This window comes from Micromonospora sp. WMMD737 (genome assembly GCF_049179055.1).
GTDB classification, from domain to species: Bacteria; Actinomycetota; Actinomycetes; order Mycobacteriales; family Micromonosporaceae; genus Micromonospora; species Micromonospora reichwaldensis.
Genome location: NZ_JBMHMH010000001.1, coordinates 6,470,071 through 6,931,443, shown reverse-complemented (window position 1 = coordinate 6,931,443; position 461,373 = coordinate 6,470,071). Strand labels below are relative to the sequence as shown.

General features: G+C 74.2%; 393 protein-coding genes, 8 tRNA genes, 7 pseudogenes and 1 riboswitch (2 of these 409 cut by a window edge). Of the genes and pseudogenes, 153 read left to right on the top strand and 255 right to left on the bottom strand.

Annotated elements, in window-relative coordinates; all coding sequences use genetic code 11:
* Nucleotides 1–942, top strand: partial view of an Acg family FMN-binding oxidoreductase gene (locus tag ACN27A_RS30735; RefSeq protein WP_421457970.1) — the 3' portion only. 69 nt of this gene lie to the left of the window's left edge; 942 of the gene's 1,011 nt are visible here — the last part of the coding sequence; the start codon falls outside the window, past its left edge; it ends in the stop codon at nt 940–942.
* A 143-nt stretch (nt 943–1,085) separates the two neighbouring features.
* Nucleotides 1,086–2,717, top strand: coding sequence for a GAF domain-containing protein (locus tag ACN27A_RS30730; protein ID WP_421458683.1), 1,632 nt, complete (start codon nt 1,086–1,088; stop codon nt 2,715–2,717).
* Nucleotides 2,718–2,846: 129 nt separating this feature from the next.
* On the opposite strand, the gene ACN27A_RS30725 is transcribed toward ACN27A_RS30730, so the two are convergent.
* Nucleotides 2,847–3,485, bottom strand: a complete 639-nt coding sequence (locus ACN27A_RS30725; protein WP_132233210.1) for a response regulator — start codon at nt 3,483–3,485, stop codon at nt 2,847–2,849.
* 280 nt (nt 3,486–3,765) lie between these two features.
* On the opposite strand from ACN27A_RS30725, the gene ACN27A_RS30720 reads away from it, so the two are divergent.
* Nucleotides 3,766–4,740: an Acg family FMN-binding oxidoreductase gene (locus ACN27A_RS30720; RefSeq protein ID WP_421457969.1), complete on the top strand. Its 975-nt coding sequence runs from the start codon at nt 3,766–3,768 to the stop codon at nt 4,738–4,740.
* Between the two features lie 36 nt (nt 4,741–4,776).
* On the opposite strand, the gene ACN27A_RS30715 is transcribed toward ACN27A_RS30720, so the two are convergent.
* The gene (locus ACN27A_RS30715) at nt 4,777–5,787 is read right to left on the bottom strand and encodes an NAD-dependent epimerase/dehydratase family protein (RefSeq protein WP_421457968.1); all 1,011 of its coding nucleotides are present in this window, start codon (nt 5,785–5,787) and stop codon (nt 4,777–4,779) included.
* 281 nt (nt 5,788–6,068) lie between these two features.
* On the opposite strand from ACN27A_RS30715, the gene ACN27A_RS30710 reads away from it, so the two are divergent.
* Genes ACN27A_RS30710 through ACN27A_RS30700 form a run of 3 tightly spaced genes read left to right on the top strand, consistent with a single transcriptional unit; the run spans nt 6,069 to nt 9,819 of the window.
* Nucleotides 6,069–6,443, top strand: a complete 375-nt coding sequence (locus tag ACN27A_RS30710) for a hypothetical protein (RefSeq protein ID WP_421457967.1) — start codon at nt 6,069–6,071, stop codon at nt 6,441–6,443.
* Nucleotides 6,443–9,526: an AAA domain-containing protein gene (locus ACN27A_RS30705; RefSeq protein WP_421457966.1), complete on the top strand. Its 3,084-nt coding sequence runs from the start codon at nt 6,443–6,445 to the stop codon at nt 9,524–9,526. Before ACN27A_RS30710 ends, ACN27A_RS30705 begins: the two co-directional genes overlap by 1 nt.
* Complete coding sequence (locus ACN27A_RS30700) at nt 9,442–9,819, top strand: hypothetical protein (protein WP_421457965.1); 378 nt, start codon at nt 9,442–9,444, stop codon at nt 9,817–9,819. The genes ACN27A_RS30705 and ACN27A_RS30700 overlap by 85 nt, the downstream gene beginning before the upstream one ends.
* Nucleotides 9,820–9,843: 24 nt before the next feature.
* Here the strand turns inward: ACN27A_RS30700 and ACN27A_RS30695 are convergent.
* Nucleotides 9,844–9,918, bottom strand: a tRNA-Val gene (locus ACN27A_RS30695).
* Between the two features lie 48 nt (nt 9,919–9,966).
* Nucleotides 9,967–10,039 (bottom strand) — tRNA-Gly (locus ACN27A_RS30690).
* A 163-nt stretch (nt 10,040–10,202) separates the two neighbouring features.
* Here ACN27A_RS30690 and ACN27A_RS30685 point away from each other — a divergent pair.
* A complete protein-coding gene (locus ACN27A_RS30685) occupies nt 10,203–10,442 on the top strand; it encodes a DUF6458 family protein (RefSeq protein WP_091620076.1) in 240 nt (79 codons plus the stop codon).
* 163 nt (nt 10,443–10,605) lie between these two features.
* On the opposite strand, the gene ACN27A_RS30680 is transcribed toward ACN27A_RS30685, so the two are convergent.
* From ACN27A_RS30680 to ACN27A_RS30670, 3 genes are all read right to left on the bottom strand, one after another.
* A tRNA-Val gene (locus tag ACN27A_RS30680) sits at nt 10,606–10,680 on the bottom strand.
* Between the two features lie 13 nt (nt 10,681–10,693).
* Nucleotides 10,694–10,764 (bottom strand) — tRNA-Cys (locus ACN27A_RS30675).
* 34 nt (nt 10,765–10,798) lie between these two features.
* A tRNA-Gly gene (locus ACN27A_RS30670) sits at nt 10,799–10,871 on the bottom strand.
* Between the two features lie 305 nt (nt 10,872–11,176).
* Between ACN27A_RS30670 and ACN27A_RS30665 the strand changes: the two genes are divergently transcribed.
* Nucleotides 11,177–11,779 (top strand): TetR/AcrR family transcriptional regulator, encoded by a 603-nt coding sequence (locus ACN27A_RS30665; protein ID WP_421457964.1) that lies wholly within the window; start codon nt 11,177–11,179, stop codon nt 11,777–11,779.
* Nucleotides 11,780–11,870: 91 nt separating this feature from the next.
* Nucleotides 11,871–12,446 (top strand): TIGR03086 family metal-binding protein, encoded by a 576-nt coding sequence (locus ACN27A_RS30660; protein ID WP_393172213.1) that lies wholly within the window; start codon nt 11,871–11,873, stop codon nt 12,444–12,446.
* Nucleotides 12,447–12,502: 56 nt separating this feature from the next.
* Here ACN27A_RS30660 and ACN27A_RS30655 read toward each other — a convergent pair whose 3' ends face one another.
* Complete coding sequence (locus ACN27A_RS30655; protein WP_421457963.1) at nt 12,503–13,681, bottom strand: alkane 1-monooxygenase; 1,179 nt, start codon at nt 13,679–13,681, stop codon at nt 12,503–12,505.
* Nucleotides 13,682–13,969: 288 nt separating this feature from the next.
* Between ACN27A_RS30655 and ACN27A_RS30650 the strand changes: the two genes are divergently transcribed.
* Nucleotides 13,970–16,873, top strand: a complete 2,904-nt coding sequence (locus ACN27A_RS30650) for a M36 family metallopeptidase (RefSeq protein WP_421457962.1) — start codon at nt 13,970–13,972, stop codon at nt 16,871–16,873.
* Nucleotides 16,874–17,002: 129 nt separating this feature from the next.
* Here ACN27A_RS30650 and ACN27A_RS30645 read toward each other — a convergent pair whose 3' ends face one another.
* On the bottom strand, nt 17,003–17,884 hold the full coding sequence (locus tag ACN27A_RS30645) for a hypothetical protein (protein ID WP_421457961.1): 882 nt from the start codon (nt 17,882–17,884) through the stop codon (nt 17,003–17,005).
* Nucleotides 17,885–18,194: 310 nt separating this feature from the next.
* On the opposite strand from ACN27A_RS30645, the gene ACN27A_RS30640 reads away from it, so the two are divergent.
* The 3 genes and pseudogenes from ACN27A_RS30640 to ACN27A_RS30630 all read left to right on the top strand — a co-directional run.
* Entirely contained in the window at nt 18,195–18,863 is a 669-nt protein-coding gene (locus ACN27A_RS30640) for a class I SAM-dependent methyltransferase (RefSeq protein WP_357580450.1), read from the top strand.
* A 9-nt stretch (nt 18,864–18,872) separates the two neighbouring features.
* The gene (locus ACN27A_RS30635; protein WP_421457960.1) at nt 18,873–20,036 is read left to right on the top strand and encodes a cytochrome P450; all 1,164 of its coding nucleotides are present in this window, start codon (nt 18,873–18,875) and stop codon (nt 20,034–20,036) included.
* 532 nt (nt 20,037–20,568) lie between these two features.
* Nucleotides 20,569–20,988, top strand: a pseudogene (locus ACN27A_RS30630) (ATP-binding cassette domain-containing protein); the annotation flags it as partial.
* Between the two features lie 457 nt (nt 20,989–21,445).
* Here the strand turns inward: ACN27A_RS30630 and bioD are convergent.
* Nucleotides 21,446–22,174 carry a dethiobiotin synthase gene (gene bioD, locus ACN27A_RS30625; RefSeq protein WP_421457959.1) on the bottom strand — a complete coding sequence of 243 codons (729 nt, stop codon included), beginning with the start codon at nt 22,172–22,174 and terminating at the stop codon, nt 21,446–21,448.
* A 14-nt stretch (nt 22,175–22,188) separates the two neighbouring features.
* Nucleotides 22,189–23,325, bottom strand: coding sequence for an 8-amino-7-oxononanoate synthase (locus tag ACN27A_RS30620; RefSeq protein WP_421457958.1), 1,137 nt, complete (start codon nt 23,323–23,325; stop codon nt 22,189–22,191).
* Nucleotides 23,326–23,479: 154 nt separating this feature from the next.
* Here ACN27A_RS30620 and bioB point away from each other — a divergent pair, with 154 nt between their 5' ends.
* The 3 genes from bioB to ACN27A_RS30605 are packed head-to-tail and all read left to right on the top strand — an operon-like array spanning nt 23,480 to nt 25,253.
* On the top strand, nt 23,480–24,475 hold the full coding sequence (bioB, locus tag ACN27A_RS30615) for a biotin synthase BioB (protein ID WP_421457957.1): 996 nt from the start codon (nt 23,480–23,482) through the stop codon (nt 24,473–24,475).
* 26 nt (nt 24,476–24,501) lie between these two features.
* The gene (locus tag ACN27A_RS30610; RefSeq protein ID WP_421458681.1) at nt 24,502–24,741 is read left to right on the top strand and encodes a hypothetical protein; all 240 of its coding nucleotides are present in this window, start codon (nt 24,502–24,504) and stop codon (nt 24,739–24,741) included.
* A gap of 5 nt (nt 24,742–24,746) precedes the next feature.
* Entirely contained in the window at nt 24,747–25,253 is a 507-nt protein-coding gene (locus ACN27A_RS30605) for a GNAT family N-acetyltransferase (protein WP_421457956.1), read from the top strand.
* 30 nt (nt 25,254–25,283) lie between these two features.
* Here ACN27A_RS30605 and ACN27A_RS30600 read toward each other — a convergent pair whose 3' ends face one another.
* Complete coding sequence (locus tag ACN27A_RS30600; protein ID WP_421457955.1) at nt 25,284–25,808, bottom strand: DUF488 family protein; 525 nt, start codon at nt 25,806–25,808, stop codon at nt 25,284–25,286.
* Nucleotides 25,809–25,899: 91 nt separating this feature from the next.
* Between ACN27A_RS30600 and ACN27A_RS30595 the strand changes: the two genes are divergently transcribed.
* Entirely contained in the window at nt 25,900–26,490 is a 591-nt protein-coding gene (locus ACN27A_RS30595; RefSeq protein WP_421457954.1) for a hypothetical protein, read from the top strand.
* Entirely contained in the window at nt 26,442–26,855 is a 414-nt protein-coding gene (locus tag ACN27A_RS30590) for a hypothetical protein (RefSeq protein ID WP_421457953.1), read from the top strand. Before ACN27A_RS30595 ends, ACN27A_RS30590 begins: the two co-directional genes overlap by 49 nt.
* 157 nt (nt 26,856–27,012) lie before the next feature.
* On the opposite strand, the gene ACN27A_RS30585 is transcribed toward ACN27A_RS30590, so the two are convergent.
* The gene (locus ACN27A_RS30585) at nt 27,013–29,940 is read right to left on the bottom strand and encodes a glycoside hydrolase family 9 protein (RefSeq protein WP_421457952.1); all 2,928 of its coding nucleotides are present in this window, start codon (nt 29,938–29,940) and stop codon (nt 27,013–27,015) included.
* A 452-nt stretch (nt 29,941–30,392) separates the two neighbouring features.
* Here ACN27A_RS30585 and ACN27A_RS30580 point away from each other — a divergent pair, with 452 nt between their 5' ends.
* A complete protein-coding gene (locus tag ACN27A_RS30580; RefSeq protein WP_421457951.1) occupies nt 30,393–31,958 on the top strand; it encodes an aldehyde dehydrogenase family protein in 1,566 nt (521 codons plus the stop codon).
* 75 nt (nt 31,959–32,033) lie between these two features.
* Here ACN27A_RS30580 and ACN27A_RS30575 read toward each other — a convergent pair whose 3' ends face one another.
* Both ACN27A_RS30575 and ACN27A_RS30570 read right to left on the bottom strand, forming a co-directional pair.
* A complete protein-coding gene (locus ACN27A_RS30575; protein WP_421457950.1) occupies nt 32,034–33,086 on the bottom strand; it encodes a GNAT family N-acetyltransferase in 1,053 nt (350 codons plus the stop codon).
* A 186-nt stretch (nt 33,087–33,272) separates the two neighbouring features.
* Nucleotides 33,273–33,977 carry an amino acid-binding protein gene (locus tag ACN27A_RS30570; protein ID WP_421457949.1) on the bottom strand — a complete coding sequence of 235 codons (705 nt, stop codon included), beginning with the start codon at nt 33,975–33,977 and terminating at the stop codon, nt 33,273–33,275.
* Between the two features lie 152 nt (nt 33,978–34,129).
* Here ACN27A_RS30570 and ACN27A_RS30565 point away from each other — a divergent pair, with 152 nt between their 5' ends.
* The gene (locus ACN27A_RS30565; RefSeq protein WP_421457948.1) at nt 34,130–35,215 is read left to right on the top strand and encodes a phosphotransferase family protein; all 1,086 of its coding nucleotides are present in this window, start codon (nt 34,130–34,132) and stop codon (nt 35,213–35,215) included.
* Entirely contained in the window at nt 35,215–36,429 is a 1,215-nt protein-coding gene (locus tag ACN27A_RS30560; RefSeq protein WP_421457947.1) for an acyl-CoA dehydrogenase family protein, read from the top strand. Before ACN27A_RS30565 ends, ACN27A_RS30560 begins: the two co-directional genes overlap by 1 nt.
* A 305-nt stretch (nt 36,430–36,734) precedes the next feature.
* Here ACN27A_RS30560 and ACN27A_RS30555 read toward each other — a convergent pair whose 3' ends face one another.
* The 6 genes from ACN27A_RS30555 to ACN27A_RS30530 form a co-directional block, all read right to left on the bottom strand.
* The gene (locus tag ACN27A_RS30555) at nt 36,735–37,781 is read right to left on the bottom strand and encodes a LacI family DNA-binding transcriptional regulator (RefSeq protein ID WP_151457313.1); all 1,047 of its coding nucleotides are present in this window, start codon (nt 37,779–37,781) and stop codon (nt 36,735–36,737) included.
* An 85-nt stretch (nt 37,782–37,866) separates the two neighbouring features.
* On the bottom strand, nt 37,867–39,300 hold the full coding sequence (locus ACN27A_RS30550; RefSeq protein ID WP_421457946.1) for a GH1 family beta-glucosidase: 1,434 nt from the start codon (nt 39,298–39,300) through the stop codon (nt 37,867–37,869).
* Complete coding sequence (locus tag ACN27A_RS30545; protein ID WP_132233155.1) at nt 39,297–40,139, bottom strand: carbohydrate ABC transporter permease; 843 nt, start codon at nt 40,137–40,139, stop codon at nt 39,297–39,299. Before ACN27A_RS30545 ends, ACN27A_RS30550 begins: the two co-directional genes overlap by 4 nt.
* Before the next feature lie 11 nt (nt 40,140–40,150).
* A complete protein-coding gene (locus tag ACN27A_RS30540) occupies nt 40,151–41,122 on the bottom strand; it encodes a carbohydrate ABC transporter permease (protein WP_421457945.1) in 972 nt (323 codons plus the stop codon).
* Between the two features lie 156 nt (nt 41,123–41,278).
* Nucleotides 41,279–42,571 (bottom strand): extracellular solute-binding protein, encoded by a 1,293-nt coding sequence (locus ACN27A_RS30535; RefSeq protein ID WP_132233151.1) that lies wholly within the window; start codon nt 42,569–42,571, stop codon nt 41,279–41,281.
* Between the two features lie 438 nt (nt 42,572–43,009).
* Nucleotides 43,010–43,555, bottom strand: a complete 546-nt coding sequence (locus ACN27A_RS30530; RefSeq protein ID WP_421457944.1) for a plasmid pRiA4b ORF-3 family protein — start codon at nt 43,553–43,555, stop codon at nt 43,010–43,012.
* A 150-nt stretch (nt 43,556–43,705) separates the two neighbouring features.
* On the opposite strand from ACN27A_RS30530, the gene ACN27A_RS30525 reads away from it, so the two are divergent.
* The 10 genes from ACN27A_RS30525 (at nt 43,706) to ACN27A_RS30480 (ending at nt 55,502) form a co-directional block, all read left to right on the top strand.
* The gene (locus ACN27A_RS30525; RefSeq protein ID WP_421457943.1) at nt 43,706–44,458 is read left to right on the top strand and encodes a pyrimidine reductase family protein; all 753 of its coding nucleotides are present in this window, start codon (nt 43,706–43,708) and stop codon (nt 44,456–44,458) included.
* 138 nt (nt 44,459–44,596) lie between these two features.
* Nucleotides 44,597–46,351 carry an ATP-binding protein gene (locus ACN27A_RS30520; protein ID WP_311411508.1) on the top strand — a complete coding sequence of 585 codons (1,755 nt, stop codon included), beginning with the start codon at nt 44,597–44,599 and terminating at the stop codon, nt 46,349–46,351.
* Nucleotides 46,352–46,475: 124 nt separating this feature from the next.
* Nucleotides 46,476–47,624: an exonuclease SbcCD subunit D gene (locus ACN27A_RS30515; protein WP_421457942.1), complete on the top strand. Its 1,149-nt coding sequence runs from the start codon at nt 46,476–46,478 to the stop codon at nt 47,622–47,624.
* Complete coding sequence (locus ACN27A_RS30510) at nt 47,624–50,098, top strand: AAA family ATPase (RefSeq protein WP_421457941.1); 2,475 nt, start codon at nt 47,624–47,626, stop codon at nt 50,096–50,098. The genes ACN27A_RS30515 and ACN27A_RS30510 overlap by 1 nt, the downstream gene beginning before the upstream one ends.
* A 37-nt stretch (nt 50,099–50,135) precedes the next feature.
* Entirely contained in the window at nt 50,136–51,098 is a 963-nt protein-coding gene (locus ACN27A_RS30505; RefSeq protein ID WP_421457940.1) for a hypothetical protein, read from the top strand.
* Entirely contained in the window at nt 51,098–51,955 is an 858-nt protein-coding gene (locus ACN27A_RS30500; protein ID WP_421457939.1) for a spermidine synthase, read from the top strand. Before ACN27A_RS30505 ends, ACN27A_RS30500 begins: the two co-directional genes overlap by 1 nt.
* Before the next feature lie 175 nt (nt 51,956–52,130).
* A complete protein-coding gene (locus tag ACN27A_RS30495; RefSeq protein ID WP_421457938.1) occupies nt 52,131–52,826 on the top strand; it encodes a sigma-70 family RNA polymerase sigma factor in 696 nt (231 codons plus the stop codon).
* Entirely contained in the window at nt 52,823–53,602 is a 780-nt protein-coding gene (locus ACN27A_RS30490; RefSeq protein ID WP_421457937.1) for an anti-sigma factor family protein, read from the top strand. Before ACN27A_RS30495 ends, ACN27A_RS30490 begins: the two co-directional genes overlap by 4 nt.
* Before the next feature lie 220 nt (nt 53,603–53,822).
* Nucleotides 53,823–54,458: a hypothetical protein gene (locus ACN27A_RS30485; RefSeq protein WP_421457936.1), complete on the top strand. Its 636-nt coding sequence runs from the start codon at nt 53,823–53,825 to the stop codon at nt 54,456–54,458.
* A 123-nt stretch (nt 54,459–54,581) separates the two neighbouring features.
* Nucleotides 54,582–55,502 (top strand): DNA-3-methyladenine glycosylase family protein, encoded by a 921-nt coding sequence (locus tag ACN27A_RS30480; protein ID WP_421457935.1) that lies wholly within the window; start codon nt 54,582–54,584, stop codon nt 55,500–55,502.
* Nucleotides 55,503–55,536: 34 nt separating this feature from the next.
* On the opposite strand, the gene ACN27A_RS30475 is transcribed toward ACN27A_RS30480, so the two are convergent.
* On the bottom strand, nt 55,537–56,040 hold the full coding sequence (locus ACN27A_RS30475) for a DUF1990 family protein (RefSeq protein WP_421457934.1): 504 nt from the start codon (nt 56,038–56,040) through the stop codon (nt 55,537–55,539).
* Nucleotides 56,041–56,128: 88 nt separating this feature from the next.
* On the opposite strand from ACN27A_RS30475, the gene ACN27A_RS30470 reads away from it, so the two are divergent.
* Complete coding sequence (locus ACN27A_RS30470; RefSeq protein ID WP_421458679.1) at nt 56,129–56,617, top strand: GNAT family N-acetyltransferase; 489 nt, start codon at nt 56,129–56,131, stop codon at nt 56,615–56,617.
* Here the strand turns inward: ACN27A_RS30470 and ACN27A_RS30465 are convergent.
* Together ACN27A_RS30465 and ACN27A_RS30460 are read right to left on the bottom strand one after the other, a co-directional pair.
* A complete protein-coding gene (locus ACN27A_RS30465; protein WP_421457933.1) occupies nt 56,592–57,014 on the bottom strand; it encodes an SRPBCC family protein in 423 nt (140 codons plus the stop codon). The genes ACN27A_RS30470 and ACN27A_RS30465 overlap by 26 nt on opposite strands.
* A 165-nt stretch (nt 57,015–57,179) precedes the next feature.
* Nucleotides 57,180–57,392, bottom strand: a complete 213-nt coding sequence (locus ACN27A_RS30460) for a hypothetical protein (RefSeq protein ID WP_132233121.1) — start codon at nt 57,390–57,392, stop codon at nt 57,180–57,182.
* 136 nt (nt 57,393–57,528) lie between these two features.
* On the opposite strand from ACN27A_RS30460, the gene ACN27A_RS30455 reads away from it, so the two are divergent.
* Complete coding sequence (locus ACN27A_RS30455; protein ID WP_421457932.1) at nt 57,529–58,641, top strand: ATP-dependent DNA ligase; 1,113 nt, start codon at nt 57,529–57,531, stop codon at nt 58,639–58,641.
* 42 nt (nt 58,642–58,683) lie between these two features.
* Nucleotides 58,684–60,264 carry an alpha/beta hydrolase gene (locus ACN27A_RS30450; protein ID WP_421458677.1) on the top strand — a complete coding sequence of 527 codons (1,581 nt, stop codon included), beginning with the start codon at nt 58,684–58,686 and terminating at the stop codon, nt 60,262–60,264.
* On the opposite strand, the gene ACN27A_RS30445 is transcribed toward ACN27A_RS30450, so the two are convergent.
* Complete coding sequence (locus ACN27A_RS30445; RefSeq protein WP_421457931.1) at nt 60,191–60,703, bottom strand: potassium channel family protein; 513 nt, start codon at nt 60,701–60,703, stop codon at nt 60,191–60,193. The two genes, ACN27A_RS30450 and ACN27A_RS30445, sit on opposite strands and share 74 nt — an antisense overlap.
* A gap of 74 nt (nt 60,704–60,777) precedes the next feature.
* Here ACN27A_RS30445 and ACN27A_RS30440 point away from each other — a divergent pair, with 74 nt between their 5' ends.
* Nucleotides 60,778–61,230, top strand: a complete 453-nt coding sequence (locus ACN27A_RS30440; protein WP_421457930.1) for a GNAT family N-acetyltransferase — start codon at nt 60,778–60,780, stop codon at nt 61,228–61,230.
* A gap of 268 nt (nt 61,231–61,498) precedes the next feature.
* Here ACN27A_RS30440 and ACN27A_RS30435 read toward each other — a convergent pair whose 3' ends face one another.
* The 4 genes from ACN27A_RS30435 to ACN27A_RS30420 all read right to left on the bottom strand — a co-directional run bounded on the left by ACN27A_RS30435 (nt 61,499) and on the right by ACN27A_RS30420 (nt 69,422).
* On the bottom strand, nt 61,499–62,239 hold the full coding sequence (locus tag ACN27A_RS30435) for an ABC transporter ATP-binding protein (protein ID WP_421457929.1): 741 nt from the start codon (nt 62,237–62,239) through the stop codon (nt 61,499–61,501).
* Between the two features lie 238 nt (nt 62,240–62,477).
* Nucleotides 62,478–63,476, bottom strand: a complete 999-nt coding sequence (locus tag ACN27A_RS30430; protein WP_421457928.1) for an ABC transporter ATP-binding protein — start codon at nt 63,474–63,476, stop codon at nt 62,478–62,480.
* Between the two features lie 2 nt (nt 63,477–63,478).
* Nucleotides 63,479–66,226, bottom strand: a complete 2,748-nt coding sequence (locus ACN27A_RS30425) for an FtsX-like permease family protein (protein ID WP_421457927.1) — start codon at nt 66,224–66,226, stop codon at nt 63,479–63,481.
* 4 nt (nt 66,227–66,230) lie between these two features.
* Nucleotides 66,231–69,422, bottom strand: coding sequence for an FtsX-like permease family protein (locus tag ACN27A_RS30420; RefSeq protein WP_421457926.1), 3,192 nt, complete (start codon nt 69,420–69,422; stop codon nt 66,231–66,233).
* Nucleotides 69,423–69,591: 169 nt separating this feature from the next.
* Between ACN27A_RS30420 and ACN27A_RS30415 the strand changes: the two genes are divergently transcribed.
* A complete protein-coding gene (locus tag ACN27A_RS30415) occupies nt 69,592–69,885 on the top strand; it encodes a hypothetical protein (protein WP_421457925.1) in 294 nt (97 codons plus the stop codon).
* Nucleotides 69,886–69,933: 48 nt separating this feature from the next.
* Here the strand turns inward: ACN27A_RS30415 and ligD are convergent, their stop codons facing one another.
* Entirely contained in the window at nt 69,934–70,959 is a 1,026-nt protein-coding gene (gene ligD / locus ACN27A_RS30410) for a non-homologous end-joining DNA ligase (RefSeq protein WP_421457924.1), read from the bottom strand.
* Nucleotides 70,960–71,006: 47 nt separating this feature from the next.
* On the opposite strand from ligD, the gene msrB reads away from it, so the two are divergent.
* Entirely contained in the window at nt 71,007–71,420 is a 414-nt protein-coding gene (gene msrB, locus ACN27A_RS30405) for a peptide-methionine (R)-S-oxide reductase MsrB (protein ID WP_421457923.1), read from the top strand.
* 14 nt (nt 71,421–71,434) lie between these two features.
* On the opposite strand, the gene ACN27A_RS30400 is transcribed toward msrB, so the two are convergent.
* From ACN27A_RS30400 to ACN27A_RS30390, 3 genes are all read right to left on the bottom strand, one after another.
* On the bottom strand, nt 71,435–72,019 hold the full coding sequence (locus ACN27A_RS30400; protein WP_421457922.1) for a DUF305 domain-containing protein: 585 nt from the start codon (nt 72,017–72,019) through the stop codon (nt 71,435–71,437).
* Between the two features lie 66 nt (nt 72,020–72,085).
* A complete protein-coding gene (locus ACN27A_RS30395) occupies nt 72,086–72,832 on the bottom strand; it encodes a lytic polysaccharide monooxygenase (protein WP_421457921.1) in 747 nt (248 codons plus the stop codon).
* A gap of 121 nt (nt 72,833–72,953) precedes the next feature.
* The gene (locus ACN27A_RS30390; protein WP_132233095.1) at nt 72,954–73,229 is read right to left on the bottom strand and encodes an isoamylase early set domain-containing protein; all 276 of its coding nucleotides are present in this window, start codon (nt 73,227–73,229) and stop codon (nt 72,954–72,956) included.
* 161 nt (nt 73,230–73,390) lie between these two features.
* On the opposite strand from ACN27A_RS30390, the gene ACN27A_RS30385 reads away from it, so the two are divergent.
* The 3 genes from ACN27A_RS30385 to ACN27A_RS30375 all read left to right on the top strand — a co-directional run bounded on the left by ACN27A_RS30385 (nt 73,391) and on the right by ACN27A_RS30375 (nt 75,419).
* Nucleotides 73,391–73,651 (top strand): Prokaryotic metallothionein, encoded by a 261-nt coding sequence (locus ACN27A_RS30385; RefSeq protein WP_421457920.1) that lies wholly within the window; start codon nt 73,391–73,393, stop codon nt 73,649–73,651.
* A 108-nt stretch (nt 73,652–73,759) separates the two neighbouring features.
* The gene (locus tag ACN27A_RS30380; protein ID WP_327030901.1) at nt 73,760–74,218 is read left to right on the top strand and encodes a GNAT family N-acetyltransferase; all 459 of its coding nucleotides are present in this window, start codon (nt 73,760–73,762) and stop codon (nt 74,216–74,218) included.
* Between the two features lie 112 nt (nt 74,219–74,330).
* Nucleotides 74,331–75,419 (top strand): lytic polysaccharide monooxygenase auxiliary activity family 9 protein, encoded by a 1,089-nt coding sequence (locus ACN27A_RS30375; RefSeq protein WP_421457919.1) that lies wholly within the window; start codon nt 74,331–74,333, stop codon nt 75,417–75,419.
* Nucleotides 75,420–75,511: 92 nt separating this feature from the next.
* Here ACN27A_RS30375 and hemQ read toward each other — a convergent pair whose 3' ends face one another.
* From hemQ to hemE, 3 genes are read right to left on the bottom strand one after another with little or no spacing between them, the layout of a single operon-like run.
* Nucleotides 75,512–76,213, bottom strand: coding sequence for a hydrogen peroxide-dependent heme synthase (gene hemQ, locus ACN27A_RS30370; RefSeq protein WP_421457918.1), 702 nt, complete (start codon nt 76,211–76,213; stop codon nt 75,512–75,514).
* Nucleotides 76,210–77,619 (bottom strand): protoporphyrinogen oxidase, encoded by a 1,410-nt coding sequence (gene hemG, locus ACN27A_RS30365; RefSeq protein ID WP_421457917.1) that lies wholly within the window; start codon nt 77,617–77,619, stop codon nt 76,210–76,212. Before hemG ends, hemQ begins: the two co-directional genes overlap by 4 nt.
* A 5-nt stretch (nt 77,620–77,624) precedes the next feature.
* Entirely contained in the window at nt 77,625–78,722 is a 1,098-nt protein-coding gene (gene hemE, locus ACN27A_RS30360) for a uroporphyrinogen decarboxylase (protein WP_357578769.1), read from the bottom strand.
* A gap of 208 nt (nt 78,723–78,930) precedes the next feature.
* Between hemE and ACN27A_RS30355 the strand changes: the two genes are divergently transcribed.
* Nucleotides 78,931–79,503, top strand: a complete 573-nt coding sequence (locus tag ACN27A_RS30355; RefSeq protein WP_357578768.1) for a DUF3000 domain-containing protein — start codon at nt 78,931–78,933, stop codon at nt 79,501–79,503.
* 17 nt (nt 79,504–79,520) lie between these two features.
* On the opposite strand, the gene ACN27A_RS30350 is transcribed toward ACN27A_RS30355, so the two are convergent.
* Nucleotides 79,521–80,372 (bottom strand): hypothetical protein, encoded by an 852-nt coding sequence (locus ACN27A_RS30350; RefSeq protein WP_421457916.1) that lies wholly within the window; start codon nt 80,370–80,372, stop codon nt 79,521–79,523.
* A 74-nt stretch (nt 80,373–80,446) separates the two neighbouring features.
* Entirely contained in the window at nt 80,447–81,673 is a 1,227-nt protein-coding gene (locus ACN27A_RS30345) for a trypsin-like peptidase domain-containing protein (RefSeq protein ID WP_421458675.1), read from the bottom strand.
* Between the two features lie 208 nt (nt 81,674–81,881).
* Here ACN27A_RS30345 and ACN27A_RS30340 point away from each other — a divergent pair, with 208 nt between their 5' ends.
* The 6 genes from ACN27A_RS30340 (at nt 81,882) to ACN27A_RS30315 (ending at nt 90,225) form a co-directional block, all read left to right on the top strand.
* On the top strand, nt 81,882–83,210 hold the full coding sequence (locus tag ACN27A_RS30340) for a ribonuclease D (protein WP_421457915.1): 1,329 nt from the start codon (nt 81,882–81,884) through the stop codon (nt 83,208–83,210).
* A 155-nt stretch (nt 83,211–83,365) separates the two neighbouring features.
* On the top strand, nt 83,366–84,562 hold the full coding sequence (locus ACN27A_RS30335; protein WP_151457454.1) for a thiolase family protein: 1,197 nt from the start codon (nt 83,366–83,368) through the stop codon (nt 84,560–84,562).
* Nucleotides 84,559–86,628 carry a 3-hydroxyacyl-CoA dehydrogenase NAD-binding domain-containing protein gene (locus ACN27A_RS30330; protein WP_132233071.1) on the top strand — a complete coding sequence of 690 codons (2,070 nt, stop codon included), beginning with the start codon at nt 84,559–84,561 and terminating at the stop codon, nt 86,626–86,628. The genes ACN27A_RS30335 and ACN27A_RS30330 overlap by 4 nt, the downstream gene beginning before the upstream one ends.
* Nucleotides 86,629–86,775: 147 nt before the next feature.
* Nucleotides 86,776–87,924, top strand: a complete 1,149-nt coding sequence (locus tag ACN27A_RS30325; RefSeq protein ID WP_421458673.1) for an IS30 family transposase — start codon at nt 86,776–86,778, stop codon at nt 87,922–87,924.
* A 220-nt stretch (nt 87,925–88,144) separates the two neighbouring features.
* On the top strand, nt 88,145–89,275 hold the full coding sequence (locus ACN27A_RS30320; RefSeq protein WP_421457914.1) for a hypothetical protein: 1,131 nt from the start codon (nt 88,145–88,147) through the stop codon (nt 89,273–89,275).
* Between the two features lie 107 nt (nt 89,276–89,382).
* Complete coding sequence (locus ACN27A_RS30315; protein WP_421457913.1) at nt 89,383–90,225, top strand: hypothetical protein; 843 nt, start codon at nt 89,383–89,385, stop codon at nt 90,223–90,225.
* A 52-nt stretch (nt 90,226–90,277) separates the two neighbouring features.
* On the opposite strand, the gene ACN27A_RS30310 is transcribed toward ACN27A_RS30315, so the two are convergent.
* The 4 genes from ACN27A_RS30310 to ACN27A_RS30295 all read right to left on the bottom strand — a co-directional run bounded on the left by ACN27A_RS30310 (nt 90,278) and on the right by ACN27A_RS30295 (nt 93,129).
* Complete coding sequence (locus ACN27A_RS30310) at nt 90,278–90,664, bottom strand: VOC family protein (RefSeq protein WP_421457912.1); 387 nt, start codon at nt 90,662–90,664, stop codon at nt 90,278–90,280.
* Nucleotides 90,661–90,975: a VOC family protein gene (locus ACN27A_RS30305; RefSeq protein ID WP_421457911.1), complete on the bottom strand. Its 315-nt coding sequence runs from the start codon at nt 90,973–90,975 to the stop codon at nt 90,661–90,663. The genes ACN27A_RS30310 and ACN27A_RS30305 overlap by 4 nt, the downstream gene beginning before the upstream one ends.
* 167 nt (nt 90,976–91,142) lie before the next feature.
* Nucleotides 91,143–92,312: a sensor histidine kinase gene (locus ACN27A_RS30300; RefSeq protein WP_151452474.1), complete on the bottom strand. Its 1,170-nt coding sequence runs from the start codon at nt 92,310–92,312 to the stop codon at nt 91,143–91,145.
* A 133-nt stretch (nt 92,313–92,445) separates the two neighbouring features.
* Nucleotides 92,446–93,129, bottom strand: coding sequence for a response regulator transcription factor (locus tag ACN27A_RS30295; RefSeq protein ID WP_421457910.1), 684 nt, complete (start codon nt 93,127–93,129; stop codon nt 92,446–92,448).
* A gap of 148 nt (nt 93,130–93,277) precedes the next feature.
* Here ACN27A_RS30295 and ACN27A_RS30290 point away from each other — a divergent pair, with 148 nt between their 5' ends.
* Nucleotides 93,278–94,573 (top strand): C39 family peptidase, encoded by a 1,296-nt coding sequence (locus ACN27A_RS30290; protein ID WP_421457909.1) that lies wholly within the window; start codon nt 93,278–93,280, stop codon nt 94,571–94,573.
* 36 nt (nt 94,574–94,609) lie between these two features.
* Here the strand turns inward: ACN27A_RS30290 and ACN27A_RS30285 are convergent, their stop codons facing one another.
* Together ACN27A_RS30285 and ACN27A_RS30280 are read right to left on the bottom strand one after the other, a co-directional pair.
* Nucleotides 94,610–95,896 carry a PQQ-binding-like beta-propeller repeat protein gene (locus ACN27A_RS30285; protein ID WP_421457908.1) on the bottom strand — a complete coding sequence of 429 codons (1,287 nt, stop codon included), beginning with the start codon at nt 95,894–95,896 and terminating at the stop codon, nt 94,610–94,612.
* On the bottom strand, nt 95,893–97,194 hold the full coding sequence (locus tag ACN27A_RS30280) for a PQQ-binding-like beta-propeller repeat protein (protein WP_421457907.1): 1,302 nt from the start codon (nt 97,192–97,194) through the stop codon (nt 95,893–95,895). The genes ACN27A_RS30285 and ACN27A_RS30280 overlap by 4 nt, the downstream gene beginning before the upstream one ends.
* Nucleotides 97,195–97,300: 106 nt before the next feature.
* Here ACN27A_RS30280 and ACN27A_RS30275 point away from each other — a divergent pair, with 106 nt between their 5' ends.
* A complete protein-coding gene (locus ACN27A_RS30275) occupies nt 97,301–99,172 on the top strand; it encodes a hypothetical protein (protein ID WP_421457906.1) in 1,872 nt (623 codons plus the stop codon).
* 4 nt (nt 99,173–99,176) lie between these two features.
* Here the strand turns inward: ACN27A_RS30275 and ACN27A_RS30270 are convergent, their stop codons facing one another.
* Both ACN27A_RS30270 and ACN27A_RS30265 read right to left on the bottom strand, forming a co-directional pair.
* Nucleotides 99,177–100,988: a hypothetical protein gene (locus ACN27A_RS30270; RefSeq protein ID WP_421457905.1), complete on the bottom strand. Its 1,812-nt coding sequence runs from the start codon at nt 100,986–100,988 to the stop codon at nt 99,177–99,179.
* Nucleotides 100,988–102,955 (bottom strand): hypothetical protein, encoded by a 1,968-nt coding sequence (locus tag ACN27A_RS30265; protein ID WP_421457904.1) that lies wholly within the window; start codon nt 102,953–102,955, stop codon nt 100,988–100,990. The genes ACN27A_RS30270 and ACN27A_RS30265 overlap by 1 nt, the downstream gene beginning before the upstream one ends.
* A gap of 189 nt (nt 102,956–103,144) precedes the next feature.
* On the opposite strand from ACN27A_RS30265, the gene ACN27A_RS30260 reads away from it, so the two are divergent.
* Nucleotides 103,145–104,338 carry a hypothetical protein gene (locus tag ACN27A_RS30260; RefSeq protein WP_421457903.1) on the top strand — a complete coding sequence of 398 codons (1,194 nt, stop codon included), beginning with the start codon at nt 103,145–103,147 and terminating at the stop codon, nt 104,336–104,338.
* A gap of 115 nt (nt 104,339–104,453) precedes the next feature.
* On the opposite strand, the gene dxs is transcribed toward ACN27A_RS30260, so the two are convergent.
* From dxs to ACN27A_RS30240, 4 genes and pseudogenes are all read right to left on the bottom strand, one after another.
* Complete coding sequence (dxs, locus tag ACN27A_RS30255; protein WP_357578754.1) at nt 104,454–106,403, bottom strand: 1-deoxy-D-xylulose-5-phosphate synthase; 1,950 nt, start codon at nt 106,401–106,403, stop codon at nt 104,454–104,456.
* A gap of 128 nt (nt 106,404–106,531) precedes the next feature.
* Complete coding sequence (locus ACN27A_RS30250; RefSeq protein ID WP_421457902.1) at nt 106,532–107,701, bottom strand: anhydro-N-acetylmuramic acid kinase; 1,170 nt, start codon at nt 107,699–107,701, stop codon at nt 106,532–106,534.
* A 21-nt stretch (nt 107,702–107,722) separates the two neighbouring features.
* A pseudogene (locus tag ACN27A_RS30245) lies at nt 107,723–108,963 on the bottom strand (class I SAM-dependent RNA methyltransferase).
* The gene (locus ACN27A_RS30240) at nt 108,960–111,035 is read right to left on the bottom strand and encodes an APC family permease (protein WP_421457901.1); all 2,076 of its coding nucleotides are present in this window, start codon (nt 111,033–111,035) and stop codon (nt 108,960–108,962) included. The pseudogene ACN27A_RS30245 and the gene ACN27A_RS30240 overlap by 4 nt, the downstream one beginning before the upstream one ends.
* A gap of 162 nt (nt 111,036–111,197) precedes the next feature.
* On the opposite strand from ACN27A_RS30240, the gene ACN27A_RS30235 reads away from it, so the two are divergent.
* Complete coding sequence (locus ACN27A_RS30235; protein ID WP_132233041.1) at nt 111,198–111,863, top strand: potassium channel family protein; 666 nt, start codon at nt 111,198–111,200, stop codon at nt 111,861–111,863.
* Nucleotides 111,864–111,865: 2 nt separating this feature from the next.
* Entirely contained in the window at nt 111,866–112,555 is a 690-nt protein-coding gene (locus ACN27A_RS30230) for a potassium channel family protein (protein ID WP_132233250.1), read from the top strand.
* A 39-nt stretch (nt 112,556–112,594) separates the two neighbouring features.
* Here the strand turns inward: ACN27A_RS30230 and ACN27A_RS30225 are convergent, their stop codons facing one another.
* The 4 genes from ACN27A_RS30225 to dut all read right to left on the bottom strand — a co-directional run bounded on the left by ACN27A_RS30225 (nt 112,595) and on the right by dut (nt 115,090).
* The gene (locus ACN27A_RS30225) at nt 112,595–113,278 is read right to left on the bottom strand and encodes a DUF3159 domain-containing protein (RefSeq protein ID WP_421457900.1); all 684 of its coding nucleotides are present in this window, start codon (nt 113,276–113,278) and stop codon (nt 112,595–112,597) included.
* Nucleotides 113,279–113,309: 31 nt separating this feature from the next.
* Nucleotides 113,310–113,690, bottom strand: coding sequence for an OB-fold nucleic acid binding domain-containing protein (locus tag ACN27A_RS30220; protein ID WP_132233037.1), 381 nt, complete (start codon nt 113,688–113,690; stop codon nt 113,310–113,312).
* Between the two features lie 127 nt (nt 113,691–113,817).
* On the bottom strand, nt 113,818–114,486 hold the full coding sequence (locus ACN27A_RS30215) for a DUF3710 domain-containing protein (protein ID WP_421457899.1): 669 nt from the start codon (nt 114,484–114,486) through the stop codon (nt 113,818–113,820).
* A 25-nt stretch (nt 114,487–114,511) separates the two neighbouring features.
* A complete protein-coding gene (gene dut / locus ACN27A_RS30210) occupies nt 114,512–115,090 on the bottom strand; it encodes a dUTP diphosphatase (RefSeq protein WP_421457898.1) in 579 nt (192 codons plus the stop codon).
* 90 nt (nt 115,091–115,180) lie between these two features.
* Here dut and ACN27A_RS30205 point away from each other — a divergent pair, with 90 nt between their 5' ends.
* Entirely contained in the window at nt 115,181–115,681 is a 501-nt protein-coding gene (locus ACN27A_RS30205) for a DUF3093 domain-containing protein (protein ID WP_421458670.1), read from the top strand.
* 199 nt (nt 115,682–115,880) lie between these two features.
* Here ACN27A_RS30205 and ACN27A_RS30200 read toward each other — a convergent pair whose 3' ends face one another.
* On the bottom strand, nt 115,881–116,750 hold the full coding sequence (locus ACN27A_RS30200) for a hypothetical protein (RefSeq protein WP_421457897.1): 870 nt from the start codon (nt 116,748–116,750) through the stop codon (nt 115,881–115,883).
* 139 nt (nt 116,751–116,889) lie between these two features.
* Nucleotides 116,890–117,186 carry a DUF4193 domain-containing protein gene (locus ACN27A_RS30195; protein ID WP_013284790.1) on the bottom strand — a complete coding sequence of 99 codons (297 nt, stop codon included), beginning with the start codon at nt 117,184–117,186 and terminating at the stop codon, nt 116,890–116,892.
* A gap of 435 nt (nt 117,187–117,621) precedes the next feature.
* Between ACN27A_RS30195 and ACN27A_RS30190 the strand changes: the two genes are divergently transcribed.
* A complete protein-coding gene (locus ACN27A_RS30190) occupies nt 117,622–118,137 on the top strand; it encodes a LytR C-terminal domain-containing protein (RefSeq protein WP_421458669.1) in 516 nt (171 codons plus the stop codon).
* Nucleotides 118,138–118,181: 44 nt separating this feature from the next.
* Here the strand turns inward: ACN27A_RS30190 and ACN27A_RS30185 are convergent, their stop codons facing one another.
* Complete coding sequence (locus ACN27A_RS30185) at nt 118,182–118,997, bottom strand: inositol monophosphatase family protein (protein WP_421457896.1); 816 nt, start codon at nt 118,995–118,997, stop codon at nt 118,182–118,184.
* Nucleotides 118,998–119,285: 288 nt separating this feature from the next.
* Between ACN27A_RS30185 and ACN27A_RS30180 the strand changes: the two genes are divergently transcribed.
* Nucleotides 119,286–120,896: an RNA polymerase sigma factor gene (locus ACN27A_RS30180; RefSeq protein WP_421457895.1), complete on the top strand. Its 1,611-nt coding sequence runs from the start codon at nt 119,286–119,288 to the stop codon at nt 120,894–120,896.
* 244 nt (nt 120,897–121,140) lie between these two features.
* Nucleotides 121,141–121,374, top strand: a complete 234-nt coding sequence (locus ACN27A_RS30175; RefSeq protein ID WP_074474066.1) for a DUF7455 domain-containing protein — start codon at nt 121,141–121,143, stop codon at nt 121,372–121,374.
* Nucleotides 121,375–121,514: 140 nt separating this feature from the next.
* On the opposite strand, the gene ACN27A_RS30170 is transcribed toward ACN27A_RS30175, so the two are convergent.
* The 4 genes from ACN27A_RS30170 to ACN27A_RS30155 all read right to left on the bottom strand — a co-directional run bounded on the left by ACN27A_RS30170 (nt 121,515) and on the right by ACN27A_RS30155 (nt 125,039).
* Complete coding sequence (locus ACN27A_RS30170; RefSeq protein WP_421457894.1) at nt 121,515–123,245, bottom strand: DEAD/DEAH box helicase; 1,731 nt, start codon at nt 123,243–123,245, stop codon at nt 121,515–121,517.
* A 220-nt stretch (nt 123,246–123,465) separates the two neighbouring features.
* Entirely contained in the window at nt 123,466–124,041 is a 576-nt protein-coding gene (locus ACN27A_RS30165; RefSeq protein WP_421457893.1) for a hypothetical protein, read from the bottom strand.
* Between the two features lie 88 nt (nt 124,042–124,129).
* Nucleotides 124,130–124,780: a trimeric intracellular cation channel family protein gene (locus tag ACN27A_RS30160; protein ID WP_421457892.1), complete on the bottom strand. Its 651-nt coding sequence runs from the start codon at nt 124,778–124,780 to the stop codon at nt 124,130–124,132.
* A 40-nt stretch (nt 124,781–124,820) separates the two neighbouring features.
* On the bottom strand, nt 124,821–125,039 hold the full coding sequence (locus ACN27A_RS30155; protein ID WP_089001394.1) for a DUF3039 domain-containing protein: 219 nt from the start codon (nt 125,037–125,039) through the stop codon (nt 124,821–124,823).
* Between the two features lie 87 nt (nt 125,040–125,126).
* On the opposite strand from ACN27A_RS30155, the gene ACN27A_RS30150 reads away from it, so the two are divergent.
* Both ACN27A_RS30150 and ACN27A_RS30145 read left to right on the top strand, forming a co-directional pair.
* Nucleotides 125,127–126,056: a pseudouridine-5'-phosphate glycosidase gene (locus ACN27A_RS30150; RefSeq protein ID WP_421457891.1), complete on the top strand. Its 930-nt coding sequence runs from the start codon at nt 125,127–125,129 to the stop codon at nt 126,054–126,056.
* Nucleotides 126,053–126,949: a carbohydrate kinase family protein gene (locus ACN27A_RS30145; protein WP_421457890.1), complete on the top strand. Its 897-nt coding sequence runs from the start codon at nt 126,053–126,055 to the stop codon at nt 126,947–126,949. The genes ACN27A_RS30150 and ACN27A_RS30145 overlap by 4 nt, the downstream gene beginning before the upstream one ends.
* Nucleotides 126,950–126,975: 26 nt before the next feature.
* On the opposite strand, the gene ACN27A_RS30140 is transcribed toward ACN27A_RS30145, so the two are convergent.
* Complete coding sequence (locus ACN27A_RS30140; RefSeq protein WP_132233017.1) at nt 126,976–127,332, bottom strand: DUF3099 domain-containing protein; 357 nt, start codon at nt 127,330–127,332, stop codon at nt 126,976–126,978.
* Between the two features lie 106 nt (nt 127,333–127,438).
* Here ACN27A_RS30140 and ACN27A_RS30135 point away from each other — a divergent pair, with 106 nt between their 5' ends.
* Entirely contained in the window at nt 127,439–127,726 is a 288-nt protein-coding gene (locus ACN27A_RS30135) for a hypothetical protein (RefSeq protein ID WP_225851882.1), read from the top strand.
* A gap of 13 nt (nt 127,727–127,739) precedes the next feature.
* Nucleotides 127,740–128,051, top strand: a complete 312-nt coding sequence (locus ACN27A_RS30130) for a hypothetical protein (RefSeq protein WP_311413457.1) — start codon at nt 127,740–127,742, stop codon at nt 128,049–128,051.
* A 9-nt stretch (nt 128,052–128,060) separates the two neighbouring features.
* Here ACN27A_RS30130 and ACN27A_RS30125 read toward each other — a convergent pair whose 3' ends face one another.
* Together ACN27A_RS30125 and ACN27A_RS30120 are read right to left on the bottom strand one after the other, a co-directional pair.
* Entirely contained in the window at nt 128,061–129,299 is a 1,239-nt protein-coding gene (locus tag ACN27A_RS30125; protein ID WP_421457889.1) for a low temperature requirement protein A, read from the bottom strand.
* A gap of 56 nt (nt 129,300–129,355) precedes the next feature.
* The gene (locus ACN27A_RS30120; RefSeq protein WP_421457888.1) at nt 129,356–129,937 is read right to left on the bottom strand and encodes an HhH-GPD-type base excision DNA repair protein; all 582 of its coding nucleotides are present in this window, start codon (nt 129,935–129,937) and stop codon (nt 129,356–129,358) included.
* A gap of 165 nt (nt 129,938–130,102) precedes the next feature.
* On the opposite strand from ACN27A_RS30120, the gene ACN27A_RS30115 reads away from it, so the two are divergent.
* The 4 genes from ACN27A_RS30115 (at nt 130,103) to ACN27A_RS30100 (ending at nt 136,982) form a co-directional block, all read left to right on the top strand.
* Entirely contained in the window at nt 130,103–131,587 is a 1,485-nt protein-coding gene (locus tag ACN27A_RS30115) for a DUF7059 domain-containing protein (RefSeq protein WP_421457887.1), read from the top strand.
* Nucleotides 131,587–132,009 (top strand): D-aminoacyl-tRNA deacylase, encoded by a 423-nt coding sequence (dtd, locus tag ACN27A_RS30110; RefSeq protein WP_421457886.1) that lies wholly within the window; start codon nt 131,587–131,589, stop codon nt 132,007–132,009. Before ACN27A_RS30115 ends, dtd begins: the two co-directional genes overlap by 1 nt.
* Before the next feature lie 141 nt (nt 132,010–132,150).
* Nucleotides 132,151–135,858, top strand: coding sequence for a S8 family serine peptidase (locus tag ACN27A_RS30105; RefSeq protein ID WP_421457885.1), 3,708 nt, complete (start codon nt 132,151–132,153; stop codon nt 135,856–135,858).
* A gap of 137 nt (nt 135,859–135,995) precedes the next feature.
* Nucleotides 135,996–136,982: a TrmB family transcriptional regulator gene (locus ACN27A_RS30100; protein ID WP_421457884.1), complete on the top strand. Its 987-nt coding sequence runs from the start codon at nt 135,996–135,998 to the stop codon at nt 136,980–136,982.
* Between the two features lie 51 nt (nt 136,983–137,033).
* Here ACN27A_RS30100 and ACN27A_RS30095 read toward each other — a convergent pair whose 3' ends face one another.
* A complete protein-coding gene (locus ACN27A_RS30095; protein WP_421458668.1) occupies nt 137,034–137,822 on the bottom strand; it encodes a sporulation protein in 789 nt (262 codons plus the stop codon).
* Nucleotides 137,823–138,080: 258 nt separating this feature from the next.
* Here ACN27A_RS30095 and sigB point away from each other — a divergent pair, with 258 nt between their 5' ends.
* Nucleotides 138,081–139,097: an RNA polymerase sigma factor SigB gene (gene sigB, locus ACN27A_RS30090; protein WP_421457883.1), complete on the top strand. Its 1,017-nt coding sequence runs from the start codon at nt 138,081–138,083 to the stop codon at nt 139,095–139,097.
* Nucleotides 139,098–139,196: 99 nt separating this feature from the next.
* Complete coding sequence (locus ACN27A_RS30085) at nt 139,197–139,604, top strand: VOC family protein (protein WP_421457882.1); 408 nt, start codon at nt 139,197–139,199, stop codon at nt 139,602–139,604.
* Nucleotides 139,605–139,646: 42 nt separating this feature from the next.
* Here the strand turns inward: ACN27A_RS30085 and ACN27A_RS30080 are convergent, their stop codons facing one another.
* From ACN27A_RS30080 to ACN27A_RS30070, 3 genes are all read right to left on the bottom strand, one after another.
* A complete protein-coding gene (locus ACN27A_RS30080) occupies nt 139,647–142,202 on the bottom strand; it encodes a GNAT family N-acetyltransferase (protein ID WP_421457881.1) in 2,556 nt (851 codons plus the stop codon).
* Between the two features lie 26 nt (nt 142,203–142,228).
* Nucleotides 142,229–143,410 carry an acetoin utilization protein AcuC gene (locus ACN27A_RS30075; protein WP_421457880.1) on the bottom strand — a complete coding sequence of 394 codons (1,182 nt, stop codon included), beginning with the start codon at nt 143,408–143,410 and terminating at the stop codon, nt 142,229–142,231.
* A 163-nt stretch (nt 143,411–143,573) separates the two neighbouring features.
* Entirely contained in the window at nt 143,574–144,431 is an 858-nt protein-coding gene (locus ACN27A_RS30070; protein ID WP_421457879.1) for a sulfurtransferase, read from the bottom strand.
* 97 nt (nt 144,432–144,528) lie between these two features.
* On the opposite strand from ACN27A_RS30070, the gene ACN27A_RS30065 reads away from it, so the two are divergent.
* A complete protein-coding gene (locus ACN27A_RS30065) occupies nt 144,529–145,215 on the top strand; it encodes a metal-dependent transcriptional regulator (protein WP_327030871.1) in 687 nt (228 codons plus the stop codon).
* 94 nt (nt 145,216–145,309) lie between these two features.
* Here the strand turns inward: ACN27A_RS30065 and ACN27A_RS30060 are convergent, their stop codons facing one another.
* From ACN27A_RS30060 to ACN27A_RS30040, 5 genes are all read right to left on the bottom strand, one after another.
* A complete protein-coding gene (locus ACN27A_RS30060; RefSeq protein WP_421457878.1) occupies nt 145,310–145,858 on the bottom strand; it encodes a hypothetical protein in 549 nt (182 codons plus the stop codon).
* 376 nt (nt 145,859–146,234) lie between these two features.
* Complete coding sequence (locus ACN27A_RS30055) at nt 146,235–146,777, bottom strand: hypothetical protein (protein ID WP_421457877.1); 543 nt, start codon at nt 146,775–146,777, stop codon at nt 146,235–146,237.
* Entirely contained in the window at nt 146,774–153,637 is a 6,864-nt protein-coding gene (locus ACN27A_RS30050; protein ID WP_421457876.1) for an RHS repeat-associated core domain-containing protein, read from the bottom strand. Before ACN27A_RS30050 ends, ACN27A_RS30055 begins: the two co-directional genes overlap by 4 nt.
* An 87-nt stretch (nt 153,638–153,724) precedes the next feature.
* Nucleotides 153,725–157,315: a LamG-like jellyroll fold domain-containing protein gene (locus ACN27A_RS30045; RefSeq protein WP_421457875.1), complete on the bottom strand. Its 3,591-nt coding sequence runs from the start codon at nt 157,313–157,315 to the stop codon at nt 153,725–153,727.
* A 175-nt stretch (nt 157,316–157,490) separates the two neighbouring features.
* Nucleotides 157,491–157,733, bottom strand: coding sequence for a DUF5522 domain-containing protein (locus ACN27A_RS30040; protein ID WP_421457874.1), 243 nt, complete (start codon nt 157,731–157,733; stop codon nt 157,491–157,493).
* A gap of 284 nt (nt 157,734–158,017) precedes the next feature.
* Here ACN27A_RS30040 and ACN27A_RS30035 point away from each other — a divergent pair, with 284 nt between their 5' ends.
* Both ACN27A_RS30035 and ACN27A_RS30030 read left to right on the top strand, forming a co-directional pair.
* Nucleotides 158,018–159,289, top strand: coding sequence for an MFS transporter (locus ACN27A_RS30035; RefSeq protein WP_421457873.1), 1,272 nt, complete (start codon nt 158,018–158,020; stop codon nt 159,287–159,289).
* Between the two features lie 412 nt (nt 159,290–159,701).
* The gene (locus ACN27A_RS30030) at nt 159,702–160,019 is read left to right on the top strand and encodes a TraR/DksA family transcriptional regulator (RefSeq protein WP_151452426.1); all 318 of its coding nucleotides are present in this window, start codon (nt 159,702–159,704) and stop codon (nt 160,017–160,019) included.
* 47 nt (nt 160,020–160,066) lie between these two features.
* Here the strand turns inward: ACN27A_RS30030 and ACN27A_RS30025 are convergent, their stop codons facing one another.
* The 3 genes from ACN27A_RS30025 to nrdR form a co-directional block, all read right to left on the bottom strand.
* Nucleotides 160,067–161,002 carry a DUF2332 domain-containing protein gene (locus ACN27A_RS30025; protein WP_421457872.1) on the bottom strand — a complete coding sequence of 312 codons (936 nt, stop codon included), beginning with the start codon at nt 161,000–161,002 and terminating at the stop codon, nt 160,067–160,069.
* 81 nt (nt 161,003–161,083) lie between these two features.
* Nucleotides 161,084–163,966, bottom strand: coding sequence for a vitamin B12-dependent ribonucleotide reductase (locus ACN27A_RS30020; protein ID WP_421457871.1), 2,883 nt, complete (start codon nt 163,964–163,966; stop codon nt 161,084–161,086).
* Nucleotides 163,967–164,033: 67 nt separating this feature from the next.
* On the bottom strand, nt 164,034–164,534 hold the full coding sequence (gene nrdR / locus ACN27A_RS30015; RefSeq protein ID WP_132232964.1) for a transcriptional regulator NrdR: 501 nt from the start codon (nt 164,532–164,534) through the stop codon (nt 164,034–164,036).
* Nucleotides 164,535–165,118: 584 nt separating this feature from the next.
* On the opposite strand from nrdR, the gene lexA reads away from it, so the two are divergent.
* A complete protein-coding gene (gene lexA / locus ACN27A_RS30010; RefSeq protein ID WP_132232962.1) occupies nt 165,119–165,901 on the top strand; it encodes a transcriptional repressor LexA in 783 nt (260 codons plus the stop codon).
* A gap of 101 nt (nt 165,902–166,002) precedes the next feature.
* On the opposite strand, the gene ACN27A_RS30005 is transcribed toward lexA, so the two are convergent.
* Nucleotides 166,003–167,799 carry a hypothetical protein gene (locus tag ACN27A_RS30005; protein ID WP_421457870.1) on the bottom strand — a complete coding sequence of 599 codons (1,797 nt, stop codon included), beginning with the start codon at nt 167,797–167,799 and terminating at the stop codon, nt 166,003–166,005.
* Nucleotides 167,800–167,850: 51 nt separating this feature from the next.
* Nucleotides 167,851–169,302 (bottom strand): GTPase HflX, encoded by a 1,452-nt coding sequence (gene hflX / locus ACN27A_RS30000; protein WP_421457869.1) that lies wholly within the window; start codon nt 169,300–169,302, stop codon nt 167,851–167,853.
* A 174-nt stretch (nt 169,303–169,476) separates the two neighbouring features.
* On the opposite strand from hflX, the gene ACN27A_RS29995 reads away from it, so the two are divergent.
* The gene (locus ACN27A_RS29995; RefSeq protein ID WP_421457868.1) at nt 169,477–170,943 is read left to right on the top strand and encodes an NAD-dependent malic enzyme; all 1,467 of its coding nucleotides are present in this window, start codon (nt 169,477–169,479) and stop codon (nt 170,941–170,943) included.
* A gap of 191 nt (nt 170,944–171,134) precedes the next feature.
* Here ACN27A_RS29995 and dapF read toward each other — a convergent pair whose 3' ends face one another.
* Genes dapF through ACN27A_RS29980 form a run of 3 tightly spaced genes read right to left on the bottom strand, consistent with a single transcriptional unit; the run spans nt 171,135 to nt 173,634 of the window.
* Nucleotides 171,135–171,983, bottom strand: coding sequence for a diaminopimelate epimerase (dapF, locus tag ACN27A_RS29990; RefSeq protein ID WP_421457867.1), 849 nt, complete (start codon nt 171,981–171,983; stop codon nt 171,135–171,137).
* 8 nt (nt 171,984–171,991) lie between these two features.
* Nucleotides 171,992–172,930 carry a tRNA (adenosine(37)-N6)-dimethylallyltransferase MiaA gene (gene miaA / locus ACN27A_RS29985; RefSeq protein ID WP_421458666.1) on the bottom strand — a complete coding sequence of 313 codons (939 nt, stop codon included), beginning with the start codon at nt 172,928–172,930 and terminating at the stop codon, nt 171,992–171,994.
* The gene (locus tag ACN27A_RS29980; RefSeq protein WP_421457866.1) at nt 172,915–173,634 is read right to left on the bottom strand and encodes a hypothetical protein; all 720 of its coding nucleotides are present in this window, start codon (nt 173,632–173,634) and stop codon (nt 172,915–172,917) included. Before ACN27A_RS29980 ends, miaA begins: the two co-directional genes overlap by 16 nt.
* A gap of 332 nt (nt 173,635–173,966) precedes the next feature.
* Here ACN27A_RS29980 and ACN27A_RS29975 point away from each other — a divergent pair, with 332 nt between their 5' ends.
* Together ACN27A_RS29975 and ACN27A_RS29970 are read left to right on the top strand one after the other, a co-directional pair.
* The gene (locus ACN27A_RS29975; protein ID WP_421457865.1) at nt 173,967–175,175 is read left to right on the top strand and encodes a DUF349 domain-containing protein; all 1,209 of its coding nucleotides are present in this window, start codon (nt 173,967–173,969) and stop codon (nt 175,173–175,175) included.
* Nucleotides 175,176–175,547: 372 nt separating this feature from the next.
* Nucleotides 175,548–177,152 (top strand): cellulase family glycosylhydrolase, encoded by a 1,605-nt coding sequence (locus ACN27A_RS29970; protein ID WP_421457864.1) that lies wholly within the window; start codon nt 175,548–175,550, stop codon nt 177,150–177,152.
* Nucleotides 177,153–177,239: 87 nt separating this feature from the next.
* On the opposite strand, the gene miaB is transcribed toward ACN27A_RS29970, so the two are convergent.
* Complete coding sequence (miaB, locus tag ACN27A_RS29965) at nt 177,240–178,766, bottom strand: tRNA (N6-isopentenyl adenosine(37)-C2)-methylthiotransferase MiaB (protein WP_421457863.1); 1,527 nt, start codon at nt 178,764–178,766, stop codon at nt 177,240–177,242.
* A gap of 51 nt (nt 178,767–178,817) precedes the next feature.
* On the opposite strand from miaB, the gene ACN27A_RS29960 reads away from it, so the two are divergent.
* On the top strand, nt 178,818–179,048 hold the full coding sequence (locus ACN27A_RS29960; protein WP_151453952.1) for a DUF2277 family protein: 231 nt from the start codon (nt 178,818–178,820) through the stop codon (nt 179,046–179,048).
* 124 nt (nt 179,049–179,172) lie between these two features.
* Here the strand turns inward: ACN27A_RS29960 and ACN27A_RS29955 are convergent, their stop codons facing one another.
* A complete protein-coding gene (locus ACN27A_RS29955) occupies nt 179,173–179,652 on the bottom strand; it encodes a hypothetical protein (RefSeq protein ID WP_421457862.1) in 480 nt (159 codons plus the stop codon).
* 212 nt (nt 179,653–179,864) lie between these two features.
* On the bottom strand, nt 179,865–180,860 hold the full coding sequence (gene selD, locus ACN27A_RS29950; RefSeq protein ID WP_421458664.1) for a selenide, water dikinase SelD: 996 nt from the start codon (nt 180,858–180,860) through the stop codon (nt 179,865–179,867).
* 184 nt (nt 180,861–181,044) lie between these two features.
* On the opposite strand from selD, the gene ACN27A_RS29945 reads away from it, so the two are divergent.
* Genes ACN27A_RS29945 through ACN27A_RS29930 form a run of 4 tightly spaced genes read left to right on the top strand, consistent with a single transcriptional unit; the run spans nt 181,045 to nt 184,448 of the window.
* Nucleotides 181,045–181,800 (top strand): amino acid ABC transporter ATP-binding protein, encoded by a 756-nt coding sequence (locus ACN27A_RS29945; protein ID WP_089001428.1) that lies wholly within the window; start codon nt 181,045–181,047, stop codon nt 181,798–181,800.
* Nucleotides 181,801–181,858: 58 nt separating this feature from the next.
* Nucleotides 181,859–182,737 carry a glutamate ABC transporter substrate-binding protein gene (locus ACN27A_RS29940; protein ID WP_421457861.1) on the top strand — a complete coding sequence of 293 codons (879 nt, stop codon included), beginning with the start codon at nt 181,859–181,861 and terminating at the stop codon, nt 182,735–182,737.
* 41 nt (nt 182,738–182,778) lie between these two features.
* Entirely contained in the window at nt 182,779–183,486 is a 708-nt protein-coding gene (locus tag ACN27A_RS29935; RefSeq protein WP_421457860.1) for an amino acid ABC transporter permease, read from the top strand.
* Entirely contained in the window at nt 183,483–184,448 is a 966-nt protein-coding gene (locus tag ACN27A_RS29930) for an amino acid ABC transporter permease (protein WP_421457859.1), read from the top strand. The genes ACN27A_RS29935 and ACN27A_RS29930 overlap by 4 nt, the downstream gene beginning before the upstream one ends.
* 61 nt (nt 184,449–184,509) lie before the next feature.
* Here the strand turns inward: ACN27A_RS29930 and rny are convergent, their stop codons facing one another.
* The 9 genes from rny to ACN27A_RS29885 form a co-directional block, all read right to left on the bottom strand.
* Complete coding sequence (gene rny, locus ACN27A_RS29925) at nt 184,510–186,276, bottom strand: ribonuclease Y (RefSeq protein WP_421457858.1); 1,767 nt, start codon at nt 186,274–186,276, stop codon at nt 184,510–184,512.
* Nucleotides 186,277–186,957: 681 nt separating this feature from the next.
* Complete coding sequence (locus ACN27A_RS29920; protein ID WP_421457857.1) at nt 186,958–187,671, bottom strand: 3-keto-5-aminohexanoate cleavage protein; 714 nt, start codon at nt 187,669–187,671, stop codon at nt 186,958–186,960.
* A gap of 181 nt (nt 187,672–187,852) precedes the next feature.
* Nucleotides 187,853–188,548 (bottom strand): regulatory protein RecX, encoded by a 696-nt coding sequence (locus tag ACN27A_RS29915; RefSeq protein ID WP_421457856.1) that lies wholly within the window; start codon nt 188,546–188,548, stop codon nt 187,853–187,855.
* A gap of 14 nt (nt 188,549–188,562) precedes the next feature.
* Nucleotides 188,563–189,609: a recombinase RecA gene (recA, locus tag ACN27A_RS29910; protein WP_089001435.1), complete on the bottom strand. Its 1,047-nt coding sequence runs from the start codon at nt 189,607–189,609 to the stop codon at nt 188,563–188,565.
* 184 nt (nt 189,610–189,793) lie between these two features.
* A complete protein-coding gene (locus tag ACN27A_RS29905) occupies nt 189,794–189,994 on the bottom strand; it encodes a DUF3046 domain-containing protein (RefSeq protein WP_421457855.1) in 201 nt (66 codons plus the stop codon).
* A 4-nt stretch (nt 189,995–189,998) separates the two neighbouring features.
* Nucleotides 189,999–191,306 carry an MFS transporter gene (locus tag ACN27A_RS29900; RefSeq protein WP_421457854.1) on the bottom strand — a complete coding sequence of 436 codons (1,308 nt, stop codon included), beginning with the start codon at nt 191,304–191,306 and terminating at the stop codon, nt 189,999–190,001.
* A gap of 79 nt (nt 191,307–191,385) precedes the next feature.
* Nucleotides 191,386–192,528, bottom strand: a complete 1,143-nt coding sequence (locus tag ACN27A_RS29895) for an acyl-CoA dehydrogenase family protein (RefSeq protein WP_421457853.1) — start codon at nt 192,526–192,528, stop codon at nt 191,386–191,388.
* Nucleotides 192,529–192,675: 147 nt separating this feature from the next.
* On the bottom strand, nt 192,676–193,380 hold the full coding sequence (locus ACN27A_RS29890) for a UdgX family uracil-DNA binding protein (protein WP_421457852.1): 705 nt from the start codon (nt 193,378–193,380) through the stop codon (nt 192,676–192,678).
* 44 nt (nt 193,381–193,424) lie between these two features.
* Nucleotides 193,425–194,765 (bottom strand): aminotransferase class I/II-fold pyridoxal phosphate-dependent enzyme, encoded by a 1,341-nt coding sequence (locus tag ACN27A_RS29885; protein ID WP_421457851.1) that lies wholly within the window; start codon nt 194,763–194,765, stop codon nt 193,425–193,427.
* Between the two features lie 34 nt (nt 194,766–194,799).
* Here ACN27A_RS29885 and ACN27A_RS29880 point away from each other — a divergent pair, with 34 nt between their 5' ends.
* Both ACN27A_RS29880 and leuE read left to right on the top strand, forming a co-directional pair.
* Nucleotides 194,800–196,044 (top strand): bifunctional pyridoxamine 5'-phosphate oxidase family protein/GNAT family N-acetyltransferase, encoded by a 1,245-nt coding sequence (locus ACN27A_RS29880; RefSeq protein ID WP_421457850.1) that lies wholly within the window; start codon nt 194,800–194,802, stop codon nt 196,042–196,044.
* Entirely contained in the window at nt 196,041–196,709 is a 669-nt protein-coding gene (gene leuE / locus ACN27A_RS29875) for a leucine efflux protein LeuE (RefSeq protein ID WP_311414232.1), read from the top strand. Before ACN27A_RS29880 ends, leuE begins: the two co-directional genes overlap by 4 nt.
* 10 nt (nt 196,710–196,719) lie before the next feature.
* Here leuE and ACN27A_RS29870 read toward each other — a convergent pair whose 3' ends face one another.
* The 10 genes from ACN27A_RS29870 to ACN27A_RS29825 form a co-directional block, all read right to left on the bottom strand.
* On the bottom strand, nt 196,720–197,646 hold the full coding sequence (locus ACN27A_RS29870) for a sporulation protein (RefSeq protein WP_421457849.1): 927 nt from the start codon (nt 197,644–197,646) through the stop codon (nt 196,720–196,722).
* A gap of 164 nt (nt 197,647–197,810) precedes the next feature.
* Nucleotides 197,811–198,875 carry a hemolysin family protein gene (locus tag ACN27A_RS29865; protein ID WP_421457848.1) on the bottom strand — a complete coding sequence of 355 codons (1,065 nt, stop codon included), beginning with the start codon at nt 198,873–198,875 and terminating at the stop codon, nt 197,811–197,813.
* The gene (locus ACN27A_RS29860; protein ID WP_132232908.1) at nt 198,872–200,221 is read right to left on the bottom strand and encodes a hemolysin family protein; all 1,350 of its coding nucleotides are present in this window, start codon (nt 200,219–200,221) and stop codon (nt 198,872–198,874) included. Before ACN27A_RS29860 ends, ACN27A_RS29865 begins: the two co-directional genes overlap by 4 nt.
* Nucleotides 200,222–200,408: 187 nt before the next feature.
* Complete coding sequence (gene mnhG / locus ACN27A_RS29855; RefSeq protein WP_421457847.1) at nt 200,409–200,774, bottom strand: monovalent cation/H(+) antiporter subunit G; 366 nt, start codon at nt 200,772–200,774, stop codon at nt 200,409–200,411.
* Complete coding sequence (locus ACN27A_RS29850) at nt 200,774–201,043, bottom strand: monovalent cation/H+ antiporter complex subunit F (protein ID WP_357577358.1); 270 nt, start codon at nt 201,041–201,043, stop codon at nt 200,774–200,776. The genes mnhG and ACN27A_RS29850 overlap by 1 nt, the downstream gene beginning before the upstream one ends.
* A complete protein-coding gene (locus ACN27A_RS29845; RefSeq protein WP_421457846.1) occupies nt 201,040–201,621 on the bottom strand; it encodes a Na+/H+ antiporter subunit E in 582 nt (193 codons plus the stop codon). The genes ACN27A_RS29850 and ACN27A_RS29845 overlap by 4 nt, the downstream gene beginning before the upstream one ends.
* Nucleotides 201,618–203,123 (bottom strand): Na+/H+ antiporter subunit D, encoded by a 1,506-nt coding sequence (locus ACN27A_RS29840; protein ID WP_421457845.1) that lies wholly within the window; start codon nt 203,121–203,123, stop codon nt 201,618–201,620. The genes ACN27A_RS29845 and ACN27A_RS29840 overlap by 4 nt, the downstream gene beginning before the upstream one ends.
* 25 nt (nt 203,124–203,148) lie before the next feature.
* Nucleotides 203,149–203,628: a Na(+)/H(+) antiporter subunit C gene (locus ACN27A_RS29835; protein ID WP_421457844.1), complete on the bottom strand. Its 480-nt coding sequence runs from the start codon at nt 203,626–203,628 to the stop codon at nt 203,149–203,151.
* Nucleotides 203,625–206,459, bottom strand: a complete 2,835-nt coding sequence (locus ACN27A_RS29830; protein WP_421457843.1) for a Na+/H+ antiporter subunit A — start codon at nt 206,457–206,459, stop codon at nt 203,625–203,627. Before ACN27A_RS29830 ends, ACN27A_RS29835 begins: the two co-directional genes overlap by 4 nt.
* A gap of 207 nt (nt 206,460–206,666) precedes the next feature.
* Entirely contained in the window at nt 206,667–207,062 is a 396-nt protein-coding gene (locus ACN27A_RS29825; protein WP_421457842.1) for a hypothetical protein, read from the bottom strand.
* 172 nt (nt 207,063–207,234) lie between these two features.
* On the opposite strand from ACN27A_RS29825, the gene ACN27A_RS29820 reads away from it, so the two are divergent.
* Nucleotides 207,235–211,830 carry an ATP-dependent helicase gene (locus ACN27A_RS29820; protein WP_421457841.1) on the top strand — a complete coding sequence of 1,532 codons (4,596 nt, stop codon included), beginning with the start codon at nt 207,235–207,237 and terminating at the stop codon, nt 211,828–211,830.
* Between the two features lie 9 nt (nt 211,831–211,839).
* Here ACN27A_RS29820 and ACN27A_RS29815 read toward each other — a convergent pair whose 3' ends face one another.
* Nucleotides 211,840–212,436: a hypothetical protein gene (locus ACN27A_RS29815; protein WP_421457840.1), complete on the bottom strand. Its 597-nt coding sequence runs from the start codon at nt 212,434–212,436 to the stop codon at nt 211,840–211,842.
* 146 nt (nt 212,437–212,582) lie between these two features.
* Between ACN27A_RS29815 and ACN27A_RS29810 the strand changes: the two are divergent.
* Together ACN27A_RS29810 and ACN27A_RS29805 are read left to right on the top strand one after the other, a co-directional pair.
* A pseudogene (locus ACN27A_RS29810) lies at nt 212,583–212,948 on the top strand (GNAT family N-acetyltransferase); the annotation flags it as partial.
* Nucleotides 212,949–213,116: 168 nt separating this feature from the next.
* The gene (locus ACN27A_RS29805) at nt 213,117–213,962 is read left to right on the top strand and encodes an SAM hydrolase/SAM-dependent halogenase family protein (RefSeq protein WP_421458661.1); all 846 of its coding nucleotides are present in this window, start codon (nt 213,117–213,119) and stop codon (nt 213,960–213,962) included.
* A gap of 93 nt (nt 213,963–214,055) precedes the next feature.
* On the opposite strand, the gene ACN27A_RS29800 is transcribed toward ACN27A_RS29805, so the two are convergent.
* Nucleotides 214,056–215,258: a hypothetical protein gene (locus ACN27A_RS29800; protein ID WP_421457839.1), complete on the bottom strand. Its 1,203-nt coding sequence runs from the start codon at nt 215,256–215,258 to the stop codon at nt 214,056–214,058.
* Between the two features lie 110 nt (nt 215,259–215,368).
* Between ACN27A_RS29800 and ACN27A_RS29795 the strand changes: the two genes are divergently transcribed.
* Together ACN27A_RS29795 and ACN27A_RS29790 are read left to right on the top strand one after the other, a co-directional pair.
* Complete coding sequence (locus ACN27A_RS29795) at nt 215,369–216,358, top strand: zinc finger domain-containing protein (RefSeq protein WP_421457838.1); 990 nt, start codon at nt 215,369–215,371, stop codon at nt 216,356–216,358.
* A 267-nt stretch (nt 216,359–216,625) separates the two neighbouring features.
* Nucleotides 216,626–220,270: a hypothetical protein gene (locus ACN27A_RS29790; protein ID WP_421457837.1), complete on the top strand. Its 3,645-nt coding sequence runs from the start codon at nt 216,626–216,628 to the stop codon at nt 220,268–220,270.
* A gap of 161 nt (nt 220,271–220,431) precedes the next feature.
* Here the strand turns inward: ACN27A_RS29790 and pspM are convergent, their stop codons facing one another.
* From pspM to ACN27A_RS29755, 7 genes are all read right to left on the bottom strand, one after another.
* On the bottom strand, nt 220,432–221,211 hold the full coding sequence (pspM, locus tag ACN27A_RS29785) for a phage shock envelope stress response protein PspM (protein ID WP_421457836.1): 780 nt from the start codon (nt 221,209–221,211) through the stop codon (nt 220,432–220,434).
* Between the two features lie 23 nt (nt 221,212–221,234).
* Nucleotides 221,235–222,107, bottom strand: a complete 873-nt coding sequence (locus ACN27A_RS29780) for a PspA/IM30 family protein (protein WP_421457835.1) — start codon at nt 222,105–222,107, stop codon at nt 221,235–221,237.
* 206 nt (nt 222,108–222,313) lie between these two features.
* On the bottom strand, nt 222,314–222,748 hold the full coding sequence (locus ACN27A_RS29775; RefSeq protein WP_151457765.1) for a helix-turn-helix domain-containing protein: 435 nt from the start codon (nt 222,746–222,748) through the stop codon (nt 222,314–222,316).
* Between the two features lie 145 nt (nt 222,749–222,893).
* Entirely contained in the window at nt 222,894–223,481 is a 588-nt protein-coding gene (locus tag ACN27A_RS29770; RefSeq protein WP_421457834.1) for a CinA family protein, read from the bottom strand.
* Between the two features lie 114 nt (nt 223,482–223,595).
* A complete protein-coding gene (gene pgsA, locus ACN27A_RS29765) occupies nt 223,596–224,189 on the bottom strand; it encodes a CDP-diacylglycerol--glycerol-3-phosphate 3-phosphatidyltransferase (RefSeq protein ID WP_421457833.1) in 594 nt (197 codons plus the stop codon).
* Nucleotides 224,190–224,266: 77 nt separating this feature from the next.
* Nucleotides 224,267–225,766, bottom strand: coding sequence for a 30S ribosomal protein S12 methylthiotransferase RimO (gene rimO / locus ACN27A_RS29760; protein ID WP_421457832.1), 1,500 nt, complete (start codon nt 225,764–225,766; stop codon nt 224,267–224,269).
* A 74-nt stretch (nt 225,767–225,840) separates the two neighbouring features.
* Nucleotides 225,841–226,764, bottom strand: a complete 924-nt coding sequence (locus ACN27A_RS29755; RefSeq protein WP_421457831.1) for an ornithine cyclodeaminase family protein — start codon at nt 226,762–226,764, stop codon at nt 225,841–225,843.
* An 88-nt stretch (nt 226,765–226,852) separates the two neighbouring features.
* Nucleotides 226,853–226,918: riboswitch (guanidine-III (ykkC-III) riboswitch) on the top strand.
* 64 nt (nt 226,919–226,982) lie between these two features.
* Between ACN27A_RS29755 and ACN27A_RS29750 the strand changes: the two genes are divergently transcribed.
* Both ACN27A_RS29750 and ACN27A_RS29745 read left to right on the top strand, forming a co-directional pair.
* Nucleotides 226,983–227,297, top strand: a complete 315-nt coding sequence (locus tag ACN27A_RS29750) for a DMT family transporter (RefSeq protein WP_121396023.1) — start codon at nt 226,983–226,985, stop codon at nt 227,295–227,297.
* A 90-nt stretch (nt 227,298–227,387) separates the two neighbouring features.
* Nucleotides 227,388–227,633, top strand: a complete 246-nt coding sequence (locus ACN27A_RS29745; RefSeq protein WP_357577375.1) for a hypothetical protein — start codon at nt 227,388–227,390, stop codon at nt 227,631–227,633.
* A 120-nt stretch (nt 227,634–227,753) separates the two neighbouring features.
* Here the strand turns inward: ACN27A_RS29745 and ACN27A_RS29740 are convergent, their stop codons facing one another.
* Nucleotides 227,754–230,204, bottom strand: a complete 2,451-nt coding sequence (locus tag ACN27A_RS29740; protein WP_421457830.1) for a DNA translocase FtsK 4TM domain-containing protein — start codon at nt 230,202–230,204, stop codon at nt 227,754–227,756.
* A gap of 114 nt (nt 230,205–230,318) precedes the next feature.
* Between ACN27A_RS29740 and ACN27A_RS29735 the strand changes: the two genes are divergently transcribed.
* The 4 genes from ACN27A_RS29735 (at nt 230,319) to ACN27A_RS29720 (ending at nt 234,584) form a co-directional block, all read left to right on the top strand.
* Nucleotides 230,319–230,798: a YbjN domain-containing protein gene (locus ACN27A_RS29735; protein ID WP_421457829.1), complete on the top strand. Its 480-nt coding sequence runs from the start codon at nt 230,319–230,321 to the stop codon at nt 230,796–230,798.
* Nucleotides 230,795–232,444, top strand: a complete 1,650-nt coding sequence (locus tag ACN27A_RS29730; RefSeq protein ID WP_421457828.1) for a YbjN domain-containing protein — start codon at nt 230,795–230,797, stop codon at nt 232,442–232,444. The genes ACN27A_RS29735 and ACN27A_RS29730 overlap by 4 nt, the downstream gene beginning before the upstream one ends.
* Before the next feature lie 82 nt (nt 232,445–232,526).
* Entirely contained in the window at nt 232,527–233,360 is an 834-nt protein-coding gene (locus ACN27A_RS29725) for an isocitrate lyase/PEP mutase family protein (RefSeq protein ID WP_421457827.1), read from the top strand.
* 156 nt (nt 233,361–233,516) lie between these two features.
* A complete protein-coding gene (locus tag ACN27A_RS29720) occupies nt 233,517–234,584 on the top strand; it encodes a hypothetical protein (RefSeq protein WP_421457826.1) in 1,068 nt (355 codons plus the stop codon).
* Nucleotides 234,585–234,758: 174 nt separating this feature from the next.
* Here the strand turns inward: ACN27A_RS29720 and ACN27A_RS29715 are convergent, their stop codons facing one another.
* The 5 genes from ACN27A_RS29715 to ACN27A_RS29695 all read right to left on the bottom strand — a co-directional run bounded on the left by ACN27A_RS29715 (nt 234,759) and on the right by ACN27A_RS29695 (nt 240,725).
* Complete coding sequence (locus ACN27A_RS29715) at nt 234,759–236,447, bottom strand: ribonuclease J (protein WP_132232860.1); 1,689 nt, start codon at nt 236,445–236,447, stop codon at nt 234,759–234,761.
* Nucleotides 236,448–236,499: 52 nt separating this feature from the next.
* Nucleotides 236,500–237,426 carry a 4-hydroxy-tetrahydrodipicolinate synthase gene (gene dapA / locus ACN27A_RS29710; RefSeq protein ID WP_421457825.1) on the bottom strand — a complete coding sequence of 309 codons (927 nt, stop codon included), beginning with the start codon at nt 237,424–237,426 and terminating at the stop codon, nt 236,500–236,502.
* A gap of 53 nt (nt 237,427–237,479) precedes the next feature.
* Nucleotides 237,480–238,217, bottom strand: a complete 738-nt coding sequence (gene thyX, locus ACN27A_RS29705) for an FAD-dependent thymidylate synthase (RefSeq protein ID WP_421458659.1) — start codon at nt 238,215–238,217, stop codon at nt 237,480–237,482.
* A gap of 649 nt (nt 238,218–238,866) precedes the next feature.
* Nucleotides 238,867–239,499: a DUF2752 domain-containing protein gene (locus ACN27A_RS29700; RefSeq protein WP_421457824.1), complete on the bottom strand. Its 633-nt coding sequence runs from the start codon at nt 239,497–239,499 to the stop codon at nt 238,867–238,869.
* On the bottom strand, nt 239,496–240,725 hold the full coding sequence (locus ACN27A_RS29695; RefSeq protein WP_421457823.1) for a winged helix-turn-helix domain-containing protein: 1,230 nt from the start codon (nt 240,723–240,725) through the stop codon (nt 239,496–239,498). Before ACN27A_RS29695 ends, ACN27A_RS29700 begins: the two co-directional genes overlap by 4 nt.
* Nucleotides 240,726–240,803: 78 nt before the next feature.
* Here ACN27A_RS29695 and ACN27A_RS29690 point away from each other — a divergent pair, with 78 nt between their 5' ends.
* A complete protein-coding gene (locus ACN27A_RS29690; protein WP_421457822.1) occupies nt 240,804–241,355 on the top strand; it encodes a GNAT family N-acetyltransferase in 552 nt (183 codons plus the stop codon).
* Here the strand turns inward: ACN27A_RS29690 and ACN27A_RS29685 are convergent.
* Nucleotides 241,254–242,561 (bottom strand): glycosyltransferase 87 family protein, encoded by a 1,308-nt coding sequence (locus ACN27A_RS29685; protein WP_421457821.1) that lies wholly within the window; start codon nt 242,559–242,561, stop codon nt 241,254–241,256. The two genes, ACN27A_RS29690 and ACN27A_RS29685, sit on opposite strands and share 102 nt — an antisense overlap.
* 35 nt (nt 242,562–242,596) lie before the next feature.
* Here ACN27A_RS29685 and ACN27A_RS29680 point away from each other — a divergent pair, with 35 nt between their 5' ends.
* Together ACN27A_RS29680 and ACN27A_RS29675 are read left to right on the top strand one after the other, a co-directional pair.
* The gene (locus ACN27A_RS29680) at nt 242,597–243,208 is read left to right on the top strand and encodes a GNAT family N-acetyltransferase (protein WP_421457820.1); all 612 of its coding nucleotides are present in this window, start codon (nt 242,597–242,599) and stop codon (nt 243,206–243,208) included.
* Nucleotides 243,209–243,430: 222 nt separating this feature from the next.
* Nucleotides 243,431–243,811 (top strand): VOC family protein, encoded by a 381-nt coding sequence (locus ACN27A_RS29675; RefSeq protein WP_421457819.1) that lies wholly within the window; start codon nt 243,431–243,433, stop codon nt 243,809–243,811.
* Between the two features lie 4 nt (nt 243,812–243,815).
* Here the strand turns inward: ACN27A_RS29675 and ACN27A_RS29670 are convergent, their stop codons facing one another.
* The 7 genes from ACN27A_RS29670 to truB all read right to left on the bottom strand — a co-directional run bounded on the left by ACN27A_RS29670 (nt 243,816) and on the right by truB (nt 251,663).
* A complete protein-coding gene (locus ACN27A_RS29670) occupies nt 243,816–244,310 on the bottom strand; it encodes a GNAT family N-acetyltransferase (RefSeq protein ID WP_421457818.1) in 495 nt (164 codons plus the stop codon).
* 47 nt (nt 244,311–244,357) lie between these two features.
* Nucleotides 244,358–245,131: a 4-hydroxy-tetrahydrodipicolinate reductase gene (gene dapB / locus ACN27A_RS29665; protein WP_421457817.1), complete on the bottom strand. Its 774-nt coding sequence runs from the start codon at nt 245,129–245,131 to the stop codon at nt 244,358–244,360.
* A gap of 123 nt (nt 245,132–245,254) precedes the next feature.
* Complete coding sequence (locus tag ACN27A_RS29660; RefSeq protein ID WP_421457816.1) at nt 245,255–246,679, bottom strand: M16 family metallopeptidase; 1,425 nt, start codon at nt 246,677–246,679, stop codon at nt 245,255–245,257.
* Between the two features lie 50 nt (nt 246,680–246,729).
* Nucleotides 246,730–249,114 (bottom strand): polyribonucleotide nucleotidyltransferase, encoded by a 2,385-nt coding sequence (locus ACN27A_RS29655; protein ID WP_421457815.1) that lies wholly within the window; start codon nt 249,112–249,114, stop codon nt 246,730–246,732.
* Nucleotides 249,115–249,340: 226 nt separating this feature from the next.
* Nucleotides 249,341–249,610 (bottom strand): 30S ribosomal protein S15, encoded by a 270-nt coding sequence (gene rpsO, locus ACN27A_RS29650; protein WP_121396038.1) that lies wholly within the window; start codon nt 249,608–249,610, stop codon nt 249,341–249,343.
* Between the two features lie 181 nt (nt 249,611–249,791).
* Entirely contained in the window at nt 249,792–250,721 is a 930-nt protein-coding gene (locus ACN27A_RS29645; RefSeq protein ID WP_421457814.1) for a bifunctional riboflavin kinase/FAD synthetase, read from the bottom strand.
* A 57-nt stretch (nt 250,722–250,778) separates the two neighbouring features.
* Nucleotides 250,779–251,663 carry a tRNA pseudouridine(55) synthase TruB gene (gene truB, locus ACN27A_RS29640; protein WP_421457813.1) on the bottom strand — a complete coding sequence of 295 codons (885 nt, stop codon included), beginning with the start codon at nt 251,661–251,663 and terminating at the stop codon, nt 250,779–250,781.
* A gap of 232 nt (nt 251,664–251,895) precedes the next feature.
* Between truB and ACN27A_RS29635 the strand changes: the two genes are divergently transcribed.
* Complete coding sequence (locus tag ACN27A_RS29635; RefSeq protein WP_421457812.1) at nt 251,896–252,909, top strand: hypothetical protein; 1,014 nt, start codon at nt 251,896–251,898, stop codon at nt 252,907–252,909.
* An 83-nt stretch (nt 252,910–252,992) separates the two neighbouring features.
* Here the strand turns inward: ACN27A_RS29635 and ACN27A_RS29630 are convergent, their stop codons facing one another.
* From ACN27A_RS29630 to rimP, 12 genes are all read right to left on the bottom strand, one after another.
* Entirely contained in the window at nt 252,993–254,318 is a 1,326-nt protein-coding gene (locus tag ACN27A_RS29630) for an MATE family efflux transporter (protein WP_421457811.1), read from the bottom strand.
* A 46-nt stretch (nt 254,319–254,364) separates the two neighbouring features.
* Nucleotides 254,365–254,997, bottom strand: coding sequence for a DMT family transporter (locus tag ACN27A_RS29625; RefSeq protein WP_421457810.1), 633 nt, complete (start codon nt 254,995–254,997; stop codon nt 254,365–254,367).
* Between the two features lie 554 nt (nt 254,998–255,551).
* A complete protein-coding gene (locus ACN27A_RS29620; RefSeq protein ID WP_421457809.1) occupies nt 255,552–255,887 on the bottom strand; it encodes a TrmO family methyltransferase domain-containing protein in 336 nt (111 codons plus the stop codon).
* Between the two features lie 712 nt (nt 255,888–256,599).
* Nucleotides 256,600–256,809: a DUF6186 family protein gene (locus ACN27A_RS29615; RefSeq protein ID WP_421458657.1), complete on the bottom strand. Its 210-nt coding sequence runs from the start codon at nt 256,807–256,809 to the stop codon at nt 256,600–256,602.
* Nucleotides 256,809–257,216 carry a hypothetical protein gene (locus ACN27A_RS29610; protein WP_132232822.1) on the bottom strand — a complete coding sequence of 136 codons (408 nt, stop codon included), beginning with the start codon at nt 257,214–257,216 and terminating at the stop codon, nt 256,809–256,811. The genes ACN27A_RS29615 and ACN27A_RS29610 overlap by 1 nt, the downstream gene beginning before the upstream one ends.
* Nucleotides 257,217–257,302: 86 nt before the next feature.
* Nucleotides 257,303–258,280, bottom strand: coding sequence for a DHH family phosphoesterase (locus tag ACN27A_RS29605; protein WP_421458655.1), 978 nt, complete (start codon nt 258,278–258,280; stop codon nt 257,303–257,305).
* 101 nt (nt 258,281–258,381) lie between these two features.
* Nucleotides 258,382–258,870, bottom strand: a complete 489-nt coding sequence (gene rbfA / locus ACN27A_RS29600) for a 30S ribosome-binding factor RbfA (protein WP_421457808.1) — start codon at nt 258,868–258,870, stop codon at nt 258,382–258,384.
* 156 nt (nt 258,871–259,026) lie between these two features.
* On the bottom strand, nt 259,027–259,320 hold the full coding sequence (locus ACN27A_RS29595; RefSeq protein WP_101414636.1) for a DUF503 domain-containing protein: 294 nt from the start codon (nt 259,318–259,320) through the stop codon (nt 259,027–259,029).
* An 87-nt stretch (nt 259,321–259,407) separates the two neighbouring features.
* Nucleotides 259,408–262,416 carry a translation initiation factor IF-2 gene (gene infB, locus ACN27A_RS29590; RefSeq protein WP_421457807.1) on the bottom strand — a complete coding sequence of 1,003 codons (3,009 nt, stop codon included), beginning with the start codon at nt 262,414–262,416 and terminating at the stop codon, nt 259,408–259,410.
* A gap of 93 nt (nt 262,417–262,509) precedes the next feature.
* Nucleotides 262,510–262,842, bottom strand: a complete 333-nt coding sequence (locus ACN27A_RS29585) for a YlxR family protein (protein WP_132232814.1) — start codon at nt 262,840–262,842, stop codon at nt 262,510–262,512.
* A gap of 16 nt (nt 262,843–262,858) precedes the next feature.
* A complete protein-coding gene (nusA, locus tag ACN27A_RS29580; RefSeq protein ID WP_421457806.1) occupies nt 262,859–263,902 on the bottom strand; it encodes a transcription termination factor NusA in 1,044 nt (347 codons plus the stop codon).
* A complete protein-coding gene (gene rimP, locus ACN27A_RS29575) occupies nt 263,899–264,600 on the bottom strand; it encodes a ribosome maturation factor RimP (RefSeq protein ID WP_421457805.1) in 702 nt (233 codons plus the stop codon). The genes nusA and rimP overlap by 4 nt, the downstream gene beginning before the upstream one ends.
* A 229-nt stretch (nt 264,601–264,829) precedes the next feature.
* On the opposite strand from rimP, the gene ACN27A_RS29570 reads away from it, so the two are divergent.
* The 7 genes from ACN27A_RS29570 to ACN27A_RS29540 all read left to right on the top strand — a co-directional run bounded on the left by ACN27A_RS29570 (nt 264,830) and on the right by ACN27A_RS29540 (nt 271,092).
* The gene (locus ACN27A_RS29570) at nt 264,830–265,279 is read left to right on the top strand and encodes a hypothetical protein (protein WP_421458653.1); all 450 of its coding nucleotides are present in this window, start codon (nt 264,830–264,832) and stop codon (nt 265,277–265,279) included.
* The gene (locus ACN27A_RS29565; RefSeq protein WP_421457804.1) at nt 265,276–265,722 is read left to right on the top strand and encodes a ferritin-like domain-containing protein; all 447 of its coding nucleotides are present in this window, start codon (nt 265,276–265,278) and stop codon (nt 265,720–265,722) included. Before ACN27A_RS29570 ends, ACN27A_RS29565 begins: the two co-directional genes overlap by 4 nt.
* Nucleotides 265,723–265,786: 64 nt before the next feature.
* Nucleotides 265,787–266,374 carry a PadR family transcriptional regulator gene (locus tag ACN27A_RS29560; RefSeq protein ID WP_421457803.1) on the top strand — a complete coding sequence of 196 codons (588 nt, stop codon included), beginning with the start codon at nt 265,787–265,789 and terminating at the stop codon, nt 266,372–266,374.
* The gene (locus ACN27A_RS29555) at nt 266,371–267,129 is read left to right on the top strand and encodes an ABC transporter ATP-binding protein (RefSeq protein ID WP_421457802.1); all 759 of its coding nucleotides are present in this window, start codon (nt 266,371–266,373) and stop codon (nt 267,127–267,129) included. The genes ACN27A_RS29560 and ACN27A_RS29555 overlap by 4 nt, the downstream gene beginning before the upstream one ends.
* The gene (locus tag ACN27A_RS29550; protein WP_421457801.1) at nt 267,126–269,828 is read left to right on the top strand and encodes an FtsX-like permease family protein; all 2,703 of its coding nucleotides are present in this window, start codon (nt 267,126–267,128) and stop codon (nt 269,826–269,828) included. Before ACN27A_RS29555 ends, ACN27A_RS29550 begins: the two co-directional genes overlap by 4 nt.
* A gap of 28 nt (nt 269,829–269,856) precedes the next feature.
* Nucleotides 269,857–270,357, top strand: coding sequence for a nitroreductase/quinone reductase family protein (locus ACN27A_RS29545; protein WP_151455952.1), 501 nt, complete (start codon nt 269,857–269,859; stop codon nt 270,355–270,357).
* Between the two features lie 9 nt (nt 270,358–270,366).
* Complete coding sequence (locus tag ACN27A_RS29540; RefSeq protein WP_421457800.1) at nt 270,367–271,092, top strand: nucleotidyltransferase domain-containing protein; 726 nt, start codon at nt 270,367–270,369, stop codon at nt 271,090–271,092.
* Nucleotides 271,093–271,149: 57 nt separating this feature from the next.
* Here the strand turns inward: ACN27A_RS29540 and ACN27A_RS29535 are convergent, their stop codons facing one another.
* Nucleotides 271,150–271,866 carry a VIT1/CCC1 transporter family protein gene (locus tag ACN27A_RS29535; protein ID WP_132232798.1) on the bottom strand — a complete coding sequence of 239 codons (717 nt, stop codon included), beginning with the start codon at nt 271,864–271,866 and terminating at the stop codon, nt 271,150–271,152.
* Nucleotides 271,863–272,720, bottom strand: a complete 858-nt coding sequence (gene map / locus ACN27A_RS29530; RefSeq protein ID WP_132232796.1) for a type I methionyl aminopeptidase — start codon at nt 272,718–272,720, stop codon at nt 271,863–271,865. The genes ACN27A_RS29535 and map overlap by 4 nt, the downstream gene beginning before the upstream one ends.
* Nucleotides 272,721–272,815: 95 nt before the next feature.
* On the opposite strand from map, the gene ACN27A_RS29525 reads away from it, so the two are divergent.
* Nucleotides 272,816–273,133: an STAS domain-containing protein gene (locus ACN27A_RS29525; protein WP_421457799.1), complete on the top strand. Its 318-nt coding sequence runs from the start codon at nt 272,816–272,818 to the stop codon at nt 273,131–273,133.
* A gap of 57 nt (nt 273,134–273,190) precedes the next feature.
* Here the strand turns inward: ACN27A_RS29525 and ACN27A_RS29520 are convergent, their stop codons facing one another.
* From ACN27A_RS29520 to pcaF, 9 genes are all read right to left on the bottom strand, one after another.
* Nucleotides 273,191–276,859 carry a SpoIIE family protein phosphatase gene (locus ACN27A_RS29520; protein ID WP_421457798.1) on the bottom strand — a complete coding sequence of 1,223 codons (3,669 nt, stop codon included), beginning with the start codon at nt 276,857–276,859 and terminating at the stop codon, nt 273,191–273,193.
* A gap of 318 nt (nt 276,860–277,177) precedes the next feature.
* Nucleotides 277,178–277,891 carry a gamma-glutamyl-gamma-aminobutyrate hydrolase family protein gene (locus ACN27A_RS29515; protein ID WP_421457797.1) on the bottom strand — a complete coding sequence of 238 codons (714 nt, stop codon included), beginning with the start codon at nt 277,889–277,891 and terminating at the stop codon, nt 277,178–277,180.
* Nucleotides 277,888–278,655: a 3-oxoacyl-ACP reductase gene (locus tag ACN27A_RS29510; RefSeq protein WP_327030800.1), complete on the bottom strand. Its 768-nt coding sequence runs from the start codon at nt 278,653–278,655 to the stop codon at nt 277,888–277,890. Before ACN27A_RS29510 ends, ACN27A_RS29515 begins: the two co-directional genes overlap by 4 nt.
* A gap of 4 nt (nt 278,656–278,659) precedes the next feature.
* A complete protein-coding gene (locus ACN27A_RS29505) occupies nt 278,660–280,015 on the bottom strand; it encodes an aldehyde dehydrogenase family protein (RefSeq protein ID WP_421457796.1) in 1,356 nt (451 codons plus the stop codon).
* A gap of 132 nt (nt 280,016–280,147) precedes the next feature.
* On the bottom strand, nt 280,148–281,509 hold the full coding sequence (locus ACN27A_RS29500) for a glutamine synthetase family protein (protein WP_421457795.1): 1,362 nt from the start codon (nt 281,507–281,509) through the stop codon (nt 280,148–280,150).
* A 780-nt stretch (nt 281,510–282,289) separates the two neighbouring features.
* Nucleotides 282,290–282,790: a DUF456 domain-containing protein gene (locus ACN27A_RS29495; RefSeq protein WP_151456927.1), complete on the bottom strand. Its 501-nt coding sequence runs from the start codon at nt 282,788–282,790 to the stop codon at nt 282,290–282,292.
* Complete coding sequence (locus tag ACN27A_RS29490; protein WP_421457794.1) at nt 282,787–284,961, bottom strand: putative bifunctional diguanylate cyclase/phosphodiesterase; 2,175 nt, start codon at nt 284,959–284,961, stop codon at nt 282,787–282,789. Before ACN27A_RS29490 ends, ACN27A_RS29495 begins: the two co-directional genes overlap by 4 nt.
* 4 nt (nt 284,962–284,965) lie before the next feature.
* Entirely contained in the window at nt 284,966–285,784 is an 819-nt protein-coding gene (locus ACN27A_RS29485) for an SAM-dependent methyltransferase (RefSeq protein WP_132232778.1), read from the bottom strand.
* Nucleotides 285,785–286,072: 288 nt separating this feature from the next.
* Nucleotides 286,073–287,278 carry a 3-oxoadipyl-CoA thiolase gene (gene pcaF, locus ACN27A_RS29480; RefSeq protein WP_421457793.1) on the bottom strand — a complete coding sequence of 402 codons (1,206 nt, stop codon included), beginning with the start codon at nt 287,276–287,278 and terminating at the stop codon, nt 286,073–286,075.
* A gap of 107 nt (nt 287,279–287,385) precedes the next feature.
* Between pcaF and ACN27A_RS29475 the strand changes: the two genes are divergently transcribed.
* The 4 genes from ACN27A_RS29475 (at nt 287,386) to ACN27A_RS29460 (ending at nt 291,689) form a co-directional block, all read left to right on the top strand.
* Nucleotides 287,386–288,351 carry a glutathione S-transferase family protein gene (locus tag ACN27A_RS29475; RefSeq protein WP_421457792.1) on the top strand — a complete coding sequence of 322 codons (966 nt, stop codon included), beginning with the start codon at nt 287,386–287,388 and terminating at the stop codon, nt 288,349–288,351.
* On the top strand, nt 288,344–288,979 hold the full coding sequence (locus tag ACN27A_RS29470; RefSeq protein WP_421457791.1) for a DUF998 domain-containing protein: 636 nt from the start codon (nt 288,344–288,346) through the stop codon (nt 288,977–288,979). The genes ACN27A_RS29475 and ACN27A_RS29470 overlap by 8 nt, the downstream gene beginning before the upstream one ends.
* Nucleotides 288,980–289,241: 262 nt before the next feature.
* Nucleotides 289,242–290,546, top strand: a complete 1,305-nt coding sequence (locus ACN27A_RS29465; RefSeq protein WP_421458651.1) for a dicarboxylate/amino acid:cation symporter — start codon at nt 289,242–289,244, stop codon at nt 290,544–290,546.
* Between the two features lie 75 nt (nt 290,547–290,621).
* The gene (locus ACN27A_RS29460) at nt 290,622–291,689 is read left to right on the top strand and encodes an NADH:flavin oxidoreductase/NADH oxidase (protein ID WP_421457790.1); all 1,068 of its coding nucleotides are present in this window, start codon (nt 290,622–290,624) and stop codon (nt 291,687–291,689) included.
* A 144-nt stretch (nt 291,690–291,833) separates the two neighbouring features.
* Here ACN27A_RS29460 and ACN27A_RS29455 read toward each other — a convergent pair whose 3' ends face one another.
* The 6 genes from ACN27A_RS29455 to ACN27A_RS29430 all read right to left on the bottom strand — a co-directional run bounded on the left by ACN27A_RS29455 (nt 291,834) and on the right by ACN27A_RS29430 (nt 301,050).
* A complete protein-coding gene (locus ACN27A_RS29455; protein ID WP_421457789.1) occupies nt 291,834–295,472 on the bottom strand; it encodes an ATP-binding cassette domain-containing protein in 3,639 nt (1,212 codons plus the stop codon).
* A gap of 183 nt (nt 295,473–295,655) precedes the next feature.
* The gene (locus ACN27A_RS29450) at nt 295,656–296,495 is read right to left on the bottom strand and encodes a GNAT family N-acetyltransferase (protein ID WP_421457788.1); all 840 of its coding nucleotides are present in this window, start codon (nt 296,493–296,495) and stop codon (nt 295,656–295,658) included.
* Between the two features lie 157 nt (nt 296,496–296,652).
* Nucleotides 296,653–297,825: a flavodoxin-dependent (E)-4-hydroxy-3-methylbut-2-enyl-diphosphate synthase gene (gene ispG, locus ACN27A_RS29445; RefSeq protein ID WP_089001519.1), complete on the bottom strand. Its 1,173-nt coding sequence runs from the start codon at nt 297,823–297,825 to the stop codon at nt 296,653–296,655.
* A 9-nt stretch (nt 297,826–297,834) separates the two neighbouring features.
* Entirely contained in the window at nt 297,835–299,085 is a 1,251-nt protein-coding gene (locus tag ACN27A_RS29440; RefSeq protein ID WP_357719670.1) for a M50 family metallopeptidase, read from the bottom strand.
* Nucleotides 299,085–300,299: a 1-deoxy-D-xylulose-5-phosphate reductoisomerase gene (dxr, locus tag ACN27A_RS29435; RefSeq protein WP_421457787.1), complete on the bottom strand. Its 1,215-nt coding sequence runs from the start codon at nt 300,297–300,299 to the stop codon at nt 299,085–299,087. The genes ACN27A_RS29440 and dxr overlap by 1 nt, the downstream gene beginning before the upstream one ends.
* Nucleotides 300,300–300,342: 43 nt before the next feature.
* Nucleotides 300,343–301,050, bottom strand: a complete 708-nt coding sequence (locus ACN27A_RS29430; protein WP_421457786.1) for a Uma2 family endonuclease — start codon at nt 301,048–301,050, stop codon at nt 300,343–300,345.
* 156 nt (nt 301,051–301,206) lie between these two features.
* Here ACN27A_RS29430 and ACN27A_RS29425 point away from each other — a divergent pair, with 156 nt between their 5' ends.
* A complete protein-coding gene (locus tag ACN27A_RS29425) occupies nt 301,207–302,523 on the top strand; it encodes a family 43 glycosylhydrolase (protein WP_421457785.1) in 1,317 nt (438 codons plus the stop codon).
* A gap of 113 nt (nt 302,524–302,636) precedes the next feature.
* Here ACN27A_RS29425 and ACN27A_RS29420 read toward each other — a convergent pair whose 3' ends face one another.
* Entirely contained in the window at nt 302,637–303,200 is a 564-nt protein-coding gene (locus ACN27A_RS29420) for a GNAT family N-acetyltransferase (RefSeq protein ID WP_421457784.1), read from the bottom strand.
* Nucleotides 303,201–303,251: 51 nt separating this feature from the next.
* Here ACN27A_RS29420 and ACN27A_RS29415 point away from each other — a divergent pair, with 51 nt between their 5' ends.
* On the top strand, nt 303,252–304,136 hold the full coding sequence (locus ACN27A_RS29415) for a YhjD/YihY/BrkB family envelope integrity protein (RefSeq protein WP_421457783.1): 885 nt from the start codon (nt 303,252–303,254) through the stop codon (nt 304,134–304,136).
* Here the strand turns inward: ACN27A_RS29415 and ACN27A_RS29410 are convergent.
* On the bottom strand, nt 304,106–305,269 hold the full coding sequence (locus ACN27A_RS29410; protein WP_421457782.1) for an alkaline phosphatase PhoX: 1,164 nt from the start codon (nt 305,267–305,269) through the stop codon (nt 304,106–304,108). The two genes, ACN27A_RS29415 and ACN27A_RS29410, sit on opposite strands and share 31 nt — an antisense overlap.
* Before the next feature lie 71 nt (nt 305,270–305,340).
* Complete coding sequence (locus ACN27A_RS29405; RefSeq protein ID WP_421457781.1) at nt 305,341–307,524, bottom strand: MMPL family transporter; 2,184 nt, start codon at nt 307,522–307,524, stop codon at nt 305,341–305,343.
* A 101-nt stretch (nt 307,525–307,625) separates the two neighbouring features.
* Between ACN27A_RS29405 and ACN27A_RS29400 the strand changes: the two genes are divergently transcribed.
* Together ACN27A_RS29400 and ACN27A_RS29395 are read left to right on the top strand one after the other, a co-directional pair.
* The gene (locus tag ACN27A_RS29400; protein WP_421457780.1) at nt 307,626–308,411 is read left to right on the top strand and encodes a TetR/AcrR family transcriptional regulator; all 786 of its coding nucleotides are present in this window, start codon (nt 307,626–307,628) and stop codon (nt 308,409–308,411) included.
* Nucleotides 308,412–308,422: 11 nt separating this feature from the next.
* The gene (locus ACN27A_RS29395) at nt 308,423–310,015 is read left to right on the top strand and encodes a phytoene desaturase family protein (protein ID WP_421457779.1); all 1,593 of its coding nucleotides are present in this window, start codon (nt 308,423–308,425) and stop codon (nt 310,013–310,015) included.
* A 132-nt stretch (nt 310,016–310,147) separates the two neighbouring features.
* Here the strand turns inward: ACN27A_RS29395 and ACN27A_RS29390 are convergent, their stop codons facing one another.
* The gene (locus tag ACN27A_RS29390) at nt 310,148–311,710 is read right to left on the bottom strand and encodes a Rieske 2Fe-2S domain-containing protein (protein WP_421457778.1); all 1,563 of its coding nucleotides are present in this window, start codon (nt 311,708–311,710) and stop codon (nt 310,148–310,150) included.
* A gap of 318 nt (nt 311,711–312,028) precedes the next feature.
* On the opposite strand from ACN27A_RS29390, the gene ACN27A_RS29385 reads away from it, so the two are divergent.
* On the top strand, nt 312,029–312,250 hold the full coding sequence (locus ACN27A_RS29385) for a DUF2631 domain-containing protein (protein ID WP_121396083.1): 222 nt from the start codon (nt 312,029–312,031) through the stop codon (nt 312,248–312,250).
* A 100-nt stretch (nt 312,251–312,350) separates the two neighbouring features.
* Here the strand turns inward: ACN27A_RS29385 and ACN27A_RS29380 are convergent, their stop codons facing one another.
* From ACN27A_RS29380 to ACN27A_RS29345, 8 genes are all read right to left on the bottom strand, one after another.
* Nucleotides 312,351–313,733, bottom strand: coding sequence for a DivIVA domain-containing protein (locus ACN27A_RS29380; RefSeq protein ID WP_421457777.1), 1,383 nt, complete (start codon nt 313,731–313,733; stop codon nt 312,351–312,353).
* A gap of 31 nt (nt 313,734–313,764) precedes the next feature.
* Complete coding sequence (gene rlmN / locus ACN27A_RS29375) at nt 313,765–314,916, bottom strand: 23S rRNA (adenine(2503)-C(2))-methyltransferase RlmN (RefSeq protein ID WP_421457776.1); 1,152 nt, start codon at nt 314,914–314,916, stop codon at nt 313,765–313,767.
* A 104-nt stretch (nt 314,917–315,020) separates the two neighbouring features.
* Complete coding sequence (locus ACN27A_RS29370) at nt 315,021–316,223, bottom strand: phosphatidate cytidylyltransferase (RefSeq protein ID WP_421457775.1); 1,203 nt, start codon at nt 316,221–316,223, stop codon at nt 315,021–315,023.
* A 294-nt stretch (nt 316,224–316,517) separates the two neighbouring features.
* Nucleotides 316,518–317,075, bottom strand: a complete 558-nt coding sequence (gene frr, locus ACN27A_RS29365; protein WP_089001534.1) for a ribosome recycling factor — start codon at nt 317,073–317,075, stop codon at nt 316,518–316,520.
* 75 nt (nt 317,076–317,150) lie between these two features.
* Complete coding sequence (gene pyrH / locus ACN27A_RS29360) at nt 317,151–317,918, bottom strand: UMP kinase (protein ID WP_357579658.1); 768 nt, start codon at nt 317,916–317,918, stop codon at nt 317,151–317,153.
* 160 nt (nt 317,919–318,078) lie between these two features.
* Nucleotides 318,079–318,909, bottom strand: a complete 831-nt coding sequence (gene tsf, locus ACN27A_RS29355; RefSeq protein WP_311410935.1) for a translation elongation factor Ts — start codon at nt 318,907–318,909, stop codon at nt 318,079–318,081.
* A 135-nt stretch (nt 318,910–319,044) separates the two neighbouring features.
* Nucleotides 319,045–319,914, bottom strand: a complete 870-nt coding sequence (rpsB, locus tag ACN27A_RS29350) for a 30S ribosomal protein S2 (protein ID WP_421457774.1) — start codon at nt 319,912–319,914, stop codon at nt 319,045–319,047.
* Nucleotides 319,915–320,223: 309 nt separating this feature from the next.
* A complete protein-coding gene (locus ACN27A_RS29345; RefSeq protein ID WP_421457773.1) occupies nt 320,224–321,510 on the bottom strand; it encodes a hypothetical protein in 1,287 nt (428 codons plus the stop codon).
* A gap of 294 nt (nt 321,511–321,804) precedes the next feature.
* Here ACN27A_RS29345 and ACN27A_RS29340 point away from each other — a divergent pair, with 294 nt between their 5' ends.
* From ACN27A_RS29340 to ACN27A_RS29330, 3 genes are read left to right on the top strand one after another with little or no spacing between them, the layout of a single operon-like run.
* Complete coding sequence (locus ACN27A_RS29340; protein WP_121396090.1) at nt 321,805–322,164, top strand: YraN family protein; 360 nt, start codon at nt 321,805–321,807, stop codon at nt 322,162–322,164.
* A 52-nt stretch (nt 322,165–322,216) separates the two neighbouring features.
* Nucleotides 322,217–323,737, top strand: coding sequence for a YifB family Mg chelatase-like AAA ATPase (locus tag ACN27A_RS29335; protein WP_421457772.1), 1,521 nt, complete (start codon nt 322,217–322,219; stop codon nt 323,735–323,737).
* Nucleotides 323,734–324,942 (top strand): DNA-processing protein DprA, encoded by a 1,209-nt coding sequence (locus ACN27A_RS29330; RefSeq protein WP_421457771.1) that lies wholly within the window; start codon nt 323,734–323,736, stop codon nt 324,940–324,942. Before ACN27A_RS29335 ends, ACN27A_RS29330 begins: the two co-directional genes overlap by 4 nt.
* A 26-nt stretch (nt 324,943–324,968) precedes the next feature.
* Here ACN27A_RS29330 and ACN27A_RS29325 read toward each other — a convergent pair whose 3' ends face one another.
* Complete coding sequence (locus ACN27A_RS29325; RefSeq protein WP_421457770.1) at nt 324,969–325,304, bottom strand: hypothetical protein; 336 nt, start codon at nt 325,302–325,304, stop codon at nt 324,969–324,971.
* 618 nt (nt 325,305–325,922) lie between these two features.
* Between ACN27A_RS29325 and ACN27A_RS29320 the strand changes: the two are divergent.
* Both ACN27A_RS29320 and ACN27A_RS29315 read left to right on the top strand, forming a co-directional pair.
* Nucleotides 325,923–326,288, top strand: a pseudogene (locus ACN27A_RS29320) (site-specific integrase); the annotation flags it as partial.
* 222 nt (nt 326,289–326,510) lie between these two features.
* Nucleotides 326,511–327,011 (top strand): annotated as a pseudogene (locus tag ACN27A_RS29315) (tyrosine-type recombinase/integrase); the annotation flags it as partial.
* A gap of 208 nt (nt 327,012–327,219) precedes the next feature.
* Here the strand turns inward: ACN27A_RS29315 and ACN27A_RS29310 are convergent.
* Nucleotides 327,220–327,804 carry a GNAT family N-acetyltransferase gene (locus ACN27A_RS29310; protein ID WP_421457769.1) on the bottom strand — a complete coding sequence of 195 codons (585 nt, stop codon included), beginning with the start codon at nt 327,802–327,804 and terminating at the stop codon, nt 327,220–327,222.
* A 131-nt stretch (nt 327,805–327,935) separates the two neighbouring features.
* Here ACN27A_RS29310 and ACN27A_RS29305 point away from each other — a divergent pair, with 131 nt between their 5' ends.
* Nucleotides 327,936–329,117, top strand: a complete 1,182-nt coding sequence (locus tag ACN27A_RS29305) for an aminotransferase class V-fold PLP-dependent enzyme (RefSeq protein ID WP_421457768.1) — start codon at nt 327,936–327,938, stop codon at nt 329,115–329,117.
* On the opposite strand, the gene ACN27A_RS29300 is transcribed toward ACN27A_RS29305, so the two are convergent.
* A complete protein-coding gene (locus ACN27A_RS29300) occupies nt 329,005–329,745 on the bottom strand; it encodes a murein hydrolase activator EnvC family protein (protein ID WP_421457767.1) in 741 nt (246 codons plus the stop codon). The genes ACN27A_RS29305 and ACN27A_RS29300 overlap by 113 nt on opposite strands.
* A 206-nt stretch (nt 329,746–329,951) precedes the next feature.
* On the opposite strand from ACN27A_RS29300, the gene ACN27A_RS29295 reads away from it, so the two are divergent.
* Nucleotides 329,952–331,058, top strand: coding sequence for a sulfite oxidase (locus ACN27A_RS29295; protein WP_421457766.1), 1,107 nt, complete (start codon nt 329,952–329,954; stop codon nt 331,056–331,058).
* Nucleotides 331,059–331,164: 106 nt separating this feature from the next.
* On the opposite strand, the gene ACN27A_RS29290 is transcribed toward ACN27A_RS29295, so the two are convergent.
* The 12 genes and pseudogenes from ACN27A_RS29290 to proS form a co-directional block, all read right to left on the bottom strand.
* Nucleotides 331,165–331,488 carry a DUF2469 domain-containing protein gene (locus ACN27A_RS29290; RefSeq protein WP_007075222.1) on the bottom strand — a complete coding sequence of 108 codons (324 nt, stop codon included), beginning with the start codon at nt 331,486–331,488 and terminating at the stop codon, nt 331,165–331,167.
* On the bottom strand, nt 331,485–332,297 hold the full coding sequence (locus ACN27A_RS29285) for a ribonuclease HII (protein ID WP_421457765.1): 813 nt from the start codon (nt 332,295–332,297) through the stop codon (nt 331,485–331,487). Before ACN27A_RS29285 ends, ACN27A_RS29290 begins: the two co-directional genes overlap by 4 nt.
* A complete protein-coding gene (locus ACN27A_RS29280) occupies nt 332,291–332,785 on the bottom strand; it encodes an NUDIX hydrolase (RefSeq protein ID WP_421457764.1) in 495 nt (164 codons plus the stop codon). Before ACN27A_RS29280 ends, ACN27A_RS29285 begins: the two co-directional genes overlap by 7 nt.
* 48 nt (nt 332,786–332,833) lie before the next feature.
* Entirely contained in the window at nt 332,834–333,454 is a 621-nt protein-coding gene (gene lepB, locus ACN27A_RS29275) for a signal peptidase I (RefSeq protein WP_421457763.1), read from the bottom strand.
* A gap of 9 nt (nt 333,455–333,463) precedes the next feature.
* A pseudogene (gene lepB / locus ACN27A_RS29270) lies at nt 333,464–334,338 on the bottom strand (signal peptidase I).
* A gap of 184 nt (nt 334,339–334,522) precedes the next feature.
* The gene (rplS, locus tag ACN27A_RS29265) at nt 334,523–334,879 is read right to left on the bottom strand and encodes a 50S ribosomal protein L19 (protein WP_089001547.1); all 357 of its coding nucleotides are present in this window, start codon (nt 334,877–334,879) and stop codon (nt 334,523–334,525) included.
* A 141-nt stretch (nt 334,880–335,020) separates the two neighbouring features.
* Nucleotides 335,021–335,794, bottom strand: a complete 774-nt coding sequence (trmD, locus tag ACN27A_RS29260; RefSeq protein ID WP_327030771.1) for a tRNA (guanosine(37)-N1)-methyltransferase TrmD — start codon at nt 335,792–335,794, stop codon at nt 335,021–335,023.
* Nucleotides 335,795–335,814: 20 nt separating this feature from the next.
* On the bottom strand, nt 335,815–336,402 hold the full coding sequence (gene rimM / locus ACN27A_RS29255; protein ID WP_421458649.1) for a ribosome maturation factor RimM: 588 nt from the start codon (nt 336,400–336,402) through the stop codon (nt 335,815–335,817).
* Between the two features lie 2 nt (nt 336,403–336,404).
* On the bottom strand, nt 336,405–336,665 hold the full coding sequence (locus ACN27A_RS29250; protein ID WP_172862164.1) for an RNA-binding protein: 261 nt from the start codon (nt 336,663–336,665) through the stop codon (nt 336,405–336,407).
* Complete coding sequence (rpsP, locus tag ACN27A_RS29245) at nt 336,640–337,107, bottom strand: 30S ribosomal protein S16 (RefSeq protein WP_311410948.1); 468 nt, start codon at nt 337,105–337,107, stop codon at nt 336,640–336,642. Before rpsP ends, ACN27A_RS29250 begins: the two co-directional genes overlap by 26 nt.
* A 297-nt stretch (nt 337,108–337,404) precedes the next feature.
* Nucleotides 337,405–338,052: a DUF402 domain-containing protein gene (locus ACN27A_RS29240; protein ID WP_327030769.1), complete on the bottom strand. Its 648-nt coding sequence runs from the start codon at nt 338,050–338,052 to the stop codon at nt 337,405–337,407.
* Between the two features lie 144 nt (nt 338,053–338,196).
* The gene (gene proS / locus ACN27A_RS29235) at nt 338,197–339,603 is read right to left on the bottom strand and encodes a proline--tRNA ligase (protein ID WP_421457762.1); all 1,407 of its coding nucleotides are present in this window, start codon (nt 339,601–339,603) and stop codon (nt 338,197–338,199) included.
* Between the two features lie 103 nt (nt 339,604–339,706).
* Between proS and ACN27A_RS29230 the strand changes: the two genes are divergently transcribed.
* On the top strand, nt 339,707–340,309 hold the full coding sequence (locus ACN27A_RS29230; protein WP_421457761.1) for a TetR family transcriptional regulator: 603 nt from the start codon (nt 339,707–339,709) through the stop codon (nt 340,307–340,309).
* Nucleotides 340,310–340,401: 92 nt separating this feature from the next.
* Here ACN27A_RS29230 and ACN27A_RS29225 read toward each other — a convergent pair whose 3' ends face one another.
* The 9 genes from ACN27A_RS29225 to ftsY all read right to left on the bottom strand — a co-directional run bounded on the left by ACN27A_RS29225 (nt 340,402) and on the right by ftsY (nt 351,617).
* Nucleotides 340,402–341,481: an amidohydrolase family protein gene (locus ACN27A_RS29225; RefSeq protein WP_421457760.1), complete on the bottom strand. Its 1,080-nt coding sequence runs from the start codon at nt 341,479–341,481 to the stop codon at nt 340,402–340,404.
* Between the two features lie 69 nt (nt 341,482–341,550).
* Nucleotides 341,551–342,123: a Uma2 family endonuclease gene (locus ACN27A_RS29220; RefSeq protein WP_421457759.1), complete on the bottom strand. Its 573-nt coding sequence runs from the start codon at nt 342,121–342,123 to the stop codon at nt 341,551–341,553.
* A gap of 4 nt (nt 342,124–342,127) precedes the next feature.
* On the bottom strand, nt 342,128–343,384 hold the full coding sequence (locus tag ACN27A_RS29215) for an RNA-guided endonuclease InsQ/TnpB family protein (RefSeq protein WP_421457758.1): 1,257 nt from the start codon (nt 343,382–343,384) through the stop codon (nt 342,128–342,130).
* A 48-nt stretch (nt 343,385–343,432) separates the two neighbouring features.
* Nucleotides 343,433–344,992, bottom strand: coding sequence for a signal recognition particle protein (gene ffh, locus ACN27A_RS29210; protein ID WP_421457757.1), 1,560 nt, complete (start codon nt 344,990–344,992; stop codon nt 343,433–343,435).
* A gap of 222 nt (nt 344,993–345,214) precedes the next feature.
* A complete protein-coding gene (locus ACN27A_RS29205; RefSeq protein ID WP_421457756.1) occupies nt 345,215–347,524 on the bottom strand; it encodes a [protein-PII] uridylyltransferase in 2,310 nt (769 codons plus the stop codon).
* A 16-nt stretch (nt 347,525–347,540) separates the two neighbouring features.
* Nucleotides 347,541–347,879, bottom strand: a complete 339-nt coding sequence (locus ACN27A_RS29200; protein ID WP_176733926.1) for a P-II family nitrogen regulator — start codon at nt 347,877–347,879, stop codon at nt 347,541–347,543.
* Between the two features lie 25 nt (nt 347,880–347,904).
* Nucleotides 347,905–349,365: an ammonium transporter gene (locus tag ACN27A_RS29195; RefSeq protein ID WP_421457755.1), complete on the bottom strand. Its 1,461-nt coding sequence runs from the start codon at nt 349,363–349,365 to the stop codon at nt 347,905–347,907.
* Between the two features lie 193 nt (nt 349,366–349,558).
* The gene (locus ACN27A_RS29190; protein WP_192581443.1) at nt 349,559–350,422 is read right to left on the bottom strand and encodes an aminoglycoside phosphotransferase family protein; all 864 of its coding nucleotides are present in this window, start codon (nt 350,420–350,422) and stop codon (nt 349,559–349,561) included.
* Between the two features lie 7 nt (nt 350,423–350,429).
* Entirely contained in the window at nt 350,430–351,617 is a 1,188-nt protein-coding gene (gene ftsY, locus ACN27A_RS29185; protein WP_151455318.1) for a signal recognition particle-docking protein FtsY, read from the bottom strand.
* 150 nt (nt 351,618–351,767) lie between these two features.
* Between ftsY and ACN27A_RS29180 the strand changes: the two genes are divergently transcribed.
* Both ACN27A_RS29180 and ACN27A_RS29175 read left to right on the top strand, forming a co-directional pair.
* Entirely contained in the window at nt 351,768–353,480 is a 1,713-nt protein-coding gene (locus tag ACN27A_RS29180; protein WP_421457754.1) for an alkaline phosphatase D family protein, read from the top strand.
* Nucleotides 353,481–353,592: 112 nt separating this feature from the next.
* Complete coding sequence (locus tag ACN27A_RS29175) at nt 353,593–354,114, top strand: DinB family protein (RefSeq protein ID WP_421457753.1); 522 nt, start codon at nt 353,593–353,595, stop codon at nt 354,112–354,114.
* Here ACN27A_RS29175 and ACN27A_RS29170 read toward each other — a convergent pair.
* Complete coding sequence (locus ACN27A_RS29170; protein ID WP_421457752.1) at nt 354,101–354,763, bottom strand: RNA-guided endonuclease InsQ/TnpB family protein; 663 nt, start codon at nt 354,761–354,763, stop codon at nt 354,101–354,103. The genes ACN27A_RS29175 and ACN27A_RS29170 overlap by 14 nt on opposite strands.
* A 529-nt stretch (nt 354,764–355,292) precedes the next feature.
* A pseudogene (locus tag ACN27A_RS29165) lies at nt 355,293–355,391 on the bottom strand (helix-turn-helix domain-containing protein); the annotation flags it as partial.
* A gap of 7 nt (nt 355,392–355,398) precedes the next feature.
* On the opposite strand from ACN27A_RS29165, the gene ACN27A_RS29160 reads away from it, so the two are divergent.
* Entirely contained in the window at nt 355,399–355,575 is a 177-nt protein-coding gene (locus ACN27A_RS29160; protein WP_421457751.1) for a hypothetical protein, read from the top strand.
* Nucleotides 355,576–355,687: 112 nt separating this feature from the next.
* Here ACN27A_RS29160 and ACN27A_RS29155 read toward each other — a convergent pair whose 3' ends face one another.
* The 3 genes from ACN27A_RS29155 to ACN27A_RS29145 form a co-directional block, all read right to left on the bottom strand.
* Complete coding sequence (locus tag ACN27A_RS29155) at nt 355,688–356,308, bottom strand: HAD-IA family hydrolase (RefSeq protein WP_132232656.1); 621 nt, start codon at nt 356,306–356,308, stop codon at nt 355,688–355,690.
* Nucleotides 356,308–359,919 carry a chromosome segregation protein SMC gene (smc, locus tag ACN27A_RS29150; RefSeq protein ID WP_421457750.1) on the bottom strand — a complete coding sequence of 1,204 codons (3,612 nt, stop codon included), beginning with the start codon at nt 359,917–359,919 and terminating at the stop codon, nt 356,308–356,310. Before smc ends, ACN27A_RS29155 begins: the two co-directional genes overlap by 1 nt.
* Nucleotides 359,920–360,238: 319 nt before the next feature.
* Nucleotides 360,239–360,433: a hypothetical protein gene (locus ACN27A_RS29145; RefSeq protein WP_091621030.1), complete on the bottom strand. Its 195-nt coding sequence runs from the start codon at nt 360,431–360,433 to the stop codon at nt 360,239–360,241.
* Nucleotides 360,434–360,807: 374 nt separating this feature from the next.
* On the opposite strand from ACN27A_RS29145, the gene ACN27A_RS29140 reads away from it, so the two are divergent.
* Entirely contained in the window at nt 360,808–362,094 is a 1,287-nt protein-coding gene (locus tag ACN27A_RS29140) for a CAP domain-containing protein (RefSeq protein ID WP_421457749.1), read from the top strand.
* 105 nt (nt 362,095–362,199) lie between these two features.
* A complete protein-coding gene (locus tag ACN27A_RS29135) occupies nt 362,200–363,030 on the top strand; it encodes an endo alpha-1,4 polygalactosaminidase (protein WP_421457748.1) in 831 nt (276 codons plus the stop codon).
* A gap of 66 nt (nt 363,031–363,096) precedes the next feature.
* Here ACN27A_RS29135 and mutM read toward each other — a convergent pair whose 3' ends face one another.
* The 11 genes from mutM to ACN27A_RS29080 form a co-directional block, all read right to left on the bottom strand.
* Entirely contained in the window at nt 363,097–363,954 is an 858-nt protein-coding gene (mutM, locus tag ACN27A_RS29130; protein WP_421457747.1) for a bifunctional DNA-formamidopyrimidine glycosylase/DNA-(apurinic or apyrimidinic site) lyase, read from the bottom strand.
* Nucleotides 363,947–364,741, bottom strand: a complete 795-nt coding sequence (gene rnc / locus ACN27A_RS29125) for a ribonuclease III (protein ID WP_421457746.1) — start codon at nt 364,739–364,741, stop codon at nt 363,947–363,949. Before rnc ends, mutM begins: the two co-directional genes overlap by 8 nt.
* Nucleotides 364,738–365,733: a phosphate acyltransferase PlsX gene (locus ACN27A_RS29120; protein WP_421457745.1), complete on the bottom strand. Its 996-nt coding sequence runs from the start codon at nt 365,731–365,733 to the stop codon at nt 364,738–364,740. Before ACN27A_RS29120 ends, rnc begins: the two co-directional genes overlap by 4 nt.
* A gap of 114 nt (nt 365,734–365,847) precedes the next feature.
* Nucleotides 365,848–366,021, bottom strand: coding sequence for a 50S ribosomal protein L32 (gene rpmF / locus ACN27A_RS29115; RefSeq protein WP_018786309.1), 174 nt, complete (start codon nt 366,019–366,021; stop codon nt 365,848–365,850).
* 5 nt (nt 366,022–366,026) lie between these two features.
* On the bottom strand, nt 366,027–366,590 hold the full coding sequence (locus ACN27A_RS29110) for a DUF177 domain-containing protein (RefSeq protein ID WP_132232642.1): 564 nt from the start codon (nt 366,588–366,590) through the stop codon (nt 366,027–366,029).
* 109 nt (nt 366,591–366,699) lie between these two features.
* Complete coding sequence (locus ACN27A_RS29105; RefSeq protein WP_132232640.1) at nt 366,700–367,197, bottom strand: hypothetical protein; 498 nt, start codon at nt 367,195–367,197, stop codon at nt 366,700–366,702.
* A 187-nt stretch (nt 367,198–367,384) separates the two neighbouring features.
* Nucleotides 367,385–367,873, bottom strand: a complete 489-nt coding sequence (gene coaD, locus ACN27A_RS29100) for a pantetheine-phosphate adenylyltransferase (protein WP_132232638.1) — start codon at nt 367,871–367,873, stop codon at nt 367,385–367,387.
* Nucleotides 367,870–368,433, bottom strand: a complete 564-nt coding sequence (rsmD, locus tag ACN27A_RS29095) for a 16S rRNA (guanine(966)-N(2))-methyltransferase RsmD (protein ID WP_421457744.1) — start codon at nt 368,431–368,433, stop codon at nt 367,870–367,872. Before rsmD ends, coaD begins: the two co-directional genes overlap by 4 nt.
* Nucleotides 368,434–368,581: 148 nt before the next feature.
* Nucleotides 368,582–369,523 (bottom strand): serine hydrolase domain-containing protein, encoded by a 942-nt coding sequence (locus tag ACN27A_RS29090; protein WP_421457743.1) that lies wholly within the window; start codon nt 369,521–369,523, stop codon nt 368,582–368,584.
* Nucleotides 369,524–369,538: 15 nt separating this feature from the next.
* The gene (gene recG, locus ACN27A_RS29085; protein ID WP_421457742.1) at nt 369,539–371,740 is read right to left on the bottom strand and encodes an ATP-dependent DNA helicase RecG; all 2,202 of its coding nucleotides are present in this window, start codon (nt 371,738–371,740) and stop codon (nt 369,539–369,541) included.
* Nucleotides 371,737–373,356, bottom strand: coding sequence for a DAK2 domain-containing protein (locus ACN27A_RS29080; RefSeq protein WP_421457741.1), 1,620 nt, complete (start codon nt 373,354–373,356; stop codon nt 371,737–371,739). Before ACN27A_RS29080 ends, recG begins: the two co-directional genes overlap by 4 nt.
* Nucleotides 373,357–373,650: 294 nt before the next feature.
* On the opposite strand from ACN27A_RS29080, the gene rpmB reads away from it, so the two are divergent.
* Complete coding sequence (gene rpmB, locus ACN27A_RS29075) at nt 373,651–373,842, top strand: 50S ribosomal protein L28 (RefSeq protein WP_011905179.1); 192 nt, start codon at nt 373,651–373,653, stop codon at nt 373,840–373,842.
* Nucleotides 373,843–374,033: 191 nt separating this feature from the next.
* On the opposite strand, the gene ACN27A_RS29070 is transcribed toward rpmB, so the two are convergent.
* Nucleotides 374,034–374,501, bottom strand: a complete 468-nt coding sequence (locus ACN27A_RS29070; RefSeq protein ID WP_357579398.1) for a GNAT family N-acetyltransferase — start codon at nt 374,499–374,501, stop codon at nt 374,034–374,036.
* 29 nt (nt 374,502–374,530) lie between these two features.
* A complete protein-coding gene (locus tag ACN27A_RS29065; RefSeq protein ID WP_357579399.1) occupies nt 374,531–375,469 on the bottom strand; it encodes a thiamine-phosphate kinase in 939 nt (312 codons plus the stop codon).
* Nucleotides 375,470–375,594: 125 nt separating this feature from the next.
* Between ACN27A_RS29065 and ACN27A_RS29060 the strand changes: the two genes are divergently transcribed.
* Together ACN27A_RS29060 and ACN27A_RS29055 are read left to right on the top strand one after the other, a co-directional pair.
* The gene (locus ACN27A_RS29060) at nt 375,595–375,828 is read left to right on the top strand and encodes an Lrp/AsnC ligand binding domain-containing protein (RefSeq protein WP_089001579.1); all 234 of its coding nucleotides are present in this window, start codon (nt 375,595–375,597) and stop codon (nt 375,826–375,828) included.
* On the top strand, nt 375,829–376,473 hold the full coding sequence (locus ACN27A_RS29055) for a DUF3515 family protein (protein WP_421457740.1): 645 nt from the start codon (nt 375,829–375,831) through the stop codon (nt 376,471–376,473).
* A 93-nt stretch (nt 376,474–376,566) separates the two neighbouring features.
* Here the strand turns inward: ACN27A_RS29055 and ACN27A_RS29050 are convergent, their stop codons facing one another.
* Nucleotides 376,567–377,673: a D-alanine--D-alanine ligase family protein gene (locus tag ACN27A_RS29050; protein WP_421457739.1), complete on the bottom strand. Its 1,107-nt coding sequence runs from the start codon at nt 377,671–377,673 to the stop codon at nt 376,567–376,569.
* Between the two features lie 196 nt (nt 377,674–377,869).
* Here ACN27A_RS29050 and ACN27A_RS29045 point away from each other — a divergent pair, with 196 nt between their 5' ends.
* Nucleotides 377,870–379,153, top strand: a complete 1,284-nt coding sequence (locus ACN27A_RS29045) for an ATP-binding protein (RefSeq protein WP_421457738.1) — start codon at nt 377,870–377,872, stop codon at nt 379,151–379,153.
* Nucleotides 379,154–379,268: 115 nt separating this feature from the next.
* Here ACN27A_RS29045 and ACN27A_RS29040 read toward each other — a convergent pair whose 3' ends face one another.
* Nucleotides 379,269–379,487, bottom strand: coding sequence for a hypothetical protein (locus ACN27A_RS29040; RefSeq protein ID WP_121396133.1), 219 nt, complete (start codon nt 379,485–379,487; stop codon nt 379,269–379,271).
* 279 nt (nt 379,488–379,766) lie between these two features.
* On the opposite strand from ACN27A_RS29040, the gene ACN27A_RS29035 reads away from it, so the two are divergent.
* Both ACN27A_RS29035 and ACN27A_RS29030 read left to right on the top strand, forming a co-directional pair.
* A complete protein-coding gene (locus ACN27A_RS29035; protein ID WP_121396134.1) occupies nt 379,767–380,612 on the top strand; it encodes a helix-turn-helix domain-containing protein in 846 nt (281 codons plus the stop codon).
* A gap of 4 nt (nt 380,613–380,616) precedes the next feature.
* Nucleotides 380,617–380,817: a DUF397 domain-containing protein gene (locus ACN27A_RS29030; RefSeq protein ID WP_121396135.1), complete on the top strand. Its 201-nt coding sequence runs from the start codon at nt 380,617–380,619 to the stop codon at nt 380,815–380,817.
* A gap of 235 nt (nt 380,818–381,052) precedes the next feature.
* On the opposite strand, the gene ACN27A_RS29025 is transcribed toward ACN27A_RS29030, so the two are convergent.
* The 5 genes from ACN27A_RS29025 to ACN27A_RS29005 all read right to left on the bottom strand — a co-directional run bounded on the left by ACN27A_RS29025 (nt 381,053) and on the right by ACN27A_RS29005 (nt 385,855).
* Nucleotides 381,053–382,105, bottom strand: coding sequence for an ROK family protein (locus tag ACN27A_RS29025; protein WP_421457737.1), 1,053 nt, complete (start codon nt 382,103–382,105; stop codon nt 381,053–381,055).
* An 82-nt stretch (nt 382,106–382,187) separates the two neighbouring features.
* Entirely contained in the window at nt 382,188–382,979 is a 792-nt protein-coding gene (locus ACN27A_RS29020; protein ID WP_421457736.1) for a putative protein N(5)-glutamine methyltransferase, read from the bottom strand.
* 28 nt (nt 382,980–383,007) lie between these two features.
* Complete coding sequence (locus tag ACN27A_RS29015) at nt 383,008–384,129, bottom strand: cystathionine gamma-lyase (RefSeq protein WP_358117262.1); 1,122 nt, start codon at nt 384,127–384,129, stop codon at nt 383,008–383,010.
* Nucleotides 384,126–385,124 carry an NAD(P)H-dependent glycerol-3-phosphate dehydrogenase gene (locus tag ACN27A_RS29010; RefSeq protein ID WP_421457735.1) on the bottom strand — a complete coding sequence of 333 codons (999 nt, stop codon included), beginning with the start codon at nt 385,122–385,124 and terminating at the stop codon, nt 384,126–384,128. Before ACN27A_RS29010 ends, ACN27A_RS29015 begins: the two co-directional genes overlap by 4 nt.
* On the bottom strand, nt 385,121–385,855 hold the full coding sequence (locus tag ACN27A_RS29005; protein ID WP_421457734.1) for a lysophospholipid acyltransferase family protein: 735 nt from the start codon (nt 385,853–385,855) through the stop codon (nt 385,121–385,123). The genes ACN27A_RS29010 and ACN27A_RS29005 overlap by 4 nt, the downstream gene beginning before the upstream one ends.
* Nucleotides 385,856–385,982: 127 nt before the next feature.
* On the opposite strand from ACN27A_RS29005, the gene cofC reads away from it, so the two are divergent.
* From cofC to ACN27A_RS28985, 4 genes are all read left to right on the top strand, one after another.
* Nucleotides 385,983–386,618: a 2-phospho-L-lactate guanylyltransferase gene (gene cofC, locus ACN27A_RS29000; protein ID WP_421457733.1), complete on the top strand. Its 636-nt coding sequence runs from the start codon at nt 385,983–385,985 to the stop codon at nt 386,616–386,618.
* Nucleotides 386,619–386,638: 20 nt separating this feature from the next.
* Nucleotides 386,639–386,836: a cold-shock protein gene (locus tag ACN27A_RS28995; RefSeq protein ID WP_192581542.1), complete on the top strand. Its 198-nt coding sequence runs from the start codon at nt 386,639–386,641 to the stop codon at nt 386,834–386,836.
* 317 nt (nt 386,837–387,153) lie between these two features.
* On the top strand, nt 387,154–389,295 hold the full coding sequence (locus ACN27A_RS28990; RefSeq protein ID WP_421458647.1) for an RNA degradosome polyphosphate kinase: 2,142 nt from the start codon (nt 387,154–387,156) through the stop codon (nt 389,293–389,295).
* A gap of 24 nt (nt 389,296–389,319) precedes the next feature.
* Nucleotides 389,320–390,303, top strand: a complete 984-nt coding sequence (locus tag ACN27A_RS28985; protein ID WP_421457732.1) for an NUDIX hydrolase — start codon at nt 389,320–389,322, stop codon at nt 390,301–390,303.
* A gap of 130 nt (nt 390,304–390,433) precedes the next feature.
* On the opposite strand, the gene ACN27A_RS28980 is transcribed toward ACN27A_RS28985, so the two are convergent.
* The 4 genes from ACN27A_RS28980 to leuC all read right to left on the bottom strand — a co-directional run bounded on the left by ACN27A_RS28980 (nt 390,434) and on the right by leuC (nt 395,484).
* Nucleotides 390,434–392,431, bottom strand: a complete 1,998-nt coding sequence (locus ACN27A_RS28980; RefSeq protein WP_421457731.1) for an endonuclease/exonuclease/phosphatase family protein — start codon at nt 392,429–392,431, stop codon at nt 390,434–390,436.
* Between the two features lie 130 nt (nt 392,432–392,561).
* The gene (locus ACN27A_RS28975) at nt 392,562–393,263 is read right to left on the bottom strand and encodes an HU family DNA-binding protein (protein WP_311410983.1); all 702 of its coding nucleotides are present in this window, start codon (nt 393,261–393,263) and stop codon (nt 392,562–392,564) included.
* Between the two features lie 172 nt (nt 393,264–393,435).
* Nucleotides 393,436–394,023 carry a 3-isopropylmalate dehydratase small subunit gene (leuD, locus tag ACN27A_RS28970; protein WP_421457730.1) on the bottom strand — a complete coding sequence of 196 codons (588 nt, stop codon included), beginning with the start codon at nt 394,021–394,023 and terminating at the stop codon, nt 393,436–393,438.
* A gap of 12 nt (nt 394,024–394,035) precedes the next feature.
* Nucleotides 394,036–395,484, bottom strand: coding sequence for a 3-isopropylmalate dehydratase large subunit (gene leuC, locus ACN27A_RS28965; RefSeq protein ID WP_132232594.1), 1,449 nt, complete (start codon nt 395,482–395,484; stop codon nt 394,036–394,038).
* 49 nt (nt 395,485–395,533) lie between these two features.
* On the opposite strand from leuC, the gene ACN27A_RS28960 reads away from it, so the two are divergent.
* The gene (locus ACN27A_RS28960) at nt 395,534–396,220 is read left to right on the top strand and encodes an IclR family transcriptional regulator (protein ID WP_013284529.1); all 687 of its coding nucleotides are present in this window, start codon (nt 395,534–395,536) and stop codon (nt 396,218–396,220) included.
* A 90-nt stretch (nt 396,221–396,310) separates the two neighbouring features.
* Here ACN27A_RS28960 and ACN27A_RS28955 read toward each other — a convergent pair.
* The 4 genes from ACN27A_RS28955 to ACN27A_RS28940 all read right to left on the bottom strand — a co-directional run bounded on the left by ACN27A_RS28955 (nt 396,311) and on the right by ACN27A_RS28940 (nt 397,832).
* Nucleotides 396,311–396,383 (bottom strand) — tRNA-Glu (locus ACN27A_RS28955).
* Between the two features lie 257 nt (nt 396,384–396,640).
* Nucleotides 396,641–396,713: transfer RNA gene (locus ACN27A_RS28950), tRNA-Glu, on the bottom strand.
* A 136-nt stretch (nt 396,714–396,849) separates the two neighbouring features.
* Nucleotides 396,850–396,921 (bottom strand) — tRNA-Gln (locus tag ACN27A_RS28945).
* 107 nt (nt 396,922–397,028) lie between these two features.
* The gene (locus tag ACN27A_RS28940) at nt 397,029–397,832 is read right to left on the bottom strand and encodes a fumarylacetoacetate hydrolase family protein (RefSeq protein ID WP_421457729.1); all 804 of its coding nucleotides are present in this window, start codon (nt 397,830–397,832) and stop codon (nt 397,029–397,031) included.
* A gap of 174 nt (nt 397,833–398,006) precedes the next feature.
* Here ACN27A_RS28940 and ACN27A_RS28935 point away from each other — a divergent pair, with 174 nt between their 5' ends.
* Together ACN27A_RS28935 and ACN27A_RS28930 are read left to right on the top strand one after the other, a co-directional pair.
* The gene (locus ACN27A_RS28935) at nt 398,007–399,287 is read left to right on the top strand and encodes a hypothetical protein (protein ID WP_421457728.1); all 1,281 of its coding nucleotides are present in this window, start codon (nt 398,007–398,009) and stop codon (nt 399,285–399,287) included.
* Between the two features lie 34 nt (nt 399,288–399,321).
* Nucleotides 399,322–400,191 carry a 3-methyladenine DNA glycosylase gene (locus ACN27A_RS28930; protein ID WP_421457727.1) on the top strand — a complete coding sequence of 290 codons (870 nt, stop codon included), beginning with the start codon at nt 399,322–399,324 and terminating at the stop codon, nt 400,189–400,191.
* Here the strand turns inward: ACN27A_RS28930 and arfB are convergent.
* The 7 genes from arfB to ACN27A_RS28895 all read right to left on the bottom strand — a co-directional run bounded on the left by arfB (nt 400,188) and on the right by ACN27A_RS28895 (nt 405,818).
* Nucleotides 400,188–400,613 (bottom strand): alternative ribosome rescue aminoacyl-tRNA hydrolase ArfB, encoded by a 426-nt coding sequence (arfB, locus tag ACN27A_RS28925; RefSeq protein ID WP_132232586.1) that lies wholly within the window; start codon nt 400,611–400,613, stop codon nt 400,188–400,190. The two genes, ACN27A_RS28930 and arfB, sit on opposite strands and share 4 nt — an antisense overlap.
* A 10-nt stretch (nt 400,614–400,623) precedes the next feature.
* A complete protein-coding gene (locus ACN27A_RS28920; protein ID WP_357578939.1) occupies nt 400,624–400,926 on the bottom strand; it encodes a hypothetical protein in 303 nt (100 codons plus the stop codon).
* Between the two features lie 111 nt (nt 400,927–401,037).
* Entirely contained in the window at nt 401,038–401,901 is an 864-nt protein-coding gene (locus tag ACN27A_RS28915; RefSeq protein ID WP_421457726.1) for a S1C family serine protease, read from the bottom strand.
* A 43-nt stretch (nt 401,902–401,944) separates the two neighbouring features.
* Complete coding sequence (locus ACN27A_RS28910; RefSeq protein WP_421457725.1) at nt 401,945–402,904, bottom strand: VWA domain-containing protein; 960 nt, start codon at nt 402,902–402,904, stop codon at nt 401,945–401,947.
* Complete coding sequence (locus ACN27A_RS28905; RefSeq protein WP_421457724.1) at nt 402,901–403,920, bottom strand: DUF58 domain-containing protein; 1,020 nt, start codon at nt 403,918–403,920, stop codon at nt 402,901–402,903. The genes ACN27A_RS28910 and ACN27A_RS28905 overlap by 4 nt, the downstream gene beginning before the upstream one ends.
* Nucleotides 403,917–404,966 carry an AAA family ATPase gene (locus ACN27A_RS28900; protein ID WP_421457723.1) on the bottom strand — a complete coding sequence of 350 codons (1,050 nt, stop codon included), beginning with the start codon at nt 404,964–404,966 and terminating at the stop codon, nt 403,917–403,919. The genes ACN27A_RS28905 and ACN27A_RS28900 overlap by 4 nt, the downstream gene beginning before the upstream one ends.
* A gap of 324 nt (nt 404,967–405,290) precedes the next feature.
* Nucleotides 405,291–405,818: a hypothetical protein gene (locus ACN27A_RS28895; protein ID WP_421457722.1), complete on the bottom strand. Its 528-nt coding sequence runs from the start codon at nt 405,816–405,818 to the stop codon at nt 405,291–405,293.
* 431 nt (nt 405,819–406,249) lie between these two features.
* On the opposite strand from ACN27A_RS28895, the gene ACN27A_RS28890 reads away from it, so the two are divergent.
* Nucleotides 406,250–407,197 (top strand): endonuclease/exonuclease/phosphatase family protein, encoded by a 948-nt coding sequence (locus tag ACN27A_RS28890; RefSeq protein ID WP_421458645.1) that lies wholly within the window; start codon nt 406,250–406,252, stop codon nt 407,195–407,197.
* Nucleotides 407,198–407,232: 35 nt separating this feature from the next.
* Here ACN27A_RS28890 and cimA read toward each other — a convergent pair whose 3' ends face one another.
* Nucleotides 407,233–408,813 carry a citramalate synthase gene (cimA, locus tag ACN27A_RS28885; protein ID WP_421457721.1) on the bottom strand — a complete coding sequence of 527 codons (1,581 nt, stop codon included), beginning with the start codon at nt 408,811–408,813 and terminating at the stop codon, nt 407,233–407,235.
* A 340-nt stretch (nt 408,814–409,153) separates the two neighbouring features.
* Here cimA and ACN27A_RS28880 point away from each other — a divergent pair, with 340 nt between their 5' ends.
* From ACN27A_RS28880 to ACN27A_RS28865, 4 genes are all read left to right on the top strand, one after another.
* Nucleotides 409,154–409,714 (top strand): peroxiredoxin, encoded by a 561-nt coding sequence (locus ACN27A_RS28880; protein WP_089001610.1) that lies wholly within the window; start codon nt 409,154–409,156, stop codon nt 409,712–409,714.
* Nucleotides 409,715–409,716: 2 nt separating this feature from the next.
* Nucleotides 409,717–410,247: a carboxymuconolactone decarboxylase family protein gene (locus ACN27A_RS28875; protein WP_421457720.1), complete on the top strand. Its 531-nt coding sequence runs from the start codon at nt 409,717–409,719 to the stop codon at nt 410,245–410,247.
* Between the two features lie 236 nt (nt 410,248–410,483).
* Nucleotides 410,484–410,942 carry a PRC-barrel domain-containing protein gene (locus tag ACN27A_RS28870; RefSeq protein ID WP_132232568.1) on the top strand — a complete coding sequence of 153 codons (459 nt, stop codon included), beginning with the start codon at nt 410,484–410,486 and terminating at the stop codon, nt 410,940–410,942.
* A 29-nt stretch (nt 410,943–410,971) separates the two neighbouring features.
* On the top strand, nt 410,972–411,736 hold the full coding sequence (locus tag ACN27A_RS28865; RefSeq protein WP_421458643.1) for a tyrosine-protein phosphatase: 765 nt from the start codon (nt 410,972–410,974) through the stop codon (nt 411,734–411,736).
* A gap of 72 nt (nt 411,737–411,808) precedes the next feature.
* Here ACN27A_RS28865 and ACN27A_RS28860 read toward each other — a convergent pair whose 3' ends face one another.
* Both ACN27A_RS28860 and ACN27A_RS28855 read right to left on the bottom strand, forming a co-directional pair.
* On the bottom strand, nt 411,809–412,906 hold the full coding sequence (locus ACN27A_RS28860; protein WP_421457719.1) for a branched-chain amino acid aminotransferase: 1,098 nt from the start codon (nt 412,904–412,906) through the stop codon (nt 411,809–411,811).
* A 193-nt stretch (nt 412,907–413,099) separates the two neighbouring features.
* Nucleotides 413,100–414,131, bottom strand: a complete 1,032-nt coding sequence (locus tag ACN27A_RS28855; RefSeq protein WP_311410998.1) for a 3-isopropylmalate dehydrogenase — start codon at nt 414,129–414,131, stop codon at nt 413,100–413,102.
* Between the two features lie 223 nt (nt 414,132–414,354).
* On the opposite strand from ACN27A_RS28855, the gene ACN27A_RS28850 reads away from it, so the two are divergent.
* A complete protein-coding gene (locus tag ACN27A_RS28850) occupies nt 414,355–415,200 on the top strand; it encodes an FAD:protein FMN transferase (RefSeq protein ID WP_421457718.1) in 846 nt (281 codons plus the stop codon).
* Between the two features lie 321 nt (nt 415,201–415,521).
* Complete coding sequence (locus ACN27A_RS28845) at nt 415,522–415,878, top strand: hypothetical protein (RefSeq protein ID WP_121396167.1); 357 nt, start codon at nt 415,522–415,524, stop codon at nt 415,876–415,878.
* A gap of 64 nt (nt 415,879–415,942) precedes the next feature.
* On the opposite strand, the gene serA is transcribed toward ACN27A_RS28845, so the two are convergent.
* From serA to ACN27A_RS28820, 5 genes are all read right to left on the bottom strand, one after another.
* On the bottom strand, nt 415,943–417,541 hold the full coding sequence (serA, locus tag ACN27A_RS28840; RefSeq protein ID WP_421457717.1) for a phosphoglycerate dehydrogenase: 1,599 nt from the start codon (nt 417,539–417,541) through the stop codon (nt 415,943–415,945).
* A 274-nt stretch (nt 417,542–417,815) separates the two neighbouring features.
* Nucleotides 417,816–418,829, bottom strand: coding sequence for a ketol-acid reductoisomerase (ilvC, locus tag ACN27A_RS28835; protein WP_421457716.1), 1,014 nt, complete (start codon nt 418,827–418,829; stop codon nt 417,816–417,818).
* Nucleotides 418,830–418,956: 127 nt separating this feature from the next.
* Complete coding sequence (ilvN, locus tag ACN27A_RS28830) at nt 418,957–419,472, bottom strand: acetolactate synthase small subunit (protein ID WP_089001623.1); 516 nt, start codon at nt 419,470–419,472, stop codon at nt 418,957–418,959.
* A complete protein-coding gene (locus ACN27A_RS28825) occupies nt 419,472–421,358 on the bottom strand; it encodes an acetolactate synthase large subunit (RefSeq protein WP_132232554.1) in 1,887 nt (628 codons plus the stop codon). The genes ilvN and ACN27A_RS28825 overlap by 1 nt, the downstream gene beginning before the upstream one ends.
* Nucleotides 421,359–421,626: 268 nt before the next feature.
* A complete protein-coding gene (locus ACN27A_RS28820; RefSeq protein WP_421458641.1) occupies nt 421,627–423,951 on the bottom strand; it encodes a putative bifunctional diguanylate cyclase/phosphodiesterase in 2,325 nt (774 codons plus the stop codon).
* 128 nt (nt 423,952–424,079) lie between these two features.
* On the opposite strand from ACN27A_RS28820, the gene ilvD reads away from it, so the two are divergent.
* Nucleotides 424,080–425,927, top strand: a complete 1,848-nt coding sequence (ilvD, locus tag ACN27A_RS28815; RefSeq protein WP_421457715.1) for a dihydroxy-acid dehydratase — start codon at nt 424,080–424,082, stop codon at nt 425,925–425,927.
* Between the two features lie 103 nt (nt 425,928–426,030).
* Here the strand turns inward: ilvD and ACN27A_RS28810 are convergent, their stop codons facing one another.
* The 4 genes from ACN27A_RS28810 to ACN27A_RS28795 form a co-directional block, all read right to left on the bottom strand.
* Nucleotides 426,031–428,478 (bottom strand): glycoside hydrolase family 2 protein, encoded by a 2,448-nt coding sequence (locus ACN27A_RS28810; protein WP_421457714.1) that lies wholly within the window; start codon nt 428,476–428,478, stop codon nt 426,031–426,033.
* Nucleotides 428,475–429,362: a carbohydrate ABC transporter permease gene (locus ACN27A_RS28805; RefSeq protein ID WP_421457713.1), complete on the bottom strand. Its 888-nt coding sequence runs from the start codon at nt 429,360–429,362 to the stop codon at nt 428,475–428,477. Before ACN27A_RS28805 ends, ACN27A_RS28810 begins: the two co-directional genes overlap by 4 nt.
* Nucleotides 429,359–430,375 carry a carbohydrate ABC transporter permease gene (locus tag ACN27A_RS28800; RefSeq protein WP_421457712.1) on the bottom strand — a complete coding sequence of 339 codons (1,017 nt, stop codon included), beginning with the start codon at nt 430,373–430,375 and terminating at the stop codon, nt 429,359–429,361. Before ACN27A_RS28800 ends, ACN27A_RS28805 begins: the two co-directional genes overlap by 4 nt.
* A gap of 71 nt (nt 430,376–430,446) precedes the next feature.
* Nucleotides 430,447–431,736, bottom strand: a complete 1,290-nt coding sequence (locus ACN27A_RS28795) for an extracellular solute-binding protein (protein WP_421457711.1) — start codon at nt 431,734–431,736, stop codon at nt 430,447–430,449.
* Between the two features lie 385 nt (nt 431,737–432,121).
* Here ACN27A_RS28795 and ACN27A_RS28790 point away from each other — a divergent pair, with 385 nt between their 5' ends.
* Both ACN27A_RS28790 and ACN27A_RS28785 read left to right on the top strand, forming a co-directional pair.
* Nucleotides 432,122–433,141 carry a LacI family DNA-binding transcriptional regulator gene (locus tag ACN27A_RS28790; RefSeq protein WP_421457710.1) on the top strand — a complete coding sequence of 340 codons (1,020 nt, stop codon included), beginning with the start codon at nt 432,122–432,124 and terminating at the stop codon, nt 433,139–433,141.
* A 374-nt stretch (nt 433,142–433,515) separates the two neighbouring features.
* The gene (locus tag ACN27A_RS28785; RefSeq protein ID WP_421457709.1) at nt 433,516–436,527 is read left to right on the top strand and encodes a carbohydrate binding domain-containing protein; all 3,012 of its coding nucleotides are present in this window, start codon (nt 433,516–433,518) and stop codon (nt 436,525–436,527) included.
* A 78-nt stretch (nt 436,528–436,605) separates the two neighbouring features.
* Here ACN27A_RS28785 and ACN27A_RS28780 read toward each other — a convergent pair whose 3' ends face one another.
* Both ACN27A_RS28780 and ACN27A_RS28775 read right to left on the bottom strand, forming a co-directional pair.
* Nucleotides 436,606–437,430 (bottom strand): MerR family transcriptional regulator, encoded by an 825-nt coding sequence (locus ACN27A_RS28780; protein ID WP_421457708.1) that lies wholly within the window; start codon nt 437,428–437,430, stop codon nt 436,606–436,608.
* A 70-nt stretch (nt 437,431–437,500) separates the two neighbouring features.
* Nucleotides 437,501–439,771, bottom strand: coding sequence for an EAL domain-containing protein (locus tag ACN27A_RS28775; protein ID WP_421457707.1), 2,271 nt, complete (start codon nt 439,769–439,771; stop codon nt 437,501–437,503).
* 196 nt (nt 439,772–439,967) lie between these two features.
* On the opposite strand from ACN27A_RS28775, the gene ACN27A_RS28770 reads away from it, so the two are divergent.
* Entirely contained in the window at nt 439,968–440,345 is a 378-nt protein-coding gene (locus ACN27A_RS28770) for a PH domain-containing protein (RefSeq protein WP_132232524.1), read from the top strand.
* 21 nt (nt 440,346–440,366) lie between these two features.
* Here the strand turns inward: ACN27A_RS28770 and ACN27A_RS28765 are convergent, their stop codons facing one another.
* A complete protein-coding gene (locus ACN27A_RS28765) occupies nt 440,367–441,293 on the bottom strand; it encodes a 2-hydroxyacid dehydrogenase (protein ID WP_421457706.1) in 927 nt (308 codons plus the stop codon).
* 189 nt (nt 441,294–441,482) lie between these two features.
* Here ACN27A_RS28765 and ACN27A_RS28760 point away from each other — a divergent pair, with 189 nt between their 5' ends.
* From ACN27A_RS28760 to ACN27A_RS28750, 3 genes are all read left to right on the top strand, one after another.
* Complete coding sequence (locus tag ACN27A_RS28760) at nt 441,483–443,297, top strand: SpoIIE family protein phosphatase (protein WP_421457705.1); 1,815 nt, start codon at nt 441,483–441,485, stop codon at nt 443,295–443,297.
* 67 nt (nt 443,298–443,364) lie between these two features.
* The gene (locus ACN27A_RS28755; protein WP_421457704.1) at nt 443,365–444,540 is read left to right on the top strand and encodes a PQQ-dependent sugar dehydrogenase; all 1,176 of its coding nucleotides are present in this window, start codon (nt 443,365–443,367) and stop codon (nt 444,538–444,540) included.
* Nucleotides 444,541–444,597: 57 nt separating this feature from the next.
* Nucleotides 444,598–446,172: a metallophosphoesterase gene (locus tag ACN27A_RS28750; protein WP_421457703.1), complete on the top strand. Its 1,575-nt coding sequence runs from the start codon at nt 444,598–444,600 to the stop codon at nt 446,170–446,172.
* Between the two features lie 1,144 nt (nt 446,173–447,316).
* Here ACN27A_RS28750 and ACN27A_RS28745 read toward each other — a convergent pair.
* The 6 genes from ACN27A_RS28745 to ligA all read right to left on the bottom strand — a co-directional run bounded on the left by ACN27A_RS28745 (nt 447,317) and on the right by ligA (nt 458,463).
* Entirely contained in the window at nt 447,317–449,674 is a 2,358-nt protein-coding gene (locus ACN27A_RS28745) for a transketolase-like TK C-terminal-containing protein (RefSeq protein ID WP_421457702.1), read from the bottom strand.
* 169 nt (nt 449,675–449,843) lie between these two features.
* On the bottom strand, nt 449,844–451,343 hold the full coding sequence (gene gatB / locus ACN27A_RS28740; RefSeq protein WP_421457701.1) for an Asp-tRNA(Asn)/Glu-tRNA(Gln) amidotransferase subunit GatB: 1,500 nt from the start codon (nt 451,341–451,343) through the stop codon (nt 449,844–449,846).
* Nucleotides 451,344–451,356: 13 nt separating this feature from the next.
* Nucleotides 451,357–452,832 carry an Asp-tRNA(Asn)/Glu-tRNA(Gln) amidotransferase subunit GatA gene (gatA, locus tag ACN27A_RS28735; RefSeq protein WP_421457700.1) on the bottom strand — a complete coding sequence of 492 codons (1,476 nt, stop codon included), beginning with the start codon at nt 452,830–452,832 and terminating at the stop codon, nt 451,357–451,359.
* Nucleotides 452,833–452,908: 76 nt separating this feature from the next.
* Nucleotides 452,909–453,214, bottom strand: a complete 306-nt coding sequence (gene gatC, locus ACN27A_RS28730) for an Asp-tRNA(Asn)/Glu-tRNA(Gln) amidotransferase subunit GatC (protein WP_121396190.1) — start codon at nt 453,212–453,214, stop codon at nt 452,909–452,911.
* A 252-nt stretch (nt 453,215–453,466) separates the two neighbouring features.
* Nucleotides 453,467–456,109 carry a putative bifunctional diguanylate cyclase/phosphodiesterase gene (locus ACN27A_RS28725; RefSeq protein ID WP_421457699.1) on the bottom strand — a complete coding sequence of 881 codons (2,643 nt, stop codon included), beginning with the start codon at nt 456,107–456,109 and terminating at the stop codon, nt 453,467–453,469.
* A 218-nt stretch (nt 456,110–456,327) separates the two neighbouring features.
* The gene (gene ligA / locus ACN27A_RS28720; RefSeq protein WP_421457698.1) at nt 456,328–458,463 is read right to left on the bottom strand and encodes an NAD-dependent DNA ligase LigA; all 2,136 of its coding nucleotides are present in this window, start codon (nt 458,461–458,463) and stop codon (nt 456,328–456,330) included.
* Nucleotides 458,464–458,662: 199 nt separating this feature from the next.
* Between ligA and ACN27A_RS28715 the strand changes: the two genes are divergently transcribed.
* Nucleotides 458,663–459,193, top strand: coding sequence for a type II toxin-antitoxin system PemK/MazF family toxin (locus ACN27A_RS28715; RefSeq protein ID WP_421457697.1), 531 nt, complete (start codon nt 458,663–458,665; stop codon nt 459,191–459,193).
* 160 nt (nt 459,194–459,353) lie between these two features.
* On the opposite strand, the gene ACN27A_RS28710 is transcribed toward ACN27A_RS28715, so the two are convergent.
* The 3 genes from ACN27A_RS28710 to ACN27A_RS28700 all read right to left on the bottom strand — a co-directional run.
* Nucleotides 459,354–460,355, bottom strand: a complete 1,002-nt coding sequence (locus ACN27A_RS28710; protein ID WP_421457696.1) for an ADP-ribosylglycohydrolase family protein — start codon at nt 460,353–460,355, stop codon at nt 459,354–459,356.
* Nucleotides 460,356–460,484: 129 nt separating this feature from the next.
* Nucleotides 460,485–460,844 (bottom strand): VOC family protein, encoded by a 360-nt coding sequence (locus ACN27A_RS28705; protein ID WP_421457695.1) that lies wholly within the window; start codon nt 460,842–460,844, stop codon nt 460,485–460,487.
* A 36-nt stretch (nt 460,845–460,880) separates the two neighbouring features.
* Nucleotides 460,881–461,373, bottom strand: partial view of a methionine synthase gene (locus ACN27A_RS28700; protein ID WP_421457694.1) — the end only. 512 nt of this gene lie beyond the right edge of the window; the window shows 493 of its 1,005 coding nt (coding positions 513–1,005); its start codon lies off the right edge, out of view — the gene reads right to left on this strand; the stop codon is at nt 460,881–460,883.

The window sequence follows — 461,373 nt, the reverse complement described above, 5'->3', positions numbered from 1 at the left end:
GGGCACGCCCCGTCGGTGCACAACAGCCAACCGTGGCGGTGGCGGGTGCTGCCGGACGCGCTGGAGCTGCGGGTGGTCCGCGACCCGAAGCTGACGGCGACCGACCCGGAGGGCCGCCTGCTGGCGTACAGCTGCGGGGCGGCGCTGCACCACGCGCGGGTCGCGCTGACCGCGGAGGGCTGGACCGCCGTCGTGGAGCGGATGCCCGACCCGACCGACCAGGACCTGCTGGCCCGGCTGACCGGGATGGCCCGCGCGGAGACCGACCCGGAGGCCATGCGCCTGGTGCAGTGCATGCAGGTGCGGCACACCGACCGGCGCCCGGTCAGCGAGGAGCCGGTGCCGACCGCCGCTCTCGGGGAGATCGCCTCGGCGGTCGCCGCCGAAGGCTGCCAGCTCCAGTTCCTCGACCGCGACAACGTCCTGGAGCTGGCCGCGGTCGCCAGCCGCGCCGCCTCGGTCGAGGCGGAGGACTCGCAGCTGCGCGAGGAGTTGGAGTACTGGACCAGCCGGGCCGGCACCGGCACCGGCCTGCCGCCGGAGGTGCTGCCCGCGGAGGCGCCGCAGACCACCGTGCCGGCGCGCGACTTCGGCCGCCCCGGCACCCTGCCGGTCGGTCCCGGCCACGACCGGGCCGCCGTGTACGGGCTGCTCTACGGCGACGAGGACGAGCCGGACAGCTGGCTGCGCGCCGGCGAGGCGCTCTCGGCCGCGTGGCTGACCGCGACCCGGCTCGGGATCTCCGTGGTGCCGCTGAGCGGGGTCGTGGAGGTCGCGGGCACCCGGCAGACGCTGCGCGGGCTGCTGGCGGGCCTCGGCTACCCGTACCTCGTGATCCGGCTGGGGCTCGCGGACCCGGCGCACGCGGGCCCGCCGCACACCCCGCGCCTGGAGGCCGCGCAGGTCGTCGACACCTCGGCGGTGCGCTCCCCCGACGCGTGACGCGGGCAGGACCACGGCCACCGGGCGGTTACCATCGCCCGGTGGCCGCCAGCGAACCGAGTCCCCGCCCCGAACCGCACGTGACCCCTTCCCTGGGGCTCAGCCCGCTGTCCCGGGTACGGCTCGACGAGCTGCTCCAGGAGATGCTGGACCGCGTCGGCGAGGTGGTGACCAGCCGGGAGCGGCTGCGTGCCCTGCTCGACGCGGTGGTCGGCATCGGCACGGACCTGGACCTGCGCAGCACCCTGCAACGGATCGTGGAGTCGGCCTGCGAGCTGGTCGGCGCCCGCTACGGCGCGCTGGGCGTGATCGGCCACGACCGCCTGCTGCACGACTTCATCACCTACGGCATCGACGCGGAGCTGCACGCCAGGATCGGTGACCTGCCCCACGGGCGGGGCGTGCTCGGCCTGCTCATCGACGACCCCCGCCCGCTGCGGATGCCCGACATCACCCGGCACCCGCAGTCCTTCGGGTTCCCGCCGCACCACCCGCCGATGCACAGCTTCCTCGGCGTTCCCGTGCGCATCCGCGACCATGTCTTCGGCAACCTCTACCTCGCCGAGAAGCAGGGCGGCGCGGAGTTCACCGAGGACGACGAGGAGATCGTCGTCGCGCTCGCCGCCGCGGCCGGCGTGGCGATCGAGAACGCCCGCCTCTACGCGCTGGCCCACCGCCGGGAACGCTGGCTCGCGGCGACCGCCGAGATCACCACCGTGCTGCTGGGCGAGGTGCGCCGCACCGACGCGTTGACGCTGGTGGCGCGGCGCGCCCGCGAGGTCGCCGAGGCGGAGGTCGCCCTCGTGCTGCTCTACGACCCCGACGGCGAGAAGTTCACCGTCGAGGTGGTCGACGGGGCCGACGAGCAGGCCGGCGCCCTGGTCGGCACCGCGTTGCCGGCGGCCGAGACGAGCTTCGCCGCCGCCGTCATCGAGGGCCGGCACGACCAGGTGGCGGACCTGGCCCACGCCGCGCCCTGGCCGGCGCTGCTGCGTACCGGCCCGGCGATGATCGCGCCGCTAGCCACTGCCGACACCCTGCACGGGGTGCTGGTGATCGCGCACCGGGCCGACCGGGCGCCCGTCGCCAACGACGACGACATGGCCCTGCTGGGCAGCTTCGCCGGGCAGGCCGCGCTGGCCCTGGAGCGGGCCCGCGGGCAGGAGGAGCGGGAGCTGCTGGTGGTCCTGGAGGACCGCGAGCGCATCGCCCGGGACCTGCACGACGTGGTCATCCAGCGGCTCTTCGCCACCGGCCTGCAGTTGCAGAGCGCCGCCCCGATGACGACGAAGCCGGAGGTCGCCCGGCGGATCAACGCGGCGGTCGACGACCTGGACGCCACGATCAAGGACATCCGCCGCACCATCTTCGAGCTGCGCACCCCGATGAGCGCGGCGCTGCGCACCGAGATCCGGGAGGCGATCGAGGTGGCCGCCGAGTCGCTGGGCCACCGGCCCCGCCTGGAGCTGACCGGGCCGATTGACAGCGCCGTCCCCGACGCGGTCCGCCCGGACCTCACCGCCGTGCTGCGGGAGGCGCTCTCCAACGCCGTACGGCACGCGCAGGCCGACCGCGTGGCGGTGGCGGTGCGGGTCGAGGCGGGCCGGGTGACCGTGACCGTCACCGACGACGGGGTGGGCTGCGACCCGGCCGCCGCGCGGGGCGGCCTGGTCAACCTGCGCGAGCGCGCCGAGCGCCACGACGGCGAGTTCGTGGTACGCCGGGCGGTGCCCCGGGGCACCGAGGTGTGCTGGTCGGTGCCGCTGCGCGACTGAGCCCGCAGGCGGTGCTGCCGGGCGACTGGGCCCGCAGACGGTGCCGCCGCGCGGCTGGGCCCGCAGGCGGTTTCGTTACGCGGCTGGGCCCGCAGGCGGTGCCGCCGGTGCGACTGGGGCCCGCAGGCGTCAGTGGGACTTGCCGAGGAGGCGGGTGGCGAGGACGGCCGCCTGGGTGCGGCGCTCCAGGCCCAGCTTGGCCAGCACGCTGGAGACGTAGTTCTTCACGGTCTTCTCGGCCAGGAACATCTTCCCGGCGATCTCCCGGTTGGTGAGGCCCTCGGCCACGTACTCCAGGATCCGCCGCTCCTGCTCGGTGAGGGACTTCAGCTCGCGGGGCTGCTCGACGCCGCTGCGGATGCGCTCCAGCACCCGGGTGGTGATCGCCGGGTCGAGCAGCGACTGCCCGGCCGCCACCCGCCGCACCGCGTCGACGAGGTCGGTGCCGCGGATCTGCTTCAGCACGTAGCCGGAGGCGCCGGCCATGATCGCCGCGAAGAGCGCCTCGTCGTCCTCGTACGAGGTGAGGATCAGGCCCTTGATCGAGGAGTCCACGGCCCGGACGTCCCGGCACACGTCGATGCCGTTGCCGTCGGGCAGCCGCGCGTCGAGGATCGCCACGTCCGGCCGCAGCGCCGGGATGCGCCGGGCCGCCTCCTGGGCGAGGCCGGACTCGCCGACCACCTCGATGTCCCCGCTGCTTTCCAGCAGGTCGGCCAGGCCACGGCGGACGACCTCGTGGTCGTCGAGCAGGAACACGCGGATCATCCCTCGTTTCTACCCGCTGTCGACCCCTTCCCGCACGGGTCGAAGGTCCCGAACCGGCAACGCCCGCGCCACCGGCGGCCCGAACGGGCCCGCCGACCAGTGACAGGGCGGTCGAGCCGAGGTCACCGGCCCGCGACACGGCCGAAGTCCCGCACGTGCGACGGGGCCGGTCGGGCCCGGCGGGACGGGACGTCCGGCCCTGCCCGGGCGACGCCCCGGCGACGCACCGTGGAGACGTACCACCCGCCGGCGCACGATCTGCCACGGAAGGAGCACGACCATGGACATCCGCTTCACCGTCGAGCAGCTACGGGCCGCCGCCACCGACGCCGTACGCGCGCCGTCGCTGCACAACACCCAGCCGTGGCGGTTCCGGCTGCGCGACGGCGGCATCGAGGTGCTGGTCGACCCGGACCGGCGGCTGCCGGCCACCGACCCCACCGGCTGGGGCGTGCGGATCGCCTGCGGGGCGGCGCTGTTCAACCTGCGGCTCGCCCTGGCCGTTGCCGGCACCCCGGCGACGGTGCGGCTGCGCCCCTACCCGGCCCAGCCGGACGTGGTGGCCCGGCTGGTGCCGGACGTGCCGCGCCGCCCCACCCCCGCCGAGCAGGCCCTGCACGCCGCCATCCCCCGCCGGTTCAGCAACCGCGCGCCGTTCTGGCCCGACCCGGTTCCCGCCGACGCCCGCTGGCGCCTCACCGAGGCGGCCCGCACCGAGCAGTGCTGGCTGGAGCTGGTGGTCGGCGTCAGCGCGGTGAACGCGTTCGGCGAACTCGCCCGCAGCTCCCACCGGGTGCTGGAGCGCAGCCCGCAGTACCGGGCCGAACGCCAGGAGTGGGTGCGCTCCGCGCCCGCCCCGGACGGCATTCCGGCCGCGTCCGGCGGCCCGCAGGGCGAACCGCAGGACCTGCTGCCGTCGCGGGGCTTCGGCGGCCTCGACCGGGCGCCCGGGCGGGACTTCGAACCCGAGCCGCTGGTGGCGGTGCTCGGCTCGCCCGGCAACACGGCCGTCGACCAGGTCGTCGCCGGGCAGGCGTTGCAGCGGGTGCTGCTGACCGCGACGGACTCGGGGCTGGCGGCGTCGATGCTGTCCCAGCCGATCGAGGTGCCGTCGGCGCGCGAGCAGCTGCGGCTGTCGCTGGGGCGCTTCGGCACCCCGCAGATGGTGCTGCGCGTCGGCTACGGCCAGCCGGGCTGGCCGACCCCCCGCCGCGACGTGGACGAGGTGCTCGACCTGCCGGTCACCCGGTCCTGACCGGCAGGTCGAGCCGGCACCTTCCGTCCGACCGGATCAGGCGTCACCCGCGCCCGTCGCGGCGAGCAGCGCCGCCTCGCGGTCGGGGTCGAGCCCGACGGGGGCGCGCTGCGGTCGGCCCGCCCGGGGCGGGACGGTGCCCACCTTCCGCAGCCACGCCCAGGTGTCGGCGACCGTCTCGGCCGCCGGGCGGCAGGTCAGCCCGGCCGCGTACGCGCGCTCGACGCCGCGCTCCTGCAACCAGCGGTACGCGTGCCCGGCCGGGACCCAGATCGGCAGGTCGTTCCACGGCTCCACGCCGGCGGCCAGGATCGGCTCCGGGTCGGTCCAGCGCAGCCGGGCGTCGGCGTCGGTGGCCGCGACGCAGGCGTCGAGCAGCTCCCCCATCGTCGCGTGCCCGGGGCGGCTCACCGCGTTGAACGTCCCGCCCGGGCCCGCCGCGCCCAGGTCCAGCATCCAGCCCGCCAGGTCCCGCACGTCGACGTACTGCACCGGCAGGTCGACCGGGCCGGGCGCCAGCACGTCTCCGCCCCGCGCGATGCGCGTCAGCCACCAGGGCAGCCGGCCGATGTCCTCCCCCGGCCCGAGGATCAGCCCGGCCCGGGCGATCAGCGCCCGCTCGCCGAACGTCTCCCGCACGGCCCGCTCGGCGCCGGCCTTGTTGGTTGGATAGCCGCCCTCGTCGGCGTCCGGCTCCGCGTCCACCACCGGAGCGTCCTCGCCCACCCCGGCCGCGACGGGCGGCGCGTAGACGGAGCCGCTGGAGACGTAGACGTACCGGCCGACGCGGTCGACCAGCGCGCGGGCGGCGTCGCGCGCCGCGCGGGGCGCGCCGTCCCAGGTGTCGACCACCAGGTCCCACTCGCCGTCCGCGAGCGCCGCCAGGCCGCCGGGCGCGGTCCGGTCACCCCGCAACCGGTGTACGCCCTCCGGCGTCGCGCCGTGCAGCCCCCGGTTGAACACGGTCACCGCCCAACCCCGCCGTACGCCCTCGGCGACCGTCGCGCCGCCCACGAATCCCGTTCCGCCCAGCACCAGCAGCCTCATGCGCTCCACTGTGCCCGCTCCGGGCGGCGCGCCGGTTCCGTGTTCACGGTCAGCGGATCTGCCCACGGCAGAACCCCCGGCCGGACGGAAACGATCCGAAGTGGACGGCGGATGCCTCCGGCCGGTGAAGGAAGAGCTGTTTGACAGCGCGCGCGTCCGGTTCGCCCCCGACGGGCAGGACCGCGCTCGGCGCCCCGTCGGGAACCCGACACGTCCTCCCCCGCCGCGCCGTCGTTCCGTAGCGTTCCGGGTGCTTTCGGATCGGTCTGGGGGAGGCACGGGTGTCCGAGGTCGTCGTTGAGGTCAGTTTCACGCCGCTGCCGGAGGACGACGACTTCGTCCTCGACCAGCTGACTGACGAGCTCGTGGAGGACCTCGGCGACATCGGCGAGGTGCGGCGGCTCGAGGCGCCCACCGGCCCCGACAGCAAGGGCGTCGGCGAGCTGGTGCTGGCCACCGTGGCCGCGGTCGCCGGCGCCGACCCGGGCTACGCGCAGGCACTCGTGGACCTGGTGGTGGGCTTCCTCAACCGCAACCAGGGCCGCCGGGCACACCTGAAGATCGGTGCCGTCGAGCTGACCATCGACCAGGCGACCAAGGCGGAGACCGCCCAGCTGATCGACCTCGTCCGTGATGCGATCGCGCATTCCCGCTGATGGGTCGGCACGCCCTGGTGCTCGGCACGGCGACCTACCACGCCGCCCCGAAGCTCACCGCGCTGCCCGGCGTCCGGCAGGACGTCGAACAGGTGCGGACCGTGCTGGACAGCGACGGCGACTTCGACAGCGTCGACGCCCACGTCGACCTGCCCGCGGCGCGCATGAAGCAGGTCGTCGAGGAGTTCTACGGCGCCCGGCGCACCGGTGATCTCGCGCTCTTCTACTACTCCGGCCACGGCGTCCAGCACGACGACCGGCAGTCCCTCTTCTTCGGCACCATCGACACCGACACGACTCTCCTGCACACCACGGCGTTCGATGTCGAGGGCGTCCTGCGGCACATGCTCAACCACACCAAGGCCAGCCAGAAGGTGGTCCTGCTGGACTGCTGCTTCTCGGGCTCGTTCACCGCCCGTCACCGGTTCAGCGGCGGCGTACGGCAGGAGCCCCGGCGTCTCAAGCGCGAGCGTGGCACGTTCATGCTCCAGTCGAGCAGCCATCTGAAGGCGTCGAAGGCGCAGGGCCCGGACCGGCCCTCGGTCTTCACCGAGGTCCTGCTCACCGGCCTCCGCGGTGCGGCCCGGGCGACCGCGGAGGACGGCTGGCTCACCGCGAGCGACCTTTCCCGGTACGCGATGACCGAGATGTCACGTCGCCGGGAGGAGAAGCCGGTCGAGTCGAGCGAAGGCGTCACCGACCCGATCCCGCTGGTCGCGGGGTCGGACGAACGGCCACCGCGGAGCCCAGGCGTACGGAGCGACGAGCCGGAGGACGCACCCTTCGACACCGAGCGGTGGCGTCGTCTGCTCAACTACCACGTCGCCTGCCTGCAACGCTCCGCCGTCCTGCAGTTCTTCGTGAACCCGGCGAACAAGGACTCGTACCTCGCTGCGCCCGCGGGCCGGGAGATCATGCTCTCGGCCACCGAGCCGGTCGCACTGAAGGAGCGCGGCCAGCGGCTGGCCGGGCTGGCCGAGGCGGGTGGCCGCTGTCTGCAGTACGGCTACCCGGTCGTGGCGCTGCCGCAGAAGGGCACCCAGCAGGTACGACTGGCGCCCCTGCTCGTCTCGGACCTGACCGTGGGAGACGACGGGTTGGCGCACCCGGCGCCGCCACAGCCCAGTCCGGCCCTGATCGACCATTTCCAGCTGGCTGCGGTCGAGGCGGACGAACTGCGGCAGGCAGTGGCCGAACGACTCGTCCCCGGCGAGCACAAGTCCCTCGCCGAGGTGGCCGAGCTGGTGGCGAACACGTTCGGACTGAAGCCGGTGTCCGCCCTCGACCCGGAGAATCTGGTCGGGATGGTCAACCGCGGGCCCGTCAACCGGGTGCAGAACGCCGGGATGCTGTTCGCCGCGGGCAGCGCGGAGTCCCCTGAGCGACAGCTCATCGAGGACCTGCAGGACATCATCAAGAACGCGGGGAAGAGCGCATCGACCGCACTCGGCACGTTGTCGAGCGGTGTCGAGGCCGGGGCGGATGAGCAGGATGCCGACGTCCTGACGGTGGCGTTGAGTTCGGTCAACGAGACTCAGGAGGACGTCATCCGGGCGGCGATGAGCCGACCCCTCACTGTCGCGCAGGGACCGCCCGGCACCGGCAAGAGCCAACTGGTGACCGCATTGCTGGCGACCGCCACGGCTGCCGGGCAGAGCGTGCTGATCGGCTCGACCAACAACCGGGCCGTCGACGAGGTCGTCGAGCGGGTCACCGGCATGGTGGGCCCGGGCCTGGTGCTGCGTACCGGGAACAAGGAGTACCGGCAGCAGGAGCCGCAGTACCTCGCCGAGGTGATGCAGGCATGGCCACCGCCTGTGCCGGAGGCCGGCGGACCGGCCAACGAGCTACGACTCGTGGCGCAGGAGATCAAGCGGTTACGCGAGGATCTCGACGAGCGTCGCCGCCTCGAACGGGATCTCGCCGACCTCGCCTTCGAACGGGACCGCTCACTCGCCGACACCGACGACGCCGTCCTGGCCAAGCTGGTCGACCTCACCGACCGGGCACTGACGAGCCGGTGGTTCGGGTGGTGGTATCGCAGGCGACTGCGGTCGCGAGGCGTGTGCGACCGGGATGCGACCACCGCCCTCGGCGAACAGGCGGTCATCGAGCAGTGCTGGCGCGAGCGACGCCAGCGACTCCAGTCCCGGCCGGGCACCGCCGAAGAAGTCTGGAAGCGGCTACGGACGCTGCAACACGACACCAGACCCGCGCACAGCGACCAACTGGTGCGGGCACAGATCGCCGCCCGGGTGGCCGGCAACACGACCCTGCTCCGCAACCGCGCCGACGAGATGGCCAAGCCGGAAGCACGAAGCTGGGCCTACATGAGCGAGCTTCTCGCCGCGCTACCGGGCTGGGCCGTCACCGCGATGTCCGCCCGCCGGCTGCTGCCCAGGGCAGGGCTGTTCGACCTGGTGATCATCGACGAAGCCGCGCAGTGCACCGTCGCTGCCATCCTGCCGATGCTCTACCGGGCGAAACGTGCCCTGATCATCGGCGACCCGCGCCAGCTCACACCGGTCGTCGAGCTCTCCGACACCGACGACCGGGGCGAGCAGGCCCGCGCCGGGCTCGGACACGAGTGGCTGACCAGCCGGCGGCTCACCCACCGGAACCACTCGGCGTACGAGGCGTTCGCGACCGCGGCGGGCAGCACCATCCTGCTCGACGAGCACTACCGCTGCCACCCGGAGATCATCGACGCCCCGAACCGGGTCGTCTACCAGAACCGGCTGACGGTTCTCACCGACCCGGCCCGGCTGGCCGCACCGGCCGAGTCCGCCACCCGCTGGGTGGACGTGTCCGGCCGCTTCACCCGGGGCGCCACAGGCTCCGGCCGCAACGCTGACGAGGTTCACGCCGTGGTGGACGAGGTCCAGCGGCTGCGCAAGGAGTACCCGGGCGTCACGATCGGCGTGGTGACGCCACTGGCCGAGCAGCAGCGGATCCTGGACCGCGCGCTCCAGGACGCCGGCCTCGCCGACGACCTGCGGTGCGCGTGCTGGCCGATCTCGCCAGCCCGCCCGCGCCGACGGCCACGGACGCCGGCGTCGACGCGCGGCCCGTCGACCAACTGATCGCCGGTCTACGCGAGGCCGGGCTGACAGTGCGTTGGGGCACGCCACTTCCGGGTTATCCGGTCGACCTCACGCTCCGCCTTCGCGACAAAAGCCTGGCGGTGCTTGTCGACGATCCCGAGGGTGACCCGGATGGAAGGCCGCTACGACGGATCCTGAGCAGGCTCGACATCGTCGCCGCGGCCACGGAGGTCAGGCGGGTACCGGCCTGGCGCTGTCTCGCCGAACCGGAGCAGGTGGTGAAGGAACTGCGCGACGCAGTCGAGGGAGGCATTCGCAAGGGCGACGCCTGATCACCGTTCATCAAGGAAGACAGCTGGTGGGCGATACTGGGTTTGAACCAGTGACCTCTTCCGTGTCAAGGAAGCGCGCTCCCACTGCGCCAATCGCCCGGGGTGACCGCCCGACCCGGCAGGCCGGATCACGAGGGGCGGATCGCGAGCGGACGACGGGATTCGAACCCGCGACCCTCACCTTGGCAAGGTGATGCGCTACCAGCTGCGCTACGTCCGCGTGCCGCCGGTGTTCGTCGGCGACGGGGGAAACTCTACCCGACGGCAAGATCGCCTGGCACGCCGCCCCGCCGACGACCGGACCGGGCGATGATTGCGCTGGTAGACCACGGGGTACTGGGGCCATCGACAGCACACCACATCCCCTGACCAAGGAGGCTGTCGTGGGTATCGGCACCAGCATCTTCCTGATCGCGCTCGGCGCGATCCTCACCTTCGCGCTCGACGCGAGCCTCGGCGGCATCAACCTCGACGTCGTCGGGTGGATCCTGATGGCCGCCGGCGTGCTCGGCCTCATCATGACCACGCTCATCTGGGGACGCCGCCGCCAGGTGGTCAGCACGACCGAGCCGGTCGAGTACCGGCGGGTCGAGGAGCGCCGGGACGTCGCACCGCCGCTCTGACGCTCATCCACGCGGCCGCCGGAGCTGAACGGTCGCGCAACGCACTGCCGACGTGCCGGTCACCCGGAGCAGGGTGGCCGGCACATCGCGTCCGCCAGCCGAAAGCTCCGCCTGGGTGGGGAACGACGAAGGCCCGTCACCATTCGGTGACGGGCCTTCGTGTTGGTGGGCGATACTGGGTTTGAACCAGTGACCTCTTCCGTGTCAAGGAAGCGCGCTCCCACTGCGCCAATCGCCCTCGCTTGTTACCGAGGTGGGGACGGGATTTGAACCCGCGTACACGGCTTTGCAGGCCGTTGCCTCGCCTCTCGGCCACCCCACCGAGGTTGCCCCCGTCATGCGTGGCGGCAGCTCCGAGCGGACGACGGGATTCGAACCCGCGACCCTCACCTTGGCAAGGTGATGCGCTACCAGCTGCGCTACGTCCGCACGTCTCCGGCGTTAACCGGTGACGGGTGAGAACTTTAGCCGAGCGGGCGAGCGGTTGCCAAATCGGGGTGGCTGCCGGCGAGTCGGGTGGGACCGGCCCGCCGCACACCTGCGGCGGAAGGGTGACGTACCGCCCGCCACCTAGGCTTCCTAGGAGGATGGGCCGGGCTCGTCCCGCCGCCCGCAGCCGCGGCGGGCTGCGGACAGGATCCGCTCCGGGAACTGTCCGGATTCCGACTCTGGCGGGCAGGACGGACCGTGATCCGTAACTGCCCGTGTTCGATCGGATGGGCTACGGTAACGGCGTGACGAGACGTGCGGCGGAGATCCGCCTGGATGCCCTGCTGCGCACGGCCTGTGACGTGATCGTGGAACGCGGCCTGGCCAACACCCGCACGGCCGACGTGGCCCAGGCCGCCGGGGTGAGCCAGGCGCTGGTCTTCTACCACTTCGCCACGAAGGACCGGCTGCTCGCGCAGGCGTTCGCGTACGCGGTGGAGCAGGATCTGGCCCGCCTGGACGCGGTGATGCGCTCCAGCGCCCCGCCCCTGACCAAGCTCCGCCGGATCGTCCGGCTCTACACGCCGGCGGGCCGGGCGACCTCCTGGGCGATGTGGATCGACGGCTGGGCGGAGTCGCTGCGTACCCCGGAATTGGAGAAGCTCTCCCGCCGGCTCGACCTGCGCTGGCGCGAGGACCTGGCCACGGTCATCTCGGACGGGGTCCGCGACGGCACCTTCGAGTGCGCCGACCCGTCCGGGGCGGCGTGGCGGATCAGCGCGGTGATGGACGGGCTGGCGGTGCAGCTCGCGGTGCACGACCGGGTGATCTCCCGCCGGCAGTTCGCCGAGTGGGTGCGCCTGCTCACCGCCCGCGAGCTGGGGCTCGACCCGACGCAGCTGGACTGAGCCGGGCCCGGCCGGCGCGACCGGCGCTCCGGCCGCCCGCGAAGCCGGCAAAACGGCTCGGCTCCCCGGGGCAGCCGGAACAATCGTCGGCATGGACCCGCTGGAGACGTACCGCCGCAGCCTGGCCGAGTTCACCGACCGGGTGGCGCAGGTCGGCCCCGACCAGTGGTCGGACCCGACCCCGTGCCCCGACTGGGACGTCCGGACGCTGGTCAACCACGTGGTGGGCGAGGACCGGTGGAGCGTCGCGCTGCTCGCGGGGCGGACGATCGAGCAGGTCGGCGACCGCTACGACGGCGACGTGCTCGGCCCGGACCCCGCCGGCGCGGCCCGGGAGGCGGCGGGGCAGGCCGAGCTGGCCTTCACCCACCCGGGGGCGCTGGAGCGCACCGTCGGGCTCTCCTCCGGCGAGACCCCCGCCGACGAGTACCTGCACCAACTGACCGCGGAGCACCTGATCCACGGCTGGGACCTCGCCGTGGCGATCGGCGCGGACCCCCGGCTGGACGCCGACGCGGTCGCCGCGTGCGCGCAGTGGTTCGCTCAGCGGATCGGCGACTACCAGCGGGGCCGGCTGGTCCGGCCGGAGGTCGACGTGCCGGCGCGGGCGGACGAGCAGGACCGCCTCGTCGCCGCCTTCGGCCGCGACCCCGACTGGGCGCCGTGAGGGACCGACCGGCCGCGGCGGGGGTCGCGCGGCGGGCCGGGACGCGGACCCGGTCGTCAGGCGGCCGCCGGGCCACGTCGACGGCGCTCCCGCAGCCGGCGCAGGGCCGGCGGGTGGACGTTGGCCAGCGTCAGGTCCCCGCCGTAGTGGGCGAGCACCCGGTGGTCCATCAGCCGGCGCCACACCGGCGGCACCAGCGCGGCCAGCACCATCGTGGCGTAGCCGGCGGGCAGCTGCGGGGAGGACTCGAAGGTGCGCAGCGTCTGGTAGCGGCGCAGCGGGTTCGCGTGGTGGTCGCTGTGCCGCTGGAGCTGGAAGAGGAAGATGTTGGTCACGCTGCGGTCGCTGTTCCAGCTGTGCCGGGGGTCGACCTTCTCGTAGCGCCCGGCGGGGGTGCGCTGCCGCGCCAACCCGTAGTGCTCCAGGTAGTTGACCACCTCGAGCAGGGAGAACCCGACCACCGCCTGGAGCGCAAGGTACGGCAGTACGCCCGGGCCGAGGGCGACGGCCAGCGCCGCGTAGAGCGCGAGGGTCATCGCGAACGCGTTGAGCACGTCGTTGCGCCACGTCCACGGGCTGCGGCCCCGCAGGCGGAACCGGGCGGCCTCCAGCCGCCACGCCGAGCGCAGGCTGCCTGAGACCGTACGCGGCCAGAACGCCCAGAAGCTCTCCCCCAGCCGGGCGCTGGCCGGGTCCTCCGGTGTGGCGACGCGGGTGTGGTGGCCCCGGTTGTGCTCGACGTGGAAGTGCCCGTACGCGGCCGGCGCGAGGGCCACCTTGGACAGCCAGCGCTCCACCGTCTCGCGCTTGTGGCCCAGCTCGTGGGCGGTGTTGATGGCGATGCCGTCGACCACACCCATCGTGGCGACCAGGCCCGCCGCCCCGGCCACCGTCAGGTCGCCCCGGGCCCAGACCGCGCAGCAGAGCACCAGCCCGGCGTACTGGGCGGGCAGATAGAGATAGGTCAGCCAGCGGTAGTAGCCGTCGGCGGCCAGCCGAGGCACCGCCTCGTCGGGCGGGTTGCGCCGGTCCTCGCCGACCAGCAGGTCGACCACCGGGATCAGGACGAACACGGCGGCGGGGGTGAGCCACCAGGCCCAGGCGTCGCCGGTGGCCCGCCAGGTCGCCCAGCCGACGAACGGCAGCGTCGGGACGAGCAGTGCCAGCGGCCACCAGGGCCGGCGGGTGTCCCGCCAGCCGGCGGCGGTGGCGGGCGCTGTGGGGTCGAGGGCCATGGCCGGCCTCCGCTCTGTCGCGGTCCTCCCTCGACTGTGACAGCCGTCACGTCTGTGTACAAGGGACTGTTTTTGTCGAAACCAGCGCGGGAAGGGGCGCCGCTCCGGCATCCGCGAGGGCTCCCGCGACGCGCCGGGCCGCCTTGAGTAGGCGCGACCCTTGTCCCCACCCAGGCAGGCTGATATCCACAGATGCGCATGCGTAACCACGCTGCGCGGGCCGGCGGAGGGCCGGCCACCCCGCTCCCACGAGGAGGTCCCGTGGCACAACCGGAGTGGACACCCTGGATGAGTCGGCGTCGACGCCGGCTCATCCCCGTCCTGGCGGCGACCGCGGTGGCGGCCGCGCTGCTGCCCACCGGACCCACCGCAGCCGCCCCCACCGGCGGTGCCTCCGCCGAGCGGCGCTCCGGCCCGTTCGCCGAGGGGCAGCACCAGCACGCCGACGTCGACAACCGCCCGGGTACCGCCGCCCCCGACGCGCGGCAGCGGGGCCTGGCGCGCAGCGCCGACCCGGACGCCCGCTGGAACCGGCTCGGCACCCCGCACGCGCTCGGCCCCGGCAGCGCGCCCCTCGCCACCGGCCTGCCCGCCGAGCCGGAGGCGGCCGCCCGCGCGTACCTCACCGGGCACCAGGACCTCTTCGGGCTGGACGCCGCGGCGGTCGACGCGATGGACCGGGTGCTGGTCCGCCCGGTCGGCGCCGGCGCCGTCGTCACCCTCCGGCAGCGCTTCGGCGACCTGCCGGCCGGGCACGACGGCCTGGTCACCGTCGCGGTCGCCGGCGGCAAGGTCCTCGCGGTCAGCTCCTCGCTGTCCCGGGACACCGACGCGCCGGCGCCGGCCACCCTCACCGACGAGCAGGCGTACGCCGCGGCGCGCGCCGACGCCGGCCTGACCGCCGAGGCGGTACGCAGCCACAGCGTCCGCGCCGTCGCCGTGCCCACCCCGCTCGACGGGCCCCGGGCCGCGTACGAGGTGACCCTGATCGGCGCCGACACCGACCACCCGGCGGCGTTCACCACGTACGTCGACGGGATCACCGGGCAGGTGCTGGTCCGCGAGGACCTCGTCGACTTCGACTCGGACAACCCGAGCTGGGCGGTCTTCCCGGCCACCCCGCCGCGCGACCTCGGCCCCGGGCAGGACCCCCGGGTGCGCTGGTGCGGCGACCCCGCGCCGGGCTGCCAGGCGGCCTTCCGCGACCCGGCCACCGGGCAACCGTGGGACGTCGACGCGGCCACCGGCACGCCGACGGGCACCGCCCGGGGCAACTCCGCCAACACCGTGCTGTCCTGGGGCGGCGGCACGCCGGCCGTACCGGCCACGCCCAGCCTCCAGCGCCGCTACGAGTACCCGTTCACCGACCAGTGGCACCAGGCCCGCTGCAACCCGGAGGTGTTCACCTCGGCGCAGCGCAACGACGGCGACGCCGCGATCGCCAACCTGTTCGCCATGCACAACCGGATGCACGACTGGGCCTGGCACCTCGGCTTCACCGAGGCGACCTGGAACCTCCAGGCGGTGAACCTGACCCCGCACGGCCTGGGCGGCGACGCCGAGCAGGGCCGCGCCCAGCAGGGTGCGCTCAGCGGCAACCGGAACAACGCCAACCAGGGCACGCCGCGCGACGGCCTGCCGCCGACCACCAACATGTACCTGTGGCAGCCGCAGGCCGGCGGGCCGTACCCGCCCTGCGTGGACGGCGACTACGACATGACGGTGATCGGGCACGAGTACACCCACGCCATCACCAACCGGATGATCGCCGGCCCGGACAGCGGCATCAGCGGGCACCAGGGCGGCTCGATGGGCGAGTCGTGGAGCGACCTGCTCGCCGCCGAGTACCTGTTCCAGCACGGGCTGCGCGCCCCCGGCGAGACGCCCTACGTCACCGGCGGCTACGTCACCGGCAACCTGGTCAGCGGCATCCGCAACCACGACTTCAGCCGCAGCCCGCTGAACTACTCCGACGTCGGCTACAACACCGGCGGGCCCGCCGTGCACGCCGATGGCGAGATCTGGAGCGCCACCAACTTCCGGGTGCGCGCCGCGATGATGAAGCGCTACGGGGTCGGCACCCCGCAGCGGCAGCTCGACTGCGCGCAGGGCAGGGTGGCGGTGGAGCAGTGCCCGGGCAACCGGCGCTGGTCGCAGCTGGTCTTCGACTCGTTCCTGCTCCAGGCCGCCAGCCAGGTGAGCATGCTCGACATGCGGGACAACATGCTCACCGCCGACCTGCTGCGCTTCGGCGGCGCCAACCAGGACCTGCTCTGGGCGGAGTTCGCCCGCTCCGGGATGGGCCGCGACGCCGCCACCAACGGCGCCGCCGACACGGACCCGACGCCGAGCTTCGCCGCTCCGGGCGCCGACAACGCCGTGCTCACCCTGCGCCCGAAGGGCGACAGCGCCGACGCGCCGATCCGGGTGTACGTCGGGGCGTACGAGGCGCGGGCGGTGCCGGTGGCCGACACCGACCCGGCCACCGCCCTGCTGGACACCGTCGAGCTGGTGCCCGGCACGTACCAGCTGCTCGCCGTCGCGCCCGGCTTCGGCCACCAGCGGCTGACCGTGGTCGCCAAGGCCGGCAAGGAGGGGTACGTCGACCTGCGGATGAGCCGGAACCTGGCGTCCACGGCGTCCGGCGCGACGGTCACCGGCGACGGGGTCAACCTGGACCGCATCGCCGACGACACCGAGGCCACCAACTGGGCCTCCCTGGACGGGGTGGCCGGTCGGCAGGTGACCGTGGCGCTGCCCGGGGACGCGCCGCAGGTCGTGAAGCGGGTGAACGTCAGCGCCATGCTGCGCCCGGCGATCGCCGGCGACGCCGACGCGGGCGGCCAGAACGCGCTCAGCGCGCTGCGCTCGTTCGCGGTGTCGGCGTGCAACGCGAAGACGACCGACTGCGCGGATCCGGCGAACTGGCGGCGGATCCACACCAGCGCGCCCGACGCGTTCCCGGGCGGGGCGTACCGGGCGTACGTGCCGGACATCAACCTGCGCGAGTTCGCGGTGCCGACCACGCTGGCCACGCACCTGCGGTTGGAGGTGCTCGCCAGCCAGTGCACCGGCGGCCCCGCCTACGCCGGTGAGCAGGACGACGACCCGGCGACCACCACCGACTGCGCGACGGCCAGCCCGGCGCGTACGCAGGTGCGCATCGCCGAGTTCCAGGCGTTCTCGAAGTGACCGCCCGTCGGGGCCGGTCGGCGCGCCGGCCGGCCCCGACGGACCACCTCCGGCCGTCGACCCGGGCGGACCGCCGCCGGGCATGCGTCCCCCGTGACTGCGCCGGACAGTCGTACCTGTGGCCCTCGGTCAGCGGCGTGCCGCCCGCCACCGCGCGGGCACGGCGGCCCGTTCCCGGCGCCGGTCCGGCCCGACGTCGTCGTCCGCGCCGGCCGCCCGCGTCAGGTGACGCAGCCGCAGCAGCAGGCCGAGGCCGAGCGAGAGCAGCAGCCCACCGAGCAGGAACGCTGCCTGCACGGCCCCGAAACCGCCCGCCCCCGCCACCGGCCGCCCCGCGCCGGCCGCTGGCGGCGCCCCGGCGGCCACCGGCTGGTCGGTCGCCGAGTCGTCGGTCGTCGGCTCGTCGGTGGTGGGCGCCGCCCCCGGCTCCGCCGCTCCCCCCGTCTCCCCTGCCGGTCCGGTCGTGTCCGCCGGGGCGGGGCGAGGCTCCGGCTCCCCGGGCGCGGCCGTCCGGGCGGTCGACCCGACCACCGACCGCGTGGCCGTCTGTCGGGACAGCAGCCGCAGGTTCGCGTCGTACGCCTCCGCCGCGAGGGTGATCCGCCCCCGGGTGACGTCCCCGGCGAAGGCCAACCGGTAGCGGGCGGTGACCGTCCGCCCGGGGCAGAGCGTGCCCGGGTCGAGCCGACGGTCGGTCAGCCGGGCCACCTCCCCGTCGGCGCGGACGTCCAGCGGGAACGAGCCGGTCTCCTCGATCCGGTCCACCCTGACCTGGTCGAGCCGCATCCCGCGCACCCGCAGCACCATCGACCAGCGGACCTTGACGCAGCCGCCGTCGTCGCGGGAGACCACGGCGGAGACGGTCTCCACCCGCCCCCCGGCGGTGAACTCGTCCGGCAGGCCGCTCAGCTCGGTGGCGAAGGCCGCCTGCGCGGGCGCGGGCAGACCCGCCCCGGTCAGGCAGCCGAGCACCACCCCGGCCCGTAGCGCGTACCGCCACACGGTCGCCACCGTTCCCACCTCCCGTCGGTCGTCGCCAACCCGCAACGCTGCCAGCGCCGCCGGCCGGCCGGTAGACGGGCGTGTTCGCACCGGTCGCCAAGCGCGGCGGCCGATTTCACCGCGAGTGGTGAACCGGTCACCCCCTCCCCGCGACACGCCGGGCCCGACGACCGCGCGGCGGCGACCGGCCGAGGGGTGACCGCGCGGCGGCGACCGGCTCGCGGCGGCCGGCCGGGGCGGCCCTCGACCGGCCGCCGGTCGGGGGCGATCCGGGGTGGCGCCGGTCGGTGGGTTCGGGCGGCGGGGGACAATCGCCGGCGTGTCCGACCTTTCCGCCGCCTTCGTCCGCCTGCACGCCAGTCTCTCCCCGGTCGCCTTCGTTCCCGAGGTGCGGCTGCACCAGGCGGACGACGCCATCGGCCTGTGGGAGCTGACGGAGGGCGAGTTCCGCAGCGCGCAGCCGCCGCCGTTCTGGGCCTTCGCCTGGGCCGGCGGGCAGGCGCTGGCCCGGTACGTCACCGACCACCCGGAGCTGGTCGCCGGCCGCCGGGTGCTGGACCTCGCCGCGGGCTCCGGCCTGGTCGCCATCGCCGCCGCGCGGGCCGGCGCCGCCGCCGTGCGCGCCGTGGAGATCGACGAGCTGGCCGTCGCCGCCGTCGCGGTCAACGCCGAGGCCAACGGGGTACGCGTCGACGCCGAGCTCGGCGACGTCCTCGACGGCGACGCCGGTGGGGCCGAGGTGGTGCTCGCCGGGGACGTGTTCTACAGCCAGGCGATGGCCAACCGGGTGCTGCGCTTCCTGCTCCGGGCCGCCCGCGCCGGGGCCCAGGTGCTGGTCGGCGACCCCGGCCGGGCCTTCCTGCCGCACGACCGCTTCGACGAGCTGGCCGTCTACGACGTGCCGGTGCCCGAGACGCTGGAGAGCGTACGGGTGAAGCGCACCACGGTGTGGCAGTTGCGGGCGGGGCTGCCGGGGGCGGGCCGCTAGCGTGTCGGCGTGCTGTTCCGGAGCTGGGCGCATACCGCCGACGCGCACTGGCCGGACGTGGCCCGGGTACGCGACCACGTGGGGGTCGCGCACCTGGTCGTGACCCGGCACGCCCTGGTCCGTGAGGTGCTCACCGATCCGGCGACGTACCGGCCGGACAACGCGCTGGACGCGGTGACCCCGATCCCGGTGGCCGCGCTGCGGGTGCTGGCCGGGCACCGGTTCCGGCTGCCGCCGACCCTGGCGAACAACGGTGGCGCCAGCCACCCGGCGATCCGGGCGATCGTCGCCGACGCCCTGCACCCGACGCGGGTCGCCGCGCAGCGGCCCTGGCTGACCGATCTGGTCCGGGAGCGCGTCGGCGGCATCGCCGCCACCCTGGCCGCCGGCGGGTCGGTGGACCTGTACGCCCGGCTCGCCGCCGACCTGCCGCTGCTGGTGCTGGCCCGGCTGGTCGAGCTGCCGGACGCGCCGGTCGGCGCGGTGAAGGAGTTCGCCCGCGCCGCGCTGGAACTGTTCTGGGCGCCCCTGGACGCCGACCGGCAGCAGGCCCTCGCCGTCGAGGTGGGCCGCTTCCACCGGGTGCTGCGGGAGTTCGCCGCGACCGGGGGCGGGCTGGCCGGGTCGCTGCGGGCCGCCGGGCACCCGCCCGACGTGGTGGTGGGTGCGCTGTTCTTCCTGCTGGTGGCCGGCCAGGAGACCACCTCGCAGTTCCTCACCCTGCTGTTGCACCGGCTGACCGGCGAGCCGGCCGTGCTCGCCGGCCTGCGCGACGGCACCGTCGGGGCCGCCGACGTCGTCGAGGAGGGGCTGCGGCTGGAGCCGCCGATCGTGACCTGGCGACGGGTGGCGGCGGTGGACGCGATGCTGGGCGGGACGGCGGTGCCGGCGGGCACCAGCATCGTGCTCTGGCTGGCTCGCGCCGGCCGCGACCCGGCCACCGTCGACGCGCCGGACGAGTTCCGGCCCGGGCAGCGCGGTTCACGCCGGCACCTGGCCTTCGGGGCCGGAGCGCACCGCTGCGTAGGCGACCAGTTGGCCCGGATGGAGGCGGCCGTGGTGGTCGCGGAGACCGCCCCGCTGCTGGACGGCGTCAGCGTGCTCCGCGAGCCGTGGTGCCCGGACAACCTGACCTTCCGGATGCCCGACGCGTTCGTCGTCCGCCAGCGCTGAGCGCCTCCCGACCACGTCGCGTCCCCCAGTGGCCGGCCGGGCGCCGTCCGGGGCGACCGGCACCGTCCCGGGCACCCTCCGGGACGACGGGCTACGGGCACGCCGACTCTCGCCGGACGTGGCCACCGGACCGCACAGCCGACGGCGACGGGCGACAGGCACGCTGTCGAGCTGCCCCATCTGTGAGACCAGCCCGATGCCCTGGAACGCCCCCCACGCCGAGGCGTCCCCGCGTCGACGCTCCCGATCGCCAGGCCGAGGCGTCCCCCGCGTCGACGCTTCCGTTCGCCGGTAAGGGGAACCGGTCTGAGCCCGCTGCCCAGTCAGCGGGGTCGCCAGGACCGCAGGCGGCCCTGATCCGGACAGCGGAGCGCCTGCCCCGTCGATGCGGGCAGCTCGACAGTGTCGGGCGACCGCCATCGCCGCCCGCAGACCGCGGGGCGCGGGGCGCGGGGCGAGCTGACGAAAGTCAGTGCCGGAGGGTGTCGTTCGGGCGCGGCGACGGCACGGGGCCTGGACCTAGCGTCGGCGCATGATCACATTACGTGGGTTGACGAAGCGGTTCGGGGGCACGACCGCCGTCGACGCCCTGACCGTCGACATCGGGCCGGGGCGGGTCACCGGATTCCTCGGTCCGAACGGCGCGGGCAAGTCCACCACCATGCGGATGATCCTCGGGTTGGACCGGCCCACCGCCGGGCAGGCGCTCGTGCGCGGGCGGGCGTACCGGCAGCTGCGGCGCCCGCTGCACGAGGTCGGCGCGCTGCTCGACGCCCGGGCCGTCCATCCCGCCCGCTCGGGTCGGGCGCACCTGCTCGCGATGGCCCGCAGCAACGGGATACCGGACCGCCGGGTGGACGAGGTGCTCGCCACGGTGGGGCTGGACGCCCGTACCGCCCGACGAGCCACGGGAACACCCCGGCGAAGAGCAGCACGGAGGCGAGCAGGAACCAGGTGCCCGCGCCGGTGCCGAGCAGCCCCAGGTTGAGCGCGGTGCCGCCGGCCGCGAGCGCGGCGAAGGCGACGGCGGCCGTACGGGCGGTGGCGCTGCGGCGACCGGTCAGGTAACTGAACACCGGGATCGCGAAGAGGAAGTTGCCGTCCAGGAGCGACCCGAGCACCACGACGACCAGGGCGACCACCGGCCAGCGCCGGCTCACCGCGACCGCCACCGTGAGCAGCAGGAGCGTGCCGGCGAGCCGGGCGGTGGCCGGCCCCGCGTGCGGCGGGGTGACAAGCGCGTACGCGATCGGGGCAGCGGTCGTCGCCCACAGGAGCAGGTCGCCGAGCCGCCGCCGGACGACCTCCCGGCACCGCACCGCGCCGCCCACCCGGACGGACCACCAGTTCCCCACGGCGGTCAGGCTACCCACGCCCGACCTGCGCCGGCACCGACGAAAGTCAGGTGCTCAGCTGATCTCCTCGGCCCACGCGCGCCAGTCGTCGAGCACCCCGTACAAGGCGGGGGTGAGCCAGCCGGACGCGGACCGGCGGAAGACCCCCGGATCCATCGCCCCGGTCCCGGCCGGCAGGGCGCCCAGCAGGTTCGGGACCAGGTCGGTCAGGTTGGCCCAGTGCACCAGCTCCGGCGCGGCCGGCCACGCGCCGACCACCACGCCGGCCGGCACCGCGCGGCGCTCCAGCGCCTCCAGCGTCAGCGCCGTGTGGTTCAGGGTGCCCAGACCGGCCCGGGTCACCACCACCGCCGGGCAGCCCAGCGCCACCGCCAGGTCCGCCACCGTCCAGGAGCGGCCCTCCGGCCGCAGCCCCATCGGTACGAGCAGGCCGCCCGCGCCCTCGACGAGCACCAGGTCGTGCTTGTCGGCCTCCTCGCGGACCGCGTCGACGGCGGTGTCCAGCGCCAGCGGCTCCAGCTGGGCGACCCGGGCCGCCGCCAGCGGGGCGAGCGGGTCGGGGAAGCTGGCCAGGGTCCTGCCGGTCAGCGGGGCGGCCAGCCGGTTGACCGCGTCGACGTCGCCCGGCTCGCCGCCGGCCGTACCCGTCTGGGCGGGCTTGACCACCGCGACCCGCAGGCCGGCCGCCTGCGCGGCGGCCGCGATCGCCGCGGTGACCACCGTCTTGCCGACGTCGGTGTCGGTGCCGGTCACCAGCACCGGCCCGCGCCACGGCCCGGTCATGTCCCCACCCCGACTCAAGGAGCACACTCCACGATGGTCTCCAGGGCCCGCTCGAAGTCCGCCCGGGGGACGCCGGCGCCGATGGTCAGCCGCAGCCGGGACCGGCCGTCCGGGGTCGACGGGGGCCGGAAACAGCCGACGGCGACTCCCCGGTCGCGGCAGTCGGCCGCCCAGGCGCTCGCCGCCTCGGGGCCGGGGGCGGTGACCGAGACGACCGCGCCGTCGGGGGCGGAGACCGCCAGCCCGGCGGCGCCCAGCCGGCGGACGACCAGGGCGGCCCGCTCGGCCAGTTCCGCGCGCAGGTCGTCGCCGGCGCGGGCCAGCCCGACGGCGGCGTGCACGCCCGCGGCCACGGCCGGGGGCAGCGCGGTGTCGAAGATGAAGGTCCGGCCGGTCTCGATCACGTGCCGGACGAACTCCGCCGGCCCGGCGACCACCCCGCCCGCGCCGCCGAGGGCCTTGGAGAGGGTGGCGGTGACGACCACGTCGGGCTGGCCGGCGAGGCCGGCGGCGGCGACACCCCCGGCGCCGGCCGGGCCGGTCACCCCGAGGGCGTGCGCGTCGTCGACCAGCAGCAGCGCGCCGTGTTCCCGGGCGACGGCGTGCAGCCGGGCCAGCGGGGCGAGGTCGCCGTCGACGGAGAAGACCGACTCGGTGACGACCACCGCCGGCCGGCCGGGCGCGGCGGCGAGGGCGGCGGCCACCGCCGCGATGTCCGCGTGTGGGGTCACCACGGTCTCCGCGCCCGAGATCCGGCAGCCGTCGATCAGGGAGGCGTGGTTGTGGGCGTCGGAGACGAGCAGCGTACGAGGCCGCACCAGCGCCCGGACCGCCCCGAGGTTGGCCAGGTAGCCGGAGGAGAAGACGAGTGCCCGTTCGGCGCCGAGCCAGTCGGCGAGGGCGTCCTCGAGCGCGTGGTGGGCGTCGGTGGAGCCGCGCACCAGCCGCGACCCGGTGGCCCCCAGCCCGTACGCCGACAGCGCCCGCGCCGCCGCGGCGGTGACCTCGGGGTGGGTGGCCAGGCCGAGGTAGTCGTTGCCGGCCAGGTCGACCACGGCGTCGCCGGCGGCCCTCGGTCGCAGCCGGCGGGTCAGCCCCGCCTTCGCGCGCAGTTCGGCGCGGCGGTCGAGCGCCGCCAGCCAGTCCGCCACCGTCACCCCCACGCCGCCCGGCCGGCCGCCGTCGGCCGCTTCCGCCGGGCGAAATTACCACCCGCCGGCCAGCGCCCGGCGTGTCCACCCCTGCGTCCGGGTGCCGACACGCGGGCCGTTCATCCCGGCCAGCTGGCCTTGTAGGGTACGAGCCATGCCAGAGATCCTCGACCAGGCCCGAACCCAGGTGCTGGAGAACGGCGTCGGTCTCGACGAGGCCGGCGTCCTCGCCGTGCTGAACCTGCCCGACGAGCAGCTGCCCGCCGCCCTCCAGCTCGCCCACGAGGTGCGGATGCGGTGGTGCGGGCCCGAGGTGGAGGTCGAGGGGATCGTCTCCCTGAAGACCGGCGGGTGCCCGGAGGACTGCCACTTCTGCTCGCAGTCGGGCCTCTTCACCTCCCCGGTCCGGTCGGTCTGGCTGGACATCCCCTCGCTGGTCGAGGCGGCGAAGCAGACCGCGGCGACCGGGGCGACGGAGTTCTGCATCGTGGCGGCCGTGCGCGGCCCGGACGCCCGGCTGATGAAGCAGATGCGCGAGGGCGTCGCCGCGATCAAGGCCGAGGTCGACATCCAGGTCGCCGCGTCGCTGGGCATGCTCAGCCAGGAGCAGGTCGACGAGCTGGTCGACATGGGCGTGCACCGCTACAACCACAACCTGGAGACCTGCCGCTCCTACTTCCCCAACGTGGTCACCACGCACTCCTGGGAGGAGCGCTGGGAGACCCTGCGGATGGTCCGCGAGTCCGGCATGGAGGTCTGCTGCGGCGGCATCCTCGGCCTCGGCGAGACGGTGGAGCAGCGGGCCGAGTTCGCCGCGCAGCTCGCCGAGCTGGACCCGCACGAGGTGCCGCTGAACTTCCTCAACCCCCGCCCCGGCACCCCGCTGGGCGACCGGCCGGTGGTGGAGGGCAAGGACGCGCTGCGCGCCATCGCCGCCTTCCGGCTGGCCATGCCGCGCACCATCCTGCGGTACGCGGGTGGCCGGGAGCTCACCCTCGGTGACCTGGGCACCCGCGACGGCCTGCTGGGCGGCATCAACGCGGTCATCGTCGGCAACTACCTGACCACGCTGGGCCGGCCGGCGACGGCCGACCTGGAGCTGCTCGACGACCTGAAGATGCCGGTCAAGGCGCTCTCCGCGACGCTGTGAGCGCCCCGGTGACGACGAGTGACGCGATGCCGGCGACCGACACGGTGCCGGCGGGTGACGCGGCGACGGTGGCCGGCGGGGCGTCGGGCGTCTGGTGCGACCGCTGCGGCGAGACCGTGGCGGCCGGGTCGCACGACGGGTGCGCGGCGGCCCGGGTGCTGGAGCCGCCGCGCTTCTGCGCGCACTGCCGCCGCCGGATGAAGGTGCAGGTGCTGCCGGTGGGCTGGGCGGCGGTCTGCGTCGAGCACGGCGAGATCCGGGGCTGAGGGGGATGCTGCGCGGCCGGGCGGTGACCCTGCGGCCGGCGGGCGCCGGGGACGTGCCGGCGCTCGCCGCGATCCGGGCCACCCCGGAGGTCCGGCGCTGGTGGCGCGGCGGCGACGACCTCGCCGCCGCCGTCCGGGCCGACCTCGCCGACGAGGCCCTGACGGTGTACGCGATCGAGCACGACGGCCGGGTGGTCGGCGCGATCCAGTGGTACGCCGAGGAAGACCCCGACTACCGGCACGCCAGCATGGACGTCTTCCTCGACCCGGCGGTACGCGGCGCGGGGCTGGGCGGGGACGCGATCCGCACCCTGGTCCGGCACCTGATCGACGAGCACGGCCACCACCGGTTCACCATCGACCCGGCGGCGGCGAACACGGCGGCCGTCCGGGCGTACGCGAAGGTCGGCTTCCGCCCCGTCGGGGTGCTGCGCCGCTACGAGCGCGGCGAGGACGGGCGGTGGCACGACGGGCTGCTGATGGACCTGCTCGCCGACGACCTGGCCGACTGAGCCGGAAGGCCGCCCGGCCGCGCCTGTCGGTCAGCCGTCCCAGACGAGGTCGCCGTCGGGCAGCCGGCGGGCGCCCTCGGCGGGGCGGTGCGGGTTGAGCCGGCCGTCGGGCATCAGGTGGGACACCGGCACGCCGCGCCCCAGCACGGCGACGTCGGCGATCAGCCGCCGGTGGCAGCGCCACCAGACGCTCTCGCTGCACATCACCGCCGTGGTCCGGCCCGCCGCGTCGGCCAGCACCGCGTCCAGCGCCGCCCGGAAGTCGGCGGTACGGGTGTACGCCGCGTACGCCCGGAAGGCGGCCACGGTCCACCAGGTGTCCGGCTCGTCGGTGCCGGCCGGGGTGTGCCGCCGGCCGCCGAGGCGCTGTTCCCAGCGGTAGTCCACGCCGGCCGCCGGCAGCCAGCGGGCCAGTTCCTCCCGGCGTACGTCGGGGTTGGTCCGGCTCGCCGGGAACCGCCGCACGTCCACGACGAGCGCGACCCCGGCGCCGGCCAGCAGCTCGCCCAGCCGCTCCCGATCGGCCGCCCCGTGCCCCACCGTCAGCAACTCCACGAGGAGGGGATGCCCCGAATCGCGGGCGGCTACCGCCCGGGATCCCCGCGCGGGGCGGCGGGCGGCATGGCCGGCGGCGAGGCTGCGACGGGTGCACCCCGACCTTCCGGCCGACGAGGCCGACGCGCTCGACTGGCTGACGTTCGAGCAGGCCGGCGTCGTCACCACCGCCCAGGCGACCCGTTCGCTGACCGAGGGCACCGTACGCGGACGCGTGCGCTCCGGGCGGTGGCGCGCGATCTGCCGGGGCGTCGTGCTGATGGGCAACGGCCGGCTGACCCGGGACCAGCAGCTGTGGGTGGCGGTGCTCGCCGCGGGCCCCGGTGCGGTCCTGGCCGGCCCGACGGCTGCCGCCGAGGCGGGCGTACGCAGACTGCGGCGCGAGCCGCTGCACGTGCTCGTGCCGGCGCACCGGCGGGCGGGGCGCACCGTGCTGGGGCGGCTGCCGATCGACATGCCGGCGGTCGTCGTGCACCGCGCGTCGGTGCTGCCAGCGGCACACCTCCAGCTCGCCCGACCGCCGCGCACCACCACCGGGCACTGGTGGACGCGGCCGGCTGGGCCCGCACCGTCGACGAGGCGCAGGCGGCGCTGGCGGCCGGCTGTCAGCAGCGACGGGTCACGCCGGCGGAGTTGTCGGCGGCGCTGGACGCGCTGCCCCGGGCCCGTCGGCGGGCGCTGATCCGGCAGACAGTGGCCGACATCGCGGGTGGCGCGGAGGCGCTCTCGGAGATCGACTTCGTCCGGCTCTGCCGCCGCCACGGCCTGCCCGCGCCCCACCTCCAGCAGCGGCGCGCCGACGCCGCCGGGCGGACGCGGTGGCTCGACGCGTACTGGCGGGAGTGCGGGTTGCACGTCGAGATCGACGGCGCGCACCACATGGACGTCCGGCACTGGGCGGCCGACATGAGACGCCAGAACGACGTCTGGACCTCGGGGGACCGCATCCTCCGCTTCCCGGCGTGGCTGGTCCGCGCCCGCCCCGACGAGGTGGCCGACTCGCTCCGCCGCGCCCTGACCGCGGCGGGCTGGCGCCCCGAGGCGTGAATCTTGGACAGTTGCCGTTCCCAGCGAACGGCAACTGTCCAAGATTGCGCCGGTGGCGCGGACGGTGACGTCCGCGCCAGGCCGCCGGTGGCACGGACGGTGACGTCCACGCCAGCCCCGCCGGTGGCGCGGACAGCGCCATCGGCGGGGTGGTGCGTCAGGAGATGGTGCAGGGGGTGCCGTTGAGGGTGAACGCGGTGGGCTTCGGGTTCGATCCGGTGTGGGTGCCGTTGAAGCCGAAGCTGGTCGACGCGCCCGGGGCGAGCCGGCCGTTGTAGGAGAGGCTGGTGGCGGTGACCGCGGCGCCGGTCTGGGTCCACGTCGCCGACCAGCCCTGGCCGACCTTCTGCCCGGCGTGGGGGAAGGTGAAGGCGAGCGTCCAGCCGTCGATCGCGGTGGTTCCCGTGTTGGTGAGGGTGACGTTCGCGGTGAAGCCGCTGTCCCAGCCGCTGGTCGTCCAGGTCACGGCGCAACCGCCGGACGCGGGCGGGTCGGCGGTGGTGACGGCGACCGGCGCGGACGCCGCCGAGGCGTTGCCGGCCGCGTCCACCGCCACCACGTGGAACTGGTACGCGGTCGCGGCGGTCAGCCCGGTCACCGCCACGGTGGTGCCGGTGGGCGAGCCGACCAGCGCGTCGGTCGCGCCGGCCTCGCGGTAGACCCGGTAACCGGTGACGCCGACGTTGTCGGTCGACGCGGCCCAGTTCAGGGTGAGCCCGGTGGCGGTGACCGCCGAGGCGGTCGGGGTGCCGGGGCGGGTCGGCGCGACGGTGTCGGGTGCCGGGGCGGCGGGCGTGGTCACCTCGGCCACGGGCGAGGCGGCCGAGCGGTTGCCGGCGCCGTCGCGGGCCCGCACCGTGAACCGGTACGTCCGCTCGGGCAGCAGCCGGGTCACCGCCAGGGTGTTGGTGGTCGAGTTGAGCAGAACGAGCGCGTCGCTGCCGACCTGCGCCTGGGTGACCTCGTAGCCGGCCAGTCCGCTGCCGCCGGCGTCGGTGGACGCGGGCCAGGTCAGGGTCAGCCCGGTCGCGGTGACGGCCGAGGCGACGGGGGTGCCGGGGGTGGTCGGCGCGGTGGTGTCCGGGGTGGCCGGGCCGGGCTCCTCGCCCCAGATCCGGGTGCCGCCGGAGTAGAGGGTGACCTTCCGGTTCGGCCCGGCCGTCGCCTGGTACGACGGGTCGTTCGTCGGGTCCCAGGTGCCGCCCTCGGGCACGCCGATCTTGAACTGCACCTCCATCCGGTGCTGCGACTGCCCGGCGGGCGCGATGGTGTGCCCGGTGCAGTCCACCTCGACGTACCAGATGTCGCCGGAGAACTGCCTGGCCGTGGCCGGCGACGGGCAGCCCTGGGTGTAGCCGGGGGTGACCGTGACGGGGCCGGTGCCGTCGGGGCGGAAGTAGTAGCGGAACTTGCCGTCGGTCAGGGCGCGGGCCGGGAAGGCCGACTTGTTGTAGATCATGGTCTTGAGGCCGGTGGCGCGCGGCTCGGCCTGCATCACCGTGGTCTCCACGGTCAGCTCGTCGATGTCCGGCGTCTCGGCGCGGGGGAAGCCGGCGAGCGGGGTGCCGCCGTACTCCTGGGCGAGCCGGGCCAGCGCGGAGCTGAAGCCGGCGTTGTAGTCGGTGGCGACCTCGTTCATCACGTAGTCCGACCGGTTGTCGGTGTACGCGTCGTTGGCCGCCGACGGGCCGCCGACCAGCGCGCCGTAGAGGGTGTGCCGGGTCTCGACGGGCACGGTCTGGCTGTCCCACCAGGAGCCGTGCGCGGTGCGGTGGTGCGGGTTCTTCGGCGAGTTGGCGCCGAAGCCGATGACGTAGCTGGAGGCGCGAGGGTTGTCGCCGAGCGCGTAGTTGATCTGCCGGACGGCGAAGTCCTTGTAGCGGGCCTTGCGGGTGGCGTCGGTGGTCTTGTCGCTGTAGACGAGTGCCGCGAAGGAGGTGTTCGCCGCGTAGCGCAGCGCGCCCCACGAGTCGAGCACGGCCATCCCGCCGGGCGAGTACGGCACCCGCTGCCCGTTGACGCCGACGGTCCAGTAGTCGAGCCAGCGATTGGCGTCGTCGACGTACTTCTGCTTGCCGGTCAGGTTGGCCAACAGCACGTACGCCCCGAACTGCTTGTTGTCCCAGGCGATGGTCCACTTGTAGGAGCGGGTGGTGCTCTGGTTCTCGGTGCCGAGCTTGTCGTACTCGCTCTCGGCCTTGGCGAGGTAGGCGGCCTCGCCGGTGGCCCGGTGCAGCCAGATCGCGGACCAGACCAGCTCGTCCTGCCAGCCGCTCCAGGAGCGGTAGAAGCTGGTCGCGTCGGTGATGCACTCGTGGTAGCTCTTGCGCACCGTGTCGGCGAACGTGTGCAGCTGCCTGGCGTGCCCGAGCAGCTTGTCGGCGTAGGCGGCGTCGGTGGGCCGGAAGACCATCGACGACGCGGCCATCGCCGCCGCCGTCTCGCCGGCCAGGTCCGCGCCGCCGCAGCTCGCGTCGATCTTGTACGCGGGCCGCGCCATCGGCATCACCTCGGCCGGGCCCCACCACTTGTGGTCGTCGTCGCCCTTGCCGACCTGTCCGTAGAGGACGTTGGGCGCCGGGTGCGCCTTGATGAAGTAGTCGTTGACGAAGCGCAGGTTGTTGAGCAGGTGCGGCAGCTGGCCGGAGGCGACGTAGCCGGCGCGGTACTCGACGGCGCCCCAGGCGAGCATGGTGGCGCTGAACGCCATCGGGAAGCCGAACTTGACGTGGTCCCCTGCGTCGTACCAGCCGCCGGTGAGGTCGAGCCCGACGTCGGCGCCGTCGGTGAGCGCGGAGTCGCCGCGCCAGGAGACCCGGTTCCAGTCGGGCAGCGGGCCGGACTGCTGCGCCTCGTAGAAGTAGAGCGACTTCTGCAACGCCTCGGCGTAGTTGAAGGTGGCGGCGGGTGCCGCGGCGGCGGGCGCGGTCCGCGTGGCGGCCCCGGCGGCGGGCGTCGCGGCGGAGGCGGGCGCCGGGGCGGTGACGGCGAGGGCGAGGCCGGCGGCGAGGGCGCTGCCGGCGGCCAGCAGGCGGGGCAGCCAGGGCTGCTCGCCCGGCCGGCGCGGACGTCTCGGGTGACGCATGACGGGGCTCCTGTCGGTGGCGTCGCCGGCGGCACCGGGGACGGCGTGCGGGGTGGTGGTCGGGGCGTGCCGGCGAGGGTGGTGGGGGTACGGCCACGGGTCCGGGAGCGCTCCCATGGATGAACGACAATGTAATGCGGCGGTCGCCGGTTTGTGAAGACGCGCGCGGTGCGCCTGCGATGCGCCCGCGCGGGGGCGCTGACAGGAAAGCCCTTACCTGCGCACCTGACGTACGTCACACCATCGACATCGATGGATTAAATTTCGGCGTACGGGCAGGTCATCGTCAGGAAGGGTGGGCGCCGACACGCGTCGCGACCGGGCGGGCGACAGGCCGGGCGTTCCGGCATACGAACGTACTGTTGCCCGCCCCTTTCCGGCGCGCGACAGTACGCCCACACCAGCGGTGCCATCGACGTTGCCGCTCCCCCGGCCAACCTGAGGAGATCGCGATGGCTCTACGACTCGCCGACGGCACCGCCTGGTCCGACACCCTCGCCCGCGCGGTGGCCGCCGCGCCCGAGGCGTTCGGCTCCCCGGTCGACGGTGTCACCACCCTGCACAACCTCGTCCGCGGCGACTGGCACGCGGTGGGCACCCCCAGCCCCGTACGCACGCCGGTCGACAACACCGTGCTGGTCAACCTGGCCCGCCTCGACGCGGAGTCCGCCCGCGCCGCGGTCGCGCACGCCGCCGCCGCGCACCGGGCCTGGGCCGACACCCCGCTCGCCGACCGCAAGGCCCGGGTCACCGACGCCCTGGACGCGCTCACCGCCCACCGCGACCTGCTCGCGCTGCTGCTGGTCTGGGAGATCGGCAAGCCGTGGCGGCTGGCCTGCGCCGACGTGGACCGGGCGCTCGACGGCGTCCGGTGGTACGTCGAGGAGATCGACCGGATGCTCGCCGACGGCCGGGAGCCGCTGCCGGGACCGGTCAGCAACATCGCGTCGTGGAACTACCCGATGAGCGTGCTCGTGCACGCCGAGCTGGTGCAGCTGCTCGCCGGCAACGCGGTCATCGCCAAGACCCCGTCACAGGGCGGGGCGGTCTGCCTCACCGTCGCGCACGCGCTGATGCGCCGGGCCGGGCTGCCCGCCACCCTGGTCTCCGGCGGCGGCGAGGAGCTGTCCGAGGTGCTCGTCCGGGCGCCGGAGATCGGCGCGGTGGCGTTCGTCGGCGGGCGCTCGAACGGCGGCAAGGTCGCCGCCGCGCTGCTCGACTCCGACAAGCGGCACTTCATCGAGCAGGAGGGCCTCAACGCCTGGGGCATCTGGAACTTCTCCCAGTGGGACCTGCTCGCCGGGCACCTCAAGAAGGGCTTCGAGTACGGCAAGCAGCGCTGCACCGCGTACCCGCGTTTCGTGGTCCAGCGGGACCTCGTCGACGAGTTCCTCGACATGTACCTGCCGGTCGTCCGCTCCGTCCGGTTCGGGCACCCGCTCGCCGTCGGCGACGACTGGGCCGCCGGCGACCCGCTGCCCGAGCTGGACTTCGGCCCGCTGATCAGCGCCGCCAAGGCCGACGAGCTGCGCCGCAAGGTCGACGAGGCGGTACGCGGCGGCGCGGTGCCGCTGCACCGGGGCAAGCTCACCGGCGCGCCGTTCCTCGACGGGCAGGACACCTCCGCGTACGTGGCCCCGTCGGTGCTGCTGGCCCCGCCCGGCCGGTCCCGGCTCATGCACGCCGAGCCGTTCGGCCCGGTCGACACCATCGTCGTGGTGGACACCACCGACGAGCTGCTGGCCGCGATGAACGCCTCGAACGGCGCGCTGGTCGCCTCGCTGGCCTGCGACGACGAGGAGCTGGCCGGCAAGCTCGCGGTCGACCTCCAGGCATTCAAGGTGGGCATCAACAAGCCGCGCTCCCGGGGCGACCGGGACGAGCCGTTCGGCGGCCGGGGCGCGTCCTGGAAGGGCGCCTTCGTCGGCGGCGACCTGCTGGTGCACGCGGTGACCCAGGGCGGCGACGGCCGCCTCTACGGCAACTTCCCCGACTACAACAGCTACCCGACGACCTGAGGTGCAAGGAAGGGCACCCTGCTGACGGATGGCGATTGCAGGGTGCCCTTCCTGACAGCCCGGCGGCGCGACGGCTCAGCCGTGCCGCGCGGACGCGCCCTCGGCCAGCGGAACGGTGAGGGTCACCAGGCCGCCGTCCCGCTCGGCCGGCGTGGGCCGGCCGAGCCGCCGCACGGTACGCAGCATCGGGGTGTTCTCCGCCTGGACGTGCAGCACCAGGGCCACGTAGCCGGCCTGTTCCGCGTGCCGGACCACCCGGCGCAGCAGGGCCGAGCCGAGGCCCCGTCGCTGCCAGTCGTCGCGGACCAGCAGCGCCACCTCGGCCTCGTCGCCCTCGGCGAGCAGGTTCGCCATCGCCACCACCGACTCCGCCTCCCCGGCGTCGCCGCCCGCCGTGGCGAGCAGGGTCACGCCCCGGGCCGGCTCCAGCAGCCGACGCAGCCGGGCCGTGGCCGGCGTCCCCGCGCCGCCGAGGTAACGCCGGTGCCGGCTCCCCGGCGAGCACTCCTCGTGCAGCTCGACCACGCCGGGCAGGTCGTCGGCGACGGCCGGCCGTACGGACACCTCGGCGCCGTCGGGCAGCACCAGGGTGACCTGTTCCGCGGCCCGGCGCGCGACGGCGGCCGACAGCTCGACCAGGGCCTGCGCGCGGGCGTACTCGGCCGGGGTGAAGCCCGGCGCGGCGCGGCGCAGCGCGAACGACCCGCCGGCGGGATCCTCCAGCAGCATGGTCGTGTCGGCGATCCCGCAGCCCGCGCCGGCGGGCGACGGTCGCCAGGTGACCGTGTCCGCGCCGAGCAGGGCGCGCAGCGCCTCCCCGGCCGCGTCGGGGTCCCGCACCAGCCGGGTGGCCAGGCCGAGGGCCCGGGTCGGCTGGTCGGCGAGCCCGCGCGCCTCGCTGCGCGCCACCCAGCAGTCCCGGCCCCGCCCCCGGTGCACGGCGGCGACGAGGCCGGCCTCGTCGAGCGTGTCCGGCGCGTCGACCAGGAAGTCGTCGACGGCACCTCGCTCGGTGGTGTGCACCTGCACGGCGAGGATGTTGACCCCCCGCAACGCCAGGCTGGCCGTGAGCACCGACAGGTAGCCCGGCCGGTCGTCCACGGTCGCTCGGATCCGCCACAGCGTCATGGTTCGCTCCCTTCCGCCCACGACCCTCGTCGGTGGCTGTTGCGGGCCGGTTGCCCGGGGGTGACGGCTCCGGTTCCGTCACGCGACCTGCGCCACAGTGGCCGCCACCGCCGGGCCGGCGCAGAGGTTCACGCCGGGCCGGCGCAGAGGTCCAAATCGGGCGGGCGTTGGGACGCGCGGGCCGACTCAGGGCTTCGCGGCCACCGGCGGCGCCCCGACCAGGTCGAGCCGGTCGCCGAGGATCACCGCGGCGGCCCGGACGAGCTGTGCCAGCCGGTCCACCTCCGTGGCGTGGAACGCCGCCGCGGCCGGCGTCCCGGCGCACTCCCGGGCCACCACCAGCACCAGGCCGGCCCGGCCGAACGGCGCGACCGCGACGTGCGCGCCGCCGGGCGTGCTGATCGCCCGGGCGCGCAGCGGGGTCACCTCCGGCAACCGCATCGGTACGGGCGCGCGCCAGCTCGCGTACCCGACGGTCGCCTCCCCGGCGGCGCCGGTCCGGGCGGCCCAGTCCACCGGCACCACGGCGGCGACCGCCCAGTCGGCGGCGAGCAGCCCGGGAACGGCGTCGACAAGCGTGGCGACGCCGTCGACCGGGTTGGCCGCGACCTGGGCCAGCAGCTCGGCGTCCTGCCCGGAGGTGGTGGGCGCGCCGATCGCCCGCCACACCCCGTCCACCCGGACGCCGGGGATCGCCGCCAGCCCCGCGAGCAGCCGCTCGACCCGCGCCGCGCCCGGCCAGACCACGGTGAAGTCGTCCACCGCCCGCCCACCGAGCCGCTCCAGGACGACCACCTGGACGATGTCGGCGCCGGACACGCCCATGGTGCGCGCCACCTGACCGAGCGTGCCCGGACGGTCCGGCAGGGTGACCCGAACTCGCAGCAACATGTCTGAACCCCTCCGCTCGGCGGGCCGGCACCGCTGGCCGGCAGGCTGGGCCCCAGCCTGGCCGGTGGCCGTTTCGCCCCTGTTGCCGCGGCATGTCCCGAGGGTCAACTCCCGACCTTGACAACATGGCGGACCTGCCATCAACTAATCGGATGACCGAGCCGGCCGTCGACGCGCACGGGCCGGGCAGCAGCCCCGCCGCCGCCTCCCCCCGCGGGCTGGATCTCGACCGGCTCGCCGCCCACCTGGCCCGGCACCGGCCCGAGCTGGCCGACGGCCCGCTGCGGGCCCGGCTGATCGCCGGCGGCAAGTCCAACCTGACCTACCTGCTGCACGCCGGCGGGCACGAGGTCGTGCTGCGCCGCCCGCCGCTCGGGCACGTGCTGGCCACCGCGCACGACATGGCCCGGGAGTACCGGGTGATCTCCGCGCTGGCGCCGACCGACGTGCCGGTGCCCGCCGCGCTGCTGCTCTGCGAGGACGCCGAGGTGATCGGCGCGCCCTTCTACCTGATGGAGCGGGTGCACGGCGAGGTGTTGCGTACCCGCGCCCAGACCGACCCGCTCACGGACGACCAGCGGCGGGAGCTGGCGCTGGCGATGATGGACACCCTCGCCGCGCTGCACGCGGTCGAGCCCGCCTCGGTGGGGCTGGGCGACTTCGGCCGCCCGGAGGGCTACCTCGCGCGGCAGGTCCGCCGGTGGGCCGGCCAGCTCGACCGGTCCCGCAGCCGGCCGCTGCCCGGCATCGATCAGCTGCGGGACCTGCTCGCCGGCACCGTGCCGGAGGGCGCCAACGCCGGCCGGATCGTGCACGGCGACTACCGGCTGGACAACCTGCTCGCCACCGTCGACCCGGTGGCCGTACGGGCCGTGCTCGACTGGGAGATGGCCACCCTCGGCGACCCGCTGGCCGACCTCGGGCTGCTGCTGACCTACTGGGACGTGCTCGGCGGCAGCGAATCGGCCGCCGGCAACCCGGTCGCCGACGGGCTCGGCCCGCGCGCCGGGTTCCCCACCGGGACGGAGCTGATCGAGCGGTACGCCGGGCGCGGCGACGTCGACGTCGGGCCGCTGCACTGGCACGTCGCGCTCGGCTGCTTCAAGCTCGCGGTGATCTGCGAGGGCATCCACTACCGGCACACGCTCGGGCAGACGCTCGGCGAGGGCTTCGACCGGATCGGCGACATGGTGGCACCGCTGGTCGAACACGGGCTGACCGCCGCCAGGGAGCGTTGATGGACTTCGCCTACGACACCCGCACCGAGCAGCTGCGGGCCGAGCTGACCGCGTTCCTGGACGAGCACGTGTACCCGGCCGAGCCGGTGCACGCCGCACAGGTGGCCGCCGCCGGCGACCCGTGGGCCCGGCCCCCGGTGATGGCCGAGCTGAAGGCCGAGGCACGCAAGCGCGGCCTGTGGAACCTCTTCCTTCCCGACCCGCGCCACGGCGCCGGCCTGACCAACCTCCAGTACGCCCCGTTGGCCGAGCTGACCGGGCGCAGCCCGCACCTGGCCCCGGAGGCGCTCAACTGCGCCGCGCCCGACACGGGCAACATGGAGCTGCTCGCCGAGTTCGGCTCGCCGGAGCAGCAGGAGCGCTGGCTGCGCCCGCTGCTGGAGGGCGAGATCCGCTCCGCGTTCTGCATGACCGAGCCGGAGGTGGCGTCCTCGGACGCGACGAACATCGCCACCCGGATCACCCGCGACGGCGACCACTACGTCATCGACGGGCGCAAGTGGTGGTCGTCGGGGGCGATGGACCCGCGCTGCGAGATCTTCATCGTGATGGGCAAGACCGACCCGGAGGCCGACCGGCACCGCCAGCAGAGCATGATCCTGGTGCCCCGGGACACCCCGGGCGTCGTCGTGCGGCGGGGCATGACGGTGTTCGGCTACAGCGACGCCTCACACGGCGGCCACGCCGAGGTCGACTTCACCGACGTCCGCGTACCGGTGGAGAACCTGGTCGGGGCGGAGGGCGCCGGCTTCGCGATCGCCCAGGCCCGGCTCGGTCCCGGCCGGATCCACCACTGCATGCGGCTGGTCGGCATGGCGGAGCGGGCCCTGGAGCTGCTCTGCCGGCGGGCGCTCGAGCGGGTCGCGTTCGGCCGGCCGCTCGCCGAGCAGGGCGTGGTGCGCGAGTGGATCGCCGAGTCCCGGGTGCGCATCGAACAGGCCCGGCTGCTGGTGCTCAAGACCGCCTGGCTGATGGACACGGTCGGCAACAAGGGCGCGCACACCGAGATCCAGGCCATCAAGATCGCCACTCCCGCCATGGCCGAGTGGGTGATCGACAAGGCCATCCAGGCGTACGGCGGGGCCGGCGTCAGCCAGGACACTCCGCTCGCCGCCCTCTGGGCCCAGTCGCGGACGCTGCGCCTCGCGGACGGCCCCGACGAGGTCCACCGCTCCTCGCTGGCCAAGCGCGAACTGCGCCGCTGGTCGGACTGACGAGCGGCGGGACGGGCCGACAGACGGCGGGCAGCGGGCAGCGGGCAGCGGGCAGCGACATACTGCCGCGTCGGCGCTGTCGAGCTGCTGTCGCAGACGACTCAGTGACAGCGGACGACCCTCGCGCAGCCACCGCCCTCACGTCCGGACCGCAGCGGCGGTCGCGGGCGTTGGCGGTGCTGTCGTAGACGACTCAGCTCGACAGGCACAGCGGCGGGTGCCGCCCGGGGCGGAGAGAGCGGCGCGGGACCGGTCGCCACCGGCGACGGCGGGGTCCGGGGTCGGGCAGGCGCGGCGAACCGGGGTCAGGCGGAGGCGCGTTCGATCAGCTGGGTGTCCAGGAGGATGTGGGGTGACGGGAGCTCGTCGCCGCGGATGCGGCTGACCAGCAGGCGGGCCATCTGCCGGCCCATCTCCTCCACCGGCTGGAAGACCGTGGTCAGCGGCGGCTCGGCCTGCCGGGCGATCGGGGCGTCGTCGAAGCCGATCACCGCGACGTCCTCCGGCACCCGCCGTCCCGCCTCGCGCAGCGCGCGCAGCGCCCCGAACGCCATCAGGTCGGAGGCGACGAAGACGGCGTCGAGGTCGGGGCAGTCCTCCAGCAGCCGACGCATCCCGGCCGCTCCGCTGCCCTCGCTGAAGTCGCCGTACGCGATCATGGCGGGATCGACCCCGCCCCCGGCGGCCCTGACCGCCTCCTTGTAGCCGGTCAGCCGGCCCAGGCCGGCGCCCATGTCCTGCGGGCCGGCGATGGTGGCGATGCGCCGCCGCCCCCGACCGGCCAGGTGTTCCACCGCCCGCCGGGCGCCGCCCACGTTGTCCACGTCGACGTAGTACGCCGGCTGCGCGCCGGGTTGCAGCATCCGGGCCGGACGGCCGCCGAGCACGGTGGGCAGGCCACGCTCCTCCAGCAGGGTGGGCAGCGGGTCGGAGTCGTGCAGCGACAGCAGCAGGACCCCGTCGACGTGCTGGTTCGTCAGGTGGTGCTCGACCCGCTCCCGCTCGATCGGCGACTGCACCATGGCCAGCCAGAGCTGCAACGGGGTCTCCAGCAGCCCCGAGCTGACGCCCCGGACGATGCCGGCGAAGAACGGCTCGGTGAAGACCCGGTCACCGGATTCCGACACCACCAGGGCGATCGAGTCGGTGCGCTGGGTCACCAGGGCACGGGCGGCCCGGTTCGGCACGTACCCCAGCTCGGCGATGGCCTGCTGCACCGCGGCGCGCGCCTCGGGGCTCACCTGGGGTGAGCCGTTGACCACCCGGGAGACCGTCCCGCGACCGACGCCGGCGCGGGCGGCGACGGCGTCGAGGGTCGGGCGCCCGAGCGACCGGGTGCGCTGCGTTGTCATTGTCTGCTCCTCCGACGGCGGACCGGCCCCGGCGCCACCCCGTGCGGGGTGGCGCCGGGGCCGCCCGTTGATGGCTGGCCCTGGCCTATTGTGCGGCCAGACCGTTGCGTCGGATCACCTCGGCGTACCACCTGGCGCTGGACTTGGGGATGCGGACCTGGGTGTCGTAGTCGACGTGGACCATCCCGAACCGCTTGGTGTAGCCCCAGGCCCACTCGAAATTATCCATCAGCGACCAGGCGAAGTACCCGCGCAGGGGCACCCCGGCCTCGATCGCCTCGTGCGCGGCGCGCAGGTGGGCGTCGAAGTACGCCAGCCGGTCGGCGTCGTCGACCCGCCCGTCGACCACCTCGTCCACGAAGGCCGAGCCGTTCTCGGTGACGTAGAGCGGCAGGTCGGTGTACTCCTCGTGTACCCGGCGCAGCGTCTCCACCAGGCCGGGGGCGTCGATCTCCCAGTTCATGTCGGTCACCGGGACGCCCCGGGTGACGAACCGGACGTCCTCGCTGCCCGGCCAGCACGACGGCGCCCGCCAGTACGGCTCCGGCTCGGCGTCGGGGTCCGGCGCGGCGACGACGTGGCGGCTGTAGTAGTTGACGCCGACCACGTCCAGCGGGGTGGAGATGGTCGCCAGGTCCCCGTCGCGCACGTGCCCGAAGTCGGTGACCTTGGCGAGGTCGGCCATCAGGTCCGCCGGGTAGGACCCGCGCAGCAGCGGGTCCAGGAAGAAGCGGTTGGCCAGCCCGTCGATGCGCCGCGCGGCGTCGACGTCGGCGGGCGCCTCGCTGGCCGGGGTGACCGGGTAGAGGTTGACCGTCACCCCGACCTCGGCGGTCGGCCGGGCCGCGCGCAGCGCCTGCACCGCGAGGCCGTGGCCGAGCATCAAGTGGTGTCCGGCCCGTACGGCGTCCGCGCCGTCCGAGCGGCCCGGCGCGTGCACCCCGGAGCCGTAGCCGAGGAACGCCGAGCACCACGGCTCGTTCAGCGTGGTCCAGTAGCGCACCCGGTCGCCGAGCGCGTCGGCGACCAGCGTGGCGTAGTCGGCGAACCGCGCGGCGGTGTCCCGGGCCGGCCAGCCGCCGACGTCCTCCAGCGGCTGCGGCAGGTCCCAGTGGTAGAGGGTCAGCCACGGCTCGATCCCGTGCCCCAGCAGTTCGTCGACGAGCCGCCGGTAGAAGTCGAGCCCCTCGGCGTTGGCCGGGCCGGTGCCGCCCGGCTGCACCCGCGGCCAGGAGACCGAGAACCGGTACGACTTCAGCCCCAGCTCGGCCATCAGCGCGACGTCGGAACCCAGCCGGTGGTAGTGGTCGCAGGCCACGTCACCGGTGTGCCCCTCGACGACCCGCCCCGGGGTATGGCTGAAGGTGTCCCAGATCGACGGGGTCCGGCCGCCCTCGGCCGCCGCGCCCTCGATCTGGTACGCGGCGGTGGCCGCGCCCCAGAGGAAGCCGGGCGGGAAGGTCAGCGGCGGACGGTCGTCGACGACGCCGACGGCGGGTGGGCTGGCGGGGTTGCTCACGACTTGACGGCACCTTCCATGATGCCGCCCACGATCTGGCGGCCGAACACGATGAACACGATCACCAACGGTAGAGTGCCGACCGCCGTGGCGGCGAACACCTGCGAGTAGTCGGTGTAGTAGGCGTACGACAGGAAGGCCAGCGAGACCTGGAGCGTCGGGTTCTCGGAGGTGAGCACCGCGTACGGCCACAGGAACGAGTTCCAGGTCTCCATGAACGTCAGCAGGCCGAGCACGGCGGCGGCCGGCCGCAGCGCGGGCAGCACGATGCTCCAGTAGATGCGGAAGGTGCTCGCCCCGTCCACCCGGCCCGCCTCGATCAGCTCGTCGGAGATGGCCTGGGTGGCGTACTGCCGCATCATGAACACGCCGAACGCGCTGACCAGGAACGGCACGGTCACCGCGTAGAGGGTGTCGAACCAGTTGAGGTCCTGGATCATGCCCCAGAGCGGGATGAGGCCGAGCTGCGTCGGGATCATCATGGTGACGATGATCGTCAGCAGCAGGGCGTTGCGGCCCCGGAAGCGCAGCTTGGCGAAGGCGAAGCCGGCCAGCGAGCCGGTGATCACCACGGAGACCGTCACGATGCCGGAGACGATCACCGAGTTGAGCAGGCCGGTGAGGAAGTTGGCCGCCTCGTTGTCGAGCACGCGGCCGAAGTTGTCGCCGAACGACCCGGCCGGCGTGACCGGCGGCGGGACGTCGTTGATCGAGTCGAGGCTGCGGGTGGCGATGACCACCATGTAGTAGAACGGGTAGATCGAGAAGAGCGTCGCCAGGACGAGCGCGACGTAGGTCAGCGGGCTGGTGCGCCACAGGCGCCGGGATGCCGAGTTCATCTGGGCGTTCCTCACTTCACCGTGCGGCGGACGAGCAGGAAGTTGATCCCCGAGACGAGGGCGATCATCAGGAACATCGCCCAGGCGACCGCGGCGCCGTAGCCGGCGGTGTTGAGGTTCTCGATGCCCAGCTCGTACATGTACATGGCCAGGGTCTGGAACTCGCGCTGGTCGCCGCCGATGATGTTGCCGTTGGCGAAGACGAGCGGCTCGGTGAAGAGCTGGAGCCCGCCGATCGTGGAGAGGATCACCACGAAGACGAAGGTCGGCGTGAGCATCGGCAGGGTGATCCGCCAGAACTGCTTCCACTGGCTCGCGCCGTCGAGCGCCGCCGCCTCGTACAGGTCACGCGGGATGGCCTGCATGCCCGCGAGCAGGATCAGGGTGTTGTAGCCGGTCCACCGCCAGTTGACCATGGAGGCGATGGCGCTCCAGGAACTCCAGCGCTCGGCGTCCCAGTCGACCGCGTCGATCCCGACGAAGCTCAGCAGCCAGTTGATGACGCCGAAGTCGCGCTGGAAGAGCATGCCGAAGACGATCGCGACGGCGGCCACCGAGACCACGTTCGGCATGAAGATCGCCAGCCGGAAGAACGTGCGCGCGCGCAGGAACGTGCGGTTGAGCAGGTTCGCCAGGAACAGGGCGAGCAGCAGCTGCGGGATGGTCGACAGCAGGAAGATGCCGAAGGTGTTGAGGGTGGCGTTCCAGAAGTACTCGTCCTTGACCAGGGCGACGTAGTTGTCGAACCCGATGAAGGTGTGGTCCCCGATCAGGTTCCAGTCGTGCAGGGACATCCAGGCGGTCCGCAGCATCGGGTAGAGCCCGAAGATGCCGAAGACCACGAAGAACGGCGCGATGTAGAGGTACGGCGAGTACTTGAGGTCCAGCCGGGTCAGCGAGTGCGACCGGGACCGGCGCCGCGCGGGCGGGCGGGGTGGCGGTGCGGCGGGAGACGGCGGCGCCGTCGTGGCCGAGAGGCTCATGCGGGGTCCTTTCCCGGCGTCGGCACGGGCGCGCGCCGACGCCCAGGCGCTCTTACGCGAAAACGGGACGGCGCCGATGGCGTCCGGGGCGGAACGGGGACGGCGCCGGTGGCGTCCGGGTGTGTGGACCCGGACGCCACCTGGCGACGAGGTGGGTCAGAAGGCGCCCTGCGTCTTGGCGTCCTTCGCGAACTGCTCCCAGGCCTTGTCCTTCGTGGCCTGTCCCTGTTCGTACGAGCGCAGCGCCGGCTCGAACGCGTTCTCCTTCACCGCCTGGTGCTTCGGGCCGAGGTGCAGCGGCTGGATCTTGGCGACGCTGTCACCGAAGATCTTGCCGGTCGGCGCGTTGTTGAAGTACTCGTTGGTGTAGCCGAGGAACTCCTGGTTCTTCAGCGCCTCGAGGTTGGTCGGCAGCGGGCCCTTGAGCTTGAACGCCGCCACCTGGCTCTGCGCGTTGGTCAGGTACTCGGCGAGCTTCGCCGCCTCCTTCGGGTACTTGCTCTGGGTCGGCACGCCGAGCCAGGAGCCACCCCAGTTGCCGGCCCCGCCGGGCACCGGTGCGACGTCCCACTTGCCCTTGTTCTCGGGGCCGGAGTTGTCCGCGACGATGCCGAGCATCCAGGACGGGCAGAAGGTCGCCGCGAAGGTGCCCTGCTTGAAGCCGGCCGACCACTCCGGCGACCAGGTCGCCGTCTCGGCGGTGATGTTGGCGTCGGCCATCGCGACCGCGGTGTCCCAGGAGGTCTTCACCGCCGCGCTCTTGTCCGCGATGACGTTGTCGTCCTTGTCGTAGAACAGGTCGCCACCCTGCTGGAACATCACCGCGCTGGCGGCGGTGGTGACCGAGTCGAGCAGGCCCTTGCCGGTCGCGGTGCGGTACTTCTTGCCGGTCTCGATGAAGGCGTTCCAGTCCGGCCAGAGGGCCGCGACCTGGTCCCGCTCGGTCGGCAGCTTGGCCGCCTGGAAGAGGTCGCGGCGGTAGCAGACGGCGAGGCTGCCGACGTCGGTCGGCAGGCCGATCAGCCGACCGTCCGGCGCCTTGCCCAGCTCCCACTTCCAGGGCAGGTAGTCCTTGCTGTGGTCGGCGACCAGCGGAGCGAGGTCGGCCCAGTTGGCCGGGTTGGCCTTGAACTCGTTGAGGATGCCCTCTTCCAGGGCGACCACGTCGGCCGCGCCCTTGCCGGTGGCCAGCGCCCGGACGATCTTCGGCCGGTACTCGCCGAGCTGCGCGGTCTTGCGCAGCTCGACCTTGATGCCGGTGTCCTTCTCGTACTGCTTGATGATCTCGTCGTAACCGAACTCGCCGAACGTGTCGACGACCAGCTTGGCGGGCTTCTCGCCGGCCGCCGGCGCGTCGTCGTCCTTGCCGCAGGCCGCGAGACCGCCGATGGCGGTTATCGCGGCCAGGGCGGCAGCCGCCATGCGGGTACGCCGCGTGGTGAGGCTCATCGGAGACCCCTCTTTCGGTGGTGAGGCTGACTGGGTGTGGTGGGGGGTGCCGTGCGCGCCGTCGGTGCCGGTCGGGGCCGGCGGTCGACGTCCGGAGCGGGGCGCGGGTGAGTCGTGCCACGTTCGCGGGAGCGCTCCCATGAGATTGCCGGCGGGTGTCGGAGGTGTCAATAGGCCTATGGGAGCGTTCCCAGATCGTTACCGCGTGTGCGTACGCCCCGACTGCCGCACGTCGCGGGCCGAGCCGCCGGGCGGCGCCACCTGGACACCCGCCCCGTTGAAGCGGTTCAGCACGTCCGGGCGCGGGCGGAGGACACGCTGAGCGGCCCGTCGCGCACCCTGCGTGCGGCCGGCACGCGCCGCAGCCGAGGCAGCCGGAACGCGTTTCAGCCGAAGCGGTTCAGCGGCGGGACCGCGCGGCGAGGGCGGCGCAGCGGTTCAGCAGAAGCGGCGCAGCAGGGTGCCGGCCCGGCCCGCGTCGAAGTCGGCCGGGTCGAACCGGTCGCCCACCCGGTCCCGCGCCTCCCGGTGCCCGGGGTGAGCCGGATCCGCCAGCGCGGCCAGCAGCGCCTGGTAGCCGGCCGGGCCGCCGACGTCCTCGGGCGGGCACGCCCGCTCGCCGTCCAGGCAGGACGGGTACCGCCCGTCCGGATCGGCCGTGCAGGCGTCCTCCACCACCAGGTCGTGCTCCCACCAGTCGCCGAAGTCGTACGTGTAGTGGAAGCGGCTGCCCTTGCCGAGCACCGCGTCGAGGCGGACGTCCAACTCGTCGCGCAGGGCCAACTCGCCGTCCGGATCGGGCTCGCCGTACTGGCGGCCCTCGATCTCGAACGAGTGCAGGTGGCAGTCCCGCCAGCCCATGGCGTGCTGCACCACCCGGTGCAGCCGGTCGAGGGTGTAGCCGCCCGGGACGAGCACCCTGCGCCAGACGGGCGGCCGGACCCCGGCCAGGGAAATCTTCAGCTGGAAGATCTGACGCGGCATGCTGTCCCATCCTTCCTCGGCATAGGCTGCGGGCATGATCTGCCGAGCGTGCCGGGCCAGGCGGCACGACGACTGTCCGGGGCGGAACTGGTGCGACTGCCAGCACCGTACCCCCCGACCCACCCCTCCGGTCACCGGTCCGGCCGGCGAATGAACGCCGGAATCCCGATTTCGGCGCTCTGGCCGCAGGCGTCGGCGCGACCGCTGGACGACGCCGCTCTCACCGCGCTCTACGGCCGCTCCGACCGCCCCCACCTGCGGATGAACTTCGTGACCAGCGTGGACGGCGGCGTCTCCGTCGACGGCTACTCCGCCGGGCTATCGAGCGAGGCGGACAAGCGCGTCTTCGGGCTGCTGCGCATGCTCTGCGACGCCCTGCTCGTGGCCGCCGGCACGCTGCGGCACGAGGGCTACCGGGCGGTACGCCTCAACGAGCGGCGCCGGGCGTGGCGCCGCGAGCACGGGCTCGCCGAGTACCCGACGCTGGTCGTCGTCTCCGGCTCGCTCGACCTCGACCCGGCGCAGGCCGCGTTCGCCGACGCGCCGGTGCGGCCCGTGGTGCTCACCCGGGCCGACGCCGTGGCACCGCCCGGCCTGACCGGGGTCGCCGACGTGGTGCGCTGCGGCGACGACCGGGTCGACCTCGCAGCGGGCCTGGCCGAGCTGCGCCGCCGCGGCCTCGGCCAGGTGCTCTGCGAGGGCGGCCCGCAGCTGTTCGGCGCGCTCACCGCCGCAGACCTCGTGGACGAGGTCTGCCTCACCGTCGCCCCGCTGCTGGCCGGGGCGGGCCCGGGGCGGATCACCGCCGGCGACCCCAGCGACGTACGCCACCTACCGCTGCGGCACGTGCTCGCCGCCGCCGACGGGGTGCTCATGCTCCGCTACGCCCGCGACCGACCGTGACCGGGCGGGCACCCTGCGGTTGACGGGCGCCGATGGCGGGGTGGCGTCCGCCGCGTCGCGTGGCAACGTGTCGTACTCCTCGGGCAGGATGCAGGGCGTGTGCCCCGACCGCGACGACCAGCCGACCGGAGTTGCCCGATGACTGACGACGGGTTCGACGGCCCGGGCGAGGTGGTCGGCCGGGTGCTGGGCACCGCCGACGCCACCCCCCTGCAGTTCTGGACCGCGGTCTCCCCCGGCAGCTACCTCCAGCTCGACGACGTCGTGGTGACCCGGCGGGAGCTGCCCGACCGCGAGCCGGTGACGATCGCCGGGGTGGTCACACAGGTCCGCGCCCGGCACGAGGGCGCCCAGTTCGACTCCGACGTCTTCGCCATCGCCGACGGCACGCTGCCCGCGCAGGTGCAGGAAGCCGCCGAGATCACCACGACCCGCGTCGACCCGGAGCTCTACGTGCCACCGTCGCCCGGTGCGGTGGTGCACCGCGCCGAGGGCGACGCCCGGGCCCGGGCGCTGCACTTCGACCGGATGGAGCGGCGCATCCCGATGGGCATGGGCCGCGACGGGGTGCCGGTCTACCTCAACGCCGACTTCCTCGACGGCAGCCGGGGCGCGCACGTGTCGATCTCCGGCATCTCCGGGGTCGCCACGAAGACGAGCTTCGCCACCTTCCTGCTCTACTCGGTCTTCCGCTCCGGGGTGCTGGGCGGCGACGCCGTCAACGCCAAGGCGCTCATCTTCAACGTCAAGGGCGAGGACCTGCTCTTCCTCGACCATCCCAACACCCGGCTGGACGACCCCACCCGCGCCGCGTACGCGAAGCTCGGCCTGGCCGCCGGGGCGTTCCCGGACGTGCGGGTCTACGCCCCGCCCCGGGTGGGCGACTCCTCCGGCACGCCCGACGTGAGCAGCCGCCTCACCGGGGTGGACAGCTTCTACTGGACGCTGAGCGAGTTCTGCGCCGACCGCCTGCTGCCCTACGTGTTCGCCGACGCCGACGACGAACGCCAGCAGTACACGATGGTGGTGCACTCGGTCACCGCCCACCTGGCCCGGCACGCGCAGCCCGCCGACGGCGGCATCAGCATCGACGGGGTGCGGCTCGGCTCGTACGCCGACCTGGTCGACCACGTCGTCGAGCAGCTCAACGACGACGAGACCCGCTCCGACTGGGCGGGCAGCGCCGTCGGGCTGGGCACGGTCAACGCGTTCGCCCGGCGGTTGATCGGCAGCAAGAAGGACCTGTCCCGGCTGATCCGGGGCGACCTGGCCACCCGCCGCCCGCACTCGATCAACACCGCCGAGAGCGCCCAGGTCACCGTGGTCGACCTGCACAACCTCCCGGACCGCGCGCAGCGTTTCGTGGTCGGCGTGACGCTCAAGAGCGAGTTCGAGCGCAAGGAGAAGGCCGGCACCGCCAAGCCGCTGCTCTTCGTGGTGCTCGACGAGCTCAACAAGTACGCCCCCCGCGAGGGCTCCTCCCCCATCAAGGAGGTGCTGCTCGACATCGCCGAGCGGGGCCGCTCGCTCGGGGTGATCCTGGTCGGCGCCCAGCAGACGGCGAGCGAGGTGGAGCGGCGGATCGTCACCAACTCGGCGATCCGGGTGGTGGGCCGGCTCGACCCGGCCGAGGCGTCCCGTCCGGAGTACGGCTTCCTGCCGCCCGCCCAGCGCCAGCGCGCGCTGCTGGCCAAGCCGGGCACGATGTTCGTCAACCAGCCCGACATCCCGGTGCCGCTCTGCCTGGAGTTCCCGTTCCCGGCCTGGGCCACCCGGGTCTCCGAGGCCGGCCGCGCTCCGTCCGAGACGCTCCGGTCGATCACCCAGTCCGTCGACCCGTTCGCCGTCGTCGGCTCCGGTGGCGGCACCTCCGACGACGACATCCCCTTCTAGGGGAGACACCGGTGAGCGCGAGGAGTGAGCTTGCGAGCCCCGCAGTCGCGAACGAAAGGCTGGCACCGGTGAGCGCGAGGAGTGAGCTTGCGAGCCCCGCAGTCGCGAACGAAAGGTCGGCACCGTGAAGATCCTGCACACCTCCGACTGGCACGTCGGCAAGGTCCTCAAGGGGCAGTCGCGGGCCGAGGAGCACAAGCGGGTCCTGGCCGGCGTGATCGACGTCGCCCGCGCCGAGTCGCCCGACCTGGTCATCGTCGCCGGTGACCTCTACGACACCGCCGCCCCGACGCCCGAGGCCACCCGGCTGGTCACCCGGGCCCTGACCGCGCTGCGCCGCACCGGCGCCGACGTGGTCGCCATCGGCGGCAACCACGACAACGGCCAGGCCCTCGACGCACTGCGGCCCTGGGCCGAGGCCGCCGGGATCACCCTGCGCGGCGGCGTCCGGGACAACCCCGACGAGCACGTCATCGACGGCACCACCGCCGGCGGGGAGCGCTGGCGCCTGGCCGCGCTGCCGTTCCTCTCCCAGCGCTACGCCATCCGCGCCGTGGAGATGTACGAGCTGACCGCCGCCGAGACCACCCAGACGTACGCCGACCACCTGGGCCGGGTGCTGGGCCGGCTGACCGAGAGCTTCACCGAGCCGGACCGGGTGCACCTGGTCACCGCCCACCTGACCGTGGTGGGCGCGACCACGGGCGGCGGTGAGCGCGACGCGCACACGGTGCTGGGCTACGCGGTGCCGGCGACCGTCTTCCCGGGGACGGCGCACTACGTGGCGCTGGGCCACCTGCACCGCTCGCAGCGGGTGCAGGGCCCCTGCCCGATCCGCTACAGCGGCAGCCCGCTGGCGGTCGACTTCGGCGAGCAGGAGAACGTGCCGTCGGTGACCGTCGTCGAGGTCACGGCGACCACGGCGGCGCAGGTCCGCGAGGTGCCGGTGACCGCCGCCACCACGCTGCGGACGGTCCGGGGCACCCTGGCCCAGCTCGCCGAGATGCAGGTGCCGGACGCCTGGCTGCGCGTGTACGTCCGGGAGCAGCCGCGCGCCGGGCTGCGCGAGGAGGTCCAGGAGCTGCTCCCGCAGGCCCTGGAGATCCGGATCGATCCGGAGCTGGTGCCCGCCCCGGGCAGCGGCACGCGGGTGGCGCAGCGGGCGGGCCGCTCGCCCCGGCAGCTCTTCGCCGACTACCTCGACAGCCGGGGGCACACCGACGACGGGGTGCGGGAGCTCTTCGACGAGCTCTTCGAGGAGGTCGAGCACTGATGCGGCCGATGCGGCTGGACATGGCGGGCTTCACCGTCTTCCGCGACGAGACCACGATCGACTTCACCGACGCCGACTTCTTCGCGCTGGTGGGGCCGACCGGCTCCGGCAAGTCGACGGTGCTGGACGCCATCTGCTTCGCCCTCTACGGCACGGTGCCCCGCTGGGGTGGGACGCGCGGGCTGGGCAACGCCCTGGCGCCGTCGGCGACCGAGGCGCGGGTGCGGCTGGTCTTCGAGTCGGCCGGTTCCCGCTACGTGGCGACCCGGGTGGTCCGCCGGGACGGCCGGGGCAACGTCAAGACGGCCAACGCCGGGTTGCAGCTGATGCCGGCCGGTTTCGACGTGACCAAGCTCGACACCGGGCTGAGCCCCGACGACCTCGGCGAGGTGGTGGCCGGCACCCCCGCCGAGATGGAGCAGGCGGTGCTGGAGGCGGTCGGGCTGCCGTACGAGCAGTTCACCAGCTGCGTGGTGCTGCCGCAGGGGCAGTTCGCGGACTTCCTGCACGCCAAGCCGGCCACCCGGCAGCAGATCCTGGTCAACCTGCTCGGCCTCGGGGTCTACGAGGACGTGCAGAAGCGGGCGACTGCGCGGGCCGCGCAGGCCGAGGCGAAGCTGGAGGCGGTCGACCAGGCGCTCGCCGGGCTCACCGGCGTCGACGACGCCGCGCTGGAGGCGGCGACCGGGCAGGTCGACCGGATGCGGGAGCTGGCCGGGTCGGTGGCGGGCGCCGTACCGGAGCTGGAGGCCGCCCGGGCGACGGCGCGGGAGGCGGGCACGGCCCTGGCGGCGCTCGACGCCGACCTGACGGTGCTGGCCGCCGTGCGCGCGCCGGACGGGGTGGCGGAGGTGGCCCGGGCGGTCGCGGCGGCGCGGGCCGGCGCGGACGAGGCGGCGACGGCGGTGTCGCTGGCCGAGGAGCGGGAGGAGAAGCTGCGGGGCGAGCTGGCCGCCGCCGGTGACGAGAGCGCGCTGCGGCTGTTGCTGCGGGCGTACACCGATCGGGAGAAGCTGGCCGGCGAGGCGGAGGCGGTCCGCGCGGCGGTGACCGGGGCGCAGGCCGAGCACGGCGCGGCGGTGGCGGCGCTGGCCGAGGCGCGGGCGGCGGCCGAGCGGGCCGAGGCGGAGCTGGAGGCGGCCTTCCGCGCCCATGAGGAGGCGAAGGCGACCGACCAGGCGGTGGCGCTGCGCGCGCACCTGCGTGCCGGGGCCGCCTGCCCGGTCTGCGAGCAGACCGTCGCGTCGGTGCCGGCGGTGCCGGCCGACTCGGCGGTGGCCGCCGCGACGGCGGCGGGACGGGAGGCGCGGGCCGCCAGCAAGGCCGCCCAGTCCGTGGTGCAGGACCGCGACGGCGCGGCCCGGGAGCTGGAGCGGGTGCTGCTGCGCGCGCGGGCCCGCCAGGACCAGGTGCAGGCCCGGCTGGCCGAGCTGGACGACCAGCTGGCCGGGGCGGCCGAGCCGGCGGTGCTGCGCCGCGAGCTGGACGACCACGCGCGGCTGCGCCGGGCGCTGGAGGAGTCGGCGGCGGCGGTGCGGGGTGGCCGGGACGCCGCCCGGCGGGCCCGGGCGGCGGTGGACGCCGCCGAGGAGCGGCTGCGGGCGACCTGGCGGGCGTTCGACGCGACCCGCGACGGGCTGGCCCGGTTCGGGCCGCCGACGGCGGACCGGGAGGACCTGGGCGCCGCGTGGGCCGCCCTGACCGAGTGGGCCGGCGAGGAGTCGGCGCGCCGCCGCGCGGAGCGGGCCGGGCGGGCCGCGGCGGTGACGCAGGCCGAGGCGGTGGCCGCCGGCGTCGGCGAGCGCATCGCGGGTTTCCTCGCCGCCGCCGGGCTGCCGCCCACCGACGATCCGCTACGCGCCACCGACCGCGCCCTGGAACGGGCCGAAGCCGACCTGCGCGAGCTGGAGCGGCGCCGGGAACAGGCGGGTGACCTGCGCGAGCAGCGGGCCGGCTACGAGCGCGAGGCGCAGGTGGCGCGGGCCCTCGCGGGGCACCTGCGGGCCAACAACTTCGAGCGGTGGCTGCTCGCCGAGGCGTTGGACCTGCTTGTCGACGGCGCCTCGGGCATCCTGCGGGAGCTGTCCGGCGGGCAGTACGACCTGGTGCACGACAAGGGCGAGTTCTTCGTGGTCGACCACCACGACGCGGGGCTCCGCCGGGGCGTGCGCACCCTGTCGGGCGGCGAGACCTTCCAGGCGTCGCTGGCGCTGGCGCTGGCCTTGTCGGAGCAGCTCGCCGGGTTGTCCACGACGGCGGCGAGCCTGGAGTCGATCGTGCTGGACGAGGGCTTCGGCACGCTCGACGTGGCCACCCTCGACACGGTGGCCGCCACGCTGGAGAGCCTGGCCGCCCGGGGCGACCGGATGGTCGGGGTGGTCACCCACGTGCCCGCCCTGGCCGAACGCATCCCGGTCCGCTTCGAGGTCAGCAAGGACGCCCGGTCGGCGCGGGTCGAGCGGACCGGCCGGTGAGCGGGGCCCCGGCGCGCGCGACGGGAGGTCCGCTGCGGTGACCGATCCCCGGTTCTTCGTCGACGCGTGGGATCCCGCCTACGGCGCCTCGTTCGAGGCGGCGGGCGGCGGCGGTCCGGCGGCGCCGAGCAGCGCCCAGGTCGACGCGGACGCCGAGCTGCCGGCGGTGGACTGGCGGGCGATCGGGCCGCGTCCCGGCGTACGGGCCCCCGACGTGGTGCTGCTCGTCGACGGGGTACGCCGGATCGACGCGAGCGTGTGGACCGCGGAGGACGACGGGGCGTCCTTCCCCGGCCTGGCCGCGTCGTACGCCGCCGGGGTGGTCCGGTGCGACCTGGAGCGCGGCGCGGCGCAGCTGGCCGGCGCGCGGGTCGGTCGGGGGCTGTTCACGGCCAGCCCCTCGGCGGTGGACGTGGTGGCCGGCAGCGTCCGCTACCCGGTGCACCGGGTCAGCGGCACGGGCGAGCTGAACAAGCTCCCGGCCGCCGTGCAGGGGCCGCTGACCGCGCTCGAGGTGGAGGTCTCGGGGGCGGCGCGCACCGACGGCGACCTGCTGGTGGTCGACGGCCCGCTGCGCAACCGGCGGCAGCTGCCGCGCACGGTCGGCTACATCAAGACCCAGCACAGCCAGTACCTGGACGCCCGGCTGACCGCCGTGGTCACCGGGTTGGCGGCCGGTGAGCGCTCCCCGGTGTTCAAGCTCGGCACGGCCTGGGGCGGCTGGTCGTGGTATCTGCGGCTGCCGGTGGCCCTCGGCGCGCCGTGGGCGGGCATCGTCCGGATGGAGTGCTCCGCCGAGCTGGACATCGACGAGGCGGTGGGGCTGGCCGACCTGTCGCTGGTCACGCTGCCCCGTTTCGCCTCCACCCCCTACAAGGACCCGCGGGCGCCGCAGAACCTGATCCCGATCGCCGGCCTGGAGCGCCGGCTGCGGGCGCTGCTCGGCGACGCGCGGCTGCTGCACCGGGTGCTCACCGCCGCCGCCCGGGGACGGCGCTGATGGGTCGCAAGCGGGCGGCCGACACGGTGGCCGCGCGGGTGGACACCGGCCAGGCCGAGCTGGTGCCCGATCCGGACCGGACGGGATCGTGGACGCTGCTGCTGGACGGCGCCCCGCAGTCGCACGTGGACCTCGCCGACCCCACGCACCTGGAGTTCGAGTACGTCCGGCGGCTCGCCGCCGCGATCGACCTGGTGGCGCCGGCCGGCGCGCCGCTGCGGGTGCTGCACCTCGGCGGCGGCGCGCTGACCCTGCCCCGCTACGTGTCGGCCACCCGGCCCGGCTCCACCCAGCGGGTGGTCGAGGTGGACGGCGCGCTGGTGGAACTGGTCCGTCAGTCCCTGCCGTGGCAGCCGGATCCCCGGCTCAAGGTGCGGGTGGCCGACGCTCGGGCGGTGCTCGCCGCCAGCCGGGACGCCAGCTACGACGTCGTGGTGGCCGACGTCTTCGCCGGTGCCCGCACCCCGGCCCACCTGACCTCGGTGGAGTACGCCGCCGAGGTGGCCCGGGTGCTGCGGCCCAGCGGCTTCCACCTGGCGAACGTCGCCGACGGCCCGCCGCTGCGCCACGCCCGGGCGCAGGTCGCCACCCTCCGGTCGGTGCTGCCCCGGGCCTGCCTCGTCGGCGACGCGGCGGTGCTGCGCGGGCGACGCTACGGCAACCTGGTGCTGGTGGCCGGCCGGGTCGAGCCGCCGGTGCCGGAGCTGACCCGGCGCGCCGCCGGGGACTGGTTCCCCGGTCGGGTGCTGGCGGGCGGGGAACTCGACCGCTTCGCGGGCGGGGCGCCGGTCGTCCGCGATGCCGACGCCACCGACTCGACCCCGCCGCCGCCCGGGATCTTCTCCGTGCGCCGCTGAGCGGAGCCCGCTCCGTGGATCGTCGGGCGAGGTGCCCACGCCGGGCGCGGGTCCGGCGGATGCCGAAGCGGAATCTTTTCCGGGTGCCGTTGATCCGTTCGCGTGGGCGCTGCGTACCAACGGGCGGCCGTGCCCGTGGGAGGCGGCCGATGTCATCGGACACCCGGAGGTCTGCATGCACGCGGTGGCGGCCGGTTGGCACGGCGACAGGGCGCGACCGGACTGGATGTCCGCGCGGTCCCAGTCCCGGCCGGACGCGGCGGCACGCGGGGTCGACGCCCACCAGGCGCCTCGCCAGAATGGGCCGGTGACGCCGAAATCCGCCCCGGGGCGCCACCAGGCGGCACCGTCCACCGAGGCGGGTCACTCGGATCGCCTGATCCGGCTGCTCTACGCCGAGCACGCCGGGCCGCTGCTGGCGTTCGTCATGCGGCTCACCGGTGGCGACCGGCAGCGGGCGGAGGACATCGTCCAGGAGACGCTGCTGCGGGCGTGGCGCAACGCGCACCGGCTGGGCGTGCAGGGGCAGGGCTCGCTGCGGCCGTGGCTGGTCACGGTGGCCCGGCGGATCGCCATCGACGAGCACCGCAGCGTGCAGGCCCGGCCCGCCGAGACGTACGACCGGGACCTGACGGCGTTCGCCGAGGCGGACAGCACCGACCGGGTGCTGCGCACGATGACGGTGGCGGACGCGCTGCGTACGCTGAGCCAGTCGCACCGGGAGATCCTGGTGGCCACGTACTTCCGGGGTCGGACGGTGCCGGAGGCGGCCGAGGAGCTGGGCCTTCCGCTCGGCACCGCCAAGTCGCGGGTCTACTACGCGCTGCGCGCGCTGCGCACGGCTCTGCAGGAACGGGGGGTGACGGAATGAGCCGGGCGGACCACATGGACGTCGCGGCGTACGCGCTCGGCGTGCTGGACGAGCGCGACACGGAACGGTTCGAGGAGCACCTCGCCACCTGCTGGGCGTGCGCCGCCGAGCTGGAGACGATGGTGCCGGTCGTGGGCCTGCTCTCCGACATCGACGGCGAGACGATGGCCGCGCTGGAGCAGACCCGCACCGACCCGGCCCTGCTGGACCGTACGCTGGTCGCGGTCCGCGCCCACCGGCGGCGCAACCGGTTCCGGCAGCTGCTCGCCACGGCGGCGGCGGTGCTGGTCCTCGGTGGGGCGACCGGGCTCGGCTTCGCCCGCATCGCCGGCGACAGTGCCCCCGAGGTGGTGGCCGAGCCGACCGCCACCGCGCAGGTCGCCCCGCCGACGGTCAGCCGTTCCAGCGATCCGAACGACCCGGACATCGGCGGGACGCTGCCGGAGGGCGACCCGGTCAACGTCGTCGACCCGACCACCGGCGTCGAGGCGACCTTCTTCGTCGTGTCGAAGGACTTCGGCACGGGCGTGGACTTCATCCTCGCCAAGCTGCCCGGGCCCCGGACGTGCCGGCTCGTCGTGGTGCGGAGGAACAACAGCACCGAGGTGGTCTCCACCTGGTCGGTGCCCGGCACCGGGTACGGCACCAACGCGCGCCCCGAAAAGCTGAGCCTGTCGGCGTCGACGTCGACGCGGCTCGACGACATCAAGCAGTTCCAGGTGCAGTCGGTGGACGCCGGCGGGGTGGCGAGCCCGCTGGTCACGGTGCAGATGTAGCACCCGTCGCGGAATCGGCGCCGGTCGGCCCTCACGACCGGCGTCGATTCCGCGTGCCGTTTCCACGAATGCTGTCGGCGGAAACCGCACTCGTCGCGGGAAACGGATCTCCGGCCCGTTCGGTTCAACGAATTCCCGTGACATCGACCACGCTTTCGCATTCAACCTTGACAACGTTCGATCCGTATTGACCGGTGAACCGCATCAACGAGGAGGGCACGTGGCACAGATGAAGCGAACCGTCATCGTGGCGAGCGCGATGGTCGCGTTGACGGCCTGCGCTCCCGCCGGTTACGAGGGGGCGAACCCGGGCGCGGCCAACCCGGTCGCCGTGACCGCCGCCGAACCCACCGCGGCGGCCGAGCCCTCGGTCCCGCCGTCCCCGGCCGCCGACGCGCCGCCCGCCGACGCGGACCTGACCGAGGAGCTCAACGGCCGGAAGGTCGCCCGGATGGGCAGCGTGGTCACCGACCAGGACGGGTGGATCCTCTACCGCTTCGACAAGGACACCAACGACCCGCCCTCGTCGAACTGCGTCGACAAGTGCGCCCAGTTGTGGCCCCCGGCGCTGACCGACGGCGACCCGGAGCTCACCGCCGTCTCCGACGACAAGGTCGGCACCGTCACCCGCCAGGACGGCACCCGGCAGATCACCCTCGGCGGCTGGCCGCTCTACCGCTACGTCGGGGACAAGAAGCCCGGCCAGTGGAAGGGCCAGGGCGTCGGGGGCACCTGGTTCGTGGTCGCGCCGGACGGGAAGAAGAACCTCAGTTGCCTGCCGCCGGGCACCCCGAAGCCGGTCGCCCCGCCGTCCGACGACAAGGCCGGGCAGGGCGACTCGGACTACTCGTACTGACGGCGCGGTCCCGGTGGCCGGTCCCGGCGCGGCCGGTCGCCGCCTCGGGACCGGCGACGGCACCGGCCGCGTGCGCCCGGCGGTGTCGCCGGTCACGGGGCGGGGACGTGACAGCATGTGCGGGTGACCGGGACCGAACCCACCGCGCGTCGGGAGCTGCGCCCGCCCGCCGGGTACCGGCTGGCCGCGTCGGTCCGGGCGCTGACCTTCAGCCCGTACGACCCCTGCGCGCGCGTCGCGGCCGGCACCTTCTGGTGGGCCGCCCGCACCCCGGACGGTCCGGCCACCCTCGCCCTGCGGCCGGCCGGCGGCACCCTGCTCGCCGAGGGCTACGGCCCGGGAGCCGACCTGGTGGTGCAGCGGGCCGACGCGGTCGCCGGGCTCCGCGACGACGTGAGCGGGTTCGGGGCGCTCGCCGCCGCCCACCCCGTGGTGGCGCGGCTCGCGGCCCAGCACCGGGGGCTGCGCATGCCCGCCACCGGGCAGGTCTTCCGCCAACTGCTGCGGGCGGTCTTCGAGCAGAAGGTGACCGGCAAGGAGGCCTACCGGGCGTACGCGGCGACGGTGCGGCACTTCGGCGAGGCGGCGCCCGGGCCGATGCAGCCGCTGCTGCTGCCGCCGGAGCCGGCGGCGGTGGCCGCCACCCCGTACTGGGTGTTCCACCCGTTCGGCGTGGAGCAGCGCCGGGCCGAGACGCTGCGCCGCGTGGCGGCCGTCGCCGACCGGCTGGAGCGCTGCGCGGACTCCGCCGAGGCCACCCGCCGGCTCACCGCCGTCGCCGGCATCGGCCCGTGGACCGCCGCCGAGGTGGTGCGCATCGCGTACGGGGACCCGGACGCCGTCAGCGTCGGCGACTTCCACGTGCCGAACACGGTGGCCTGGGCCCTGGCGGGCGAGCCGCGCGGCGACGACGCCCGGATGCTGGCCCTGCTGGAGCCGTTCCGGGGGCACCGGGGGCGGGTCTGCGTGCTGCTGGCGGCCGGTGGCGTCCAGGCGCCGAAGTACGGTCCGCGGATGCCGATCCGCTCCTTCGCCCGGTTCTGACGGGGGTCCCGCCGACGGGTGACGACGGTGCGGGTCAGGGTCGGGCGCAGAGGCGGCGCAGGGTGCGGCCGAGCCACCAGGCGTACGCCCGCTGGAAGGCCCGACCGGCCGGCCCCGCCGCGCGCATGACCCAGCGGTCCGGCCGGCTGAACGCGACCACCTCGAACCAGACGCGGCCGGCGGCGTCGCGGCTGACCACGAACGCCTCCTCGCCGCGCGCCGGGTGCCCGGGCAGCGTGCCGTACCCGAAGCCGGCCCGCCGCCCGTCGTCGACGGCCCAGACCACCTCGCAGGGCGCGGCCAGCCGCAGCGGGCCGACGCCCAGCCGGGAGACCACCCGGACCCCGGGCGCGGCGCGCTCGGCGGCGGCGTCGATCCGGATGCCGGCAGCCCGGTGCAGGCGCCAGCCGAGCACGGCGTCCCCGGCCGCCGGGAAGCAGGAGTCGGGCAGCCGGACCCGGTGCCGCACGTGCCGCCAGCCGGCCGGCAGCTCGCCGGTCTCGGTGGCGCCGACGTGCGGATAGGTCAGTGCCGGCACGGCGCACCCCCACGGCTCGACGGGACACCGCCAGCGTACGGGCGGCGCGGGCGACCCGCCCGACGGCCTGTGGTTGGCTGTCGGAGTGATCATCGAGCCGCGCATCGCCCCCGCCGACGTCACGGACGCCGGCGAGATCCTCACCGTGCAGCGCGCCGCGTACGTCACCGAGGCGCAGCGCTACGCCGACCCGTTCCTGCCCCCGCTGACCGAGACCCTGGACGAGGTGCGGGCCGCGCTGGCGGGCCCGGCGACGGTGCTCACCGCCCGGCTCGGCGACCGGCTGGTCGGCTCCGTGCGGGCGCACGTCGACGGCGACACCGCCCACATCGGCCGGCTCTCCGTGGCCCCGGACCAGCACGGCCGGGGCGTCGGCGGGCGGCTGTTGCGCGCGGTGGAGACGGCCTGCGCCGCCCGGGTGCGCCGCTTCGCGCTCTTCACGGGCGCGGACACCGAGCAGAACCTGCGGTTCTACCACCGGCACGGCTACCGGGTGGTGGGGCACTCCACGGACGCGAACGGCATCCGGCTCGCCCAGCTGGAGAAGGCGGTCAGTCCCGCTCGCAGCGGCGCCTGAGCCCGTCGGCCTCCATCCGCAGGTAGCGGCGCATCAGGTCGCCGTAGAGCCAGCCGACGGGCCCGGCGAGCGGCCCGGACTGCGTGAGGGTCAGCTCGACGCGGCTGCGCCCGTCGGGCAGCGGCAGCACCCGGTGCTCGCCGAGCGTGCGCACCCCCGGGCTGCCCGAGACCCAGGAGAACGACCGGCCCTCGGTCAGCTCGGTGACCCGCCACACCGCCGGTCGCAGCTTCGGCTGGGCGAGCCGGGCGGTGGCGCCCACCGCGAGCGGTCCCGCCTCCCCCCGCAGCGCCCGACGCACCGAGGGCGTCCACTCCGGCCACCGCTCGACGTCGACCAGCACCGCCCAGACCCGTCCCGCCTCGGCGGCCACCTCCGTACCGGCCTCGAACCGCATCGCGTCCCCTCCCCGTGTCGACGCCCGGCGGCGCCGCTGCCAGTCTCGACGACGCCGCGCGCGGGATCGTGACGAGGCGCCCGCCGGCCGGTCCGTGTCCGCCGGCGCGGGGGGGGTGCCGGATCGGCGGGTCGGCGGCGTCCGCCGGGCTCGGCCGCCGCCGGCTCAGGCGGCCTCGCGCAGGTCGGCCAGCCCGAGGGGGGTACGCCGGCGCAGCAGTTCCTCCAGCTCCGCCACCGAGCCGGCCTCGCCGAGCACGTCCTTGCCCCCGCCGAACTGGCGGGGATAGCGGCGCACCAGCCGGTACCGGTAGCGGCCCCGGATCAGCTCGACGCTCACCCGCCACCGCCCGCAGCACCCGCAAACCCACTCCGACACCCCGCGAAGGTAGCTCTGACCTGCGCTTTTGTGATTCGCCCGGTGCGGTACGAGCCGCGCGCGGCCGGACACGCCACCCGCCGCGCGGACGTGATCTGCCTCACGATTGTCGGTGCGGTCTGGTTGACTGGTCGCCGTGAAGCTGCCGATCAGTCCGCCGGTCGAGCCGATGCTGGCCAAGAGCGTCCCGCGGGTCCCCACCGCGCCGGGGATGACCTACGAGCCGAAGTGGGACGGCTTCCGGTGCATCGTGTTCCGCGACGGCGACGAGGTGGAGCTGTCCAGCCGGGGCGGCAAGTCGATGACGCGCTACTTCCCCGAGGTGGTCGAGCAGGCCCGCCGCCAGTTGCCCGAGCGGTGCGCGGTCGACGGCGAGCTGATCGTGATCCGGCGCGACGGGCCGGACGGGCAGCCCCGGCTGGACTTCGAGCTGCTGGCCCAGCGCGTCCACCCGGCCGCGTCCCGGGTGCGGATGCTGGCCGAGACGACGCCGGCCGACTTCGTCGCCTTCGACCTGCTCGCCCTCGACGACGAGACGCTGCTCGACGAGCCCTATCCGCGGCGCCGGGCCCGGCTGGAGTCGGCGCTGGCCGGGGTCCGGCCGCCGGTGCACGTCACGCAGGTCACCACCGACGTCGACACCGCCCACCGCTGGTTCGACGTCTTCGAGGGCGCCGGCCTGGACGGCCTGATCGCCAAGCCCGCCGACCTGCCCTACGAGCCGGGCAAGCGGCTCATGTTCAAGGTCAAGCACGCCCGCACGGCCGACGTGGTGGTGGCCGGCTTCCGCTGGCACAAGTCCGGCCCGGTGGTCGGCTCGCTCCTGCTCGGCCTCTACGACGACGACGGGGTCCTGCACCACGTCGGGGTGAGCGCGTCGTTCACGATGGCCCGCCGCGCGGAGCTGCTGGAGGAGCTGGAGCCCTACCGTGACGTCGGCGCCGACCACCCGTGGGTGCACGGCGACCACGAACGCGGCCAGCGCCTCCCCGGCGGGGTGAGCCGCTGGACGGGCGCCCGCAACCTCGAGTGGGAGCCGCTGCGCCCCGAGCTGGTGGTCGAGGTCGGCTACGACGCCATGGAGGGCGACCGGTTCCGGCACACCGCCCGGTTCGTCCGCTGGCGGCCCGACCGGGAACCGCAATCCTGCCGCTACGACCAGCTCGACCGGCCCGTACGGTTCGATGTGGACCAGGTGCTGCGCGGCGATCCCACGGTGACCGTGAGGTCCGCCGCCGGTGCGGCGTAGCCTGGCCGTCGACCCGATCACGGAGGCTCGCTCGTGACCCGCATCCTCGACCGGATCCGCCGGTTCCGGCTCACCCTCGCCGGGCTGGCCGCCGCCGCGCTGGTCGCCGCCGGCTGCACCCTTCCGGCGATCGCGCCCCGGACGGAGGCCGGCGGCGAGGCCGCCGCCCCCGGCACGGCGCCCACCTGGCGGGCCTGCCCGGAGGTGGCCGAGGAGCTGGTCGGGCGCGGCGCGTCGGGCATGCGCTACGAGTGCGCGCGGATCAAGGTGCCGCGCGACTGGGGCACGGGCGCGGGTGGCGGGGCGACCGCCGGCCCGGGCGCCGGGCAGACCTTCGAGATCGCGCTGCTGCGGGCCCGGTCGACGAAGCAGCGCGACCGGATCGGCTCGCTGGTGATCAACCCGGGCGGGCCCGGCGGGTCCGGCGTGGACACCGCCGTCTACCTCTCCTTCGGCCCGGGCTTCGGCGGCCTGCCCGCCTCGATCACCGACCGGTTCGACATCGTCGGCTTCGACCCGCGCGGGGTGTCCCGCTCCAGCCCGGTCAAGTGCATCCCCGACGCCGAGCTGGACGCCAGCTTCGGCTACGACCCCGACCCGGAGAGCCAGGAGTCGTTCGACGGCTTCGTCGCGCTCAGCCGGAAGATCGGGCGCGGCTGCGGCGACCGCTACGGCGACCAGCTGCCGCTCTACGGCACCGAGCAGGCCGCCCGGGACATGGACGCGGTCCGCGCCGCCGTCGGCGACGACAAGCTGACCTACCTCGGCTATTCCTACGGCACCCTGCTCGGGGCCACCTACGCCCAGCTCTACCCGCAGCGGGTGCGGGCGCTGGTCCTCGACGGCGCGGTCGACCCGCGACAGGGCCTGATCGCCGGCTCCGAGGGCCAGGCCAAGGGCTTCGAGCGGGCCTTCGGCAACTTCACCACGTGGTGCGCGGCCAACGCCGGGCGCTGCCCGATCGCCCCGAACGCCCGGGCCGCGGTCACCTCGGCGATCGACAAGGCGCGGGTGTCCCCGGTACGCGGTGACGACGGCCGGGAGGCCACCGCGGGCTGGGTCTTCTACGCGATCATCTCGTCGCTCTACACCGAGTCGGGGTGGCAGGAGCTGGCCGTCGCCATCGACAAGCTGGAGGGCGGCGACCCGGGCGACGTGTTCCGCCTCGCCGACGCGTACGCCGACCGGGACGCCGACGGGCACTACTCGAACATGTTCGACGCCAACCTGGCGGTCAACTGCGCCGACGAGGAGGAGAAGCCGAGCCGGGAGCGGATCCGGCAGCTCCAGTCGCAGTGGCGGGCGAAGTACCCGCTGTTCGGGCCGGCCCTGGCCGTCGGCCTGCTCTCCTGCGCCGAGTGGCCCGGCGGTCGCGACCCGTACCCGACGGGCCGGGCCGACGGGGCGCCGCCGATCCTGGTGGTGGGCACCACCGGCGACCCCGCGACGCCCTACGAGCAGACCCCGGCGCTGGCCGGGATGCTCGGCGTGGGCCGGGTGCTCACCTGGGAGGGCGAGGGGCACACCGCGTACCCGCAGACCTCCTGCGTCACCGAGGCGGTCGACGCCTACCTGATCGACCTGACCGTGCCCCGGGAGGGGCTGCGCTGCCCGGCCCGCTGACCGGCCGCTCCGGCGGCAGGTCGGGCAGGTCGATGCCCTGCCGGGCGGCCATCTCCTCCAGCAGCGCCCGCATCCGGCGCACGTCGGCCTTGAGCTGCTCCTGCTCCTCGTGCTCGAAGGCGTCGTCGTCGACGATGAGCTGGCTGGCGAAGTGCGCCGTGATCAACGGGATGACCAGCAGCACCATGGTGGAGATGAGCAGCGCGGCGAGGGTGCGGCCCTGCCAGCTCACCGGCGAGATGTCGCCGTAGCCGACGGTGGACGCGGTCACCACCGCCCACCAGACGGCGTCCGCCGGGCTGCGGTTCTCCACGTGGCCGTAGATCACGCCGGCCACCACGATCATCAACAGGTACGAGATGATCAACGTACGGGGCGAGTTGGCGAACCAGACCAGCCCCCGGTAGATCAGCCGGAACGGCAGCAGCAGGGCGTCCATGGACAGTCATGTTGCCCGGCCCGGGCAAGCGCCGCCCGCCCATCGGTCCCGCTCGCTGTGCCACGCTGGGCGGCATGAGTGACGTGATCTTCCGCGAGGCCGTCCGCGCCGACCTGCCAGCCGTGGTCGCCCTGCTCGCCGACGACGTGCTCGGCAGGACCCGCGACTTCACGGCTGTCGACGCCGCGTACGAGAAGGCGTTCGCCGACATCGACGCCGACCCGCGCAACCAGCTGATCGTGGCCGACGCGGACGGGGAGCTGCTCGGCTGCATGCAGCTCACGTACATCCCCGGCCTGGGCCGGCACGGCGCGGAGCGGCAGCTGATCGAGGCGGTCCGGGTCCGCTCCGACCTACGCGGGCGGGGCCTCGGCCGGCAGATGATCACCTGGGCGGTCGACCAGGCGAAGCAGCGTGGCTGCGCCCTGGTCCAGCTCACCACCGACAAGACCCGCCAGGACGCCCACCGCTTCTACGTCAACCTGGGCTTCCTCCCCACCCACGAGGGCATGAAACTCCCCCTCTAACCCACCCGCCCCACGCCCCACGCCCCACGCCCCACGCCCCACGCCCCGGCGATCATGCAGTTGTGGCGCCCCGCAAAAAGGGCAAAGTGGTGAACAAATCCCACCACAACTGCATGATCGACGCGAGCGGGCGCGACGCGAGCGGGCGCGACGCGAGCGGGCGCGACGCGAGCGGGCGCGACGCGAGCGGGCGCGACGCGAGCGGGCGCGACGCGAGCGGGCGCGACGCGAGCGGGCGCGACGCAGCGGGGGGCGGGAGGAGAGGGGGTCAGGTGGGGAGGAGGTGGCCGTCGCGGAGGGTGAGGACGCGGTCGGCGAGGTCGATCAGGGCCGGATCGTGGGTGGCGACCAGCGCGGTCATGCCCCGGGCGTGCACGACCGCCCGGAGCAGGTCCATGATCGACCGGCCGGTCTCGGAGTCGAGTTGGCCGGTGGGCTCGTCGGCGATCAGCAGGTCCGGCTCGTTGGCCAGGGCCCGCGCCACCGCCACCCGCTGCTGCTGCCCGCCCGAGAGTTCGTACGGGCGCTGGCCCGCGTGCCCGCCGAGGCCCACCAGCTCCAGCAGCACCGCCACCCGCTCCTCCCGCTCGGCCGCCGGGACCCGCGCCAGGCGCAGCGGTACGCCGACGTTCTCGGCGGCGGACAGGATCGGCACCAGCCCGAAGGTCTGGAACACGAAGCCGACCGTGCCGCGGCGCAGCTCCAGCAGCTCCTTCTCACCGGCGCCGGTGACGTCGTGCCCGGCGACCACCACCCGGCCCGAGTCGGGCCGGTCCAGCCCGCCAACCAGGTTCAGCAGGGTCGTCTTGCCCGCCCCGGAGCGACCCCGCACGGCCACCAGCTCGCCCCGCCCGGCCGAGAACGACACGTCCCGTACGGCGTGCACCGCGTGCTCGCCGCGGCCGAACGTGCGGCTGACCCCCTCCACCCGGACCACCTCGTCGGTGACCGTGGCGCCCGCCACCGCCCCGGCCGTCCGGCCGTCCGACGTCACGTCGTGCTCGCTCATGATCCCGCCCCGCTGTGCTCGGCGCGGTCGACCGGATCGACCACGCGGTACCGACTGATGCCCCGTCCGCCCACGGCGACGGCCTTCCGCCCGCCCACCGCGCCGGCTTCCCGACCGCGGTCCGCGGCAATGCCCCGCCCGCCCACCGCGACAGCTTCCCGCCCGCTCACCGTGGCGATGCCACGCCCGCTGGCCGCGCAGGCCTCCCGACCGCTGACCGTGGCGATGCCCCGACCGCTCACCGCGGCGTCTCCCGCTCGTCCTGCGGCCGGTCGCCCGGGCGTACCTCCACGTGGTCCGGCTCCAGGTTGAGCCGCACCCGGTCGCGCAGCGACAACGCGTCCACGAACGGCGCCGGCAGCTGCATCCGGCCGCTGCGGTCGAGCACTGCGTACTCCTCGCTGACCAGTTCGGTGCTGCCGTCGGCGCCGATCCGCGCGGTCCGGCGTACCTCGGAGGCGGTCCGGCCGTCGCGGATCGCGACGGTCCGGCGGACCTGGGTGGCCACGGCGTGGTCGTGGGTGACCACCACGATGGTGACGCCCAGCTCGGCGTTGATGGTGCGCAGCGCCCCGAAGACGTCGGCCCCGGTCGCCTCGTCCAGCTCACCGGTCGGCTCGTCGGCGAAGAGCACCTCGGGGTCGTTGGCCACCGCCACCGCCACCGCGCAGCGCTGCTGCTCGCCGCCGCTGAGCTGCCCGGGCCGCCGGTCGGCGCAGTGACCGACCCCGACCAGGTCGAGCAGCTCCCGGGCCCGCTCGCGGTGGGCGCGCCGGCCGCCGCGCCGCCCGGCGAGCCGCATCGGCAGCTCGACGTTCTCCAGCGCGGTCAGGTACGGCAGCAGGTTGCGGCCGGTCTGCTGCCAGACGAAGCCGACCATGCTCCGCCGGTAGCTCAGTCGCCGCCGGGTGGAGAGGTTGAGCAGGTCGTAGTCGCCCACCCGGGCGATGCCGGCGGTGGGCGTGTCCAGCCCGGAGAGGATGTTCAACAGCGTCGACTTGCCGGACCCGGAGGCGCCCACGATCGCCACCAGCTCGCCCCGGTCGATGACCAGGTCGAGCCCCTGCAACGCGACGACCTCCACCCCCTCGGTCTTGAAGATCCGGACCAGCCCGTCGCAGACGATGTGCCCGCGCAACCGGTCCCGGCCACCCGCCCGCTCGGCCGCACGCTGGGCGGCCCGCTGTTGCAGGGCGGCCAGGTCCGGCACGGCGGTGGTCTCCGCGGTAGCGGTCATTGTCAGTTCTCCTCTCCGAGCCGGAGCACCTCACCGAGGCGCATCCGGCGGTTGTTCAGGGCCTCGACGGCGACCGCGAAGCCGAGGGCGAGTGCACCGAGCGCGACGACGGCGGCCGCCAGGCCGGGCTCGAACGCCACCCGGACCTCGACCCCGTCGGTGAAGGCGGACAGGCCGAGCACCGGGGTGAGCAACAGCGGCAGGACCGTGCCGACCAGCGCACCGGTCACCACCGAGACGCCCACCAGCGGGACCAGCTCCACCAGCAGCAGCCCGCGCCACTGGCGTCGGGACAGGCCGAGGGTGCGCAGCCGGGAGAGCACCTGGCCGCGCTCGCGGGCACCGGCGAGCACCGTGAAGGCGATCGCGAGCAGGCCGAGCGCCGTCCCACCGGCGGCGCCGGCGGTGAAGCCGAAGGCGAGCACCCCGTTGGCGCCGCCCTCACCCACCTGCCGGCGGGTGTCCGCGAAGGTCAGCAACTCCACGCCGCGCGGGCGCTCCCGGCCGGTGACGGCCCCGCCGGTCTGGAAGCGGGACTGTCCCGCGTCGCCGGCCCGGCGCAGCGCCTCGCCGTCCAGGTCGTCGCCGGCCACCAGGAAGCCGGTCGGCACGGCGGCGTAGTCCCGCCGGGGCAGGGACTGCCAGGGCAGGACGACGAACCGGCTGCTCTCCGCGCGCAGCAGCGGGAAGCTCTCCGCCTGCCCGGCGACCCGGAACTCGTACCGCTGGCCCTGGGCGCTGACGAAGGCGGAGCCGTCGAGGCCCGCGTCGGCCAGCTCGGCGGCGACCGTCGGGGAGACCACCGCGGGCAGCGGACCGCCTCCCCCGGCGGGGGCGAGCAGGGCCGCCGGCACGGTCACGTCGACGCCGGACTCGCGGACGATCCGGGCCAGGGCCGGACCGTCGACCATGAGCACGGTCACCCCGCCGAGCCGGGTCTCGGTGCCGACGGCGTCCTTCGCCAGGCGTTGACCCGTCTCGTACAGCACCGGACTCGCGGCGCGGACCCCCGGCAGCCGCTCCAGCTCGGCGCCCGTGTCCGGGGCGATCCGGTCGCCCAGGATCAGGGCGTCGGCGGGGACCACCCGGCTGGCTGCCCGGTCCCGGCTCGCCTCGATCCCGGCGGCCGTCACCGCGCAGAACGCCGCCGTCGCGATGGCCAGCACGACGACCACCAGCGGTACGGCGACGACCGACCGGCCGGCCCGGGCGGTGCCCAGGAAGGCGACGCTGCCCCGGGCCCGGGCCGCGAGCCGGCTGACCAGCCGCAGCGGCCACGGGTACAACCGCATCGCGACCACCGCCGCGGCGACGGCCAGCAGCACCGGCACGGAGACCAGCAGCGGGTCGACCTCGCCGGGGGTGAGGCCGCGGCGGCGCAGCAGTACGACGGCGAGACCCGCGAGGACCAGCAGCCCCGCCTCCACCGTGAGGCGACGCGCGGAGGGGCGCGACCGGATCAGGTCGCGCCGACCGGCACCGCCCCTGGACGCGGCGAGGGTGGCCACCGGCAGCGCGAGGGCCACCAGGACGGTCGCGGCGACGGCGAACCACAGGGTCCCACCCGGCGCCCCCGGGGCCAGGCCACCGATCATCCAGCCGAGCGCGCCGGCGGGCGGCACCACCAGCAGCGCCTCGGTCAGACTGCGGCCCGCGCTCGTGGTGGCCGCCCCGCCCCGGGCCCGCAGCAGGGTGAACTCGGACCGGCGGCGGCGCACCAGCAGCCCGGCGGCCAGCACGACGAGGCCGGCCAGGGTGGCCAGTACGCCCGCGGCGATGACCCCGAGCACCGTCCGGGCGCTGTCCACCTCGGCCGCGAACTCCCCCAGCGGGAGGTCCAGCCCCTGCACGACGTTGCGGCCTTCCGCCTCCCGGGTCAGCTGCTGGAGTCCGCCGATCACCTGGTCCAGCTCGCGTGCGTCGATCCCGTCGGCGCCCATCCGGTAGCGCCAGCTGAACGCCAGCGGCCAGCCGGCGACGGCCTGACGGTTCAACGCGGCGGCGTCGACGACCCCCACGGCGATGAAGGGATCACCGTCCCCGGGCGGCTCGCCGACCCGCAGCAACGGCGGCAGGCCGTCCCAGAACCCGTCGGTGTCGTCGCGGGGCGCGAAGAGACCGACCACGTCGACCGTGGCGCGGGGCGGGGCAGCGGGCGAGACGGGTCCCGGCGCGGCGAGGGTGAGCCGGCTGCCGACCCGCAGGTTCAGCTGGCGGGCCGCGTCGGCGGCCAGCGCCACCTGCACCGGCTCGCCCTCCGGCGCGTCGGCCGGCCAGCGCCCGTCGACAAGCGTGCCGGCCTCCGCCGTCCCGGACACGGCCCGCAGGCCCAGGTCGACCAGGAGGTTCTTCGCCGCCAGGTCCGGACCGACCACCCGGCTGGGCCTGGTCTCCGCGGTGAACCACCGCCGCTCGACCATCCGGCGTACGACCGGCGGCATCCCGGCCTCCAGCGTCGCCAGGTCGCCCTGGCGGGTGGCCACCGGGGAGCCGCCCTCGTTCGTCGGGACGAGCGGACCGGTCGAGTACGTCACGTCCCGCTGCTGCGCCGGCACGGTGCCCAGGTGCGCCCGCAGGCCCTGCTCGGCGTGCGCGTTGACCATCCTGGGCACGCCGCTGATGACCAGCGTGGCGACCAGCGTCAACGCCGCGAGGAGCAGGAACTGCCCGCCGTACGCCCGAATCCGGCGGGCCACCGCCCCGATGCTCACCACGCCCCGTCTCCGCTCCTTCTCGTCCCTACGCTCCACCCGGTCACCGGTCTCCCCCGATCCGCAGCTGCGCCACGGCCACCCGCTGCCGGATGCCGAGGGCGATGAACGCGCTGAAGGCGAGTGCCGCCAGCAGCAGGCCGAGCGCGGTCAGGCCGATGGGCAGCCAGGGCAGCACGAAGGCGGCCTCCGGCACCGGCCGGCCGGCGGACGGCGTGAGGATGACCAGCGGGGCCATGGTCGCGCCGACCGCGGCGCCCAGCAGCAGGCCGACGCCGACGCCGATCCCGGCCAGGAAGGTCTGCTCGGCCAGCAGCGCCCGGGCCAGCAGCCGGGGGCTCGCGCCGAGCGTGTGCAGCACGGCGAACTCCCCGAGCCGGTGCCGGGCGGTGGCCCAGACGTCGACGATCAGGCCGACCAGGGCCAGCAGCACCGAGCCGAGCGCCGCGGCGAGCAGCCCCGTGCGGGCCCCCTGCCAGTACGGGTCGCCGGCGGCCCGCTCGGCCACCTCCCGCCGGTCGAGCAGCGTCGTGCCGGTCAGGTCGGCCGCCGCGCGGGCCGCCTCGGCGTGGCCGGCGCCCTCGGTGCCCAGCCACCACTCCGGCACCGGCCGGACCCCGCCCCGGTCCCGGATCAGCCAGTCCGCCGCCGCCGGCAGGTCCAGCAGCACGCCCTCGCCGGTCGCGGACGGCACCGCGTCCAGCTCGCCCACCAGCGTGACCGGCAGCGTCGCGCCGGACAGCACGAGATCGACCGTGTCGCCGACGCGCAGGCTCAACGCGTCGCGTACGGCCGGGGTCATCAGTGCGGGGACCGGCCGGTTCTCGCCGGCCGGCACCACGGCGAAGCGGCTCGGCGGCTGGAACGCGAATCGGCCGCCCTCGCGGTACTCGACCTCCCAGTCGGCCTTCAGCCCGGCGGCCGTGGCCGACGCACCGACCGGTTTGCCCTGGCCGTCGACGGCCACCCACCCGCCGTCCAGCGACGCCGGCCGGGCCGCGCCGTCGGCGCCGACCAGCCGCAGGTCCGACACCTCGAGGCGGTACGCCCGCCCGCGCGCGCTCCCGCCGTCGGCCTCGAAACCGGACAGTCGTAGGGCGCCCTCCCCGGCGGGGACGGCGACGGTGAACGGCGCCGGCCGGCCGTCGCTGCCGCTGCTGCCCGCCGGAAGCCGGAAGGCCAGCCCGTCCGCCCGGGTCAGCAGCACCCAGAGGCCGATCTGGTGCGGCGTGACGGCGTCGCGCACGGGGGTGCGTACCGTGCCGGTGAGCGACCGGGTGCCGGCGGGCAGTTCCAGCCCGCTCGGCGCGCCGCGCGCCCGGGTCAGCCGGTCGAGCAGTGCCGGCGCGGGCTCGTCGGTCAGCCTCTCGTTGAGTCGCAGCACGCCGGCCGCGGCCGCGGCGTCGAGGCTCACCACCGTCGTCGGCAGGTCGGCGCGGCCGAGGCGGATCTCGTCCCGCCAGGCCGGCAGCGCCTCGCGGACGCCGGGCAGTGCGGCGAGCTGACCGGCCCGGCCGTCGGGAGCCGAGCCGGTGCGCTCGACGACCCGCAGGTCGGCGCCGACGGTGTGGTCGGCCTGGTCGGCCTGCGACAGCTCGCCCGTGGTCACCAGCGACCACGCCAGGGTGCTGCCGCCGACGGCGAGGGCGAGCAGCAGCACGGGGCCGGCGTGCGGGCGCCGCCCCGCCTGCCACATACCGAACATGGTCGCGGTCCAGGGTCTGCGGTCGACGAAGCGCTCGGCGAAGCGGGTCGCGGGCGGCAGCAGCCGCAACGCCACGACCGCGCCGGCCAGCACGCCCAGCGTCGGTGCCGCGACCAGCAGCGGGTCCACCCCGAGCCGGCCGGCCGCCCCGGCGACCGGCGACGAGTACTGGCGCAGCTGGGTCCAGGCCAGCACCGCGAAGCCGACCAGCACCAGGTCGAGGCTGGCCCGCTGGACGCTCGCGGCGCGGGTGGGCCGGGACCGGGCCGCCATGTCGGCGACGTAGGTGCCGGCCCCCCGCAACGTCGGGACGACCATCGCGACCAGGCAGCCGGCGGCGGTGGCGGCCGCGGCGGCCCACGTCAGCGTGGTGTTGCCGGCGGCGAGCGTCAGCGGGGTGGCGCCGCCGGTACCCACGTGCCGCAGCGCCTCGCCGGCGATCAGGGGCCCCAGCACGCCGGCGGGCAGGACGACCAGGGCCGCCTCCCGGGCCGCCAGGCCGGCCAGTTGCCGCCGCGCGGCGCCCCGGGCCCTCAGCAGGGCGGTCTGGCCGCGCCGGTCCTCGTGCAGCAGGGCGGCGACGAGCACCAGCGCGTACCCGCCGAGGACGACGATCAGCAGCAGCGGGGTGGCCAGCGAGGAACGGCCCACCAGGTCGGCCCGGGTGACGCGGTCGAGGAGCCGGTCGATCGCCGTGACGGTCTGGCCGGAGGAGCCCAGCCCGGCCGCCTCGGGCACCTCGGCGAGGGCCGCGGTGAGCGCCTGCCGCACGTCGGACAGCCGGCCCGCGCCGGCCGCCGCCGCGAGGTCCGGCTCGACGACCCAGGACGCCGACACCGAGCCCGGGTACGTGGCGACGAAGTCCGCCGGGTCCAGCACGAACGGCCCGTACGAGGTGCCGGCGTCCGCGGCGCTGCCCGCCCCGACCCCGGGTGCCAGCCGCCAGTACGGGTCGGCCGCGTCGCGGGGCCGCCAGGTCCCGACGAGCACCACCGTGCTGGCCTCGTCGGACCGGCGGTCCAGCATCGGCACCCGGTCACCGACGCTCATTCCGAGCACGCCGGCGACCTTCTCCGGCAGGGTGACCTGTAGCGGCGAGGCTCCCGGGGCGGGCCAGGCACCGCCGGTCAGCTCGGCGTGGCGGGGCAGGTCGTCGAGGGCCGCCAGGGTGGCGAAGACGGGGTCGTCGTCGCGGGCCACGGGGCCGAGGTCGCCGGTCAGCTCGCGGCCACCGCCGTAGCGGGCGGCGTCGACGGTGACCGGCGCGCCGCCGAGGCCGGCGGCGAACCCGTCCCGGACGGCCCGGTCCCGGGCGGCGAACTCGGCCGCGTCCCGGCCGGCCGTGCCACTGACCAGGAGGCTGCGCTCCTCGAACGACGCCCCGCTGAGCAGGGCACGCTGGCCCGCCTCGACGGCCCGCCGGTTGTAGTCGGAAAGCCCGGTGACCAACGCGACCGCCACCAGGGCCGCGACCACCGCGGCGAGCAGCAGCCCACGCGCCTCGCGGGCCCGCCTCCACACCAGCTTCATCCGATGCCCTCCCCTGGCCCGCTGTCGGGCCGACGACCAGGGAGAGCGGTGACGTGCCGGGAAAGGTTCGCGCCCGTTACTTGATCGTTATCCGGAGGCGCCCGACCGGTGGGCGGGGCCGGCGACCCGGCGAGGGTGGCGCGGTGCGCGGGTGTGCTTCGATCACCGGATGGAGATCGCCCTCACCGCCCTCATGGTGGCCGTCGTCGCGCTACTCGCCGCCCAGTTGCCGGGCAGGACCGAGCAGGCGCGGACCGCGTACCGGATCGCCGAGATCGAGCGCCGGCTCCGGCTGGTGATGGACCACCTGGGCGTCGTGGACGCCTCGCCCGTGCCGCCGGAGGTGGGGCAGCACCTGGCCCGGGGCGACAAGATCAAGGCGATCGCCGCGTACCGGAAGGCGACCGGCGCGGACCTGCGCTCGGCCAAGGAGGCGGTGGAGGCGTACGGCGACCGCCGGTGACGGCGGACACGCGTCCCGGCGGCGGGCCGGCGGCGTCGGGCGGGCCGGTCAGCGGGGGCGGTCGCGGTCCTTGGAGGGCTGCACGCGCTTCGGCTCGCCGGGCATCTTCGGGTGGTCCGGCGGGTAGGGCATGTCGCCCTGGCCGGCGGTGTCGTCCCGGTCGGCCCACTCCAGCAGCGGGCTGATGTCCCACGCGGTGTCGTCGATGCCGGCGTGCGGATCGCCGCGCTCGGCCAGCCGGGCCGGGACGGTGCGCAGGTCGAAGTCGTCGGGGTCGACGTCGGGCAGCTCGTCCCAGGTGACCGGGGTGGACACGGTGGCCCGGGCGTTGGCCCGCAGCGAGTATGCGCAGGCGATCGTGCGGTCGCGGGCCATCTGGTTGTAGTCGACGAAGACGCGCTCGCCCCGCTGCTCCTTCCACCAGGCGGTGGTCACCAGCTCCGGCCGGCGCCGCTCCAGCTCGCGGGCCAGCGCGATGGTGGCCCGGCGCACCTCGGTGAACGTCCAGCGTGGCGCGATCCGCAGGTAGACGTGCACGCCACGGCCGCCGGAGGTCTTCGGCCAGCCGGTGGCGCCCAGCTCGTCGAGGAGCCCGCGCAGCTCCCCGGCGGCGGAGACCGCGTCGGCGAAGTCGGTGCCGGGCTGCGGGTCGAAGTCGATGCGCAACTCGTCGGGGCGGTCGACGTCGGCGGCACGCACCGGCCACGGGTGGAACACGATGGTGCCCATCTGGGCGGCCCAGGCCACGTGGGCCAGGTCGGCGGGGCAGAGCTCGGCCGCGCTGCGACCGCTCGGGAAGCTGATCGTGGTCGTGCGCACCCAGGGCGGCACGCCCCGGGCGGGCACCCGCTTCTGGAAGAACGCCTCCCCCTCGACGCCCTCCGGGAAGCGCTGCAACGTGGTGGGACGCTCGCGCAGGGCGCGCATGATGCCGTCGCCCACCGCGAGGTAGTAGTGGAAGACGTCGGCCTTGGTGAAGCCGCGCTGCGGGAACATCACCCGGTCGGGGCTGGTCAGCCGGACGTCGTGCCCGGCCACCTCGATCAGTTCGGCCGCAGCCTTCGTGCCACCCATTGCGCGACCATATGCCACACCTCCGACGTCCGACGTACCGTTGGCGGGTGAGTCTTGACGAGAGTGAACTGCCCCGTACCGAGGAAGAGTGGCGGGTCCGGCTCAGCCCGGAGGAGTTCCGGGTGCTGCGGGAGGCCGGCACCGAGCGCCCGTGGACCGGCGAGTACGTCGACACGAAGACGCCCGGGATGTACCACTGCCGGGCCTGCGGCGCGCAGCTCTACCCCAGCGACACGAAGTTCGACTCGCACTGCGGGTGGCCCAGCTTCGACGACGCCATCCCCGGCGCGGTCAAGGAGATCGATGACCGCAGCCTGGGGATGAGCCGCACCGAGATCCGCTGCGCCCGGTGCGACAGCCACCTGGGTCACGTCTTCCGGGGCGAGGGTTTCACCCCGAAGGACACCCGGCACTGCGTCAACTCCGTCTCCATCCGGCTGGAGCCGCGCGCCGGGGCCTGATCCGGCGCCCGGGTTCAGGCCTTCCGGGTTGGGGTCAGCCCGGCCATCAGCGAGACCTGGGCCGTACGCGACCGCTCGACGCGGCCGGCGAAGTCGCCCACGCGCGGGTCGGCGCCGACCTTCTGGTGCGCCCGGGCCAGGTCGGCCGCCGCCTCCTGGTGCGGGACGAGCAGGCCGAGCAGGACGCGGTCGACCTCGCCGTCCGGGGCGGCCCGCAGGCGTGCCATGTCCTCGGCGGCGGTCCCGTGCTGTCCGTGGTCGTGCCGGCGGGCGGCGTCGGCGGCGGCCGGTCCGGCGTCGCGCAGCCAGCCGCGCATCGTGGCGAGTTCGTCGGTCTCGGTGACCTCGATGGCGGCGACGAGGGTGTGCAGCTTCCGGTCGGTCACCCGGTCGCGGCTGAGCCGCACCATCTCCAGCGTCTGCTCGGTGTGTGCCGCCAACATGGCCAGGAAGACCACGTCCAGGCCGTTCATCTCGGTCGCGCTGGCCGCGGCCGGCCCCGGCGGCGCGTGGGCGGGCGACGCCGGGGCGGTCCGTGCGACGCAGCCGGGGACGGTCAGCAGGACGGCGAGCAGGGCGACCGTGGGCAGCCGTCGCATGGCGTACTCCGATCCGGGAGGGGATGACGGGTGCGGGCGCCGGAGGGACGGGCCGCACCCGTCCGGTCAGACCTGCGTCCAGAGCGCCGGCACGTGCGGCGGTTCCCAACCGGGGATCGCGGTGTGCGCCTGCCGGCAGCGGTACGTCAGCCCGCCGTAGGTGACCTGGTCGCCGGCCTGGTAGGCCCGGCCCGCCGTCCAGCTGCCGCCCGGCGCGGGCGGGGTGGTCGGGGCGGCGGTGGGGGTCGGGGTGGGCGACGGGGCCGGCGGGGTCGGGCTCGGGGTGGGCGACGGGTTGCCGCCCCCGCCGACCTGGAGGTCGACGCAGGAGTAGAACGCGTTGGCGGTGTCCGCGATGTTCCACACGGCGAGGACCTTCTGCCGTCCCGGGTAGCCACCCAGGTTGACGGTGTGCGAGACGGTGGCGCCGGGCTGCTGCCCGCTGCCGTTGAAGACGGCCACCCGGGTGCCGCCGATGAAGTACTCCCAGTTGCTGGTGGCGTGCCGGGCGGTGTTGGTCCAGGTGAAGGTGACGGAGCTGCCGACCGAGGTGGCGGGCCAGCCCCGGCTGTCGTCGTTGAGGACGGCGAACTGGGCGATCCCCGCGTGGCAGCTGCGCAGCCCCTTCGGCCCCTCGACGCTCTGCGGCTCGTACTTGATCTGCCCGCAGTCGGGGACCCGCCCCTGGGCGCAGAGCGCCTGGCGGCTCGGCGGGCCGGACACGTAGCCGTGGGCCTGGGCGGGCGCCGCGACGGCGAGTGCGGAGACGACGGCACCCGTCGCCACGAGCGGGATGGTGATTCTTCGACGCATTGGTGGCAGCTCCTTCGGACTTCAGCCTGGTGAGGTGCCATTCAACATAAATTAAAGCTTGTTAACAGTAAAGACTCCTGTCAATAGAAACATCGCGCCTTCTGCACACGCAGGGTGACCGTCAGAGCAGCAACAGGCTGCCCCGCTCGTCCACCCGGTCCGCGGACTCGTCGTCCAGCCAGACGCCACCGGTGGCGAGGTAGCGGAAGCGGTACTCCCCCGGGCCGAGTCGTACGGTGACCGTCCGGGTGCCGTCCCGACGCGGAAGGAGTTCGTGCCGTCCCGGCTCCCAGCCGTTGAAGGAGCCGACCACGCTGACCGGGCCGGGCGGGGTGTCGCGGGGCAGGCTGAAGGTCACCCGCACCTGGTTGCCGAAGAGCTTGTTCCGCTTGATCATGTCGTGTTCCTCCGGGGTCGCGCGCGGTCACCCGGTACAACGCCCGACACGCCGGAGGCGACACGCCGCCACCCCGGAGTGACCTGGGCCGATCCGCCCGCCCGGCCCCGTCCGGTTGCGGCACGCTCGGAGAAACGTGTCGGTTTTCGGGGGGTTCTGTCGTGGCGACGTGCGAGGTCTGCGGTAACGACTACTGGATGGCGTTCGAGGTGCGGACCGTCAGCGGCGACGTGCACACCTTCGACTGCTTCGAGTGCGCCGCGCACAAGCTGGCGCCGATCTGCGAGCACTGCGAGGTCAAGATCGTCGGGCACGGGGTGGAGGTGTCCGGCCGGTTCTTCTGCTGCGCGCACTGCGCCCGCGCGGAGGAGGGCGCCCGGGGCGCCGAGATCCGCGACGCGGTCGGCGCCCGCCCCGCCTGAGGCCGGCGGTCGGCCGGCCGCCGCCATGGCCGCCCGGCCGGCCGGGGCCACCGGCGGCACGCGGGGCAGCGGGGCGGCCGACCCACGGGCCCGGCCTACCATCGGGGAGTGCCACAGCCCCCCGTGCCGAGGACCGCCTCGTTCGCCGAACTCGACGCCCGCACCTTCCACGACCTGCTCCGGCTCCGGATCGACGTGTTCGTGGTGGAGCAGGCGTGCCCGTACCCGGAACTCGACGGGCGCGACGTCGAACCGGGCACCCGCCACCTCTGGCTCGACGACGGCGGCGCGCCCCTGGCGTACCTGCGGATCCTCGCCGACCCGGGCGGCGTGGCGCGGATCGGGCGGGTGGTGGTGGCGCCGAAGGCGCGCGGCGGCGGGCACGCGGGCCGGCTGATGGCCGCGGCGCTGGAGTTGGTCGGCGACCGCCCCTGCGTGCTGGAGGCCCAGTCCCACCTGGTCGGCCTCTACGCCCGTCACGGCTTCGCCGTCGCCGGCCCCGAGTACGTCGAGGACGGCATCCCGCACACCCCGATGCGCCGGGAAGGAATTGACCGAAGCCGATAAATATGACAGCCTCCGGGCAGAGCCGTCGCGGAAGCCACGCAGCGTGCACGGGAGGGGCAACTCCCGGGCCGTCCGGGCGTCGTCGTCCGACCTCTCCTCCCGGGGGCTCCCCATGTCCACTCAACTTCGCACCTCCCGCCTGGCATGGCTGCTCGCCGTCGCGGCGATCGCCGTGCTGCTGCTGACCACGGCCCTGGCCAACCCCGTGTCGGCGCACGGCTCCGTGGTGGACCCGGCGTCACGCAACTACGGCTGCTGGCAGCGCTGGGGCAGCGACTTCCAGAATCCGCGGATGGCCACCGAGGACCCGATGTGCTGGCAGGCCTGGCAGGCCAACCCGAACGCCATGTGGAACTGGAACGGCCTGTTCCGCGAGGGCGTCGCCGGCAACCACCAGGCCGCCATCCCCGACGGCCAGCTCTGCTCCGGCGGCCGGACCGAGGGCGGTCGCTACAACGCCCTCGACACGGTTGGCGCCTGGAAGACCGCCCCGGTCTCCAGCAACTTCCGGGTCCGCCTCTACGACCAGGCCAGTCACGGCGCGGACTACATCCGGGTGTACGTGACCAGGCAGGGCTTCAACGCGCTCACCGAGCCACTGGGCTGGGACGACCTGGAACTGGTCGGCCAGATCGGCAACACCCCGGCGTCGGGGTGGAAGCCGGAGCCCACAGGCGTGTCCATCGAGATCCCGGCGAACGCGCCGGGGCGGACCGGGCGGCACGTCGTCTACACCATCTGGCAGGCCAGCCACCTCGACCAGTCGTACTACCTGTGCAGCGACGTCGACTTCTCCGGCGGGCCGACCAACCCACCGCCGACGACGCCGCCGCCCACCACTCCCCCGCCCACCACTCCCCCGCCGACCACCCCGCCGCCCACGACCCCGCCCCCGGCCGGGGCCTGCACGGCGACCTACCGGATCACCGGGCAGTGGACCGGCGGGTTCCAGGGCGAGGTGACGGTGACCGCCGGTGGCGGGGCCGTCAGGGGCTGGTCCGTGACCTGGACCTACGCCAACGGCCAGCAGGTCACGTCGGCGTGGAACGCGACCGTGACCACCAGCGGCACGCGGGTCGTCGCCCGCAACGCGGAGCACAACGGGTCCCTGGCCCCCGGGGCGAGCACCACGTTCGGCTTCCTCGGCTCGTGGTCCGGCACCAACAGCGTGCCGACACCCACCTGCACGACCGTGGTCTGAGCCGCACCGGAACCCCGGCCGGGGTCGCAGCCCACTCCCTCCGGGCGCGACCCCGGCCGGCCCGACGGCGTGAAGCGGCGGGCAGGCGGGCGTCAGACGAGGCCGTTGACGATGTCGGCGACCGAGCGGCGACGACCGGTGTAGAACGGGATCTCCTCCCGGACGTGCCGGCGGGCGCCGGAGGCCCGCAGGTCACGCATCAGGTCGACGATCCGGTGCAGCTCGTCGGCCTCGAACGCGAGCATCCACTCGTAGTCGCCGAGCGCGAACGAGGCGACCGTGTTGGCCCGTACGTCCGGGTAGCCGCGGGCCATCTTGCCGTGCTCGGCGAGCAGCTCGCGCCGCTCGGCGTCCGGCAGCAGGTACCACTCGTAGGAGCGGACGAACGGGTAGACGCACACGTAGGAGCGCGCCTCCTCGCCGGCCAGGAACGCCGGGATGTGGCTCTTGTTGAACTCCGCCGGCCGGTGCAGCGCCATCTGCGACCAGACCGGCGTGAGCGCCCGACCCAGCGTGGTACGGCGGAACCGCAGGTACGCGTCCTGGAGGTCGTCGCTGGAGGCGGAGTGCCACCAGATCATCAGGTCGGCGTCGGCGCGCAGACCCGAGACGTCGTACGTGCCGCGGACGACCACGTCCTTGCCGGCCAGCTCCGCGAAGAGCGCCTCGACCTCGCCGGTGACGTTGTCGCGCAGCGACGGCAGCGGGCTGCTGGCCCGGTACACCGACCACATCGTGTAGCGGATGCTGTCGTTGAGATCCCGCAGCCGGGCCGCGTTGGTCTGCTCGGTCATGTCCCCGGTCCTCCCAGTGCTGTGATGATCTCCTCGGCCGCCGTCTCGCCGGAGCGGACGCAGATCGGGATGCCCACCCCGTCGTACCCGGCGCCGGCCAGGACCAGGGTCGGATGGCTCGCCCGCAGGGCCGCCCGCGCGGCGGCCACCCGGTCGGCGTGCCCCGGGGTGTACTGCGGCAGCGACCCGCCCCAGCGCTGCACGTGGCCGGCGACCGGTGCGGGCAGCGGCACGCCGAGCACCGCCGACAGCTCCCGGTGCACGGTGGCGGCCAGGTCCTCGTCGGTGCGCTGCACCTGCCGTTCCTCGCCGTAGCGGCCCACGGAGGCGCGGACGAGCGCCAGTCCGTCGGCGCGGCGCAGGTGGCCCCACTTGGTGGTGAAGAAGGTCGACGCCTTGATCAGCAGACCCTCGGTGCCCGGCACCAGGAAGCCGGACAGCTCCGGCAGCTCCGGCTCGGGCAGCGCCAGGGTGACCAGCGCGACGCTGGCGTAGTCCAGCCCGCCGACGCCCTCGGCCACCTGTGGGGCCGGGCCGCCGAGCAGCCGGGCCGCCGGGCGGGCCGGCACGGCCAGCACCACGGCGTCGACGTCGACCGACTCCGCCTCGCGGGTGGGGCCTACGGTCAGCCGCCACCCGGCCCCGGCCGGGGTCAGCTCGCGTACCGCCGCGCCCCGCCGGATCGTCGCCCCGCTGGCCGCCGCCGCGGCCTCGACCAGCGTGCTGAGCCCGCCGGCCAGGGTGCCGAAGACCGGTGCCCCCGGCGCGCGGGGGGCCGCGGCCTGCGCGGCGCGCACCGCGCCCACCAGGGTGTGCTCCACCCGGGCGGAGCGGGCCAGCGCGGGCATCGTGGTGGTCAGGGAGAGGTCGTCGGCCCGGCCGGCGTAGACGCCGCCGAGCATCGGGTCGACCAGCCGGTCGACCACCTCGTCGCCGAACCGGGCCCGGACCAGCGCGCCGACGGAGACGTCCTCGTCCGCGCCGAGCAGCGGACGGCCGGCGTCGACGTCGGCGTCCGCCGCCGGCCGCGCGACCGTGGCCACCCGCTCCAGATCCCCGGGTACGCCGACCAGCGTGCCGCCCGGGATCGGGCGCAGCCCCCCGTCGACGACGAGCGCGGCCTGCCCGACGGTGGGGTGCACGATCCGCTCCCCCAGGCCGAGCCGGCGGACCAGGGCCACGGCGGCGGACTCGCCCCCGGCCGGGTCGCGCATCAGGAACGACTCGGCGCCGAACTCCACAGGTGAGCCGGCCAGCTCCCCGGTGCGCAGCTTGCCGCCGAGCGCGCCGGACTGCTCGTACACCGTGATCTCGGTGCCGGCGGGAGCGCGGTCGCGCAACCGGACCGCGGCGGCCAGCCCGGCGATCCCGCCGCCGACCACCGCCACCCGCCACGGCGCCCGCATGCCGCTCAGCCCCGGTCGCCCGACTCGGCGGACAGCTCGTGCACCAGGGCGACCACCCGGGTCAGCACGTCGGGGTCGGTCTCCGGCAGCACCCCGTGCCCCAGGTTGAACACGTGCCCGGGGGCGGCCCGGCCCTGCTCCAGGATCCGCCGCACCTCGGCCTCGACCACCGGCCACGGCGCGAACAGCACGCACGGGTCGAGGTTGCCCTGCACCGCCCGCTCCGGCCCGATCCGCCGGGTCGCCGCGTCCAGCGGCGTACGCCAGTCGACGCCCACCACGTCGGCGCCGGCCTCGCCCATCGCGCCGAGCAGCTCGCCGGTGCCCACCCCGAAGTGGATCCGGGGCACGCCCGCGTCGGCCAGCCCGGCCAGCACGCCCGCCGAGTGCGGCAGCACGAAGCGGCGGTAGTCGGCCTCCGACAGCGCGCCGGCCCACGAGTCGAAGAGCTGCACCGCGGACACGCCGGCGGCCACCTGCACCCGCAGGAACTCCAACGTCACCTCGGCAAGCCGGCCGCAGAGGGCGTGCCACAGCTCCGGCTGGCCGTACATCATCGCCTTGGTCTTCGCGTGGGTCCGCGACGGGCCGCCCTCGACCAGGTAGCTGGCCAGGGTGAACGGCGCGCCGGCGAAGCCGATCAACGGGGTGTCGCCCAGCTCGGCGACGAGCATCCGGACCGCCTCGTCCACGTACGACACGTCGTCGCGGGTGATCGGCCGGATCCGCTCCACGTCGGTCAGCGTGCGCACGGGCTCGGCGACCACCGGGCCGGTGCCGGGCACGATGTCCAGGTCCACCCCGGCGGCGGCGACCGGCACCACGATGTCGCTGAACAGGATCGCGGCGTCCACGCCGTGCCGGCGTACCGGCTGGAGGGTGATCTCGGTGACCAGGTCGGGGCGGCGGCAGGACTCCAGCATCGCCACGTTGGCCCTGATCGCGCGGTACTCCGGCAGCGACCGGCCGGCCTGGCGCATAAACCAGACGGGGGTGTGCGGGCCGGGCTGACGCCGGCAGGCCCGGACGAAGGGCGAGTCGGCCGGTCCGCCGGGGCGGGGGTCTTCGTCTCGGGCGTCGGCGCCCGTCGTCGTGGTGCTCATCGCGGCCATCGTGCCACGGGGGACGCGACCGGCAGCGGGCAGCGCCGCCTTTTGTGACCCCGGTCAGCCCGCTGGCGGCGGGCACCCACGACATGCCCGCTCCGGGCGGTGGCGGCGGGGCCCGGCCGGCGGTGGCGGCGGCCCCGGCGTGGGACGGCATCGGCGCGCCTCTCGGGCGGGCGGGCGGCCGGCGGCATAGGCTGCCGGCATGGCCCCCCCGATCGCGCTCCCGGAGACCTTCGCCCGCGCGGTCACCGGGCTGCGGTCCGCGGCGCCCCGGTCGGAGATCGTGCTGGAGGAGGTCGGCGCGCCACAGCGCCTCGCCCCGTACGCCTTCGCGCTCTCCGCCACCGTCCTGCGCGACGGCGAGGAGGTGGCCTCCGGGCGGCTGATCCTGCTGCACGACCCGGCCGGTCACGAGGCGTGGCAGGGCACCCTGCGGCTGGTCACCTACGTGACGGCGGAGCTGGAGGTCGACCTGGCCGCCGACCCGCTGCTGCCGGGGGTGGGCTGGACGTGGCTGACCGACGCGCTGGAGGCGCAGGACGCGGAGCACCGGGCGATCGGCGGCACCATCACCCAGACCATGTCGACGCGCTTCGGTGACCTGGCCGGGCCACCCGCCGCCGGCGACATCGAGATCCGCGCCTCCTGGACGCCTGTCGACGACGACCTCGCCCCGCACCTGCTGGCCTGGTGCGCGCTGCTGGCCTCGACCGCCGGGCTTCCCCCGCCCGGGGTGACCGCGCTGCCGGAGCGTCGCCCCGCCGGCGCGGCCTGACCCCGCGACGGGTCACCTCACAGATACTTCTCGGCCTCGTTGCAGACCTTGTCCATGCCCTGGATGGCCCTGTCGTAGGCCGCCTTGTTGCCGTTCGCCGCCGCGGCGAGCGCGGTGGTGAGCTTGTCGAGGCAGTTGGCGATGACCTTCTTCTGCCGGGCCTGCTCGTCCCGGTCGTTGCGGGTGCCGGTGAGGTCCTGCTCGGTGTCGCCGAGCTTGTCCCGGACCGCCTGGAGGTCGGTCTTGAGCTTCTCGATCTCCTTGCCGTTCGCCGTGATGGTGCCGTCGCGCTGGCTGACCTCGCTGGCCATCTTCTTCTCGGTCCGGTCCAGCTCGTTGGTGGTCGACACGAACAGGCCGGTCATCACCCCGCCGAGGACGAAGAGCAGCCCGGCCACGACCGCCAGGACGAGCACCTTGTGGCTCTTGCGGGGGCCGCCGGGGGCGGGGGCACCGAAGGGCGGGGCGGAGCCGGGCGGGGCGGAGCCGGGCGGGGCGGACAACGGCTGCCCGAAGGCCGGCCCGGAGGCCGGGGGGACCGACATCGGCTGCCCGAAGGCCGGCCCGGAGGCCTGACCGGCGTGGGGCGACGCGCTGCCGGGGCCGTAGCCGGGCGACGCCGGCGGCGCGGACTGCGGGTAGCCGGAGGGCCCGGCCGGCGGCGCCGACTGGGGGTAGCCGGCGGACGGGGCCGGGTTGTACTGCTGCGGCGCCGGGGCGTACTGCTGGCCGGCGTCCTGCTGTTCGGGCGTGTACGGGCGCGGGCTGCCGTAGGTGGTGCCGTGCGGGGCGCCGCCCGACGGTGGCTGACCGGGCGCGGCCGGCGGGTACGGCGGGTAGCCCTCCGGCCCGGTCGGTGGTTGGGACATGTCGTTCTTCCTCCACGGGTGCTGGTCCGGCGCGTGAGCCGCCGGGCCGAGGGGGCGGTTGGGCGCTGACGGGGTCAGCAGATCTTGAAACCGTCGCAGGCGACCTTGATCGGTACGGCGAGACCGATCCCCTCGGCGTTGCGGGCCTTGGCGGTGGCGATGCCGACGACCTGCTTGCTGCCGTTGATGACCGGGCCGCCCGAGTTGCCGGGGTTGATCGGGGCGTCGAACTGGATGACCGGGCCCTCGCCGCCGCCGGCCTCGCGGAAGGCGCTCACCACGCCGGTGGTGACGCTGTCCTCCAGGCCGAGCGGCGCGCCGACGACCACGATCTGCTGGCCGGACTTCACGGCGGCGGGCGCCGCGACCAGGCCGGTGAACTTGCCGTTGGTCCGCAGGTGGGCGACGTCGTTGGCCTCGTCGACGCGCACGATGGTCGCCGGGAAGCGCTGATCGGTGCGCTCCAGGAAGACCTCCCGCTCGCCGGTCTGCCAGAGCGCGTCCACCACGTGGTAGTTGGTGAACAGGTTGGTGCCCCCGCCCGCGGCCGGCTTGCCGATCGCGAACGCGGTGCCGGTGGAGTTGCCAGCCCGTACCCGGAACACGCTGGGCAGCACGGCGCTGGCCACGGCCTCCGGGTTGAACGCGGCGCCGGCCTGCTTCTCCAGCGCCCCCGCCCGGGACTCCAGGCCGTCGAGCCGGGTGCCGTCGGCCGCCTGCGCCGCCGCCACCCTGCTGTCGGTGTCGCCCAGCCGGTTCGAGAGCCGGTTGATCTGGTACGCCTGCACGCCCGTCACCACGGCCAGCAGGCCGGCGAGCACGAGCGCGGTGACGGTGAGCCCGCGCCCCTTCGTCGCCGGCACCGGCGTGGCGGGGTACGGCTGGCCCGGCCCGGGGCCCTGGGGGTGGCCGTGGGCGGGCGGCTGGCCGGGGACACCGGGCGGCGTGGACCCGGACGCGGGGGGCCAGCCGGGCCCCGGGGTGGCCCCGGGCGGCGTCGACGGGCCCGGGGCGGTGGACGGCGCGCCGCCGTGTCCCCAGCCGCCGGCGGCGGGGGCCGGGGCGGGCGCGGCGGCGGGGGCGGGCGCGTTGGCCGGGGCCGCGCCCCACTGGCCTGGCTGCGCCGGCGGCGACCAGGCAGGGCGGGAGGCCGGGGGCTGCCCGGGGGCGCCCGGCGGCAGGTACGCGGAGCCGACCGGCTCGATCCGGGGCGGCAGTGGCCCGGGGCGGGCCGTCCCTGGCGGGAACCCGCCGTCGCCCGGTCCCGCCGGGCCCTTGTCCGCCGACCCGTAGCCAGTCATGATCGCCTTGCCCTCCCCGTAGACGCCCCGCTCCGCGCGCGGGACCCTGATGATGCCGTACCCGCGCAACGGCCCGATGGACCGTACCTGCGTCAACGGGCTTTGTCTTCCCCTATGTCCGGCCCCTGAGGGACATCCGGCGGTCGCCCGGCGACACACACCGGACCGGCTTCACCCACCGCGTCGTGTCGCGCACTAGGGTTGTCAGGTGACCGACGAACCACCCCTGCGCCGTCGGCCCGCCGAAAGCCGTACGGGAAACGATGCGCACCACCCGCCGTCGGCCCGACCGGAGCCGGAGGCCGCGGGGACCGAAGCGACCACCGACGGGCCCGTTCCGCTGACCGCCCCGCGCGAGGGCACACCTCAGCCGGCGGCCACGCCTGGCGAGCTGGACGACGTCGTGGCCCGCTTCGCCGCAGGCACCGGCCCCGTCGCCCTCGACGCCGAACGCGCCTCCGGCTACCGCTACAGCCAGCGGGCCTACCTGGTGCAGCTGCGCCGGGCCGGTTCCGGCACGGCGCTGATCGACCCGCTGCCGCTGCCCGACCTGAGCACCCTCGACACGGTGATCGGTGAGGCGGAGTGGGTGCTGCACGCCGCCAGCCAGGATCTGCCCTGCCTGGCCGAGCTGGGGCTGCGGCCCCGCCGGCTGTTCGACACCGAACTGGCCGCCCGGCTGGCCGGATTCGAGCGGGTCGGCCTGGCCGCGCTGACCGAGCAGCTGCTCGGCTACAGCCTGGAGAAGCACCACTCGGCGGCCGACTGGTCGAGCCGCCCGCTGCCGGAGTCCTGGCTGACCTACGCCGCGCTCGACGTGGAGATGCTTGTCGACCTGCGCGACGCGCTCGACGAGGAGCTGGCCCGGCAGGGCAAGTCCGCGTGGGCGGCGGAAGAGTTCGCCGCGCTGGTGCGCACCGGTGCCCGGCCGCCGAGGGTGCGGGCCGAGCCGTGGCGCCGCACGTCCGGCATCCACCGGGTGCGCGGCGCGCGGGCCCAGGCCCGGGTCCGTTCCCTCTGGTACGCGCGGGACCAGATCGCCGCGCGGCGCGACGCCGCCCCGGGGCGGGTGCTGCCGGACTCGGCCATCGTCGCGGCGGCGGAGCTGGATCCGAGGGACGAGAAGACCCTGCTCACCCTGCCCGGCTTCGGTGGCCGCTCGGTACGCCGGCTGGCCCGCACCTGGCTCGCCGCGCTCGACGACGCGCGGCAGCTGCCCGAGGACGCGCTGCCGGTCGCCCCGACGGTCGAGGGTCCCCCGCCGCCGCACCGCTGGGCGGAACGGGACCCGGTGGCGGCGGCCCGGCTGGCCCGCTGCCGGGAGGTGGTGGTCCGGATCGCCAGCGCGCACCAGCTGCCGCCGGAGAACCTGATCGCCCCCGACTCGGTCCGCCGGCTGGCGTGGGTACCCCCGGAGGAGGTCACGGAGGCGGCCGTCGCGGAGACCCTCCGGGGCTTCAACGCCCGCGAGTGGCAGATCACCCTGCTCCTTCCCGCCCTCACGGAGGCCCTCACCGATCCGCCCCCCGCCCCTTGACCCGGCGGTGTGGGGTGGGCCACACGGGGGCGGGTGCCAGTGTTGGTTACTGGCGAGTAGCATCCGGAGGAACACGCCCGTGCCGGCGACCTTCGTCCGGTCCGTAGTGCCGCCTGCCGGCACGCAGGCCGGATCAGGTCGAAGAGGAGGCTCAAGTGCCCCGTGAAGTCCGGGATGTCGTCTTCGTCGACGGCGTCCGTACCCCGTTCGGCAAGGCGGGTGGCATGTACGCCAACACCCGCGCCGACGACCTGGTGATCCGCTGCATCCGCGAGCTGCTGCGCCGTAACCCGCAGCTGCCGCCGGAGCGGGTCGAGGAGGTCGCGATCGCCGCCACCACCCAGATCGGCGACCAGGGCCTCACCATCGGCCGGACCGCCGCCCTGCTGGCGGGCCTGCCCAAGACCGTCCCCGGCTTCGCGATCGACCGGATGTGCGCCGGCGCCATGACCGCGGTGACCACCGTCGCCAGCGGCATCGCCATGGGCGCCTACGACGTCGCCATCGCCGGCGGCGTCGAGCACATGGGCCGCCACCCGATGGGCGAGGGCGTCGACCCCAACCCGCGGATCGTCGCCGAGAAGCTCGTCGACCCGTCCGCGCTGGTCATGGGCGCGACCGCGGAGAACCTGCACGACCGGGTCCCGCACATCACCAAGGCGCGCACCGACGCGTTCGCGCTCGCCTCGCAGCAGAAGACCGCCAAGGCGTACGCCAACGGCAAGCTCCAGGACGACCTGGTGTCCGTGGCGGTCCGCGACGAGGAGAACGCCTGGGGCATGGCCACGGTCGACGAGGCCCCCCGCGACACCTCGCTGGAGAAGCTCGCCACCCTGAAGACCCCGTTCCGCCCGCACGGCAAGGTCACCGCGGGCAACGCGGCCGGCCTGAACGACGGCGCCACCGCCAGCCTGCTCGCCTCCGAGGACGTCGCCCGCGAGCTGGGCCTGCCGGTCGCCATGCGGCTGGTGTCGTTCGGCTTCGTCGGCGTCGAGCCCGAGGTGATGGGCGTCGGCCCGATCCCGTCGACCGAGAAGGCGCTGCGCCTCGCCGGCCTGACCATCGACGACATCGGCCTGTTCGAGCTGAACGAGGCGTTCGCCGTGCAGGTGCTCGCCTTCCTCGACCACTTCGGCATCGCCGACGACGACCCGCGGGTCAACCCGTGGGGCGGCGCGATCGCCATCGGCCACCCACTCGCCTCCTCGGGCGTGCGGCTGATGACCCAGCTCGCCCGGCAGTTCGCCGAGCACCCCGAGGTCCGCTACGGCGTCACCGCCATGTGCATCGGCATCGGCATGGGCGGCACGGTCATCTGGGAGAACCCGCACTGGGAGGGTGGAGACAAGTGAGCGCGCTCGCCGCACCGAACGAGGTCGTCACCCGGGCGCTGCTGCGCCAGGTGAACGTACCGGGGCTGGACCGGCCGGCCGCCCTGATCACCCTGGACAACGGCTTCGACCACACCAAGCCCAACAGCTTCGGCCCGGGCGGCCTGACCAGCCTGGACGAGGCGATCACCGCCGCCCTGGCCGCGAACCCGGCGTTCGTCGCGGTCACCGGCAAGCCGTACGTCTTCTGCGTGGGCGCGGACATCACCAGCCTCCCGCAGCTCGCCGACCGCGAGCAGGCGCTGGAGATCGGGCGGCTCGGCCACCGGGTCTTCGCCCGGCTGAAGGACAGCGAGGTCCCGACCTTCGCCTTCGTCAACGGCGCGGCGATGGGCGGCGGCCTGGAGCTGGCCCTGCACTGCCACTACCGGACGCTCTCCGGCGGGGTGGCGGCGCTGGCGCTGCCCGAGGTCTTCCTCGGCCTGGTCCCCGGTTGGGGCGGCACGCAGCTGCTGCCGAACCTGATCGGCATCCCGGCCGCGACCCAGGTGATCATCCAGAACCCGCTGATGCAGAACAAGATGCTCAAGCCGAAGCAGGCCGCCGAGATGGGCATCGCGGACGTGCTGCTGGAGCCGGCGGACTTCCTGGAGCGGTCCCTGGAGTGGGCGGCCGGCGTCGTCCGGGGCGAGGTCACCGTGACCCGGCCCGAGGTCGACAAGGACATGTGGGCGGGCGTGCTCTACTTCGCCCGGCAGACCCTCGATGCGCGGCTGCACGGCGCGGTCCCGGCCGCGTACAAGGCGCTGGACCTGCTGGAGACGGCGAAGGACGCCGACTTCGCCACCGGCACCGCCGCCGAGGACGAGGCCCTCGCGGACCTGGTCTTCTCCGAGGAGCTGCGCAGCGGCCTCTACGCGTTCGACCTGGCGCAGCGACGGGCCAAGCGGCCGGCCGGCGCGCCGGACAAGGGGCTGGCCCGCCCGGTCACCAAGGTGGGCATCGTCGGCGCCGGCCTGATGGCCAGCCAGCTCGCCCTGCTCTTCGCCCGCCGCCTCCAGGTGCCTGTCGTCATGACCGACCTGGACCAGGCCCGGGTGGACAAGGGCGTCGGCTACGTGCACACCCAGATCGAGAAGGCCGTCAGCAAGGGCCGGATGGACAAGGGTACGGCCGCCAAGCTGTACGGCCTGGTCAGCGGCTCCGTCGACAAGGGCGTCTTCGCGGATGCCGACTTCGTCATCGAGGCGGTCTTCGAGGACCTGGCCGTCAAGAAGCAGGTCTGGGCCGAGCTGGAGAAGATCGTCAAGCCGGAGGCGGTGCTGGCCACCAACACCTCCAGCCTGTCGATCACGGCGATGGCGGAGGAGCTGGAGCACCCCGAGCGGGTGGTCGGCTTCCACTTCTTCAACCCCGTGGCGGTGCTGCCGCTGCTGGAGATCGTCCGGGGCGAGCGCACCGACGACGCCACGCTCGCCACCGCGTTCGCGGTCGGCAAGCAGCTGAAGAAGTCCTCCGTGCTGGTCTCCGACGCCCCGGCGTTCGTGGTCAACCGGCTGCTCACCCGCTTCCTCGGCACCGTCTTCGCCGCCGTGGACGCGGGCACCCCGCTGGACGTGGCCAACAGCGCGCTGGACCCGCTGGGCCTGCCGATGCGCCCGCTCGCCCTGCTCCAGCTCGTCGGGCCGGCCGTCGCGTACCACGTGGGCGGCACCCTGCACGCCGCGTTCCCGGACCGCTTCGGCGTCAGCGAGAACCTCAAGCGGATCGCCGACTCCGGCCAGCCGATCGTCGTCGACGACCAGATCAACGACGAGGTGGCCAAGCTGCTCGTGGTGGGCGACCAGCCGCTCACCGCCGAGCAGGTGCGCCAGAACGCGCTCGACGCGCTGGCGCAGGAGATCCGGCTCATGCTCGACGAGGGCGTCGTCGCCGAGGCGCAGGACATCGACCTGTGCATGATCCTCGGCGCGGGTTGGCCGTTCCACCTGGGCGGCATCACGCCGTACCTGGACCGGACCGGCACCTCGGAGCGGGTGACCGGCCAGCGGTTCCTGCCCCCCGGTGCGGCCAGCCTCCCCGCCTGACAGGTGTAGGGAAGGGCCCCTTCCTGACGCCTTGGGTTCTAGGGATCGTTGCAACGCCTGACCTGATCAGGGGTTGCAGTGTTCGAGATCCGTGGGGATCGCCGGCCGCAGGGAGCGAAGAAGCTTCGCGCGGAGCGTCAGGCATATTTGGATCTTGTGGCGCGGGGTGTAAGTACGAGTGAAGCGTGCCGGCTGGTCGGGATCAATCGCAAGACTGGTCACCGCTGGCGGTACGGCCGCACGATCCAGACGAAGGCCGGGCAGCAGGGAGTACCTCCCGCTGCCCGGTCTTTGGCCGTGGCAGACCGGTTTCTGTCTCAGGCCGAGCGGATCGTGATCGCTGATCGGCTGCGGGAGGGTGCCTCGCAGGCGGCGATCGCCGCTGAGCTGCGGCGTTCGCCAGGCACGATCAGCCGGGAGATCCGCCGCAATCGGCACCCGGACAGCGGTGACTACCGGCCCTACGCAGCCCAGCAACGCGCCGACAGCAGGCGGCCTCGTCCGAAGATCGGCAAAATCACCGCGTGCCCGGCGCTGCGGGAACACGTCCAGGCCATGCTGGATTGCAAGCACAGCCCGGAACAGATCAGCCGTCGGCTGCGCCGTGACTTTCCCGAGCGGAACGAGCTGCACGTGTCACACGAGACGATCTACCAGGCGCTCTACGTCCAGGGCCGTGGCGAACTGCGCCGAGAACTGACCGCCGCGCTGCGCACCGGCCGTGCGGTGCGACGTCCCCGCCGTCAGCCTGGCCAGCGCCAGCCCCGCTTCACCCATCCGATGGTGATGATCAGCGAACGGCCCGCCGAGGCCGACGACCGTGCCGTGCCCGGACATTGGGAAGGCGACCTAATCATCGGCAAGGACAACGGCTCCGCCATCGGCACACTTGTCGAACGCTCCGCCCGCTACGTCCTGCTCGTGCACCTGGGCGCCGGCCGCAGCGCCGACCGGGTCCGCGACGGCCTGCTCACCGCCATGGCCACCCTGCCGCACCATCTGAAACGGTCTCTGACCTGGGACCAAGGCATCGAGATGGCGATGCACCATCAGTTCAGCATCACCGCGCAGATGCCGGTCTACTTCTGCGACCCGCACTCACCCTGGCAACGCGGCTCCAACGAGAACACCAACGGACTGCTGCGCCAGTACTTCCCCAAAGGCACCGACCTGGCCGTCCACAGCCCCGACCACCTCGCCACCGTCGCCGCCGAACTCAACGGCCGCCCACGCAAAACGCTCGGCTGGGACACCCCAGCCGAGCGCCTCGCTAAGCTCCTAGCCGTCACCGACTAGCCAACGCGTTGCAACGACCCCTTGAAACCGCCCGCTATGCGTCAGGAAGGGGCCCTTCCCTACCCCAACGCCCCCCGCGTTCGCGGTGGTTGCCCCGTCCAGCTTGGATGGAGGTGGCCACCGCGTTCGTCGTTGCGGCCGATACGGTCGGGGTCGGGACAGCGGTAGCGTGCCGTGGCTGGCTACGATCACCCGTTCGCACCCTCGCCTGGAGCTGATCATGTCCTCACCGCCGGTCGATCCCTGGTCCGGGCAGCCGGAGCACGACACCCACTACGACTTCCATCCGCCGCGACCGGACGGCTACCCGGCACCGCCCGCCGATGGTTGGGCGTCCCCGCCGGGCGGGCAGCCGCCGGCGGGTGGCGGCTGGCCCACCACGCCGCACCCCCACCCCCCGCAGGCCCAGCCGCATCCCGGACCCACCTCCGCCCAGCCGTACTCCGGACCCACCTCGGGCCAGCCATATCCGGGGCCTGCGTCCGCCCAGCCGTACCCGGGACCCACGTCCGCCCAGCCGCACCCCGGGCCCACCTCGGGCCAGCCGTACCCCGGGCCCACGTCGGCCCAGCCGCATCCCACGCAGCCGTACGGTGGCTATCCCGCGACGCCGCAGGGCGGGTTCCCAGCCAGCCCGTACGCCGGCTACCCGCCCCCTCCCGGCGCGGGCCGGCCGGCCAGGCCCCACCAGCTGGTGCTGTCCCTCGGCATCGTCGGGCTGCTGGTGCTCTGCCTCGGCGGAGGTGGCATCGCCTACCTCGCCTACGAGGGCGACCAGGGCACCGACCCCAGGCCCACGCCGACCGCGTCCCCCACCGCGGCGGCGCCGAGCGCCACGCCGAGCGCCGACACCTCGTCCGAAGCCACCCCGTCGCCGGAGTCCAGCGACGCCCCGCAGATCAGGGTCGTCACGCCGGAGACGCTCGGGGGCCGCCCGAAGAGCACCGAGCCGACCCTGCGGAAGGCCGCCGACGACATGGTCCGCGAGCTGCGGACCTCGGTGCGCGGCGAGACCGGCGTCGCGGGCGCCTTCTACGGCAGCGCCGACGAGCGAAACATGGTCATGGTGATCGCCGCCAGCACCTTCGTGCTCAACCCGGAACGGGAGCTCGACGACGCGGTCAAGGGCATCTCGAAGGACCTGGCCGTCAAGCGGTTGACCACCATCGCCCCCGGGCCGCTCGGCGGCCTGGCCAAGTGCGGCGACGGCGAGTCGGCCGGCGTGCCGCTGGGCGTCTGCGCGTGGGCCGACCACGGCAGCGTCGGGCTCATCGTCATGTTCTTCTCCTCGTCGGCAGCCACGGCGGCGGAGTTCGTCGGCTTCCGCAGCCAGATCGAGCAGAAGTACTGACCACCACCCGCCCGGTGCGCGCCGCCGCCCACGACCGACGCGGGGCGTCGGGCGTGGCCGGGGCCGCACGAATCACCATCTCCCTCGCGCAGACCCGGAGCTGACCGATGTCCTACCCACCCGCCAACTCCTACCCGCCGCCGGACGGCGGGGGCGGCCCGTACGGCTCGTACCCGCCGCCACAGCCCGGCGGATACGGACCGCCACCGGCACAACCCGGCGGGTACGGACCGCCGCCGTCGCAGGCCGGCGGGTACGGACCACCGCCCCAGGCCGGCGGGTACGGGCCACCGCCCCAGGCCGGCGGGTACGGGCCGCCGCCATACGGGGGCCTGTCGGGGGCGTACGGCGGCCCGCCGGCACCGCGGAAGTCGAACGCCGGCAAGATCGTGCTGATCTCGCTCGCCGTGGTGCTGGTGCTCTGCCTGGGCGGCGCGGCGATCGTCGCCTTCGCCGTCAAGGACGACGTCAAGGAGACCGTCGACGCCACCCGGACCCGGGTCGTCGCGCCGGCCACCCTCGCCGGGCGGCCCAGGGCGACGGACCCGACCCTCCAGGCCGGCGCCCGGGAGCTCGAGGCGGAACTCAACAAGACGATCCCCGGCGCCAGCAGCACCGTCGGCGAGTTCTACGGCACCCTCACCGGCAAAGACCTCGTGATGATCGCCGCCGCGTCCGGCTTGAACCCGGACCCGGTCAAGACGCTCGAGGACACCATCAGGGGCGCGCGCACCAGCGACGTACGGCTGGGCGAGATGAAGACCGTGGATCCGGGACCGCTCGGCGGCGAGGCCAAGTGCGGCGACGCCAAGGCGCAGGACGTGCCGCTCGGCGTCTGCGTGTGGAGCGACAAGGGCAGCGTCGGCATGGTCATCATCTACTTCAAGACGGGCCAGCAGGCCCACGCCGAGTTCGCCACCATCCGGGGACAGGTCGAGCAGAAGTCCTGACCCGTACGGCAGCGCGGGGCCCGCCCACGACGGTGGACGGGCCCCTTTCGCGTCAGCCCGCCGTGGCGGCCCGCTCGGCGGCGCTGCGCAGCACGCAGAACTCGTTGCCCTCCGGGTCGGCGAGCACCACCCAGCCCGAACCGTCGGGGCGGCGCTGGTCGGCGACCTGGGTGGCACCGATGCCCACCAGGCGCGCGACCTCCTCGTCCCGGGTCCGGTCCGTGGGCTCCAGGTCGAGGTGGAGGCGGTTCTTCACCTCCTTGCCGTCCGGCACCGCCACGAAGAGCACCTCCGGTCCTCCCGGGGGCAGCAGCATGGCCTCCGGGTCGCCGGGGAAGTCGTCCGGCTGGCGGGAGCAGTCGAAGACCTGCGCCCAGAAGCCGGACAGCGCGTACGTGTCGCGGCAGTCGATGCAGACGTTGTGGATCCGTGCGCTCACGGGTGTTCCTCCTCGATGGTCGTACCCGCCCGCTCCGTCGCGCCTACGCCGAGCGCCCGCTCGGCCTCCCGCGCCCGGGTCCGGCCGGCCGGTTCGAGACGGACGCGCGCCCGACTCTGCACCGACCCGGCCCCGGGGACCTGTGGGAGGAAGACGTGCGGAGTGGTGCCGCCCGGCGCTGGCAGCGCCGCCTCCGGGCCGCCGGAGGCGGCGTCGGCGTGCCGGGCGTACCCGGGCACGGCCGGCCAGGAGCCGGAGAGGGCGTAGGTGTCGTGACAGTCGAAACTGCTGTTGTGGATCCGTGGATACACGGAGTTCCTCCGCTGGGGATGAGGCGCCCCGCGTGCGTGAGGGTCAGCCGGCGAGACGGGGCGCGGAGATCATGACGGTGAACATCGACGCACCCCCCTCCGGTTCTCGAGCTGACGCCGTGATCCTTCCATCGGGCCCGCACTCCCCGCAACCCCGGGGTGGCCCGTCACCGCCGGGCGGCCGGCTCCTGGGCGGTGACCGCCGGGGCCGCCTCCGCCGCCGGCAGGGTCACCGTGACCTCCAGCCCGCCACCGGTCTGGGCGACCACCTTCACGGTGCCGCCGTGCGCGTCGCAGACCGCCCGGACGATCGAGAGCCCGAGGCCCGAGCCGCGCGCGCCGGTACGCTCCCGGCCGCCGCGCCGGAACGGCTCGAACAGGCCGGGCACGTCGGCCTGGTCCACCTCGAAACCGGTGTTGCCCACCACCAGCCACGACCGGCACCCGTCCGACCCGGTACGCACCCAGACCCGGCCGTGCAGGTGGTTGTAGCGGATCGCGTTCTCGATCAGGTTGCCGGCCAGCCGGTCCAGCAGCCCGGGATCGCCGACGACCGGCGCTGACTCCAGCGAGGTCTGCACCCGCAGCTTGATCCGCTCGACCTCCCGGCGTACCGCCGACAGGGCGTTGGCGGTGCCGGCGGCGAGGTCGCACTCGGTGCGGCGGCCCAGCCGGCGGCCCGCCTGGGCCTCGCTGCGGGCGAGCACCAGCAGGGCGTCGACCAGCCCGTTGGCCCGCTCGGAGGCGTCCCGGACCACGGTGGCCATCCGGCGGTACTCGGCGGCGTCCGCCTCGTCGTCGCTGAGCGTCACGTCGATCTCGGTACGCATCACCGCGAGGGGGGTCCGCAGCTCGTGCGAGGCGTTGGCCACGAAGCGCTTCTGCGCCTCGAACGCGGCGGCGATGCGGTCCAGCATCTCGTCGAAGGTCTCCGCCAGCTCGGCCACCTCGTCGTCGGCGCCCGAATAGCCGATCCGCTGGTCCAGGGTGGTCTCGCCCAACCGGCGGGCGGTGGCGGTGACCTGGTGCAGCGGTCGCAGCGCCCGGCCGGCGACCGCGTACGCGCCGGCCACCCCGACGACGCTGATCGCCAGCAGCGCCACCAGGCCCTTGACCAGCAGCTCCGCGCTGGCCGCGTCGACCAGTTGGCGCTGCCACTGCGCGGCGTCCAGCGACCGGCCGTCCGCCAGCACCACCACGGTGCCGGGCAGCAGCTCGTCGGTCGGGCGCAGCGCGTCGCGGACCAGCAGCCAGGCCAGCAGCACCAGGATCGCGCCCGCGCCGACCAGCAGCACCCCGTTGAGCAGGGTCAGCCGCAGCCGCAGCGTCGGCCGCAGCAGGGCCCGCCGGGTCGCGCCACCAGCCTTCGTCCGCGACTGCGGGGCTCGCAAAACCGGCTCACTCCTCGCGCTCACAGCGCCACCTTCATTCGCGACTGCGGGGCTCGCAAAACCGGCTCACTCCTCGCGCTCACAGGGCCCCCGCCCCCGTCCCCGTCCCCGCCGTGCGGTAGCCCGCACCGACCACCGTCTCGATCAGCGGCGGGTCGCCGAGCTTCTTGCGCAGCGTCATCACGGTGACCCGGACGATCGTGGTGAACGGATCGGTGTTGGCGTCCCAGACCCGTTCCAGCAGTTCCTCGCTGGAGACCACGGCGCCGCGCGCCTTGAGCAGCTCGCAGAGCACGCCGAACTCCTTGTTGGTCAGGTCGACCGGCTGGCCGCCCCGGGTGGCCACCCGGCGGGCCGGGTCGAGAACCAGATCGGCGAGTTCGAGCACCGGCGGCGCGGCCGGGGTGGCCCGCCGGCCGAGCGCCTGCACCCGGGCGACCAGCTCGTCGAAGGCGAACGGCTTCGGCAGGTAGTCGTCCGCGCCGAGCTGCAGCCCCTCCACCCGGTCGGCGACGGTGCCGCTGGCCGTCAGCATCAGCACCCGGGTGAGCGTGCCGGAGGCGGCCAGCTCGGCGCAGATCTGGTCACCGTGCATGCCGGGCAGGTCCCGGTCGAGCACCACCACGTCGTACCGCGTGACGAACGCCATCTCGTGGCCGCTGTCGCCGTCGTAGGCGACGTCCACCGCCATCCCCCGCTTGCGCAGCCCCCGCGCGATCGCGTCGGCGAGGTTGCGCTCGTCCTCGACCACCAGTACCCGCATCCCGGCCTCCTCGCGCCCCTGACCACCCACAACCTAGTGCCGGCAGCCAAACCGCCCCGCACCCGCCGTCCCGGCCCGCCCCGTTGCAGAAAACCTTCGTCGTACGCAATGCTCTTGGCGGCAACCTTCACGACGGACGGGAAGACACATGACCGACGCGGCGCCGACGATCCGACGGGACGTCACCTACCGGGGCTTCCGCCTTCCCGGCGACGCCGGGCTGGGCAGCCTGTCCGGGCTGCGCGCGGGCGGACGGGGCCTCGAACTGGCCGATCCGGCCGACCGGCTCGACCACACCGACGCCGACGGCCGCACCCGGCGGTACGCGGCCGGCAGCTGGACGTCCCCGCCCGTGCCGGTCGGCTTCGCCGTGCGCGACGTCGTGCCCTCGTGGACCGGGGACACCCCCGGCGACTGCTGGCTGCGGGTGGAGCTGCGGGGCTGGCACGACGACGCGCCGGCCACCGGGTGGTACGTCCTCGCCGACTGGGCGGCCGACGACCACGCGATCCGCCGGACGTCCGTGCCCGGGCAGCGCGACGCCGACGCCCGGGTGGACACGGACACGCTGGTGGTGACGGGCGCGACCGTCACCGGCTGGCAGGTCCGGGTGACCCTGCTCCGGCCCGAGGACACCGACGCGACCCCGGTGCTGCGCGCGGTCGGGGCGGTCGCCGCGGGCCCGCGCCCGACGGCTGCGGCCGGGGCGTCCCGACCCACCGCAGCGGGCTCCCCGCCGGTGGCGGCCGGGCCCGCCCCGGTCACCGGGCCCGGGTCCCTCGCCCCGGGTCCCACCCCTGCGGGTGGGTCCGCCGCGACGGCGCCGGCCGCCTGGGGCACGGTCCTGGACGTGCCGCGCTACTCGCAGCGGCTGCACGCCGGCGCCCACCCGCAGTGGGGTGGCGGCGGGGACGCCTGGTGCAGCCCCACCTGCACCTCGATGGTGCTGGCCTTCTGGGACGCCGCCCCGGCCCCGACCCGGTACGCCTGGGTGGCTCCGGCCGGCCCCCGCCCGGTGGTGGTGCACGCTGCGCGACACTGCTACGACCACGCCTTCGCCGGGGCCGGCAACTGGGCGTTCAACACCGCGTACGCGGGCCTGCACGGGGTGGACGCCTTCGTCACCCGGCTGCGGTCGCTGGCCGAGGCGGAGGCGTTCGTGGCCACCGGCATCCCGCTGATCGTCTCCGCCGCGTTCACGTCGGGCGAGGTGCCCGGGCTGGACTACGACACCGCCGGGCACCTGATGGTGCTGGTGGGCTTCACCGCCACGGGCGCGCCGGTGCTCAACGACCCGTACGCCCCGGACGACGACGGGGTGCGCCGGACCGTCGACCGGGACCGGTTCGAGGCCGCCTGGCAGGGTGGCAGCGGCGGGGTGGCGTACGTGCTCCGCCCGCCCGGTGTGCCGCTCCCCCCGGCGCCGGAGCAGCCCAACTGGTGACCCCGGCGGCGTCCGTGGCACCGGACGCGCGGCGGCTCAACCGGGATAGCGCCAGACGCCGAGCTCGCCCGTCTGCAGCCGGCACACCACCGTGTCGGCCCGGCTGCGGCAGTCCCCGGACGCGCCGCGGAGCACGTCCAGCACCCGGGCCCGGCCGGCGGCGACGTCCAGCTCGGCGACCACCACCCCGCCACCGGCGGCGGCCGGCCGCACGGCGAGGATCCGTTCGTCGGCGTGCCAGGTCATCAGCTGCCAGGTGCCCAGGTCGGCCACTTCCCGACCGGTGGCCGCGTCGAGCACGCCCAGCCGGTCGCCGAGGGGCCCGGGCGCGACCGCCAGGAGCCGGCCGCCCTGTGCCGACAGCACCCCGAACCACCGCTCGCCGACCCACCGGAGCGCGCCGGTCGCCGGGTCGAGCGCGACGAACCTGTTCCCCCCTGGCACGCACACCAGCTCGCCGCACTCGGTGACGTGCTCCACCATGGGGACGCGCGCCTCCCACCGCCGCCGCAGCCCGTCCAGCCCGTAGGCGGTCACCACGCCCGCGGTCGACCGGACGACCAGCAGCAGGTCGAACGCCACCACCACGTGCCCGGAGGTCTCGTCGAGGCCCAGGTCCGCCGAGTGCACCAGGGCGCCGGAGCGGGGGTCGCGCACCTCGACCCGCCCCTCGGCGGGGAGCAGGACGATCCGCTCGACCCGCCCGTCGCGGAGACTGTACGTCGCGCCCCCACGCGTCGTCGGCACCGACCAGAGGGCCCGCCCGGAGGCCGGATCCACCGACCGCACGGCGCCGCCCTCCTCCCCGCCGGTCTGCATCAGCAGGATCCCGGCCGGGTCCCACCAGGGGTAGCCGGGCTGCCGCCAGAGCCCGCGGCCGGTCGCGGCGTCCAGGGCGATCGTCTGCCCGTCGTCCTGGTCCCCGGTGACCGAGAAGAGCACCGACCCCGGCCCGGTCTGGACCTGCCAGAACCGGCCCGCCCCCGCGACCCGGGAGCGCCACACCGGGGTGGGCGGGGCGGCGTCGGCCGGCGCCCGCTCGGGCAGGGCGTACGCGCGCACCTCGACGGTCCCCTCGGGCTCCCCCTCGGCCGGCTCGACGACGTAGAGCCGGTCGCCGTGCAGGAACGCCTCCGACCCGAGCCGGGCCGGCACGACGAGCCCGACCCGGGCCGGCACCGGAGCGGCCGCCGCCACGGTGGCCACGAGGAACGCGAGCGCCAACGCGACCCGCACCGGGCGACCGACGGCGCGCGGCGGGCGCGGCGGCGGCGCCTCGCGGCCCGGCTCGTCGCGCACCTCGCCGAGGTCGATGAGCGTCACGCCCGCCCCTTCCGGTCGCGGTCACCGGGCAGTTCCCACACGCCCAACCCACCGTCCTCGCGCCGGCACGCGACGAACGACCCGCGAGCGCCGCACTCCCCCACCACGCCGCGCAGCGCCGCCAGCACCCGCACGCCCTCCCCACGCTCGTCGATCCGGCCGACCAGGTACCGCCCGTCGCGCTGCCGGCGGTGCACGGTCGTCGCGTCGGCCGAGAGCATCCCCGGGGGGCCGGCACGCCAGCGGCCCAGTTGCCGCACCGGCCGGCCGGTCGCCGCGTCGAGCAGCACATGCTCCGTGGCGCCACCGGAGAAGCGCCGGACGGCCAGCAGCCGGCCCTCGACGGCGACCGGCCCCAGCGCCGCGTTCTCGCTCCGCCAGCGCAGGGCGCCGGTGGCGGGATCGAGCAGCCGGATGGCGGGCGACCCGTCGTCCACACAGATCAGGACGCCGCAGTCGTAGGCCTCCGGCCGGTCGGCCGGGCCACGGGGCACGCTCCACCGTTGGCGCAGGCCGGGGATCTCGTAGCCGCTGAGGGCGCCGCTGGCGTCGGTGAGCAGCACCAGCTCCTCCGTGACCGTCAGCACGCGGGATCGGTCGGGCACGGCGGTCGCGGCGCGCGCCGCGCCCGTGTCGGGGTCGCGCAGCTCCAGCCGCCCGTCGGCGAGCACCGTCAGCAGGCTTATCCGCTGGTCCCGCCGCGACAGGTGGGCGTCCTCGAAGGCCAGCGGCTGCGACCACCGGACGGCACCGGTGGCGGGGTCCACCGAGCGCAGCACCGACGCGCCCGATCCGGCGAAGCTCGACAGCAGCAGGTGCCCGGCCGACGTGGCGCCGCGCAACTGCCCCTCGCCCCGCCAGCGCACCCCGCCGTCGGCGAGGGAGAGCCCGACCACCTCGGACGCCGTCCGGTCCCCGGCCAGGCCGACCGCCAGCAGGTCGCCGGCCCGGACGGCGTGGAACACCCGCCCCGGCGCGGGCAACGGCACCCGCCACAGGGGACGGCCGGAGGGCAGCCGGTGGGCGGCCAGCCGCGACACCGGGTCCCCGTCGGCCACCGTGGCGGGGCCCGACGGCTCCGCCACCAGCAGGACCCCGTCGACGAACACGAGACTCGCGTCCGGGCCGGCCGGCACCGTGACGCCCGGCGGTTGCGCGGGCCACGGCGCGGCGGCCGCCGACGTCACCAGGCAGAGCAGGGCGACCAGGGCCGGCGCCCAGCGGCGGAGGAACCGGCCCGGGCCGGGCCCGGCGGCCCCGTCGACGTCCCGTCGCTCGCCCAGGTCGATGACCGTCACGTGGCGTCCTCCCCGTCACACCGTGGCCTCCGGCGGACCGGCAAATCGGCCGTGGGGACACCGGCCCGGCAAAAGCGACGCCGGAGCGCCTGTACGATGGCGCGTCGTGGCTGTGCCGGTGGTAGACCCCTCGCTGAACTCCGTCTCCGAGCCCGTCGCGGCCGAGCCGACGCGCCGGCCCCGGCGCAGGCCCTCCCGCGCCGACGTACTGGCCATCGGAGCCTATGTCCTGCTCGGCGTTTTCGTGTGCCTGAACTACTGGGTCGACGTGCAGAACCGGGTGTCGTCGCACCTGCCCACCGACCACAGCTGGTTCGAGTGGCTCTTCTCGCACGGCGCGTACTCGGTGCGGCACCTGGAGAACCCGCTGTTCACCGAGCGGCAGAACGCCCCGGACGGGGTGAACATGATGGCGAACACCTCGCTGCTCGGGGTGACGCTGCCGCTGGCGCCGCTGACCATGCTCCTCGGCCCGCAGGTCATGTACGCCCTCTACCTGGGCGGTGCGCTGGCCGCGACCGCCGGCACGTCGTACTGGATGCTGTCGCGGCACCTGGTGCGCTCGCGCGCGGCGGCCTTCGTCGGCGGCGCGTTCCTCGGCTTCGCGCCGGGCATCGTGCACCACGCCAACGGCCAGCCCAACTTCGTCTCGAACTTCCTGCTGCCGCTGATCGTGGTGCGGGTGCTCCGGCTCGGCGAGCCCGGCCGGTGGCGGCGCAACGGGATCGTGCTCGGCCTGCTGGTGGCGTACCAGATCTTCATCAACGAGGAGATGCTGCTGCTCACCGCGCTGGCCTGCCTGGTCGTCGTGGTCGCGTACGCGATCATGCGGCCGGCGCGGACGCGGGCGGTGGCCGGCACCTTCGCCGCCGCGCTCGGCGTGGGCGGCGCTCTGGCGCTGCTGCTGACGGCCTACCCGATCTGGTTCCAGTTCAACGGCCCGCAGTCCTACCGGGGGTTGCAGGGCGGGGTGTTCCACAGCTGGGGCGAGGACCTGGCCGCCTTCGTCACCTTCGCCCGCGACACGGTGGCCGGCGACGAGGCGGTGGAGAAGACCATCGGGCTGACCGAGCAGAACACCTGGTTCGGCTGGCCGCTGGTGCTGCTGTCGCTGGTGGCGCTGGTGCTGCTGGTCCGCCGCTCGCTCGCCGCCCGCATCCTCGCGGTGCTGGTGGTGGTCTTCACGGTGGCCTCGATCGGCCCGAAGGTACGGATCAACGGGGTGGAGACGGAGACGGACGGCCCGTGGGCCTACATCTCCGACGACCTGCCGCTGGTCGAGATGATGATGCCGACCCGGCTGGCCCTGGTGGTGGCGGCGGCGCTCGGCGTGCTGCTCGCCCTGGCCTGGGACACCGTCGCCGGCGGCGGTCGCCCGCCGGTGCCGGCCCCCCGCGCCGGGTCCGACGGCGACGACCGCGCGGCCGGTGCCGAGGCCGCCGGGCCGCGCCGCCGCTGGCTCCGGCCGGTCGGGTACGCGGCCGTCGCGCTCGCCGTGCTGCCGCTGTTCCCGCGTCCGCTGCCCGCGGAGCCCGTCGACCCGCCGCCGCACTTCATCACCGCCGGCGGCTGGCGCCCGTACGTGCCGGAGGGCCGGACCCTGGTGCCGGTGCCGATCCCGAGCAACGTGCACGGCCTGCCCACGCTGCGCTGGAGCGCGCTGACGCAGCACGCGTTCCCGATCCCGGGCGGCTACTTCATCGGGCCGAACGAGCTGGGCGAGGGCGTCTTCGGCGCGCCCAACCGTCCGACCAGCACCCTGATCTACTCCACGATGGACTCCAACGCGGTCCCCGCGCTGACCGACGAGAACCGCCGCCAGGCCGTCGAGGACCTGCGCTTCTGGCGCGCGTCCGTGGTGGTCCTCGGCGCGCATCCCCGCGAGGCGGTCCTGCGCGAGCTGATGACCGCGCTGATCGGCCCGCCCCAGCGCGTCGACGACGTGTGGCTCTGGGACGTCCGGCCGCTCGTCGGCTGAGCCGTCAGCCCACCAGCGGGCGGACGTCCCAGACGTGGGCACCGGCCACCTCCCGGCCGGGCCCGAGCAGCGCGTCGAGCGTACGGCGCACCGGCTCGCCGTGGTGCAGTCCACCCTGCACCACCAGGGCGGCGCGCCAGTGCCGCAGGTCCTCGACCGCCTGCCGGCGGTGCTCGTCGGTGACCACCGGCACCTCGCCGGTCTCGGCCACCCGGCGCAGCAGCTCGGCGGTGGGACGGTCCGGGGCGCCCCACCGGGCGGCCGGGTCGTCGGCGCTCCGGGGGCCGATGAAGTAGCCGCCCGGGGCCGGGAAGGCCAGCCCCGTGCGGGCCGACCAGAGCATCGCCGGGCTGAGCCCCGCGCCGGTCACCGGCGGCACCGGGACCAGGGTCCGGCCCGGCGGTACGTGGGGCCGCCAGCCGCCCTCGGCCACGAACGCCGGCACCGGCCAGGCCGGCACGGTCCGGATCGGGGTGGGGATCAGTGGCAGCAGCGCGGCGGCCACCGCCCCGCCCCAGAGCAGCCGCACGGGCACGGCACCTACCCGGGCCTCGGCCTCGGGGCGCAGCCGATCGGCCTCGGCCACGGGGCGCAGCCGGTCCAGGGAGAGGGCGAGCAGGATGCCCAGCACCGGGACGCAGACCAGCGGGAAGCGCGCCGGCACCGCGTGGTCGAGCAGCGGCAGCGCGGCGACCAGCCGGTACGGCCCGGGGATCCCGGTCGACGTGCCGTCCAGGCGGACCTGCTCGCCCAGCGAGAGCAGCGCGAAGAGCAGCCCGCAGGCGGCCAGCGCGCGCACCAGCGGCCGGCGCCACAGCCAGATCACGATCACCACGGCGAGCACCAGCAGCCCCGGGCCGAAGAAGGAGTTCTCCTCGGTGGGGTTCGGCGCGAGCAGGCCGGGCAGGTGGTCGTCGCCGAGCACCGTCTGCCGCGCCGAGGCGGTGAAGGAAGCGGCGTCGAGCTGGTAGCCGTACGCGTGGAAGGGCATCCCCCGGTAGTGGCCCGGGCCGAAGAACTGGAACCACAGCGGGTACGCCAGCAGCGGCAGCGCCACCGCCACCCCGACCGCGAGGCGGCCGAGCAGCGCCGGTGCCCGCCGACGCGCGCTCTGCCGGTCGGCCGCCGCGTACGCCAGCGCGAACGTCCCGGCGGCGAGGACCAGGAAGGCCAGCACCTCCTCGCCGAGGAAGAGCTGGTACGCCACCAGCAGCCCGAGCAGCGTCCCGTGCCGCCACACCCGGCGCGGGTCCGGGTGGAACACCAGCGCCAGGATCACCGGCACCAGGAACTGCGCCGCCATGTGCAGGTGCGCCCCGGCCTGCGCGACCATGCCGGGGGCGAAGCCGCAGAAGAGCCCGCCGACGGCCGCCGCCGCCCGGGAGCCGACGAGCCGGCGGCGCAGCACCGCGTACCAGGCGGTCGCCGTGCCGGCGAGGCAGCAGACCACGGCCACCAGGAACGCGACCTGCGAGCCGAAGAGCAGGGTGACCGGGGTCAGCGGCACGCCCAGGCCCAGCACCGAGGTGTTGGCCATCAGGTTCACCCCGTCCGGGGCGTTCAGCTCCCCGCTGTACAGCGGGTTCTCCAGGCCCGTCACCGCCCGGGCCGCGCGGGCCAGCATCCACTCGAAGAGGACCTGGTCCCCCGCCTGGTGGAACAGCCGCCCCGGGCGACCCCACTGGCCGAGGGTCAGCAGCACGGCCAGGGCGAGGTAGCCGGCGACGACCAGCGCGTCCGGCGCGCGCACCGGCAGCCGGCGGGACCGCCGGGCGGGTGCCGCCCCGGCGGTGCCGGTCGCCGCCGGGGCGGTCATCAGGTCGGCTGGTCGGTCAGCGCCCGGACGTCCCAGACCCAGACGTCCAGCTCCCGGCGGCCGGGACCGACCAGCTGCTCGACGGTGCGCCGCAGCTGCTCGGAGTGGTGCTGGCCGACCGGGAGCACCAGGATGGCCGCCCGCCAGTACCGCAGCTCGTCGAGCGAGCGGCGGCGCTGCCGGTCGTCCAGCTTCGGGATGCGGCCGGTCGAGGCGACCTCCTCCAGCAGCCGCCCGACGCCGCTGGGCCGGCCGCCGAAGCGGCCGGGGTCGCCGGTGTTGCCGTTGCGCGGCGCCAGGAAGTAGCCGCCGGGGATCTTGAAGTCGAGGTTGGTGGAGGCGGCCCAGCGCATCCCGTGGGTGTGTCCCATGTTCGGCACCGGGATCGGCACCAGCGTCTGGTCCGGACCGACGTAGCCGCGCCACCGGTCGGCGGTGATGAAGTCCGGTACGGGCGGACGGGAGGTCACCTTCAGCGGCATCGGCGCGATCGGCAGCAGCGCGAGGACGAGCCCGGCCACGGTGAGCGTACGCAGCGTGCGCCGCTCGACCGGCAGCGTCCGGGAGCGCTCGACGGCGAGCGCCAGCAGGATGCCCACCACCACGCTGGTGATCAGGCCGAAGCGGGTGGGCACCACCGCGTCGAGCAGGGGCAGCCGGACCAGCCACTCCCAGGGCCCGGTGAACAGCTCCCGGTGCCACCAGGACACCCGCTCGCCGAGGGAGAGCACCGCGAAGAACGCCCCGGTCGCGGCGAGCGCCCGGACCAGCATCTCCCGGCGCAGCCAGGCCACGATGCCGACGGCCATCAGGGCGAGGCTCCAACCGAAGAAGGCGTTCTCCTCCGAGTAGTTCGGCGCGAGGTTGGCGTTGGCGCGCTCGTCGCCGCCGATCGTCGGCGAGCCGGGCGCGAAGAAGGCCGCGATGTCGTTGCCGTAGTCGCGGACCGCGTCGCTCAGGCCGTGGTACGCCATCGGCCCGGCGAACTGGACATAGAGCGGGTACGCCAGCAGCGACCCGGCGAGCACGGTGCAGATCGCGAGGGCCTTGGCCAGCGGTCGCCACGCCGCCGACCAGAGCCCGGGCCGCTGGGCGAGCACGGCGAGCAGGAACACCCCGCAGGCGAGCGCCGTGAAGAGCAGGATCTCCTCGTTGATGAACGCCTGGGCGGTGACCATCAGGGCGAGCAGCACGCCGTCGCGCCACGGCCGCCGGGACCGGGTGATGACCAGCACCCGCCAGACGATGAACGGCAGCAGGAACTGCGAGATGATGTTGGGGTGCCAGTTGGCGTGCGACAGCATCGCCGGCGAGAACCCGCAGAACCAGCCGCCGACGGCCGCCGCCAGCGGGCTGCGCACGACGTGCCGGGAGAGCACGAAGTACCAGGCCGAGGCCGTGCCGGCGAGCGCGAGCGTGACCAGCACCACGAAGGTCACGGCCGGCCCGAAGAGCAGCGTCACCGGGACCATCGGGATGCCCAGCGCGAGGATGGCCGTGTTGGCCATCAGGTTGACCCCGTCGGGGTAGTTGAACTGCTCGGTGAAGAACGGGAACTCGCCGTGCAGGACCACGCGTACCGAGTGGGCGAGGAAGAACTGCACCTGGGCCGGGTCGCTGCTGTAGAGCGAGGCCACCCGGCCGGCCGGGTCCACCCAGATCTGGCTGGTGACCCACACCGCGGCGAGCAGGAACAGGCCGAAGACCGTGAGGTCCTGCCGTCGCCGGGTCCACCGCCGGGGCCGGGCCGCGCCGTCCGCCCCGCCGGCCCCGCCGGAGGGGGCGGTGGCGTCGGTCGCTTCGGTGGTGGTCACGGCCGCGCCGGGGGCGTCGGCCTCTTCGGCGCGGGCGGCCCCGCCCGGCGTACGGTCACCGGCGCCCACGGGCGGCGCCACGGGTTCGGACGCGGGGGCCGCGGCGGCGTCGGATTCCGACCAGGATTCGGCGCGGGTCTCGGCAGGCGTCACAGTCGGCGGAGTCTACCCGAGCGGGACATTCACCCTGAAACCACGGCAGTGTCCTCTGTGGTCGGCGTCGCCCACCGCCCGCGACCTGCGCACGGACGGTGGGCGAGGTGGCGCGTCCCGGTGATCCGACATCTCGTACTATGGCGCTTTCCGTTGAACGACGGCTGAGGCGATCGAGGGGGCGTACAGGTGGCTCCAGTCCGCCGGCGCGGCATCATGGCCACCGCACTGCTGACCCTGCTGCTCACCGCGACCGCCTGCGGGCCGGTGGCCGACCGGCAGCCGGGCGACCTGCGGGTCGGCTACGACAGCCTGGACGGCGACCTGACGGTCTGGCCGCCACGCGGCACCCTGGCGGGCGACGCCGCCGTCAGGTCGGCGGTGACCGAGGCGGTACGCGACTGGCGGTCACCGGCCGACGACCGGGTGCACCTGCCCACGTCCGGGATCCTCTGGTCCGGCGAGGTCGGCGGCGCGCCGCTGGCCCTGGTCGCCGCGGACGTGCCCGGCGAGAGCGCCTCCTGGCTGCTCCAGGTCACCACCGAGGACGGCCGGTACGCGGTCACCCGCGCCGCCGAGTACACCGACCCCGGCTACCTCGTCTACTCCGACGTGCTCCCCGTGCACACCTCCGACGGGCGGCGCTACCTCACGTCGGGCCGGGTGCAGCGGCTGCTCGGGCCGGACGGCCGCGCCCTGCGGCACACCGACGGCCTCACCGAGCCGGTGACCGTGCCGGCCTGCCGGGCGGTGCCGGTGACCGCCACGCTCAGGGCCACCGAGGCGCTGCCCCGGGGCCGTGCCGCCGACCGGCTGCTGGACCTCGGCACCGGCACCACCGACCCGCGCTACCCCCTCGTACGCGACGAGAGCGGCTCCGGCAAGCGGGCCCTCACGGGCCTGGACACCTGCGCGCTCGCCGGCGAGGAGGGCCCGTTCGGCAGCGTCCCCCGGCGCATCGGCGACCGGGACGCGCCGCGCTCGGTGCCGTCGTCGTGGCCGATGACCAAGCTGACCGTACGCACCCTCGGCGAGGTGGCCCTCGGCGGCGGCGAGCCGGCGGAGCTGGAGCAGCTGAGCTGGGAGACGGCCGACGGCACGATGACCGCCGTGGTCTACCGCCCCGCCGACGGGGGCACGCCGGTGGTCTCCCCCGCCGACCGCGCCAACCCGTTGCAGACGTACACGCTGCCGGTGCCGGGGCAGCCGCTGGCCGTGCTGAGCTGGCGGCCGACCGCCGACAGTTCGCTGTCCACGCCGCCGGACACGCCCCGGCTGGTGGACCGGCCGGGGCTGGTCGTGGTGCCGGCGCCGACCCGGTCGGAGACGTTCAGCCTCGCCGAGGCGGAGAAGACGCACTACCGCTCCCTCGGCGGTCGCTGACCCGGCGTCGGCGTCCGTCGACCCGGCGTTCCCTCGGCGTCCGCTGACCGGCGCCTGAGACGCCGACGGCGGGTGGCCCGGTCTCCCGGGGCACCCGCCGTCGGCGGTCTGGAACTCAGTTCTGCGCGGTCGCGTCGTCGGCGGCGATCACCGGCTCGACCTGCTCCACGTCCAGCCGGGAGATCCAGCCGGTGACGTCGCGGGCCACGTCCTGCGCGGTCAGGCCGAGGTCGGCGAGGATCTGCGCGCGGCTGCCGTGCGGGTGCCAGTCGGCCGGCACGCCCAGGTCCTTCAGCGGCACCCGGACGTCGGCGTCCCGCATCGCCTGGGCGAGGGCGTCCCCGACGCCACCGACCCGGACGCCGTCCTCGACGGTGACCACGAGGCGGTGCCCGGCGGCCAGCTCGACGAGCTCGGCCGGGACCGGCCGGACCCAGCGCGGGTCGACCACGGTGACGCCGTAGCCCTGCTCGGCGACCCGGGTGGCCACCTCCATGCCCAGGTGGCCGAAGGAGCCGACCGCCACCAGCAGCACGTCCTTGCGCGCCGCCTCGGCCAGCACGTCGACGGTGCCGACCCGGCGCACGGCCGGCAGGTCGGCGGCCACGGTGCCGGTCGGGAAGCGGACGATGGTGGGGCCGTCGTCGACGCCCACCGCCTCGCGCAGCTCCTCGCGCAGGGTGGCGGCGTCGCGGGGCGCGGCGATCCGCAGGCCCGGCACGACACCGAAGATCGACATGTCCCACATGCCGTAGTGGCTGGGCCCGTCGGGGCCGGTGATGCCGGCCCGGTCCAGCACGAAGGTCACCGGCAGCTTGTGCATCGCCACGTCCAGCAGGACCTGGTCGAAGGCGCGGTTGAGGAAGGTCGCGTAGACCGCCACCACGGGGTGCAGCCCGCCGAGGGCCAGGCCGGCGGCCGAGGTGGCCGCGTGCTGCTCGGCGATGCCCACGTCGTAGACCCGGTTCGGGTGCTTGCGGGCCAGCTTGGCGAGGCCGGTGGGCTCGGCCATCGCGGCGGTGATGCCCACCACGTCGGGCCGCTCGTCGGCGATCGCGACCAGCTCGTCGGCGAAGACGCCGGTCCACTTCACCGACGGGGCGGCGACCGACTTGCCGGTCGCGACGTCGAAGGCGCCGGGGCCGTGGAAGCAGTCGGCCTCGTCCTCCTCGGCCGGGCGGTAGCCGTAGCCCTTGCGGGTGACGGCGTGCACGATGACCGGGCCGCCGAAGTTCTTCGCCGCCCGCAGCGCCGACTCGACCGCGGCCACGTCGTGCCCGTCGACCGGGCCGACGTACTTGATGCCGAGGTCCTCGAACATCGCCTGCGGGGCGACCGCGTCCTTGATGCCCCGCTTGACGGCGTGCAGCACCTCGTACATCGGCCGGCCGACCAGCGGCGTCGAGCCGAGCGCCTCCTTGACGGTGTCGAGCACCTTCTCGTAGCCGGGGTTGAGCCGCAGCGAGGAGAGGTGGTCGGCGAGGCCGCCGATGGTCGGCGCGTAGGAGCGGCCGTTGTCGTTGACCACGATCACCAGCGGGTTGCCGGCGGTGGCGATGTTGTTCAGCGCCTCCCAGCACATGCCGCCGGTGAGCGCGCCGTCGCCGACCACGGCGACCACGCTGCGCTGCTCGCCCCGCAGCTTGTACGCCTTGGCCAGGCCGTCGGCGTAGGACAGGGCGGTGGAGGCGTGCGAGTTCTCGATGAGGTCGTGCTCGCTCTCGGCCTGGCTCGGGTAACCCGAGAGGCCGCCGCGCTGCTTCAACTTGTCGAAGCCGACCTGCCGGCCCGTGACGATCTTGTGCACGTACGCCTGGTGGCCGGTGTCGAACAGCAGCCGGTCGCGCGGGGAGTCGAAGACCCGGTGCATGGCCAGCGTCAGCTCGACCACGCCCAGGTTGGGGCCGATGTGCCCGCCGGTACGTGAGACCTTGGCGACCAGGAAGTCACGGATCTCGGCGGCGAGGACGTCCAACTCCTCGGCGGACATCCGCTTGACGTCCTGCGGACCCCGGACGGTGGCCAGCAGCCCGGTGTGGTGGACCGTGCCCTCTTCAACGCTCATGACGCAAGAGTCTATCGGCCGCCCGACACTCCGCAGGCCGGCCCGGACGCCCGCCCACCGACGGGGGGCGCTGAGCGCCTGGTCAGCCCCCGGATGGATCGCGCACGCCCGGGTCCCGCCTCCGGTGCTCAGGCCGCGATCCGCAGCCGCCGGGGCGCCGGGACGGCCGGGGCGCCCCGGTACGCCGGCCCGGACGGGGTCCAGGAGCCCAGCACGGCGGCCCGGTCGGCGCCGGTCACCGAGGGCAGCGCGCCGGGCAGCCCGTGCCAGGAGAGCCAGCCCAGCAGGGCGAACGCGTACGCCTCCTTGGCCTGCGCGGGCACCCCCAGCTCGTCGGTGGTGCGCAGCCGCCAGCGCCCCGCCCCGAGGGCGGCCAGCCGGGCGGTCAGGGTGGGGTTGCGCACCCCGCCGCCGGCCGCCACCACCTCCGCCACGCCGTGCCGGTCGCACTCGGCGGCCACCACCCGGGCGGTCAGCTCGGTCAGGGTGGCGAGCACGTCGTCGGCCGGCACCGCCTCGCCGAGGGCGGCCAACCGGGCGTCCAGGTAGCCGGCGTGGAACAGCTCCTTGCCTGTCGACTTGGGCGGCGCCGCCGCGTAGTACGGCTCGGCGAGCAGCGCGTCGAGCAGGCCGGGGTGCACCCGACCGGCCGCCGCGCGGGCGCCGTCAAGGTCGCAGGGCCGCCCGAGGAGGCGGCGGGCCGCCGCGTCGAGCAGCGCGTTGGCGGGCCCGACGTCGTACCCGAGCACCGGCGCGCCCGGCGCGAGCACCGTGAGGTTGGCGATGCCGCCCAGGTTGAGCGCGGCGCGCGGGGCCGCGCCGTCGGCCGGGTCGAGCAGCAGCGCGTCGAACGCCGGGACCAGGGGCGCGCCCTGCCCGCCGGCCGCGACGTCCGCCGAGCGCAGGTCGCTGAGCACGGGTACGCCCACCCGGGCGGCCACCCGGGCCACCGAGCCCAGTTGCAGGGTCCCCCGGGCGCGCCCGTCGGCGACCCAGTGGAAGACCGTCTGCCCGGGCGAGACCACCGCGTCGACCGCCCCGCCGGCCAGCTCGACACCGATCGCCGCCGCCTCGGCGAAGACCTCGCCGAGGCGGTTGTCCAGCCGGCAGACGGCCTCGATCGTGGTGCTTTCGGGCGGCAGCAGCGCGCCGATCGCCTCGCGCAGCCCGTCGTCGTAGTCGAGGGCGCGGTGCCCCAGCGGGCGCAGCCGCAGCGTGTCCCCGTCGAGGGTGAACTCGGCGGCGGCCACGTCCACCCCGTCGTAGGAGGTCCCCGACATCAGCCCGACGATCTTCATGACGTCAGGCTAACGGTGGACTCAGTCGGGCGGCAGGAGCAGACCGACCAGTTCGACGTGCTGGGTCATCGGGAACAGGTCGAACCCGCGCAGCACGGTCAACCGCCACCCCAGCCCGGCGAAGGTGCGCACGTCGCGGGCGAAGGCGGCCGGGTCGCAGGCCACGTACGCCACCGCGCGGGGACCGGCGGCCACGATGTCGCGCACCACCCGGGCGCCCGCCCCGGAGCGCGGCGGGTCGAGCACCACCACGTCCACCGGCCCGGTGATCCGGCGGCGGGCCAGCGCGGTCTCCACCCGGCCGGCACGACCTCCACCCGGGGCAGGTCGCGCAGGTTCTCCCGGGCGGCGGCGACGCCCTGGGCCGCCGACTCGACCACTGTGACGCGGCCCGCGTCGCCGACCCGGTCGGCGAGCGCGGCGGCGAAGAGCCCCGCCCCGCCGTAGAGGTCCCAGGCCCGCTCCCCCGGGCGCGGGTCGACCAACGTGAGCACGGCGTCGACAAGGGTGTCGGCGGCGGCCGGGTGGACCTGCCAGAACGACGACGCCGGCAGCGTCCACTCCCGGCCGGCGGCCACCTCGCGGACCCGGTCCGGGCCGCTCACCGTGCGGGGCACCCCGTCGGCGACGGCGGTCACGGCCACGTCCCCGCCGGTGGAGGCGACGGTCTCGACCGCGTCCGCGTCCGGCCAGCGCGCCCCGGTCGGGGCCAGCACGGGCAGCTCGCGGATCGCCGGGTGGGCGATCAGGCAGCGGTCGATCGGGACCACCTCGTGCGAGCGGTGCTTGAGCAGGCCGGCCCGGCCCGCCCCGTCGACGGCGTAGCGGACCCGGGAGCGCCAGCCGAGGGGCCCGCCGGGCAGCGCCTCGACCCGGACGCCGAGGGCGTCCAGCTCGGCATCGGTGAGCCCGCCGAGGCGGGTGAGCTGCTCGCGCACCACCGCCGCCTTCCAGTCGAGCTGGGCGGCCGGGGCGACGTGTTGCAGGTCGCACCCGCCACACCGGCCCGGCTTCGCGTACGGGCAGGGCTGCTCGACCCGGTCCGGGGCGGCCTCGAGCACGCTCACCGCGTCGGCCCGGACGAACCCCTTGTGCACCTCGGTGACCTCGGCGACCACCCGCTCTCCGGGCAGCGCGTGCCGGACGAAGACCACCTGGCCGTCCACCCGTGCGACGCAGTGCCCGCCGGGCGCGACCGCCCCCACGGTCAGCTCGACCCGCTCGGCCTCCTCCAGCCCGCGGCCGTTCCCGTGCGCGCTCACCGTTCACCTCCACCACTCGGGCCGCTCTCGCCGGGCGGTGCGGACACGACGGGCGGGACGCTCGGCGGCAGGGTGCCGCGCGGCGCGACCCGGGGACCGCGTGCGGGCCCCCGGCTCAGTGTGGCGTCCAGCCGGTCCAGGTCCTTGCCGGCGGTCGAGGCGAGCTGCCACGGCACGCTGGTCACCATCACCCCCGGTTCGAAGAGCAGCCGGCCCTTCAGGCGCAGTGCGCTCTGGTTGTGCAGCAGGTGCTCCCACCAGCGCCCCACCACGTACTCCGGGATGAAGACCGTGACCACGTCGCGCGGCGACTCCCGGCGGACGCCGGCCACGTAGTTCAGGATCGGGCGGGTGATCTCCCGGTACGGCGAGTCGACCACGGTCAGCGGGACGGGCAGGTCCCGCCGCTCCCACTCCGCCTGCAACTCCCGGGTGTCCTTCTCGTCGACGTTGACGGTCACCGCGGTCAGCGTGTCCGGCCGGGTGGCCCGGGCGTACGCGATCGCCCGCAGCGTCGGCTTGTGCAGCTTGCTGACCAGCACGACGGCGTGGTTGCGGGCGGGCAGCACGGCGCGGCCCTCGTCCGGCGGGGTCAGCTCCGCGGCGATCCGGTCGTAGTGCCGGCGGATGCCCAGCATCAGCACGTAGATCATCGCCATCGCGGCGATGGCGATCCACGCGCCGAGCAGGAACTTGGTGACGAGCACGACGACCAGCACCGCGCCGGTCATCGCCATGCCGAAGGTGTTGATCGCCCGGGAGCGGAGCATCCGCCGGCGCGCCTGCGGGTCCCGCGCGGTCCTCAGGTGCCGGTTCCAGTGCCGGATCATGCCGGCCTGGGAGAGCGTGAAGGAGACGAAGACGCCCACGATGTAGAGCTGGATGAGCTTGGTCACCTCGGCCTGGAAGCCGACGATCAGCACGATCGCGGCGACGGCCAGGAAGACGATGCCGTTGGAGAAGGCCAGCCGGTCGCCGCGGGTGTGCAGCTGCCGGGGCAGGTAGCGGTCCTGGGCGAGGATCGAGCCGAGCACCGGGAAGCCGTTGAAGGCGGTGTTCGCGGCCAGGAAGAGGATCAGCGCGGTGACCCCGGCGACCACGAAGAGCAGCACCGAGCCGGAGCCGAAGACCGTCTCCCCGAGCTGGGTGGTGACGGTCTTCTGCACGTACCCCTCGGGGCCGGAGATGATCTGTAGCCTCGGGTCCTCGACGAACTGCAGGCCGGTGAGGCGGGACAGCCAGATGATGCCGACCAGCATCGCCACCGAGATGGTGCCGAGCAGCAGCAGCGTGGTGGCCGCGTTGCGGCTCTTCGGCGCCTTGAACGCCGGCACCCCGTTGGAGATCGCCTCCACGCCGGTCAGCGCCGCGCAGCCCGACGAGAAGGTGCGCAGCAGCAGGAAGACCAGGGCGAAGCCGGTGACGCTGTGCTCGGCCTGGATCTCCAGGCTGGCGCTGGGCGCGCGCAGGTCGTGGCCGAGCACGAAGACCCGGACCAGGCCGGTGAGCAGCATCCCGACCATCACGATGATGAAGCCGTAGGTGGGGATGGCGAAGGCCGTGCCGGACTCCCGCAGGCCGCGCAGGTTCACCGCGGTGAGCAGCACCACCGCGGTGACCGCGATCAGCACCTTGTGGGTGGCCACGAACGGCACCACCGAGCCCAGGTTGGCCACCCCGGAGGAGACCGAGACCGCGACCGTGAGCACGTAGTCCACCAGCAGCGCGCTGGCCACCGCGACCCCCGCCCGGGGCCCGAGGTTGACCGTGGCCACCTCGTAGTCGCCGCCGCCCGAGGGGTAGGCGTGCACGTTCTGCCGGTAGCTGGCGACGACGGTGAGCATCACCACCACGACGGCCAGGGCGATCCACGGCGAGAAGAAGTACGCCGAGGCGCCGGCGATGGAGAGGGTCAGCAGGATCTCGTCGGGCGCGTACGCGACGCTGGAGAGCGCGTCGGACGCGAACACGGGCAGCGCGATGCGCTTGGGCAGAAGCGTGTGCTTGAGCCGGTCGGACCGGAACGGTCGACCGAGGAGCAGCCGCTTCAGCAGCGAGGTGGGTCTGGCCACAACGGCCAAGCGTACGACCCCCCGGATGTGCCTCGTGGGGTGGCCGATCGCAACGTGGCGCGGCGGCGGAGTACCGTCGGTCCGCACTCGCGTCGGGAACGTGGCAGGCTCGCAGACGGCACGCTCACCGGCCGGGTGTGGCGCACCTTGAGGAGGGACGCGGTGCATGTCGTGATCATGGGTTGTGGCCGGGTCGGCTCGACCCTCGCCTACAGCCTGGAGTCCCGGGGGCACTCGGTCGCGGTCATCGACCACGACGCCGACGCCTTCCGCCGGCTCGGCCCGGACTTCGCCGGGATCACCGTCACCGGCGCCGGCTTCGACGGGGAGGTGCTGCGGCAGGCCGGCATCGAGCGGGCGGATGCCTTCGCGGCCGTCTCCAGCGGCGACAACTCCAACATCATCTCGGCCCGGCTCGCCCGGGAGACGTTCGGCGTGTCCCGGGTGGCGGCGCGGATCTACGACCAGCGCCGCGCGCAGGTCTACGAGCGGCTCGGCATCCCCACCGTGGCCACCGTCCGGTGGACCGCCGAACGGATGCTGCGGCACCTGGTGCCGGAGGGGAACGTGGAGATCTTCCGCGACCCGACGAGCACGGTGTCGATCATCGAGGTGCCGGTGCACAAGGACTGGGTCAGCCGGCCGGTACGCGCCCTGGAGGGGGCGACCGGGGCCCGGGTGGCGTACCTGATCCGCTTCGGCATCGGCACGCTGCCGACCAGCTCCAGCGTGGTCCAGGAGGGCGACCAGCTCTTCATGCTGGTCACCGACGACATCGCGGAGACGGTCACGTCGGTGGCGGCGGCGCCGCCGGAAGGAGGGCTGTGAGCATGCGCATCGCCATCGCCGGCGCGGGCAACGTGGGCCGCTCGATCGCCCAGGAGCTGATCGACAACGGCCACCAGGTGATGCTCATCGAGCGCCAGCCCAGGATGCTCCGCCCCGACCGGGTGCCGGCCGCCGACTGGGTGCTGGCCGACGCCTGCGAGCTGGCCAGCCTGGAGGAGGCCGACATCGCCGGCTGCGACGTGGTGGTCGCGGCCACCGGGGACGACAAGGTCAACCTGGTGGTCTCGCTGCTGGCCAAGACCGAGTTCGCGGTGCCCCGGGTGGTGGCCCGCGTCAACCGGGCCGAGAACGAGTGGCTCTTCACCGAGCAGTGGGGCGTCGACGTCGCGGTGAGCAAGCCGCGGGTGATGGCGGCCCTGGTCGAGGAGGCGGTCACCGTCGGCGACCTGGTCCGGCTGATGACGTTCCGGCAGGGCGAGGCGAACCTGGTGGAGATCACCCTGCCGCCGACCGCCCCGTACGTCGGGGAGCCGTTGCGCGCGGTCCCACTGCCCCGCGACTCGGCGCTGGTGGCGATCCTGCGCGGCAAGCGGGTGCTGGTGCCCACGCCGGACGACCCGTTGGAGGCCGGCGACGAGCTGATCTTCGTGTGCACCGCGGAGGTCGAGGACGCGGTCCGCGCGGTGGTGCTCGGAGCGGACAGCGTCGAGCGCACCCGCGAGCAGCGCTGAGGCGGCGGCCTCAGCCGCCGGGCAGTGCGGTGGGCCGGCTCAGCCGCCGGGCAGCGCCTCGGACTCCGCCTCCCGGGTGACCCGGCGGACCGTCCAGACCGTGATCAGCAGCAGCAGCACGTACGGCGGGTAGCCCAGCACCAGCCGCGCCACGCCGAGCGCCGTGTCCTGGTGGGCGAGGTAGAGCCCCGCCTGCACGCCCACCTTGGCCAGCCACACCACGCCCCACAGCACGGTGAGCCCGGTGAACGTGCGCACCAGGCGCGGGTCGGAGCGCCACTCGGAGCGGCCCTTGGCCACCAGCACCGACCAGATCCACCCCACCAGGGGCTGCCGGATGGCGGCCGAGAGCAGCAGGGCCAGGCCGTAGCCGATGCCGTAGAGGATGCCGGGGAGGTAGAAGTCGCGCTCGTCGCCGGTGCGCCAGGCGATCGCGGCGCCGACGGCCACGCCGAAGAGCCCGTTGACCGCGTGCCGGATTGGCCGGCGCTGCGCCAGCCGGAGCCCGGCGATCGCGAGGGCCACCACCACCGAGGCGATCACGGCGGGCCGCAGCTCGCCGATGATGTTGGCCAGCACGAAGACGACCACCGGGATGCTGGACTCGACCAGGCCCCGCCAGCCGCCGAGCTGGTCGGCCATCTGCTCGGCGAGGGTGGGCAGCGGCTCCTCGCCCTGCGGATCGCTCGCCGGCTGTGCCGCCCGGTGCTGTCCCGTCGTCATCGCACGCCTTCCGTCCGCCGCGGCCACCGGGTCACTTCGGCGGTTCCAGCTCGTAGTACGGGTTGTAGATGACCTTGCGGTCGTCGCGCACCGCCACCCGGCCGCGCGCGGTCAGGTGCCGGCCGGGCTCGATCCCGGCGATGTGCCGCCGGCCCAGCCAGACCAGGGTCACCACGTCGCTGCCGTCGTAGAGGTCCGCCTCCAGCGTGGGCAGGTTGGTCCGCGGGGTGTAGACGACCGTACGCAGCCGACCGGCCACCGAGACCACCTGACCCCGCGTGCACTGCCCGGCCGGAACACCGCCGTGCTCGGCGCTCTCCCGGCGCAGCTCCTGCGCCTCGATCTCCGCCTCGCTCGCCGTGAGCCGGCGCAGCATGCGGCGCAGCGGACCCCGGCCCTCGTCGGTCGACATGACCTCCGCGTCACCCTCTCCACGCTGGGCCGACGCGTCGCCGGCGCCCGGGACGGCCCCGGCGACGCCGGAACCGTCCCGCCAGCGTACGCCGACGGGGCCGGTCCCGGCGCGTCGTGACCGTCGGTCACGCCTCGCGGGGCGCGGGCGCGGGGTTGCCGTCGGCCGGCGCCTCCTGGACCGCCTGGTCGGCCACCTCACGGGGCAGCCGCAGCGGCAGCGGCTCGCGCACCGGCTTGGCCTCCTGGCCCCGGTCGACCACCAGGCCGTCGAGGCACTCGGCCAGCGGGCCGGCGGCGGCCGGGTCGGTGGCCACCTCGCCCTGGTAGACGCCGCGGACCATCCAGCGCGGCCCGTCGATGCCGACGAACCGCAGGTCGGTCAGCCCGTCCGGGGTACGCACGCGGGCGTGCAGCTCGATGCCGTACTCGCCCTGGACCTCCTGGGCCGCCGCGCCGTCGTTGAACAGCGACTTGCGGATCTCCTCGCGCACCTCGTCCCAGATGCCCTCGGAGCGCGGCGCGGCGAAGACACCGAGCTGGAGCGCGTTCGGGCCGTGCACGAGCACGACCTGCTGGATCACGCCCTCCGGGTCGGCCTGCACCCGCACCTCGACGTCGCGCACCGCCGGGATGTGCAGGCTGCCCAGGTCGAGCCGCTGCACTCCCTCGGGCGCCTCGGAGATGTCGTACGGGCCGCGGGCCGGGGTCGACTCCTCGTGCGAGTCGAGGACCTCGGTCGTCCGCTCGTCACGGGCGTGCCGTCCGGCACTGTCCCGCTTCCGGGAGAAGATCACTGCGCCAACCCTCCGCTGTTCGCTCTCACCCTGCCACCTCTTCCGTCCGGCCGCCTGCCCGGTCCCGCTCTTCCCGCCGCACGTCCGGCGACCGCCGTCCGTCCGGTGCCTCCGGGGCCGCGTCCTGTCCGCCGTCCGCCGGGGACGGCACCAGGCCGGCGTGGCCGCCCGTGGAGCCGTGGCCGCCGGTCCCGCGCCGGGACGCGGGCAGCTCGGCCACCGGCCGGAAGTCCGCCCGTGCCACCCGTTGCACGACGAGCTGCGCGATGCGGTCACCACGGGAGATCTTCGCCGGTGTCTCCCGATCATGGTTGATCAGGTTGACCAGGATCTCACCCCGGTAGCCGGCGTCGACCGTACCGGGCGCGTTGAGCACCGTCACGCCGAGTCTGGCCGCGAGCCCCGAACGGGGGTGGACCAGGCCCACGTACCCCTCGGGCAACGCGATCGCCACGCCGGTCGGGACCAGGGCCCGGCCGCCGGGTGGCAGCTCGACGTCCGCCGCGGCCACCAGGTCCGCGCCGGCATCGCCGGGATGGGCGTACGCCGGCAGCGGCAGCTCGGGGTCGAGCTGCCGTACGGGCACGGGTACGACGTCGGTCACGGTTCTCCTCTTCCGTCCGTTTCCTGGGGTGACCCTGCCATCCTGCCGGTTCCGTCGCCCGTCGTGCGCCGTACCCTCGCAGGAGTGAGCCTGTCACCATCCTCGCCGTCCCCGGCGCCGCCCGCCGCGGTGCCCCCGCAGCACGCCGAGCGGCTCGGTCTGCCCTGGTGGCTGTGGCTGGGTGGCCTGGCCGCGGCCGCGCTGCTGGCCCTCGAGGTCTGGATGGGCGCCCCCGGCGTCCGCGCCTGGCTGCCCTTCGTCGTGCTGCTCCCGGCGACCGTCGCCGGCCTGGCCTGGCTGGGCCGGATCCGGATCGCCGTACGCGACGACGAGCTGCGGGTGGACGACGCCCGGCTGCCCGTCCGGTTCGTCGCCGACGTCGTCCCGTTGGACGCCGCCGGCCGGCGTGAGGTGCTCGGGGTCGGCGCCGACCCGCTGGCGTTCGTGGTGCAGCGGCCGTGGATCCCCGGCGCCGTGCAGGTGGTCCTCGACGACCCGGCCGACCCCACCCCGTTCTGGGTGGTCAGCACCCGGCACCCGGTCGAGCTGGCCGAGGCGCTCCTCGCCGCCCGCGACGCCGCCCGGCCCTGAGCCGTCCGGCGCCCGGTCGCGCCGTCCCCCTGCCCGACGCCGGGCCCCCGCTCGGGGCCGGTCTCCTGCCCGGCTGCCGCCCGTTCGCCCGGCGTCGGTCCTCCGCTCCGGCCCCGGTTCCCTGCCCGGCTGCCGCCCGTTCGCCCGGCGCTGTCCCGCGACGTTGGCGACCCGGGCCGTGCTCGCTGCCGTCGCCGGCTCAGCGGGCGCCGGGGAGGGCCGGCGGGGCGTCCGGCAGGGCCTTGGCCTGGCGACGCAGGTCGCTGCGGAGCTGGTCCGCCATGGTCCGGGTGGCCCGGCGGTTGAGGTAGCTGGCCACCGCCGCCCCGGTGAGGAAGGGCCCGAGGGTGGTCAGGTTGCGGCCGAAGCGCTTGAGCAGCGTGTCCCGCAGCTCCTTGCGCGCGGCGGTGCCCAGCACGGCGCTCACGCCGACACCGGGCATCATCGGGTTGATCCCCCGCTGGCCGGCCCAGGACTGCACCAGCGCGACCGCCCGCTGGGTGCCGCCGCCCGGCACCGGGACCCCGTAGACCTCGTGCAGTTCGCCGATCAGCTTCAGTTCGACCGCCACCACGGCGACCGTCTCGGCGGCCAGCAGGACCGGCGCGGAGAGCAGGGTCGGGGCGACCGCCCACTCGACCGCCGCCACTCCCCCGCCGGCGGCGCCGATGCCGGCCGTCGTCCGCGCGGCGTTGCGGACCAGCCGCTCGGCCAACGCCTCGCCGTCCAGGCCGTCGAAGTGCCGGCGCAGGGTGGCCAGGTCGCGTACGGGCACGTGCGGGGCGACCTCGGCGACCGTGTCGACCATCCAGCGCACCGCGCTCTTCGGCTTGAACAGGTCGGTCAGCCCACGCGCCCGCGCCTGCCCGACGAGTCGGCCGAGCAGTTGCCGCCGGCGCGCCGGCGCGACGTCGTCGGCGGTCAGGGCCGCGACGGTGGCACCCAGCTCGTCCGTGCCGCGCGCGGGCACCGCGTCGACGTGGTCGTCCCGCGCGGCGGGGGCGTCCGCGCCGTCGGCCCGGCCCTGGTCCGCGCCACGCGTGCCGCCGGACTCGCTCCGCTCGCTCATGGTCCGACCTCCCGAATGGACCGACGTCGTCATGACGGTCACCCGTCAACGAGTCAAGCAGGTCCCCGGGAATGCCGCACGGCGACTCGGGCAGCGGCGGCCCCGACGAGGGAGCCGCCGCTGGTGCGGACGCACGGTGTCAGACGCACTCGCGGCAGATCAGGTCGCCGTTGCGCTCGACCGCCAACTGGCTGCGGTGGTGCACCAGGAAGCAGCGGGCACACCGGAACTCGTCCTGCTGCATCGGCAGCACCTTGACCGTGAGTTCCTCGTCCGCCAGGTCGGCGCCGGGCAGCTCGAAGCTCTCGGCCACCTCGGCCTCGTCGACGTCCACGGCGCCCGACTGTGAGTCGACGCGTCGGGCCTTGAGCTCTTCCAGGCTGTCCTCGCCGAGGTCGACCTCGTCGCGACGCGGGGCGTCGTAGTCGGTGGCCATCGGTTTCACTCTCCCATATCGATGTTGTCGCTTCCGGTTGTAACGCCGGACGACGCTGTTTCGGTTCCGCTGGCCGGCCACCACTTGTGTCGGTCACCCGACCCGAAGACAGCACGGACGGAGGCATCCCCAAGGAACACCCGACGAGCGCGGAACCATACCCCCCCATTTGGCGAGGCATGTATACCGCCCTCGTGGCTGAGATGTACGCCCCCGCACGCGAAGTTGTTCCCAATGTGACTCAGGCGACACGAAGATAGGGGTAGTACTACCCGGTTCCCGGATGGCGCGCCGGCATGTCCGGCTGTTTCCACGCGACGGCCGGACAACCGTTAACCTCAGCGGCGTACTCGACGGCCGGCGGGGCGGCCCGACCACCGGCGGCCGCCACCACCCACCCACTGTCCGGGGAGCACCCTGATGAGCTTTGCACGAGTGCGAGCACTCGTTGTCGTCGGCCTGCTGGCGGTGCTGGCCCTCGTCTTCGTGGTCGTCGCACTGGTCCGCGACACCCAGAGCAGCGCCGGCCTCGCCGGAGGCTGTCCCGAGGGCTGGCCGATGGCCGACGTGACCTTGCGGGAACCCAAGGACGTCAAGATCAACGTCTACAACGCCACCGACGAACCGGGTCGGGCCAGCACCGTCGCGGACGACTTCCGCAACCGCAAGTTCCAGGTCAAGAAGGTCGGCAACGAGAAGAAGCACATCGACGACATCGCGGTCCTGCGCTACGGCCCGAAGGGTGTCGGCTCGGCGCACCTGCTGCGGGCGTACTTCCTCGACAACGCCGAGTGGGACTACGACGCCAAGCGCACCGACGACGTCGTCGACGTAGTGCTCGGCGGCGGCTTCCAGCAGCTCGCCACCACCACCGAGGTCAACCAGTCCCTGGGCGACCTCGGCGCGCCGGTCGCACCGGCCGAGTCCTGCCCGATGTCCGAGGACGACTGACCACGCCGTGCCCCCGGTCCCGCCGGGGGCACGGCGCCGGCCGGTCAGGGACCGCCCGAGGCGTCCAGGTCCGCGAGGCGGTCGTGCAGCGGCTTGAACAGCGCCGCCGGCGCGGCGATCACCAGGTCCGGGCCCGCCGGCAGCCCGCCCAGCCCGGCGACCAGCAGCCCGGCCTCGCTCGCCACCAGGGCACCGGCGGCCTGGTCCCAGGCGGCGAGCCCCTTCTCGTAGTAGGCGTCCACCCGGCCCTCCGCGGCCAGGCAGAGATCCAGCGCCGCGGCGCCGAACCGGCGGATGTCCCGGATGTGCGGGATCAGCTCGGCGACCACCCGGGCCTGGTGCGCCCGGCGCCCCGGGTCGTAGCCGAAACCCGTGGCGACCAGCGCCTGGCCGAGATCGGTCTCCGTGGAGCAGCGCAGCCGCTCGCCGTCGCGCCAGGCGCCCCCGCCGGCGGTGGCCGTCCACTCCTCGCCGGTGCTGACGTTGCGCACCACCCCGGCGACCACCTCGCCGTCGACCTCGGCGGCGAGCGACACCGCGCAGTGCGGGATCCCGTAGAGGTAGTTGACCGTGCCGTCGATCGGGTCCACGATCCAGCGGACGCCGCCGGGGCCGACCGGGCCGGTCTCCCCCGCCCCGTACTCCTCGCCGAGGACGGCGTCGCCCGGCCGCAGCCGGCGCAGCGCGTCGATCACCTGCCGCTCGACCGCCCGGTCGGCCGCGGTCACCACGTCGGTGACCGTGCTCTTGGTGGCCGCCACCGACACGCCCTCGACCCGCATCCGGTACGCGGTGGCGGCCGCGTCCCGGGCCACCTCGACCGCGATGTCCAGCAGTTCCGCCGGCGCCGAGCGATCCATCGTTCGTCCCCTTCCCGCACGGCCGGGGTGTTCCGGGTCACGCGCTGTACCATCCTTACAAAGTCCACATCTACGTCGAATCGGCGGTCCCCGCCGCCGGTCCGCCGTGCGGCGAGGGATGATCGCCGCAGACGGCGTTACAATTCACCCCTGCCCACGCTGCGACGGACCGCCAACGACCGGCCGGCCCGGGACACGGGGGTACCTCAACCACATCGCCCGGCAAGGTGCCCCGCTCTGCGTCGGACGACCCGGCCGTGCTCGCTCTTCGCCTCCGGAAGGTCATTCGTGACAGAACCCCGCCAGACCGGCGCCGACGTTCGCTCGCTCACCGACACTCTGATCGCCCACGCGCAGAGCGCCGGCGGCCAGCTCACGTCGGCTCAGCTCGCGCGCACCGTCGAGTCCGCCGAGGTGACTCCGGCCCAGGCCAAGAAGATCCTGCGGGCGCTCTCCGAGGCGGGAGTGACCGTGGTGGTCGACGGCTCGGCGAGCACCCGCCGCCGCGTCGCCGCCGCCCGATCGGCCACCCCCGCGTCCCGGGCCACCACCGCCAAGACCACCAAGAAGGCCGTCGCGCCCGCCCCGAAGCAGGCGCCCGCCGCGGACGAGGCCCCGGCGCCCGCCCCGCGCAAGGCCGCCCCGCGCAAGGCCACCGGCACCACCGCCGAGGTGGCCGCCAAGGCCGCCGCGCCCGCGAAGGCGACCAAGTCGACCCGGGCCACCAAGGCCACGGTCGCGGCGGCCGGCGCCAAGCCGGCCAAGGCCGGCGGCAAGGCCAAGGGCGAGGGCGCCGAGGGCGACATCGACCCGGAGGAGCTGGCCGCCGCGATCGAGGACGTGGTCGTCGAGGAGCCGGCGGAGCTGACCCGCGCCGCCGAGACCGACGCCGCCAACTCGGCCAGCGACAACGACTTCGAGTGGGACGACGAGGAGTCCGAGGCGCTCAAGCAGGCGCGTCGCGACGCGGAGCTGACCGCCTCCGCCGACTCGGTCCGGGCCTACCTCAAGCAGATCGGCAAGGTCCCGCTGCTCAACGCCGAGCAGGAGGTGGAGCTGGCCAAGCGGATCGAGGCCGGGCTCTACGCCGCGGAGCGGCTGCGCGCGGCCGACGAGGGCGAGGAGAAGCTCACCCGCGAGATGCAGCGGGACCTGGGCTGGATCTCGCGCGACGGCGAGCGCGCCAAGAACCACCTGCTGGAGGCCAACCTCCGGCTGGTCGTCTCGCTGGCCAAGCGCTACACCGGTCGCGGCATGGCCTTCCTCGACCTGATCCAGGAGGGCAACCTCGGCCTGATCCGCGCGGTCGAGAAGTTCGACTACACCAAGGGCTACAAGTTCTCCACGTACGCCACCTGGTGGATCCGGCAGGCGATCACCCGGGCCATGGCCGACCAGGCCCGCACCATCCGCATCCCGGTGCACATGGTCGAGGTCATCAACAAGCTCGGCCGCATCCAGCGCGAGCTGCTCCAGGACCTGGGCCGCGAGCCCACCCCGGAGGAGCTCGCCAAGGAGATGGACATCACACCGGAGAAGGTGCTGGAGATCCAGCAGTACGCCCGGGAGCCCATCTCGCTGGACCAGACCATCGGCGACGAGGGCGACAGCCAGCTCGGTGACTTCATCGAGGACTCCGAGGCCGTGGTCGCGGTCGACGCGGTCTCGTTCTCGCTCCTGCAGGATCAGCTCCAGCAGGTGCTGCAGACGTTGTCCGAGCGTGAGGCGGGGGTGGTACGCCTGCGCTTCGGGCTGACCGACGGCCAGCCGCGCACGCTGGACGAGATCGGCCAGGTCTACGGGGTGACCCGGGAACGCATCCGGCAGATCGAGTCCAAGACGATGTCCAAGTTGCGCCACCCGTCGCGTTCGCAGGTGCTCCGGGACTACCTGGACTGATCGCGATCGTCAACCGAACGTGTCGTTTTGACCACCTGGCGTGCAACGTCGGAAGGTGATCGTTCGGTTGCACGATTGTGATCGTTGACGTGGCACCCTTGGTGCACGGCACACTGTCCCTGCCATGTGTGACCTCGGTCCCCCGCGGGCACACAGGGAAGGCAGCGCCGGGACAGGGTGTTGCACGATAGGTGAGCAAAGACCGAAGAGAGTGTTCATCGGTGACGACCAGAGGAGGAAGGCGATGACCCCGACCCTCACGCCGCCGCCCGAGACGGTGGCTCCCCCAGCCGCCGATGAACGGTGCGACCGCTGCAATGCTGCCGGCAAGCTCCGGATCACTCTGGCGGGTGGGAGCGAGCTGGTGTTCTGTGGGCACCACGCGAACAAGTACGCGGAGGATCTCGTGAAGATCACCGTGCGGTTCGCGACGGACCCGGAGTTCAGCTGGCGTGGCGCCGATCTGATGGCGAACTGAGATCCGCAAACCCACGACATAGCCGGCCGGAGGCCCCCTGAGGGGCCTCCGGCCGGCTTTTGGCGTCCCCCCGCCCGGCCACGCCCGCGCCGCCCGGCACGCCCGTTACCGGGCACCGGTGGCGGGCCGGTCGACAGCCGTCAGAGGGTCTGGACGGTGGCGATGCGTTCCTCGAGCTGCTCGATGGTGGCCTGGGCGCTCGGCGGGCCGCCGCAGAGGCGGCGCAGCTCCGCGTGGATCTTCCCGTGCGGCTGCCCCGTGCGGTGGTGCCGGGCGGCCACGAGGGCGTTCAGTTGGCGGCGTAGGGCGACCCGACGCTGGGCGGCACTCATTGGTGCCGGCGGCGCCGTGGGCGCCGCAGCGGCCGCCTCAGCCGGCCTGGCGGCCCGGCGGCGCTGGGCCGCGAGCTGTTCCTGCTGCCGCTTGGTCAGCAGCAAAGCCACCTGGTCGGCGGTGAGCAGCCCGGGCAGGCCCAGGTACTCCTCCTCCTCGGGGGTGCCGGCCTGGGCGGCGGTGCCGAACGAGGCGCCGTCGAAGATCACCTGGTCCAGCTCGGCCGTGGCGGAGAGCGCCGCGAAGCGCTTCTCCAGTTCGCCGCTGGCCTGGTCGTCGCGCTGGGCGCGCTCCAGCAGGTCGTCGTCGAAGCCCTCGCGGTCCTTGGGCTTGCCCAGCACGTGGTCCCGCTCGACCTCCATCTCGCTGGCCAGCCCGAGCAGGTGCGGCACGCTGGGCAGGAAGACCGAGGCGGTCTCGCCGGGGCGGCGGGCGCGGACGAACCGGCCGATCGCCTGCGCGAAGTAGAGCGGGGTGCTGGCGCTGGTCGCGTACACGCCGACCGCCAGCCGGGGGATGTCGACGCCCTCGGAGACCATCCGGACCGCCACCAGCCAGCGCTGCTCGGACGCCGCGAACGTCGCGATCCGCGCCGAGGCGCCCACGTCGTCGGAGAGCACCACCGCCGCGCGCTCGCCTGTGACCTGCTCGATGAGCTTCGCGTACGAGCGGGCGGTCTGCTGGTCGCTGGCGATGATCAGCCCGCCGGCGTCGGGCATCCCCGCGTTGCGCAGCACGGTCAGCCGGGCGTCGGCGGCCCGCAGCACCTGCGGCATCCAGTCGCCGGCCGGGTCGAGCGCGGTGCGCCACGCCTGCGCGACGAGGTCCTGGGTCATCGGCTCGCCGAGCCGCGCCGCCAACTCCTCCCCCGCGTTGGTGCGCCACCGGGTCTCCCCCGAGTACGCCAGGAAGAGCACCGGCCGGACGACGCCGTCGCGCAGCGCGTCGGCGTAGCCGTAGACCGAGTCGGCGCGGGAGCGCAGCAGACCGTCCCCGCCGCGCTCGTACTCGACGAACGGGATCGGATTGTCGTCGGAGCGGAACGGGGTCCCGGTGAGCATCAACCGGCGCTCGGCACCCTCGAAGGCCGCCTTCACCCCGTCGCCCCAGGAGCGGCTGTCCCCCGCGTGGTGGATCTCGTCGAGGACGACCAGGGTGCGCCGGGTGAGGGTGCGCCGCTTGTGCACGTGCGGCGCCATGCCCACCTGCGCGTACGTTACGACCGCGCCGTGGAAGTCGGCGGAGGAGTGCAGGTCGGCGTTGCGGAAGGCGGCGTCGAGCTGGATGCCGACCCGGGCCGCCGCCTGCGCCCACTGGGTCTTCAGGTGCTCGGTGGGTGCCACCACGGTCACCGCCTCGACGGTGCCGTCGGCGAGCAGCTCGGCGGCGATCCGCAGGGCGAAGGTGGTCTTTCCGGCGCCGGGGGTGGCGACCGCCGTGAAGTCGGGGTCCCGCCGACGCAGGTACTCCACGAGTGCCTTGCGCTGCCATGCGCGCAGTGCCGGAAACGTCTCGATCGCCGGCAACCGGGCCGCCACGGGAAGCTCCTCTCCGACCGCCTGACGGCGGACCCCGGGCGAGGGCCACGGGTACCGCCGCCCATGAAAACGCCTCCGCGCAGTGGGTGCCGCGAAGGCCGACCCAGCATAACCAGCGCCGCCCCGCCGGGCCCACGCGACATACGGGCCACGCCGGTCCCACCGCCTCCGCCCCGGGCCCCGAGGCTGGCACCACGGGGGAGGCATCACGGGTCAGGAGTCAGGGGAGAACGCCTTTCGGCTCTGCCTTTGGCCGCCGCTGCGTTATCCATGACGATATGGTCGAATAGTCGACTTCGTGCAGGCCTTCGCCAACGAGGCCCAGGTCTCGCCGTGCCGCCTCGTAAAAATTGGACCGGGCGGGGCCGGACAGTTCGAGCGCCTGCGCGAACCTGGCCACATCGTACGAATCCTCGGAGACGATGCTCACCAGGCTCCAGATCGTCCGGTGCCACTGCCGCGCCGCCTCGACGGCCTGCGGGGTGCCGACCAACAGCACGGTCTCCCACTTGGCCGCACGTGCGGCATCCGCTGCCTGCAGTCGTACGAGATCGTCGGGAGATGCCGAGGAATCCGTGTCACGGTGCCGGCGCGCGTCCACCTCCAGGGTCAGCTGGAAGAGCTCCTTCACTGCGCCGGCGTAGTTCGCGTAGGCTGCCGCCCTCATGTCGCCCCACCGGGCCTGATGCTCCCGACGCCACCTGGACCGCTCGGTCGACGTCGACACGAGATAGGACCCCAGAGCGCCGATCAGCACGCCCGCAAGGGTTGGCAACTGCTGGAGAAGTGCAGACAAGACGATCTCCGCTCTCTTGGCGGACCGACCTGGCACTCATCTTCCCACCACGAAGCAACAGGGTCGTGGATCGCGGAACGGGCTGCCGTCACTCCCGCCGGCCGCGCATGCCGGTCCTGGGCGGCCGCGTGGTCGGCACCGGCGCGGACCACCGGCGGCGCAGCGACACCAGGCGCAGCAGGAAGACGAAGACCGCCGCGGCCGTGAGCCAGGCGGCGTTGGCGTGCCCGAGGGCGTCCAGCAGCACCACGAGGATCGAGCCGGCGAGCGCGGCGACGGCGTAGATCTCCCGCCGCAGCACCACCGGGATCTCGGCGGTGAGCAGGTCCCGCCCGAGGCCGCCGCCGATCGCGGTGAGCATGCCGATCACGCAGGCCCCCACCGCCGGCACCTGGGCATCGAGGGCCTTGACCGTGCCGGTGACGGTGAACAGCGCCAGCCCGGCCGCGTCCAGCACCAGCACGGTGGTGCGCAGCCGGGCGAACTCGGGGTGCAGCCAGAAGACGGCCGCGGCGGTGACGGCGGCCGTGGCGGCGTACCGCCAGTCGCCGAAGGCCAGCGGCGGCGCCTCGTCGATCGCCAGGTCCCGGAAGATCCCGCCACCGAGCGCGGCCACGAAGCCGACGAAGACGACGCCGAAGAGGTCGAGCCGTTTGGCAACCGCCGCGGAGGCCCCGGAGGCGGCGAAGACCGCCACCCCGGTGAGGTCGGCGAGGAGCAGGGCGGTGGAGGTGGTCACCGGCGAAGGTTACGTGCGCGACCGGGAGGGTCGCCCGCGCTCACTCGCCCCAGGAGTCGTAGATCTCCTTGCACTTCGGGCAGACCGGCGATCCGGGCTTGGCGGCCTTGGTGACCGGGAAGGTCTCCCCGCACAGCGCGACGACGAAAGTGCCCATGACGGCGCTCTCGGCGATCTTCTCCTTGCGCACGTAGTGGAACATCTCGGGACCGGTGTCGGCGTCCTTCAGCTCCGGACGCTCGAGAACCTCTGTGCTCACTTCTGCACCTCCGACCGTCAAGTCTGGCAGGTCACCCCCGCTCCGGTCCACTTCAGGTCGCCCGGACCGGGGCCGTACGGTGGTGACGTGACCGACTTTCACATCCGCTACGGCAGCGAGGTTGCCGACGCCCTGCGCGACGGGCGTCCCGTCGTCGCCCTGGAGAGCACCATCGTCTCGCACGGCCTGCCCCGGCCGGACAACCTGCGGGTGGCCCGCGAGATCGAGCAGGCCGTCCGGGACGCGGGCGCGGTCCCGGCGACCATCGGCATGGTCGGCGGGCGGCTCGTGGTGGGTCTCGACGACGCGGAGCTGACCCGGCTCGCCACCGTCGACGGGGTTGCCAAGCTCTCCGTACGCGATCTCGCCCTCGCCGCCGCGACCGGCGCGGACGGTGCCACGACGGTGGCCGCGACCAGCGCGGTGGCCGACGCCGCCGGGATCGGCGTGTTCGCCACCGGCGGCCTCGGCGGGGTGCACCGCGAGGCGGCGCAGACCTTCGACGAGTCCGCCGACCTGGTCACCCTGGCCCGTACGCCGATCGCGGTGGTCTGCGCCGGGGTCAAGTCGATCCTCGACGTGGGCGCGACCCTGGAGCGGCTGGAGACCCTCGGCGTCGGCGTGGTCGGCTTCCGGACCCGGCGCTTCCCCGGTTTCTTCATCACCGACGGCGGCTTCGACCTGGTCTGGTCGCTGGAGTCCCCGGAGCAGGTCGCGGACGTGCTGGCGGCCCGCGAGCAGCACGGCGCACACCACGGCGGCCTGATCGTGGCCAACCCGCTGCCGACCGACGAGCAGCTCGACCCGGAACTGCACGACCGCACCCTCGCCGACGGGCTCGCCCTGCTGGAGCGCGACGGGGTGACCGGCAAGGACGTGACGCCCTACCTGCTCGCACACTTCCACTCGGCGACCGAGGGGGCGAGCCTCGCGGTGAACGTCCGGATCATCCTGCGCAACGCCGACCTCGCGGCCCGGATCGCCGTCGCCGCGGCCGCCCGCCGCGCCGGGGCATGACCGCAGGGCGCGTCCTCGTCGTCGGTGACCTGATCACCGACGTGGTGGCGGTGCTGGCGGGGCCGGTGGCCACCGGATCGGACACGCCGGCGGCGATCCGGTTCAGCGGCGGCGGCCAGGCCGCCAACACCGCGGCCTGGCTCGCCGCGCAGGGCGTACCTGTCACGCTGGTCGGTGCCGTCGGCGACGACGACGCCGGGCGGGACCGGGTGGCCGAATTGGAGCGGGCGGGGGTCGACTGCGCGACGCGGGTGTGCCCCGACCGCGCCACCGGGACGGTCATCGTGCTGGCCACGGCCGGGGAGCGGTCGATGATCACCGAGCGGGGCGCGAACCTGCGGCTGACCCCGGGCGACGTCGACGCGGCCCTGACGGCGGCGCCGGACGCGCGGCACCTGCACCTGTCCGGGTACACCCTGCTGGACGCCGAGTCCCGACCGGCGGGGCTGCGGGCGTTGGCCGCCGCCCGCGAGCGCGGGCTCACCACCAGTGTCGACGCGGCCTCCGCGGCCCCGCTGCGGCGGGTCGGCGCGGCGGCCTTCCTGTCCTGGGTACGCGGGGTCGACCTGCTCCTGGTCAACGCCGACGAGGCCACGGTGCTGGCCGGCGGGCTGGACCCGGCGGCGCAGGGGCGGGCGCTGTCGGCCTCCGCCCGGCGGATCGTCGTCAAGCAGGGCGAGGCCGGGGCGGTCTGGGTGGACCGGGACGCCGCGGTGGCCGTGGCGCCGGCCCGCCGGGTGTCGGTGGTCGACGTCACGGGGGCCGGGGACGCGTTCGCGGCCGGGCTGCTGGCCGCCTGGCTCGACGGCGCCCAGCCGGCGGTGGCGCTGGGCCGCGCCGGCGACCTCGGCGCCCTCGCGGTCTCCCAGATCGGCGCCCGCCCCTCCCCCTGACGTGTGGGCCGGAGGGCGGGGTGGGATCAGGGCTCGGCGTCGATGATCTTGTGCGGGCGCTCCTCGGCGGTGAGGCTCATCGGCGGGGTCTCGTCCCGGTGCCGCGGCTGGAAGCGGTTGGCCAGCCGGTGCTCCTCCTTGGGCGGGCGGTCGTTGGCCAGCAGCACGGCCAGCCACGGAATGAGCACCATGCCCAGGGCCACCATCGGCAGCCAGAGCCAGAGCAGCGGGGCCTGCACGCCGACCAGGACGGCACCGACGATCACGCAGGCCACCCGGATGCCCATCATCAGCACGTAACGCTTCTGACGGCTGGTGAGCTGGTCGTCCTGGCTGCGCGAGGCGTCGGTGATCAGGATCGGCTGGTACGCCTGACGCTTCACCACGGACCTCCTCGAGGGGGTTACGCCCCATCCTGTCACCTGCGGCGCGTGATCAGCGAAAATCGCTCGACCCGGCCCCGTGTTACCTGCGTGGTACGCTCGCGCCGTGGGCAGCAGGTTCAGCTTCACCGACGAGGCGTTGGCCAACCTGAGGGTCTACGACGTCACGCCCGGGGAAGTCTGGGAGGCGCTGCACAGCACCCGCCGGGTCATCCGACACCTCGGCGACGACGTGATGGTCGTCTACGCCGCCGCCCGCCGGGGGCGTCGGCTGGCCGTGCTGCTCGCCGAGGCCGACGGCACCGACAACGACTGGGACATCCTCTCCGCCCGCGAGCTGAGCGACGTCGAGGCGAAACGCTACGACGAGGCCGTGCGGAGATCTCGCCGATGAGGAGGCGGTGACGATGAACCGTAACGACGCGACCAAGCAGTTCCACAGCGGCGGTGACCGGCTCGCGGAGCTGATCGACGGGAGCCAGCAGGTGGAGCTTCCCACCCCCGACACCGACACCCCCATGGTCAGCCGCTCGGTGCGCCTGCCGCTGGAGACGTACGAGCGGGTCCGCGCCGCCGCCGACGCACGCGGCATCGGGGTCACCACCCTCATGCGGCAGTGGATCGAGGCCGGCCTGGCAGACCTGGACGACTCGGCCACGGTCTCCCTCGCCGACGTCCGGCGGGCGCTGGCCGCCCTCTCCCGGCCGACCGCCGCCTGACCCGCCCCGTCACGGCGCGGGGAACTCGCCCCCACCGGTCCCGCCGTGCCCGAGCGGCGACGCGGCCGACTCGGGCGGGCGGCCCCTGCTGCGCCACGCGTCGGCGGACGCCACCCCCGCCAGCACCACGGCGACCAGCGCCAGGGCCACCATCGGCGACACCAGGGTGAGCGCCGGGCCCAGCAGGAGCAACACCAGCAGGCCCGCCACCCGAGACCGGGACACCCGGCCGAAGATCTCGTACTCGAAGCGGGCCCGGGCCGCCAGGAAGATCGCCGGGCCGCCGACGACGAAGACCAGCCAGGTCGGGTCGGTCCGGCCGTGCGGGTGCGCGATCACCAGTTCGTAACCGACGGCGGTGCTCAGCACGCCGACCACGATGACCAGATGGGTGCTGCTGGCGGAGGTGCCCAGCCGCCCGGGCGACCGGGCCACCCGCAGCGCCTCGGCGAGCAGGTGACCCGCCCGGTGGAAGTAGATCCGCCAGAGCAGCGCCGTGGTGGCGAAGGCGGTCGCGAAGGCGCCGGCCCGGTCGGCGGTGAACTCCGCGCCGCTGTACGTCAGCCCGATGACCAGGATGGTCTCCCCCAGCGAGATGAGGAAGATCTGCTGGTAGCGGTCGGCCAGGTGCTCACCGGCGATCAGCCAGCCGGCGGTGCGCGCCGGGCCCAGCCGGGGCAGCGGCCAGCCGAGCAGCAGGCCGGCGAAGTCGACGGCCACGGCGAGCGCCCAGAGTGGCAGGCGCAGTTCCTCCGGCCCGACCGCGCCGGTCAGCCACGGCACGGCCCCCGCGGCGGCCCAGGCGAGGAGCCGCAGCGGGACCGTGCGGCGCGGATGGCGGCGCAGGGCCGTGGCGATGATCAGAGGCCGGACGAGCATCACCGCCAGGTACGCCAGCACGAACGAGGGTGCCCGGTCCTCGAACGCCCGGGGCAGCGCCACGGCCATCACCATGGCGCCGAACATCGTCCCGACCACGACGAACTGGATCACCGGCTGCTCCGGCTCGTACCGGCTGGTGACCCAGGTGGTGATCGACCAGAGCAGCCACAGGGCCAGGAAGAGCACGCCCGTGCGCCCGATCTCGGCCAGCAGCGTCCCGACGGAGCCTCCGGTGCCCTCGACCAGACGCAGCGAGACCCGGGTCAGCGCGAAGACGAAGACCAGGTCGAAGAAGAGCTCCAGGAAGGTGGCCCTGGGCGAGCTGTCCTCCGGCCGCAGCAACCGCCCGCCGCGTTCGTCCGTCATCGGCTGTCCGTCGTCGCCATCCTGGCTACAACGACCGCCACGACGGCGCGGTTGCGTCAGCCCTCGCCGGACTTCGCCTTCGCCGCCGCCTTCATCTGCTGCTTGTACTCGCGCACCCGGCGCAGCGAGTCCGCGTCGGTGACGTCGGCCACCGACCGCTGGGCGTCCGGGTCACCGTAGTCGCCGGCCGCCTCCCGCCAGTCCCTTGGCGTGACCCCGAACCGCTTGCCGAGCAGCGCGACGAAGATCTGCGCCTTCTGCCTGCCGAAGCCGGGCAGCTCACCGACCCGGCGCAGCAGCTCCCGGCCGTCGGCCACGTCCGACCAGAGCCCGGTGGCGTCGCCGTCGTACCGGTCGACGAGGGTCCGGCACACCTCCTGCACCCGGGCCGCCATCGCCTTCGGGAAGCGGTGCAGCGCCGGCGGCTGGGCGAACAGGGCGACCAGCGCCTCCGGGTCGTGGTCGGCCAGCTCCCGGGCGTCCAGGTCGCGCCCGAGGCGCTGCGCCAGCACGTACGGCGAGGAGAACGCCTTCTCCATCGGCACCTGCTGGTCGAGGACCATCCCCAGCAACAGGGCCAGCGGATCCCGGTTGACGAGTTCGTTGGCCTCGGGGTCGATGGGCAGTGCGAGCGTCATGGCGCCATCCTGCCCTGACCGGAGACGGCGGAGGCGCGTACGCCGCAGTTGGCGACGCACGTGTCGGCAGGCGCGTGCCGGCGACGGAGCGCAGGTGGCCCGGCTGCGTGCGCTGATCCCCCGGGTGGCCGGACCCCGCCGCCGGGCACCAGGCAGGATGGCGACGTGGACGGACACGACATGTTGCTCTCCCCCGCCGGCGTCGAGGCGCTACGGACCGCGCTGACGCGGGCCGGGTTCACCTCGAACGGCATCGCCACCCGGCTCGGCCCGCAGGCCACCGGCGGGGTGGCCCGCAACGACTTCCGGGCCGCGCTGCGCGCCACCGAGGACCGCGACCCGCTCGGCACCCTGATCCGGGTGTTCGTCTGCGAGCAGACCGAGCCGGAAGATGCCGTGGCCGCCGCGCTGGCGCCGCTGGCGCTGGCCGAGGCGCTCGCCGGAGGTCTGGTCGAGCGGCACGGCGACGGGCTGCGGATGGGGGTGGACCTGGAGCCGTACGGGGACGAGTGGTGGGTGCTCGCCGACGTGCCGGCCAGTGCCCGGCCCGGCCGCCCGCTGCACGCCGAGCACGTGCTCGGCATCGGCGGGGCGACGCAGACGCTGATCGGCGCGACCGTCCGCCGGCCCGTCGAGTCCGCGCTGGACCTGGGCACCGGGTCCGGCGTGCAGGCCCTGCACCTGGCCAGCCACGCGCGGCGGGTCACCGCCACCGACCTGTCGGCGCGGGCGCTGCGCTTCGCCGCCACCACCGCCGCGCTCAACGGCCAGGACTGGGAACTCCTCCGTGGTGACATGGTCGCCCCCGTCGCCGGGAGGCGCTTCGACCTGGTGGTGAGCAACCCGCCGTTCGTGGTGGGCCCCGGCACCACCACGCACGTCTACCGCGACTCGGGGCGGGTCGGCGACGCGATCGGCGCGGAACTGGCCGCCGCCGCGCCGGGCCTGCTCACCGAGGGCGGCACGATGCAGTACCTGGCCAACTGGGTGCACGTCGCCGGGGAGGACTGGGGCGAGCGGGTGACCGGCTGGTTCGCCGGCACGGGGCTGGACGCCTGGGTCATCCAGCGTGAGGTGGCCGACCCGATGGCGTACGTCAACCTGTGGCTCACCGACGTCGGCGAGGCGGCCGACCCGCGCCGGATGGCGGACTGGCTGGACTGGTTCGACGCGCACAAGGTGGAGGCGGTCGGCTTCGGCATCGTCTCGCTGCGCCGCTCGGGCCACGACGACCCGGTCGTGCGGGTGGAGGACCTGCGCCAGCGGGTGGAGGCGCCGCTCGGCGACCGGGTCGACACGTGGTTCGACCGCCAGGACTGGCTGCGCGCCCGCGACACCGACGGGCTGCTCGCCGCCCGCTTCCGGGCCGCCGAGGGCCTCCAGCTGCGGCAGGAGGCCACCATGGGCGACGAGGGCTGGGCGGTGGACCGGCAGGTGCTGGCCATGCCGCACGGCCTGCGCTGGACCGAGGAGATCGACCCGCTCGTCCTGGCCCTGGTCGGCGGCGCCGACGGGCGGCTGGCGCTACGCGACCAGCTCGCCCTGCTCGCCGCCGCGCACGACGTCGCCCCCGGGGAGCTGGCCGAGGCGGCCGGGCCGATCGTCGCGCACCTCGTCGAGCGCGGCTTCATCGAGCCGGTGACCGGCTGATGCGGGCCGTGGTGCAGACCGTCGGCCGGGCCGCCGTGACGGTCGACGGCGAGGTGGTCGGCGCGATCGACGACGGGCTGCTGGTGCTGCTCGGGGTGACCCACACCGACACCGTGGAGACCGCCCTGACCATGGCCCGCAAGGTACACGAGCTGCGGATCCTCGACGAGGAGCGGTCCGCGGCGGACACCGGCGCGCCGGTCCTGGTGGTCAGCCAGTTCACCCTCTACGGCGACGCCCGCAAGGGCCGCCGTCCGAGCTGGACGGCGGCGGCCCCGGCCGAGGTCGCGGAGCCCCTGGTGACGGAGGTCGTGGCGGCGCTGCGCACCCGGGGCGCGAAGGTGGAGACCGGCCGCTTCCGCGCCCACATGCTGGTCGAGAGCGTCAACGTAGGCCCCCGTACGGTGCTGCTCGACATCTGACCGGCCCGGCGTGCACCCGCCCGCCATCGCCGCTCAGGCCGACCACCACCCACGACAAGCCGGTGGCGGAGTCGCGCCGTGGCACAACCCCGCCGCCGGCAACTGTTCACGCGAATGCAGCGACGACGGTAGAACCGTCGCATGTCATCCCCCTCACAGCCCTTCACCTGGGTCTACGCGAGACGGCGCCTGACCGCCGCCGCCGCGTCGGCCGGTCTGGTCGCGGCCGGCCTCGCCGCGATCCAGACGCCGGCCACGGCGGCCGCCCCGCCCCCGGCCGGCCCGGCCGCCCCAGCGGTCGCCCGAGGCACCCACACGGTCACCCTGATCACCGGCGACGTGGTCACGGTGACCACCTTCGCCGACGGCAAGGCCACCGCCGAGGTCGACCGGCCCGACGACGCCACCGGCGGCGTGCGCTTCCGGCAGAGCGGCGACGACCTGTACGTCCTGCCCGACGAGGCCCTGCCGCTGCTGGACAGCGACAAGCTCGACCGGCGGCTGTTCAACGTCACCGACCTCATCGAGATGGGGTACGACGACGCGAAGACGCCGACGCTGCCGCTGATCGCGTCGTACACCCCGGCGAAGGCCCGCACGGCGAAGCCGGCGCCACCGCGCGGCGCGAAGCTGGTCCGCGACCTGCCCAGCATCCAGGGCGCGGCCCTGACCACCGAGAAGAAGCAGGCCCGCACCCTCTGGTCCACCGTCGCGCCCGCCACGGCGGCGGCGCCGGCCAGGGCCCTCGGCGGCGGGGTGACGAAGCTCTGGCTCGACGGCCGGGTGACGGCGGCGCTGAAGGAGAGCGTGCCCCAGGTCGGCGCGCCCGCCGCGTGGGCCGCCGGGTACGACGGCAGTGGGGTGCGGGTCGCGGTGCTCGACACCGGGGTCGACCCCGGCCACCCGGACCTGGTCGACCAGGTCGACGACAAGGTCAGCTTCGTGCCGGGCGAGGACACCTCCGACGTCAACGGGCACGGCACCCACGTCGCCTCGACGATCGCCGGCACCGGCGCGGCCTCCGGCGGCGGCAACCGGGGCGTCGCCCCGGGCGCGGACCTGATCGTCGGCAAGGTGCTCGACAACGGCGGGTACGGCCTGGACTCCTGGATCATCGCCGGCATGCAGTGGGCGGCCGAGTCCGGGGCCGACGTGGTCAACATGAGCCTCGGCGACGGCTCGCTGACCGACGGCACCGACCCGATGACCGCCGCCGTGGAGACGCTCTCCGCGCGGCACGGCACCCTCTTCGTCGTCGCCTCCGGCAACGCCGGCCCGCAGACCATCGGGTCGCCCGGCACCGCGCCGAGCGCGCTGACGGTCGGCGCGGTCGACAAGCAGGACGCGCTGGCGGGCTTCTCCAGCACCGGCCCGCTGGCCCGCACCGGCGCGCTCAAGCCGGACCTCGCCGCGCCCGGCGTCGGGATCGTCGCGGCCCGCTCGCAGCAGGCCGCCGGCGAGGGCGCGTACCAGGGCATGGACGGCACCTCGATGGCCACGCCGCACGTCGCCGGGGCCGCCGCGATCCTCGCCCAGCGGCACCCCGACTGGTCCGGTCAGCAGCTCAAGGACGCCCTGATGAGCAGCGCGAAGGGCCTGTCCGGCGAGTACCGCCCGTACCAGGTGGGCACCGGTCGGCTGGACGTGGCGGCGGCGGTGCGCGGCACCGTACGCGCCACCGGCTCGGCGTTCTTCGGCAACTTCGACTGGCCGCACGAGCCGACCGACGCCCCGGTCACCCGGTCGGTGACCTTCACCAACTCCGGCACCGCCGCCGTGACCCTCGACCTCGCCCTGACCGGCGGCGGCCCGTTCGCGCTGGGCGCCTCCTCGGTGACCGTGCCGGCGGGCGGCAGCGCCGACGTGGCGGTCACCGGTGACCCGCGCGGCGACGCCCACGGCGAGCTGACCGGCTACCTGGTCGGCACCGACGCCGCCACCGGCACGGCGGTCACCCGTACCGCGCTGGGGCTGCTCAAGGAGAACGAGCGGTACGACCTGAAGGTCAAGCTGGTCGGCCGCGACGGCAAGCCGGCCAGCGCGACGGTCCTGGTGAACCGGGCCGGCGACGTCAACCCCGGGCAGTATCCGGTCACCGGCGAGCGGACGCTGCGGCTGCCGAAGGGGACCTACACGGTGGAGGCCGTGCTGGACGTCCCCGGCGAGCGGTCCGACCGGCTCGGCTTCGCCCTGCTGGTGGACCCGGAGACCGTGCTCGACCGGGGCGCCGAGGTGGTGCTGGACGCGCGCCGGGCCCGCCTGCTCGACACCACCGCGCCGGAGCGGACCGAGGACCGGCAGCGCAAGCTGGACTACACCGTCGGGTACGCCGACGGCAGCGACTTCCGGGCGGCGTACCAGCTGCCGATCCGCTACGACGACCTGTACGTCCTGCCGACCGAGCGGGTCGGCGCGGTGTCGTTCACCATGGCGGCGCGGTGGCGCAAGGGCGAGCCGATGCTGAGCCTGCGCGTCCCCGGCCGGGCCCCCATCGACGCCACGGTGCAGCCGGGCAGCACGATCACCGCCGGCACCGAGACCCTGCGCCCGGTCCACGCGGGCACCGGCGCCGCGGACGAGTACGCCGGCCTCGACGTCAAGGGCCGGGCCGTGGTGGTGACCCGCAGCGACGCGGTCGACCCCACCGCCCGCGCCGCCGCTGCGGTGGCCGCCGGGGCGAAGCTGCTGCTGGTCGTCAACGACGGCGCCGGCATCCTCAACGAGTACGTCGGCGAGTCCGCCATCCCCGTCGCCACCGTGCACCGCGACGCCGGCAGGCAGCTCATCGCCGCGACCCGGGGCGGGCCGCGCAAGCTGACCGTCACGCGGACCCCGTACGCCGGCTACGTCTACGACCTGGCCCGCGTCTGGCCCGGACAGGTGCCGGACCGGCCGCTCGCCTACCACCCCCGGCAGCGGGACCTGGGCCGGATCGACGCCCGCTACCACGCGGCCGTGGACTCCCCCGGCTCCGGCTACCGCTACGACATGGTCTTCAGCCCCTCGTTCGGCTTCCAGGAGCCCGAGTCGCACCCGGGCACCCGCACCGAGTGGGTCACGCCCGACGTGGTCTGGCACGAGGTGCACGACCAGGGCGGCTGGACCGACACGGCCTACCTGAACACGTACGCCAAGGGCAGCACGACCAGGCTGGACTGGTTCGCGCCGGCCGTCCGGCCGGCCTTCAGCCGGGCGTTCGGGGTGCGCAACAGCCGCTACCGGGACTACATGACCCTGAACGTGCAGGCCTGGAGCCCGTCGGACGACGTGCTGGAGCACGGCGGCAACATGGAGTGGGGCTCGGTGCCGACCCACCTCAAGCTCTACCAGGACGACAAGCTGGTGGACGAGAACACCTGGAACGCGGACCTGCAGTGGGCGGAGGTGCCGGCCGGCACGCTGCCGTACCGCCTGGTGCTGGACGCCTCGCGGCCGGCCGACCGGTGGCGGCTGTCCACCCGCACGCACACCGAGTGGGACTTCGTCTCCGGCTCCAACACCGCCGACACCTTCGTCCCGTTCGCGCTGCTCCAGCTCGACTACGCGCTGGAGACCGACCTGCGCGGCGACGTGAAGGCGGGCACCACCCAGCGGATCAGCGTCAAGGCCGGGCCGCAGCCGGGCGGCACCGGCACCGGCACTGTCACGTCGGTCACGCTGGACGTCTCGTACGACGACGGCGCCACCTGGCGGAAGGTCACGCTGCGCAAGGGCGCGGGTGACCGCTGGACCGGCTCGCTCGCCCTGCCGAAGCAGCCGGGCGGCTTCGTGTCGGTGCGGGCCGGCGCCAGGACGGACGCCGGCTTCGGCATCCGGCAGGAACTCATCCGGGCGTACGGCCTGCGGTGAGATGGTTGGCGGGGCCCCGGGACGCGGCGCGTTCCGGGGCCCTTCCCGACGACCCGTCGGCCTTCCCGGGCTGGTCAGGACCGGTGTCCGTGTCCCATACTCTGCCTGCCGCAGCGGGCAGAGGGAGGCAGCCACCGATGCTGGGCGCGTTGGGTCTGAGCCCCGAGGACGAGGCGGTCTACGGCCTGCTGGTCCGGCGGGGCCAGGCCGGGCCCGCCGAGCTGGGCGACGCCCTGCGGCTGCCCGCCGCGACGGTCGAGGCGGCGCTGTCGCAGCTGACCGCGTACGGCCTGGTGAAGCGAGGTCCGGACGGGCAGTTCTCGGTGGCGCCGCCCGCCGTCGCGCTCGGGGCGCTGATCAGCGAGCAGCGGGGCGCCCTGCACAACGCGGAACTCGCGTTGGTCCGGCTCGCCGAGGAGTACCGCTCGTCGATCGCGGGGCGCACCATCGACGAGCTGATCGAGGTGGTCAGCGGCGTCGACGCCGTCCGGCACCGGTTCGCGCAGGTGCAGCACGCCGCCCGAACGCAGGTACGCAGCTTCGTCACCACCCCGTTCATCGCCGTACCGCCGGGCGCCAACGCGGTGGAGTCGGCGGCGGTCGGCCAGGGGGTGCGCTTTCGCGTCGTCATCGACCGGCCGACACTGGCCGAACCGGGGGTGGTCGCCGAGACGCTGGAGTCGCTGCGCGACGGCGTCGAGGTGCGGGTGGTCGACCACCTGCCGATCAAGCTGATCCTGGCCGACGCGGAGCTGGCCCTGGTGCCGCTGACCGCCGTACCCGGTGGCGAGCCCGGTGCGGTGCTGCTGCACCGCACCGGGCTGCTGGCGGCGATGGACGCGCTTTTCGAGATCGTCTGGCGGCACGCCCACCCGCTCGACTCCTCGGCGCTGACCGCCCCCGCCGGCGACAGCGCCGACCGCCAGGCGGCCGACGGCCCGACCGAACTCGACCGGAAGATCATGGCGCTGCTGGTGGCCGGGCTCACCGACCCGGTCGTCGCCGCCCAGCTCGACCTGTCGTTGCGGACCCTCCAGCGGCGCCTGCGCCACCTCATGGACCTCGCGGGGGTGCAGACCCGGATGCAGCTCGGCTGGCACGCCGCGCGCCACGGCTGGGCCTGACGGGGCCGTGGGCCCGGCGGGCCCGCGGCAGGGCCGGCGCACACCGTGGCGTCAGGAGAAGAGGCCGCGGCGTTGCAGCGACTGACGGATCCAGCCGTCGAGCTGGGGGGCGAAGTCGGTGCGCTCCGCGGTGGCGTGGTCGACGGCGAAGCGGCCGAAGGCGTCCCGGCCCTCGGTGAACAGCCCGCCGCGCTTGTCCAGCTCCAGCACCACCTGGATCTGCTGCGGGTCGGTGACGAGGGTGACCTCCAGCTGGTTGATCGCCCCGGCGTACTGCGGCGCCGGGTAGAACTCGATCTCCTGGTAGAAGGGCAGGGTCTGCCGTACGCCGTAGATGTGGCCCCGCTCCACGTCGGCCCGGGCGAACCGGAAGCCCAGCCGCAGGAACGCCTCCAGGATCTTCTGCTGGGACGGCAGCGGGTGCACCGCCACCGCGTCCAGGTCGCCCTTGTCCACCGCGCGGGCCACCTCCAGCTCCGTCCGCAGCCCCATCGTCATCCCGTGCAGGTGCTGCCCGTACAGCTCGGTGAGCGGCGTCTCCCACGGCACGGCGAAGCGGAACGGGATGTCGTGGCGCTGCCCCGGGGCGAGCTGGAAGGCGCCAGTCGCGGCCTGCCGGTGGAACTCCTGCGTGGTCTCGTAGTCGTTGTCGCCGCTCTCGACCTCGACCCGGGTGACCAGGCCCAGGGCGACGTACGACACGTCCACGGGGTGGTCGCCGCCGGCCACGTGGATGACGCCCTCCAGCTGGCCGCCGGGGCGGCAGTTCGGATTCGTCAGCACGGTTTCCACGGACGGGCCACCCACACCCATCGCCTGCATGAGCCGCTTGAAGACCACGACACCCTCCACAACCTGTTCGGTACGCCGACGTCGCCGGCGGGCCGGCCGTGCGGGCCGACCGCTGGCACGGTAACCGCCGGCGGCAACCAGCGCTCGGCGACGAGCCGCCCACGCTGAGCAGGGCATCGACGGAATTCGTGTCGGTTCCCCGATCGCCTCACTCCCGTTTCACGCCCCGCCCGCCAAGCTGTGTGTCACACCGGCACCACTGGGCCGGATCGAACGGCACAGACGTGGACACGGGGAGAAACTGAGATGGCCCTGCAGATGACGGAGCACCGGACGCGCCCGGCCGGCACCACCGAGGCCGCGAGCGCCACCGACACCCTGACCGACCTCGACGCCACCGACGAGCGCGGCGTCTCCACGGACCTGGTCCGGGCATACCTGAACGGGATCGGCCGGACGAAGCTGCTGACCGCCGCCCAGGAGGTCGACCTCGCCAAGCGGATCGAGGCCGGGCTGTTCGCCGAGGAGAAACTCGCGACCTGCACCCCCGTCTCGGCGGAGTTGCGGGCCGATCTGGGGCTGGTCGTCGCGCAGGGCCGCGCCGCGAAGGACCACCTGCTGGAGGCCAACCTGCGCCTGGTGGTCAGCATCGCCAAGCGGTACACCGGTCGCGGCATGGCGTTCCTCGACCTGATCCAGGAGGGCAACCTCGGCCTGATCCGCGCGGTCGAGAAGTTCGACTACGCCAAGGGCTACAAGTTCTCCACGTACGCCACCTGGTGGATCCGGCAGGCGATCACCCGGGCCATGGCCGACCAGGCCCGCACCATCCGCATCCCGGTGCACATGGTCGAGCAGGTCAACCGCATGGTCCGGGCCCGCCGCGAGCTCTCCGTCTCGCTGGGCCGCGAGCCCACCGTCGCCGAGGTCGCCCGGGCCATGGACATCCCGGAGTTCCAGGTCATCGAGCTGATCTCGTACGACCGGGAGCCGGTCAGCCTCGACCAGGCGGTCGGCGAGGACGGCGAGAGCGCCCTCGGCGACTTCGTCGCCGCCGTCGACCCGAGCGCCGAGCCGGGCGACGCCGCCGCACAGGGCGAGCTGCGCAACGAGGTCAGCATCGTGCTGTCCACCCTGTCGCAGCGGGAGCAGGCCGTGATCCGGCTCCGCTTCGGCCTCGACGACGGCCGGCAGCGCACCCTCGACGAGGTCGGCCGGGAGTTCGGCCTGTCCCGGGAGCGGATCCGGCAGATCGAGAAGGTGACCCTGCTGAAGCTGCGTGACCCGGAGCGGGCGCAGCGCCTGGAGGCGTACGCCTGCTGACGTTCCTGGACCACGCGAGGCCCCGGCGGTTCGCCGGGGCCTCGCGTATGTCCGGGCCGTGGTCCTTGATCCCGGCTGCCCGACGGGCTACCAATAGCCATGAACTGGACCCTGGAAGTGGTGGTCGTGCCGGTGTCCGACGTGGACCGGGCCAAGGCGTTCTACGCCGACCGGCTCGGCTTCGCCGTCGACCACGACACGGCCTTCGGCGACGACGCGCGGATCGTGCAGCTGACCCCGCCCGGCTCAGGCTGCTCCATCGTGATCGGCAAGGGGGTGGTGCCGCAGATGCCCCCCGGCTCGCTCAAGGGCCTCCAGCTCGTCGTGCCCGACCTGCGCAGGGCGCGGGCCGAGCTGGTCGAGCGCGGCGTCGAGGTCGGCGAGATCCAGGTCGTCGGCGAGAACCCCCGCCCGGTGCCCGACCCGCTGGACAACGTCGGCTTCCTCTTCTTCGCCGACCCCGACGGCAACGCCTGGGCGGTGCAACAGATCTCCGAGCGGGCCTGACCGCCGCCCCGCCCGGAACCGCGCGGCGCGAGGGCGGCCACTTCAGAGGCGGCGGGGGCCGGTGTCGGGGCGGGCCACGGCGGAGCCGACCCGCACGGTGGCGTGCAGCACCGAGATGCCGTCGGGGCGGGCGAGCACCGGGTTGAGGCTCAGCGCACGGACCCGGGGCTGCTCGTCGGCGAGTCGGCCGACCCGCAGCAGCAGGTCCGCCAGGGCCGCCCGGTCCACCGGCGCCGCGCCGCGGTGCCCGCGCAGCAGCGGCGCCGCCCGGGGCTCGTCGACCAGCTCGGCCGCGTCCAGGTCGGTCAGCGGCACCGCCCGCCAGGCCCGGTCGCCGAGCAGCTCCGTGGCGACCCCGCCCAGCCCGAAGCCGACCACCGGGCCGAACGCCGGGTCCTCCACCAGCTCGACCACGCAGGCCACCCCGGGCGGCACCATCGGCTGCACCAGGACGTCCGCGCCGAAGACCGCCGACATCTCCGCGTACGCGCGGTGCACCGTGGCCGGGTCGGGCAGGTCGAGCCGGACCGCGCCGAGGTCGAGGCGGTGCCGCAGGCCGGGGGCGGCGGCCTTGAGGGCCACCGGGAAACCCAGCCGGGTCGCCGCGTCGACGGCCTCCGCGGCGGAGCGCGCCGGCACCGACTCGACCACGTCGATCCCGTACGCCGCGAGCAGTCCCGCCGGGTCGAGGGCCTCCGGGCGCAGGGCGGCGTGGGCGGCCGCCCGGTCCACGCGGGGCAGTTCCGGCGGCACCCCGGCGGGCCGGCGCAGCCAGTCGGCGTACGCGGTGACCCGGGCGAGGGCGCGCACGGCCTCCTCCACGCTCGGATAGGCGGGCACCCCGGCGGGCGTACGGCCGACCAGGAACGTCGCCACGGCCGGCTTGCCGGCGGCGAACGCGCTCGGCAGCGCGGCCGTGAAGTCCGCCTCCGTGTCGGTGAGCTGGCCGGGCAGCGGCGGGGCGAACACCACCACCAGCGCGTCCACCTCGTCGTCGGCACCCGCCTCGGCGAGCGCGGCGGCGAACTCGGCCGCGCCGGCGCGCGGGCCGACGTCGCGCGGGTAGCCCCGGGCGACGGTGAGCCCCTGCCCGGCGCAGGCGGTGGCCGCCAGCCCCGTCAGCGCCGAGGAGTTGCCGACCACGCCGACGCGCGGCCCGGCGGGCAGCGGCTGGTGGGCCAGCAGCACCCCGACGTCGAGCAGCTCGGCGACGGTGTCCACCCGGATCACGCCGGAGTGGGCGAACAGCGCGGCGACCGCCACCTCGTCCGGGCCGGCGGAGTCGCCCACCCCGGGCGGCCGGGCCGGCGAGGCGAGCGCCACGACGGGCTTGTCCCGGCCGATCCGGCGCGCCAGCCGGGCGAACTTGCGCGGGTTGCCGAAGGTCTCCAGGTACAACATGATCACGTCGGTGCCGGGGTCGTCCTGCCAGTACTGGAGCAGGTCGTTTCCCGAGACGTCGGCCCGGTTGCCGGCCGAGACGAAGCTCGACAGGCCCAGCCCCCGCCGGTCGGCCTCGGCCAGCAGCGCCACCCCGAACGCGCCGGACTGGCTGAAGATGCCCACCCGGCCGGGCACCGGCAGCCGGGGGGCGAGGGTGGCGTTGAGGCGTACGGCCGGGTCGGTGTTGGCCACCCCCAGGCAGTTCGGGCCGACCACGCGCATGCCCGCCGCGTACGCCGCGCGGACCAGCGCGCGCTGCGCGGCCGCGCCCTCGCCGCCGGCCTCGGCGAAGCCCGCCGAGATGACCACCAGGCCGTGCGCCCCCGCGGCGGCCGCGTCGGCCACCACCTCGATCGCCGCCTCCGGTGGGACCGCCACCACGGCCAGGTCGACCGGCACGCCGGCATCGGCCGCCGAGGAGTACGCGGGCAGCCCGGCGACCGTCGTCGCGCCCGGATGCACCGGGACCACCGCGCCGAGGTAGCCGCCGTCGCGCAGGTGCCCGAGCACCGCCGCGCCGACGCCCTGCCCGGTGGCGCTGGCGCCGTAGACGGCGACGCCGCGCGGCGCGAGCAGCCGGGCGACGGAGCGGGCCTCGGTGCGGTGCTCCCGGCCACGCTGCACCTCCAGCGTCGCGTCGGTGGGGGCGATCGGGAAGCTCAGGTGCACCACGCCGTCGGCGAACTGCCGCTGCACCTGGTAGCCGAAGTCGGAGAAGACCCGCAGCATCGCGCCGTTGGCCGGCAGCACCTCCGCCACGAAGTTGGCGATGTCGTTGCGGCGGGCGGCGTCGGCCAGGTGCTCCAGCAGCACCGAGCCGATGCCCCGGCCCTGGTAGGCGTCCTCGACCACGAACGCCACCTCGGCCTCGGGGGCCTGCGGGCCGAGCCGCTCGTAGCGGCCGACGGCGACGATCCGGTCGCCGACCAGCACCACGAACGCCTCCCGGTCGCGGTGGTCGACGTTGACGAAGCGTTGCAGGTCGCGCTCGGGGATGCGCGGGTACGGCGAGAAGTAGCGCAGGTAGCGGGTGCGCTCGGAGAAGCGCGAGTGCATCGCCACGATGCCCGGCCCGTCCGACGGGCGGATCGGCCGCAACTGCACGGTGCTGCCGTCGCTGAGCAGCACGTCCACCGGTTGTTCCACAGTGGTCACCTGTGCGGTCCCCTCCGCCCGCCGGATCAGTCGCGCGGGTCGTGCGGATCGAGCCCGAACAGCGGGAAGGCGGTCTTGCGGGCCGCCGCGATCGCCCGGTCCACGGCGCTCGGCTCGCCGGTCGGCTGCCACGGCTCGTACGCCGGGTCCACGTCGTCGGTCATCCGCAGCGGGATCTGCCGGCCCGGCCGGCGCGCGGCGGCCAGCTCCCGCCACGCCGGCGGGGTCAGCGTCGCCGGGTCGACGGGCTCCCCGGCCGCCACCGCGAGCAGGTGCGTCCAGGCCCGGGGCACCACCTCGACCAGCGCGTACCCGCCGCCACCGGTGGCCACCCAGCGGCCCTCGCAGAGCTCGTCCGCGAGCGCCCGCAGGGCCAGGTAGGTGGCGCGCTGCCCGTCCACGGAGAGGTTCAGGTCGGCGAGCGGGTCGAGCCGGTGCGCGTCGGCCCCGCACTGCGTCACCAGCACCTGCGGCCGAAACGCGCGCAGCACCGACGGCACCACCGCGTGGAAGGCGCGCTGCCAACCCGCGTCGTCCACCCCGGGCGGCAGCGGGACGTTGACGGCGCTGCCCTCGGCGCCCGGCCCGCCCGTCTCGTCGGGAAAGCCGGTGCCCGGGAAGAGCGCCAGCGGCGTCTCGTGCACGCTGACCGTGAGCACCCGGGGATCGTTCCAGAAGACCTGCTGCACCCCGTCGCCGTGGTGCACGTCCACGTCCACGTACGCGACCCGCTCAGCGCCCAGGTCGAGCAGGCGGGCGATGGCCACCGCCGGATCGTTGTAGACGCAGAACCCGGCCGCCCGGGCCGGCATGGCGTGGTGCAGGCCGCCGGCCACGTTGACCGCCCGCCGGGCCTCGCCCCGCCAGACCGCCTCGGCCGCCGCCACCGTGGCGCCGGCGACCAGCGCGCTCGACTCGTGCATCCCCTCGAAGACGGGGTTGTCGGAGGTACCCAGCCCGAAGCCGGCGAAGAGCGGATCGCGGGGGGCGACCTTCACCGCGGCGAGGTAGCGCGGGTCGTGCACCCGGCTCAGCAGCGCGTCGTCGGCGGGCTCCGGCTTCACCAGCCGCACCCCGGGACGCGCGAGGACACCCAACTCCCGGGCGAGGGCGAAGGTCAGCTCCACCCGTACCGGGTCGAGGGGATGGTCCCCCATGTCGTAGGCGAGCAGCGACTCGTCCCACACCACCACCGTGTCGTCGGACATGGCCCCATCGTCGCACGCGCACCCCGGCACGCCCGCGCACGCGCTGCTCAGCCGCCGGGTGTCGTCCGCGCGGGCTTCCGCTCGGCCGAACGGGTGTCGCCGGGTGTCGCCCGGTTCCCGCTGCCCGCTCGGCCGACGGGTGCCGCCGGCGCCCGTTGCCCGCTCAGGCGGTGGGGGTCGCTCCGGTGCCCACCGGGCGGGCCGGGTCGGCCACCCAGTTGCTCCACGAGCCGACGTAGAGCGCGGCGTCCGGGCGGCCGGCCAGGTGCAGCGCGAACACGGCCTGCGCGGCGGTCACCCCCGACCCGCAGTACGCCCCGACCGGCCGGTCGTCGCCCACCCCGGCGGCGGCGAAGCGCTCGCGCAGCGCCTCGGCGGCGGGGAACCGGCCCTCGGCGACGTACTCGCCGGCGGGCAGGTTCACCGCGCCGGGGACGTGACCGGCGACCGGGTCGATCAGCTCGGTCTCGCCCCGGTAGCGGGGCGCGGCGCGCACGTCGAGCAGGACACCGTCGTCGGCCGCGGCCAACCGGGCCGCCTCCCCCGCGTCGAGCACCGGCAACGCTCCGGGCCGCACCTCCACGTCGCCCGGCTCCGGGGTCGGCACCTCCGTGCTGACGGGCAGCCCGGCGGCCAGCCACGCCGGGAAGCCGCCGTGCAGCAGCCGTACCGGCCGGTGGCCCGCCCAGCGCAGGGTCCACCAGGCGCGGGCGGCGGCCATGCCGTCGCCGCCGTCGTACACCACGACGGGACGACCGGCGCGCACGCCGGCGGCCCGCAGCGCGGCCTGGAGGACGGCGGGGTCGGGCAGCGGGTGGCGGCCGGCGGGGCCGGGCGGCCCGCAGAGCGCCGTGTCCAGGTCGACGAAGACCGCGCCGGGCAGGTGACCAGCGGCGTAGTCCTCCCGCCCCGGCGCGCCGACGAGCCGCCAGCGCACGTCGAGCAGCGTGGGCGGGTCGGGCTGGCCGAGTTCGACCGCGAGCCGACCAGCCTCGACAAGAAGATCATCGGAGGCGGACATGGCGTCCAGTCAACACCATCGCGGCACCGACCTGGCGGTTCGCCGTGGGTCGTTCGCTGAACACCGAGGTAGCATCGTTGGCCGGAGGTCCGCTGACGTGAAGCATGATCTGGTCGACACGACCGAGATGTACCTCAAGACCATCCTCGAGCTGGAGGAGGAGGGAGTGCCGCCCCTGCGCGCCCGCATCGCCGAACGGCTGGGGCAGAGCGGGCCGACCGTCAGCCAGACCGTCGCCCGGATGGAGCGCGACGGCCTGCTGACCGTCGAGGGCGACCGCCACCTGGCGCTCACCGCGCACGGCCGCAGCAACGCGGTCTCCGTGATGCGCAAGCACCGCCTCGCCGAGCTGCTGCTGGTCAACGTGATCGGGATGCCCTACGAGGAGGCCCACGAGGAGGCCTGCCGGTGGGAGCACGTGATGAGCGACGCCGTCGAGAAGCGGGTCTACGACCTGCTGAACCGGCCGACCCGCTCGCCGTACGGCAACCCGATCCCGGGGCTGGACGAGCTGGGTACGCCGGAGCAGGCGACCGCCGCCCCGATCGAGGGCGAGCGCAACCTGGCGTTCCCCGGGCTGTCGGGGCCGGTCGTGGTGCGCCGCATCTGCGAGAGCGTGCAGACCGACGCGGACGTGCTCCGGCAGCTGCACGCCGCCGGCGTCGACCCGGGCGCGACCGTGACGGTGGCGCAGGAACGCGACGGGGTGTCGATCGACCGCTCGGGCGACCGCATCAGGCTGCCGCGCGAGGTAGCCTCCCGGGTCTTCGTCGCGGCCCACTGACCCGCCGCGCCGACGCCCGCACACAGCAGGCGCAGCAGCTTGAGGCGAGGCGGTTCACGCTGTGCCGGGGCGGCTTCGTCACCCCTGGCCGGGGTCAGATGGCGCGGGTGTCGAGTCCCTGGGCCAGGGCGACGAGGGCGGTGGTGAGCTTCTCGGCCTCCGCCCTGTCGGCGTCGCGCGCCGTGGCGTAGCGCAGGGTGGCGAGGCGGCCCTCGGCAGCCAGCCACCCCACTTCGGCGACCGGCCCGAAGGCGCCCTTGGGCGAGGTGGTCCGCCGGTACGCCTTCTGGCCGAGCCCGGAGACCTTGGTCGCCTTCTCCGGCACCACGTCGGCGGTGAAGGTCGCCGCGTCGATCGATGCCCGGGTGACGGTCAGCGTCAGCTCCGGCAGCGGCTCCTGTCCCGCGCGCACCACGCAGGTGTGACTGTCGCCTGTGGCGCTTGCTGCGGCGACGTCGAAGCGGACGCCGGCGTGCTGCTCGATCACGCCGAAGTCCAGCAACCGGAACGCCCCGCCGGACGAGGCGGCGGCCATGTCGACCGTGATTGGCGCGGCAGGCGGTAGGGCCACCGGTTCTGCCTCCGCGCCGCAGCCCGTCGCCAGCAGCAGGGTCACACTGGCAAGCCGGACCCGCCCGCTCACCGCAACCTCCTGTTATTGAAACTTCATCTTGATGCGCTAACCACGATAAGTGCGTAGGGGCTGTTTCGACATAGGCCGAGAGTCCCGGAAAGACAGCGATCGACCACAGATCCGATGCCTGCACCGGGAGTTTTGCTGCCCTGTCCTACCTCATGGCGATCGCGCTGTCCCGCAGCAACTTGGACCACCGACTTGCCTCATGCACACCGAGCGCACTCACAGGCACAGTCCGTGGCGGCCTTCGATGCCGGACGGCAGGCACCTTTCGTCCTGGCTCCACTTGCGGTAAGGCCATCATGCACCTGGCCTCAGTCTTCGCTACCAGCGCCTGGCAACACGTGCCGGACCGAGTTGGCGCTCACCGCGCATCCTGGAATCACCCCCGACGGCGAAATTGAGTTAGCGGGCCAGGCACGGCAAGGTCCGCCATACCAATTACAGCAATCGCTTCCTTCTGATACCGCTCCAGATCTTCGAACCAGGTCGGATAATCGCCGCGACGACTAAAAAATCTGACAGTAGCTCCCTGGAGCAAAAAATCTTCGTCTCCCTCATCCACCGATATGCCCACTACCGCTAGCAGGCGGTCAGCCTCAGGAAGAGCGGCGGCATCTTTCAGCATGCGAGCAGCAAAAGAGATACCTCTCACCGCCGCCCTGCTCAAATAAGTTTCCCTGTTGTCCGCAATGTCGAACAGGGAAACGTAGACGTCGTTCACTTCATACTCATACAGCCCCACTTCTGAGGCGTCTATGTCGTTACGCCATCCAGGTCCCGACAAAGACTTGAGCAAAATGGCGCCGCCAGGGCCGAGCACCCAGCCGGCCCTCGCGACTTCATCCAATTCAGGTGGCAGGTCGCGGCTTGGGTCCACAACCCCCTGCACAAGAACGTCGAACATGCGTGAATTCATCTTCACGGCGGCGTGATCCTTAGGTATTGATAGGCTCTATTAATGGCACTTTGCGGCACCTGCTTTGCGAGTTTCGGCGCCAACTCTTCTCCGCTCGCCGAAATCCACTTCCCCGTTTCCTGATGGTAGTAGTACTTGCCTGATGCACCCCGCCCCATAGGCTGTAGATGAATATTTGCACCCGGACGTCCGGGATTCTGATTCTCGAGATCGATCCGGAACCGACCGTTCTTGTCCAAGTGTACGGTCTTGCTGTTAATTACCGGGGCGTCGGGGCTGCTGGTGAGACGGGCAGCAACAGGACACGAGTTGTGCACGAGGAGCGACGTATCGCCTGCGAGCACGTAGTACGTATGAATGTCGCGAACTGTGAGGTTATACGCGGCACCCCTGCCGATCGACGTCTCGCTCAAGCTGCCGACCGCCACCGAATCACCAGAAGCTGTCTGCAACGCGGCGCTGCGGTTGAGGGCGTCCGCCCGTTCCCACCGACGGTCCGTGGCGTTCCAGAACGGGTGATCCTCGGTGGTGACCAGCGCAGCACCGGCGACGGTTAGTGCATAAAGGTCGTCCTCGTGCGACCAGACGTGGGTGACCTCGCGATCACCCCGTTCACCGGTCTCCGGATTCGTCGCGACAACGAAGTCCCCGACACTGATCTGACTGATGGGCTTCGTGCTGCCGTCGGCCATTAGCACTTCGGTTTCGCCAGCGAAACTACATGCCGCGTCAGCACCTTCGAGTAGCGCTTTCCCAATCGGCCCAGCCGCCTTCAACTTCCCGATCGGCACAAAGCCGACCGCCGTCCAGGCGCATCCCGAGACCTGACCCTTCAAACAATTCTGGGCGTCGGTGATGCCGAGTAGGTCTTTCAGCCCCTGCGCTGAAGCCTTGGCCTTCGCTTTCTCCAGTTCGGCGCAGATCTCCGGGTTGTTGTAGCAGAAAACCCATTCCTCGACCACCTCGCGCTGGAACATGTCCAGATTGGTGATGTGGGTGTAGTACCGGAACTGAGCGCCGTTCTCGATGGTCATCTTGCCGGGTGCCGGCATGGCTCGCCCGTCGTCGTCGTGCTTGCCGGTAAAACCGCCGGTACCGCCGGGACCGTCAGGTTCATCCTTCTCGCAGGCGACGGGCCAGCACGGGTTGTCTTCCTTTGCGTCCTGGTTTGCGTCCTCGTTGCCAGGGACGTAGCCGGAACAGTCGAACTTGGCGCAGTCGTCCGGGATCAGGCCAGTGGGGTCGCTGCTGGTGACAGGGGTGTTGTTGGCGTACGCGTAGCCGTTCCACTGCTCGGGGTCGGCGAGGTCCATGAGCGGGTCTACCGCGACGAACTTGCCGATGGCCGGGTCGTAGGGGCGTGCGCCGATGTTGGTCAGGCCGGTGGTGTCGGGGCCGCCGTCGCGCGTGCCGCCCACGAAGCCGAGCTGGTTCGGCCAGGCGGCGGGCGCCGAGCCGCGCACCCCGCCGTACGGGGTCTGGCGTTGCGGGGTGATCGCCTGGTTGCCCGAGGCGATGGCGAACTGCTGGGTGCCCTGGTGGTCGGTGACGAGCCAGGTGACGCCGGTGCCGGGCTGACGCATGGCGTACATCTGGCCGAGGTGGCTGTAGTAGCGCGTCGCCGACTTGGTGCCGCTGCTGGTGGTGTAGCGGATCTCCAGACCCGGCAGGTAGAGGGTCTTGCCCGTCGGATCGCGCGCGATGAGGCGGGCGCCGTCGGCGTCGTACAGGTAGCTGTGGTTCTTCCCGCCGTCGGTGAGGCCGACGAGCCTGCTCTCGCTGTCCCAGGTCAGTGCCTGGCTGCCGGTCCCGGCCGGGCAGGTGTTGTTGACGGCGGTCGCGCTCGGCCGGCAGGTCATGTTGCCCGCCGCGTCGAAACGGTAGTTGCGGGTGCCCGCGCCGACCCCGGTCGTGACGACCTGCTGAGCCCCGTGGGGCTGGGCCGCACCGGGGGCCGGGTACGTGTAGGTGGATTCGGTGGTCGTGGTGCCGTGCCTGGTCTCCTTGGCCCGGTTGCCGACCGACGTGCCGACCGGATCGAAGGTCCAGGAGTGCCAGTACGGCGCAGGTCCGCCCAGCCCGGTCACCGTCGCCGCGGGTGCGCAGTCGCCGGACGAGGGCGTCCAGGCCGCCGTCAGCCGCCTCGCGTAGTCGTAGTCGAAGCACTGGACGTCGGCCGCACCGCCGGTCGGGGCGTCGGCGATCCGGGTGATGTTGCCGGCCTCGTCGTAGTCGTACTTCAGATCGGCGACGGGCTGCGGCGTGACCTGCCGGCTCGTGGTCGCCCGTGACAGCCGGCCGGTGCTGTCGTCGTACGTCCAGGAGCGGTCGAGGTAGTTCTGGGCGGTCTGCTGGTAGCGGACGAGGCCCAGCTCGGCGAACGCGTTGTAGTCGGTGTTGACGACGTACTGGCCGGCGTTGGGCCAGTTCGTCTTGACCTGCTCGGCGAGGCCCGTCACCTCGTCGTAGGTGAAGGTGAGCTGCTCGCCGCCGAGGCTTCCCGCGTTCGGGTACGTGGCGGACGCGACGCTGACCCCGTCCGCCTTGTACGAGCGGGTGAAGCTGTAGGTGCCGTTGAGCCCGGTCTCGGAGGCGGGAACGACGTAGTCCTCGCCCATCGACTTGTAGAGGGCCGTGTAGCCCCGGACGCGCATCTTGTACTCGTTGACGCCGAGGTCCGTCCAGCGGCTGGTCGACGCCAACTGGCCCTTCGCGCCCGTGGGGTCGTACGCCCAGGTGGCGCGCTTGTTCGCCGTCGCGATCGAGGTGTCGTAGACGGCGTCCTTACGGCCGAGGCTGTCGTAGTGGTAGACGAGCTTCTTGCCACGCGCGTCGACCGTGTGCTCGAGGTCGCCGTAGTCGTTGTACGTCGACTCCGTACGGCCCCGGTCGGGGTCCTCCGCCGCGGTCTGCCGGCCCCGGATGTCGTACTCGTACGTCCACTCGTTGCCGGCGGCTTCGGCGACCCCGGTGAGCTGCTGCTTCCGGTTGTAGGTGTAGGTGCTGGCGTCGTGCGGCCCGGCGACGGAACCGCCCGAGTGCCGGCGCACCTCGATCGTCTTGCCGGCGGCATTGGTGATCGTGGTGGTCGGCGTCCCGCCGTCGTCAGGCGGGGTGACGTAGACCCGGTCACCGCCGTACGCGGTGGTGGTGCGCCACTTCTCCAGGCCGCTGCTGGTCAGGATGCTGGCCGTGGTGCGGCCCGCCCGGTCGTACAGGTTCACCGTCTGGCTGTTCGCCTCCCACGCCGCGATCGACTTCAGGTTGGTGCCGGCTGTCAGGTCCGGGTCGTGGTGTCGGCCGTTGGTGTACGCCACCCGCCCGGCGGCGTCGTAGACGGTCTCGCTGAACACGGTGCCGCCACCGGCGACGGCGGCAGTCTGGGTCTGTCGCGGGCGGAGCAGGCCGTCGGAGAGCGCGTGGCTGGTGACGTACTTGCCCTCGGCGTTCAGCACCCGGGTCGTGACGGCGTTGGCGCCCCCGCTGTTGCGGATGGTGTAGGTGTACTCGTAGGAGGGGGGGGCCGGGTTGGCCGGGTCGGTACCCATCGGCCGGTTCGGCAGCCAGACCTTCCGCAGCCGGCCGAGCCCGTCGTACTGCAGGTCGGTCATCCTGCCGTTGGCGTCCGTGGACCGCTTGGCGAGGCCCCAGCCCGGGATCATGTCCTGGCTCGTCGTCCAGTCCAGGTGGTTCCTGGTCTCCACCTTCGTGACGGGGCCCCCGGCCGCCGGGGTGTAGGTCGTGGTCGTCTTGTTCCCGCGGATGTCGTAGGCGTCCTCCACCCGGCCGTGGGCGTCGTAGGTCGAGGTGCCCGTGGTCAGCCAGACCGTCCCGCCAGACGGGGACCAGTCCTTCAGCGTTTCGACCTTCGTGGGGTTGCCCTCGGTGGGCGCCACGCCGTACGCCTCGCCGTCGTAGGACGTGCGGACGTCGTTGACGATGTCGTCCCTGCTGGTGGGCGCGGTGCCGCAGGGCAGGGCGAAGGTCTCGACCCGGACGGAGGTGGCGAGGATGTTCCTGTCGGCGTTGCGCGCGTACGTCGTCCGCATGCACTGCTCGTCGCCGGACTGGGTCACGTCGCCGAGGTCGCTGGCGGTGACCTCCATGCCGTACTCGTCGAAGCCGTTGGTCTTCTTCGTCACCCGCCACCCACGGCCCGCGTCCAGCTTGACGGCGTTCCAGCTCGTCTGGACGCCGGTGTAGCGGGCGTACGTGGTGGTCTGGCCCATGTCCCGGGTCGCGGTGGCCGCCGACTGCCACGCCTGGCTGGCCCCCCGCGACACGACATCGGTCTCGACGCCGTTGTAGGTGATCTGCTCGCGGACCTGCCCGGCGAGGGCGTCCTCGTCGTTGACCTGGGGCGCGTCGGCGGCATCCGAGACGTCGCCGTCGCCGTTGAGGTCGAGCGCGGCGAGCGTCACGGTGCGGGTGCCGCCGCTCGGGGCCGCCCGGTCGCCGTGCATGCCCCGGTAGTAGCGGGTCTCGGCCAGGGTCTCCTGACCGTCGGTGCCCTTGCGGACCTGGACCCGCCCGTAGCCCCGGTAGTCGGACCAGGTACGGAACTTGTCCTTCGTCATGCCGTCGTCCGTGGCGTGCCGCCACGCCGCGCCGCCGAGATAGTCGTACGTGGTGACGACGTCCGTGCCGCCGACGGTGCCGTCCGACTCGTGGATCTCCTCGACCACGTACTTGTGGAAGTAGTCGGTCTCGATCACATTCGTGAACGGGTCCTCGGTGAGCACCGGATAGCACCGCAGGGTGTTGCTCTGCGGCGAGGACGGCATGGGCCCGTCGGTGTCGCACTCCGGCGGGGAGTAGACCACCGTGATCTTGCCGCCGGCCTCGGTCCAGACGGTGTTCATCCGCAGCCAGTGCATCGGCGGCTTGCCGTCGTCGGTCTTGTCGACCCGGTTGGGCCGCTGCACGAAGTCGAAATTGATCTCCGGCAGCGTCACGGGCTCGCCGATGTGTCCGGTGTGCTGGATCGACTCCAGCCACATGCCGTCGCGGGAGGCGTCACCATTCGGCGGGAAGGTGTGCCTCAGGTCCCAGCTCTCCACGTCGCCGGAGACGCCGGCGACCTTCGTGGTGATCTTCGACAGGCGGCGGGTGCTCCAGAAGGTCGGCGAGTACTTGCCGGGGCACTGGGTGCCGGTGCACTCCTGGTCCCAGGGCGTGTCCGGCCAGCGGGCCGGGTCGTCGTGGTCGGTGCAGTCCGACAGGCACCGGTCGGACGTGGCGAAGAAGACCTGCGCGGTCGGGGTGACGGAACGGTCGGTCGCGCCCCGGTCCCAGGTGCCGTAGTCGATGCGGGTGACGTTCGAGGCCCGGACGTAGGAGACCTCGTCGCTGTCCGTGGCGTTCGCGGCGTACTTGTTGGTCTCCCGGCTGTACCAGAGCGACATGGTGCCGCCGTGGGTGTCGACGACGTAGTCGAGGTTCCAGCGCCACGCCTGCTCGCAGTGGGCGGCGGCGAAGCTGCTGTTCCAGCAGGGCTCGTTCTCGTGGTTGCCGTAGACGCGAACGGTGTTGGTGGAGGCCGTGCCCGTCGTGTGACCGGGCAGGTCGTCGAGCCCGAAGAAGTACTGGGTGCCGTCGGCGGCCGTCACCTTCCAGTGCTCACCGTTGTTGTCGCCGTTGGCCGCGCCCGCCAACTTCTCGACCTTCGCCGCGTCGTCGTTCTTCGGTCGCCACACGCCGGTCGCCGTGTCCCTGACCAACTCGGTCGACCGCCCGTTGAGCGAGAGCACCGCGTTGTCCGTGCCCCAGCACTGGTCGCCGACCTGGTCGTCGTTGGTGGCGCCGTTGGCGGTGTCGTCAAAGCAGGGCACGTACCGCCGCTCGATGAAGCCGGGGTGGTAGTCGAAACCCTCCCCGACCCACGACGGCTGGTTGTTCGAGGCGTCGCTGCGACCGTCGACCGCGCTCGACGAGTACGCCAGCGACACGGTCGGCGTCGGACCCGTGGCGGGCGGCACCCGTACGGGGTAGGACCAGGAGAAGTCGCCGCTCGACCCGCCGGCGCTCCAGCTCGACGACGCCTGCAGCGGCGTCGCGCCGTAGTCACCGGCCGACCCGGATGCGGCAGCGGCCAGGGCGACCAGCGACGTCGCGGCGGCGGAGGAGATCTCCACCTCGGCGGACACCCGGTTGGTCGCCCCGTCGTTGCGCGAGGCGAGCGGACGACCGCCGCACCCCGCCTTCTCCGGCGTGGTCAGCGCGCACTCGGGCAGCGCCACCAGGCGGAGCCGGGTCGACCAATCCGCCCCGAAGGCCGCCGCGAATCCGGAGTAGTCCACCCCCAGGCTCATCCGGCCCGCACCCGGCTGACCGTCGGCGCGCGCGACCCGCAGCACCACGCCGTCACGCCACCCCGCCGGGACCTTGGCACGGTCGAGGACCTCGACCCGGGCCCGGCTCACGGCGGTGGACGCGGTGGCTCGCGAGTGTGCGCTCTTCGCCACCGCCGGACCGACGTACACCGGCAGGGCACCGACCCGAGTCGCCGCGGACGGTGACGTCGTCGCGGCGGTCCTGTTCTCGGAGGCCGGCACGACGCCCGCCTCCGCAACGCCGGCCGAGGGCCAGGTGACCTTCCCGGCGGGCCGCCTGTTCGCACCCTGGGACAGGTCGGCCGGACGCGGCTTCGACCTGACCGGCTTCGCGGAGACCGGCTTCGGCTGCGTGACGCCGAGGCCGACCGGCGGTGCGGCGACCGCCGGCCGAGGCTGGGCGGTCAGCGTGGAGGCCAGCATGACGAGAGCCAGGCTCCCGGCCAGACCCATCCGCAACCGGCTCTCGGGGCGCCAGAACGAGGACCGGGAATCGCGCCGCGCCACGGTGGCCGGCGACGGACGAGCAGACATGGCAAATCTCCGCCGTGAGGGGTGGGCAGTGGTCAGGGCTTCTTGAGTGCGAAGTTTCGTACCGCTTCCGGCACGGGTCTCGCTTGCTCAGAGCCCTTCATGGAGTGCTGCGACCTCGCGGTCCGACATGGCTCCCGCGTAAACCTTGATCTGATCGAGGTTCCCCGCGAGATGTCCCCATGTCGTGTGGCCGGCTCCGACATAGAACGGCTCAGAGGAGACGGCGCCGTCGACACCCGTCGCCACCTGTTGCTGTCGCACCCCGTTGAGGTAGAGGCGGACCTCTCCCGCACTCGCATCGAACACACCGACGACATGTGTCCACTCACCGGGTCTGGTCTGCTCCAGCGAGTCTGCCCACGCTGCCGACCACACCGGTGCACCCGTCGCGGACGGTGTCAGCACAGAGAAGGCCCACCTGTTGCTCGCCGCCACATAGAGCGCGACCGAGCCTTCATCGAGTTGGTTCCTTCCCTGCCGCACGACAACCTGTTCCTTGCCGTTGAGGGAATCGATGCGGACCCAGGCCGACACGGTCAGGGACTGGCCCGTGTTGACGACGGGTCCACTCGCAGCGGCGTAACCGGTCTTGGTGGTTGCCGCGCCGTAGCCGTCGGGCTGCGGGTGGTTCAGCCAGAGGGAGTCGTTGTCGTCGTACGCGTCGCCGGTGAAGCCGACGTTCTGTCCGTCGGAGTACGGGTCGGTGCATCCGTGAAGATCCAGCGACTGACCCCAGTAGCTTGAACTCACCGGAGATGCGCAGCCCGACGAAAGTCCTCCGCTGAAGTCCCAGTTCGCCACCTGCACCGGCGCCAGGATCCCGGGTATCGCGTGCGTACCCGCCTCGGCGCTGACGTCGGTGCCTCTCAGGTCGTCGATGGTTAGCGCGCGGTTCCAGAAACGAACATCGGTGAGGCCACCCCTCCAATGCGTGGTCATGTAGGGAACTCCACCAGGCACCTTGTACTGCGCAGCCCCGACGACCAGTGAACCCGCCCCTGTCCACCCGGCCGCAGTGCGCACGGCGAAGCCTGCGAGATTCCCGTTGACGTAGAGCTCCACCTGTCCGGTGGCCGCGTCGAAGGAACCCGCGAGGTGGGTCCACTTGCCGACCTGCCGAGGGGCGACGGAGACCGAGGACACGACGTGCAGCCAGCCGGGACCCTGGTCAGAGTCGGCATCGGGAAGACTGAAGGACCACTTCGGCTCGCCGTTGTGGACGCGATAGCCAAGGTAGAAGGCACTCAGGCTGGCACCGGACTTGCTGACCGCCGTCCAAGTGCTGGTGGGGAGATCCGGGTCCCCGTCACTCGGATCCGCGTCTGCCATCCGCACCCATGCCGAGACACTGAACGACTTGCTCGTATCAAGCGCAACGCCGCTGGTGGAGAGGTACGAGTTGGCGGCGAATGCCGGGGTCGACTCGTTGTGGATCCGGCTGTTGGCCGCCCAGCTCACGGTGCCACTGGGCGTCAGTTGCACCTGGTTGATCACGTCGGAGAAATTGTGGCCGTCGATGGTGTCGAGTGGCCAGTGCGCGACCGGCGCGGAGGGGCCGTTCACCAGGAACCGGTGTCCCGTGATGTCACTGCGCTTGCTGGCACTGTCGACGCTGTAGACCTCCAGCACGTTGTAGCCGAATCGCCGCGGCGTCAGGGTCACCGTGTACGACGCGCCGGCGGCCACGGTCACCGTCGTCAGCGGGGTCGTCTGCCCGGCCCAGCCGTACACGTACTTCACGGCGTCCTGCGAGCCGGCGACGAAGGTGAAGGACCCCGAGACTCCGGGTCCGCCGTGGGCAGTGCCGTCGTCCGGGTACGCCGTCGAGGTCACCGTCGGGGGCAGCGGCTTGGAGACGTCCACCGTGAAGCTGCACCAGGCCGTCCAATCCGAGTACTGGCCCGCCCTGTCCCTGGTCTGCACCTGCCACTCGTACGTCTTGCCCTCCGAGCCGGCCCCGAGGCTGATGACGCCGGACTCGCCGTAGTTGTTGCCCGGCTTGGTCTGCCCCGTCTTCGCCGTGACCGTCGTGGTGCCCTTCAGCCGGTACTGGAAGTAGCCCACCAGGCTGTCCGTGGCGCCGTCCGCGTCGCCGTAGAACGCCTTGAGCACCGGCGAGGCGGTGCCGATCGTCGCGCCGCACGCCTGGCCGGACGTGGTCAGGCCGGTCGGCACGGCCGGCTTGGAGTTGTAGGTGACCTCGAGCCACGCCTTGCTGGTGTAGAACTTCTTCCACCGGCTCTCGAAGTCCTCCCCCACCCCGGACGGATTGCACGCGCACAGGCCCACTGTGTAAACGGACCATGCGTTGGTGGCGGCGTGCTGGAGGTCCGACACCACGGTGGTGCTGGAGAACTCCGCGTCGTCGTCGGGCTGGATCGTCCCGCAGCCGCCCGCCTCGTTCGCGTTGCCCTCCCACGAGTCGAGGTAGGTGGCCGGCAGCGGCCGGGTGGTCCAGGCCATCCGGCCGCCGCTCGCCACCGTGATGGCGTTCGTCCGGTAGGCGTAGACCCAGGTCGGATCGCAGGAGTACGAGTGGTCGAGCGTGACCCGGATCGTCCCGCCCAGGATCTGCTTGCCCTTGAGGCCGGACACGTTGAAGTCGTAGTAGGAGCGGTAGCGCTCCCCGTTGCCGCCCTCGGGGTACGGCTGGCGTCCCACCCGGGCCACGGTGGTGTCGTTGTTCTCGCCGTTGCTGGTGGAGTACGCCCACTTCGTCCGCAGCTTCTCGAACTCCGGATCGATGTAGATCGGGTAGGTGAGCCCAGGATCGGCCATCAGTGCGGCGTCGGGGGTGACGGTGAACTGGGTGCCCGACGCGGCGACGCGCACCTTCGCGCTTCGCGAGGTCACCGCCGGTTCGGTGGCGGTGGCCCGTTCGCCCGGCGGGGTCTTCAGCCGTGCTGCCGCCACAGCCGGCAGCACCTCGCCAGCCCGGGCCGGGTCGTCGGAGGAGTCCCACATCCGCGCCGGCGCCGAGGTGGCGACGGTGACCCCTGCGGCGGTCACCAACCGCATGGCACCATCGGCGGCCTGGGCGATCCTCATGTCCCCGCCGGTGCGGTAGCGCAACGCCTTGATCGCCGGCTGTGCGGCGGCCTCGGGGGTGAGCACCTCCACCACGTGCGTGTAACCCTCGGCGGTCGCCGTGACGTGCAGGTTGACGTCCTTCAGCACGGACGGGTACGTGGCGGTGGGGCCGTTCACCTGAGGCTTCGGCAACGGTCCCAGCGGCCAGCCGAGGGTGAAGGTCGACCCGGCCTCCCGCCACGTCACGAGCGGCCCCGTGCCGCCGGTGGAGAACGACACGTCGGCCAGGGTCGCGCTCGGAACCAACCTGTCGCCCCGCTGACGCAGGCCGGGGTCGATGGCCGCCCAGGAGCCGTCCGCGCGGCGTACCCGCTGGGGCGCGACCGCCGCGACCAGCTTGCGGACGCCGTCCGGGGCGACGGTGACGTGCGCGTACTCCGTGCGCTCGCTGAGCGCCTCGACCGGCCGGCCGCAGGCCGCCGCCAGCCTGGCTGCCGCCGCCTCGTTCGGCGCCTCGGCGCTGCCACATTCCCGCTGGGGCGCCGGAGCGGGTGCGGCGACGGCTGGCGGAGCCACCACGAGCCCGCCGCCCGAGACGCCGACACTGACGGACGTCAGCCAGATGAAGGCACGACGCTTCCACGACACGACCACGAGGTCCCCCGAATCACCCGCACAATAGCGAGCGAACTTTAGAGATCCTCTGCCCGACGAGTAAATACCCGACTACAAACTGCCGCCACCAAAGCCTCAGGCCCGGACAAAGACCCACCCCTGGTAGCCGTAGGTAATCCCCTACCCGGTGGAAGACCCCCTACGCTGGTCAGTCGTCGACGTACGGACAGTGCCGGCAGCCGCGCCCGCAGCAGGTGCCGCGCCGGGCCAGGAAACCCGCGCTGAGCACGAAGAGACCGGTGGCCGGGTCGAGGTAGCCGGCCTCGCCTGCGGTCAGGGCGGCGGCGTGCGCGGCCAGGATCCGCTCCCGGTCCGGGTGCTCCGCCGGCAGCCGGGACGGGTGCGGCTCGGTCAGCGGCCGGTCCGCCAGCGGTCGTCGCTCTCCGGTCACCGGCGCAGTCTAGAGACCCGCTCGTCGGCGCCTGCCCGGGGCGAGGCGCCGGTCCACCGCCGGATCCCGCAGGTCGCGGCGCTGCGAATGGCCGACGCGACACGGTGGGCGCAGCGCGGCGCGCCGGCCGGCGTGGGATCGGATAACCAGTGGCGTCGATCCGGGCGGGGCCGGGAGGCTGACCGGATGGACCACGGACGGGCCGGGCGCCCGCGAACCGCGTCGGATCCCCCGGGGTCGGCGGCCTCCCCACGGCGGTCACCGACCCGCGTTGGGGATCCGACGTGACGCAGCAGGCCGCCAGGCCCGTCGGAGGTGCCGCCCCGAAACGGCCCTCGCTGCTGCGCACCCGCAACTTCGGGCTGCTCCTGGCCGGGCAGACGGTCAGCGAGCTGGGCAACCGGGTCTCCAACGTGGCGGTGCCGCTGCTCGCCGTCGGCACGCTCGACGCCAGTGTCTTACAGGTCTCGCTGCTGACGGCGCTCGCCTGGCTGCCGTACCTGGTCTTCTCCCTGCCCGCCGGGATCCTCGCCGACCGGGTCGACCAGCGGCGGCTGATGGTCGCCTGCGACCTGGGCCGCGCGGCGTTGCTGCTGTCGGTGCCGGTGGTCGCCCTGGCCGACCTGCTCACCCTCGGTTTCCTGTACGCGGTGGTCGGGCTCTCCGGCGTGCTCACCGTCCTGTTCACCGTGGCCCACAAGAGCATGCTGCCGAGGCTGGTGCCGCCGGACCGGCTCGTGGACGCCAACGCGAAGCTCACCGTCAGCCAGGATTCCGCCGAGCTCATCGGTCCGACGGTCGGCGGCGTGCTCGTCGGGCTCGTCGGCGCCGCGAGGACCTTCGTCGTCACCGGCCTCGCCTTCGCCGTGAGCGGGTTGACCCTGCTGCTGATCCGGCAGGCCCCGGGCGAGCCCGTGCCCCGGCGCGACCGGGTGCCGCTGCGGGTGGAGATGACCGAAGGGCTGGGCTTCATCCGCCGCCAGCCGATCCTGCGCAGCATCCTCGCCTGCACCACCGCCTCGAACTTCTTCGTCATGGCGTCCGGCTCCATCGAGGTGGTCTTCCTCCTCAAGGAGCTGCACGCCACGCCGGCGCTGGTCGGGCTGGTCTTCTCGGTCAGCGCGGTGGGCGGCCTGGTGGTCGGCGCGTTCGCCGGCCGGTTGACCGCGTGGCTCGGCTCGGCCCGGGTGATCTGGGTGGCGATGGCCGCCCCGGGTCCGCTCTACCTGCTCATGCCCCTGGCTCGGCCCGGCTGGGGGATGCTGCTCTACGGCATCGGCCTGGCCGCGTTCTCCGCCAACGCGGTGCTCTACAACGTGGCCACCCTCACGTACCGGCAGCGGATCACGCCGCCCGCCCTGCTGGGCCGGGTGAACGCGGCGTTCCTCTGGGTCTGTTTCGGCGTGATCCCGCTCGGCGCGCTCACCGGCGGCACGCTCGCCAGCCAGCTCGGGCTGCGGCCGGCGCTGTGGATCTGCGTCCTCGGCACGTGGAGCGCCGCGCTCTTCGTCGTCCTCTCCCCGCTGCGGCGGATGCGGGACATGCCGGCGGCCTGACCGGTCGATGCCAGCCCTGGCTCCGGGCGGAACCCGACGCCGGCCGATCGGGCCGCACGCTGCGCCGGGTGGCCCCGGGCACCGGGCCGTCCCCGGTACGCACGGAAGCACGTTGGCTTTCCGCTCCGCCCGGCCTATGGTGGCTGCATGTGTTCGACCGGTCAGCAGATCAGCACCGCCGTCGTGGTGACGGCGGCGCCCGCTGCTGCCTGCCGGTGTGCCCTCCGGGTGAACGTGGCGACCCGGGTGGTGCGATCCGCGGTCGCGCCGTCGTGCGCCGGCTCGGTCGCCTCCCGACTGCCGAGCCCCGCCGGACGTGGCCCTCCGTGAACCGATTGCAACTTCTGCGAACGGCCACCAGGGCGAAGCTATCCAGCTTCGGCCCTTTTTCTTTTTCCCGAGGAGCTACGCCATGACCACACCCACCCAGTCCAGCGAGCAGAAGTGGCTCGACGACCTGCGTACGACGCTGACCAACGACTTCGAGGCGCAGACCGTGCGGCTCACGCAGCTGACCGCCGACACCGGTGACCCGGGCGAGGCGCACACCCAGAGCGCGCTGATCGCCGCCACCCGGCGGAGCATCGAGCAGGTCAGCGGGGCGCTGCGCCGCCTCGCCGAGGGCCGCTACGGCATCTGCGAGCGCTGCTCCGCCGCGATCCCCCGGGAGCGCCTGGAAGTGCTGCCGCACGCCCGCTTCTGCGTGCCCTGCCAGCAGAAGCAGCAGTGACGTACGCGGGCTGCCGTGCCCGGTGCACGGCACGGCAGCCCGTCGGGTCACCCGAACCAGGTCATCGCCTGCCCGTGCGGGCTCGTCCAGGCCAGTGGCCGGCCGTCCAGCGCGAGCACGTTGTACAGCGCCTCGTCCGGCGGCTCCGGCAACGCGTCGTGGGGCAGCACGTCCGGGGACTCGTTGGAGATCCAGTGGCCGGGCAGTCCGCGTACCACCTGGGCGAACGCCTCCCGGCGCGGCGCCGGCACCTGGTAGAGCACGCTGGTGTGGAACACGACAAGCGTCGCGCCGGCCGGCGCCAACGCGGCCAGCGCGGGCAGGTCGTCCATCATGTCGCCGCGCACGAGCAGCGGCGGGTCGGACGCGGCGACGGCCGCGGCGGCCCGCAGCCGGGCGCGACGGTGCGTGTGCTCCGGCCAGATGAGGGCGTCGAGCCAGGCCACGTCCGCCGGCTCGGTCACCCGCAGCGGATTCAGGTCCAGGCCGGCCCGCCACACCACCTCCGGTAGCCGCTCCGGCGGGGCCAGTCCGGTGGCCGCGCAACCGAGGACCGGTTCGCCCGCGCCGAGCGCGTGGTCGCCGTAGCGGTAGGCGTACCGGTCGGGGTAGAGGCAGAGCCCGGCGGACGCGCCGACCTCCAGCAACGCCAGCGGCTGCGGCAACGCGGCGAGCACGGGCAGCAGCACGGCACACCGCCCGGGCTCGTTCGTCTGGGTCGCGCGGGTGCGCAGTTCCGCCTCGATCGCCGGCCAGTTCGCCAGCGCGAAGTCGCGGAAGGCCGCCGGGTCGTCGACCGGCCCGCCGAGCAGTCGTACGACGCCGAACAGCAGGTTCGGCTGCCGCCTGGCCGGCGGCAGCGCGGCGAGCAGGGCCAGCAGTTCGTCGTCGCGGGAGACAGCGAGGGACAGGCGCTCGTACGCGGGCGACACGCCGCGCGCCTCCCGGGTGGCGAACTCGACGTACGTCTGGTGGGTCGTCATGTACCGATGGTCGCCGATGTCCACGAACCGAGCGGGGCGGGCCGGCAGATACCCGCCGACCCGCCCCGCTCGGTTCGTACGTCAGCTGCAGCCGCTGGTGGAGCCGCAGCCCTCGCACACGTAGCAGCTACCGGCCGGGCGCATCTTCGTACCGCAGGTGAAGCAGAGCGGCGCGTCGGCGGCCTTGCCGATCACGGTCTCCAGCAGTTCGGTGCTGGAACCCACGGACGGCGCCGGCTTGGCGGCGGCGACGTCGGCGGTCTCCTGCGCCGGCTGGGCGACCGGGCCGGTCTTCGGCTCGGTCGGCGCCTCGACCGGGGCGGAGGCGGCCATCGCGGTGAGGTCCGCACCGCTCGCCTCCGCCTCCGCCTCGGCCCGGAGCTGGGCGGCCCGCTCGCTGGCGGTGAAGATGCCCAGCTCCGCGCGGCGCTCGTACGGCAGGAAGTCCAGCGCCAGGCGACGGAAGATGTAGTCCATCACCGAGGCGGCCATCCGCACGTCCGGGTCGTCGGTCATGCCGGCCGGCTCGAAGCGCATGTTGGTGAACTTGCTGACGTACGTCTCCAGTGGGACGCCGTACTGGAGACCGATGGAGATGGCCACCGAGAAGGCGTCCATCACGCCGGCCAGGGTCGAGCCCTGCTTCGACATCTTGAGGAAGACCTCGCCGAGGCCGTCGTCCGGGTAGGACGAGGCGGTGAGGTAGCCCTCGGCGCCGCCGACGGAGAAGCTGACCGTCTGGGACGGGCGCTTCTTCGGCAGCCGCTTGCGCACCGGGCGGTACTCGACGACCTTCTCGACGACCTTCTCCACCTCGGCGGCCGGGACCTCCGTGGTCGCGGCGGCCTTGTTCGGCTTGGCGACCGACAGGGGCTGGCCGACCTTGCAGTTGTCGCGGTAGATCGCCAGCGCCTTGAGGCCGAGCTTCCAGCCCTCGAAGTAGATCTTCTCGACGTCCTCGACGGTGGCCTGCTCCGGCATGTTGACCGTCTTGGAGATGGCGCCGGAGATGAACGGCTGGACGGCCGCCATCATCCGCACGTGGCCCATCGGGGCGATGGACCGCTCGCCCATCGCGCAGTCGAAGACCGGGTAGTGCTCCGGCTTGAGGCCGGGGGCGTCGACCACGTGGCCGTGGTCGGCGATGTGCTCGACGATCGCCTCGACCTGCTCCTCGGGGTAGCCCAGGCTGCGCAGGGCGCGCGGCACGGTCTGGTTGACGATCTGCATCGAGCCGCCGCCGACCAGCTTCTTGAACTTGACCAGCGCCAGGTCCGGCTCCACGCCGGTGGTGTCGCAGTCCATCATCAGGCCGATGGTGCCGGTCGGCGCGAGCACGCTGGCCTGGGAGTTGCGCCAGCCGAACTTGTCACCGATCTTGTTGCCCTGGGTCCACTGCTTCGTCGCCTCGCGGACGAGCGCGGTGGCCACGGTGCCCGAGGGCTTGATCTCGTCGTTGGCGGCGGCGTGCTTGCGCATGACCCGCTTGTGCGGCTCGGCGTTGCGGGCGTAGCCGTCGTACGCGCCGACGACGCCGGCCAGCTCGGCCGAGCGGCGGTACGCGGTGCCGGTCATCAGCGAGGTGATCGCCGCGGCGACCGAGCGGCCCTGCTCCGAGTCGTAGGGCAGGCCGGAAGCCATCAGCAGGGCGCCCAGGTTGGCGTAGCCGATGCCGAGCTGCCGGTAGGCGCGGGTGGTCTCGCCGATCTTCTCGGTAGGGAAGTCGGCGAAGCAGATCGAGATGTCCATCGCGGTGATGACGAACTCGACGGACCGGACGAACTTCTCCACCTCGAAGCCGCCGTCGGCGCGGAGGAACTTCATCAGGTTGAGCGAGGCCAGGTTGCACGAGGAGTTGTCCAGGTGCAGGTACTCCGAGCACGGGTTCGACGCGGTGATCCGCCCGGTCTCCGGGCAGGTGTGCCAGTCGTTGATGGTGTCGTCGTACTGCAGGCCGGGGTCGGCGCACTCCCAGGCGGCGTGGGAGATGGTGCGGAACAGGTTCTTGGCGTCGATGGTCTCGATGACCGCGCCGTCGAGCCGGCCGCGCAGGTCGAAGCCGCCGCCGTTCTCCACGGCGGTCATGAACTCGTCGGAGACCCGGACGGAGTTGTTGGCGTTCTGGTACTGCACGCTGACGATGTCGGCGCCGCCGAGGTCCATGTCGAACCCGGCGTCGCGCAGCGCGCGGATCTTGTCCTCCTCGCGCGCCTTGGTGACCACGAACTCCTGGATGTCCGGGTGGTCCACGTCGAGGATGACCATCTTCGCCGCGCGCCGGGTGGCGCCGCCGGACTTGATGGTGCCGGCGGAGGCGTCCGCGCCGCGCATGAAGCTGACCGGGCCGGAGGCGTTGCCGCCGGAGGAGAGCAGCTCGCGCGAGGAGCGGATCCGGGACAGGTTGACGCCGGAGCCGGAGCCGCCCTTGAAGATCAGCCCCTCCTCCTTGTACCAGTCCAGGATGGAGTCCATCGAGTCGTCGACGGCCAGGATGAAGCAGGCGCTGACCTGCTGCGGCGAGGGCGTGCCGACGTTGAACCAGACGGGCGAGTTGAAGCTGAACACCTGGTGCAGCAGCATCCAGGTCAGCTCGTGGGCGAACATCTCGGCGTCGGCCGGGCCGGCGAAGTAGCCGTACTCCTCACCCGCCGTGCGGTAGGTGGTGACCACCCGGTCGATCAGCTGCCGCAGCGACCACTCCCGCTCCGGGGTGCCCACGGCGCCCCGGAAGTACTTGGTGGTCACGATGTTCGCCGCGTTGACGCTCCACGACTCCGGGAACTCGACGCCGCGCTGCTCGAAGTTGACCGAGCCGTCCCGCCAGTTGGTCATGACGATGTCGCGACGCTCCCAGGCGACCTCGTCGTAGGGGTGCACCCCCTCGGTCGTCCAGACCCGCTCGATCTTGAGCCCCGCGCCGGCCTTGTTGCGTGCCCTGCTGGTTGTCACACCGTCCCCCGACATCTCATCCGCCCCCTCGTCCGCACGGCCAACCGCCGCCCGATCCGACTGTCAACAAACTGCGAAGAATTCAACTGGTACGGCCGGCGGCCTCTGCCGCGTCGGCCCCGGCGCCCTCCCGGGCGCGCGCGGCGGCTCGCAGCGTCTCGATCTCGCGCTCGAAGTCGGCGAGCGAGTCGAACGACCGGTAGACGCTGGCGAACCGCATGTAGGCGACCTCGTCCAGGTCCCGTAGCGGACCCAGGATGGCCAGCCCCACCTCGTGGCTGGGGATCTCGGCGGCCCCCTTGGCCCGGACGGTCTCCTCGACCTTCTGCGCGAGCAGCGCGAGCGAGTCGTCGTCCACGGGCCGGCCCTGGCACGCCTTGCGCACCCCGCCGACGATCTTCGTACGACTGAACGGCTCGGTCACCCCGCTGCGCTTGACGACCGCGAGGACCGCCTCCTCGACGGTGGTGAACCGCTTGCCGCACTCCGGGCAGGATCGCCGCCGGCGGATCAACTGGCCGTCGTCGGCCTCCCGCGAGTCGACCACCCGGGAGTCGGCGTGCCGGCAGTACGGACACCGCATCGCACCCGACCTCCTTCGTCGATCGCGGGTCCGCCGACCGCTCGCCGGGCACGCGTCAGCGCGACGGAGCCATCTGTCGATGGTCTTCGCCGTGTCGACGGTGCCGGAGTGCGGTGGGTAGTCGAACCCAACCTGTAGGCGACTTACGCCCGTGTGACTACTACATCTAGGGGTTGACCGTAGGCCGCTGCGGATCGGAGGTCAAGTTGGCCGGCGTGTCCGGCGCGTCACCCGACTCCCGGGTCGACCGGCACCGCCGCCCGCCGCAGGACCAACCGTCCGACGCCCCCGCGGGTTACCGGTCCGGCCGGTGCGAAACGGCCGACGATCGGACGAAAGTCGAACACCCGTTCGACCCGGCGTACCATTTATCAGAACACGAGTACGAGCGGAGCGGTTTTTCACCCCGACACGCCGAGCAAGGTCGTACAGATGTTTGAAAATGACCGATCTCACCTATACGGTCTTGAACAACCGGGCGCGGAATCCTCCGTCCACCGGCTACTCGCACCACCGCAGACATCAGCACCACCGCACGCACCACGAGCCGCCAAGGCACCCAGCGCCGACCAGGGAGGACGGACGTGACCGAGGATCGGGCCAGCCGGCCGAAGAGCCCGCAGCAGATCACCGAGGCGGGACCGCCGGCCACCCGACGCCGGGGCGCCGCGCGCAGCCGGACCGGGCAGCCCGCCGTGCGCCCGGTCACCCCGGTGGTCAGCGCCTTCCCCGACCCCGCGACGGTGGACCTCACCGCCCGGCAACGCCGGATCCTGGAGTTCATCCGCACCTGGGTCGAGCGGCACGGCTACCCGCCGAGCGTGCGCGAGATCGGCGAGGCCGTCGGCCTGGTCTCGCCGTCCAGCGTCGCCTACCAGCTCAAGGAGCTGGAGAAGAAGGGCTTCCTGCGCCGCGACCCCAACCGGCCGCGCGCCGTGGACGTCCGGGCGCCCGCCGAGGTCGACGACGAACTGGCCCGCTCGCAGCGTCCCGCCCCGGCCTACGTGCCGATGCTGGGCCGGATCGCGGCCGGTGGCCCGATCCTGGCCGAGCAGGCCGTGGAGGACATCTTCCCCCTCCCCCGCGAGCTGGTGGGTGAGGGCGAGGTCTTCATGCTCCAGGTCAAGGGCGACTCGATGCTGGACGCGGCGATCTGCGACGGCGACTGGGTCGTGGTCCGGCAGCAGCCGACCGCCGAGGCCGGCGACATCGTCGCCGCCATGCTCGACGGCGAGGCGACCGTCAAGACCTACCGCCGCCGCGACGGGCACGTCTGGCTCATGCCGCAGAACCCGGCCTTCGATCCGATCCCCGGCGACGACGCCACGATCATGGGCCGGGTCGTCGCGGTGCTGCGCCGCATCTGATCCGCCACCACGCCGGGTGGCCGCCGTCGGCGGCCACCCGGGCACCGTGCCGCTCAGCTGCGGGTCCTGAGCGTCCGTTGCCGTCTCCGGCAGGCCCAGCCTCAGTAGCGGTCGCCTCGATAGCGGTCGCCTCGGTAGCCCCGGCCACCACCGGGCACGTGGCCGTAACCGCGACCGTCGTCGGGGCCGTCGTCGCGCCGGCGGACCGGCCGCTGGCCACGGGGGTCCGACTCGTCGCCCCGACGCGGCGGCTCCGCCCGGCCACCGCCGTAGACGCCACCGCCCGGCTGCCCGCCGCCACCGTAGACACCGCCACCGGGACGACCGCCGCCCTGGCGACCACCGCCACCGCCCTGGCGCCCGCCACCGCCCTGACGGCCACCGTCGCCGCCCTGACGGCCGCCACCCTGGCGACCACCGCCCTGGCGACCACCGCTACCACCATGGCGTCCACCGCCTCCCGGCGGCGGACCACCCGGGCCGGGCGGCCCGTCCACGGGCGGGCGACCGCCGCCGTAGACCCCGCCGCCGCCAGCAGCCGGACGGGCGCCACCGTAGACGCCACCGCCAGCCGGGCGGGCGGCACCGGGGCCCCCGCCGGCCGGCGCGGGACCGCCGCGCCCACCGGCCGGGCCGCCGTAGACCCCGGCCGCCGGCGCACCGCCGTAGACGCCGCCCCGGCCCCGGTCGCCCGGCGGAACGAAGCCGCCGTCCGCCGGCCCACGCCGGTCGTCGTCGAGGACGTCGTCGCGGTCGGCACCGTCGTCGTCGCGGGGCGGCGCCGGCTTGCGCCGGGACCGGAGGATGCCGAAGACACCCGCCGCCACCATCAGCGCGCCGATCACCCCCACGGCCGCGATCAGGTACGTGATGTCGCTCAGGCTCAGGCCGTCGACCCAGGACTGGCCGGCCTTCTTCGGCGCGCCGCCACCGCCCGCCACCGGCTTCGCGCCCTCCGAGGAGGGCGTGTAGCCGAGGATGTCGATCGGTGCGTCCTCGTCGAGCTGGCCGCCGTCGGAGACGGTCAGGAAGGTCTTGCCGTCGGGGCTGTAGGTGATCGCCTCACCGAACGGGTCGGCGAGCGCCGTCACCCGGGGTTTGCCGCCGGTCAGGGCCGCCACGAGGTTGCCGTCGGTCACGTCGTACTCGAAGGCGTCGGCGTAGGTGCGCACCACCACCCGGGAGCCGTCGGGGGACCGGGCCGCACCGGTGATCGCGACGCGGCCCGGGGCGCCGAGCCGGTTGTCCGTGTCCGTCTCCGGCAGGCTGATCTCGCCGACCTTCTTCATCGGTACGGCCGGGGTGTCCCCGCTCTTCATCTTCTCGGCGGGGGTGAAGATCTGGGCCTTGCCGGACATCACCTTGGTGATGATCAACGGGTTGCCGTCGTCGCCGATCAACAGCGCCTCGGCGTCGTGCGGCTTGCCCTCCGGGTAGGAGAGGCGGTGCAGCACCGGCCGCTTCGACCCGTTGACCGGCATGCTCCACAGCGCCACCCGCTCGCGACGCTCCCGGCTGGTGACGTTGTCACCGGTGTCGGCGATCCAGATCGTCGTGCCGTCCGGGGAAAGCGCCAGGTCCTCGGTGTCGAACGGCCCCTGACCCGAGTAGCGGACCGGCTCCTTCGCGATCCCGCACTTGGTGTCGAGGAAGAAGACCCGCTTGCGGCTCTCCACGTCGGTGCCGTCGTTGATCACGATGTAGCCGCTCTTGGTGGCCACCAGGCCCGACAGCTCCCGCAGCCGCTCGTCGGTGACCGTGCACCGCTTCTTGCCGGGAGCTGCCGCGAGCGGGGACGCGGCCGAGGCGGGCGCCGCCGCCAGGGCGACTCCGGTACACGCCACGGTCGCCCCCAGCAAGCCGAGGGCGACCGTGACCGAAGAAACAGCGCGGCGCATTGAATCAGTGTCGCATGCCGGGCGTTTCCGACGCGTGACGCCGGGAGGGCGTCACCGGGCGCCCGCGACCGCCTGGTCCTCGTCCGCCCGGAACGGCGCCAACTCGGCGGCGAGCGCCTCACCGACCCGCACGTGCACCAGGGTGCCCTCCGGCAGGTGGGAGGTGCTCAGCACCTCGCCCTGACGGTGCACCCGGGCCACCAGGTCGCCCCGGTCGTACGGCAGCACCGCGCGGACCTCCACGGCCGGGCGGGGCAGCCGTGCCTCGACGGCCTCGCGCAGCCCGTCGATCCCGCGTCCCGTGTGGGCGGAGACGAACACCGCGTCCGGCCAGAGCCGCTTGAGCCGCAGCAGCGTCTCCTCGTCGGCCGCGTCGGTCTTGTTGACCACCAGCAGCTCGGGCAGCCTGTCGGCGCCCACCTCGGCGAGCACCTCGTGGACCGCCCGGACCTGCTCCTCCGGGTCCGGGTGGGTGCCGTCGACGACGTGCACCACCAGGTCGGCCTCGGCGACCTCCTCCAGGGTCGAGCGGAACGCCTCGACGATCTGGTGGGGCAGGTGCCGGACGAATCCGACCGTGTCGGAGAGGGTGTAGAGCCGCCCGTCAGCCGTGGTGGCCTTGCGGGTGGTCGGGTCGAGGGTGGCGAAGAGGGCGTTCTCCACCAGCACACCCGCGCCGGTGAGCCGGTTGAGCAGGCTCGACTTGCCGGCGTTGGTGTAGCCGGCGATGGCCACGGCCGGCACGGCGTTGCGGGAACGCCGGGCGCGCTTGGTCTGGCGTACGGTCCGCATGCCCTTGATCTCCCGGCGCAGCCGGGCGATGCGGTGGCGGATCCGACGCCGGTCGGTCTCCAGCTTCGTCTCACCGGGACCGCGCAGACCCACGCCGCCGCCGGCGCCGCCGCCGCGACCGCTACCACCGGTCTGCCGCGAGAGGGTCTCACCCCAACCGCGCAGGCGCGGCAGCAGGTATTCGAGCTGGGCCAGCTCGACCTGCGCCTTGCCCTCCTTGCTCTTGGCGTGCTGGGCGAAGATGTCGAGGATCAGCGCGGTGCGGTCGACCACCTTGACCTTGGTGCGCTGCTCCAGGTTGCGCAGCTGGGACGGCGACAGCTCGCCGTCGCAGATCACCGTGTCGGCGCCGGTGGAGAGCACCACCGAGCCGAGGTCGTCGACCTTGCCCCGGCCGACGTAGGTGGCGGGGTCGGGGCGGGTGCGCCGCTGGATCAGCCCCTCGAGCACCTGCGAGCCGGCGGTCTCCGCCAGCGCGGCCAGCTCGGTGAGGGAATTTTCGGCGTCGCTCTGCGAGCCCTCGGTCCAGACGCCGACGAGCACCACGCGCTCCAGGCGCAGCTGGCGGTATTCGACCTCGGTGATGTCCGCGAGCTCGGTGGAGAGGCCGGGGACCCGCCGCAGCGCCTGCCGCTCCGACAGCTCGAACTCACCGGTGGTGGCGTCGAGCTCGTCGTCCTCGTAGGGAAGAAGGGTCTCCTGGTTGTGCAAGCCGGTCTCCTGTCCGTTCTGTCACGTACCGAGCAATCCTGACATGTGTCAACGCGGAACGCACCCGCTATATGCCCGCTCGAACGGGCCACAAAAGTGGGGGCGGATGCCGGAGGGGCCCGCCGGGGCGAGTAGAAATGCGGGGCAGCCGTTCAGCGTCGACGGAGGGACCCCGTGGCCATCACCCGACTTCCAAGTGCCGGATTCTCGATCACGATTCGGATCGCCGTGCCGGCGGACGCGTCCTCGATCGGCCGGCTGACCACCTCCGTGGGTGAGGCCGGGGCGATCGTCACCGCGCTCGACGTGGTGGACTCCGACCCGACCCACGTGCTCGTCGACCTGACCTGCGACACCGCCGACGCCAGCCACGCCGACCAGGTGGTCGACGCGTTGACGGCGCTGGACGGCGTGGACGTGCGCAAGGTGTCCGACCGGACCTTCCTCCTGCACCTCGGCGGCAAGATCGAGGTCAGCTCGAAGGTGGCGCTGCGCAACCGCGACGAGCTGTCCCGGGCGTACACCCCGGGGGTGGCGCGGGTCTGCATGGCGATCGCGGAGAACCCGGCCGACGCCCGCCGGCTGACCATCAAGCGCAACACCGTGGCCGTGGTCAGCGACGGCTCCGCCGTGCTGGGCCTGGGCAACCTCGGGCCGGCGGCGTCGCTGCCGGTGATGGAGGGCAAGGCGGCGCTGTTCAAGCGCTTCGGTGGGGTGGACGCCTGGCCGGTCGTGCTCGACACCCAGGACACCGACGAGATCGTGCAGATCGTCAAGGCCATCGCCCCGGCGTACGGCGGGATCAACCTGGAGGACATCGCCGCGCCGCGCTGCTTCGAGATCGAGGCGCGGCTGCGCGAGGCGCTGGACATCCCGGTCTTCCACGACGACCAGCACGGCACCGCGATCTGCGTGCTGGCCGCGCTCACCAACGCGCTGCGCGTCGTGGGCAAGCAGCTCGCGGACGTCCGGGTCGTGGTCTCCGGCGCGGGCGCGGCCGGCACCGCGATCATGAAGCTGCTGCTGCGCCAGGGCGTCGGCGACATCATCGCGTACGACCGGCAGGGCGCCCTGCACCGCGACCAGAGCGGGCTCAACCCGGCCTGGCAGTGGCTGGCCGAGAACACCAACAAGGAGAACTACTCCGGCGACCTGGCCGGGGCGGTACGCGGCGCGGACGTCTTCATCGGGGTGAGCGCGCCGAACCTGCTCACCGGCGACGACATCGCCACGATGGCCAAGGACTCCATCGTCTTCGCGCTGGCCAACCCGGACCCGGAGGTCGACCCGCGGGAGGCGCGCAAGCACGCCGCCGTGGTCGCCACCGGCCGCTCCGACCAGCCGAACCAGATCAACAACGTGCTCGCCTTCCCGGGTGTCTTCCGGGGCATGCTGGACGCGCACGCCGAGGAGTTCACCGAGGAGATGGCGATCGCGGCGGCCCGGGCCATCGCGGACGTGGTCGGCGAGGACAAGATCAACCCGACGGTGATCGTGCCCAGCGTCTTCGACTCCCGGGTCTCGCCGGCGGTCGCCGCAGCGGTCCGCGCCGCCGCCCAGAACCCGGCCCCCGCCCCGGCTGCCGACCCGGGCCCCGCCGACCTCCCCGAGATCGCCGCCGAAGCCAGCGCCACCCCCTGACCCCTGCCCCGCCCCGCCCCGCCCCGCCCCGCCCTGCCCCGCCCCGCCCCGCCCGGGACGATCATGGAGTTGTGGTGCCCCGCAAATGGGGTGCTGGAGGGCAATACGCCCACCACAACTGCATGATCGACGCGTCCCGGGGAAGGGTGCGGCCTGGGGAAGGGGAGGGTGCGCTTTGGGGAGGGGCGGAATCAGGGGGTTGTCAGGGTGGTGGGGTCGAGGGTGCCGGTGGCTACCAGGGTGGCCGGGCCGGCCAGCCAGCAGGAGTCGTCCGTCACCGTGACCGAGAGGCGTCCGCCGGGGACGTCCACCGCCAGCACGCCGGTGTCCCGGCCCGCGTCGCGCAGGGCCACCGCGGCCACCGCGCAGGCGCCCGTACCGCAGGAGAGGGTCTCGGCGGAGCCGCGCTCGTACACGCGCATGAGCACGTGGCCGTCGGTGTCGTCGACGGGCTCGCCGGGGGCCGTGAACTCCACGTTCACCCCGGCGGGGAAGACCGCCGGGTCGACGTCGGGGGCCCGGGTGAGGTCGAGCGCGGTCAGCTCCAGCCCCGCCGGCAGCGCGCAGACGAGGTGCGGGTTGCCCACGTCCACGGCCGTGCCGGGCAGGGTCAGTCCGCCGAGGGTGGCGGTCGCGGTGTCGTACAGCCGGGGGCGGCGCATCTCGACGGCGATGGCGTCGGCCGTGACCAGCGCGCGCACGACGCCGGCCCGGGTGGCCACTGGCAGCGCCCCTTCCGCCGGCTCGGCCAGCCCGGAGGCGACCAGGTAGCGGACGAAGACCCGGGCGCCGTTGCCGCACATCTCCGCGAACGACCCGTCGGCGTTCCAGTAGTCCATGAACCACTCGGCCTCGCCGGCCAGTCCGGCGCCCTCCGGATGCGCGCTTGCCCGGACCACCCGCAGCACGCCGTCGCCGCCGAGGCCGCGCCGCCGGTCGCAGAGGGCCGCGACCAGCCCCGGTGTCAGGTCGAGCCGGTTGTCCGGGTCGGGGAGGATGACGAAGTCGTTGCCGGTGCCGTGGCCCTTGGTGAACTGCACGCCATCCATCATCGCGCAGCGGCGGGGAGCAGGCGCAGGGCGGCCGGGACCAGCTCCGGGGCCGCCGAGTCCAGCCAGTGGATCCGCGGGTCGCGACGGAACCAGGACCGCTGCCGCCGGACGAAGCGCCTGGTGGCCCGGACGGTCTCGTCGTGCGCCTCGGCCTCGGTCAGCTCCCCGGCGAGGAAGCGCAGCACCTGCTGGTAGCCGAGGGCGCGGCTGGCCGTACGTCCCTCGGGCAGGCCGCGCCCCACCAGGTCCCGGGTCTCGGCGACCAGCCCGTCGGCCCACATCCGGTCCACCCGCAGGGCGATCCGCTCGTCCAGCAGCGCGGTGTCCAGGTCCACGCCGAGCTGCACCGAGGGGTAGTACGGGGTCGGTTCGGGCAGCGCGGCGGTGAACGGCGCCCCGGTCAGCTCGACGACCTCCAGGGCGCGCACGATCCGCCGGCCGTTGCCGGGCAGGATCCCCGCCGCGGCGGCCGGGTCGGCCTCGCGCAGCCGGGCGTACAGGGGGGCGGGGCCGGCCTCGGTCAGCTCCCGTTCCAGCCGCTCCCGCACCACCGGGTCGGTGCCGGGGAACTCGAAGCGCTCCAGCACCGCCCGCACGTAGAGGCCGGAGCCGCCGACCAGCAGCGGCACCCGGCCCCGGGCCAGGACGTCGTCGACGGCGGCGCGGGCCAGCCGCTGGTACTCGGCGACGCTCGCCGGCTCGGTGACGTCCCAGATGTCCAGCAGGTGGTGCGGCACCCCCTCGCGCTCGGCCGGGGTGAGCTTGGCGGTGCCCACGTCCATGCCCCGGTAGAGCTGCATCGAGTCGGCGTTGACCACCTCGCCGTCGAGGGCGTGCGCGAGGGCGATGCTCAGCGCCGACTTGCCGGCCGCCGTCGGCCCGACCACGGCCACGACCGTCCCGGCGGGCGGACGGGCGGTCACGCCGGCGCCCAGGAGGCGACGAGGTAGGCGACGCCGTACGGCGCCGAGTGGTGACGCAGCTCGCCGCGCCAGTCGCCGCCCGTCGCGCGGACCGCGCCGGCCAACACCTGCCAGGGCGCCCGCCCGGCGGCCCTCAGCTCCGCCGACAGGACCGGGTCCAGGTCGAGCAGGGCGTCGGCGTCCGCGTCGGCCAGGGCGCGGGCGACCCCGTCGTCGTACGCCTCGGCGCGCGGGTCGTCGTAGCCGGGCGACTTCGGGCCACGGCAGGCCGACCCGTCCCCCGTCACCAGCAGGGCGGTACGCGGCTCCGTCGCCGCGCCGAGCGCCGCCCCCAGCTCGGCACACTCCGCCGGGGAGGCGTCGGACGCGACGGAGCGGGCCAGCCGGGGCAGTTTGGTGCCGGAGCGGCCGACAAGCCACGCGCCGATGGTCAGGCTCAGCGGCAGCCGTTCGCCGCCGGCGCAGTTCACCTTCCACAGCCGCACGCTTCGGTCGAGGCCGTACCGCCGCAGGGAGCCGTGGTCGGCCGCGTTGAAGCGGGTGGTCTCCGGCCCGCCGCCGACCAGGACGATCACCTCGGGGCCGGCGGCGAGCAGCCCGGCGACGGCGGCGTCGCAGGCGGCGCGGAGCTCGTCCAGCTCGGGCGCGGCAGCACCGGCCAACTCGGGAACGATCAGCGGCGGGTGGGGGCAGACGGCAGCGGCGACCAGGGGCACCCGGCAACGGTATCGGCACGACGGCGCCCGGCGCCCCGCACCCGGGCTCTTCGGGCCGCCGCTGCCGCCCGGTCCTAGCCGGCGGGCCGCCTGCGTGGCCGGGGTCGCCACGCCGACGACGACACCCGCCCGTCCGGCACGTCGTACGCCGGATTCCGACACTCCTCCCAGGGAGCCTGTGCGCGGGCGCTAGGACACCGTATGGTCACGGTCGGCGATAGGCGCTCGACGGGAACGGGGTCGCACCTGTGACAATGCCGGGGGAAACTTTGCTGCGCCGTGGCGGCGATCGCGGGACTGCTCCCCGACGCCGGGAGAACGAGGATGGGCACATGAGCGACTGGACTGCCTTCGGACGGGTGGACGCGGACGGCACCGTGTACGTCAAGACCGCCGACGGCGAGCGGGTGGTCGGATCCTGGCAGGCGGGAGCGCCCGAGGAGGGGCTGGCCCACTTCGCCCGCCGCTTCGACGACCTGGTGACCGAGGTCAACCTGACGGAGGCCCGGCTCAACTCGGGTGCCGCCGACGCCGGCCATTCACTGACCACCATCCGGCGGATCCGCGCGTCGCTGGCCGAGGCGCACGTCGTCGGCGACATCGACGCGCTGGCCGCCCGGCTGGACCGGCTCGCCACGGTCGCCGAGGAGAAGGCCGGCGAGGCCAAGGCCGCGCGGGACGCCGCCCGCGGCGAGGCGCTCGCCCGCAAGCAGGCCCTCGTGGAGGAGGCGGAGAAGCTGGCCGCCGAGTCGACCGGCTGGAAGACCGCCGGGGACCGGCTCAAGGAGATCCTCGACGAGTGGAAGACCATCCGCGGGGTCGACAAGAAGGCCGACGGCGAGCTGTGGAAGCGGTTCGCCGCGGCGCGGGACGGCTTCACCCGCCGCCGGGGCGCCCACTTCGCCTCCCTTGACGCGCAGCGCAAGCAGGCGCAGACGGTCAAGGAGGAGCTGGTCGCCGAGGCCGAGAAGCTCAAGGACTCCACCGACTGGGCGGCCACCGCCAACCAGCTCAAGGACCTGATGAACCAGTGGAAGGCCGCTCCCCGGGCCTCCAAGGAGGCCGAGCAGAAGCTCTGGGAACGGTTCCGGGGCGCGCAGGACGAGTTCTTCACCCGGCGCAGCGAGGTCTTCTCCGCCCGCGACAACGAGCAGCGGGGCAACCTGGAGCGCAAGCAGGCGCTGCTCGCCGAGGCCGAGGCGCTGGACGTCGACGGCGACCCGAAGGGCGCGCAGGCCAAGCTGCGGGACATCCAGGCCCAGTGGCACGAGGCCGGCCGGGTGCCCCGCGAGGCGGCGGCCGGGCTGGAGCGCCGGCTGCGCGCGATCGACGAGAAGGTCCGCGAGGTGATGGACTCCGCGTGGCGGCGCACCACCAAGGAGGACAACCCCCTGCTCGCCCAGATGCGCGCGCAGGTCGCCGAGGCCGAGGAGCGGCTGGCCCGGGCCCAGGCGGCCGGGGACGCCCGGCGGGTCAAGGAGGCCGAGCAGGCGCTGGCCTCCAAGCGGCAGTTCCTCCAGCTCGCCGAGCAGGCCGGCTGAGCCGGACCGACCCACCCCGGCGCGCCCCGAGCCACCTCGGACCGAGCCACCACGGAAGCCCCCGATCCGCCACGGACCGGGGGCTTCCGCCTGTCCGCCCGCAGCCGCCCGGGCCGGGCACGCGACGGTTGACGCATCGAGGCTGGCTGATCACAATGAGCGGCGGAGCCAGGTCCGGCACCGGCGCGAGGGCACCGGCGGCGCACACCGCGTCGTCGGGGGACGCCGGTGGTACCGCGAGCGGCCGCATCCCCACGTGGCACGTCCCGTCGCGCCCTGTCCGCGTACTCCCTGAGGGAGCGTGACGGCCGTCGCCCGGTTTCCCGCCCGCGCCGCCGGTGGCGGCGGCGGGCAGTTCGAAGTGGAGCTCGCATGCACCGACGCAGCGCCCTCGGCGGCGCGATCACCGCGCTCGCCACCGCCGCGGCCGGCGTCCTCGTCGCCGCCGCCGTCAGCACCGCCCCGGCCGTCGCCGCCCCCGCCGGCACCGGGACCGGCTATCTGCACACCAACGGCAACAAGATCGTCGACAGCACCGGCGCGACGGTACGCATCACCGGCATCAACTGGTTCGGCATGGAGACCGACAACAAGACCTTCCACGGGTTGTGGTCCACGAACCCGTGGCGGGGACAGATCGACAAGATGGCCAGCCTCGGCTACAACACGCTGCGCGTGCCGTACTCGAACGACGCGCTGAAGCCGGGCGCCACGGCCAGCGGCATCAACGACTTCGTCAACCCGGACCTGGTCGGGCTCTCCCCGTTGCAGATCCTCGACAAGGTGATCAACTACGCCGGCGGCAAGGGGATGCGGGTCATCCTCGACCGGCACCGGCCGACCTCCGCCGGCCAGTCCGCGCTCTGGTACACCCCGACGGTCTCCGAGGCGACCTGGATCAACGACTGGAAGATGCTCGCCCAGCGGTACGCCGGCAACACCACGGTGATCGGGGCGGACCTGCACAACGAGCCGCACGCCGAGGGGACCAACCCGGCGGCCACCGGCGCGTGCTGGGGCTGCGGCGATCCGGCGCGGGACTGGCGGCTGGCCGCCGAGCGGGCCGGCAACGCGATCCTGTCGGTGCAGCCGAACTGGCTGATCTTCGTGGAGGGCGTGAGCTGCCCCAGCGGCGGCCTCTCCAACGTCTGGGACAACGATCCGAGCAACGACGAGGACTGCGGCTGGTGGGGCGGCAACCTGACCAAGGCCAAGGACTTCCCGGTCCGGCTCGACGTGCCGAACCGGCTGGTCTACTCGCCGCACGAGTACGCCACCTCGGTCTTCGAGCAGAACTGGTTCAAGTCCCCCGACTTCCCGGCGAACCTGCCGGGCATCTGGGACAAGTACTGGGGTTACCTCTACAAGCAGAACATCGCGCCGATCATGATGGGCGAGTTCGGCAGCACCCTGGCCGATCCGCGGGACAGGGTGTGGCTGGAGAAGCTGATGGCCTACACCGGCACCGGGGTCGACGGGATGTCCTTCACCTACTGGTCGTGGAACCCGAACTCCGGTGACACCGGGGGCATCGCGCTCGACGACTGGACGAACATCAACACCACCAAGCAGGCCATCCTCCAGCCGTACCTGATCGCGCCGGTGGGCGGCGGGGGCGGCCCCACCGGCACGCCGACGGCCACCCCGACCTCGTCGCCGCCTCCGCCGACCGGGGGCTGCACGGGCGCGTACCGGCAGGTCAACGCGTGGCAGGGCGGCTTCCAGGGGGAGCTGACGGTGACGAACACCGGCACCGAGACGGTCAACCCGTGGCAGGTCACCTGGGCCTGGCCGGCCGGGGTGAGCCTGGCCAGCGGCTGGAACGCCACGGTGACCCAGTCCGGCACCACGGTGACCGCGGCGGCGCCGACCTGGGCGGGCGCGCTGGCGCCGGGCGCCTCGGTGACGGTCGGCTTCACCGCCAACGGCCCGTCCGCCGCGCCGGGCGCGGTGAAGCTCAACGGCGTCGCCTGCTGATCCGTCTCCGACCGCCGCCGGATCCAGGTGTGACCGGCTGAGCGCACCGGCCGGGGCCTGCGCGCGCAGGCCCCGGCCGGTCGCGGGTCAGTGCGCGGCGCAGCCGGTCGTCGGCGCGGGCGCCGCGGCCGGCGCGCCGATCGTGGGCAGCCCGAGCAGCACCCCCGGCGTACGCGGCGCGCGCCCCGCCTCGGCCGCGTCGCCGGCCCGGGTGCGCCGGTGCGACAGCGGCTCGCCGTCGGCGTTGAGGTGGTGTGGTGCGGCGTAGGTGATGGTGGTGTGCACGACGTCGCCGGGGCGGATCCGCCCGGCGAGGGAACCGGCGTCGCCCTGCTGGCCGGTCGCGCCGGTGGCGAAGTGGACCAGGCGGCCGTCGCGGGCGCGGCCGGACATCCGACCCGTGCGCTCGTCCTTGCGCCCCTCGCCGACGGCGACCAGCACCTCGACGGTCTCCCCCACCAGCTTCTTGTTCTCCGCCCAGGTGATCTCCTCCACGCAGGCGATCAGCCGCTCGTAGCGCTCCTGCACGACCTGCTTGGGCAGCTGGCCGTCCATGGTGGCGGCCGGGGTGCCGGGGCGCTTGGAGTACTGGAAGGTGAACGCCGAGGAGAACCGGGCCTCGCGCACCACGTCGAGGGTGCGCTCGAAGTCGGCGTCGGTCTCGCCGGGGAAGCCGACGATGATGTCGGTGGTGATCGCCGCGTCCGGCATCGCCGCCCGGACCTTCTCGATGATGCCCAGGTAGCGGTCGGACCGGTACGAGCGGCGCATCGCGCGCAGCACGTCGTCGGAGCCGGACTGGAGCGGCATGTGCAGCGAGTGGCAGACGTTTGGCGTCTCGGCCATCGCGGCGATCACGTCGTCGGTGAAGTCCTTCGGGTGCGGGCTGGTGAACCGGACCCGCTCCAGCCCGTCGATGTCGCCGCAGGCCCGCAGCAGCTTGCCGAAGGCGAGCCGGTCGCCGAACTCGACGCCGTAGGAGTTGACGTTCTGCCCGAGCAGGGTCACCTCCAGCACGCCCTCGTCGACCAGGGCGCGGACCTCGGAGAGGATGTCGCCGGGGCGGCGGTCCTTCTCCTTGCCCCGCAGAGAGGGCACGATGCAGAACGTGCAGGTGTTGTTGCAGCCGACGGAGATCGACACCCAGCCCGCGTACGTGGACTCGCGCCGGGTGGGCAGCGTCGAGGGGAAGACGTCGAGGGACTCGAGGATCTCCACCTCGGCCGCCGTGTTGTGCCGGGCCCGCTCCAGCAGCACCGGCAGCGACCCGATGTTGTGCGTGCCGAACACCACGTCGACCCAGGGCGCCTTGCGGACGATCTCGCCCCGGTCCTTCTGGGCCAGGCAGCCGCCCACGGCGATCTGCATCCCCGGGTGCCTGGCCTTGACGGGGCGCAGGTGACCGAGGTTGCCGTAGAGCCGGTTGTCGGCGTTCTCCCGGACGGCGCAGGTGTTGAACACCACCACGTCCGGGTCGTCGTCGGCTTCGGCGGCGCGCACGTAGCCCGCCTGCTCCAGCAGGCCGGAGATGCGCTCGGAGTCGTGCACGTTCATCTGGCAGCCGTAGGTGCGCACCTGATAGGTGCGCGGGCTGCTCGCCGCTGCGGTAGTCATGACCCGGACAGCGTATCCGGGCCCACCGACCGGAATTAACGAGGAGGAGCCGTGTGCCGGAGCATCAAGACCCTTCGTGAGCCGTACGTCGCCGAGGTGACCCCGGGCGACGTCGACGCGGCGGCGTTGCAGTACGTCCGCAAGATCTCGGGTTTCCGCAAGCCCGCCGCCCACAACGCCGCGGCCTTCGACGCGGCGGTCGCCGCCGTCGCCGCGGCCACCGCGACCCTGCTCGCCGAGCTGGAGGTACGCGGCGGCCGCTCCACCAGCCCGGCGAGCTGATCCCGCCGCCGGGCCGGGACGGGGGCCTCACCCCCGCCGGCCCGGCTTTCGGGCTGCCTCCGCCGGCCCGGCTTTCGGGCTGCCTCCGCCGCGCCGGCACGGGGGCCGGCGGCGGGTGCGCGCGTCAGGCGGCGGCGAGCGCCGGGAGCACCGAGTCCGGCGCCCAGCGCGAGCGGTGGCACTGCGACCAGCCGCGACAGCGGGGGTCGGCGTCGGTGCACAGCCGCTGGTCGGCGAGCACCTCGCCGTCGTCGGTCTCCCGGACGTCGAAGTGCACCGGCCGGATCGTGCTGTCGGGCGCGACGAGCAGGTGCCGCCCGGCGTCCAGCGTGTCGTCGCGCAGCAGGCAGTTGCGGTCCAGCAGCCGCGCCAGCGCGGCGATGCTGCCGTGCTCGGAGAGCCCTTCGGGCACCCCGTAGCAGTCCACGATCGTGGCGAACTCCCCTGGCGCCTGCCAGACGTCGCAGATCACCGCGTACGTCGGCAGGCGGGCGGGGTCCGCCGCCGCCAGGGGCATCACCACCCGGCCGAGCGCCTCGGCCAGTGCCGGGTAGACCTCCACCGGCCGCACCTGCTCGATTCTCCAGTTCCACAGCTCGGTCATGCCGCCTCCTCGCTGTGCTCGTCCCACCGGCCTCCGGATCGGGCCTTACTGACGATGGTGGGGTGCATATGACCTCAGCCGGGGGCAAGTTACCGGTCTGTGACCATTCCGGGCAAAATTTCCCCGAGCGCCATTGCTCCGAGTAGCGGAAAGGTGACAGTTTATCGGGTACCGTGGCCCGATCCGGACGCCACACGCCGGGCGGCCCGCCCTCAGCGCACGACGACGCGGTGCTCCCCCGGCGGCAGCAGCTCGCCGATCACGGTGGCGCCCGGCAGTTCGCCGGCGACCAGCAGCCCGCCCGAGGTCTGCGCGTCGGCCAGCAGCAGCCGCTCCTCCTCGCCGACACCGCCGAAGTCGGTCCACGGGGTGACCCAGTCCAGGTTGCGCCGGCTGCCGCCGCTGACGTGCCCGTCGCGTACCGCCTCCCGGGCGCCGGCCAGGTAGGGCACCCGGGCGGCGTCGATCGCCACCGTCAGGCGGCTCGCCCGGGCCAGCTTGGACGCGTGCCCGAGCAGACCGAAGCCGGTCACGTCGGTGCCGCAGCGGACCCCGGCCGCCAGCGCGGCCCGCGCCGCGTCGCGGTTGAGGGTGGTCATCGCGGCGACCGCCTCGGGGAAGCTCTCGCCGGTGGCCTTGTGCCGGGTGTTGAGCACCCCGACGCCGAGCGACTTGGTCAGCGACAGCGGCAGCCCCGCCCGGCCGGCGTCCAGGGTGATCAGCTCCTCCGGCCGGACCACGCCGGTGACGGCCAGCCCGTACTTGGGGCCCTCGTCGTCGACGCTGTGCCCGCCGGCGAGGTGGCAGCCGGCGTCGCGGGCCACGTCCTGCCCGCCGCGCAGCACCTCCCGGGCCAGCTCCAGCGGCAGCACGTCGCGCGGCCAGCAGAGCAGGTTGAGCGCGACGAGGGGGGTGCCGCCCATGGCGTACACGTCGGAGAGGGCGTTCGTCGCGGCGATGCGCCCCCAGTCGTACGCGTCGTCGACGACCGGGGTGAAGAAGTCGGCAGTGGTGACCAGGCCGGTGCGCTCGTCGAGCCGGACCACCGCGGCGTCGTCGCCGTGATCGAGCCCGACGAGCAGCTCGGCGGTGCCGGTGGCCGGGCCGAGCCCGGCAACCATGGTCTCCAGCTCCCCCGGGGGGATCTTGCACGCGCAGCCGCCGCCCCGGGCGTACCGGGTGAGCCGTACCGGTTCGGTCATCCCCACATGATCGCCGAACCGCTCCACGCGATGGCAACCGGCGGGCCCGGATCGCGGTCAAAATCGGACTCTTGACCCCGTTCTGAACTGGTGTTATCGCTCCGTGACCAACTGAGTTGCGTCCCGCCACATCCCCCCGCCTACAGTTGCCCAACCGGGGGTCACCCGACCCCGCGCGACGACAGGGACGGTGAACGACGTGACGACGGGCGAACCGCTCATCGTGCTGGACTCGGTCAACAAGTGGTTCGGGCCGCTGCACGTGCTGGACGACGTCTCGCTGTCGGTCGGGCGCGGCGAGGTGGTCGTGGTGATCGGCCCGTCGGGCTCCGGCAAGTCGACGCTGTGCCGCACCATCAACCGCCTCGAACCGATCAACTCCGGCACGATCACCTTCGACGGGCAGCCGCTGCCGGCCGAGGGCAAGGCGCTGGCGAAGCTGCGCAGCGAGGTCGGCATGGTGTTCCAGTCGTTCAACCTCTTCGCGCACAAGACGATCCTCGAGAACGTCACGCTCGGGCCGGTCAAGGTCCGCAAGGAGAAGCCGGCGGCGGCGCGCGAGCGCGGCCTGGCCCTGCTGGACCGGGTCGGTATCGCCAACCAGGCCGACAAGTTCCCGGCCCAGCTCTCCGGCGGCCAGCAGCAGCGGGTGGCGATCGCCCGGGCGCTGGCCATGCAGCCCAAGGCGATGCTCTTCGACGAGCCGACCAGCGCGCTGGACCCGGAGATGGTCGGCGAGGTGCTGGACGTGATGACGTCGCTGGCCAGCGAGGGCATGACCATGGTCGTGGTGACCCACGAGATGGGCTTCGCCCGGCACGCGGCGAACCGCGTCATCTTCATGGCCGACGGCCAGCTGGTCGAGGACGCGCCGCCGGCCGAGTTCTTCGCCAACCCGCGCAGCGAGCGCGCCAAGGACTTCCTGTCCAAGATCCTCACGCACTAGGCGTCCGTACCTGGAGCGCGCCGTCCCCCGGCGGGTTCCGTCGAAGAAGGAGAAGTGTATGCGTATCACGCGCGTAGCGGCGCTCGCGGCGGCCGCCACCCTGGCGCTCGGCATGACCGCCTGCGGTGGCGACGACGCCGACGAGGGCACCGGCGCCGGCAGCAAGTCCTTCGCCGCCGGCAGCACGATGGAGCGCCTCAACAAGGCCCAGGCCATCAAGATCGGCACGAAGTTCGACCAGCCCGGCTTCGGCCAGAAGGGCCTGTCCGGCAAGCCGGAGGGCTTCGACGTCGAGGTCGCGAAGATCATCGTCAAGGAGCTGGGCATCCCCGAGGACAAGATCGAGTGGGTCGAGGCCCCCTCGAAGGTCCGCGAGGACGTGATCGTGAACGGCACCGTCGACCTGGTCGCCGCCACCTACACGATCAACGACAAGCGCAAGGAGCGCATCGCGTTCGCCGGGCCCTACTACGAGGCCGGCCAGAACATCATGGTGAAGAAGGACGAGGCCGCCATCACCGGGCCGGACTCGTTCAAGGACGGCGCCAAGAAGGTCTGCTCCGTCACCGGCTCCACGCCGGCCGAGGAGATCAAGAAGTACGTCAAGGACGTCGCCACCCAGCTGGTGCTCTTCGACACCTACGACAAGTGCCGCGACGCCCTCAAGGGCGGCCAGGTCGACGCCGTCACCACGGACAACGTGATCCTGCTCGGCTACATCGCCAAGGACGAGGCGTCCTTCAAGCTGGCCGGCGAGAACTTCACCAAGGAGCCGTACGGCCTCGGGGTGAAGAAGGAGGACACCGACTTCCGCAACTTCGTCAACGACACGCTGGAGAAGGCGTTCGCCGACGGCAGCTGGAAGAAGGCCTGGGACGACACCGCCGGCAAGTTCGGCGCCGAGCTCGGCAGCGCGCCGACCGTCAACCGCTACTGAGCTGATCCGTTGATCTGGAGGGTGGGGAGGAAGACCGGCCCGTGAGTGTGCTCATCGACAAGTTCGACGTCTTCGCGGGTGGTTTCTGGCTCACCCTCCAGATCTGCGTACTCGCCGCGATCGGCGCCCTGATCCTGGGCGCCGTCCTGGCGGTGCTGCGGATCTCCCCGGTGCCGCCGCTGCGGGCGGTCGGCACCGGCTACGTGAACGTGTTCCGCAACATGCCGCTGACCGTGGTGATGTTCTTCGCCGCGTTCGGCCTGCCGGCGCTCGGCTCCAACGCCGACTTCCTGCGCATCCCCGGCCTCGACGCGGTGTTCAGCCGCCTCGACACCGATCTGCCGTACTTCCGCTTCGCGCTGATCGCGCTGGTGCTCTACACCGCGGCGTTCGTCTGCGAGGCGCTGCGCTCCGGCGTGAACGCCGTACCCGCCGGCCAGGCGGAGGCCGCCCGGTCGCTGGGCCTCACCTTCGGCCAGAATCTGCGGTACGTGGTGCTGCCGCAGTCCTGGAAGGCCTCGGTGGTGCCGCTCGGCTCGGTGATCATCGCGATGATCAAGAACTCGGCGCTCGTCGGCTTCTTCGGCGTGGTCGGCGACCTCTCGCAGACCGCCGACCAGCTCACCTCGGCCGAGGGCTACGCCTTCGTCCCCGTCGCCATCGGCATCTCGATCGGATATCTGATCATGACCGTCCCCCTCGGCGCGCTCCTCGACCGGATCGAGAAGCGGCAGGCGGTGGCCCGATGAGCCAGCAGAGCGTCCTCTACGACGTCCCCGGCCCCCGGCAGCGCCGGCTCACGCTGATCGGCAGCGTGGTGGCGACGGTGCTGCTGCTCGCCGCCGCGTACCTCCTGGTCTACCGTCCGCTGGACGACAAGGGCCAGTTCTCGATGGAGCTCTGGGGGCCGCTGATCGACCCCTCCAACGAGAACTTCTCGCTGGTGTGGGACCGGATCGGCCTCGGCTTCAAGAACACGCTGACCGCCGCCGCCCTCGCGATCGTCTCCTCGCTGGTGGTCGGCACCCTGCTCGCGGTGCTGCGGATCCAGCTCAAGAGCCTGACCCAGCGCCGCTTCACCGGGCTCGCCACGCCGGTGGCGTACCTGCTGCGCGGGCTGAGCACGCTGCTGTCGGCGGTCACCCGCGTCTGCGTCGAGGTGTTCCGGGGCCTGCCCGTGGTCATCACGATCTTCTTCGTGGCCCGCGGCTTCCCCGAGTTCGGCGTCTCGTTCGACACGCTGTGGTACCTGGTCATCGGCCTGACCATCTACAACTCGGTGGTGATCGCCGAGATCCTCCGCTCCGGCATGGAGGGCCTGCCCGGCGGGCAGGCCGAGGCGGCTGCCGCGATCGGGCTCTCCCCGGCGCAGACCACCCGGATGATCCTGCTGCCGCAGGCGTTCCGGATCATGCTGCCGGCGCTGATCAGCCAGCTCGTCGTGGTGCTCAAGGACACCTCGCTGGGCTTCATCATCAGCTACGAGGAGACCCTGAACATCGGCAAGCAGATCATCGGCGTGCTGGACAACCCGATCCAGGTCTACGTGGTGATCGCGGTCATGTTCATCGTGGTGAACTACGCGCTGTCGAAGCTGGCCCAGTACGTGCAGCACCGGCTCTCCCGGGGCCGCAAGACCGCCGGCACCCCGGCCCAGAAGCCGCCCCCGGCCGCGCTCACCGCGCAGGCGGAGGGCACCGGCGGCGCCTGACCCCTGACGTACGACGAAAAGGCCGGCCCGATCATCGGGCCGGCCCTTCGTGTTGACGCCGTCAGCGGGCGATCTCGGTGACCCGGGACTCGCGGACCACGGTCACCCGGATCTGCCCCGGGTAGGTCAGCTCCTCCTCGATCTGCTTGGCCACGTCGCGGGCCAGCACGGCCGCGCCGATGTCGTCGACGTCGTCCGGCTTGACCATCACCCGGATCTCCCGGCCGGCCTGCATGGCGAAGACCTTCTCCACGCCGATCTTGCCGGCCGCGATCTCCTCGATCCGCTCCAGCCGCTTGACGTACGCCTCCAGGCTCTCCCGCCGGGCCCCCGGCCGGCCGCCCGAGCAGGCGTCCGACGCCTGGGTGAGGACAGCCTCGATGGTCTGCGGCGGCACCTCGTTGTGGTGCGCCTCGATGGCGTGCACGACGTCCTCGCTCTCGCCGTACTTGCGGGCGAGGTCGGCGCCGATGATGGCGTGGCTGCCCTCCACCTCGTGCGTGAGCGCCTTGCCGATGTCGTGCAGGAACGCCGAGCGCTTGATGATCGGCACGTCCAGCCGCAACTCGGCGGCCATGATGCCGGCGATGTGCGCGGTCTCCACCAGGTGCTTGAGCACGTTCTGCCCGTACGACGTCCGGTAGCGCAGCCGGCCGAGCAGGGTGACCAGCTCCGGGTGGATCTCGGTGATGCCGACCTCGACCAGGGCGTCCTCGGCGGCCCGCTGGCAGAGCTCCTCCACCTCGTGCCGGGCCAGGTCGTAGACCTCCTCGATGCGGTGCGGGTGGATCCGCCCGTCCAGGACCAGCTTCTCCAGGGTCAGCCGCCCCACCTCCCGGCGCACCGGGTCGAAGCAGGAGAGCAGCACCGCCTCGGGGGTGTCGTCGATGATCAGGTTCACGCCGGTGACCGACTCGAAGGCGCGGATGTTGCGGCCCTCCCGGCCGATGATCCGCCCCTTCATCTCGTCGCCGGGCAGGTGCAGGACACTGACCACGCTCTCGGCGGTCTGCTCGCTGGCGACCCGCTGGATGGCGTCGACGACGATGTGCCGGGCGCGCTGCTCGGCGGTGCCGCGGGCGTCGGACTCGATGTCGCGGACCAGCAGCGCGGCCTCCCGCTTGGCCTGGACCTCGATCGCCTCGATCAGCTCCGCCCGGGCCGCGTCGGCGGTGAGGCCGGCGACCCGCTCCAGCTCGCGGCGCCGCTGCTCCTCCGCCTCGGCCAGCTCGGCCTCGCGCTGGGCGAGGGCGGCCTCACGGGCCGACAGTGCCGCGCTGGCGGCGGTGAGCTGCCGTTCCCGCTCGGCGAGGCGCTCCACCTCCTCGGTGTGCAGCCGCTCGCGCTCGTCCATCCGGGCCGCCCGCCGGTCCACCTCGGCGGCCTGCTCCCGGGTGGTGGCGGCGAGCACCGCGACCTCCCGCTCGCCGCTGCGCCGGGCGGTGGCCCGCAACTGCTCCGCGTCCGCCTCGGCCTGCTTGTGGGCCCGCTCCAGGACGGTGTCGGCCTCCGCCCGGGCGTCGTCGAGCACCCGGCGGGCCTCCGCCCGGGCCGCCTTCGCCTCGGCCTTCGCGGCGGCCGCCTCGGTACGGGCCGCCGCGGCGGCGGACTTCGCCACGTCGATCGTGCTGTTGGCCTCGTCGGCGGCGGTGCGCAGGGCCGCGAGGGACTGCTCCTGCCGGTCCTTCTCGGCGATGAAGGCGGGGTCCCCGGGCGCCGGCGCCGCACCGAACCGGCGCAGCGCCCGTACGCCGAGCAGCACCGCCCCGAGCACGACCACGGTCAGGACCAGCACCACGGCGAGGATCACGATGTCGAACCCGCTCATGCCGGCGCCCCGCTCCGCCCGATGGCCACAGGGCCCGGCCCGACCGGCCCGCTCATGTCGGGACCCCGGTGGAACTGCGCCGCCTCGCCATGGCCGCCTCCCCTGAACGTCGGGACCGCAGCGACCGTGCCGATGGGCACGCACCCTGCGGCTGTGGACGCCCGACCGGAGCGACTGGCCGTGGGGTAGCTTCCGTCGGCGGTGCCCACGCGGGAGCATCGCCGACGGCCGGGTGCAGTTGTCGCGCCAGCGTCGGACCGGCCAGTCCGAAGCTGCCGCCAATGGCCGATCGGATCGGCCAAAGTGATGCTGTTCCGTTACGCGATCTATGTTGTGCGCTTAGCCTGCGCTTGGTCGGGCAATGTGAGCCTGTATGGCGAGGCTAGGTCTCCCGGGGGGCTCCGGTCAAGAACTCATGATCAAACCCCCCGAACGGAGAGAAGTTGTCGCGTCACGCACCGCTGATGCGCGCCCGGACACGGGCGGACAAAACGGCTGCGGACCGGGTCGCGCGGCGCGTCGGCCCTGCTCAGCAGGGCGGCCCGTACGCACCCGCCGACGCACCGCCCGGCGGCCGTCCGCGAAGCCGCCGGCGCGCGGCAGGCCGGCTGTGACGCAACCCTCTGCGCCGCGACGCTCGCCGGAGCCCACGAGGGCACCACTCCCCCGGATCGGGGTGGGTCAGCGGGCACCCGCCGCCAGTGCCGCCGCCACCAGTGCGGCGTTGTCGGGCGCGGGTGAGCCGTCGGGCATCGACAGCGTGTCCTCCAGCCCGACGCGGCTGTGCAGGCCCCGGCGCACCGCCTCGGTCAGCACCGGCCAGGTCGCCGGCCCCTCGGCATGCAGCAGGACCGGCGGGCTCCCGGCCGCAGGGGACGGCAGCGCGGCCAGCATCGCGGCGGCGTCCGCGAGCGCCACCGCCCGGTCCTCGGCCATGCACTCGATCAGGATCCGCCCGGCCGGCACGCGCCACCGCGCGTACGCCCCGACCGCGTCGACCGTCCAGAGCCCCGCCTCGACCATGACGCCCCGCTCGTGCAGCGCCGTCGCCACCGCCTCCGCGCCCGGCTCGTGAGCGTTGACCGAGGCGAAGTCGGGCAGCACGGTCCAGGCCCGGACAGCGGCCACCCGGGCGGCCGGCTGCGCCTCGATCCAGGCCCCGGTGCTCACCCCCACCGGCAGCCCCGGTCGGGCGGCCCGGATCGCGTCCAGCGCAGCGGCGACCACAAGTGGGTGCAGGGATTCGCGGCCGGCGGCGTCCCGGGGATGCACGTGCACCGCCCCTGCGCCGAGCCCCGCGCAGCGGGCCGCGTCGGCCGCCAACTCGGCCGGGGTGACCGGCACCGCCGGATGCTCGGCACGCCCTCGGGCCCCGTTGAGGCACGCCTTCAACACGAAGTCTCCCCTCGCCCACTGCCGGGCCTGCGGCCCTGCCGACACACGCCTCCAGCACGGGCCCGCCGCCGGGCTCAGCGGCCCGTCGCGACGCGACCGCAACACGGCGTCCCACCGCCCGGGCTCAGCGGCCCGTCGTCACGCGCCTCCCGCAGCGGGCCCTTCCGGCCCGGCGCTCCGCTCACCCTGGGGAGCGGCTGTCCCGCTCCAGCTCGCCCTCGGCGTCGGCGAGCGCGTCCGCGTCGATCTGCTCGGCGAACTCGGCCGCCTCGGCGCTCTGTGCCGCGAGGGCGTCCTTCACCGCCCGGATCGCCACGCCCGGCGGGTAGCCCTTGCGGGCCAGCATGGCCACCAGCCGCCGGAAGACCGCGTCCAGCTCGCCCCTGGCGGTGCGCAGCTTCCGCTCGACCAGGGCCCGAGCTGTCTCGGCCTCGGTCTCCTCGTCCAGCTCGCCGAGGGCCTCGCTCGCGACCTCGCCGTCCACCCCGCGTTGGCGCAGCTCGTTGGCGAGTGCCCGGCGGGCGAGGCCCCGGCCGGAGTGCCGGCTGGCCACCCAGGCCCGGGCGAACGCGGCGTCGTCGATGATGCCGACCTCGTCGTAGCGGTCGAGCACCTGCGCCGAGACCTCGTCGGAGACGCCCCGCTTCGCCAGCGCCCCGGCCAGCTCGGCCCGGGTGCGGGGCCGGACGGCCAGCTGGCGCAGGCAGATCTCCCGCGCCAGCTCGGCCTCGTCGCGCGGCGGGGCCGGGGGCGCCTCGGGATCGGTGTCGTCGGTACGGCCGCACCGGCCCCGACGGGGCCGGGGCGCGCTGTCGTCACCCGCGCGGGCGGGGCTGGCATCCCAGCCCCGCCCGGTGCGGGCGCGTCGTCCTGCCACGGGTCAGGGACCGGTCAGAAGTCGACCGGCGGCAGCTCCGGGCCACCGGCGGCGTCGCCCGCGCCGACCCCGACGCCGAGCTTCTCCAGGATCTTCTTCTCGATCTCGGCGGCGACGTCCGGGTTCTCCCGGAGGAACTCGCGGGCCTTCTCCTTGCCCTGGCCCAGCTGGTCGCCGTCGTAGGTGTACCAGGCGCCGGACTTGCGGATGATCGCCTGCTCCACGCCGACGTCGATCAGCGAGCCCTCGCGGGAGATGCCCTTGCCGTACATGATGTCGAACTCGGCCTGCTTGAACGGCGCGGCGACCTTGTTCTTCACGACCTTGACCCGGGTGCGGTTGCCGACCACGTCGGTGCCGTCCTTGAGGCTCTCGATGCGGCGCACGTCGAGCCGGACCGAGGCGTAGAACTTCAGCGCCCGACCACCCGTGGTGGTCTCGGGGCTGCCGAACATCACGCCGATCTTCTCGCGGAGCTGGTTGATGAAGATCGCCGTGGTGCCGGTGTTGTTGAGCACACCGGTGATCTTCCGCAGCGCCTGGCTCATCAGCCGGGCCTGCAGACCCACGTGGCTGTCGCCCATCTCGCCCTCGATCTCGGCGCGCGGCACCAGGGCAGCCACCGAGTCGATGACGATGATGTCGATCGCGCCGGAGCGGACCAGCATGTCCGTGATCTCCAGCGCCTGCTCGCCGGTGTCCGGCTGGGAGACCAGCAGGGCGTCGGTGTCGACGCCGAGGGCCTTGGCGTATTCCGGGTCGAGCGCGTGCTCGGCGTCGACGAAGGCGGCGATGCCGCCGGCCCGCTGGGCGTTGGCCACCGCGTGCAGGGCCACCGTGGTCTTACCGCTGGACTCCGGACCGTAGATCTCGACGACCCGGCCCCGGGGCAGACCGCCCACGCCGAGCGCCACGTCGAGCGCGATCGAACCCGTCGGAATCACCGACGTCTGGACGACCGGCCGCTCTCCCAGCCGCATCACCGAACCCTTGCCGAACTGCTTGTCGATCTGAGCGAGAGCAAGGTCGAGTGCCTTCTCCCGGTCGGGCCCTGCGGCCATGTTTGCCACCCCTGCCTTCGCCGGCGTCTTTCCTGAGCTTCGCGTCACGCGGACACGCTAGGCGCTGGGTCCGACAGAAAACCAGCCGACCGGCCGTGAGCTGTGGACGAGCACCCCGCTGTGGACAATAGCCGAACAGGTGTACGAGGCGGCAAGCGACACGCGGAAGCCACGAAACGGCTGCTCAGCGTAGCCGCGCGGGCACCCGGTCGGGATAGGCGGCGCAGACCGCCCGCCACACCACGTGGGTCTGCTCACCCGACGCCAGGGCCTGCTCGATGGTCCGCCCGCCGAGCTGCGAGAGCACCTGGTCGCGGGCGATGCTGCCCGCGTAGCCGGGCCCGAAGGCATCCTCCAGCCGGGACCAGAAGTCGGTCAGCCGCACGTGATCAGTCCTCCTCGTCCGGTGCCCCCACCGGCACCGGCCGCAACGCTAGCGTCACCAGGGGCACCACCGCGACCGCCGCGAGCCCGGTGAGCACCGGGTAACCGGCCGCCTCCACGACAAACCCGCTGACCGCCCCGGCGGCGGCGCCGGCCAGGCCCATGGTCAGGTCGGAGAGCCCCTGCACGCTCGGCCGGATCCCCACCGGCACGGACTCCGACAGCAGCGTCGAGCCCGCGACCATGGTCCCCGACCAACCCAGGCCGAGCAGGAACAACCCGACCGAGAGCCAGGCCGTGTGGTGCCCGGCCGTGCCGGCGACCGCGCACGCCGTGAGCAGCAGCCCGACGCCGCCGAGGATCACCGCCCGGCGACCGACCCGGTCGGTGAGCCAGCCCGCCACCGGGGCGAGCGCGTACATGCCGGCGATGTGCAGGCTCAGCACGAGACCGACCACCCGCAGCACGTCGGCGTCGTCGTGCCACTCGTGCAGGCGCACGGGGGTCATCACCATCACCGCGACCATGACCAGGTGGCCGACCGCCACCGCGACGATGCCGAGCCGGGCGGCCGGCCGCGCGCGTACCACCGCCCAGGCGGCCCGCATGCCCGCACCGCGCCGGGCGGTCGGCGCCGGCGGGGCGACGGGGGTCGCCGGGGTGCCGGCCGCCGCCAGCCGGCGCGCCGTGAGCAGCGGGTCCGGCCGCAGCAGCGCCAGGATCGCCCCGGCGGCCAGCACGAGCGCGACGGCGCTGAACGCGAACGGACCGGCCAGCGTCGGCAGCCCCCACCCGCTGGTGGTGCGGTCGGCGAGCGAGGCGAAGTTCGGCGCGGCGACCGCGCCGATGGTGGTGGCCCAGACGATCAACGAGAGCTGGCGGCCCCGGCGCGCCGGCTCGGCCAGGTCCACCGCCGTGTAGCGGGCCTGGAGGTTGGCCGCGCTGCCGCCGCCGAACAGGAGCATGCCGAGGAAGAGCAGCGGGACCCAGCGGGTCACCGCGGCGAGGACCACCAGGGCGCCGCCGGCCGCGCCGGTGAGGTACGCGACGACCAGGCCGGGCCGCCGGCCACGCACGGTCATGATCCGGGTGACCGGCACGGCGAGCAACGCCCCGCCCACCACGGCGGCGCTGCTGACCAGGCCCGCGACGGCGGTGCCGGCGACGTCGGAGGCGAGCAGCGCCCCGACGGCGACGCCGATGGTCACCCCGATCCCGCCGACGATCTGGGTGACGAAGAGCAGCCGCAGGGTACGCCGCTGGATGGGCGCGACGTCGGCGGCGACGAGCGGCGCGACGAGGTCGGTGGCCATGGCGGCTCCTTCGAGGTAAGGGGCGAGGTGCCATCTCATCCTTGCGCACCCCGCCCCGCCACCCGGCAGCCCGTCGGCGTTACAACCCCAGGCCCCGGCCGATGATCTCCTTCATGATCTCGGTGGTGCCGCCGTAGATCGTCTGCACCCGCCCGTCCAGCCACGCCTTCGCCACCGGGTACTCCAGCATGTAGCCGTAGCCGCCGTGCAGCTGCACGCAACGGTCGGAGACCCTGTTCTGCAGCTCGGTGGTCCACCACTTCGCCTTGGCCGCATCGGTGACCGAGAGCCGACCGGCGCCGTACTCCGCGACGCAGTGGTTGACGAAGGTACGGGCAATGGTGACCTCGGTGTCCAGCTCGGCCAGCAGGAAGCGGTTGTGCTGGAACGCGCCGATCGGCCGGCCGAACGCCTGCCGGGAGCGGGCATAGTCGAGGGTGACGGCGAGCAGCCGCTCGGCGGCGGCCACCGCGACGACCGCGATGCTGAGCCGCTCCCGGGGCAGGTTGGCCATCAGGTGGTAGAAGCCGTGGTTCTCGGTGCCGATCAGGTTTTCCGCCGGCACCCGGCAGTCGTCGAAGAACAGCTCGGCGGTGTCGTTGGCCTTGAGCCCGACCTTGGCCAGCCGCCGGCCCCGGGAGAAGCCGGGGGTGCCGCTCTCCACCGCGATCAGGCTCACCCCGTGCGCGCCCTGCTCCGGCGCGGTACGCACGACCACGACCACCAGGTCGGCCATCTCCCCGTTGGTGATGAAGGTCTTCTGGCCGTTGAGCACCCAGCCGTCGCCTTCGCGGACCGCGCTCGTGCGGATCCCGGCCAGGTCGGAGCCGGCGCCGGGCTCGCTCATCGCGATCGCGGTGACCAGGTCGCCGGAGCAGAACCCGGGCAGCCAGCGCTTGCGCTGCTCGTCGGTGGTCAGCTCGGTCAGGTACGGCGCCACCACGTCGTTGTGCAGGCCGAAGCCGAGCCCCGTGCAGCCGCTGGCGACGATCTCCTCGTCCAGCACGGCGTTGAACCGGAAGTCCCGCTGCCCGCCGCCGCCGTACTCCGCGTCGACGTCCATGCCCAGCAGGCCGGCCGCCCCGGCCCGGCGCCACACCTCGCGGTCGACGATGCCGTCGGCCTCCCAGCGCTCGTGGTGGGGCACCGCCTCGCGGGTCAGGAACTCGCGGCACAGCTCGCGGAACTCCTCGTGATCGCGCTCGTAGAGATGCTGCTCCATGGCGGCAAGTGTGGCACCGCTCACCCGTCCGCCGGTCGGTGCCACAGGCGAATCTTGGACAGTTGCCGTTCGCGGCGAACGGCAACTGTCCAAGATCGACGTGGAGTCTCTCGCGAGGCCGGGCACCGGCCGGCGGGCACCGGCCGGTCAGCCGCCGAGGGTGCGGGCTGCCACGGTGAGGTCGGCGACCAGCCCCTCGTACGCCTTGTCCTGGTCGTCGGCGCGCAACACGGCGGACGGGTGGATGGTGGCCAGCAGCCGGGCCGGCGGCGCGTCGGCGACGCCGCCCGCGGAGTCCACCGGCACCCGCCGGAAGTCCTCCGGGTGCTGGGCCGACTCCGGCCAGGGCAGCAGCTCGCCGCGCTGGCGGGTGACCCGGAACGTGGGGCCGAGCAGGGCCTTGGCGGCGGTGGCGCCGAGCACCACCACGATCTCGGGGCGGAGCTGGGCGAACTCGGCCACCAGCCAGGGCCGGCAGGCGGTGACGTGCACCCGGTCCGGGGTCTGGTGGATGCGTCGCTTGCCGCGCAGCTCGAAGCGGAAGTGCTTCACGACGTTGGTGAGGTAGATGTGGCCGGGGTCGAGCCGGGCGTCGTCGACCGCCCTGCGCAGCAGCCGGCCGGCGGGGCCGACGAACGGCAGGCCCTTCTGGTCCTCCAGGTCGCCGGGCTGCTCGCCGACGAAGACCACCCGGGCACTGGCGTCGCCGCGACCGAAGACCGTCTGCGACGCGTCCCGGTGAAGCTCGCAGCCCCGGCAGCCGGCGGCGGCGGTGCGCAGGTCGTCGAGGGTGTCGGCGCGCGGCGGGATGAACTTCTGCGCGCCCGGCGCGGTCCCGGTCTGCTCGGCCATGGTGACCGTTCTACCCGATGCGAAAGGGAACACGCGCTCCCGGCTCACGCCGTGAAGCCGGGGGTGGGGACGGGCCGGACGGCCCGGGCCACGGCCTCGGCCAGGTCCGGGATCTCCGCCTCGTCGAGCGAGCTGACGGTGATCCGCAGCGCCGGCGGGCCGGCGATGCGGTGCAGCGCGCCGGGCGCGACCGCCCAGCCGGCGTCGCGCAGCGCGGTCAGCACGCTGGTCTCGTCGTCGACCGGCAGCCAGACGTTGATGCCGCTGCGGCCGTGGGCGACCAGGCCGTGGCCGGCGAGCGCATCGATCAGCCCCGTGCGCCGCCGCTCGTAGCTGCCGGCGGCCCGGTCCACCAGCCCGGCCACGGCCGGGTCGCGCCAGAGCGCCAGGACGAGCCGTTGCAGCACGGTGGAGACCCAGCCGGCGCCGACCCGGGCCCGACCGGCCACCCGGGCCACCGTGGTCTCGTCGCCGACCAGCACGGCCACCCGCAGGTCGGGGCCGAACGGCTTGCTCACCGAGCGGACGAAGGCCCACGCCGGGGTCGCCCCGGCGAGCGGATGCAGCGGTACGCGGGCCAGCTCGGCGGCGTGGTCGTCCTCGATCAGCAACAGGTCGGACCGGCCGGCGAGCAGGGCGCGCAGCTCCCCGGCCCGCTCGGCGGAGACCGCCGCGCCGGTGGGGTTCTGGGCCCGGCTCGTCACGATTAGCGCCCGCGCGCCGGCGGCGAGCGCGGCGGCGACCCCGGCGACCAGCGGACCGTCGTCGTCGACCGGCACGCCGATCGGCCGCAGCCCGAGCGCGGCGACCAGGTCGAGCAGGTTGGCCCAGCCCGGGTCTTCGACCGCGACCGCGTCGCCGGGGCGCAGGTGCGCGCCGAGCAGCCGCTCGATGCCGTCCAGCGCGCCGCCGGTGACGGTCAGCTCCGTCGCCGGTACGCCGTCGGCGGCCAGCCGCTCGCGGGCCGCCTCGGCCAGGTCGGGCAGCACCCCGGCCGCGGGGTAGCCGACCGGCTCGCCCGCGGCGGCGGCGAGGCCGGCGAGGTGCGCCCCGAGGGGCGGCAGCAGCCGCACGTCCGGCTCGCCCCGGGAGAGGTCGCGCAGGCCGGGGGCGGTCGGCGGGCGCAACGCGGAGCGGCGGGACGCCACGGGCGGCCGGGGCCGGACCCGGGTGCCGTGCCGGCCGGCGGTGACCACCAGGCCGCGCTGGCGCAGCTCCTGGTAGGCGCGGGCCGCCGTGGCCGGGCTCACCGCGAGCCGGGCGGCGAGCTCCCGCACCGGGGGCAGCGCGTCGCCGGGGGCGAGGGCGGCGGAGCGGATGCCCGATTCGATGCTGGCCGAAATCTCGGCGGCCGTCGTACCGGCGACCTGATAGCGTGCTGACACAAATCAGGGATTGTACTAGAACAAAGGTCGAGCCATGTACGCACCCACCGACCGGACCACCGCCAGCCGCTCCCGGGAACGGATGAGCTACGACGAGACCGCCGCGCACGCGATCCTCGACGAGGCGTACGACTGCGCGCTCGGGTTCACCGTCGACGGCGAGCCCCGGGTGCTGCCCACCCTGCACGTCCGCGTCGGCGACACCCTCTACCTGCACGGCTCCACCGGCAGCCGGCCGCTGCTCGCCGCCCGGGGCGACGGGCTGCCGGTCTGCGTCGCCGTCACCCTGCTCGACGGCCTCGTCTACGGCCGCTCACAGTTCCACCACAGCGCCAACTACCGCTCGGTGGTCGCCCACGGCACCGCCCGACTGGTCACCGACCAGCGGGAGAAGCTGCGGATGCTGACCGCCCTGGTGGAGAAGGCCGCCGCCGGGCGCAGCGCCGACAGCCGACCCCCGTCGCGCCGGGAGCTGGCCGAGACGGCCGTGCTGGCCCTGCCGTTGCGCGAGGTGTCGGTGCGCGCCCGCACCGGCGGCGTACGCGACGAGGAGACCGACCTCGCCCTGCCGCACTGGGCCGGCGTGGTGCCGCTGCGGCTGACCGCCGGGCTGCCCGAGCCCGACGCCGGGGTGACCGCGCCGGTGCCGGCGTACCTGCGGGAGCGGACCTCGCCGTGGCTCGACCCGGCGGTGCTGCGCGGGGAGCACGTGCTGCTGGAACCGCTCGACCTCGCGCACGCCGACGAGCTGCACGCCGCGACCGCCGACCCGGAGGTCTGGCGGCACCTGGGCAGCCCGCAGCCGGCCGACGCCGCCGGCACCGCCGACGGGATCGCCACCGCGCTGGCCGCCCACCGGCGGGGCGAGCGGGTGCCCTGGGCGCAGCGCTGCGCGGTGACCGGGGCGGTGGTCGGCACCACCTCCTTCTACGAGGTGGACCCGGAGCGCCGGGCGGTGGCGATCGGCTACACCTACCTGGGCCGGCCCTGGTGGCGCACCGCGATCAACACGGAGGCGAAGCTGCTGCTGCTCACCCGCGCCTTCGAGGAGCTGGGCGCGGAGCGGGTGGTCTGGCACACCGACATCCGCAACGAGCGCTCGCAGCGGGCCATCGAGCGCCTCGGCGCGTCCCGCGAGGGGGTGCTGCGGCGGCACCGGCTCCGGCCGGACGGCTCCTGGCGGGACACCGTGCAGTATTCGATGATCGTCGACGAGTGGCCGAACGCACAGGTCACGCTCCGGGAAAGGCTTCGCCGGACGGCACCTGTGGCCCCATGATGGCGGGCGTGCTGGGCATCACCGACATCTGGACGTACGTGCTGGGCACCGTGGCGATCGTTCTGCTGCCCGGTCCCAACTCCCTCTTCGTGCTCTCCACCGCCGCGCAGCGGGGCGTGGCGACCGGCTACCGGGCGGCCGGCGGGGTCTTCGTCGGCGACGGGATACTCATGTTCCTCTCCGCCGCCGGCGTGGCGTCGCTGGTCCAGGCGTACCCGCCGCTCTTCCTCGTGATCAAGTACGCCGGCGCCGCGTACCTCGGCTATGTGGGGTTGACCATGCTGCGCGGCGCGTGGCGGCGCTGGCGGACGCGCAACGACCCGGCCACCCCGCGGCTCATCGACGCCGCGGAGCCGGCGGCGCTGCGCAGCCCCTTCCGCAAGGCGCTGGTGATCAGCCTGCTCAACCCGAAGGCGATCCTCTTCTTCGTCTCGTTCTTCATCCAGTTCGTGGACCCGGGCTACGCCTGGCCGGCGCTGTCGTTCCTGCTGCTCGGCCTGATCGCCCAGGTCACCAGCGCGCTCTACCTGACCGCGCTGATCTTCACGGGCACGTTCCTGGCGGCCCAGTTCCGGCGGCGCCACCGCCTGGCCGCCGGCGCCACCACCGGCGTCGCCGCGCTCTTCCTCGGCTTCAGCCTCAAGCTGGCCACCGCCACCGCCTGACCCGGTCGGGTCAGGTGCCGTCGCCGCCGCCGGAGCCGCCGACGCCGGCTCCGCCGGCCGTGCCGCCCAGTCCGAAGCCGGGGTGGATCGGCTCGTCCGGCGGGCGGCTGACGTGCGCCGACCCCGAGAGGGTCGCCGACCAGTCGGCGTGCGCGGCGGCCGCGGCGTGCCGGTTGATCGCCGTACGCAGCCAGGCGTCCACGGTCGCGATCCAGTCCCGCTGGTCGGCGCCCACGTGCCAGACCCGGAACCGGCTGATGCTCTGGTGGGTGATCCCGGCCAGGGCCAGCCGCCGGTCCAGCCAGAGGATCACCTCCAGGCCCGCCGGCTCGGCGATGAAGATCAATTCCAGCTCGGTGATCGGCCCGGCGTAGAGCGGCGCCACCCAGTAGCCCAGCCGCTGGTGCAGCGGCAGGGTCTGCGCCACCCCCGGCAGCCGCCCGTCGACCAGGCCGGCCTGGCGCATGCTGAAGCCGAGCGTGTCGAGGGCAGCCAGGACGTGCGACTGGGTGGGCAGCGGATGCACGAAGACCGGCACCATCGCGCCCTGGTCGAGGCGGGGCTCGACCGCCACCTCCGTACGCAGCCCCATCCGCAGGCTGAGCAGGGGCACCCCGCCGAACACGGTCACCGGGGTCTCCCACGGCAGCGGGAACTCGAACGGGATCGACCGGCCCCGCCCGGCCCGCAGCACGAAGGCGTCGGCCACCGTCGCCTGGTGGAACTGCACCAGGCGACGGGGCGCCTCCGGGTCGTCCGGCTCGGCCGTGGTGACCAGGCCGAGCCGGACGTGCAGGACGGGTACGTCGGTGGAGCCGGCGACGACGGTGACCCGCCCCGGCAGCCGCAGCCCGGGACGGGTGCTCGCGTTGGCCAGGGCGGTCCGCACCGACAGTCCGGTCCAGCCGGACTCGGGCGACACCCCCGTCAACCGCACGGCACTCCCCCGTCCGTCACCGGGCCAGCTCGGCCACTTCCATGGTCGCGGACCTCGCGCGGGGCCCCTCCATGGTCGCGGACCTCGCGCGTGGCCCCCTATATGGTCGCGGACCTCGCGCGTGGCCGCCTTGACTTCGGCGAGCAGCGGCCACCTATCCGGTTTCATCTCATGCGTCGACCGCGCGGCACCGGGTCGGTCTCGTCGTCGAACTCGCCGATGACCTCCTCCAGCAGGTCCTCCAGCGCGACGAACCCGACCGGCCGGGTCGGCCCGCCACCGTTGCGCACCAGCGCGAGCTGGGACTGCCGGGCGCGCATCTCCGCCACGGCGTCGGTCACCGACGCCGAGGCCGGCAGGGTGAGGGCGTTGGTCATCAGGTCGCCGGCGGTGACCGCGCGCCCCGTGGTGGTGGCCCGCACCGCCTCCCGGACGTGGACCAGGCCGCAGACGTCGCCGTTGGCGTCCAGCACGGCCAGCCGCGACCGGCCGCTGTCCCGGCTGACCTGCTCGATCCGGTCGGCGCCCTCGCCCCGGCGCACCGTCACCATCTGGTCGAACGGCTCCATCACCTGGGCCACCGTGGTGCCCTGCAACTCCAGCATGCTGGTCAGCATCTGGTGCTGCTCCGCGCCCAGCAGCCCGTGCTCACGCGACTGCTCCAGCAGCATGCGCAGCTCGTCCGGGCCGTGCACCTGGGCGAGCTGGTCCTGCGGGTTGACCTTGACCAGCCGCAGCATCGCGTTGGCCAGGGCGTTCATCACCGACAGCACCGGGCGGGCGACCCGCGCGAAGGCGCGGAACGGCAGCGCCAGCAGCACCGCCGAGCGCTCCGGGTCGGTGATCGCCCAGGACTTCGGCGCCATCTCCCCGACCACCAGGTGCAGGAAGGTGACGAGACTCAGCGCGAAGATCAGCGCGATCACGTGGCTCGCGGCGTCCGGCAGCCCGACCGCGTGCAGCAGCGGGCTCAGCAGGTGCTCGATCGCCGGCTCGGCCAGCGCGCCGAGCCCCAGGGTGCAGAGCGTGATGCCGAGCTGCGCGCCGGCGAGCATCAGGGACAGCTCGCGTACGCCGTCGAGCGCGGCCCGGGCGGCCCGGCCGCCTCCGGCGGCCGCGTGCTCCAGCCGGTAACGCTTGCTGGCCACCAGGGCGAACTCGGCGGCCACGAAGAAGCCGTTCAACGCCAGCAGGATCACCGACGTGAAGAGTGCGATGCCGGGGCTCATGCGGACACCTCCCCGGGCTCGGCGATCCGCAGTCGGACCGAGTCGGCCACGTGCCGGTCGACGGCCAGCACCTCGACCAGGGCGCGCGGCTCCTCCGCGCCGTCCTCGCCGTCGGCCGGCAGGCTGATCTCCAGCCGGTCACCGACCTCGGGGACCCGTCCCAGCTCCCGCATGACCAGGCCGGAGAGCGTGTCGTACTCCGGTGCCTCGGGCAGCGAGATGCCGGTGCTGTCGGCCACCTCGTCGATGCGCCAGCGGGCCGGCACCACCCAGGAGCCGTCCTCCTGGCGGGCCGGAGCGCGCTCCGGCGGGTCGTCCTCGTCCCGGATCGGGCCGACGAGTTCCTCGGCGATGTCCTCCAGCGTGATCACGCCGGCGAAGCCGCCGTACTCGTCGACCACGCAGGCGAGCTGCCGGTGGCCGGAGCGCAGCCGGTCCAGCACCGTCGGCAGCGGCAGGGTCTCCGGCACCAGCAGCGGGGGGCCGGCGACCGCGCTGACCGGGGTGCTCGCGCGCCGCTCCGGGGGTACGCCGAGCACGTCGGCGATGCCGACCACGCCGACGAGGTCGTCGACGCCCTCGGTGCCGCGCACGGGGAAGCGGGACTTGCCGGTGTCGAGCAGCTCGACCACCCGGCTGAGCGGCTCGTGCGCGCGTACGGTGTGCACGTCGACGCGGGGCACCATGACCTCGCCCGCGGTCAGCCCCCGGAAGTCGAGGCCCCGGTCGAGCAGCGTGGACATCTCGTCGGTGAGGTGCCCCTCCTGGCGGGACTCGGCGATGATCTGTTCCAGGTCCTGCGGGGTGGCGCCGCTGGGCAGCTCCTCGATCGGCTCGATGCCGACGCGGCGCAGCAGCCGGACCGCGGCCCGGTCGAAGAGCTTGATCAGCGGACCGGCGACCTTGAGGTAGATCAGGGTGGAGCTGCTCAGGGCCTTCGCGAGGGGCTCGGGCCGGGCGATGGCGAGGTTCTTCGGGGCCAGCTCGCCGAGGACCATCTGCACCACGGTGGCGATGACCAGGGCCAGGGCCACGGAGAGCGGCAGCGTGACGGCCGTGGAGACACCGGCGAGCCCGAGCAGCTCGGCCAGCCCGGCACCGAGGAACGGCTCGGCGACGTAACCGACCAGCAGGGCGGTGACGGTGATGCCGAGCTGCGCGCCGGAGAGCATGAACGACAGCCTCGCGGTCACCTCCAGCGCGCGGGCGGCGGCCTTGTCGCCGTCGTCGGCCAGCTGCTTGAGCCGGCCCCGGTCCACGGCGACGTAGCCGAACTCCTGGGCCACGAAGTAGCCCGTGGCGACGGTGAGAACGATGATGAGTAGAAGACCAACGACGATCAACACGGGTCGCTCAGGGCTCCCGGGGTCGTCGGGGTCGGGATACGCCGGGCACGACCCGGCTGGCTACTGCTGCCCTCCTGGGCAGAAGAGTCGATCATGCGGCCCATTTTATCGGGATCAGCTGGATATCCGCTGAAGGTGTGCCGAAGGCCCCCGACGTCCGCGGCGCGAGGCAGCCGCAGGCCGCGGGTCAGGACGGCTCGCCCCCGCCACCCGTACGGCGGTCGGCGGACGCGAGTTCGTCGGCGTCGAGCAGGCCCGGCTCGACCCGGCCGGCCCGGTACGCGGCCCGGCCGATCATCTGGGCCGCCACGGGGGCGGTGGCCAGTTGGAAGATCCCGACCAGCGCCACCATGCCCAGGTCGGCCGGGGTACGCAGGCGCAGCGCCACGCCGAGCAGCAGGAGCAGCACCCCGAGCACCTGCGGCTTGGTCGCGGCGTGCATCCGGTCCAGGGTGCCCGGGAAGCGCAGCACCCCGATCCCGGCGGCGAGGCTCAGCAGGGCGCCGGCCACCAGGCAGCCGCCGCCCAGCCAGTCGGCCAGCGTGCCCCACATCAGGCCTCCCCGTCCTCGCGTACGGCGAAGCGGACCAGCGACACCGACCCGACGAAGCCGAGCATGGACAGCGCCACCAGCACCGGCAGGGTGGTGGCGTGGTGGTTCACCGCGGCCTCCGCCCCGACCGCGCCGACCATCGTGGCGAGCAGCATGTCGGCCGCGACCACCCGGTCGATCAGCGACGGCCCCCGGTAGAGCCGGATCAGGGCCAGCAGCGCGGTCACCGAGAACAGGACGGTGAGGGTGGCGGCGAGGAACGTGATCACGGTTCGGGTCCCCTCTCGACGGGATCGGCGCTGACCCGGCGCACCTCGGCGTCCGAGCCGACCGCGCGGACGAGCCGCCGCTCGACGGCGAGGATCCGTTGCCGGCTGCCGCGCAGGTCCTGCGGGCCGTGGGTGTCGAACACGTGCACGTAGAGGACTCCGACGTCCCGGTCCACCTCGACGATCAGCGTGCCCGGCACCAGCGAGATCGCCTCGGCGGTGAGCGCCAGGTTCAGGTCGGTACGCACCCGGAGGCGGACCGCGATGATCGCCGACCGGGGCTGGTATCCGGGCTGCACCGCGACCCGGGCGACGTGCGCGCTGGCGCTTACCAGTTCGCCGACGAAGCGCACCGCGAAGACGACCAGCGGCCCGGGGCGCAGCCGGCCGCCGAAGCTCACCGGCGGCAGCGGGAAGAACAGCAGCACGGCGCCGGCCACCAGCGTCCCGCCCGCGAGATTGCCCCACGAGAAGTCCCCCCAGAGCAGGCTCCAGACCAGCACCAGCCAGCCGAAGGCGATCAACCGGTCGCGCCGCCGCCCCCGCCCGCGCGGTGGTGCCCCGGAGGCGGGCGTCACGGGGCACCGACCGGCAGCACGGAGCGGATGTACGGGGTGCGCTCGCGCAGGTCGACCGCCGCGTCGGCGGTGACGTCGAACAGCGGCCCGGCGACGACGGTCAGCGCCAGCCCCAGCCCGACCAGCGCGATCGTCGCGCCGACCATCAGCGCCGGCAGGTGGACGACCGGCTCGGTGGTGGCCAGCCGGGGCGCGCGCCAGAAGGCGATGTTCCATACCCGCGAGGCCACGTAGAGGGTGAGCAGGCTCGTCACCGTCCCCGCCGCGACCAGCACGCCGGGCAGCGGCTCGCCGGCCGCGACGCCGGCCTGGAGCAGGCCGAGCTTGCCGAGGAACCCGGAGAAGGGCGGAATCCCGGCGAGGTTCATGGCGGGGACGAAGAAGAGGACGCCGAGCAGCGGGGCCGCCCGGGCCAGCCCGCCGATGCGGCGCAGGTCGGTGCTGCCGGCCCGCTCCTCGACGAGGCCGGCGACCAGGAACAGCGTGGTCTGGATGGTGATGTGGTGCACCACGTAGAAGATCGCGCCGGAGAGCCCGGCGACGGTGCTCAGCCCCACTCCGAAGATCATGTAGCCGATGTGGCTGACCAGGGTGAAGGAGAAGAGCCGCTTCATGTCCGACTGGGCGACCGCGCCGAGGATGCCGACCACCATGGTCAGCCCGGCCACCACCATCAGCAGCCCGGAGACGTGGCCGCCGGGGAAGAGCAGCGTCTCGGTGCGGATGATCGCGTACACGCCGACCTTGGTGAGCAGGCCGGCGAAGACCGCCGTGACGGGAGCCGGCGCCGTCGGGTAGCTGTCCGGCAACCAGGCCGAGAGCGGGAAGACAGCCGCCTTGACCCCGAAGGCGAGCAGCAGCATCAGCTCGAGGGTCAGCCGTACGCCGTCGGGCAGCGCGTCCAGCCGGTGCGCCAACTGGGCCATGTTCAGCGTGCCGGTGGCCGCGTACACCAGCCCCACCGAGGCGAGAAAGATCATCGAGGAGAGGATGCTGACCACCACGTACGTCGAGCCGGTGCGGATCCGGGTCTCGGTGCCGCCGAGGGTGATCAGCACGAAGCTCGCGGCCAGCAGGATCTCGAAGCCGACGAAGAGGTTGAACAGGTCGCCGGCGAGGAACGCGTTGGTCACGCCGGCGGTCAATACCAGGTAGGTCGGGTGGTAGATGGTCACCGGGACGGTCTCGCCGAAGTCCCCCTGCCCCTGGCCGACGGAGTAGAGCAGCACGCACAGGGTCACCGCCGAGGAGACCACCAGCATCAGCGCGGCGAGCTGGTCCGCGACCAGCACGATGCCCACCGGCGCCGGCCATCCGCCGACCTGGACCACCACCGGCCCGTGCCGGTACGCCTGCACCAGCAGCACCGCCGCCACCGCCAGCGTGGCGGTCAGGCAGGCCACGCTGACGAGGCGTTGCAGCCCGGGCCACCGGGCCAGCAGCAGGGTCAGCGCCGCGCCCAGCAGCGGCACCACCACGGGCAGCGGCACGAGCCAGCTCATCGGGCGCCCCGTCCCGCGTACCCGGTCATCCGGGGCCGTCCCCGCGCGGGTGCCGGCGCGGCGGCTCCGGGTCGACCTGCTCGGGGTCGGCGTCCGGGCCCTCGCCGCCGAGGTCGGCGGCGGCCAGTTCGCTGCGCTCGGCCGCGTGCCTGATCTGCCGGTCCTCGATGTCGTCGGGGACCTCGTCGTCGCCCGTGAGGTACCAGCTGCGGTAGCTGACCGCCAGCAGGAACGCGGTCAGCCCGAAGGTGATCACGATGGCGGTGAGGATCATGGCCTGCGGCAGCGCGTCGCTCAACGTGCCGGCGGGCGCCGTGCCGACCACCGGGGCGGCACCCGAGCGCCCGCCGAGCAGGATGAGCGCGTTCACCCCGTTGCCGAGCAGGATGACGCCGAGCAGGATCCGGGTCAGGCTGCGTTCCAGCAGCAGGGTGACCCCGCAGCCGACCAGCACCCCGGCGGCGACGACCAGCACCAGGGTCGGCCCCGCGCCGGCCGTCCTCACGCCCGCTCCCCCTGCCCGTCGACCCGCAGGCCGCCCCCGGACTCGCCGGCCGCCTCGATGTGCCGGTCCACCTCGGCGCCGAGGCTGCGCAGGATGTCCAGCACCAGCCCGACCACGACCAGGTAGACGCCCACGTCGAAGAAGAGGGACGTGACCAGGTAGAAGTCCCCGATCACCGGCAGCCACAGGTTGATCCGGGCGCTCTCGAGCACCGTGCCGCCCGCGAACAGGGCGACGGCGCCGGTGCCGATCGAGACGAAGAGGCCGGCGCCGAGCACCGTGCCGGCGCCGACCGGGGCGGCCTCGGCCAGCTCGTAGCGACCGCCGGCCAGGTAGCGCACGGCCAGCGCCAGGCTCGCCACCAGGCCGCCGGCGAAGCCGCCGCCCGGCGCGTTGTGGCCGGCGAAGAGCAGGAACAGGGAGAAGACCACCACCGTGTGGAAGACCAGGCGGGTCACCACCTCGAGAACGATCGAGCGCTGCCGCTCGTGCAGGGTCGCCCCGCCGCGCAGCCAGACCCGGTGCCCCGGCCGCTGCACCCGGTTCGGCCGCTCCGGGCGGCGCGGGCGGGGCCCGGTCCGGGACCGCTGGAAGACCAGGCTGGCCACGCCGGTCGCGGCCACCACCAGCACCGACAGCTCGCCCATCGTGTCCCAGGCCCGGATGTCGACCAGGGTCACGTTGACGACGTTGCGGCCGTAGCCGTGGGTGACGGCCAGGTCCGGGAACGCGGCGGAGATGGTGGGCGCCCGCCTGGCCGAGGCGGCGGTCAGGGCCAGCCCGCCCACCACCACGCCGACCACCAGCCCGATCGTCCGACGCGCCCACTTCAGGCGTCTCGGTCGGGCCGAGAACCGCTCCGGCAACCGGCGCAGCACCAGCACGAACACCGCGATGGTGGCGGTCTCGACGAGGAACTGGGTCAGTGCCAGGTCCGGCGCGCCGTAGACCACGAAGAGCATCGCCGTGCCGTAGCCCGTCATGCCCACCAGCAGCATGGCCGTCAGCCGCCGGCGGGCGCCCACCGCCAGCACCGCCGCGACGGTCACCACCGCCACCACCACGACCTGCAGCGGGCTGTCCCAGAGGGCGATCCGTTCCCGCCACGGACGGGTGGCCAGCATCGCCCCGCCGGGCACCAGGGCGAGCACGATCAGGATGATGCCGAGGTACTGCGGCAGCGAGCCCCGCTGGGTCGCGCCGGTGACCCTCATGGCCAGCCGGTCGAAGCGGCGGACGAGCCACTCGTACCCCTGGTTGCCGCTGACCGGGACGTGCAGCCGGGCCAGCACCGGGGCGAGCGGGCCGCGCAGCGCGAACAGCGCCGCGCCGCCGGCCACGGCCAGCGCGGAGAAGCCGAGCGCGGGGCTGAGGCCGTGCCAGAGCGCCAGGTCCTTGCCGACGACGCCGAACGACTCGGCGTACGGGCGGAGCAGGCCGTCGAGGATCCCGGCGGCCGGGCCGGCGGCCAGCCCGACGGCGGCCAGCAGGGCCGGCGGGGCGAGCATCGACGCGGGGATCCGCCCGGGCGCGGCCGGTTCCACGCCGGGCCGGGTGGCGAACGCGCCCCAGACGAAGCGGGCGCTGTAGGCGACGGTGAGCGCGGTGCCCACCACCAGCACGGCGACGACGGCGGGCCGGTCGGTGAAGGCGGCCAGCACGGCCTCCTTGGCGACGAAGCCGACAAGCGGTGGCAGCCCGGCCATCGAGGCGGCGGCGAGCACCGTCACGGTGACGAGCAGCGGCGCCCGGCGCCCCAGCCCGGACAGCTCCCGCAGGTCGCGGGTGCCGGTGCCGTGGTCGATGATGCCGACGACGAGGAAGAGCGGCGCCTTGAACAGGGCGTGCGCCAGCAGCATCGCCACCCCGGCGAGCGCCGTGTCGGGGGTGCCGGCCCCGACGGCCACCGCGATCAGGCCGAGCTGGCTGACCGTGCCGTACGCCAGCAGCAGCTTCAGGTCGGTCTGCCGCAGCGCCGCCCAGCCTCCGGTCAGCATGGTGGCCAGGCCGGCGACCACGACCACCGGCCGCCACGGGCCGGCGCTCGCCAGCACCGGGGCGAGCAGCGCGATCAGGTAGACGCCGGCCTTCACCATCGCGGCGGCGTGCAGGTACGCGCTCACCGGCGTGGGCGCCGCCATCGCCACCGGCAGCCACGAGCTGAACGGCAGCAACGCCGACTTGGACAGTGCCCCGACGAGGATCAGCACGACCGCCGCGACGAGGTACGCCCCGCCCGGCAGCGGGGCGGCGGCGATCTCCGACCAGCGGTAGGTGCCGGCGTGCCCGCCGAGCATGATGAACCCCACCAGCATCGCCAGCCCGCCGAACGTGGTCACGGTCAGCGCCTGCGCCGCCGCCCACCGGCTGGCCCGCCGCTCGGCGCTGTGCCCGATCAGCAGGTACGAGAAGACCGTGGTGAGCTCCCAGCAGACGTAGAGCAGCAGCAGGTCGTCGGCGAGGACCAGGCCGAGCATCGCCCCCGCGAAGGCCACCAGCACGGCCGCGAACCGGGCCACGCCGGCGGACTCCCGGCCGAAGTAGTGGGCGCTGTAGACCAGGACCAGCGCGCCGACGCCACCGACGAGCAGGGTCATCAGCCAGGACAGGGTGGTCAGCCGCAGCGCCAGGTCGACGCCGAGCTGGCCGATCCACGGGTACGTCTCGACCACCGCCCCGCCGTCGTGGACGGCGGGCGTGCGGGCCAGCGCCCAGCCGAACGCCGCCGCCGGCGCCAGCGCCAGCGGGTAGCAGGCGCGGGGACCCCACCACCGGACGAGCAGTGGCGCGACGAGGGCCGCCACGAAGTGGAGGATCAGCAGTACGAGCACCCGCGCTCCCGGTCGAGGTGGCTGCGGCGCGCGCCGGAGGTGGGACGGCACCTAGGTGCGATCACACGCCAGATCGTCGCCCGGCGGGCGGTTTTGCGCGAATTCGTCCCGTTGTCGCCCGCGTGCGGGTAACCGGTCGAGGCGGCCGGCCAGCCGTCAGCCGAGGGCGACGCGCAGGGGCCGGCGGGCGCAGGCCGGGGGCGGCCGTCAGCCGACGGCGACGTCGGCGGTGGGGGTGGGGGCGACGACGGGCTCCCGGGCGGGGCGCTCACGACGGGGCTCCACCAGCAGGTCGGGGCGGCCGAGCTGGATCACGACCTTGTTGACCACCCGCTGAGCGGCGGCGAGGGAGCGCACCGGCAGCAACCGGCCCCGGCTCTCCCGGCGCAGCACGAAGTAGTGCACCGCGGCGCGGACCTGCCCCCGGTCGGCCGCGCTGGCCTGCGCGGTGGAGACGACCAGCTCCCGCAGCGCGGCGGCGAGCCGCTCGGCCAGCTCCAGCTCCGGGCCGGACAGCCCGGTGCGGACGGCAGCGAGGTGACTGTCGACCTTGCGGATGAGCACGTCGGTGCCGGGCTCGAAGCTCCGCTGCTCGACGGTCAATCCGATCTCCTCCACCCCGGGCCGACGCTCCGGGTGAAGTTACTTTATGTTGTGGGGCACAAGCAACCAGTTAAGTAAGACTTAACGGATTGAACGCGCAAACATCGCGTATGAGCCGGAGCGGGGCAATGGCCCTCCGCCCAGAGCCTCGATGTCACACCGTCGGGGCAGGATGGAGGGCGTGACGGATGCGATGGCGGGTTTCGGCGCGGCCACCCGGGAGTGGTTCGGTGCCGCCTTCGCCGCGCCCACCGCCGCCCAGACCGGCGCCTGGGGCTCCGTCTCCGCCGGGCGCAGCGCGCTGGTGGTGGCCCCCACCGGCTCGGGCAAGACGCTGGCCGCGTTCCTCTGGTCGCTCGACCGGCTCGCCCGCGAGCCCGCCCCGGCCGACCCCCGGCAGCGGTGCCGGGTGCTCTACGTCAGCCCGCTCAAGGCGCTCGCGGTCGACGTCGAGCGCAACCTGCGCACCCCCCTCGCGGGCATCCGCCAGGCCGCCACCCGGCTCGGCGTCGCCCCGCCGGAGATCACCGTGGGGATGCGCACCGGCGACACCCCCGCCGACGAGCGGCGGGCCTTCGCCCGCACCCCGCCGGACATCCTCATCACCACACCCGAGTCGCTGTTCCTGCTGCTCACCTCCGCCGCCCGCGACTCCCTGCGCGGCGTCGAGACGGTGATCCTCGACGAGGTGCACGCCGTCGCCGGCACCAAACGCGGCGCCCATCTCGCGCTCTCCCTGGAACGCCTCGACGAGCTGCTGCCGGCCCCGGCACAGCGGATCGGCCTCTCCGCCACCGTCCGGCCCGTCGACGCGTGCGCCCGTTTCCTCGGCGGCGCCCGCCCCGTCGACGTGGTCGCGCCGCCCACCGCCAAGACGATCGAGGTCAGCGTCCAGGTGCCGGTGGAGGACATGACCCGCCTCGACGAGCAGGAGCCGCCGGAGGACGACCTCGGTGGCCTCGGCGCGCGCCGGGCGTCCATCTGGCCGGCGGTCGAGGAACGCGTCTTCTCCCTGGTCAGGGCACACCGCTCGACAATCGTCTTCACCAACTCCCGGCGTTCCGCCGAGCGCCTCTGCGCCCGGCTCAACGAGCTGGCCGGCGAGGAGCTGGCCGGCGGGCCCACGCCGTCGCCGCGCGGCGCACAGGAGTGGGGCGGCCCCGAAGGGCCGGTGCGCGTCGGCCGCACGCCGGCGGAGCTGATGGCGCAGGCCGGCGCGGCGGCCGGCGCACCGGCGGTGATCGCCCGCGCCCACCACGGCAGCGTCTCCCGGGAGGAGCGCAAGCACATCGAGGAGGCGCTCAAGTCCGGCCAGCTGCCCGCCGTGGTGGCCACCTCCAGCCTGGAGCTGGGCATCGACATGGGCGCCGTCGACCTGGTGGTGCAGATCGAGGCGCCGCCCAGCGTGGCCGCCGGCCTGCAACGGGTGGGCCGGGCCGGGCACCAGGTCGGCGCGGTCTCCCGGGGGGTGGTCTTCCCCAAGCACCGGGGCGACCTGCTCTCGTGCACGGTGGTGGCCGAGCGGATGGCCGAGGGCGCCATCGAGGAGCTGCACCACCCGCGCAACCCGCTCGACGTGCTGGCCCAGCAGATCGTCGCCATGGTGGCGCTGGAGCCGTGGCGCGTCGGTGACCTGGCCGTGCTCGTACGCCGGGCGGCGCCCTTCGCCGAGCTGCCCGACTCGGCGCTGCACGCCGTGCTCGACATGCTCTCCGGCCGCTACCCGTCCACCGCGTTCGCCGAGCTGCGGCCCCGGCTGGTCTGGGACCGCGCCACCGACACGCTCACCGGCCGGCCCGGCGCGCAGCGGCTCGCGGTGACCAGCGGCGGCACGATCCCCGACCGGGGCCTCTTCGGCGTCTTCCTGGCGGGGGCCGAGCGGGCCGCCCGGGTCGGCGAGCTGGACGAGGAGATGGTCTACGAGTCCCGCGTCGGCGACGTCTTCCTGCTCGGTTCGTCGTCCTGGCGGATCGAGGAGATCACCCCCGACCGGGTGCTGGTTTCCCCGGCCCCCGGGCAGGCGGCGAAGATGCCGTTCTGGAAGGGCGACCAGCTCGGCCGCCCCGTCGAGCTGGGCCGGGCCATCGGCGCCCGGGTGCGCGCCCTGCTGCGGCAGAGCGACGAGACGGCGGTCGCCGCGCTGCGGGCCGGCGGCCTGGACGACTGGGCCGCCGGCAACCTGATGGCCTACCTGCGCGAGCAGCGCGCCGCCACCCGCTCCCTGCCCGACGACCGCACCGTAGTGGTCGAGCGGTTCCGCGACGAGCTGGGCGACTGGCGGCTGGCCGTGCACAGCGTGCTCGGCGCCCGGGTCAACGGGCCGTGGGCGCTGGCCATCGGCCGCCGGCTCGCCGAGCGCTACGGCGTGGACGCCCAGGTGATGCCGTCCGACGACGGCATCGTGGTCCGCCTGCCGGACACGGCGGAGGAGCCGCCCGGCGCCGACGTGGTGGTCTTCGAGCCCGAGGAGATCGCCCAGCTCGTCGAGGAGTCGGTCGGCACGTCCGCGCTCTTCGCGTCCCGGTTCCGCGAGTGCGCCGCCCGGTCGCTGCTGCTGCCCCGCCGCGACCCGCGCCGCCGCCAGCCGCTGTGGCAGCAGCGGCAACGCGCCGCCCAGCTGCTCGACGTCGCCCGCGAGTACGCCGACTTCCCGGTCACCCTGGAGGCCGCCCGGGAGTGTCTCCAGGACGTCTTCGACCAGCCGGCGCTGGCCGAGTTGATGCGCGACCTGGCCGCCCGCAAGGTGCGCCTGGTCGAGGTGGAGACCGCCCAGCCGTCGCCGTTCGCCCGGTCGCTGCTCTTCGGCTACGTCGGCGCCTTCCTCTACGAGGGCGACGCGCCGCTGGCCGAACGCCGGGCCGCCGCGCTGGCGCTGGACTCGACCCTGCTCGGCGAGCTGCTCGGCCGGGTCGACCTGCGGGAGCTGCTCGATCCGGCGGTGCTGGCCGAGACCGGGCGGCAGCTGCGCTGGCTGACCGAGCAGCGCCGCCCGCGCGACGCGGAGGACGTGGTCGAGCTGCTCCGCGTGGTCGGCGACCTGTCGGAGGCGGAGCTGGCCGAGCGGGGCGCCGCCCCCGCCTGGCTGACCGAGCTGGCGGCGGCCCGCCGGGTGCTACGCGTGCGCGTCGCCGGCGAGGAGCGCTGGGTGGGCGTCGAGGACGCGGCGCGGCTGCGCGACGCCCTCGGTGTGGCCCTGCCCGTCGGGGTGGCCGAGGCCTACCTCGCCCCGGTGGCCGATCCGCTCGGCGACCTGGTCGCCCGCTACGCGCGTACGCACGGGCCGTTCGCCGCCGCCACCTGCGCGGCCCGTTTCGGGCTCGGCGTCTTCGTGGTCGAGCAGACGCTGCGCCGGCTCGCCGCCACCGGTCGGGTGGTGGCCGGCGAGTTCACCCCCGACACGGCCGGCAGCCAGTGGTGCGACGCGGAGGTGCTGCGGCTGCTGCGGCGCCGGTCCCTGGCCGCGCTGCGCCGGGAGATCGAGCCGGTGCCGCCCCGCGCGCTGGCCGCGTTCCTGCCCCGCTGGCAACAGGTCGGCTCGTCCGCGCGGGGGGTGGAGGCGCTGGCCGCCGCCGTGGAGCAGTTGCAGGGCGCGGCGGTGCCGGCGTCGGCCCTGGAACGGCTGGTGCTGCCCGGCCGGGTCGCCGACTACTCCCCCGCTCAGCTCGACGAGCTCTGCGCCAGCGGCGAGGTGCTCTGGGCCGGCTCCGGGGCCATCTCCGGCGGGGACGGCTGGGTCACGCTGGCCTACGCGGACGTCGCGCCGCTGCTGCTCGCCCCGCCCGACGAGGCGCTCACCCGCACCCCGCTGCACGACGCGGTGCTGGACGCGCTCGGCGACGGGCAGGCGCTGTTCTTCCGGTCGCTGTCCGACCGGGTCGGCTCGACCGACGACGCCGCGCTGAGCGCCGTCGTCTGGGACCTGGTGTGGGCCGGTCACCTCACCAACGACACCCTGGCGCCGTTGCGCGCGGCGCTCGGCGGCGGTGGGGCGCACCGGTCCCGTGCCACCGCGCCGCGCACCCGTTACCGGCGCCCCGGGCGGGTGGCCCTGCCGACGCGTGTGGGCCCGCCGACCGTGGCCGGCCGCTGGTCGCGGCTGCCGGAGCGCGACACCGACCCGACCCGGCGCGCCGCGGCCCTGGCCGACGTGCTGCTCGAACGGCACGGCGTGGTGACCCGGGGAGCGGTCATGGCCGAGCAGGTGACCGGCGGTTTCGCCGCGGTCTATCCGGTGCTCTCGGCGCTGGAGGAGCGCGGCGCGGCCCGGCGGGGCTACTTCGTCGAGGGGCTGGGCGCGGCGCAGTTCGCGGTGCCGGGGGCGGTGGACCGGATCCGGGCGCTGGCCGAGCCGACCGACGGCGGGCGGGGGCGTGGCGGGCCCGCCCTGGTGCTCGCCGCCACCGATCCGGCCAACCCTTACGGTGCGGCGCTGTCCTGGCCGGAGCGGGTGGTCGACTCGGGCGACGGGACGGCCCCGGCGACCGGGCACCGGGCGGGGCGCAAGGCCGGCGCCGTGGTGGTGCTGGTCGCCGGTGACCTGGTGCTCTACGTCGAACGCGGCGGGCGGACTATCCTCTCCTTCACCGACGACACCGACCTGCTGACGGCGGCCGGGAAGGCGCTCGCCGACGCGGTCCACTCCGGCGCGTTGGGCGCGATGTCGGTGGAGCGGGCCGACGGCGAGGCGGTGCGCTCCTCGCCGCTGCGCGACGCCCTCACCGCCGCCGGCTTCCGGGCCACCCCGCGCGGCCTGCGCCTGCGCGGCTGACCCGCACCGTCAGCGCAGCCCGGTGAGGACCTTCTCGTACCTGGCGCGATCGGCGGCGGGGGTCTTCGCCTCCAGGTAGTTGAGCACCACCGTGCCCCGCCGGAACGACTGGCCGCCCCACGTCTCGGCGATGTCGCTGGCGCTGGTCTCGTCGGGGAAGACGTACACGGTGACGGCGTCCGTCGCGACCAGCTCGGAGCAGCCCAGGCCGAGCCCGTCCGGGCCGCACTCGACCGACCGGTCCCGGGGGTTCGGCACCTTCAGCCCGGCGGCCTTGAACGCGTCGACGACCTGCCGCGCGCCGGGCGTCCCGGTCGGGCGGGCCGGCAGCTCGACCGGCGGCGGGCTGGCGGGGCGGCGCTGGGTGGGCCCGCCGGCGCTCGGAGCCGCCGGGCCCGCCCTCGTCGGCCGGGCGCTCGGCGGGGCGGCGGGCGTCGCCGTGGCTTCCGTTGAGCCGGTCGGGCCCGGGGACGGCACGTCGGCCGGGGTCGACGCCGTGGCGGCCGGTGGCGCGGCGCGCCGGTCCTCCGCGTCGTCGCCGCAGGCGGCGGTGAGGGCGGCGGCGATAACGAGCACCGCGACGGCGGGCAGGCTCCGGTTGGTCACCCCTGGCAGTCTGCCCAACCGGATCCCGTCCCGGCAGTGGCCGGTCGGTCAGTGCGGCTGTCCCATTTCTGCCAGACCGCTCCGGTCGACCGGGGCGGTCTGACGGCGTCGGTACGATCCCGACCGGTCGACGAGGGGAGCCGACGATGAGCGTGGTGGACGGGGCGGACGGGATGACCGTCCGGCCGGCGCGGGCCGGGGACCGGGCGGCCGTGGACGCGCTGCACGAACGCGAGTGGGGCGGGCCGTACGTCGTCGCCCACGACACCCGGTACGACCTGCGTACGCTGCCCACGCTGGTGGCGACCGACGGGGCCGGGGCGGTCGTCGGGGCGCTCGCCCACCACGACGACGCCGACGGGCTGGAGGTGGTCAGCGTGGTGGCCGCGACGCCCGGCGGCGGCGTCGGCACGGCGCTGCTGGCGGCGGCCGGCGAGGTGGCCCGGGCCGGCGGCCGGACCCGGCTCTGGCTCGTCACCACGAACGACAACCTGCGGGCGCTGCGCTTCTACCAGCGGCGCGGGCTGCGGCTGGTGCGCGTGGACCGGGGCGCGGTGGACCGGGCCCGCCAGCTCAAGCCGAGCATCCCGGTGGTCGGCGAGGACGGCATCGAGTTGCACGACGAACTGGTCCTGGAACTGCCCCTCACCGCCGACGGACGGGTCCCCGCCGGCCGCCCGGTGCACGGTCGGCGGGTCGTCGCCGGCCCGCCCGCCGGTGCGGCCCGCGCCCCGTGGATCTCGCTGACCACCGACTACGGCCTGGCCGACGGATTCGTCGCCGCCTGCCACGGGGTGATCGCGCGGCTGGCGCCGGAGGCCCGGGTCGTCGACGTCACCCACCTCGTCCCGCCGGCCGACGTACGCCGGGGCGCGGCGGTGCTCGCGCAGGCCGTGCCGCACCTGCCGCTCGGGGTGCACGTGGCCGTCGTCGACCCGGGCGTGGGCACCACCCGGCGGGGCGTCGCGCTGGCCACGCCCCGCGGGCTGCTGGTGGGGCCGGACAACGGCCTGCTGGTGGAGGCCGCCGAGGCGCTGGGTGGGGTGACCGCGGCCGTCGAGCTGACCGACCCGGAGTGGCTCGCGCCCGAGGTGTCACGCACGTTCCACGGCCGGGACGTCTTCGCGCCGGTCGCCGCGCGGCTGGCGCTCGGCGCACCGCTGTCCGGGGTCGGCCCGGCGGTCGACCCGGAGTCCCTGGTCCGGCTGCCGGCGCCGGTGCTCCGGCGGGAGGCGGACGGGTTCACGGCCGAGGTGCTGACCGTCGACCACTTCGGCAACGTCCAACTGGCCGCGCCGGCCGACCTGCTGGCGCCGTTGCCGGTCCGGGTCCGGGTGCGACCGGGCGCGGGTGCCGGGCCCGACCGGGAGGCCGTGCACGGGCGCACCTTCGGCGACGCCGGACCGGGCGGACTGCTGGTGCACGCCGACTCCGCCGGCCTGGTCGCCGTGGCGGTCAACGGCGGCCGGGCGGTGGACCTGCTGGCGGTGGCGCCGGGCGACCTGCTGCGCGTCACGGCCGGCTGAGCAGCGGGCCGGCCGGGCGAGGTGCCGGGCGGGCGACCCGGGCGCCGGGCCGGACCGGAGCCGGCCGGCCCGGCGGGCGTACGCGGGTGGTGGTCAGCAGAGCGGCACGGTGCCGCCGTAGACCGCCGAGACGTACGCGTGGCTGACGTACTGGCCGCCGGTGAGGCGGTTCCACCGGTTGGTGGTCCGGTACGGGCCGACGACGGTCTGCCCGGTCACGTAGCACTCGATCGGCACGTTGGCGTACCGGGCGGCCAGGCCGCGCACCGCGTACCCCGTGCCGGCGCCGGCGCGGATGTTGAGCGGACCGTCGCCGACCACGCCGCGCGGACCGCTGCCGGTCCACAGGTACGCCACGTCCACCCAGGCGTTGGTGGTGAGCTGCAGCCCGTCCCAGAAGGTGCCGTCGGCGAGGTCGACGCCGGCCGGGTTCAACACGACCCGCCCGAACTGGTCAAGCCCGCCGTTGTAGCCGTACTGGTAGGCCGCCTGTGCCTGCGGCCGGCCCTGCGGGAGGTCCTTCCAGTTCTCCCGGACGGCGCTGAGGTTCCAGTAGTCGTCCCGGGTGTTCCACGGGCCGACGTCCCAGACCGGGGCGTACTCGCAGCGGCTGCCCGTGGTGGTGCAGACCCGCACGGTGTAGTCGCCGGTGTTCGCCGGGGCCAGGGCGCGCCGGGACGGCAGCGCCACGAAGTGGTCCCTGGCCACGATCGTGTGCCCGTTGGCGGTCACCTCGCCGACCAGCCCGATCCGCGTCGCGTACACCCGGTAGGTGGGGCCGGGCGAGGCGGCGACGGCGGCGACGGTGTCGGCGGTGAGTCGCACGGCGCGCACCTCCGCGGTCGCGTCCGGCCGGCTCGCAGTGAGCACCACCCGGGTCTGCACGCGGGTGACCGGCCGGTCGAAGACCGCTCCGCCAGTGGCCTCGCGCCACTCGGTCCAGCCCGCCGCCCGCCAGCCCCGCACCTGGGCCTCGGCGGTGCCGCCGGCGGCGGTGCGGGCGTCGACGGCGGCGCGGATCCGGGTGGCCGGCCGGGCCAGGGTGCGCGGCGGCGCGAGGAAGATCCCCTCGGCGACCGCGCTGCGGGGCGCGCGGGACCGCGCGAGACGGGGATCTGCCAGCCGGAGCCCGGCGCGGGTGTGCCGGACGTTGACGTCGTCGGCGTCGACGCGGGAGAGGTCGGTGCTCCACCGTTCGCCGGCGGCGGCGAGGGCGGGGCCCGGGGCGGGTACGAGGGCGAGGGCGAGGATGACGGTCAGGGCGGCGGTACGGGCGCGACGTTGGGGCAGAATCATGGGCATTCTCCTCAGAACTCCCTGATCGTGCCCTTGTCGGTAGATCGACAGGAACCACCATACAAATAGCGACACATGCGAATTCGGCTCGGACGAGGAAGGATGGACGGGTGCCCGAAGGCGACACCGTCTGGAACACCGCCCGCGTACTGCACCGTGCCCTGGCCGGCGCCCGCCTGACCGGCAGCGACTTCCGGGTGCCGCAGCTCGCCGCGGCCGACCTCGCCGGCTGGACGGTGCGGGAGTCGGCCAGCCGGGGCAAGCACCTGCTGCTGCGGCTCACCGCCCCACCGCACGCCACGCCGCCGCCCGACGCCCCGATCGCACCGCAGGCCGGCGGCACCGCCCCGGCGCAGGGCGGCGGCACCGCCCCGGCGCAGGGCGGCACGGCCCCAGCGCAGGCCGGCACCGCCTCGGCGCAGGCCGGCACCGCCTCGGCGCAGGGTGGCGGTGCGACCGGGGACACGGCACCGGGAGACGACGGCGGGGCGCGCTGGACACTGCACTCGCACCTGCGGATGGACGGCGCCTGGCGGGCGTACGCGCCCGGGGAGCGCTGGGCGGCCCGGCCGGCGCACCTGATCCGGGTCGTGCTGCGCAGCGCGCGGGCGGTCGCCGTCGGCTACCACCTGCACGAGCTGGCGCTGGTGCCGACCGCCGAGGAGGAGTCGCTCGTCGGGCACCTCGGCCCCGACCTGCTCGGCGCGGACTGGGACCCGGCGGAGGCGGTGCGCCGGTTGGCCGCCGATCCGGACGTCACCATCTCCGAGGCGCTGCTGGACCAGCGCAACCTGGCCGGCGTCGGCAACCTCTACAAGTGCGAGGTGCTCTTCCTGCGCGGCGTCTCGCCGTGGACCCCGGTGCGCGCGGTGCCGGACCTCGCCGGCACCGTCGCCCTCGCGCAGAAGCTGCTCGCGGCGAACCGGGGCCGCTGGACGCAGAGCACCACCGGATCGCTGCGCCGGGGGCAGACCAGCTACGTCTACGGCCGGCGCGCCCAGCCCTGCCGCCGGTGCGGCACCGCGATCCGCAAGGAGGAACTGGGCGAGCGGGTCACCTACTGGTGCCCGGTCTGCCAGCCGGAGCGTCCCGCCGACTGAGGCGGCCGGACCGGTGCGACACCGCGCGTGTCCTGCCTCGCGCATGGCGGGTAGCCGCCCGCAGCCACCCGGTCGGCGTGTCGGGCGGGACACTCCGCCGGCAGGGCGGCGAGTCGCGTCCTTGCCACAGATACGGACGATTGGGTACTTCCTAACACCGCCGTCGAGGTCGCATGCTGCGGTTGACTCCTCACGCATCGTCAGCGACGCGCGACCGGTCCGCCACGCCGACGTGGTGCCCGCCGCGCCCGGACACCGGGGAGAGCCATGGAGCTGTTCCGCAGACTCCGGATCCCGTGGGCGGAGCGGGCGAGCGCCCGTGCCGAGCACGACGCCGACGCGACCGGGGCGGGTCCCGTGCCGGCAGCCCGGCGCGCGGCCGAGCCGGTCGCCGCGCCGGCCAGCCTCGACCCGGCCGCCGTGCCGCGCTACTTCGGTCCGCTGCCGAACCAGGCCCGCAGCCCGCTGCCGGTCGTCGACGCCGACGGCTGCGTGCTGCCCGGCACCGGCATCCGCAAGTTCGTCGACGCGCTGCCCCGCCCCGGCGCGCTCGGCCGCACCGAGCTCGGCGCCCATCTGCCGGTGGCGGTGCCGGACACCGTCAGCTATCCGGGCTGCGACTACTACGAGATCGGCCTGGAGCAGTACGCGCAGCGGCTGCACCGGGACCTGCCGGCGACCCGGCTGCGCGGCTACCGGCAGCTCAACCTCGGCACGGACGCCCACGGGCACAACACGGTCGCACCGGCGGGGCGCCCCTGGCACCTCGGCCCGCTGATCCTGGCCCGGCGCGGCCGGCCGGTCCGGGTCAAGTTCATCAACCAGCTCCCCACCGGCCGCTCCGGCGAGCTCTTCCTGCCGGTCGACCCGACCGTCGACGGCGCCGGGGCCGGCCCGCTCGACGGCCCGGCGCCCTACCCGCAGAACCGGGCGGTGCTGCGGCTGGCGGGCGCGCACACCGGCTGGACCAGCGCCGGCAACCCCTGGCAGTGGGTGACGCCGGCCGGCGAGATCACGCCCTACCCGACGGGGCCCGGCCTGACCCACGTGCCCGACATGCCGCCGCCCGGCGCGGGCGCGACCACGCTCTACTACCCGAACGAGCAGAGCGGGCGGCTGTGCTGGTTCCACGACAACACCGTCGGCCTGGCCCGGCTCACCGTCTACTCCGGCCAGGTCGCCCTCTACCTGCTCACCGACCCCGCCGAGGAGCGGCTCGTCGCCGACGGGGTGCTCCCCGCCGACCAGTTGCCCCTGGTGATCGAGGACAAGACGTTCGTGCCGGAGGACGCCCAGCTCGCCGGGGAGGACCCGACGTGGGACCGGGACCGCTGGGGCTCCCTGGGCAGCCTCTGGCACCCGCACGTCTACCAGCCCCGGCAGAACCCGCACCGGGCCGACGGGACGAACCCGACCGGCCGGTGGGACTACGGCCCGTGGTCGCGTACGGGCGACGACGTCGGGCAGCGGGAGCACGGCGGTACGCGGCACCGGGCGGAGCCCGTGCCGAACCCGCACCACGATCCCGTCGCCGACCCCGACGAGCCGCCGCTCGCGCCCGGCGTCCCGCACCCGTCGGCGGTGCCGGACGCGTTCGGCGACACCGTGCTGGTCAACGGGATCGCGTACCCGTACCTGGAGGTCGAGCCGAGGACGTACCGGTTCCGCATCCTCAACGCCTGCCTGGACCGCGGCCTGAACCTCCAGCTCTACCGGGCCCGCTCGGACGGACCGATGTGGGACCCGGATGGCGCTCTGGCCGACGCCGACGCCGGCGAGGTGCCGATGGTGGAGGCGGTACGCGCGCCGGAGCGGCCCGCCGGCTGGCCGACGGACGGGCGCGACGGCGGGGTGCCGGACCCGCGTGCCGCCGGCCCGGAGCTCGTCCAGATCGGCAACGAGTGCGGCCTGCTGCCCGCGCCGGTGGTCGTGCCGAACCGGCCGGTGAGCTACCGGTACGACCGGCGCGACCCGACCGTGCTCAACGTCGACGCGCACGCGCTGCTGCTCGCCCCGGGGGAGGCGGCCGACGTGCTCGTCGACTTCTCCACCGTCGCACCCGGCGGCACGCTGATCCTCTACAACGACTGCCCGGCCCCGCTGCCCGGCTTCGACCCGCGTGCCGACCACTTCACCGGCGCCCCGGACCGCGGCGCCGAGGGCGGCGCGCCGCCGACCCGCCCCGGGTACGGGCCGAACACCCGCACCCTGCTCCAGTTCCGGGTCGTCGGCACCCCGGCGCCGCCGTACGACCTGGCCCGGCTGCGCGAGCGCCTGCCCGAGGCGTACGCGGCCAGCCAGCGCCCGCCGATCGTGCCGCAGCCGGCGTACGACGTGGCGTTCGGCACCCGGACCGCGCGCGACACGGTGGTCCCGGTGCACGCCGCGACGGTCAGCTTCGTCCCGGCCGGCGCCGCCGCCCCGGTGCTGCTGCCGCTGGAGGTCAAGGCGGTGCAGCAGGTCTTCGAACCGGACCACGGCCGGCTCGTCGGCCGGCTCGGCGTCGGGCACCCGCACGCCGGGCCGCTCTCCCCCACCGTCCTGCCGCTCGGTCCGACCGACCCGGCCACGGAGGTGCTGCACGTCAGCGATCCGGCCGTCGCGGTGGGCGGGCCCGGCGACGGCACCCAGCTCTGGCGGATCCGCGGCAACAGCCGGCAAACCCAGCCGGTGCGGTTCACCGGCTGCGACGTGCAGCTGGTCGGCCGGGTCGGCTGGGACGGCGCCACCCGGCCGCCGCACCCGGCGGAGCGGGGCTGGAAGCAGGTCGTCCGGGTCGACCCGCGCGAGGACGTGATCGTCGCGCTCCGGCCGGTCGCGCCGCCCCTGCCGTTCAAGATCGGCGACAGCGTACGGCTGCTCGACCCGCTACGGCCGGCGGGCGCCCGGACCGGCTCGACCCCGGTCAGCCCGGTCGACGGCCGACCCGCGGTCGTGGTGAACCAGCTCGTCAACCTCGGTTGGGAGTACCACTGGCACAGCCAGCTCGGCGGCCACCGGGACCAGGGCATGATCCGGCCGCTGGTGCTGCGGGTGTCGCCCCGGGCACCGACCGGGCTGACCGCGACCCCCGCCCCCGGCTCGGCCACCGCGCTGCCCGCGATCGCGCTGACCTGGACGGGCAACGGGAGCCGGCCAGCGGCCACCAGCCACCTGCTCCAGCGGGCCACGGACGCCGCCTTCACGGAGGGCCTCACGGCGATCACCGTGGCGGCCACGGCGACCCGCTACACCGACGCCAGCGTCACCCCCGGGGTGACCTACCACTACCGGATCCGGGCGGAGAACGCGGTGAGCTGCTCCACGTGGTCCAACAGCGTGCCGGCCTCGGTGCACCTCGCCGCGCCGGCCGGGCTGACCGCGGCGATCCCGCCGGCCGCGCCGCTGCGGATCGCGCTGCGCTGGGCCAACCGCTCCTTCGCGACCGGGATCGACGTGCAGCGGGCCACCAACCCGACGTTCAGCAGCGGGCCGGGCACCACCGCGATCGGCGTCGGCGACAACCATCTCGACATCGCCGTCGCCCCCGACACCACCTACTACTACCGGGTGCGGACCACCTATCTCGGCGCCGCGTCGGCCTGGTCGACGGTGGCCCGGGCGACCACCCCGCCGGCGCCGGGCCCACCCACGGGGGTGACCGCCACCGCGACGGCACCCGGGCCGGACACGGCGACGGTCATCCTCGCCTGGGCGGCGAGCACGCCGGCCGCACCGGGCGCGGGGTTCATCGTGCAGCGGGCGCTGGACCCGGCGTTCAGCCGGGAGGTGGCGACCTTCACCGTCACCGGCCGGGGCTTCACCAACACCGGGCTGGCGCGCGGCGTCACCTACCACTACCGGATCCGGTCGTTCAACGTCGTCGGCAGTTCCCCGTTCACCGGCCCGGTCCCGGTAACCACACCCCCCTGACCCCTCCCCGCCCCCGCCCCCGGGCCCGCGTCGATCATGCAGTTGTGGCGGGGTGCAAAGCACCTGAAAAGGTGCCGATCCGGCACCACAACTGCATGATCGACCGCGCGGGAGGGGCGGGAGGGGCGGGGTGGGGCGGGGTGGGGCGGGGTGGGGCGGGGTCAGGGGGTGCGGAGGGGGGCGCCGACGCCGCGGAGTTCGGTCAGGGCCGTGGCGACGCCGTGCAGCAGGTCGGTCGCCTCGGTGAGCCGGGAGGCGGCCGGGTGCGCGGCGTCGGGGTGGGCTTCCCCGGCGACGTAGCCGGCAGCGGCCACGACGAGCCGCTCGTACGCGGTGACGCCCTGCTCCAGCTGCGCGCTCAGGGCCCGGTGCGCCTCGGCCAGCGCCGGCCGGGACTCGGCCGGGGCAAGCCGCAGCGTGCGCTCGACGCTGGCCACCCGGTCGGCGAGGTCCCGCAGCGACCGGTCGGCCTCGGCGGCCTCCAGCACGGCCGGCGAGGCGAGCCCCGTGAGCCGGCCGGTCATCCCGGCGAGGGCCAACGCGGCCCGGTCCAGCCGGGCCCACGGCTCGGCGGCGCTGGTGCCGCGCAGCGCCACCCGGGAACGCACCCGGCGGACCTCGGCCAGCACGCCGGGGCCGACGGGGAGCCGCTCCACGGCGGCGACCAGCCTGGCGCGGGACCGGGCGGCGGCCTCGGCCGGGTCGAGCGCCGGTGGTGCCGGCCGGGCGGCCAGCGCCCGCAGGTCGACCCAGCGCCAGGCGGCGAGCACCAGCGCGCCGCCCGCCCCGGCCGCCCAGGCCGCGTCGGGCAGCCCCAGCCCGGCGTACGGGGTCAGCACGGCGGCGGCGCCGCCCAGGCCGCCGGCCGTGACGCTCCACCGGCGCGCGGACCGCCGCAACCGGCTCAGGCGCCGGAAGTACCGCGTGCGCTCGTCTGCCACCTCTGCCTCCTCGACCCGGCCGCTCAGCCGGCGGCGGTGGTGTCTCCGGTGCCACGTTCCCGGCCCATGCTGGCCCGGATCTCGTTCAGCCGGGCGGCGGCCGCCGGGTCGGCGGCCGGTGCGGCGGGCTGGGCCTGCTCCACACCCGGTCGTTCCTGCTTGCCGCCGAGCTGCTCGCCGGCCATGCTCGACCGGATCTGCTCCAGCCGGGAGGAGCCGGCCGCGTCCAGGGTCGACTTCTGGATCTCCAGCATGCGGCCCTCGACGGAGTTGCCGGCCAGTTCCGCGCGGCCCATGGCCGTGGCGTACCGCTGCTCGATGCGGTCGCGCACCTCGTCGAGCGAGGGCGTGTTGGCGGGGGCGGTCAGCGACGACATCGACTCCAGCGAGCGGGCCACGCTCTCCTGCATCTTGGCCTGCTCCAGCTGGCTGAGCAGCTTGGTGCGCTCGGCGAGCTTCTGCTGGAGGATCATCGAGTTGTTCTCGACCGCCCGGCGGGCCTGGGCGGCGGCGCCGAGCGCCTGGTCGTGCAGGGTCTTGAGGTCCTCCGTGGCCTGCTCGGCCGAGACCAGCTGGGTGGCCAGGGTCTGCGCGGACTGCTCGTAGCGACCGGCCTCGGTCTCGTCGCCCCGGGCGCGGGCCTGGTCGGCGAGGACCAGTGCCTGGCGGGCGTTGGCCTGCAACCGCTCGACCTCGGACATCTGACGGGACAGCTTCATCTCCAGCTGCCGCTGGTTGCCGATCACGGCTGCGGCCTGCTGGACCAGCGCCTGGTGCTGGCGCTGGGCCTCCTCGATGGCCTGCTGGATCTGCACCTTCGGATCGGCGTGCTCGTCGATCCTGGCGCCGAAGAGCGCCATCAGGTACTTCCACCCCTTGACGAACGGGTTCGCCATCTTTGCGTTGTCCCCTCAGTAGCGTCGCTCCGCCTGGACCGCGCCGGGTGCTCCCGGCCGGCTCCGGCGCGGCAGTGGCTCCATCGTCCCAGCCGGACGCCACGGGGGCATCCGTACCGGCGAGCGAAGCGAGCGCCGACGCCGTCCGCGATCAAGGGTACGCGGCGGCGTCGAGGCCGACCACGTGGCGAGAAAGAGGGGGTGGATCAGGCGGCGCAGACCACGTCGCGCTCGCTGCCCCGGACCCGGGAGCTGCGCAGGGTGGCCTTGAGCGGGGAGTCCTGGCGGACCTGCACGGCGACCGTGCCGTCCGAGCTGACCTGGTGCACGCCCCGACCCGTGCTCCTGCGGACGGTGACTGGCGCGGCCGGCTCGTCCTGCACCGGCACCAGCACGCCGGGCATCTGCTCGGCGAGGGCGACGGTGTCGCTGACCTCACGCAGCAGCTCGGACAGGCGCGCACCGAGGGCGTCGCAGATCGCGGCCAGCAGCTCGCTGGAGGGCTCCTTCTGGCCGCGTTCGATCTCGGAGAGGTAGCCGAGGCTGACGTTGGCGGCGGAGGAGACCTCGCGCAGGGTGCGGTGCTGCCCCTGCCGGCGCGCCCGCAGTGCGTCACCGATCACGCGGCGTAGCAGGACCATTCGCACCTCCCCCTGAGGGACACCACTCTTCCAGGCGGCCCGTCCGGCACGTCGAGCCGGACCGGTCGTCGGAGCCTTCCCGCAACCGTACCCGTTGCGGGCCCCCACGACATCCCACCCCGCCCCTCGGATCCTCAGAAGGCCGTCAGCGGCGGCCCGCGCCGGCCGCGTCGGTCCGCCCGCCGTCGGCCCCGGCCGCCCGGCCGTCGGACGCCGCCGCCGCGGCGGCGTCGGTCTGGTGGATCCGCGCGGCGAGCAGCCGCAACGCCTCGACGACCGCGGCCGAGCGGACGTGGTCGCGACCGCCGTCCAGGTCGAGCTGCCGGACCTCGGTGCCGGACGGCCCGGCCACCGCGACGTAGACCAGCCCGACCGGCTTGCCGTCCTGCGGTTCGGGACCGGCCACCCCGGTGGTGGCCAGGCCCCAGTCGGCCCCGCAGCGGCGCCGGCCGCCCTCGGCGAGGGCCACCGCCACGTCCGGGTCGACCGGCCCCCGGTCGGCAAGCAGGTCCTCCGGTACGTCGGCGAGCAGCGACTTGAGCTCGGTGGCGTAGACCACCAGGCCGCCCCGGTAGATCCCGCTCACCCCGGCGATCTCCACGATCGAGGCGGCCAGCAGGCCGCCCGTGAGCGACTCGACGGTGGCCAGGGTCTCGTGCCGTTCCGAGAGGCTGTGCACCACGCCGGCCGCCGGGCTCCCGGCCGGCCGCGTTCCGTCAGCGTCACTGTCCATGTCCCGGATCCTTTCCCCGCCCCGTCGGCCCTACTCATCCTTCCCGACGGGCGCGGCTCCGGGCGGGAGAGGGCGGGGCCGGGGCGGAAGAGTGCGGACGGTACGGGCGCCGGGTCAGGCGGCCGGGCGGCGCAGCCGGAGGGCCTGCGCGACGTAGTCGAAGCCGGTGACCACCGTGACGCCGACCGCGGCAACCATGATCCACGGGCCGACGGCGGCGAGCACGGCCGGCATGGGCCACAGGTACCACGTGATGGCCAGGATCTGGAGCGCAGTCTTGATCTTGCCGCCCCGGCTGGCCGCGATCACGCCGTGGCGGATCACCCAGAAGCGCAGCGCGGTGATGCCCAGCTCGCGGACGAGGATCACGGCGGTCACCCACCAGGGCAGCTGGTCGTACCAGGAGAGCAGCAGCAGCGCCGCACCGGTGAGCGCCTTGTCGGCGATCGGGTCGGCGACCTTGCCCACCGAGGTGACCAGGGCGAACCGGCGGGCGATCCAGCCGTCCACGAGGTCGGTCGCCGAGGCGACGGCGAAGATCAGGCAGGCGACCATCCGCCAGCCGGCGTGGTCCATGGCGGAGGCGACCACGGACGCCGCGAAGACCGGCACCAGGACCAGCCGCAGCGCGGTGAGCGCGTTGGCCGCGTTCATCACCGGCACGCCGGCCACCACCGGCGCGGGCGTCGATTCCGTCGCCCCGGTCATCGCCGCGCCCCGCTCCGGCGGCCGTGGCGTACCTGGCACCCCACCACGTGGCTCCCCCGCTCCGTCCGGGCCCGCCGTCACCGTGTTGCGCCGGGCGCCGCCGAGATCATCTCATCCGGGACCGCCACCAGGTCCACTCCCTCGGTGCTGGTCACCGTCGCCCGCACCAGGTCACCCGGGCGCAGCGCGGCCAGGTCGACCCCGCCGTCGGCCGGGGCGACGAGGGTGGTCGAGCCGTCGACCTCGGGCGCCTGGTGGGCCGCCCGCCCCTCGACCACGCCGTCCTCGACCGAGTCGACAAGCACCTCGACCGTGGAGCCCAGGCGCTCCTCGGCGCGCTGCGAGCAGAGCTCGTCGGCGAGCGCGCTGAGCTTGTCGTAGCGGCGCTTGACCGTGGCGGCGGAGACCTTGCCGGACAGCCCGGCGGCCTCGGTGCCGTCCTCGTCGCTGTAGTCGAACACCCCGATCGCGTCGAGCCGCGCCTCGGTCAGGAACCGGACCAGCTCCTGGTAGTCGCCACGGGTCTCGCCCGGGAAGCCGACGATGAAGTTGCTCCGCGCGCCCGCGTCCGGGGCCAGCGCGCGGGCGCTCGCCAGCAGCTCCAGGAACCGCTCGGTGGAGCCGAAACGGCGCATCCGGCGCAGCACCGGCTCGCTGGAGTGCTGGAACGACAGGTCGAAGTAGGGCGCCACGCCGGGCGTGGTGGCGATCGCCTCGACCAGCCCGGGCCGGGTCTCGGCCGGCTGGAGGTAGCTCGCCCGCACCCGGACGATGCCGTCGATCGCGGCGAGCTGGGGCAGCAGCTTCTCCAGCGCCCGGGGGTCGCCCAGGTCCTTGCCGTAGGAGGTGGAGTTCTCGCTGACCAGCACCAGCTCGCGGACGCCGGTCTTGGCCAGCCACTCCGCCTCGGCGAGCAGCTCGTCCGGCGTACGGGAGACGAAGGCGCCGCGGAAGGCGGGGATGGCGCAGAACGCGCAGCGCCGGTCGCAGCCGCTGGCCAGCTTGAGCGAGGCGACCGGGCCGGTGTCGAGCCGGTGGCGCAGCACCTGGCGCAGGTGGGCCGGGGTGTGCTCGTCGGTCTCGGTGACGCCCCGCACCGGGGTGCCGTGGCCGGGCAGCGACACCCCGCTGTCCCGCCGGGAGACGGGGGTGAGGGGCAGCAGCTCGCGCCGGTCGCGCGGCGTGTGCGCGCCGATCCGCTCGCCGGCCACCACCGCGTCCAGCCGGGCGGCGATGTCCGGGTAGTCGTCGAAGCTCAGCACCGCCTGCGCCTCGGGGAGGCTGTCGGCCAGCTCGCGGCCGTACCGCTCGGCCATGCAGCCGGCGGCGACCACCTTGGCGCCGGTGTCGGCGGCGGCCAGCAGGGTCTGGATGGAGTCCTGCTTCGCCTTCTCCACGAAGCCGCACGTGTTCACGACCACCACGTCGGCGCCCTCGCCGTCGGTGGTGACCTGCCAGCCGTCGGCGTGCAGCCGGGCGGCCAGCTCCTCCGAGTCGACCTCGTTGCGGGCACAGCCCAGGGTCAGCAGGGCGACACGGCGGCCGTCGGCGGGGGAAGGGGAGGTGGCAGACACCATCCGAGGGTACCGGGCGCGCGACCGGCGGCCGCCAACGGCGGGCCGCCCGCACGCTCCCGGCGGCCGCGGCCCGCTCAGACCGCCGCCGCGCCCACCCCGACCAGCCGGTCGAGCAGGAAGACCTCCGTGCCGGCCAGGCCGGTCGAGCAGAAGACCGAGACCTGGTCCGCGCCGGTCCGGCCGGGGACGGCGCCGGCCAGCACCGCGCCCAGGTCGCGCAACCGCCCGGCGTACGCGGGCAGCGTCGCCAGCATCGGCGGGTCGTACGCGGCCGCCTGCGCCGGCGAGTCGGTGACCAGGAGGTCGGCGGCGTCCAGCAGGTCGGTGCCGAACTCGTGCCGGTCGACCTGCTTGAAGCCGACCGCGTTGACGTGGGTGCCGGGGGCCAGGTCGGCGGCGTCGAGCACGGGGCCGACGGCGGTGGTGGCGAGCACCACGACGTCGCGGTCCCGGACGGCGGCCCGCGCCGAGTCCACCGCCCGCGCCGGCACGCCTAGCTCGGCGCGGACCCGGGCGGCGAACGACTCCCGCCGGGCGACGGAGCGGCTGTGCACGGTGACCTCGCGCAGCGGGCGGACGGCGGCGGCGGCCCAGACCTGGGTCCACGCCTGCCCGCCGGAGCCGATCACGCCCAGGGTGGCGGCGTCCGGCCGGGCCAGGGCGGCCACGGCGACCCCACCGAGCCCGCCGGTACGCCGGGAGCCCAGTTCCTCCCCGACCGCCACCGCCCGGACCGCCCCGGTGCGCCCGTCGTGCAGCACGACCACCTGCTCGCTCTCCGGGTGCCCGAACGTGTCGTACGAGCGGTAGCCGTACCACTCGCCGGTGAGGTGGCCGGCGGTGAGCACCATCCGTCCCCCGCCCAGCGGCGCGGCGGCCCGGGGCGGGGCCACCAGGCGGCCGGCGTACGCGGCGAGCAGGGCGTCCCGCATCGCGGCGACCGTGGTGGGGGCGTCCAGCGCGGCGGCGACCTCGGGATCGGAGAAGAGCAGCGGCATACCCCGATACTGCAAGTTGAAGTGAGGTTCACGTCAACCCGTGGTGGCCCGGCTCACCCCGGAAGCCCCCGGCCGGTGCTACCGTCGGTCGTGGCGGCCCCAGGTCGCCCCGGACGAGTGGTGGGCGTACCCGGTCAGGCCAAGACGCCCCGCGTGTGTGTACCGAACCCACTCCTCCCGGCCCGCTGGTCCGGGCGCCTACGCAGAGGTGATGTTCCATGGCCTGGATCGTGCTGGTGATCTCCGGACTTCTCGAGACCGCGTGGGCGATCGCCCTCGACCGCAGCGCCGGCTTCACGCGGCTCGTCCCGTCGCTGGTCTTCGTGGTGACCCTGGTGCTCAGCATGGCCGGCCTGGCGTACGCGCTGCGCGAGATCCCGGTCGGCACCGGCTACGTCGTCTGGGTCGGCATCGGGGCGGTCGGCACCGCCCTGGTCGGGATGCTCGCGCTGAACGAGCCGGCCAGCCTGCCCCGGATAGCCTGCCTGCTGCTGGTGGTCGCCGGCGTCGTCGGCCTGAAGGTCTTCCACTGACCGGCGTCCACAGGGGCGAGGCGTGACGGACGACCACAGTGGGTAGAGCTGTGCCTGGCATCGGAAAGGCTCTCACCCACGGAGGCAGACATGGCCAACATGCACTCGACCGCCCGCCCGCGCACCAACGCCGCCCGCATCTGCACCATCGTGGGCTTCGTGTTCGCGGTCCTCGCGCTCCTGCTCAACCCGCTCATCTTCGGCGTGATCGGGCTGGTCCTGGGCATCGTCGGCGCCGTGCTCGGTGACAAGCCGCTCGGCTGGTACGCCGCCGCCGCCAACGTGGCCGCCATCGTGATCAGCCTGCTGATCATCAACGCGCTCGTCAACAACTGACCCACCGCTCCCCCAGCGGAGACCGGGCCCGCCGGCGTGCCGGCGGGCCCGTCGCGTGTGTGGACAGCGGGTCCGTCGCGTGACTGGCCGGCGGGTCCGTCGCGTGTGTCGCCGGGGGTCCTAGTCCTCGCCGCCGCGCAGGCCGACCAGGACCTCCTCCAGCTCGTCCGGCTTGACCAGCACGTCCCGGGCCTTGGACCCCTCCGACGGGCCGACCACGCCCCGGGTCTCCATGAGGTCCATCAGCCGCCCCGCCTTGGCGAAGCCGACCCGCAGCTTGCGCTGGAGCATCGAGGTCGAGCCGAACTGCGAGGTGACCACCAGCTCGACCGCCTGCACCAGCAGGTCGAGGTCGTCGCCGATCTCCTCGTCGATCTTCTTCTTGCCGGCGTCCGGCGCGACGAGCACGTCCGGGCGGAACTCCGGCTCGCGCTGGTCCTTGCAGAACTTCACCACGTCGGCGATCTCGCGCTCGGTCACCCAGGCGCCCTGGATCCGGATCGGCTTCGAGGCGCCCATCGGCAGGAACAGGCCGTCGCCTCGGCCCAGCAGCTTCTCCGCGCCCGGCTGGTCGAGGATGACCCGCGAGTCCGCCAGCGAGGAGGTGGCGAACGCCAGGCGGGACGGCACGTTGGCCTTGATCAGGCCGGTGACCACGTCGACCGACGGGCGTTGGGTGGCCAGCACCAGGTGGATGCCGGCCGCGCGGGCGAGCTGGGTGATCCGGACGACCGAGTCCTCCACGTCGCGTGGGGCGACCATCATCAGGTCGGCCAGCTCGTCCACGATCACCAGCAGGTACGGGTACGGGCGCATCTCCCGCTCGCTGCCCGGCGGCGCCTTGATCTCGCCGTTGCGCACCTTGCGGTTGAAGTCGTCGATGTGCCGGACCCCGTTGGCGGCGAGGTCGTCGTAGCGCATGTCCATCTCGCGGACGACCCACTCCAGCGAGTCGGCCGCCTTCTTCGCGTTGGTCACGATCGGGGTGACCAGGTGCGGGATGCCCTCGTAGCCCGTCATCTCGACCCGCTTCGGGTCGATCAGCAGCAGCCGCACCTCGTCCGGCGTGGCCCGGGTGAGGATGGACACCAGCAGCGAGTTCAGGCAGGACGACTTGCCCGCGCCCGTCGCGCCGGCGATCAGGATGTGCGGCATCTTGGCGAGGTTGGCCACCACGTAGCCGCCCTCGATGTCCTTGCCGAGCGCCACCACCATCGGGTGGTGATCACTGGTGGCGGCCCGCGACCGCAGCACGTCGCCGAGCGCCACGTTCTCCGGGTCGGTGTTCGGGATCTCCACCCCGACCGCGCTCTTGCCCGGGATCGGGCTGAGGATCCGCACGTCCGGCGACTTCACCGCGTACGCGATGTTGCGGGAGAGCTGGGTGATCCGCTCGACCTTTACGCCCGGGCCCAGCTCCACCTCGTAGCGGGTGACGGTGGGCCCGCGGGTGAACCCGGTGACGGCCGCGTCCACGCCGAACTGCTCGAAGACGCCGGTGAGCGCGACGATCACCTCGTCGTTGGCCTTGCTCCGGGACTTCGGGGCCGCGCCGCTGCCGAGGATGTTCGCCGGCGGCAGCGTGTAGTCGCCCGCCAGCCCGGTCAGCGCGAGCTGCTCGGCCCGCGTCGGGGCGGGCGAGTGCTCCGGCGGCTCCGCCGGCTTGCGGGTGGCCGGCACCCTGCCCGGGGGCTTGCGGGGCAGCACCAGGGTCTCCTGGAGGTCCACCCCGTCGAGGTCGTCGTCGAACTCCGCCGGGTCGGGCGGCGGCGGGGCCGCCCGCTTCGCCGCGCGCTTACGGGGCGCCGGCCGGGCGGGCGCCTCGTCCGTCTCCTCCTCCACCACCGGCGGGGCGATCCGGGTGCCGAACAGCAGGCCGAGCCGCTCCGGGACCTTGTTGATCGGGGTCGCGGTGACCACCAGCAGGCCGAAGACCAGCAGCAGGATCAGCAGCGGCACGGCCACCCAGGCGGTGACCGCCCGCTCCATCAGGCTGCCGACGCCGGCGCCGACCAGGCCGCCGGCGAAGTCGCGCTGGCCCGCGTCGGCCGGGTCCTGTCCGATGTGCAGCATCGCGGCGGTGGCGACCAGCATGGACGTCCAGCCGACCAGGCCCCGGCCGCGGTGCTCGGGATCGACGGGCTCGCGCATCAGCCGCCACGCGCCGATCATCAGCAGGACCGGCACCACGACCGAGATCGCGCCGAGGAAGAGCCGGAAGGTGTCGGCCAGCCGCGCGCCGACCGGGCCGGCGCCGGAGAACCAGAGGGCCACCGCGCTGAGCAGGGCGAGGCCGAAGACCAGCAGGCCCGCGCCGTCGCGGCGCTGCTCCGGGTCGAGCCCCCGGGCGGAGCCGGCCTGCCGGAACGCCCAGCCGAGGCCGTGCGCCATCCCCATCCACAGTGTGCGGACCGCCTGCCCGACCATCGGACCCGGGCCGGACCGGGCCGCCGGCCGCCGCCGGGCCGCCGCGCGGGCGGTCTTCTTCGCCGGCTGACGGGCACGACTGTTCGTGGTGCCACGCGGCGACGCGCCGCGTCGCCGGCTCGCCTGAGAGGTACGGCCCGCCATAGCATCAACCTAATGGCGTGACCCGGCAGATCGCCGCCTTTCCGGGTCGTGTCCGCGTGTCGCAGCGCGGGCCCCGCCGCGTCACGTGATATCTGCCTCAGAAGGGTTGCCCCCATGTCGTCGCCGGGAACCGAGGACGGTCGGGACGGCCACCTGGCCGGGCACCCGGGGGCGCTGGAACCGCTGACCGGCGAGCTGATCGCCGCCGTGCTGCACAGCCGGGGATACCGCGTCCAGGCCGACGCCGACGGCGACCTGGTCGGCCGCTGGGACGACAGCTTGATCTGGTTCCTGCGCCCCGGCGCCAACGGCGAGCTGCTCCAGATCCGCACCCTGACCGCGCCGGCGTTCCCCATCGAGTACGTGCCGGCGCTGCACGCCTTCTGCAACGCGTGGAACCACGACCGGCTCTGGCCGAAGGCGTTCGTGCACGTCGAGGACGACGGGCGGGCCCGGATCTGCGGCGAGGTCATCACCGACCTGGAACGTGGCGTCACCGCGCACCAGCTCGACCAGCTGCTCGACTGCGGCATCGCCACCGGCTGCCAGCTCGCCACCGAGGTGGCCCGGCTGCCCGGTGGGGTGGTGGCGTGACGGGCCGCGGCGGGGACCTGGCCGGTCGCGGCCTCGACCCGTTCGGGCTGCCCGGCTGGTGGAGCGGGCTGCGGCGCGGGGGCCGGGGACCCGACCCCGCGCTGGCCGGAGCGCTCGCCGACGCCCGCGACACCCCCGACGGCGAGGCCCGCAGCACCGAGCTGGAACGCATCGCCGCGCACGCCGACGCCACGGGCGACGACCGGACGGCGCTGGCGGCCCGGTTCGCGCTCATCGAGGCGTACCTCCTGCACGGGCAGCGGTGGCGGCTGGTCGAGCCGGTGCGCCGCTGCCTCGCCACGGTGGAGCGCCGCCCCGACCTGCTGGCGGCAGACCAGGCCGAGCCGCTGCGGCGCTACCGGCGGTACGCGGTCGAGGCCCTGCTCGGCTCGCCCCGGGTCGGGCTGGACCAGGCCCGGGCCATGCTGGACGACCTCGCCGCGCGCGCCGCCGACGACCCGGCGGTGGTCGCCGAGCTGCGCTGCCGCATCGCCGACCACCTCGGCGACGAGCCCACCGCCCGGCGATGGTACGACCGCTGGTCGACCGCCGGAACGGGGCCGGTCGGCGGCTGCCCGGACTGCGCGGTGGCCCGACGGGCGGAACTGCTCGCCGGCTGGGGCGACCACCGGGCCGCCCTGGCCGCCCTGCCGGACTCCGCGCATGGCGGCGTCGACTGCACCGAGCAGCCGGAGCGGACGCTGGTCGCCGGGCTGCTGTCCTGGCTGCGGACCGGCCAGCCGGAGCGGGCGGCCGAGGCGCACGTGCGGGCATACCGGCGGCACCGGCGGGAGCGGGCCGCCTTCCCGCTGCTCGCCACGCACCTGCGGTGGTGCGCGCTGGCTGGGCACCCCGCCCGGGGCGTCGACGTCCTCGCCGAGCAGCTGCCCCGGCTGGACCGGCCGCACGACGACCTGTCCGCGATGGAGTTCGCCGCCGCCGGTGCGCTGGTCTGCGCCCTCGCCGTGGAGGCCGGGCTCGGCGGGCGGACGGTGCACCGCCCGGCGTACGGGGTGCGGCCGGCCGCCGAGCTCGACGTGGCCACGCTGGGCGCCACCCTGCTCGGGGTGGCCACCGCGCTGGCCGGCAGCTTCGACGCCCGCAACGGCACCGGCCACCAGTCCGGCCGGATCGCGTCCTGGCTGGCCGAACGGCCGGCCGCCGCACCGGTGCCCCTGCCGCCCGACGACGCCGCGGACGACCACGCCGACGACCCGCCCGACGACGTCCTGCCGGACGGGGAGCCACGCCCGCTGAGCCTGGCGATGATCACCGCCGAGCTGGACCGGCGCGGGGACCGGTACGCGGTGGACGACCGTGGCGCCGTCACGGGCCGGTGGGGCGAGGCGCTGATCCAGTTCCGGCGCGCCGGCGAGCGGGGCGAGATCCTCCAGGCCCGGTCCGTGGCGAACCGCCGGCTGCCGGCCGACCGGCTCGCGGAGGCGTACGCCTTCTGCAACGCCTGGAACCACGACCGGCTGCTGCCGAAGGCGTACGTGCACGAGCGGGAGGGCGAGCTGCTGCTGGCCGGCCACGTCGCCACCGACCTGGCGCACGGGGTGGCCCCGGCCCAGCTCACCGTCCTGCTCGACGCGGCCGTGGACACCGGCGTCGCGTACGCCGAGGCGGTCGCCGCCCTGCCCTGACCTCGTCGGGCCGGGCGGCGGCCCACCGGTGAGGTCCGAAACCCGCCGGACGATCTCCTGCCGCCCTGCTGGACTGGCACCCATGACGACGACGCACCACAAGCGCACCGCCCTGCTCCTGCACTCCCTGCACCGCCCCGGCTCCCCGCTCGTCCTGCCCAACGCCTGGGACGTGGCGAGCGCCCGGATCGTGGCCGACTGCGGCGCGGCGGCGGTCGCCACCACCAGCGCCGGCGTCTCGTGGAGCCTGGGCGCCCCGGACGGGGACGAACTGGACCGCGGGCGCGCCCTGGCGGTGGTCGCCCGCGTCGCCGCCGCCGTCACGGTCCCGGTCACCGCGGACATCGAGAGCGGGTACGCCGCCGACCCGGCCGGGGTCGCCCACACCGTGACCGGGGTGCTGGCCGCCGGCGCGGTCGGCGTGAACATCGAGGACGCCGCGCCGGCCGGGACGTCCCCGCTGCGCCCGGTCGACGAACAGTGCGCCCGGATCCGGGCCGCCCGGGAGGCTGCGGACGCGGCGGGGGTGCGGCTCTTCGTCAACGCCCGCACCGACGTGTTCCTGCGGGCGGTGGGCGACCCGGCGGACCGGCTGGCGGAGACGCTGCGCCGCGCGGTCGCGTACCGGGCGGCGGGCGCGGACGGGATCTTCGTGCCGGGCGTGGCCGACGCCGAGACCATCGCCGCGCTGGTCGCCGGCATCGAGGGGCCGGTCAACGTGCTCACCGGGCCAGGTGGGCTCCCCGTCACCACGCTGGCAGGGCTGGGGGTGGCCCGGGTCAGCCTCGGCTCGGCGCTCGCCGAGGCCGCGTACGGGCTGGTCCGCCGGGCCGCCACGGAGGCGCTGCGCTCCGGGTCGTACGACTCGCTGGCCGGCGCGATGAGCTACGGCGAGTTGAACGCGCTGCTGGCCTGACGCGGGCCGGCCGGCGACATCGCCGGCCTGCTCGACACGACCGTGGACACGGCCGTCGGGTACGCGGAGCCGCCCTGACGGGCTTCCGACACCGTGCAACCGGAGGTCGGTCCGGGTGGTCTCTCCATCACCCACACCGAATCCCGGGAGTTCACGATGACGCATCCGTTCCGCGCCGGCGCCGTGGCGGCCACCGCCCTGCTCGCCCTGGCGGCCCCCGCCCCGTTGGCACTGGCCGCCCCCGCCCCGCCCGCGTCGGCGCACGACCCCACACCCACCCCGACCACGGCCGACGGGCCGACCATCGTCGCCCGGCCGGATCTGGTCTTCCTCAGCGGCGACCCGTGGCACCCGGCGGGACCCCTGGAGGTCCTTGTCAGCAACGTCGGAAAGGCGGCGGCGAAGGGCTTCTTCGTCCTGCGCCTGCCGTCCGGGCTGACCGTGACCTCGGGTGGCGACTGCCGTGGCGCCGGATCGCCCCAGACCTGGGTCTGCGGTGGCACGCAGGTGCCGGCCGGTGGCCGGCAGGAGTACCGGCTGGCACTGCGGGCGACGGCGGCCGAGCCGGTCTTCGGCGTGAGCAGCTGGGGGTCCGTCGCCGGCCGGGACGCCGCCGGTGGCACGGAGGGCCCCACGGACTTCCGCGTCAACTGGCCGGACCGGACGTCGCTGCGGCTGCGGGCCACCGCCAGCCCGGTCGTCGACGCGTCGATGGGGCTGACGGTCCGGGTACGCAACACCGGCACCTTCGCCCTCGGCGGCTACTCGCTGAATCTCGTCCCCCCGAAGGGTGTGCAGGTGATCTGGCCGCTGTGCTCGGACAGCGGTCGGCTGGCCGGCGAGGGGTGCGAGATCATCCGGTCCGGCGCGCTGAAGGCGGGCGCCACGGACACGGTGCAGATCCGCCTCGCCGTCAGCGAGAGGGCGGGAAGCATCCGCCTGTATCTCGCGCCCACCAACCGGTACACCAACAAGGACACCTCGGTCACCGTGCCCGTGCCGGGCGGTACGGGGGGCGGGGCCCCGACGACTCCGCCGGCGGCGACCCCGAGCGCCACGTCGACGCCGAGCGCCACGTCGGCCGCGACGACGCCCGCCGGGGACGGGGCCGGGCTGCCCCGCACCGGTCCGGCCGGCACCACGTACGCCCTGTTCGGTGCGGCGCTGCTGGCCCTCGGGGCCGGCCTGCTGCTACTGCTGCGCCGCCGGCTCGGCCGCCACTGAGCTCCGCTGACCGGGGGCCGGCCCCCGGTCGGGCTCCGGGTCGGTCGCCGACGTGCACGGGGATGTCGGCGACCGGCCGGTCGCGGTGCCGCGGGGTGAGCCGCCGGGCCGGCCCGCCGCACGGCGACGCCCGCCGGCACACGGGGTGCGGGCGGGCGTCGCGGCGGCGCGGGGTCAGACCTCGACGACGGTCGGGACGATCATGGGCCGACGGCGGTACGCGTCGTTCACCCACCGTCCCACGGTGCGCCGGACGATCTGCTGGAGCTGGTGCGGATCGGTGATGCCGTCGGAGGCCGCCCGGTTCAGTGCCTCGGTGACCAGCGGGATCACCGGGCTGAACGCCTCCGGGTCCTCGGAGAAGCCCTTCGCCGACAGGGTCGGGCCGCCCACCACCTTGCCGGTCACCGAGTCGACCACCACGGTGGTGGCGATGAACCCGCCGTCGCCGAGGATCCGGCGCTCCGTGAGCAGCGACTCGCTGACGTCGCCGACGGCGAGGCCGTCGACGTAGACGTAGCGGCTCTTCACGTGCCCGACCAGGCTGGCCCGGCCCTCGACGAGGTCGACGACGTCGCCGTCCTCGCAGAGCACCACCCGGTCGGGGGCGACGCCGGACTCGATGCCGAGGCGGGCGTGCGCGCGCAGGTGCCGCCACTCGCCGTGCACCGGCATCAGGTTGCTGGGACGGACCACGTTGAGCAGGTAGAGCAGCTCGCCGGCGGGGGCGTGGCCGGAGACGTGCACCTTGGCCACGTCCTTGTGCACCACCACGGCGCCGGCCCGGGCCAGCCGGTTGATCACCCGGTAGACCGAGGTCTCGTTGCCGGGCACCAGCGAGGAGGCGAGCACCACGGTGTCGCCGGGGGCGATGGTGATGTGCCGGTGGTCGCCGCTGGCCATCCGGCCCAGGGCGCTCATCGGCTCGCCCTGCGAACCGGTGGACATCAGCACGATCTGCTCGGGCGGCATGTTCGTCGCCTCTTCCAGCCCGACGACCAGCCCGGACGGGATGTTGAGCAGCCCCAGGTCGCGGGCGATGCCCATGTTGCGGACCATGGACCGGCCGATGAGGGCGACCTTGCGACCGTGCTCGGCGGCGGAGTCGAACACCTGCTGCACCCGGTGCACGTGCGAGGCGAAGGAGGCGACGATGATCCGCCCCTTGGCCTTCGCGAAGATCGAGTCGAGCACCGGCCCGATCTCCCGCTCGGGGGTGACGAAGCCGGGGATCTCCGCGTTGGTGGAGTCCGAGAGCAGCAGGTCCACGCCCTCGGCGCCGAGCCGGGCGAACCCGGCCAGGTCGGTGATCCGGCCGTCCAACGGGAGCTGGTCCATCTTGAAGTCGCCGGTGTGCAGCACCAGGCCGGCGGGGGTGCGGATGGCGACCGCGAGCGCGTCGGGGATCGAGTGGTTGACCGCGAAGAACTCGCACTCGAACGGGCCGAGCCGCTCCCGGCCCCCCTCCCGAACGGTCAGCGTGTAGGGCTGGATCCGCCGCTCGGCCAGCTTCGCCTCGACCAGGGCGAGGGTGAACTGGGAGCCGACCAGCGGGATGTCGGGCTTGTGCGCGAGCAGGTAGGGCACCGCGCCGATGTGGTCCTCGTGGCCGTGGGTCAGCACGATCGCCTGGACGTCGTCGAGCCGGTCCAGGATCGGACCGAAGTCGGGCAGGATCAGGTCGACCCCGGGCTGCTCCACGTCGGGGAAGAGCACCCCGCAGTCGACCACCAGCAGCTTGCCGTCGTACTCGAAGACGGTCATGTTGCGACCGATGGCGCCGAGCCCGCCGAGCGGGATGATCCGCAGCCCACCCTCCGGCAGCGGCGGGGGCAGTTCCGTCTCGAAGTGCGCCTCGGTCACGCGTCCACCTCATTCTGCGACGCCGTCACTCGGCGTCCGTCGTGTCGTTCGGTCATTCGGGCAGTTCCAGGCCCGCCGCCGCGCTGTCGGCGCGGAGCTGGGCGATCTCGTCGTCGGTCGCCCCGACCAGCGGCAGACGCACCGGCCCGGCGGGCTTCCCGGCAGCCGCCAGGCCCGCCTTCACCAGGATCACGCCCTGGGTACGGAAGATGCCGGTGAACAGCGGCAGCAGCCGCCGGTGCAGGCTCAGCGCGGTGGCGGTGTCCCCCGCGTCGTACGCCTCGATCATCTGCTTGGTGAGCGCGCCGGTGAAGTGGGTCGAGGTGCCGACCACGCCCACGCCGCCCACGGCCAGCGCGGGCAGGGTGAGTGCGTCCTCGCCGCTGTAGAAGGCGAGGTTCGTCCGGCTGGTGACCCAGCTCGTGGCGGTCAGGTCGCCCTTGGCGTCCTTCACCGCGACGATCCGGGCGTGTTCGGCCAGGCGCACCATCGTCTCGGTGTCGATCGGCACGCCCGCCCGGTGCGGGATGTCGTAGAGCATCACCGGCAGCCCGGTGGCGTCCGCCACGGCGGTGAAGTGCCGCAGCAGGCCGCTCTGCGGCGGCTTGTTGTAGTAGGGCGTCACCACGAGCAGGCCGTGCGCGCCCGCCTTCTCGGCGGTCGTGGAGAGCTCGATGGTGTGCCGGGTGTCGTTGGTGCCGACCCCGGCCACGACCTTGGCGCGGTCACCGACGGCCTCCACCACGGCCCGGATCAGCTGTTCCTTCTCGGCCTCGGTGGTGGTCGGCGACTCGCCGGTGGTGCCGTTGACCACCAGCGCGTCGTTGCCCTGCTCGTCGACCAGGTAGCTGGCGAGCCGCGCGGCGCCGTCGAGGTCGAGCGAGCCGTCGGCGGTGAACGGGGTCACCATGGCCGTGAGCACTCGCCCGAAGGGGCGGGACACCGCTCGGGCGGGCGTGTCAGGGTGGTCGTGCGTCATGCCACCAACCTAGCGGACGACCACCGGCGCCCCGCCGGGGAAGCCCTCAGGACTCACTCGGCGTGCGGGCTCGCCGCGACCTCGGTGCCGTCGGGCAGGGCCGAGATGACGAAGTCGGCGAAGACGTTCGGGGCGACGCCCTGGAGCTGCCGCAGGCACTCCACCGCCAGCTCGCGGATCTCCACGTCGGCGTGCTCCGTCGCGCGCATGGCGATGAAGTGCCGCCAGGCCCGGTAGTTGCCGGTCACCACGATGCGCGTCTCGGTGGCGTTGGGCAGCACGGCGCGGGCCGCCTGCCGGGCCTGCTTGCGCCGCAGCGTGGCGTTCTCCACGTCGGCGAAGCGCCGCTCCAGCCCCTCCAGCAGCTCGTTGTACGCGCGCACGCTCGCCTCGGCCGCCGCCACGAACTTCTTGTGCAGCTCCGGGTCGTCGGCGATCACCGAGGGCTCGACCATGGCGGCGTCGCGCTCCGGCACGTACCGCTGGGAGAGCTGGGAGTACGAGAAGTGCCGGTGCCGGATCAGCTCGTGGGTGAACGAGCGGGAGACCCCGCTGAAGTAGAAGCTGACCGAGCCGTGCTCCAGCACGCTCAGGTGGCCGACCTCCAGGATGTGTGCGAGGTAACCGGCGTTGGTGGCGGTGGCCGGGTTCGGCTTCTTCCAGCTCTGGTAGCAGGCCCGGCCGGCGAACTCCGCGAGCGCCTGGCCGCCCTCGGCGTCGGTCGACCACGGCACGTCGTCGGGGGCCTCGAAGTGCGTCCACGCGACGAGCTTGACCTGGGGCTGCACCATCTCCGGCATTCCTGGGACTGTAGTGGCCCGGCGGTCGCGGGGAAAAGCCGGGCTCGCCGGCCGAACGGTCCTTGAGCTGCGAATAGTGGTCGGGTGCGGGTCCACCCGGGTCGGCGGGTGTCCAATATCTCGGTGCTCGGCACACCCGCGCAGCAGTGAACGGGCGCCTCGCGCTGCGCGGGGCCGGGCCGGGGACGGGGCCGGGCGCGGACGGGGCCGGGCGAAGCTGGGCGGGACGGGCCGGGCAGGGCGCTGCGCTGGGCCGGGCGCAGACGGGGCCAGGCCGCGGACGGGGCCGGGCAGGGCAGGGCAGGGCGCGGACGGTCTGGGGAGCTACTCGCCGCGCTGTCGAGCTGCCCCACGGATGAGGGCACAGCTCCGTTCGAGCGGTCCCTCCGGCAAGCCCCCGGGTGGTCCCATGGACGGGGCAGCTCGACAGCGACAACAAAGCCATCCCCACACAGCCGCCGGACCCACCCAGGCACCGCACGCGGTCCCGTGGACGGGGCAGCTCGACAGCAGCCGGCCAGCAATCCCGCAGGCCCGCGACCCGGCCGGCACGCTGACGGCCACCAACGCCGCGATCCCACCGACGCGCCACGCGCGGCCCGGGAACGGGCGGGTCAGACCCAGCCGGGAACGGGCGGGGTCAGACGTAGAGGGAGGTGAAGGGTGCCCAGGGCAGGTTGCGCAGGATCGTGAAGGCCAGCCAGGCGGCCAGGAAGACGCCGATCACCCGGGAGCTGATCCGCAGCTCGGGCAGGCGCCAGCCGAACGCCTGCTTCCCGGCCCACGCGACGAAGAGGTAGGCCAGGAAGGGCAGCGCGAAGACGAAGAGGAAGTGGTGCCGGGCGGCGGCCGGCAGGTCGGCGTGCAGCACGTACCAGAGCGCGCGGGTGCCGCCGCAGCCCGGGCAGTCCAGCCCCGTGGTGAGCTTGAGCAGGCAGCTCGGCGCGGCGTCGGGCGCCGAGCGGGTGGGGTCGCTGATCAGCGCGTAGCCGATGCCGGCGGCGACGCAGCCGAGCGCGGCCAGCGGGACCGCCCAGCGCGGGGAGCGCTCGTAGAGGCGGACGACGAAGCGGGTGAGCCGGTCCGGCTCGGCGACGGGGTAGGCCGCCGCCCCCGGATAGGGCGAACCCGGATAGGGCGGCGCCTGGTCCGTGGGCCACCCGTCGGCCGGTGCAGTCGGTGCAGTCGGGCCCGCCTGGGGCGGGGCGTCGAGCCCACCCGTCTGCGGATGCGACGGGGAGGCCGGTCCGTCAACGCTCGTCACGTCGCTCACCGTACACCGGCCACGCCCGCCAGCGCCGCGGCCAGCGGGACTGCCAGGTCGCCGGCGGCGGGCGGGGCCATCGCGTCGAGGCCCAGCCAGCCGGCGAGGCGATGCAGCTCGGCGGCGAGCGCCAGCGCGGTCTCGCCCCGGTCGACGCCCGGCTCGGCCCAGGCGGCGGGCACCAGCAGCACGCCGGCCTTGCGGTCGGCCTTGAGGTCGACCCGGGCGGTGAAGCGCTCCCCCTGGAGGAAGGGCAGCACGTAGTAGCCGTATACCCGCTGCGGCGCCGGCACGTAGATCTCGATGCGGTAGCTGAAGTCGAAGAGGCGCTCGGCGCGGGCCCGCTCCCAGACCACCGGGTCGAACGGGCTGACCAGGGTGTTGCCGCGCACCCAGCGGGGCAGCCGCGCCCCGGCGTGCAGCCAGGCGGGCCGCTGCCAGCCCTGCACGGCGACCGGCAGCAGCTCGCCCGCCTCGACCAGCTCGGCGATGGCCTGCCGGGCGCCGGCCACCGGCAGCCGGAAGTAGTCGCGCAGCTCCGGCTCGGCGGCCACCCCGAGTGAGCGCGCGGCGATCCTCATCAGTGCCCGGTGCGCCTCGGCGTCGGTCGGCGTGGGCGCGTCGAGCACGGCGGCCGGCAGCACCCGCTCCGGCAGGTCGTAGCGGCGGGCGAACGACGTGGTGCGCTCGGCGGCGGTCACCTCCCCCGCCCAGAACAGGAACTCCAGCGCCCGCTTGACCGCCGACCAGTTCCACCCCCAGTTGCCGGTCTCCCGGGGCGCGTCGTGCTCGATCTCGGCGGCGGTGAGGGGACCCCGGGCGGCCACCTCGTCGCGTACCCAGGCGACCAGGCCCGGCTGTTCCTCGGCGATCCGCCGCATCCCGCCCCAGGAATCCGAGCGGGACCGGGCCATCCGCCAGCGCAGCAACGGGTGCAGCCCGACGGGCAGCAGCGACGCCTCGTGGCCCCAGTATTCGAACAGCTCCCGTGGGCGGCGGTAGGCGGCGTCGTCGAGCAACGCGGTCGGGTAGGGCCCGAGCCGGCTGTAGGGCGGCAGGTAGTGCGCCCGTTGCAGCACGTTTACCGAGTCCATCTGGATCAGCCCGACCCGGTCGAGCACCCGACGCAGGTGCCGGCGGGTGGGCACGCCCGTGGGCGCGGGGTCGGCGAAGCCCTGGGCGGCGAGCGCCACCCGACGTGCCTGGGCGAGCGAGAGCGATTCCGGTGCGGCCATCGTCGGGCACCCTAATCCACCGGTACGACACCGGTGCGGACGCTGGACCCGTCACCCGCCGGGGCATAGAACGGACGCATGCTCACGATCCGCCGCGAGGAGCCCGACGACGCCGAGGCGGTCGCCCGAGTGCACATCCACGGCTGGCAGGCCGGCTACGCCGGGATCATGCCCGAGGAGGTGCTGCGGCGGCTCAACGTCGCGGCCTGGGCGCAGCGCCGCCGGGACCTCGGCACCGCCGATCCGGAACACCCGTTCACCACCCTGCTCGCCGAGGTCGACGGGACGCTGGCCGGGTTCACCACGTTCGGCCCGTACCGCAACAACCAGGACCGTGGCGACCTCGACGCCGCGCACGGCGAGGTGGTGGCGATGTACGTCGAGCCGGACTGCTGGGGCGACGGCACGGCGCGGGCGCTGCTGGCCGCGGCGCGCGACGGGCTTGTCGCCCGGGGCTGGTCGGACTACCGGCTCTGGGTCCTGGAGGCCAACCACCGGGCCCGCCGGTTCTACGAGCGGGCCGGGCTGTCACCGGACGGTGAGCGGTCGACCTATCCGGTGCCGCTGGCCGGCGGGCGCCCGCCGGTCGGGCTGGTCGAGCTGCGGTACGCCGGACTCCTCGACGGCTGATCCGGCGGGCCCCTCCCGGGGCCGGTCGACCGGGTCGGTGTCGCCCACCCGCCGGACCGGCAGGAACGCCAGCAGCGCCAGGCTGATCCAGACGTAGGTGTTGCTGCCGAGGAAGCCGTCGAGCCCGGTGAAGTCCTTCTCCCAGGCCCAGACGATCCGGCTGATCAGGAAGCCGTACCCGACGATCGCGGCGCCCAGCAGGACGCGGCGCCGGCGGCTGCCGGTGGGCGCGGCCATCCCGTTGTCCACCAGCAGGATCAGCGCGGGCAGCAGCCAGACCAGGTGGTGCACCCAGGTGACCGGGCTGACCAGGCACATCACCGCACCCGTCAGCGCCAGGCCGGTCGCCTCGTCGCCGGCGGCCACGGCGGCGCGGGAGCGCCAGGCCCACAGCGCCAGCGTGGCCAGCACCAGCGCCAGCCAGGCCAGGGTGCTCGGGTGTTCCGGGTTGAGCCGGGCGACCACGCCGCGCAGCGACTGGTTGGAGACGAACGCCAACTCACCCACCCGGCCGGTGTTCCACAGCGCTTCCGTCCAGAACTCCCGCGAGGCGTCGGGGAAGAGCGCGGCGGCCAGCAGGGTCACACTGGCCGCGGTGGCCATCGAGGTGACCGCGGCCCGCCAGCGGCGGGTGACCAGCAGGTAGACGATGAAGATGCCCGGGGTCAGCTTGATCGCGGTGGCCAGCCCGATGCCCACGCCCGCCCACCGGTTGCCGGCCGGCAGCAGCCGGAGCAGGTCGATCGCGACCAGGAAGAGCAGCAGCATGTTGACCTGGCCGAAGTTGACCGTCTCGCGCATCGGCTCGTACGCGGCGGCCAGGCAGAGCGCCACGGCGAGGGCGAACCAGCGGGTCCAGCCCGACCGGCGGGAGACCGGGTCGATCAGCCACCAGAAGAGCACGGCGGTGACCACCACGCTGGCGGCCACGCTCACCGCGATCGCCGCCCACCACGGCAGGTACGCCATCGGCAGCATGACCAGGGCGGCGAAGGGCGGGTACGTGAAGCCGTACTGGGTGCCGGGCTTGAGGAAGTCGTAGATCTCCCCGCCGTCGTGCACCCACCAGGTCAGCGCGCCGTAGTAGACCTTGAGGTCGAAGAAGCCGTGCCGGACGGCCGCGACGGACAGGAAGGCGGTCACCGCGACGGCGAGCGCGACGACGCCGACGACCTGCTGGATCGTCCGTGGGGGACCCTGCGCCACCATCGCCTCCCTCGCCCTGCGTAGGCTTCCGTCCCATGGCTCTCGGGTACGTCCGCCCGGCGCGTCCGGAAGACGCCGGCGAGATCGCACGCATCCAACTCGCGACCTGGCGGGTCGCCTATCGCCGGATCCTGCCCCGGCACGTGCTCGACAACCTGGACGAGGCGTGGCTCGCCAGGCGGTGGAGCGCGGCCGTGCAGGAGCCGCCCTCCGGCGCCCACCGGGTGCTGGTCGCCGTCGAACAGGCCGAGCAATCCTATCTGGTGGGGTTCGCCGCCTCCGGTCCGGCCGACGCCGAGGCGCTCGCCCCGGGTGAGCCGGCGGAGGTCCTCGGGCCGGACGTCGCCGCGGTGACGGACCTGCTGGTGGAGCCGCGCTGGGGCCGGCGGGGGCACGGCAGCCGGCTGCTCGCCGCGACCGTCGACCTGTGGCGTGCCGACGGGTTCACCCGCGCGCTGGCCTGGGCCTTCGACGGCGACGCGGCGACCCGCAAGTTCCTCACCAGCACCGGCTGGGAGCCCGACGGCGCGGCCCGCGCGCTGGACGTGGAGGACATGCTCGTCCCGCAGGTGCGGCTGCACGTGGCGGTGCCGGGGGAGGCGGATCCGGCGGACGCGACGCCCACCGAGGCGACACTCCGGACCTGACGCCGGATGCCTCGTCACCGGCACCGGCGCCGCCCGGGGACTGACCGGGCCGAGCGGCCCCGGACCCGGACCGCACCGGGCCGGGCGTTCCCGGACTCGGCCCGCGCCGATTCGCGCTCCCCGGCCCGCCGGTGCCGGCGATCCGCCGGACACTGTCGGGGGTGTCGCCTACCGTGACCCCATGGTCGCGGTGGCGGCATCCACGAGAGGGAGGCATCGGGCATGTTCGCGGACACGATGGCGTGGAGCAGTTTCTCGGTGGACGACCCCGACCGGGCCGAACGGTTCTACGCCGACACGCTCGGCCTGCGGGTGTCGCGGGACGACGCCATGGGCGGTCTGCTGACGTTGCACCTCGCCGGGGGCCGGGACGTGATGGTCTACCCGAAGGCGGACCACACCCCCGCGGCCCACACGGTGCTCAACTTCCCCGTCGACGACGTCGACCGGGCCGTCGACGAGCTGACCGCGCGCGGGGTGCGGTTCGCGCGCTACCCCGGGATGCCCCAGGACGACAAGGGCGTCATGCGCGGCAACGGGCCGACGATCGCGTGGTTCACCGACCCGGCCGGCAACATCATGTCCGTGATCGAGGAAGGCTGACCGGTCAGGCGTGCGGCGGGCCCTGGGTGGGCGCGACGAGTTCGACGACCAGTTCGTCGTCCTCCATCGCCCCGGTGGGCACGAAGCCGAGGCTCGTGTAGAGGCGGGCGGCCTGGGCGTTGTCGGGGTGGTAGGAGAGCCGGACGGGGTGACCGCCGTCCTGGCCGCCCAGCCACGCGGCCAGGGTGCGCACGGCCGCCCGACCGACGCCCCGGTCCTGCTCGGCCGCGTCGACCACCATGCCGCCGATCCAGCGGGACCCGTCGTCGTCGACGCCCCACATGACGTGCCCGACAACGGTCTCGTCCGCGTAGACCGCCAGGGAGGTCCACACGTCGGAGCGCATGGTCAGCAGCAGGTAGCGGGCGGCCAGCGCCGCCACCCACCCGCGCTGGTCGTCGCGCGGGGCGACGTCGGCCACCGCCCGCCAGTTGTCGTCGTCGACCGGGCGCAGGGTCACCCGGCGCCCGGCCCGGTCGGAGAGTCCAGAATCGATCACCCGGGCAGCCTAGGGGCCGCCGGGCGCCGCCGCGACCGCTTTGCCCGTCAGTCGAGCAGGGCGTCCAGGCCGACGGTCAGCCCGGGCCGGGTGCGGACCGCGCGGACGGCCAGCAGCACGCCGGGCATGAACGAGACCCGGTCGTACGAGTCGTGCCGGATGGTCAGCGTCTCCCCCAGGGTGCCGAAGAGCACCTCCTGGTGGGCGACGAGGCCGGTGGCGCGCACGGCGTGCACGCGCACCCCGTCGATGTCGGCGCCCCGGGCGCCCGCGACCTCGTCCTTGGTGGCGTCCGGCACCGGGCCGAGGCCGGCCTCGGCGCGGGCGGCCGCGACCAGCCGCGCGGTGTGCGTGGCGGTGCCGCTGGGGGCGTCCAGCTTGCGGGGATGGTGCTGCTCGACGATCTCGACCGACTCGAAGTGCCGGGCGGCGCGGGCGGCGAACTGCATCATCAGCACCGCGCCGATGCCGAAGTTGGGGGCGATCACCACACCCACCCCGGGCTTGTGGGCCAGCCAGCCGCGCACCCGCTCCAGCCGCTGCTCGGTGAAGCCGGTGGTGCCGACCACCGCGTTGATGCCCTGGTCGATGCACCAGTGCAGGTGGTCCATGACGACGTCGGGGGTGGTGAAGTCGACGACCACCTCGGCCCCGGCGTCGGACGCGGCGAAGAGGCCGTCGCCCTCGTCGACCATGGCCACCAGCTCCATGTCGGCGGCGGCGTCCACGGCCCGGCACACCTCGACGCCCATCCGGCCCCTGGCGCCCAGCACGCCGACCCGGATCAGCTCGTCCGGGCTCTTCTCCTGCTCGTCAGTCACGGGGCACAACCTATCCCAATCGGGACGCGCGCATCCGGGCGGACCGTCAGCCGGCGGGACGCCACCATCCGGGCCGACCGACAGCCGCCGGGACGCGCGCACCGGGCGGGAGTGCGGGGCGGGTCAGCGGGCGGCGAAGTCGTTCGCGCCGAACGGGCCGACCACCGCCAGCGACATCGGCCGGCTCAGCAGCTCGGCGGCCAGGGTGTTGACGTCGGCCACGGTGACCGCGTCGACCCGGCCCAGCAGCTCGTCGACCGGCATCAGGTGGCCGTAGAGCAGCTCGCCCTTGGCCAGCCGGCTCATCCGCGAGCCCGTGTCCTCCAGCCCCAGCACGAACGAGCCCTTGCTCATCCCCTTGCCGCGGGCCACCTCGGCCTCGGTCAGGCCGTCGGCGGCCACCCGGGCCAGTTCGGCCCGGGTCAGCTCCAGCACCTCGTCGACCTTGCCCGGTGCGCAGCCGGCGTAGACGGCGAAGAGGCCGCTGTCGGCGTACTGGCTGGCGTAGGAGTAGACCGAGTAGGCGAGGCCGCGCCGCTCGCGGATCTCCTGGAACAGCCGGCTCGACATGCCGCCGCCGAGGATGTTGTTGAGCACGCCGAGGGCGAAGCGCCGCTCGTCGAGCCGGTCGATGCCGGGGCAGCCGAGGATGACGTGCGCCTGCTCGGTCTCCTTCGGCTCCACCAGGGTGGTGGCGGGCTTCGTGCGTACGGCCGGGGTGGCCGACCGGTGCGGCGCGGGCGTCGCCGGGTCGGTGTCCAGCGGGGTGCCGCGCAGCGCCTGACGGACCAGCTTGACCACCGTGGCGTGGTCGAGGTTGCCGGCGGCGGCGACGACGATCCGCGGCGGGGTGTAGTGGCGGCGGTAGAAGCCCTGGATCTGCCGCCGGGTCATCGGCGTGACGGTCTCCTCGGTGCCGGAGATCAGCCGGCCCAGCGGGTGGTCGCCGTAGGCGGCCCGGGCGAAGAGGTCGTGCACCTCGTCGCCGGGCTCGTCGTCGTGCATGGCGATCTCTTCGAGGATCACGCCCCGCTCGGTCTCCACGTCGGCCGGCTCCAGCAGCGAGTCGGCGACCGCGTCGCACATGACGTCGATGGCCAGCGGCAGGTCCTCGTCCAGCACGCGGGCGTAGTAGCAGGTGTATTCCTTGGTGGTGAAGGCGTTGGTCTCGCCGCCCACCGCCTCGATCTCCGCGGAGATCTCCAGCGCGCTGCGCTTGTTGGTGCCCTTGAAGAGCAGGTGCTCCAGGAAGTGCGCCGCGCCGGCCTGCGGCCCGGTCTCGTCGCGCGAGCCGACCGCGACCCAGACGCCGAACGAGACGCTGCGCATCGCCGGGATCGCCTCGGTGAGCACGCGCAGCCCGCTGGGCAGCACGGTACGGCGTACCGTGCCGCCCAGCGGGTCGTCGCTGATGGTGCGGGTCACCGCCCGGGCGGCGCCGCCGGAGCGGGCCGTCCCGGCCCCCCGGTGCGAGGCTCCCGCGGGGCCCGGAACGGACGCCACCCCCCGTCGATCCGGCGGAAACGGCGCGCTGACGGCCCGACTCACGTGTTGCTCCCAGATCGACGAGGGGTGGGGTGATGCGATGGTGCGGTACGTCAGCTGCGCCGGGTGCGGCGACGCGGACGCTCGCCGCCCTCGCCACCCTCGCCGCCGCCCTCGCCGCGCTCGCCGCCGCCCGGTCCACGACCGCCCCGGTCGCCGCCGCGCTCACGGTCGCCCCGGTCGCGCGGAGCCCGGTCGTCCCGGTCCCGGCCGGCCGGACGCTCGCCGCCAGCGGCCTCGCCGGCGGCCGGCGCCTCGGTGCCCTCCGGCCGGACCTTGTCCAGGTAGATCTTGCCGCGGGCGTCGATGTCCGCGATCTCGACCTCGACCCGGTCGCCGACGTTGAGGTAGTCCTCGACCTTCTCGACCCGCTTGCCGTCGCCCACCTTGGAGATGTGCAGCAGGCCGTCGCGGCCCGGCAGCAGCGAGATGAACGCGCCGAACGCGGCGGTCTTGACCACCGTGCCGAGGAAGCGCTCCCCGGCCTTCGGCAGCGTCGGGTTGGCGATGCCGTTGATCCGGTCCACCGCCGCCTGGGCCGACGGGCCGTTGGTGGCGCCGACGTAGATCGTGCCGTCGTCCTCGATGGAGATCTCGGCGCCGGTCTCGTCCTGGATCGCGTTGATGGTCTGCCCCTTCGGGCCGATCACCATGCCGATCTTGTCGACCGGGATCTTGACGGTGGTGACCCGCGGGGCGTGCTCCGACATCTCGGCCGGGGCCTCGATCGCCGCCTGCATCACGCCGAGGATGGTCTGCCGGGCCTCGTACGCCTGCTGCAGCGCGGCGGCCAGCACGTCCGACGGGATGCCGTTGAGCTTGGTGTCGAGCTGGAGCGCGGTGACGAACTCGGGCGTGCCGGCGACCTTGAAGTCCATGTCGCCGAACGCGTCCTCGGCGCCGAGGATGTCGGTAAGCGTCACGTACTCGGTCTTGCCGTCCACCTCGTCCGAGATGAGCCCCATGGCGATGCCGGCGACCGGCGCCTTCAGCGGCACACCGGCGGAGAGCAGGCCCAGCGTCGAGGCGCAGACCGAGCCCATCGAGGTGGAGCCGTTGGAGCCGAGCGCCTCGGAGACCTGCCGGATGGCGTAGGGGAACTCCTCGCGCGACGGCAGCACCGGGATCAGCGCCCGCTCGGCGAGCGCGCCGTGGCCGATCTCGCGCCGCTTCGGCGAGCCGACCCGGCCGGTCTCACCGGTCGAGTACGGCGGGAAGTTGTAGTTGTGCATGTAGCGCTTGCGGTTCTCCGGGGACAGGGTGTCCACCATCTGCTCCATGCGCAGCATGTTCAGCGTGGTGACGCCCAGGATCTGGGTCTCGCCACGCTCGAACAGCGCCGAGCCGTGCACCCGGGGCAGCACGCCGACCTCGGCGGTCAGCGGGCGGATGTCGCGCGGGCCGCGGCCGTCGATGCGGACCTGCTCGCGCAGCACCCGGTTACGCACCTCGGACTTGGTGAGCGACCGGAAGGCGGCGCTGAGCTCCTTCTCGCGGCCCTCGAAGCGACCGCCGAGCTCCTCGGCGACCTTGGCCTTGATGCGGTCGAGGGCCTCCTCGCGGTCGGCCTTGCCGGCGATCTGGAGGGCCTCGGCGACCTCGGCGCGGGCCAGGTCGGCCACCGCCTCGTAGACGTCGTCCTGGTAGTCCAGGAACACGGGGAACTCGGCGACGGGCTTGGCGGCCACCTCGGCCAGCTCGCTCTGCGCGCGGCACAGCTCGCGGATCGCCGGCTTCGCGGCCTCCAGGCCGCTGGCCACGATCTCCTCGGTCGGCGCGGTCGCGCCGCCCGCGATCAGGGTCACGGCGTGCGGCGTCGCCTCGGCCTCGACCATCATGATCGCGACGTCGCCGTCCGGCAGCGAGCGGCCGGCCACGACCATGTCGAAGGTGGCCCGGGCCAGCTCCTCCAGGGTCGGGAAGGCCACCCACTGGCCGTCGATGTGCGCGACCCGGGTCGCCCCGATCGGGCCGGAGAACGGCAGGCCGGAGAGCTTGGTCGACATCGAGGCGGCGTTGATCGCCACGACGTCGTAGGGGTGCTGCGGGTCGAGCGCGAGGATGGTCTCGACGACCTGGACCTCGTTGCGCAGGCCCTTGACGAAGGACGGGCGCAGCGGCCGGTCGATCAGCCGGCAGGTGAGGATCGCGTCCTCGCTGGGGCGGCCCTCGCGGCGGAAGAACGAGCCGGGGATGCGGCCCGCGGCGTACATCCGCTCCTCGACGTCGACGGTCAGCGGGAAGAAGTCGAACTGCTCCTTCGGCTGCTTGCCGGCGGTGGTGGCGGAGAGGACGACCGTCTCGCCGAGCTGGGCGACGACGGAGCCGGCGGCCTGACGGGCCAGCCGGCCGGTGGAAAAGGTGATCTCACGGGTGCCGAAGGACCCGTTGTCGATCACGGCGGTGCGGGATTCGGTGCCGAGGTTGGTCTCGGTCATGGTGCTGTCGTGCTCCTTCGCATCGGGGGCCCACGACGCGGGGAGCTGCTCAGACGGCCGGTCTTCGATCGAAGCGCCCGGGTGGCCGGCGCGAGGCCGGGGTGCCCGGGGGCCACTACCGGAGACCGGTACGCTGACCGGCTCCCTTTTCAGGTGGTCGCGCGGCCCGGTTTTCGTGTGGCGGCGAAGCGGGGGAGCGGCCCGGTCGGGCCACTCCCCCGTCACGTCACCGGCGCAGACCGAGCCGCTCGATGAGCGACCGGTAGCGGTTGATGTCCTTCTTCTGGACGTAGTTGAGCAGCCGACGGCGGCGGCCGACCAGCAGCAGCAGCCCACGGCGGCTGTGGTGGTCGTGCTTGTGCACCTTCAGGTGCTCCGTCAGCTCGGCGATCCGCTTGGTGAGGACCGCGACCTGCACCTCCGGCGAACCGGTGTCGCCGTCGGCGGTCGCGTACTCCGCGCGGATCTTGGCCTTGGCTTCCTGGTCGAGCGCCATGTTCTCCCTGTTTCGTGGGTTGTTCGATGATGTCCGTCGGATCGGTCAGTGGACCGGAAACGGACCGGTACCTCGCACCCGCGGCGTCGTGCAGGCACGCGAGGCCCCACGTCGGTCAGCCGACGTCCCCGCCAGACTACCAGCCCTGCCGGGTGGGGGCCTGTCAAGGGCCGCGACGCGGTCAGCCGAGCACGCGCCGGGTCCGCTCGACGTCCTGGTTCATCTGGGCGATCAACGGCTCGATCGCGTCGTAACGGATCTGCCCGCGCAGGTGCGCCACGAAGTCCAGCGCCAGCCGCTCGCCGTAGAGGTCGCCGGTGAAGTCGAGCACGTACGCCTCCACCCGCCGCTCCCGGCCGGAGAACGTCGGGTTGGTGCCGACCGACACCGCCGCCGCCAGGGGCTCGGTGTGGCCCCGGCGCACCAGCCGGGCGGCGTAGACGCCGTCGGCGGGGATCGCCGCGTACCGGTGGCAGAGCAGGTTGGCGGTGGGGAAGCCCAGCTCGCGGCCGCGCTGGTCGCCGCGTACCACCACGCCCTCCACGCGGTGCGGGCGGCCGAGCGCGGCGGCCGCCGCCGTCACGTCCCCCGCGTCGACGCAGGAGCGGATGTACGTGGAGGAGTAGACCGTGCCCGCCTCGGCGACCAGCGGGGCGCCCTCCACGGCGAAGCCGAAGGTGCGACCGAGCCGCTCCAGCAGCGCCACGTCGCCGGCGGCCTTGTGCCCGAAGCGGAAGTTGTCGCCCACCACGACAAGCGCGGCGTGCAGGTGTTCGACCAGGATGTCGTGCACGAACGCCTCGGCGGGCAGCCGGGAGAACTCCGGGGTGAACGGCACCACGCAGAGCACGTCCACGCCGAGCGCCTCGATCAGCTCGGCCTTGCGGGCGGTCTCGGTGAGCACCGCCGGGTGCGAACCGGGGCGCACCACCTCGGCCGGGTGCGGGTCGAAGGTGACCACCACCGACTGCACGCCCAGCTCGCGGGCCCGGGACACGGCGTGCCCGATGGTCGCCTGGTGTCCCTTGTGCACACCGTCGAAGACGCCGATGGTGACGACCGACCGCCCCCAGCCGCCAGGCGCCGCGTCGTACCCCCGCCACCGCTGCATGCCGCTCCTCCCCTGCCTTCCGCGGCGGCCCGCACCGGCCGCCGTCCCCCGCCCCCGTCAGGCGGGGGCGAGCACGATCTCCGCGCGGGCCCGGCCGTCCCGCTCGCTGACGATAGCGATCAGCCCGCCGTCGGGGCCGAAGACCGCGTAGGGCCCGGCGATTCCCACCGGGTCGAGCGGCCCGCCGTGGGAGAGCACCTTCGCCTCGTCGGCGCCGGCGTCGCGGCGCGGGAAGAACCGGTCGGCCGCCGCCGCCAGCGGCAGGTTCACCACCTCGGGGGCGCGCTGCTCCAGCTCGTCGAGGGTGGCGGCCTCCGCGAGGGCGAAGTTCCCGACGGCGGTACGGCGCAGCGCCGTCAGGTGCCCGCCCACCCCGAGCGCCAGGCCCGCGTCCCGGGCGATCGCCCGGATGTAGGTGCCGGAGGAGCAGGTCACGTCGATGTCCACGTCGACGACGTCGGGCGCGTCGCGGCGTACCGCCAGCAGCTCCAGCCGGGACACGGTGACCCGGCGGGCGGGCAGCTCGACGCTCTCCCCCTCGCGCACCCGCTTGTACGCCCGCTGCCCGTCGACCTTGATGGCGCTGACGGCGCTCGGCACCTGGTCGATCTCCCCGGTCAGCGCGGCCAGGGCCGCCCGGACGACCTCGTCGGTGACCTGCCCGGCCGGGGTGGTGGCGATCACGTCGCCCTCGGCGTCGTCGGTGACGGTGGCCTGGCCGAGCCGGACGGTGGCCGTGTAGCTCTTGTGCGCGCCGATCACGTAGGTGAGCAGGCGGGTGGCCCGCCCGACCCCGATCACCAGGACGCCGGTGGCCATCGGGTCGAGGGTGCCGCCGTGCCCCACCCGGCGGGTGCGCGCCAACCGGCGGATGCGCGCCACCACGTCGTGCGACGTCATGCCGCCGGGCTTGTCGACCACGATCAGACCGTCTGTGCTCACGACACCCAAGCCTGCCAGACCGGGCCCGACGCCCCGCCGCCGCCGTACGTCCGCAGCGGCTCCTGAGCCGCTCGCCGCCCGCGCGGCGGTAAAGACCGCCTCCGATGGTCGGCCGATGTGCCGTCAGCCACTCGGGCGGGATCACGGCGGCGGAGGCGTACGGGATCACGTCCCGGGCGGCCGGGTGCGAAGATCATGCGCCCTCGACGGACCGTTCACCAAGGACCTGCCCATGACCAGCCCTCCGCCGGCGGACGAGCCGTCCCCGCCAGTCCAGTCGGCTCCCCTGGCCTCTCACGACGAGCCGGGACCGGTCCCGGAGTGGCTGCGTCAGCCGGCCGAGGAGCACCCGGTCGGCGCCCTGGAACGGCTCCGCCTGTTCTGGGAGGGGCACACCCGCGCGGTCACCGCCGTGGTCGGGGGCGGACTGGTCCTCGTACTCCTGCTCGGTGTGGGGTGGTTCGACCTGTGGCGACGGGCCGGGGAGACGCCGCGCGGCTACCCGACGACCAGCCCGCCGCCGGGCGTCTCCGCGACGAGCGACACGACGCCCGCGTCGCCCGCGTCGGCCGCCGACAGCTTCGCGGGCACCCCGGCGGCGGCCTTCGCCAAGGGGGCGGCCGGGATCACGCTGCCGCCCGCCCGGCGCACGGGTGTGTTCAGCGCCACCGAGGTGGCGGCGGCCCTCGCGGATGTCCGCGCCGCGCTGCGGCTCGCCCGGCTGGACCGGAAGTTCCTGGCCGGTGGGGAGCTGGACCGGTTCGTGCGGATGTTCGCTCCGGAAATCCGGTCGAGCATGCGAGCCGACTTCCGCACCGACTCCTTCGCCACGTACGCGACCCGGCTGGCCCCGGGTGCCCGACTGACCGCCGACGAGCCCCGGGTCAAGGGACGGGTCACCTACCGGGCGACCCGGGACAGCGACGGCATCCGGGTGTTGGAGATCACCACCAACTTCGTCTGGGCGTACGCGTTCCGCACCCTCGACCCCACTCCGGGCGCCGGTGTGGTGGTCGTCCACGACACCGTCGTCTGGCACGTGCCGCATCCCGACGACGTCACGAAGGCGAGCGTCGGGCTCTGGCTCTGGAAGGCGGACTCGTACGCCTCCAACATGGACTGCGCGTCGTTCGACAAGGGTCTGCTGGATCTCGGCGCCCCGAGCTACGACCTTCCGGTCGAGACGGAGGACCCGGACGCGGTGTTCGACCCCGATCGTTCGCTGGACATCGCAGACACCTGCTGACCTGCCCTCGCGTGCCGGGTGGTGATCCGGGCGACTTCTTCGACCTGGCCGCCCCGATGGCGTCCACCTCGCTGTGCTGAGGCTCAGCGCACCGCGCCGACCACGGCCCAGGCCCCGGAGCGCAGCCGCAGCAGCAGGGCCACCAGCCGGAGCACCACGAAGAGCGTGAGGCCCGCCCAGATGCCGCCGAGGCCGAGGTCGAGCCCGTACGCCAGCCAGATGGCGGGCAGGAAGCCGCCGAGCGCGGCCAGGAGAGTGAGGTTGCGCAGGTAGCGGACGTCGCCCGCGCCGATCAGCACCCCGTCGAGGGCGAACACGACGCCGGCCAGCGGCAGCATCGCCACGAACCACGGCCAGGCGAGCATGGCCTGCTCGCGTACCTGCGGATCGGAGCTGAACCAGCCGGGGACCACGCCGGCGCCGGCGGTGACGAGCACGGCGAACGCCACGCCGCAGACGCCGCCGAGCAGCCCGATCCGGCGGGCCAGGTCCCGGGCCGCGGCGGCCTCGCCGGCTCCGAGAGCGGCGCCGACCAGGGACTGGGCGGCGATGGCGAGCGCGTCGAGCACCAGGGCGGTGAAGAACCACAGTTGCAGGGCGATCTGGTGCGCGCCGACGGCGGCGGCCCCGAAGCGGGCGGCGACGGCGGTGGCGGAGAGGAAGCTGGCCTGGAACGCGACGCCCCTGATGAGCAGGTCCCGGCTGAGCGCCAACTGCTGCCCGATCAGCCTCGGGCGCGGGCGCAGCGAGACCCGCTCGGCGACCAGCGCCCCGGCGAAGAGCACCCCGCCGATGGTCTGCGCGATCACGTTGGCCACGGCGGAGCCGACCAGTCCGAGCCCGGCCGGATAGACCAGCAGCGGGCAGAGCACGGCGGAGAGCACGTTCGGGCCGAGCACGAACATCAGCGGGCGGCGCATGTCCTGCACGCCGCGCAGCCAGCCGTTGCCGGCGGCGGCGAGCAGCAGCCCGGGCGCGCCGAGCGCCGCGACCCGCAGCCACTGCGCGGCGGCGTCGGCCACCTCGCCGGGGCCTCCGGCGAGGGTACGCGCCAGCGCCCCGCCGCCGATCTGCATGCCGAGCGCGACCAGCACCCCCACCCCGAGGGCCAACCACGACGCCTGCACGCCCTCGGCGACGGCGGACGCCCGGTCGCCCGCCCCGAACCGTCGGGCCGACCGCCCCGTGGTGCCGTACGCGACCACGGTGCCGAGCCAGGCGATGAGCGTCAGCACCGTGCCGCCGACGGCGAGGGCGGCCAGCGGCACCCGGCCGAGGTGCCCCACCACCGCCGTGTCCACGAGCACGTAGATCGGTTCGGCGGCCAGCACCACCAGCGCCGGCAGGGCCAGCGCGGCGATCCGGCGGGGCGCGACGGCGCGGGGTTCGAAGGCGACGGACTGGCTCATCGCCGCCGATCCTGGCACGGCCAGGTAAGGATCGCAAGCGGCGTGGTTACTTACCGGGAGAGAGGTGGACGACGGTCACCGCGCCGAGCAGGAGCACTCCCCCGACGAGCACCGGCACGGGCAGCGACTCACCCACGATCCAGCCCGCGAGCAGCACGGCGGTGAGCGGCTCCGCCAGGGTGGCCAGCGCGGCGGCGCTGCCGGTGATGCTGCGCAACCCGGCGTAGAACAGGGCGTACGCCACCGCCGTGGTGACCACCCCGAGGTGGAGCAGCAGCCCGATCGGCGCGAGCCGGGCCGGAACGCCGATCCCCTCGGCCAGCGCGATCGGGGCCAGCGCCAACGCGCCGACCGCCGCCGACACGGTGGTGAGTGTCATCGGCGCGACGCGCTGGGCGGCGTGCCGGCTCAGCACCGTGCTGGCGGCGTAGCCCACCCCCGAGCCGAACGCCGCGAGCAGCCCGAGCAGCGGGCGCGGCGCGGTCGTGCCCGGCTCCCCGACCGACACCGTGATCAGCACGAGGCCGATGACGCCCGCCACCAGGGCACCCAGCATCGTCCGCCCGGGCAGCCGCCGCGCGCGCAGCGACTCCCAGCCGAAGATGAGGACCGGGGCGAGCCCCAGGCTGACCACGGTGGCCACCCCGACGCCGCCCGACGCGACGGCGAGGAAGTACAAGGCCTGGTAACCCCCCGAGCCCGATCCCCACGCCGACGAGGGCGACCGGTTCCGACCGCAGCGCCGCGAGCACCGGCCCGAGGCGGCGCGCGAGCAGGGCGACCAGCACCAGCGCGCCGATGGCGAGACGGTGGAACCCGATGGCCGTCGGGGTGAGCGTGGTGGACTCGCGGACGAGCTGCACGGCGACGCCGGTGGTGCCCCAGAGCACGGCGGCGGCGGTGACGTACAGCAGCCCTCGGCGTACGCCGCCGGCCGGGTCGCGGCGCGGGTGCGGAATGGACGGGGACGCGGAGGGGCCAGACAGTGACGTTCGGGACACAGGTGCGCTCCAGGGCGGATCGAGACGCTGACAGGGGACGACGTCTGTCGGAGCGCACGCACGACGAAGAAGAGGCGGGCGTTACCACCTGGGTTCTGCGGCCCCGGTCAGGCGGGGCACGTGCGGAGGACCGGTGGCAGTCGCCGCACGTGGGGACGCGACCGGTGGTGGGGCGCTCCGGTCAGGAGCGCGGCGGGGGCAGAACGCCCTGGAACGGCCTCATGCCCGCACCCTAGCGCAGCACCGTCCCGGCCTGCCCCGGGATTCCGGTGTCCGTCGGCGGTTCGGGCTGGCCGCCGACGTACTCCGCCATCAGGCGGTCGACCCACTCCGGTTGCCGGACACGTTCCGGGAGGAACTGCCGCATCACCGGCTTGACGTCGAGGACCGGGGTGCCGTCGACCGCATCCAGCCCGCGTACCCGCAGCTTTCGGCCGCCTGCCGAGACGACGTCGCAGACGGTGCAGCCGATCCGGTTGGGCCGTCGCGGACCGCGGTCGGCGAACACCCCGGCCTCGGGCAGGTCGGCCCGGGGCCGCGACGGCCAGCGGGCGTCGCCCGGGGTCACCCAGCCGGGCTGCCGGTGCTGGTGGATCCGCGGAAGGCCGAGCCGGCGGGCGACCTCGCGGGACAGGGTGCTCCTACCGGCGCCCGCGCTGCCGACGACGGGACCCGGCGCACGCGGGATCCGTCACGGCCGGGCTGCGCGACCGCCGGGGCCGACCGGCCGGCGGGCGCACCGGCGAAGTTGTCCGACCTACCGGCGGTCCGGGCGGAGAGCCGCGCACGGGCGGGGGCGGCGGACGGCCGGGACCGGGGCCGGATGGGCGGTGACGCTGTCGGCGCGGGACGCCGGCGACGTCACCGCCGGTCGGCGTCGGTCACTGACGGGTGTCCATGGACGTCTGCAGCGCGCGGCGCATCTGCTCGCGGGCCTCGTCGGTGGTCTGCGGCTTGGGCTTGCTCGGCATGGTGGTCCCCTTCCAGGGCGTGGGCCGCCGACCGGCGGCAGCCCTCACGGGCGGTCGTGCTGCGCGCCCGGCAGCGGTCCGGGGTCACCGGAGCGGCTGTGGGCAGCGAGAGCCCGGGTCGGTCCGACCCTGGAGGGAGGCGCCACCGGGTGCGGCGACACCGCCCACGGCCAGCGCCGCCACACGACGCCGGCCGATTCCCAAGCTATCGTTCAGTTCCACATGCTGCCCGGTGTTCCCGCGATTTGGACTCACGTTCGTCCGGAGCCGGCGCGCGTCACGGGTCCCCGACGGGGTGCGGTGGCGCGGTCAGCGGGCCAGGAAGTGCCAGCCCAGCCACCACCAGAAGCCGAACAGGCCGATCCGGCCGACCGGCACCGGGCCCACCTCGTAGCGCATCACGTAGGCGCAGACCTCGCCGATCGTGGGGATCCGCGAGCCCTCGCGGCGGGCCGCCCACTCGACGGCGGCGAAGAGAATCAGGGAGGCCACGAAGCCCCCGATGGCCAGCATCCGCATCATCGCCGCACCAGCCCCCAGAACGCCGACAGCCAGCCCAGCCAGACCGCCGAGCGGACCAGCTGGTCCTCCAGCAGCGGATCGGCCAGCCGCGAGAAGGTGGGAAAGTCGTCGCCCGCCGCCAGCACGAACGTGGTCCCCTCGAAGACCCCGAAGACCACCACCGGCAGGGCCCACCAGGCCGCCGGGGTGCCCAGCCGTCGTGGCGCGGGCCGCCGGGGCACCCGGTTGCTCAGGCCCAGCCAGATCAGCACCCCGCCGGTGCCGAGGGTCCAGAGATTGGCCTCGGTCGAGAAGGACGGGAACCGGCCGCCGACCAGTGAGAGGCAGACGAGCACCGGCACGGTGACGGCGGGACGGTCCCAGGCGCGGGGCGCCTCGACGGTGAGGTCGTGGGGCTGTTCCATCCCGCGATTCTCCCCGTACTCGCCGCAACCGGGAAGACGGACACTCCCCGAGCTCTCCCTGATCTTCGGAGTGCCGAGCCTTCCGATCAGCGCCGGCCGGGGCCGGTCAGCGCGCCGTCGAGCTCCGCGCGGATCCGGTCGACGACCTCGTCGACCGTCCCCGAACCGGTAAAGCCGGCGGCGAAGCGGTGGCCACCGCCGCCCAGCGCGACCGCCACCCGGCTGACGTCGACCGCGCCCTTGCTGCGCATCGACACCGCCCAGTCGCCGGTCGGCGTCTGCTTGACCACGCAGCTCACGTCGGCCTCGGCGGTGCACCGGACCGAGTCGATCAGCGCCTCCAGCACGTACGGGCGCTGGTCGTGCCGGGCCAGGTCGTCCTGGGTCGCGTACGTCCACACCAGACCGTGTCCGGCGGCCCCGGCGGGTTCGAGACGGGCCCGGCCGAGCACCTCGCCGAAGAGGCGGACGGCGCCGAACGGCCGGGTGTCGAAGATCCGGCGGGAGATGTCACCGGGCCGGATGCCGGTCGCCAGCAGGCGAGCCGCCAGCTGGTGCACCGCCGGGGTCGTCGCCTCGAACCGGAACGAGCCGGTGTCGGTGCTCAGGGCGACGTAGAGACACTCCGCGATTTCGGCGTCCAGCGGGACGCCGAGCCGGGCGAGCAGCCCCTCGGCGACCACCGAGGTGGCCGCCGCGTGCGGGTCCACCAGGTTGATCCGGCCGAAGCGGGTGTTCGACGCGTGGTGGTCGAGCACCAGCGCGGCGCCGGCGGTCTCCAGCCGGTCGACCAGGTCGCCGAGGCGCGACTCGCTGGCCGCGTCGAAGCAGATCACCAGGTCCGGGTCCGGGTACGCCTCGGTCGCCGGCACCAGCAGGTCGAGCCCGGGCAGCCCCCGGAACGGCTCCGGCACCTCCGGCGGACCGGGGAAGGTCGCCTGCATCCGCCGCACGCCCAGCCGGCGCAGCCCGAGCCCGAAGCCGAGCATGCTGCCCAGCGCGTCCCCGTCCGGGTTGACGTGGCAGATCAGCAGCACCCGCCCGTCCGGCGGCAGGTCCCGCACGGCCGCGACGGCGGCGGCCCAGTCCGCCTCGGTCGGGCCGGAGTCGACCGGTGGCGGTGCCTCGGCGAGGGCGCCACCGGTCGTGCCGCCGGAGGGCTCGGTCACCGCGGGTCCCCGCCCCGGGGCGGGGTCTCGTCGGCGTCCTCGTCGGCGTCGCGCGCCTCGTCCTCGTCCTCGTCCAGCCGGTACGGCTGGGGCTCGCCCGCGTACTCGGCCCGGGCGGCGATGCGCTGCACCTCAGCGTCGGCGTTGCGGGCCTGGGCGAGCAGGTCGTCGATGTGCTTGACCTGATCCTGCACGTCGTCCAGGACGAAGGTCAGCGTCGGCGAGTGCCGCAGCCCGAGCGCCTTGCCGACGGTGCTGCGCAGCATGCCCTTGGCGCTCTCCAGCGCCGCCGCCGTGCCCGCCTGGGCAGCCGCGTCGCCGAGCACCGTGTAGAAGACGGTCGCGTCGCGCAGGTCGGCGGTGATCCGGGCGTCGGTGATGGTGATCATGCCGAGCCGGGGATCCTTGATCTGGCTGCGCACCACCGACGCCACCAGTTCACGCACCCGCTCCGCGTGCCGGCGTACCTTGGCCGGATCCGACATCTTCGCCACCTCCACGGCGTACCGCTCCCGGCCGCCGCCCGGCGACGCGGAGCGCCCCGGAGCCGACGGCCCAACAACTCGAACACTACCCGCGCGGCCACCCGCGCCGCGCGCCGCCGGCACCGTCCCGGCCACCCGGCGGACGGCGCCGCCGGGTCAGTCCTCTTCGCCGTACAGCCGCCGGCGCACCGAGAGCAACTCGGTCTCCGGCCGGCCGGCCACCAGGCGCTCGCAGGAGTCCAGCACCTCGCGGACGTGCGACGCCTCGGCGGCCACCACGGCCACGGCGATCTCGGCCCGACCGTGCAGGTCGAGCGCTCCCACTTCGGCGGCCGACACCTCGAAACGGCGCAGCGCCGCCACGATCGGCCGTACGTATGATCTCTTGGCCTTGAGCGACCTGGAGTCGCCCGGCAGCAGCAGGTCGAAGACCGCGGTTCCGGTGAACATCGCCCCGGACGATACCCGCACGACCCCCCACATGATCAAGGGGTTTACGCCTTTCGGCGCAAACCCCTCGATCAGTGGTTCAGCGGATCAGGCGCGAACCTTCTCCCGCATCTCGAAGGTCTCGATGATGTCGCCGACCTGGACGTTGTTGTAACCACCCAGGGTCAGACCACACTCGAAGCCCTCGCGCACCTCCGTGGCGTCGTCCTTGAACCGCTTGAGCGAGCTGATGGTGAGGTTGTCCGCCACCACCGACCCGTCCCGCAGCAGGCGCGCCTTGGCGTTGCGCCGGATGATGCCCGACCGGACGATGCAACCGGAGATGTTGCCGATCTTGGACGAGCGGAAGACGTCGCGGATCTCCGCGGTGCCCAGCTCGGCCTCCTCGTACTCCGGCTTGAGCAGGCCCTTGAGCGCGGCCTCGATCTCCTCGATGGCCTGGTAGATCACGGTGTAGTACCGGATCTCCACAGCCTCGCGGTCGGCGATCTCGCGGACCTTGTTGGCGGCCCGCACGTTGAAACCGATGATCGTGACCGGCTCGGACGACGCGCTCGCGAGCATGACGTCGCTCTCGGTGATCGCGCCCACGCCCCGGTGGATGATCCTGAGCTGGACCTCCTCCGGGATGTCGAGGTTGAACAGCGCGTCCTCGAGGGCCTCCACGGAACCGGAGACGTCGCCCTTGAGCACCAGGTTGAGCGAGGTCTTCTCGCCCTCCTTGAGCTGCTCCATGAGCGTCTCGAGGGTGGCCCGGCCGCGGGAGTTGGCGAACGACGCCGCCCGCCGCCGCGCCTGCCGCTGCTCGGCGATCTGGCGCACCGTGCGGTCGTCCTCGGCCGCCAGGAACGTGTCGCCGGCACCGGGCACCGCGGTCAGACCGAGCACCAGGACCGGACGGGCCGGACCCGCCTCGGCGACCTGGTTGCCGTTCTCGTCGAGCATCGCCCGGACCCGGCCGTGCGCCCCGCCGGCGACGATGGAGTCGCCCGCCCGCAGGGTGCCCTTCTGCACCAGCACCGTCGCCACCGCACCGCGGCCCTTGTCCAGGTGCGCCTCGATGGCCACACCCTGCGCCGGCCCGTCGATCGGAGCGGTCAGCTCCAGCGACGCGTCGGCGGTCAGCAGGACCGCCTCGAGCAGCTCGTCGATGCCGATGCCCGGCTTCGCCGCCACGTTGACGAACATGGTGTCGCCGCCGTACTCCTCGGCGACCAGGCCGTACTCGGTCAGCTGCTGGCGGACCTTGTCCGGGTTCGCCTCCGGCTTGTCGACCTTGTTGACCGCCACCACGATCGGCACGTCGGCCGCCTTGGCGTGGTTCAACGCCTCGATCGTCTGCGGCATGACACCGTCGTCGGCCGCGACGACGAGCACCACGATGTCGGTGACCTGTGCACCACGGGCACGCATGGCGGTGAACGCCTCGTGACCCGGGGTGTCGATGAAGGTAACCGCGCGGTCCTCGCCCTCGTGCGGCACGTGGACCTGGTAGGCACCGATGTGCTGGGTGATGCCACCCGCCTCGCCGGCCACGACGTTCGCCTTGCGGATCGCGTCGAGCAGCTTGGTCTTACCGTGGTCGACGTGACCCATGACGGTCACGACCGGCGCACGGTCGACCAGGCGGTCCTCCGCGACCTCGGCGTCGAGGTCGATGTTGAACTGCGCGAGCAGCTCGCGGTCCTCGTCCTCCGGGCTGACGATCTGCACGTTGAAGCCGAGGTGCTCACCCAGCAGGAGCAGGGTGTCGTCGGAGCACGACTGGGTCGCCGTGACCATCTCGCCCAGGTTGAACATCTCCTGGACCAGCGAACCCGGGTTGGCGTTGATCTTGTCGGCGAAGTCCGACAGCGAGGCGCCACGGGAGAGCCGGACGACCTGACCCTGACCCCGGGGGGCACCCGAGCTCATGGTCGGGGCCGACAGGTTGTCGAACTCCTGTCTGCGCTGCTTCTTGGACTTGCGACCGCGCGTCGGCCGGCCACCCGGACGCCCGAAGGCACCCGCGGCGCCGCCGCCACGGCCACGACCGCCACCACCCGGACGACCGCCGCCGCCGGCCGGAGCACCCGGACGGAAACCGCCGCCCGGCGCACCGCCGCCGCCACCGGGACCGCCACGGTAGCCACCGCCACCGCCGCCGCCACCGGGACCGCCGCGGAAGCCACCGCCACCGCCGCCGCCACCGGGACCGCCGCGGAAGCCACCGCCACCGCCGCCGCCACCGGGACGACCCGCGCCGCCACCGGGACCGCGACCGGCGCCACCGGGGCCGGGGCGACCGGTAGCGGGACGCTGGCTCGGCATGGAGGCCGGGCTCGGACGGGGCGGCATGGAGGCCGGGCTCGGACGCGGCGGCATGCCGGCCGGGCTGGGCCGGGGACCACCCGCACCGGCGGCCGGAGGCCGCTGCTGCTGCTGGCTGCCCTGGATGCCGAACGGGTTGTTACCGGCGCCGCGCGCCGGCGGACGCCCGCCCGGACGACCACCCGGGCCCGGTGCCGGCGTGCCGGGACGACCGGCGGCCGGGGAACCCGGGCGGGGCGGCATGGCACCCGGACCCGGTCGGGGACCGGGACGGTTGCCACCGTCCGCCGGGGGCTCCCGGCGGACGGTCTCACGCTGCTGCTGCCGAGCGGCCTGGGCGGCCTTGACCGCCGCCTCCTGCTCGGCCTTCAGCGCGGCGGCACGCGCCTCGGCGGCCGCCACCTCGATGTCGTGGGCACTCGCCGGCTTGGCGACCGGGGCCGCGGGCTGCGGCGGACCGGGCACCGGGCCCTTGGGCTTGGGACCGGGCGCCGGCGCGGCCGGCCGCCGGGGCGGCATCGGCTTGGCCGAGACCCGGGGCCCACCGGGGGCCGGAGAGGGCGTCGGGGTCGGGGTCGGCGCCGGGGCGGCCGCCGGTGGGGCGGCCGGTGCCGGAGAACCGGCGCCGGCGACGAATGCGCTCCGCAGCCGTCGGGCGACGGGCGCCTCGACGGTGCTGGACGCGGACTTCACGAACTCGCCCATCTCCTTGAGCTTGGCGAGAACGGTCTTGCTTTCGACCCCGAGCTCTTTTGCAAGCTCGTGTACGCGGGCCTTACCTGCCACTGCACTCCTCACTCCGAGGTCGTGCGGGCAGCACCCGCAGCGACCTCACTCGTGCACTTGAAGCCTGGTCATTTCAGGGACTTCATCGTGTGCTCATGTCGGTCGTCCTACCCTGCTAGCGACCCTCGCCCGGTCGGGCTGACCGGACGTAGTGGTTGGCGCATCGACGTGCTCCGCAAGCTCACCGTGGTCGGGGACCCCGGTGAGGCGCAGCGCACGCCCGAAAGCGCGTCGCCGCACCGCTTGCGCGAAGCAGGCCGGATCCGGGTGCATGTTCGCTCCCCGACCCGGCAGCCTGCGGGCCGGATCGGGCCGGAGGCTGTGACCAGCCTCGTCGCCGACCGCGACGATCCGCAGCAATTCGCTGGCCGGCGCACGTCGCCGGCAACCCACACAGGTGCGTTCCGGCAGCGCGCGTCGTACCACTGGAGAAAGTCTACCCCTAGGCGCCCGAGATCGCGCCGCCCGGCTCCGGGACGTGATCAGCTCCGCCCCGGCCGGCGGCACCGGACTGCTCGGCGTCGGACCGGATGTCGATCCGCCAACCGGTCAACCGGGCAGCAAGTCGGGCGTTCTGCCCCTCCCGGCCGATGGCGAGGGAGAGCTGGAAGTCCGGGACGGTGACCCGGGCGGTGCGGGTGGCCAGGTCGACCACCTCGACCCGCAGGGCCTTGGCCGGCGACAGGGCGTTGCCGACGAACGTCGCCGGGTCGTCCGACCAGTCGATGATGTCGATCTTCTCGCCGTGCAGCTCGCTCATGACGGCCCGTACCCGCTGCCCCATCGGGCCGATGCAGGCGCCCTTGGCGTTGACCCCCTGGGTGGTGGAGCGGACCGCGATCTTCGTGCGGTGACCCGCCTCACGTGCGATCGCGCCGATCTCGACCGTGCCGTCGGCGATCTCCGGCACCTCGAGCGCGAAGAGCTTCTTGACCAGCGCCGGGTGCGACCGGGAGAGGGTGATCTGCGGCCCGCGCATCCCCTTGGCCACGTGCACCACCACGCAGCGGATCCGCTCGCCGTGCGCGTAGCGCTCGCCGGGCACCTGCTCGGACTGCGGCAGGACGCCCTCCAGCTTGCCGAGGTCGACGCTGACGATGCCCTTCTCGCTGCGCGCCTCGTGCGCCTGCACCACGCCGGTGACCAGGTCACCGTCGCGGCCCACGTACTCGCCGAAGTGCACCTCGTCGGTGGCCTCCCGCAGTCGCTGGAGGATCACCTGCTTGGCCGTCATGGCGGCGATCCGCCCGAAGTCGTGCGGGGTGTCGTCCCACTCCCGTACGACGGTGCCGTCGTCGTCCAGCTCCTGCGCGTAGACCAGGGCCGCGCCGGACTTGCGGTCGATCTCCACCCGGGCGTGCGACTCCGCCCCCTCGGTGTGCCGGTAGGCGGTCAGCAGCGCGGTCTCGATCGCCGCGAGGATCGTGTCGAACGGGATCTCCCGCTCGCGCTCGAGTGCGCGCAGCGCCGCGAGGTCGATGTTCACCTCTCCTCGTCCTCCACATCATCTTCGTCGTCGAAGTCGTCGGTGTCGTCCATGTCGTCGGGTTCGTCCGTCTCCTCGATCTCGTCGAGGCGGTGGAACTCGACCTGCACCCGGCCGGGGCCGAGCTCTGCGTACGTCCACGCGGCGCGGCCGGCGTCGGTCTCCAGCACCACGCGCTCGTCGTCGGCCTCGACCACCCGGCCGGTGACCTGCCGGTCGCCGGTGGGCTGCCCGGCCCGCTCGCCGGACGGGGCGCCCGCGCCGCGGGCGGTCACCTTCACCAGCCGGCCGACGTTGCGCCGCCAGTGCCGGGGCAGCGTGAGCGGGCGGTCCACGCCGGGGGAGCTGACCTCCAGCTGGTACTCCCCGGCGACGAGGTCACCGGAGGCCTCCTCGGCCGCGTCGAGAGCCGCGGAGACGGCCCGGGAGACCTCGGCGACGGCATCCAGGTTGATCCCACCGTCGGCGTCCACGATCACCCGCACCACGTGCCGCCGGCCGGCGCGGGACACGGAGAGTTCCTCCAGGTCGTAACCGGCGGCGGCGACCACCGGCTCGATCACCTCGCGCAGCCGGGCCCGCCGGGCGGCGAGGTCGCCGCGCGGGCCGCCGGCACGCTCCCCGCCCCGTGGGGCGTCGGCGCGTCGGGGTCTCCCCGCCGGACCCGTCGACCTCGTGGCACGGCCACGCTGCGTCATCTCCGCACCCTCCTGCTGATCGACGGCACCCGGTCGGCCGCCATGCCGGCACGCCACCGGAGCTGACGCGCCGGTGGCTGCGCAGAGCGTAACGCGCCTGCCGCGCGTCGGGCCGGGCGGCGCACCGACGCCGGTCGCCCACGTACGGCCGGTGATGGTGTTGACTTGTCCGGTGGCGACGGGCAGAACGACACGACGCGGCGAGACGACCGGGCATTCCCGGCGAAAGGTGCTGCGCGCCGGGGTGCTCCTGGCGCTCGGCGGAGCGGCGGCGCCGCTGACCGGCTGCGGCCTCCTGAGCCGCGACGACGAGCCCACCCCCGGGCCGGATCCGCTCACGCCGCTGCTCGACGAGTCGCTCCGGCTCGCCGCCGGGCACCGGGACGCCGCTGCCGCGCACCCCGCGCTCGCCGGCCTGCTCACGCCGATCGCCGAGGCGCACCGCGCGCACGCGACCGAACTGGCCCGGCTCATCGGCGTACCGCTGCCCTCGGCCTCCGCCGCGGCCACGCCCGCCGCGCCGGGCGACCCGGCGGCGGCGCGGGCCGCGCTGCGCGAGGACGAGCGCGCCGCCCGGGAGGCGGCGACCCGGGCCTGTGCGGCGGCGCCGGCGGAGCGGGCCGCGCTGCTCGCCTCGATCGCCGCCGCCCGGGCCACGCACGTGGAGGCGCTGAGGTGACCGCGCCGGCACCGCCGGGGCCGGCCGGGGCGCTGGGTGCGGCGCTCTCCGCCGAGTACGCCGCGATCTGGGCCTACGGGCCCATCGGGGTACGCCTCACCGGCGCCGCCCGGACCACCGCGAAGGAGGCGGAGGCCGCGCACCGGCGCCGCCGCGACGACCTGATCGTGCAGTTGAGCGCCGGTGGCGGGATCGTCCCGCCGGACCGGGCCGGCTACACGCTGCCGTTCCCGGTCACCGACCGGGCGAGCGCGCTGCGGCTGGCCGCCGAGGTGGAGGAGCGCACGGCCGCGTTCTGGCGGGCGGTGGTGCCGGCCACCAGCGGCGCCGACCGGGACAGGGCCCTGGCCGCCCTGGTCGAGTACGCCGTACAGGCCACCCGCTGGCGACGGACGGCCGGGATCACCCCGCTGACGGTGCCGTTCCCGGGTCGACCCGCCTGACCGGACGGCCCTCGACGCCCACTCCGGTTGCGGGTCGCATACCAGGTATGCATACTCCGTTGCCATGTCCATCCGTCACGGGCTGCTCGCCCTGCTCGAACGCGGCCAGATGTACGGCTACCAGCTGCGCGCCGCGTTCGAGGAGTCGACCGGCTCGACCTGGCCGCTGAACATCGGGCAGGTCTACACCACCCTGTCCCGGCTGGAGCGGGACGGGCTGGTCCGGTCGCTGCCCGAGAGCGAGACGGGGCAGCGCCCGTACGAGATCACCGACGCCGGGCGGACGGACCTGGCCCTGTGGTTCGCCACCCCGATCAGCCGCACCGACCGGCCCCGGGACGAGCTGGCGATCAAGCTCGCCCTCGCGCTGACCACCCCCGGGGTGGACGTCCGGTCGGTGGTGCAGACCCAGCGCAGCGCGACCATGCGGACGTTGCAGGAGTTGACCCGGTTGAAGTACGCCAGCGACCGCCCCGAGGACCTGCCGTGGCGGCTGGTGCTGGACGCCATGGTCTTCCAGGCCGAGGCCGAGGTGCGCTGGCTGGACCACTGCGAGACCAGCCTCGTGCGCTACCGTCCGGCGGAGCCCGGCCGCGTCCCGACGACGTCTGCCGAGGCGGTGGACCGGGCGGACGAGGAGGCGCGACGGTGAGCACGGGGAACCGGCCGGCGGACGGGAGCCCGACCACGCCGGTGCTGGACGTACGTGACGTGCACCGCACCCACGGCGCCGGCGCGGCGGCCGTGCACGCGCTGCGCGGGGTGAGCCTCGCCGTGCGCGCGGGGGAACTCGTCGCCGTGATGGGACCCTCCGGCTCGGGGAAGTCGACCCTGCTCGCCCTGGCCGGCGGGCTGGACGGCCCGACCGCGGGCGAGGTGTACGTGGAGGGCGAGCCGCTCGGCGCCCTCGACCGGCGGCGGCTGGCCCAGGTGCGGCGCCGCCGCATCGGCTACGTCTTCCAGGACCTCAACCTGCTCGGCAGCCTCAGCGCCGTGGAGAACGTCGCCCTCCCCCTCGAACTCGACGGCACGGGCGTACGCCGGGCCCGCCGCCTCGCGCTGAACGCGCTGGCCGAGGTGGGCCTGCCCGAGCTGGGCGACCGGTTCCCCGACCAGCTCTCCGGCGGGCAGCAGCAGCGGGTGGCCATCGCCCGCGCGCTCGTCGGGCAGCGCCGGCTGGTGCTCGCCGACGAACCGACCGGCGCGCTGGACTCGCAGACCGGCGAGGCGGTGCTGCACCTGCTGCGCCGGCGCGTCGACGCCGGGGCCGCCGCCGTGCTGGTCACCCACGAGGCACGCCACGCCGCCTGGGCCGACCGGGTGGTCTTCCTGCGCGACGGGGTGCTCGTCGACACGACGGCCCCGCTGGGCAGCGTGGAGCAGCTGCTGAGCGGCAGCGGTCGGTGAGCGCGGGCCGGGGCGGCCGGCTCGCCCGGGCCGCCGGTTCCTGGTGGGCCGCGCTGCGGATCGCCCGGCGGGAGGCCCGGCGGGCCCGGGGGCGTACGGCGCTGGTGCTCGCGATGATCACGCTGCCGGTGCTGGTGCTGAGCTTCACCGCGGTGAGCTGGCGGATGTCCGAGCTGACCCCGGTCGAGCGGGCCGACCGCCAGCTCGGCGCGGCCGACGCGGAGCTGAGCTGGGTGACGCGGACCCCCCTCGTGCAGAGCGCCTGGGCCGACGCCTGGCGTACCGACCCGGACGACGGTCCGTCGGCCGGGCCCGTCACCGCCGGGCAGGTGGCCGCCCTGCTGCCGGCCGGGAGCCGGGTGGTCCCGCTGCGCCGCTGGGTGTCGTTCGACGCCCTGGTCGGCGAACGGATCGACGACACGCTCACGGGCCGCGCCGTGGACCTCGCCGATCCGCTCGGGCGGGGGCTGGTCCGGTTCCACGCGGGGCGGGCGCCGGCCGGGCCGGACGAGATCGCGGTCAGCCCGGCGGCCCTGCGCCGCCTCGACGCCCGGCTCGGCGGCACCGTCACCTCCGGCGACGGTGCCCGCTCGTGGCGGGTGGTCGGGGTGGCCGAGTACCCCGACGACCTGGGCCCGGTGGTGACGCTGCACCCGTCGGAGGGGCGGATGGAGGCCGAGCCGGGCACGAGCTGGCTGGTCGACCTGCCCGGCGACCCCGACGAGGAGCTGTTCCGCCGGCTCAACGCCCACGGCGTCGTCGTGCACGCCCGGGTCCCCGCACCGGCGTCGGACACCGTCACGTTCGCGCCGTACGGCCGCTCCGCCATGGACGTGGAGGGGATGAGCGTCTCGGTGCTCGTCGGCGGGCTGGGGCTGCTGGAGGTGGTGCTGCTCGTCGGGCCGGCCTTCGCGGTCGGCGTACGGCGGCGGCGCCGGGACCTCGCGCTGGTCGCCGTGGCGGGCGGGGACGACGCCCACCTGCGCCGCATCGTGCTGGCCGACGGCGTGGTGCTGGGCGCCGTCGGCGCCGCCCTCGGGGTCGCGCTGGGCGTCGCCGCCGCGTTCGCCGGCCGCTCCCTGGTGGAGCAGCACCTCTTCGGCGCGCGCTTCGGCGCGTACCGCTGCTGGCCGGAGGCGCTCGCGGCGATCGCCGCCGTCGCGGTGCTGGCCGGGGTGCTGGCCGCGCTGGCCCCGGCCTGGACGGCCGCCCGGCAGGACGTGGTGGCGGGGCTGGCCGGCCGGCGCACCCCGCCGGCGCACCGGCGACGCTGGTTGACCGTCGGGGCGGTCCTGACCGCCGCCGGGGCCGCGGTGGCCGCGTTCGGGGCGGCCCGGACGGCGCCGGCGGTCATCCTGGCCGGCCTCGTCCTCGGCGAACTGGGCCTGGTCTTCGCCACCCCGACGCTTGTCGGCCTGCTCGCCCGCCTCGGGCGGTCGCTGCCGCTGGCGCCCCGGATCGCGCTGCGCGACGCCAGCCGCAACCGGTCGTCGACCGCGCCCGCGATCTCCGCCGTGATGGCCGCGGTCGCCGGCAGCGTCGCCATCGGGGTGTACCTGGCCAGCGACGACGCCCGGTCGGCCACGATGTACCTGCCGGCCCTGCCGGCCACCACGGTGCTGGTCACCGGGTCGGACGGGGAAACCCTGCCCGACCTGCCCGGGGTCAGCGAGGCCGCGCGCGCCCACCTGGGGGTCCGGACGGTGGCGCCGCTGGCGGAGCCCCGGTGCGGGACGGCCACCGACCTGTGCGAGGTCTCGCCGGTGCTGCCCGCCGAGCGCGTCTGCCCGTGGACGCCGGGCGACAGGCTCACCCCGGAGCAGCAGCGCCGCGCCCGTGCCGACGCACGCTGCGCGGAACCCGAGGAGCACCTCGGCCGGTACTTCCACGTCCTGGTGGACGACGGGTCGGCCCTGCCGGCGCTCACCGGCGCCGCCCCCGCCGACGTCGCCGCCGCCGCTGCCGTGCTGCGGGCCGGCGGCGCGGTCGTGACCGATCCGCGCTACGTGCGCGACGGGCGGGTCGACGTGCGGGTGACCCGCGCCGGGCAGGCCCGGCCCGATCCCCAGGCCCTCACCACCGTCGCCGGGTATCCGCTGCCCACCGCGCTGGGGGCGGACCGGCTGCTGCTCTCCCCGGCGGCCGCCGGGCGGCTCGGCCTGAGCGTCCACCCGCTCGGCTGGGCGATCGCCGCCGACGGCGTGCCCGACGAGGACCGGCAGGACCGGTTCGTCGCCGCCGTACGTCCGCTGCACGCGCAGGTCGAGATCGACCGGGGCACGCAGGGCGACGCGGGGCGGCCGCTGCTGCTCCTGCTGGCCGCCGCCGCCGGGGTGATCACCCTGGGCGCCGCCGCCATCGCCACCGGGTTGGCGGCGGCCGAGGGGCGGGCCGACCTGTCCACCCTCGCGGCGGTCGGCGCCGGCCCGGGACTGCGCCGGCTGCTCTCGCTCTGCCAGTCCGGGGTGATCGCCGTGCTGGGCTCCGCGCTCGGCATCGTCGCCGGGCTCGGCTCCGCGTCGATCATCCTGACCGCCCTCAACCGCCGGTACGCCGCGCTGTGGCCGGTCACGGAGCCGTACCCGGTGGTGGTCCCCTGGACCACGCTCGGCGTCCTGGTGGTGGTGCCGCTGGTCGCGATGCTCGGCGCGGGCCTCTTCACCCGGTCCCGGCTGCCGGTCGAGCGACGTCTCGACTGACGGGCCGCGAAGGGGCACACTGGTCGCCGTGCCCGTACTGGGAGCCCTGACCCGCCGCGTCGGTCACCACCGCTGGTTCGGCGCCGCCGTCCGCCTGCTCGTCCCCGCCGACCGGATGGTGGGGCGGCTCACCCGGGGGCGGGTGGTCGCGCTCGGGCTCATCCCGTCGCTGGTCATCACGACCACCGGCCGCCGCTCCGGCAAGCCGCGCAGCAATCCGCTGCTCTACGTGCCCGACGGCGACGCGTACGTGGTGGTCGGCTCCAACTTCGGCCAGACCCACCAGCCCGGCTGGGCGATGAACCTGCGCGCCGATCCGGCCGCCGAGGTGGCCGTCAAGGGCCGCCGCGTCCCGGTGCGCGCCGAGGTCGCCACCGGCGCCGAACGGGACCGCCTCTGGACGCTGCTGGTCACCGAGTGGCCCGCCTACCGCGCGTACGCCCAGCGGGCCGGCGGCCGGGAGATCCTCGTCTTCCGGCTGGTGCCCACCGGGCGCGGCGTGCCGGGCGGGCCCACCGCCCGCGAATAGGCTGGTGCGGTGACCGGCGCCGACGGCGAACCCCACCCCGACGATCCACGGTGGGCGGTGGCCGAACGGGTCGCCGACGCCGTGCGCCGGCGGTTCCCGGCCGACGTGCTGGCGGTCGCGGTGCACGGCCCGCTCGCCCACGGCGACGACGACGGCGGCGGGGACGGCGAGGTCGGGCTGCTGGTGGTGACGTACCGGCCCGGCGGCGGGCCGTCCCCGGCGACCCGGCGGGTCGACGGCGTGCTGGTCGACCTGACCGTGGCCGGCGCCGACGACTACCTGCGCCAGGCAAGCTTGATCTCCCCGCTCTGGCCGTTGACCGCCGACCGCTACGTCAGCACCCGGGCGCTGCACGACCCCACCGGCTGGCTGCGCACGCTGCGCGACGCGCACCTGGGCCGGCTGGCCCGGGCCCGGCCGGCCGAGTTCAGCACGGCGGCCCGCCGGGCCTGGTACCGGGGCGGCGCGGCGCACGCCCGGGCCGCCCGGCTGGCCGAGTGGTACGAGACCGACCAGGCGCTGCTGATGCTCGGCGAGGCGCGACTGGCGGCGGCCACGGTCGCCGGCCTGCTCAGCCGCACCTACTTCCGGGACCCGGGCGACGCGGTGCGTCGGACGGGACTGGCGGGCGCGGACATGACCGAGGTGGGCGTCGTCCTGACCCGCCAGGCGGACGAGCTGGCGGCCCGGGGCCGCCCCGTCGACGGCACGGTCGACGACCTTCTCGACGGCTGACACCGCGCCGGACGGCGCCCGCCGCCCGGCGGTGGCGGGAGAGCCGGCGCGGGAAGGTCAGCCGAGCCCGCCCTGCACGCCGATGAGGGTGCCGACGAGATAGGTGGCGCCGGCCGCCGCCGCGCCGAGCAGGAGCTGACGCAGACCGCCGGACCACCAGGGCCGGGCGGTGAACCGGGCGACCACCGCCCCGGCCACGAAGAGCCCGAGCCCGCCGACCGCGAGCGCCAGCCACAGGCTGGTCGCGCCGAACAGGTACGTCAGCAGCGGCACCAGCGCCCCGACCGAGAAGAACAGGAACGACGAGATCGCCGCGGCCCACGGGCTGGGCTGCTCGTCCGGGTCGACGCCGAGCTCCTCCCGGACGTGCACCCGCAGCGCCTCCTCCGGGTTGCGCCGGACGGCCTGGGCGACCTCCATGGCCAGGTCGGGCGGCAGTCCCCGGGCGACCCACGCCTCGGCCAGCTCGCGCGCCTCCGCCTCGGGGTGCCGCTCCAACTCGCGACGCTCCTTGGCGACCTCGGCCGCGACCTGCTCGTTCGCCGAGCGGACGCTGGTGTATTCCCCCAGCCCCATCGAGATGGCGCCGGCCACCAGGCCGGCCACGCCGGTGAGCACGACGCTGCGCGGCGACACCCCGCCGCCCGCCACCCCGGCGATCAGGGCGATGTTGGTGACCAGCCCGTCCATCGCCCCGAAGACGGCGGGGCGCAGCCAACCGCCGGAGACGTCCGCGTGGTGCGCCTCACGCAGCGCCGCCGGGGTCTCCGTCACGGCAGCGTGAGGATCTCGTGGCCGTCCTCGGTCACCACGATGGTGTGCTCGAACTGGGCCGTCCACCTGCGGTCCTTCGTCACCACGGTCCAGCCGTCGTCCCACATGTCGTACTCGTGGGTGCCGAGGGTGATCATCGGCTCGATGGTGAAGGTCATCCCCGGCTCCATCACGTCCGTGGGGCGGGGGCTGTCGTAGTGCGGCACGTAGAGCCCGCTGTGGAACGCCTCGCCGATCCCGTGACCGGTGAAGTCGCGCACCACGCCGTAGCCGAAGCGCTTCGCGTACGACTCGATGACCCGGCCGATCACGTTGATCTGGCGGCCCGGGGCGACCGCGCGGATGCCGCGCATCATCGCCTCGTGGGTGCGCTCGACCAGCAGCCGGGCCTCCTCGTCGACCTCGCCCACGCAGAAGGTGGCGTCCGTGTCGCCGTGCACCCCGTCGAGGTAGGCGGTCACGTCGACGTTGATGATGTCGCCGTCGGCCAGCACGGTGGAGTCGGGGATGCCGTGGCAGATCACCTCGTTGAGGCTGGTGCAGCAGGACTTCGGAAAGCCCCGGTAGCCAAGCGTCGACGGGTAGGCGCCGTGGTCGCAGAGGAACTCGTGCACGACCCGGTCGATCTCGTCGGTGCTGACGCCCGGCTTGCAGTGCTCGCCGGCGAGCTGGGTGGCCTGCGCCGCGAGCCGACCGGCGACCCGCATCTTCTCGATGGTCTCCGGGGTCTGCACGTGCGAGCCGCGCCACTCCTGCGGACGCTTCTTGCCCACGTACTCCGGGCGGACGATGTGGGCGGGCACGGGCCGCAGCGGGGTGAGCGTGCCGGGGGTCAGCGGCGCACGGACGGTCATGAGGCGAGTTTATCGCCGCGCCCGGTGGTGACCCCCGCCACCGCCCGCCGGGAGCGGTTGTTGCCGTGCCCGGTCGGCTGTGCGATTGTGGCTCCGTGGATCAAGGGGGCGGCGCGTCTCCCGTCTTCTCCGCCAGCGCGGAGATCGACGGCGACCACCTGCGTGTCCTGGTCACCGGCGAGGTCGACATGGCCACCGCCGACGTCATGTTCCAGACCGCGCTGCGGGAGCCGGCCGAGCGGGTGACGCTCGACCTGCGGGCGGTCACCTTCTTCGACTCGGCGGCCATCCACGCCGTGGTCCGGCTGGCCCAGCACCTCCCCGGCGCGCTCACCGTGCTGCCGTCGCGGCAGGTCCACCGGGTGCTGGACATCTCCGGCCTGGCCGACCAGGCCTGGCTCCGCCCGGCCTGACCCCCCGCACCCCCGCGCCGCAGGGCCGGTCGCGCGCCGGAGCAGCGCCGGCCGCGCTCAGTCCGCCAGCCGCCGGCGCAGCGTCACCTCGGTCCCCTCGGCGGTACGGTGCACCGACAGCTCTCCCAGCGCCTCGATGAGGGACAGCCCCCGCCCCCGGAAGCCCGATCCGGTCGACTCCCGCCACCGGCCGCTGTCGCGCACCGTGGCGACCACCGTCCGGTCGGAGATGGTCACCTCGACGCCGATCGTCGGCTCGGCCGGCTCGACCGGGTGCTCGATGGCGTTGGCGGCCGCCTCGGAGACGGCGACGGTCAGGTCGAACAGGTCCGTCTCGCTGACCTTGTGCGCGACCAGGAAGTCCTCCAGCCGCTTGCGCAGCACGCTGAGCCGGGTGGGATCGGCCGGCAGCCGCAGCGCGAACCGGTTGAGTTCCGCGGCCTCCAGGGCGAGCACCGCGACGTCGTCGCGCAACGGCCGCCCGGCGACCCGCTCCACCACGGCGTCGATCAGGTCGGTCACGTGCTCGCCGGGGGTGGCCGCGTCCTGCCGCAGCGTGGCCAGCGCGGCGTCGATGCCGAGCTGCCGGTCCTCGATCAGCCCGTCGGTGAAGAGCAGCAGCCGGCTCCCGGCGGCCAGCTCCCCCTCGACCGTCCGGTAGGCCGTGCCGGGGATCGCCCCGACCGGCGGCCCGAGCGCCCGGTCGTGCAGGAACGCCACGTCGTCTCCTCGGATCAGCAGCGGGGACGGGTGCCCGGCGCTGGCGTACCGCATCCGGCCGGTGCGGGGGCTGAACCACAGGCAGAACACCGTCGCGAAGGAGCGGCCGTCGTTGGTGCCGACGAGCCGGTTGAGCCGGGTCAGCGACTCGCCGGGATCGAAGCCCTCCAGGACGTACGCCCGCAGCGCGTTGCGCAGCTGGCCCATGGCGGCGGCCGCTCGCACGCCCTTGCCGACCACGTCGCCGATCGCCAGCACCAGCTCGTCGTCGCCGAGCGCGACGACGTCGTACCAGTCCCCGCCGACCTCCACGTCGGCGCTGCCCGGCAGGTAGCGGCTGGCCACCAGGGCGCCCGGCAGCTGCGGCAGCGACCGGGGCAGCAGGCTGTGCTGGAGCGTGGTGGCGATGCGGTGCTCGGCCTCGTAGAGCTGGGCGTTCTCCAGCCGCACGCCGACCAGCCGGGCGAGCTGGGTGAGCGCGGCCTCGTCGGTGTGGATCCCGTCGCCGTCCGGACGCCAGACCCGCAGGTCGCCGAGCCGCTCGCCGGCGGTGCCGGTCAGCGGCAGCACGAAGGACGGCTCGATCGAGGCCAGTCCGCCGCCGTCGGCCTCGAAGCGCATCCCGGTGGCGGAGACCACCACCCGGGCGGCTTCGGCGAGGCTCAGGGCGTGCCGCGCGGCGACCTGGAGCACGTCGGCCGTGGAGCGGGCGGTGTTGACCGCGACCGCCGCGTCGGCCAGGGCCCGCAGCCCCCGGATGATCTGGCCGCGGAGCTGGCCCAGCTCGACGTTGGCCCGTACCCGGGCGGTCAGCTCCTGGCCGGAGAAGGGCTTGGTGAGGTAGTCGTCGGCGCCGACCGCGAGCCCGGCGACCTCCTCGGCGGAGCCGGCCCGGGCGGAGAGCAGCACGATCGGCAGGTGCCGGGTACGCGGATCCGCGCGCAACGCGGCGACCAGCCCGAACCCGTCGAGCCGGGGCATCATCACGTCGGTCAGCACCAGGTCGAACGAGCCGTCGACGGCGTGCCGCAGCGCCTCCACGCCGTCGGTGACCGCGACCACCTCCCAGGACGGGGAGAGCAGCCGGGTGACGTGCTCGCGCAGGTCGGCGTTGTCGTCGGCGACCAGGATCCGGCCGGCGGCGCCGGTCCCCCGGGCCGAGCCGGCACCGTCGGCCGGCCCGGCGGCGCCGGTCCAGAGCGCCGTCTCCGCGACGTAGAGGTCGGCCTGCGCCAGCTCGACCTGCGCCGGCGGGCCGGCGTCGACGACCCGCTCGGCCGGCAGGTGCCCGGCGCCGAACGGAACGGTCACGGTGAACGTGCTGCCCTCGTCGACGCGGCTGTGCACGGCCACCTCGCCGCCGTGCATCTCGACCAGCTCGCGGACCAGTGCCAGGCCGATCCCGGTGCCCTCGTGGCTGCGCGACCGCACCCCGGGCACCCGGTGGAAGCGCTCGAAGATCTGCGGCAGTTCCTCCGGCACGATGCCGACGCCGGTGTCGGTGACCTCCAGCCGGGCGGCCCCGTCGACGGCGCGGATCCGCACCCGGATCTCGCCGTCGAAGGTGAACTTCACCGCGTTCGAGACCAGGTTGAGGACGACCTTCTCCCACATGTCCCGGTCCACGAAGACCGGCGCCGGCAGCGGCGGGCAGTCCACGACCAGGCGCAGCCCCGTCCGCTGGGTGGCCGACCGGAACGTGCTGGCCAGGCGGGCGGTGTAGTCGGCGAGGTCGGTGGGCTGGTAGCGGGCGGCCAGCCGCCCCGACTCCAGCCGGGAGAAGTCGAGCACCGTGTTGACAAGCTTGAGCAGCCGCAGCGCGTTGCGGTGCATGGTGGCGAGCCGTTCGGTGTACGCCTGCGGCAGCGCCGGGTCGGCCAGCAGGTCCTCCAGCGGGCCGAGCACCAGGGTCAGCGGGGTGCGGAACTCGTGGCTGACGTTGGCGAAGAAGTTGGTCTTGGCCCGGTCCAGGGCGGCCAGCTCGGCGGCGCGGGTGCGTTCCTGCTCGTACGCCTGCTGCCGCCCGACGGCCCGGGAGAGCTGCGCGGCGACCAGGTCGAAGAAGTCCCGGTACTCGTCGGTGAGCGGCTGTCGGCGGGCGACGCCGACGGCCAGCGCGCCCACGGTCTCGTTCCCGGCCGTGACGGGCAGCACCAGCGCCTCGCCGGTCGCGTCGGCCGGAGCCTCGGTGAGCAGGTCCGTGACGGCGACGGTGGCGGCGGCGCCGGTGGCGGTGACCTCGGCGAGCCGCGCCGGCGGGGGCGTGGCGACCGCCCGTGGGCCGACTCCGCCGCACCCGGTCAGGACCAGGTTCCCGGCCTCGTCGGACAGGTACACCAGCGAGAACGGCACGTCCGGCCGGTGCCGGTCGAGCACCGCCGCCGCGACCCGGCCCAGCTCGGGCCGGCTGTCCACCTCGGCCAGGTCGGTGCCCAACTCGGCCAGCAGCCGCAGCCGGCGCTCCCCGACCACCCGGCCAGTGGTCTCGTTGACGATGCAGAAGACACCGGCGACGGTGCCGTCGGCGGCCAGGATCGGGTCGTAGGAGACGTCGAAGTACGTCTCTTCCAGGAAGCCGCGCCGGTCGAGCGGGAAAGGGTGGTCCTGCGCGCGGTACGACCGGCCGTTGCGTCGGACGCCCTCCAGCAGCGGCCCGAGCACGCTCCAGGTCTCCGACCAGTGCTCGCGGGCCGGCTGGCCCAGCACGTCCGGGTGCTTGCCACCGATCGTGGGGCGGTAGGGGTCGTTGTAGAAGGCGAGTTCGTCCTCGCCCCAGAACATGACGATCTGCGCGCTGGAGGCGAGCATGAGGCCGATGGCCGAGCAGAGCGCCGGCGGCCACCGGTCGGGGGTGCCGAGCGGGTGGGCGGACCAGTCGAAGCGGCCCATCAACCCGCCCATCTCGCCGCCGCCGGCGAAGGCGGCGGCCAGCAACGGGGGAAGATCAACCTCCTGGCCCACCTCGGACGGGCAACCCTCGTCCACGCCCCCCTGGGCCGAGCTCATAGTTCCTCCCGCTCCGGCCGTCACCGCCTCGGTCCGGTGATCCGACCGGCCGTGCCCCGGTTGGTACCCCGACGGACGAGCAACGTAACGCATACCGCCCGCCGTGCGCTGTTCATGTCCGCCGCACCGGGCCGCCATCCCCCGGACGCGGCGTCGCGGGGCCGGGTCCACACAGGACGGCTGGTCACCCGAACCTGGACCAGCGCCGCATTTCAGTCCCGTGCACGGGACGATACGGCCTCGGGTGAGCACCACCCCCGGGATCGACTGTGATGTGCGACACCCCACCCGCCCGACGCAGCGCTGGCGGGGAGTGTGTCACCGGCGCGTCGGGCCGACCCGGCCTTCCCGGGCGGCCCGGACCAGTGCGGCGATCGGTCGCGGATCGGGCTCGTTCTCCGGGTGCCACTGCACGCCGAGCAGGAAGGGCCGGTGCGGGTCCTCGACCGCCTCGACCACCCCGTCGTCGGACCAGCCGGTCACCGCCAGCCGGCCCGGGTCGGCCACCGCCTGGTGGTGGTAGGAGTTGACCCGGTCCACCCCGGCCATCACCGTCGCGGCCAGGCTGGCCGGGGCGAACCGCACGCCGTGCCCGCCGTAGACGCCGGGGGCGGGGCGGTGCAGGTCGTGCCCCACCAGGTCCGGCAGGTGCTGGTGCAGCGCCCCACCCGCGGCGACGGCGAGCAGTTGCATCCCCCGGCAGACCCCGAGGACCGGCAGGTCGGTGTCGAGCGCCGCGGTGAGCAGGGCCAGCTCGCCCGCGTCGCGGCCGGGCCGGCTCTCGGTGCGGGGCGCCGGCGGCTGGCCGTACCGGGCCGGGTCGACGTCCGCGCCGCCGGCCAGGACCAGCCCGTCGAGCACCCGCAGCACGTCCGCGTCGCGGTCGTCCGGGGGCAGCACCACCGCCCGGCCCCCGGCCGCGGTGACCGCCCGGACGTACGCCTCGGGCAGCAGCACCGCCGGCACGTCCCGCCACACCCCCCAGCCGACCGGCTCGACGTACGCGGTGATCCCGATCAGTGGCCGGCTCACAGCGGGGTGACGTACGCGCCGGTGATGCCGCCGTCCACGACGAACTGCGCGGCGGTCATGAAGGACGAGTCGTCGCTGGCCAGGAACGCCACCGCGGCGGCGATCTCCTCCGGCTCGCCGAACCGCCCCATCGGCACGTGCACCAGCCGGCGGGCGGCCCGCTCCGGGTCGGCGGCGAAGAGCTCCAGCAGCAGCGGGGTGGCGACCGGGCCGGGGCAGAGCGCGTTGACGCGGATGCCCTCCCGGGCGAACTGCACGCCCAGCTCCCTGGTCATCGCCAGCACCCCGCCCTTGCTCGCCGTGTACGCGATCTGCGAGGTGGCCGCCCCCATCAGGGCCACGAACGACGCGGTGTTGATGATCGAGCCCTTGCCCTGCCGGCGCATGTGCGGGATGACGTGCTTGCAGCAGAGGTAGACGCTCGTGGTGTTGACCCGCAGCACGCGCTCCCAGGCGTCCAGCCCCGTGGTCAGGATGGAGTCGTCCTCCGGCGGGGAGATGCCGGCGTTGTTGAAGGCGACGTCGATCCGCCCGTGCCGCTCGGCCACCCCGTCGAAGAGGTCCCGTACGGCCGCCTCGTCGGCGACGTCGGTGGCGACGAACTCGCCGCCGACCTCCTCGGCGGCCCGCCCACCCGCCTCCGCGTCGACGTCCACGCAGACCACCCGGGCCCCCTCGGCGGCGAAGCGCCGCACGGTGGCCAGCCCGATCCCGCTGCCCGCCCCGGTGACCACGGCCACCCGGCCCTCAAGTCGACCCCGCACCTGATCACTCCTCCGTCGCGATGAACACGTTCTTGACGTCCGTGAAGGCGTGCAGCGCGTCGGGGCCCAGCTCGCGGCCCAGCCCGGAGCGCTTCATCCCGCCGAACGGCGTCCAGTAGCGCACCGAGGAGTGCGAGTTGACGCTGAGGTTGCCCGCCTCCACGGCCCGCGCCACCCGGACCGCCCGGCCCACGTCCCGGGTCCAGACCGAGCCGGACAGCCCGTACTCGGTGTCGTTGGCGAGGCGGATCGCGTCGGCCTCGTCGTCGAACGGGAGCACCGAGACGACCGGGCCGAAGATCTCCTCGCGCCAGTGCCGGTCCGCCGTCGAGCCGGCGAGCAGCACCGTCGGGGCGTACCAGAAGCCGGGGCCGTCGGGGCGGGAGCCGGTGAAGGCGACCTTCGCCCCGTCGACGTACCCGGCCACCCGGTCCCGCTGGGCGGCGGAGATCAACGGACCCATCTCGGCCGTGTCCCGGGACGGGTCCTCCACCCGCAGCGCCCGCACCGCCGGTTCGAGCAGCTCCAGGAACCGGTCGTACACCGGCCGCTGGACCAGGATCCGCGACCGGGCGCAGCAGTCCTGGCCGGCGTTGTCGAAGACGGCGTACGGGGCGGTGGCCGCCGCCCGCTCCAGGTCCGCGTCGGCGAAGACGAGGTTGGCGCTCTTGCCGCCCAGCTCCAGGGTCAGCCGCTTCACCTGCGCGGCGCAGCCGGCCATGATCCGGGTGCCCACCTCCGTGGAACCGGTGAAGCAGACCTTGCGGACGGCGGGGTGGGTGACGAACCTCTCCCCCACCACCGACCCGGCGCCCGGCAGCACGGTGAACACGTCGTCGGGCACGCCCGCCTCGCGCGCCAGCTCCGCCAGGCGCAGCGCCGTCAGCGGGGTCAGCTCGGCGGGCTTGAGCACCACGGTGTTGCCGGCCGCGAGCGCCGGCGCGAAGCCCCAGGCGGCGATGGGCATCGGGAAGTTCCACGGCACGATCACCCCGACCACGCCGAGCGGCTCGTGGAACGTCACGTCCAGCCCGCCCGGCACCGGGATCTGCCGCCCGGTCAGCCGCTCGGGCGCGCCCGCGTAGTAGTCGAGGACATCGCGGACGTTGCCCGCCTCCCACCGCGCGTTGCCGATGGTGTGCCCGGAGTTGCGCACCTCCAGCCGCGCCAGCTCCTCCAGGTGCGCGTCGACCACCGCCGCGAACCGCCGCAACACCCGCGCCCGCTCCCCCGGCGCCACCGCCCGCCAGCGCCGGAACGCCGCGTCCGCCCGCGCGATCGCCGCGTCGACCTCCCCGACCGACGTGGCGGCCACGACCCCGACGACCTCCCCGGAAGCCGGATCCACCACCTCACTCACGCGTCCACCCCTCCCTCTCCTCCGCCGCCCGCCCCTCCGCGGCGTCGATCATGCAGTTGTGGTGCCTCACAAAAGCCGCAAATCATCCTCGAACGCTCACCAGAACTGCATGATCGACTGCCGGACGGGCGGTCAGAGGCGTTCGAAGCCACGGATCAGCTCCCAGTCCGTCACGGCGGCGTCGAAGGCCGTCAGCTCGATGCGCGCCTGGTTGGCGTAGTGGGCCGTCACCTCGTCGCCGAACGCCTCGGCGGCCACCGTCGAGCCCTCCCACAGGGCCAGGGCGTCGCGGAGCGTGCCGGGGACCCGTTCGGCGGCCGGATCGTCGTACGCGTTGCCGGTGCACTCCTCGCCCAGTTCCAGCTCGCGCTCGATGCCGTGCACCGCGCCGGCGACGAGGGCCGCGATCGCCAGGTACGGGTTCACGTCCGCCCCCGGCACCCGGTTCTCCACCCGCATGCCCTGGCCGTGCCCGACCAGCCGCAGCGCGCAGGTGCGGTTGTCCGTGCCCCAGCGCAGCGCGGTGGGGGCGAACGACCCGGGCTGGTAGCGCTTGTACGAGTTGATGTTCGGGGCGAACAGGAGGCTGAACTCGCGCATCGTGGCCAGCAGCCCGGCCAGCACCCGCTGCCCGGTCGTCGACAGGTGCGCCGGCCCGTCGCCGAGCATCGCCGAGCGGCCGTCGGCGTCGCGCAGCGAGAAGTGGATGTGGCAGGAGTTGCCCTCGCGCGCGTTCGGCTTGGCCATGAAGGTGATCGACATGCCCTCCTGGGCGGCGATCTCCTTCGCCCCGTTCTTGTAGATCACGTGGTGGTCGGCGCAGGCCACCGCCTCGTCGTAGCGGAAGGCGATCTCGTGCTGGCCGAGGTTGCACTCTCCCTTCGCGCTCTCCGGGGTTAGCCCCGCCCCAGCCATCTCCCGCCGGATGCGGCGCAGCAGCGGCTCCACCCGCGCGGTGCCGAGCAGGGAGTAGTCCACGTTGTACTGGTTGGCCGGGGTCAGGTCCCGGTAGCCGCGCTGCCAGGCTTCCTCGTACGAGTCGCGGAACAGCACGAACTCCAGCTCGGTGCCGGCGTACGCGGTCAGCCCGTGCGCGGCCAGCCGGTCGAGCTGCCGGCGCAGGATCTGCCGGGGCGAGGCGACCACCGGGGACCCGTCCAGCCAGGCCAGGTCGGCCAGGAGCAGCGCGCTGCCCGGCTGCCAGGGCATCCGCCGCAGCGTCTCGAAGTCCGGCACCATGGCGAAGTCGCCGTAGCCGCGTTCCCAGCTCGACATCGCGTACCCGTCGACGGTGTTCATGTCGACGTCGACGGCGAGCAGGTAGTTGCAGCCCTCGCTGCCGTGCGCGGCCACCTGGTCGAGGAAGTAGGGCGCGTGGAACCGCTTGCCCTGCAACCGGCCCTGCATGTCGACCAGGGCCAGCACCACGGTGTCGATCTCATCCTCTGCGACGGCGACCCGCAGTTGTTCCAACGTGAGCGGAGCTTTCCTCATCGGCGGGCCTCCATCACCAAGGTCTACTGGCTGAACCGGTGGACCGTCAATGCCCCGCCCGGCATCCCGGCAACCGCCCCGGCACGCACCCGGGCCGCGCCGCAGCGCAGCCGCCGGACCTGGCAGCCGCCGTCGCCCTGCCCGCCCGGTCCCACCCCTGCCCGCCACCGCTGGCGGCCGCCCCCTGTCAGCCGGCCCATGCCGGCCCACCCCTGTCCGTCCACCCTTGCCGCCGGCCCTTGTCCGACCTGTCCCTGTCCGACCGGTCCCTGTCCGACCGGCTCCTGCCCGACCGGGCCCTGCCCGACCGGGCCCTGTCGAGCTGCCCCGTGCGGTGGGGCAGCTCGACAGGGGCCAGACGGCACACGGCGGCCCCGGCCGGCACGCCCGGCGCCCGCGGGCGGGCAGGCCCGGCGCCGCAGGTCGGCAGGCCCGGCGCCGCAGGTCGGCAGGCTGGCCGAGCCGGGCAAATTACGTTGCCGTGCCGGCTCGTGGACCGCATGCTTGAGCCCGTGACCAGGCCCGATCGCGACGGGCCACCGCCGGGCGCTCGGACCGCCCGGCACGCGGCGGCGCGGGGCACGTCACCTCTCTCTCACCGTACGGCGTTGCGCCGTACCCGACGCCCGCCCCGCGCCGCCCGCACCGCACCCGCATCGGCTCGAACCGAGCGACCGGCCCGGCCCGCACAGGTCCGATCCGCACTGCACCGCACCGATTCCGTCGGGGCAAGCGGCACGCACCGCACCGGTTCGATCCGGCGTGGCCGCCCGCGTCTGCTCAGGTGAGCAGCAGCCCGGCGACCCAGAGCGCGGCGACGAGCAGACCGGCGAGGAACTCGACAAGCATGGACAGGCCGGCCGCCGCGACCGCCTGCTTCGTCGCCGGCCACGCCAGCCGGGAGTCGCCCAGCCGCAGCCGCTCCGCCGCCCACACCCCGCCGACGAAGCCGAGCACCAGCCCGATCACCGGGACCACGAAGAAGCCGACCAGGCCCAGCAGGCCACCGGCGAGCAGCGACGAGGTGGGCACCCCGGTGCGTTTCAGGTTCCGCCCCGGCCAGGCGTACTTGACGACGGTGCCGCCCGCGGCGACCACGGTCGCGGCGGCGAGCACCGCCCAGCGGCCGGGCCCGGCGCCGCCGAAGATCGCCCAGACCAGCACCCCGCCCCAGCACAGCGGCAGCGCCGGCAGGCCGGGCACCACCACCCCGGCGAGCCCGGCGAGGATCGCCAACCCGGCGAGTACGGCGACCGCCGCCTCGCTGTCCGTCAGGCTCATGCCGTCGCTCCCCGGTCGTCGTCGCGTAGCCGGGCGGTGATCTCCGCCGCCGGTGCGGGCGGGCCGAAGAACCGGCCCTGCCCGGTGTCGCAGCGCAGCGCGCGCAGCCGCTCGGCCTGCACCCCGGTCTCCACCGCCTCGGCGGTCACCCACAGCTCCAGCGCGTGCGCCAGCCGCACCAGCGCGTCCACGATCCGTTCGTCCCGGTGGTCGGGCACCGCCTCGACGTCCTCACCCCGGATGCCCTCGACGAACGGCCCGGCCAGCTTGAGGCAGTGGATCGGCAGCCGGCGCAGGTACGCCAGGTTGGAGTAGCCGGTGCCGAAGTCGTCGATCGCCATCCGTACGCCGAGGGCGGCCAGTCGGTGCAGCGACCGCAGCGGCTCCCCGGCGGTGCCCATCACCGCGCTCTCCGTCAGCTCCAGTTGCAGCAGGTCCGCCGGCAGCCCGGTGGAGGCCAGCGCGTCGGCCACGGTGTCCACGATCCCCGGGTCGTCGGCCTGCCGGGCGGCCAGGTTGACGCTGACCACCAGCTGCGCCCGGGGGAACTCGCGCCGCCACGCCTCCGCGTCCCGGCAGGCCTGCCGCAGCACCCACTCGCCGAGCCGGACGATCAGGCCGGTCTCCTCGGCGAGCCCGATGAACCGGTCCGGCCCGATCAGCCCCAGCTCCGGGTGCTGCCACCGGACCAGCGCCTCCACGGCCAGCATCGAGCCCTCGACCAGGGACACGATCGGCTGGTAGTGCACGACGAACTCGCCCCGGTCCAGCGCGGCCGGCAGCCCGGCGGCCAGGGCGGAGCGGGCGATGTCCCGGGCACCGCGCTCCGGGTCGTAGACCGCCCACCGGCCCCGACCCTCCGCCTTCGCCCAGTAGAGCGTGGTGTCGGCGGCCTTCATCAGTTCCGAGGCGCTCGTTCCGCCGACCGGGCACTCGACGATCCCGACGCTCGCCGACACCGCGAGCTGCTGCTCGCCGATGCGGACCGGGGCGGAGACCGCCGCCAGGGCCAGCTCGGCGACACCCACCGCGTCGTCGATCCCGGCGCCGTCGTCGACCAGGATGACGAACTCGTCCCCGCCCATCCGGGCGACGAGGTGGCCGCGGCCCGCGACGCAGTCGGCGAGCCGCTTGGCGATCACCACGAGCAGCCGGTCGCCGAGGTCGTGGCCGAGGCTGTCGTTGATCGCCTTGAAGCCGTCCAGGTCGAGGAAGCAGACCCCGACCCGTCGGGCCGCGTCGGCGACGTCGAAGACCCGGCCCAGCGTCTCGAAGAACAGCGTCCGGTTGGGCAGGCCGGTGAGCGGGTCGTGCAGCGCCTGGAAGCGCAGCCGCTGCTGGAGTTCGTGCCGCTCGGTGATGTCCTCGATCATCGCGACGGTGAACCGGGGCCGGCCGTCGTCGTGGCGGATCAGCGAGACGGACAGGTCCGTCCAGACCACGCTGCCGTCCTTGCGGTAGTAGCGCTTCTCCACCCGGGCCCGGTCCTGCTTGCCCTCGATCAGCTCCTGGTAGAGCTCCCACATCCCGGCCGCGTCGTCGGGGTGGAACAGCGCGGCCACATTGGTCTCGCGCAGCTCCTCGATGGAGTAGCCGAGCATGTCCGCGAACGCCTGGTTGACGTCGATGATCTGGCCGTCGACACCGGCGATGCCGATCCCCGTGGCCGCCCCCACGAAGACGGCCCGGAACCGGGCCTCGCTGTCGCGCAGGGCCTGCTCCACGTCGTCGCGGGCCTGCCACGCCGAGCGGGCGATCCGCTCCTGCTGCGCGAAGGTGCGGTCGCGCAGGGCGCGGCCGAAGCCGGCGGCGAGTCCGCCCTGCAACGCCGCGATGTGTTGCGCCGTCCCGTCCCGGTGGGCCCGGCCCGGCACCACCCGGGCGGCGAACCGGTCGCCGAGGGCCCGCACCGACCAGTCGAGCACCCGGGGCTCGGTCAGGTGCTCCTCGACCAGCGCGCGCCCCACCTCCTCGGCCGGCAGGGGCGAGAAGGGCTCCGCGAGCAGGGCCTGGGCCAGCCGGACCGTGTGCAGGTGCAGCAGGCGCTCGGTCTCCGCCGCGCTGAGCGGCACGAAACCGAGCCGGCGCACCGCCCTGGCCCACTCGGCCGCGTACCACTGGGCGCCCGACCGGCTGAGGTCGTCGCCGCCGGGCTCCGGGACGGCGGCCATCGGCTCAGGCGGTGGGCTGGTCGTACCGGGCGACGCCACCGAAGGCGCCGAACCGCTCCGGGTGCTCGTCGACGTCGGAGGGCGAGTCGGGGCGCCACAGCGGCATGTGCACCACACCCGGCTCCAGGAGCGTCCAGTCGCCGAAGAAGCTCGTCACCTCGGCCCGGGAGCGCAAGGTGATCTCGGTGTCGGTACGCGCCGAGAGGCGCTGCGCGTCGAGCATCTCCTGCGGCTGGTCCTCGAACGTGGAGTGCGAGACGACCAGGTGGCTGCCCGGAGCAGCGGCGGCCCGGAGGGTGGCCAGGATCTCGCCGGGGCGGTCGGCGTCCCGGACGAAGTGCACCACCCCGGCGAGCAGGATGCCCAGCGGCCGGCTGAAGTCGAGCAGCCCCAGGTCACGGGCGGCCGCCAGGATCCGCTCCGGCTCCCGCAGGTCACCGTGGATCACCCCGGTCAGCTCGTCGCCGGCGAGCAGTTCCCGGCTGTGCGCCACCGCGACCGGGTCGATGTCGACGTAGACCACCCGGGCCTTCGGATTGGCCGTCTGGGCCACCTCGTGCACGTTGCCCACGGTGGGGATGCCGGAGCCGATGTCGAGGAACTGGTCGATGCCGGCGTCGAGCAGCGTGCGTACGGCGCGACGCAGGAACTCCCGGCCGGCGCGCATGGTCGCCGCCAGGTTGGGCGTCATGGCGGCGATCTGCTCGGCGAGCTGCCGGTCGATCTCGAAGTTGTGCGCCCCGCCGAGGAAGTAGTCGTACACCCGGGCCGCGCTCGGGCGGGTGAGGTCGATCTCGGCGGGAAGTCCGTCCGGCATCTGCACTGCTGCACCTCATGGTCGTCGCCGCGGTGCGGGAGGGAGCCGGTGCCGCGGTCACGTGGGGTACGCGAGGCACCGGCCGACCCGCGGGTCGTGTGGTGCTCACCACTCTAGGCCGCGTACTGCCGGCTCCGGGAGGTCCCATGACCCACTTCGTCGGCCCGTCGGATGTCCGTCACGGACCCGCCCGCCGGCACGGCTCCGCCCCCGCCGGTGACGAGCCTCCGCCGCCCACGGCAGCGGAGCCCCCGGACCGGGCGGGCAGCGGCGGCGGCCCTGGCCGACCCCGGGTCAGCCGGCGGACTCCAGCAGCAGCGAGATGCCCTGCCCCACGCCGACGCACATGGTGGCCAGCGCCCGCCGGCCGCCCCGGCGGCGCAGCTCCAGCGCGGCCGTCAGTGCCAGCCGGGCGCCGCTGGCGCCGAGCGGGTGCCCGAGCGCGATCGCCCCGCCGTTCGGGTTGACGTGCTCGGCGTCCGTCGGCAGGCCCAGCTCGCGCAGCACCGCGACGGACTGCGCGGCGAACGCCTCGTTCAGCTCGATCACGTCGACCGCGTCGAGGCCGAGGCCGAGGCGGTCGAGCAGCTTCCGGGTGGCCGGCACCGGCCCGACGCCCATCACCCGCGGCGGTACGCCGGCCGCGGCGGCGCCGGCGACCCGGGCCAGCGGGGTGAGGCCGTAGCGGGCCACGGCGGCCTCGGAGGCGACCAGCAGCGCCACCGCGCCGTCGTTGACGCCCGACGAGTTGCCGGCGGTCACCGTGCCGCCCTCGCGGAACGGGGTGGGCAGCGCGGCGAGCTTCTCCAGCGAGGTCTCCCGGGGGTGCTCGTCGACCTCGACGAGCTTGGTCTCGCGCCGCCCCGCCGGCACGGTCACTCCCACGATCTCCTCGGCGAACCGGCCGTCGGCCTGCGCCTTCGCGGCCCGCTGCTGCGACCGGTACGCGAACTCGTCCTGCTCGGCGCGGCCGACGCCGTACGCGGCGGCGACGTTCTCCGCCGTCTCCGGCATGGAGTCGATGCCCCAGTGCTTCTTCATCAGCGGGTTGACCAGCCGCCAACCGATGGTGGTGTCGTAGACCTCGGCGGTGCGGGAGAACGGGGTGGTCGCCTTCGGCATCACGAACGGGGCGCGGCTCATGCTCTCCACCCCGCCGGCCACCACGAGGTCCGCCTCGCCGGCCACGACGGAGCGGGCCGCGGTGGCGAGGGCGTCCAGGCCGGAGCCGCAGAGCCGGTTGACCGTGCTGCCGGGCACCTCCTCGGGCAGCCCGCCGAGCAGCGCCGCCATCCGGGCCACGTTGCGGTTGTCCTCGCCGGCCTGGTTGGCGCAGCCCAGGATCACGTCGTCCACCCGCGCCCAGTCCACCGACGGGTGTCGGGCGACCAGCTCGCGGATCACGTGCGCGGCCAGGTCGTCGGGGCGGACGCCGGCGAGGGCGCCGGCGTAGCGGCCGATCGGGGTGCGGACACCGGCCACCAGGTATGCCACGGTCATCAGCGCGATCCTTCGGGGGATGGGAAGGGGCGGGGGCGGGGCGGTTCCGGGTCGCGGGGACGCCCGGCAGCCAGGATATCCGCGCGCGCAGCGGATAGGTTGGCGGCATGGCCCGGGCCCAGTTCAGCGCAGAGACCAGTGGCGGCGGCGAGTTCGTCCGCCAGCCCAACCGGTTCACCGGTCGGGTCACCCCGGACTCCGACTCCCCGCCCGGCGGCGGGCCGGACGCGCAGGGCCGGTGGCCGCTGGAGTCGGGCCGCTACCGGCTGATCTGGTGCCGGGCCTGCCCGTGGGCGCACCGGGCCCGGATCGTGCGCGGCCTGCTCGGCCTGGCGGACGCGATCTCCCTCGGCACGGTCGACCCGATCCGCGACGAGCGGGGCTGGCGGTTCGCCCTCGACCCGGACGGGTTCGACCCGGTGCTCGGCATCGGCTTCCTCTCCGAGGCGTACCTGGCCACCGACCCCGACTACACCGGGCGGGTCACGGTGCCGGCGCTCGTCGACACGCGCACCGGCCGGGTGGTAACGAACGACTATCCGCAGCTCACCCTGGACCTGTCCACCGAGTGGCGGAGCCTGCACGGGCCGGGGGCGCCGGACCTCTACCCGGTCGAGCTCCGCCCGGAGATCGACGCGCTGATGGCGGAGATCCACCGGGACGTCAACAACGGGGTCTACCGGTGCGGCTTCGCCACCTCGCAGGCCGCGTACGACGAGGCGTTCACGGCGCTGTTCGCCCGGCTCGACGCGCTCTCCGAGCGGCTGGCGGGCCGGCGCTACCTGATGGGCGACGCGATCACGGAGGCCGACGTGCGGCTCTTCACCACCCTGGTCCGCTTCGACGTGGCATACCACGGGCACTTCAAGTGCAACCGGCAGAAGCTCACCGAACTGCCGGTGCTCTGGGCGTACGCGCGGGACCTGTTCCAGACGCCGGGCTTCGGCGAGACGGTCGACTTCGACCACATCAAGCGGCACTACTACGGCACCCACGCGGCGATCAACCCGACGGGGATCGTCCCGCTCGGCCCCGACACCTCCGGCTGGACCACGCCGCACGGGCGTGGCTGAGCCGCGCCGGGCCGACCCGCGTACCGCCCCGCCCCGGGCCGCCGCCGCGTCGGCCTCCGCCGCCTGCGTCCTCGCGGGCGCGGTCGCGGTGACCGTCGCCGTGGTCGCCGGTCCGGGACCGGGCCTGACCGGGTACGTCAGCGAGGCGGGCGTCACCGACAGCGCGTACGCCCCGGCGTACCGGATCGGGGTCTTCGCCCTGGCGGCCGGGTTGCTGCTGCTCGCGGCGGCGCTGCCCCCGGTGCTGCGGGCGGCGGCCGGGCTGCTCGCGGCCGGGAGCGTCTTCGCGCTGGTCTCCGGGGCGGTGACGTGCAGCGCCGGCTGCCCGCTGCCGCCGTTCGAGCAGGCGACCACCGCGGACCTGGTGCACGGCGCGGCGAGCATCCTCGCGGTGGCCGCGGTGGTCCTCGCGATGCTGGCGATCATGCTCACCCGGGCCGCGCCGCCGGCGCTGCGCCGGATGGCCGCGGTGGCCCTGGCGGCGGCCCTGCCGCTGGCGGGCGCGACCGCCGTGGCCATGCTCTTCGTGGGGCGCGGCAGCCTGATCGCCGTGCTGGAGCGGCTGCTGCTGCTGGTGGCCGTCCTGTGGGGCACGGCCGCCGCGACCGCCGTCGCCCTCCGCCGGTGAGCCGGAGCACGTCGGGACGCCGGAGATGGGGCATCGGTCCCTTCGTGCACCTGCTGTAAGGAGCGTCACCGCAGGGACTCCTTCCGCAGCATCGACGGCCGGCGTTATCCTCGGCGGCGATGACCAACGTCTGGCACCTGACCGTGCGCCTGTATGTCGACCTTCGACTGCAGGCCAGCGGCGTCTGTCCGGCGCAGCCGCTCTCCTGACGCTGCCCCGTTCCGACCTCCAGACCCTGGGACACACCCTCATGGCTTCCGCCCTGCGCAAGATCCCCTTCTCCGTGCAGATCCTGCTCGGCCTCGTCCTCGGCGTGGCGCTCGGCTTCCTCGCCCGCGCCAACGACCTGAGCTGGCTCACCAGCACCCTCGACACCGTCGGCGGCCTCTTCGTCCAGCTGCTCAAGCTGGCCGTACCGCCGCTGGTCTTCACCGCCATCGTCGTCAGCGTGGTCAGCCTGCGCGGGGTGGCCAACGCCGCCCGGCTGGCCCTGAAGACCCTGCTCTGGTTCGGCGTCACCGCGCTGATCGCGGTGGGCGTCGGCATCGGTCTCGGCCTGCTCACCGACCCGGGCCGCGGCGTCACCCTCGACACCGCCGGCGCCACCGCGCCCACGCGGACCGGCTCGTGGACCGACTTCCTCACCGGCATCGTGCCGACCAACCCGGTCGGCGCGTTCGTCGACGGCAACGTCCTCCAGATCGTCTTCCTGGCCCTCGTCGTCGGCGCGGCGGCGCTGCTGGTCGGCGAGCCCGCGGAGCCGTTCGTGGCGATCAACCGCGCGCTGCTGGAGATCGTCCAGAAGGCCCTGTGGTGGGTCATCCGGCTCGCCCCGATCGGCACGCTCGGCCTGATCGGCAACGCCGTCGCCTCGTACGGCTGGGACCTGGTGGCCCCGCTCGCCAAGTTCACCACCGCCGTCTACGTCGGCTGCGCGATCGTGCTCTTCGTGGTCTACCCGCTGCTGCTGGTGGGCGCCGGCCGGCTCAACCCGCTGCGCTTCTTCGCCGGCGCCTGGCCCGCGATCGAGCTGGCGTTCGTCTCCCGCTCCTCGGTGGGCACGATGCCGGTGACCCAGCGTTCGGTCGAGCGCCTCGGCGTCCCCCGCGAGTACGCCTCCTTCGCGGTGCCGTTCGGCGCCACCACGAAGATGGACGGCTGCGCGGCGATCTACCCGGCGCTGGCCGCGATCTTCGTCGCCCAGGTCTTCGGGGTGGACCTCGGCGTCACCGACTACCTGCTGATCGCCTTCGTCTCGGTGGTCGGCTCGGCGGCCACCGCCGGCCTGACCGGCGCGATCGTGATGCTCACCCTGACGCTGAGCACGCTGGGCCTGCCGCTGGCCGGCGCCGGTCTGCTGCTGGCGATCGACCCGATCCTGGACATGATCCGCACCGCCACCAACGTCGCCGGACAGGCGCTGGTGCCGACGATCGTCGCCGCCCGCGAGGGCACCCTGGACCGGGCCGCGTACGACTCGGCGGGCCGGCGCTCGCCGCTCGCCCCGGCGGACGCCGACGGCGACGGCCCGCGCCGCGCCGAGGAGCTGAGCCCCGTCCCGGCCTGAGCCACCCCGGCGCGACCCGACGAGTCGGGGAGGACCCCGCCCCGGGGGCCTCCCCGCGTCCGAGAGGATGACCGCATGAGTGTCCTGTTCACCCCGCTGACCCTGCGCAGCGTGACCCTGCCCAACCGGATCGCCCTGGCGCCGATGTGCCAGTACACCGCCGGCCCGGACGGCCTGCCCACCGACTGGCACCTCGTGCACCTGGGCGCCCGGGCGGTCGGCGGCGCGGGCCTGGTGATGACCGAGGCCACGGCCGTGCTGCCCGAGGGACGGATCAGCCCGCAGGACACCGGGCTCTGGTCCGGGGCGCACGTCGACGCCTGGCGGCCGGTGACCGCCTTCGTCGCCGCGCACGGCGCGGTGCCGGTCGTGCAGCTCGCGCACGCCGGGTTCAAGGCCTCGACGTACCGCCCGTGGGCGACCCGGCGGGGCGGGGTGCCCGACGCCGAGGGCGGCTGGACCCCGGTCGGCCCGGGGTCCGCGCCGTTCGTGCCCGACTACCGGGTGCCGACCGCCCTGGACGAGGCGGGCATCGCCGGCGTCGTCGAGGCGTTCGCGGCGGCGGCCGGCCGGGCGGTCGACGCCGGGTTCGCGGCCGTGGAGATCCACGCCGCGCACGGCTACCTGCTGCACGAGTTCCTCTCCCCGCTGACGAACCACCGCGACGACGGCTGGGGCGGGGACCGCTCCGGCCGGATGCGGCTCACGCTGGAGGTGGCGCGGGCGGTCCGTGCGGCGGTCGGCGAGGACGTGCCCGTACTGACCCGCATCTCGGCCACCGACTGGGAGCCGACGGGCTGGACGGCCGAGGACAGCGTGGTGCTCGCCGGCGAACTGGCCGCCGCCGGGGTGGACCTGGTCGACTGCTCCTCGGGCGGCGCGTCGGCCACCGCGACCATCCCGGTCGGCCCCGGCTACCAGGTGCCGCTGGCCGCCCGGGTACGCCGGGAGGCGGGCGTGGCCACCGGCGCGGTCGGCCTGATCGTCGAGCCGGAGCAGGCCGAGGAGATCGTCGCGTCCGGCGACGCCGACCTGGTGCTGCTCGGGCGGGAACTCCTGCGCGACCCGTACTGGCCGCACCGGGCCGCCGCCAAGCTCGGCGCCACCCCCACCTGGCCCGCCCAGTACGCCCGCGCCACCTGACCCACCCCACCCCCACCCCCCGGGGTCCACCCGCGCCGATCATGAGGTTGGCGGCGATGTCGATCTCCATCCGTGCCGCCAACCTCATGATCGACGGACCGGACCGGACCGGACCGGACCGGACCGGGGTGGGGCCGGGTGGGGTCAGCCGGCCAGGTGGGACCAGTGGGCTTCCAGGTCGCGCCAGGGGCCCTGGGCGGCGACCGTGCCGGACTGGAGGACCACGACGTGGTCGGCCCGGACCAGCGCGGCGCGCTTCGAGGTCGAACCCACCACGGTCACGCCGTGCTCGCGTAGCGCCTGCCACAACGCCAGCTCGGTGGTGACGTCCAGCGCCGAGGAGACGTCGTCGGCCACCAGCAGCTCGGTACGGGGGGCGAGCGCCCGGGCCAGCGCGAGGCGCTGCAACTGCCCGCCCGAGAGCCGGGTGCCCTTGTGCCCGATCAGCAGCCCGAGCCCGCCGCCGGCCGCCGCCAGGTCGTGGTCGAGCTGGGCGGTCGACACCGCCGCCGCGGCGTCCACCTGGTGGCCGAGGGTGATGTTGTCGGCCACCGTGCCGGAGAGCACCCGGGGCAGCTGGCCGACGTAGCCCACCTGGTGGGGGCGCAGGAACAGCTCCGGCTCGGTGACGGGGTCGCCGTTCCAGGTCAGCCGCCCGGTGTGCGGGGCGATGCCGGCCAGCGCCCGCAGCAGCGACGACTTGCCCGAGCCGACCGGGCCGACGACCAGCACCAGCTGCCCGCGTTCCACCGTCAGGTCGACGTCGCGTACGGCCACCGTCCCGTCGGTGTGCCGGACGCCGAAGCCGGTCAGCTCCAGCCGGCGCAGCGGGTGCCGGGGCGGCACGACGGGCGCCGGGGCGGTCCCCGCGCCGAGGTCCACCCCCGGCACCGCCGCCGAGTACGCCTCCACGCCGGTCATCGCCACCGTCCGTCGGGTCCACACCCGCGCCGACGGGATCTGCGAGATCAGCGAGGCCGTCGTCCACGCGAACCAGCGGGCCGCGGCCAGGGTGGCGACCGCGACCAGGGTGGCGCCGGCCGAGAGCTGCCCGGCCAGGAAGAGCGCCCACGCGCCGATCGGCAACAGGCCGCTGACCAGCGACGGGGTCGAGCGGGACCAGACCTGCACGGAGATCTCCCGGCGTTGCCGGTCGCTGCGCACCACGTCGAGGTCGGCCAGGTGGGCCAGCACCGGGCGGGTGGCCCCGGCGAGTTTGACCGTACGGGCGGCCGACAGCGAGGAGACCAGCGCGGTGGCGAACGCGGCCCGCGCCGCGACGGTGGCCCGCGCCGACCGTTCCAGGTGGGGGCCGAACAGCGTGGCGGCGAGTCCGGAGACGAGCATCGTGCCCGCGAAGAAGAGCCCCGGCACCACGCTGCCGGTGACGGCGGTCATCGTGACCAGGAGCACCAGCGAGAGCCCCTGGTCCATCAGGTTGTCGGCGAGCTGCACCACCCGCTCGGTGTCGCCGCCCTGGGCCACCACCTCCGCCGGCGTGTGCCGGCTGACCCGGCGGGGTCCGGTCTGGCCGTGCACCAGGCGCAGGCTGATCCGCAGCATCTGCCGGACCCACCACTGCGGGAAGCGCAGGCCGTTGAGGTACGGCACCGGCAGGGTCACCAGCAGGCCGACGACGATCCCGAGCGCCGGCTGCCACGGGTCGCCGGTGCCGTCGACCACGTCCGCCCAGAGCCAGGGCAGCACCGGCCCGTCCAGCCCGAGGAGCACGGCCAGCAGGAACAACGCCAGCGAGGCCAGCCCGTACCGCGCGTCGTTGAGGCACAGCCGCAGGATCTCCCGCAGTCCGCGCAGCCCCCGCGGGGACGTCGGCTCCGGCTCCCCGGGGGCTTCGGACCCGCTCCGACCCGCCCGGCCGTCGGCCGACCCGCCCGGCTCGGTCGGGGTCGCGGGGACCGCCCCGACCGGCGGCGCGGCCGGGACTCCGACCGGCGGCACGACCGTGGGCGTGGCCGGCGGAACGGCCGGCGGGCCGACCGGGGGCGTCGCCGGTGGGAGGGCCTCGTCCGGGCCGGTGGTCGGCCACGGGTCCGACGGGCCGGTCAGCAGGTCGACCCCGCCGGAACGACCGCCCGGCGCCGCGTGGGCGTACGCGGTGGCGTGGCTGGTGGCGAGCAGTTCGGCGAAGCGTTCCGAGGAGTCCAGCGGCCCGGCCTCGACGACCGCGCCGTCGGCCATCACCACCACCTCGTCGCAGCGGCGTACGGAGGAGAGGCGGTGGGCGATGACGATGCCGATCCGGTCCCGCAGCAACCGCTCGGTGGCCTGCTGCACGCGCGCCTCGGTCACCGGGTCGAGGCGGGCGGTGGCCTCGTCGAGGATCACCACGTGCGGGTCGCGCACCAGGATCCGGGCGAAGGCGACCAGTTGCTCCTGCCCGGCCGAGAGCACGTGCCCGCCGTCGCCCAGCCGGGTCCGCAGCCCGGCGGGCAGCTCGGCGATCCAGCCGTCGAGCCCCAGCTCGCGCAGCGCCCGGGCGGCGGCGTCGAGCAGGTCCGGATCGAACAGCGCGACGTTCTCGGCGAGGGTCCCGGCGAGGATCTCGGTGCGCTGGGGCACCACGGCGATCCACCGGCGCAGCGCCTCGACGTCGAGGTCGCACACGTCGTCGCCGGCCAGGAAGACCGTGCCGGGCGGCACGTCGACGGCCCGGGTGAGCACCTTCGCCAGGGTGGACTTGCCGGAGCCGGTCCGGCCGACCAGCGCGTACGAGCGGCCCCGGGTGAAGGTCAGGTCGACGTCGTGCAGCGCGGGGCCGCGCCCGTCGTCGGCGCCCCCGTAGCGGAAGGTGAGGCCCCGCACCACCAGGTCGCCCTCGTTCGGGGCGGCCCCGCCCACGGGCTCCTGCCGGGAGCCCGCCAGCAGCTGCACCCGCCCCCAGGCGCCGAGGGCGTACTGGAGTTCGGGGACCATCCGGCTGACGTGCTCGACGGTCATGCCGAAGCCGATGGCCAGCAGCCAGATCGCGGTGAGCCGGGCGCCGTCGACCCGGCCGGTGACCAGCGCCCACGCGCCGCCGAGCACCACGGCCGCGATCCCGACCCGGATGACGCCGGCGGCCACGGTGGTGACCTGGGCGGACATCCGCCACACGCGCACCCCGCGACTGAGCACCTCGGCGGCCCGCTGGGCGTAGAGGCGCAGCACGTACGGCCGGGCCAGGCTGGTGCGTACGTCGTCCTGGCCGTGGATGGCCTCCTCCATCACCGCGGCGAGGTCGGACCAGGCCTCCTCCTCGGCCATCCGGGCCGGGCCGATCCGTGCGGTGGGCCTACGCAGGCCGACGGCCAGCAGCACGGTCAGCAGCAGCATCCCGAGGCCGGCCGGCCACCACACCGCGAGGGCGACGACGGTCGACAGCACGCCCGCGGCGAGGCCCTGCGCGATCCGTACGCCCTGGTTGCGCACCGCGGCGGCGACCTGGTAGACGTCGCCGTCGATGCGGTCGAGCAACTCGCCGACCGGGGTGGTCTCCAGGGTCGGCAGGTCCTGCCCGAGCGCGACCCGGCACAGCCGGCGCCGCACGTCGGCGGACCAGTCGGCGGTCAGCCCGGCCATCAGCAGGCTCACCGCGAGGTCGGTGAGGACGGCGGCGACCAGCGCCACGGCGAGCAGCGCGAAGAACCCGGCGGCGCGGTGCACCAGGACGGGGCCGGCCAGCGCGGCGGCGGCGGCCTGGCCCCCGGCGCCGAGCACGATCAGGCAGGTCACGATCGCCATTCGGCGGGGCGAGGTGGCCCACATGTCCCGGAGCAGACGCATGACGGAGTCCCTTCTCCGCAGACCGGGGCGGAGCATCCAGCCTGGTCGGTGGAGCCGGCCGGCTCAACGCATTTACCGGCCGTTCACCTGGCCGGAGGCCGGTGCGTGGGCCGCGCCGACCGGGAGCCGCCCCGCGCGGACGCCACGAAGGAGTGGCTCAGAGCGGGCGCCGCGAAGGGTGGCTCAGAAGAGCACGGTGGCGAGCGTGCCGACCGGGCGGAATCCGCAGCGCTCGTAGACCCGGCGGGCCGGCAGGTTGAAGTCGTTGACGTAGAGGCTGACGGTCGGGGCGACCCGCAGCAGCGCGTCGCGCACCACCGCCGCCATGGCGGCCGACGCGATGCCCCGGCCCCGCCACTCGGGGGCCACCCAGACGCCCTGCACCTGGGCGGTCCGGCGGGTCACCACGGCCAGCTCGGCCTTGAACACCACCTGACCGTCGACGAACCGGGCGTACGCCCGCCCGGTCCGGACCAGGTCGGTGACCCGCCGCCGGTAGCCGCGCCCGCCGTCGTCGGCGAGCGGCGAGACACCGACCTCCTCGGTGTACATCGCCACCGCCGCCGGGAAGAGCCGGTCGACCTCGCTGGCGCGTACCCGCCGCACCTCCGGGTCCGCCCGCAGCGCCGGCAGCGCGTCGGTCGCCAGCAACGGCTGGTTGGGGCGTACGTCCCGGGCCGGCCCCCAGACGGCGGAGAGGCGGTCCCAGAGGCCGAGCACCGCGTCGGCCCGGCCCACGATCGACGAGCAGAGCCGCTCCTCGCCGGCGAGCAGGTCGGCGTAGGCGGCGACGGCCGGCTCGGTGGCGAGCACGGGGGTCAGGTTGCCGCCGAGCCAGCAGATCGACTCCAGGTTGCGGCGGCTGCCGTAGCCCAGCACCCGCCCCTCGGCACGCCACCAGGCCAGGCCACGCGCCGTGATCCGCTCGGCGACCTGCGCGCCCGCGAACGGGTCGAGGTCGAGCAGCCGCTCGACCGCGCGGCGCTCCGACTCCCCCAGTTGGCGTACCGGCACCGTCAGCACGGCTACCAGCCTGCCAGATCCGCCTGGTGCCGCGCCGGTCGAGTGACCAGTGGGACGCCTGCACCGTGACGGGACACGGAGCGTACGCCCGGCGCAAGCGCGCCGGCCCCGGCCGCCGGCGGGGGCGGTCGGGGCCGGCGCGCGACGGCGCGGTGGGTCAGTGCACGCTGACGGTGGCGCCGGGGAGCAGGCCGCGCAGCTCCTCGGGCAGCTCGGCGCCCATCTCGTCGGCGATGCGCAGGGCCTCCTCGATCAGGGTCTCCACGATCTGCGCCTCGGGCACGGTCTTGACGACCTTGCCCTTGACGAAGATCTGGCCCTTGCCGTTGCCGGAGGCCACCCCGAGGTCGGCCTCGCGGGCCTCGCCCGGGCCGTTCACGACGCAGCCCATCACGGCGACCCGCAGCGGCACCGGCAGCCCCTCCAGGCCGGCGGTGACCTCCTCGGCCAGCTTGTAGACGTCGACCTGGGCCCGGCCGCAGGACGGGCAGGAGACGATCTCCAGGCCCCGCTCGCGCAGCCCGAGCGACTCCAGGATCTGGTTGCCGACCTTGATCTCCTCCACCGGCGGCGCCGACAGCGAGACCCGGATCGTGTCGCCGATCCCCTCGGCCAGCAGCGCGCCGAAGGCGACCGCCGACTTGATGGTGCCCTGGAAGGCCGGGCCCGCCTCGGTGACGCCCAGGTGCAGCGGGTAGTCGCACTTCTCGGCGAGCTGACGGTAGGCCCGGATCATCACCACCGGGTCGTTGTGCTTGACCGAGATCTTGATGTCGCGGAAGCCGTGCTCCTCGAACAGCGAGCACTCCCACAGCGCCGACTCGACGAGCGCCTCGGCGGTGGCCTTGCCGTACTTGGCGAGCAGCCGCTTGTCCAGCGAGCCGGCGTTGACGCCGATCCGGATCGGCACGCCCGCGTCGCCGGCCGCCTTGGCGATCTCCTTGACCTTGTCGTCGAACTGGCGGATGTTGCCCGGGTTGACCCGGACCGCCGCGCAGCCGGCGTCGATGGCGGCGAAGACGTACTTCGGCTGGAAATGGATGTCGGCGATCACCGGGATCTGCGACTTCCGCGCGATCGCGGGCAGCGCCTCCACGTCGTCCTGGCTGGGCACGGCGACCCGGACGATCTGGCAGCCGGACGCGGTCAGCTCGGCGATCTGCTGGAGGGTGGCGTTGACGTCGGAGGTGAGGGTGGTGGTCATCGACTGCACCGACACCGGCGCGCCCCCACCGACCGGGACCGGACCGACCATGATCTGGCGGCTGACCCGGCGCGGGGCGAGCGGCGGGGGCGGTACGGCGGGGATACCGAGACTGACAGCGGTCACTTCAGGCACTCACCTTGAGAAGAGCGTGATCGGGTTGACGACGTCCGCGGTGATGGTCAGCAGCGTGAACACGCCACCGATCAGGATCACCGCGTACGTGAGAGGCATGAGCTTGAGGTAGTCGACGCGCCCGGGGTCGGCGCGGCCGATGCGGGCGTAGAGCCAGGAGCGGGCCCGCTCGAACCAGGCGATGGCGATGTGCCCGCCGTCGAGCGGCAGCAGCGGCAGCAGGTTGAACACGCCGATGAAGAAGTTCAGCGAGACGAAGAGCATGAAGAACAGCAGCCAGGCGTCGTTCTCGACGGCCTCGCCGCCGAGCCGGCTGGCGCCGACCACGCTGATCGGGGTGTCGATGTCCCGCTCCTCGCCGGTGATCGCCGCCCACAGCGCGGGGACCTTCTGCGGGATGCGCTTCATCGCCTCGAAGGTGTTCACCGCCATGTCGCCGGTGAAGTCGGCGGTCGCGCCGAACGCCCCGACCGGCCCGTACGTGATCCGGGTCGGGGTGCTGGGCACGAGGCCGACGCCGAGCGCGGCGACCGCGGCGACCTGGCCCTTCGGGTCGTCGAGCGGGGGCCGCTGGGTCTGCGCGAGCACCGTGCTGGTCGTGGCCGGCTGGCCGTCGCGGACGTACGCGATCTGCGCCGTGTCGCCCGGCTTGAGGGTGCGCAGGGTGGTGAGCAGCTGCCCGTAGTCGTTGATCGGCGTGCCGTTGATCCCGGTGATCCGGTCGCCGTCGCGCAGCTGCGCCTGGGCGGCGGGGCTGGCGGGATCGGCGGTGGTGCACTCGCGCAGGGTGTTCTCCGGGACCACGCACTTCGACAGCTGGATGACCGCCGGCTCCTTGCGGATCTCGGCCTCGGTGCTGGGGAACTGCGGGTTGGGCAGCCCGGCGCTGACCGCGATGATCCAGAGGGCGATCAGGGCGAGGGCGAAGTGGGTGATCGAGCCGGCGGACATCACGATCGTCCGCTTCCACACCGGGAAGCGCCACATCGCGCGCGGCTCGTCGGCCGGGTCGACGTCGTCGTCCTGGGGGGTCATCCCGACGATCTTGCAGAAGCCGCCGAGCGGAATGCCCTTGACGCCGTACTCGGTCTCGCCCCGCTTGAAGGACCAGAGGGTGGGGCCGAATCCGACGAAGTACTTGGTGACCTTCATCCCGAACGCCTTGGCGGTGAGCAGGTGCCCCGCCTCGTGCAGGCTCACCGAGATGAGGATCGCGAGGGCGAAGAGCACCACCCCGAGCAGGTACGCCATCAAGCTCCTTCCACCGAACCCGCGATGATGATCTCCTGCGCGTGCGCGCGCGCCCACGACTCCGCCGCGAGCACGTCCTCGACGGTACCTGGTTCGTCGAAGTCGGGAGCGTCGTCCAGCACCCGCCGGAGGGTGTCGACGATGCCGAGGAAGGGCAGCCGGCCGGCCACGAACGCCGCCACGCACTCCTCGTTCGCCGCGTTGTAGATCGCCGGCCGGCAGCGGCCGGCCTCGCCGGCGGCCTTGGCCAGCGCGACGGCCGGGAACGCCTCGTCGTCCAGCGGCGCGAACTCCCAGGTGTGGGCCTTCGTCCAGTCGACGGCCGCGGCGGCGTCGGGCACCCGGTCGGGCCAGCCGAGGGCGACCGCGATCGGCAGCCGCATGTCGGGCGGGCTGGCCTGGGCGATGGTGGAGCCGTCGACGAACTCGACCATCGAGTGGATCACCGAGGTCGGGTGCACGGTCACCGTGATGTCGGCGTACGGCACGTCGAACAGCTCGTGCGCCTCGATCACCTCCAGCGCCTTGTTGACCATCGTGGCGGAGTTGATCGTGACGACCGGCCCCATGTTCCAGGTCGGGTGGGCGAGCGCCTGCTCGGGCGTGACCTGCGTCAACTCGTCGCGGCGCCGGCCCCGGAACGGGCCGCCGCTGGCGGTGACGATCAGCCGCCGCACCTCGCCCCGGGCGCCGGAGCGCAGGCACTGGGCGAGCGCGGTGTGCTCGGAGTCGACGGGGACGAGCTGCTCCGGCCGCGTCACCGCCGCCCTGACCAGCGAGCCGCCGGCCACGAGCGACTCCTTGTTGGCGAGCGCGAGCGTACGCCCGGCGCGCAGCGCGGCCAGCGTCGGCGCGAGCCCGAGCGAGCCGACCACCCCGTTGAGCACGACGTCGCAGGGCCACTGCGCCAGCTCGGTCATCGCGTCCGGGCCGGCCACGATCTTGGGAAGCTTGAAGTCGCCGGTGGCCCAGCCGCGCCGGCTCGCCTCGGCGTAGAAGGCGAGCTGGAGGTCCTGCGCGGCGGACGCCTTCGCCACGCCGACCGCGTCGACGCGCAGTTCGAGGGCCTGGGCGGCGAGCAGCTCGACGTTGCCGCCGCCGGCGCCGAGCGCCACCACCCGGAACCGGTCCGGGTTACGCCGCACGATGTCGATGGCCTGTGTGCCGATCGAACCGGTGGAGCCGAGCAGGACGAGTTCCCGGGGCGAAGTCACCGGGCCATTCTTCCCCACCGTCGCTGTGCCCCCGCTGGGAGCCTCAACCCTCGGCGTCGGCCTGCCCCTCCGGCGCTTCCTCGTCTCCCTCGGGTGCCTCCTCGCCCTCCTCCGGCGCCTCCTCGCCGAGCAGGTCGCCCGGGTCGATGGAGAACTCGAACGGCTCCCTCATGACGAACCGGGTACCTGCGGCGGCGGCCGCCACCGGCCGGTACTCCCCCTCGACGAGCTCGAACAACGCGATGGTGGGCACCCGGTTCCGCAGATCGACGCGGAGGAAGAACGGCACGCCGGCGGCGGCATACTCCCGGGGCCGGTCGATGACGTCCTTGCGACGGTTGCCGGGCGACACGATCTCACCGAGCAGCACGGCGTGCCCGATGTCCATCGTCGTCCGCCCGCCACCCGGCACGTCGAGAATGACGATGTCCGGGATGAAGAGGTCGTCGCCCGAGACGACGTTCGTCTCGAGGTAGAGCCACAGCTTGGCCCGGCGGGCCGCCTGCTTGAGAAGGTACGCGAGATCCAACTCCGCGTCCTGGTGGTCATAACCGGCATGTGGCGTCACGATCACGCTTCCGCTCAGGACCTCAACCTTGGGGCCGTTGGTCTCCGGCAACAGGTCGAGGGCGAGCTGGGCGGTCCACGGCTCGTCGCGCCACCGCAGCACGTCGAACGAAGGCTCGGTGGGCTGCGACGCGGGTTCGGCCTGCTGCGGCGCCGGCTCGGGCGCGAAAGCTGCCTGGGCCATCCGGGCTCACCCCCTCAGCGGACATTCTGCTCAGGTCAGCCTAGCCGCCGCAGCCCTCGCCGCACGGGATCGCACACCGGGTCCGACGCCGGCCGCCCCCAGCCCGGCGCGCGCAGCTTTCTTTCATTACATCGATCGTCGTGGTTGAATTTCGACATGCGAAGAGGTCTCGTCTGGCTGGCGGCCCTGCTGGTCGCCGCTCCCCTGCTCGTCAGCCCGGGCGTGGCCCAGGCTGCCACCACCACCCCCTCGCTGGTCATCGCCAGCGACTTCCCCGATCCCGACGTCGTCAAGTTCGGCAGCACCTACTACGCGTACTCGACGAACAACGGCCACGGCAACGTCCCGGTCGCCACGGCCAGCTCGCTGACCGGAGCGTGGACCAGGCGGGCCGACGCGATGCCGACGCTCGGCGCCTGGGCCAACGGGGGCCTGACCTGGGCGCCCGACGTGTCGCAGCGGGCCGACGGGCGCTACCTGCTCTACTACACCGCCCGCAGCCGGGCCACCGGCCGGCAGTGCCTCGGCGCCGCGCTGGCCACCTCGCCGCTCGGACCGTTCACCTCCGTCGGCACCGGACCGCTGGTCTGCAACGCCGGCGAGGGCGGCGACATCGACGCGGCGAGCTTCACCGACAGCACCGGCCTGCGCTACCTGCTCTACAAGGACGACGGCAACGCCATCGGCCAGCCGACGAGCCTGTGGCTGCAACAGGTCGCGGCCGACGGGGTGACCCTCCAGGGCGCCCGGGTGGAGCTGCTGCGCAGCGGGCGCGCCGAGGAGGCCGGCATCATCGAGGCGCCGGTGCTGACCAAGGTCGGCGCGCAGTACGTGCTGTTCTACTCCCTCGGCGGTTACGGCGGCGACGGCTACCAGACCAGCTACGCCACGTCGGCCTCGCTGACCGGCCCGTACACGAAGGCGTACCGCTCGCTGATGACCACCGCGTCGCTGGACTCGGCCGTGCGGGGGCCGGGCGGCGCGGACGTGGTCCGCGAGGCCGGCGGCGACCACATCGTGTTCCACGGCTGGATCAACAACTACTCCGCCCGGGGCATGTACGTGGCGGCGCTGGGCTGGGCCGGCGGGAACCCCGTGGTGCGGGGCAGCCGGGTGCGATACGAGGCCGAACGCGGCACGCTCAACCACTGCGGGGTGCGCGCCGCCCCGAACACGTCGCAGGGCCAGGTGGTGGCGTACATCGACTACGCGGACAGCTGGGTCGAGGTGACCGTCTTCGCGCCCCGGGCGGGCGGCTACCGCGCCCACGTGGCCTACGCGGCCGGCTACGGCGACGCCCAGCACACGCTGACGGTCAACGGCGCGAACCCGAAGGTCGTCACCTACCCCAACACGGGCTGGGACGTCTGGCGGCAGGTGGGCGTCGACGTCACGCTCAACGCGGGCTTCAACACGCTCCGGTTCACCCACCTGAGCCGCTGGGCGGAACTCGACTTCGTCGAGGTGGCGTAGCCGCCCCGCCCGAGCCCGCCGGCTCCCCGAGATCTTGGTAGGAAACGGCCCCTGGAGGGGCGCTCTCTCACCAAGATCTCGGTCCGGCGGGACGGCCTCAGCGACCGCTTCAATCACCTGGGTCCGGGCGCGGTGACCCCACCGGTCAGCACGAAGGTCTCCAGGGACTCGCCGCCGTACCAGTCCGAGCGGCGGCCGACGTGGGTCATGCCGAGCCGGCGGGCCACCGCCATCGACGCCTCGTTGCCGGGGGCCACGACGGCGTGGACCTCCCGGGTGCCGGCGGCCAGCTCCCGCTCCACCGCCGCCCGGGCCGCCTCGGTGGCGTACCCGTGGCCCCACGAGTCGGGGTGCAGGTGCCAGCCCACCTCGATGTCCTCGGTCAGCGTGCCCTCGTCCCGCCCGGGCAGCGGCTTGAGCAGCACCGTGCCGGCCACCACGCCGGTGTCGCGGACCTCGATCGCCCAGGTGCCGTAGCGGCCGCCGTGCCCCGCGTGCCGCTCCCGCCACGTCGCGAGCCGGTCGGCGGCCTGCGCCGGGTCGGTCAGCGGCAGGCCGGGCGCGCCCAGCCAGCGGGTGACCTCGGGCCGGGAGTAGATGTCGAAGATCCGGGCCAGGTCGGCCGGGTCGACGGTCCATTCCCGCAGCACCAGACGCCGGGTGGTGAGAACGCTCATGGCCCGTGATCGTAATGAGTGACGCGAGGCGGTACGGGGAAAGAAGCCGCGATGGGCGGCGGATGGCAACGGGCGAAGCGGGTCACCAGTGCGGCGTTCCGCCCGCTGCGGGGCCGGGACCTGTCCCTGCACGCCGCCGCCATCACCTTCTACGGGGCGATCGCCGTGGTGCCGGTGGCCCTGCTGGCGATCTGGCTGACCTCGCTGCTGGCGGGCGCCGAGCGGGTACGCCGGCTCACCTCGTACGCCGTGGACACGCTGCCGGACGCGATCGGCGCGCCCCACGCGGTGCAGGCGCTGGTCGGGGCGGGGGTGGGGCTGACCCCGCTGCTGGCCCTGGCGTCGCTGCTGCCGGCGTCGCTCTACGGCGAGGGGCTGCGCCGCGCCTTCGTCTCGGTCGCCGTGCCGCGCAGCGAGGAGTCGCTGGTCGGCTGGCGGGGCCGGCTGCTGCTGCTGCCGCTGCTGGCGCCGGCCCCGGCCCTGCTGCTGTCGATCCTGCTCGCGCTACCCACGACCACCGGGCTGGTCCGGCAGGGCGGCTGGACCGGCGCGCTGGGGGTGGTGCTGTCGTTCCTGGCGGTCTGGCTGGTGCTCACCCCGGTGCTGCTCTGGGTGTTCCGGGTGGTCGGCCCGGCGTCGCCGGACTGGCTCTCCGCGCTGGGCGTCGGGTCGTTCACCGCCGCCAACCTCTCCGGCTTCCTGCACGGCTTCGTGCTCTTCGCCTCGCTCCCGATCGACCTGGGGGTGCCGTTCGGGGGCTTCGACGAGATCGGTGCGGGGGTGGCGGTCCTGCTCTGGCTCTACCTCTTCCACGTGATCGTGCTGGCCGGCTACTCCGCCACCCTCGCCCTCTCCGCCTGGCGCGCCCGCCGCGCCGCCGGGCCGCCCGCCGAGCGGGCGGCCGATCAGGGCCGGAAGGGACCGGAGACCTCGTAGGTGATCCCGTCGGCGCCGGTGGAGCTGCCGGAGGCCCCACGCTGGGAGGAGAAGTAGAGACGCGACCCGTCGGGGGAGAACGCCGGGCCGGTGAGCTCCGAGCCGGACTGGCCGAGCAGCCGCAGGAACGGGCTGACCGCCCCGGCCGGGGTGATCACGTTGATCTCCATGTTGCCGCCGTCCTCGGCGACGTAGAGGTCTCCGCCGGACGTGCCGGTGATGTTGTCCACCCCGGTCAGCGGCGCGGCGCCCGCCGGCACCAGCGAGTCGTCGTAGGCCAGGTCGAGGCGCTGGTTCACCGCGTCGTACGCCCACACCCGGTTGTCGCCCTTCGTGGTGAACCAGCAGGTGCCCCGGTCGTACCAGCAGCCCTCGCCCCCGTCGAAGTGCCGCGCGGCGCCGACCTGCCAGCGGGTCGGCACCGGGAAGCCGTCCCGGTCCGGCAGGTCCCGCCAGGTCACCGGCCCGGTCACCTGGTCGGCCGGGGCGCAGAGCACCTGCACCCTCCCGGTGCGCAGGTCGCCCCAGGTGTCGGGAACGAAGCGGTAGAAGCAGCCGTCGTCCTCGTCCTCGGTCAGGTAGACCACCCGCCGGTCCGGGTCGCAGGCGGCGGCCTCGTGGGTGAACCGGCCCATCCGGGTCCGTTCCTCGGCGGCCCGGCTGCCGTCCGGCCAGGTCTCGAAGACCCGGCCCAGCGGCACCTCCTCGCAGGAGAGCCAGGTGCCCCAGGGGGTCGCCCCGCCGGCGCAGTTGACGTTGGTCCCGCCGAGGATCCGGTACGCCGCCGCGATCGAGCCGTCGGCCCGGAACCGCACCGCCGAGGCGCCGCCGACCAGCGGCACCTCGGAGTTCGAGACGTAGATCCAGCCGTCACCGGCCGGGAAGCAGGCCCCGCCGTCCGGCGCCCAGTGCCACACGTACGACGTGCCGGCCACCCGCTGCCCGGAGCGGGCGACGACGCGGCTGGTGAAGCCGGCCGGCAGGTGCAGGCCGTTGCCGTCGGCGGCGAGCAGGTCGCCGTACGGGCCGGGGCCGGGCTGGGCGGGGGCGGCGAGCGCGGCGCCGGCCCAGAGGCTGCCGGCGAAGGCGGCGCCGCCGGCCACGGTGGCGCGCAGGACGGTACGACGGTCCATTGGAGGCCTCCCGGAGGGACGGGGACGATGCCCCGTCGACGCTAGGGCCGACGGGGCATCGATGGAAGCCTCTATTTGGTGAACGCGGGGTGACGGGTCTCCGGGTCCGCAGGCCGGGGCTCGGCGGACTCGTGCAGGCCGAAGCGGCGGTGGAAGCGGGCGAGCGGGGCGGGGGCCCACCAGTTCCAGTGGCCGAGCAGCCGCATCGTGGCCGGCACCAGCAGCGCCCGCACCAGCGTCGCGTCCACCACGATCGCCACGATCATGCCGATCCCGATGAGCTTGATGTACGCCATCTCGCCGGTGGCGAAGCCCGCCACCACGATGATCAGCAGGAGCGCGGCGGCGGTGATGATCCGCCCGGTGTGCTGGAGCCCGGCCGCCACCGAGGCGGTGTTGTCGCCCGTGCGGTCCCACTCCTCGCGCACCCGGGAGAGCAGGAACACCTCGTAGTCGGTGGCCAGCCCGAAGAGCACGGCGAGCATGAGGATCGGGTTGCTGGGCTCGATGAACCCGGTCGGGGTGAAGCCGAGCAGGTCGGCGAAGTGACCGTCCTGGAAGATCCAGACCACCACCCCGAACGACGCGCCGATCGACACCAGGTTCATCAGCACCGCCTTGACCGGCAGCACCAGCGAGCCGAAGGCGAGGAACAGCAGCACCAGGGTCGCGGCGGCCATCAGCAGGGCCATCCAGGGCAGCCGGTCGCCGAGGCCGTCGATCAGGTCGAGGTCGACGGCGGGCCGGCCGCCGACGAGCACCTCGGCGCCGTCCGGCGCGGGCAGGTCGCGCAGCGCCCGGACCACGTCCTGCGCCGTGTCGCCGGCCGGCTCCCCCGGGTAGGTGACGGTCAGCAGCGTCGACGTGCCCCGGTTGGCCGCCACCTGCACCCCGGTCACGCCGGGCACGGCGGCCACCCGGTCGGCGAAGGGCTGCGCCTGCTCCGGAGACGCCCCGGAGACCAGCACGTCGATCGGCGAGATCGTGCCGCCGGCGAACTCCGCGGCGACCCGCTCGGAGACCACCCGAGGCTCGGCGTCCGGCGGCAGCACCCGGTCGTCGAACCCGCCGAAGGAGACCCCCAGGAACGGCGCGGCCAGCATCGCGAGCAGCACGGTCACCCCGACCAGGTAGCGCACCGGGCGGCGCATCACGCTATGCGCGATGCGGGCCCAGGCGCCGCCCGTCTCCCCCGCCGTCGGCCGCCCGCCGCGCGCCCCACGCCGCCACGGCAGCGGTACGCGCAGAGCGTCGATCCGGCGGCCGAGCACCGCGAGCAGGGCCGGCAGCACGGTCAGCGCCGCCAGCATGGCGACCAGCACGGCGGCGATCCCGCCGAGGCCCATCGAGCGCAGGAACGCCTGGGGGAAGATCAGCAGGCTGGCCATGGCGAGCGCGATGGTGAGCCCGGAGACCAGCACCGTACGCCCGGCCGTGAGCATGGTGCGCCGGATCGCGGCGGGGGTGTCGTGGCCGGCCGCCAACTCCTCGCGGAACCGGCTGACCACGAAGAGGGAGTAGTCGACCGCCATGCCCAGGCCGATCAGGGTGATGACGTTGATGGCGAAGACCGACACGTCGGTGACCAGGGTGACCAGCCGGACGGTGACGAACGCGCCGAGGATGGCCAGCCCGCCGATCAGCAGGGGCGTGGACGCGGCCACCAGCCCGCCGAAGATCAGCACGAGCAGCACCAGCAGCACCGGCATGGAGAGCAGTTCCGCGCGGGTGATGTCCTTGGTGGTCTGGGTGTTCGACTCGTGCAGGGCAGCCGTCGCGCCGCCGACCTCGGTCCGTACGCCGGACGCGTCGAGGGCCGGCCGCAGCTCCTCGTACGCGGCGGTCTTGTCGTCCTTGTCGGCGGCCCGGAGCTGGATCAGCGCGTAGGTGGCCCGGCGGTCTGTGGAGAGCAGCGCGGGGGCCTGCGTGTCGTACCAGGTGGTGACGCTGGTGATCTCGGCACGCGCGCGCAGCCCCGTGACGGTGGCCGTGACCGGGTCGCGGAAGGCCGGCTGGTCGACGGACGCCGTGTCGCTGGACCAGAGCACGACGAGGTCGGCGCCCTGTGGCCCCAGCTCGCGGCCGATCCGCTCGGCGGCCCTGCTGGACTCGCTGGCCGGGTCGTCGAAGCCGCCCCCGGTGAGCTGCCCGAAGACCCCCGCCCCCCAGGTCGACCCGACAGCGACCAGCACCAGGGCGGCGGCCAGCACCGCCCAGCGCAGCCGCACCACCATGTGTCCCCACCAGGCGAACATTCGCCTCTCCCTCCACAGATGGCTAAGCTGCTACCATCGCTAATTTCAGTGAACGCCGTTAACTATCGCAACGGTGTTTCCTCTGGTCAAGGTGGTTGTCGATGGCCGCACCCACTCGGCGGGAACGCCTGCGCACGGCGACCGTCGCCGAGATCAAGGACGGGGCACGCCGGCTGCTGGTGACGGGCGGGGTCGAAGCGATCTCGCTGCGGGCCATCGCCCGCGACATGGGCATGACGGCGCCGGCCATCTACCGCTACTTCCCGAGCCTGGAGGCGCTGGTCGCGGCCCTCGCCGCCGATTTCTACAACGAGCTACGGGTCTGGCTGGAGGCGGCCCGGGACGACGCCGGGGACGAGCCGGTCGCGCGGTTGCTGGCGATGTCCCGGGCGTTCCGCGCCTGGTCGATGGCGCACCCCGCCGAGTTCGGGCTGATCTTCGGCGCCCCCGTCCCGGGGCGGACCGCCTTCGTCGACGGCCGCGCCACCCCGGACCATCCCGGCGCCCGCCTCGGCGCCGTCTTCATCCAGCCGATCCTCGACCTGTGGCGCCGCTCCCCCTTCCGCGCCCCATCCGACGAGTTGCTCCGGCGGCACCTGGACGGGCGGCTGGAGCCGCTGCGGCTCAGCCACGGCGAGGTGCCGATCGAGGTCGCGTACGCCTTCCTCTCGGGCTGGACCCGCCTCTACGGGCTGGTCGCCATGGAGGTCTTCCACCAGTTCGACTGGGCGGTCACCGAGGCCGAGGCGCTGTTCGAGCTGGAACTGGAGACGTTTGCCGCCCAACTGCAGCCCGCCGCGCCCCCGGACGACAGCCCGCCGCCACGGCAGGCAAGCCCAGGCCGACCGGCGGTGGAAGGGCTGACCGGCGGCGGCTGCGGGCAGTAGGCTCCCCCGGCATGGGTGACGAGCTGCCGCCCCGGGCCGACGTGGTGATCGTCGGCGCCGGGCACAACGGTCTGGTGTCCGCGATCCTGCTCGCCCGCGCCGGGCTCGACGTGCTGGTGCTGGAGGCGGCGGACGTCATCGGCGGGGCCACCCGCACCGAGGCGCCGTTCCCGAAGGTGCCGGGGCTGCGCCACTCCACCGGGTCGTACCTGCTCGGGCTGATGCCGCCGGAGCTGCTCGCCGCGCTGGACGTGCGCATCCCCGTACTGCGCCGCGACCCGCACTACTTCCTGCCCACCCCCGGCGGACCCGGCTCGCCGTACCTGCTCTTCGGCAGCGACACGGCGGCCACCCGCGCGCAGCTCGCCGAGTTCTTCTCCCCCGCCGACGTGGCCGCCGACGACGCCCTCCAGGCCGAGCTGGCCGCGCTGCGCGACGACCTCGCCCCGGCATGGCTGGCCGAGCCGCTGCCCGTCGAGGAGACCGCCGAGCGGTACGTCCGGCCGGCACTGCGGCAGGTCTTCGTCGACCTGGTCCGCGGCTCGGTCGCCGACCACCTGGCCCGCTTCGACTTCCGCTCCGAGCTGCTGATGAGCATGTACGCGGTCACCGACGGCCTCTCCGGGCTCAACGCCGGCCCCGACGATCCCGGCACCGGGCACAACTTCCTCGTGCACAACATGTGCCGGCTGCCCGGCTCCGACGGCACGTGGATGATCGCCGAGGGCGGGATGGGCACCGTGTCGCGCACCTTCGCCGGGGCCGCCCGGGCCGCCGGCGCGACGATCCGCACCGGCACGCCGGTCAGCGCGATCACCCTGGACGGCGGCGCGGCCAGCGGAGTGGTGCTCGCCGACGGGCGGGAGATCGGCGCGCGGGTGGTGCTCGGCGCGTGCGACCCGTACCGCCTGATGGACCTGCTGCCCGACGGCGCGCTCCCGGCGCCGCTGGCCGAGCGGATGGCGGCGGTCCGCCGCCCCGGCACGACGCTCAAGCTCAACCTGGCGCTGACCGGGCTGCCCCGCTTCTCCTGCCTGCCCCAGGGCTCCCCGAGCCCGTTCGGCTCGACCATCCACCTGCTGCCCGGCTCGGAGTCCCTGACCGGTGGCGGCGGCGAGTCGCCGATGGCGGCGCTGCGCGCCATGTGGGCGGACGTGCAAGCGGGGCGGCTGCCCGCCGAGCCGACCATCGAGTGGTACCTGCACACCACCGTCGACCCGTCACTTTCCGACGGCCGGCACCACTCGTCGGCGCTCTTCGTGCAGTCGGTGCCGTACGAGCTGGCCGGCACCACCTGGGACGAGGCGCTGCCCGGCTACGTCGACCGGCTGATCGCGATCTGCGAGCGGTACGCCCCCGGCACCGGTGACCTGATCGCCGACGCCGTGCCGCTGCCGCCGCCCGGCATCGAGGCGCACTTCGGCATCACCGGGGGGCACATCCACCACGTCGACAACACCGTCTCGTTCACGGACCGGATGCCGTACGCCACAGGCGTCGACGGCGTCTACGCGGGCAGCGCCGGCTGCCACCCGGCCGGCAGCGTCATCGGCGCGGCCGGCCACAACGCCGCCCGCCGCATCCTCACCGACCTCACCCCCTGACCCACCCACCCCGCCGCCCCGCCGCCTTGAGCGTCGATCATGCAGTTGCGGTGCCCGATACGGGACGGTAACCGCCGTTATGCGGGCCGCCACAACTGCATGATCGACCCCGCAGGAGGGCGGGAGGGTGGGTCAGGCGGTGGTGGGGGTGGCGTCTGCGCGGTGGGCCCGGACCTTGTGGCCGACGCTGGTCAGGCAGCGGCCACTGGCCAGGTCGAACTTCCAGCCGTGCAGCTGGCAGGTGAGCTGGTCGCCCTCGACGATGCCGAACCGGGTCAGGTCCGCCTTCAGGTGCGGGCAGCGCCGCTGCACCACCCAGTCGCCGAGGGTGATGTCCTCGGCGTCGCTGGAGCGCTCGTGCTCGTCGTACCAGCCCTCCGCGTACTGGAGACGCTCGGTGGAGAGGCACTTGAAGAAGGCGTAGACGAACTCGTTGTACTGGCCGATCCGGGCCGCCGAGAAGCGGCAGGAGAGGAAGAGGGAGTTGACCCAGTCCACCTCGCCGATGTGCAGCAGGTGCTCGATCAGCGCCCGCTCGGTGCGGAACCGGTAGCGGACCTTCTCGTCGGCGTACGGCCGGACCTGCTTGCCCGGGAAGTCCACCACGATCGACTCGACGCTCTCGCCGTCGTAGCCCACCAGGTCGAAGCGGACCGGACCGCCGACCCCCTTGGCCAGGTAGATCGACTCCTCCAGCAGGGGCTCGATCCGGCGCTGCATCTCCTTGAGCACGTCCACCTCGGGGTGCCGCCAGGACGCCTTCTCGGCCTCGATGACCGGCCGCTTGCGCTCGCGCATCTCCTCCAGGTGGGCCACCTTGTTGGCGAAGAACTCCTCCACTGGCACCGGGTGCGTCGTGCTGGCTCCGGTGGTGGTGATCTCCGCGACGCTGCCCGGGAGCAGCACGACGCCGTTGGTGCCGCCGACCTTGGCGTACTCGCTCAGGAAGACCGACTGGTCGGGGAAGATGTTGCCCTCGTCGCCGTGGATGTCGTTGAACTGCCACAGCTCGTCGTCGAGGAAGCAGGGCGGGCCGGCGATCGGGAAGACGTGGTCGGCCTTCAGGTCGTCGATGTAGCGCCAGGTGCGGTCGAACTGCCGGTCGCGCTTCTGCTTGCCGAACGCCGTCTTCGCCGCCTGCGGCAGCTCGTAGACCATCGGGTACCAGATCGCGCCGGAGAACTGGAGCATGTGCGCGTGCACGTGGCCCAGCTCGGCGAAGACGCTCAGGTCGGTGGGGCGGGCGTCGTTCTGGTTGAGCAGCCGCACCCCGTCGTACTCCACCCAGAGCGAGGAGTCGCCGATCGGGCCGTCGGTCGGGCTGGTCAGCGCCTGGATCATGATCTTCAGGCCGCCGTCCAGCTCCACGACCTGCTCGTTCGGCGCCTTCAGGAACTTGGTGAAGCCCAGCTCCCGCAGCTCGTCCTCCATCTCGGAGGTGGGGAACGCGGGCAGCAGCACGGTGGCGTCCTTCGACACGAAGCGCTTCAGGTGCGCCGCGTCGAAGTGGTCCCGGTGCAGGTGCGACACGTAGAGGTAGTCGACGTCGCCGAGGGCCTCCCAGTCGAGCAGGGAGTTGTCCGGAAACGGGAACCATGAGGCGAAATAGGCCGGATTGACCCACGGGTCGCACAGGATGCTGCCCGCGGCCGTGTCGATCCGCATGCTGGCGTGCCCCGTACCGGTCACTCGCACCGCAGTTCCCCCTCAAAACGACAAACAAGGTGTACGCCAGAAACGCTACCGGAGGGAGTCTGGCGACCTACCCGCGACGCCGGTAGTGCCGATGCGCCCGGGTGGAGCCGGGCCCTTGGTCCCGACGCCGGCGACCGCCACCCGCCCGCTGCCGGGCACCGTGCCGAAGCCCCTGCCTGCCCTCGTACGTGCCCCGGGCCCACGCCCGCCGCGCCCGTGCGGATCGTGCGGTCCGCCCCATCAGTCGGACCCAGCGCCGGGCCCGGCACGAGGCGTGCCAGACTAACCGGAGATCCGATCGCGAGGGAAGGACCGACAGTGGCAGGAAGCGAGCCGGTAACGTCGCCAGACCAGCACAAGCCCGGGCACCGCAAGTCCGGGCGGATCGGCGCGGTGGTCTCCGCGCTGGCCCTGCTGGCGATGCTCTGCGGCAACCACGAGGGCAGGGTCGAGAACATCTGGCTGATCGGCCTGGCCGTGCTGCTGCTGCTCATCGTCATCGGCGACACCGTGCTGCGGCGCAACGGCCTGCGGTCCTGACCGCACCCGCGTCAGCCGGCGTCGCACCGGTCCGCGCGCCGGAGGCCACACGCACGAGGGCCCGCCCCCGACCGGGGAGCGGGCCCTCGCCGTACGCGGATCAGCGGCCGAACAGGATGTCCTGCACGTCCTTGAGCGCGGCGTCGACCTCGGCCTCGAAGTAGCCGCCGGGCACCAACCCGAAGCGCAGCGTGTCCAGCTCCTTCGGGTTCACCGGCATCGGGTTGCGCCCCTGCATGCCGCCCAGCAGCGTGTCGAAGAACCGGTCGACCTGGTCGGGGTCGTACCCGCTGCCGAACCGACGCACCTGGAAGCTGCGACGGATCTGGTCGACGCGGTAGAGGTCGCTGCCGGGCGGTCCGGCCATCGGCGGGCCGACCATCGGCGGCGGGCCACCGACGGGTGGGCCGGCAACGGGTGGGCCACCCACCGGCGGACCACCGACCGGCGGACCGGCGTGCGGTGGGCCGCCGAAGCCCGGCTGCGGCTGCGGAGGAGGCGGCCCGGCCGGGCCCCGGCCCCGCAGGTCACGCAGATCCCGCTCGGGCATCCGGATCTCGGCGGTCATGTCGGCGCGAGCGCGCCGACCGGCCTCGAACCCGTCGAAACGCGGCTCGTCCCCGTAGCCACCGGGACCGTCGCCGTAGCCACCGCCGGGGCGGTCGCCGTAGCCGCCCGGACCGTCGCCGTAGCCACCGCCCGGACCGTCGCCGTACTTGCCGGGGCCGTCGCCGTAGCCACCGCCGGGGCCGTCACCGTAGTTGCCCGGGCCGTCACCGTAGCCACCGCCGGGGCCGTCACCGTAGTTGCCGGGACGGTCGCCGTAGTTGCCGGGACCGTCGCCGTAGCCGCTGGGGCCGGCGGGCAGGCCGCGCGGTGGCGGAGCGCCGTGGCCCATCGGGGCGCCCGGTCCCATCGGGCCGGGACCGCCGGGGCCGCCGGGGCCGCGCGGCGGTTCGTAGCCGCCCCGCGGGGCGTCGTAACCACCGGCGAAGGCTCCGGTGGGCTCGTCGTAGCGGCCGTAGCGGTCGCCGGGCGGACCGGCCTGTGCCGGCATCGGCCGGGGCGGCATCGGCTGCGGAACCGGCGACATGCCGCGGTCGTCGCGCACCGGGGGGCCCATGCGGTCGGGCGGACCCATCCGGTCGGGCGGACCCATCCGATCGGGGGCACCCAGGCGGTCGGGCGGGCCCAGGCGGTCGGCGTCGCGGGGGTCGCCGCCGCGGCCGCCGGCGCCACCGCGCTCCTCCAGCTCGGCCAGCTGCCGCTCGACCCGGTCGAGGTGCAGGTCGACCTGCCACTCGTCGTAGCCGTTGAAGCGGACCCGGAAGACGACGTCGTGGACCTCCTGGGAGGCGACGGGGGCGCCCACCGGACGGCCGTCGAGCGTCGCCTCGACCCGGTCCAGGAAGGCGTCGACCTCGTCGACCTTGTATCCCCGGCGGAGCGCCTTACGCCGGAAACGCTGACCCTGACTCGCCACTATGTCTCCTGGTCTCGTTCGCTACGCCCGGTCACGCCTTCTCCCCGGCCCGGTCGGTGTCGGTGTCAATGTCCTCGGCGGCGGCGAGCTGCCCGCACGCTCCGTCGATCTCGCGACCCCGGGTGTCCCGCACGGTCGTCGACACCCCGGCCTCGCGCAGCCGCCGGACGAACTCCCGCTCGACCGGCTTCGGGCTGGCGTCCCAACGGCTGCCCGGAGTCGGGTTGAGGGGGATGAGGTTCACGTGGGTCAGCTTCCCGGCCAGCAGCCGCCCGAGCAGATCGGCTCTCCACGGCTGGTCGTTCACGTCTCTGATCATGGCGTACTCGATCGACACCCGACGCCCCGTGCGGGCCGCGTAGTCCCACGCCGCGTCCAGCACCTCGGACACCTTCCAGCGCTGGTTGACCGGCACGAGTTCGTCGCGCAGCTCATCATCGGGGGCGTGCAGCGACAACGCAAGGGTCACCGAGAGGTCTTCGCTGGCCAGTCGGCGGATGGCCGGGACCAGGCCCACCGTGGAGACCGTGATGTGGCGCTGCGACAGCCCGAGCCCCTCGGGCGCCGGGGCGACCAGCCGGCGGATCGCCGCGACCACCCGGGAGTAGTTGGCCAGCGGCTCGCCCATGCCCATGAAGACCACGTGCGACAGGCGCGGCGGCGAACCCGCCACCGCCCCGGAGGCGGCCACCCCGGCCAGGTAGACCGCCTGGTCGACGATCTCGGCGGTGGAGAGGTTGCGGGTCAGCCCCGCCTGCCCGGTGGCGCAGAACGGGCAGGCCATGCCGCAGCCGGCCTGGCTGGAGATGCAGACGGTGACGCGGTCCGGGTAACCCATCAGCACGCTCTCCACCAGCGAGCCGTCGTGCAGCCGCCAGAGCGCCTTGCGGGTCGCGCCGTCGTCGCAGGCCAGCTCGCGGACCGGGGTGAGCAGCCGGGGCAGGAGCTGGTCGGCGAGCTTCTCCCGGGTGGCGGCCGGCAGGTCGGTCATCTGCTCCGGGTCGCGCACCAGCCGACCGAAGTAGTGGGTGGAGACCTGCTTGGCGCGGAACGCCGGCTCCCCCAGCTCGGCGACCAGGGCTCGGCGGCCGGCGAGGTCGAGATCGGCGAGGTGGCGGGGAGGCATCGCGGGCCGCCGCCCGGGGGCGTCGGGGTCTGCGGGGATCAGGGGCAAGCTCGTCATGGCGCGTCCAGTCTGTCACGCCGGACGGCCGACACACCTGTCCGGAGGTGCCGAATCGCCCCCCGCCGCCTGGGCGGGACCACTGACGACGGGTGATTCACGCCTCACTCCAGCACCGGGACGAAGACCGCCAGGAGCAGGTACGCGGTCGGCAGCGCGAAGAGGATCGAGTCCAACCGGTCCATCAGGCCGCCGTGCCCGGGGAGCAGGTTGCTCATGTCCTTCACCCCGAGATCCCGCTTGATCATGGACTCGGCGAGGTCACCGAGGACGGCGGCGCCGGAGACCGCCACCCCGAAGAGCGCGCCCCACCACGGGGCAACGTCGAGGAGCAGCCAGAGCAGCAGGGCACTGCCCAGCGCCGCGGCGGTGACCGAGCCGGCGAAGCCCTCCCAGGACTTCTTCGGGCTGATCGAGGGGGCCATCGGATGCTTGCCGAAGCTGACGCCGGCCGCGTACCCGCCCGTGTCGGAGAGGACCACCGCGGCCAGCGTCACCAGCACCCGCAGGTCGCCGTCCTCGGGCACCGCCGCCAGGAGCGCGGCGAAGCCGCCGAGGAACGGCACGTACACGGCGATGAGGGCGGCCGCGGTCAGGTCACGCTGGAAGCCGCCCGGCCCGTCGCCGAGCCGCCAGACCATGGTGCCCAGCACGGTCACCAGCAGGCCGAGGCTGAGCGCGTCGGGGCCGGAGAACCAGGCCAGCCCGATGGTGAGCACCCCGCCGGCGATCAGCGGCACCAGCGGCGGGTGCGCGCCGCTGCGGCGTACCGCCCGGGCCATCTCCCACATGCCGATGGCGACCGCCGCGGCCACCACCACCAGGAAGGCGGTCCGGTAGAAGAACAGCGGCACCACGATCAGGGCGCCGAGGCCCACGCCGACGGCGATGGCCGCCGGCAGGTTGCGCCCGGCCCGGCTCGGGACGGGCTGCTGGGTCGGGGGCCGGTCGGCGCCGGCCCGTCGCCGACCGCGCTGCCGGCGGCCCGGGGACCGCGCGGGCTCCGGCTCCGGCGCGACGTCCCGGACCGGTTCGAGCTGGGCGGTCGGGTACTCGGAGTCGTCGGGACGGTCGCGGTGGCCGTTCATCGCCGCCGGTTCACCGGCCGCCGCCACGTCGGCGTGCGGGCGGGAGCGGGCCGGCACTTCGGCGTACGCGTCGGGGAGCGCTGCGGGACGGCGGTCCCACCGGCCCGGATCGATCTCGGGCTCCGGCCAGGGGAGGGCGGGCACCGGGGCGGGAGCGGGCGCGTCGGGGCGGTCCCAGCCGCGGGGCTCGGCGCTGCCGTGGGGATCGAGGTGGGACATCACGCACCGAGCGGGACCGGTACGAGATCCACCAGATGACGCACAACCACAACCATTCCCCTACCCGCGCGACTGTTCCGTCCGGTTGACCCGCCCGACGGCCGGCCGATTCCCACCGTTCACCGCAGGGTGCCGGGAATCCTGCCGAGCCTACTGCACCCGCCGATCCCTCACGTCCGACCGGCCCCGTGCCGGCCCGCCGACGACGGTGGCACCGGGCCCGCCGCCAGAGATCGGGCGGTGGAGCGCCGGTGCCACGACGTCGTCGTCGCCGGCGGAGTGCCGGCGCGCGGTTCACACCTCGAGAAGCTCGTTCTCCTTGTGCTTGACCAGGTCGTCGACGGCGGCGACGAAGCGCTGGGTCAGGTCGTCGAGTTCCTTCTCGGCGCGGCGGCCGTCGTCCTCGCCGACCTCGCCGTCCTTGACGAGCCGGTCCAGCTCCTCCTTGCCCTTGCGGCGGATGTTGCGGATGGCCACCTTGGCCTCCTCACCCTTGTGCCGGGCGACCTTGATCATCTCTCGGCGGCGCTCCTCGGTCATCTGCGGGAGCAGGATGCGGAGCTGGTTGCCCTCGTTGTTCGGGTTGGCGCCGAGGTCGGAGTCGCGGATCGCCTTCTCCATGGCGTTGATCTGCGAGTTGTCGTACGGCTTGATGATCACCATGCGCGGCTCGGGGACCCCGATGGACGCCATCTGGGGCAGCGGCGTGGGGCTGCCGTAGTAGTCGATGATGATCTTGGAGAACATGGCGGCGTTGGCGCGACCGGTGCGGATCGCGCCGAACTCCTCCTTGGCGTGCTCGATCGCACGCTCCATCTTCTCCTCGGCCTCGAGGAGGGTGTCGTCGATCACCGGTCTCCTCGCCTCCTTCTGTGCTCGTCGTGGGCTTGTCGTGTCGGAGGGACCGCTGAGGTCGGGTCGGGCCGCTCAGGCGGTGATCAGGGTGCCGATCTTGTCGCCGCCCACGGCCCGGATGATGGTGTCGTCGCCCTGCGCGCCGAAGACCAGCATCGGCAGGCCGTTCTCCATGCACAGGCTGAACGCGGCGGCGTCGGCGACCCGCAGGTTGCGCCGCAGCACCTCGGAGAAGGTGATCGCGTCGAACTTGCTGGCGGTCGGGTCGATCCGCGGGTCGGCGGTGTAGACGCCGTCCACGCCGTTCTTGCTCATCAGCACCACGTCGGCGCGGATCTCGAGGGCCCGCTGGGCGGCCACGGTGTCGGTGGAGAAGTACGGCATGCCCGCGCCCGCGCCGAAGATGACCACGCGGCCCTTCTCCAGGTGCCGGATGGCGCGCAGCGGGATGTACGGCTCGGCGACCTGGGCCATCGTGATCGCGCTCTGCACGCGCGTCTCGATGCCCTCCTTCTCCAGGAAGTCCTGCAACGCGAGGCAGTTCATCACGGTGCCGAGCATGCCCATGTAGTCGGCCCGGGCCCGGTCCATGCCGCGCTTCTGCAACTCCGCGCCCCGGAAGAAGTTGCCGCCGCCGACCACCACCGAGACCTGCACGCCGCGGCGGACCACGGTGGCGATCTGCCGGGCGATGGCCTGCACGACGTCCGGGTCCACCCCGATCGCGCCACCGCCGAACACCTCACCGGAGAGCTTCAGCACCACCCGGCGGGCCCGACCGGGGGGTGGCGCCGTCGGATCGTCCGCCGCCAGACTCCGGTCACTCACAACCTGCGTCATCCGCCCCGCCCTTCCCCATGCGCACGTCCCGTACGCCGCGTACCGCGAAACTGCCGTAGCCGACCCTATGTGACGAGGAGGCCGCGGTGCCTGTCACGTACACCGGCGGCCTCCTCGTCGACGTTTCCCTGCCCGCGGGGCGCGGAGCGCCCGGGGCGGCTCAGGCCTGGCCGACCTCGAACCGCACGAAGCGGGTGACCTCGATGCCGGCATCGGCCAGCAGCTGCTTCACCGACTTCTTGTTGTCGGCGACCGACGCCTGCTCGAGCAGGACGTAGTCCTTGAAGAACGCGTTCACCCGACCCTCGACGATCTTCGGCAGGGCCGCCTCGGGCTTGTTCTCCTCGCGGGCGGTCTGCTCGGCGATGCGCCGCTCGGAGTCGACGACGTCGGCCGGCACCTCGTCCCGGGTGAGGTACTTCGGCCGCATCGCGGCGATCTGCATCGCCACGCCCCGGGCGTCCGAGTCGGACGCCTCGTCGCCGGCCGTGCTGGTGTACTGCACCAGCACGCCGACCGCCGGGGGCAGGTCCTGGCTCTTGCGGTGCAGGTAGACGGCGGTGGTGCCGTCGAGCTTGGCGAAGCGGTTCAGGACGAGCTTCTCGCCGATCTTGGCGGACTGCTCCTGCACCAGGTCGGCGACGGTCTTGCCGTCCAGCTCGGTGGCGAGCAGCTCCTCGGCGGTGCCGACGCCGCTGCGCTCGCCGTGCTCCACCAGCTGCTGGGCCAGCTCGATGAACGCGTCGGTCTTGGCGACGAAGTCGGTCTCGCAGTTGAGCTCGAGCAGCGCCTTGCCGGAGTGGGCGATCAGACCGTTGGCGGCCGTACGGCCAGCCCGCTTGCCGACGTCCTTGGCGCCCTTGACGCGCAGGATCTCGACGGCCTTGTCGAAGTCGCCCTCGGCCTCGGTCAGCGCCTTCTTGCAGTCCATCATGCCGGCGCCGGTGAGGTCGCGGAGCTTCTTGACGTCCGCGGCGGTGAAGTTGGACATGGCTCTCTCTTCGGTGTTGAGACTGCGGGTGGGTTGGTCCTGGTGCCGGTTACCCGGATCCGGGCGCGACGTGCCCGGTGTACCCGCCGCTCCCCGCCGCCCGGGAGAGCGGGCGGCGGGGAGGCGGCGGTGCGGTCACTCCGCGGCGGCGGTCGCCGGCTGCTCGACCGGCTGGGCCTGCTCGGCCTGCGGGGCCTGCTCGGCCTGCTCGTCGGCCTTCTTCGGCTCCTCGAGCAGCTCGCGCTCCCACTCGGCCAGCGGCTCGTCGGAGGCGACGCCCGGCTCCGGCTTCTCGTCGCTGCCGCGACGACGGCCGGAACGGGCGATCAGGCCGTCGGCGACGGCGGCGGCCACGACCTTGGTCAGCAGCTCGGCCGAGCGGATCGCGTCGTCGTTGCCCGGGATCGGGAAGTCGACCTCGTCCGGGTCGCAGTTGGTGTCGAGCACCGCAATGACCGGGATGCCCAGCTTGCGGGCCTCGTCGACGGCGATGTGCTCCTTCTTGGTGTCGACCACCCAGATCGCGGCCGGGAGCTTCTGCATGTCCCGCAGACCGCCGAGCGTGCGGGTCAGCTTGATCTTCTCGCGGGAGAGCTGCAGGGTCTCCTTCTTGGTGTACCCGGCGGCGGTGCCGCTCAGGTCACCCAGGGCCTCCAGCTCCTTCATCCGCTGGAGCCGCTTGTAGACCGTCTGGAAGTTGGTCAGCATGCCGCCGAGCCAGCGGTGGTTGACGTAGGGCTGACCGACCCGGGTCGCCTGCTCGGCGATGGCCTCCTGGGCCTGCTTCTTGGTGCCGACGAAGAGGATGCTGCCACCCTCGGCGACGGTCCCGCGCACGAACGAGTAGGCCTTCTCGATGTAGTCGAGGGTCTGGCGCAGGTCGATGATGTAGATACCGTTGCGCTCGGTGAAGATGAAGCGCTTCATCTTCGGGTTCCAGCGCCGGGTCTGGTGCCCGAAGTGGACACCGCTCTCCAGCAGCTGACGCATGGTCACGACGGCCATGGTGGGGTACTCCTCGTGGTCCCTGGTTGTCCCGCCCGGCCAGGCGGCCGAGCGTCCTGGCGCCCGGTCGGCGGCCATGGCGGGCCCGACCAAGATCGGGACCAGGGAGGCCGTCGCCCCACGACGACTCGTGGAGAGGGCGCGCGAGGTCGACCGCGCGAGGCGGTCGCCAGTCGACCAGTGTACGCCCCTTCCCCGCCCCCGATGCCTCGGGTGCGGGGAAGGGGTCGGAACGCCCATTTCCGGCACTCGGCGCGCCCGCCCCGGCCGGGGCCGGCCGTCAGGCGGGGCGGTCCTGACGGTCGAGGGTCAGCGGACCGCGAGCGCGGCGGCGACGAAGAGCACCAGGCCCACGGTCAGGTACGCCGTCGGCGGACGCAGCCAGCCCCGGCTCCCCTCCGCGAGCGACAGCCCGCCGGTGCGCAGCCCGTACAGGCCGATCGCGAAGATCGGCAGGCCGCAGACCAGGAAGATCCCCACCACGACGTCGGCCGCCGAGACCGGGTCGCCGGTCACGCCGCTGAGCAGCACCCGCATCGCGGGCACCTCGAACACCAGGACCAGCAGGGTGAAGAGCGCGGCCAGCGCCGGCCGCCGCGTCCGGTAGACCCCGTCGCCCGCCGGCGTTCCCGGGTGCGGGGCGACCACCGGCGGGTACGCCGGCAGCTCCCCCGGCGCGAGGTCGCCGCGGGGCGCGATCGGCGGCATCGGCCCGGTCGGCATCTCCAGCGGGTGCGGGGGCTCGACCGGCCGGGCGGGCCCGTCGACCGGCGTCTCCGCCGGGCTCGCGGCCTCCGCCACCCGACCGGGCGCGACGATCGGGTAGCCGCCCAGCGGGGCCGGGCGGGCCGGCTCCACGGTCCGCTCGACGGGTCCCGCCCCGCCCAGCGCGTCGACGCCCGACGTCGACAGCGCGTCGCGGGCCTCCCTCGACTCCCGGGCGGCGCGCCGGCCCGGGCGGTCGGCGGGCAGTTCCCCGGAGACGTCCGGGTCCACCTCGGCCCGGCGCGAGCGGCTCGCCCGGTATCCCTCGGTCTCCGACCGGGCGTCCCCGAGCGGCGGCACCGCCGCGAAGCGCCCCGAATCGGCCTCGCCGAACCTCCCGGGCTCCGATCCCGTGGCGGCGAACCGGCCGGAGTCCTCGGGGCCGGTGACGGCGAACCGGCCGGAATCCTCCGGTCCCGGCACGGCGAACCGGCCCGGGTCCTCCCGTCCCGTGGCCGCGAACCGGCCCGAGTCCTCCGACCCGCCGAAGCGGCCCCGGTCGGAGTCGACCGCCGCGAAGCGCCCCGAGTCGGGCTCGACGGCGCCGAACCGGCCCGAGTCGGGCTCGACGGCCGCGAAGCGCCCGGAGTCGGGCTCCGCCGACGTGCCGAAGCGTCCTGGCTCGCCGCGTCGGGTCCCCGTGGAGTCGCCGTAGCGGCCGTCCTCGGCGGACCGGCGCTGCTCGGGGGCGTTCAGGTCGTCGTCCCGGTACCGGCTCTCGGCCGGACCGCGCCAGTCCGCCTCCCCGTAGCCGCTCTCGCGGTCACGGTCGCGGTCGGCCGGATACCAGCGCGACTCCTGATCTTCGACAAAGTTCCGTCGTCCGTCCACGTCCGGCACGGTATGCGACCGGCTCCACGGGCGCCATTCGCCCCCGGGACATCCGCGCCACCGGGAGCACCGGTCACCCGCGCCACTGGTCGGGGACGGCGGCGGGCGGGCAGGCGGCGGGCGGGTCGGCCCAGCTCAGCGCCGCACCGCGTGGCCCGTGGCGGCGGTCCACCGAGGCGGGCCGCATAGCACGACGAGGGCATGATCGTCCGTTCGTCCACAGTGCACCCGTCGTCCACAGTTTGCGGGGCACGGGGCGGCGGTTGCCCGCCCGCCGGGTGCACCGTGCCGGACATGACGAAGCGGAACCAGGCGGTCGGCGCGTACGGGGAGCGGTGCGCCGTCCGGCACCTGATCGGGGCGGGACTGCGCCCGGTGGCCCGGAACTGGCGCTGCCCGGCCGGGGAGATCGACATCATCGCCTGGGACGGGCCGGTGCTCGCCTTCTGCGAGGTGAAGACCCGCCGCACCGACGAGTTCGGGCCGCCTGCGGAGGCGGTCGTACCGGCCAAGGCGCGGCGGCTGCGCGGGCTCGCCGCCCGGTGGCTCGCCGACACCGGCACCACCGCCGACGAGGTGCGCTTCGACGTCGTCTCCGTACGCCTGACCGGCGCGGGCGCCGCCCGGGTCGAGCACCTCAAGGGGGCGTTCTGATGGGCGGACCCGACCGGACCGGGTGTGGCGTCGAGCGACGGCGGGTGGCGTCGTGAGCTACGCGAAGGTGCTCTGCGTGGGCCTGGTGGGCGTCACCGGGCACCTCGTGGAGGTCGAGGCCGACCTGGCCGCCGGCCTGCCGGCGGTGGTCATCTCGGGGCTGCCGGACACCGCCCTGCACGAGGCCCGGGACCGGGTCCGCGCGGCCGTGGTCAACTCCGGTCAGCGGTGGCCCAACCGGCGGATCACCCTCAATCTGCTGCCGGCCGACCTGCCGAAGTTCGGCTCCGCGTTCGACCTGGCGATCGCGGCGGCCCTGCTGGGCGGCTCCGGCGAGCTGCCGCTGCTGCCCCTGGAACACGTGGTGGTCCTGGGCGAGCTGGGCCTCGACGGCACGGTCCGCCCGGTGCGTGGTGTGCTGCCGATGGTCGCCGCGGCCGCCCGGGCGGGCGTCGGGAAGGTGATCGTCCCGGCCGGCAACGCCGCCGAGGCGGCGGTCGTCCCCGGGGTCCGGGTTCGGGCGGTCGACACGCTGCACCGGCTGGTCAGCTTCGTCCGCGACGGCTCGCCCCTGATCGAGCCGGAGCCGGACGGCCCGTCGCCGGCCGGCGGCGGGCCCGACCTGGCCGAGGTCGCCGGGCAAGGGCTGGGCCGGCGGGCACTGGAGGTCGCCGCGGCGGGCGGGCACCACCTGGCGCTGGTCGGGCCGCCGGGAGCCGGCAAGACCATGCTCGCCGAGCGCCTCCCGTCGATCCTGCCCGAGCTGGACGACGAGGCCGCGCTGGAGGTCACCGCGCTGCACTCGATCGCCGGGCTGCTGCCACCGGGCGGCCGGTTGCTGCGCCGCCCGCCGTTCCAGGCACCGCACCACACGGCGACGGTGCCGTCGCTGGTCGGCGGCGGTTCCGGACTGGCCCGCCCCGGCGCGATCTCGCTCGCCCACCGGGGCGTGCTCTTCCTCGACGAGGCGCCCGAGTTCAGCCGGGGCGCGCTGGAGGCGCTGCGCCAACCGCTGGAGAACGGCCGGGTCCGGCTGGTCCGCAGCCGGGGCGGCGCCGAGTACCCGGCCCGTACGCAGCTGGTGCTGGCGGCCAACCCGTGCCCGTGCGCCAAGCCGGCCGGGGACGCGTACTGCGAGTGCCCGCCGCAGGCCCGGCGGCGCTACCTCAGCCGGCTCTCCGGGCCGTTGCTGGACCGGATCGACGTGCAGGTGAAGCTGCCACCCGTCCGCGCGGCCGAGCTCATGCAGGCCACCGTCGACAGCGAACCCTCCGCCACCGTCGCCGCGCGGGTGGCGGTGGCCCGGCAGGCGGCGGCCACCCGCTGGGCGGTGCTCGGTCACCGGCTCAACGCCGAGATACCCGGCCCGTACCTGCGCCGACCGCCCTGGCGGTTGCCCGGGCCGGACACGGCCGAGCTGCGGGTCCGGCTGGACGCCGGGTCGCTGTCGGCCCGCGGCTTCGACCGGATCATCCGCCTGGCCTGGACGATCGCGGACCTGGACGGTCGGGACCGCCCCGACCGGGAGGACGTCCGGGAGGCCATCCAACTGAGGACGGGGGACGCGACGTGAGCACCGACGAGGAGACCCTGGCCAGGGTGGCGCTCACCTGGCTCGCCGAGCCCGGCACCTGGTCGGTGCACCGGCTGGTCGACCGGCTCGGCCCGGTGGCGACGCTCGACCTCCTGCTCGACGGGGGCGCGCCGGAGGAGACGCTACGCAACACCGTGGCGGCCCGTTGCGCGGCCGGCGACGCCCGGGCCGTCGCGGCCGAGGCGCTGGCCCGCACGGACCGCCTCGGCGCCCGGCTCGTCGTCCCCGGCGACGACGAGTGGCCCGTCCGGGTCGGCGACCTGCGCCGGCTCCGGCTGCCCGGCGCCTACCGACGGGTGGACATCGAGACCGCCCCGCCGCTCTGCTTCTGGGTCCGCGGCTCGTGGCCGCTCGCAGAGGCGTTCGACCGCTCCGTCGCGGTCGTCGGCGCCCGCGCCGCCACCGGGTACGGCACGCACGTCGCCACGGAGCTCGGCTACGGACTGGCCGACCGGGACTGGACAGTCGTCTCCGGCGGAGCCTTCGGCATCGACGCCGCGGCCCACCGGGGCGCGCTCAACGCCGGTGGCCTGACCGTGGCGGTGCTCGCCTGCGGCGTGGACCGCCCGTACCCGATGGGCAACGCGGCGTTGTTCGACCGGATCGCCGACACCGGGCTGCTGGTCAGCGAGTGGATGCCGGGAGCCGATCCGCTCCGGCCCCGGTTCCTCATCCGCAACCGGGTGATCGCGGCGGGCACCCTCGGCACGGTGCTGGTGGAGGCGGCCGCCCGCAGCGGCGCCACCCAGACCACCCACCGGGCGCTCGCCCTGGGCAGGCCCAGCATGGTGGTGCCCGGCCCGGTCACGTCGGCGATGTCCGTCGGCGCGCACGAGACGCTGCGGGAATATCCGAAGGCCCGGCTGGTGACCGGCGTCGCGCAGGTGCTGGAGGAGGTCGGACGGATCGGGGAGCTGGCCCCCGTGCCGCGCGGCGCGCAGCGCCCGGTCGATCTGCTCGACGACGACGCGCGGGCCGTCGTCGAGGCGTTGCCCCGCCGGGGCACGGTGGGCGTCGACGTCCTCGCCGCGCGGGCCGGGGTGCCCGTCCGTACCGCGCTGCGGAAACTGTCGATGCTCGAGGAACTGGCCCTGGTGCTCCGCCGCGACGACGGGTACGCCCTCGCGCCCCCGCCAGCCGGGAACGCGTCCGCCGGACGACCGGCGACGCCGGAGGGACCGTGATCCGCCGGACGGACGAGGAGCCGCCGTCAGTCACCCTCGAAGCGGATCTCCATCGCGCGGTCCTGCCGGCAGCGCCGCGCCAACCGGTCCAGCCGGCGCACGTGCGTCAGCTCCGGCGTCGACCGGGACACCTCGGCGAGGCAGCGCACCTCGGCGAGGAGCTGCGGCGCCTGGCCGGCAGGGACCACCAGCTCGCCGACCGGATCCACCCGGTCGAGCAGAGGGGTACGCCCGCTGCCACGGACGCGCCGGACGAGGTTCAGCAGCACGTCGTCGGGATCGGGCAGCACCTCGGCCGGCACGAGGCGACGCCGGTCGGAGCCCACCCCGACCGCCCGGTAGAGGACGACGTCCACCCCCATGCCCGGTCCCCCTTCGTCGAGCCTGGTCCCGTCGCACGGCGACCACGGCCAGGGCCCACACCCGTTGGTACGACAAGTCTGCGCGCACCGGCCGACGCAATCCACCACCTGGGCCGCGCGTCCGCGCCTGAAGCACCCGCGAGCCGGCACGGCCGGTCACCGCCTCGCCGCCCGGTCGGCCCGGTGCCCAGCCGGTGGCCGGCAGCCCGGTGCGCTGCCCGGCCCGGTGGTCTGCCGGTGGCCGGCAGCCATGCGCTGCCCGGCCCCGGAGCCCAGCCGGTGTCCGGCGGCCAGGTGCGCCGTCCGGCGAGGTGGCGTCGGGCGGCCAGTGCCCTGCTCGGCCCGGTGGCCTGCCGGTGGCGTCGGGCGACCGTAGGCTGGTCCCGTGCCGCCCGAGGATCCGCCGCCCATCGCCACCACGGCCTCGACCCGCACCCAGGTGGACCGAGGGGTGCGGCCTCCCGTGCGGCCCGGCCAGGCGGCGCCCGCACCTCGGCCCGGCGTGGCAGGGACGCGTACGCGAGGCACACCGGACAGCCGGCGGGTGGCGGCGAGGGGACCGCGGTGAGCCGGGAGGCGAACGGCACCCGGGCGACCCACGAGGCGCTCCCACCGGCGATGCGCGAGGCGGTGGACGACTTCGCCGGATACCTTGCCGCCGTGCGCAACCGGTCCGCCCACACCGTCCGGGCGTACGTCGGTGACGTGGTGTCGCTGTTGGACCACGCCCACCGGATGGGCTGCGCCGAACTGCCGGAGCTGGACCTCGCCGTGCTACGCAGCTGGCTGGCCAAGCAGCGGACGATGGGGGCCGCGCGGACGTCGCTCGCCCGCCGGGCGGCCTCGGCGCGGACGTTCAGCGCGTGGGCCCACCGCTGCGGGCTGCTCCCCGCCGACGTGGCCGGCGCCCTGTCCAGCCCGCGCGCCCACCGGGACCTGCCGACCGTGCTGCGTGCCGACCAGGCGGCCGCCCTGGTCGAAGCGCCGGGCCGGGCCGGGCCGCCACCCCCCGCCGAGGGCGGCTCAGGACCGCCGTCACCCGACGGGAAGGGCGCCCGCCCGGCGTCGCCCGACGGTGAGGGCTCCCGGCCAGCATCACCCGACCAGAAGGGCGCCCGCCCGGCGTCGCCCTCCGACGACGGGTCCGGGCCGGCGTCGCCAGAGTCGTCGGGTCCCTCCCCTGCGGCTGACCACGTCGCCGAGGCGGTACTGCTGCGGGACCGGGCGCTGTTGGAGCTGCTCTACGGCACGGGGGTGCGGATCAGCGAGGCGTGCGGCCTCGACGTCGCCGACGTCGACCACGCGCGACGGGTCGTGCGGGTGTTCGGCAAGGGTGGCCGGGAACGGGCCGTGCCGTACGGGGTGCCGGCGCAGCGGGCGCTCGACGAGTGGCTGCGCCACGGCCGGCCGGCGCTGGCCGCGCCGCACTCCCGCGACGCGCTGCTGCTCGGCGCCCGCGGCGGACGGCTCAACCCGACGACGGCACGGCGGATCGTCGGCGGGTACGCGGAGGCCGCCGGCCTGCCTCCGATCAGCCCGCACGGGCTGCGCCACTCGGCGGCCACCCACCTGCTGGAGGGCGGCGCCGACCTGCGGGCGGTGCAGGAACTGCTGGGGCACTCGTCCCTGGCGAGCACCCAGATCTACACCCACGTGTCCGTGGAGCGGCTCCGCGCCGCCTACCGCCAGGCCCACCCACGCGCCTGAGTCCCGCCGCCGCAGGCCACCCGGACCCAAGCGGCCTGGACCAGGTCCCGCGCAGCCGGGCCCGGACGCGAGCGGCCCGGACTTGAGCAGCCAGGTCGGACGCGAGCGGTCTGGACCCGAGCAGCCGGGCCTGGACCCGAGCAGCCAGGATCCGAGCGGCCCGGGAGCGGCAGCCGGGCCCGGGCTGCCGGCAGGCAGGGGCGGGTGCTCAGGTCCGGCGCGGCGACGAGCCCGGCCCGTCGGGGGCTGAGCCCCGGAGCACGACGTGCGGCTCGCGCCCGAGGTCCAGGCACATCCGCACGTCGTCGTAGCGTTCGTCGCCCACCTCGATGACGTTCGGCAGCCGCCCCCACTCACGGAAGCCGAGGCGCTCGTACAGCTCGATGGCACCGTGGTTGTTGCCGCGCACCCCCAGCGCGAGGGTCTCGACGCCGGCCTTGCGGGCGTCGTCGATGAGCGCGCCGGTGACGAGCCGACCGATGCCGCGGCCCCGGGCGGCGGGGTGTGCGGTGATCTTCTCCAGGTCGGCGTAGTGGGTGAAGATCGGCTTCGGACCGCGCCGCCACGACCCGGTGCCCACCACCCGGTCGTCGAGCACGGCGAGGACCAGCGCGGCGTCGCCGGCCCCGACGAGACCGAGCACCCCGTCCAGCCAGGCCTCGGTCTCGGCGCGGCCGGGCGGGACCGCGTACCCGATCGCGCCGCCCCGCTCGGCCACGGCGTGCAGCACCCGGTGCACCTCGGCGCGCAGCTGCCGGTCGGCGGCGGTCGGCCAGCGCAGTTCGACGTCCATGACCAGCGATTCTCCGGGATCGAGGACGGTCGACCGGCACGGGCTCGAGGGAACCGCGTCCCGGGTGGGCGCCCGACGGACCGTACCGGCGGAACGGCGGCGATGGATCGACCGGTCGCTACGATCATCAAGTGAGCCTCCCGCAGCCGCCCGAGCCGATCGCGGCAGCCCGCCTGCTCTTCTCGCTCGACCCGGCGGTCAGCCACCTGAACCACGGTTCGTTCGGCGCGGTACCGATCGCCGTGCAGCGGGCCCAGCAGCGGCTGCGCGACGAGATGGAGGCCAATCCGCTGCGCTTCTTCACGCAGGGCCTGGTCGACCGGATCGCCCACACCCGCCGGCACCTGGCCGGCTTCCTGGGCGCCGACCCGGACGGCACCGCCCTCGTCCCGAACGCCACCACCGGCGTGGCGGTGGTGCTCCAGTCGCTCGGCCTGCGTCCGGGCGACGAGGTGCTCACCACCGACCACGGGTACGGCGCGGTCGGCCTCGCCATCGCCCGGGAGTGCCGGCGTACGGGGGCGGTCGAGCGGACCCTGCCCGTCCCGTTGGCCGCCTCGGGCGAGGAGATCGTCCAGATCGTCCGCGCCGGGCTGCGCCCCGGCCGGACCCGGCTGCTCGTCGTGGACCAGCTCACCTCGGCCACCGCCCGGCTCTTCCCCGTCGCCGCGATCGTCGGCGTGGCCCGGGAGCACGGGATACCGGTCCTCGTCGACGCCGCACACGCCCCGGGCATGCTTCCGGCGCCGGTGCGCGACGTCGGCGCCGACTTTTGGGTGGGCAACCTGCACAAGTGGGCGTACGCGCCACGCGGCACGGCCGTGCTGGCGGTCGCCCCGCCGTGGCGGGAACGGATCGAGCCGCTGGTCGTCTCCTGGGAGCAGGAGTCCGGGTTCCCCGGCCGCGTCGAGTGGGCGGCGACGCAGGACTACACGGGCTGGCTGGCCGCGCCGGTGGGCCTGTTCACGCTGCGCAGCCTCGGCGTGGACCGGGTGCGCGGGCACAACGCCGCGCTGGCGGCGTACGGCCAGCGGCTGCTGGAGGACGCGCTCGGGGTGGCCCCCGTCGACCTGCCGGACCCCGGCGGGCCGGGGGTCGCCATGCGGATCGTCCCGCTGCCGGCGGGCCTGGGCGCCACGCTCGACGCGGCGCGGGCGCTGCGGGAACGGATCGCCGAGCGGCTCGGCACCGAGGTCGCCGTCATGGCCTGGAACGGACGCGGCTGGCTGCGGCTCTGTGCCCAGGTCTACAACACCCCCGACGAGTACGAGCGGCTCGCGGTGCGGCTGCCCCCGCTGCTCGCCCAGCGCTGAGGGCCCGGTCGTCCCCGTCGAGCGGCAGCAGCCGCACGGGTCCCAGGCCGAGCAGGGCCAGCGGATCCAGGTAGTCGGCGCCGCGCCGCAGCCCCCAGTGCAGGCAGGCGGGAGCGGGGCAGCCCGGGTGGCCGGCGAGGAGGGTGCCCAGCGGCGCCCTGGCCGCCAGGGTCTCGCCGGGCCGGACCGCCGGCGACACCGGCTCGTGGGTGGTCCGCAGCCCGTCGGCGTGCCCCACGGTGACGACGGGACGGCCGGCGACCAGACCGGCGAAGAGCACCGTGCCGGCGCCGGCGGCCCGCACGGTCGCGCCCGGCGCGGCGGCCAGGTCGACGCCCCGGTGCCCGGGCAGCCACGGCCGGGGCGGCGGGTCGAACCGGCGCACCGGGCGCGGGACGCCGTCGAGTGGCCACCGGAACCGCACGGCCCCGGCCGGCGCGACCCCGGACGGTGCGACCACAGCCGTCATGACCACGGCCGGCGCGAACCCGGGCGGTGCGAACCCGGGCGGCGCCGCCGGGACGAGCGGTCGCTCCGGCGCCGGGACCGGCCGGGCGGCGGGCGCGGCGGGTCCGAGGGACAGCAGGGCCGCGCAGAGCGCGACGGCGGTACGGGCGGCAGGTCGCATGGGCGCAGCCTGCGCGGCACCCGCCCGTCCCCGCCACCCCCGGCACCCCTGCCTGTGGACGGCTGTCCTCCTGTGGACGGCCCCCCAAAGGGCCGGGCGGTCTGCTAGGCGCGCTGGTTCCTGGGCGTGCCCGGCAGCGCCGGCGAGGCCCTAGGCTGGGACGGGCGCACGGCGGAGCCGCCGCCGTCCGGCCGGGGAGGTCCTCGATGACCACTGTGCACGATGCCAGCGGGCCCTCCCGCGTGGCGGAACCCGGCGAGGGCATCACCGTCGAGGAGTTGCAGCTCGCCGCCCGCAACCACGGCATCCCGCTGGAGGCGCTGCGCTACGACGTGACCCCGGCCGGCCTGCACTACCTGCTCATCCACTACGACATCCCGGACCTCGACCCGGACGCGCACGCGCTGACGGTGGCCGGCGCGGTGGACCGGCCGCTGACCCTCGACCTCGCGGCGCTGCGCGGGCGGCCCCGGGTCACCCGCCGGGTCACGTTGGAGTGCGCCGGCAACGGGCGCGCCCTGCTGCACCCCCGGCCGGTGAGCCAGCCGTGGCTGGTCGAGGCGGTCGGCAACGCGGAGTGGACCGGCACCCCGCTGGCGCCGCTGCTGCGCGAGGCGGGGATCGCCGCCGACGCCGTGGACGTGGTCTTCACGGGCGCCGACCACGGCGTGGAACGCGGCGTCGAGCAGGACTACCAGCGGGCGCTGCCGGCCGCCGACGCGCTGCGCGAGGAGGTGCTGCTGGCGTACGAGATGAACGGCGCTCCGCTGCTGCCGCAGCACGGTGCCCCGTTGCGGCTGATCGTGCCCGGCTGGTACGGCATGGCGCACGTCAAGTGGCTGCGCGCGATCGACGTACGCACCGAGGCGTTCGACGGCTACCAGAACGCGGTCGCCTACCGGCTGCGGCGGGACGCGGACGATCCCGGGGTGCCGGTGACCCGGATCGAGCCGCGGGCGCTGGTCCGGCCGCCCGGCTTCCCCGACTTCATGTCCCGCACCCGCGTGCTGCGGCCCGGTCCGTGCACGCTGGACGGTCGCGCCTGGTCCGGCCACGCCCCGGTCGTCTCGGTGGAGGTGACCACCGACGGCGGGGCCAGTTGGCGACCGGCCATCCTGGACGAGCAGGTCGGCGGGGAGTTCGCCTGGCGCCGGTGGCGCTACGAGTGGGCGGCGGAGCCGGGGCGGCACGTCCTCGGGGCCCGCGCCACCGACGCCTCCGGGCGCAGCCAGCCGGTCGAGCAGCCGTGGAACCGGGGCGGCTTCGCGAACAACCTCGTCCAGCGGGTCGAGGTCGTGGTGCCGGCGGGGTGATCCGGGCTGCCGGGGAGCAGCGGGGTGACGGCCGCGCGGCGGTGGGGGCGCCGACGGGGCCGTACGGCCGGCGGTGGGGCCGCCGGACGGGCGGCGGAGCGGTGGGTCAGCCGCCGAAGCCGGAGTCGGCGGGCAGCGAGATGTCGGGCTTCTCCAGCTCCTCGACGTTGACGTCCTTGAAGGTCATCACCCGGACGTTCTTCACGAACCGGGCGGGACGGTACATGTCCCACACCCAGGCGTCGTGCATCTCGACCTCGAAGTAGACCTCGCCGTCGGAGTTGCGCACGTGCAGGTCGACCTGGTTGGCCAGGTAGAACCGGCGCTCCGTCTCCACCACGTAGGAGAACTGGCGGACGATGTCGCGGTACTCCCGGTAGAGCTGGAGCTCCATCTCGGTCTCGTACTTCTCGAGGTCTTCCGCGCTCATCGCACTCCGCCTTCCATGACCACATCTTCCCCCACCGACGCCGGAGGCTGAGGCTGCTCGCCCAACGCCACGCCGACGGTACCCCCTGGCGGGCAGGAGCGCTCCATCGGCTCGTCCCGCCTCGCGTCCGCCGGCCGACGCGCCCGGGGTGGGGCGCCGTCGCGACCGGAGACCGTCGCCACGTTGACGTACGAGAACCGGTGCTCCCGGCACGGCCCCCGGTCCCGCAGCGCCGCGGTGTGTTCCGCGGTGATGTAACCCTTGTGCTCGGCGAACCCGTAGCCCGGGAACGCCCCGTCGAGCTCGACCATCATCCGGTCCCGGGTGACCTTGGCGAGTACGCTCGCCGCCGCGACGCAGGCGGCCACCCGGTCGCCCTTCCACACGGCCAGCCCCGGCACGTCGAGGCCGTCCACGCCGAAGCCGTCGGTCAGCACGTAGTCGGGGCGGATCGTCAGCGACGCCAGCGCGCGGCGCATCGCGGCCAGGTTGCTCACGTGCAGGCCCCGCTCGTCGACCTCCTCGGCGGGGATCACCACCACGGCGTACGCCAGCGCGCGGGCCACGACCTCGTCGTGGATCCGCTCCCGGCTGGCGGGGGTGAGCAGCTTGGAGTCGGCCAGCCCGTCGATCTCGCCGCGACGGCCCTCGGGCAGGATCGCGGCGGCGGCGACCAGCGGCCCGGCGCAGGCGCCGCGACCCGCCTCGTCGGCCCCGGCGACGTGCCGGAAGCCGCGCCGCTGCAACGCGCGCTCCAGCGCGTAGAGGCCACCCTCGCGGCGCACCACCGTGCGCGGGGGCGTCAGCACGGCGCATCCTGCCCGGCCGTCGGCGCGGGCGCGGCGGCCAGCGCCCGGGCCAGCACCGTCGTCAGGTCCGGCGGGTAGTACCGCTCGCCGCTGGCGGTCAGCTCGTCCGGCGACCACCACCGGTGGGCGGCGACGGTGGCCCGCTCGATCTCGCTGAAGCCGGCGGTGTCGACCTCGTGGCCCGCCACCCGCACCAGGAAGAACTCCTGCTCCTGCCGGTACCACACGCCGTCGAAGGGGAACTCCGTCACGTCGCGGTGCACGGGCGCCCCGAACGCCGGGGCCGGCAGCCGCAGCCCGGTCTCCTCGGCCAGCTCCCGCGCCGCGCACTCGGGGTAGGTCTCCCCCTCGTCCAGGCCGCCGCCGGGGGTGAACCACCAGCGCCCGTGCTCGGGACGGGCCGGGTCGGAGCCGCAGAAGAGCAGCACCCGACCCGCCGTGTCGACGAGCAGGACGCGCGCCGCACGCCGAGGGGTGTAGACGGTCACCGCACCAGCCTGCCAGACGCCGCCGACAACGCACACGCCCGGCGGCCCCTACGGTTCGGGGATGGCCTCGTACGGCTTCGGGACGCTCAGCCAGGTGGCCCGGCCGACGGGCCAGAAGACGGTGAAGGCCCGCCCCACGACCTCGCCCTCGGGAATCGTGGCGACGGTGATGTCCTGACCGGACTGCTGCCAGTGCTCCAGCGAGTCGCCCGACGCCTCGCGGTGGTCGCCCATCACCCAGAGCCGGCCCTTCGGGACGGTGATGTCGAACTCCTCGGCGGTCTTGTCGCCGGGGTAGATGTAGGGCTCGTCCAGCGACTTGCCGTTGATCACCAGCCGGTCCTGCGCGTCGCAGCAGACCACGTGGTCGCCGCCGACGCCGATGACGCGCTTGATGAAGTCCTCGCCGTCGGGGTTGGCGCTCCACTCCAGGGGGGCCTTGAAGACGATCACCTCGCCCCGGTGCGGGGACCGGAAGTCGTAGACCAGCTTGTTGACCAGCACCCGATCGTCGATCTGGAGGGTGTTCTCCATCGACGGGGAGGGGATGAAGAAGGTCTGCAGCACGAAGGCGCGCACCAGTACCGCGACCAGGATCGCCACACCCAGGAGGATGGGCAGCTCCTTCCAGAAGGAACTGCGCGGCTTGTCGGTCTGCTCGTCAATCACGGCACGAGCCTACGTTGCCCGACCCGACGCCACCGTCCGGAACGCGCGAGAACGGCGAGCGCGACAGCGGTCGGGGCGAGCAGCACCAAATCGCCGTCCGGCGTGGGGCGGACCGGGGGCGGGGCGCCGGTGGAGGCGGCCGGCGGGTCGGCGACGTCGTCGAAGGTCGCGGGCACCGACAGGGCGCTCCAGCGCGACGACGGCCAGACGACGGTGAACGCCCGGCCCACCACGTTCTCGATCGGCACCGGGCCCTGGCAGCGGGCGTCCTGGGAGACCATCCGGTGGTCGCCCATGACGAAGATCTGCCCGGGCGGGACCACGACCTCGTCGAAGCGCCGGGACCGGCACTCGCGGGGGTTGGGCGGGATGTCGAGCGGCGAGTCGCGCAGGACGTACGACGACTCGTCGAGCGGCGTGCCGTTGACCAGCACCCGCCCCTCGGCGTCGCAGCACTTCACCCGGTCGCCGGGCAGGCCGATCACCCGCTTGATGAAGTCCTTCTCGCCGGGGCGGCTGACGCCGACCAGGTCGCCGACGGTCCGGCTGAGCTTGCCCGCGAACCCGGGCTCCGGCCCCTCGGCGACCTGCGGGGCCCAGCGGTCGGTGCCCCGGAAGACGACGACCTCGCCCCGCACTGGGTCGCGCACGTCGTAGACGACCTTGTTGACCAGGACCCGGTCACCGACGAGGAGGGTGTCCTCCATCGAGCCGGAGGGGATGAAGAACGCCTGGAGCAGGAAGGTGCGGATCAGCACCGCGAGGCAGAACGCGACGACCAGCAGCAGCGGCAGCTCCTGCCAGAGCGGCATCTGTCGGCGGGGTCGGCGGGCGCGTCGTCGCCAGGGGTCGACGGCGCCGTCCTCGTCAAGCGTCTGCACCACGCCACTCTCCGGTCAGCAGAAATGACACTACCGCCCGGGAACCCTGTCGGGGCTCCCCGGGCGGTAGTGGTCGTCGCTCCGCCGTCGTGGCGGGACGTCGCCCGGCTGCGCCCGTAGCGACCAGGGTAGTGCGGTCCGGTCGGTACGACATACGCGCAGCTCGGGCGGCGTGGCGAGCGCGAGGTCAGCTCGGCTGCTTCTCGCGCTTCTCCTTGATCTTGGCCTTCTTGCCCCGCAGCTCGCGCAGGTAGTAGAGCTTGGCGCGGCGGACGTCACCGCGGGTCACGACCTCGATCCGGTCGATCGCCGGGCTGTTGATCGGGTAGGTGCGCTCGACACCGACGCCGAAGCTGATCTTGCGGACCGAGAAGGTCTCGCGCAGACCGTCACCCTGGCGGCGGATGACGACGCCCTGGAAGATCTGGACACGGGACCGGTTGCCCTCGACGACCCGGGCGTGCACCTTGACGGTGTCACCGGCACGGAAGTCGGGGAGGTCGGTGCGCTTCGACTGGGCGTCAAGGGCGTCCAGGATGTTCATCGCTGCGTCCTCGTGAGGCTCACGGCGCACCGTCAATCGGTGCGCGGGTGGGTGATTCTGATCCCCGGGTGGTGGTCGGTGACCGACCCCGGTCGAGGATCCTCGCAGCCGGCCGCGGCGCGGCCGGTTGCGGCAACCCCCCTACTTTGCCACATCCCCCGGCGGCACCTGAAATCCGGCCCGGTCCAGCGCGGCGACGTCCCGTTTGTCCAGGCGCTGCGGGTCCACGGCGGCGAGCATGTCGGGACGACGCGTCGCGGTGCGGGTCAGCGCTTCGTCCCGCCGCCAGCGGGCGATCCTGCCGTGGTCACCGGAGCGGAGCACCTCCGGCACCTCCAGCCCCCGCCAGGTCGCCGGCTTCGTGTACATGGGGGCCTCCAGCAACCCGTGGGCGTGCGACTCCTCGGCCAGCGAACCCGCGTTGCCGAGCACGCCGGGCAGCAGCCGGGTGACCGCCTCCAGGATCACCAGCACCGCCACCTCGCCGCCGAAGAGGACGTAGTCGCCGAGGGAGACCTCGGTCACCGGCATCCGGGTCGCGGCGTGGTCGAGCACCCGCTGGTCGATGCCCTCGTACCGGCCGCAGGCGAAGAGCAGGTGTGGCTCGGCGGCCAGCTCGTGCGCCATCGCCTGGGTGAAGGGGGCGCCGGTCGGGGCCGGCACCACCAGCCGGGGCGCGGTCACCTCCGCCGGGGCGAGGGCGTCGAGCGCCTCGCCCCACGGCTCCGGCCGCATCACCATGCCGGGCCCGCCGCCGTAGGGCGTGTCGTCGACCGTGCGATGCACGTCGTGGGTCCAGATCCGCAGATCGTGTACGGCCAGCCGCAGCGTGCCGTTCGCCCGCGCCCTGCCGATCAACGACAGGTCCAGCGGGGCGAAGTACTCCGGGAAGATCGACACGATGTCGACGCGCATGCGGGGGTGCTCCAGCGGTTCTACAGATCGAGCAGACCGGCCGGCGGGTCGACGACGACGCGACCGCCGGCGAGGTCAACCTCGGGGACGATCGCCTTGACGAACGGGATGAGCGCGGTGCCGCCCTCGGGACGGCGCAGCACCAGCAGGTCGGAGGAGGGGGCGTGGTCGATCCGGGCCACCTCGCCCAGCCGGTCTCCGGCCGGGGTGACCACGGCCAGCCCGACGAGCTGGTGGTCGTGGAACTCCTCCGGGTCCTCCGGCGGGGCGACCTCGGCGCTGTCGACCGCGACCAGCGTGCCGCGCAGCGCCTCGGCGACGTCCCGGTCCCCGATGCCCTCGAACGCGACGAGCATCCGCCCCTGGTGCCAGCGGGCGGACTCCACGACCAGTTCGGCGGGCACCCGGAAGGCCACCCCCTGCGCGGGCGCGGCCGGCGACGGCTGAGGCGCCCCGGGCTCGGTGTGCCGCGCCCGGGGTGTCGCCCCCGGCATGGTGCTGAGCACCATACCGGGGGCGAACCGTGCTTCGGGCTCGTCGGTCCGCACCTCCACGGTGACCTCACCGCGGATGCCGTGCGGCTTGCCGACCCTGCCGACGACGAGCAGCATCAGTACGAGTCGACGATGTCGACGCGCACGCCGCGCCCGCCGATGGAGCCGATCACCTGGCGCAGCGCCTTGGCGGTCCGGCCGGACCGCCCGATCACCGTGCCGAGGTCCTCCGGGTGCACGCGGACTTCCAGCCGCTTGCCCCGACGGGAGTCGACCATCCGGACGCGTACGTCATCGGGGTGGTCGACGATGCCCTTGACCAGGTGCTCCAACGCCGGACGCAGAGGCATGTCAGGCCTGCTCACCGGCGTCGGCAGCGGCAGCCGGGGCCTCGGCCGGAGCCTCGGTCTTCGGCGCCTCGGCCGGAGCCTCGGCCTTGGCGGCCTTCTTGGCCGGCTTCGCCGGCGCCTCGGCCAGCCCGGCGGCGGCCTTCGCCTCGGCCTCGTACGCCGCGGTGCGGTCGACCCGCTCCGGGGCGACCTTCAGCGGCGGCGGGGCCGGCAGGCCCTTGAACTTCTGCCAGTCACCGGTCAGCTCCAGCAGCCGCTGCACCGCCTCGCTCGGCTGGGCGCCGACGGACAGCCAGTACTGGACCCGCTCCGACTTGACCTCGATCACCGAAGGGTCTTCCTTCGGCTGGTAGACCCCGACGAACTCGATCGCCCGGCCGTCGCGCTTGGTGCGCGAGTCGGCGATGACGATGCGGTACTGCGGGTTGCGGATCTTGCCCATCCGCAGGAGCCGGATCTTTACGGCCACAGTTGTTTCGCTCCTGTTGCGATCTCACCTGCCCGGTACGGGCGGTGCACGGGTGAGTGTCGACCGGCACAGTGGGGTTGGGCCGGAGACTGCTCGGTGGACTGGCGACGTGCCCGGGTTAGAGGGCGCCGGACGCGCGCCGGATACCAGCCAGCCATTCTGCCAGATCGGGCCCGGAACTCTCACACCGGACCGCCCCCGGTCACCCGCCCGGCGGCAGAAGTGGCCGAAAGCACAGTCGCCGGGCGGCGGCCTGCCCCACCGGTCGGGGGCGGTGCGCGGGCGGGCCGGGCCGGGTCAGCGCACCGGGGGACGGTCCCAGCCGGGCGGCAGCCCGTCGGGGACGGTCCAGTCGGGCGGCGGGGTGAAGTCGCACCAGGTGCCGTCGAACGGGAACTCCCCCGCCTCGGCCAGCGCGATCACCCGCTTCCCCTCGGCGCGGACCGCGTCGGCGTCGGTCACCCAGTAGTGGTCGGGGAAGGCGAGCCGCTCGGCGAACTCCCCCTCGTCCTTCCACTCCCAGCCCAGGTCGGGGCGGACGACCACGTCGAGGTCCTGGTCCACCATGTCGACGCCGGCGAGCGTGCCGTCGTCCCAGCGCACCCCGGGCTCCTCCAGGTTGACGTACCAGGTGGCGAAGCGGTCGTGCGCGTCGCGGAACCACCACACGGAGTGGGCCGCCCCGGCGGGCAGGAACTTGAGCACCGAGGGGCCGTCCCACCGGCCGGTGGCCAGGCGGTACGACGAGGAGATCCACTCGCTGAACGGCACCGCCCGCATGCCCAGCCCGGCCTCGGTGACCTCGCTCGCGACCGGGGAGTCACGGGGCACCCAGAGCAGCAGGCCCCGGTCGTCGTCGCTGACCACCCGCGCGGTGCGTACCCAGCCGATCCGGCCCCGGCGCACGTTGCGGTGCACGATCAGCCGCCCAGGTTCGAATCTCACGCACCGACCCTACCGGCCCCCACCCCCGGCCCCCGCCCACCGCTCCGAGGTGCAAGGAAGGGACCCTTCCTCTGCCTCAGGCCTCAGGAAGGTGCCCTTCCTGACGCCTGAGGGAGCCGCCGCGGGTGAGGGGGTGGGCGGACCTCAGTAGGCGCGGGCCAGGATGGCGACCAGGTCGGGCTCGTCCTCGGAGTCGGGCACCGAGCCGTCGGCGCGCAGCAGGCAGCGCACGGTGACGCCCTGGCCGTTGGCCTCCGCCTCGCCCTGCACGCCGACCGCCGACCACGGCACCATGGCCCAGCCGGTGGCCGCCGCCTCGATCGCCTCGGCGAGGGTCGACACCTCGACCGTGCGGGACTTCCGGTGGGCCAGCGCCTGGTCGTGCAGGGCCCGCTGGTCGGCGTCGAGGGCGGCCAGCACGGCGGTCACCACGTCGGCCACCGGCGTCGGGGACTTCGAGCCGTCGGTGCGCCGGACCACGACCGCGTTGCCGGCGGCCAGGTCGCGGGGGCCGACCTCGACGCGTACGGGATAGCCGCGCAGCTCGGCGTCGACGGCCCGGCGGCCGAACGGCGTGTCGACGCGGTCGTCGAGCGCGACCCGGACGCCCGCGTCGCGCAGGCCGTCGCGCAGCTTGGCCGCCGCCTCCCCGACGCCCTCGCCGTCCTTGACCACCATGACGTACGCCTGCACGGGCGCCAGCTTCGGCGGCACCCGCAGGCCGTTGTCGTCGCCGTGGCACATGATCAGGCCGCCGAGCATCCGGGTCGAGGTGCCCCAGGAGGTCGTCCACGCGTGCTCCCGGCCGCCCTCGGCCGACGAGTAGCTGATGTCGAACGCCTTGGCGAAGTTCTGCCCCAGCTCGTGGCTGGTGCCGAGCTGGAGGGCCTTGCCGTCACCCATCATGCCTTCGCAGGTGTAGGTGGCGGTGGCGCCGGCGAAGCGCTCGCGGGCGGTCTTCAGGCCGACGACCACCGGGATGCCGAGCACGTTGACCATCAGGTCCTCGTACGCCTCGTGCAGGATCCGGCGGGCGTAGGCGCGGGCGTCGTCGCGGGTCGCGTGCGCGGTGTGCCCCTCCTGCCAGAGGAACTCGCTGGTGCGCAGGAAGATCCGGGGGCGCAGCTCCCAGCGGACCACGTTGGCCCACTGGTTGAGCAGCAGCGGCAGGTCCCGGTAGGAGTCGATCCACTTGGCCATGAACTCGCCGATGACGGTCTCGCTGGTGGGGCGCACCACCACCGGCTCGGCGAGCTGCTTGCCGCCGCCGTGGGTGACCACCGCCAGCTCCGGCGAGAAGCCCTCGACGTGCTCGGCCTCGCGCTTGAGGTAGCTCTCCGGGATGAAGAGCGGGAAGTACGCGTTCTCCGCGCCCGCCGCCTTGATCCGGGCGTCCATCTCGGCCTGCATCCGCTCCCAGATGGCGTAGCCGGCCGGGCGGATGACCATGGTCCCCCGGACCGGGCCGTTGTCGGCCAGCTTCGCCTTGGCGATCAGGTCCTGGTACCAGCGGGGAAAGTCCTCCGCACGGGGAGTGAGCACGCGTGCCATGACCGCACATCCTATGCGTCGGCCGAAGGGACGACGTCATCGGGCGCGACGTCGGCGGTCTCCGCCGTGCCGGTCGGTGCGGCCGGGCTAGGATTCGACCACCATGGGTGAGGTGAGGGACGGCACCCGTTCCCGGGACGCGATCGTCGAGGCCGCCCGGGCATTGACCATCGCGACCGGCTGGGACGGCGTCCGGATGGGTGCCGTCGCGCGCGCGGCGGGGGTCAGCCGGCAGACGGTCTACAACGAGTTCGGCACCAAGGCGGGGCTGGCCGAGGCGCTCGCCCGGCGGGAGGTCGACAGGTTCGTCGGCGACGTACGCGCCCTGCTGCGCGCCCACGGCGACGACGTGCGGGCCGCCGCGCACGCCACCATCTCGCACACCCTCACGCAGGCGGCCGACGACCCGCTGATCAAGGCCGTCCTGACCAGCTCCCGGGGCGGCTCGGACGACCTGCTGCCCTACCTGACCACCCGGTCGGAGCTGGTCCTGACCGAGGCCACCGAGGTGCTGCTGGAGTGGGCCGACGGCGTGCTGCCGGGCGCCGACCGCGACGCCGTCGCGTTCGCCACGGACTCGGTCGTCCGGTTGGTGATCAGCCACATCGTCCTGCCCGGCGCCCCCGTCGCGCAGACCGCCGCCGCCCTCGCCGACCTCGCGGTGTACCTGCTCCTGCACGCGGTCACCCAGGCCCACACCGGCTGACCGGGCGCCGCCCCGGGCAGCGCCGCACCGCCGGCCGGAGCGCCACCGGCCCGACCGGGCGCCTCCCCCGCCGACCGCCCGGGCGCGACGGGTCAGCGGACGACGCGACCGCGCAGCACGATGCGGGCGGGGGTGCGTACGGCGCGCAGGTCGACGCGCGGGTCCTCGGCGTAGACGACGAGGTCCGCCAGGCCGCCCTCGACCAGTCCGGGGAAGCCGAGCCACTCGCGGGCCCGCCAGGACGCGGCGGCGAGCACGTCGGTGGTGGACATGCCGGCCTGCTCGTGCAGCAGCAGCATCTCCTCCGCGGCGAGGCCGTGGTCGATGCCGCCGCCCGCGTCCGTGCCCACGTAGATCGGGACCCCGGCCTCGTGCGCCGAGCGGACCACCTCGGGGAAGCGGTCGCGCAGCGCGAGCATGTGCTCGGCGTAGCCGGGGAACTTGGCCCGGGCCTGCTCGGCGATCCCGCCGAAGGTCCGAATGTTGATCATCGTGGGGATGAGCGCGGTGCCCCGGCGGGCCATCTCGTCGATCAGGTCCAGGCTGAGGCCCGTGCCGTGCTCCACCGAGTCCACCCCGGCGCGCACCATGATCTCGACGGCCGACTCGGAGAAGGTGTGCACGGCGGCGCGTACCCCGGCGGCGTGCGCGGCCCGCACGGCGGCCGCCATGGTGTCGGCGTCCCAGGCCGGGGCCAGGTCGCCGACGCCCCGGTCGATCCAGTCGCCGACCAGCTTCACCCAGCCGTTGCCGGCGCGCGCCTGCGCGGCCACCGTCGCCGCCACCTCCGCCGCGCCGACCTCGACGCCGATGTCGCGCAGGTAGCGCTTCGGCGGCGCGACGTGCCGGCCGGCGCGGGCCAGCCGCGGCAGGTCGGGCTCGTCGTCGAGTTCGGGGTACGGGTACGGCGACCCGGCGTCGCGGATGGCGAGGACCCCGGCGTCCCGGTCGACCCGGGCCAGCTCGCGGGCCTGGTCGAGCGAGGTGATCGGGGCGCCGCCGCGGGCGATGCCGATGTGGCAGTGCGCGTCGATCAGACCGGGCAGCACGAACCCGCCGTCGGCGATCGTCTCCGCACCGGCGACCGGGGTGAAGGTGACCCGGTCGCCGACCAGCCACAGGTCACGGACCTCGTCGTCGGGCAGCACCACGCCGCGTACGTGCCAGGCCATGCGTCCTCCGTCTGCGCGAAAGGGGGCGGTCCGCCCGCCATTCTTCCCGCCCTGCGCGGCCGGCGGCGTTCAGCCCTCGTCGCGCGCCAGCAGCCCGGCCCGCCGCGCGGTCAGCGCGGGCAGGTCGACGGAGACCTTCCAGGGCCGCTCGGTGACGAAGAGGTCCTCGGTGTGGGTCACCGCCTCGTACTCGCCGGTGGGGCCGAGCGTGTATTCCGTGAGGGTCATCCGCTCGTGCAGCGGGTCGACCACCCAGTACGTCCGCACCCCGGCGTGCGCGTAGACCTTTGCCTTGTCGTAGAGGTCGCGGAACGTGGAGGACGGCGAGAGGACCTCGACGGCCAGCAGCGCGTCCTCGACGGGAACGGGCGAGCGGTCGGCGTGCTCGCGGCGGATGGCGACGACGTCGGGGCGCGGCTCGTTGCGGCGGTCGATGCGCATCGACAGGTCGATGCTGACCAGGTAGTCGGCGGGGCAGTTGACCTCGAGCGCGAGCAGCAGTCGCACGCAGAGGTCCTGATGCACGGCGGTGGGGGACGGCACGATCAACCTTCCGTTGACCAACTCGTACGGAAGGTCCTTCGGCAGGTCGCCGAGGTCGTCGACCGTCCACTCCGACCGGTCGGGCAGGATGGGTGCCACGGTCTTAACGCTTCCCCACGACTGAAGGCCGGGGGATATCTGGCTCAGACCGCACAGCGCCACCGCCCCGAAGGGAGGTGAGCACGTGTCTTATGTCGTCGGCGCCAGCACGGTCGCGTTCTACCGTGGCGAGGATCGTCCTCGCGGCGTTCAGGTCGCGCCCGGCGGTGTACCCGCAGTCGTCGCACCTGAAAGTTCTGACACCCAACCCGAGGCGTTCCTTGGTTCTCGTACCGCACTCGGAGCAGGTCATCGTGGTGTAGGCGGGCGGCACCAGCACCACCTTCCGGCCCGCCCGCATGCCACGGTCGATCAGTTCCCATTTGGCGGCACCGATTGCGGCGTCCGCGGCTTTGCGGGCCATCGTGGTCCTGGTCAGAAACCTCGGTTTGAAGTCCTCAACGGCGATCACGCTGTGGTCATCCACGACCTTCTTCGCCCACTGGCGGGCGTCGTGGATGTTCTGCCTGGCCGCCTTCTTGTGCAGCTTGGCGGCCTGCTGCTTGGCCCGCAGATAGCCCTTCGAGGGGGCGCGTCCGCGGGGGCGGCGCCGACGGCTCATCTTGCGCTGCACCTTGGCCATCGTGGCGGCGCACCGCTTGCGGTGGCCGAGGTGAGGCAGGTCGTAGGCGGGGTCCGTGGTGGTGGCGGTGGTGCTGACACCCCAGTCGACACCGATCTTACCGTCTGCGGCGGGCGCGTGTGTGGCTTCGCGGCGGACCACGAACGAGGCGTACCAGTGGCCGAGCGAGTCCTGGTAGACGCGCACACTGGTCGGATTCGACGGCAGCTCACGGGACCAGACCACCGGGATGTCGATTCCGCCAGCCAGGCGCAACCGGCGGTCGCGGATGGTGAATCCACGCACGGTGTACCCAAGGCTGGGCAGAGCCTTCTTGCGCCGCTTGGCCGTTGGCCGTCCGCGGCCCTTGACCTTGAACGAGTGCTGCAAGGCCAATGCATAGGTGCGCAGTGTTTGCTGCTGGGCGACCTGGGAGCCGTCCCGCAGCCACGGGTGCCGGCTCCGCGCTTCGGTAAGCAGCTTGGACAACTTGCAGAAGGTGGGCTTGCGGCCGGCCTTCTGCTGGTGGACGGCTTCGTTCCACAGCCACCGGCACCGGCCCCACTCCTCGGACAGTGCGGCCACTGCGGTCGCGCCGGGGCGCAACCGGTAGGTGTATCGCACTGTCTCGTCCACACCCATGGCCAGAGCCAGGGGTTTCTCGGGCGGGCTCTTGATGACTCCTCCCTCCAGGGGCACGCCATCACCCTAGGCAAGGATCATGCCACCCGCCGTCAGCGACACACCTCAGCGGGGCTGACCGCCGCCGCCCTTGCCAAGCTTGTTGAAGTCGATCTTCGGCAGCTTGAAGCCCGGGGGCAGCCCCTGGCCGCCGGCCAGGTCGTTCGGATCCATGCCCGGCGGGAGCTGCGGCATCCCGCCCGGGAAGCCGCCCGGCATCTGAGCGCCCGCCCCGGCGCGCGGCCGGTTGCCGCCCTTGGTGCCCTTGCGCTTGTTCTTCGGCGACTTGGTCGCCTTGCGCCGGCCGCCGCCCGGCAGGCCCATCATGCCGCCCATCTGCTTCATCATCTTCTGCGCGTCGGCGAAGCGGTTGAGCAGCTGGTTGACGTCCATCACCGTGACGCCGGAGCCGTTGGCGATGCGGGCCCGGCGCGAGCCGTTGATGATCTTCGGGTTGGTGCGCTCGGCGGGGGTCATCGACCGGATGATCGCGGTGACCCGGTCGAAGTGCTTGTCGTCGACCTCGGCGAGCTGGTCCTTCATCTGCCCCATGCCCGGCATCATGGCCAGCACGTTGGCGATGGGGCCCATCCGCCGGACCGCGATGAGCTGGTCGAGGAAGTCCTCCAGGGTGAACTGCTCGCCGCCCATCAGCTTGGCGGTCATCTTCTCCTTCTGATCGGTGTCGAAGGCCTGCTCGGCCTGCTCGATCAGAGTGAGGACGTCGCCCATGCCGAGGATCCGGCTGGCCATCCGGTCGGGGTGGAAGACGTCGAAGTCCTCCAGCTTCTCGCCGGTGGAGGCGAAGAGGATCGGCTGCCCGGTGACCTCCCGGACCGACAGCGCGGCACCACCGCGGGCGTCGCCGTCGAGCTTGGAGAGGACCACGCCGGTGATGCCCACGCCGTCGCGGAACGCCTCGGCGGTGCGCACCGCGTCCTGGCCGACCATGGCGTCGATGACGAAGATGACCTCGTCCGGCTCGACCGCGTCGCGGATGTCGGCGGCCTGCTGCATCATCTCGGCGTCGATGCCGAGCCGGCCGGCGGTGTCGACGATGACGATGTCCCGGGCGGCCCGCTTCGCGTGCTCGATCGAGGCGCGCGCCACCTGCACCGGGTCGCCGGTGCCGTTGCCGGGCTCGGGGGCGTACACCTCGACGCCGGCGCGGCCACCGAGCACCTGGAGCTGCCCGACGGCGTTGGGGCGCTGGAGGTCGGCGGCGACCAGCAGCGGCTGGTGGCCCTGGGCCTTGAGCCAGCGGGCCAGCTTGCCGGCGAGGGTGGTCTTACCGGAACCCTGGAGGCCGGCGAGCATGATCACCGTCGGCGGCTGCTTGGCGAACTGGAGCCGCCGCCCCTCGCCGCCGAGGACGTTGATCAGCTCCTCGTTGACGATCTTGATGATCTGCTGCGCCGGGTTGAGCGCCTGGGAGACCTCGGCGCCGCGCGCCCGCTCCTTGACGTTGGCGATGAAGCCCTTGACCACCGGCAGCGCGACGTCCGCCTCCAGCAGCGCGAGGCGGATCTCGCGCGCGGTGGCGTCGATGTCGGCGTCGGTGAGCCGGCCCTTGCCGCGGAGCTTGGTGAAGATCCCGGACAGGCGGTCACTCAAGGTGTCAAACACGCGAACATCCCGTTTGTCAGTGTTCCGGCGGGCAGATCGGCGACCGGGCGAGGTGTCCGGCCACCGCTAGGGTAGCCGGCCAGCCCTACGGCCGCTTCGGCCCGGGCGCAGCTGACCCCGGCCATTCGGGCGGGACCACCAAGATCGCGGGGCCGGGAGGGCGGGGGCCCGACGGTGGCAGGGGCCCTTCCTCCACCTCAGGCGTCAACAGGGGGCCCTTCCTTACACGGCGGCCAGCACCGCCGCCTCCAGACGGGCCCGGGTCGTGTCGTCCGGCCAGCCGCCGACGAGGTAGAAGGCGTCCACCACGTCGCCGCCGAGGGTGGAGATGCGGGCCGCGCGCACCTGGGCGCCGGCCTCGTCGAGGGCGCAGGTGACCCGGTAGAGCAGCCCTACCGCGTCGGCGGCGCGCAGCTCCAGCAGCACGGCGTCCGTGGCCGCCTCGCGGTGCCAGACCACCCGGGGCGCGGCCGGATCGGACCGCGCCGCCAGGGCCCGGCCGCGCAGCCGCTGGGTGACCGAGACGTCGCCGTTCACCGCGCGGCGCAGGTCGGCGCCGAGGGCGATCGGGTCGGGCGCGAGGCCGTACCGGGGCTGCACGCGGCACTCGACCAGGGCCCGGCCGTCGACGGTGGAGGCGTCGGCGGAGAGCACCTCCAGCCGGTGCAGCGCCAGGCAGCCGGCCACCGTCGCGAGCAGGCCGCGCCGGTCCGCCGCGGCCACCGCCACCCGGTCTGCCGTCAGGTGTACGACCGGCAGGGGCCCCGCCAGCAGGGCCGGATCGGGGGCGGGCGGGGCGGGCAGCGCGCCCGTGTCCAGCGCGGTCCGTACCCGGGTGACCAACTCGGTGACCAGGCGGCCCTTCCAGTCCGACCAGGCGGCCGGACCGGTGGCGGCGGCGTCGGCCCGCACCAGTGCGTGCAGCAGGTCCAGCGTGGTCGGGTCGCCGACCCGCTCGGCCACCCCGGCGATGGTGACCGGGTCGGCCAGGTCCCGTCGGGTGGCCACGTCGGGCAGGAGCAGGTGCAGCCGGACCAGCGTGCCGATCAGCGCCACCTCCGGCTCGGGCAGGCCGATCCGGGCGGCCACCGCCGCCGCCAGCGGCACCCCGACCGTGCTGTGGTCGCCGGGAAGCCCCTTGCCGACGTCGTGCAGGAGTGCGCCGAGCAGCAGCAGGTCGGGGCGGTCCACCTCGCGGGTGTGCCGGCTGGCCTCGTACGCGGTCTGCACGAGGTGCCGGTCGAGGGTGAACCGGTGCACGGGGTTGTGCTGCGGCAGGCTGCGCAGCCGGGTCCACTCGGGCAGCCAGCCCTCGATCAGCCCGTACCGGTCGCAGGTCTCCCAGGCCGGCACCAGGCCGGGACCGGCGCCGAGCAGGGTGATCAGCGCGGCCCGGGCCTCGGCCGGCCACGGCGCCGGCAGCGGCGGGCAGTACGCGGCCAGCCACTCGCAGGTGGCCCGGGCGATGGGCAGCCGGGTGACGGCCGCGGCGGCGGCGACCCGCAGCGACAGGCTCGGGTCGGGGCGTGCCCCGATGGCGGTGCGGGCCAGCACCAGCTCACCGTCGTGCTCGACGACGTCCCGGGCGACCGGTCGGCGCAGCGGGCGCCCGTCGCCGCCCCGGCGGCGGCCGGAGCGGAGCCGGTCGGCGGCGCGGAAGGCGTCGTCGAGGGCGTGGCTGACGGTCCGGGCGTCCCCGGCGACCCGGCGCAGCAGCGCGTCGCCATCGCCGACCAGCTCGGTTCCACCGGGTACGGGCTGCCGGAGCCCGAGCAGCGCGGCGACCCCGTCGCGTTCCTGGGCGATCAGCCGGTCCACCCGGCGGCCGCTCTGCCGGTGCAGCGCGTCCCGGGTGTCGAGCAGCCGCAGGTGCGCGGCGCGGACGGCGGGGCGCAGCGCGTCGGTGATCCCGGCGGTGGCGATCGCCCGCAGGATGCCCACGTCGCGCAGCCCGCCGGCCGCCTCCTTCAGGTCGCCCTCCAGCAGGAACGCCAGCTCGCCGTGGGCGGCCCAGCGGGCGGCGGTGATCTCGCGGAGCGCCGGGAGCTGGCGTACGGCGGTGCGCCGCCAGTGGTCGGCGGCGGTGCGGACGAGGGTGTCCGCGAGCGCGGCGTCCCCGGCGACCAGCCGCGCGTCGAGCAGCCCGAGGGCCACCTTCACGTCGTCCTGGGCGACGGAGAGCGCCTCGGCGACGGTCCGGACGGAGTGGTCCAGCCGCAGCCCGGCGTCCCACACGGGATACCAGACCGAGGCGGCCAGCTCGTCCACGCCGGGCACCCCGGCGTGCAGCAGCACGAGGTCGAGGTCGCCGTGCGGCGCGCACTGCCGGCGGCCCAGCCCGCCGACGGCGATCAGCGCCACCCCGGGCCGCTGCGGGAGCAGCCCGCGCAGCCACCGGTCGTACGCGTCGGCCCGCGCGGCCCGCGCCGTCGCCCCGATGCCGCCGTCGACGCCGACGACCTCGTCGACCAGGAGGGCGGCGGCACCGTTGCCGGTGTGTTCCGACGCGTTCTTCCTGGTCGACGAGGTCATGTCGGTGGGTGGCCGGTCAGAGCGCGTCGAGGCCGCGCTCGCCGGTACGGACCCGGACGACCTCCTCGACGGCGGTCACCCAGACCTTCCCGTCGCCGATCTTGCCGGTCCGGGCGGCACCGACGACGGCGTCCACGATCTTGTCGACGTCGATCTCGTCGGTGAGCACCTCCACCCGGATCTTGGGCAGGAACTCGACCGTGTACTCGGCACCCCGGTAGACCTCGGTGTGCCCCTTCTGCCGCCCGTAGCCCTGGACCTCGCTGACGGTCAGGCCGGCCACGCCGAGGGCGTGCAGGGCCTCCTTCACCGCGTCCAGCTGGTACGGCTTGATGACCGCGGTCACCAGCTTCATGTCCAACCCCTCCATCCCAGGAACGTTAACGGGCGACCTTCTCGGCGGCGGACCCGGCGGCCGGCTCGGCCGGCTCGGCAGCCGCAGCCGGCACGGTGGGCTCGGCAGGCACGGTGGGCGCGGTCGCCGGCTCCGTCGCCGGCCTGGCGCCGGTCAGCCCGGCCATGGCGAACGCGCTGCCCCCGCCGCTGCCGGCGGCCGGCGACAGGTCGTAGCCGCTCTCGGCGTGCTCGGCGATGTCGATGCCGCCGACCTCGTCCTCGGCCCGCAGGCGGAAGCCGATCGTCTTCTCGATGCCGAAGGCGAGCACCCAGGCCACCGCGAAGGACCAGACGGTGACGATCAGGCCGGCCAGGGCCTGCCGGCCGAGCTGGGTCACCCCGCCGCCGTAGAAGAGCCCGTCGGAGGCGCCGATCACGTCGCTGATCGCGCCGTTGACCGAGTTGGTGGCGAAGAGGCCGAGCCAGAGCGAGCCGATCCAGCCGCCGACGAAGTGCACGCCGACCACGTCGAGCGAGTCGTCGTAGCCGAGCTTGTACTTGAGGCTGATCGCCAGCGCGCAGACCGCCCCGGCGACGAGACCGAGCAGCACCGCCGCCCAGGGGGCGATGAAGCCGCAGGCCGGGGTGATGGCGACCAGGCCGGCGATGGCGCCGGACGAGGCGCCGACCAGGGTCGGCTTCCGGTCCTTGATCCATTCGACGACGATCCAGCCGAGCACGGCGGCGGCCGTGGCGAGCTGGGTGTTGATGAAGGCCAGGCCGGCGACCGAGTCGACGGTGAGCTCGGAACCGGCGTTGAAGCCGAACCAGCCGAACCAGAGCAGCCCGGCGCCGAGCGCGACGAGCGGGATGTTGTGCGGCTTCATCCCCTCCCGGGGCCAGCCGAGCCGCTTGCCCAGCACCAGCACCAGGGCCAGGGCCGCCGCGCCGGCGTTGATGTGCACCGCGGTGCCGCCGGCGAAGTCGAGCGCGTGCAGGTCGCCGCCGATGATGCCGCCGCCCCACACCCAGTGCGCGACCGGGAAGTAGACGAGCGTCGCCCAGCCGAACGCGAAGAGCAGCCAGCCGGCGAACTTCGCCCGGTCGGAGATCGCGCCGCTGATCAGCGCGACGGTGATCACGGCGAACATCATCTGGAAGGCCATGAACACGTAGAGCGGGACGCCGATGCCGCTCGGGTTCTCCGCCGTCGCGCCCCAGAGGTCGGTCTCGGCGAGGAAGGTCTTGGTGCCGAGGTAGGCGCCCGGGTCGCCCCAGAGCCCGTTGACATCGCTACCGAAGGCGATGCTGAAACCGTAGAACCACCACAAGACAGAGATGAGCCCGATCGCGGAGAAGCTCATCATCATCATGTTCAGTACACCCTTGGACCGGTTGAGGCCGCCGTAGAACAGCGCCAGTCCGGGCGTCATGAGCAGCACGAGCGCCGTCGACACCAGCAACCACACGGTGTTGCCGGAATCGATCGTGGGTGCCTCAGGCACGCTGGCCTCCTAAAGGTGAAGTTCCCTCCTTCCCGGCTTCCGGGGCAGCGTCGCCCGTACGCCGGATGGGCGGAAGCCTGCTCGCTCCCTGTTTCCCCCAGCGTCACCCGTCGATTTCCGAACGGTGACGGGTTGTTTCGGACGTGTGAAGAGAAGCTCACCGCCGGCCGGCGCGGCCGACCGCACGGACCGCTCAGCGCAGCGCGTACTCCAGGGCGTTGCGCTCGTAGTCGAGCAGCCGCAGGTCCCGCATCGGCCGGCGCAGGTGCCCTTTGTGCACGATCCGGACGAAGGCCGGCTCACCGGCGGCGGCCATCCGGCGGATGCCCTCCACGTGGTCCACGATCCGCTTGCGGATGGTCCGGATCAGCCGGTGCCGGTCCCGGGGGATGAGCCCGTACGCGTCGGCGAAGAGGCGCAGCCGGCGCGGCCGGTCGGGGTGCTTCCAGCCGAGCGTGATCGAGTCCCGGTCGGAGAAGATCGGCACCCAGGTCCAGGCCGCGTACGCCACGTCGTAGATCCGGGCGCCGGGCGAGGCGAGGTCGAAGTCGATCAGCCCCAGGGTGCCGTCGGGCCGCCAGATCACGTTGTGCGGGGCGGCGTCGTGGTGGCAGATCACCTCGGTGTCCGGCGGCGGCGGTCCGAACGAGCGCCACACCGCCCCGGGCGGCGGGACGAAGCCGTACTGGGCGTCGTGGAACATGCGCAGCATGGTGGCGACGGTCACCAGTGCCTCGTCGGTGACCCAGTGCGGGGCCAGCGGGTACTCCCCGCACTCCCCCTCCAGGTACGACAGGACCTCCCGGTTGCGCTCGTCCATGCCCAGCGCGCGGGGGGCGCCGGTGAACCCGACGTACTCCAGGTGGCGCAGCAGGGCGTGCACCGAGGGCGTCCACGGCCCGGCGTTGCGCCGGACCGTGTCGCCGACCCGGACGACGGTGCTGACGTTCCCGCCGTGCAGCGGGATCTCCTGCGAAGTCACGTACGGTCTCCCGAGGCCCGTCGACGGGTGGCTGGGGTCGCGCCACCCGGCGTAGGCGCGATCGTCGGTCGTCACTGCGAGGTTACGCGTCCCGGGCGAGCGGCTCGGTACCGAGCAGCGCGTCGACGAACTGGGCGGGGTCGAACGGGGCCAGGTCGTCCTTGCCCTCGCCGAGCCCGACCAGCTTGACCGGGATACCCAGTTTGCGCTGCACGGCGATCACGATGCCGCCCTTGGCGGTGCCGTCGAGCTTGCTGAGCACGACACCTGTCACGTTGACCGCCTCGGTGAAGACCCGGGCCTGCTCCAGCCCGTTCTGCCCGGTGGTGGCGTCGAGGATCAGCAGTGTCTCGTCGATCGGGCCGTGCTTCTCCACCACCCGCTTGACCTTGCCCAGCTCGTCCATCAGGCCGATCTTGTTCTGGAGGCGGCCGGCGGTGTCGATCAGCACGGTGTCCACGCCGGTGTCGATGCCCCGCTTGACGGCGTCGAAGGCCACGCTGGCCGGGTCGGCCGCCTCGGGTCCCCGCACGGTCTCCGCGCCGACCCGACCGCCCCAGGTCTCCAGCTGGTCCGCGGCGGCGGCCCGGAAGGTGTCGGCGGCGCCGAGCAGCACGCTGCGGCCGTCGGCGACGAGCACCCGGGCGATCTTGCCGCAGGTGGTGGTCTTGCCCGCGCCGTTGACGCCGACCACCAGCACGACCGCCGGCACGCCCTCCTTGGGCGCGGTCCGCAGGGACCGGTCCAGGGTCGGGTCGAGCGCGTTGACCAGCTCGGCGGCGAGCAGGGCCCGCAGCTCGCCGCCGGAGCGGGTGCCGAGGACCCGGGTCCGCTCGCGCAGCCGGTCGACGATGTCGCGGGTGGCGTCGACGCCGACGTCGGCGGTGATCAGGCTGTCCTCGATCTCCTCCCACGTGTCCTCGTCGAGGTGGTCGCGGCTGAGCAGGCCGAGCAGGCTCTTGCCGAAGACGTTCTGCGAGCGGGACAGCCGGGAGCGCAGCCGGACCAGCCGGCCGGCGGTCGGCTCGGGGACCTCCAGCACCGGTGCCGGGGCCTCCACCACCGGCGGCTCCACCAGGATCCCGGTGGACAACTCGGCCTCCGGTGCCTGGACCGGCGGGCCGGCCAGGTCCTCCTCGGCCCGGGTGTCGACCTCCGTCTTCGGCAGCGGCGGCTCCGGTCGCCGGCGCAACCGCGGCACGACCAGCCCGATGCCGCCAAGGATCAGCACGCCGAGCAGGGCGAGCGCGATGAGGAGGTATTCGGTCATGCCGGAATCCTGTCAGATGCCGGCGGAGCTGTCCCAGCCACCGCTCCCGACCGCGTCCACGGAGGCCGGCGGTAGGCTCGGTCACAGCCAGCAGTGGTGCGACCGCCGGCCGGGTAGTAAAGATGAAGTCTGCTCATCTGGAGGTCGACCATGCCCGCGGCACACCTGCTCATCGGCCCGTTGCTCCGCAGGGTGGTCGGCACGTCGGCCACCGTCTGGGTGGAGACCAGCGCGCCCGCGGTGGTCACCGTCCGTACCGCCGACGGCGCGGGCGGCACCGCGCCCACCTTCTCCGCGTACGACCACCACTACGCCCTCGTCGTCGTGGAGGGGCTCACCCCCGACAGCGCCACCACCTACGAGGTGCTGATCGACGACGAGGTCGCCTGGCCGGTGCCGAAGAGCAACTTCCCGCCCAGCGTGATCCGCACCCGGGCAGCCGACGACCTCGACCAGCCGGTCCGGTTGGTCTTCGGCTCCTGCCGGGAGACCACCCAGCACGCCACCACCCGGCGGCTGCCCCCGGACGCCCTCGACGCGTACGCCCGGCGGCTCATGGCCGACCCGGACCCGGCCGGGGTGCCCGACCTGCTGGTGCTCCTCGGCGACCAGGTCTACGCGGACGTGACGTCGCCCACGGTCCGGCGGCTGTTGAAGCGGCGCCGCCGCCGGCCGAAGGGCGCGCCGGGCGACCAGGTGGTCAGCTTCGACGAGTACACGAAGCTCTACCTGGAGTCCTGGCGGGACCCGGAGATCCGCTGGCTCTTCTCCACCGTGCCGAGCGTGATGATCTTCGACGACCACGAGGTCATCGACGACTGGAACACCTCGGCCTCCTGGCGCTCCGACATGCGCGAGCAGCCGTGGTGGGCGGAGCGGATCACCAGCGGCCTCGCCTCGTACTGGGTCTACCAGCACCTGGGCAACCTCTCCCCCGACGAGATCGCCGCCGACCCGGTCTACGCCAAGGTCGTCGCGGCGGAGGACGCCACGGGCGTGCTGCGCGAGTTCGGGCAGCGGGTCGACACCGAGGCCGACCTCGCCCACGACACCGAGCGGTGGCGCGCCGTGCAGTACCAGTGGAGCTACGCGCTGGACCTGGGCCGGACCCGGCTGGTCATGCTCGACAACCGGTGCAGCCGGGTGCTGGAGCCGGGCCAGCGGGCGATGCTGCCCCCGGGCGAGTGGTCGTGGTTCCTCGACCGTGCCCACGGCGTCTACGACCACCTCGTGGTCGGCGCGTCCCTGCCGTGGCTGCTGCCGCCCGGCATCCACCACGTGGAGGCGTGGAACGAGAAGTTGGCCGACTCGCGGCGGCCCTGGGTCGCCCGGCTGGCCGAGAAGCTGCGCCGGGGGCTGGACCTGGAGCACTGGGCCGCGTTCCGCCGCTCGTTCGACGCGCTCGGCGCGCTCTTCGCCCGCCTCGGCAGCGGCACCCCCGGCGAGCCCGGCGAGCGCGTCGGGGCCGGCCCGGCGTACGCGCCACCGGCGTCGATCAGCGTGCTCTCCGGCGACGTGCACCACTCGTACGTGGCGCGGGCCCGGTTCGACGACCGGAGCGTGGTCACCCCGGTGCACCAGCTCACCTGCTCACCCATCCACAACCAGGTCCCGGCCGGGATGCGCCCGCTGATGAAGCTCGGCTGGTCGTCCGGGCCGTCCGGGGCCACCCGGGCGCTGGCCCGCACCGCCGGCGTACGCCGCCCGCCGTTCCGCTGGAAGCGGCTGGCCGGGCCGTACTTCGGCAACGCGGTCGCCACGCTGGTGCACGCTGGCCGGACGGCAGAGGTGACCATCGAGGGCACCACCAGCGACGGCCACCTGCGCGAGGTCATGCGCCAGCGGCTGACCCCCGGCGGGTGAGCCTCCCGCCGGGCCCCGGCCCGCCCGCCCGCGACGGGCGGGCCACCACCCACGCGCGGCGTCCCGGTAAACCGCTCGCCGGTTGTCGGAGGTGCCGGCCAGGATGACCGGCATGACCTGGCGAGCACCGGAGATCAACCGGACCCCTGAGCCCTATGTCGGCGACGAGCGCACCATGCTGGAGGGCTGGCTGGACTACCACCGGCAGACCCTGCTGCTCAAGTGCGCCGGGCTGACCGCCGAACAACTGAAGACGCCCAGCGTCGAGCCCTCCGGGCTCACCCTGCTCGGCCTGGTCCGGCACCTGACCGAGGTGGAGGCCTGGTGGTTCCGGGAGAACCTCGCCGGGCAGCAGGTCGACTATCCCTACTTCACGCCCGACAACCCGGACGCCGACCACGACGTCAGCGCCGCCGACGCCGAGGCCGACTTCGCCACCTTCCACCGGGAGGTCGCGCTGGCCCGCGCCGCCGCCGCCGGCCGGTCGCTCGACGAGACCTTCACCGAGGTCGGCCCGAAGCGCCGGACGTTCAACCTGCGCTGGATCTACGTGCACATGATCGAGGAGTACGCCCGGCACAACGGTCACGCCGACCTGATCCGCGAACGCATCGACGGCGTCACGGGCGATTGACATCCTCTCCGCCCTGAAGGACGGAGATTCCCTCCACGCTGCGCGTGGAACACGCGGCGTCCGGGTGGGTTACCGCTTCGCCGCGCGGTGCCGGGACGAGTCCCGGTCTTACCCGCGCTCCACGGTCGTTTCGACTCTCCGCCTGTCCGGCGGCGAGCACGTTGATGGCGGCGTTGACGTCCCGATCGTGGGCTGCCCCGCAGGGGCAGTCCCACATCCGAACATTGAGCGCCATCTTCTCGTTGACCCGGCCGCACTGTGAGCACATGCGGGTAGACGGGAAGAACCGGTCCACCCGGCCGAATGTGCGCCCGTACCTCGCGGCCTTGTACTCCAGCATGCCGGTGAACTGTGCCCACCCGGCGTCGTGCACGCTCTTGGCGAGCCGGGTCCGGCAGAGACCGACCACGCACAAGTCCTCGACATACACCGCTTGGTTTTCGCGGATGATCGTCGTAGACAGTTTGTGCTGCCAGTCCCGCCGGGTATCGGCCACCCGCGCATGAGCGCGAGCGACCTTGACGACGGCCTTCTTCCGGTTGGCCGAGCCCTTCTGCTTGCGGGAGAGGGCCTGCTGCAACCGCTTGAGCCTGCGGGCCGCACGGCGCAGGAACTTCGGTGCGGCAACCTTCGTGCCGTCCGACAGCACCGCGAAATGGGTTAGCCCCAGGTCGATACCCCACCTCGGACGCGATCGGCGGCAACGCCTCGTCCTGCCCCGTGGTCACCACGAACGAGGCGAAGTACCGTCCCGCCGCGTCCTTGATGATCGCCACGGACGACGGGTCCGAGGGAAGCGACCGGGACCAGCGGACCGCGAGGTCGCCGATCTTCGGCAACCTCAGCCGGCCGTTGTCCAGCACCTTGAACCGGGAGTTCATGGTGAACCGGATGGCTTGCCGGTTGTCCTTGCGTGACCGGAACCGGGGCGGGGCGACCGTGCGGCCCTTGCGCTCGCCCGAGATTGAGTTGAAGAAGTTGCGGTAGGCGGTGTTCAGGTCCGCGAGGGCCTGCTGCAACACCACGGCGGACACCTCGCCCAGCCACGCCCGCTCGGGGGTCGCCTTCGCTTGGGTGATGATCCGCTTGGACAGTTCGGCGTCCGAGACGTACGGCAAGCCCTGCTCGCGGGCTTCCTGCCGCAAGCGCAGCCCGTCGTTGAACACCACCCGCGCGCATCCGAACGCCCGAGCCAACGTTTCCTGCTCGCCCGGCGTCGGGTAGACGCGGAAGTTGTAACGAAGCCGCACGCTCACAAGTGTACACAAGACTACCATGGGGTCCATGAGTGACCCGAGAGAGAACGAGATCAGCGTCCGCGAGCTGCGCAAAGCGCTCGCCGGGGCGCTCAACGACGTTGCCGTGTACGGCAAGACCCTCTACGTGACCAACCATGGTCGCCGGATCGCCGCCATCGTGCCGGTGCCGGTGGCCGAGCAGAGCGAACGGGCGCGAGGCTAGGGCACTACTCGGGCCTTGGCGGCCCTCCCAGCGCGGGTCTTCACCCCCGGCCTGAAGACCGGAGCACTGGCCCGTATTCCGGTAGCCCCCGCCGGGGCGGGCCGGCGACCGGTCAGTACGCCAGGGCGGCCCGCGCGTACCGCAGGTCGGCCGGGCCGCTCCAGCGCAGCGCCGACAGGCCGGCGACGCGGGCGCCCCGGATCGCCCAGTCCTCGTCGTCGAGGAAGAGCACGCGGGCCGCCGGGGTCTCCAGGGCCGCGCAGGCCGCCTGGAAGTACTCCTTCGCCGGCTTGTTCACCCCGACCCTGGACGAGTTGACCACCACGTCGAACTCGTCCGTCAGGTCGAGCGCGGCGAGGTCGGCGTCGAGCAGGTCCGTGGCGTTCGTGCCGAGCCCGACGCGGATGCCGCCGGCCCGCGCCTCGCGGACGAAGGCGAGCACCTCGGGGTCCACCTCGCCCCGGTAGCGCTGCCACTGCTCCACGGCGGCCCGGGCCCGCTCGGGGCCGCCCACGGAGTCGGCAAGCGCGTCGGCCACGCTGGCCATCCAGTCGGCGTGGCTGACCCGGCCGGTCAGCACCGGCTGGAGCCGCCCCCACTGCATGGCGATCTCGGTGAGTACGCCGTCGGACAGGCCGTACTCCCGCTCCACCCCGGCGGCCACCGCCGGGTCCCACCGGCGCAGGACGCCGTCGAAGTCCACCAGGAGCGCCGTCGCCCGTTCCCGACCCACTACTCGTTCTCCTCGCCGCGGCCACGCCGCTCGTCCCCGTCGGCCCGGTTGAGCCGTTGGCTGATCACCTGGGTCACCCCGTTGCGCATGGTCACGCCGTACAGGGCGTCGGCGACCTCCATCGTCCGCTTCTGGTGCGTGATGACGATGAGCTGGCTCTTCTCCCGCAACTGGGCCAGCAGCGTGATCAGCCGCCCCAGGTTGACGTCGTCGAGCGCCGCCTCGACCTCGTCCATGATGTAGAACGGGCTGGGCCGGGCGCGGAAGATGGCCACCAGCATCGCCACCGCCGTCAGCGAACGCTCGCCGCCCGAGAGCAGCGACAGCCGCTTGATCTTCTTGCCCGGCGGGCGGGCCTCGACCTCGATGCCGGTGGTGAGCAGGTCGTCGGGGTCGGTCAGCACGAGCCGCCCCTCGCCACCGGGGAAGAGCACGGTGAAGACCTGCTGGAACTCCCGCGCGGTGTCGGCGAACGCGCTGGCGAAGACCTCCAGGATCCGGTCGTCGACGTCCTTGACCACGGTGAGCAGGTCGCGGCGGGTGGCCTTGAGGTCCTCCAGCTGCTCCGAGAGAAACTTGTAGCGCTCCTCCAGCGCGGCGAACTCCTCCAGGGCCAGCGGGTTCACCTTGCCGAGCAGGGCCAGTTCCCGTTCCGCCTTGGCGGCCCGCTTCTCCTGCACGGGCCGCTCGTAGCGAACCGGCTCGGGCACCGGCAGGCCGTCGCGTTCGGCCGCCGCCACGTCGGCCTGGGTGGGCGGGACGGGCTGGGCCGGGCCGTACTCGGCGACGAGGGTCTCCACGTCCAGGCCGAAGTCCTCGGCGGCCTTCGCCTCCAGCTGCTCGATACGCAGCCGCTGCTCGGCGCGGGCCACCTCGTCGCGGTGCACCTGGCTGGTCAGCCGCTCCAGCTCCGCGCCGAGCCGCTTGGCCGCGCCGCGTACCTCCTGGAGCTCGGCCTCGCGGGCGGCGCGCTCGCGCGCCACGGCGTCGCGGTGCTCCTCGGCCGCGGCGATCGAGGTGGCCAGCCGGGTGAGGGCCTCCCGGGCCCCGCCCGCGACGGCCCGGGCGATCCCCGCGCCCCGGGTGCGCGCCGCCCGCCGCGCCGCCGCGCGTTCCCGCGCGGCCCGCTCGGCGGTGGCCTGCCGGCGCAGGGAGTCCGCGCGGCCGGCGATCGAGGAGACCCGTTCCTCGGCGGTACGCACCGCGAGCCGGACCTCCATCTCGTTCTGCCGCGCCTGCGGCACCATCGTGGCGAGCTGGTCGCGGTCCTCCGTGGAGGGTTCCGCGTCGACGGGGGTCTCCTCGGCCAGCCGCAGCCGCTCCTCCAGCTCGGCGAGGGTGAGCAGGTCCCGCTCCCGGGCGGCCTCGGCGCGGGCCCGGGACTCGCCGAGCCGGTCGGTCTCCGCCTTCGCCGAGCGGGCCGCCGCGCCCAGCTCGGCCAGCCGGCGGGCGGCGGCGTTGCGGTGGCTCTCCGCCTCCCGCTTGGCAGCGGCGGCGTGCTGCACCGTCTCCTTGGCGGCGGCCACCTCGGCGCGGGCGTCGACGAGCTGTTCGCGCAGCTCCGCGCCGGTCTGCTCGGCGGCGAGCCGGTTCGACCGGGCCTCCTCGACGGCGGCCTGCACCTCGATGAAGCTGGGCGCCTTGGCGGACCCGCCAGCCGCCGCGTACGCCCCGACCACGTCGCCGTCGGGGGTGACCGCGCGCAGCTCCGGGTTGCCGGCGACCACCTCGGCCGCGGCGGCGAGATCGTCGACCAGCACCACGTCGCGCAGCGCCCGGTGCACCGCCGGGCGGAGCTGCGGGGAGCACTCCACCAGGTCGGGCGCCCAGCGGGCGCCGTCGGGCAGCTTCGGCCGCAGCGCGTCGGCGGCCCCGTCCATGCCCGGCCCGGCGGGGCTGCCGACCAGCAGGCCGGCGCGACCGGCGTCGGAGATCTTCAGCAGCCGCATGGCCTCGACCGCCTCGTCGACGCCACTGACCGCGACCGCGTCGGCGAGCCCGCCGAGCGCGGCGGCGAGCGCGGCCTCCTGCCCCGGCGCGACCGTGAGCAGCCCGGCCAGGCTGCCCAGCAGGCCCGGGACCTCGTCGGCGCGGGCCAGCAGCGCGCCCGCGCCGTCCTTGCGGCGCAGGCCGAGGGCGAGCGCCTCCTCCCGGGCCTTCCAGGTGGCGGCGTCCTTCTCGGCCGCCCGCTCCGCGTCGGTCAGCGACCGCACGGTGGCCTGCGCCCGCTCCTGGGCGGCGACCGCCTCGGCGTGCCGGGCGTCGAGGTCGGCGTTGTCCCGGTCGGCCTCGGTGGACTGCTCGGCGACCGCGTCGAGTTCGGCCTGGGCCTGGTCGGCCCGCGCGAGCGCGTCGGCGTGCGCGGTGGCGAGCCGCTCGATCTCCTCGCCGGCGCTGGTGGTCCGGGCGCGGGCGGAGTTGACCTGACCGGTCAGCCGGGCCAGGCCCTCCCGCCGGTCGGCGATCGCCTTGGCGGCGGCGACCAGCTCGCGTTCGGCGGCGGCGAGCTGCCGCTCCAGCTCCTGGCGGTGCTCGACGGCCTCGGCCAGCCGGATCTGGTCGTCGGTCAGCGCGCCGCGCAGCTCCTCCTCCTGCTCGCGGATCCGCTCGGCCTCGGCCTCCAGTTGCTCGGGGTCGCGACCGGGGCGCTCGTCGTCGGGGGTGGCGCTGAGGTGCCGCAGCCGCTCCCGGGCGAGCTGCTCGATGGAGCGGAACCGCTCGGAGAGGGCGGAGAGCTTGTACCAGGTGTCCTGGGCGGCGGCCAGCAGCGGCGCGTCCTCGGCGAGGGCCGCCTCCAGCTCGGCCAGCCGCGCCTGCACCTCGCTGTGTTCGGCCTCGACCTGCTCGCGCCGCTCGCGCACCGCGGTCTCGTCGGCGATCTCCCGGTCCAGGGTGGCGCGCAGGGTGGCCAGGTCGTCGGCGAGCAGCCGTAGCCGGGCGTCGCGCAGGTTGGCCTGGATGGCGGCGGCGCGGCGGGCCACCTCCGCCTGCCGGCCCAGCGGCTTGAGCTGGCGGCGCAGCTCGGCGGTGAGGTCGGTGAGCCGGTTGAGGTTCGTCTGCATCGCGTCGAGCTTCCGCAGCGCCTTCTCCTTGCGCTTGCGGTGCTTGAGGACGCCGGCCGCCTCCTCGACGAACGACCGCCGGTCCTCCGGCTTGGCGTGCAGCATCCCGTCGAGTCGACCCTGGCCGACGATGATGTGCATCTCCCGGCCGATGCCGGAGTCCGACAGCAGCTCCTGGATGTCGAGCAGCCGGCAGGTGTCGCCGTTGATCTCGTACTCGCTCTCGCCGGAGCGGAACATCCGGCGGGTGATCGACACCTCGGTGTACTCGATCGGCAGCGCGCCGTCGGTGTTGTCGATCGTGAGGGTCACCTCGGCCCGGCCCAGCGGGGCCCGGCCGGCGGTGCCGGCGAAGATGACGTCCTCCATCTTGCCGCCGCGCAGCGCCTTGGCGCCCTGCTCGCCGAGCACCCAGGCGATGGCGTCGACGACGTTGGACTTGCCGGAGCCGTTGGGGCCGACCACGCAGGTGATCCCCGGCTCCAGCTTGAGCGTCGTCGCGGAGGCGAAGGACTTGAAGCCCTTCACCGTCAGGCTCTTGAGATGCACCTTCTCGATCCTCGTCCGGTGGCCGCCGTACCGTCGCCGGCTGCGCGGACCTGGGTGAACCCGCAGACTAACCCGGGACCGGGAGCCGCCGGGCACGCGACCCGCCTGGCGACCGCCGGGCGCCCGTCCCGGGCGGCGCTGGCCGGCCCGCCCGGGTGCGGCCCGTCCGTCGGCCGGAGTCGTACGGGAATCGTCGCGGCGGGCCGCACAAGATCACGAATTGGCGCGGCGAAAAGGGGTGCGGACAGAGCTGCGCGCCGGCACAGAAGTGTCGGCGCGCTCTTTTTGCGTGATGCGATTCAGTTTTGCGATCTGAAGATCAGGTCAGCGCGGGCTCGGCCAGACGGAGCAGATCGTCCGCCTCCGCCGCAGCCGCCGCGAGCCGATCGTTCTCGGCACGCAGCCGCGTGATCTCGAACTCCAGAGCCCGAACCGTGGTACGCAGTCGGGTGACCTCGTCGAGCAGACGCCGATCGGGCGCCGCACCTACGTGGCCGTACAGGGCCTTAGCCATGTTGACTCCTTGATATGCGCTGCCGGAAGGGCCGGCCAACGCGCGCCCACATGTGTACGCGGCTGTCACCCCAGACGATTCTGGGCATGACCGGGCGCGACTGGCGACACCTACATATTGAGCCGACACCCCCTCTTTCGTCAAGTTCTCGCAGGCCGTAGATCATTTCCACGTCGACCTGTCCACTTGCCGGGGGGCTGCCACAAGGCGCGGACACACTCTGTCCGGACACCTTGACTCTACGCCTCGGATCCCGGGAAGTCCCCACCCTGCCGGCCGGCTTCCCCTTAACTCTTCCTTAGCCACGTTGCCGCTGTTCACGCCCGCCACGTAGCGTCACCCCGGCCCGCAAGCGACCCCTTGGAGGCAGAGGCGTGTACGGCTGGACCGACCCGAACCACCCGGACGGCGCCGACCGGCGCCGCGAGCAGCCGCTGGGCGAGGAGCCGCCCAGCTGGCTCACCGACCGTCCGGAGCCGAGGTCCGCCTACCTCTTCGGGGACGACCCGGAGCAGCCCGCCGACGAGTGGCACCGCGACCAGCCGACCGCCCGCTGGCAGCCCGAGCCCGCCGCGCCGGCCGGGACCTGGCAGCCGCAGACCTCCGATGCGACCGCGCACTGGCAGCACGAGCCCACCGATGCCCGGACCGCGCATTGGCAGCACGAGCGCGACGACGCCCGGACCGCGCACTGGCAGGGTGCCCCCATCGACGCCCCGGCAGCGCGTTGGCAGGCCGAGCGCGACGACGCTCCGGCCACGCGCTGGCAGCCCGAGCCGACCGGCCACGCCGCGCGCTGGCAGGCCGAGCCGATGGACGCCCCGACCGCTCCCGTCGACCTCACCGCGCTCCGGGCCGCCCCGGCCGCAGCCGTGCCGCCCGTGGCCGACGGCCGGCACCGCCCGCGCCGCCGGTTCCCCCGCCCGCTGGTGATCGGCGGTGCCGCCGCGGCCGCCACGCTGGTGGTGAGCCTCGGCGTCGGCGCGGTCGCGCTGACCGGCGACGGCCCGGCGACCGACCCCACCGCCGTCGACGACACGATCGCCGCCGCCCCGGTGCTGCCGGGCGGCGGGTCGGCACCCGGCGACGCGCTGGCCCCGCCCACCCCGAGCGCCACCCCGAGCACCGCGCCGACCACCGCCAGGCCCACCCCGTCGGCCACGAAGAGCGCCAGGCCGACGCCAGCGCCGTCGCGTACGACCGCGCCCTCGCGGCGCAGCGCCGAACGGAGCACGGCGCCGGCCGGCGGCGGCACGAAGGCCCCGGTCAGCAGCGGGGCGGGCAGCCAGGCCAGCCAGGTGGTCGCCCTGGTCAACGCCGAGCGCGCCAAGGCCGGCTGCGGCGCGGTGAGCATCGACGACAAGCTGACGACCGCCGCCCAGCGGCACAGCCAGGACCAGGCCGACCACCGCAACATGTCGCACACGGGCAGCGACGGCAGCAACGTCGGGACCCGGCTGGACCGGGTCGGCTACTCCTGGCGCACCTACGGCGAGAACGTCGCCTGGAACCAGAAGACGCCGGCCGCCGTCATGGACGCCTGGATGAACAGCTCCGGACACCGGGCCAACATCCTGAACTGCGCCTTCACCGAGATCGGCGTCGGCGTCGCCAACAGCAACGGGCCGTACTGGACGCAGGTCTTCGCCGCGCCGCGCTGAACGCGAGTCGTGGCCGGGGCCGTACTCGTTTGACCGGGTGAGGTACGCCGACACGGCGTACCCGCTCCGGGCGGTGTGCCGCCGCCCGCGACCCGGGAGCTGCCGATGCGGATCCGGCCGCGTACGCGCGCCGTCGGGCGGGGCCTGCGGGCCTGCGTCGCACTCGCCCTGCTGAGCGTGCTCGCCGCCTGCCGGCCGGACCTGGCCGCGCCCGGTGCCCCGACCGCCTGGCCGGCGGCGTCGGCGGGCCGGTGGCAGTGGCAGTGGCAGCTCAGCGGCGTGCTGGACCTCACCGTCGACGCCGACGTCTTCCTGCTCGACCCGGTCGCCACCACCGCCGCGCAGACCGCCGAGCTGCGTTCCCGGGACCGCCGGCTGGTCTGCCAGGTGCACGTCGGTTCCGTCCTGCCGACCGACCCGGACGCGGACCGCCTCCCGGCCGCCGTACGGGGTGCCGCGTCCCGCCGGCCGCAGGGCCGCTGGCTCGACGTACGGCAGTGGGACGCGTTGCGGCCGGTGCTGGCCGACCGGTTCCGGCTCTGCCGGGGCAAGGGCTTCGGGGCGGTCGCACTGGCCGACGCCGACGGGTACGCGCACCGGTCCGGCTTCCCGCTCGACTTCGACGACCAACTGCGGTTCAACCGCCGGCTGGCCGAGCTGGCCCGCTCGCTGAGCCTCTCCCCCGGCCTGATCAACGACCTGGGGCAGGTGGCCGCCCTGGCCCCGGACTTCGACTTCGCCGTCAACGAGGAGTGCGTGCGGCTGGACCAGTGCGCCCGGCTGCTGCCGTTCGTCGAGGCCGGCAAGCCGGTGTTCCACGTGGAGTACGCCGGCTCGACGACGGACTTCTGCGTCACCACGCTGGGCTACGGCCTCTCCTCGATCCGCAAGGAACGCCGGCTCGACGCGTGGCTGCTCCCCTGCGCGGTGCCCTGACCACCGGCACCCGCTCGCGGGCCGGGCCGGGGAATGCGCCGCCCGTGCCCCGCACACCGCGCGGGGTCAGCCCCGCAGGGCCGCCCGGGGGCGGGGCTGGCAGCGCGGGCAGCTGTACGACGAACGGTTCATGAACGCCTCGCGGCGCACCGGTGCGCCGCACCGGTGGCACGGCAGGCCCTCCCGGCCGTAGACGTTCAGCGCCCGGTCGAAGTAGCCGCTCTCCCCGTTCACGTTGACGTAGAGGGCGTCGAAGCTGGTGCCGCCGGACTTGATCGCCTCGCCGAGGACGTCCCGGACGTGGCCCAGCAGCCGCAGCGCGGCCGGGCCGGTCAGCGCGTCGGTGGGGCGGGCGCCGTGCAGCCTCGCCCGCCACAGCGCCTCGTCGGCGTAGATGTTGCCCACGCCGGAGATCAGCGTCTGGTCCAGCAGCGCCCGCTTGACCTCCGTACGCCGCCGGCGCAGCGCGGCGGCGAACGCCGCGTCGGAGAACTGCGGGTCCATCGGGTCCCGCGCGATGTGCGCGATCTCCGCCGGCAGCTCCGCGCCCCCGGCCGAGACCGACAGGCCGCCGAACGTGCGCTGGTCGACGAAGCGCAGCTCGGGACCGTCGTCGGAGAACCGGAAGCGGACCCGCAGGTGCGTCTCGTCGGGGGCGTCGGCCGGCTGCACCAGCAGCTGACCCGACATGCCCAGGTGCCCGATCACGGCGTCGCCGCTGTCCAGCGGCAGCCACAGGTACTTGCCGCGCCGGCGCACGTCCAGCACCGTCCGGTCGGCCAGCACGTCGGCGAAGTGCCCGCCGCCGGGGGTGTGCCGGCGTACCGCGCGGGGGTGGCGCACCTCGACGGAGGAGATCCGCCGGCCGGTGACCCACCGGGCCAGCCCTTGCCGGACAGTCTCGACCTCCGGCAGCTCAGGCACGGCCCAGCCCCGCCTCGGCGGTCTGCGCCGTCCCGTCCCCGGGCGCCGGGTCCTCCGGCCCGACCGGCTCCCGCTCCGCCTGCTCCGTGAGCGTCCGCCAGGCCGCCTCCGCGGCCCGCTGCTCGGCCTCCTTCTTGCTGCGCCCGTCGGCCCCGCCGTAGCGGTTGCCGGCGACGACCACCCAGGCGGTGAACGTCTTGAGGTGGTCCGGGCCGGTGCCCTCGATGCGGTACTCGGGGACGCCGAGCCCGAGCGCCGCCGTCAGCTCCTGGAGGCTGGTCTTCCAGTCCAGGGCCGCGCCCCGGCCGGCCGACTCGGCCATCAGCGGGTCGAAGAGCCGGTGGATGACGATGGCGGCGGTGTCCAGCCCGTACTGGAGGTAGATCGCGCCGAGCAGCGCCTCCAGGGTGTCGGCGAGGATGCTCGCCTTGTCCCGGCCGCCGGTGGTCTCCTCCCCCTTGCCGAGCAGCAGGTAGGCGCCGAGCCCGTCCGGGCCGAGGCCCCGGGCCACGTCGGCGAGGGCCCGCATGTTGACCACGCTGGCCCGAAGCTTGGCCAGCTGTCCCTCGGGCAGGTCGGGGTGGTTGTGGAAGAGCGCGGTGGTGATCACCACGCCGAGCACCGAGTCGCCCAGGAACTCCAACCGCTCGTTGGTGGGCAGGCCGCCGTTCTCGTACGCGTACGAGCGGTGGGTCAGCGCGCGCTGGAGCAGCTCCGGATCCAGGCTGACGCCGAACGCGGCTTCCAGGTGACCGACGGACGCCCGCCGCCGCTTGTCGTTGCTCATGATGTGGGTACCTCGGTGTCGGTGGAGCGGTCTGTGCGTTCCTCGCGGTCGCCCGCCTCGGCGCCGTCGAGCAGCGCGCGGACGTGGTCGGTGGCGCGTCGTCGCCAGAGATGGGCGGCCAGCGCGATGCCCGCGGCGACGTCCTCGGCGCGGGCGGCGCCATGGCAGACGACGACCGTCCCGGCGACCCCGAGCAGGGCCGCCGCGCGCGGGGCGCCGCCGCCGGACGGGGGCCCACCGGCCATCGCGTACGCGCCCTCGATCGCCTTGAGCAGCACGTTACCGGTGAACCCGTCGGTGACCACCACATCGGCGCGCGTGCCGAGGGAGACGTCGTACCCCTCGACCAGGCCGACGTAGCGGCCGTCGCAGGGCAGCGACGCGGCGGCGAGGACGGGGTCGGCGAGCCGGCGGGCGCGGTCGCCCTTGCCCGCCTCGGTGCCCACCGACAGCAGCCCCACCCGGGGCGCGACGACGGCGTGTGCCACCGCCGCGTAGGCGGCGCCGAGCACGGCGTGGCGGGCCAGGGTGGCCGGGCGCGGCTCCAGCGAGCCGCCGACGTCCAGCAGGACCACGGGGCCGGCGACGGCCGGCAGGGTGGCGATCAGCGCCGGACGGCGCACGTCCGGCCAGCGGCCGAGGCCGAGCGCGACGGCGGTGACGGTGGCGCCGGTGGATCCGGCGGAGACGAGCGCGTCGGCGACGCCGTCGCGGACGGCGTGCACCGCCGCGCGGACGGTGCTGTCGGCACGGGCGGCCACGGGATGGTCGGCCATGCCGACGACGGCGCGGACGGGCCGCACGGTGACCCGGGCACGCTGTGCCGGGTCGAGGGCGCGGACCACCTCGCCGGCGGCCTCGGCCGGGCCGACGAGGAGCAGGTGCAGGTCCGGGTCGGCACGCACGGCCCGCAGAGCGCCGTCAACCACGACGGCGGGAGCGTCGTCCCCGCCGAGGAGGTCAACGGCGATCCGCGCGGTGCCCGGCTCCATCGGAACGCCGGCCGGAACAGGCCGGCCGGCGTCGGAGGGAGCCGGGGCACCGGGCGATTGCCAGGGTGCGCGCGCCGCCCGACCGAGGGTCGGGGGCGTCACTCGGCGTCCAGGTCAGACCTCGAGGACCTGGCGGCCGTTGTAGGTGCCGCAGACGGAGCAGGCGGCGTGGGGCAGCTTCGCCGACTTGCACTGGGGGCAGGCCACGGTCGCGACCACGGTCGCCTTCCAGTTCGCCCGGCGGGCGCGGGTGTTGCTGCGCGACATCTTGCGCTTGGGGACGGCCACGGTTCCTACTCCTCTTTACGGTTCAGTTGCGACAGGCCCGCCCAACGCGGGTCGATCTGCTCGTGACTGTGGTCGGCCGGCAGATCGTCCAAGTGCACCCCGCATTCGGGGCACAGGCCTGGGCAGTCCTCCCGGCAGAGCGGGTTGGTCGGCAGCGTGAGCACCACCGCGTCCCGCAGCGCCGGCTCCAGGTCGATCAGATCGCCCTGCATCCGGCCCACCTCGTCCTCGTCGGTCGTGGTGTCCGTGGTGCTGTTCTCGTACGCGTACAGCTCCTGGATCCGCACGGCCAGCGAGTCGTCGATCTCGCGAAGGCAGCGACCGCACTCGCCCCGGACGCGACCGCTGACGGTCCCGGAGACGAGCACGCCCTCGGACACCGACTCCAACCTCAGGTCGAGGTCGAGGTCCGCGCCCTCCGGCACGGCGATCATCTCGCCGCCGAGGTCCGCCGGTGCCGGCACCACCCGCTTTTCCGTACGCAACGCACCAGGCCGGCGCGGCAGCTCCCTCGTGTCGAGGACCAGCGGCGACCTGGGGTTGAGTGTCGAAGGCGTGTGTTTGGGCATAGTCAGACTCCGGCCGGTGAGAGGCCGACAAAAAAGGTTACCTGGGCGACCGCCGGACCGTCGAACCGGGGGCGGCGCCCGCCCCATCCGCCGGCTGGTGAGGTGCCGCTCAGAAGGGTAGCGGGCGGTCCGCCTCCTCCCCACCGAAGGTGCCGATCTCGCGCAGCGCGTGCATCTTGTCCCGCCCGCGCTCTATCGAGGCCAGCGCCCGGGTGAGGAACTGCTCGAAGTTGGCCAGCGCGGTATCGACGTAGTCGTCGACCTCCTCGCGCAGGCGCTGCGCCTCCGCGCGGGCCTCCGCGATGATCCGCGCGCCCTCGTGCTCGGCGGAGACCGTGATCTCGTTCACCGAGACCAGCCGGGCGTGTTCCGCCTCACCCTCGCTGATGATCCGGTCGGCCTCGCGCTTGCCGGCCTCCATGATCTTGTCCCGCTCGTCCAGCAGCGCGGCGGCCCGACGCAGGTCGGCGGGGAGTTCGGCGCGCAGCTCATCGAGGATCGCGATGAACTCACCCCGGTCGACCATGCAGTTGTTGCGCGACATCGGGACGGAGCGCGCCTGCTCCACCATGGCGATCAGTTCGTCGATGCGATCGAGCGGGTCCACCGGTACCTCACTCCTGTCGTTCGTCGGGCCGACCTACATGATGCGGGCTACGGCCGGTTTCCCGCTGCACACATCATGTCGCGCCCCGACCACAGGGCGCCGCTCACCCCGGCCCGGCGCGTCGCGGTACGCCACGGCGCCGTCCCCCGACCGGGCACGGCGCCGGCGGGGGTGGCGGCCCGGGCGGTCAGTCGCGCGACGGCGGGACGAGCCGGGCGCTCAACTCCTCGCGGACCCGGTCGGGCACGTGGGCGGAGATGTCGCCGCCCCACTTCGCCACGTCCTTGACCAGGCTGGAGGAGAGGAACGAGTAGAGCGGATTGGTCGGCATGAACAGGGTCTCGACGCCGGCCAGGCCGATGTTCATCTGCGCCATCTGCAACTCGTAGTCGAAGTCGCTGACCGCCCGCAGGCCCTTGATCAGCACGCTCGCCTGCTGCGCCCGGCAGAAGTCGACAAGCAGGCCGCGGAACGACTCGACCCGGACGTTGTCGTAGGAGGCGGTCACCTCGCGGAGCATGTCGATCCGCTCCTCGACGGTGAACAGGCCGCTCTTCGACTGGTTGACCAGCACGCCCACGATCACCTCGTCGAACAGCCGGCTCGCCCGGCCGACGATGTCGAGGTGCCCGTTGGTGACCGGATCGAACGAGCCGGGACACACCGCACGTCTCATGATCGGCGACCGTACCAAAGGGTCGTCTCGCCGTAGCGCCGGCTGCGCTCGCCGGTGATGCCCTGCACCCACCCGACGGGGCCCGTGCGGCTGGACCGCTCCACCACCACCAGGGCGTCCGGGGCCAGCCAGCCGCCGTCGACCAGCGCGACGAGCATCGCCGTGATCTCCGCGTCCGGCACCGCGTAGGGCGGGTCGGCGAAGACCACGTCGTACGGGTCGCCGTCCGGGCCGGCCGCCAGCACGGTGGCGACCTTGCCGGTGACCAGCCGGGCGGCCGGCGCGGCGCGCAACGTGGCCACGTTCTCCCGGACCACCCGGGCCGCCCGGGGGTCGGACTCCACCAGCAGCACGTGCGCGGCCCCCCGGGAGAGGGCCTCAAGGCCGACCGCCCCCGAGCCGGCGTAGAGGTCGGCGAAGCGGGCGCCGGCCAGGTCGACCTCGGCCTGCACGGCGCTGAACAGCGCCTCGCGCACCCGGTCCGACGTCGGCCGGGTGCCCGCGCCGGGCGGCGCGGCGATCCGCCGCCCACCAAGGGTTCCGGCCACGATCCGGGTCACCGTCGCTCCCTGCCCATGCCCCGACGCTACGCGACCGCCCGGCCGGTGGACGAAGCACCCGAGGCGACGAGCGGGCCCTCCACGACCTGTCGGCCCCGCCGGCCCGCACCGGGGACGCGTCCGCCGCCCGGTCGGCGTCCGCACCCGATCAACGCGCCTCGGGGGGACCGAGCACCGACGTGACCGTGGCCGGGTCGACCTCGGCCTGGTTGCTCAGCAGCACGAGCCGCTGGTCCGAGTCGGGCAACCAGGCCGCGAACGCCTTGTAGCCGCCGTTGTCCCCCGAGTGGTGCAGCGCCCGCCTGCCGGCCAGCGGGCCGACGAAGAACCCGTAGCCGTACGCCTCCCCGGGCCGGCCGGTCGGCGCGTGTGGGGCGGTCATCGCCGTCACCGAGGCCGGGGCGAGCAGCCGGCCCCGGCGCGGCACGTCGAGCCAGGTGAGCAGGTCCGTCCCGGTGCACCAGACGTCACCCGCGCCCATGCTCACGGTCGCCAGGTCCCAGGACGGCACCGGACGGCCGCCCTCGTGTCCGACCGCCACGTCCGGCCGCCCGTCGCCCGCACCGGCGAAGCTGCCCGTCATGCCCAGCGGCGCGAAGACCTCCTCGGCGAGGAACTCGGCGTACGGCCGGTCGGCCGCGCGCTCGACGGCCCGGGCCAACAGCACGTAGCCGGGGCTGCTGTAGTGCCACCCGGCTCCGGGCCGGAACAGCGGCCGCACCGCGGCGAACGAGCGGAGCAGGTCGTCCGGCTCGGCCGGGTCGGCGAGACCGACCGCCGGGTACTGCTCCCAGTGGCCCAGGCCCGAGGTGTGGGTGAGCAGATGGTGCAGCGTGATGCCGGACCACTCCGGTGGCGGGCCGGGCAGCCAGCGCACGACCGGATCGGACAGGCTCAGCGCACCCCGCTCGGCGAGCAACAGCACCGCCGCGGCGGCCATCTGCTTGCTGATCGAGGCGATCTGGAACCGGGTCCCGGGAGCGCAGCCGACACCGGTGCTCCGATCGGCCACCCCGGCGACCTGTTCGGTCAGGATCTCGTCGCCTCGGGCCAGCAGGAGCACGCCGCTGTCTAATGAGGATGCCGACATCCTTCGGAGCCTAGATCAGCCCTTCTCCAGGTATTCGGCGCGTTCCTCGTCGACCAGGGCCGCCGCCGACGCGGCCAGCGCCGGATGCCGGGCCAGCTCCGGGTCCTCCTCGACCAGGGCGATCGCCTCGGCCCGGGCGTCGCGGATCAGGTCGGCGTCGCGCAGCAGCGACAGCAGCCGCAGGTGCGAGCGGCGCCCCGACTGGGTGGCGCCCAGCACGTCGCCCTCCCGGCGCTGCTCCAGATCCAGCTCGGCGAGCTTGAACCCGTCGGTGGTGGAGGCCACCGCGTCGAGCCGCTCCCGCGCGGGCGTGCCCTCCAGCGCCTCGGTGACCAGCAGGCAGAGCCCCGGGGCGGAGCCCCGGCCGACCCGGCCGCGCAGCTGGTGCAGCTGGGAGACGCCGAACCGGTCGGCGTCGAGCACGATCATCACGGTCGCGTTCGGCACGTTGACGCCCACCTCGACCACGGTCGTGGCGACCAGCACGTCGAGGTCGCCGGCCGCGAAGGAGCGCATCACCGCGTCCTTCTCGTCGGCCGGCAGCCGGCCGTGCAGCACGCCGATGCGCAGGCCGTGCAGCGGCCCCTCGGCGAGCAGCGGCGCCACCTCGGTGACCGCCATCGGCGGACGCCGCCCGTTGTCGTCCTCCGATGGCGGCTCCTCCTCGCTCGCCGGCCCCTCCCCGATGCGCGGGCAGACGACGTACGCCTGGTGCCCGGCGGCCACCTCCTCGCGCACCCGGCGCCAGGCCCGGTCCAGGAAGGCCGGCTTCTCGGCGACCGGGACCACGTGCGAGGCGATCGGCGAGCGGCCCTGCGGCAGCTGGGAGAGCGTGGAGGTCTCCAGGTCGCCGTAGACGGTCATCGCCACCGTGCGCGGGATCGGGGTGGCCGTCATCACCAGCACGTGCGGCGGCTGCTCGGCCTTGGCGCGCAGCGCGTCGCGCTGCTCCACGCCGAAGCGGTGCTGCTCGTCGACCACCACCAGGCCGAGGTCGGCGAAGTCGACGCCCTCGTAGAGCAGGGCGTGGGTGCCGAGCACGATGCCGGCGGCGCCGCTGGCGACCTCGGCCAGCGCCCGCCGGCGGGCCGCCGCGCCCAGCGAGCCGGTGACCAGCTCGACCCGGGTGGCGTCGTCGGCCGCGCCCAGCTCGCCGGCCCGCCCGAGCGGCCCCAGCAGGTCGAGGATGCCCCGGTGGTGCTGCGCGGCGAGCACCTCGGTCGGGGCCAGCAGCGCGGCCTGCCCGCCCGCGTCGACCACCTGGAGCATCGCGCGCAGCGCGACCACCGTCTTGCCGGAGCCGACCTCGCCCTGGAGCAGCCGGTGCATCGGGTGGGCCGTGGCCAGGTCCGCCGCGATCTCCACGCCCACGTCGTGCTGGCCGGGCGTCAGCTCGTAGGGCAGCCGGGCGTCGAAGGCGTCGAGCAGGCCGCCGGGCTTCGCCGGGCGGGGCCGGGCCGGCGAGGCGGCGGCGCGGTGCTTGCGCTGCACCAGGGTGAGCTGCACGGCGAAGGCCTCATCCCACTTGAGCCGGTGCCGGGCCCGGTAGAGCGCCTCCTTGCTGGTCGGCCGGTGGATCTCGCGCAGCGCCGTGTCGATGCCGCCCAGGTTGCGGCTCGCCCGCAGGGTCGCGGGCAGCGGATCCTCCGGCGCGGTGAACGTGTCCAGCACCACCCGGACGCAGCGGGCGATCACCCAGGTGGGCACCGCCGCGGCGGCCGGGTAGACCGGGATCAGCGCGCCCGCGAACTCCTCGATCTCCTCGTTGGCCGCCGCCTCGCCGTCGCCGCCCTCCCCGAGCAGGACGTACTCCGGGCCGTTGAGCTGCCGCTTGCCCCGGAACTCGGTGACCTTGCCGGCGAAGAGCCCCCAGCGGCCGGGACGCAGCTCGCGCTCGCGCCAGGCCTGGTTGCCGAAGAAGGTCAGGGTCAGGGTGCCGCCCGAGCCGTCGCCGACCGTCACCTCCAGCAGGTTGCCCCGGCGCTGGCGCATCGGGCGTACGGCGGTGCGCTGCACCTGGGCCAGCACGGTGGCCTGCTCGCCGACGTCGAGCGACCGGATGTCGGTGTGCTCGCCGCGCTCGTCGTAGCGGCGCGGGAAGTGGTAGACCAGGTCGCCTGCGGTGTGCAGGTCGAGGTGCCCGGCGAGGGCCTTCGCGGTCTTCTCGCCGACCAGCTTCTTCAGCGGCGTGTCCATCGTCGCCGGTTCGGACGTCATTCGACCCCCACCAGGAGCGGATAGTGCGGCTGCCCGCCCGGATATGCCTGCACCTCGACGAACGGCCAGCGCTGCCCGACGTGCTCGCGGACCGCGTCGGCCAGCCCGTCGGGAGCGTCCGCCCCCGAGAGCAGGGTCACCAGCTCACCGCCGCCGCCGAGCATCCGGTCGACCACGGCGGCACAGGTGTCGGTCAGGTCGGACCCGATCAGGTGCACCTCCCCCTCGACCAGCGCCAGCACGTCGCCGGGACGGCAGGGGCCGGCGACGGTCAGCGCCTCGCGGCGGGCGTAGCAGACCTCGGCGTAGCGGCACGCGCCGGCCGCCTCGGCCATCGCGATCACGTCGTCGGCGAAGCGCCGCTTCGGGTCGCGTACGGCGAGGGCGGCCAGCGCCTGCACCGGTGAGCGGGTCGGCACCACGCTGACCTTGACGCCGAGCCCGTGCGCCTCCCGGGCGGCGGCGTTCGCCACCGCCTGTGTGTCGGGGTCGTTGGGCAGCACCACCACGCGGGCCGCCCCGGTGGCGCGGATCGCGTCCAGCAGCTCGCCGATCGACGGGTTGCCGGGCACCACCGTCGCGCCCTCGCCGGCGAACAGCTCGGCGATGCCCGCGCCGGCGGCCACCACCACGGCGGCCCGCCCGTCCGCCGCCGCCTCGGGGGGCGACACCGGTGCGAGCTGGTCGGCGAAGCGGGTCACCGAGATGCGGTGCGGCCGGCCCGCCACCACGCCCGCCTCGATGGCCGCGCCCACGTCGTTGACATGCACGTGCACGTTCCAGGTGCCCGTGCCGGCGTTGCCGTCGCCGACGACCACCAGCGAGTCGCCCAGGGCCGCCAGCTCGTCCCGCAGCCGGGCCACCGCCTCCGGCCCGGCGTCGAGCAGGAACTGCACCTCGTACGCGTACTCCTCGGAACCGGTCTCGCGCACGGCGGTGGCCGGCGGGCGGACCGGGCGCGGCGCGGGCGCGGGACGCTCGGGGCTCTCGCCGGTCACGACCTCGACCAGGGCGTCGAGCAGCAGGCACAGGCCCCGGCCGCCGGCGTCCACGACGCCGGCCCGGGCCAGCGCCGGAAGCTGCTCTGGGGTGCGCGCCAGGGCGTGCGCAGCCCCGCCCGCCGCCGCCCGGACGACCGCCCGCAGGTCGTCGCTGTCGGCCCGCTCGGCGGCGTGCGCCGCCGCGGCGACGACGCTGAGCAGCGTGCCCTCGACCGGGCGGGCGACCGCGGCGTAGGCGGCGGCGGTGCCGTCGCGCAGGGCGGCGGCCAGCTCGCGCCCCCGCACGGCGGGCGCGGCGGCGACGGCGTCGGCGAAGCCGCGCAGGATCTGCGACAGGATCACCCCCGAGTTGCCCCGGGCGCCCAGCAGCGCGCCCCGGGCCATCAGCCGCAACGCGTGCCCGTGCGCGGTGGGCCCGTCCTCCGGGAGGGTGCCGAGGTCCATCGCGAGCGCCTGCTGGGCCGAGGTGAGGGTGAGCACCATGTTGGTGCCGGTGTCGCCGTCGGGCACCGGGTAGACGTTCAGGTCGTCGATCTCGCCCTGGTGGCGCTTGAGCGCGACCAGCCCGCCCGCGCACCAACGGCGGACCGCGGCGGCGTCGAGGGTGTCCAGCACGGCGAGAAGCCTACTGGCGCGCACCGACACGCGCCGGGGTCCACGCGACTCCCCCGGCGTGTCCGGCAGCCGCGCGACACCCACTATCGTCGTGGCGTGTCCCCCGTGCGGCGATGTCGCGGGGGGCGGGTGCGGGCCGGGCGAACCGGGACCGCGTCGCGCGGTCACGCCCCCCACCCTGGGCCGGCGTCCGGGGCCGGTTGGTCGGGCCCCGGGTCATCGGGTAACCTGGCCAGGTTGCCCGGGCTGCGCCTGGCGGCGACCTCATGAACGTTTCAATCCCAGGAGTATCCCGTGGCTAGCGTGTGCGACGTCTGTGGCAAGGGACCGGGCTTCGGCCACAACGTGTCCCACTCGCACCGGCGGACCAACCGCCGCTGGAACCCGAACATCCAGTCGGTGCGTACCCCGGCCGGTGGCGGCAACACCAAGAAGTTGAAGGTCTGCACCTCCTGCATCAAGGCGGGCAAGGTCACCCGCGCCTGACGCGGTAGGCCCCAGTTTCACACTCGTCATTGCCGGCGGGCCCTTGTGGTCCGCCGGCTCTGTCGTGTCCGGCGACTCCCCGCCTCCGACGCCCGCCCGCGCATGTGGCGCGCCGGTGCCGGGGGCCGGACGGCCCCCGGCGCGAGGCGGCTCAAGGCGCGCGGGACGGGTCAGGGCACGCGCGAGGCGGGTCAGAGCGTGCGGGCGAAGGAGATGCAGCCCGGGGCGTCGCGGTAGAAGCCGAAGTTCGGGATGCGCTCGTAGCCGGCCGCCGTGTACATGGCGATGGCCTCCGGCTGCTTGTCGCCGCACTCCAGGACGATCCGCTTGCGCCCGTGTTCCCGCGCGGAGCGCTCCACCGCCGCCAGCACCGCCCGGGCCACGCCCCGGCCCCGGGCCGCCGGCGCGGTGTACATCCGCTTCAGCTCGGCGGTGTCGCCCTCGTCACCGTGGCTGCGCCAGCCGCCGCAGCCGACCGGCTCGCCGCCGAGGTGGGCGACGAGGAAGGCGCCGGCGGGCGGCACGAACTCGCCCGGGTCGACCGGGGTCTCGTCGCCGCTGCCGCCGTACCGGGCTCCCAGGTCGGCCAGCGCGGCGCGGATCAGCCCCTGCGCCACCGGCGAGTCGAAGCGCTCGGCCCGAATCTCGATCTCACTCACGGAGTAAAGGGTACGACGCCTGTCGGCCCTTACCGGAAGTGGTCCCAGCCAGCGGGTCCGTCGTACGGCTGCCCGTCGACCGTGACACCCGAGCCCTCCGTCACCCGCCCGATCGGCCGCCAGTCCGCCGGCAGCGCCACCGCCGACGGGAAGGTCGCGGCCAGCGCGTGGTCCTCGCCCCCGGCGAGGAGCCAGGAGTACGGGTCGACGCCGAGTGCCTGGGCGGCGTCGCGCATCTGCCGGGGCACCTCGAAGGCGTCCCGGCGCACGTCCACGGCGACCCCGCTCGCCTTCGCCACGTGCCCGACGTCGGCGAGCAGCCCGTCCGACACATCGATCATGGCGGTGGCGCCGAGCCGGGCGGCGTGCGGCCCCGCCGCGTACGGCACCTCGGGCCGCCGGCAGGCCTCCACCAGCAGCCGGGGCGTACGGAAGCCCCGGGAGAGCACGGTCAGCCCGGCCGCCGCGTACCCGATGCGGCCGGCCAGGGCCAGCACGTCACCGGGCCGCGCGCCGGAGCGCGTCACCGGCGGCCGGCCGCCCAGGTCGCCGAGGGCCGTGACCGCGATGGTCAGCGTCGGGCTGCCCGACATGTCCCCGCCCACCACGCTCGCGCCGACCTTCGCCGCCTCGGCGGCCAGCCCGTCGGCGAGTTCCTCGGCCCACCCGGGATCCAGCTCGGGCGGCATGCAGAGCGCCACCAGCAGCGCGGTCGGCTGCGCCCCCATCGCGGCGATGTCGGCCAGGTTCGCCGCCGCCGCCCGGTGGCCGACGTCACGCGCGCTGGACCAGTCCCGCCGGAAGTGCCGCCCCTCCACCAGCACGTCGGTCGAGGCCGCGACCCGGCCGTCCGGGGCGGCCACCACCGCCGCGTCGTCCCCCGGGCCCAGCAGTACCGTCGATCCGTACGACAACCGGGCGGTCACCCGGTCGATCAGGCCGAACTCGCCGATCCCCGCGACACTCATGCCGCTCCTCCGCCGTGCTGCTCGCTCACCGCTTCTCCTTGACCACCGATAGGGATCAGACCAGGTCCGTAAGGTACTTTCTCCCTTCGGGCCGCTCCAGAGCGGCGACGGACGGAGGTCGAGTCGTGGTACAGGCGTACATCCTCATCCAGACCGAGGTCGGCCGGGCGCGTGACGTGGCCGGTCTCATCTCGGACCTTGCCGGCGTGGTACGCGTCGACGCCGTCACCGGGCCGTACGACGTGGTCGTGCTCACCGAGGCGAACACCGTCGACGAGCTCGGCAAACTCATCGTCAGCAAGGTGCAGATGGTGCCCGGCATCACCCGCACCCTCACGTGTTCGGTGGTGCGCCTGTAAGTGGACAAGATCACTGACTCTCCCGTGACCGATTCCGCCCAGCCGGACGAGGTGGCCCCCGACCGGCCGACCCGCGACCGCACGACGCGCGGCGCGGCGCTGATCGCCACGCTTATCGCGCTGCCGGTCACCGTGCTGGTGGGCGCGTTCGCGTTCGCCCAACTCTCCCCCGACGAGCGGGCCGAGCCGGCCGCCACGCCGAGCGCGACCGCCACGAGCGCCGGACCGCGCTCCACCGCCCCGGTCGAGATGGCCGCGCCGGCGCTGGCCGAACGGCCCGCCACGGTCTGCCGCGCCCTGCTCTCCCAGCTGCCGCCCACGGTCAACGACCTCGCCCAGCGCCCGGTCACGGCCGGCCCGGAGCAGAACGCCGCGTACGGCGACCCGGCGGTCACCGTCGCCTGCGGCGGGGCCAAGCCGGCCGTCGACGACACCGACCACGTCTGGACGGTCAACCGGGTCTGCTGGTACGCCAGCGAGGAACGCGACGCCACCGTGCTCACCACCATGGACCGGGAGACCGCCGTCACGGTCCGCGTGCCGCACTTCTACGGGCAGGGGTTGCAGTGGGTCGCCCCCGTCTCGGACACGATCGTGGCCTCGGTGCCCTCCGTCGCCGACACCCCGAGCGGCTGCCGGACCTGACGCCCGCCCCGTCCCGTCCCGCGTGGACGGGCAACGGTCAGGAAGGGCACCTTCCTGTGCACCAGGCGTCAGGAAGGTGCCCTTCCTCACACCTCAGTGCAGGCCGACGCCGCGGTGCAGGGCGGTGCGGATGAGGCGGTTGACCAGCTTCGGGTACTCCAGCCCGGACGCCGCCCACATGCGCGGGAACATCGAGGTCGGGGTGAAGCCCGGCATGGTGTTGATCTCGTTGAGGTAGACGTCCAGCTCCGGGGTGACGAAGAAGTCGACCCGGGCCAGGCCCGCGCAGTCGAGCGCGGTGAAGGCGCGGGTGGCGTACTCCCGGACCTGGCGGGTCACCCGCTCCGGCAGGCCGGCGGGGATGTCGTACTCGCAGGCGGACTCGGAGTCGATGTACTTCGCCTCGAAGTCGTAGAAGTCGTAGTCCCCGACCACCCGGACCTCGGCCAGCACGGACGCCTCCGGCGCGCCGCCGGCCTCGCCCTCCAGCACGCCGCACTCGATCTCGCGCCCGACGACCGCACCCTCGACGAGCACCTTCGGGTCGATCTGCCGGGCGGTGGCGACCGCCGCGTCGAGGTCGGCCCAGTCGTCGACCTTGCTGATGCCGAACGACGAACCGGCCCGGGAGGGCTTCACGAAGACCGGCAGGCCGAGCCGCTCCTTGTCCGCCTCGCTCAGCGTCATCCCGTTGCGCAGCACCGCGTACGGGCCCACCGGGATGCCCTCGGCGGCGCAGAGCTTCTTGGTGAACTCCTTGTCCATGGCGGCGGCGGAGGCGAAGACGTTCGCCCCGACGTACGGGATGCCGGCCATCTCCAGCATGCCCTGGATGGTGCCGTCCTCGCCGTACGCGCCGTGCAGCACCGGGAAGACCACGTCGACGTCGGCGAGCGCCCGGGGACCCTCGGTCGGGTCGAGCACCATGAGCCCGTTGCCGGTCGGGTCGGCGCGCAGCACGATGTCGGTGCCGGACTCGGCGGTGATCTCCGGCAGCCGGCGCGCGTCGATCGCCAACTGGCCGGGGTCGCCGCTGGTCAGCACCCACTGGCCGGCCCGGGTGATGCCCACCGGCACCACCTCGAACTCGTCCGGGTCGAGGGCGCCGAGGACGCTGCCGGCGCTGACGCAGGAGATGCCGTGCTCCGGGCTGCGGCCGCCGAACACGATCGCCACGCGGGTCCTGCCTGGGGTGGTCACTGCGTCACCTCTTCGTACGCGACTGCTCCGGTCGTGGCGCTCACCCGGTTGACCTTACTGTGCGTGGCGGGCGCCGGATGCCGATACCCGGGGACAGCCGGACCGCCGCAGCAACCGGTCAACAAAGGATATACGTTCCGTAACTGCCCGTACGGGGACGGTGACGGCACGGGGCGCCCACTACGCTGCACGTCCTATGAGCGCTGATCCCCTCATCGAGTCCCTGACGGCGGCCCTGGACGCCCGCCCCGACGACCTGCCGCTGCGCCTGCACCTCGCCGCGCTGCTGCTGGACGCCGGCCGGGCCGGGGAGGCGATCGCGCAGGTCGGGCAGGCCCTCGCCCGGGATCCGGGCAACGGCCAGGCGCAGGCGCTGATGCAGCGGGCGCTGGGCGGCTCCGTACCCCCGCCGCCGACGCCGCCCCCGGCGGACCCGCGACCGCCGGCGCAGCGCCCGGCACCGGCCGGGCCCGGCGGTTCCGCCGCGACCGCCGACCAGGATCCCCTCGCCGCCTACGAGCAGGAACTGGCCGACGTGGTGCCGCCACGGTTCGCCCGCGCCGGCGACGAGCCGGAGCCGGTCACCGGCCACTCCGACCGGGTGTACGACGTGGAGTCCTCCGGCATCCGGCTGGCCGACGTGGGCGGCATGTCGGCGGTCAAGGAGCGGCTGGAGCTGGCCTTCCTCGGCCCGTTGCGCAACCCGGAGCTGCGCAGGATGTACGGCAAGAGCCTCCGCGGCGGCCTGATGCTCTACGGCCCGCCCGGCTGCGGCAAGACGTTCCTGGCCCGGGCGGTCGCCGGGGAGATGGGCGCGAAGTTCATCTCGCTGTCCATCGTGGACGTGCTCGACATGTGGATGGGCAACTCGGAGCGCAACCTGCACGAGCTGTTCCAGGCGGCCCGCCGCAACGCGCCCTGCGTGCTCTTCCTGGACGAGGTCGACGCGCTGGGGCACAAGCGCTCGCAGGTCGGCTCCAGTTCGATGCGGACGCTGGGCAACCAGCTGCTGGCGGAGCTGGACGGGATGGAGGGCAGCAACGAGGGGGTCTTCGTGCTGGCCGCCACCAACACCCCGTGGGACGTCGACCCGGCGCTGCGCCGTCCCGGACGGCTCGACCGGGTGGTGCTGGTGCTGCCGCCGGACGCCGAGGCGCGCCGCGCCATCCTGGAGTACCACCTGCGGGAGCGGCCGATCGCGGGGATCGACCTGCGGAAGATCGTGGCGGCCACCGAGGACTACTCGGGCGCCGACCTGGCCCACCTCTGCGAGACGGCCGCCGAGTTCGCGATGGCCGACTCGGTACGCACCGGCGAGGTGCGGATGATCGAGCACCGGGACCTGGAGCGGGCGGTCAAGGAGGTCCGGCCGTCGACGAAGCCGTGGATGGCCACCGCCCGCAACGTGGCGATGTTCGCCAACGAGGGGGGCGTCTACGACGACCTGGTCGCCTACCTGAAGCGGCGCCGGATGCTGTGACGCCGGACGGCCCGGCGGGGCGCCGGGCCGCGCCTCCCGCCGGGCCGGGCCGCCTGCCGGGCGGCCCTCCCACCCGGCGGGGCCGCCTCCCGCGACCGCACCGTCCTCGGCGGCGTCAGCCGCGCGCGTGCCGCCGGCCGATGGCGATCACCTTGACCCGCTGCCGGCCGGCCCGCACCATGCCCAGCGCCATGAACGCGCCCGCGATCCGGTCCGCCGCCTCGCGGCTGCTCGCCCCGACCACCTGACGGCGGCGCTCGGGGCAGTTGCGTTCGTCGCGTCCGGCGCCCTCGGCCGGCCGCACGTCGGTGAGCACCACCAGGAACCGCGTCATCGGTGCCCGCCGGGGCGGTCGGCGCGGGCCTGTCGGGCAGTACGCACGTCGGGTCCCTTCCGGCTGACGGGCCACGGGGCGTGGCACGCGGCGATCGGGTACGGGGGAGAAACCCGATCGCCGCGCGCCCCTTCCCCTCCGGTCGCTCACCACCGCCGTCGCCACGACAACCGGCAGTGAGGACGCGATGACAGATTGGCATGTCCACAGCCATGAATGCAACTCTCATCGGCGTTCTCTCATCTACACGTTCCCGAGAAGATGTGCGACGATCGATGCATGGCTCCGAAGACCGCCCGTGCCCGGCGACTGGGCATCGCGCTGCGCACCCACCGGGAAGCCGCCGGCCTCACGCTGGAGGCGGCGGCGGACGAGATCAGCAGCACCCGCAGCACCCTGTCCCGCTACGAGAACGCGCAGACGCTGGTCAGCCCCGCCACCGTGCGCGCCCTGCTCACCCTCTACGGGGTCGGTGCCGACGAGGTGGCCGCCGCCGTGCAGCTCGCCAAGGACGCGCGCAAGCCCGGCTGGTGGGTGTCGTACTCACACCTGCTCGACCGGCGCACCATCGACTTCATCGCGCTGGAGGCCGAGGCCACCGGCATCGCCAACTTCGAGCCCTCGGTGGTGCCGGGGCTGTTGCAGACCGCCGACTACGTCCGGGGAGTGATGCGCGGCGGCCCGCACACCCTGCGCGACGACGAGGTGGAGCAGCGGGTCCAGTTCCGGCTCGACCGGCAGCAGCGGCTCATCAGTGACCAGCCGCCGATCCTGGACGCCATCATCGACGAGGGCGCGCTGCTGCGGCCCGTCGGCGACCGGTCGGTGATGGAGTCGCAGCTGCACCACCTGGTCAAGATGGGCGAGCTGCCCAACATCACGGTCCAGGTGATCCCGCTCGCCGCCGGCTACCACCGGGGCACCCGGGGCTCGCTGCACATCCTGGAGTTCGCAGACCCGGAGGACCCGATCATCGCCTCGGTCGAGACGGTGGCCGGGCAGATGGTCCTCGACCGGCCGGGCGACCTGCGTACCTGCACCAAGATCATGGAGCACCTGCGGACCGTCGCGCTCAGCCCGGCGGACAGCCGCGACCAGCTCCTCCAACTCCTGAAGGGACGGTAGGACCATGACACCGACGATCAGCGCGGCGCTGGCCGTGGCGCGGTGGCGCAAGAGCAGCCGCAGCGGCGACGAGGGGGCGTGCGTGGAGATGGCGGTGGTCCCGGGCACGGTCGCCGTCCGCGACTCCAAGGACCCGTCCGGCCCCGCGCTGCTCTTCCCGCCGGCCGCCTGGGCCGCCTTCGTCGGGGCGCCGCCCGGACACTGACCCCTCCCTCCGGGGGCGCCGGCGCGCCCGCTGACCCGTCGCGCCGGCGCCCCGCCGGCGGCGGTCCCACCGATGGGAGCCGGTGGGGCCGTCGCCCGGCGGGGTCGGATCCGACGGGCGACGACCGGCCGCACCGCCTCGCCACCGAAGGCGGCGGAGCGCCCCCTCCCGGCGGGGAGACGGGCGGTCAGCCCGCGACGACCGGGCGGGTCAGCCCGGCGGAGAGGCGTGCGGGTCAGCCCGCGACGACCGGGTGGGGCGCGGGGCCGGCGCGCAGCGCCTCCAGCGCCGCGATGGCCACGCCCCGGGCGCCTGCCATGTCCCGCTCGGGCACCAGGGCGAAGGTGGCCGACGCGGCCTGCTCCTCCCGCAGCACCGTGTGCTCCCGCACCGTCGCGAGGAACCAGTCCCGGAACTCCGGGGCCGCCTCCACCACCCCACCCCCGACGAAGTACGCGTGCGGATCGGTGAAGTTGGCCGCCACGGTGAAGAGTCGCCCCAGCGCCATCGCCTGCTGGGTGAACACCTCCCGGGCCAACGCGTCGCCGCGCTCGCCGTAGCCCCGGACCAGCTTCGCCGCCCGCTCCGGCGGCTCGGCGGCCAGCGGATGGTCCGGAAACCGTCCCAGCCAGTACGGCAGCAGGTTCCGCCCGATGGCGGTCAGCGAGGCGACGCTCTCGGCGTCCCCGGCGAAGCCGCAGGCGCACGTGGGCACCGGCTGGTCCGGCGCGAGCAGCCCGGTCAGCGGAATGTGCACGTGGCCCAGTTCGCCGGCCATCCCGGCCGCCCCGGCGACCACCCGGCCCGCCTCGACCACACCGCCGCCCAGCCCCGTGCCGACGATGGCCGACACCGACGAGCGGCGCATCGCCTCCGCGCCGAAGTGCGCGTGGTGGGCGTAGAGCGCGGCGGCGTTGCCGTCGTTGTGGTAGAGCACCGGCAGGCCGAGCCGCCGTTCCAGGGCCGTCCGCACGTCGTAGCCGCGCCAGGCCGGCTGGGAGAAGTTGGTCGACCCGCGGGAGGAGATCACCCCGGTGGCGCTCGCCGGCCCGGGCGTGTCCAGCCCGACCGCGCGCACCGACGTGCGGGGCACCCCGGTCAGCGCCAGCACCCCGTCGAACGCGCGGGCCAGCGCCTCGATCGCCGCCGCCGGGCCGGCGCGTACCTCGCTCGGGTTCTCCACCAGGCCGTCCACCAGGAACCGGCCGTCCACGGTGAGCACCGTGGCGTTGTTGCTGGTCCCCCCGTTGTCGAGCCCGACGACCACCGGCACGTCCGCACCACCCACGACAACCGCCTTCCGCCGCCACGCCTGCCGTGAGGCTAGTTCCCCTTCCCCGCCCCCGCCAGGCCGCGGCGACGGACGAGGGTCAGCCCGGGCGGCGGGCCGAGACGGCGGTGGCGTCCCGGTCGTCGTCCCGGGTCACCGTGGGGTGCAGGCCCACGGCGGTCAGCGCCGCGCGGAGCGCCTCCACCTGCGCCTCCCCCGTCTCGACCACCAGGTGCCCGCCCGGGGCCAGCCAGCGCGCCGCGCCCTCGGCGACGCGGCGCAGCACCGCCAGGCCGTCCGGCCCGCCGTCGAGGGCCACCGGCGCCTCGTGCAGCCGGGCCTCCGGCGGCATCAGCGCCACCGCCGCCGTCGGCACGTAGGGGGCGTTGGCCAGCACCAGGTCCAGCCGGCCCCGCCAGCGGGCCGGCAGCGGGTCGTACAGGTCGCCCTCGTAGACCGGCACGGCCAGCGGGGCCAGGTTGCGCCGGGCGCAGGCGACGGCGGCGGGGTCCACGTCGGCGGCGGCCAGCCAGCGCGGCGCGAGCCGGCGGGCCAGCGCCACGGTGGTGGCGCCGGAGCCGCAGCACAGGTCCACCACGGCCGCCGCCGGGCCGGTCACCGCGACGGCGACGTCGACCAGCAGGGCGGTACGCGCACGCGGCACGAACACGCCGGGGTCGACGGCGATCCGCTCGCCGCAGAACTCGGCCCAGCCGAGCACGTACTCCAGCGGCAGCCCGGCGACCCGGCGGTCGACCAGGCCGGCCAGCGCCTCGGCCGAGTCGGCGGCGGCGATCAGCAGCTCCGCCTCGTCCTCGGCGTAGACGCAGCCGGCGGCGCGCAGCCGGTGCACGAGGGCGGGCCGGTCGGGGCGGAAGGAGAAGACGGTCACGGGGCGCCTCCGGGCCGGTGTCCGGTGCTCAGCGGCTGGCGTCCAGTGCGGCGGTCACGTCGGCGACCAGGTCGACGGCGTCCTCGACCCCGCAGGAGAGCCGGACGAAGCCGGGCGGAGTGTCGTCGCCCCACTGTGCCCGCCGGTCGGCGGTGGTGTGCAGGCCGCCGAAGGAGGTGGCCGCGGCCACCAGCCGGGCCGCGTCGAGGAACCGCGCCACCCGCCCGGCGTCGCCGAGGTCGAAGCAGAGCACCCCGGGGATCCGTCGCATCTGGACCGACGCCACCGGGTGGGCCGGGTCGCCGGGCAGCCCCGGCCAGCGCAGCCCGGTCACGTCGTCGCGCCCCGCGAGCAGCCCGGCGAGGGCCTGCGCGTTCGCGGTCTGCCGGGCCAGCCGCAGGTCGAGGGTGGCCAGCGACCGGTGCGCGAGCCAGGCGTCGAACGCGCCCGGCACGGCCCCGGTGACGTTCCGCCAGGCGGTGACCGCGTCCCGCAGCTCGGGCGAGCGGGTCGCGACGTAGCCCAGCAGCAGGTCGGAGTGCCCCGTCAGGGCCTTCGTCCCGGAGGCCACCACGACGTCGGCGCCCAGGTCGAGCGGGCGCTGCCCGAGCGGCGTCGCCGTGGTGTTGTCGACCGCCACCAGGGCGCCGGCGGCGTGCGCCCGGGCGGCCAGCGCCGCCACGTCGGCGACGTCCAGGCCCGGGTTGGCCGGGGTCTCCAGCAGCACCAGGCGTACGCCGTCGAAGGCCGGGTGCGGGCCGGCGGTCGGGGCGAGGAGCACCCGTACGCCGATGCCCTCCAGCGTGTCGGCGGCGAAGGCCCGGACGGCGAAGTACCCGTCCGACGGGAGCACCACCGTGTCCCCCGGCCGCAGCAGCGTCAGCAGCAGCCCGGTGATCGCGGCCTGCCCGCTGGCGAAGACCCGGCAGTCGCCCCCCTCCAGCTCCCCGACCGCCGCCTCCAGCAGCCGCCGGGTGGGGTTGTCCGGCCGGCCGTAGCCGTCGGGCGCCGCCGCCGGCCCCGCCCACGGGTCCAGGTGGTACGGCGCGGCGAACACCGGCCCGGGCAGGAACGGCTGGCCGGGAGCCGGCTCGGGCAGGCCGGCGCGGACGCAGCGGGTGCCGTCGTGGTGCTCGGTCACGTCGCTCACTCCGGCTTGGTGGTGCGGCTCATCAGCGCCTCGACGGCGAGCCGGGGGTCCATCCCCTCGTGGCAGACCAGCTCGACCTGCTCGGTGATCGGCATCTCCACCGCGTGCGCCCGGGCCAGGTCGCGCAGGGCCAGCGCGCTCTTGACGCCCTCGGCGGTCTGCCGGGTGGCGACGCGGGCCTCCTCCAGGGTCGCGCCCCGGCCCAGGTGCTCGCCGAAGGTGCGGTTGCGGGCCAGCGGCGACGAGCAGGAGGCGACGAGGTCGCCCATCCCCGCCAGGCCGGCGAAGGTGAGCGGGTCGGCACCCAGGGCCACCCCGAGCCGGGCCGTCTCGGCCAGTCCCCGGGTGACGAGCATGGCCCGGGTGTTGTCGCCGAACCCCATCGCCACGGCGATGCCGTACGCCAGGGCGATCACGTTCTTCACCGCGCCGCCCAGCTCGCAGCCGATCACGTCGTCGTTGGTGTACGGGCGGAAGTAGGGCGTGGTGATGGAGCGCTGCACCTGCGTGGCCCGGTCCTGATCGGTGCAGGCGACCACGGTGGCGGCGGGCTGCTCGGCGGCGATCTCCGGGGCCAGGTTGGGGCCGGAGACCACCACCACCCGGTCCGCCGCCACCCCGGCGGTCTCCACGATCACCTCGCTCATCCGCCTGGTGGTGCCGAGCTCGATGCCCTTCATCAGCGAGACCAGGGTGGCGTCCGGGTGCAGGTGCGCGGTCCACTCGGCCAGGTTGCCGCGCAGCGTCTGCGACGGTACGGCCAGCACCACCTGCTCGGCCCCGGTGATCGCCTCGGCGGCGTCGCCCGTCGCCGTGACCCGCGACGGCAGCAGCACGTCCGGCAGGTACTCCGGGTTGCGCCGCTCGGCCCGGATCGTGTCGGCGACCGCCCGGCGGCGGGCCCAGACGGTGACGTCCCGCCCGGCGTCGGCGAGGATCTTGGCGAACGCGGTGCCCCACGAGCCGGCACCCAGGACCGCGACGTGCCCGCTCACGCCGCCGCCCCCGGCCGCCGATCGACGGCGGGGCGCGCCGTCCGTTCCCACAGTGGTGGCGGGGTGCCGCCCCGGATCTCGGTGAGCATGTCACGAAGGCGCAGCATGATGGTGTCGGTCATCTCCTCGAGGACGGCCTTCGTCGGGGTCGACCCGGCCCACCGGCCCAGGTCGACGGGGGGTCCGGCGACCACGGTCACCGGGATCCGGGGGCGCGGGTCCAGTCGGGACCGGCGCGGGTCGAAGATCCGCTCCGGGCCCCACATGACGAGCGGGACCACCGGCGCCCCGGTGGCGAGCGCGAGGCGGGCGGCGCCGGTCTTGCCCTTCATCGGCCACAGCTCCGGTTCGCGGGTGATGGTGCCCTCCGGGTAGATCACCACCGCGCCGCCCTGGTCGAGCGCGGCGACGAGGTGGTCCAGCGACCGCACCGCGTCCACGGTGTTGCGCTCGACCGGGATCTGCCGGCACCGGTGCAGGATCCAGCCGATCACCGGGACCCGGAACACGCTGGCCTTGCCGAGGAACTGCGGCCAACGGCCGGAGTCGTAGACGAAGTGGGCCGCGACGAGCGGGTCGGCGTGCGAGATGTGGTTCGGCACGATGATCACGCCGCCGTCGCCGCGCAGGTGCTCCATGCCGCGCCAGGTGCGCCGGGTCCAGACGGTCATCACCGGCTTGACCAGCACCACGGCGAACCATTGCCAGAACCCCAGCCTCCGCCGTGTCACCGCGCCTCCTCGTGCCGCCCCGCCCCGCACCGGATCCGCACCCGGTGACGCCCGCAGCGGAAATCATGCCTGCTCGACCCGGGTCCGGCCAGAGAGGGTACCGCCGGACGGCTGGCAGGATGGCGGTGTGAGTCAGCCGAGGTGGACCGTGGTGGTGCCCGTGAAGCGCCTGGCCGCCGCGAAGAGCCGGCTGCGGGGGGCGCTGCCGGCCGTACCGCACGAGGAACTGGCGCTGGCCCTGGCCGCCGACACGGTCGCCGCGGTGCGGGCCTGCCCGGCGGTGGCGGGGGTGCTGGTCGTCACCGACGACGCCCGGGTGGCCGAGGCCGCCCGCCGCGCCGGCGCCCGGGCGCTGCCCGACGCCCCCGGCGCCGGGCTGAACGCCGCCTTCCGGCACGGCGCGTCGGTCGCGGGCGGCGGCTGGGTGGCCGGGCTCACCGCCGACCTGCCCGCGTTGCGCCCGGCCGAGCTGGCGGCGGCGCTGCGGGCGGCCCAGGCCGCGCCCCCGGGCGTACGCGGGTACGTGGCCGACGCCCCCGGCCAGGGCACCGTGCTGCTGGCCGCGCCGCCGGGCGTGGCCATGGATCCCCGCTTCGGGGTCGGCTCGGCCGCCGCGCACGCCGCGAGCGGGGCGCTCACCCTCACCGGGGACTGGCCGAGCCTGCGCCGGGACGTGGACACCGCCGCCGACCTGGCCGCAGCGGCCCGGCTCGGGCTGGGGCCCCGCACGGCCGCGTTGGCCGCCGCCTCCTGCCCGGCCTGAGGGCGTGTAGCGTGCGGGTCATGCAGGGCACGGTGGCCACCTACGACGCGGCGACCCGCAGCGGGACGCTGCTCCTCGACGACGGCACCGAGCTGGCCTTCCCGGCCCGGGCGTTCGACGCCTCCGGACTGCGCCTGCTCCGCCTCGGCCAGCGGTTGCGCGTCGAGACCGACGACACCGGCGCGGTGGTCCGGGTGACATTGCCGACGATGGCCTGAGCGGCTGGTCGAAGTTCATTTTGCGTTAACCGCATCCGGGAGATTATGGGCAGGTGAGCACCCCTCGCAAGCCCCGCGCCAGCCGCCCGTCCACCGACCCGGCCGCCCCCCGCAACGGCACCCGGTCCCGGGGTGCCGACGGCCGCTTCCACGTTGACCCGACCGCCGCGACTCCGGAGGCGACGCCGGCTGCGTCCCCCGGCGAGGCGCCCGCGGCGACCCCCGGCGAGGCGTCCGCCGCGACCCCGGGCGGAGCGTCCGCCGCGACCGGTTCGGCCGACGCCGCCGGTGCCGACGGTGCGGCCGCCTCCGCCGGGCTGGAGGAGGTGCTGGACGCGGCGCCGCCCGTCGAGGCGCCGGCGCCCGACCTCGTCGACGAGCCCCCCGCGGCGCAGCCGCTGCCGGAGGACCGCTTCCTCAACCGGGAACTCTCCTGGCTCGACTTCAACGCCCGGGTGCTGGCGCTCGCCGAGGACCCGCGCACGCCGCTGCTGGAACGGGCCAAGTTCCTGGCCATCTTCGCCAGCAACCTCGACGAGTTCTACATGGTGCGGGTCGCCGGGCTGAAGCGCCGGCTCCAGGCCGGCCTGCCGGTACGCGGCGGGGACCGGATGCCGCTGCGCACCCAGCTGGAGCTGGTCGCCGGGAAGGCCGCGACGCTGGTGGCCCGGCACTCGGCCTGCTTCACCGACGAGGTGCTGCCGAAGCTGGCCGCCGAGGACATCCGGATCCTGCGCTGGGCCGACCTGGACGACCCCGAGCGGGAACGGCTGCGCGCGTACTTCCGGGAGCAGATCTTCCCGGTGCTGACCCCACTGGCGGTGGACCCGGCGCATCCCTTCCCGTACATCTCCGGGCGGTCGCTCAACCTCGCGGTGGCGGTCCGCGACCCGGACGGCGGCTCGGAGTTCTTCGCCCGGGTCAAGGTGCCGAACAACGTGCCCCGCTTCGTCCGGGTGCACCGCGACCTGCCGGGCGTGCGGATGCTGCCGGTGGAGGACCTGATCTCGGTGCACCTGGGGCAGCTCTTCTCCGGCATGCAGGTGGTCGAGTGCCACCTGTTCCGGGTCACCCGCAACGCCGAGGTGGAGGTCGACGAGGACCGCGACGAGGACCTGCTCCAGGCCCTGGAACGGGAACTGGCCCGGCGCCGGTTCGGCCCGCCCGTGCGGCTGGAGGTGGCCGCCTCGGTCTCCGACCACGTGCTGGAGCTGCTCGTCCGCGAGCTGGACATGCACGACCAGGAGGTGCTGCGGGTGCCCGGCCTGCTCGACCTCTCCGCGCTCTGGCAGCTCTACGACGAGGCCGACCGCCCGGACCTGAAGGATCCGCCGTTCGTGCCGGCCACCCACCCGCGCCTCACCGAGGGCGAGGTGCCGCGCAGCGTCTTCGCGACCCTGCGCGACGGCGACATCCTGGTCCACCACCCGTACCACTCGTTCGCCACCAGCGTGCAGCGCTTCATCGAGCAGGCCGCCGCGGACCCGGACGTGCTGGCCATCAAGCAGACCCTCTACCGCACCAGCGGCGACTCCCCGATCGTGGACGCGCTCGTCGACGCGGCGGCCGCCGGCAAGCAGGTGGTGGTGCTGGTCGAGCTGAAGGCGCGCTTCGACGAGGTGGCCAACATCGGCTGGGCGCGCAAGCTGGAGCGCGCCGGCTGCCACGTCGTCTACGGCCTGGTCGGGCTCAAGACGCACTGCAAGACCGCCCTGGTGGTACGCCAGGAGGGCAACCAGATCCGCCGCTACTGCCACATCGGCACCGGCAACTACCACCCGAAGACCGCCCGGCTCTACGAGGACTTCGGCATGCTCACCGCCGACCCGGAGATCGGGGCCGACCTGACCGACCTGTTCAACGTCCTCACCGGCTACAGCCGGCAGACCGCGTACCGCCGGCTGCTGGTGGCGCCGCAGGGCATCCGCAGCGGCCTCATCGAACGCATCGAGCGGGAGATCGCGCACGTCCGGCTGGGCATGCCCGGCCTCGTGCAGATCAAGGTGAACTCGCTTGTCGACGAGAAGATCACGGACGCGCTCTACCGGGCCTCCCGGGCGGGGGTCCACGTGGACCTGGTGATCAGGGGCATGTGCACGCTGCGCCCGGGGGTGCCCGGCCTGTCGGAGAACATCCGGGTCCGCTCGATCCTGGGCCGGTTCCTGGAGCACTCCCGGATCTTCCGGTTCGGCAACGACGGCGACGCCGAGTTCTGGATGGGCTCGGCCGACCTGATGCACCGCAACCTGGACCGCCGGGTCGAGGCGCTGGTGCGGGTGAGCGACCCCGTCGCCCGGGCCGAGCTGGACCACGTGCTGACCGCCGCGATGAGCCCCGACGTGGACGCGTTCGAGCTGGCGGCGGACGGCACCTGGAGCCGGCGTACCGGCACGGCCGATGAACCGCGGGTCCACCTCCAGGAGTTGCTGCTGCGTCGCGTCGGTGGCACGGCGGGCTGACCGGTACCCGCATAGGCTGACCTGATGCTGGATGAGCGGGATGCGGCCGGCCCCGGCCGGGGCCGGCCGCCCGGGTTCCCCGACGCCGCGCCCCCGATCCGGGCGGCGGGTGGTGTCGTGTGGCGCCCCGCCGACGACCCCGGGCCGGTCGGGGGGCCGGCCGCCGGGAGCACGGGCGCCGCCCCGCACGCCGGGGTGCTGGTCTGCCTCGTGCACCGGCCCCGCTACGGCGACTGGTCGCTGCCCAAGGGCAAGCTGGAGCCGGGCGAGCATCCGCTGCGCGCCGCCGTGCGGGAGGTCGCCGAGGAGACCGACGTCCGGGCGGTGCCGCAGGTGCGGCTGCCCACCGTGCGCTACCGCAGCGAGGGCCGTCCGAAGGTGGTCGACTACTGGTCGATGCGGACGGTGGCCGCCGGCGGCTTCCAGCCGGGCACCGAGGTCGACGACGTGCGCTGGCTCGGCGTGGACGAGGCGGTCCGGCTGGTCAGCTACCCGCACGACGCCGAGGTGCTGGCCGCGTTCGCGGCCCTGCCGACGGTCACCGGGACGGTGGCGCTGGTCCGGCACGCCCACGCCGGCAAGCGGGCCACCTGGTCGGGCCCGGACACCGGCCGGCCGCTCGACGCCCGGGGCTGGGCGCAGGCCCATGCGCTCGCCCCGCTGGTGGCGCTGCTCCGCCCGGTACGCCTGCTGTCGGCCTCGGCCCGCCGCTGCGTACAGACCCTCGACCCGGCGGCGGCGCTGCTCGACCTGCCGATCGAGATCGACGGCGACCTGGACGAGCCGCGGCCGGGCCAGCAGCCCGACGAGTGCGCGCTGGCCGCCGCCGCCCGCCTGACCGCGCTGGCGGCCACCGGCGAGCCGGTGGGGGTGTGCAGCCAGGGCAAGGTGATTCCGGGCGCCCTGGCCCGGCTCAGCGGGCGGCCGGGCGACTTCACCACCCCGAAGGGCGGCGGCTGGCTGCTCGCCTTCGCCAGCGACCGCCTGCTCGCCGTCGACCGCCTCTGACCGCGCGCCCACACCGGCCGGCCGGTCCCGACCGGCCCCCGTGGGACGGCGGGTCAGGGCCGGCCCGCCGGACAGCGGGTCAGAGCGGCCCGTCGGACAGCGGGTCAGGCCGGCGGGTCAGGCCGGCGGGTCAGGCCGGTGGCAGGGTCAGCGTCACCGCGACCGGCAGGTGGTCGCTGGCCGTCCCGGGCGGGGCCGCCGCGTCGCCGGCGGCCAGGCCGGGCGTGACGAAGACGTGGTCGATCTGCTGGCGCGGGGCGTCCGCGGGGCTGGTCGGCAGGGGGCGGGCGGCGGCGAGCGCGTCGACCAGACCGGCCCGGGTGAACTCGGCGAACGCCGGGTCGCCCGGCTCAGTGTTCAGGTCGCCGGCGACCACCAGGGGCCGGCCGGCCGCGTACCGCACGGCGAAGTCGGCGACCGCGCGGGCCTGGACCACCGGGTCCTCGCCGGGCGGCGGTTGCAGGTGGGTGGCGACGACCGCCAGGCGGACGCCCCCGCTGAAGTTCACGGTGACGCCGAGGGCCTGCGCCCCGGTGGGCGCGCCGACCGCCGGCAGCGGCCGGGTCCGCGCCGCGTCCAGCGGCCACCGGCTCAGCACGGCGTCGCCCCAGAGCGGATCGGCGGCCGGCGCGAAGACGTACGGCATGTCCAGCCGCTCCGCCAGCAGGTCGAGCGTGTCGTGGCCGCCGTTGAGCAGCCAGCCCCGGTCCACCTCGCTGAGTGCCACGACGTCGGCCCCGGCGACGGCCCGCGCCAGCGCGTCCGGGTCGAAGCGGCCGTGGATCCCGAACCCCATCCGCACGTTGTACGCCGCCACCCGCACCGTCCCCGGCGGCCCGTCCCGGTTGGTGGCGGAGAGCAGCTCGTCGCTGGCGACCGCGGCCAGCAGCGTCACCACGGCGGCGGTGGCGGCCGTCCACACCGGCGGCAGCGGCGGCCGGGCCGGCCCCGGGGTGGGACGCCCCGCCAGCGCGACGGCGGCGACCAGCACCGCCACCGCCACCGGCACCCCGGCGTTGGGGTGGCCGAGGTCGTAGGCGGAGTAGTAGGCCACCGCCGCGACGGCGAAGACGAGCATCCCGGCGACGGCCGCGTACCCGCGCCGCCCGGCCGCCCGCGCCGGGTCCTGCCCGTCACCGGCCGCCCGCGCCGGGGCTGACGCGCTGCCCGCCGGGTCCTGCCCAGCGCCGTCGGGGACCGGGGTGCGGGCTTCGTCCGCGCCGTCGTCGCCCCGCCCGTCCGCCGCGCCGGCCGACGCCAGGCACGCGCCGAGACCGACGGCGGTGAGCAGGACGGCCGGCAGCAGCAACTCCCCGCGTCCGAGGGCGACGAGGACGGCCCCGCCGACCAGGGCCACCGGCCCGAGCCACCGCCAGGCGCCCCGGCGGGGCGGGGCCAGCGCGGCGAGCAGGAACCCGCCGACCGCCACGGCGAGCGGGGCGGGGCCGAACAGCGGCACGGTGGCCACCCCCACCTCGTCGGCGGGATCCGACCGCAGCAGACCGAACTGGTACGACATCGCCGTCCGGGCGACCGCCGGGGAGAGCGCCACCATGCCGGCGAGCAGCAGCGCCGGCCCGGCCAGCAGCCAGCTCCGTACGCCGCCCGCCCCGGCCGGCGGCACGGGCCGCGCCTGCCCCGCCAGGAAGAGCCCCGCGACCCCGACGGCCACCAACCACGCCGGCCAGTCCCCGAAGAACGCCGAGCGGTACGTGTCCAGCACCGTGTGCAGGACGGCCCCGACCGCCAGCCCGAGCGCCAACCCGGGCACGGGGCGGTCGGTGCCGGCGGCGACACCGGCGAGCCAGACCAGCCCGGCGAGCAGCCCGGCCGTGGCGAGCCAGAGCTGGAGCCGCCCGCCCGGCTGACCGTTGACGGCGAGCCGCGCCACGACCAGCAGCACCGCGGCGACGAGCGTCACGGGGCGGGCGCCGACGCGACGGATCAGCGCGGGCGCGGCCAGGGCGAGCAGGAACCAGCCGAACGCGAACGCCCCCAGCAGTTCGGCGGGGGTCGAGGCGGCCTGCCCGAAGATGGTGATGACCGCCGGCAGGAAGACGCGCAGCACGTCGACGAGGAGCACGACGCCCAGGGCGAGGGTGACGGTGGTGAGGTGGCGGTAGCGCACCGGGCTGCCTTTCGCCGACCGGAAGGGGTGCGGCGATTCTGCGGGCGGGGCGCGGTCGGGGTCAACGGGTGGGGGTGGACACGGCGAAGGGCGCCCACCGTCGGTGGACGCCCTTGCCGTACCGCCAGGTTCAGCGCTTGGTGGCGGCCTTCTTCGCCGCCGCCTTCTTTGCCGGCGCCTTCTTCGCCGCCGCGCTCTTGCTCGCCGTCGCGGCGGTCTTCTTCGCCGCCGTGGCCTTGGTCGCCGCAGTGGTCTTCTTCGCCGGGGCGGCCTTGGTGGTCGCGGTCTTCTTCGCCGCGGTGGTCTTGGTCGCCTTCGCCGCGGGGGCCTTCTTGGCCGCCGCGGTCGCCTTGGTCCCGGTCGCCTTGGTCCCGGTCGCCTTCGCGCCCGCGGCCTTGGCTCCGGTGGCCTTGGCACCCGTGGCCTTGGCACCCGTGGCCTTCGCCCCGGTGGCCTTGGCACCCGTCGTCTTGGCCGCCGCGGTGGTCTTGGCGGCGGACGTGGTCTTGGCGGCGGCAGCCGTGGTCTTCTTCGCCGCCGCCGTGGCCTTCGGCACCTTGCCGCTGGCCACCATCTCCTTGAAGCCGGCGCCGGGCCGGAAGGTCGGGACGGATGTCTTCTTGACCTTCACCGCCTCGCCGGTCCGTGGGTTGCGCGCTGTTCGGGCGCCCCGGACGCGCTTTTCGAACGCTCCGAATCCGGTGATCGCCACCTTCTCGCCCTTGGTGACCGCCGCCTGGACCTCAGCGAGGACCGCGTCGAGCGCGGCCGTCGCCGTCTTCCGGTCCCCCAGGCGAACGGCGAGCGCCTCGATGAGCTCGGCCTTGTTCACGACTTCCTCCCGATTGTGCAACTGACTCGACGCGAGCCATTCTGCGCGCACGGTATGCCCTGTGCTGCCGGGACACAAACATTCGGTCGAAAAAAGCCCTTGTGTCGTAACGGATTCGCCCCCACCGGTGAGACCGGCGGGGGCGGAAACCGCTGTGGGATCGGGCGTACGGCTATGCGACCGAGGGCAGGAACGGCGGCCGGGCGGCCTCGAAGGCGCTGATCTCCGCCTCGTGGCGGAGGGTGAGTCCAATGTCGTCCAAGCCCTCCAGCAGCCGCCAACGGCTGAAGTCGTCCATCGGGAACGACCAGGTGGCCTCGCCGACACGCACCTCGCGAGCGGTCAGGTCCACGGTGACGGCGGTGGTCGGGTCGGCCTCCACCAGGTCCCAGATCTCCTCGACCGCCTTCAATTCCAGCTCGACCGGGAGCAGCCCCTCCTTGAGGGCGTTGCCCCGGAAGATGTCGCCGAAGCGGGGCGCGATCACGGCGCGGAACCCCCAGTCGCGCAGCGCCCAGACGGCGTGCTCCCGGGAGGAGCCGGTGCCGAACTCCGGACCGGCCACAAGAATCGAGGCACCCGAATAGGCTTCATCGTTGAGCACGAATTCCGGGTCCTCCCGCCAGGCGCTGAACAACCCGTCCGCGAAACCGGTCCGGGTCACCCGCTTGAGGTACACGGCGGGGATGATCTGATCGGTGTCCACGTTGGATCGCCGCAGCGGCACGGCGGTGCCCGTGTGGGTGGTGAACCTCTCCATCTGGGTGCCCTTCTACAGGTCGGCGGGAGCGGCCAGCCGGCCGGCCACGGCGGTGGCGGCGGCGACCGGCGGGGAGACCAGGTGGGTGCGTCCGCCCCGGCCCTGGCGGCCCTCGAAGTTGCGGTTGGAGGTGGAGGCGGAGCGCTGGCCCGGCGAGAGCGTGTCCGGGTTCATCCCCAGGCACATGGAGCAGCCGGCGAAGCGCCACTCGGCGCCGGCGTCGGTGAAGACCTTGTCCAGCCCCTCCGACTCGGCCGCCTCGCGCACGGCGGCGGAACCGGGCACCACCAGCATCCGTACCCCGTCGGCGACCCGCTGTCCGCGCAGCACGTCGGCGGCGGCCCGGAGGTCCTCCAGCCGGCCGTTGGTGCAGGACCCGACGAAGACCACGTCGACCGCGAGGTCGCGCAGCGGGGTGCCGGGGCGCAGGTCCATGTACTCCAGCGCGCGCCGGGCGGCGGTCCGCTCGGCCTCGGTGACGAACTCCTCGGGCGTGGGCACCACGGCGCCCAGCGGCGCGCCCTGGCCCGGGTTGGTGCCCCAGGTCACGAACGGGGTGACCGCGCCGGCGTCCAGGGTCACCTCGGCGTCGAAGGTGGCGCCCTCGTCCGTGGGCAGGGTCCGCCACCAGGCCAGCGCCGCGTCCCAGTCGGCGCCCTTCGGGGCGTTCGGCCGCCCCTTCAGGTACGCGAAGGTGGTCTCGTCCGGCGCGATCATGCCGGCCTTGGCGCCCCACTCGATGGACATGTTGGCGATGGTCATCCGCCCCTCCATGGACAGCGACCGGATCGCCTCGCCGCGGTACTCGACGATGTGCCCGCGGCCGCCGCCCGTACCCACCTGGGCGATCAGCGCGAGCACCAGGTCCTTGGCGGTGACCCCGGGGGCGAGCCGCCCGGTCACGTTCACCGCCATCGTCTTCGGCCGGCTCTGCGGCAGCGTCTGGGTGGCCAGCACGTGTTCGACCTCACTCGTGCCGATGCCGAACGCGAGCGCGCCGAACGCGCCGTGGGTGGCGGTGTGCGAGTCCCCGCAGACGATGGTCATGCCGGGCTGGGTGACGCCGAGCTGCGGGCCGATGACGTGCACGATGCCCTGGTTCTCGTCGCCCAGCGGGTGCAGCCGCACCCCGAACTCGGCGCAGTTGCGGCGCAGCGTCTCGATCTGCGTACGCGAGGTGGGGTCGGCGATGGTGAGCAGATCGCCGCGCCGCAGGCGGAACGACGGGTCGGCGTACCCCGTCGGGGTGTTGTGGTCCTCCGTCGCGAGCGTGAGGTCGGTGCGGCGCACCCGGCGCCCGGCGAGGCGCAGCCCGTCGAAGGCCTGCGGGCTCGTCACCTCGTGCAGCAGGTGCAGGTCGATGAAGAGCAGATCGGGCTCGCCCTCGGCGGACCGTACGACGTGCGCGTCCCAGACCTTCTCGGCCAGGGTCCTCGGCTCGGTAGTAGTGACTCCCACCATCTGGACATCCTAAATTCTGGGAGGTAAGTTTCGGCTTGTGGGACACAGTATGAGCGGTGTCGGCGTTCTCGACAAGGCGGTGGTCATCCTGGCCGCCTGCGTCGACGGCGCCAGCCTGGCCGAACTCGTTGAACGCACCAAGCTGCCCCGGGCCACCGCGCACCGGCTGGCGCAGGCGCTGGAGATCCACCGGATGCTCGTCCGGGACACCCAGGGTCGCTGGCGTCCCGGCCCGCGCCTGGGTGAGCTCGCCAATGCCGCCCCGGACGTGCTCCTGACGGCGGCGGAGCCGCTGCTGGCGGCGCTGCGGGACGCGACGGGCGAAAGCGCCCAGCTCTACCTGCGCCGCGCCGACGAGCGCATCTGCGTGGCCGCCGCCGAGCGGGCCAGCGGCCTGCGGGACACCGTGCCGGTCGGCTCGGTGCTGCCGATGACGGCGGGCTCCGCGGCGCAGATCCTGCTCGCCTGGGAGCCGCCCGAGGCCGTGATGCCGCTGCTGCCCCGGTCGAAGTTCACCGGCCGCACCCTGGCCGAGGTACGCCGCCGGGGCTGGGCGCAGAGCGTGGCCGAACGCGAGGCCGGTGTGGCGAGCGTCTCGGCGCCGATCCGCGACCGCACCGGTCGGGTCATCGCCGCGATCAGCATCTCCGGGCCCATCGAGCGCCTGGGACGCCGCCCCGGCGAACGCCACGCGATGGCCGTGGTCCGGGCCGGCCAACGCCTCTCCGGCCTCTGACCCCACCACCCACCGCCCGGGGCACGGGCCGGGCGGGGTGGAATGCCGAACGGCCCGTTCCACCGGAGTGGAACGGGCCGTTCTGAGATGTAGCCCCGACCGGATTCGAACCGGCGCTACCGCCTTGAGAGGGCGGCGTCCTGGGCCGCTAGACGACGGGGCCAAGACTTCACTGCTTCCACCGCCCTTGCGAGCGGTGCCGCTGTAGTCTAGCGGCGGCCCCACCGGGACGGAAATCGGGGCGACCGGACGGTCGTTTCGGCACGCCACCACCCGGACGACATCGCAGCCGGCCGGCGTCGGGCCACCCGTGCCGACGGCGGCAGGCAACCCGCGGGGCCCACGGGGCGACGAACAGCGTCGGCGCGGGACATGCGAAACGGCCCGCCCCACCGGAGTGGAACGGGCCGTTCTGAGATGTAGCCCCGACCGGATTCGAACCGGCGCTACCGCCTTGAGAGGGCGGCGTCCTGGGCCGCTAGACGACGGGGCCAGAACCTGACTTGCGGCACCGCCCTGCCGAGCGGTGCCGCTGGACTCTATCAGAGAGAACCCCGATCCCCTGAACGGGAACCGGAGTCGTCTCCTACGAGATCCAGCGCTCGAAGCTCTTGCGAACCTCGGCTGCGCTGGGGTACCAGGACTCGAACCTAGACTAACTGAACCAGAATCAGTCGGGCTGCCAATTACCCCATACCCCATTGGCCCCTTGCGGTGCCGGGATCAAACTTTACCCTCCCGGTGCCAGCAGGCCAAATCGAGTCCCCCAAACCGCCCCTGAACTGCGGAAACGGGGCCTCGACGCGGATCAGGCGACGGGCACCACCGGGTTGGTGAGGTCTCCGATCCCCTCGATCCGCACGGTGACCGTATCCCCGTCCAGCAGCGGGCTAACCCCCGCCGGTGTGCCCGTGAGCACCACGTCGCCGGGGAGCAGCGTCATCACGTGCGAGACGTACGACACCAGGGCCGGCACATCGAAGACCATGTCGCGGGTCCGGCCGAGCTGGCGGACCTCCATCTCCTCCGGATTGCGACCCACCTCACAGCGGATCTCCAGGTCGCGGACGTCGAGCCCGGTGGTGATCCACGGCCCGATCGGGCAGAACGAGTCGAAGCCCTTGGCGCGGGTCCACTGCCCGTCGGAGCGCTGGAGGTCCCGGGCGGTGACGTCGTTGGCGCAGGTGTAGCCGAAGATGGCCCGCTCCGCGGCGGCCCGGTCGGCCCGGCGGGCGCCCGGCGCGCCGATCACCACGGCCAGTTCGGCCTCGTGCTCGACCTTCTTCGAGAAGATCGGCAACCGGATCGCGTCGCGGGGCCCGATCACGGAGGTGGACGGTTTGAGGAAGAGCAGCGGCTCCTTCGGCACCTCGCTGCCGTGCTCGGCGGCGTGCTCGGCGTAGTTGCGGCCGACGCAGACGACCTTGCTGGGCAGGATCGGCGAGAGCAGGCGGACGTCCGACAGCGCCCAGCGGGCACCGCTGAAGGTGATCTGGCCGAACGGGTGGCCCTCGATCTCGGCGATGGTCAGGCCCTGCGGGCCCGCCTCCGCTTCGCCCTCGACGACCCCGAACGACATTCCCTTGGCATGAGCAAAACGAGCGATACGCACCAGGCCAATCTAGCCCCGGCGACCCGCGACCCGGCCGACGCCGCAGTCAGGCGCGCCCCGGGACGCCGGAAGGGCGCACCCTACGACACCGTCCGCTCGCGGGGGCGGAGTTCGCGACTTCGTACCCGCCCGATGTCGTCGCGCCCCTAGCGTCGGCTCCGGAGGTTCGTTCGTATGCCTGCATCGACACGACACCACAGGGCCCTCGCAGTGTTCGTACACTGCCTCGGCATTCTCTCCGCCGTGCCGGCACTGCCGGCGGCGGCGCCACCCGCGGCGGCCGCGCCACCACCGGTGGTCGCGCCGACCCCGGAGCCGGCGATGCCGTCGGCGCCGCCGGCCGTGCCCACCCCGACCCGGGCCGCCCCGCCGGTGGCGAAGCCGCCGGTCACGGTCGCGGTGGTGCCGGAGAGCACGCCGGCGCCGCGCTACCGGATCCAGGTCCGCAACAGCGGTGGCACGCCGGTGGACACCACCGTCCGGCAGGAGCTGCCACCCGGGGCCTCGGCGACCGCCATCACCGCCGGGGGCCGGGCCACCCGGGGCACCGGGCAGTCGGCCACCGAGGTGACCTGGCAGCTGAAGCTGCCCGCCCGCAGCACCACCACCCTGGGCACGGCGCTCACCGCCGCCGCCCCGGCCCGGCCGCTGACCGCGCCGGCCTGCGCCTACGCCCGCGACGGCAGCCGGCCGTACGACTGCGCGACCGCGACCTGGAACGCGGGCGTGCCGGCCGCCGCGCCCGCGCGTTCCGAAGCGCCGCCGTGGCGCCGGACGCCGGTGCTGCTGGCCGGGCTCGGCACGGTGACGGTGCTCGCAATGGGCGGGGTGTGGACCTGGCGCCGGCGCCGCCGACCGGTCGCCGCGGCCCTCTCCGGCCAGCATCCGGGGACCGTCTACCCGCGCCCGGCCGCGCCACGACCGGAACAGCTCCGCCGCAAGCCGTCCGTCTGGTTGATCGTCCCGGTGGCCGCCGCCGTGCTCGCCGGCACGGTGGGCACCGCCGCCTGGACGGCCACCCGGCAGGTCGCGGCCGTCGACACCGACAGCCAGCCGACCAGCGGCGCGTGGCTGGGCCAGGGGGTCAACGGCGCCGTCGGCGAGCCGCTGCGAGAGTCGGCGTTCGAGTTCACCGTGTACCGCGTCGCGTGCGAGCCCGGCGCCGCGGCCCGGCAGTGCGAGGCGACGGTCGGGGTGCGCAACCTCACCCCGGAGCAGCAGAGCTGGCACGGCCGGCTGCAACGGGCGTACCTGCCCGACGGCAACTTCGTCAGCACGGACGAGCAGGCGACCCGGGCGGCCAACCAGGGCCGGGACGTCTTCGCCCAGCCGATGGCGGCCGGCAGCCGGACGGTGCTGCCGCTGGTCTTCACCGTCGCCGGGAAGGCGCCGCCGGAGCAGCTCGAGCTGCGCAGCGGGGTGTTCTCCGCCGGGGTCCGGGTGGACGTGCCCTGACCGGGCGCCGGGCGGCGGTCGTACCCTTGGCGTCGTGACCGCCGCCCTCGCCCCGCCGACCTGGGTTGCCCTCCTGGAGGCGCACGAGAGGCGTGCGGACGCCCTCACCGCGGGCCACCGCGCCCGCAGGGCCACGGGGGAACGCCACGCGATCGACGACTTCCTGTACGACTACTACGGCACCCGGCCCTCCGTGCTCCGACGGTGGCACCCGGGGGTGGGCGTCTCCCTGGCGCCGGGGCCGGACGGCTCCGCCCCGCACCGGCAGTGGCGTTGGTACGCGACGACGGCGGACGGGGCGGTGAGCTTCGACGTCGCGGCGTTCCTCGTCGACCGGGCCGAGTCGGTGCGCTTCATCCACCGCCTGCTGTCCGCGATCGTGTCGCGACCCGCCTTCACCGGCTGCTTCGGCCTGCACGAGTGGGCGATGGTGTACCGCCAGCGGGAGCACCGGCACCCGCTCCCCCTGCGACTCGGGCAGGAGGGCACCGACGCGGTCGTCGAGTCGCACCAGATCCGCTGCACGCACTTCGACGCGTTCCGCTTCTTCACCCCGGACGCGGTCGGCCTCAACCGGCTCCGACCCACGAGGGAGAGCCAGGTGGAACTCGACCAGCCGGGCTGCCTGCACGCATCGATGGACTGCCACAAGTGGGCGACCAAGTTGGGGCCCGCGGTTCCGGGGGACCTGGCGCTCGACTGCTTCGAGCTGGCGAGGGACATCCGGCTACTCGACATGCAGGCGTCCCCGTACGACTTCTCCTCCTACGGGCAGCCCGCGGTGGCCATCGAGACGCCGGAGGGCAAGGCCGAGTACGTGGCGCGGCAACGCGAGTTCGCGCAGCGTGCCGGCCAGCTACGCGCCCGGCTCATCGGTGTCTGCGCGGCACTGCTCGCGGGCTAGTCGCCGTCGACGCGGCGATCGCGCTTACGCTGTGAGCGGCGTTTCTTGTCGGCCAGCCGGCGCTCCTTCGCGCCCCGCGACGGGCGGGTGGGCCGGCGGGGCGGGGGCGGCGGGGCGGCGGCCTCGCGCAGCAGCGCGGCCAGCCGTTCGCGGGCGGCCTCCCGGTTGGCCAGCTGCGCCCGGTGCTCGCTGGCGGCCACGGTGAGCACGCCGTCGACCAGCCGGCCGGCGAGCCGCTCCAGCGCCCGCGCCCGCAGCGGCTCGGGCACGCCGGGCGAGGCGGCCAGGTCGTAGCTCAGCTCGACGCGCGAGTCGGTGGTGTTGACGCCCTGGCCGCCGGGCCCGGACGACCGGGAGAACCGTTCCCGCAGCTCGGCGGCGGGAACGGTCCACCGGTCGTTCACCCGCAGTCCGTCGTCCACCCCCCGAGGGCTAGCGCCCCTGCCGGACGCTCGGGGTGGCGGACGGGCCCGGGGTCTGCGCGGGTGGGTCGGGACTGTCGTCGGAGTCGGCGGCGGCGTAGGCGACCGCCCCCACCAGCAGCAGGGCGATCACCCCGATCTTCGTGGTGGCCACCTTGATCAGCAGCCACGCGGCGCTCCGGGCGCCGGGCACGGTCTTCTTGACGGTCTGGTAGTCGGCCCACCCGCGTCGTGCCCGGGCGTACGCCGACCCCACACCGGTACCGATCAACAGGCCCACCAGCAGGAGGACCACGATTCCAGGACGCTCCACCCGAGCCAGTTATCCATACTCAGCGTGATATTTCCATTGGCCGATCATTCCGCGCCGGGTATCCGACAGTTTTCACATTCCCGGGCCGCCCCCGGACGGCGTGCCCGCAGCTCAGCCGCCCTTCCCGATGATCGTGTCGGCGGTCTGCTGCACCTGTTCGATGGGAATGGCGAAGCCGATGCCGATCGAGCCGTTCCCGTCGATCGTGGCGATGGCCGTGTTCACCCCGACCACCTCGCCGCGGGCGTTGACCAGTGGGCCGCCCGAGTTGCCCGGGTTGATCGAGGCGTCGGTCTGCACGGCGGTGTGCCGGTTGTCGCCGAGGCGTACCTGCCGGTCCAGGGCGCTGACGATGCCGGCGGTGACGGTGCCGGACAGCCCGAGCGGCGAGCCGACCGCCAGCACCGGCTCCCCCACCCGGGTGGATCCCGGCTTGGCCAGCGGCAACGCCGCCAGGCCGGCCGACTGCGGCACCCGCAGCACGGCGAGGTCGCTGCGCGGCTCCCGCCCGACGACCTCGGCGGCGAACCGCCGCCCGTCGGGCAGTTCCACCGTCACCGAGCCCCCGCGCCCCTTGGCCAGGATGTGGTCGTTGGTGATGATGTGCTGCTGGTCGTCGACGGCGAAGCCGGAGCCGGAGGCCGAGGCGCCGCCGGCCCCGCCCACCAGCACCGAGACCACCCCCGGCACCGTCTTCCCGGCCGCGGTGACCAGTTCCGCCGGCACCGGGGCCGCCGAGGCCGCCGCCGGGCCAGGTGCCTCGTCCCGGCCGGCCACGATGCCGCCGGCCACCGCCCCGGAGACGGTCGACAGGGCCACCACCGCCAGGGCCGCCAGCACCCGCCCGCGCGGGCCGCGGCCCGCCGGGCCACCGTCGGGGTCGGACCCGCCCCACCGGGCCCGCCCGTCGGAATCCAGCTCCGGGGAGATGAACCAGGGGCCGCGCGGTTCGCCCAGCCCGGTCTGCACTGCCATGCGTACGCTCCTCACGTGTCCTTCTCGACGGCGGCCGTACGGGTCAGGGCAGCCGGGCGAACCAGCGCATCGAGCCGGCCGCCGCGCCCATGGCGAACACCAGCCCGAGACCGATGAACCGGGCCGAGACGTCCTGCCGTTCGATGCGGTAGCCGACCGAGGTGCCGATGTCGTCGTAGACGGCGCGCAGCTCGTCGCTCGTGCTGGCCTCGTGGAACACGCCCCCGGTCTCCTCGGCGACCGCGCGCAGGGTCTGCCCGTCGACGGGCACCTGGATCGGCCGGCCGCCCCGGTCCACCGTGCCGTCCGGGGTGCCGAAGGAGATGGTGTGCACCGGCACCTTCATGTCGATCGCCTCGGACGCGGCCTCCATCGGGTCGATGCCGGAGGTGTTCGCCCCGTCGGAGAGCAGGATGATCCGGGCCGGCGGCGGGTCCTTCGCCGCCTGGCTGTCGAAGCCCTTCACCGCGCCGAGCGAGGTGCTGATGGCCTCTCCGATCGCGGTGCCCTGCACCCCGGTGGCCCCCTCGACCAGCCGCTCGACGCCCTCGTGCAGCGCCTCCCGGTCGGTGCTCGGCGGCACCAGCACCGCCGCGCTGCCGGCGAAGGCGACCAGCCCGACGTTGAACTCGTCCGGCAGGCCGTCGACGAAGCGCCGGGCGGACTCCTTGGCGGCGCTGAGCCGGTCCGGTTCCACGTCGCCGGCGAGCATCGAGGTGGAGACGTCCACGGCGACCATCACCGTGGCCCGTTCGCGGGGCACCCGGACCTCCGCCGTGGGCCGGGCGAAGCCGACCACCAGCAGCGCCAGCATGGCCACGAAGAGCCCGGCCGGCACGTGCCGCCGCCAGGCCGGGCGGTGCGGCGCGACCCGGTCCAGCAGCCGCAGGTTGGTGAAGCGGACGGCGTACCGACTGCGGCGGCGCTGCATGAGCAGGTAGCCGACGGCCAGGGCGAGCACCCCGAGCAGGAGCCAGAGCCGGACGGGCGACTGCCAGATCACGCCGCACCTCCCCGGGCCGCCCGCGCCGGGGCGGCGGCGAGGCGCCGCTGGGCGTGCACGTGCCGCACGATGTCGGCCCCCCAGTCCCGGTCGGTGCGCAGCGGCAGGTGCGTGGCCCCGCTGCGGCGCAGCGCCTGGCGTACCTGCTCGCGCTGGGCGGTCGCGGCGGCGGCGTAGCGCTCGCGCAGCGCGCGGTCGCCGGTCCAGACCTCGCGCCGCCGCCCGGTCTCCGGGTCGACGAGGGTGACCAGTCCGACGTCGGGTAGCTCCAGCTCCCGGGGGTCGGTGACCTGCACGGCGAGCACCTGGTGCCGCGCGGCGAGGCGGCGCAGGGGCACCTCCCAGGACGGCGACTGCCCCGGGTCGTCGGGCAGTCCGTCGAGGAAGTCCGAGACCACCACGACGAGGCCGCGGCGCAGCGCCACCCGGTGCACGGCGGCCAGCCCGTCGGCCAGGTCGGGGCCCGCCGGCGCCGGCTCGTCCCGGTCGTGGCCGCCGACGCGCGGGGCGGTCAGCAGGGCCCGGAGCAGCCCGAGCAGATGGGTACGTCCGCTGCGGGGCGGGAACCGGCGCAGCCCGTCCGGGCCGAGCACCTGCGCGCCGAGGCGGTTGCCCACGCCGCCGGTGAGGAAGCCGACCGCCGCGACGGCCGCCACGGCCAGTTCCCGCTTGTCCAGTTCGGCGGTGCCGTACTCCATGCTGGGGCTCGCGTCGACCAGCAGCCAGGTGGTCAGCTCCCGGTCGGCGTCGACCTCGCGTACGTGCGGGACCGTGGTGCGGGCGGTCACCGCCCAGTCCATCCGGCGCACCTCGTCCTCACCGGGCCGGTACTCCCGGCTGCCGGCGGTCTCGCTGCCGGGCCCGGGCAGCAGGCCCCGGTACCGGCCGTGCAGCAGCCCGTCGAGCCGGCGCGTGACGGTCAGCTCCAGCCGGCGCAGCCGCCGGTCGGAGGTGAGGTCGGCCAGTCCCGGGTCGGCCGGACCGGGGGCCGGCGCGGTGGCCCCGCGCCACCTCATGCCGCCGCCAGGTCGGCCGCGTGTTCCGGGTGGGCGGTGGCGACCCGCGGCGGCGGCACGACCTCCACCAGCCGACGGACCACCGCCTCGGCGGACACCCCGTCGGCGACCGCGTCGAAGGAGAGCACCAGCCGGTGGGCGAGCACGTCGACGGCGAGTTCGCGGACGTCCTCGGGCAGCACGTACCCGCGACCGCGCAGGAGCGCCTGGGCCCGCGCGGCACGGACCAGGCCGAGGGTGGCCCGGGGACTTGCCCCGTACGCGAGCAGCGGGGCGATCTCGGACAGGCCGAACCGGCCGGGGTCCCGGGTGGCGAAGATCAGCCGGACCACGTACTCGGCGATCGCGTGGTGCACGAAGACGTGGGCGGCGCGGGCCTGGAGGTCCCGCAGCCGCTGCGGGTCGAGCACCCGCCGGGCGACGGGCCGGTCGGCGCTCATCCGGTAGAGGATGGCGAGTTCGTCGGCGTCGCTCGGGTAGTCGACGACGACCTTCATCAGGAACCGGTCGCGCTGCGCCTCCGGTAGTTGGTAGACCCCCTCGGACTCGATGGGGTTCTGGGTGGCCAGCACCAGGAACGGCTCGGGCACGGGAAAGCTGCGCCCGCCGATGGAGACCTGCCGCTCGGCCATCGCCTCCAGCAGGGCGGACTGCACCTTGGCCGGGGCCCGGTTGATCTCGTCGGCGAGCACCAGGTTCGCCATGATCGGGCCCAGCTCGATGTCGAAGTCCTCGCGCGACGCGCGGTAGATCCTGGTGCCGACGATGTCGGAGGGGACCAGGTCCGGGGTGAACTGGATCCGGGAGAAGGTGCCGCCGACCACGGTGGCCAGGGTCTGCGCGGCGAGCGTCTTGGCCACCCCGGGCACGCCCTCCAGGAGGCAGTGCCCGTCTGCGATGAGGGCGGTGAGCAGGCGCTCGACGAGCCGATCCTGCCCGACGATCACGCGTTTGACCTCGAAGAGCGTCTGTTCCAGCTCGGCCGGGGTCGCATCGGGATCGGCCGGGCTGGGCACGCTGACCAGGGTGTCCGAGATGTCCGTCACGGTGCTTGCTTCCCGTGCCGACCGTCGGACAAACGTCGGATTATCGGCCCCGGGGCGACCCTTAGCGGCCCGAACCAGGACAACCCTCCCGCCCGGCCCCCCACCCCGACCCCCGCCCCCCCACACCCCGACCCCCGCGCCCCCACGCCTTGAGGCCCGCGTCGATCATGCAGTTGCGGCGCCCCGCACAAGGCGCGATTCAGGGCATAACCCCCACCACACCTGCATGATCGACGCGCGAGGGGACGGGCGGGACGGGCGGGGCGGGCGCGGCGGCGCCGGCCCCCACACCCAGGTGTGGGGGCCGGCGTCGTCAGGCGGTACTCAGTTGGCGACGACCAGGTGGAACGGCCGGTCGGCCGCGCTCCCCGACGAGCTGCGGGTCTGGATGAAGACCGCGTTCGGCGTCTGGAGCCGCGGCGCGACGGAGATCTCGCCACCCGGGGGGACGTTGTACGGGTCGGTGGTGCCGATGGTGGCGTGGAACGCCTTCAGCGAGACGTTGTAGTTGAACAGCACCTGGTACTGCCCGGGGCCGTACCGGGTGGCGGAGACCACCTCGGGCGAGCCACGGAGCAGGACGCCGTTGCTGGCGACGACGGCGGAGGCGACCGTGCCCGGCGCGCTCGCCAGCGCGGAGGGGCCCTGCGCCAGCGCGTCCTTGGCCTTGCGGGCCTCGGCGGGGGTCACCGCCGGTTGGCTGCCGGAGCCGGGCTGGCGGGCGGCCGGCTGGGCGACCTCGGCGGGCGCCTGGGCCGCCGGCTGGGCGACGGCGATGCCGCCTCCGGCCAGGGTGAGCGCCAGCGCGGCGAACGCCACCGCCACCGCCTTGCGTCGGAAGAGTGTGGTCATGACAGGTCTCCCTTTTGTTGACCGTGCGGATTCGACCGGACCCACCGAACGCGGGGCGGCCGACTTCCATTCTTTCGGGCCGGGAAATAGCGACAACCGCCTGGAGCCCACGCCTTCAGGCCGCACCTAGTTGTTGCCGCTTCAACGATTTTCACCGGCTCTGAGCTGGTATTACTACTCAGAGTTTCGACGTCTCAACCCACTGGAAGGTAGCACCGAAAAATGCCGGGCGTCAATAGTCGATCACGCCCCGCAAATTACTCGCATAATCGTGAGAAGCGAACGCTCGACCATTCACGAACGGGTCACGCGAACTGCGTCGGAGCCGCCGCGTGGGCGCGTTCGGGGCCGCCGGCCGGGCGCTCGGGCGCTATCCTCCGGCCGTGATCGTCGAGACCGCGGGGCCGGCGACGGGGCGCCGGACGGCGCGGCTGCGCACCGCGCTCTGCTGGGCCGCCGTCGCGCCCGGGGTCGCCTGGGCGGCGGTACGACTGGGCGGCCTCGACCGGGGGCCGCTGGTGCAGCTGCTCGCCTTCACCCCGTACGCCGCCGCGGGAAGCCTCCTGCCGCTGGTGCTCGCGCTCGCCCTGCGGCGCCGGTGGCCCGCGGTGGTCGCGGCTCTGGTCACGGCGACCCTGGTGGCCGTGGTGGCGCCCCGGGCACTGCCGTCCGGCCAGCCCCCGGCCGGCGGGCCGACGGTGCGGCTGCTGACCGCCAACCTGCTCGCCGGGGCCGGCGACGCGCGGGCGCTGGTCGACCTGGTCCGGCGGCACCGGGTCGACGTGCTCGCCGTGCAGGAGTTCACCCCGGACGCCGAGGCGGAGCTGGACCGGCTCGGCCTGCCCGGGCTGCTCCCCCACCGGCAGCTCCACCCGCAGATCGGCACCGTCGGCTCCGGCCTCTACGCGCGGTTCCCGATCAGCGACGGCGGCGTCCGGCACAACCGCGGCGGCTGGGGCTTCGACCAGGCCTACGGCACGGTGGCGGTGCCCGGGGCGCCGGCGGTCCGGGTCGAGTCGGCGCACCCGTCGGCCCCGTACGCGGTGGACCAGGTCGGCCACTGGCGCGCCGACCTGGCGGCGCAGCCGCCCGCCACCCCGGACGGGCCGCTGCGGATCCTCGCCGGCGACTTCAACGCCACCCTCGACCACGCCCCGCTGCGCGCCCTGCTGGACACCGGCTACGTCGACGCCGCCGACCAGGTCGGCGCGGGCCTGGTCGGCACGTGGGGCCCGTACGACGGGGACCCGATCCCGCCGGTGACCATCGACCACGTGCTGGTCGACCGGCGGATCGCGGTGCGCGCGGTCACCGTGCACCCCCTGCGGGGCAGCGACCACCGCGCCGTCCTGGCCGAGCTGCGCCTCCCGGTCGGGTGAGGCCCCGGCTGCCGGTACGCGGGGGCCGGGGCGGCTCAGACCCGGGCGCGGTCGAGGCCGTAGGTGAGCGCGTCGACGAGGGCGTGCCAGGACGCCTCGACGACGTTGGGGTGCACGCCGACCGTAGTCCAGTCGCGGTTGCTGCCGTCGACCGTCTCCAGCAGCACCCGGGTCACCGCGCCGGTGCCGTGGGTGCCCTCCAGGATCCGCACCTTGTAGTCGGCCAGCTCGAAGTCGCGCAGCTCCGGGTAGTGCCGGGCCAGCCCGACCCGCAGCGCCTCGTCCAGGGCGTTGACCGGACCGTTGCCCTCGGCGGTGGCGATCACCCGCTCCCCGCGTACGCGGATCTTGACGGTCGCCTCCGAGACCACCGCGCCGTCCTCCCGGTGCTCGACCAGCACCCGGTACGACTCCAGCGCGAACGGCCGGGCGGGGGCGGTGTCCAGCTCCGAGCGGACCAGCAGCTCGAACGACGCGTCGGCGGCCTCGAACGACCAGCCGCCGGCCTCCAGTTCCTTGACCCGCCGGGTGACCCGCGACAGCGCCTCCGGATGGCCGGCCAGGTCGAGGCCGAGCTCGCGGCTCTTGAGCTCGACGCTGGCCCGGCCGGCCATCTCGGTGACGAGGATCCGCATGTCGTTGCCCACCACCTGTGGGTCCACGTGGTTGTAGAGCAGCGGATCCACCTTGATCGCGCTCGCGTGCAGCCCCGCCTTGTGGGCGAAGGCCGCGGCCCCGACGTATGCCTGGTGGGTGTCGGGGGCGATGTTGGCGATCTCGGCGATGGCGTGGGAGACCCGCACCATCTGCCCCAGGCAGCCCTCCGGTAGGACGGGCAGCCCGAGCTTGAGCTGGAGGTTGGCGACCACGGCGAAGATGTCGGCGTTGCCGGGGCGCTCGCCGTAGCCGTTGGCGGTGCCCTGGAAGTGGCGCACCCCCGCCTCGACGGCGGCGACGGTGTTGGCCACCGCGCAGGACGTGTCGTTCTGGCAGTGGATGCCGAGCAGTTCCGGGCCGACGCCCAGTCGCGCGGTCAGGTCGGCGATGGCGGCGGTCACCTGGGAGGGCAGCATCCCGCCGTTGGTGTCGCAGAGCACCACCCGCTCGGCGCCGGCGGCCAGCGCGGTCTCCACGACGGCGGCCGTGTACGCCGGGTCTGACCGGTAGCCGTCGAAGAAGTGCTCCCCGTCGACGAAGACCCGGCGCCCCTCGGCCACCAGGTGCGCCACCGTGTCGCGGACCATCGCCAGGTTCTCGGACCCGGTGGTGCGCAGCGCCCGCTCGACGTGCCGCAGGTCCGCCTTGGCGACCAGGGCGACCGCCGGCGTCTGCGCGTCGAGCAGGCCGCGGACCTGCGGATCATCGCCGACGGGCACCCCGGCCCGCCGGGTCGCCCCGAACGCGACCAGCAGCGCGTGCTTCAGGTCGAGTTCGGCGCGCGCCCGGCGGAAGAACTCGGTGTCCTTCGGCACCGCGCCCGGCCAGCCCCCCTCGATGAAGCCGACCCCGAACTCGTCGAGCAGGCGGGCCACCGCGAGCTTGTCGACCACCGAGTAACTGAGCCCCTCGCGCTGGGCGCCGTCGCGCAGCGTGGTGTCGTACACCTGGAACGTCATCAGGGAGTCCTTTCTCAGAGCAACAAAAAGACCCCCCGCGGATGCGGGAGGTCTGCGCGCTCGGCGGAGGGGAGGCCGGCGCGCTAGGTGCGAATAATCAGGTCGGTGCTGGTCACGATCGCCACTCTGCCATCCGGACCCCGGTTTTGGGAGGCGTAATCCACATGGCGGGACGGTGACGGAGGGTCCCGATACCGCACGGGCGGCTGGCTCGCCGGCACGACCCGCCGCCGGTGATCGACTTCACAAGTCACCCGGCCGCCGACCGGCGGAAACAACGCTGGGGAAGTATCTGGAACCGATCCAGTTACCGGCCTCGCGCCGCTGTCAAGGAGGACCTGTGCTCACTGTCGGTGACCGCTTCCCCGAGTACGAACTCACCGCCTGCGTGTCGCTTGACGCCGACAAGGCGTTCGAGTCGATCGACCACAAGTCGCACCAGGGGAAGTGGCGCGTCGTCTTCTTCTGGCCGAAGGACTTCACCTTCGTCTGCCCGACCGAGATCGCGGAGTTCGGCCGGCTGAACGAGGAGTTCGCCGACCGGGACGCCCAGGTCCTCGGCGTGTCGGTGGACAACGAGTTCGTCCACTACGCGTGGCGCAAGGACCACCCGGACCTGCGCGAGCTGCCGTTCCCGATGCTGAGCGACGTCAAGCGTGAGCTGACCGCCGCCTGCGGCGTGCTCGGCGAGGACGGCGTGGCCCAGCGGGCGACCTTCATCGTCGACCCGGACAACGAGATCCAGTTCGTCATGGTGACCGCCGGCTCGGTCGGCCGCAACGTCTCCGAGGTGCTGCGGGTGCTCGACGCCCTCCAGACCGACGAGCTCTGCCCGTGCAACTGGAACAAGGGCGGCGAGACCCTGGACGCCACCAAGCTCCTCGCCGGCGCCGGGGCCTGACCATGGGTCTGGACGCGGTCAAGGCGGCTCTGCCCGAGTACGCCAAGGACATCAAGCTCAACCTCGGCTCCACCATCGCCACCAGCACGCTGAAGCCGGAGCAGGCGTGGGGCACCGCCCTGGCCTGTGCCGTCGCGGCGCGCAATCCGGTGGTGCTGCGCGAGATCGCGGCCGAGGCGACCACGCACCTCGGGCCGGAGGCGGTCGAGGCCGCCAAGGGCGCCGCCGCGATCATGGCGATGAACAACGTCTACTACCGGGCCAAGCACCTGATCGGCGACGAGCAGTACCAGTCGATCCCGGCGCGGCTGCGGATGCAGATCATCGCCAAGCCGGGCGTGGACAAGGCCGACTTCGAGCTCTGGTGCCTGGCGGTCTCGGCGATCACCGGCTGCGGGGTGTGCCTGGAGTCGCACGAGAAGACCCTGCGCAACGCGGGCTTCAGCCGCGAGCAGGTGCACGAGGGACTGCGCATCGCCGCCGTCGTGCACGCCGCCGCGGTGACCCTGGACGCCCAGGCCGCGCTCGCCTGACGGGTACCACACGCAGGGCCGGCGCCGCGATACGGCGCCGGCCCTGCGTCGTCCCCGGCACCCGGCCCGCGCCGGCTCCAGCGCCCGCCCGCGTCGTCCCCGGAGCCCGGCCCGCGCCGTCCCCGGCGCCCGCCCCGCCGTTTCCGGTGGCGACGGCCCGGGTAGCTCCTCGGGAGCAGACGAGAGACACCCGGACCGGCGAGACGACTGGCGACAGTCGGGGCAGGAGTTGTCAGATGGACAGGCTCGACCCGCACAGCACCCACGGCAGCCCGGATCCGCTGCGCGGCGGCGGCCAGGGCGAGTTCGCCGGCGGCGCCCCGGCCGGCACGTTCGACCCGTGGCGCTACCGCGACACCGCGAGGGTCGCCGACGCCGACCTGGTCGGCTACAAGGTCGAGGCCACCGACGGCGGCATCGGCAAGATCGACAGCGCCAGTCACGAGGTCAACGACAGCTACCTCGTGGTGGACACCGGGCCGTGGATCTTCGGCCGGAAGGTCATGATCCCGGCCGGCACCGTCAACCACGTCGACCACGACGAGCGCAAGGTGTACGTCGACCGGAGCAAGGACCAGATCAAGGCCGCCCCGGAGTACGACGAGACCGCCGACACCGACCCCACCTACCGGGACCGCCTCGGCGGCTACTACGACGAGACGTACTCGGCCATCCCGCCCGGCACCGCCCGCTGACCGGCACGGCGCGCGACGGCCTCTTGCGGATCGTGGGAGGCCGTTACCGTGTCAGCGTGGACTCCATCGAGGTCGGTCGCCGGATCCCCTTCTCCGCGACGTTCAACTTCCGCGACGTGGGCGGGCACGTCGGCCACGACGGTCGCACGGTGCGCCCGGGGCGGCTCTACCGCTCCGACTCCCTGCACCGCATCGACGACACCGACCGGGAGGCGTTCGCCGCCCTCGGCGTCCGCACGGTCATCGACCTACGCCGCCCGTACGAGGTGGAGCGTGACGGCCGCGTCCCCCACTTCGACGGCCTGACCTGGCGCAACATCCACCCGGAGCACGCGGAGTGGGGCGAGCGGCCCTACCGTCCCGGCACCGACCTGGCCCGCTACCTGGCCGACCGGTACGCCGACCTCGCCGGGACGGGCACCGCCGGGCTCGCCGAGGCGATCGGGCTGATCGCCGACGACGCCAGCGCCCCCGTGGTCGTGCACTGCGTCGCCGGCAAGGACCGCACGGGCATCGTCTGCGGGCTCACCCTCGCGGTGCTCGGCGTCGCCGACGACGACATCGCCGCCGACTACGCCCTGAGCACCGAGGCCGGCGAGCGCTACCGCGCCTGGTTCGAGGCCACCGGCCAGCGGGCGGGGCACACCCTGCCGGTGCTCACCTGCCCCGCCGAGGCCATGACGCTCTTCCTCGCCGAGCTGCGGGAGGCCCACGGCTCGGTGGAGGGCTACCTGCGCCACGCCGGCGTCACCGACGCCCAACTCGCCGCGCTGCGCGAGCACCTGCTGACCTGACCCCGCCCTCCCGTGACGGCGCCGCCCCCGCACCGGGCGGCGCGGGGGCGGGACGGTGCCGTCGGGGGCCAATCAGAGGATGCGGCGGACCCAGCCGTGCGGGTCGGCGGCCCGGCCCCGCTGGAGGTCGACGAGCTGCTGGCGCAGGGCCGTCGTGACCCGCCCGGGCTCGCCGCCACCCACCAGGAACTCGCCGTCGGGGAAGCGCACCCGCCCGATCGGGGTGACGACCGCGGCGGTGCCGCAGGCGAACACCTCACGGAGCCGGCCGCTCGCGGCGTCCGCCTGCCAGTCGGCGAAGCTCACCGGCCGCTCCTCGATCCGGTGCCCGGCGTCGGCGGCCAGGGTGAGCACCGACTCCCGGGTGATGCCGGGCAGGATCGTGCCGGTCAGCGGCGGGGTGACCACGGTGTCGTCGTCGTAGACGAAGAACACGTTCATGCCGCCCAGCTCGTCGACGTAGCGCCGCTCCACCGCGTCCAGGAAGACCACCTGGTCGCAGCCGTGCTCGATCGCCTCGGCCTGCGCCACCAGCGAGGCGGCGTAGTTGCCGCCGCACTTCGCCGCGCCGGTGCCGCCCGGGGCGGCCCGGGTGTAGTCCGGCGAGACCCAGACCGTCACCGGCTTCACCCCGCCGGAGAAGTACGCCCCGACCGGCGAGGCGATCACCACGTAGAGGTATTCGTTGGCGGGCCGGACGCCGAGGAACACCTCGCTGGCGAACATGAACGGCCGCAGGTAGAGGCTGCCGTCCTCGCCCTCGGGGATCCAGCCCTGGTCGGCGTCCACGAGCTGACGCAGCGAGTCGACGAACGCCTCCTCGGGCAGCGGCGGCATCGCCATGCGCCGGGCGGAGGCGGCGAACCGGGCGGCGTTGGCCTCCGGGCGGAACATGGTGACCCCGCCGTCGGCCGTCCGGTAGGCCTTCAGCCCCTCGAAGATCTCCTGCGCGTAGTGCAGCACCGCGGCGGCCGGGTCCATCGGGATCGGCGCCCGCGCCTCGACCCGGGCGTCGTACCAGCCCTTGCCGTCGGCGTAGCGGATGGTGACCATGTGGTCGGTGAAGACCCGCCCGAACCCCGGGTTGGCCAGCAGGGCGGCCCGGTCGGCGACGGATACCGGCGCGGGATTCGGACGGATCTCGAAGTCGAGCTTGTCACCACCGCTCATCGCGCTGACCTCCCTGCGGGACTACGGCACGCGGGTCCGCATGCCGAGAAACTGGTGCGAGAAACTTACCCCGAACGGTCGTTCAGCGGGTAGCGCCGCCCGGCGTACCGGCAGCGCCGGGCGGGTGCGCGCCGCCGGACCGGGGTGCGGCCGGGCGGCGTCGCCGGGACCTCGGGGTGGGTGGCCGGCGGCCTCAGGAGGTGGCGTACCCGGCCAGCCGGTCGCCGACCTCCTCGGTGCGCAGTGCCGCGCCCGGGGCCCGTCCGGCCAGCTCCACACCCACCGCGGCGGTGACCCGGGCGGCGGCGTCGGCGTGCCCGAGCTGGTCGAGCAGCAGGGCCGCCGAGAGTACGGCCGCCACCGGGTCGGCCACGCCGCGCCCGGCGATGTCCGGCGCAGAGCCGTGTACCGGCTCGAACATCGAGGGGTACGCCCCCTCGGGGTTGATGCTGCCGCTGGCGGCCAGCCCGATCCCGCCGGTGACGGCGGCGGCGATGTCGGTGAGGATGTCGCCGAACAGGTTGTCGGTGACCACCACGTCGTAGCGCTGCGGCTGGGTGACCAGGAACATCGCGGCGGCGTCGACGTGCTGGTACTCCGTGGTCACGTCGGGGTGCTCGGCCGCCACGGCCTCGAACGCACGCGCCCACAGCGAACCGGCGTGGGTCAGCACGTTGGTCTTGTGCACGAGGGTGACCTTGCGCCGCTCCCGGCGCGTGGCGCGGGCGAAGGCGTCGCGGATGACCCGCTCGACGCCGTGCCGGGTGTTCAGGCTCTCCTCGGTGGCGACCTCCGCAGGGGTGCCCCGGTGCAGCGCGCCGCCGGCGCCGGCGTAGAGACCCTCGGTGCCCTCGCGGACCACCACGAGGTCGACCTCGCCGGGCTTGACGCTGGCCAGCGGCCCGGGCACGCCGGGCCAGAGCCGCGACGGGCGCAGGTTGACGTACTGGTCGAAGGCGAAGCGCAGCTTGAGCAGCAGGCCCCGCTCCAGCACGCCCGGCGGCACGGTCGGGTCGCCGACGGCGCCGAGCAGGATCGCGTCGTGCCCGGCCAGCTCGGTGAGCACCGAGTCGGGCAGCACCTCGCCGGTGCGGTGCCAGCGGGCCGCGCCGAGGTCGTACTCGGTGGCGTCCACCCCCGGCAGCACGGCGTCGATGACCTTGCGGGCCTGCGCGACCACCTCGGGTCCGATCCCGTCCCCGGCCACCACCGCGATCCGTGCCACGTCCCTGTGCTCCCTCGCCTCGCCGTTTCGTCCGACCGTACGCCGCTGTCCCGCCTCCCGGTACGGACCTTCCATCATGCGGGAAAGGAGGATGCACAGGATCCTCCCAGGTGGCATTCATGGCGGGGTCATCTCCGCTGCCTAGCGTGGTGACAAGCGGGTCAACGGGGGCCCGTGACGGGGGCCGCGAGGACGCGGCCGGCGTCAGCGAGGGAGCAGCGTCATGCGGATCGACCAGCAGCCACGGACCCGATGGGTGGACCAGTCGGCCTTCCAGCCGCGCCGGCCGGACCTGCGGCTGGGCGCCCGCAGTCACCGCGTGGACCGCTCCGGCACGGTCGGGGAGGACCGCATCGCCGTCCAGCACACCGTGCGGACGACCACGGCGGAATACTCGCTGCTGCTCAACGCCCCCGAGTGGCTGGGCCGTCGCGGTGTCGGGGAGGCGCTGCGGGACGCGGTGGCGGAACTGCGGGCCATCGACCTCACCTACGGCCCGACCCGGCCGGAGAGCCTGGTCTCCCGCCTGCGCCGGGGGGAGATCAGCCCTGACTCGTACCCGCCGCTGGCCGACCTGGTGGACCGCTGCGCGGCGATGCGGGCGGCCACCGACGGCTGGTTCGACGCCTGGGCGGTGCCCGGCGGCTTCGACCCCGGCGGCCTGCTCGGCGGGTGGGCGGTGGAGCGGGCCGCCGCCCGGCTGCGCGCCGCCGGCATCCACGACTACGCCGTGCTCAGCGGCGCCGACCTGGTCGTCCGCGGGCACGCGGCGCACGGCGGCCCGTGGCGGGTGGCGGTGCACCACCCGACGGACCAGCACCGGGCGCCGCTCGTACTGGAGATGACCGCGGGCGCGGTCGGCACCTCGGGGGTGAGCGGCCGGCAGGGGCACGTCGTGGACCCGCACACCGGGGAGCCCGCCGACCAGCTGACCGCCGCGACGGTCGTCGGGCCGGACCTCGCCGTCGCCGACGCCTACGCCACCGCGCTCTACGCCGCCGGGCCGGCCGGGCTGGACTGGTTCCGCGACGGGTCGGACTACCGCGTGCTCTTCGCCCACCGCCGCTGAGCCGGCCCCGCGTCGGCCCGGCGGGTGGGCCGGGCGCGCGATCGGCCCCCACGGTCTCGGCAACGACCGTGAGGGCCGGTCAGCGACGAGTGCGCGTGGCTCGCGCAATCGAGGGGTGCGGGCCGGTCGGCCGGACGTCGACCTCGTCACCCGAAGACGGGCCCACGCCGCGAGCTCGGCCAGTGACCGCACAGATACGCTAGCGAATCGACGCAACTCAACGCAAGGGTCTCCACAGCGGACCGTCGTGACTGGAGCGTGCCGATCCGGGCCGGCGGGCCGATTTCGACGCGGGGACAGGCGGATGGCACGCTGTCCGCCGTGAGTTTCGACCTGAGCGTGTGGGCCCTGGCGGACGGGGCGACACCCGAGGACGTGCGGGCGGCGGTGCTGCGGTGCCGGCAGGGACAGCACGTCGACCGGTACCCGGACCCGCGGGTGGTGGCGTTCTACCGCGCCATCACCGGCAGCTACCCGGACCGGCCGGCCGGCCCCGGCACCCCGTGGGCGGTGGCACCGCTGCACGCGGCCAGCGACCACGTGGAGCTGAACCTGCACCCGACCTGCGAGGACCAGGTGCTGCTCGACATCGAACGGCTGGCCGGCGCGTACGACCTGATGCTCTTCGACGCGCAGGACGGCTCGGTCTACCCGCCGCCGGCCCGCCTGCCCGGCTGACCGCTCCCCGGACACGACGAGGGGCCCGGCGGATCGCCGGGCCCCCCGCTGTCGCACGCTCAGGTCACTCGTCGCGCAGGTCCGCCGCGCTGGCCGCGACCGCGCCGATCGACTCCGCCGCCGAGGTGAGCAGGTCCGCGCCGAGCGCCTGGTCGACCGTGAGGGTCATCAGGGTCTCGCCGCCGGCCTCGCGGCGGGCCACCTGCATCGCCGCGATGTTGACGCCGGCCTCGCCGAGCAGCGTCCCGACCGTGCCGACCACGCCCGGGCGGTCGACGTAGCGCAGGAAGACCAGGATGCCCTCCGCGCCGATCTCCACGTCGAAGCCGTCGACCTCGGTGAGCTTGAGGACGTCGCGGCCGCCGGCGGTGGTCACCGTGCCGGAGACGCTGACCGTACGGCCGTCGGGCAGCGCGCCACGGACGGTGACCAGGTTGGGGTGGTCGGCCGAGTCGGACTGGGCGACAAGCGTGACCTCGACACCGCGCTCGGCGGCCAGGTGCGGCGCGTTGACGTAGGTGACCTGCTCCTCGACCACCGAGCTGAACAGCCCCTTGGTGGCGGCGAGCTTCAGCACCGACACGTCGTGGTTGACGATCTCGCCGCGCACCTCGACGGTGACGCTGGCGGCCACCCCGCCCGCGACGGCGGTGAAGGCCCGGCCGAGCTTCTCGGCCAGCGGCAGCAGCGGGCGTACGTCCTCGGCGACCACGCCACCGGCCTGCACGTTGACGGCGTCCGGCACGAACTCGCCCTGCAACGCCAGCTTCACGCTCTTGGCCACCGCCAGGCCGGCCTTGTCCTGCGCCTCACCGGTGGAGGCGCCCAGGTGCGGGGTGGCGACCACGTTGTCGAACGCGAACAGCGGCGAGGAGGTGCAGGGCTCCTTGGCGTAGACGTCCACGCCCGCGCCGGCGACCCGGCCCTCCGCGATCGCGTCGGCCAGGGCCTGCTCGTCGACGAGCCCGCCCCGGGCGGCGTTGACGATCCGGACGCCGGGCTTGACGACGGCCAGCTCCTTCTCGCCGATCAGGCCCACGGTCTCCGGGGTCTTCGGTAGGTGGATCGAGATGAAGTCGCTCTCCCGCAGCAGCTCCTCCAGGCCCACCAGGCGGACGCCGAGCTGGGCCGCGCGGGCCGGCTGGATGTAGGGGTCGTACGCGATCAGCCGGGTGCCGAAGGCGGCGATCCGCTGGGCGAAGAGCACGCCGATGCGGCCGAGGCCGACCACGCCGACGGTCTTGCCCTGGATCTCGACGCCGGTGTACTTCGACCGCTTCCACTCCCCCGCCTTCAGCGCGGCGCTGGCGCTGGCGGTGTTGCGGGCCACCGCGAGCAGCAGCGCGAGGGCCTGCTCGGCGGCGGAGACGATGTTGGAGGTGGGAGCGTTGACGACCATGACGCCCCGCGCGGTGGCGGCCGGCACCTCGACGTTGTCCAGACCCACGCCCGCCCGGGCGACGACCTTCAGCCGGGGCGCGGCGGCGATCGCCTCGGCGTCGATCTGGGTGGCACTGCGCACGATGACGGCGTCGGCCTCGGAGAGCGCCGAGAGCAGGGCCGGACGGTCGGTGCCGTCGACGTGACGGACGTCGAAGTCGTGGGCGAGCACCTCGATGGCGGCGGGGGCGAGTTCTTCGGCGATCAGTACGACAGGAGTCATTGGTCCTCGTAGTTGTCGTCAGAGGTGGGCCGGGCTGCGGGACGCCGCGCTGCGCCCTGCGCTGATCCGGGCCATGGCCGTCAGGTGCCGGCTACGCACCTACCCCGCGATCGTAGGGGGCCGGCCGGCCGGCATGTCCCGGACTACGGGGTGAGTGCCCTCACAACGGGTGACGACGCGCCGGTGAACGACGCGCGGCGTGGCGGTACGCACAGGCAGCGGCCCGGTCCGGGCGCCGGGGAGAGCGCCCGGGCCGGGCCGCCGGGGGTGTGCGTCAGGCAGTCTCGGTGATCGGGCGGTCGACCCAGCTCATCATGCCGCGCAGCTTGCTGCCGGTCTCCTCGATCGGGTGCGCCGCGCCCTCGGCCTGCCACTTGCTGAAGTTGGGCCGGCCGGCCTCGTCCTCGGCCACCCACTCCCGGGCGAACTCGCCGGACTGGACCTCGCTGAGGATCTTGCGCATCTCCTCCTTGACCCGGGCGTCGATGACGCGCGGGCCGCGGGAGAGGTCGCCGTACTCGGCCGTGTCGGAGATGCTGTAGCGCATCTTCGCGATGCCGCCCTCGTACATGAGGTCGACGATCAGCTTCAGCTCGTGCAGGCACTCGAAGTAGGCCACCTCGGGGGCGTAGCCCGCCTCGGTGAGCACCTCGAAGCCGGTCTGCACGAGCGCCGCCGCGCCGCCGCAGAGCACCGCCTGCTCGCCGAAGAGGTCGGTCTCGGTCTCCTCGGTGAAGGTGGTCCGGATGACGCCGGCCCGGGTGCCGCCGATGCCCTTGGCGTACGACAGGGCCAGCGCGAGGGCGCTGCCGCTGGCGTCCTGCTCGACGGCGACCAGGCAGGGCACGCCCTTGCCGTCGGCGTACTGGCGGCGGACCAGGTGGCCCGGGCCCTTCGGCGCGACCATCGCCACGTCGACGTCGGCCGGCGGCTTGATCAGGCCGTAGCGGATGTTGAAGCCGTGGCCGAAGAAGAGCGCCTTGCCCGGGGCCAGGTTCGGCGCGATCGACTCGGCGTAGATGCTGCGCTGGGCGGTGTCCGGCGCGAGGACCATGATGACGTCGGCCTCGGCCGCCGCGTCGGCCGGCGTGAGCACCCGCAGGCCCTGCTCCTCGGCCTTGGCCCGGCTCTTGGAGGCCTCCGGCAGACCGATCACCACGTCGACCCCGGAGTCGCGCAGCGACAGCGCGTGGGCGTGGCCCTGGCTGCCGTAGCCGATCACCGCCACCTTGCGGCCCTGGATCAGGCCCAGGTCGGCATCGTCGTCGTAGTACACCTCAACGCTCATGATTTCCCTTTCGTACGGCGGCCCGGGCGGCCCGTCGTGGATCTGTGCGGTGTCGGTCCCAGGCGGCGCGACGCGCCGGCACTGGTCGGGCGGTCCCGGCCGGCGCGGGGCGCCGGCCGGGTCGGGGTCAGGCGGCCCGGAGCGAGGGTCCGGCGGTGATCGAACGCGAGCCGCGCCCGATCGCCACCAGCCCGGACTGGACCATCTCCTTGATCCCGAACGGTTCGAGGTCGCGCAGCAGCGCGTCGAGCTTGTCCGGGGTGCCGGTGGCCTCGATGGTCAGCGTGTCCGGCGCCACGTCGACCACCCGGGCCCGGAACAGGCCCACCGTCTCCAGCACCTGCGCCCGCGCCGCGCGGTCGGCGCGCACCTTGACCAGGAGCAGCTCCCGGGCGACCGAGACCTGCGGGTCCAGCTCGACGATCTTGAGCACGTTGACCAGCTTGTTGAGCTGCTTGGTGACCTGCTCCAGCGGGGACGACTCGGCGTTGACCACGATGGTGATCCGCGAGACGTCCGGGTTCTCGGTCTCCCCGACGGCGAGACTGTCGATGTTGAAGCCGCGCCGGGAGAACAGCCCGGAGACCCGGGCCAGGACGCCCGGCTTGTTCTCCACCAGGACGCTCAGGGTGTGCATGGTCATCAGATGTCATCCTCGTCGAAGGCCGGGCGGACGCCCCGGGCGAACATGATCTCGTCGTTGCTGGTGCCGGCGGCGACCATCGGCCACACCATGGCGTCCTTGCCGACGACGAAGTCGATGACCACCGGGGCGTCGTCGATGGCCATCGCGGCGGCGATGGTCGCGTCGACGTCCTCGGCGTTCTCGCAGCGCAGGCCCACGCAGCCGAGCGCTTCGGCGAGCTTCAGGAAGTCGGGGATGCGGTGCTTGTGGGTGCCGAGGTCGGTGTTGGAGTAGCGCTCCCCGTAGAACAGGGTCTGCCACTGCCGCACCATGCCGAGGTTGCCGTTGTTGATCACGGCGATCTTGACCGGGATGCCCTCCAGCGCGCAGGTGGCCAGCTCCTGGTTCGTCATCTGGAAGCAGCCGTCGCCGTCGATCGCCCACACCACCGTGTCGGGCTTGCCCACCTTGGCGCCCATGGCCGCCGGCACCGCGTAACCCATCGTGCCGAGGCCGCCGGAGTTCAACCAGGTGTACGGCTTCTCGTAGGAGATGAACTGCGAGGCCCACATCTGGTGCTGGCCGACCCCCGCGACGTAGATCGCGTCCGGGCCGACCAGCTCGCCGAGCCGCTTGATCACGTACTGCGGGGAGAGGGTGCCGTCGGCCGGCTCCTCGTAGCCCAGCGGGTACCGCTTGCGCAGGTCGTCGAGCTGGGTCCACCAGTCGGCGAGGTCGGCCCGCCGGCCGGCCGCCTGCTCGTTGGTCACCGCCGCGATCAGCTCGTCGATGACGTGCCGGGCGTCCCCGACGATCGGGACGTCCGCGTGCCGGTTCTTGCCGATCTCGGCCGGGTCGATGTCGGCGTGCACCACCGCCGCGTCCGGGGCGAACGAGTCCAGCTTGCCGGTGACCCGGTCGTCGAAGCGGGCGCCCAGGGCCACGATCAGGTCGGCCTTCTGCAGGCCGTAGACCGCGGAGACCGTGCCGTGCATGCCGGGCATGCCCAGGTGCTGCGGGTGCGAGTCGGGGAACGCGCCGAGGGCCATCAGCGTGGTGACCACCGGGATCCCGGTCAGCTCGGCCAGCCGGCGCAGCCCCTCCGTGGCGCCGGCCTTCAGCACGCCGCCACCGACGTAGAGCACCGGGCGCCGGGCGGTGGCCATCAGCCGGGCCGCCTCGCGGATCTGCTTGCCGTGCGGGTGCAGGGTCGGGCGGTAGCCGGGCAGGTCCAGCGTCGGCGGCCAGGTGAAGGTGGTGGGCGCCTGGAGGACGTCCTTGGGGATGTCGACCAGGACCGGCCCGGGCCGGCCGGTGGCGGCCAGGTGGAACGCCTCGGCCAGCACCCGGGGGATCTCCTCGGCCTCCTGCACCAGGAAGTTGTGCTTGGTGACCGGCAGGGTGATGCCCTGGATGTCCGCCTCCTGGAAGGCGTCCGTGCCGATCGAGGGCCGCGCGACCTGACCGGTGATCGCCACGATCGGCACCGAGTCCATGTACGCGTCGGCGATCGGGGTGACCAGGTTCGTCGCGCCGGGACCGGAGGTGGCCATGCAGACCCCCACCCGGCCGGTCGCCTGGGCGTAGCCCGTCGCCGCGTGCCCGGCGCCCTGCTCGTGGCGGACCAGGATGTGCCGGACGGTGGAGTCGTAGAGCGGGTCGTACGCCGGCAGGATGGCGCCGCCCGGGATGCCGAAGACGACGTCGACGCCGAGCGCCTCGAGGGACCGCACGAGCGAACCGGCGCCGCTGACCTGGGCCGGAGCGGGTGTGCGTACCCCCGGGACGGCCGGGGTGGCCGCGGTGCGGGCGGCGCCGGCGTGCTCGGCGTCGCTCGCGGGCTCGGCGACCGTGCGGGCCCGCCGGGCGGAATGGGCGAGTGTCTCTGGCGTGGGTCTCGTCATGGCGGTTCAGGCCTTCGGCTGGAGTGGGTGCGGCTGTTCGAGCGGGTGACGCGGGCTGACGCCCGGCGTCGATGGGTCCGACGGCAACAAAAAAGCCCTCGTGCAGGTTGCACGGGGCCAGCGCACTCTCGATGTGGAGAGTGCGCTCAGGTAAGTACTCGCAGCGACCGGTACGACGACATGCGGCAAGCCTGACGCATCTCACGCGATGAGTCAACTGATCCCACATGTTGGTTCACGGACCGCCGGGTTTCACCCGTCCGGGGCGCTAGGAACCCTGCTCCACCTGCGCGGACCCCGGCCCGGAGGGGCGCGGGGCGGGCAGCGTCGGCAGCCGCCGGGGCGGCGGGGCGGCGGGCGGGCCGGCCGGGGCGGGCGTCGGGGCCGGGCGGGCGCCGGGGGACGTGGCCGCCTCCAGCATCGCCTCCAGGTGCTCGGCCGGCACGCCCCAGCCGAAGAGCGCCCCCTGGCCGAACCGGCAGCCGGCGGCGACCACGGCGGCCAGCTCCGTCGGCGTGGTCACCCCCTCGGCGATGACCTCCAGGCCGAGCTGGTGGCCGAGGCGCATGACGATGTCGACCATCGGCGCGAACGCCGGGCCGTCCCGGCCCACCGGCCGCACCGGCTCGTGCTCCGCGACCAGCCCGTGGTCGATCTTGAGGATGTCGATCGGCAGGCGGCGCAGCTGGCCCAGCGAGGAGTACCCGGCGCCGAAGTCGTCCAGCGCGATCCGGACACCCGTCAGCCGTAGCGCCGTCAGCCGCCGGATCAGCTCGTCCAGGTCCGTCGCGACGGCGTGCTCGGTGACCTCCAGCACCAGCCGCTGCGGCGGCACCCGGTGGGCGCGCAGCGCCTCGGCGACCTGGACCACGTACTCCGGGGCGTGCAGCTCGCGGGGGGACACGTTGACCGAGACCCAGACGTCGTGGCCGTCGGCCAGCCAGCGGGAGAGCTGGTGGCACGCCTGGTGCAGCACCCAGGCCCCCAGCTTGGTGATCATCCCGCACTCCTCCGCCAGCGGGATGAACTCGTCCGGGCCGACCTTGCCCAGCACCGGGTGCCGCCAGCGCAGCAGCGCCTCCGCGCCCACCGGGCGCACCGAGGGCAGCGAGGCGACCGGCTGGAACACCAGGCGCAGCTCGTCGCGCTCGATCGCGCCGCGCAGCTCGTGCTCCAGCGTGGTACGCCGGCGCAGCAGCTGGTCGTACGCGGCGTCGTAGCGCTCGATCCGGTTCTTGCCGCGCTGCTTGGCGTAGCGCAGCGCCAGGTCGGCGTGGCGCAGCAGCAGCTCCACGTCGGGCTCGCCCGTCCAGCCGGCCACCCCGATGCTCACCGACAGGAAGACCGGCCCCTCCGGCTGGTCGTAGGCGCGCCCGAGCACGCCGAGCAGGCGCTCGGCGACCCGGTCCGCGTCGGCGGGCTGGCCGTGCATCAGCACCGCGAACTCGTCGCCGCCGAGCCGGGCCGCCACGTCGCCGGGGCGCAGGTTGGCGCGCAGCCGCTCGCCGACCTCGGCCAGCACCGCGTCGCCCACGTCGTGCCCGCGCATGTCGTTGACGTGCTTGAAGCCGTCGAGGTCGAGCCCGAGCAGCACGCAGGGGGCGCCGGCCTCGGCGCACCGGTGCAGCGCCTGCAACAGCCCTCGCCGGTTGGCCAGCCCGGTGAGCTGGTCGGTGTGTGCCAGCTCGCGGAAGTGCGCCTCCCGCTCGGCCAGCCGCCGGGCGTAGCCGCGCACGTCGTGCAGCGTGAGGTACTGCCGGGTCACCAGGGCGAAGCCCTCCGCGCTGCCGGCGACGATGCCGAGCGCGTCGAACCGGCCGTCCTGGAGCAGGTGGTACATCGCCGAGGCGGCCATGGCGAACATCGGCACGAACGCGTAGGCACCGTCGCGGCGGATCAGGTCGGGGGGCGGTCGGTCCGCCGCGTCCGGGCGGCGGCCGGCGGACGCGGCGGCGACCAGGCCGGCGGCGAGCACTCCCGCCCCGACCAGCGCCATGCCCGGCCCGGCCTGGCAGAGGCCGGTGGCGATGCCGAGCCCGCCGCAGGTCACGGCGGTGGCCCCGGCGCCGACCCAGGCGGCGCGAGCGCGCGGCGGCGGGGCGCGCAAGGCCACGATGAGGGCGAGCCCGGCGGTCAGGGCCGCGCTGACCGTGGCGAGCAGGATCGGCACGCAGGCCATCGGGGTGGCGTCGCCGAGCAGCCGGGTGGGCTCGGAGAAGACCACCCAGCCGACGAACCAGAACGCCGCCGCCATCACCAGGCCGTCGAGCGCCAGCCGGACGGTGGCCGCCGCCGTGGCGGCCACGCCGGGCAGCCGGAGCAGCCCGGCGGAGAAGAGCAGCCCGCTGATCGCCGTGCCGATCGCCACGACGCCGGCCCAGCCGGTGTGCCCGTCCGGGGCGTGGCCCGCGTGCCCGGCGGTGGAAAGCGCCACGGCCGCCCCGACCAGCAGGGTGACCAGCGCCACCCCGGACGCGGCGGCGAGCAGCGCGTACGCCTGCCGGTGCGGCCCGGCGCCGCGCCGGACGCCGATGGCCGACAGCGCGGTGGCCGCCGCGGCGATCAGCCCGCACAGCACCGCGACCGCGACCATGCCCGGGGGGAACTGCACGTCCCAACTGTGCCGGATGCGCGCGCGGCGTGGGGGCCCGGGTGTGCAACCTTTGGGACACGTCGCGCACGGCGGCCGGGCGTCCCGACGGCGGTGTAACACTTGTGGGCATGCCTGAGCTGCGGTCGAAGACCTCCACGCACGGTCGGACGATGGCCGGCGCCCGGGCCCTCTGGCGGGCCACCGGGATGACCGACGACGACTTCGGCAAGCCGATCGTCGCCATCGCCAACAGCTTCACCCAGTTCGTACCCGGTCACGTGCACCTCAAGGACATGGGCGGGCTGGTCGCCGAGGCGGTGGCGGAGGCCGGCGGGGTGGGCCGCGAGTTCAACACGATCGCCGTGGACGACGGCATCGCCATGGGTCACGGCGGCATGCTCTACTCCCTGCCCAGCCGGGAGCTGATCGCCGACGCGGTGGAGTACATGGTCAACGCGCACTGCGCCGACGCCCTGGTCTGCATCTCGAACTGCGACAAGATCACCCCGGGCATGCTGCTGGCCGCCCTGCGGCTGAACATCCCGGCCGTCTTCGTCTCCGGCGGGCCGATGGAGGCCGGCAAGACCGTGGCGATCGAGGGCGTCGTGCACTCCAAGATCGACCTGATCGACGCGATGATCGCCTCCTCCAACGAGGCCGTCACCGACGACCAGCTCGGCGAGATCGAGCGGTCGGCCTGCCCGACCTGCGGCTCCTGCTCCGGCATGTTCACCGCCAACTCGATGAACTGCCTCACCGAGGCGATCGGCCTGGCGCTGCCGGGCAACGGCTCGACGCTGGCCACCCATGCCGCGCGCCGGTCGCTCTTCGTCGAGGCCGGCCGCACCGCCGTGGAGATCGCCAAGCGGTGGTACGACGGCGACGACGCCTCCGTGCTGCCCCGCGCGGTCGCCAGCCGGGCCGCGTTCGAGAACGCCGTCGCGCTCGACGTGGCGATGGGCGGCTCGACCAACACGATCCTGCACCTGCTCGCCGCCGCCCGCGAGGCCGAGCTGGACTTCGGCGTCGCCGACATCGACGCCGTCTCCCGCCGGGTGCCCTGCCTGGCCAAGGTCGCCCCGAACTCCCCGAACTACCACATGGAGGACGTGCACCGGGCCGGCGGCATCCCGGCCATCCTCGGCGAACTGGACCGGGCCGGCCTGCTGCACCGGGACGTGCACGCGGTGCACTCGCCCAACCTGGAGCGCTGGCTCGCCGACTGGGACGTCCGGGGCGGTTCGCCGACGCCGGAGGCGGTCGAGCTGTTCCACGCCGCCCCGGGCGGGGTGCGCACCGTCGAGCCGTTCTCCACCACCAACCGCTGGTCGTCGCTGGACACCGACGCCGCCGGGGGCTGCGTGCGGGACCTCGCGCACGCCTACAGCGCCGACGGCGGCCTGGCGATCCTGCACGGCAACCTCGCGCCGGACGGCTGCGTGGTGAAGACCGCCGGGGTGCCCGAGGAGTGCCTGACCTTTCGCGGCCCGGCCAAGGTCTACGAGTCCCAGGACGACGCCGTCGAGGCGATCCTCAACAAGCGGATCGTCGCCGGCGACGTGGTGGTGATCCGCTACGAGGGCCCGAAGGGCGGCCCCGGCATGCAGGAGATGCTCTACCCCACCTCGTTCCTCAAGGGCCGGGGGCTGGGCCGCTCCTGCGCGCTGCTCACCGACGGCCGCTTCTCCGGCGGCACCTCCGGGCTCTCCATCGGGCACGTCTCCCCGGAGGCGGCCTCCGGCGGGCTGATCGCCCTCGTCGAGTCCGGCGACGAGATCGTCATCGACATCCCCGGCCGGTCGATCGAGCTGAACGTGGCCCCCGACGTGCTGGAGGCCCGGCGCATCGCGCAGGAGAAGCGCGACAGGCCGTACACCCCGGTCGACCGGCAGCGGCCGGTGTCCGCGGCGCTGCGCGCGTACGCCTCGATGGCCACCTCGGCCAGCGACGGCGCCTACCGCCGCGTCCCGGAGTAGGAAGCGACGGTCACGGCGGATCTTGGTAGGAAACGGCCCCTCCAGGGGCGCTTTCCTACCAAGATCCGCTCGGGCGCCGGCGCGGTCGGCGCGGTCGGCCGGGTCAGCCGGCGAGGTCGTTGACGCAGCGTAGGACGGGGCGGGTGGTCAGGGCCGCCGGGTCCAGCGGCCCGGCCGCACGCACCGTGAACGTGGCCGTCTCCCCCGGTAGGAGGGTGAGCAGCGCCTCGTCGGCCTCGGCCGCCGGGTCGAGGCGGTCCGGGAAGAGCGTCACGTCGCGCAGGATCGTGCGGGCGGTGACCCGGACCCGCTGGCCGCCGTCGACCGGCTCGACCGTCGCGTCGTACCGGGCCGCCGGCCAGTCGGCGTCGCGGTCCTCGGCGAAGAACCAGAGCGCCCGCTCCGCCGTCCCGCCCGCCTCGGCCACCAGCAGCTCGCGCCGGGCCTCGTCCGGCCGCGCCAGCTCCGCCGGCAGCGCCAGCTCGATCCTGGCGTACGCGCCGACGTCCACCTCCAGCGTGGTCTTCGCCCGTGGCTCGCCGGCCAGGGTCAGCCGGGTCACCGAGGCGGTCGCCCGCCACGGGGTCGCCCCGTCGTTGACCGCGACCAGGGCCAGGCCGCCGTCGCGGGGTTGGACGGTCAGCAGCCGGTCGGCGTACGCCCGGCGCAGCGCGTACCACAGGGGCTTGCGGCGGCCGTCGCCGTCGACGGCCGACCACGAGGTCACCGGCCAGCAGTCGTTGAGCTGCCAGACGATCGTGCCCGCGCAGACGTCCCGGTGGGAGCGGAAGTGCTCGACGGCGAGCTGGATCGCGCGCGCCTGGTTGAGCTGGGTCAGCCAGTGCCAGTCGTCGAAGTCCGCCGGCACCGGCAGGTGGGCGTCGAGCCCGCGCCGGAGCTTGGCGTCGCCGTCGATGGCCTTCTGGTGGTGCGCCATGCCGGGCGAGTCGGGTGCCAGCGGCTCGTCCGACAGCGCCCGGCGCAGCGTCGCGTACGCGGGCGGGGCCTGGTAGCCGAACTCGGCGACGAAGCGCGGCACGTACTCGCGGTACTTCGTGTAGTCGTCGGTGTTCCAGACGTCCCAGATGTGCGTGGTGCCGTGCGCCGGGTCGTTGGGGTGGATCTCCTCGCTGCCGGACCACGGGCTGCCGGGCCAGTACGGCCGCGTCGGGTCCAGCTCGCCGACGATCCGGGGCAGCAGTTCCAGGTAGTAGCCGCGTCCCCAGGTGCGCCCCGCGAGGGGCTCCTGCCAGTCCCAGTCGTGCCAGCCCCAGATGTTCTCGTTGTTGCCGGTCCAGAGCACGAGCGACGGGTGCGGCGCCAGCCGGACCACCTGCTCGGCGGCCTCGGCGGCCACCTCGGCGCGCAGCGGCTCCTCCTCGGGGTAGGCGGCGCAGGCGAAGAGGAAGTCCTGCTGCACGAGCAGGCCCAGCTCGTCGGCGAGGTCGTAGAAGTCGTCCGACTCGTACCGGCCGCCGCCCCAGACGCGCAGCAGGTTGACGTTCGCGTCGGCGGCCTGCCGGAACCGGTGCGCCAGCCGGTCCCGGGTGATCCGGGTGGGGAACGCGTCGTCGGGGATCCAGTTGACCCCCCGGACGAAGACCGGGGTGTCGTTGACGTGCAGGGCGAACGGGGTGCCGTGCGCGTCGGGGGTGGTGTCGAGGCGTACCGAGCGGAAGCCGATCCGCCGCGACCAGGTGTCGAGCGGGTGGTCGTCGGCGTCGTGCAGGGTCACCTCCAGCGGGTGCAGCGGCTGGTCGCCGTACCCCCTGGGCCACCAGAGCGCCGGGTCGCGGACGGTGAGGGTCAGCACGGCCGTGCGCTCCCCCGCCGGGATCGTCGCCCCGGCCGCCGCGCCGGCGACGGTCGCCCGCACGGTGAGCGGCCCGTCCCCGGCCCGCTCGACCTCGACGTACAACTCCACCCGGCCCTCGCCGGCCTCGACGGTCACCAGGGGACGCACGACGGCCAGCCTGGCCGCGGACCAGGCGTGCAGCCCGATCTCCTGCCAGATGCCGGCGGTGACCAGGGTCGGCCCCCAGTCCCAGCCGAAGTTGCAGGCCATCTTGCGGATGAACGGGAAGGGCTCCGGGTAGGCGTTCGGCCGGTCCCCGAGCCGGTCCCGCTGCGCCTCGGCGTAGCCGTAGGCGGAGTCGAAGCGTACGGCCAGGGTGTTGGACCCGGCGACCAGCCGCCACCGGACGTCGTAGCGGTGGCCACGGTGCATGTTCTCGGCGCGGCCGACCTCGGTGCCGTTGAGGGTGAGCGTGGCGACGGTGTCGAGGCCGGCGCAGACGAGGTCGACCCGCTCGTCGCCGCCCGGCCGATGGGTGAAGGTGGTCTCGTAGACCCAGTCGGTGCGGCCGATCCAGGCGAGGGACTTCTCGTTGTCGTCCAGGTACGGGTCGGGGATCAGGCCGGCGGCCAGCAGGTCGGTGTGCACGCAGCCGGGGACGGTGGCCGGCACGGCGCGGCCCGCGATCCCTGCCGGCACCTGCGGCCCCTCGACCGCCCGCAGGGTCCAGCCCTCGTGCAACGCTTGCCGGGTCACGACTTCACCGCACCTTCCATGATTCCGCGGACGATCTGACGGCCACCGATGAAGAGCATCACCAGCAGCGGGAGGGTGGCGACCAGGGCGCCGGCCAGCACCCGCCGGTACAGCACGTAGTTGCCGCTGGCGAGGTCGGAGAGGGCGACCATCGAGGTCGGATAGTCGGTGCCACCGAGGGTGATCAGCGGCCACTGGAACTCGTTCCAGGTGGCGACGAAGGTCAGCAGGCCGAGCACCGCCATGGCGGGCCGGACCGCCGGCACCACCACGCTCCAGAAGATCCGCATGGTGCTCGCGCCGTCCATCCGCGCGGCCTCGACCAGCTCGTCGGGGACCGCGTCGAGGATGAACTGCCGCATGTAGAAGACGCCGAACGCGGTGACCAGGCCGGGCACGATCACCGCGAGGAGGGTGCCGTTCCAGCCGCCCTCGCCGGGCATCCGGCCCATCAGGATGTAGAGGGCGACGACGCCGAGCTGGTTCGGCACCGTCATGGTCAGGACGACCATGACCATCAGCGCGTTGCGCCCCTTGAACCGCAGCTTGGCGAAGGCGAAGCCGGCCAACGCGCAGAAAAAGAGCACCGACGCCGTCACCACCGACGACACGATCACGCTGTTGCCGAGCGACTGGAGGAAGAACACGTCCTGCATGGAGAAGACCTCCCGCAGGTTCGTGACGAGCTGACCGCCGGGCAGCACCTGCGGCGGGATCTGCGCCAGCGCCTCGTCGGTGTTCGTGGCGATGACGAACATCCAGTAGAGCGGGAACGCCGAGAACGCGATCACGACGCTCAGGAACAGGTAGGTCCAGACGGTGCCGGGCATGTGCTGCGGCGCCCGACCCATCAGCGCTCCCCGCCGGGGATTCGAGGCGCTCATTTCTTCCCACCCCCGAGACGGTTCGTGATCAGGGCGTTGATCGCCGCGACGAGCAGGATGACCAGGAAGAGGGCCCAGGACATGGCGGCGGCGTAGCCGAGGTTGAGGTCCCGCCAGCCGACCTTGTAGATGAGCTGCGCGACGGTCTGCCACTGCCCGTCGTCGCCGCCGAGGCCCAGGGCCGGGTTGGCGTCGAAGAGCATCGGCTCGGTGAACAGTTGCAGGCCGCCGATGGTGGAGAGCACGACGGTGAAGATGACCACCGGCCGGATCATCGGCACGGTGATCCGCCACAGCTGGCGCCACGGCCCGGCCCCGTCGACGGCGGCGGCCTCGTAGACGTCGCGCGGGATGGACTGCATGGCGGCCAGGTAGAGCAGCGCGTTGTAGCCGATCCACTTCCAGTTGACCATGGTGGCGATGGCGATCCAGGAGGACCACTTCGCGGACCGCCAGTCGATCGGCTCGGTCTCGCCGATGCCGAGCAGCGACAGCGCCCAGTTGGCGATGCCGGTGTCCCGGGCGAAGACCACGGAGAAGATCAGCGTGGAGGCCGTCACCGGGGTGATGTACGGCAGCAGCACCCCGACCCGGAACCAGGTCTGGGCCCGCAGCTTCCGGTTCAGCAGCGACGCGACGATCAGCGCCAGCAGCAGCTGCGGCACGGTGGAGAGCAGGAAGATGCCGAAGGTGTTGGCGAGCGCGTTGAAGAAGTCGTCGTCGGTGAAGAGTCGGCGGAAGTTCTCCAGCCCGGCCCAGCCGGTGAGCGTCGGGTCGTCGAGCCGCCAGTGGCGCAGGGCGACGACGCCGTTGAAGACGATCGGGAATAGCCCGAAGACGGCGAAGAGCAGGAAGAACGGGGCGATCAGCAGGTACGGCACGTAGCGCACGTCGAAGCGGTACAACCGGGTGCGCCAGCCGCCCGGCTCTGGTCGGCGGCCCCGGCGTTCGGCCGTCGCACCGGGCTCCTGGCCGGGCCGGGGCGCCGTGGGGGCGGCGCGGGTGGTGGACATCGGGGCACCTCCAGGCACCGAAGTCAGGGCCGGTCGGGGCGCGGCACGGGCCCGCCCCGACCGGCGAGCGGTCAGGACCTGGCGGCCTTCTCGGCTTCCTTGACCGCCTCGGTCCACGCCTGGTCGGGCTTGCCCTTCAGGTTTCCGGTGGCCAGCCGGTTGAGGACGTTCTCCACCGCCACCCGGGTCGGGCCGTTGCGCTTGCCGAGGTACTGCGGGGTCAGGCTCTCCGCCGTCCTGGAGAAGATCTGCCCCACCGGGGCGTTGTTGAAGAAGGGGTTGGTGAAGTCCCTGATCGCCGGGTCCTGGTAGAGCGCCGGCTGGGACGGCAGGTTGCCGACCTTCTTGAAGATCTCGATCTGCTGCTCGGGCTGGATCAGCCACTCGACGAACTTGTACGCCTCGTCGACGTTCTTGCCCTGCTTGGGGATGGTCAGGAACGAGCCGCCCCAGTTGCCGCCGCCGCCGGGGATCGCGGCCACGTCCCACTTGCCGCTGGTGCCGGGGGCGGTGTTCTTGATGTGTCCCTGCATCCAGGCCGGGCAGGCGAGCACAGCGAAGTTGCCCTTGACGAAGCCGCTGTTCCACTCGGGGGAGAACGCGGTGAGGTTGGCCGAGAGGTCCGCGGCGATGGTCCGGGCCGCCACGTCGAAGGCGACCTTCGGGCCGCCGTCCATCTTGAGCGCCTCGCTCTCGTCGTAGAAGCCGACCGGCTGCTGCCCGAGGACGGGGTTGAAGACGTTGGTGCCGGCGTCGATGAACTTCTTGCCACTGCGGGCCGTGTACTGCTGGCCGACCTCGATGAACTTGTCCCAGGTGGGCCAGAGCGCGGAGACCTGGTCGCGCCCGGAGGGCAGGCCGGCGGCGGCGAACAGGTCGGTGCGGTAGCACATGGCCAGGCCGCCCACGTCGGTGCCGAGGCCGATCTGGGTCTTGCCGTCGGGCGTCAGGGTCTGCTTCCACTTCCACGGCAGGTACTTCTGCTCGTACGTGCCGGCGCCCTTGTCGAGCAGGTTGACGAACTTGTCGGCCTGGCCGCGGAACTGGACGACGAAGCCCTCGTCGACGGCGGCGATGTCCGGCGCGCCGGAGCCGGCGACGAGCTTCTTCTGCAGGTCCTCGTGCTGGGCGTTGTACTCGCCGGTGTTCAGGCTGATCTTGACGTTCGGGTTGGCGGCCTCGTACTTCGCCTTGAGCTCGTCGAGCCCGAAGTCGCCCCAGAAGTTGATTTTCAGGGTGACCTGGCCGCCCGCCTGGGAGTCGCCGCCACCTCCGCTGTTGCCGCTGCACGCCGCGACCATGACCAGGCTGACCGCGCCGACGGCGGCCGTCCTGGCCCAGTGCGTCAAGGACCGTCTCATGTCATCCTCCGCGCCAGATGGAAACGCTCCCGACATCGAGAGTCGTTGACTGAACCGGATAAGTTCCGCCACCGTACGGGGCGGTTTCGACGCTGTCAACGGGCAGTAACGATCGGTGCCTCGCGGTAATCTGCACCTGTCATGGGAGCGCGATCATGGGAGGTGGAGGCATTTCTGCGAGACGGCGGGACGCGGTCCCGCAGCGCGGTCCGGGACCGAGCCGAACCGCACCAGATCACTTAACCGGGAAAGTCGACGGCAGTCCCGACGCCGGGCACCGGTCGTGCCGGCCCGCTCCGGGGCCGGTGCAGTAGCGTGGACCGCCGCCGGTCGCCCCGGCCTCGTGGTGACACCCGCCCGGGCGGGAGAGTGGAGGAGTACGCCGGTGAAGCGGCCCACGATCGCCGACGTCGCCCGCCGCGCCGGGGTGTCCAAGGGGGCGGTCTCCTACGCGCTGAACGGCCAGCCCGGGGTCTCCGAGGCCACCCGGCAGCGGATCCTCGCCATCGCCGCCGAGATCGGCTTCAACCCGAGTCGCGCCGCCCGCTCCCTCTCCGGGGCCACCGCCGACGCGGTCGGCCTCGCCCTCTGCCGCCCCGCCCGCACGCTCGGCATCGAGCCGTTCTTCATGGAGCTGATCAGCGGCGTCGAGGCCGAGCTCTCCGCCCGGTCGTACGCGCTCACCCTCCAGATGGTGGCCGACCAGGAGGCGGAGGTCGCGGTCTACCGCCGGTGGTGGGGTGAGCGCCGCGTCGACGGCGTCCTCGTCTGCGACCTGCGCGCCGACGACCGCCGGGTGCCGGTGCTGGAGGAGTTGGGCCTGCCCGCGGTGGTGATCGGCGGCCCGGGCGGCACCGGCGGGCTGGCCAGCGTCTGGTCCGACGACGCGGCGGCGCTGGTGGAGACCGTGGAGTACCTGGTCGCCCTCGGCCACCGCCGGATCGCCCGCGTCGGCGGCCTGCCCGCCCTGCTGCACACCGAGATCCGCACCGAGGCGTTCACCCAGGTGTGCCGCCGGCTCGGCCTGGCCGACGCGGTCACGGTGCCGTCGGACTACACCGGCGAGGAGGGGGCGCGCGCCACCCGGCGGCTGCTCAGCTCGGCCGGCCGCCCCACCGCCGTGATCTACGACAACGACGTGATGGCGATAGCGGGGCTGTCGGTGGCCCAGGAGATGGGCCTCGCCGTGCCGGGTGAGGTGTCCATCGTGGCCTGGGACGACTCGCCGCTCTGCCAGCTGGTGCACCCGCCGCTGACCGCGCTCGGCCGGGACATCCCGGCGTACGGCGCGCACGCCGCCCGGGAGCTGCTGGCGGTGATCGGCGGCGCGCCGGCCCGGCAGGTGCAGGACGGGACCGCCCACCTCACGCCCCGGGGCAGCACGGCCCCGCCGCGCGCGGGCTGAGCCCGACCGCGCCGACCCGGGCCCCCCGCCCGCCCGCCTCCCGGCCGGGGCGACGGCAGGAGCCGTAGGCGGCGGTCCACCTTAACCGGTTAATCGATCCCCCGGGCCGCGCTGCGGCACCCCGGCCCCACCCGCCCGGCTCGGCACAGCTGAGGCCGGCGGGCCTCCGTCCGATCAGTGTGAACGTCTGGTGTCGGGAGGTTGATGGTGGTAACTTTCTCGCCACTTGCAAGACCTTGCAGAAACATTCGTCATTCTGTGACGCGATCCGTCACGTCACTGTCCGGTCCGGACAATCCCCCCAGTCGACGGCTGTCACGCAAGGCACCCCGTCCCCCTCGGCCCCCGCCGACAACCACCCCCGAGGAGCTCCGATGCATCCCAGCACCGGACGAAGACGACGGACGATCGCGGCCGCGCTGGCCGCCGGGATCGCCGTCGGGCTGGCCCCGCTCAGCACGGCCTCCGCCGCGAACTCCGTGACCGTCTACTACCGACCCGCCGCCACCTGGACCGGCCAGGTCAACGTCCACTACGCGCCGGACGGCGGCGCGTGGACGGCCGTGCCCGGGGTGGCGATGGAGGCGGCGTGCGCCGGCTGGCGTAAACGCACCATCGACGCCGGTAGCGCCACCGGCCTCCAGGTGGTGTTCAACCACAACGGCGCCACCTGGGACAACAACCGGGGCGCGAACTACCGCACCGGCACCGGGACGGTGACCGTCGCGGACGGCGTGGTCGGCACGGACGACCCCTGCGCCGGCACCCCCTCGCCCACGCCCACCCCGTCGAACCCGCCGACCGGCCGGACGGCCGAGGTGTGGTACCACGTCGGGACCAGGGGCTGGGCCGCCGCGAACATCCACTACCAGCCCGTGGGCGGGGCCTGGACCACCGTCCCCGGCGTGCCGATGCAGGCGGGCTGCGCCGGATGGGCCCGCCGGGTGGTCGACCTCGGCACCGCCGCCACGCTCCGGGCGGCGTTCAACAACGGCGCCGGCGCCTGGGACAACAACAACGGCGCGGACTACGCCCTGGGCGCCGGGGTGAGCACCGTCAGGGCGGGCGTGGTGACCGCCGGCGCGGCCTCGCCGTGCCCGCCCGACACGCCGGACACCACCGCGCCGTCCACCCCCACGGGACTGGGCGCGACCGCGAACGGGCTGCGCGTCGCGGTCTCCTGGGCCGCGGCCACCGACGACCGCGGGGTCACCGGCTACCGGCTCACCCGCACCGGCGGGTCGCAGGGCACCGTCACGGTGACCACCGCCGGCACCGGCCACGTCGACGACGCGCTGAGCCCGCAGACCCGCTACGAGTACACCGTCCGGGCGTACGACGCGGCCGGCAACACCTCCCCGGCCAGTCCCCCCGTGGCGGTCACCACCGGCACCACCACACCCCCGCCCGCGGCCGGCACCCCGCTCGGCGGCGACCCCCGCGAGGACAGCATCTACTTCGTCATGACCGCCCGGTTCGCCGACGGCGACGCCACCAACAACCGGGGCGGCAGCCAGCACGCCAAGTCCGGCAACGCGGCCAACGACGACCCGATGTTCCGCGGCGACTTCAAGGGCCTGATCGACAAGCTCGACTACGTCAAGGGGCTCGGCTTCTCCGCCCTCTGGATCACCCCGGTCGTGCTGAACCGGTCCGACTACGACTTCCACGGCTACCACGGCTGGGACTTCCAGCGGGTCGACCCGAGGCTGGAGAGCCCCGGCGCGAGCTACCAGGACCTGATCAACGCCGCGCACGCCAAGGGCATCAAGGTCTTCCAGGACGTGGTCTACAACCACAGCTCCCGCTGGGGCGCCAAGGGCCTGTTCACCCCCACGGTGTACGGCGCCCGCGACGAGCAGTGGAAGTGGATGTACAGCAAGCAGGAGCCGGGCCGCGCGTACGACCCCATGGTCGAGCACCCCGGCACCGACCCGGAGCTGACCCCGGCGCAGAACGCCCTCGCCAAGGGACGGCCCTACAACGGCGACGTCTGGTCGAGCACCGCGCCGCCCGGAAACCAGTGCCCGCGCTGGGGCGCCCCGGCCGGCACCAGCCCCGAGGGCTTCCGCCTCTACGAGTGCCAGTGGCCGACCCCGACCAGCAAGCTCTTCCCGGCCGACCTGTACCACCAGTGCTGGATCGGCAACTGGGAGGGCGAGGACTCGCGCAGCTGCTGGCTGCACGAGGACCTGGCCGACTTCAACACCGAGAACGCCACCGTGCAGAAGTACCTGATCGACACGTACAACAAGTACATCGACATGGGGGTCGACGGCTTCCGCATCGACACGGCCGTGCACATCCCCCGCGTCACCTGGAACCGGCGCTTCCTGCCGGCGATCCAGCAGCACGCGCTGGCCAGGCACGGCGAGAAGGGTCGGGACTTCTACGTCTTCGGCGAGGTCGCCGCGTTCGTCAACGACAAGTGGAACCGGGGCTCGGTGAACCACTCGGCGCAGTTCTTCACCTGGAAGGAGCGCAAGGAGTACAGCCCCGACGACGTGCGCGCGGCCATCGAGCAGTACGACCACGAGCAGCTGCTCGGCCCGAACGGGCAGCCGACCAGCGACAACGCCTTCCTGCGCGGGAACACCTACCACGCGCCGGACCACTCGAAGTTCTCCGGCATGAACGTCATCGACATGCGCATGCACATGAACTTCGGCGACGCGCACAACGCCTTCGGCAACGGCAAGGACTCCGACGACAGCTACAACGACGCGACCTACAACGTCGTCTACGTCGACAGCCACGACTACGGTCCGAACAAGTCGAACACCCGCTACACCGGGGGCACCGGCGCCTGGGCGGAGAACATGAGCCTCATGTGGACGTTCCGGGGGATCCCGACGCTCTACTACGGCTCGGAGATCGAGTTCCAGAAGGGCGCGAAGATCGACTGCGGGCCGACCTGCCCGCTGGCCACCACCGGGCGCGCCTACTACGGCGGCCACCTTGCGGGCACGGTCACCGCGGCCGGCTTCGGCCGGGTCGCCTCCGCCACCGGCCCCGTGGCCAGCACGCTGGACAAGCCGCTGGTCAAGCACGTGCAGCGGCTCAACCAGATCCGCCGGGCGGTGCCGGCCCTGCAGAAGGGGCAGTACTCGACCGAGGGGATCAGCGGCGCCATGGCGTACAAGCGGCGCTTCACCGCCGGCGGCGTGGACAGCTTCGCGCTGGTCACGGTCTCCGGGAGCGCGACGTTCACCGGCGTGCCCAACGGCCGGTACGTCGACGCGGTCACCGGCGACGTCCGGACGGTCACCAACGGGACCCTGACGGCGACCGTCAGCGGGCAGGGCAACCTGCGGGTGTACGTGCTGGACCTGCCGGGCAACCCGGCGCCGGGCAAGGTCGGCGACACCGGCCCCTACCTGCGGTGACGCCCGTGTCGGAGGCGGCAGGTCCGGCCGCCTCCGACACCGCCTGCGGCCCGACCCGCACCCGGGTCGGGCCGCCGCTCACGCCGCGACCACCGGCAACTGGAGTTCGGTGACGCCCTTCTCGGGCTCGTCCGGGCAGTAGTCCAGGTACAGCTCGCGGGTGTACCCGTCGGCCCGCCAGCCGTTCGCCTCGATCCAGGTGGCGAGCGCCTGGATGCTGCCCTCCACCTCGTCCATCGGCCCGTGGTGGATGATCGTCGCCGCGGTGGGCACCGCGGGCAGGTCGACGACGCCGAAGTCCCGGGCCGCCGAGGGGTCGGCGGCCACCGTCACCCCGGCGTGCACCACGACGGACTCGCCCTCCCCCGTCGCCTCGTACCAGGCCAGCCCCGGGCCGGAGGGCACGACGCCCGCCGCGGCGAGGCGCCGGAACAGCTCCGCGTAGAGCGGCTGGATCACGGTGGAGATGTCCGGCGTCTCGTAGCTGCGGGCCACCCCGGTCAGCTCCGCCACCCGGACTGCGGGCAGTTCCTTGAGTACGACGTCCTGGCTGGCCATCCGACCCTCCGTCTCGATCATGCGGAGCCTCGCCTCGACCCCGGCCAGCCGGGCGGTGTCGGCCGCCAGTTGGGCCTCCAACTGGGACCGGCGCAGCCGCAGCATGCCGCGCAGTTCGGCGACCTCGACGGCGTCGTCGAGGATCGCCCGCACCTGCCCGAGGGTGAGCCCCAGTTCCTTGAGGGCGATCACCCGGTTGAGCCGGCGCAGCTGCTCGGCCCGGTAGAACCGGTACCCGGTGTGCGGGTCGACGGCGGCCGGGCGGAGCAGCCCGATGCTGTCGTAGTGACGCAGCATGCGGACCGACACGCGGCCGAGCCCGGCGAAGTCTCCGATGGTGAACATTGCCCCTCACACGTTCGGCCCTGACACGGTGTCAGAGTCAACCAGGCGGGGGCGGGGAATGCCGGCCCGGTCAGCGCGAGGCCGACGGGAATTCCTCGAAGTACGCCTCGACCCGCTCGGCGGTGGCCGGGCGGGCCAGCGCGAAGCCCTGCCCGTACCGGCAGCCGGCCCGCCGCGCGCCGTCGACCAGGCTCGCCGACTCCAACTCCTCGGCCACGATGTCCAGCCCCAGCCGGTCCCCCACGTTCACCACCACGTCGATCAGCGGGCGCTGCGGGTCCGCCGGGTCCACCAGCTGCGGGCCGACCTTGAGCAGGTCGATCGGCAGCCGGCGGAGCTGTGCCAGCGAGGCGTGCTCGGCCCGGAAGTCGTCCAGCGCGGTGCGTACGCCCAGTGAGCGCAGCCCGGCCAGCCGGGCCACCACCGTCGGCAGCTCGGCACCGACCCGGGGCTCCGCCACCTCGACCACCAGCCGGTCCGGCGACAACCCGTACGCGTCGAGCACGGCCGCCGTGCGCGGCACGAAGTCGGGGGAGGCCAACTCCCGGACGGTCACGTTCACCGCCATCCAGAGCTGCCGGCTGCCCGCCGACCAGGCGGCGAGCTGCCGGCAGGCCCGGTCCAGCACCCAGCAGCCCAGCTCGCCCACGACGTCGAGGTCCTCGGCCACCGGCAGGAACTCGGCGGGAAGCACCGTGCCGAGCACCGGGCTGCGCCAGCGCAGCAGCGCCTCCGTGCCGACCGGCTGCCGGTCGGCCAGGTCGAGCACCGGCTGGTAGACGAGGTCCAACTCGCCCCGGGCGACCGCCCCGGGCAGCTCCCGTTCCAGGTCGAGCCGGCGGACGAGCTGCTCCTCCAGGTAGGCGTCGTACCACTCGACCCGGTCCCGGCCGAGCTGCACGGCCCGCCGCCGGGCCAGGTCCGCCTGGCGCAGCACGTCCTCCGGGCCGCCGTTGCCGATCTCGGCGAGCCCGATGCCGGCCCGCAGCCGCAGCGACCCGCCCGCCGTGGGGTAGGGCTCGGTGAGCGCGGCGAGCAGCCGGGTGCCCAGCGCGTACGCCAGCACCGGCCCGACCTCGGTGACCACGGCGAAGCCGGTGGCGGTGACGTCCGCGAGCAGGTCCCGGGGGCCGACCACCGCGCGGGCCCGGCGGAGCACCTCGGCCAGCACGTCCTCGCGGCCCTGGTGCCCGTCGGGGGCGGGACCGGGTCCGTCGAGGTCGACGACGAGCAGCGCGCCGGCGGGGGCCGGCGCGTTCCGGAGGGCGGCGAGGGCCCGCAGCAGCGCCGGTCGGTCCACGGGCGCGCCGGACCGGTCCGGGCCCGCCGGGCGGTGCCCGACCGGCGGGCCGCCGGGACCGGTCGGCTGCGCCGGGTCGTCCGCCCGGAGCAGGTCGCGCAGCACCAACGGCGGGGCCAGCGCGAGCGCGAGCAGGACCGCGGTGAGGTCCGGCGACCCGCCGTCGCGCAGCTGCCATCCGACGGCCGCCACGGCCGCGGCGGTCGGGACCACGGCCCGGGGCCACACCCTGGTCGGCGGGGCGGGCGGGTCCGGCTCGGGGCGGGTCGCCCGCCGCGCCCCCGCCGCCGTCAGCAGCACCCCACCCACCAGCGGGGGTACGGATACCAGCGCCGCCCGCTCCGGTGCCGTGCCCGCCTGCAGGGCGGCCAGCACCACCAGCCCGGACAGGGTGAGCGCCGCCCCGCCCCGGCAGCGGGCCGCGCCGGTCCGCCGGTGCGGCCCGGTCAGCACCGTGAGCGCGGCGAGCGCGAGCCCGCCCAGGGCCACGGCCACGGCGAACCGCACCGGCGGGTCGAGGGCGTCGCGGGGCAGCAGCAGCCAGCCGGCGGGGACCAGCCCCAGGCCGGCGGCGGTCGCGTCGGCGGCTCCACGGAGCCGGAGCCGGGCGGACGGGCGGGACCGCCGCGCCGCCGGAGGCAGGCCCGCGACGAACAACGCGGCGGAGGCGGCCAGCCCCGACACGACGACGGCGGAGCGTTGGCCCGGTTCGGCGAGCGGGAGCACGGCGGCGGTGAGCCCCGCCGTCACCACCGCGGCGTCGAGCAGCACGGCGACGCGTCGGGGCGGCGCCGCACGCCGGCGGGCGGCGCGGGACCGGGTGGGGACCGGCGCGGGGGTCGGCGGCGGGGCGGCGGTGAGCCGAGAGAGCCGCGCGCCGGCCAGGGCGCAGCTGGCCGCGCCGGCCAGCGCCACGACGGCCAGGGCGGGCACCCGACCGGCCGCGCCGGCGAACAGGAGCAGCGCGACGGCGGCGAGGACGAGGGTGTCCGGCAGTGTCGGACGGGGGATGGACGCGCGTTGCGGGTACGCGAGGGGCACGGCGGTCGCCTTCGTGAGGGGGCACGGGCGGTGCGACGGTGCGGGGCTGCGGACCCGGGGTTGGTCCGCTGCCCATCAGTCGCCAACGAGCGGGCCACGAGGTCGGTGACGCCGAGTCGACAGTGATCCCCGTCACCGACGCTCGGGTCCACCGCCCGGCGCGTACCGGGGCCGGCGGGGGTGGGATCATCGGGGGGTGAGCAGTCCCGACACCGTCCACTTCCGGCACAACCAGGCCATCCTGGCCGCCGCGATCGTCGCCTTCTTCGGCGCCCTGCCGGTGGCCGGCGCCCGGTGGTACCTGCTGCCGGTGCTGCTCGTCCCGCTCGCCGTCACGGTGTGGGCGTGGCGGGCCGGCACCGACGCGGACGCCCGCGAGCTGCGCCTGCGGGCGCTGGTCGGGCAGCGCCGGATCAGCTGGGACCGGGTCGTCGAGCTGGCCGCCGACCCGCGCGGCCGGGCGGTCGCCCGGCTCGACGACGGCCAGCGCGTCACGCTGCCGGCCGTACGCGGCACCGACCTGCCCCGGCTGATCTCGGCCACCGGCCAGAGCCTGCCCGGCGCGACCGGCTGAGCACCGTCGCGCCGGCACCGCTCAGTAGCCGTCCACCACCGTGTTGATCAGCGGCTCGCCGGCGGCGAACCGGCGGACCTGGTCGCCGACCAGCCGGTACGCGCGCGGCAGCAGGCCGCGCACCGATCCGGCCACGTGCGGGGTGAGCAGCACGTTCGGCATCGTCCACAGCTCGTGGTCGGCGGGCAGCGGCTCGGGGTCGGTGACGTCCAGCGCGGCCGAGATCCGGCCGGTACGCAGCTCGGCGACCAGCGCCTCCGTCCGGGCCACCGGCCCACGGGCGGCGTTGACCAGCAGCGCGCCGTCCCGCATGGCGGCGAGGAACTTCTCGTCCACCAGCCCCCGGGTCTGCTCGGTCAGCGGCACCAGCAGCACCACCACGTCGGCCTCGGCGAGCAGCCCCGGCAGCTCCGCCACGCCGTGCACGCCCTGCTCCGGACGGGCGGTCCGGGCCACCAGCGTGAAGCTCACCTCGAACGGCGCGAGCCGGTCGCGTACCGCCGTGCCGATCGAGCCCGCCCCGACGATCAGCACCCGCTTGCCGGCCAGCTCGTCGGTGGGGGCCACCTCGTCGTACGCCCAGTCGCGCCGGGCCTGCGCCCGGGCGAGGGCGGGGAAGGCGCGCAGCTGGGACAGGATCGCCGCGACCACCCACTCGGCGGTGGACGGGTCGTGCACCCCCCTGGCGTCGCAGAGCGTCACGCGGGGCGGGACCCGGCCCGCCCACGCGTCCGCCCCGGCGGAGAGGAGCTGCACCACCTCCAGGTCGGGCAGCTCGCCCAGCAGGGCGGTGGCGTCCCCGCTGGCCAGGAAGGGCGGCACCCAGAACCGGACGCCAGCGGCCTCCGAGGGGAGCCGGGAGACGCCCCCGGCCACCTCGACCGTGACCTCCGGCGGCAGCTCACCGAGGAGCGTCCGGCCGGCCTGGTGCGGAATCCATACCTTCACGCCCGCCGACGATAGCCCCCGACGGTGGCGTACGCCGGGCGGGGCGGCTCCCGGCACCCGGACGGGCCCCGCCCGCTGCGGGCGAGTGACCAGGGCGACGGTCCGGCGACCGCGTCGATTCCGGTCCGGAGGGGGTATAAGGGAGGACCGGAGTGCCGGTCGGCCTCCATCCGCACGGACAGGTGGTCGATGACCGAAGGCTCCCGCGACGACGCCCCGGAGCGGGCCGACCCGATTGCGGCGCTCCGCGATCCCGATCGGCTGCGCTCCCTCGCCGAGACCCGGCTGACGGCCGCCCCCGACGAGGCGTTCGACCGGTTCGCCCGGCTGGTCGGGGACCTGCTCGACGTGCCGGTCGCGCTGGTCTCCCTGGTCGACGCCGAGCGCCAGTTCTTCCCCGGCGAGGTGGGACTGGCCCGGCCGTGGGCCGACCGGCGGCAGACCCCGCTGAGCCACTCGTTCTGCCAGCACGTCGTCGGCCTCGGCACCCCGATGCTGCTGCCCGACGCCCGGCTCCATCCCGCCCTGCGGGACAACCTCGCCGTGCCCGAGCTGGGCGTGGTCGCGTACGCCGGGATGCCGCTGACGGACCTGGAGGGTCGCGTCCTCGGCTCGCTCTGCGCGATCGACGACAAGCCCCGCGACTGGAGCGCCGAGCAGCTGCGGACGCTCGCCGACCTGGCCGCCGCCTGCTCCTCCGAGCTGCGGTTGCGGATCGCCCTCGACGGCGCCGAGCAGGCGCGGCGGCGCGCCGAGGAGGCCAACGGCCGGCTGGAACTGCTGGCCGGGCTGGCCGGGACGCTGGCCGGCACGCTCGACGTGGCCACCGCGCTGCGCCACCTGCGCGAGACGATGGTGCCGCTGCTGGCCGACTGGTCCCTGGTGACGCTGGTCGGGCCGGACGGGGCGCCGCGCGACGTGACCGCCGCACACCGCGACCCGGCCCGGGTCCCGGACGTCGCCCGCTTCGCCGAGCTGATGCGCACGGGGTTGAGCGCCCACTCGATCACCCGGGCGGTGCTGCGCACCGGCCGGCCCGTCCTGGCCGCCGCGGCGACCCTCGACGACGTGCGCCGGGGCACGGTCGGGCCGGAGATGCCGGCACTCGCCGCCCGCCTCGGCTTCTCCTCGCACCTCAGCGTGCCGATCATCGACGCCGAGCGGGTGCTCGGCTGCATCACCCTGATCAACGGCCCGCAGCGGCGCGACTTCGACGAGAGCGACCTGCTGATCGCCGAGGACATCGGCCGCCGGGCCGGTCAGGCGATCGGCAACAGCCGGATGTACGGCGAACAGCGGCACGTCGCGCACGTGCTGCAACACAGCATGCTGCCGGAACTGCCGGTCACCCGGGACCTCGAACTGGCCGCCCGCTACCAGCCGGCGGCGGACCGCGTCGAGGTCGGCGGCGACTGGTACGACGCCTTCCGCCAGCCGGGCGGGGAGCTGATCGCGGCGATCGGCGACGTGGCCGGGCACGACATCGAGGCCGCCGCGACCATGGGGCAGCTGCGCAACCTGGTCCGGGGCAACGCGTACGGCCGGCCCGACGCGGTAGGCGAGCTGATGAGCCGCCTGGACGAGACGATCCGCGGCCTGCACCTGCGGACGGCGGCCACGGCGGCCCTGGTGCGGCTGCACGCCGACGGGGCCGGCGGCCAGCGGGTCACCTGGTGCAACGCGGGGCACCCCCCGCCGCTCGTGGTCCGGACCGGCGGCGCGGTGGAGGTGCTCGCCGGGGCGCCGGAGCCGCTGCTCGGGCTGAACCGGCCGGTACGGCGCACCACCCGGCACACCCACCTGGCCGTCGGCGACACCCTGCTGCTCTACACCGACGGCCTCATCGAGCGGCGGGACCGGCCCATCGACGAGGGGATGGCGGAGCTGCTCGCCCGGCTGGCGGGCACCGACCGGCTGGCGCTGGGCGATCTCTGTGACCTGCTGCTGACCACCGCGCCCCGCCGGGAGGACGACGTCGCGCTGCTGGCCGTCCGGGCGATCTGACCACCCCACGGAGTCGGTCCGATCCGTCGACCCCGGTGGGACGTTCCGGCGGGCTACCCTGGGCCGGGTGAGCGCCCGTCCCCCGTACCCCCGCACCCACCGTCTCCGGACGGCCCTGGCGGCCTCGTGCGCGGCGCTGCTGCTGGCGACCGCCGGTTGCAGCCTCGGCGAGCCGGAGCCCGACCCGGCCGGTGAGCCGCCGACCTTCCCGACGCCGTCGGCGACGGCGAGCCCCGGCGGCGCCGGCCAGGAGGTCGTCACCACCGTGCTGGCCAAGGGCCTGCGGGTGCCGTGGGGGATCGCCTTCCTGCCCGACGGCGCCGCCCTGGTCACCGAGCGCGACAGCGGCCGGATCCTGCGGGTCGGCCCCGAGTCGGGCCCCGACGGGCTGAAGGTCACCCCGGTGCAGACCATCGCCGACGTGGCGGCCTCCGGCGAGGGCGGGCTGATGGGCATCGCCGTCTCGCCCGACTACCAGCGCGACAAGTCGGTCTTCGTCTACTACACGACCGAGCGGGACAACCGGATCGCCCGGCTGGAGCTGGGCGGCACGCCGGCCCCGATCCTCACCGGCATCCCCAAGGCCGGCATCCACAACGGCGGCGGCCTGGCCTTCGGCCCGGACGGCCTGCTCTACGCGAGCACCGGCGACGCCGGCGACCGGCCGCAGGCGCAGGACGCCAAGCGCCTCGGCGGCAAGATCCTTCGGATCACGAAGGACGGCAAGCCGGCGCCCGGCAACCCGTTCCCGAACTCCCCCGTGTGGTCGCTGGGCCACCGCAACGTCCAGGGCATCGCCTGGGACGCCGGCAAGCGGATGTACGCCGTGGAGTTCGGCCAGAACACCTGGGACGAGATCAACCAGGTCACCAAGGGGCGCAACTACGGATGGCCCACGGTCGAGGGGCGCGGCGACGACAAGCGCTTCGTCAACCCCGTCGCCCAGTGGCCGACGTCGGACGCGTCCTGCTCCGGGCTCACCGCCGTGGACCGGCTGCTCGTCACCGCGTGCCTGCGCGGCGAGCGACTCTGGCTGGTCGAGCTGACCGACACCGGCGCCGTGCTCGGCCAGCCGCGCGAGCTGCTGACCGACCGCTTCGGGCGGCTGCGTGCCGTGGCTGCCGCTCCCGACGGCTCGATCTGGGTGAGCACCTCCAACCACGACGGGCGGGGCCAGCCGCAACCCGAGGACGACCGGCTGCTGCGGCTGGTCTTCGCGGGCGGCGGGGCCGGCCGGAGCTGACGCACCGGCTCGTCCGGGTTTCCCAAGATCCTTCAGTGGGCAGGTCAGAATCTCACCATGGACGGCCAGGAGAACGAACAGCACGCGAACCGGGGCGAGGACGCCCCGGCGACCGGTCCTGCCCCACGCCCGGCGCTCCGGCGGGGTGACGCCGACCGGACCGGCCGGCGAGCCCTCCGCGCGACCGGGTGGACCCTGGCGGTCCTCGTCGTCGCCGTGGTCGGCGTGGTGATCGGCGTGCTCGCCGGCGGCCGGGTCAGCACCGACATCGGCCCGTTCCAGGCCGACCTCACGGTCGCGCCGGCGCTGGGCGGCGGCACCACCGTCGACATCCCGCCGCTGGGCGCGCTGCTGCTCGACAGCCACGACGGGCCGACCCACCTGACGGTGGAGCTGGGCGCTCTGGACCAGAGCCGCACGGAGGCGCTGCTCGACGATCCGGCGAGCATCAACCGGGCCAGCCAGTCGGCCGTCGACGACGTCCGCGAGGGCGTGCTGCGCCTCGGCCTGCGGACGCTGGCCTCGACGGTGCTGGTCACCCTGCTGCTGGCGCTGCTGCTCTTCCGTGACACCCGCCGGGCGGCCTGGGCGGGCGGGCTGGCGCTGGTGATCACCGCCGCCAGCCTCGGCACCGCCGCGGCCACCATCCGGCCGGAGTCGATCGAGGAGCCGCGCTACGAGGGGCTGCTGGTCAACGCCCCCGCGATCGTCGGTGACGCCCGGCGGATCGCGAACGACTACACCCGGTACGCCGAGCAGCTCCAGCGCATCGTCGGCAACGTCAGCCAGCTCTACACCACCGTGTCGTCGCTGCCGGTCTACGAGCCCGCCCCCGGCACGACCCGCGTACTGCACGTCTCCGACATGCACCTCAACCCGACCGGCTGGCAGCTCATCCGCACCGTCGTCGAGCAGTTCGGCATCGACGTGGTGATCGACACCGGGGACATCACCGACTGGGGCTCCGAGCCGGAGGCCTCGTACGTCGGCTCGATCGGCCTGCTCAGGAAGCCGTACGTCTACATCCGGGGCAACCACGACTCGGGGCGGACCGCGGCGGCCGTGGCCCGCCAGCCGAACGCGATCGTGCTGAGCAACACGACCACCACGGTCGCGGGGCTGACCATCGCCGGCATCGGCGACCCGCGCTTCACCCCCGACAAGAACACCTCGCCGGCGGGCAGCGGGCTCACCCAGCAGACCGCGGACCAGCTCATCGGCGTCGGCGAACAGCTCGCGGCCACCGTACGCAGCTCGCCGCGCCCGGTGAACATCGCGCTGGTGCACGACCCGGCCTCCGCCGGGCCCCTGTCGGGCGCGTGCCCGCTGGTGCTCGCCGGGCACACCCACGACCGGCAGGTCTCGAAGCTGCCCGAGGTGCCCGGGAAGGGGCCCACCCAGCTGATGGTGCAGGGGTCCACGGGCGGTGCCGGCCTGCGCGGCCTGGAGGGCGAGAAGCCCACCCCGCTGTCGATGACGGTGCTCTACTTCGACAAGGACAAGCTGCTCCAGGCGTACGACGACATCACCGTCGGCGGCACGGGGCAGGCGCAGGTGAACCTGGAGCGGCACGTCGTGGAGGACCCGAAGGCGGGTGCTCCCGTCCCGGTCACCCCCACCCCGACCCGCTGACCCCGAGCCCGCTGGCCTCCGTCCTCTGACCCGAGCGCTGGCCACGGCCCCGCTGGTCCCCACTCGCCGGCCTCGACATGCTGGCTCCGACCCGTCGACCTCGGCATGCCGACCAGCTGACCGTCGCCGCGTCGACCGGGCTCGCCCCGTGGGGTAGACCCGGCACGCCTGTGGAGACCCGGCACGCCCTGAACGCCGCGCGTGTGATGGCCCCGCATGACCGGCCGGGCCTCCGACAGCCCTGCCCTGATCGTCCGGCGGTGGTTCCCGAGTGTCGGGCGGTTGTCCTGGCCGTCACCCCGCTGCAGTAGGAGGTCAGCAGACCCTCCTGGTACGCGTAGTGGTCCACGTAGTCCGGGCGGATGGTCATCTACCCAGCCTGCAACCGTCACCCTAAGTAGCGACACCCGTTCGGAGCCGACCATGCCCTCGGACGCTTTGCTCTGCAGCCACGGATGCACCAGTGACCCATCGTGACGATTCGTTGTCAGCTCTCGACGGGTGCGATTTGCGCCGTAGCTGGTCAGGGGCCTGGTGCCTCCATGGCTGCAGAGCAAAGGGTGCAAGCAGGCACTGCCGCGCCTCTCGCCCACCGTCACACTCCGTCACACGGCGCTCGAATCACTCTCGGTAACCAGCTCTCGGATCCCGGCTGGCCCCTGCGCCGGATGACCGTAGGAGGCCTTGACGCTGCCCGGCGATGGCACGAGCGTTTCGCACCCATAAGGCTGGGGTCCCGGGTCCCGGGTCCCGGGTCCCGAGTCCCGGTCGCGCTTCTGCGCCCATGCCGGCAGGCTCGCCCAGCCGCCGCCCACCCCGCCGCCGCCGTCCACCCGCCGCCGCAACCCACTGCACCCGTACCCGCGCCCCGCCCGCCCCGCCCTCAGCCACAGCCACAGCCGATTGCCACCGACCACGGCAGCCGCCGACCACCGTCGGCCACCGCAGCCGCAACCGCGCCCAGCACAGTCGCATCGGCACCTTGCAGCCGCAGCCCAGCTCAGCCGACCACGCCGAGGTAAACGGACGACCCTCCGCACCAGGCCCCGTGGTGCCGGACGCCCGCGCGGCGCGTGACGGGCCGCGACAGGCTCCTGCGGGTCAGCGCAGGGACAGGACAGGGCCAGCGCAGGGACAGGACAGGTCAGCGCAGGGACAGGGCCGCGAGGGCGGCGTTGACGATGCTGCCGGGCAGCAGGTCGTGCAGGTCGTACAGCTCGTGGACGCTGCCGGACTGGCCGAACTCGTCCACGCCCAGCGGCACCGCCGGGGCGGCGAGCGCCGAGCCGAGCCAGGCCATGGCGTGCGAGGCGGCGTCGTGCACCGTCACCACCGGCACCCGGTCGGCGAACGCCGAGCGCAGCGCGCCCGGCACGCTCGGCACGGTGGCCGTGCGTACGCCCTGGCGCAGCGTGCGCTGCCAGGCCCGGTAGAGCCGGTCCAGCGAGGTGACGTCGACGACGTGCGCGGCGATGCCCTCGTCGGCCAGCTCCGCCGCCGCGGCGAGCACCTCGGGCAGCACCGCGCCGGAGGCGGCGAGCTGCACCACCGGGGCGTCGGCCAGGTGCGGGTACGCCTCGTGGGCGTCGACCAGACGGTACGCCCCGGCGACCGCCTGCCGGCGCAGCACCGCGTCGCCGAGCCGGGCCCGCGCCGCCTCGAAGGGCGCCTGGTCGATCGGACGGGTGCTGAGCCGGAAGTAGTACGCCCCGTCCTCGGCCGGAGCGGCGGTCGCCGACGGGGCGGCCCCGCCGGCGATCTGCCCCAGCGCGTCGCAGAGCAGCCAGTCCAGGGTGGCCGCGTACGCGGGTTCGAGGAACGTCACCCCGGGCAGCTCCAGGCCCACCGAGGCGGTGATGGTCGACTGGTGGGCGCCGCCCTCCGGGGCGAGCGTGATGCCCGACGGGGTGCCGGCGACCACGAACCGGGAGCCGGAGTAGGTGCCGTAGAGGAACGCGTCCAGGCCACGCAGCACGAACGGGTCGTAGACCGTGCCGACCGGCAGCAGCGGCTGCGCCGACAGGTCCCAGGCGAGGCCGAGCTGCCCGAGCAGCAGGAACAGGTTCATCTCCGAGATGCCCAGCTCGATGTGCTGCCCGGCGGGGCTCTCCGTCCAGCGCAGCATCCGGTCCTCGGTCCAGGAGCGCTGCTCGGTCGGGGCGAAGACGCCTGTCTTGTTGATGAACCCGGCCAGGTTGGTGGAGGTCGCCACGTCCGGCGCGGTGGTCACCAGGTAGCGGCCCACCTCCGGGTTGCGGGCCAGCTCGACCAGCACCCGGCCGAAGACCTCCTGGGTCGAGATCGGCTTGTTCGCGCGTACCCGCGTCGTGTCCGGGACGGTGACGCCCAGCGCCCGCTCGCGGGGCGCGCGGGACAGTGCCTCCCGGCGCTCGTTGGCCCGGATGCCGGCCTCCGACGCCGGGTCCAGGCGGTCCCACTCGGTCTCCCGCGTCAGGCCCTGCGCGGCGCGCAGCGCATCGACCTGCTCGGCGGTGAGCAGCGCCGAGTGGTTGCGCGGATTGCCGGCGATCGGCAGACCCCACCCCTTGACGGTGTACGCGAAGACCACGCTGGGCCGGTCGGTGACCGCATCGCACTGGGCGTACGCGTCGAGCATCGCCGCCATGTCGTGCCCGCCCAGGTCGGTGACGAGCGGCCCCAGCTCGTCGTCGCCGACGTCGGCGATGAACGCCTCGATGCCGTCGGGCGCGCCGTCGAGGAACTGCTTGCGCAGCGCCGCGCCGGTGAGCCCGAACAGCGACTGGTACTGCTCGTTGGGCATCGCGTCGATCCAGTCGCGCAGCGCCTCGCCGCCCGGCCGGGCGTACGCCTCGGCGAGCCGGCGGCCGTACTTGACCTCCACCACGTGCCAGCCGGCGGCCTCGAACTGGCCCCGCCACTGGTTGATCCGCACCCCGGGCACCACCCGGTCCAGCGACTGCCGGTTGAAGTCGACCAGCCACGTCACGTTGCCCAGGCCGGTGGTGGCCGGGTCGGCGACGGCCTCCCAGATGTTGCCCTCGTCCAGCTCGGCGTCGCCGATCAGCGCGACGAACCGGGAGTGCGGGCGGGCGCCGAAGTGCGCGTCGACGTAGCGGCGGGTCGCGGCGGCGAAGAGCGGCGCCGCCGCGCCGAGCCCGACGGAGCCGGTGGAGAAGTCGACCTCGTCGGGGTCCTTGGTCCGCGACGGGTACGACTGGAGCCCGCCCCGGGCGCGCAGCCTCGTCAGGTAGGAGCGGTCGAGGTTGCCCAGCAGGTACTGGATGGCGTGGAAGACCGGCGAGGCGTGTGGCTTGACCGCCACCCGGTCCTCGGCGTCGAGGTGCGCGAACCACAGCGCCGTCATGGCGGTGACCAGCGAGGCGCTGGACGCCTGGTGCCCGCCGACCTTCACCCCGTCGCCGGTGTCCCGGTCGTGGTTGGCCGCGTCCACGATCCGGGTCGCGAGCCAGAGCACCCGCTGCTGGATCTCGTCGAGGACGTCGAGGTCGGGCTGGTTCACGGTGGCTCCATCCGGACGTCGCCATTGACGCCCTACCGAGGGGTGTGCGGTGCCGCTCCGCCGACACCCACCCCGTTGATCATGAGGTTGACGGCAGTCGTCGATCTTCAAACTGCCGTCAACCTCATGATCGACGCAGGCGGGGTGGGGGTGGGGTGGGGGTGGGTGGTCAGGAGGGGGTGTTGAGGCGGTTCAGGATCAGCTCGCGGACGGTCTTGGCGTCGGCCTGGCCGCGGGTGGTCTTCATGACCGCGCCGACCAGGGCTCCCGCCGCGGCGACCTTGCCGCTGCGGATCTTCTCGGCGATGTCGGGGTTGGCGGCGATCGCCTCGTCGACGGCGGCGGTGAGCGCGCCCGTGTCGGAGACGACCTCCAGGCCCCGGTTGGTCATGATCTCGGTCGGCGAGCCCTCGCCAGCCACCACGCCCTCCAGGACGGTACGGGCCAGCTTGTCGTTGAGCTTGCCGGCGTCGACCAGGCCCTGGAGCTCGGCGACCTGGCTCGGGGTGGCCCCGATGTCGGCCAGCTCCACGCCGGTCTCGTTGGCCCGCCGCGACAGCTCGCCCAGCCACCACTTGCGGGCGGCGGCCGGGGTGGCGCCAGCGGCGACCGTGGCCTCGATCAGCTCGACCGCGCCGGCGTTGAGCACCGACTGCATGTCCGCGTCGGAGAGGCCCCACTGCTCCTGGAGCCGCCGGCGGTGCAGCCGGGGCAGCTCGGGCAGGGCGGCCTTCAGCTCGGCGACCCAGGCGGTGTCCGGCGCCAGCGGCACCAGGTCCGGCTCCGGGAAGTACCGGTAGTCGGTCGCGGTCTCCTTGGAGCGGCCCGGCGTGGTGTCGCCGGTGTCCTCGTGGAAGTGCCGGGTCTCCTGGGTGATCCGGCCGCCCGCGTCGAGCACGGACGCCTGCCGGATGATCTCCGAGCGGACCGCCCGCTCGACCGACCGCAGCGAGTTGACGTTCTTGGTCTCGGTGCGGGTGCCCCACTCCTCGCCGGGCAGGTTGAGGGAGGTGTTCACGTCGCAGCGCAGCGACCCCTCCTCCATCCGCACGTCGGAGACGCCCAGCGAGCGGATCACGTCGCGCAGCTCGGTGACGTACGCGCGGGCCACCTCGGGGGCGAGCGCACCGGTGCCGGGGACCGGCTTGGTAACGATCTCCACCAGCGGGATGCCGGCCCGGTTGTAGTCGACAAGCGACTCGGTGGCGCCGTGGATGCGACCGGTGGCGCCGCCGACGTGCAGCGTCTTGCCGGTGTCCTCCTCCAGGTGCACCCGCTCGATGCCGATGCGCACCAGCTCGCCGTTGACCTCGACGTCCAGGTAGCCCTCGAAGCACAGCGGCTCGTCGTACTGGCTGATCTGGAAGTCCTTCGGCATGTCCGGGTAGAAGTAGTTCTTCCGCGCGAAGCGGCACCACTCGGCGATCGAGCAGTTCAGCGCCAGGCCGATCCGGATCGTCGCCTCGATGGCGGCCCGGTTGGCGACCGGCAGCGAGCCGGGCAGGCCCAGGCAGACCGGGCAGACCCGGGTGTTCGGCTCGCCACCGAAGTCGGTCGGGCAGCCGCAGAACATCTTGGTGTTCGTGCCCAGCTCGACGTGGGTCTCCAGGCCGATCACCGGTTCGTAGCGCGCGACGACCTCGTCGTACGCGGGCAGTGTCGTCGTCATCTGAGCTCCTGCCTCACAGTGCCGGTGGGGTGAACGTGCCGACGGCGCTCTCCAGCGCGGCGGCGACCCGGTACATCCGGTCGTCGGCCATCGTCGGGGCCATGATCTGGAAGCCGACCGGCAGCCCGTCGGAGAGTCCGCACGGCACCGAGATGCCCGGCCCGCCGTACAGGTTCGTCGGGATGGTGAACAGGTCGGCCAGGTACATCTGGTACGGGTCGGCGGTGCGCGCCCCGAGCGGGAACGCCACGAACGGGGTGGTCGGCGAGATCAGCGCGTCGACCTGCTCGAACGCCGAGGTGAAGTCCCGGGTGATGAGGGTACGGACCTTCTGCGCCTGCCCGTAGTAGGCGTCGTAGTAGCCCGACGAGAGCGCGTACGTCCCGATCATGATCCGGCGCTTGACCTCGGCGCCGAAGCCGGCCTCCCGGGTCAGCGACATGACCTCCTCCAGCGACCGGTTGCCGTCGTCGCCGACCCGCAGGCCGAAGCGGACGCCGTCGAACCGGGCCAGGTTGGAGGATGCCTCGCTCGGGGCGATCAGGTAGTACGCCGGCAGCGCGTAGCGGAAGTGGGGGCAGGACACCTCGACGATCTCGGCGCCCAGCTTGGCCAGCGCGTCGACCGACTCGCGGAACGCCGCCGTCACGCCCGGCTCGGCGCCCTCGGCGGCGAACTCGGTGACGATGCCGAGCTTCACGCCCGTCAGGTCGCCGGTCGCGCCGAGCCTGGCGGCGGCCACCACGTCCGGCACGGGCTGCGGGATCGAGGTGGAGTCGCGCGGGTCGTGCCCGCCGATCACCTCGTGCAGCAGCGCGGCGTCCAGCACCGTACGGGCGCAGGGGCCGGGGGTGTCCAGGGAGGACGAGAACGCCACCAGGCCGTAGCGGGAGGTGCCGCCGTAGGTGGGCTTCGCGCCGACGGTGCCGGTGACCGCGCCGGGCTGGCGGATCGAGCCGCCGGTGTCGGAGCCGATCGCCAGCGGCGCCTCGTACGCGGCCAGCGCCGCGGAGCTGCCGCCGCCCGAGCCACCCGGGATGCGGCTCAGGTCCCACGGGTTGTGCGTCGGACCGTACGCCGAGTACTCCGTGGAGGAGCCCATCGCGAACTCGTCCATGTTGGTCTTGCCGAGCATCACCGTGCCGGCGGCGCGCAGCCGCTGCACGATCGTCGAGTCGTACGGCGGGCGCCAGCCCTCCAGGATCTTCGACCCGACGGTGGTCGGCACGCCCTTGGTGGTCAGCACGTCCTTGACGGCGATCGGCACGCCGGCCAGCGGGCCCAGCTCCTCGCCTGCGGCGCGGCGGGCGTCGACCTCGGCGGCGGCGGCGAGCGCGCCCTCGGAGTCGACGTGCAGGAACGCGTTCACCCGGTCGTCGACGGCGGCGATCCGGTCCAGGTGCGCCCGGGTCACCTCGACGGCGGAGGCCTCACCGGAGGCGACGAGCCCGGCGATCTCCGTCGCGGTCAGTCTGGTCAGATCGCTCATGACGCCACTCCGCTTCGCTCCGTGCCGCCATGAGGCACCATCGCACTGAGCCTGATGGTTCGCTCGCTGCGCTCGCTCATGACGCCACATCCTCGTCCAGGATCCGCGGTACGCGGAACCGCTGCTCCTCGGCGTCGGGCGCACCCGACAGCGCCTCCTGCGGGGTCAACCCGGGCACCACGACGTCGTCGCGCAGGACGTTGGTCAGCGGCACCGAGTGCGACGTCGGCGGAATGTCCGCCGCGGTGACCTCGCCGACCTGCGCGACCGCCTGGAGGATCACGTCGAGCTGGCCGGCGAAGGTGTCCAGCTCCTCCTCCGTGACGGCTAGCCGCGACAGTCGCGCCAGGTGCGCGACCTCCTCGCGGGAGATGGCGGCCATCGGTGCCCCCTTCGTGACGGTGCTGCGGGTCGGACCGGGTGTCGGCCGCGCGGCCGAGATGCGTGACGCGCGGTGACCGGAGCGAGTCTATTGTTCCGCCCCGGCGGCGCGTCCCCGACTCCCCCTCCGGCGCGGCGGGCGCCCCCAACTCCCCTCTCCGAGCCTGCGCCGCCGGACCGCCGGCCGGGACACGACGCGGCCGACGCGGCGGGGCGTCGGGTGCCGACGGCCGCGCCGCGCGGGGAGCGTGGCTCAGCGGGCGTGCCGGCGGGGGATCTCCGCGTCGGGGCTGGGCGTCGGGCGGACCGGCCGGTAGCGGGCCAGCCAGCCGACCAGCTCCTCGGCCGGCATCGGGCGGGCGTAGAACCAGCCCTGTGCCGCGTCGCAGCCCGCCGCGTGCAGCATGCGCCAGGTGCGCTCGTCCTCGACGCCCTCGGCGACCACCCGCAGCCCGAGCGCCTTCGCCAGCTCGATCGTCGACTTGACGATCGCCGCGTCGTCGGCGTCCTCGACCATCCCCAGCACGAAGGAACGGTCCACCTTCACCTCTGACAGCGGCAGCCGCCGCAGGTGCTGGAGGGAGGAGTAGCCGGTGCCGAAGTCGTCCAGCGAGATGCCCACGCCGATCCGGTGCAGCCGGGTGATGGTGGCCAGCACCCGACGCGGGTCGGCCATCAGGGCACCCTCGGTGATCTCCAGTTGCAGCCGCTGCGGCGGCACGCCGTAGCGGGCGAGCCGGTCGGCGATCTGGTCGGCGATCTCCCCGGTGTGCAGGTCCCGCACGCTGACGTTGAGCGCCGCCGGCAGGCCCATCCCGGCGGCCGACCACTTGGCGAGCTGTTCCACCACGTCGTCCACCACCCGGCGGGTGAGCAGCCGCATCACCGCGCTCTGCTCGGCGACCCGGATCAGCTCCTCCGGGTCCACCATCCCCCGGCGGGGGTGCCGCCAGCGCAGCAGCGCCTCCACGCCGACCACCTCGCCGGTCGCGATGGCGACCTGCGGCTGGTAGTACATGGTGATCTCGCCCGCGTCGACGACCGCAGCGGTGTCCGCGTCCCGCCGGCCGGCCGCGTCGTGCCGGGCACCGCGCCGGCCCGTCGGGGCCCGGTCGCCGCCGCGATCCCCCGCGCCGTCGTCGACGGGCGGCCCCTGCCGGCGTACGACCGCGCCGCCCTGCCTGCCGGGGTGCCCGGCGCCGTTGCGGCGGCCGGGACGGTCGCCCCGGTCGGGGCCGGTCTCCCCCGCCGCCATCGTCCGGCGGCGGATCGGGTCCGCGGCGGTCACGATCCGGTTGATCAGCTCGTCGCCGGGCGGCGGACCGGGCCGCTCCCGGCGGCGGCGCAGCCTCCAGCGGCCGGAGCCGGACGTGAGGCCGGAGCCAGGCGTGAGGTCGGCGCCGGACGCCAGGCCCGAGCCGGGCGTGAGGCCGGCGACGTCGGCCGGGAGTTCGGCCCCGTCCCCGCCCCGCGCGCCGCCGGCCCGCCCGTCATCCGGCAGCCGGCCGGCCGGCGTCGGTCCCGCCGGGACGGCCACCGCCCCGTCGCCCGGGACGCCGGCACCGTCCCCGGCGGGCGGGGCGGTCTCGGGACGGCCCGCCTCCAGCACCCGGCGCAGGTCCGCGAGCAGGCCGAGCCGCTCCGCGGAGTTGTGGTCGGACTCGGCCGCGTAGACCGCCACGGTGTCGTTGCGGTGCTTGGCGTCGTACATCGCCACGTCGGCGTGGCGCATCAGGGTCGCGAAGTCCTCGCCGTGCTCCGGGAAGAGCGCGATGCCGATCGAGCCGCCCACGTCGAGCGGCAACCCGTCCAGCGACACCGGCTCGGCCAGCGCCCGGACCACCCGGCCGGCGAGCTCCCGCGCGTCGTCGACGTCGGCCAGGCCGGTCATCACGATGGCGAACTCGTCCCCGCCCAGCCGGGCGACCATGCCCTCGCCGACCACGTCGGTCAGCCGTGCGCTCACCTCGACCAGCAGTCGGTCCCCCACCGCGTGCCCGAGCGCGTCGTTGACGTTCTTGAAGCGGTCGAGGTCGATCAGGAGCAGGGCCAGCCGGGCGGCGGGCTCGCCGCGGGCCGCCCGTTCGGAGTGCACGTGCACCTGCTCGCCGACCTCGGCCAGCAGCGCCTTGCGGTTGGGCAGGCCGGTGAGCGGGTCCAGGGAGGCGAGCTGCTGCTGCTCGACGCTGAGCCGGGCCATCCGGTAGACGGCGAACAGCGGCACCAGCACCAGCGGGATCAGCGCCGCACTGGCCCGCGCCGCCGCGACCAGCACCGGAGCGAGCAGCAGCAACGAGCCGGTGGAGAGCAGCTCGAAGCCCAGCCCCTGCCGCAGGCTGGGCCACCACCGGTCGCCGAAGCGCAGCCGGACGGCCGCGCTGACCAGCGCGTAGTTGACGGCGAACCAGGCCACCGTCGCGCCGCCCACCGCCAGCACGTCCGTGCCGCGCAGCCGGCCGCCGTCGAAGATGCTCCCGGGCCCCAGCCAGGTGACCGCGTACGCAGCGCCGAGGGCTGCCGCGTACTGGGCGGCGTTGAAGGCGGTCCGCCATGGGGCGTGGCCCATCCGCCAGCCGGAGACGACGACGGCCACCGCCTGCACCAGGACCGCCGGGCCGAACCCCCAGCCGAGCAGGATGGCGAAGGTGAAGCAGGTGGACGGGAAGACCGCGGAGGTCTGCCGGCGCCCGGGCGGGACGAACGGACGCGCGTCGCAGCCGACGGCCAGGGCCGCCATCACCCAGAACGCCACCGGCAGCCGCGGCAGCTCGGCCGGAAGGTCGAGCAGCGGGCGTACGCAGAGCACCGCCGCCAGCGCGGTCACCGACCAGACGAAGGCGAAGAACGGGCGTGCCCGGCCAGGCGGAACGGAGTTTCGCGAGTCCGCGGACTCCATCACACCTCCCGAGGGCTCGGTCCACGGGCGTGACCGGTCGCACGCCGTGCCACCAATGAAACGCCCTCCGTGTCGTAATGCCCGGCACGACAGTCGCGAATCGGTCGTAGTCGTAATTAAGTTGGTATCTCGACCGGGCGCCTCCCCGGCCGTCGCGGCCCGGCCAGTCGACCCCGTCCTGCCTGCCCCGCCGGGTCGGTGGCCGCTACCGCCCGTCGTCACTCCTCGGTGCGGGCGACCTCCCGGGCGGCCTCCGGGCCGGCGTCGAGCAGCACCCGGAAGCCGTCCTCGTCCAGGACCGGCACCTTCAGGCTGGCCGCCTTGTCGGCCTTCGAGCCGGGATTCTCGCCCACCACGACGAAGGACGTCTTCTTGGAGACGGACCCGCTGACCTTGCCGCCCCGGCTCTGGATCGCCTCGGACGCCTGGTCGCGGCTGAACCCGGGCAGCGTGCCGGTCACCACGACGGTGAGCCCCTCCAGAGGCCGCGGCCCTTCGTCGAGGGCCTCCTCCGCCATCCGTACGCCGGCCTCGCGCCACTTGCGGACCACCTCGCGGTGCCAGTCGACGGCGAACCATTCCCGGATGCTCGCCGCGATCGTCGGCCCGACGCCGTCGACCGAGGAGAGCTCCTCCTCGCCGGCCCGGTCGATCGCCTCGATGGAGCGGAAGTGCCGGGCGAGCGCCTGCGCGGCGGTGGGGCCGACGTGCCGGATGGACAGGCCCACCAGCACCCGCCACAGGTCGCGTTCCCTGGCCACGGCCAGGTTGTCGAGCAGCTTGACGGCGTTGCTGCCGAGCGTGCCGTCCTTGTTGACGAAGAAGGGCGAGCGGGACAGCTGCTTCTCGTCCAACGAGAACAGGTCGCCCTCGTCGGTGATGACCTGGGCGTCGAGCAGCGCCGCCGCGCCCTTGTAGCCCAGCGCCTCGATGTCGAACACCTTGCGGCCGGCGAGGTGGTAGACCCGCTCGCGCAGCTGACCGGGGCAGGTGCGCGAGTTGGGGCAGCGGATGTCGACGTCCGCCTCCTTCGCTGGCGCGAGCGGCGTGCCGCAGGCCGGGCAGGTGGTGGGCATGACGAACGGCCGGGCGTCGGCGGGGCGCAGGTCGACCACCGGGCCGAGCACCTCGGGGATCACGTCGCCGGCCTTGCGCAGCACCACGGTGTCGCCGATCAGGACGCCCTTGCGTTCGACCTCCCGGGCGTTGTGCAGGGTGGCGTAGGCGACGGTGGAGCCGGCCACCTTGACCGGCTGGAGGACGGCGCGCGGCGTGACCCGGCCGGTGCGCCCGACCTCGACGTCGATGTCGAGCAGCTTCGTGTTCACCTCCTCCGGCGGATATTTGAAGGCGATCGCCCAGCGCGGCGCCCGGCTGGTCGAGCCGAGCCGACCCTGGATGGAGACCGGGTCGACCTTGACCACCACGCCGTCGATCTCGTGCTCGACGTCGTGCCGGTGCTCGGCGTAGTGGGCGATGTATTCCGCGACACCGGCCAGGTCGGGCACCACCCGCCAGCGGTCACTGGTCGGCAGCCCCCACGCCTTCAACGCCGCGTAGGACTCGGACTGCGTCACCGGCTGGAAGCCGCGGCGGGCGCCGATGCCGTGCACCACCAGGCGCAGCGGCCGGGAGGCGGTGATCCGCGGGTCCTTCTGGCGCAGGCTGCCGGCGGCGGCGTTGCGCGGGTTGGCGAACGGCGGCTTGCCCTGCTCGACCAGCCCGGCGTTGAGGTCGGCGAAGGCCGCCACCGGGAAGTAGATCTCGCCCCGGACCTCGACGAACTCGGGCACGTCGCCGAACTCGGCCGACGTGGCGAGCTGGCCCGGCACGTCGCGGATGCTGCGCACGTTGGCGGTGACGTCCTCGCCGGTGCGGCCGTCGCCGCGGGTCGCCGCCCGGACCAGCCGCCCGCGCTCGTAGGTGAGGTTGATGGCGAGCCCGTCGACCTTCAGCTCGCACAGGTAGGGCACCGACCCGCCCGCGTCGCGCTCGACCCGCTCGGCCCAGGCTGCCAGCTCCTCGTCGGCGAAGGCGTTGTCGAGCGAGAGCATCCGCTCGGCGTGGGCGACGGGGGTGAAGTCGGTGGAGAAGGTGCCGCCGACCCGCTGCGTCGGCGACTCGGGGGTGCGCAGCGCCGGGAACTGCTCCTCCAGCGCCTCCAGCTCCCGCAACTGCCGGTCGAACTCGGCGTCGGGGATGGTCGGCGCGTCCAGCACGTAGTAGCGGTACTGGTGTTCCGTCAGCTCCTGGCTGAGCGTGGCGTGCCGTTCCCGGGCGTCGGGGGTCGGTTCGGCGCCGGCGGCCGCCTCCTGTGCCGGAGTGACCTGCTGGGCGATGGTTTCCTCGGACACCGTGCGACCTCCCGTGATTCCGCTACCTCGGCACCGTATCGGTCCGGTGGGACAATCCGCCGGCCGCCCGTCGCGCCCGACCGGCGCGGGGGCCCCGGCCGTGCGAGGATCGCCGGACGGCGGGGCCGCGGGGGCGGATCCGCTCCGCCGTCGAACCCGCGGCGTCCGCGCCGCGCCCACTGACCAGGCGGGGGTACGGATGCCGGAATGGCTGCTCTGGGCGGCGGCGATCGTGCTGGCCGTGGCCGCCGGCTGGGCGTGGAACGACCGGCGGCGGGGCGGCCGTGACGCCGCTCCGCGTCCGCCCCGCCGACCGGGCAGCCGGCCCGGCCGCCGGAGACCGTCGGGCGGTCCCGGCCGGTCCACCGCGCCGCCCCGACCGCGTACCGCCGAGCGGTTCCCCGGCGGGGCGCCGCGTCCCGGCGAGATCTGGTGGGCCGACGTGCCGTACGCCGACGGCACCGGCTCGAAGGTCCGGCCCTGCCTGGTGCTGCGGGCCGACGACGGGGGCGCCGACGTCCTGAAGATCACCAGTCAGGACAAGAGCGCCCGCGACGACCACGTCCGCATCCCGACCCGCGAGTGGGACCCCGACGCCGACCACGACAGCTTCGTCGACCTGGCCGAGCCGGCGCACGTCCCGCTCGCCGACTTCTCCCGCCGTGCCGGCGACTGCGACCCCGCCCTGTGGCGGCGCATCCGCCGCCTCCCCCACCTGCCGGGCGCCTGACCCGCGCCGGAGCGGGCGACCGTGCCGGGCACCTGACCGCGTCGGAGCGACCGCGCCAAGTGCCTGACCCGCCTTGGAGCGTGGCCGCCGGCGACGGTGGCGGCCCGCCGTCCCGGGCCGGCCGCACCGCCGATGCCGCCCGCCCGGGAAGCTTCGCGGGTCAGTCCCAGGCCCGGGCCAGGGTGGTGAGCTGGTCGGCGTACTCGATGCGGGCGGCCCACGGGGCGGGCCAGGCCGCCATGCCCAGCGCGGTGCCGACGAAGGCGCCGGCCAGCGCGGCGATCGAGTCGGAGTCGCCGGCGGTGGTGGCGCCCCGGGCCAGCGCCGCCACCGGGTCGTCGGCGTGCCGGATCGCGCAGAACAGGGCCGTGGCCAGCGCCTCCTCGGCGATCCAGCCCTCGCCGGTGTGCCGGCACGGGTCCCCGCCGTCGTCCGGACCGGCGAGCGCGGCGTCGAGGCGGCCGAGGACCGCGAGGCACTCGTCCCAGCCCCGGGCGATGAAGTCCTCCGGCGCGTCCACGCCGGGGCGCTGCCACAGGTCGCCCAGCCAGTCGGCGCGGTAGACCCGCCGCTGGTCGCGGGCCCGGTCGACGAGCAGCCGGGGCAGCTCCGCCAGCGCCGCGCCGTCGCGCAGCAGCCGCACCGCGTACGCGGTCAGCTCGCTGGCCGCGAGGCCGGTCGGGTGGCCGTGGGTCAGCCCCGCCTGGAGCTGGGCCAGCCCGGCGAGGGTGTCGAGGTCGACGTCGACCAGGCCGACCGGGGTGACCCGCATGTTTGCCCCGCAGCCCTTCGAGCCGGCCACCGTCGCCTCCTGCCAACGCACCCCGCGCTCCAGTTCGGCGCAGGCCCGCAGGCAGGTCATGCCCGGCGCCCGGTTGTTCTCCGGGCTGGCCGCCCAGTCGAGGAAACGCCTCCGCAGCAGCGGCTCGACCGCCTCCAGGGTCGGCGCCGGCGCGTCGTGCAGCGCCCAGCCGACCGCCAGCGCCATCTGCGTGTCGTCGGTCACCAGCGCCGGATCGCCGGCGAGGTCGCGCGGGCCGGCCGGCCCGTAGCGGCGAACGATCTCGGCGACCGTGAGGAACTCGGTCGGCTTGCCCAGCGCGTCACCGTAGGCGAGGCCGAAGAGGGAGCCGGCGGCCCGCCGGAGCGAGGTGTCGATCATTCCCGCGATCATGCCGCCCGCCCGCAACCCGCACCACTCCACGCCATCGCGGGCATCGCCGGCACTGGCCACCCGGCCGCGAGGGCGCGCGGCCCGCCGTGCTGCTGGGCCCAGAGCGTGACGGTCCGGTCAGTCGGAGAAGACCAGGCAGAAGGGGTGACCGGCCGGGTCCGCGTAGACCCGGAAGTCGTCGCCCTCGCCGGGCAGCCGCCGCGCGCCGAGCGCCAGCACCCGCTTCTCGGCCGCCGCCACGTCCGCCACCTGCACGTCCAGGTGGAACTGCTGCGGGCGCTCCGGGTCGGGCCACGTCGGCGGGCGCAGGTCGGGCGCCTTCTGGAAGGCGAGCCGGTGCCCCAATCCGGCGATCACGACCCAGCCGTCGTCGCTGGCGTCGCCGTCGAGGGGCAGGCCCAGCAGCTCCGAGTAGAAACCGGCCAGGGCCCGGGGGTCGGGGCAGTCGATGACCACGGTGCGCAGTTGTCCGATCATGTCGGCCTTCCTGCCCCGCCCGTACGACGGCAAACGTCAGTCCTCGGCGAGCCGCCGACCCGCGTCCCGGCAGGCGGCGAGCACCGCGCGCGCGTACTGCCCGGGGGCGTTGGCGAGGCCGCAGGCGGGGGTCACCACGACCTGCTCGGCGAGCTGGCGGCGGGGGAACCCGAGGCGGTCCCAGAGCTGGCGTACGCGATCGGCGACCTGCGCCGAGGTCGGCGCGCGACCGGCGGACGACGGCGTGGTGGGCACTGCGCCGGCCAGCAGCCCGAGCCCCGCGTCGATCGCCTCGCCCAGCGGGTCCAGGTCGGTGACGAGGCCGAGGTCGAGGGCGACGCCGACGGCGCCGGTCGAGCGGATCAGCTCCAGCGGCACGTCCGGCGCGCAGCAGTGCACCACGGTCGGCACCCCGGCCGCCTCGACGACGGTGCGCAGCAGCGACGCGGCGACGCTCGGATCCACGGCCCGGTACGCGCCGAGCCCGCTCTCGGTGGGCACCCGCCCGGCGAGCACCGTCGGCAGCGAC

Excerpts from the sequence above, each read along its gene's own strand:
- ACN27A_RS29745 (WP_357577375.1), top strand. The coding sequence starts at position 227,388 with ATGGCCAACATGCACTCGACCGCCCGCCCGCGCACCAACGCCGCCCGC.
- ACN27A_RS30660 (WP_393172213.1), top strand. The coding sequence starts at position 11,871 with ATGGACCCGCTGGAGACGTACCGCCGCAGCCTGGCCGAGTTCACCGAC.
- ACN27A_RS29500 (WP_421457795.1), bottom strand. The coding sequence starts at position 281,509 with ATGAGGAAAGCTCCGCTCACGTTGGAACAACTGCGGGTCGCCGTCGCA.
- ACN27A_RS28850 (WP_421457718.1), top strand. The coding sequence starts at position 414,355 with ATGCGGATCGACCAGCAGCCACGGACCCGATGGGTGGACCAGTCGGCC.
- rpsO (WP_121396038.1), bottom strand. The coding sequence starts at position 249,610 with ATGGCGCTCGACCAGGAAGCCAAGGCCAAGATCCGCGCGGAGTACGCG.
- ACN27A_RS29035 (WP_121396134.1), top strand. The coding sequence starts at position 379,767 with ATGGCTCCGAAGACCGCCCGTGCCCGGCGACTGGGCATCGCGCTGCGC.
- ACN27A_RS30120 (WP_421457888.1), bottom strand. The coding sequence starts at position 129,937 with ATGACGCTCGCACTGCCCATCGACCCCGAGGCCAACGAACTCGTCAAC.
- ACN27A_RS29630 (WP_421457811.1), bottom strand. The coding sequence starts at position 254,318 with ATGAGCCAGTCCGTCGCCTTCGAACCCCGCGCCGTCGCGCCCCGCCGG.
- gatB (WP_421457701.1), bottom strand. The coding sequence starts at position 451,343 with ATGACGACGACACTGCCCGCGTACGACGAGGTCGTCGCGCGCTACGAA.
- ACN27A_RS30650 (WP_421457962.1), top strand. The coding sequence starts at position 13,970 with ATGAGTCGGCGTCGACGCCGGCTCATCCCCGTCCTGGCGGCGACCGCG.
- ACN27A_RS29895 (WP_421457853.1), bottom strand. The coding sequence starts at position 192,528 with ATGGAGCAGCATCTCTACGAGCGCGATCACGAGGAGTTCCGCGAGCTG.
- ACN27A_RS30440 (WP_421457930.1), top strand. The coding sequence starts at position 60,778 with ATGAGTGACGTGATCTTCCGCGAGGCCGTCCGCGCCGACCTGCCAGCC.
- ACN27A_RS29065 (WP_357579399.1), bottom strand. The coding sequence starts at position 375,469 with ATGAGTGTCGCGGGGATCGGCGAGTTCGGCCTGATCGACCGGGTGACC.
- ACN27A_RS30495 (WP_421457938.1), top strand. The coding sequence starts at position 52,131 with ATGCACGCGGTGGCGGCCGGTTGGCACGGCGACAGGGCGCGACCGGAC.
- ACN27A_RS30575 (WP_421457950.1), bottom strand. The coding sequence starts at position 33,086 with ATGACGCTGTGGCGGATCCGAGCGACCGTGGACGACCGGCCGGGCTAC.
- ACN27A_RS29370 (WP_421457775.1), bottom strand. The coding sequence starts at position 316,223 with ATGTCCCACCTCGATCCCCACGGCAGCGCCGAGCCCCGCGGCTGGGAC.
- ACN27A_RS30395 (WP_421457921.1), bottom strand. The coding sequence starts at position 72,832 with ATGCGTCGAAGAATCACCATCCCGCTCGTGGCGACGGGTGCCGTCGTC.
- rimP (WP_421457805.1), bottom strand. The coding sequence starts at position 264,600 with ATGACGCAGCGTGGCCGTGCCACGAGGTCGACGGGTCCGGCGGGGAGA.
- ACN27A_RS30355 (WP_357578768.1), top strand. The coding sequence starts at position 78,931 with ATGGCCCCCCCGATCGCGCTCCCGGAGACCTTCGCCCGCGCGGTCACC.
- ACN27A_RS29750 (WP_121396023.1), top strand. The coding sequence starts at position 226,983 with ATGGCCTGGATCGTGCTGGTGATCTCCGGACTTCTCGAGACCGCGTGG.
- ACN27A_RS28860 (WP_421457719.1), bottom strand. The coding sequence starts at position 412,906 with ATGAGCGGTGGTGACAAGCTCGACTTCGAGATCCGTCCGAATCCCGCG.
- ACN27A_RS29635 (WP_421457812.1), top strand. The coding sequence starts at position 251,896 with ATGACCAGCCCTCCGCCGGCGGACGAGCCGTCCCCGCCAGTCCAGTCG.
- ACN27A_RS29840 (WP_421457845.1), bottom strand. The coding sequence starts at position 203,123 with ATGAGCTGGCTCGTGCCGCTGCCCGTGGTGGTGCCGCTGCTGGGCGCG.
- ACN27A_RS30530 (WP_421457944.1), bottom strand. The coding sequence starts at position 43,555 with ATGCCGCGTCAGATCTTCCAGCTGAAGATTTCCCTGGCCGGGGTCCGG.
- ACN27A_RS28725 (WP_421457699.1), bottom strand. The coding sequence starts at position 456,109 with ATGGAGTCCGCGGACTCGCGAAACTCCGTTCCGCCTGGCCGGGCACGC.
- pyrH (WP_357579658.1), bottom strand. The coding sequence starts at position 317,918 with ATGACGCAGGTTGTGAGTGACCGGAGTCTGGCGGCGGACGATCCGACG.
- ACN27A_RS29090 (WP_421457743.1), bottom strand. The coding sequence starts at position 369,523 with ATGTCGGCATCCTCATTAGACAGCGGCGTGCTCCTGCTGGCCCGAGGC.
- ACN27A_RS29460 (WP_421457790.1), top strand. The coding sequence starts at position 290,622 with ATGAGTGTCCTGTTCACCCCGCTGACCCTGCGCAGCGTGACCCTGCCC.
- coaD (WP_132232638.1), bottom strand. The coding sequence starts at position 367,873 with ATGAGACGTGCGGTGTGTCCCGGCTCGTTCGATCCGGTCACCAACGGG.
- ACN27A_RS28935 (WP_421457728.1), top strand. The coding sequence starts at position 398,007 with ATGCCTGCATCGACACGACACCACAGGGCCCTCGCAGTGTTCGTACAC.
- ACN27A_RS29615 (WP_421458657.1), bottom strand. The coding sequence starts at position 256,809 with ATGCGGATGCTGGCCATCGGGGGCTTCGTGGCCTCCCTGATTCTCTTC.
- ACN27A_RS29405 (WP_421457781.1), bottom strand. The coding sequence starts at position 307,524 with ATGTTCGCCTGGTGGGGACACATGGTGGTGCGGCTGCGCTGGGCGGTG.
- nrdR (WP_132232964.1), bottom strand. The coding sequence starts at position 164,534 with ATGCGGTGTCCGTACTGCCGGCACGCCGACTCCCGGGTGGTCGACTCG.
- gatA (WP_421457700.1), bottom strand. The coding sequence starts at position 452,832 with ATGAGCGATCTGACCAGACTGACCGCGACGGAGATCGCCGGGCTCGTC.
- ACN27A_RS30075 (WP_421457880.1), bottom strand. The coding sequence starts at position 143,410 with ATGTCCGACGACACGGTGGTGGTGTGGGACGAGTCGCTGCTCGCCTAC.
- dtd (WP_421457886.1), top strand. The coding sequence starts at position 131,587 with ATGCGGGCCGTGGTGCAGACCGTCGGCCGGGCCGCCGTGACGGTCGAC.
- ACN27A_RS30250 (WP_421457902.1), bottom strand. The coding sequence starts at position 107,701 with ATGAAGATCGTCGGGCTGATGTCGGGGACCTCCTACGACGGGGTGGAC.
- dapA (WP_421457825.1), bottom strand. The coding sequence starts at position 237,426 with ATGACGCACGACCACCCTGACACGCCCGCCCGAGCGGTGTCCCGCCCC.
- ACN27A_RS30350 (WP_421457916.1), bottom strand. The coding sequence starts at position 80,372 with ATGTCCCAACCACCGACCGGGCCGGAGGGCTACCCGCCGTACCCGCCG.
- ACN27A_RS29865 (WP_421457848.1), bottom strand. The coding sequence starts at position 198,875 with ATGAGCCCCGGCATCGCACTCTTCACGTCGGTGATCCTGCTGGCGTTG.
- bioD (WP_421457959.1), bottom strand. The coding sequence starts at position 22,174 with ATGACCGGGCCGTGGCGCGGGCCGGTGCTGGTGACCGGCACCGACACC.
- ACN27A_RS29645 (WP_421457814.1), bottom strand. The coding sequence starts at position 250,721 with ATGCAGCGGTGGCGGGGGTACGACGCGGCGCCTGGCGGCTGGGGGCGG.
- ACN27A_RS29800 (WP_421457839.1), bottom strand. The coding sequence starts at position 215,258 with ATGATTCTGCCCCAACGTCGCGCCCGTACCGCCGCCCTGACCGTCATC.
- ACN27A_RS29690 (WP_421457822.1), top strand. The coding sequence starts at position 240,804 with ATGCTCACGATCCGCCGCGAGGAGCCCGACGACGCCGAGGCGGTCGCC.
- ACN27A_RS30290 (WP_421457909.1), top strand. The coding sequence starts at position 93,278 with ATGACCGACGCGGCGCCGACGATCCGACGGGACGTCACCTACCGGGGC.
- ACN27A_RS30525 (WP_421457943.1), top strand. The coding sequence starts at position 43,706 with ATGAACGCCGGAATCCCGATTTCGGCGCTCTGGCCGCAGGCGTCGGCG.
- ACN27A_RS30445 (WP_421457931.1), bottom strand. The coding sequence starts at position 60,703 with ATGGACGCCCTGCTGCTGCCGTTCCGGCTGATCTACCGGGGGCTGGTC.
- ACN27A_RS28960 (WP_013284529.1), top strand. The coding sequence starts at position 395,534 with ATGAGCGGTGTCGGCGTTCTCGACAAGGCGGTGGTCATCCTGGCCGCC.
- ACN27A_RS30390 (WP_132233095.1), bottom strand. The coding sequence starts at position 73,229 with ATGATCAAGCGGAACAAGCTCTTCGGCAACCAGGTGCGGGTGACCTTC.
- ACN27A_RS29780 (WP_421457835.1), bottom strand. The coding sequence starts at position 222,107 with ATGGCGAACCCGTTCGTCAAGGGGTGGAAGTACCTGATGGCGCTCTTC.
- ACN27A_RS29455 (WP_421457789.1), bottom strand. The coding sequence starts at position 295,472 with ATGCGTCTGCTCCGGGACATGTGGGCCACCTCGCCCCGCCGAATGGCG.
- ACN27A_RS30200 (WP_421457897.1), bottom strand. The coding sequence starts at position 116,750 with ATGAGCGAGCGGAGCGAGTCCGGCGGCACGCGTGGCGCGGACCAGGGC.
- ACN27A_RS28895 (WP_421457722.1), bottom strand. The coding sequence starts at position 405,818 with ATGACCACACTCTTCCGACGCAAGGCGGTGGCGGTGGCGTTCGCCGCG.
- ACN27A_RS29930 (WP_421457859.1), top strand. The coding sequence starts at position 183,483 with ATGAGCCAGCAGAGCGTCCTCTACGACGTCCCCGGCCCCCGGCAGCGC.
- gatC (WP_121396190.1), bottom strand. The coding sequence starts at position 453,214 with ATGGCCGCCATCTCCCGCGAGGAGGTCGCGCACCTGGCGCGACTGTCG.
- ACN27A_RS29400 (WP_421457780.1), top strand. The coding sequence starts at position 307,626 with ATGGCCGCACCCACTCGGCGGGAACGCCTGCGCACGGCGACCGTCGCC.
- ACN27A_RS30555 (WP_151457313.1), bottom strand. The coding sequence starts at position 37,781 with ATGACAACGCAGCGCACCCGGTCGCTCGGGCGCCCGACCCTCGACGCC.
- ACN27A_RS30130 (WP_311413457.1), top strand. The coding sequence starts at position 127,740 with ATGAACCGTAACGACGCGACCAAGCAGTTCCACAGCGGCGGTGACCGG.
- ACN27A_RS30105 (WP_421457885.1), top strand. The coding sequence starts at position 132,151 with ATGTCATCCCCCTCACAGCCCTTCACCTGGGTCTACGCGAGACGGCGC.
- ACN27A_RS29225 (WP_421457760.1), bottom strand. The coding sequence starts at position 341,481 with ATGGCCTGGCACGTACGCGGCGTGGTGCTGCCCGACGACGAGGTCCGT.
- ACN27A_RS30185 (WP_421457896.1), bottom strand. The coding sequence starts at position 118,997 with ATGGATCGCTCGGCGCCGGCGGAACTGCTGGACATCGCGGTCGAGGTG.
- ACN27A_RS29175 (WP_421457753.1), top strand. The coding sequence starts at position 353,593 with ATGACCTGGCGAGCACCGGAGATCAACCGGACCCCTGAGCCCTATGTC.
- ACN27A_RS29420 (WP_421457784.1), bottom strand. The coding sequence starts at position 303,200 with ATGAGCGTTCTCACCACCCGGCGTCTGGTGCTGCGGGAATGGACCGTC.
- ACN27A_RS30230 (WP_132233250.1), top strand. The coding sequence starts at position 111,866 with ATGCGCATCGCCATCGCCGGCGCGGGCAACGTGGGCCGCTCGATCGCC.
- ACN27A_RS29110 (WP_132232642.1), bottom strand. The coding sequence starts at position 366,590 with ATGCCCAAACACACGCCTTCGACACTCAACCCCAGGTCGCCGCTGGTC.
- ACN27A_RS30435 (WP_421457929.1), bottom strand. The coding sequence starts at position 62,239 with ATGAGCGAGCACGACGTGACGTCGGACGGCCGGACGGCCGGGGCGGTG.
- hemE (WP_357578769.1), bottom strand. The coding sequence starts at position 78,722 with ATGAGCACCACGACGACGGGCGCCGACGCCCGAGACGAAGACCCCCGC.
- ACN27A_RS30195 (WP_013284790.1), bottom strand. The coding sequence starts at position 117,186 with ATGGCCACCGACTACGACGCCCCGCGTCGCGACGAGGTCGACCTCGGC.
- ACN27A_RS28760 (WP_421457705.1), top strand. The coding sequence starts at position 441,483 with ATGACCGAAGGCTCCCGCGACGACGCCCCGGAGCGGGCCGACCCGATT.
- ACN27A_RS29610 (WP_132232822.1), bottom strand. The coding sequence starts at position 257,216 with ATGGAACAGCCCCACGACCTCACCGTCGAGGCGCCCCGCGCCTGGGAC.
- ACN27A_RS30725 (WP_132233210.1), bottom strand. The coding sequence starts at position 3,485 with ATGATCCGCGTGTTCCTGCTCGACGACCACGAGGTCGTCCGCCGTGGC.
- ACN27A_RS30465 (WP_421457933.1), bottom strand. The coding sequence starts at position 57,014 with ATGCGGTTCGAGGCCGGTACGGAGGTGGCCGCCGAGGCGGGACGGGTC.
- ACN27A_RS29160 (WP_421457751.1), top strand. The coding sequence starts at position 355,399 with ATGAGTGACCCGAGAGAGAACGAGATCAGCGTCCGCGAGCTGCGCAAA.
- ACN27A_RS28915 (WP_421457726.1), bottom strand. The coding sequence starts at position 401,901 with ATGGCAGTGCAGACCGGGCTGGGCGAACCGCGCGGCCCCTGGTTCATC.
- leuE (WP_311414232.1), top strand. The coding sequence starts at position 196,041 with ATGATGGCGGGCGTGCTGGGCATCACCGACATCTGGACGTACGTGCTG.
- ACN27A_RS30585 (WP_421457952.1), bottom strand. The coding sequence starts at position 29,940 with ATGCGTCACCCGAGACGTCCGCGCCGGCCGGGCGAGCAGCCCTGGCTG.
- ACN27A_RS30720 (WP_421457969.1), top strand. The coding sequence starts at position 3,766 with ATGGACATCCGCTTCACCGTCGAGCAGCTACGGGCCGCCGCCACCGAC.
- ACN27A_RS29595 (WP_101414636.1), bottom strand. The coding sequence starts at position 259,320 with ATGTTCACCGGAACCGCGGTCTTCGACCTGCTGCTGCCGGGCGACTCC.
- ACN27A_RS29900 (WP_421457854.1), bottom strand. The coding sequence starts at position 191,306 with ATGGCCACCGACCTCGTCGCGCCGCTCGTCGCCGCCGACGTCGCGCCC.
- ACN27A_RS29180 (WP_421457754.1), top strand. The coding sequence starts at position 351,768 with ATGCCCGCGGCACACCTGCTCATCGGCCCGTTGCTCCGCAGGGTGGTC.
- ACN27A_RS29695 (WP_421457823.1), bottom strand. The coding sequence starts at position 240,725 with ATGGCCGCACCGGAATCGCTCTCGCTCGCCCAGGCACGTCGGGTGGCG.
- dxs (WP_357578754.1), bottom strand. The coding sequence starts at position 106,403 with ATGAGCGTTGAAGAGGGCACGGTCCACCACACCGGGCTGCTGGCCACC.
- ACN27A_RS29290 (WP_007075222.1), bottom strand. The coding sequence starts at position 331,488 with ATGAGCGCGGAAGACCTCGAGAAGTACGAGACCGAGATGGAGCTCCAG.
- ACN27A_RS30320 (WP_421457914.1), top strand. The coding sequence starts at position 88,145 with ATGTCCTCACCGCCGGTCGATCCCTGGTCCGGGCAGCCGGAGCACGAC.
- ACN27A_RS28795 (WP_421457711.1), bottom strand. The coding sequence starts at position 431,736 with ATGAGACGGTCCTTGACGCACTGGGCCAGGACGGCCGCCGTCGGCGCG.
- ACN27A_RS29325 (WP_421457770.1), bottom strand. The coding sequence starts at position 325,304 with ATGGGGGTGGACGTCGTCCTCTACCGGGCGGTCGGGGTGGGCTCCGAC.
- rplS (WP_089001547.1), bottom strand. The coding sequence starts at position 334,879 with ATGAACATCCTGGACGCCCTTGACGCCCAGTCGAAGCGCACCGACCTC.
- ACN27A_RS29880 (WP_421457850.1), top strand. The coding sequence starts at position 194,800 with ATGTACGCACCCACCGACCGGACCACCGCCAGCCGCTCCCGGGAACGG.
- rimO (WP_421457832.1), bottom strand. The coding sequence starts at position 225,766 with ATGGTGTCTGCCACCTCCCCTTCCCCCGCCGACGGCCGCCGTGTCGCC.
- ACN27A_RS30050 (WP_421457876.1), bottom strand. The coding sequence starts at position 153,637 with ATGTCTGCTCGTCCGTCGCCGGCCACCGTGGCGCGGCGCGATTCCCGG.
- ACN27A_RS28985 (WP_421457732.1), top strand. The coding sequence starts at position 389,320 with ATGCTGGATGAGCGGGATGCGGCCGGCCCCGGCCGGGGCCGGCCGCCC.
- ACN27A_RS30375 (WP_421457919.1), top strand. The coding sequence starts at position 74,331 with ATGTCCACTCAACTTCGCACCTCCCGCCTGGCATGGCTGCTCGCCGTC.
- hemG (WP_421457917.1), bottom strand. The coding sequence starts at position 77,619 with ATGCGGGCGCCGTGGCGGGTGGCGGTGGTCGGCGGCGGGATCGCCGGG.
- rlmN (WP_421457776.1), bottom strand. The coding sequence starts at position 314,916 with ATGACGAGCTTGCCCCTGATCCCCGCAGACCCCGACGCCCCCGGGCGG.
- ACN27A_RS28715 (WP_421457697.1), top strand. The coding sequence starts at position 458,663 with ATGCCGGAATGGCTGCTCTGGGCGGCGGCGATCGTGCTGGCCGTGGCC.
- ACN27A_RS30430 (WP_421457928.1), bottom strand. The coding sequence starts at position 63,476 with ATGACCGCTACCGCGGAGACCACCGCCGTGCCGGACCTGGCCGCCCTG.
- ACN27A_RS29775 (WP_151457765.1), bottom strand. The coding sequence starts at position 222,748 with ATGGTCCTGCTACGCCGCGTGATCGGTGACGCACTGCGGGCGCGCCGG.
- ACN27A_RS29440 (WP_357719670.1), bottom strand. The coding sequence starts at position 299,085 with ATGGCGTACCTGCTCGGGGTGGTGCTCTTCGCCCTCGCGATCCTCATC.
- ACN27A_RS29200 (WP_176733926.1), bottom strand. The coding sequence starts at position 347,879 with ATGAAGCTGGTGACCGCGGTCATCAAGCCGTACCAGCTGGACGCGGTG.
- ACN27A_RS30540 (WP_421457945.1), bottom strand. The coding sequence starts at position 41,122 with ATGAGCCTCTCGGCCACGACGGCGCCGCCGTCTCCCGCCGCACCGCCA.
- ACN27A_RS28750 (WP_421457703.1), top strand. The coding sequence starts at position 444,598 with ATGGACGGCCAGGAGAACGAACAGCACGCGAACCGGGGCGAGGACGCC.
- ACN27A_RS29310 (WP_421457769.1), bottom strand. The coding sequence starts at position 327,804 with ATGGACGTCGAACTGCGCTGGCCGACCGCCGCCGACCGGCAGCTGCGC.
- ACN27A_RS30705 (WP_421457966.1), top strand. The coding sequence starts at position 6,443 with ATGGGTCGGCACGCCCTGGTGCTCGGCACGGCGACCTACCACGCCGCC.
- ACN27A_RS29680 (WP_421457820.1), top strand. The coding sequence starts at position 242,597 with ATGGCTCTCGGGTACGTCCGCCCGGCGCGTCCGGAAGACGCCGGCGAG.
- ACN27A_RS29655 (WP_421457815.1), bottom strand. The coding sequence starts at position 249,114 with ATGACCGAGACCAACCTCGGCACCGAATCCCGCACCGCCGTGATCGAC.
- ACN27A_RS30400 (WP_421457922.1), bottom strand. The coding sequence starts at position 72,019 with ATGCGACGGCTGCCCACGGTCGCCCTGCTCGCCGTCCTGCTGACCGTC.
- ACN27A_RS29135 (WP_421457748.1), top strand. The coding sequence starts at position 362,200 with ATGCGGATCCGGCCGCGTACGCGCGCCGTCGGGCGGGGCCTGCGGGCC.
- ACN27A_RS29340 (WP_121396090.1), top strand. The coding sequence starts at position 321,805 with ATGACGAAGCGGAACCAGGCGGTCGGCGCGTACGGGGAGCGGTGCGCC.
- ACN27A_RS28800 (WP_421457712.1), bottom strand. The coding sequence starts at position 430,375 with ATGTCCACCACCCGCGCCGCCCCCACGGCGCCCCGGCCCGGCCAGGAG.
- sigB (WP_421457883.1), top strand. The coding sequence starts at position 138,081 with ATGGCCCTGCAGATGACGGAGCACCGGACGCGCCCGGCCGGCACCACC.
- ACN27A_RS29410 (WP_421457782.1), bottom strand. The coding sequence starts at position 305,269 with ATGGACCGTCGTACCGTCCTGCGCGCCACCGTGGCCGGCGGCGCCGCC.
- thyX (WP_421458659.1), bottom strand. The coding sequence starts at position 238,217 with ATGGTGCAGCCCCAGGTCAAGCTCGTCGCGTGGACGCACTTCGAGGCC.
- ACN27A_RS30605 (WP_421457956.1), top strand. The coding sequence starts at position 24,747 with ATGCTGCGCGGCCGGGCGGTGACCCTGCGGCCGGCGGGCGCCGGGGAC.
- ACN27A_RS29475 (WP_421457792.1), top strand. The coding sequence starts at position 287,386 with ATGGCCCGGGCCCAGTTCAGCGCAGAGACCAGTGGCGGCGGCGAGTTC.
- ACN27A_RS30520 (WP_311411508.1), top strand. The coding sequence starts at position 44,597 with ATGACTGACGACGGGTTCGACGGCCCGGGCGAGGTGGTCGGCCGGGTG.
- ACN27A_RS29415 (WP_421457783.1), top strand. The coding sequence starts at position 303,252 with ATGGGCGGCGGATGGCAACGGGCGAAGCGGGTCACCAGTGCGGCGTTC.
- ACN27A_RS30510 (WP_421457941.1), top strand. The coding sequence starts at position 47,624 with ATGCGGCCGATGCGGCTGGACATGGCGGGCTTCACCGTCTTCCGCGAC.
- ACN27A_RS28820 (WP_421458641.1), bottom strand. The coding sequence starts at position 423,951 with ATGGTCGCGGTCGCGGTGCTGTGCGGGCTGATCGCCGCGGCGGCCACC.
- ACN27A_RS30225 (WP_421457900.1), bottom strand. The coding sequence starts at position 113,278 with ATGACGACGGGACAGCACCGGGCGGCACAGCCGGCGAGCGATCCGCAG.
- ACN27A_RS28995 (WP_192581542.1), top strand. The coding sequence starts at position 386,639 with ATGCAGGGCACGGTGGCCACCTACGACGCGGCGACCCGCAGCGGGACG.
- ACN27A_RS30020 (WP_421457871.1), bottom strand. The coding sequence starts at position 163,966 with ATGTCGGGGGACGGTGTGACAACCAGCAGGGCACGCAACAAGGCCGGC.
- ACN27A_RS30580 (WP_421457951.1), top strand. The coding sequence starts at position 30,393 with ATGGCTCTACGACTCGCCGACGGCACCGCCTGGTCCGACACCCTCGCC.
- mnhG (WP_421457847.1), bottom strand. The coding sequence starts at position 200,774 with ATGTGGGGCACGCTGGCCGACTGGCTGGGCGGCGGCTGCCTGGTGGCC.
- ACN27A_RS29430 (WP_421457786.1), bottom strand. The coding sequence starts at position 301,050 with ATGGCCCAGGCAGCTTTCGCGCCCGAGCCGGCGCCGCAGCAGGCCGAA.
- ACN27A_RS30295 (WP_421457910.1), bottom strand. The coding sequence starts at position 93,129 with ATGCGGGTACTGGTGGTCGAGGACGAGCGCAACCTCGCCGACGCGATC.
- pgsA (WP_421457833.1), bottom strand. The coding sequence starts at position 224,189 with ATGACCGGGGCGACGGAATCGACGCCCGCGCCGGTGGTGGCCGGCGTG.
- rnc (WP_421457746.1), bottom strand. The coding sequence starts at position 364,741 with ATGAGCAACGACAAGCGGCGGCGGGCGTCCGTCGGTCACCTGGAAGCC.
- ACN27A_RS29770 (WP_421457834.1), bottom strand. The coding sequence starts at position 223,481 with ATGGACAGTGACGCTGACGGAACGCGGCCGGCCGGGAGCCCGGCGGCC.
- ilvD (WP_421457715.1), top strand. The coding sequence starts at position 424,080 with ATGCCTGAGCTGCGGTCGAAGACCTCCACGCACGGTCGGACGATGGCC.
- ACN27A_RS29675 (WP_421457819.1), top strand. The coding sequence starts at position 243,431 with ATGTTCGCGGACACGATGGCGTGGAGCAGTTTCTCGGTGGACGACCCC.
- ACN27A_RS29300 (WP_421457767.1), bottom strand. The coding sequence starts at position 329,745 with ATGCGACCTGCCGCCCGTACCGCCGTCGCGCTCTGCGCGGCCCTGCTG.
- bioB (WP_421457957.1), top strand. The coding sequence starts at position 23,480 with ATGCCAGAGATCCTCGACCAGGCCCGAACCCAGGTGCTGGAGAACGGC.
- ACN27A_RS28710 (WP_421457696.1), bottom strand. The coding sequence starts at position 460,355 with ATGATCGACACCTCGCTCCGGCGGGCCGCCGGCTCCCTCTTCGGCCTC.
- ACN27A_RS30570 (WP_421457949.1), bottom strand. The coding sequence starts at position 33,977 with ATGTTGCTGCGAGTTCGGGTCACCCTGCCGGACCGTCCGGGCACGCTC.
- ACN27A_RS28875 (WP_421457720.1), top strand. The coding sequence starts at position 409,717 with ATGGGTCTGGACGCGGTCAAGGCGGCTCTGCCCGAGTACGCCAAGGAC.
- ACN27A_RS30270 (WP_421457905.1), bottom strand. The coding sequence starts at position 100,988 with ATGACCGCCCCGGCGGCGACCGGCACCGCCGGGGCGGCACCCGCCCGG.
- ACN27A_RS29955 (WP_421457862.1), bottom strand. The coding sequence starts at position 179,652 with ATGACCGAGCTGTGGAACTGGAGAATCGAGCAGGTGCGGCCGGTGGAG.
- ACN27A_RS29120 (WP_421457745.1), bottom strand. The coding sequence starts at position 365,733 with ATGGAGCCGGGCACCGCGCGGATCGCCGTTGACCTCCTCGGCGGGGAC.
- pcaF (WP_421457793.1), bottom strand. The coding sequence starts at position 287,278 with ATGACCGTGGCATACCTGGTGGCCGGTGTCCGCACCCCGATCGGCCGC.
- ACN27A_RS28785 (WP_421457709.1), top strand. The coding sequence starts at position 433,516 with ATGCATCCCAGCACCGGACGAAGACGACGGACGATCGCGGCCGCGCTG.
- map (WP_132232796.1), bottom strand. The coding sequence starts at position 272,720 with ATGACCGTCCGTGCGCCGCTGACCCCCGGCACGCTCACCCCGCTGCGG.
- ACN27A_RS30545 (WP_132233155.1), bottom strand. The coding sequence starts at position 40,139 with ATGAACTCGGCATCCCGGCGCCTGTGGCGCACCAGCCCGCTGACCTAC.
- ACN27A_RS30220 (WP_132233037.1), bottom strand. The coding sequence starts at position 113,690 with ATGTCGACCGACGAGGGCCGGGGTCCGCTGCGCCGCATGCTGCGCCGG.
- rny (WP_421457858.1), bottom strand. The coding sequence starts at position 186,276 with ATGAGCGGGTTCGACATCGTGATCCTCGCCGTGGTGCTGGTCCTGACC.
- ACN27A_RS29520 (WP_421457798.1), bottom strand. The coding sequence starts at position 276,859 with ATGAGCTCGGCCCAGGGGGGCGTGGACGAGGGTTGCCCGTCCGAGGTG.
- ftsY (WP_151455318.1), bottom strand. The coding sequence starts at position 351,617 with ATGACCGAATACCTCCTCATCGCGCTCGCCCTGCTCGGCGTGCTGATC.
- ACN27A_RS29740 (WP_421457830.1), bottom strand. The coding sequence starts at position 230,204 with ATGGCGGGCCGTACCTCTCAGGCGAGCCGGCGACGCGGCGCGTCGCCG.
- ilvC (WP_421457716.1), bottom strand. The coding sequence starts at position 418,829 with ATGAGCGTTGAGGTGTACTACGACGACGATGCCGACCTGGGCCTGATC.
- ACN27A_RS30715 (WP_421457968.1), bottom strand. The coding sequence starts at position 5,787 with ATGAGGCTGCTGGTGCTGGGCGGAACGGGATTCGTGGGCGGCGCGACG.
- ACN27A_RS30655 (WP_421457963.1), bottom strand. The coding sequence starts at position 13,681 with ATGGCCCTCGACCCCACAGCGCCCGCCACCGCCGCCGGCTGGCGGGAC.
- ACN27A_RS29755 (WP_421457831.1), bottom strand. The coding sequence starts at position 226,764 with ATGCCGCTGCTCTTCTCCGATCCCGAGGTCGCCGCCGCGCTGGACGCC.
- ACN27A_RS30070 (WP_421457879.1), bottom strand. The coding sequence starts at position 144,431 with ATGTCCGCCTCCGATGATCTTCTTGTCGAGGCTGGTCGGCTCGCGGTC.
- ACN27A_RS30100 (WP_421457884.1), top strand. The coding sequence starts at position 135,996 with ATGCTGGGCGCGTTGGGTCTGAGCCCCGAGGACGAGGCGGTCTACGGC.
- ACN27A_RS29940 (WP_421457861.1), top strand. The coding sequence starts at position 181,859 with ATGCGTATCACGCGCGTAGCGGCGCTCGCGGCGGCCGCCACCCTGGCG.
- ACN27A_RS29230 (WP_421457761.1), top strand. The coding sequence starts at position 339,707 with ATGGGTGAGGTGAGGGACGGCACCCGTTCCCGGGACGCGATCGTCGAG.
- ACN27A_RS29820 (WP_421457841.1), top strand. The coding sequence starts at position 207,235 with ATGGAGGGCGTGACGGATGCGATGGCGGGTTTCGGCGCGGCCACCCGG.
- ACN27A_RS29560 (WP_421457803.1), top strand. The coding sequence starts at position 265,787 with ATGTCCATCCGTCACGGGCTGCTCGCCCTGCTCGAACGCGGCCAGATG.
- ACN27A_RS30125 (WP_421457889.1), bottom strand. The coding sequence starts at position 129,299 with ATGACGGACGAACGCGGCGGGCGGTTGCTGCGGCCGGAGGACAGCTCG.
- ACN27A_RS30415 (WP_421457925.1), top strand. The coding sequence starts at position 69,592 with ATGGAGATCGCCCTCACCGCCCTCATGGTGGCCGTCGTCGCGCTACTC.
- ACN27A_RS29725 (WP_421457827.1), top strand. The coding sequence starts at position 232,527 with ATGACGACGACGCACCACAAGCGCACCGCCCTGCTCCTGCACTCCCTG.
- ACN27A_RS30145 (WP_421457890.1), top strand. The coding sequence starts at position 126,053 with ATGACCGCAGGGCGCGTCCTCGTCGTCGGTGACCTGATCACCGACGTG.
- ACN27A_RS28870 (WP_132232568.1), top strand. The coding sequence starts at position 410,484 with ATGGACAGGCTCGACCCGCACAGCACCCACGGCAGCCCGGATCCGCTG.
- ACN27A_RS29890 (WP_421457852.1), bottom strand. The coding sequence starts at position 193,380 with ATGGCCGAGCAGACCGGGACCGCGCCGGGCGCGCAGAAGTTCATCCCG.
- ilvN (WP_089001623.1), bottom strand. The coding sequence starts at position 419,472 with ATGACCATGCACACCCTGAGCGTCCTGGTGGAGAACAAGCCGGGCGTC.
- ACN27A_RS29030 (WP_121396135.1), top strand. The coding sequence starts at position 380,617 with ATGACACCGACGATCAGCGCGGCGCTGGCCGTGGCGCGGTGGCGCAAG.
- ACN27A_RS29790 (WP_421457837.1), top strand. The coding sequence starts at position 216,626 with ATGGAGCTGTTCCGCAGACTCCGGATCCCGTGGGCGGAGCGGGCGAGC.
- leuD (WP_421457730.1), bottom strand. The coding sequence starts at position 394,023 with ATGGAGAGGTTCACCACCCACACGGGCACCGCCGTGCCGCTGCGGCGA.
- ACN27A_RS30345 (WP_421458675.1), bottom strand. The coding sequence starts at position 81,673 with ATGACTGGCTACGGGTCGGCGGACAAGGGCCCGGCGGGACCGGGCGAC.
- rbfA (WP_421457808.1), bottom strand. The coding sequence starts at position 258,870 with ATGTCGGATCCGGCCAAGGTACGCCGGCACGCGGAGCGGGTGCGTGAA.
- ACN27A_RS30025 (WP_421457872.1), bottom strand. The coding sequence starts at position 161,002 with ATGACGACCCACCAGACGTACGTCGAGTTCGCCACCCGGGAGGCGCGC.
- ACN27A_RS28825 (WP_132232554.1), bottom strand. The coding sequence starts at position 421,358 with ATGACGAGACCCACGCCAGAGACACTCGCCCATTCCGCCCGGCGGGCC.
- ACN27A_RS30175 (WP_074474066.1), top strand. The coding sequence starts at position 121,141 with ATGACCCCGACCCTCACGCCGCCGCCCGAGACGGTGGCTCCCCCAGCC.
- ACN27A_RS29975 (WP_421457865.1), top strand. The coding sequence starts at position 173,967 with ATGAGCGACTGGACTGCCTTCGGACGGGTGGACGCGGACGGCACCGTG.
- ligD (WP_421457924.1), bottom strand. The coding sequence starts at position 70,959 with ATGGGTGGCACGAAGGCTGCGGCCGAACTGATCGAGGTGGCCGGGCAC.
- ACN27A_RS30490 (WP_421457937.1), top strand. The coding sequence starts at position 52,823 with ATGAGCCGGGCGGACCACATGGACGTCGCGGCGTACGCGCTCGGCGTG.
- ACN27A_RS30315 (WP_421457913.1), top strand. The coding sequence starts at position 89,383 with ATGTCCTACCCACCCGCCAACTCCTACCCGCCGCCGGACGGCGGGGGC.
- rpsB (WP_421457774.1), bottom strand. The coding sequence starts at position 319,914 with ATGGCCGTCGTGACCATGCGTCAGCTGCTGGAGAGCGGTGTCCACTTC.
- hemQ (WP_421457918.1), bottom strand. The coding sequence starts at position 76,213 with ATGACCGAGCAGACCAACGCGGCCCGGCTGCGGGATCTCAACGACAGC.
- trmD (WP_327030771.1), bottom strand. The coding sequence starts at position 335,794 with ATGCGCGTCGACATCGTGTCGATCTTCCCGGAGTACTTCGCCCCGCTG.
- ACN27A_RS29490 (WP_421457794.1), bottom strand. The coding sequence starts at position 284,961 with ATGGCCGCCGTCCCGGAGCCCGGCGGCGACGACCTCAGCCGGTCGGGC.
- ACN27A_RS30005 (WP_421457870.1), bottom strand. The coding sequence starts at position 167,799 with ATGCGCCGCGCTGTTTCTTCGGTCACGGTCGCCCTCGGCTTGCTGGGG.
- miaB (WP_421457863.1), bottom strand. The coding sequence starts at position 178,766 with ATGACTACCGCAGCGGCGAGCAGCCCGCGCACCTATCAGGTGCGCACC.
- ACN27A_RS30535 (WP_132233151.1), bottom strand. The coding sequence starts at position 42,571 with ATGAGCCTCACCACGCGGCGTACCCGCATGGCGGCTGCCGCCCTGGCC.
- recG (WP_421457742.1), bottom strand. The coding sequence starts at position 371,740 with ATGACGTCCGAACCGGCGACGATGGACACGCCGCTGAAGAAGCTGGTC.
- cimA (WP_421457721.1), bottom strand. The coding sequence starts at position 408,813 with ATGACGTTCCAGGTGTACGACACCACGCTGCGCGACGGCGCCCAGCGC.
- ACN27A_RS30610 (WP_421458681.1), top strand. The coding sequence starts at position 24,502 with ATGCCGGCGACCGACACGGTGCCGGCGGGTGACGCGGCGACGGTGGCC.
- ACN27A_RS29045 (WP_421457738.1), top strand. The coding sequence starts at position 377,870 with ATGAGCGCTGATCCCCTCATCGAGTCCCTGACGGCGGCCCTGGACGCC.
- leuC (WP_132232594.1), bottom strand. The coding sequence starts at position 395,484 with ATGGTGGGAGTCACTACTACCGAGCCGAGGACCCTGGCCGAGAAGGTC.
- ACN27A_RS30565 (WP_421457948.1), top strand. The coding sequence starts at position 34,130 with ATGACCGAGCCGGCCGTCGACGCGCACGGGCCGGGCAGCAGCCCCGCC.
- ACN27A_RS29425 (WP_421457785.1), top strand. The coding sequence starts at position 301,207 with ATGCGAAGAGGTCTCGTCTGGCTGGCGGCCCTGCTGGTCGCCGCTCCC.
- ACN27A_RS28705 (WP_421457695.1), bottom strand. The coding sequence starts at position 460,844 with ATGATCGGACAACTGCGCACCGTGGTCATCGACTGCCCCGACCCCCGG.
- ACN27A_RS29720 (WP_421457826.1), top strand. The coding sequence starts at position 233,517 with ATGACGCATCCGTTCCGCGCCGGCGCCGTGGCGGCCACCGCCCTGCTC.
- recA (WP_089001435.1), bottom strand. The coding sequence starts at position 189,609 with ATGGCCGCAGGGCCCGACCGGGAGAAGGCACTCGACCTTGCTCTCGCT.
- ACN27A_RS30500 (WP_421457939.1), top strand. The coding sequence starts at position 51,098 with ATGGGTCGCAAGCGGGCGGCCGACACGGTGGCCGCGCGGGTGGACACC.
- ACN27A_RS29495 (WP_151456927.1), bottom strand. The coding sequence starts at position 282,790 with ATGAGCCTGACGGACAGCGAGGCGGCGGTCGCCGTACTCGCCGGGTTG.
- ACN27A_RS30730 (WP_421458683.1), top strand. The coding sequence starts at position 1,086 with ATGCTGGACCGCGTCGGCGAGGTGGTGACCAGCCGGGAGCGGCTGCGT.
- ACN27A_RS29040 (WP_121396133.1), bottom strand. The coding sequence starts at position 379,487 with ATGACGCGGTTCCTGGTGGTGCTCACCGACGTGCGGCCGGCCGAGGGC.
- ACN27A_RS30420 (WP_421457926.1), bottom strand. The coding sequence starts at position 69,422 with ATGAAGCTGGTGTGGAGGCGGGCCCGCGAGGCGCGTGGGCTGCTGCTC.
- ACN27A_RS28780 (WP_421457708.1), bottom strand. The coding sequence starts at position 437,430 with ATGTTCACCATCGGAGACTTCGCCGGGCTCGGCCGCGTGTCGGTCCGC.
- ACN27A_RS30085 (WP_421457882.1), top strand. The coding sequence starts at position 139,197 with ATGAACTGGACCCTGGAAGTGGTGGTCGTGCCGGTGTCCGACGTGGAC.
- ACN27A_RS30560 (WP_421457947.1), top strand. The coding sequence starts at position 35,215 with ATGGACTTCGCCTACGACACCCGCACCGAGCAGCTGCGGGCCGAGCTG.
- ACN27A_RS28805 (WP_421457713.1), bottom strand. The coding sequence starts at position 429,362 with ATGAGCGCCTCGAATCCCCGGCGGGGAGCGCTGATGGGTCGGGCGCCG.
- tsf (WP_311410935.1), bottom strand. The coding sequence starts at position 318,909 with ATGTCCAACTTCACCGCCGCGGACGTCAAGAAGCTCCGCGACCTCACC.
- ACN27A_RS29970 (WP_421457864.1), top strand. The coding sequence starts at position 175,548 with ATGCACCGACGCAGCGCCCTCGGCGGCGCGATCACCGCGCTCGCCACC.
- ACN27A_RS29145 (WP_091621030.1), bottom strand. The coding sequence starts at position 360,433 with ATGGCTAAGGCCCTGTACGGCCACGTAGGTGCGGCGCCCGATCGGCGT.
- ACN27A_RS29735 (WP_421457829.1), top strand. The coding sequence starts at position 230,319 with ATGTCGTCGCCGGGAACCGAGGACGGTCGGGACGGCCACCTGGCCGGG.
- proS (WP_421457762.1), bottom strand. The coding sequence starts at position 339,603 with ATGGCACGCGTGCTCACTCCCCGTGCGGAGGACTTTCCCCGCTGGTAC.
- ACN27A_RS28905 (WP_421457724.1), bottom strand. The coding sequence starts at position 403,920 with ATGAGGTGGCGCGGGGCCACCGCGCCGGCCCCCGGTCCGGCCGACCCG.
- ACN27A_RS29295 (WP_421457766.1), top strand. The coding sequence starts at position 329,952 with ATGACCACTGTGCACGATGCCAGCGGGCCCTCCCGCGTGGCGGAACCC.
- serA (WP_421457717.1), bottom strand. The coding sequence starts at position 417,541 with ATGACTCCTGTCGTACTGATCGCCGAAGAACTCGCCCCCGCCGCCATC.
- ACN27A_RS29205 (WP_421457756.1), bottom strand. The coding sequence starts at position 347,524 with ATGACCTCGTCGACCAGGAAGAACGCGTCGGAACACACCGGCAACGGT.
- ACN27A_RS30030 (WP_151452426.1), top strand. The coding sequence starts at position 159,702 with ATGACCACACCCACCCAGTCCAGCGAGCAGAAGTGGCTCGACGACCTG.
- ACN27A_RS29395 (WP_421457779.1), top strand. The coding sequence starts at position 308,423 with ATGGGTGACGAGCTGCCGCCCCGGGCCGACGTGGTGATCGTCGGCGCC.